Source organism: Kribbella sp. NPDC051718 (genome assembly GCF_040681515.1).
Lineage (GTDB): Bacteria > Actinomycetota > Actinomycetes > Propionibacteriales > Kribbellaceae > Kribbella.
Genome location: NZ_JBFAYZ010000001.1, coordinates 568,989 through 1,018,784, shown reverse-complemented (window position 1 = coordinate 1,018,784; position 449,796 = coordinate 568,989). Strand labels below are relative to the sequence as shown.

At 67.9% G+C, this 449,796-nt stretch carries 434 protein-coding genes, 4 tRNA genes and 4 pseudogenes (2 of these 442 running past the window's edge); 258 read left to right on the top strand and 184 right to left on the bottom strand.

The window, feature by feature from the left end:
- A protein-coding gene (gene lanKC / locus AB0M15_RS04970) for a class III lanthionine synthetase LanKC (protein ID WP_363813984.1) crosses the window boundary here: on the bottom strand, positions 1-1,438 show its 5' portion. It extends 1,124 nt beyond the left edge of the window; the window shows 1,438 of its 2,562 coding nt (coding positions 1-1,438); the start codon lies at positions 1,436-1,438; its stop codon lies off the left edge, out of view.
- A 238-nt stretch (positions 1,439-1,676) separates the two neighbouring features.
- Positions 1,677-2,645, bottom strand: a complete 969-nt coding sequence (locus tag AB0M15_RS04965; protein WP_363813982.1) for a hypothetical protein — start codon at positions 2,643-2,645, stop codon at positions 1,677-1,679.
- Between the two features lie 103 nt (positions 2,646-2,748).
- Between AB0M15_RS04965 and AB0M15_RS04960 the strand changes: the two genes are divergently transcribed.
- Positions 2,749-3,024: a DNA gyrase subunit A gene (locus AB0M15_RS04960; protein ID WP_363813981.1), complete on the top strand. Its 276-nt coding sequence runs from the start codon at positions 2,749-2,751 to the stop codon at positions 3,022-3,024.
- Positions 3,025-3,223: 199 nt separating this feature from the next.
- Here the strand turns inward: AB0M15_RS04960 and AB0M15_RS04955 are convergent, their stop codons facing one another.
- The 4 genes from AB0M15_RS04955 to AB0M15_RS04940 form a co-directional block, all read right to left on the bottom strand.
- Positions 3,224-4,288: an ABC transporter ATP-binding protein gene (locus AB0M15_RS04955; protein WP_363813979.1), complete on the bottom strand. Its 1,065-nt coding sequence runs from the start codon at positions 4,286-4,288 to the stop codon at positions 3,224-3,226.
- The gene (modB, locus tag AB0M15_RS04950) at positions 4,285-5,103 is read right to left on the bottom strand and encodes a molybdate ABC transporter permease subunit (RefSeq protein WP_363813977.1); all 819 of its coding nucleotides are present in this window, start codon (positions 5,101-5,103) and stop codon (positions 4,285-4,287) included. The genes AB0M15_RS04955 and modB overlap by 4 nt, the downstream gene beginning before the upstream one ends.
- A 262-nt stretch (positions 5,104-5,365) precedes the next feature.
- Positions 5,366-6,151 (bottom strand): molybdate ABC transporter substrate-binding protein, encoded by a 786-nt coding sequence (gene modA, locus AB0M15_RS04945; RefSeq protein WP_363813975.1) that lies wholly within the window; start codon positions 6,149-6,151, stop codon positions 5,366-5,368.
- Complete coding sequence (locus AB0M15_RS04940) at positions 6,151-6,546, bottom strand: helix-turn-helix transcriptional regulator (protein ID WP_363813974.1); 396 nt, start codon at positions 6,544-6,546, stop codon at positions 6,151-6,153. The genes modA and AB0M15_RS04940 overlap by 1 nt, the downstream gene beginning before the upstream one ends.
- A 111-nt stretch (positions 6,547-6,657) precedes the next feature.
- Here AB0M15_RS04940 and AB0M15_RS04935 point away from each other — a divergent pair, with 111 nt between their 5' ends.
- Both AB0M15_RS04935 and AB0M15_RS04930 read left to right on the top strand, forming a co-directional pair.
- Complete coding sequence (locus AB0M15_RS04935) at positions 6,658-8,586, top strand: acyl-CoA dehydrogenase (protein WP_363813972.1); 1,929 nt, start codon at positions 6,658-6,660, stop codon at positions 8,584-8,586.
- Positions 8,579-9,196, top strand: a complete 618-nt coding sequence (locus AB0M15_RS04930; RefSeq protein WP_363813970.1) for a hypothetical protein — start codon at positions 8,579-8,581, stop codon at positions 9,194-9,196. The genes AB0M15_RS04935 and AB0M15_RS04930 overlap by 8 nt, the downstream gene beginning before the upstream one ends.
- A 474-nt stretch (positions 9,197-9,670) precedes the next feature.
- Here the strand turns inward: AB0M15_RS04930 and AB0M15_RS04925 are convergent, their stop codons facing one another.
- A complete protein-coding gene (locus AB0M15_RS04925) occupies positions 9,671-12,187 on the bottom strand; it encodes a bifunctional FO biosynthesis protein CofGH (protein ID WP_363814571.1) in 2,517 nt (838 codons plus the stop codon).
- 169 nt (positions 12,188-12,356) lie between these two features.
- On the opposite strand from AB0M15_RS04925, the gene AB0M15_RS04920 reads away from it, so the two are divergent.
- Complete coding sequence (locus AB0M15_RS04920) at positions 12,357-12,896, top strand: TetR family transcriptional regulator (RefSeq protein WP_363813968.1); 540 nt, start codon at positions 12,357-12,359, stop codon at positions 12,894-12,896.
- Here the strand turns inward: AB0M15_RS04920 and AB0M15_RS04915 are convergent.
- Together AB0M15_RS04915 and AB0M15_RS04910 are read right to left on the bottom strand one after the other, a co-directional pair.
- Positions 12,880-13,389 (bottom strand): DUF2867 domain-containing protein, encoded by a 510-nt coding sequence (locus tag AB0M15_RS04915; protein WP_363813966.1) that lies wholly within the window; start codon positions 13,387-13,389, stop codon positions 12,880-12,882. The two genes, AB0M15_RS04920 and AB0M15_RS04915, sit on opposite strands and share 17 nt — an antisense overlap.
- A 13-nt stretch (positions 13,390-13,402) precedes the next feature.
- Entirely contained in the window at positions 13,403-13,954 is a 552-nt protein-coding gene (locus AB0M15_RS04910; RefSeq protein ID WP_363813965.1) for a TetR/AcrR family transcriptional regulator, read from the bottom strand.
- Between the two features lie 124 nt (positions 13,955-14,078).
- Between AB0M15_RS04910 and AB0M15_RS04905 the strand changes: the two genes are divergently transcribed.
- The 4 genes from AB0M15_RS04905 (at position 14,079) to AB0M15_RS04890 (ending at position 18,483) form a co-directional block, all read left to right on the top strand.
- Entirely contained in the window at positions 14,079-15,947 is a 1,869-nt protein-coding gene (locus AB0M15_RS04905; protein ID WP_363813963.1) for an ABC transporter permease, read from the top strand.
- A 353-nt stretch (positions 15,948-16,300) separates the two neighbouring features.
- The gene (locus AB0M15_RS04900; protein WP_363813961.1) at positions 16,301-16,939 is read left to right on the top strand and encodes a GAF and ANTAR domain-containing protein; all 639 of its coding nucleotides are present in this window, start codon (positions 16,301-16,303) and stop codon (positions 16,937-16,939) included.
- 68 nt (positions 16,940-17,007) lie between these two features.
- Positions 17,008-17,757, top strand: coding sequence for a GAF domain-containing protein (locus AB0M15_RS04895; RefSeq protein WP_363813959.1), 750 nt, complete (start codon positions 17,008-17,010; stop codon positions 17,755-17,757).
- 12 nt (positions 17,758-17,769) lie between these two features.
- Complete coding sequence (locus AB0M15_RS04890; RefSeq protein ID WP_363813957.1) at positions 17,770-18,483, top strand: GAF and ANTAR domain-containing protein; 714 nt, start codon at positions 17,770-17,772, stop codon at positions 18,481-18,483.
- On the opposite strand, the gene AB0M15_RS04885 is transcribed toward AB0M15_RS04890, so the two are convergent.
- From AB0M15_RS04885 to AB0M15_RS04870, 4 genes are read right to left on the bottom strand one after another with little or no spacing between them, the layout of a single operon-like run.
- Entirely contained in the window at positions 18,484-19,695 is a 1,212-nt protein-coding gene (locus AB0M15_RS04885) for an MFS transporter (protein ID WP_363813955.1), read from the bottom strand.
- On the bottom strand, positions 19,692-20,135 hold the full coding sequence (locus AB0M15_RS04880) for a MarR family transcriptional regulator (RefSeq protein WP_363813953.1): 444 nt from the start codon (positions 20,133-20,135) through the stop codon (positions 19,692-19,694). Before AB0M15_RS04880 ends, AB0M15_RS04885 begins: the two co-directional genes overlap by 4 nt.
- A 48-nt stretch (positions 20,136-20,183) precedes the next feature.
- Positions 20,184-21,701, bottom strand: a complete 1,518-nt coding sequence (locus AB0M15_RS04875) for an alpha/beta fold hydrolase (protein WP_363813951.1) — start codon at positions 21,699-21,701, stop codon at positions 20,184-20,186.
- A gap of 40 nt (positions 21,702-21,741) precedes the next feature.
- Complete coding sequence (locus AB0M15_RS04870; protein ID WP_363813949.1) at positions 21,742-22,893, bottom strand: nucleotide disphospho-sugar-binding domain-containing protein; 1,152 nt, start codon at positions 22,891-22,893, stop codon at positions 21,742-21,744.
- Between the two features lie 88 nt (positions 22,894-22,981).
- Between AB0M15_RS04870 and AB0M15_RS04865 the strand changes: the two genes are divergently transcribed.
- Both AB0M15_RS04865 and AB0M15_RS04860 read left to right on the top strand, forming a co-directional pair.
- A complete protein-coding gene (locus AB0M15_RS04865; RefSeq protein WP_363813947.1) occupies positions 22,982-23,461 on the top strand; it encodes a MarR family transcriptional regulator in 480 nt (159 codons plus the stop codon).
- Positions 23,454-23,939 (top strand): isoprenylcysteine carboxylmethyltransferase family protein, encoded by a 486-nt coding sequence (locus AB0M15_RS04860; protein ID WP_363813945.1) that lies wholly within the window; start codon positions 23,454-23,456, stop codon positions 23,937-23,939. The genes AB0M15_RS04865 and AB0M15_RS04860 overlap by 8 nt, the downstream gene beginning before the upstream one ends.
- Here AB0M15_RS04860 and AB0M15_RS04855 read toward each other — a convergent pair.
- Positions 23,899-24,603: a transporter substrate-binding domain-containing protein gene (locus tag AB0M15_RS04855; protein ID WP_363813943.1), complete on the bottom strand. Its 705-nt coding sequence runs from the start codon at positions 24,601-24,603 to the stop codon at positions 23,899-23,901. The genes AB0M15_RS04860 and AB0M15_RS04855 overlap by 41 nt on opposite strands.
- A 19-nt stretch (positions 24,604-24,622) precedes the next feature.
- Positions 24,623-26,257, bottom strand: coding sequence for a GMC oxidoreductase (locus AB0M15_RS04850; protein WP_363813941.1), 1,635 nt, complete (start codon positions 26,255-26,257; stop codon positions 24,623-24,625).
- Between the two features lie 135 nt (positions 26,258-26,392).
- Here AB0M15_RS04850 and AB0M15_RS04845 point away from each other — a divergent pair, with 135 nt between their 5' ends.
- Genes AB0M15_RS04845 through AB0M15_RS04835 form a run of 3 tightly spaced genes read left to right on the top strand, consistent with a single transcriptional unit; the run spans position 26,393 to position 28,947 of the window.
- Positions 26,393-27,055: a TetR family transcriptional regulator gene (locus AB0M15_RS04845; protein ID WP_363814569.1), complete on the top strand. Its 663-nt coding sequence runs from the start codon at positions 26,393-26,395 to the stop codon at positions 27,053-27,055.
- The gene (locus AB0M15_RS04840) at positions 27,052-28,638 is read left to right on the top strand and encodes an MDR family MFS transporter (RefSeq protein WP_363813939.1); all 1,587 of its coding nucleotides are present in this window, start codon (positions 27,052-27,054) and stop codon (positions 28,636-28,638) included. The genes AB0M15_RS04845 and AB0M15_RS04840 overlap by 4 nt, the downstream gene beginning before the upstream one ends.
- A gap of 9 nt (positions 28,639-28,647) precedes the next feature.
- Positions 28,648-28,947, top strand: a complete 300-nt coding sequence (locus tag AB0M15_RS04835) for a thiamine-binding protein (RefSeq protein ID WP_343975375.1) — start codon at positions 28,648-28,650, stop codon at positions 28,945-28,947.
- Here the strand turns inward: AB0M15_RS04835 and AB0M15_RS04830 are convergent.
- Positions 28,944-29,690: an SDR family NAD(P)-dependent oxidoreductase gene (locus AB0M15_RS04830; protein ID WP_363813937.1), complete on the bottom strand. Its 747-nt coding sequence runs from the start codon at positions 29,688-29,690 to the stop codon at positions 28,944-28,946. The two genes, AB0M15_RS04835 and AB0M15_RS04830, sit on opposite strands and share 4 nt — an antisense overlap.
- Positions 29,691-29,789: 99 nt before the next feature.
- Here AB0M15_RS04830 and AB0M15_RS04825 point away from each other — a divergent pair, with 99 nt between their 5' ends.
- From AB0M15_RS04825 to AB0M15_RS04795, 7 genes are all read left to right on the top strand, one after another.
- Positions 29,790-30,638: a helix-turn-helix transcriptional regulator gene (locus tag AB0M15_RS04825; RefSeq protein ID WP_363813935.1), complete on the top strand. Its 849-nt coding sequence runs from the start codon at positions 29,790-29,792 to the stop codon at positions 30,636-30,638.
- A 115-nt stretch (positions 30,639-30,753) separates the two neighbouring features.
- Complete coding sequence (locus AB0M15_RS04820) at positions 30,754-32,610, top strand: glycoside hydrolase family 3 N-terminal domain-containing protein (RefSeq protein WP_363813933.1); 1,857 nt, start codon at positions 30,754-30,756, stop codon at positions 32,608-32,610.
- A 24-nt stretch (positions 32,611-32,634) separates the two neighbouring features.
- Positions 32,635-33,921, top strand: a complete 1,287-nt coding sequence (locus AB0M15_RS04815) for a ThuA domain-containing protein (protein ID WP_363813931.1) — start codon at positions 32,635-32,637, stop codon at positions 33,919-33,921.
- 779 nt (positions 33,922-34,700) lie between these two features.
- Positions 34,701-35,780 carry an oxidoreductase gene (locus AB0M15_RS04810; protein ID WP_363813929.1) on the top strand — a complete coding sequence of 360 codons (1,080 nt, stop codon included), beginning with the start codon at positions 34,701-34,703 and terminating at the stop codon, positions 35,778-35,780.
- Positions 35,781-35,840: 60 nt separating this feature from the next.
- Positions 35,841-36,680 carry an endonuclease/exonuclease/phosphatase family protein gene (locus AB0M15_RS04805; RefSeq protein WP_363813927.1) on the top strand — a complete coding sequence of 280 codons (840 nt, stop codon included), beginning with the start codon at positions 35,841-35,843 and terminating at the stop codon, positions 36,678-36,680.
- 203 nt (positions 36,681-36,883) lie between these two features.
- Positions 36,884-38,212, top strand: a complete 1,329-nt coding sequence (locus tag AB0M15_RS04800) for a C40 family peptidase (RefSeq protein WP_363813925.1) — start codon at positions 36,884-36,886, stop codon at positions 38,210-38,212.
- Between the two features lie 88 nt (positions 38,213-38,300).
- A complete protein-coding gene (locus AB0M15_RS04795) occupies positions 38,301-38,528 on the top strand; it encodes a hypothetical protein (protein WP_363813923.1) in 228 nt (75 codons plus the stop codon).
- 10 nt (positions 38,529-38,538) lie between these two features.
- Here AB0M15_RS04795 and AB0M15_RS04790 read toward each other — a convergent pair whose 3' ends face one another.
- Positions 38,539-39,492 (bottom strand): zinc-binding dehydrogenase, encoded by a 954-nt coding sequence (locus tag AB0M15_RS04790; protein ID WP_363813921.1) that lies wholly within the window; start codon positions 39,490-39,492, stop codon positions 38,539-38,541.
- Between the two features lie 85 nt (positions 39,493-39,577).
- Between AB0M15_RS04790 and AB0M15_RS04785 the strand changes: the two genes are divergently transcribed.
- Positions 39,578-40,006: a MarR family winged helix-turn-helix transcriptional regulator gene (locus AB0M15_RS04785; RefSeq protein ID WP_363813919.1), complete on the top strand. Its 429-nt coding sequence runs from the start codon at positions 39,578-39,580 to the stop codon at positions 40,004-40,006.
- 64 nt (positions 40,007-40,070) lie between these two features.
- Here AB0M15_RS04785 and AB0M15_RS04780 read toward each other — a convergent pair whose 3' ends face one another.
- Positions 40,071-40,562, bottom strand: coding sequence for an inorganic diphosphatase (locus AB0M15_RS04780; protein WP_363813917.1), 492 nt, complete (start codon positions 40,560-40,562; stop codon positions 40,071-40,073).
- A gap of 50 nt (positions 40,563-40,612) precedes the next feature.
- On the opposite strand from AB0M15_RS04780, the gene dacB reads away from it, so the two are divergent.
- The 14 genes from dacB (at position 40,613) to AB0M15_RS04710 (ending at position 52,900) form a co-directional block, all read left to right on the top strand.
- Positions 40,613-41,971, top strand: coding sequence for a D-alanyl-D-alanine carboxypeptidase/D-alanyl-D-alanine-endopeptidase (gene dacB / locus AB0M15_RS04775; RefSeq protein WP_363813915.1), 1,359 nt, complete (start codon positions 40,613-40,615; stop codon positions 41,969-41,971).
- 39 nt (positions 41,972-42,010) lie between these two features.
- Positions 42,011-43,105 carry a zinc-dependent metalloprotease gene (locus AB0M15_RS04770; RefSeq protein ID WP_363813913.1) on the top strand — a complete coding sequence of 365 codons (1,095 nt, stop codon included), beginning with the start codon at positions 42,011-42,013 and terminating at the stop codon, positions 43,103-43,105.
- Positions 43,077-44,333, top strand: coding sequence for a tRNA lysidine(34) synthetase TilS (tilS, locus tag AB0M15_RS04765; protein ID WP_363813911.1), 1,257 nt, complete (start codon positions 43,077-43,079; stop codon positions 44,331-44,333). The genes AB0M15_RS04770 and tilS overlap by 29 nt, the downstream gene beginning before the upstream one ends.
- A gap of 70 nt (positions 44,334-44,403) precedes the next feature.
- Positions 44,404-44,955, top strand: coding sequence for a hypoxanthine phosphoribosyltransferase (gene hpt, locus AB0M15_RS04760; protein ID WP_343975419.1), 552 nt, complete (start codon positions 44,404-44,406; stop codon positions 44,953-44,955).
- A 206-nt stretch (positions 44,956-45,161) separates the two neighbouring features.
- A complete protein-coding gene (gene ftsH / locus AB0M15_RS04755) occupies positions 45,162-47,192 on the top strand; it encodes an ATP-dependent zinc metalloprotease FtsH (RefSeq protein WP_363813908.1) in 2,031 nt (676 codons plus the stop codon).
- Between the two features lie 67 nt (positions 47,193-47,259).
- Positions 47,260-47,832: a GTP cyclohydrolase I FolE gene (gene folE / locus AB0M15_RS04750; protein WP_363813906.1), complete on the top strand. Its 573-nt coding sequence runs from the start codon at positions 47,260-47,262 to the stop codon at positions 47,830-47,832.
- A 161-nt stretch (positions 47,833-47,993) separates the two neighbouring features.
- Positions 47,994-49,142, top strand: coding sequence for a S1 family peptidase (locus tag AB0M15_RS04745; protein WP_363813904.1), 1,149 nt, complete (start codon positions 47,994-47,996; stop codon positions 49,140-49,142).
- Between the two features lie 141 nt (positions 49,143-49,283).
- Positions 49,284-50,081 (top strand): dihydropteroate synthase, encoded by a 798-nt coding sequence (folP, locus tag AB0M15_RS04740; RefSeq protein WP_363814567.1) that lies wholly within the window; start codon positions 49,284-49,286, stop codon positions 50,079-50,081.
- On the top strand, positions 50,078-50,539 hold the full coding sequence (locus tag AB0M15_RS04735; protein WP_343975429.1) for a nuclear transport factor 2 family protein: 462 nt from the start codon (positions 50,078-50,080) through the stop codon (positions 50,537-50,539). The genes folP and AB0M15_RS04735 overlap by 4 nt, the downstream gene beginning before the upstream one ends.
- Complete coding sequence (folB, locus tag AB0M15_RS04730) at positions 50,536-50,940, top strand: dihydroneopterin aldolase (RefSeq protein ID WP_363813902.1); 405 nt, start codon at positions 50,536-50,538, stop codon at positions 50,938-50,940. Before AB0M15_RS04735 ends, folB begins: the two co-directional genes overlap by 4 nt.
- On the top strand, positions 50,937-51,500 hold the full coding sequence (folK, locus tag AB0M15_RS04725; RefSeq protein ID WP_363813900.1) for a 2-amino-4-hydroxy-6-hydroxymethyldihydropteridine diphosphokinase: 564 nt from the start codon (positions 50,937-50,939) through the stop codon (positions 51,498-51,500). The genes folB and folK overlap by 4 nt, the downstream gene beginning before the upstream one ends.
- A 2-nt stretch (positions 51,501-51,502) precedes the next feature.
- Complete coding sequence (locus AB0M15_RS04720) at positions 51,503-52,021, top strand: DUF3180 domain-containing protein (RefSeq protein WP_363813898.1); 519 nt, start codon at positions 51,503-51,505, stop codon at positions 52,019-52,021.
- Between the two features lie 11 nt (positions 52,022-52,032).
- Positions 52,033-52,473 (top strand): hypothetical protein, encoded by a 441-nt coding sequence (locus tag AB0M15_RS04715; RefSeq protein ID WP_363813896.1) that lies wholly within the window; start codon positions 52,033-52,035, stop codon positions 52,471-52,473.
- Positions 52,474-52,537: 64 nt separating this feature from the next.
- The gene (locus tag AB0M15_RS04710; RefSeq protein ID WP_363813894.1) at positions 52,538-52,900 is read left to right on the top strand and encodes a hypothetical protein; all 363 of its coding nucleotides are present in this window, start codon (positions 52,538-52,540) and stop codon (positions 52,898-52,900) included.
- 45 nt (positions 52,901-52,945) lie between these two features.
- On the opposite strand, the gene AB0M15_RS04705 is transcribed toward AB0M15_RS04710, so the two are convergent.
- On the bottom strand, positions 52,946-54,139 hold the full coding sequence (locus AB0M15_RS04705; RefSeq protein WP_363813892.1) for an NADH-quinone oxidoreductase subunit D: 1,194 nt from the start codon (positions 54,137-54,139) through the stop codon (positions 52,946-52,948).
- Positions 54,140-54,330: 191 nt separating this feature from the next.
- On the opposite strand from AB0M15_RS04705, the gene AB0M15_RS04700 reads away from it, so the two are divergent.
- A complete protein-coding gene (locus tag AB0M15_RS04700) occupies positions 54,331-54,819 on the top strand; it encodes a PH domain-containing protein (RefSeq protein WP_363813890.1) in 489 nt (162 codons plus the stop codon).
- Positions 54,816-56,252, top strand: coding sequence for a PH domain-containing protein (locus AB0M15_RS04695; RefSeq protein ID WP_363813888.1), 1,437 nt, complete (start codon positions 54,816-54,818; stop codon positions 56,250-56,252). Before AB0M15_RS04700 ends, AB0M15_RS04695 begins: the two co-directional genes overlap by 4 nt.
- A 107-nt stretch (positions 56,253-56,359) precedes the next feature.
- Here AB0M15_RS04695 and AB0M15_RS04690 read toward each other — a convergent pair.
- Positions 56,360-56,773: pseudogene (locus AB0M15_RS04690) on the bottom strand (SAM-dependent methyltransferase); the annotation flags it as partial.
- Positions 56,774-56,988: 215 nt separating this feature from the next.
- Positions 56,989-57,567, bottom strand: a complete 579-nt coding sequence (locus tag AB0M15_RS04685) for a 2'-5' RNA ligase family protein (RefSeq protein WP_363813886.1) — start codon at positions 57,565-57,567, stop codon at positions 56,989-56,991.
- Positions 57,568-57,691: 124 nt separating this feature from the next.
- Here AB0M15_RS04685 and AB0M15_RS04680 point away from each other — a divergent pair, with 124 nt between their 5' ends.
- From AB0M15_RS04680 to AB0M15_RS04660, 5 genes are read left to right on the top strand one after another with little or no spacing between them, the layout of a single operon-like run.
- Positions 57,692-58,552 carry a Rossmann-like and DUF2520 domain-containing protein gene (locus AB0M15_RS04680; protein ID WP_363813884.1) on the top strand — a complete coding sequence of 287 codons (861 nt, stop codon included), beginning with the start codon at positions 57,692-57,694 and terminating at the stop codon, positions 58,550-58,552.
- A complete protein-coding gene (gene panC, locus AB0M15_RS04675; RefSeq protein WP_343975458.1) occupies positions 58,549-59,376 on the top strand; it encodes a pantoate--beta-alanine ligase in 828 nt (275 codons plus the stop codon). Before AB0M15_RS04680 ends, panC begins: the two co-directional genes overlap by 4 nt.
- A gap of 22 nt (positions 59,377-59,398) precedes the next feature.
- Entirely contained in the window at positions 59,399-61,060 is a 1,662-nt protein-coding gene (locus AB0M15_RS04670) for an L-aspartate oxidase (protein ID WP_363813882.1), read from the top strand.
- Positions 61,060-61,914, top strand: a complete 855-nt coding sequence (gene nadC / locus AB0M15_RS04665; protein ID WP_363813880.1) for a carboxylating nicotinate-nucleotide diphosphorylase — start codon at positions 61,060-61,062, stop codon at positions 61,912-61,914. Before AB0M15_RS04670 ends, nadC begins: the two co-directional genes overlap by 1 nt.
- Positions 61,914-62,672 carry a type III pantothenate kinase gene (locus tag AB0M15_RS04660; protein WP_363813878.1) on the top strand — a complete coding sequence of 253 codons (759 nt, stop codon included), beginning with the start codon at positions 61,914-61,916 and terminating at the stop codon, positions 62,670-62,672. Before nadC ends, AB0M15_RS04660 begins: the two co-directional genes overlap by 1 nt.
- Here the strand turns inward: AB0M15_RS04660 and AB0M15_RS04655 are convergent.
- Together AB0M15_RS04655 and AB0M15_RS04650 are read right to left on the bottom strand one after the other, a co-directional pair.
- Complete coding sequence (locus tag AB0M15_RS04655; protein WP_363813877.1) at positions 62,669-63,658, bottom strand: hypothetical protein; 990 nt, start codon at positions 63,656-63,658, stop codon at positions 62,669-62,671. The two genes, AB0M15_RS04660 and AB0M15_RS04655, sit on opposite strands and share 4 nt — an antisense overlap.
- Positions 63,655-67,683: a hypothetical protein gene (locus AB0M15_RS04650; RefSeq protein WP_363813875.1), complete on the bottom strand. Its 4,029-nt coding sequence runs from the start codon at positions 67,681-67,683 to the stop codon at positions 63,655-63,657. The genes AB0M15_RS04655 and AB0M15_RS04650 overlap by 4 nt, the downstream gene beginning before the upstream one ends.
- Before the next feature lie 251 nt (positions 67,684-67,934).
- Here AB0M15_RS04650 and AB0M15_RS04645 point away from each other — a divergent pair, with 251 nt between their 5' ends.
- Positions 67,935-68,363, top strand: coding sequence for a hypothetical protein (locus AB0M15_RS04645; RefSeq protein ID WP_363813873.1), 429 nt, complete (start codon positions 67,935-67,937; stop codon positions 68,361-68,363).
- Positions 68,364-69,794, top strand: a complete 1,431-nt coding sequence (locus AB0M15_RS04640; protein ID WP_363813871.1) for a multicopper oxidase family protein — start codon at positions 68,364-68,366, stop codon at positions 69,792-69,794.
- 1 nt (position 69,795) lies between these two features.
- On the opposite strand, the gene AB0M15_RS04635 is transcribed toward AB0M15_RS04640, so the two are convergent.
- Positions 69,796-70,356 carry a carboxymuconolactone decarboxylase family protein gene (locus AB0M15_RS04635; protein ID WP_363813869.1) on the bottom strand — a complete coding sequence of 187 codons (561 nt, stop codon included), beginning with the start codon at positions 70,354-70,356 and terminating at the stop codon, positions 69,796-69,798.
- 31 nt (positions 70,357-70,387) lie between these two features.
- The gene (locus AB0M15_RS04630; protein WP_363813867.1) at positions 70,388-70,801 is read right to left on the bottom strand and encodes a TIGR03668 family PPOX class F420-dependent oxidoreductase; all 414 of its coding nucleotides are present in this window, start codon (positions 70,799-70,801) and stop codon (positions 70,388-70,390) included.
- A gap of 82 nt (positions 70,802-70,883) precedes the next feature.
- Here AB0M15_RS04630 and AB0M15_RS04625 point away from each other — a divergent pair, with 82 nt between their 5' ends.
- Positions 70,884-72,185 carry a hypothetical protein gene (locus AB0M15_RS04625; protein WP_363813865.1) on the top strand — a complete coding sequence of 434 codons (1,302 nt, stop codon included), beginning with the start codon at positions 70,884-70,886 and terminating at the stop codon, positions 72,183-72,185.
- On the opposite strand, the gene AB0M15_RS04620 is transcribed toward AB0M15_RS04625, so the two are convergent.
- Positions 72,171-72,851 carry a DedA family protein gene (locus tag AB0M15_RS04620; RefSeq protein WP_363813863.1) on the bottom strand — a complete coding sequence of 227 codons (681 nt, stop codon included), beginning with the start codon at positions 72,849-72,851 and terminating at the stop codon, positions 72,171-72,173. The genes AB0M15_RS04625 and AB0M15_RS04620 overlap by 15 nt on opposite strands.
- Before the next feature lie 86 nt (positions 72,852-72,937).
- The gene (locus AB0M15_RS04615; protein ID WP_363813861.1) at positions 72,938-73,516 is read right to left on the bottom strand and encodes a winged helix-turn-helix domain-containing protein; all 579 of its coding nucleotides are present in this window, start codon (positions 73,514-73,516) and stop codon (positions 72,938-72,940) included.
- 59 nt (positions 73,517-73,575) lie between these two features.
- Between AB0M15_RS04615 and AB0M15_RS04610 the strand changes: the two genes are divergently transcribed.
- The 4 genes from AB0M15_RS04610 (at position 73,576) to AB0M15_RS04595 (ending at position 79,878) form a co-directional block, all read left to right on the top strand.
- Positions 73,576-74,859, top strand: a complete 1,284-nt coding sequence (locus tag AB0M15_RS04610) for an MFS transporter (RefSeq protein WP_363813859.1) — start codon at positions 73,576-73,578, stop codon at positions 74,857-74,859.
- 10 nt (positions 74,860-74,869) lie between these two features.
- Positions 74,870-76,390 carry a lysine--tRNA ligase gene (gene lysS, locus AB0M15_RS04605; RefSeq protein ID WP_363813857.1) on the top strand — a complete coding sequence of 507 codons (1,521 nt, stop codon included), beginning with the start codon at positions 74,870-74,872 and terminating at the stop codon, positions 76,388-76,390.
- Positions 76,391-76,665: 275 nt separating this feature from the next.
- On the top strand, positions 76,666-76,995 hold the full coding sequence (locus tag AB0M15_RS04600; RefSeq protein WP_363813855.1) for an Lsr2 family protein: 330 nt from the start codon (positions 76,666-76,668) through the stop codon (positions 76,993-76,995).
- A gap of 339 nt (positions 76,996-77,334) precedes the next feature.
- Positions 77,335-79,878 (top strand): ATP-dependent Clp protease ATP-binding subunit, encoded by a 2,544-nt coding sequence (locus AB0M15_RS04595; protein ID WP_363813853.1) that lies wholly within the window; start codon positions 77,335-77,337, stop codon positions 79,876-79,878.
- Between the two features lie 495 nt (positions 79,879-80,373).
- On the opposite strand, the gene AB0M15_RS04590 is transcribed toward AB0M15_RS04595, so the two are convergent.
- Together AB0M15_RS04590 and AB0M15_RS04585 are read right to left on the bottom strand one after the other, a co-directional pair.
- Positions 80,374-80,922 (bottom strand): hypothetical protein, encoded by a 549-nt coding sequence (locus tag AB0M15_RS04590; protein WP_363813851.1) that lies wholly within the window; start codon positions 80,920-80,922, stop codon positions 80,374-80,376.
- Entirely contained in the window at positions 80,919-83,582 is a 2,664-nt protein-coding gene (locus tag AB0M15_RS04585) for a hypothetical protein (protein ID WP_363813849.1), read from the bottom strand. Before AB0M15_RS04585 ends, AB0M15_RS04590 begins: the two co-directional genes overlap by 4 nt.
- 310 nt (positions 83,583-83,892) lie before the next feature.
- Between AB0M15_RS04585 and AB0M15_RS04580 the strand changes: the two genes are divergently transcribed.
- Together AB0M15_RS04580 and AB0M15_RS04575 are read left to right on the top strand one after the other, a co-directional pair.
- Positions 83,893-86,172, top strand: a complete 2,280-nt coding sequence (locus AB0M15_RS04580; protein WP_363813847.1) for a kinetoplast-associated-like protein — start codon at positions 83,893-83,895, stop codon at positions 86,170-86,172.
- A 72-nt stretch (positions 86,173-86,244) separates the two neighbouring features.
- Entirely contained in the window at positions 86,245-87,198 is a 954-nt protein-coding gene (locus AB0M15_RS04575) for a DivIVA domain-containing protein (protein WP_270135943.1), read from the top strand.
- A gap of 55 nt (positions 87,199-87,253) precedes the next feature.
- Here the strand turns inward: AB0M15_RS04575 and AB0M15_RS04570 are convergent, their stop codons facing one another.
- Complete coding sequence (locus AB0M15_RS04570; protein WP_363813845.1) at positions 87,254-88,159, bottom strand: A/G-specific adenine glycosylase; 906 nt, start codon at positions 88,157-88,159, stop codon at positions 87,254-87,256.
- Positions 88,160-88,191: 32 nt separating this feature from the next.
- Between AB0M15_RS04570 and AB0M15_RS04565 the strand changes: the two genes are divergently transcribed.
- Positions 88,192-88,842: a hypothetical protein gene (locus AB0M15_RS04565; protein WP_363813843.1), complete on the top strand. Its 651-nt coding sequence runs from the start codon at positions 88,192-88,194 to the stop codon at positions 88,840-88,842.
- Here AB0M15_RS04565 and AB0M15_RS04560 read toward each other — a convergent pair.
- From AB0M15_RS04560 to AB0M15_RS04510, 11 genes are all read right to left on the bottom strand, one after another.
- Positions 88,829-90,340, bottom strand: a complete 1,512-nt coding sequence (locus AB0M15_RS04560) for a DHA2 family efflux MFS transporter permease subunit (RefSeq protein ID WP_363813841.1) — start codon at positions 90,338-90,340, stop codon at positions 88,829-88,831. The genes AB0M15_RS04565 and AB0M15_RS04560 overlap by 14 nt on opposite strands.
- Positions 90,316-90,888 carry a helix-turn-helix transcriptional regulator gene (locus AB0M15_RS04555; RefSeq protein ID WP_363813839.1) on the bottom strand — a complete coding sequence of 191 codons (573 nt, stop codon included), beginning with the start codon at positions 90,886-90,888 and terminating at the stop codon, positions 90,316-90,318. Before AB0M15_RS04555 ends, AB0M15_RS04560 begins: the two co-directional genes overlap by 25 nt.
- Before the next feature lie 129 nt (positions 90,889-91,017).
- On the bottom strand, positions 91,018-92,112 hold the full coding sequence (gene disA, locus AB0M15_RS04550) for a DNA integrity scanning diadenylate cyclase DisA (RefSeq protein ID WP_363813838.1): 1,095 nt from the start codon (positions 92,110-92,112) through the stop codon (positions 91,018-91,020).
- A 143-nt stretch (positions 92,113-92,255) separates the two neighbouring features.
- Entirely contained in the window at positions 92,256-92,723 is a 468-nt protein-coding gene (locus tag AB0M15_RS04545) for a hypothetical protein (protein WP_363813836.1), read from the bottom strand.
- A gap of 36 nt (positions 92,724-92,759) precedes the next feature.
- Positions 92,760-93,698: a beta-ketoacyl-ACP synthase III gene (locus AB0M15_RS04540; protein ID WP_363813834.1), complete on the bottom strand. Its 939-nt coding sequence runs from the start codon at positions 93,696-93,698 to the stop codon at positions 92,760-92,762.
- Positions 93,699-93,851: 153 nt separating this feature from the next.
- Positions 93,852-95,264: a DNA repair protein RadA gene (gene radA, locus AB0M15_RS04535; protein ID WP_363813832.1), complete on the bottom strand. Its 1,413-nt coding sequence runs from the start codon at positions 95,262-95,264 to the stop codon at positions 93,852-93,854.
- 143 nt (positions 95,265-95,407) lie between these two features.
- On the bottom strand, positions 95,408-96,700 hold the full coding sequence (locus AB0M15_RS04530) for a hypothetical protein (RefSeq protein ID WP_363813830.1): 1,293 nt from the start codon (positions 96,698-96,700) through the stop codon (positions 95,408-95,410).
- A complete protein-coding gene (locus AB0M15_RS04525) occupies positions 96,697-98,466 on the bottom strand; it encodes a sugar ABC transporter permease (protein ID WP_363813828.1) in 1,770 nt (589 codons plus the stop codon). The genes AB0M15_RS04530 and AB0M15_RS04525 overlap by 4 nt, the downstream gene beginning before the upstream one ends.
- The gene (locus AB0M15_RS04520) at positions 98,466-99,719 is read right to left on the bottom strand and encodes an ABC transporter substrate-binding protein (protein WP_363813826.1); all 1,254 of its coding nucleotides are present in this window, start codon (positions 99,717-99,719) and stop codon (positions 98,466-98,468) included. Before AB0M15_RS04520 ends, AB0M15_RS04525 begins: the two co-directional genes overlap by 1 nt.
- A complete protein-coding gene (locus AB0M15_RS04515) occupies positions 99,709-100,257 on the bottom strand; it encodes a hypothetical protein (protein WP_363813824.1) in 549 nt (182 codons plus the stop codon). Before AB0M15_RS04515 ends, AB0M15_RS04520 begins: the two co-directional genes overlap by 11 nt.
- Positions 100,258-100,334: 77 nt before the next feature.
- Positions 100,335-101,033: a class I SAM-dependent methyltransferase gene (locus tag AB0M15_RS04510; protein ID WP_363813822.1), complete on the bottom strand. Its 699-nt coding sequence runs from the start codon at positions 101,031-101,033 to the stop codon at positions 100,335-100,337.
- Between the two features lie 35 nt (positions 101,034-101,068).
- On the opposite strand from AB0M15_RS04510, the gene AB0M15_RS04505 reads away from it, so the two are divergent.
- A complete protein-coding gene (locus AB0M15_RS04505; protein WP_363813820.1) occupies positions 101,069-101,947 on the top strand; it encodes a GNAT family N-acetyltransferase in 879 nt (292 codons plus the stop codon).
- Here the strand turns inward: AB0M15_RS04505 and AB0M15_RS04500 are convergent.
- Together AB0M15_RS04500 and AB0M15_RS04495 are read right to left on the bottom strand one after the other, a co-directional pair.
- Complete coding sequence (locus AB0M15_RS04500) at positions 101,944-102,399, bottom strand: GNAT family N-acetyltransferase (RefSeq protein WP_363813818.1); 456 nt, start codon at positions 102,397-102,399, stop codon at positions 101,944-101,946. The two genes, AB0M15_RS04505 and AB0M15_RS04500, sit on opposite strands and share 4 nt — an antisense overlap.
- A 10-nt stretch (positions 102,400-102,409) precedes the next feature.
- Complete coding sequence (locus tag AB0M15_RS04495; protein WP_363813816.1) at positions 102,410-103,678, bottom strand: MFS transporter; 1,269 nt, start codon at positions 103,676-103,678, stop codon at positions 102,410-102,412.
- 101 nt (positions 103,679-103,779) lie between these two features.
- Here AB0M15_RS04495 and AB0M15_RS04490 point away from each other — a divergent pair, with 101 nt between their 5' ends.
- Together AB0M15_RS04490 and AB0M15_RS04485 are read left to right on the top strand one after the other, a co-directional pair.
- On the top strand, positions 103,780-105,204 hold the full coding sequence (locus AB0M15_RS04490) for a beta-N-acetylhexosaminidase (RefSeq protein WP_363813814.1): 1,425 nt from the start codon (positions 103,780-103,782) through the stop codon (positions 105,202-105,204).
- Positions 105,205-105,310: 106 nt separating this feature from the next.
- Positions 105,311-106,858, top strand: a complete 1,548-nt coding sequence (locus tag AB0M15_RS04485; protein ID WP_363813812.1) for a wax ester/triacylglycerol synthase family O-acyltransferase — start codon at positions 105,311-105,313, stop codon at positions 106,856-106,858.
- On the opposite strand, the gene AB0M15_RS04480 is transcribed toward AB0M15_RS04485, so the two are convergent.
- The 3 genes from AB0M15_RS04480 to AB0M15_RS04470 form a co-directional block, all read right to left on the bottom strand.
- Complete coding sequence (locus tag AB0M15_RS04480) at positions 106,844-107,557, bottom strand: peptidase E (RefSeq protein ID WP_363813810.1); 714 nt, start codon at positions 107,555-107,557, stop codon at positions 106,844-106,846. The two genes, AB0M15_RS04485 and AB0M15_RS04480, sit on opposite strands and share 15 nt — an antisense overlap.
- Positions 107,554-108,186, bottom strand: coding sequence for a VOC family protein (locus AB0M15_RS04475; RefSeq protein WP_363813808.1), 633 nt, complete (start codon positions 108,184-108,186; stop codon positions 107,554-107,556). Before AB0M15_RS04475 ends, AB0M15_RS04480 begins: the two co-directional genes overlap by 4 nt.
- Before the next feature lie 63 nt (positions 108,187-108,249).
- Positions 108,250-109,005 carry a hypothetical protein gene (locus AB0M15_RS04470; RefSeq protein WP_363813806.1) on the bottom strand — a complete coding sequence of 252 codons (756 nt, stop codon included), beginning with the start codon at positions 109,003-109,005 and terminating at the stop codon, positions 108,250-108,252.
- Between the two features lie 136 nt (positions 109,006-109,141).
- Here AB0M15_RS04470 and AB0M15_RS04465 point away from each other — a divergent pair, with 136 nt between their 5' ends.
- The 6 genes from AB0M15_RS04465 to AB0M15_RS04440 are packed head-to-tail and all read left to right on the top strand — an operon-like array spanning position 109,142 to position 113,816.
- Entirely contained in the window at positions 109,142-110,074 is a 933-nt protein-coding gene (locus AB0M15_RS04465; RefSeq protein ID WP_363813804.1) for a Ppx/GppA phosphatase family protein, read from the top strand.
- Positions 110,075-110,096: 22 nt separating this feature from the next.
- Positions 110,097-110,960 carry a sugar phosphate isomerase/epimerase family protein gene (locus tag AB0M15_RS04460; RefSeq protein WP_363813802.1) on the top strand — a complete coding sequence of 288 codons (864 nt, stop codon included), beginning with the start codon at positions 110,097-110,099 and terminating at the stop codon, positions 110,958-110,960.
- Positions 110,961-110,991: 31 nt separating this feature from the next.
- Positions 110,992-111,762, top strand: a complete 771-nt coding sequence (locus tag AB0M15_RS04455) for a TetR family transcriptional regulator (RefSeq protein ID WP_363813800.1) — start codon at positions 110,992-110,994, stop codon at positions 111,760-111,762.
- Positions 111,759-112,304: an HDIG domain-containing metalloprotein gene (locus AB0M15_RS04450; RefSeq protein WP_363813798.1), complete on the top strand. Its 546-nt coding sequence runs from the start codon at positions 111,759-111,761 to the stop codon at positions 112,302-112,304. The genes AB0M15_RS04455 and AB0M15_RS04450 overlap by 4 nt, the downstream gene beginning before the upstream one ends.
- A 49-nt stretch (positions 112,305-112,353) precedes the next feature.
- Complete coding sequence (locus AB0M15_RS04445; protein ID WP_363813796.1) at positions 112,354-113,082, top strand: ABC transporter ATP-binding protein; 729 nt, start codon at positions 112,354-112,356, stop codon at positions 113,080-113,082.
- Positions 113,079-113,816 carry an ABC transporter permease gene (locus AB0M15_RS04440; RefSeq protein WP_363813794.1) on the top strand — a complete coding sequence of 246 codons (738 nt, stop codon included), beginning with the start codon at positions 113,079-113,081 and terminating at the stop codon, positions 113,814-113,816. Before AB0M15_RS04445 ends, AB0M15_RS04440 begins: the two co-directional genes overlap by 4 nt.
- Here the strand turns inward: AB0M15_RS04440 and AB0M15_RS04435 are convergent, their stop codons facing one another.
- Both AB0M15_RS04435 and AB0M15_RS04430 read right to left on the bottom strand, forming a co-directional pair.
- Positions 113,817-114,734, bottom strand: coding sequence for a hypothetical protein (locus AB0M15_RS04435; protein ID WP_363813792.1), 918 nt, complete (start codon positions 114,732-114,734; stop codon positions 113,817-113,819). It lies immediately after the preceding gene.
- 37 nt (positions 114,735-114,771) lie between these two features.
- A complete protein-coding gene (locus AB0M15_RS04430) occupies positions 114,772-115,806 on the bottom strand; it encodes a DUF695 domain-containing protein (protein WP_363813790.1) in 1,035 nt (344 codons plus the stop codon).
- A 247-nt stretch (positions 115,807-116,053) separates the two neighbouring features.
- Between AB0M15_RS04430 and AB0M15_RS04425 the strand changes: the two genes are divergently transcribed.
- Entirely contained in the window at positions 116,054-116,983 is a 930-nt protein-coding gene (locus tag AB0M15_RS04425) for a proline dehydrogenase family protein (protein ID WP_363813788.1), read from the top strand.
- A gap of 4 nt (positions 116,984-116,987) precedes the next feature.
- Here AB0M15_RS04425 and asnB read toward each other — a convergent pair whose 3' ends face one another.
- Positions 116,988-118,811, bottom strand: a complete 1,824-nt coding sequence (gene asnB, locus AB0M15_RS04420; protein WP_363813786.1) for an asparagine synthase (glutamine-hydrolyzing) — start codon at positions 118,809-118,811, stop codon at positions 116,988-116,990.
- 12 nt (positions 118,812-118,823) lie between these two features.
- Positions 118,824-119,972: a hypothetical protein gene (locus AB0M15_RS04415; RefSeq protein WP_363813784.1), complete on the bottom strand. Its 1,149-nt coding sequence runs from the start codon at positions 119,970-119,972 to the stop codon at positions 118,824-118,826.
- Positions 119,973-120,305: 333 nt separating this feature from the next.
- Between AB0M15_RS04415 and AB0M15_RS04410 the strand changes: the two genes are divergently transcribed.
- Positions 120,306-121,562 carry a hypothetical protein gene (locus AB0M15_RS04410; protein ID WP_363813782.1) on the top strand — a complete coding sequence of 419 codons (1,257 nt, stop codon included), beginning with the start codon at positions 120,306-120,308 and terminating at the stop codon, positions 121,560-121,562.
- Between the two features lie 25 nt (positions 121,563-121,587).
- On the opposite strand, the gene AB0M15_RS04405 is transcribed toward AB0M15_RS04410, so the two are convergent.
- From AB0M15_RS04405 to AB0M15_RS04395, 3 genes are read right to left on the bottom strand one after another with little or no spacing between them, the layout of a single operon-like run.
- Positions 121,588-122,673, bottom strand: coding sequence for a GntG family PLP-dependent aldolase (locus tag AB0M15_RS04405; protein WP_363813780.1), 1,086 nt, complete (start codon positions 122,671-122,673; stop codon positions 121,588-121,590).
- Positions 122,674-123,537, bottom strand: coding sequence for a phytanoyl-CoA dioxygenase family protein (locus AB0M15_RS04400; RefSeq protein WP_363813778.1), 864 nt, complete (start codon positions 123,535-123,537; stop codon positions 122,674-122,676).
- A 50-nt stretch (positions 123,538-123,587) separates the two neighbouring features.
- Positions 123,588-124,364, bottom strand: a complete 777-nt coding sequence (locus tag AB0M15_RS04395) for an isoprenyl transferase (protein ID WP_363813776.1) — start codon at positions 124,362-124,364, stop codon at positions 123,588-123,590.
- 391 nt (positions 124,365-124,755) lie between these two features.
- On the opposite strand from AB0M15_RS04395, the gene AB0M15_RS04390 reads away from it, so the two are divergent.
- Positions 124,756-125,757, top strand: coding sequence for a methyltransferase (locus tag AB0M15_RS04390; protein ID WP_363814565.1), 1,002 nt, complete (start codon positions 124,756-124,758; stop codon positions 125,755-125,757).
- Here the strand turns inward: AB0M15_RS04390 and AB0M15_RS04385 are convergent.
- The 6 genes from AB0M15_RS04385 to AB0M15_RS04360 form a co-directional block, all read right to left on the bottom strand.
- Complete coding sequence (locus tag AB0M15_RS04385; RefSeq protein WP_363813774.1) at positions 125,754-126,530, bottom strand: enoyl-CoA hydratase-related protein; 777 nt, start codon at positions 126,528-126,530, stop codon at positions 125,754-125,756. The genes AB0M15_RS04390 and AB0M15_RS04385 overlap by 4 nt on opposite strands.
- Entirely contained in the window at positions 126,527-127,747 is a 1,221-nt protein-coding gene (locus AB0M15_RS04380) for a cytochrome P450 (RefSeq protein ID WP_363813772.1), read from the bottom strand. Before AB0M15_RS04380 ends, AB0M15_RS04385 begins: the two co-directional genes overlap by 4 nt.
- Positions 127,744-128,874 (bottom strand): branched-chain amino acid aminotransferase, encoded by a 1,131-nt coding sequence (locus AB0M15_RS04375; RefSeq protein WP_363813770.1) that lies wholly within the window; start codon positions 128,872-128,874, stop codon positions 127,744-127,746. Before AB0M15_RS04375 ends, AB0M15_RS04380 begins: the two co-directional genes overlap by 4 nt.
- Positions 128,871-129,632, bottom strand: coding sequence for an alpha/beta fold hydrolase (locus AB0M15_RS04370; RefSeq protein ID WP_363813768.1), 762 nt, complete (start codon positions 129,630-129,632; stop codon positions 128,871-128,873). Before AB0M15_RS04370 ends, AB0M15_RS04375 begins: the two co-directional genes overlap by 4 nt.
- A 63-nt stretch (positions 129,633-129,695) precedes the next feature.
- Positions 129,696-130,865: a cytochrome P450 gene (locus tag AB0M15_RS04365; protein ID WP_363813766.1), complete on the bottom strand. Its 1,170-nt coding sequence runs from the start codon at positions 130,863-130,865 to the stop codon at positions 129,696-129,698.
- A 91-nt stretch (positions 130,866-130,956) separates the two neighbouring features.
- Entirely contained in the window at positions 130,957-131,220 is a 264-nt protein-coding gene (locus tag AB0M15_RS04360) for an acyl carrier protein (protein WP_363813764.1), read from the bottom strand.
- A 176-nt stretch (positions 131,221-131,396) separates the two neighbouring features.
- On the opposite strand from AB0M15_RS04360, the gene AB0M15_RS04355 reads away from it, so the two are divergent.
- Genes AB0M15_RS04355 through AB0M15_RS04325 form a run of 7 tightly spaced genes read left to right on the top strand, consistent with a single transcriptional unit; the run spans position 131,397 to position 137,468 of the window.
- Positions 131,397-131,774, top strand: a complete 378-nt coding sequence (locus AB0M15_RS04355; RefSeq protein ID WP_363813762.1) for an acyl carrier protein — start codon at positions 131,397-131,399, stop codon at positions 131,772-131,774.
- The gene (locus AB0M15_RS04350; RefSeq protein ID WP_363813760.1) at positions 131,771-132,727 is read left to right on the top strand and encodes an LnmK family bifunctional acyltransferase/decarboxylase; all 957 of its coding nucleotides are present in this window, start codon (positions 131,771-131,773) and stop codon (positions 132,725-132,727) included. The genes AB0M15_RS04355 and AB0M15_RS04350 overlap by 4 nt, the downstream gene beginning before the upstream one ends.
- Positions 132,721-132,975 (top strand): phosphopantetheine-binding protein, encoded by a 255-nt coding sequence (locus AB0M15_RS04345; protein ID WP_363813758.1) that lies wholly within the window; start codon positions 132,721-132,723, stop codon positions 132,973-132,975. The genes AB0M15_RS04350 and AB0M15_RS04345 overlap by 7 nt, the downstream gene beginning before the upstream one ends.
- A complete protein-coding gene (locus tag AB0M15_RS04340; protein ID WP_363813756.1) occupies positions 132,972-134,210 on the top strand; it encodes a hydroxymethylglutaryl-CoA synthase in 1,239 nt (412 codons plus the stop codon). Before AB0M15_RS04345 ends, AB0M15_RS04340 begins: the two co-directional genes overlap by 4 nt.
- Positions 134,201-134,953: an enoyl-CoA hydratase-related protein gene (locus AB0M15_RS04335; RefSeq protein ID WP_363813754.1), complete on the top strand. Its 753-nt coding sequence runs from the start codon at positions 134,201-134,203 to the stop codon at positions 134,951-134,953. Before AB0M15_RS04340 ends, AB0M15_RS04335 begins: the two co-directional genes overlap by 10 nt.
- Positions 134,950-135,720, top strand: a complete 771-nt coding sequence (locus AB0M15_RS04330) for a polyketide synthase (protein WP_363813752.1) — start codon at positions 134,950-134,952, stop codon at positions 135,718-135,720. The genes AB0M15_RS04335 and AB0M15_RS04330 overlap by 4 nt, the downstream gene beginning before the upstream one ends.
- Positions 135,717-137,468, top strand: coding sequence for a beta-ketoacyl synthase N-terminal-like domain-containing protein (locus AB0M15_RS04325; RefSeq protein WP_363813750.1), 1,752 nt, complete (start codon positions 135,717-135,719; stop codon positions 137,466-137,468). The genes AB0M15_RS04330 and AB0M15_RS04325 overlap by 4 nt, the downstream gene beginning before the upstream one ends.
- Here AB0M15_RS04325 and AB0M15_RS04320 read toward each other — a convergent pair.
- On the bottom strand, positions 137,458-138,849 hold the full coding sequence (locus AB0M15_RS04320; protein WP_363813748.1) for a DUF6002 family protein: 1,392 nt from the start codon (positions 138,847-138,849) through the stop codon (positions 137,458-137,460). The two genes, AB0M15_RS04325 and AB0M15_RS04320, sit on opposite strands and share 11 nt — an antisense overlap.
- 319 nt (positions 138,850-139,168) lie before the next feature.
- Between AB0M15_RS04320 and AB0M15_RS04315 the strand changes: the two genes are divergently transcribed.
- Positions 139,169-143,383 carry an amino acid adenylation domain-containing protein gene (locus AB0M15_RS04315; RefSeq protein ID WP_363813746.1) on the top strand — a complete coding sequence of 1,405 codons (4,215 nt, stop codon included), beginning with the start codon at positions 139,169-139,171 and terminating at the stop codon, positions 143,381-143,383.
- A 47-nt stretch (positions 143,384-143,430) separates the two neighbouring features.
- Positions 143,431-144,831 carry an aminotransferase class III-fold pyridoxal phosphate-dependent enzyme gene (locus AB0M15_RS04310; protein ID WP_363813744.1) on the top strand — a complete coding sequence of 467 codons (1,401 nt, stop codon included), beginning with the start codon at positions 143,431-143,433 and terminating at the stop codon, positions 144,829-144,831.
- Positions 144,832-144,833: 2 nt separating this feature from the next.
- Here AB0M15_RS04310 and AB0M15_RS04305 read toward each other — a convergent pair whose 3' ends face one another.
- From AB0M15_RS04305 to AB0M15_RS04275, 7 genes are all read right to left on the bottom strand, one after another.
- Positions 144,834-145,049 (bottom strand): MbtH family protein, encoded by a 216-nt coding sequence (locus AB0M15_RS04305; protein ID WP_363813742.1) that lies wholly within the window; start codon positions 145,047-145,049, stop codon positions 144,834-144,836.
- A gap of 12 nt (positions 145,050-145,061) precedes the next feature.
- Positions 145,062-151,373 (bottom strand): amino acid adenylation domain-containing protein, encoded by a 6,312-nt coding sequence (locus AB0M15_RS04300; RefSeq protein ID WP_363813740.1) that lies wholly within the window; start codon positions 151,371-151,373, stop codon positions 145,062-145,064.
- A gap of 16 nt (positions 151,374-151,389) precedes the next feature.
- Positions 151,390-153,642: a non-ribosomal peptide synthetase gene (locus AB0M15_RS04295; RefSeq protein WP_363813738.1), complete on the bottom strand. Its 2,253-nt coding sequence runs from the start codon at positions 153,640-153,642 to the stop codon at positions 151,390-151,392.
- Positions 153,643-153,697: 55 nt separating this feature from the next.
- On the bottom strand, positions 153,698-154,957 hold the full coding sequence (locus AB0M15_RS04290; protein ID WP_363813736.1) for an MFS transporter: 1,260 nt from the start codon (positions 154,955-154,957) through the stop codon (positions 153,698-153,700).
- A complete protein-coding gene (locus AB0M15_RS04285; protein ID WP_363813734.1) occupies positions 154,954-155,943 on the bottom strand; it encodes a beta-ketoacyl-ACP synthase 3 in 990 nt (329 codons plus the stop codon). The genes AB0M15_RS04290 and AB0M15_RS04285 overlap by 4 nt, the downstream gene beginning before the upstream one ends.
- Before the next feature lie 8 nt (positions 155,944-155,951).
- Positions 155,952-157,043 (bottom strand): hypothetical protein, encoded by a 1,092-nt coding sequence (locus tag AB0M15_RS04280; protein ID WP_363813731.1) that lies wholly within the window; start codon positions 157,041-157,043, stop codon positions 155,952-155,954.
- A gap of 161 nt (positions 157,044-157,204) precedes the next feature.
- Entirely contained in the window at positions 157,205-157,813 is a 609-nt protein-coding gene (locus AB0M15_RS04275) for a helix-turn-helix domain-containing protein (RefSeq protein ID WP_363813729.1), read from the bottom strand.
- A 49-nt stretch (positions 157,814-157,862) separates the two neighbouring features.
- Between AB0M15_RS04275 and AB0M15_RS04270 the strand changes: the two genes are divergently transcribed.
- A complete protein-coding gene (locus tag AB0M15_RS04270; protein WP_363813727.1) occupies positions 157,863-159,296 on the top strand; it encodes an MFS transporter in 1,434 nt (477 codons plus the stop codon).
- Here the strand turns inward: AB0M15_RS04270 and AB0M15_RS04265 are convergent.
- Entirely contained in the window at positions 159,293-161,371 is a 2,079-nt protein-coding gene (locus AB0M15_RS04265) for a Xaa-Pro dipeptidyl-peptidase (protein WP_363813725.1), read from the bottom strand. The genes AB0M15_RS04270 and AB0M15_RS04265 overlap by 4 nt on opposite strands.
- A 165-nt stretch (positions 161,372-161,536) precedes the next feature.
- Here AB0M15_RS04265 and AB0M15_RS04260 point away from each other — a divergent pair, with 165 nt between their 5' ends.
- Positions 161,537-162,715: an NB-ARC domain-containing protein gene (locus AB0M15_RS04260; protein ID WP_363813723.1), complete on the top strand. Its 1,179-nt coding sequence runs from the start codon at positions 161,537-161,539 to the stop codon at positions 162,713-162,715.
- A complete protein-coding gene (locus AB0M15_RS04255) occupies positions 162,694-163,914 on the top strand; it encodes a tetratricopeptide repeat protein (RefSeq protein ID WP_363813721.1) in 1,221 nt (406 codons plus the stop codon). Before AB0M15_RS04260 ends, AB0M15_RS04255 begins: the two co-directional genes overlap by 22 nt.
- Here AB0M15_RS04255 and AB0M15_RS04250 read toward each other — a convergent pair.
- Positions 163,911-164,375: a hypothetical protein gene (locus AB0M15_RS04250; RefSeq protein ID WP_363813719.1), complete on the bottom strand. Its 465-nt coding sequence runs from the start codon at positions 164,373-164,375 to the stop codon at positions 163,911-163,913. The genes AB0M15_RS04255 and AB0M15_RS04250 overlap by 4 nt on opposite strands.
- 107 nt (positions 164,376-164,482) lie before the next feature.
- Here AB0M15_RS04250 and proC point away from each other — a divergent pair, with 107 nt between their 5' ends.
- Genes proC through AB0M15_RS04235 form a run of 3 tightly spaced genes read left to right on the top strand, consistent with a single transcriptional unit; the run spans position 164,483 to position 166,389 of the window.
- Positions 164,483-165,292, top strand: a complete 810-nt coding sequence (proC, locus tag AB0M15_RS04245; RefSeq protein WP_363813717.1) for a pyrroline-5-carboxylate reductase — start codon at positions 164,483-164,485, stop codon at positions 165,290-165,292.
- The gene (locus AB0M15_RS04240; protein ID WP_363813715.1) at positions 165,279-165,728 is read left to right on the top strand and encodes a hypothetical protein; all 450 of its coding nucleotides are present in this window, start codon (positions 165,279-165,281) and stop codon (positions 165,726-165,728) included. The genes proC and AB0M15_RS04240 overlap by 14 nt, the downstream gene beginning before the upstream one ends.
- Positions 165,729-165,777: 49 nt before the next feature.
- Positions 165,778-166,389 carry a hypothetical protein gene (locus AB0M15_RS04235; protein WP_363813713.1) on the top strand — a complete coding sequence of 204 codons (612 nt, stop codon included), beginning with the start codon at positions 165,778-165,780 and terminating at the stop codon, positions 166,387-166,389.
- Here AB0M15_RS04235 and AB0M15_RS04230 read toward each other — a convergent pair.
- Positions 166,386-166,820, bottom strand: a complete 435-nt coding sequence (locus tag AB0M15_RS04230) for a TIGR03618 family F420-dependent PPOX class oxidoreductase (RefSeq protein ID WP_363813711.1) — start codon at positions 166,818-166,820, stop codon at positions 166,386-166,388. The genes AB0M15_RS04235 and AB0M15_RS04230 overlap by 4 nt on opposite strands.
- A gap of 51 nt (positions 166,821-166,871) precedes the next feature.
- Between AB0M15_RS04230 and AB0M15_RS04225 the strand changes: the two genes are divergently transcribed.
- Both AB0M15_RS04225 and AB0M15_RS04220 read left to right on the top strand, forming a co-directional pair.
- The gene (locus tag AB0M15_RS04225; RefSeq protein WP_363813709.1) at positions 166,872-167,222 is read left to right on the top strand and encodes a helix-turn-helix domain-containing protein; all 351 of its coding nucleotides are present in this window, start codon (positions 166,872-166,874) and stop codon (positions 167,220-167,222) included.
- A gap of 9 nt (positions 167,223-167,231) precedes the next feature.
- Positions 167,232-168,134, top strand: coding sequence for a TIGR03560 family F420-dependent LLM class oxidoreductase (locus tag AB0M15_RS04220; RefSeq protein ID WP_363813707.1), 903 nt, complete (start codon positions 167,232-167,234; stop codon positions 168,132-168,134).
- A 3-nt stretch (positions 168,135-168,137) separates the two neighbouring features.
- On the opposite strand, the gene AB0M15_RS04215 is transcribed toward AB0M15_RS04220, so the two are convergent.
- The gene (locus AB0M15_RS04215; RefSeq protein ID WP_363813706.1) at positions 168,138-168,905 is read right to left on the bottom strand and encodes an endonuclease/exonuclease/phosphatase family protein; all 768 of its coding nucleotides are present in this window, start codon (positions 168,903-168,905) and stop codon (positions 168,138-168,140) included.
- Positions 168,902-169,870 carry a tryptophan--tRNA ligase gene (gene trpS, locus AB0M15_RS04210; RefSeq protein WP_363813704.1) on the bottom strand — a complete coding sequence of 323 codons (969 nt, stop codon included), beginning with the start codon at positions 169,868-169,870 and terminating at the stop codon, positions 168,902-168,904. The genes AB0M15_RS04215 and trpS overlap by 4 nt, the downstream gene beginning before the upstream one ends.
- 337 nt (positions 169,871-170,207) lie before the next feature.
- On the opposite strand from trpS, the gene AB0M15_RS04205 reads away from it, so the two are divergent.
- Together AB0M15_RS04205 and AB0M15_RS04200 are read left to right on the top strand one after the other, a co-directional pair.
- Positions 170,208-171,383: an acetoin utilization protein AcuC gene (locus AB0M15_RS04205; protein WP_363813702.1), complete on the top strand. Its 1,176-nt coding sequence runs from the start codon at positions 170,208-170,210 to the stop codon at positions 171,381-171,383.
- Between the two features lie 169 nt (positions 171,384-171,552).
- Positions 171,553-171,768, top strand: a complete 216-nt coding sequence (locus AB0M15_RS04200) for a helix-turn-helix domain-containing protein (RefSeq protein ID WP_343975667.1) — start codon at positions 171,553-171,555, stop codon at positions 171,766-171,768.
- A 68-nt stretch (positions 171,769-171,836) separates the two neighbouring features.
- On the opposite strand, the gene AB0M15_RS04195 is transcribed toward AB0M15_RS04200, so the two are convergent.
- Complete coding sequence (locus tag AB0M15_RS04195; protein WP_363813699.1) at positions 171,837-172,322, bottom strand: MarR family transcriptional regulator; 486 nt, start codon at positions 172,320-172,322, stop codon at positions 171,837-171,839.
- A gap of 91 nt (positions 172,323-172,413) precedes the next feature.
- Between AB0M15_RS04195 and AB0M15_RS04190 the strand changes: the two genes are divergently transcribed.
- Complete coding sequence (locus tag AB0M15_RS04190; RefSeq protein ID WP_363813697.1) at positions 172,414-173,661, top strand: amidohydrolase family protein; 1,248 nt, start codon at positions 172,414-172,416, stop codon at positions 173,659-173,661.
- A 14-nt stretch (positions 173,662-173,675) separates the two neighbouring features.
- Here the strand turns inward: AB0M15_RS04190 and metG are convergent, their stop codons facing one another.
- Positions 173,676-175,151 (bottom strand): methionine--tRNA ligase, encoded by a 1,476-nt coding sequence (gene metG, locus AB0M15_RS04185; protein ID WP_363813695.1) that lies wholly within the window; start codon positions 175,149-175,151, stop codon positions 173,676-173,678.
- Positions 175,152-175,417: 266 nt separating this feature from the next.
- Between metG and dnaN the strand changes: the two genes are divergently transcribed.
- On the top strand, positions 175,418-176,638 hold the full coding sequence (gene dnaN, locus AB0M15_RS04180; RefSeq protein WP_363813693.1) for a DNA polymerase III subunit beta: 1,221 nt from the start codon (positions 175,418-175,420) through the stop codon (positions 176,636-176,638).
- A gap of 24 nt (positions 176,639-176,662) precedes the next feature.
- Here the strand turns inward: dnaN and AB0M15_RS04175 are convergent, their stop codons facing one another.
- Positions 176,663-177,196 carry a hypothetical protein gene (locus AB0M15_RS04175; protein WP_363813691.1) on the bottom strand — a complete coding sequence of 178 codons (534 nt, stop codon included), beginning with the start codon at positions 177,194-177,196 and terminating at the stop codon, positions 176,663-176,665.
- A gap of 184 nt (positions 177,197-177,380) precedes the next feature.
- Between AB0M15_RS04175 and AB0M15_RS04170 the strand changes: the two genes are divergently transcribed.
- Both AB0M15_RS04170 and AB0M15_RS04165 read left to right on the top strand, forming a co-directional pair.
- The gene (locus AB0M15_RS04170; RefSeq protein WP_363813690.1) at positions 177,381-178,562 is read left to right on the top strand and encodes a hypothetical protein; all 1,182 of its coding nucleotides are present in this window, start codon (positions 177,381-177,383) and stop codon (positions 178,560-178,562) included.
- Between the two features lie 26 nt (positions 178,563-178,588).
- Positions 178,589-179,719, top strand: a complete 1,131-nt coding sequence (locus AB0M15_RS04165; protein ID WP_363813688.1) for a DUF6042 family protein — start codon at positions 178,589-178,591, stop codon at positions 179,717-179,719.
- Between the two features lies 1 nt (position 179,720).
- Here AB0M15_RS04165 and crcB (AB0M15_RS04160) read toward each other — a convergent pair whose 3' ends face one another.
- From crcB (AB0M15_RS04160) to AB0M15_RS04150, 3 genes are all read right to left on the bottom strand, one after another.
- A complete protein-coding gene (gene crcB / locus AB0M15_RS04160) occupies positions 179,721-180,095 on the bottom strand; it encodes a fluoride efflux transporter CrcB (RefSeq protein ID WP_363813686.1) in 375 nt (124 codons plus the stop codon).
- Entirely contained in the window at positions 180,092-180,577 is a 486-nt protein-coding gene (gene crcB / locus AB0M15_RS04155) for a fluoride efflux transporter CrcB (RefSeq protein WP_363813684.1), read from the bottom strand. Before crcB (AB0M15_RS04155) ends, crcB (AB0M15_RS04160) begins: the two co-directional genes overlap by 4 nt.
- A 73-nt stretch (positions 180,578-180,650) precedes the next feature.
- Positions 180,651-181,310 (bottom strand): class I SAM-dependent methyltransferase, encoded by a 660-nt coding sequence (locus AB0M15_RS04150; RefSeq protein ID WP_363813682.1) that lies wholly within the window; start codon positions 181,308-181,310, stop codon positions 180,651-180,653.
- Positions 181,311-181,433: 123 nt separating this feature from the next.
- Here AB0M15_RS04150 and AB0M15_RS04145 point away from each other — a divergent pair, with 123 nt between their 5' ends.
- The 3 genes from AB0M15_RS04145 to AB0M15_RS04135 all read left to right on the top strand — a co-directional run bounded on the left by AB0M15_RS04145 (position 181,434) and on the right by AB0M15_RS04135 (position 183,811).
- A complete protein-coding gene (locus AB0M15_RS04145) occupies positions 181,434-181,535 on the top strand; it encodes an AURKAIP1/COX24 domain-containing protein (RefSeq protein ID WP_008356322.1) in 102 nt (33 codons plus the stop codon).
- Positions 181,536-181,620: 85 nt separating this feature from the next.
- Positions 181,621-182,628, top strand: coding sequence for an NAD-dependent epimerase/dehydratase family protein (locus AB0M15_RS04140; protein WP_363813680.1), 1,008 nt, complete (start codon positions 181,621-181,623; stop codon positions 182,626-182,628).
- Complete coding sequence (locus tag AB0M15_RS04135) at positions 182,621-183,811, top strand: lysophospholipid acyltransferase family protein (RefSeq protein ID WP_363813678.1); 1,191 nt, start codon at positions 182,621-182,623, stop codon at positions 183,809-183,811. The genes AB0M15_RS04140 and AB0M15_RS04135 overlap by 8 nt, the downstream gene beginning before the upstream one ends.
- Positions 183,812-184,016: 205 nt before the next feature.
- Here the strand turns inward: AB0M15_RS04135 and AB0M15_RS04130 are convergent, their stop codons facing one another.
- The 3 genes from AB0M15_RS04130 to AB0M15_RS04120 all read right to left on the bottom strand — a co-directional run bounded on the left by AB0M15_RS04130 (position 184,017) and on the right by AB0M15_RS04120 (position 186,824).
- On the bottom strand, positions 184,017-185,114 hold the full coding sequence (locus AB0M15_RS04130; protein ID WP_363813676.1) for a DUF5667 domain-containing protein: 1,098 nt from the start codon (positions 185,112-185,114) through the stop codon (positions 184,017-184,019).
- Positions 185,115-185,323: 209 nt separating this feature from the next.
- Positions 185,324-185,866, bottom strand: coding sequence for a sigma-70 family RNA polymerase sigma factor (locus AB0M15_RS04125; RefSeq protein WP_020388025.1), 543 nt, complete (start codon positions 185,864-185,866; stop codon positions 185,324-185,326).
- A 43-nt stretch (positions 185,867-185,909) separates the two neighbouring features.
- On the bottom strand, positions 185,910-186,824 hold the full coding sequence (locus AB0M15_RS04120; protein WP_363813674.1) for an HAD-IB family hydrolase: 915 nt from the start codon (positions 186,822-186,824) through the stop codon (positions 185,910-185,912).
- Between the two features lie 37 nt (positions 186,825-186,861).
- Between AB0M15_RS04120 and AB0M15_RS04115 the strand changes: the two genes are divergently transcribed.
- The 8 genes from AB0M15_RS04115 (at position 186,862) to AB0M15_RS04080 (ending at position 194,759) form a co-directional block, all read left to right on the top strand.
- Entirely contained in the window at positions 186,862-188,310 is a 1,449-nt protein-coding gene (locus tag AB0M15_RS04115; protein WP_363813672.1) for an AMP-binding protein, read from the top strand.
- Positions 188,307-188,546, top strand: coding sequence for a glutaredoxin family protein (locus tag AB0M15_RS04110; protein ID WP_363813670.1), 240 nt, complete (start codon positions 188,307-188,309; stop codon positions 188,544-188,546). Before AB0M15_RS04115 ends, AB0M15_RS04110 begins: the two co-directional genes overlap by 4 nt.
- Before the next feature lie 128 nt (positions 188,547-188,674).
- A complete protein-coding gene (locus AB0M15_RS04105; RefSeq protein WP_363813668.1) occupies positions 188,675-189,433 on the top strand; it encodes a redox-sensing transcriptional repressor Rex in 759 nt (252 codons plus the stop codon).
- Entirely contained in the window at positions 189,430-190,722 is a 1,293-nt protein-coding gene (locus AB0M15_RS04100) for a glutamyl-tRNA reductase (protein ID WP_363813666.1), read from the top strand. Before AB0M15_RS04105 ends, AB0M15_RS04100 begins: the two co-directional genes overlap by 4 nt.
- Positions 190,719-191,600 (top strand): hydroxymethylbilane synthase, encoded by an 882-nt coding sequence (gene hemC / locus AB0M15_RS04095; RefSeq protein WP_363813664.1) that lies wholly within the window; start codon positions 190,719-190,721, stop codon positions 191,598-191,600. The genes AB0M15_RS04100 and hemC overlap by 4 nt, the downstream gene beginning before the upstream one ends.
- 86 nt (positions 191,601-191,686) lie before the next feature.
- Positions 191,687-193,351: a uroporphyrinogen-III synthase gene (locus AB0M15_RS04090; RefSeq protein WP_363813662.1), complete on the top strand. Its 1,665-nt coding sequence runs from the start codon at positions 191,687-191,689 to the stop codon at positions 193,349-193,351.
- A gap of 15 nt (positions 193,352-193,366) precedes the next feature.
- Positions 193,367-194,344 carry a porphobilinogen synthase gene (gene hemB, locus AB0M15_RS04085; protein ID WP_363813660.1) on the top strand — a complete coding sequence of 326 codons (978 nt, stop codon included), beginning with the start codon at positions 193,367-193,369 and terminating at the stop codon, positions 194,342-194,344.
- 1 nt (position 194,345) lies between these two features.
- A complete protein-coding gene (locus AB0M15_RS04080; RefSeq protein ID WP_363813658.1) occupies positions 194,346-194,759 on the top strand; it encodes a hypothetical protein in 414 nt (137 codons plus the stop codon).
- On the opposite strand, the gene AB0M15_RS04075 is transcribed toward AB0M15_RS04080, so the two are convergent.
- From AB0M15_RS04075 to AB0M15_RS04035, 9 genes are all read right to left on the bottom strand, one after another.
- Positions 194,756-195,982, bottom strand: a complete 1,227-nt coding sequence (locus AB0M15_RS04075; protein ID WP_363813656.1) for an MFS transporter — start codon at positions 195,980-195,982, stop codon at positions 194,756-194,758. The genes AB0M15_RS04080 and AB0M15_RS04075 overlap by 4 nt on opposite strands.
- Positions 195,983-196,036: 54 nt before the next feature.
- Complete coding sequence (locus tag AB0M15_RS04070; protein ID WP_363813654.1) at positions 196,037-196,561, bottom strand: dihydrofolate reductase family protein; 525 nt, start codon at positions 196,559-196,561, stop codon at positions 196,037-196,039.
- Positions 196,558-197,166 carry a hypothetical protein gene (locus AB0M15_RS04065; protein ID WP_363813652.1) on the bottom strand — a complete coding sequence of 203 codons (609 nt, stop codon included), beginning with the start codon at positions 197,164-197,166 and terminating at the stop codon, positions 196,558-196,560. Before AB0M15_RS04065 ends, AB0M15_RS04070 begins: the two co-directional genes overlap by 4 nt.
- A 38-nt stretch (positions 197,167-197,204) precedes the next feature.
- Positions 197,205-198,029 carry a carbohydrate ABC transporter permease gene (locus tag AB0M15_RS04060; RefSeq protein WP_363813650.1) on the bottom strand — a complete coding sequence of 275 codons (825 nt, stop codon included), beginning with the start codon at positions 198,027-198,029 and terminating at the stop codon, positions 197,205-197,207.
- A gap of 4 nt (positions 198,030-198,033) precedes the next feature.
- A complete protein-coding gene (locus AB0M15_RS04055; RefSeq protein ID WP_363813648.1) occupies positions 198,034-198,975 on the bottom strand; it encodes a sugar ABC transporter permease in 942 nt (313 codons plus the stop codon).
- Positions 198,972-200,228 carry a sugar ABC transporter substrate-binding protein gene (locus AB0M15_RS04050; RefSeq protein WP_363813646.1) on the bottom strand — a complete coding sequence of 419 codons (1,257 nt, stop codon included), beginning with the start codon at positions 200,226-200,228 and terminating at the stop codon, positions 198,972-198,974. The genes AB0M15_RS04055 and AB0M15_RS04050 overlap by 4 nt, the downstream gene beginning before the upstream one ends.
- A gap of 30 nt (positions 200,229-200,258) precedes the next feature.
- Positions 200,259-201,854, bottom strand: a complete 1,596-nt coding sequence (locus AB0M15_RS04045; protein WP_363813644.1) for an FAD-dependent oxidoreductase — start codon at positions 201,852-201,854, stop codon at positions 200,259-200,261.
- Positions 201,854-203,038 (bottom strand): LacI family DNA-binding transcriptional regulator, encoded by a 1,185-nt coding sequence (locus AB0M15_RS04040; RefSeq protein WP_363813642.1) that lies wholly within the window; start codon positions 203,036-203,038, stop codon positions 201,854-201,856. Before AB0M15_RS04040 ends, AB0M15_RS04045 begins: the two co-directional genes overlap by 1 nt.
- Before the next feature lie 122 nt (positions 203,039-203,160).
- Positions 203,161-204,855: a hypothetical protein gene (locus AB0M15_RS04035; protein ID WP_363813640.1), complete on the bottom strand. Its 1,695-nt coding sequence runs from the start codon at positions 204,853-204,855 to the stop codon at positions 203,161-203,163.
- 129 nt (positions 204,856-204,984) lie between these two features.
- Here AB0M15_RS04035 and AB0M15_RS04030 point away from each other — a divergent pair, with 129 nt between their 5' ends.
- The 6 genes from AB0M15_RS04030 to AB0M15_RS04005 all read left to right on the top strand — a co-directional run bounded on the left by AB0M15_RS04030 (position 204,985) and on the right by AB0M15_RS04005 (position 212,433).
- Positions 204,985-205,875 carry a sugar ABC transporter permease gene (locus AB0M15_RS04030; RefSeq protein WP_363813638.1) on the top strand — a complete coding sequence of 297 codons (891 nt, stop codon included), beginning with the start codon at positions 204,985-204,987 and terminating at the stop codon, positions 205,873-205,875.
- Entirely contained in the window at positions 205,865-206,749 is an 885-nt protein-coding gene (locus AB0M15_RS04025; protein WP_363813636.1) for a carbohydrate ABC transporter permease, read from the top strand. Before AB0M15_RS04030 ends, AB0M15_RS04025 begins: the two co-directional genes overlap by 11 nt.
- A gap of 22 nt (positions 206,750-206,771) precedes the next feature.
- Complete coding sequence (locus AB0M15_RS04020) at positions 206,772-208,076, top strand: sugar ABC transporter substrate-binding protein (protein ID WP_363813634.1); 1,305 nt, start codon at positions 206,772-206,774, stop codon at positions 208,074-208,076.
- A complete protein-coding gene (locus AB0M15_RS04015) occupies positions 208,076-209,272 on the top strand; it encodes a Gfo/Idh/MocA family oxidoreductase (RefSeq protein ID WP_363813632.1) in 1,197 nt (398 codons plus the stop codon). Before AB0M15_RS04020 ends, AB0M15_RS04015 begins: the two co-directional genes overlap by 1 nt.
- Entirely contained in the window at positions 209,269-210,180 is a 912-nt protein-coding gene (locus tag AB0M15_RS04010) for a PmoA family protein (protein WP_363813630.1), read from the top strand. Before AB0M15_RS04015 ends, AB0M15_RS04010 begins: the two co-directional genes overlap by 4 nt.
- 579 nt (positions 210,181-210,759) lie before the next feature.
- Positions 210,760-212,433: a hypothetical protein gene (locus AB0M15_RS04005; RefSeq protein WP_363813628.1), complete on the top strand. Its 1,674-nt coding sequence runs from the start codon at positions 210,760-210,762 to the stop codon at positions 212,431-212,433.
- 49 nt (positions 212,434-212,482) lie between these two features.
- On the opposite strand, the gene AB0M15_RS04000 is transcribed toward AB0M15_RS04005, so the two are convergent.
- Positions 212,483-213,682 carry a cytochrome P450 gene (locus AB0M15_RS04000; RefSeq protein ID WP_363813626.1) on the bottom strand — a complete coding sequence of 400 codons (1,200 nt, stop codon included), beginning with the start codon at positions 213,680-213,682 and terminating at the stop codon, positions 212,483-212,485.
- Positions 213,683-213,742: 60 nt separating this feature from the next.
- On the bottom strand, positions 213,743-214,342 hold the full coding sequence (locus tag AB0M15_RS03995; protein WP_363813624.1) for a TetR/AcrR family transcriptional regulator: 600 nt from the start codon (positions 214,340-214,342) through the stop codon (positions 213,743-213,745).
- A 111-nt stretch (positions 214,343-214,453) separates the two neighbouring features.
- On the opposite strand from AB0M15_RS03995, the gene AB0M15_RS03990 reads away from it, so the two are divergent.
- Entirely contained in the window at positions 214,454-215,236 is a 783-nt protein-coding gene (locus AB0M15_RS03990) for an SDR family NAD(P)-dependent oxidoreductase (protein WP_363813623.1), read from the top strand.
- Between the two features lie 35 nt (positions 215,237-215,271).
- Here the strand turns inward: AB0M15_RS03990 and AB0M15_RS03985 are convergent, their stop codons facing one another.
- A complete protein-coding gene (locus AB0M15_RS03985; RefSeq protein WP_363813621.1) occupies positions 215,272-215,799 on the bottom strand; it encodes a GrpB family protein in 528 nt (175 codons plus the stop codon).
- Positions 215,796-216,752 (bottom strand): helix-turn-helix domain-containing protein, encoded by a 957-nt coding sequence (locus AB0M15_RS03980; protein ID WP_363813619.1) that lies wholly within the window; start codon positions 216,750-216,752, stop codon positions 215,796-215,798. Before AB0M15_RS03980 ends, AB0M15_RS03985 begins: the two co-directional genes overlap by 4 nt.
- Before the next feature lie 72 nt (positions 216,753-216,824).
- On the opposite strand from AB0M15_RS03980, the gene AB0M15_RS03975 reads away from it, so the two are divergent.
- Together AB0M15_RS03975 and AB0M15_RS03970 are read left to right on the top strand one after the other, a co-directional pair.
- Entirely contained in the window at positions 216,825-217,061 is a 237-nt protein-coding gene (locus tag AB0M15_RS03975; protein WP_363813617.1) for a hypothetical protein, read from the top strand.
- A complete protein-coding gene (locus AB0M15_RS03970; RefSeq protein ID WP_363813615.1) occupies positions 217,010-217,306 on the top strand; it encodes a hypothetical protein in 297 nt (98 codons plus the stop codon). Before AB0M15_RS03975 ends, AB0M15_RS03970 begins: the two co-directional genes overlap by 52 nt.
- A gap of 61 nt (positions 217,307-217,367) precedes the next feature.
- Here AB0M15_RS03970 and AB0M15_RS03965 read toward each other — a convergent pair whose 3' ends face one another.
- On the bottom strand, positions 217,368-218,579 hold the full coding sequence (locus AB0M15_RS03965) for an aldose epimerase family protein (protein WP_363813613.1): 1,212 nt from the start codon (positions 218,577-218,579) through the stop codon (positions 217,368-217,370).
- 228 nt (positions 218,580-218,807) lie between these two features.
- Here AB0M15_RS03965 and AB0M15_RS03960 point away from each other — a divergent pair, with 228 nt between their 5' ends.
- The 3 genes from AB0M15_RS03960 (at position 218,808) to AB0M15_RS03950 (ending at position 222,950) form a co-directional block, all read left to right on the top strand.
- Positions 218,808-219,407: a cysteine hydrolase family protein gene (locus AB0M15_RS03960; RefSeq protein ID WP_363813611.1), complete on the top strand. Its 600-nt coding sequence runs from the start codon at positions 218,808-218,810 to the stop codon at positions 219,405-219,407.
- Between the two features lie 7 nt (positions 219,408-219,414).
- A complete protein-coding gene (locus tag AB0M15_RS03955; protein WP_363813609.1) occupies positions 219,415-220,332 on the top strand; it encodes a DJ-1/PfpI family protein in 918 nt (305 codons plus the stop codon).
- 482 nt (positions 220,333-220,814) lie between these two features.
- The gene (locus AB0M15_RS03950) at positions 220,815-222,950 is read left to right on the top strand and encodes an MMPL family transporter (RefSeq protein WP_363813607.1); all 2,136 of its coding nucleotides are present in this window, start codon (positions 220,815-220,817) and stop codon (positions 222,948-222,950) included.
- A gap of 52 nt (positions 222,951-223,002) precedes the next feature.
- On the opposite strand, the gene AB0M15_RS03945 is transcribed toward AB0M15_RS03950, so the two are convergent.
- Both AB0M15_RS03945 and AB0M15_RS03940 read right to left on the bottom strand, forming a co-directional pair.
- The gene (locus AB0M15_RS03945; protein ID WP_363813605.1) at positions 223,003-226,203 is read right to left on the bottom strand and encodes a glycoside hydrolase family 3 N-terminal domain-containing protein; all 3,201 of its coding nucleotides are present in this window, start codon (positions 226,201-226,203) and stop codon (positions 223,003-223,005) included.
- Between the two features lie 110 nt (positions 226,204-226,313).
- A complete protein-coding gene (locus AB0M15_RS03940; protein WP_363813603.1) occupies positions 226,314-226,985 on the bottom strand; it encodes a hypothetical protein in 672 nt (223 codons plus the stop codon).
- 140 nt (positions 226,986-227,125) lie between these two features.
- Here AB0M15_RS03940 and AB0M15_RS03935 point away from each other — a divergent pair, with 140 nt between their 5' ends.
- Both AB0M15_RS03935 and AB0M15_RS03930 read left to right on the top strand, forming a co-directional pair.
- Complete coding sequence (locus tag AB0M15_RS03935; RefSeq protein ID WP_363813602.1) at positions 227,126-228,967, top strand: hypothetical protein; 1,842 nt, start codon at positions 227,126-227,128, stop codon at positions 228,965-228,967.
- 89 nt (positions 228,968-229,056) lie between these two features.
- On the top strand, positions 229,057-230,019 hold the full coding sequence (locus AB0M15_RS03930; RefSeq protein ID WP_363813601.1) for an LLM class F420-dependent oxidoreductase: 963 nt from the start codon (positions 229,057-229,059) through the stop codon (positions 230,017-230,019).
- A gap of 137 nt (positions 230,020-230,156) precedes the next feature.
- Here AB0M15_RS03930 and AB0M15_RS03925 read toward each other — a convergent pair whose 3' ends face one another.
- A complete protein-coding gene (locus tag AB0M15_RS03925) occupies positions 230,157-231,533 on the bottom strand; it encodes a lytic murein transglycosylase (RefSeq protein WP_363813600.1) in 1,377 nt (458 codons plus the stop codon).
- 271 nt (positions 231,534-231,804) lie between these two features.
- Here AB0M15_RS03925 and hemL point away from each other — a divergent pair, with 271 nt between their 5' ends.
- The 9 genes from hemL to AB0M15_RS03880 all read left to right on the top strand — a co-directional run bounded on the left by hemL (position 231,805) and on the right by AB0M15_RS03880 (position 240,596).
- Positions 231,805-233,127, top strand: a complete 1,323-nt coding sequence (hemL, locus tag AB0M15_RS03920; protein WP_363814563.1) for a glutamate-1-semialdehyde 2,1-aminomutase — start codon at positions 231,805-231,807, stop codon at positions 233,125-233,127.
- A gap of 41 nt (positions 233,128-233,168) precedes the next feature.
- A complete protein-coding gene (locus AB0M15_RS03915; protein WP_363814561.1) occupies positions 233,169-233,792 on the top strand; it encodes a histidine phosphatase family protein in 624 nt (207 codons plus the stop codon).
- Positions 233,792-234,385 (top strand): TlpA disulfide reductase family protein, encoded by a 594-nt coding sequence (locus tag AB0M15_RS03910; protein WP_363813599.1) that lies wholly within the window; start codon positions 233,792-233,794, stop codon positions 234,383-234,385. The genes AB0M15_RS03915 and AB0M15_RS03910 overlap by 1 nt, the downstream gene beginning before the upstream one ends.
- Before the next feature lie 17 nt (positions 234,386-234,402).
- On the top strand, positions 234,403-235,146 hold the full coding sequence (locus tag AB0M15_RS03905; protein ID WP_363813597.1) for a cytochrome c biogenesis protein CcdA: 744 nt from the start codon (positions 234,403-234,405) through the stop codon (positions 235,144-235,146).
- Position 235,147: 1 nt separating this feature from the next.
- On the top strand, positions 235,148-236,725 hold the full coding sequence (locus tag AB0M15_RS03900; protein ID WP_363813596.1) for a cytochrome c biogenesis protein ResB: 1,578 nt from the start codon (positions 235,148-235,150) through the stop codon (positions 236,723-236,725).
- Positions 236,722-237,852, top strand: coding sequence for a c-type cytochrome biogenesis protein CcsB (gene ccsB / locus AB0M15_RS03895; protein WP_363813595.1), 1,131 nt, complete (start codon positions 236,722-236,724; stop codon positions 237,850-237,852). The genes AB0M15_RS03900 and ccsB overlap by 4 nt, the downstream gene beginning before the upstream one ends.
- 3 nt (positions 237,853-237,855) lie before the next feature.
- A complete protein-coding gene (locus AB0M15_RS03890; RefSeq protein ID WP_363813594.1) occupies positions 237,856-238,107 on the top strand; it encodes a DUF4229 domain-containing protein in 252 nt (83 codons plus the stop codon).
- Positions 238,108-238,368: 261 nt separating this feature from the next.
- Entirely contained in the window at positions 238,369-238,980 is a 612-nt protein-coding gene (locus AB0M15_RS03885) for a TetR/AcrR family transcriptional regulator C-terminal ligand-binding domain-containing protein (protein ID WP_363813592.1), read from the top strand.
- Positions 238,981-239,042: 62 nt separating this feature from the next.
- On the top strand, positions 239,043-240,596 hold the full coding sequence (locus AB0M15_RS03880; RefSeq protein ID WP_363813590.1) for an MFS transporter: 1,554 nt from the start codon (positions 239,043-239,045) through the stop codon (positions 240,594-240,596).
- 58 nt (positions 240,597-240,654) lie between these two features.
- Here AB0M15_RS03880 and AB0M15_RS03875 read toward each other — a convergent pair whose 3' ends face one another.
- Together AB0M15_RS03875 and AB0M15_RS03870 are read right to left on the bottom strand one after the other, a co-directional pair.
- Positions 240,655-241,140 (bottom strand): GNAT family N-acetyltransferase, encoded by a 486-nt coding sequence (locus tag AB0M15_RS03875; protein WP_363813588.1) that lies wholly within the window; start codon positions 241,138-241,140, stop codon positions 240,655-240,657.
- A 17-nt stretch (positions 241,141-241,157) separates the two neighbouring features.
- A complete protein-coding gene (locus AB0M15_RS03870; RefSeq protein WP_363813587.1) occupies positions 241,158-242,174 on the bottom strand; it encodes a M48 family metallopeptidase in 1,017 nt (338 codons plus the stop codon).
- A 114-nt stretch (positions 242,175-242,288) separates the two neighbouring features.
- Between AB0M15_RS03870 and AB0M15_RS03865 the strand changes: the two genes are divergently transcribed.
- On the top strand, positions 242,289-243,413 hold the full coding sequence (locus tag AB0M15_RS03865) for a PLP-dependent cysteine synthase family protein (protein WP_363813586.1): 1,125 nt from the start codon (positions 242,289-242,291) through the stop codon (positions 243,411-243,413).
- Here AB0M15_RS03865 and AB0M15_RS03860 read toward each other — a convergent pair.
- A complete protein-coding gene (locus AB0M15_RS03860; protein ID WP_363813584.1) occupies positions 243,410-244,282 on the bottom strand; it encodes a 1,4-dihydroxy-2-naphthoate polyprenyltransferase in 873 nt (290 codons plus the stop codon). The genes AB0M15_RS03865 and AB0M15_RS03860 overlap by 4 nt on opposite strands.
- Before the next feature lie 89 nt (positions 244,283-244,371).
- Between AB0M15_RS03860 and AB0M15_RS03855 the strand changes: the two genes are divergently transcribed.
- The 3 genes from AB0M15_RS03855 to menD are packed head-to-tail and all read left to right on the top strand — an operon-like array spanning position 244,372 to position 248,194.
- Positions 244,372-245,601, top strand: a complete 1,230-nt coding sequence (locus AB0M15_RS03855; RefSeq protein WP_363813582.1) for an AMP-binding protein — start codon at positions 244,372-244,374, stop codon at positions 245,599-245,601.
- Positions 245,598-246,524, top strand: a complete 927-nt coding sequence (locus AB0M15_RS03850) for an o-succinylbenzoate synthase (protein ID WP_363813580.1) — start codon at positions 245,598-245,600, stop codon at positions 246,522-246,524. Before AB0M15_RS03855 ends, AB0M15_RS03850 begins: the two co-directional genes overlap by 4 nt.
- Positions 246,521-248,194 (top strand): 2-succinyl-5-enolpyruvyl-6-hydroxy-3-cyclohexene-1-carboxylic-acid synthase, encoded by a 1,674-nt coding sequence (menD, locus tag AB0M15_RS03845; RefSeq protein WP_363813578.1) that lies wholly within the window; start codon positions 246,521-246,523, stop codon positions 248,192-248,194. Before AB0M15_RS03850 ends, menD begins: the two co-directional genes overlap by 4 nt.
- Here the strand turns inward: menD and mptB are convergent.
- Genes mptB through AB0M15_RS03825 form a run of 4 tightly spaced genes read right to left on the bottom strand, consistent with a single transcriptional unit; the run spans position 248,181 to position 252,100 of the window.
- Positions 248,181-249,617 (bottom strand): polyprenol phosphomannose-dependent alpha 1,6 mannosyltransferase MptB, encoded by a 1,437-nt coding sequence (mptB, locus tag AB0M15_RS03840; RefSeq protein WP_363813576.1) that lies wholly within the window; start codon positions 249,615-249,617, stop codon positions 248,181-248,183. The two genes, menD and mptB, sit on opposite strands and share 14 nt — an antisense overlap.
- A 48-nt stretch (positions 249,618-249,665) precedes the next feature.
- A complete protein-coding gene (locus tag AB0M15_RS03835; protein ID WP_343975873.1) occupies positions 249,666-250,430 on the bottom strand; it encodes an ABC transporter permease in 765 nt (254 codons plus the stop codon).
- Positions 250,427-251,413: an ATP-binding cassette domain-containing protein gene (locus AB0M15_RS03830; RefSeq protein WP_363813574.1), complete on the bottom strand. Its 987-nt coding sequence runs from the start codon at positions 251,411-251,413 to the stop codon at positions 250,427-250,429. The genes AB0M15_RS03835 and AB0M15_RS03830 overlap by 4 nt, the downstream gene beginning before the upstream one ends.
- 60 nt (positions 251,414-251,473) lie before the next feature.
- Complete coding sequence (locus AB0M15_RS03825; RefSeq protein ID WP_363813572.1) at positions 251,474-252,100, bottom strand: PadR family transcriptional regulator; 627 nt, start codon at positions 252,098-252,100, stop codon at positions 251,474-251,476.
- Positions 252,101-252,156: 56 nt separating this feature from the next.
- Here AB0M15_RS03825 and AB0M15_RS03820 point away from each other — a divergent pair, with 56 nt between their 5' ends.
- Both AB0M15_RS03820 and AB0M15_RS03815 read left to right on the top strand, forming a co-directional pair.
- A complete protein-coding gene (locus AB0M15_RS03820) occupies positions 252,157-252,990 on the top strand; it encodes a GNAT family N-acetyltransferase (protein ID WP_363813570.1) in 834 nt (277 codons plus the stop codon).
- Positions 252,987-253,415 (top strand): hypothetical protein, encoded by a 429-nt coding sequence (locus AB0M15_RS03815; protein ID WP_363813568.1) that lies wholly within the window; start codon positions 252,987-252,989, stop codon positions 253,413-253,415. The genes AB0M15_RS03820 and AB0M15_RS03815 overlap by 4 nt, the downstream gene beginning before the upstream one ends.
- Here the strand turns inward: AB0M15_RS03815 and AB0M15_RS03810 are convergent.
- The 6 genes from AB0M15_RS03810 to AB0M15_RS03785 form a co-directional block, all read right to left on the bottom strand.
- Positions 253,380-254,003, bottom strand: a complete 624-nt coding sequence (locus AB0M15_RS03810; RefSeq protein WP_363813566.1) for a response regulator transcription factor — start codon at positions 254,001-254,003, stop codon at positions 253,380-253,382. The two genes, AB0M15_RS03815 and AB0M15_RS03810, sit on opposite strands and share 36 nt — an antisense overlap.
- On the bottom strand, positions 254,000-255,175 hold the full coding sequence (locus tag AB0M15_RS03805) for a histidine kinase (protein WP_363813564.1): 1,176 nt from the start codon (positions 255,173-255,175) through the stop codon (positions 254,000-254,002). Before AB0M15_RS03805 ends, AB0M15_RS03810 begins: the two co-directional genes overlap by 4 nt.
- A gap of 22 nt (positions 255,176-255,197) precedes the next feature.
- The gene (locus tag AB0M15_RS03800) at positions 255,198-255,965 is read right to left on the bottom strand and encodes an ABC transporter permease (protein WP_363813562.1); all 768 of its coding nucleotides are present in this window, start codon (positions 255,963-255,965) and stop codon (positions 255,198-255,200) included.
- Entirely contained in the window at positions 255,962-256,885 is a 924-nt protein-coding gene (locus AB0M15_RS03795; RefSeq protein ID WP_363813560.1) for an ABC transporter ATP-binding protein, read from the bottom strand. The genes AB0M15_RS03800 and AB0M15_RS03795 overlap by 4 nt, the downstream gene beginning before the upstream one ends.
- Positions 256,886-256,952: 67 nt before the next feature.
- On the bottom strand, positions 256,953-257,570 hold the full coding sequence (locus tag AB0M15_RS03790) for an MBL fold metallo-hydrolase (protein WP_363813558.1): 618 nt from the start codon (positions 257,568-257,570) through the stop codon (positions 256,953-256,955).
- Between the two features lie 2 nt (positions 257,571-257,572).
- Entirely contained in the window at positions 257,573-258,844 is a 1,272-nt protein-coding gene (locus tag AB0M15_RS03785; protein ID WP_363813556.1) for an isochorismate synthase, read from the bottom strand.
- Positions 258,845-258,962: 118 nt separating this feature from the next.
- Between AB0M15_RS03785 and AB0M15_RS03780 the strand changes: the two genes are divergently transcribed.
- The gene (locus AB0M15_RS03780; protein ID WP_363813554.1) at positions 258,963-259,661 is read left to right on the top strand and encodes a demethylmenaquinone methyltransferase; all 699 of its coding nucleotides are present in this window, start codon (positions 258,963-258,965) and stop codon (positions 259,659-259,661) included.
- 195 nt (positions 259,662-259,856) lie between these two features.
- On the opposite strand, the gene AB0M15_RS03775 is transcribed toward AB0M15_RS03780, so the two are convergent.
- The gene (locus AB0M15_RS03775) at positions 259,857-260,246 is read right to left on the bottom strand and encodes a hypothetical protein (protein WP_363813552.1); all 390 of its coding nucleotides are present in this window, start codon (positions 260,244-260,246) and stop codon (positions 259,857-259,859) included.
- Between the two features lie 269 nt (positions 260,247-260,515).
- Between AB0M15_RS03775 and AB0M15_RS03770 the strand changes: the two genes are divergently transcribed.
- The 16 genes from AB0M15_RS03770 to AB0M15_RS03695 all read left to right on the top strand — a co-directional run bounded on the left by AB0M15_RS03770 (position 260,516) and on the right by AB0M15_RS03695 (position 278,468).
- Positions 260,516-261,829 carry a geranylgeranyl reductase family protein gene (locus AB0M15_RS03770; protein WP_363813550.1) on the top strand — a complete coding sequence of 438 codons (1,314 nt, stop codon included), beginning with the start codon at positions 260,516-260,518 and terminating at the stop codon, positions 261,827-261,829.
- Between the two features lie 100 nt (positions 261,830-261,929).
- Positions 261,930-262,289, top strand: coding sequence for an NADH-quinone oxidoreductase subunit A (locus tag AB0M15_RS03765; protein WP_328329758.1), 360 nt, complete (start codon positions 261,930-261,932; stop codon positions 262,287-262,289).
- 3 nt (positions 262,290-262,292) lie between these two features.
- Entirely contained in the window at positions 262,293-262,847 is a 555-nt protein-coding gene (locus tag AB0M15_RS03760) for an NADH-quinone oxidoreductase subunit B family protein (protein ID WP_328329756.1), read from the top strand.
- Positions 262,844-263,551, top strand: coding sequence for an NADH-quinone oxidoreductase subunit C (locus AB0M15_RS03755; protein WP_363813547.1), 708 nt, complete (start codon positions 262,844-262,846; stop codon positions 263,549-263,551). Before AB0M15_RS03760 ends, AB0M15_RS03755 begins: the two co-directional genes overlap by 4 nt.
- On the top strand, positions 263,551-264,888 hold the full coding sequence (locus AB0M15_RS03750; protein WP_363813546.1) for an NADH-quinone oxidoreductase subunit D: 1,338 nt from the start codon (positions 263,551-263,553) through the stop codon (positions 264,886-264,888). Before AB0M15_RS03755 ends, AB0M15_RS03750 begins: the two co-directional genes overlap by 1 nt.
- A complete protein-coding gene (gene nuoE / locus AB0M15_RS03745) occupies positions 264,889-265,701 on the top strand; it encodes an NADH-quinone oxidoreductase subunit NuoE (RefSeq protein WP_363813544.1) in 813 nt (270 codons plus the stop codon).
- Positions 265,698-267,005, top strand: a complete 1,308-nt coding sequence (gene nuoF / locus AB0M15_RS03740) for an NADH-quinone oxidoreductase subunit NuoF (protein WP_363814559.1) — start codon at positions 265,698-265,700, stop codon at positions 267,003-267,005. Before nuoE ends, nuoF begins: the two co-directional genes overlap by 4 nt.
- Complete coding sequence (locus tag AB0M15_RS03735; RefSeq protein ID WP_363813542.1) at positions 267,002-269,428, top strand: NADH-quinone oxidoreductase subunit G; 2,427 nt, start codon at positions 267,002-267,004, stop codon at positions 269,426-269,428. The genes nuoF and AB0M15_RS03735 overlap by 4 nt, the downstream gene beginning before the upstream one ends.
- Positions 269,425-270,762 carry an NADH-quinone oxidoreductase subunit NuoH gene (gene nuoH, locus AB0M15_RS03730; protein ID WP_363813540.1) on the top strand — a complete coding sequence of 446 codons (1,338 nt, stop codon included), beginning with the start codon at positions 269,425-269,427 and terminating at the stop codon, positions 270,760-270,762. The genes AB0M15_RS03735 and nuoH overlap by 4 nt, the downstream gene beginning before the upstream one ends.
- Positions 270,755-271,303: an NADH-quinone oxidoreductase subunit NuoI gene (gene nuoI, locus AB0M15_RS03725; RefSeq protein WP_363813538.1), complete on the top strand. Its 549-nt coding sequence runs from the start codon at positions 270,755-270,757 to the stop codon at positions 271,301-271,303. Before nuoH ends, nuoI begins: the two co-directional genes overlap by 8 nt.
- A gap of 35 nt (positions 271,304-271,338) precedes the next feature.
- Positions 271,339-272,145 carry an NADH-quinone oxidoreductase subunit J gene (locus tag AB0M15_RS03720; protein WP_363814557.1) on the top strand — a complete coding sequence of 269 codons (807 nt, stop codon included), beginning with the start codon at positions 271,339-271,341 and terminating at the stop codon, positions 272,143-272,145.
- Positions 272,142-272,441, top strand: coding sequence for an NADH-quinone oxidoreductase subunit NuoK (gene nuoK / locus AB0M15_RS03715; RefSeq protein WP_185448440.1), 300 nt, complete (start codon positions 272,142-272,144; stop codon positions 272,439-272,441). The genes AB0M15_RS03720 and nuoK (AB0M15_RS03715) overlap by 4 nt, the downstream gene beginning before the upstream one ends.
- A 12-nt stretch (positions 272,442-272,453) precedes the next feature.
- Positions 272,454-274,325, top strand: coding sequence for an NADH-quinone oxidoreductase subunit L (gene nuoL, locus AB0M15_RS03710; RefSeq protein WP_363813536.1), 1,872 nt, complete (start codon positions 272,454-272,456; stop codon positions 274,323-274,325).
- Positions 274,322-275,848 carry an NADH-quinone oxidoreductase subunit M gene (locus tag AB0M15_RS03705; protein ID WP_363813534.1) on the top strand — a complete coding sequence of 509 codons (1,527 nt, stop codon included), beginning with the start codon at positions 274,322-274,324 and terminating at the stop codon, positions 275,846-275,848. Before nuoL ends, AB0M15_RS03705 begins: the two co-directional genes overlap by 4 nt.
- A gap of 11 nt (positions 275,849-275,859) precedes the next feature.
- Entirely contained in the window at positions 275,860-277,455 is a 1,596-nt protein-coding gene (gene nuoN, locus AB0M15_RS03700) for an NADH-quinone oxidoreductase subunit NuoN (RefSeq protein ID WP_363814555.1), read from the top strand.
- Positions 277,452-278,468 (top strand): polyprenyl synthetase family protein, encoded by a 1,017-nt coding sequence (locus tag AB0M15_RS03695; RefSeq protein WP_363813532.1) that lies wholly within the window; start codon positions 277,452-277,454, stop codon positions 278,466-278,468. Before nuoN ends, AB0M15_RS03695 begins: the two co-directional genes overlap by 4 nt.
- Here the strand turns inward: AB0M15_RS03695 and AB0M15_RS03690 are convergent.
- From AB0M15_RS03690 to rarD, 4 genes are all read right to left on the bottom strand, one after another.
- Entirely contained in the window at positions 278,421-279,005 is a 585-nt protein-coding gene (locus AB0M15_RS03690) for an AAA family ATPase (protein WP_363813530.1), read from the bottom strand. The genes AB0M15_RS03695 and AB0M15_RS03690 overlap by 48 nt on opposite strands.
- Before the next feature lie 62 nt (positions 279,006-279,067).
- A complete protein-coding gene (locus tag AB0M15_RS03685) occupies positions 279,068-279,523 on the bottom strand; it encodes a cupin domain-containing protein (protein WP_363813528.1) in 456 nt (151 codons plus the stop codon).
- A 65-nt stretch (positions 279,524-279,588) separates the two neighbouring features.
- On the bottom strand, positions 279,589-280,071 hold the full coding sequence (locus tag AB0M15_RS03680) for an Rrf2 family transcriptional regulator (RefSeq protein WP_363813526.1): 483 nt from the start codon (positions 280,069-280,071) through the stop codon (positions 279,589-279,591).
- A gap of 207 nt (positions 280,072-280,278) precedes the next feature.
- Positions 280,279-281,187 carry an EamA family transporter RarD gene (rarD, locus tag AB0M15_RS03675; protein WP_363813524.1) on the bottom strand — a complete coding sequence of 303 codons (909 nt, stop codon included), beginning with the start codon at positions 281,185-281,187 and terminating at the stop codon, positions 280,279-280,281.
- 106 nt (positions 281,188-281,293) lie between these two features.
- On the opposite strand from rarD, the gene AB0M15_RS03670 reads away from it, so the two are divergent.
- Positions 281,294-282,046: a TIM barrel protein gene (locus tag AB0M15_RS03670; RefSeq protein WP_363813522.1), complete on the top strand. Its 753-nt coding sequence runs from the start codon at positions 281,294-281,296 to the stop codon at positions 282,044-282,046.
- On the opposite strand, the gene AB0M15_RS03665 is transcribed toward AB0M15_RS03670, so the two are convergent.
- From AB0M15_RS03665 to AB0M15_RS03650, 4 genes are all read right to left on the bottom strand, one after another.
- The gene (locus AB0M15_RS03665) at positions 282,047-283,477 is read right to left on the bottom strand and encodes a hypothetical protein (RefSeq protein WP_363813520.1); all 1,431 of its coding nucleotides are present in this window, start codon (positions 283,475-283,477) and stop codon (positions 282,047-282,049) included.
- Positions 283,474-283,983: a SigE family RNA polymerase sigma factor gene (locus AB0M15_RS03660; protein ID WP_363813518.1), complete on the bottom strand. Its 510-nt coding sequence runs from the start codon at positions 283,981-283,983 to the stop codon at positions 283,474-283,476. The genes AB0M15_RS03665 and AB0M15_RS03660 overlap by 4 nt, the downstream gene beginning before the upstream one ends.
- Before the next feature lie 64 nt (positions 283,984-284,047).
- On the bottom strand, positions 284,048-285,484 hold the full coding sequence (locus AB0M15_RS03655; protein ID WP_363813516.1) for a hypothetical protein: 1,437 nt from the start codon (positions 285,482-285,484) through the stop codon (positions 284,048-284,050).
- On the bottom strand, positions 285,481-286,086 hold the full coding sequence (locus AB0M15_RS03650; RefSeq protein WP_363813514.1) for a SigE family RNA polymerase sigma factor: 606 nt from the start codon (positions 286,084-286,086) through the stop codon (positions 285,481-285,483). Before AB0M15_RS03650 ends, AB0M15_RS03655 begins: the two co-directional genes overlap by 4 nt.
- 131 nt (positions 286,087-286,217) lie before the next feature.
- Here AB0M15_RS03650 and AB0M15_RS03645 point away from each other — a divergent pair, with 131 nt between their 5' ends.
- Positions 286,218-286,955, top strand: coding sequence for a D-Ala-D-Ala carboxypeptidase family metallohydrolase (locus AB0M15_RS03645; RefSeq protein ID WP_363813512.1), 738 nt, complete (start codon positions 286,218-286,220; stop codon positions 286,953-286,955).
- A gap of 42 nt (positions 286,956-286,997) precedes the next feature.
- Here AB0M15_RS03645 and AB0M15_RS03640 read toward each other — a convergent pair whose 3' ends face one another.
- Genes AB0M15_RS03640 through AB0M15_RS03625 form a run of 4 tightly spaced genes read right to left on the bottom strand, consistent with a single transcriptional unit; the run spans position 286,998 to position 290,803 of the window.
- Positions 286,998-287,654, bottom strand: a complete 657-nt coding sequence (locus AB0M15_RS03640) for an HAD family hydrolase (RefSeq protein WP_363813510.1) — start codon at positions 287,652-287,654, stop codon at positions 286,998-287,000.
- A complete protein-coding gene (locus tag AB0M15_RS03635; protein ID WP_363813508.1) occupies positions 287,651-288,817 on the bottom strand; it encodes an alpha-hydroxy-acid oxidizing protein in 1,167 nt (388 codons plus the stop codon). Before AB0M15_RS03635 ends, AB0M15_RS03640 begins: the two co-directional genes overlap by 4 nt.
- Entirely contained in the window at positions 288,814-290,238 is a 1,425-nt protein-coding gene (locus AB0M15_RS03630) for a nitrilase-related carbon-nitrogen hydrolase (RefSeq protein WP_363813506.1), read from the bottom strand. The genes AB0M15_RS03635 and AB0M15_RS03630 overlap by 4 nt, the downstream gene beginning before the upstream one ends.
- Positions 290,204-290,803, bottom strand: a complete 600-nt coding sequence (locus AB0M15_RS03625) for a TetR/AcrR family transcriptional regulator (protein ID WP_363813504.1) — start codon at positions 290,801-290,803, stop codon at positions 290,204-290,206. The genes AB0M15_RS03630 and AB0M15_RS03625 overlap by 35 nt, the downstream gene beginning before the upstream one ends.
- Positions 290,804-290,964: 161 nt before the next feature.
- Between AB0M15_RS03625 and AB0M15_RS03620 the strand changes: the two genes are divergently transcribed.
- The 3 genes from AB0M15_RS03620 to AB0M15_RS03610 are packed head-to-tail and all read left to right on the top strand — an operon-like array spanning position 290,965 to position 294,493.
- The gene (locus AB0M15_RS03620; RefSeq protein ID WP_363813502.1) at positions 290,965-292,023 is read left to right on the top strand and encodes a hypothetical protein; all 1,059 of its coding nucleotides are present in this window, start codon (positions 290,965-290,967) and stop codon (positions 292,021-292,023) included.
- Positions 292,013-293,194: an MFS transporter gene (locus AB0M15_RS03615; RefSeq protein WP_363813500.1), complete on the top strand. Its 1,182-nt coding sequence runs from the start codon at positions 292,013-292,015 to the stop codon at positions 293,192-293,194. Before AB0M15_RS03620 ends, AB0M15_RS03615 begins: the two co-directional genes overlap by 11 nt.
- A 51-nt stretch (positions 293,195-293,245) precedes the next feature.
- On the top strand, positions 293,246-294,493 hold the full coding sequence (locus tag AB0M15_RS03610) for a DUF445 domain-containing protein (protein ID WP_363813498.1): 1,248 nt from the start codon (positions 293,246-293,248) through the stop codon (positions 294,491-294,493).
- 34 nt (positions 294,494-294,527) lie between these two features.
- Here the strand turns inward: AB0M15_RS03610 and AB0M15_RS03605 are convergent, their stop codons facing one another.
- The 4 genes from AB0M15_RS03605 to AB0M15_RS03590 all read right to left on the bottom strand — a co-directional run bounded on the left by AB0M15_RS03605 (position 294,528) and on the right by AB0M15_RS03590 (position 300,946).
- Positions 294,528-296,792: an N-6 DNA methylase gene (locus AB0M15_RS03605; protein WP_363813496.1), complete on the bottom strand. Its 2,265-nt coding sequence runs from the start codon at positions 296,790-296,792 to the stop codon at positions 294,528-294,530.
- Between the two features lie 3 nt (positions 296,793-296,795).
- Complete coding sequence (locus AB0M15_RS03600) at positions 296,796-297,449, bottom strand: hypothetical protein (RefSeq protein WP_363813494.1); 654 nt, start codon at positions 297,447-297,449, stop codon at positions 296,796-296,798.
- Between the two features lie 453 nt (positions 297,450-297,902).
- Positions 297,903-298,982 (bottom strand): 2-oxoacid:ferredoxin oxidoreductase subunit beta, encoded by a 1,080-nt coding sequence (locus AB0M15_RS03595; protein ID WP_363813492.1) that lies wholly within the window; start codon positions 298,980-298,982, stop codon positions 297,903-297,905.
- Entirely contained in the window at positions 298,979-300,946 is a 1,968-nt protein-coding gene (locus AB0M15_RS03590) for a 2-oxoacid:acceptor oxidoreductase subunit alpha (RefSeq protein ID WP_363813490.1), read from the bottom strand. Before AB0M15_RS03590 ends, AB0M15_RS03595 begins: the two co-directional genes overlap by 4 nt.
- Positions 300,947-301,255: 309 nt before the next feature.
- Between AB0M15_RS03590 and AB0M15_RS03585 the strand changes: the two genes are divergently transcribed.
- Both AB0M15_RS03585 and AB0M15_RS03580 read left to right on the top strand, forming a co-directional pair.
- Positions 301,256-302,068 (top strand): hypothetical protein, encoded by an 813-nt coding sequence (locus tag AB0M15_RS03585; RefSeq protein ID WP_363813488.1) that lies wholly within the window; start codon positions 301,256-301,258, stop codon positions 302,066-302,068.
- A gap of 10 nt (positions 302,069-302,078) precedes the next feature.
- On the top strand, positions 302,079-302,447 hold the full coding sequence (locus AB0M15_RS03580) for an NADH-quinone oxidoreductase subunit A (RefSeq protein WP_363813486.1): 369 nt from the start codon (positions 302,079-302,081) through the stop codon (positions 302,445-302,447).
- Here the strand turns inward: AB0M15_RS03580 and AB0M15_RS03575 are convergent, their stop codons facing one another.
- Positions 302,448-303,347, bottom strand: a complete 900-nt coding sequence (locus tag AB0M15_RS03575) for an ornithine cyclodeaminase family protein (RefSeq protein WP_363813485.1) — start codon at positions 303,345-303,347, stop codon at positions 302,448-302,450.
- Positions 303,348-303,415: 68 nt separating this feature from the next.
- Here AB0M15_RS03575 and AB0M15_RS03570 point away from each other — a divergent pair, with 68 nt between their 5' ends.
- Together AB0M15_RS03570 and AB0M15_RS03565 are read left to right on the top strand one after the other, a co-directional pair.
- Positions 303,416-304,432, top strand: a complete 1,017-nt coding sequence (locus AB0M15_RS03570) for a dipeptidase (RefSeq protein ID WP_363813484.1) — start codon at positions 303,416-303,418, stop codon at positions 304,430-304,432.
- 186 nt (positions 304,433-304,618) lie between these two features.
- A complete protein-coding gene (locus tag AB0M15_RS03565; protein ID WP_363813483.1) occupies positions 304,619-304,888 on the top strand; it encodes a hypothetical protein in 270 nt (89 codons plus the stop codon).
- A 161-nt stretch (positions 304,889-305,049) separates the two neighbouring features.
- Here AB0M15_RS03565 and AB0M15_RS03560 read toward each other — a convergent pair whose 3' ends face one another.
- The 9 genes from AB0M15_RS03560 to AB0M15_RS03520 all read right to left on the bottom strand — a co-directional run bounded on the left by AB0M15_RS03560 (position 305,050) and on the right by AB0M15_RS03520 (position 314,563).
- Positions 305,050-305,862, bottom strand: coding sequence for an NPP1 family protein (locus AB0M15_RS03560; protein ID WP_363813481.1), 813 nt, complete (start codon positions 305,860-305,862; stop codon positions 305,050-305,052).
- A 137-nt stretch (positions 305,863-305,999) separates the two neighbouring features.
- Complete coding sequence (locus tag AB0M15_RS03555; RefSeq protein WP_363813479.1) at positions 306,000-308,921, bottom strand: AAA family ATPase; 2,922 nt, start codon at positions 308,919-308,921, stop codon at positions 306,000-306,002.
- Positions 308,922-309,034: 113 nt separating this feature from the next.
- Positions 309,035-309,205: a hypothetical protein gene (locus AB0M15_RS03550; protein ID WP_363813477.1), complete on the bottom strand. Its 171-nt coding sequence runs from the start codon at positions 309,203-309,205 to the stop codon at positions 309,035-309,037.
- Between the two features lie 15 nt (positions 309,206-309,220).
- Entirely contained in the window at positions 309,221-309,349 is a 129-nt protein-coding gene (locus AB0M15_RS03545) for a hypothetical protein (protein ID WP_328329674.1), read from the bottom strand.
- A gap of 457 nt (positions 309,350-309,806) precedes the next feature.
- On the bottom strand, positions 309,807-310,718 hold the full coding sequence (locus tag AB0M15_RS03540; protein WP_363813475.1) for a PfkB family carbohydrate kinase: 912 nt from the start codon (positions 310,716-310,718) through the stop codon (positions 309,807-309,809).
- On the bottom strand, positions 310,715-311,857 hold the full coding sequence (locus AB0M15_RS03535; protein WP_363813473.1) for an ADP-ribosylglycohydrolase family protein: 1,143 nt from the start codon (positions 311,855-311,857) through the stop codon (positions 310,715-310,717). The genes AB0M15_RS03540 and AB0M15_RS03535 overlap by 4 nt, the downstream gene beginning before the upstream one ends.
- On the bottom strand, positions 311,854-312,573 hold the full coding sequence (locus AB0M15_RS03530) for a GntR family transcriptional regulator (protein ID WP_363813471.1): 720 nt from the start codon (positions 312,571-312,573) through the stop codon (positions 311,854-311,856). Before AB0M15_RS03530 ends, AB0M15_RS03535 begins: the two co-directional genes overlap by 4 nt.
- Positions 312,570-313,097, bottom strand: coding sequence for a cysteine hydrolase (locus AB0M15_RS03525; RefSeq protein WP_363813469.1), 528 nt, complete (start codon positions 313,095-313,097; stop codon positions 312,570-312,572). The genes AB0M15_RS03530 and AB0M15_RS03525 overlap by 4 nt, the downstream gene beginning before the upstream one ends.
- Positions 313,094-314,563 carry a cytosine permease gene (locus tag AB0M15_RS03520; protein ID WP_363813467.1) on the bottom strand — a complete coding sequence of 490 codons (1,470 nt, stop codon included), beginning with the start codon at positions 314,561-314,563 and terminating at the stop codon, positions 313,094-313,096. Before AB0M15_RS03520 ends, AB0M15_RS03525 begins: the two co-directional genes overlap by 4 nt.
- Before the next feature lie 143 nt (positions 314,564-314,706).
- Between AB0M15_RS03520 and AB0M15_RS03515 the strand changes: the two genes are divergently transcribed.
- The 5 genes from AB0M15_RS03515 to AB0M15_RS03495 are packed head-to-tail and all read left to right on the top strand — an operon-like array spanning position 314,707 to position 318,565.
- Positions 314,707-315,492 carry an SDR family oxidoreductase gene (locus AB0M15_RS03515; RefSeq protein WP_363813465.1) on the top strand — a complete coding sequence of 262 codons (786 nt, stop codon included), beginning with the start codon at positions 314,707-314,709 and terminating at the stop codon, positions 315,490-315,492.
- A gap of 7 nt (positions 315,493-315,499) precedes the next feature.
- Positions 315,500-316,351: an alpha/beta hydrolase gene (locus AB0M15_RS03510; protein WP_363813463.1), complete on the top strand. Its 852-nt coding sequence runs from the start codon at positions 315,500-315,502 to the stop codon at positions 316,349-316,351.
- A 5-nt stretch (positions 316,352-316,356) separates the two neighbouring features.
- Positions 316,357-316,944, top strand: a complete 588-nt coding sequence (locus AB0M15_RS03505) for an NADH-quinone oxidoreductase subunit B family protein (protein WP_363813461.1) — start codon at positions 316,357-316,359, stop codon at positions 316,942-316,944.
- A complete protein-coding gene (locus AB0M15_RS03500; protein ID WP_363813459.1) occupies positions 316,941-317,639 on the top strand; it encodes an NADH-quinone oxidoreductase subunit C in 699 nt (232 codons plus the stop codon). The genes AB0M15_RS03505 and AB0M15_RS03500 overlap by 4 nt, the downstream gene beginning before the upstream one ends.
- Positions 317,636-318,565, top strand: a complete 930-nt coding sequence (locus tag AB0M15_RS03495; RefSeq protein ID WP_363813457.1) for a GNAT family N-acetyltransferase — start codon at positions 317,636-317,638, stop codon at positions 318,563-318,565. Before AB0M15_RS03500 ends, AB0M15_RS03495 begins: the two co-directional genes overlap by 4 nt.
- Before the next feature lie 7 nt (positions 318,566-318,572).
- Here the strand turns inward: AB0M15_RS03495 and AB0M15_RS03490 are convergent, their stop codons facing one another.
- Positions 318,573-319,388: an NAD(P)H-binding protein gene (locus tag AB0M15_RS03490; protein ID WP_363813455.1), complete on the bottom strand. Its 816-nt coding sequence runs from the start codon at positions 319,386-319,388 to the stop codon at positions 318,573-318,575.
- Between the two features lie 125 nt (positions 319,389-319,513).
- Between AB0M15_RS03490 and AB0M15_RS03485 the strand changes: the two genes are divergently transcribed.
- Positions 319,514-320,866 (top strand): alpha/beta fold hydrolase, encoded by a 1,353-nt coding sequence (locus tag AB0M15_RS03485; protein ID WP_363813453.1) that lies wholly within the window; start codon positions 319,514-319,516, stop codon positions 320,864-320,866.
- Positions 320,867-320,882: 16 nt separating this feature from the next.
- Positions 320,883-321,833 carry a complex I subunit 1 family protein gene (locus tag AB0M15_RS03480; protein ID WP_363813451.1) on the top strand — a complete coding sequence of 317 codons (951 nt, stop codon included), beginning with the start codon at positions 320,883-320,885 and terminating at the stop codon, positions 321,831-321,833.
- A 4-nt stretch (positions 321,834-321,837) separates the two neighbouring features.
- Here the strand turns inward: AB0M15_RS03480 and AB0M15_RS03475 are convergent, their stop codons facing one another.
- The 4 genes from AB0M15_RS03475 to AB0M15_RS03460 all read right to left on the bottom strand — a co-directional run bounded on the left by AB0M15_RS03475 (position 321,838) and on the right by AB0M15_RS03460 (position 325,371).
- Positions 321,838-323,013, bottom strand: a complete 1,176-nt coding sequence (locus AB0M15_RS03475; protein WP_363814553.1) for an ABC transporter permease — start codon at positions 323,011-323,013, stop codon at positions 321,838-321,840.
- A gap of 125 nt (positions 323,014-323,138) precedes the next feature.
- On the bottom strand, positions 323,139-323,804 hold the full coding sequence (locus AB0M15_RS03470) for an ABC transporter ATP-binding protein (RefSeq protein WP_363813449.1): 666 nt from the start codon (positions 323,802-323,804) through the stop codon (positions 323,139-323,141).
- Complete coding sequence (locus tag AB0M15_RS03465) at positions 323,801-324,850, bottom strand: peptidoglycan-binding domain-containing protein (protein WP_363813447.1); 1,050 nt, start codon at positions 324,848-324,850, stop codon at positions 323,801-323,803. Before AB0M15_RS03465 ends, AB0M15_RS03470 begins: the two co-directional genes overlap by 4 nt.
- Positions 324,850-325,371, bottom strand: a complete 522-nt coding sequence (locus AB0M15_RS03460) for a hypothetical protein (protein WP_363813445.1) — start codon at positions 325,369-325,371, stop codon at positions 324,850-324,852. Before AB0M15_RS03460 ends, AB0M15_RS03465 begins: the two co-directional genes overlap by 1 nt.
- 138 nt (positions 325,372-325,509) lie before the next feature.
- On the opposite strand from AB0M15_RS03460, the gene AB0M15_RS03455 reads away from it, so the two are divergent.
- The 12 genes and pseudogenes from AB0M15_RS03455 (at position 325,510) to AB0M15_RS03400 (ending at position 337,608) form a co-directional block, all read left to right on the top strand.
- Positions 325,510-326,166 carry a response regulator transcription factor gene (locus tag AB0M15_RS03455; protein ID WP_363813443.1) on the top strand — a complete coding sequence of 219 codons (657 nt, stop codon included), beginning with the start codon at positions 325,510-325,512 and terminating at the stop codon, positions 326,164-326,166.
- Positions 326,163-327,386, top strand: coding sequence for a HAMP domain-containing sensor histidine kinase (locus tag AB0M15_RS03450; RefSeq protein WP_363813441.1), 1,224 nt, complete (start codon positions 326,163-326,165; stop codon positions 327,384-327,386). The genes AB0M15_RS03455 and AB0M15_RS03450 overlap by 4 nt, the downstream gene beginning before the upstream one ends.
- Positions 327,387-327,417: 31 nt before the next feature.
- On the top strand, positions 327,418-327,762 hold the full coding sequence (locus AB0M15_RS03445; protein WP_363813439.1) for a YciI family protein: 345 nt from the start codon (positions 327,418-327,420) through the stop codon (positions 327,760-327,762).
- A complete protein-coding gene (locus AB0M15_RS03440; protein WP_363813437.1) occupies positions 327,759-328,997 on the top strand; it encodes an RNA polymerase sigma factor in 1,239 nt (412 codons plus the stop codon). Before AB0M15_RS03445 ends, AB0M15_RS03440 begins: the two co-directional genes overlap by 4 nt.
- A gap of 92 nt (positions 328,998-329,089) precedes the next feature.
- Positions 329,090-330,619, top strand: coding sequence for an alkaline phosphatase family protein (locus tag AB0M15_RS03435; protein ID WP_363813435.1), 1,530 nt, complete (start codon positions 329,090-329,092; stop codon positions 330,617-330,619).
- A gap of 135 nt (positions 330,620-330,754) precedes the next feature.
- On the top strand, positions 330,755-331,348 hold the full coding sequence (locus AB0M15_RS03430) for a hypothetical protein (RefSeq protein WP_363813433.1): 594 nt from the start codon (positions 330,755-330,757) through the stop codon (positions 331,346-331,348).
- Positions 331,349-331,658: 310 nt separating this feature from the next.
- Positions 331,659-331,880, top strand: a pseudogene (locus tag AB0M15_RS03425) (4Fe-4S binding protein); the annotation flags it as partial.
- A 146-nt stretch (positions 331,881-332,026) separates the two neighbouring features.
- The gene (locus tag AB0M15_RS03420) at positions 332,027-332,527 is read left to right on the top strand and encodes an NADH-quinone oxidoreductase subunit J (protein WP_363813431.1); all 501 of its coding nucleotides are present in this window, start codon (positions 332,027-332,029) and stop codon (positions 332,525-332,527) included.
- 2 nt (positions 332,528-332,529) lie between these two features.
- On the top strand, positions 332,530-332,841 hold the full coding sequence (nuoK, locus tag AB0M15_RS03415; RefSeq protein ID WP_363813429.1) for an NADH-quinone oxidoreductase subunit NuoK: 312 nt from the start codon (positions 332,530-332,532) through the stop codon (positions 332,839-332,841).
- The gene (locus tag AB0M15_RS03410) at positions 332,838-334,604 is read left to right on the top strand and encodes a proton-conducting transporter membrane subunit (protein WP_363813427.1); all 1,767 of its coding nucleotides are present in this window, start codon (positions 332,838-332,840) and stop codon (positions 334,602-334,604) included. Before nuoK (AB0M15_RS03415) ends, AB0M15_RS03410 begins: the two co-directional genes overlap by 4 nt.
- Positions 334,601-336,157 (top strand): NADH-quinone oxidoreductase subunit M, encoded by a 1,557-nt coding sequence (locus tag AB0M15_RS03405; protein ID WP_363813425.1) that lies wholly within the window; start codon positions 334,601-334,603, stop codon positions 336,155-336,157. The genes AB0M15_RS03410 and AB0M15_RS03405 overlap by 4 nt, the downstream gene beginning before the upstream one ends.
- Positions 336,154-337,608 carry an NADH-quinone oxidoreductase subunit N gene (locus tag AB0M15_RS03400; protein WP_363813423.1) on the top strand — a complete coding sequence of 485 codons (1,455 nt, stop codon included), beginning with the start codon at positions 336,154-336,156 and terminating at the stop codon, positions 337,606-337,608. Before AB0M15_RS03405 ends, AB0M15_RS03400 begins: the two co-directional genes overlap by 4 nt.
- A gap of 3 nt (positions 337,609-337,611) precedes the next feature.
- Here the strand turns inward: AB0M15_RS03400 and AB0M15_RS03395 are convergent, their stop codons facing one another.
- The 3 genes from AB0M15_RS03395 to AB0M15_RS03385 all read right to left on the bottom strand — a co-directional run bounded on the left by AB0M15_RS03395 (position 337,612) and on the right by AB0M15_RS03385 (position 339,439).
- A complete protein-coding gene (locus AB0M15_RS03395; protein WP_363813421.1) occupies positions 337,612-338,718 on the bottom strand; it encodes a hypothetical protein in 1,107 nt (368 codons plus the stop codon).
- A gap of 77 nt (positions 338,719-338,795) precedes the next feature.
- Positions 338,796-339,245: a hypothetical protein gene (locus AB0M15_RS03390; RefSeq protein WP_363813419.1), complete on the bottom strand. Its 450-nt coding sequence runs from the start codon at positions 339,243-339,245 to the stop codon at positions 338,796-338,798.
- Between the two features lie 111 nt (positions 339,246-339,356).
- Positions 339,357-339,439 (bottom strand) — tRNA-Tyr (locus tag AB0M15_RS03385).
- A 101-nt stretch (positions 339,440-339,540) separates the two neighbouring features.
- On the opposite strand from AB0M15_RS03385, the gene AB0M15_RS03380 reads away from it, so the two are divergent.
- Both AB0M15_RS03380 and AB0M15_RS03375 read left to right on the top strand, forming a co-directional pair.
- A complete protein-coding gene (locus AB0M15_RS03380; RefSeq protein ID WP_363813417.1) occupies positions 339,541-340,032 on the top strand; it encodes a YajQ family cyclic di-GMP-binding protein in 492 nt (163 codons plus the stop codon).
- A 54-nt stretch (positions 340,033-340,086) separates the two neighbouring features.
- Entirely contained in the window at positions 340,087-340,962 is an 876-nt protein-coding gene (locus AB0M15_RS03375; protein ID WP_363813415.1) for an aminoglycoside phosphotransferase family protein, read from the top strand.
- Here AB0M15_RS03375 and AB0M15_RS03370 read toward each other — a convergent pair.
- Positions 340,959-341,693 (bottom strand): GNAT family N-acetyltransferase, encoded by a 735-nt coding sequence (locus AB0M15_RS03370; protein WP_363813413.1) that lies wholly within the window; start codon positions 341,691-341,693, stop codon positions 340,959-340,961. The genes AB0M15_RS03375 and AB0M15_RS03370 overlap by 4 nt on opposite strands.
- 10 nt (positions 341,694-341,703) lie before the next feature.
- Complete coding sequence (locus tag AB0M15_RS03365) at positions 341,704-342,501, bottom strand: helix-turn-helix transcriptional regulator (protein WP_363813411.1); 798 nt, start codon at positions 342,499-342,501, stop codon at positions 341,704-341,706.
- 111 nt (positions 342,502-342,612) lie between these two features.
- Between AB0M15_RS03365 and AB0M15_RS03360 the strand changes: the two genes are divergently transcribed.
- The gene (locus AB0M15_RS03360) at positions 342,613-343,476 is read left to right on the top strand and encodes a phytanoyl-CoA dioxygenase family protein (RefSeq protein WP_363813409.1); all 864 of its coding nucleotides are present in this window, start codon (positions 342,613-342,615) and stop codon (positions 343,474-343,476) included.
- Complete coding sequence (locus AB0M15_RS03355) at positions 343,473-343,796, top strand: hypothetical protein (protein ID WP_343976121.1); 324 nt, start codon at positions 343,473-343,475, stop codon at positions 343,794-343,796. Before AB0M15_RS03360 ends, AB0M15_RS03355 begins: the two co-directional genes overlap by 4 nt.
- A 15-nt stretch (positions 343,797-343,811) precedes the next feature.
- On the opposite strand, the gene AB0M15_RS03350 is transcribed toward AB0M15_RS03355, so the two are convergent.
- Complete coding sequence (locus AB0M15_RS03350) at positions 343,812-344,831, bottom strand: lactonase family protein (protein ID WP_363813407.1); 1,020 nt, start codon at positions 344,829-344,831, stop codon at positions 343,812-343,814.
- Between the two features lie 59 nt (positions 344,832-344,890).
- Here AB0M15_RS03350 and AB0M15_RS03345 point away from each other — a divergent pair, with 59 nt between their 5' ends.
- Complete coding sequence (locus AB0M15_RS03345) at positions 344,891-345,742, top strand: arylamine N-acetyltransferase (RefSeq protein WP_363813405.1); 852 nt, start codon at positions 344,891-344,893, stop codon at positions 345,740-345,742.
- On the opposite strand, the gene AB0M15_RS03340 is transcribed toward AB0M15_RS03345, so the two are convergent.
- Genes AB0M15_RS03340 through AB0M15_RS03330 form a run of 3 tightly spaced genes read right to left on the bottom strand, consistent with a single transcriptional unit; the run spans position 345,723 to position 347,859 of the window.
- A complete protein-coding gene (locus AB0M15_RS03340; protein ID WP_363813402.1) occupies positions 345,723-346,559 on the bottom strand; it encodes an oxidoreductase in 837 nt (278 codons plus the stop codon). The genes AB0M15_RS03345 and AB0M15_RS03340 overlap by 20 nt on opposite strands.
- A 13-nt stretch (positions 346,560-346,572) precedes the next feature.
- On the bottom strand, positions 346,573-347,265 hold the full coding sequence (locus AB0M15_RS03335) for an RraA family protein (protein ID WP_363813400.1): 693 nt from the start codon (positions 347,263-347,265) through the stop codon (positions 346,573-346,575).
- Positions 347,266-347,313: 48 nt separating this feature from the next.
- On the bottom strand, positions 347,314-347,859 hold the full coding sequence (locus AB0M15_RS03330; RefSeq protein ID WP_363813398.1) for an AAA family ATPase: 546 nt from the start codon (positions 347,857-347,859) through the stop codon (positions 347,314-347,316).
- Between the two features lie 94 nt (positions 347,860-347,953).
- Between AB0M15_RS03330 and AB0M15_RS03325 the strand changes: the two genes are divergently transcribed.
- Positions 347,954-349,234, top strand: a complete 1,281-nt coding sequence (locus AB0M15_RS03325) for an AlkA N-terminal domain-containing protein (protein ID WP_363813396.1) — start codon at positions 347,954-347,956, stop codon at positions 349,232-349,234.
- On the opposite strand, the gene AB0M15_RS03320 is transcribed toward AB0M15_RS03325, so the two are convergent.
- Together AB0M15_RS03320 and AB0M15_RS03315 are read right to left on the bottom strand one after the other, a co-directional pair.
- Positions 349,223-350,014, bottom strand: a complete 792-nt coding sequence (locus tag AB0M15_RS03320; protein WP_363813394.1) for an isocitrate lyase/phosphoenolpyruvate mutase family protein — start codon at positions 350,012-350,014, stop codon at positions 349,223-349,225. The two genes, AB0M15_RS03325 and AB0M15_RS03320, sit on opposite strands and share 12 nt — an antisense overlap.
- Positions 350,011-350,307 carry an antibiotic biosynthesis monooxygenase gene (locus AB0M15_RS03315; RefSeq protein WP_363813392.1) on the bottom strand — a complete coding sequence of 99 codons (297 nt, stop codon included), beginning with the start codon at positions 350,305-350,307 and terminating at the stop codon, positions 350,011-350,013. Before AB0M15_RS03315 ends, AB0M15_RS03320 begins: the two co-directional genes overlap by 4 nt.
- A gap of 144 nt (positions 350,308-350,451) precedes the next feature.
- Between AB0M15_RS03315 and AB0M15_RS03310 the strand changes: the two genes are divergently transcribed.
- Positions 350,452-351,246 (top strand): class I SAM-dependent methyltransferase, encoded by a 795-nt coding sequence (locus AB0M15_RS03310; protein ID WP_363813390.1) that lies wholly within the window; start codon positions 350,452-350,454, stop codon positions 351,244-351,246.
- Here AB0M15_RS03310 and AB0M15_RS03305 read toward each other — a convergent pair.
- The 5 genes from AB0M15_RS03305 to AB0M15_RS03285 form a co-directional block, all read right to left on the bottom strand.
- Positions 351,214-351,615: a VOC family protein gene (locus AB0M15_RS03305; protein WP_363813388.1), complete on the bottom strand. Its 402-nt coding sequence runs from the start codon at positions 351,613-351,615 to the stop codon at positions 351,214-351,216. The genes AB0M15_RS03310 and AB0M15_RS03305 overlap by 33 nt on opposite strands.
- 10 nt (positions 351,616-351,625) lie before the next feature.
- Complete coding sequence (locus tag AB0M15_RS03300) at positions 351,626-352,477, bottom strand: TrmH family RNA methyltransferase (protein ID WP_363813386.1); 852 nt, start codon at positions 352,475-352,477, stop codon at positions 351,626-351,628.
- Complete coding sequence (locus AB0M15_RS03295; protein WP_363813384.1) at positions 352,452-353,660, bottom strand: hypothetical protein; 1,209 nt, start codon at positions 353,658-353,660, stop codon at positions 352,452-352,454. Before AB0M15_RS03295 ends, AB0M15_RS03300 begins: the two co-directional genes overlap by 26 nt.
- 41 nt (positions 353,661-353,701) lie before the next feature.
- Positions 353,702-354,049 carry a VOC family protein gene (locus AB0M15_RS03290; protein WP_363813383.1) on the bottom strand — a complete coding sequence of 116 codons (348 nt, stop codon included), beginning with the start codon at positions 354,047-354,049 and terminating at the stop codon, positions 353,702-353,704.
- A 107-nt stretch (positions 354,050-354,156) separates the two neighbouring features.
- On the bottom strand, positions 354,157-355,020 hold the full coding sequence (locus AB0M15_RS03285) for an alpha/beta hydrolase (protein ID WP_363813381.1): 864 nt from the start codon (positions 355,018-355,020) through the stop codon (positions 354,157-354,159).
- A gap of 73 nt (positions 355,021-355,093) precedes the next feature.
- On the opposite strand from AB0M15_RS03285, the gene AB0M15_RS03280 reads away from it, so the two are divergent.
- Positions 355,094-355,576: a CGNR zinc finger domain-containing protein gene (locus AB0M15_RS03280; protein WP_363813379.1), complete on the top strand. Its 483-nt coding sequence runs from the start codon at positions 355,094-355,096 to the stop codon at positions 355,574-355,576.
- Here AB0M15_RS03280 and AB0M15_RS03275 read toward each other — a convergent pair.
- A complete protein-coding gene (locus AB0M15_RS03275; RefSeq protein WP_363813377.1) occupies positions 355,573-356,760 on the bottom strand; it encodes a TerC family protein in 1,188 nt (395 codons plus the stop codon). The two genes, AB0M15_RS03280 and AB0M15_RS03275, sit on opposite strands and share 4 nt — an antisense overlap.
- Before the next feature lie 358 nt (positions 356,761-357,118).
- Positions 357,119-357,478, bottom strand: a complete 360-nt coding sequence (locus AB0M15_RS03270; protein WP_363813375.1) for a MerR family transcriptional regulator — start codon at positions 357,476-357,478, stop codon at positions 357,119-357,121.
- 87 nt (positions 357,479-357,565) lie between these two features.
- On the opposite strand from AB0M15_RS03270, the gene AB0M15_RS03265 reads away from it, so the two are divergent.
- Entirely contained in the window at positions 357,566-357,889 is a 324-nt protein-coding gene (locus tag AB0M15_RS03265) for a multidrug efflux SMR transporter (protein ID WP_363813374.1), read from the top strand.
- Complete coding sequence (locus tag AB0M15_RS03260) at positions 357,886-358,338, top strand: multidrug efflux SMR transporter (protein ID WP_363813372.1); 453 nt, start codon at positions 357,886-357,888, stop codon at positions 358,336-358,338. Before AB0M15_RS03265 ends, AB0M15_RS03260 begins: the two co-directional genes overlap by 4 nt.
- On the opposite strand, the gene AB0M15_RS03255 is transcribed toward AB0M15_RS03260, so the two are convergent.
- Complete coding sequence (locus tag AB0M15_RS03255; protein ID WP_363813371.1) at positions 358,255-358,818, bottom strand: XRE family transcriptional regulator; 564 nt, start codon at positions 358,816-358,818, stop codon at positions 358,255-358,257. The two genes, AB0M15_RS03260 and AB0M15_RS03255, sit on opposite strands and share 84 nt — an antisense overlap.
- A 39-nt stretch (positions 358,819-358,857) precedes the next feature.
- On the opposite strand from AB0M15_RS03255, the gene AB0M15_RS03250 reads away from it, so the two are divergent.
- Positions 358,858-359,382: an N-acetyltransferase family protein gene (locus tag AB0M15_RS03250; RefSeq protein WP_363813369.1), complete on the top strand. Its 525-nt coding sequence runs from the start codon at positions 358,858-358,860 to the stop codon at positions 359,380-359,382.
- Here AB0M15_RS03250 and AB0M15_RS03245 read toward each other — a convergent pair.
- The 4 genes and pseudogenes from AB0M15_RS03245 to AB0M15_RS03230 form a co-directional block, all read right to left on the bottom strand.
- Positions 359,283-360,152, bottom strand: coding sequence for a phosphotransferase (locus tag AB0M15_RS03245; RefSeq protein WP_363813368.1), 870 nt, complete (start codon positions 360,150-360,152; stop codon positions 359,283-359,285). The genes AB0M15_RS03250 and AB0M15_RS03245 overlap by 100 nt on opposite strands.
- Before the next feature lie 111 nt (positions 360,153-360,263).
- Positions 360,264-360,416, bottom strand: a pseudogene (locus AB0M15_RS03240) (excisionase family DNA-binding protein); the annotation flags it as partial.
- A 180-nt stretch (positions 360,417-360,596) separates the two neighbouring features.
- Complete coding sequence (locus AB0M15_RS03235) at positions 360,597-361,541, bottom strand: aldo/keto reductase (RefSeq protein ID WP_363813366.1); 945 nt, start codon at positions 361,539-361,541, stop codon at positions 360,597-360,599.
- Positions 361,542-361,581: 40 nt separating this feature from the next.
- Positions 361,582-362,298 (bottom strand): helix-turn-helix domain-containing protein, encoded by a 717-nt coding sequence (locus AB0M15_RS03230; RefSeq protein ID WP_363813364.1) that lies wholly within the window; start codon positions 362,296-362,298, stop codon positions 361,582-361,584.
- Positions 362,299-362,535: 237 nt separating this feature from the next.
- Between AB0M15_RS03230 and AB0M15_RS03225 the strand changes: the two genes are divergently transcribed.
- Entirely contained in the window at positions 362,536-363,321 is a 786-nt protein-coding gene (locus AB0M15_RS03225; RefSeq protein ID WP_363813362.1) for an alpha/beta fold hydrolase, read from the top strand.
- 14 nt (positions 363,322-363,335) lie between these two features.
- Complete coding sequence (locus AB0M15_RS03220; RefSeq protein ID WP_363813360.1) at positions 363,336-363,734, top strand: hypothetical protein; 399 nt, start codon at positions 363,336-363,338, stop codon at positions 363,732-363,734.
- Between the two features lie 30 nt (positions 363,735-363,764).
- On the opposite strand, the gene AB0M15_RS03215 is transcribed toward AB0M15_RS03220, so the two are convergent.
- On the bottom strand, positions 363,765-364,385 hold the full coding sequence (locus tag AB0M15_RS03215; protein ID WP_363813358.1) for a M15 family metallopeptidase: 621 nt from the start codon (positions 364,383-364,385) through the stop codon (positions 363,765-363,767).
- An 87-nt stretch (positions 364,386-364,472) separates the two neighbouring features.
- Here AB0M15_RS03215 and AB0M15_RS03210 point away from each other — a divergent pair, with 87 nt between their 5' ends.
- Genes AB0M15_RS03210 through AB0M15_RS03200 form a run of 3 tightly spaced genes read left to right on the top strand, consistent with a single transcriptional unit; the run spans position 364,473 to position 366,768 of the window.
- A complete protein-coding gene (locus tag AB0M15_RS03210; protein ID WP_363813357.1) occupies positions 364,473-365,135 on the top strand; it encodes a response regulator transcription factor in 663 nt (220 codons plus the stop codon).
- Positions 365,132-366,253, top strand: a complete 1,122-nt coding sequence (locus AB0M15_RS03205; protein WP_363813356.1) for a HAMP domain-containing sensor histidine kinase — start codon at positions 365,132-365,134, stop codon at positions 366,251-366,253. Before AB0M15_RS03210 ends, AB0M15_RS03205 begins: the two co-directional genes overlap by 4 nt.
- Before the next feature lie 26 nt (positions 366,254-366,279).
- On the top strand, positions 366,280-366,768 hold the full coding sequence (locus AB0M15_RS03200; protein WP_363813354.1) for a GNAT family N-acetyltransferase: 489 nt from the start codon (positions 366,280-366,282) through the stop codon (positions 366,766-366,768).
- A gap of 9 nt (positions 366,769-366,777) precedes the next feature.
- Here AB0M15_RS03200 and AB0M15_RS03195 read toward each other — a convergent pair whose 3' ends face one another.
- Positions 366,778-367,611, bottom strand: coding sequence for a M23 family metallopeptidase (locus tag AB0M15_RS03195; protein ID WP_363813352.1), 834 nt, complete (start codon positions 367,609-367,611; stop codon positions 366,778-366,780).
- Positions 367,612-368,021: 410 nt separating this feature from the next.
- Here AB0M15_RS03195 and AB0M15_RS03190 point away from each other — a divergent pair, with 410 nt between their 5' ends.
- The 15 genes from AB0M15_RS03190 to rpmG all read left to right on the top strand — a co-directional run bounded on the left by AB0M15_RS03190 (position 368,022) and on the right by rpmG (position 380,786).
- Complete coding sequence (locus AB0M15_RS03190) at positions 368,022-368,108, top strand: putative leader peptide (RefSeq protein WP_363814551.1); 87 nt, start codon at positions 368,022-368,024, stop codon at positions 368,106-368,108.
- A 127-nt stretch (positions 368,109-368,235) separates the two neighbouring features.
- Complete coding sequence (locus AB0M15_RS03185; RefSeq protein ID WP_363813350.1) at positions 368,236-369,222, top strand: amino acid ABC transporter permease; 987 nt, start codon at positions 368,236-368,238, stop codon at positions 369,220-369,222.
- The gene (locus AB0M15_RS03180; RefSeq protein WP_363813348.1) at positions 369,219-369,980 is read left to right on the top strand and encodes an amino acid ABC transporter ATP-binding protein; all 762 of its coding nucleotides are present in this window, start codon (positions 369,219-369,221) and stop codon (positions 369,978-369,980) included. The genes AB0M15_RS03185 and AB0M15_RS03180 overlap by 4 nt, the downstream gene beginning before the upstream one ends.
- Positions 369,980-370,930, top strand: coding sequence for an ABC transporter substrate-binding protein (locus AB0M15_RS03175; protein ID WP_363813346.1), 951 nt, complete (start codon positions 369,980-369,982; stop codon positions 370,928-370,930). Before AB0M15_RS03180 ends, AB0M15_RS03175 begins: the two co-directional genes overlap by 1 nt.
- A gap of 9 nt (positions 370,931-370,939) precedes the next feature.
- The gene (locus AB0M15_RS03170) at positions 370,940-371,896 is read left to right on the top strand and encodes an ABC transporter substrate-binding protein (RefSeq protein WP_363813344.1); all 957 of its coding nucleotides are present in this window, start codon (positions 370,940-370,942) and stop codon (positions 371,894-371,896) included.
- 49 nt (positions 371,897-371,945) lie between these two features.
- Positions 371,946-373,001: an NADPH-dependent FMN reductase gene (ssuE, locus tag AB0M15_RS03165; RefSeq protein ID WP_363813343.1), complete on the top strand. Its 1,056-nt coding sequence runs from the start codon at positions 371,946-371,948 to the stop codon at positions 372,999-373,001.
- A complete protein-coding gene (locus tag AB0M15_RS03160) occupies positions 372,998-374,053 on the top strand; it encodes an LLM class flavin-dependent oxidoreductase (protein ID WP_363813341.1) in 1,056 nt (351 codons plus the stop codon). Before ssuE ends, AB0M15_RS03160 begins: the two co-directional genes overlap by 4 nt.
- Complete coding sequence (locus AB0M15_RS03155) at positions 374,050-375,363, top strand: NtaA/DmoA family FMN-dependent monooxygenase (protein ID WP_363813339.1); 1,314 nt, start codon at positions 374,050-374,052, stop codon at positions 375,361-375,363. Before AB0M15_RS03160 ends, AB0M15_RS03155 begins: the two co-directional genes overlap by 4 nt.
- On the top strand, positions 375,360-377,315 hold the full coding sequence (locus AB0M15_RS03150; protein WP_363813337.1) for an FAD/NAD(P)-binding protein: 1,956 nt from the start codon (positions 375,360-375,362) through the stop codon (positions 377,313-377,315). The genes AB0M15_RS03155 and AB0M15_RS03150 overlap by 4 nt, the downstream gene beginning before the upstream one ends.
- Positions 377,305-378,417, top strand: a complete 1,113-nt coding sequence (locus AB0M15_RS03145; protein ID WP_363813335.1) for an LLM class flavin-dependent oxidoreductase — start codon at positions 377,305-377,307, stop codon at positions 378,415-378,417. Before AB0M15_RS03150 ends, AB0M15_RS03145 begins: the two co-directional genes overlap by 11 nt.
- Positions 378,414-379,193 carry a DUF1684 domain-containing protein gene (locus AB0M15_RS03140; protein WP_363813333.1) on the top strand — a complete coding sequence of 260 codons (780 nt, stop codon included), beginning with the start codon at positions 378,414-378,416 and terminating at the stop codon, positions 379,191-379,193. The genes AB0M15_RS03145 and AB0M15_RS03140 overlap by 4 nt, the downstream gene beginning before the upstream one ends.
- Positions 379,190-380,230 (top strand): LLM class flavin-dependent oxidoreductase, encoded by a 1,041-nt coding sequence (locus AB0M15_RS03135; protein ID WP_363813331.1) that lies wholly within the window; start codon positions 379,190-379,192, stop codon positions 380,228-380,230. Before AB0M15_RS03140 ends, AB0M15_RS03135 begins: the two co-directional genes overlap by 4 nt.
- A gap of 140 nt (positions 380,231-380,370) precedes the next feature.
- Positions 380,371-380,443, top strand: a tRNA-Thr gene (locus tag AB0M15_RS03130).
- 49 nt (positions 380,444-380,492) lie between these two features.
- Positions 380,493-380,566: transfer RNA gene (locus AB0M15_RS03125), tRNA-Met, on the top strand.
- 52 nt (positions 380,567-380,618) lie between these two features.
- Complete coding sequence (rpmG, locus tag AB0M15_RS03120; RefSeq protein ID WP_112249091.1) at positions 380,619-380,786, top strand: 50S ribosomal protein L33; 168 nt, start codon at positions 380,619-380,621, stop codon at positions 380,784-380,786.
- Positions 380,787-380,856: 70 nt separating this feature from the next.
- Here the strand turns inward: rpmG and AB0M15_RS03115 are convergent, their stop codons facing one another.
- The 3 genes from AB0M15_RS03115 to AB0M15_RS03105 form a co-directional block, all read right to left on the bottom strand.
- The gene (locus AB0M15_RS03115; RefSeq protein ID WP_363813329.1) at positions 380,857-381,372 is read right to left on the bottom strand and encodes an NYN domain-containing protein; all 516 of its coding nucleotides are present in this window, start codon (positions 381,370-381,372) and stop codon (positions 380,857-380,859) included.
- Positions 381,373-381,579: 207 nt separating this feature from the next.
- The gene (locus tag AB0M15_RS03110; RefSeq protein WP_363813327.1) at positions 381,580-382,308 is read right to left on the bottom strand and encodes a hypothetical protein; all 729 of its coding nucleotides are present in this window, start codon (positions 382,306-382,308) and stop codon (positions 381,580-381,582) included.
- Between the two features lie 89 nt (positions 382,309-382,397).
- Positions 382,398-383,153, bottom strand: coding sequence for an ATP-binding protein (locus AB0M15_RS03105; RefSeq protein WP_363813325.1), 756 nt, complete (start codon positions 383,151-383,153; stop codon positions 382,398-382,400).
- 712 nt (positions 383,154-383,865) lie between these two features.
- Here AB0M15_RS03105 and AB0M15_RS03100 point away from each other — a divergent pair.
- The 4 genes from AB0M15_RS03100 to AB0M15_RS03085 all read left to right on the top strand — a co-directional run bounded on the left by AB0M15_RS03100 (position 383,866) and on the right by AB0M15_RS03085 (position 386,793).
- Positions 383,866-384,288, top strand: a complete 423-nt coding sequence (locus AB0M15_RS03100; protein ID WP_363813323.1) for a MaoC family dehydratase N-terminal domain-containing protein — start codon at positions 383,866-383,868, stop codon at positions 384,286-384,288.
- Complete coding sequence (locus tag AB0M15_RS03095) at positions 384,285-384,692, top strand: MaoC family dehydratase (protein ID WP_363813321.1); 408 nt, start codon at positions 384,285-384,287, stop codon at positions 384,690-384,692. The genes AB0M15_RS03100 and AB0M15_RS03095 overlap by 4 nt, the downstream gene beginning before the upstream one ends.
- Entirely contained in the window at positions 384,689-385,744 is a 1,056-nt protein-coding gene (locus AB0M15_RS03090; RefSeq protein ID WP_363813319.1) for a UDP-N-acetylmuramate dehydrogenase, read from the top strand. Before AB0M15_RS03095 ends, AB0M15_RS03090 begins: the two co-directional genes overlap by 4 nt.
- Before the next feature lie 173 nt (positions 385,745-385,917).
- Entirely contained in the window at positions 385,918-386,793 is an 876-nt protein-coding gene (locus tag AB0M15_RS03085) for a DUF559 domain-containing protein (protein ID WP_363813317.1), read from the top strand.
- 83 nt (positions 386,794-386,876) lie between these two features.
- On the opposite strand, the gene AB0M15_RS03080 is transcribed toward AB0M15_RS03085, so the two are convergent.
- Positions 386,877-388,214, bottom strand: a complete 1,338-nt coding sequence (locus AB0M15_RS03080) for a hypothetical protein (RefSeq protein WP_363813315.1) — start codon at positions 388,212-388,214, stop codon at positions 386,877-386,879.
- Between the two features lie 127 nt (positions 388,215-388,341).
- Here AB0M15_RS03080 and AB0M15_RS03075 point away from each other — a divergent pair, with 127 nt between their 5' ends.
- Entirely contained in the window at positions 388,342-388,848 is a 507-nt protein-coding gene (locus AB0M15_RS03075) for a hypothetical protein (protein WP_363813313.1), read from the top strand.
- Here AB0M15_RS03075 and AB0M15_RS03070 read toward each other — a convergent pair.
- From AB0M15_RS03070 to AB0M15_RS03060, 3 genes are all read right to left on the bottom strand, one after another.
- Positions 388,845-390,212: a TrpB-like pyridoxal phosphate-dependent enzyme gene (locus AB0M15_RS03070; protein ID WP_363813311.1), complete on the bottom strand. Its 1,368-nt coding sequence runs from the start codon at positions 390,210-390,212 to the stop codon at positions 388,845-388,847. The two genes, AB0M15_RS03075 and AB0M15_RS03070, sit on opposite strands and share 4 nt — an antisense overlap.
- A gap of 77 nt (positions 390,213-390,289) precedes the next feature.
- A complete protein-coding gene (locus AB0M15_RS03065) occupies positions 390,290-391,336 on the bottom strand; it encodes an adenosine deaminase (RefSeq protein ID WP_363813309.1) in 1,047 nt (348 codons plus the stop codon).
- Positions 391,337-391,405: 69 nt separating this feature from the next.
- The gene (locus AB0M15_RS03060) at positions 391,406-392,599 is read right to left on the bottom strand and encodes a pyridoxal phosphate-dependent aminotransferase (RefSeq protein WP_363813307.1); all 1,194 of its coding nucleotides are present in this window, start codon (positions 392,597-392,599) and stop codon (positions 391,406-391,408) included.
- A gap of 292 nt (positions 392,600-392,891) precedes the next feature.
- On the opposite strand from AB0M15_RS03060, the gene AB0M15_RS03055 reads away from it, so the two are divergent.
- The 6 genes from AB0M15_RS03055 (at position 392,892) to AB0M15_RS03030 (ending at position 396,219) form a co-directional block, all read left to right on the top strand.
- Positions 392,892-392,964: transfer RNA gene (locus AB0M15_RS03055), tRNA-Trp, on the top strand.
- A 55-nt stretch (positions 392,965-393,019) separates the two neighbouring features.
- Positions 393,020-393,262, top strand: a complete 243-nt coding sequence (gene secE / locus AB0M15_RS03050; RefSeq protein WP_328329499.1) for a preprotein translocase subunit SecE — start codon at positions 393,020-393,022, stop codon at positions 393,260-393,262.
- A 389-nt stretch (positions 393,263-393,651) separates the two neighbouring features.
- Positions 393,652-394,443 carry a transcription termination/antitermination protein NusG gene (gene nusG, locus AB0M15_RS03045; RefSeq protein WP_363814549.1) on the top strand — a complete coding sequence of 264 codons (792 nt, stop codon included), beginning with the start codon at positions 393,652-393,654 and terminating at the stop codon, positions 394,441-394,443.
- 12 nt (positions 394,444-394,455) lie between these two features.
- Positions 394,456-394,887, top strand: a complete 432-nt coding sequence (gene rplK / locus AB0M15_RS03040; RefSeq protein WP_020388147.1) for a 50S ribosomal protein L11 — start codon at positions 394,456-394,458, stop codon at positions 394,885-394,887.
- Between the two features lie 113 nt (positions 394,888-395,000).
- Positions 395,001-395,723: a 50S ribosomal protein L1 gene (gene rplA / locus AB0M15_RS03035; protein WP_363813304.1), complete on the top strand. Its 723-nt coding sequence runs from the start codon at positions 395,001-395,003 to the stop codon at positions 395,721-395,723.
- Between the two features lie 205 nt (positions 395,724-395,928).
- Positions 395,929-396,219 carry a hypothetical protein gene (locus AB0M15_RS03030; protein ID WP_363813303.1) on the top strand — a complete coding sequence of 97 codons (291 nt, stop codon included), beginning with the start codon at positions 395,929-395,931 and terminating at the stop codon, positions 396,217-396,219.
- A 209-nt stretch (positions 396,220-396,428) separates the two neighbouring features.
- Here AB0M15_RS03030 and AB0M15_RS03025 read toward each other — a convergent pair whose 3' ends face one another.
- Entirely contained in the window at positions 396,429-397,460 is a 1,032-nt protein-coding gene (locus tag AB0M15_RS03025) for an alpha-hydroxy acid oxidase (protein ID WP_363813301.1), read from the bottom strand.
- A 379-nt stretch (positions 397,461-397,839) separates the two neighbouring features.
- Between AB0M15_RS03025 and AB0M15_RS03020 the strand changes: the two genes are divergently transcribed.
- Entirely contained in the window at positions 397,840-398,958 is a 1,119-nt protein-coding gene (locus AB0M15_RS03020; RefSeq protein ID WP_363813299.1) for a hypothetical protein, read from the top strand.
- Here AB0M15_RS03020 and AB0M15_RS03015 read toward each other — a convergent pair.
- Complete coding sequence (locus AB0M15_RS03015) at positions 398,852-399,454, bottom strand: hypothetical protein (protein ID WP_363813297.1); 603 nt, start codon at positions 399,452-399,454, stop codon at positions 398,852-398,854. The two genes, AB0M15_RS03020 and AB0M15_RS03015, sit on opposite strands and share 107 nt — an antisense overlap.
- Positions 399,455-399,587: 133 nt before the next feature.
- Here AB0M15_RS03015 and AB0M15_RS03010 point away from each other — a divergent pair, with 133 nt between their 5' ends.
- The 3 genes from AB0M15_RS03010 to AB0M15_RS03000 are packed head-to-tail and all read left to right on the top strand — an operon-like array spanning position 399,588 to position 402,239.
- Entirely contained in the window at positions 399,588-400,868 is a 1,281-nt protein-coding gene (locus tag AB0M15_RS03010) for a sensor domain-containing protein (RefSeq protein ID WP_363813295.1), read from the top strand.
- 25 nt (positions 400,869-400,893) lie between these two features.
- A complete protein-coding gene (locus AB0M15_RS03005; protein WP_363813293.1) occupies positions 400,894-401,538 on the top strand; it encodes a response regulator transcription factor in 645 nt (214 codons plus the stop codon).
- Positions 401,538-402,239, top strand: a complete 702-nt coding sequence (locus AB0M15_RS03000; protein ID WP_363813291.1) for a DUF4097 family beta strand repeat-containing protein — start codon at positions 401,538-401,540, stop codon at positions 402,237-402,239. The genes AB0M15_RS03005 and AB0M15_RS03000 overlap by 1 nt, the downstream gene beginning before the upstream one ends.
- On the opposite strand, the gene AB0M15_RS02995 is transcribed toward AB0M15_RS03000, so the two are convergent.
- Genes AB0M15_RS02995 through AB0M15_RS02980 form a run of 4 tightly spaced genes read right to left on the bottom strand, consistent with a single transcriptional unit; the run spans position 402,236 to position 407,239 of the window.
- Positions 402,236-403,630 carry a gluconate:H+ symporter gene (locus AB0M15_RS02995; protein WP_363813289.1) on the bottom strand — a complete coding sequence of 465 codons (1,395 nt, stop codon included), beginning with the start codon at positions 403,628-403,630 and terminating at the stop codon, positions 402,236-402,238. The two genes, AB0M15_RS03000 and AB0M15_RS02995, sit on opposite strands and share 4 nt — an antisense overlap.
- Before the next feature lie 34 nt (positions 403,631-403,664).
- Positions 403,665-404,294: a bifunctional 4-hydroxy-2-oxoglutarate aldolase/2-dehydro-3-deoxy-phosphogluconate aldolase gene (locus AB0M15_RS02990; protein WP_363813287.1), complete on the bottom strand. Its 630-nt coding sequence runs from the start codon at positions 404,292-404,294 to the stop codon at positions 403,665-403,667.
- Positions 404,295-405,938: a D-aminoacylase gene (locus AB0M15_RS02985; protein WP_363813285.1), complete on the bottom strand. Its 1,644-nt coding sequence runs from the start codon at positions 405,936-405,938 to the stop codon at positions 404,295-404,297.
- On the bottom strand, positions 405,935-407,239 hold the full coding sequence (locus tag AB0M15_RS02980) for an alanine racemase (protein WP_363813283.1): 1,305 nt from the start codon (positions 407,237-407,239) through the stop codon (positions 405,935-405,937). The genes AB0M15_RS02985 and AB0M15_RS02980 overlap by 4 nt, the downstream gene beginning before the upstream one ends.
- A 115-nt stretch (positions 407,240-407,354) precedes the next feature.
- Between AB0M15_RS02980 and AB0M15_RS02975 the strand changes: the two genes are divergently transcribed.
- Genes AB0M15_RS02975 through AB0M15_RS02955 form a run of 5 tightly spaced genes read left to right on the top strand, consistent with a single transcriptional unit; the run spans position 407,355 to position 410,307 of the window.
- The gene (locus tag AB0M15_RS02975) at positions 407,355-408,374 is read left to right on the top strand and encodes a sugar kinase (RefSeq protein WP_363813281.1); all 1,020 of its coding nucleotides are present in this window, start codon (positions 407,355-407,357) and stop codon (positions 408,372-408,374) included.
- Positions 408,371-409,108, top strand: coding sequence for an IclR family transcriptional regulator (locus AB0M15_RS02970; RefSeq protein ID WP_363813279.1), 738 nt, complete (start codon positions 408,371-408,373; stop codon positions 409,106-409,108). The genes AB0M15_RS02975 and AB0M15_RS02970 overlap by 4 nt, the downstream gene beginning before the upstream one ends.
- Before the next feature lie 40 nt (positions 409,109-409,148).
- Positions 409,149-409,553, top strand: a complete 405-nt coding sequence (locus tag AB0M15_RS02965) for a RidA family protein (protein ID WP_363813277.1) — start codon at positions 409,149-409,151, stop codon at positions 409,551-409,553.
- A 60-nt stretch (positions 409,554-409,613) separates the two neighbouring features.
- A complete protein-coding gene (locus AB0M15_RS02960; RefSeq protein WP_363813275.1) occupies positions 409,614-409,883 on the top strand; it encodes a prevent-host-death protein in 270 nt (89 codons plus the stop codon).
- Positions 409,873-410,307 carry a type II toxin-antitoxin system VapC family toxin gene (locus AB0M15_RS02955; protein WP_363813273.1) on the top strand — a complete coding sequence of 145 codons (435 nt, stop codon included), beginning with the start codon at positions 409,873-409,875 and terminating at the stop codon, positions 410,305-410,307. The genes AB0M15_RS02960 and AB0M15_RS02955 overlap by 11 nt, the downstream gene beginning before the upstream one ends.
- Positions 410,308-410,309: 2 nt before the next feature.
- Here the strand turns inward: AB0M15_RS02955 and AB0M15_RS02950 are convergent, their stop codons facing one another.
- Positions 410,310-411,197: an SDR family oxidoreductase gene (locus AB0M15_RS02950; protein ID WP_363813272.1), complete on the bottom strand. Its 888-nt coding sequence runs from the start codon at positions 411,195-411,197 to the stop codon at positions 410,310-410,312.
- A gap of 88 nt (positions 411,198-411,285) precedes the next feature.
- On the opposite strand from AB0M15_RS02950, the gene AB0M15_RS02945 reads away from it, so the two are divergent.
- The 18 genes from AB0M15_RS02945 (at position 411,286) to AB0M15_RS02860 (ending at position 435,027) form a co-directional block, all read left to right on the top strand.
- Positions 411,286-411,861, top strand: coding sequence for a TetR/AcrR family transcriptional regulator (locus tag AB0M15_RS02945; protein WP_363813270.1), 576 nt, complete (start codon positions 411,286-411,288; stop codon positions 411,859-411,861).
- Positions 411,862-413,049 (top strand): MFS transporter, encoded by a 1,188-nt coding sequence (locus AB0M15_RS02940; protein ID WP_363813268.1) that lies wholly within the window; start codon positions 411,862-411,864, stop codon positions 413,047-413,049.
- A 240-nt stretch (positions 413,050-413,289) separates the two neighbouring features.
- A complete protein-coding gene (rplJ, locus tag AB0M15_RS02935; RefSeq protein WP_363813266.1) occupies positions 413,290-413,910 on the top strand; it encodes a 50S ribosomal protein L10 in 621 nt (206 codons plus the stop codon).
- Between the two features lie 68 nt (positions 413,911-413,978).
- Positions 413,979-414,365 (top strand): 50S ribosomal protein L7/L12, encoded by a 387-nt coding sequence (gene rplL / locus AB0M15_RS02930; protein ID WP_328329457.1) that lies wholly within the window; start codon positions 413,979-413,981, stop codon positions 414,363-414,365.
- A gap of 273 nt (positions 414,366-414,638) precedes the next feature.
- Positions 414,639-415,586: an ATP-binding cassette domain-containing protein gene (locus tag AB0M15_RS02925; RefSeq protein ID WP_363813264.1), complete on the top strand. Its 948-nt coding sequence runs from the start codon at positions 414,639-414,641 to the stop codon at positions 415,584-415,586.
- Positions 415,583-416,356, top strand: a complete 774-nt coding sequence (locus tag AB0M15_RS02920) for an ABC transporter permease (RefSeq protein ID WP_343976361.1) — start codon at positions 415,583-415,585, stop codon at positions 416,354-416,356. The genes AB0M15_RS02925 and AB0M15_RS02920 overlap by 4 nt, the downstream gene beginning before the upstream one ends.
- A gap of 2 nt (positions 416,357-416,358) precedes the next feature.
- Complete coding sequence (locus AB0M15_RS02915) at positions 416,359-417,189, top strand: ABC transporter permease (protein WP_343976364.1); 831 nt, start codon at positions 416,359-416,361, stop codon at positions 417,187-417,189.
- 2 nt (positions 417,190-417,191) lie between these two features.
- Complete coding sequence (locus tag AB0M15_RS02910) at positions 417,192-418,508, top strand: MCE family protein (RefSeq protein WP_363813261.1); 1,317 nt, start codon at positions 417,192-417,194, stop codon at positions 418,506-418,508.
- Positions 418,505-419,536 carry an MCE family protein gene (locus AB0M15_RS02905; RefSeq protein WP_363813259.1) on the top strand — a complete coding sequence of 344 codons (1,032 nt, stop codon included), beginning with the start codon at positions 418,505-418,507 and terminating at the stop codon, positions 419,534-419,536. Before AB0M15_RS02910 ends, AB0M15_RS02905 begins: the two co-directional genes overlap by 4 nt.
- Positions 419,533-420,561: an MCE family protein gene (locus tag AB0M15_RS02900; RefSeq protein ID WP_363813257.1), complete on the top strand. Its 1,029-nt coding sequence runs from the start codon at positions 419,533-419,535 to the stop codon at positions 420,559-420,561. Before AB0M15_RS02905 ends, AB0M15_RS02900 begins: the two co-directional genes overlap by 4 nt.
- Complete coding sequence (locus AB0M15_RS02895; protein ID WP_363813255.1) at positions 420,558-421,745, top strand: MCE family protein; 1,188 nt, start codon at positions 420,558-420,560, stop codon at positions 421,743-421,745. Before AB0M15_RS02900 ends, AB0M15_RS02895 begins: the two co-directional genes overlap by 4 nt.
- Positions 421,742-422,980 (top strand): MCE family protein, encoded by a 1,239-nt coding sequence (locus AB0M15_RS02890; RefSeq protein ID WP_363813253.1) that lies wholly within the window; start codon positions 421,742-421,744, stop codon positions 422,978-422,980. Before AB0M15_RS02895 ends, AB0M15_RS02890 begins: the two co-directional genes overlap by 4 nt.
- Positions 422,977-424,272, top strand: coding sequence for an MlaD family protein (locus AB0M15_RS02885; RefSeq protein WP_363813251.1), 1,296 nt, complete (start codon positions 422,977-422,979; stop codon positions 424,270-424,272). Before AB0M15_RS02890 ends, AB0M15_RS02885 begins: the two co-directional genes overlap by 4 nt.
- Positions 424,269-424,760 (top strand): hypothetical protein, encoded by a 492-nt coding sequence (locus AB0M15_RS02880; protein ID WP_363813249.1) that lies wholly within the window; start codon positions 424,269-424,271, stop codon positions 424,758-424,760. Before AB0M15_RS02885 ends, AB0M15_RS02880 begins: the two co-directional genes overlap by 4 nt.
- Positions 424,760-425,587, top strand: a complete 828-nt coding sequence (locus AB0M15_RS02875) for a hypothetical protein (RefSeq protein WP_363813247.1) — start codon at positions 424,760-424,762, stop codon at positions 425,585-425,587. The genes AB0M15_RS02880 and AB0M15_RS02875 overlap by 1 nt, the downstream gene beginning before the upstream one ends.
- Before the next feature lie 273 nt (positions 425,588-425,860).
- The gene (gene rpoB, locus AB0M15_RS02870) at positions 425,861-429,346 is read left to right on the top strand and encodes a DNA-directed RNA polymerase subunit beta (RefSeq protein ID WP_343976856.1); all 3,486 of its coding nucleotides are present in this window, start codon (positions 425,861-425,863) and stop codon (positions 429,344-429,346) included.
- A gap of 68 nt (positions 429,347-429,414) precedes the next feature.
- Positions 429,415-433,275 (top strand): DNA-directed RNA polymerase subunit beta', encoded by a 3,861-nt coding sequence (locus AB0M15_RS02865; protein WP_363813245.1) that lies wholly within the window; start codon positions 429,415-429,417, stop codon positions 433,273-433,275.
- Positions 433,276-433,506: 231 nt separating this feature from the next.
- On the top strand, positions 433,507-435,027 hold the full coding sequence (locus tag AB0M15_RS02860; protein ID WP_363813243.1) for a nuclear transport factor 2 family protein: 1,521 nt from the start codon (positions 433,507-433,509) through the stop codon (positions 435,025-435,027).
- A gap of 65 nt (positions 435,028-435,092) precedes the next feature.
- On the opposite strand, the gene AB0M15_RS02855 is transcribed toward AB0M15_RS02860, so the two are convergent.
- Both AB0M15_RS02855 and AB0M15_RS02850 read right to left on the bottom strand, forming a co-directional pair.
- Positions 435,093-436,448 carry a DUF1501 domain-containing protein gene (locus AB0M15_RS02855; protein WP_363813241.1) on the bottom strand — a complete coding sequence of 452 codons (1,356 nt, stop codon included), beginning with the start codon at positions 436,446-436,448 and terminating at the stop codon, positions 435,093-435,095.
- 14 nt (positions 436,449-436,462) lie between these two features.
- On the bottom strand, positions 436,463-438,196 hold the full coding sequence (locus AB0M15_RS02850; protein WP_363813239.1) for a DUF1800 domain-containing protein: 1,734 nt from the start codon (positions 438,194-438,196) through the stop codon (positions 436,463-436,465).
- A 547-nt stretch (positions 438,197-438,743) separates the two neighbouring features.
- On the opposite strand from AB0M15_RS02850, the gene rpsL reads away from it, so the two are divergent.
- From rpsL to rplX, 17 genes and pseudogenes are all read left to right on the top strand, one after another.
- On the top strand, positions 438,744-439,118 hold the full coding sequence (rpsL, locus tag AB0M15_RS02845) for a 30S ribosomal protein S12 (protein WP_012923692.1): 375 nt from the start codon (positions 438,744-438,746) through the stop codon (positions 439,116-439,118).
- A complete protein-coding gene (gene rpsG / locus AB0M15_RS02840) occupies positions 439,118-439,588 on the top strand; it encodes a 30S ribosomal protein S7 (protein ID WP_328329424.1) in 471 nt (156 codons plus the stop codon). Before rpsL ends, rpsG begins: the two co-directional genes overlap by 1 nt.
- A gap of 71 nt (positions 439,589-439,659) precedes the next feature.
- Positions 439,660-441,771 (top strand): elongation factor G, encoded by a 2,112-nt coding sequence (fusA, locus tag AB0M15_RS02835; protein WP_363813236.1) that lies wholly within the window; start codon positions 439,660-439,662, stop codon positions 441,769-441,771.
- A 72-nt stretch (positions 441,772-441,843) separates the two neighbouring features.
- Positions 441,844-443,037, top strand: a complete 1,194-nt coding sequence (gene tuf, locus AB0M15_RS02830; RefSeq protein WP_343976407.1) for an elongation factor Tu — start codon at positions 441,844-441,846, stop codon at positions 443,035-443,037.
- A 379-nt stretch (positions 443,038-443,416) separates the two neighbouring features.
- Positions 443,417-443,725, top strand: a complete 309-nt coding sequence (gene rpsJ / locus AB0M15_RS02825) for a 30S ribosomal protein S10 (protein WP_343976410.1) — start codon at positions 443,417-443,419, stop codon at positions 443,723-443,725.
- Positions 443,726-443,741: 16 nt separating this feature from the next.
- Positions 443,742-444,398 (top strand): 50S ribosomal protein L3, encoded by a 657-nt coding sequence (gene rplC / locus AB0M15_RS02820; RefSeq protein WP_363813234.1) that lies wholly within the window; start codon positions 443,742-443,744, stop codon positions 444,396-444,398.
- Positions 444,395-445,090: a 50S ribosomal protein L4 gene (gene rplD, locus AB0M15_RS02815; RefSeq protein WP_328329416.1), complete on the top strand. Its 696-nt coding sequence runs from the start codon at positions 444,395-444,397 to the stop codon at positions 445,088-445,090. Before rplC ends, rplD begins: the two co-directional genes overlap by 4 nt.
- Positions 445,087-445,392 carry a 50S ribosomal protein L23 gene (gene rplW, locus AB0M15_RS02810; protein WP_112243217.1) on the top strand — a complete coding sequence of 102 codons (306 nt, stop codon included), beginning with the start codon at positions 445,087-445,089 and terminating at the stop codon, positions 445,390-445,392. The genes rplD and rplW overlap by 4 nt, the downstream gene beginning before the upstream one ends.
- Positions 445,392-446,225: a 50S ribosomal protein L2 gene (gene rplB / locus AB0M15_RS02805; RefSeq protein WP_363813231.1), complete on the top strand. Its 834-nt coding sequence runs from the start codon at positions 445,392-445,394 to the stop codon at positions 446,223-446,225. The genes rplW and rplB overlap by 1 nt, the downstream gene beginning before the upstream one ends.
- Positions 446,226-446,240: 15 nt before the next feature.
- Positions 446,241-446,522: a 30S ribosomal protein S19 gene (gene rpsS, locus AB0M15_RS02800; protein ID WP_020388105.1), complete on the top strand. Its 282-nt coding sequence runs from the start codon at positions 446,241-446,243 to the stop codon at positions 446,520-446,522.
- A 49-nt stretch (positions 446,523-446,571) separates the two neighbouring features.
- Positions 446,572-446,958 (top strand): annotated as a pseudogene (gene rplV / locus AB0M15_RS02795) (50S ribosomal protein L22); the annotation flags it as partial.
- Between the two features lie 158 nt (positions 446,959-447,116).
- Complete coding sequence (gene rpsC, locus AB0M15_RS02790; RefSeq protein WP_343976424.1) at positions 447,117-447,965, top strand: 30S ribosomal protein S3; 849 nt, start codon at positions 447,117-447,119, stop codon at positions 447,963-447,965.
- Positions 447,966-447,968: 3 nt separating this feature from the next.
- Positions 447,969-448,388, top strand: coding sequence for a 50S ribosomal protein L16 (gene rplP / locus AB0M15_RS02785; protein ID WP_343976427.1), 420 nt, complete (start codon positions 447,969-447,971; stop codon positions 448,386-448,388).
- Complete coding sequence (gene rpmC / locus AB0M15_RS02780) at positions 448,388-448,684, top strand: 50S ribosomal protein L29 (protein WP_363813228.1); 297 nt, start codon at positions 448,388-448,390, stop codon at positions 448,682-448,684. The genes rplP and rpmC overlap by 1 nt, the downstream gene beginning before the upstream one ends.
- On the top strand, positions 448,681-448,983 hold the full coding sequence (rpsQ, locus tag AB0M15_RS02775) for a 30S ribosomal protein S17 (protein ID WP_328329406.1): 303 nt from the start codon (positions 448,681-448,683) through the stop codon (positions 448,981-448,983). The genes rpmC and rpsQ overlap by 4 nt, the downstream gene beginning before the upstream one ends.
- A 91-nt stretch (positions 448,984-449,074) precedes the next feature.
- Positions 449,075-449,443: a 50S ribosomal protein L14 gene (rplN, locus tag AB0M15_RS02770; protein WP_020388099.1), complete on the top strand. Its 369-nt coding sequence runs from the start codon at positions 449,075-449,077 to the stop codon at positions 449,441-449,443.
- A 1-nt stretch (position 449,444) separates the two neighbouring features.
- Positions 449,445-449,796, top strand: the 5' portion of a protein-coding gene (gene rplX, locus AB0M15_RS02765) for a 50S ribosomal protein L24 (protein WP_343976436.1). It continues 56 nt past the right edge of the window; only the first 352 of its 408 coding nucleotides appear in the window; the start codon lies at positions 449,445-449,447; its stop codon lies beyond the right edge, outside the window.

Here is a 449,796-nt window from a genome sequence, read left to right as displayed (position 1 = left end):
GCGACTCCATCTCCGGGTCGCTGGTCAGCGTGGGGCCGACGATCGTGCGGACCGCCTCGTCGAGCGTCTCGCGCGGCACCGGGAAGGTGTCGGCGATCATGTCGGCGAGCTGGAAAGCCTTGCCGGGATGGAGATTCAGCAGCATCGTCGTCTGCGGCGCGAACAGGCCGAGCGTGATGCAGGCGAGCGCGTAGAGATCGACGTCAGGACCTTGCCGGTCGCCGGGAGCGGCATATCCGGGATGGGCGAGCGCGGACCGCGCCTGGTCCTCGACGAGCGTCGCGACTTCGAAGTCGATCAGCACCATCCGCTCACCGTTGCTGAGCAGCACGTTGTCCGGGTGGAGGTCACAGAAGACGACGCCACGGCCATGCAATTGAGCGACGGCGGCCTGGACGTCGGCGACCATCCGCGCGGCCCAGTCGGCGTACTCGGCCAGCTCGGTCTCGGTCGCGTCCGGGTGGGTCAGCGGATAACGGCTGACCAGCTCGCGCTGGAGCGGGTTCGCGTCGACGAACTCCTGGACCAGGAAGTGGTGCTCTCCCAGCTCGAAGTAGTCGTGCACCTTCGGGACCACGTCCAGGCCTTCGAGGCGCTGCAGGATGTCGCGCTCGTGACCGACCCGGGCGACCGCGTCGCGGCCGCTCATGTCCAGCCCGGCGAGCGGCCGGCCTTCCTTCAGTACGACCTTCGCGCCGGTCTCGTTGTGGTGGCCGAGGTAGACGCCGCCGCCGTTGGAGAACTGGATGACGCCTTCGATCGTGTACGCCAGCTCGTTCGTGGTGACCGCGTTGCGGGCGTCCAGATGCTCTTGCAGGAAAGGCGGCAGGGCGACCCACGGCGGCATCGAGAAGGTCGGGCCGCGATGATCCGGAACGAGCCGGCCGCTGTCGTCGGCGAGGGCGAGCACCCGCTCGCCACCTTCGTTGAGGCAGTACCGGCTGACGAAGGCGCCGTACCGGACGAAGAGCGGGCCTTCGGCGTACCGGAGGTCGCTCAGGATGTACGGGCCGCGAACCCCTTGCAGGAGGCCGTCGAGCTCCTTGAGGACGAGCTCCAGCTGGGCCTCGTCGGCCGGGTAGATGGTGACGAGTTTGCCGCTCGAACCGCGCGGGGCGGACTTCGAGTTGACCATCAGCATCACGGGCTCGTTGCGCAGGAACTTGAACCCGATGCCGCGGGGGACGCAGTAGTCCCACACCACGGCCAGCGTCTGCTCGGCGTCCTCGAGTCCCGAGGAGACGTGGATCTTCCAGCCCTGGGCCGGCAGCTCGAGACCGTCCGGCGCGTAGTGCATCCAGGTCTCGCCGGGGACGTGGCTCCAGCCGGCCGGGACCGGTCGCGCACAGAGCGCGAAGTCCGGGTGCTCGGCGCCGCGGTTGGTCGGGGAGTCGTAGAACCGCCGGTCGGCCAGGCAGTAGAGCTCGTAATTTTCCATGGCGATTCGTCCCCCTCTCATTGGTGTGCCCGGCACATCTTGGGCAACGGGAGGAGGGCTGGCGTAGTGCATGACGTCACGACTAGACCGTGAAGAACTCACACCCTACGGATGGGTAAATAACCACTCTTTGTTACATGGTGATCACTTTGAGCGGTGAAAGCCCTGTTACATCATGCCAGTTCGTGGCGGTGACGTAACAGGGCGTAACTTGTCGCTGCCTTCCTCGTGGCGGCTGCTACTCGGCCGATCGGTGCTGCTGGCTGGCGAAGTAGGCGACCTTGCGGGCCCGCATCACCTCGCCCAGCGGGCGGTGCTCGACGAGGGCGTTCCAGGGGTCGAACTTGGCCGACTCGATCTCCTTGTCGAAGGCCGGCTCGGGGTGCTGGCGCGGAATGGTCAGCTGGCCGACGGTCAGGTACGGCGCGTCCCAGACCTGGGCGGCGTCCTCGATCGGGGTGTGCTGCTCGTCGGTGAAGAACTGCACCTGGAAGTCGTAGACCAGCGGGCCTTGGTCGAGCCGCTGGTAGATGTCGGCGGCCCAGTCCTCGCTCGCTGCCGCGTTGACCTGGTCGGAAGCGGCGGCCAGCTTCACGCGGACGGCGTACGGGCCGAAGGCGACCGGGGCGGCGCTGAAGAAGTCCTGCGTGGCGAAGCCGCTGAAAGGTTCTTTGAGCGCCGCCTGGACGAGTTTGAGCTGGGGGATCATGCCGGGGTTCTCGAGCACCCGCAGCAGCAGCTTGCCCGGCGTGCTGCCGCCGGTGGTGACGACCTTGGCGAAGTCCTCGCTGGTCGCCGAGCTGAATCGCTCGTGGTTGATCAGCGCGAAGTCCTGCGAGGCGGCCTCACCGCCGAGCGCGCCCTTGCCGCTGACACCGAGCACCTTGATGGAGAAGCCGCGGATGTCCGGCGCCCGATCCGGCGCCCGGTTGAAGCCGCCGTTGGAGAGCCGCAGCCAGGTGTCGTACTTGTTCTGGATCGCGAAGATGCCCTGCTTGGCGTGCGCGGGCAGGTCACCCGGCACGTCCAACGTCGCGCGCAACGCAGCCAGCTGCTTGCGGTGCAGCGCCCGCCCGGTCCCGAACTTCTCGTCCTTCCGCCCCTGCATCTCCACAAAGGCCTTCCCCTGCGCCTCGTGCCGCGCACCCTCCCCAGGCTCGATCACTTCACGCCATTCAGTACTCGGCTCGGCCACGGCTTCTCCCATCGGGTGGATCCAGCGGTCCCACCCAGTATCCGCCCTCCCAACCGTTGCACCAGGCAACCGGCCGCCCCTTGGCCTCCCCGGAGCAGCCGGGCATGATCGGCTGATGACATCGGAACTGGAACCGGCTGAACAACGAGTGCGGATCTTCGAGGCCATCCTGCTTGCGGTAGACCGCCGCACCGAACTGCTCGACCTCGTGGCGAGCTCGACATCGTTGGACGAGTCACTGCAGGCGGTATCCCGCGAGTTCGACCTGGACGACATCCAGGCCCAGGCCGTCCTGGACCTCCAAGTCCGCCGCTTCGCCACCAACGAACGCGCCAAGATCGTCGAAATTCTGGCGTCGGCCCGCGAGCACGTCGCCCACCTGCGCGGGTGAAGCTCACCTTCCCCGGACGGTTGTTGGTGGTGGGTGGACCGCCAGTGCATCAAGCGAGGGCAGTCGATGGTGGGGTTGGGCGCGTCGGGACCGTGTGGCGTGGGTTTGATGGCGTAGCGGTCCGCCCGGTCCACCACCGACCCGCGAAGTTTTGGGATGGGTGGGAGCTGCGACGTAGGAACTGCGTGGGGGAGCCGTACTAGGCCGGGTACGTCTGGACTTCGGTTGCTTTGAGGGTGGCGTGGAGTTTTTGACCGGGGGTCAGGTGGAGGTCGGCCACTGCTGCGGTGGTGATGTCGGCCAGCAGGGTTGCTGGGGCGGGTGCGTTGTGGGGGATCAGGCGGACGCGGACGGTGTGGGCGTGTTGTTCGATGCCGGCTACCTGCATGGGCCAGGTGTTGCGGGGGGTGCCGGTGGGGGGTTCGGGGTAGAGGCTGACGGCCGAGGGTGGGAAGGCTACGAAGACCTTGCCCTCGGATGGGGTGGCGATGGTCAGGGTGCCGCCGTCATCGAGCGTGACGGTGGTGTTGGCCGCTGTGCCTCGGTAGAGGTTGAGGCCTACCAGTTGGGCGACGTACTCCGTGCGCGGGCGGCGGGCGATCTCTGTCGGGGCGCCCTCCTGGACGATGCGGCCCTGCTCCACGATGACCAGGCGGTCGGCGAGGACCATCGCGTCCAGCGGGTCGTGGGTGACGAGGAGGGTGCGTCCGTCGTACCGCTGGAGATGCTGGCCGAGTTCGGCGCGGATGTGGAGGGTGGTGCTGGCGTCGAGGGCTGCTAATGGCTCGTCGAGTAGTAGTAGGTCGGGGGAGGTGGCGAGCGCCCGGGCTAGGGCTACGCGTTGGGCCTGGCCGCCGGAGAGGGAGCGTGGGCGGGTTTTCGCGTACTCCGCCAGTCCGACCGTGTCGAGCCAGCGGGCCGCGGTGGCGCGGGCCGTGCGCTTGTCGGTGCCGCGGGCGCGGAGGCCGAAGGCGACGTTCTCGAGGGCGCTCAGGTGGTCGAAGAGCAGGTAGTCCTGGAACACGACTCCGATCGGGCGGTGATCGGCCGAGCGGAAGGTTCTCGGTGGCTCGTCCCAGAGGGTGTCGTCGAGGCGGATGCTGCCGTCGGTGATCGGGAGGAGTCCGGCGATCGCCCGGAGGGCGGTGGTCTTGCCGGCGCCGTTGGGGCCGAGGAGGGCGACCACCTCGCCTGGTTCGACGGTCAGGTCGAGGTCGAGGCGGAAGGCGTCCCGGGTCACGTGCAGGTCGGCGTACAGGGTCATCGGAGACCACTGATCCAACGCTCGCGCAGGCAGGCCAGTACGACGACCGACACCGCGAGGAGCACGATGCTGAGTACTACGGCGACGTCGGGGTCGGACTCCAACGCCAGGTAGACGGCGAGCGGCATCGTCGTCGTACGGCCGGGGAGGTTGCCGGCGAAGGTGATCGTCGCGCCGAACTCACCAAGCGCCCGGGCCCAGCACAGCACCGCCCCCGCCACGATGCCCGGCGCGATCGACGGCAAAGTAACCCGCCGGAACGTCAGCCACCGCCCAGCCCCCAGCGTCGCCGCCGCTTCCTCGTACCGCGGGTCGGCAGCTCTCAACGCACCCTCCACGGAGATGACCAGGAACGGCATCGCCACGAATGCCTCCGCGACGATCACCCCGGCAGTCGTGAACGGCAACGTGAACCCGAACCACAGATCCAGCCGCTCACCCACCAGCCCCCGCCGCCCAAGCACCAACAGCAACGCCACCCCGCCCACCACCGGCGGCAACACCAACGGCACCGTCACCAACGCCCGGATGATCCCCCGCCCCGGCAACTCCGCCCGAGCCAACAACCAAGCCAACGGCACCCCAAGAACCAAACAGATCACCATCGCCGACGTCGCACAGACGAGCGAAAGCCTCAACGCCTCCCCAACCTCCGCACTGAACAACCGCTCCGGCAACGTCCCCCAAGGCGCCTGAGCCAGCAACCCGATCAACGGGACCAGCAGGAAGGCGAGGCCAAGCAGAGCAGGCAGCAACAACACAACAGGCAGTCGCCCACCAATCCGCTGCCGCCGAGCCATCACGCCACCCAACATCTCATCTCACCTGCCAAACCCCGCCGCCCCGCGCTGCGCGCGGGCCGGCGATGGATGTAGAGCGGAGTCCACGAGCACGACCGGACTGTGGGAGTCCACAGGGCCCCACGGGGCTGTGCGAGCCCACAGCCCCTCGGGGCTGTGCGGGGTCCACTAGGCCGTGCCGGCCATTCCATGTCGGTTCTGCGCTCCGCGCTGCTCGAACAGCGGGGTGTATGTCCCCCATCACCGCGCTCCAGCGCGGAGCGCTGGAGCGCGGTTCTCACGGGGCTTCGAAGCCTGCGTCGGTTAGGACTTTGGTGCCCTGGGCGGACAACACGTAGTCGACGAAGGACTTGGCGGTGTTGGGGTTCTTGGAGTTGGTGAGGGTGGCTATGGGGTATTCGTTGATGGCTTTGGCGGCCTCGGGGAACTCGATGCCTTCGACCTTGTTCTTGGCGGCCAGGACGTCGGTCTTGTAGACGAGGGCTGCGTCCACCTCGTCCAGGCTGACCTTGGTGAGGGCCGCCTTGACGTCCTTCTCGAGGGTGTCGGGCTGGGGGGTGAGGCCGGCTGCTTCGAAGACCTTGTCGGCGGCGGCGCCGCAGGGGACCTCTGCCGCGCAGAGGGCGATCTTGCGGTTCTTGTCGGTGAAGTCCTTCAGGCCGGTGATCTTGCCCGGGTTGCCCTTCGGGACGGCGATCTCCAACTCGTTCTTCACGAACGTGGTCGGGGTGCCCTTGTCGGTGACCTGGTCCATGTTCTTCGGGGCGGCCGAGGCGAAGACGTCGGCGGGGGCGCCCTGGTTGATCTGCTCTGCGAGCGCGGAGCTGCCGGCGAAGTTGAAGACCACCTTGACGCCGGGGTGCGCGGCCTCGAAGTCCTTGCCGAGCTGGGTGAAGGTCCCGGTCAGCGACGCCGCCGCGAACACGTTGATCGTGCCCGAGAGGCTTGCAGTACTGCTCGAGTTGCTGGACGGAGACGAGGCCGCCGGGGTGTCGTCACCGCAGCTCACCAGGGTCAGGGCGGCAACGGCAGTGACGGCGGTTGCGAGGGTACGGCGGAACATCAGGCCTCCGGGATCTCGACGACGACATGGGTGGATTTGATGGATGCGACGGCGATCACGCCCGGCTCCAGGCCGAGCTCGTCCGCCGCTTCCCGGCTCATCAGCGACACGACCCGGAACGGACCGGCCTGCAGCTCCACCTGAGCCATCACGCCGTCCTTGACGACGCGCGTGACGATGCCGCGCATGCGGTTGCGGGCGGACGCGGCCGTGATGTTGCCCGGTTCGGGCGACTCCGCCAGCTCCTGCGCGAAGGCGGCCAGCGCCGCGCCCTCGACGGCCATCCGGCCGCTCTCCTGTACTACCGGCAACCGCCCCTGGTCGACCCACCGGCGCAAGGTGTCATCACTGACTCCGAGCAGCGCAGCAGCCTCACTGATCCGCAAATTCGGCACGAACCGCATCTTATCGCCGCATCTGCGCATTCTGTATGCCATTTTCCCTTACCGACCGCCAACGCGAGCGTCGTCACAGCGCCCGGTGAGCCTGCGGATTAGGTTGTCACCATGAGTACGGGGCTGCGTGAGTATCTGGACGGGCCGCACAAAGCGGCACGGGATCTGGTCCGCGACGGGCTGGCGGCGAACGCCGGTCTGCTCGACGCCGGGCTGGAGCTGAGCAGAGCGGAGTACCGGGACAAGGTGCTCGAGGTGATGCAGCAGATCACCGCAGAAGGCCACACCGCCCGCGGCTTCCCGAAGGAGTACGGCGGCCAGGGAGACCTGGGCGGTTTCCTCGCCGGCTTCGAGACGCTGGCCTTCGGCGACCTGTCGCTGATGATCAAGGCGGGTGTGCAGTTCGGCCTGTTCGCCGGCGCGATCCTGCACCTCGGCACGAGCCGCCACCACGACGAGTACCTCACCGACGCGATCGAGGGCCGCCTGCTCGGCTGCTTCGCGATGACCGAGACCGGCCACGGCTCCAACGTCCAAGCGCTCGGTACGACGGCGACGTACGACCCCGCGACCGAGGAATTCGTCATCCACACCCCGACCGCCGCCGCGCGCAAGGACTACATCGGCAACGCCGCCCGCCACGGCCGGATGGCCGCCGTCTTCGCCCAACTCGTCGTCGGCGGCGAGACCCACGGCGTGCACTGCCTGCTCGTCCCGATCCGTACGCCGGAAGGCGACCCGCTCCCCGGCGTCACCCTCTCCGACTGCGGCGCCAAGCTCGGCCTGAACGGCGTCGACAACGGCCGGATCGTCTTCGACCAGGTCAGAGTCCCACGGACCGCGCTCCTCGACCGCTACGCGCAGGTCGATGCGCAAGGCAACTACAGCAGTGAGATCGAGAACCCGGACCGGCGCTTCTTCACCATGCTCGGCACCCTCGTCCAGGGCCGCGTCTCGGTCGGTGGCGCCGCGATCAACGCGAGCAAGGTCGCCTTGACGATCGCCATCCGGTACGCCGACCGCCGCCGCCAGTTCGGCGCGCCCGGCAGCGCGGACGAAGCCTTGCTGCTCGACTATCGCATGCACCAGCGCCGGCTCCTGCCGCTGCTCGCCCGGACGTACGCGCTGCATTTCGCCCAGGCGGAGCTGGTGGAGGAGTTCGTCCGGCTCTTCGGTGGCGACGGCGTGAAGGACGACCACGACCAGCGCGCGTTGGAGGCGCAGGCGGCCGGTACGAAGGCGCTGGGGACCTGGCACGCGACCGAGACGATCCAGATGTGCCGCGAGGCGTGTGGCGGCGCGGGGTACCTGGCCGAGAACCGGCTGGCGACGCTCAAGGCGGACACGGACGTGTTCACCACCTTCGAGGGTGACAACACTGTGCTGCTGCAGCTCGTCGCCAAGGGGTTGCTGACCAACTACCGGGAGTCGTTCGGCAAGCTCGACCCGCTCGGGACGGCGCGATTCATCGCGGCGCAGGCGGTCGAGATCGCGGTGGAGAAGACGGCTCTGCGCACGCTGATCGAGCGGCTGCGCGACGTCGTACCGAATCGCAACGACGCTGCCGACCCCGATGCCGGGCTGCGGGACGACGCGTACCACTCCGGCATGCTGCGCTTCCGGGAGGAGCACATGCTGGCCGGGGTGGCTCGCCGGCTCAAGCGCGGGATCGACGACGGGGTCGAACCGTTCGAGGCGTTCAACCGGTGTCAGGACCACGTCATCGCGGCCGGCCGGGCGCATGTGGAGCGGGTGGTGGCGGAGGCGTTCCTGGCCGCGGTACAGGCTGCGCCGGAAGGTACTCCGCGGGACCGGCTGCGCGATCTCTACGACCTGCACGCGCTCGTGACGATCGAGTCGGAGCGGGCCTGGTACATCGAGCACGGGCGGCTGTCGGGAGCCCGTTCGAAGGCGATCACGGCGCTGGTGAACGAACTTTGCGCGACCGTTCGACCGTACGCCGGGGAGCTGGTGGACGCTTTCGGCGTACCGGGCGCGGCAGTGGATGTGCCGATGGTTGTACCGTCTCAGCATGAGTGAGCCGATTGAGCCCGCATCGGCCGCCGAGGCCGCCCGCGAACTGGCGAAGGTGTTGCTGGCGCAAGCCGACGCCCTGGACCTGCACGATCTGCGGGCCACCACGGCGATCGAGAACGTCCGGGTCCAGGCCCGGGTGCTCGCCGACGCGGTCCACGAGCGCGGCTGGGGAGACATCTTCCTCGGCATCGACTCCTACGACCCCGACGAGCTGGACGACCTGCCGCTGGGTCCGGACGACTTCGACGACCCGGACGACTACCGCGAGATGGTCGAGCGCGGCGACCTGGACGACCTGGACGAGGCGATCGTCCCGGAGAACGGGATCCGGCTCAGCTACCAGGCCCGCTACGACTTCGTGGTGACCGATCCCGAGGCGTTCGTCGCCTACGTCCGCAGCCGCGCGGACGAGGCCCAGAACGACGAGGTGATCGAGGACATCGAGGACGCCCGCTCGGCCTTCGAGCTGCTCGGCTACCTCGACGGCCTCGGTTCCAAGGACTACGACACCGTCGGCCTCACCCCGGCCGGTGGCGAAGAGTCGCACAAGGTGGTCCAGTTCTCCCTCTGGGACCTGGACCCGACCCGTCGCGACGACACCTACCCGTACTGATAGTTGCCACCACCCCCTAACCGGACCAGACCGGTCGGGGTGGTTGAGCGCTGGATTGTTGTTGCGGTAGGCAACTTGTCTACTGGTGGGTACGGAAAGCGACGTCGTGTATACAGAGCGTCGCCCTGCGCTAGATCAATGCAAATGTTTGACCGCGCTCATGGCGGCGGTCAGCTACGCCGTGACAACGTTCAGTTGTCGGCGACGGACGGGTCGCTGGCACAAGGCTCCAGGCGGCACCGCGACTCCCGTCCGCGACCGGACTGTACCTCCCCTGCCGGTCACGGAATGAGTCAGTGGTTCCTCCCTCCTTCGGGCCGAACCGCCCTCTCGGGGCAAAGCAGGACGCCGGCCGTGTCGCCGGGGCGCCGGTCGCCAGTGAGGTGGTGACCGACGCCCGACACGGTCGGCGTTTCTTTTTTCCCGAAGTACTGGTTGTGAATCTGGGGACCAGTACTTCGGGAAGTGCTTTTTTCAGGCCAGTTCGAGCGCGGTGTGCGAGGTCTGCGGGACCTCGCCGTACGTCGTGGTGCGCTGGCGGGCCGGACGCCCGGCGGCCGTCGCCATCTGAGTGAGTTCTTCGATGGACTTGCGGGAGCCGTGCTTGGAGCCGGCCATCCGGCTGATGGTCTCCTCCATCAGGGTGCCGCCGATGTCGTTGACGCCGCCGTTCAGCACGTCGACGCAGCCGTCGGTGCCGAGTTTGACCCAGGAGCACTGGATGTTGTCGATCCGGCCGTGCAGCATGATCCGCGACATCGCGTGCACCGCGCGGTTCTCGTCGTACGTCGGACCGGGGCGGGCCACGCCGGCCAGGTAGATCGGCGAGTTGGTGTGGATGAACGGCAGCAGTACGAACTCGGTGAAGCCGCCGGTCTGGTCCTGGACCGCCGCGATCGTCCGCAGGTGCTGGACCCAGTGGTGCGGAGCGTCGACGTGGCCGTACATCATCGTCGAGCTGGACGGCAGGCCGACCTTGTGCGCGGTCGTGATCACCTCGATCCAGCTTGCCGTCGGCAACTTTCCCTTGGTGAGGATCCAGCGCACGTCGTCGTCGAGGATCTCGGCGGCGGTACCGGGGATGCTGCCCAGGCCGGCCTCCTTGACGGAGATCAGGAAGTCCTCGATCGACAGGCCGGTACGGACCGAGCCGTTGACGATCTCCATCGGGGAGTAGGCGTGGACGTGCATCTCCGGGACGCGCTCTTTGACGGCCCGGACGAGGTCCGCGTACGCAGTACCGGGAAGGTCGGGGTGGATACCGCCCTGCATGCAGACCTCGGTCGCGCCGATCACCCAAGCCTCTTCGGCCCGCTGGGCGACCTCGTCCATCGAGAGTGAGTACGCGTCCGCATCGGTCCGCCGCTGTGCAAACGCACAGAACCGGCAGCCGGTGTAGCAGACATTGGTGAAGTTGATGTTCCGGTTGACCACGTAGGTCACGTCATCGCCAACGACCGCCTTGCGTAGATCGTCAGCAATCCGCGCCAACTGATCCAACGCGGGCCCAGCCGCCGTCATCAACGTCAACGCCTGAGCATCAGAAAGCCCCGCCGGATCCCGCTCAGCCGCAGCAAGAGCTGCTTTGGTCTCCGCCGCGATCCGCTCCGGCGCGCTCACGCCGCCGGCGGCTTCGCCGGCTCGACGAGCGGCCACGTCTTCGCGGAGTACGTCCCAGTCGCCGTAGGCGGCGTCGAAGTCGGAGCGGGTTTCGGTGCGGCGGCCTTCGGTGTCGATGGCGGTGTGGAGGTCGGTGCGGCCGACGCTGTCCCAGCCGCCGTCGGGCTCCTGCCAGGGGAGGCCTTTGGGGAAGGCCGACTCGTTGGCCAGTCCGGTCTCGGGGTCTACGAGTGCTTCGACGTGTGAGATCAGGCGCGGGTCCAGCCAAGGTTCACGCAGGTACTCCGGGTGCGCGGTGAGCCTTTCGCGCAAGGTGAAACCGGCGTCGGCGGTGACCTTGGCCAGGTCGTCGATCTGCGGCCAGGGGCGTTCGGGGTTCACGTGGTCCGGCGTCAATGGCGAGACGCCACCGAAGTCGTCGACACCGGCGTCGAGCAGCAACCGCGCCTCGGCCAGGTCGACCAGGTTCGGCGGTGCCTGGACGCGCATCCGCGGACCGAGCACCACTCGGGTGACCGCGATCGCCGCGAGCCACTCGTCCAGCGGTACGTCGGCGTCGTTGCGCATCGCCGTGTCCGGCTTCACCCGGAAGCCCTGGATGATGACTTCCTGGATACCGCCGTACTGGCGAGCGATCTTGCGCAGCGCGAAGATCGAGTCGGCCCGCTCCTCGAGGTTCTCCCCGATGCCGATCAACAGCCCGGTGGTGAACGGTACGTTCGACCGTCCCGCATCCTCCAGCACCCGCAGCCGGATCGCCGGATCCTTGTCGGGCGAACCGAAATGCGGCTGACCCTTCTCCTCGAACAGCCGCCGCGAGGTGGTCTCGAGCATCATCCCCATGCTCGGCGCGACCGGCTTGAGCCGCTGCAGGTTCTGCCACGACATGACGCCCGGGTTGAGGTGCGGCAGCAGGCCGGTCTCCTCGAGCACCCGGATCGACATCGCCCGCACGTAGTCGAGCGTGCTGTCGTAGCCGGCCTCTTCGAGCCACTTCTTCGCGGCGTCCCAGCGGTCCTCGGGAGCGTCGCCGAGTGTGAAGAGCGCTTCCTTGCAACCGAGCGCGGCGCCCTGCCGGGCGATCTCCAGCACCTCGTCGGGACTCAGGTACGGCGAGTGCACGCGCCCCGGCGTCGTCGCGAACGTGCAGTAGTGGCAGCGGTCCCGGCACAACCGGGTCAGCGGGATGAACACCTTCTTGGAGTAGGTGATGATCCCGCTCCGGCCCGCGTCGGCCAGCCCCTGGTCACGCACCCGCGCGGCGGTCGACATCAACTGCTCGAGTGCGGGGCCGGAGGCGGACAGCAGTACCTCGACCTCTGCCGGGTCGAGCGTCTTGCCGTCGTCCGCCCGCTTCAGCGCACGCCGCATGGCGGTGCTGATCGGGGCGTTCGGGGGAGTGGTTGTGGGCTGCTGGGGGTCAGTCACGACAAGAAGCGTAGGCCGCCTCCGGAGCGGATCCAGCCGATTTCGGGGGTCAAAAACAATCAGTACGTCTGTCCTGTTAGTTTGCTGTTCCTGCAGGTCAGGAGGGTTGAAGGTGGCTGACGGACGCCGTGTACGCGGGCAACTGCGGCGCGTGGAGTTGCTGACGGCGACGCTGGCGGTGATCGAGCGGGACGGCGTTGCCGGGGTCAGCCATCGGGCCGTCGCCGCCGAGGCCAGGGTCTCGCTGGCGTCGACGACGTACCACTTCTCCTCGCTGGACGACCTGCTGGTGGCAGCGCTGACCTGGGCAGCTGACGACCTGGCGGCCGAGCTCCACGAGCGGGTCAACGAGATGGGCGCTCGCCCAGCCGACGAGCTGGCGCGACTGATCGAGCACTGCTTGGTCTATCGGCGCGGCCGCACGCTGGCGGAGTACGAGCTGTACCTCCTCGCAGCCCGCCGCCCCGCCCTCCGCGAAGCCGCCGCCGCGTGGCTCGAACCCCTCACTCAGATCGCCCGCAACTTCACCACGAACCCCCAGAAAGCAAGCCTCCTGGTCGCAGCCCTAGACGGCATCCTGCTCCAGTCCCTGATCGGCGCGCGCCCCTACGACCACGCCGACTTCACCGCCCTACTCACCCACCTGCGCTAGCAGCGCGGACGCCCGAGCGGCACATCAGACGGATCGCGATGTGGTGGAAGGGGCGGATCAGGTTGAAGTAGAGGCGGCCCGCGTTGCGGAGGTAGTGGACGAGGGTGACCACCTTGAAGGCGCGGATCGGGCCGGAGTCGTCGACGATGATCGCGAGGTAGGCGAACAGGTGGTTGTCGGTGACCTTCAGGAGGAGGTAGTGCTCTTCCTCGCCGCGGTCGATCGTGAAGAACGAGAGCTGGTCGCCGGGGGTGAAGCTGATGTCCTCGGGGCGGAGCCTTGTTCTGGAAGGCATTCCGGTCATCTCGAGTCGCAGCAGTTTGGCCACCGGAACGCGGAGTGCGAAGACGGCTTGGCCTGCGCGGGACTCGAGGCTCAGCGCGCCCGCGACGAACTCGCGGAGGCTTACCGGGCCGGTTGCCGTCTTCACGTCGACGACGTCGGCTTCCGGCAGGAGATCGGCTAGTTCGGGGAGATCGGTGTATGTCGGCATGGCGGGCTCCTTCTCACATGAGGAACGGTTTGCCGGTCGCCAGGGTCAATGTGGTCACGTAGAGCGCGCGCAACTCGGTGGCCGGTACCGGTGGTACGACCTGTTCGGCGCCGATCAGGATCAGGTAGAGCAGCCGGGCCAGTTGCTCGGGCTCCTCGACCGCGTCGATCCCACGGCAAAGCTCTTGTAGATAAGCGGTTCTGGCGTGATCGACCCGCTCCTGTGCGGCCCGCGCCTCGGGATCCTGCAGAGCCCAGGCCCGTACCGCGATCTCGAGCCGCACGTGATCCGCGTCGGCCAGCACCAGCTCCATCAACTGGGTCAGCTTGCTCGCCGCATCAGCCTCGGGGTGTTGCTCCACGGTGTCGATCAGCCGCGTGGTGAACCGCTTCTCGAAGTACTCGAGCAAGGCGGTCCGGAATCCGCCCGCCCCTTTGAAATGGTGGTAGTAGGACCCCTTGCTCAACCCCAGCTCGCCGGTGAGCCGCTCGATCGTGAGCGCCGGCGACCCCTCGGTCGCCAGCACCTTCAAGCCGGCCTCGAGCCAGTCCTCCTGAGCCACCATGCGGCGACCATACCATACTGTTTGGTATGGCCTTTGGGTCAGCTCAGATCGGTAGCGCTTGCGCTACTGCGGACGGGCGTTGGGGGGAGGGTGGGCCGGCGATCCAGCCGGTTGGCTGGTGGGCATGCTGAGGATTTCTGTGGGTGCGCTTCGCGACCGGTGGCAACTGTTCGCCGGCGCTGTGGTTGCGGTGGCGCTTGGAGTGGGGTTGGTGCAGTCCGCGCTGCAGGTGATGGCGGCGACGGACCGGCCGGTACTGCCGGCCGGGCTCTCGGGGGCTGAGCGGGCGCACATCCGGGACGGTTACGCGGGTGTGGCGACGCTGTTGGGGATGGCGGTGATGCTTGCCGTCTTCCTCACTGTGTTCATCGTCAGTACGACGTTCGGCTTCACCGTCGCGCAACGGCGGCGGGAGTTGGCGTTGCTCCGCCTGGTCGGAGCGCAACGCGGCAGCCTCCGGCTGATGCTGCTCGGCGAGGCTCTCCTGTTGGGCTTGCTGGGAACGGCGGCCGGCATACCGCTCGGTGTGCTGGGCACCCTTGCGCAATCGAAACTCCTTGTCTCCTTGGGAATGCTGCCGCCTTGGTTCAGGGCGCCCTGGGACTCCGGAGCCTTGTCGGCCGCGGCTGTGGTCGGCGTCTCGACCGCGCTCGTCGGAGTCTTCGCGGCTGCCTGGCGGGCCTCACGGATCAGCGCGCTCGAAGCCCTGGCGGAGCTGCCTGCCGGTCAGCAAGTGATGACGGGCTGGCGATGGTTCTGGGGGCTGTCGGCGGTTGCGGTCACCATCTTGTTCGTCGTCGTCGGTCAGGCATCGCGGGACCTGGTCGCCGGTTTGATGATCGCGTTGCTGGTGATGGTCAGCGGCTCGGTCGCCCTGAGCCAGCTGAGCCCGATCGCCGTACCGTTGGCCGGACGGCTCCCGGCGCTCGCCTTGCGCGGCAGTCTCGTCGCCGACCTGGCTCGCGCCAACGTGCTGCACGCAGTACGCCGCAGCGCCGCGACGGCCGCTCCGTTGATCGTGCTGGTCGGGCTGTTGCTCGGTCTGTGGGGGACCTTCGGCTCGCTGGCCAAGGCGGTGGGCGAGGAGCAACGTCAACTCGTCACTGCTGATCTGGTGGTGAGCGGTATGGTCGCACCTGCCGCCGACATCGCCGTCGCGTCACCGCAGACGAGTGTCCCGATCACGGTCCGGCACAACCGCTCGACTGTGTACTCCGAGGCGATCGGCATCGATCCAGCGGCTTGGCAGCGCACTCACAAACTCCTTCCACGCAAGGGATCGCTCGACCGGCTGACCGGCGCGACGATCGCGATCGGGCCGGGGATGAGCGCCGAGGGCTACCAACTGAACTCGGTGCTGGCAGCAACCATCGACGGTCGCGCGGTCGAGCTGAAGGTGGTCGCGATCCTGCCCGAGACGCTGGACGTCGGTGACAACTTCTTCGTCCCGCGCGCGCTGACGCCGACCGGCCGGACGGAGACGCTGGTGAAGTTCGCCGACGGCGCCGACCTGACAGCGGCAGCGCACCGGCTGGGTGGGCGTACGGTCGCCGACTGGGCTCAGAGCCGGGGCGAAACGCAGCAGCGCGGCAATACGGCCATCTTCGCGGTACTGATGGGATTGGCCGGTGTCTACGCCGCGGTCGCCGTCGTGAACGCGATCGTGATGGCGGCAGTCGAGCGGCGACGCGAGTTCGCGTTGGCGAGGATGGCCGGCCTGACCAAAGCGCAGGTCGTTCTGGTCGCCCTGGTCGAGTCGCTGACCGTCGTCCTCATCGGCGTCCTGCTCGGCTGCATCGTCGCAGCCGCGGCCCTGGCCGGCGTCGCCACCGGTACTGCGAGCACCTACGGCGTCGTGGTCGTCGCGATCCCCTGGCGCTTGCTCGCCTTGATCCTCGGTGGCTCCCTGGTCGTCGTCGGAGCCACCGCCGCCGGAACCGCCTGGGTGGCGACCAAGTCGCCACCGATCAGCTTGCTCGGCGGCCGCGAGTGACCCCGGCGTCGGCGGCCGGTACCGGTGGTACGACCTGCTCGGCGCCGATCAGGACAAGAAGCCGGGTGAGGCGGCGCCGTGGCGGCGGGATGGCGGTACTGTTGAGGTATCGCGCCGGGGCTGTTCAGCCGGCGTGGTCGGCTGCCCAAGACCCCGGCGTCGCTCTGCTTCGAGTGGCAAGTGCATAGGGGGCTGAGCCGATGGCGCTCATCCGTAGTCGCAGCCGTCGACCGGTGGGTTCTTCCGCGCCAATCGTCGCAGGGTCGCGCCCCGGGTTCCTGGACGCGGTGGTGCCTGCTGGTGAGGTGGCGCGATAGGCCGAGCTGCATGATGCGGCGGGAATCATCGCGACCGTGGGCCTCGTCCAGGAGTTTGTACTACGTGTCGCCGGGGGCGATTGTGCTGGAGTGATTCTCCGCCGCCACGGCGCCCTCTCCTCGGTTGGTGCAGTCGACCCTCGGGCAGAGCAAGCCGACCAGCTGCAGGTGGAATACGGGGAAGGGCCGTCGGTGCCGCTGAGTAGAGCGCCCGGAGGCGTGCTGATCCCCGACACCGCTGCTGACCAGCGGTGGCCGCGCTGGAGCCCGCAAGTGGCCCGGCTCGGTCTGCGGAGCGTGCTCACCCTCCCGCTGGCCACGACGTCGTCTGCGGTAGGTGCGCTCACGGTGTACTCGGCCGCACCGAATCAGTTCACCGCCGGTGACACGGCAGCGGCGCTTCTGCTGGCGAAGCACGCCGCGATCGCGATCGCGGGCGTCGAGGAGATCGCCGACCTGGCGCGGGCGGTCGAGGGCCGCCATCTCATCGGCCAGGCTCAAGGGGTGCTGATGGAGCGCTTCGAGATCGACGCCGACCAGACGTTCGCCGTACTGCGCCGGTACTCCCAGGACGGCAACGTGAAGGTCCGCGTGGTCGCTGCCCGGCTGGTCGCCACCCGCAGGCTCCCTGACGGGTCCGCGGTGGGCGGCCACGGCGCTCCGGCGGCCGGCTGATCGGTGAGTTCCTTCGATCGGCCGCGGTGGAAAGTGGGGCACGATGAGGTGGGAGGGCGGTGTGGCGGGTGCGACCGGAACGGATCCGGCAGATCCTCGCCGAGGTCATGGTCGGCGACCCGGACAGCTTCCCGGAGCGGTTGTGCCGGGTCTGCGCCGAGCGGCTTCCGATCAGTGGCGCCGGGCTGGCCTTCATGACGCCGGCGGGGCACGAAGGCACCATCACGGCGACCGACGGCGCGGCCGCCGTACTGGAAGATCTCCAGCAGGTACTCGGCGAAGGGCCGTGTGTGGATGCCTACCGCGACGGGCGGCCGGTGTTGCAGCCGGACCTGGCATCGACCGGAACGTCGCGATGGCCGGGGTTCACCGAGGGGGCGCTCCAGGCCGGGATCGCGGCGGTGTTCGCCTTCCCGTTGCAGGTCGGAGCGATCCGGCTGGGTGTCCTCGACCTGTACCGCGATACGCCCGGCGTGCTGGACCTGTCGCAACTGACGGAGGCAGCGGTCTTCACCGAGGCAGCCATGACCGTGCTGCTGCATCTGCAGGGCAAGACTCCACCCGGTCAGTTGCTGCATCCCCGGCTGGCGGAAGTGGCTCAGAGTCGCCGCGAGATCCATCAGGCAACGGGAATGATCACGGTTCAGGCGGCCGTCAGCCTGGCCGATGCGCTGCTGCTGTTGCAGGCTCACGCCTTCGGTTCCGAGCGACCGTTGCTCGAGGTGGCGAAGGACGTGGTCGCCCGACGGCTGTGGTTCGGACCAGGAGGCGATCATGATGAAAGAGGCACGGCCGAGCCGCGCGGTACGGTCAGCTGAGGAGGCGGTTCGATGAGCAGGGAACAACGGATGGCCGCCGTCTTCGTCGAACTCGCGGACACCCTGGTCGCCGACTTCGACGTGATCGACTTCCTGCACACTTTGACCGAGCGCACTGTCGAACTGCTGCACGCGGACGCGGCCGGCCTGATCCTGCTGGATCCGCAAGGTCAGCTGCAGGTGCTGGCCTCCACCACCGACCAGGCCCGGGTGCTGGAGTTGTTCGAGCTGCAGAGCTCCCAAGGACCCTGCCTGGACTGCTTCAGGACCGGAAAGCCGGTGGTGAACGTCAACCTGGCCGAGGTCGCCAGCCGCTGGCCGCGCTTCCAGGCGGCGACCACAGCGGCGGGCTTCCGATCGGTGCACGCGCTGCCGCTGCGCCTTCGGGGACAGGTGATCGGGGCGATGAACCTGTTCTGCCAGGATCAGTCCAGCCTCAGCGACGACGATGTTTCGGTGGGCCAGGCGCTCGCCGACGTCGCGACCATCGGTCTGCTGCAGGAACGTACGGTGCGCCACCGTGAGATCGTCGCCGAACAACTGCAGGCGGCGCTGAACAGCCGCATCCTGATCGAGCAGGCCAAGGGAGTGCTGGCCGAGCGATCCGGGGTCGACGTGGACGAGGCGTTCGCGTTGCTGCGGGCCTATGCCCGCAACAACGGTAGTCAGCTCAGTGCGGTCGCCGCCGCGGTCATCAGCGGCACGGTGACGGTGTCCGCGCCATAGTCAGGCATCGGCTGCTGTGAGGGCAGTGGCTTCGGTTTCGGAGTGGGTGACTGGGGTGCGGAGGTGGGCCAGGGGCTTCCAGCCGGTGGCCAGGACTCCGACGGCGAGTAGTACTGCGAAACCGCCTACCCAGAAGGGGACCTGGACGTTGATTTCTTCGCCCAGCTTGCCGGCCAGCCAGGGGGCGACGGCGCCGCCGGAGAAGCGGACGAAGCTGTAGGCGGCGGAGGCAGTGCCTCGTTCGACGGGGGCGGCGGCCATGACTGCTTCGGTGATGAGGGTGTTGTTCACGCCTAGGAAGAGCCCGGCCACGATCACGCCTACGGCTAGTACTGGCGGGTGGTGGGCGTAGACGCCCATCAGGGCCAGATCTGCGGCGAACAGCAGCAGCGACGTCATCACGACGGGGAGAGTGCCGAAGCGGCGTTGCAGGCGAGGGGCGGCGAAGACCGAGGTCAGGGCCAGGCCGATGCCCCAGCCAAAGAAGATCAGGCCGATCTGGCGGGCCGACATGCCCAGCGGGAACGGGGTGAAGGCGAGCAGGGTGAAGAAGCCGAAGTTGTAGAGCAACGCGGTGACCGCGACGGTGGCGAGCGACCGGTGCCGGAGTGCCTTCAACGGTTCGATGATCGACGTACGCCGGGGAGCTGGCGGCGAAGCGGGGAGCAGGAACGCGGTCGCGGCGAGCGCGATCGTCATCAGGACGGCGACGCCGAAGAACGGTCCACGCCAGGAGATCGTGCCGAGCTCACCGCCGACGAGCGGGCCGGCCGCGATACCGACGCCGAGCGCCGCTTCGTACAGGATGATCGCCTGGGCGACGGAACCGCTGGCGGAGTTGACGATGGTGGCCAGGGCGGTGGCGATGAAGAGAGCGTTGCCCAGACCCCAGCCCGCGCGGAACGCGACGATCATGCCGATCGAGTTGGACAGGCCGGCCAGTGCGCTGAAGACGACGATGATGGCCAGGCCGATCAGCAGGGTGCGCTTGGCGCCGATCCGGCTGGAGACCGCGCCGGTGATCAGCATCGCGACGCCGATCACGGCCATGTAGCTGGTGAAGAGCAGCGACACCTGCGACGGGCTGGCGTGCAGTTGCTCGGCGATCGGCTTGAGGATCGGGTCGACCAGGCCGATGCCCATGAACGCGATCACACACGCGAAGGCGACCGCCCAGACGGACTTGGGTTGCTTGAGGAACGAGTTGCTCACCGCTTGCTCTCCTCCAAAGGCTTGAGAATTCGGTGCATGACGGTGACCGCGGCCTGAAGGGTTTCGAGGTCGGTCTGCGGCAGGTGCTTCAGCCTGGCGGCGATGGCCTCGCCGGCTTCATGGCGGGCGCGTTGGAGTTCGGCGCGGCCGGCCGGGGTGAGGCTGATCAGGCTGGCCCGGGAGTCGGCGGGGTCGGGCTCACGGCGTACGAAGCCGCTCTCCTCCTGGCGCTGGACCAGGTTGGACATCGTCGGCTGCGAACACCGGTCCGCCTTGGCGAGCTCGCTGATCCGGGTCGGCCCGAGCTCGTCGAGCCGCCCCATCAGCCGCATCGCCGCATGCGGCAACGCGCTCACATCCCGGCTGGCGAGCCGGGTCAACCGGGCCGAGGCGACGACGACGTCGACCCCGAGCTGAGAAAGATCTGTCGAAGCGATCACGTAAGACAACTATACATAGGAATGCTATGTATATCTAGTCCGGGTGGGTCAGCCGGGTTGCTGGACGCCTGGGCAGCCCCGGTCGATGTGACCGGTCTCGAAGTAGCTGACGACCTCCGCCGCGCAGTCCGGGACTCTGGTGGTGGAGACGTGGGCGTCGTCAGCGACCGTGTAGAGGGTGCCGCCGATGGCGCGCCGGGTTTGCCGGGACCAGTCGTAGACGGACATGAACTCGTAGAGGTGGGCAGCCAGGATCAAGGAGCCGTTCGTCCGGCGGAGGGTGGCTTGCTGGGGTGGGAGCGGCCAGCTGGAGCAGAGGGCGGTGGTGCCCCAGGCCCGGCCGGTCACCGGGAGCCGCCGCTGGAGTTTCTGGTAGTCGCGCCAGGCCTTCTCGAAGCTTGGCCGGCTGCTGTCCTCGTTGCAGGTGACGGCCAGGTTCATGGTCATGTTCTGCATTTCGGGTGCGCCCGGGAGCGGAGCGGGTGGCTGCCCACCGACCAGCTGTTTGACGGTCGGCGGTGCGGTCGGGCCGGTGGCAGTGACCAGCTCGGACAGGGCTTGGCCCGCGCGAGCCCACTCGGCCGAGGTGCGGCCGGCCAGGTTGGCGATCACCGAGCCGTCGATCGGCCGCGGCAGATCGGAGTACAGCCTGGGGTTGGTGTCGTACGCCTTGACCAGCTTCAGTACCTGCTCTCGCACCTGCCTCGCCGTACTGCCCAGGCCGTACGTCGCATCCCGGTCGGCCAGCCAGGCCGCGAAGCGCCCGAAGTTTTGCTCCATCGCCGCCGCGCTCTCCTCGATGTGCCGGTCGAAGCGGGTCCACGGCGGTGCGGGGCTGTCCAGGAAGACCCGCCCGGTGTGCGCAGGGAACAAGCTCCGGTACGCCGCCCCCAGGTAGGTGCCCCAGGAGAGCCCGAGCAGGTTCAGCGTGCGGTCGCCCAGCGCGGCCCGCACCTGGTTCACGTCCTTCCTGACGGTGTCAGTGGTGAGCTGCCCGATGAACTCCGGATCCGAGTTGCCGCATCGCTGGTTGACCGCCACCTGGGCGTCGTAGATCTTGCGTGCCATCGCCTCGGTCAGCGGGCCTGGTTTGTCCGGACCGTTCATCGGGAGTTCGCAGGCGACCTTGCTGCTGTAGCCGACGCCGCGGGGATCGAAGCCGATCACGTCGTACTGCTCGTTCAGTGAGGCCAGTTCCTGATTGCGGAGCATGACTCGCAGGATCGGGTCGAGGTATCCACTGCCGCCGGGGCCGCCGGGCAGCACCGCGACGCTTCCCCGCCGATGACCGGTGGCCGCGAGCCGCGTGACCGCGATCTCGATCTTCCGCCCGCCGGGATCGTCGTAGTTCAGCGGCACCCTGACGGTGCCGCAGTCGAGGCGGTTCATCAAGGCGCGGAAGGTGGCGAGCTGATCCGGAGCCACGCCCAGGTTCCGGATCACCTCGTCGGAATAGGTGGGGCACGACTTCCACGAGACGGCCGTCGACGCTCCCACCGGGGAAATGTGCGCAGCCAGCATCGCCACGGAGGTCGTCGCGGCGGCGAGCAGGGATCGAATTCTCATACGGTCATCCGACCGCCCGCGGTGTTTCCTCGCCGTTTCCTCAGCTGGTGGGCTTCTGCGCCGCGATGAGTTCGGCTGCCTCGGCTGGGCCGTCGGCGGCGGCGTACAGCTTCTGGATGCGTTCGGCTGCGGCTGCGTGGGACTTGTCGTCGAGCAGTTGCGTCGCCAGGGTGGCGAGGTTGTCGGTCGGAGTCGCGGCGCGGGCGGCGCCGAGGCGTTCGACCAGGGCGATGTTGAGGGCCTGCTCGGGGTGCAGCGGGATGCCGAGGAGGGGCGTGCCGCTGGCCATGGCGGTTTGCACGCTGCCTTGGCCGGCGGTGGTGATGGCGAGGTCGACCTGGGGCATGACGAGGTGGCTGGGGAGGGTGCCTTCGATCAGGATGCGGTCGGTGGCCAGGTCTGCCAGGTCGCTCGGGTCGTGGATGGTGCCGGCGACCAGGATGCGCGCGTCGAGGGTGCTGAGTTCGGCGATCGCGGCGCGGATCTGGGCGGCTGGGGTCGACGTCATTGCGAGGTAGATGGTCGGGCCGGGGTGGTTGAGGAACTGCTGGACGTGATCAGGCAGCGGGATGTCGAGGTGTGCGAAGAGCGGGCCCACCGCGGCGAGTCGAGAGTTTGGGCGATAGCCGGGATCGCCGTCGGGGTTCCAGGCGGCCAGTTCGGTGGCGGAGACGCCCAGGACTTCGGTGACCTCCGGTACCAGTGAGAGGTCGCCCAGGAGTAGCGCCGCAAGGCTGGGAATGCCTTGTATGCCGAGGGAATCGGCGACCCGGTTGAAGCCGGAGCAGTAGGCGTCCATCTCGGCCGGCTTCCGGTCCGGCGGAAGATACCGCTCGAACACCGGCGGTACGAAGCTGCCCGCGTGCTCGGTGATCACCCGTACTCCGGACAGCCGCGACGACAGTAAAGCGGTCAGTGTGAAGCCGGTGACCGCCACCGTGATGCCGTGCGCGCGGAAGTACTCGGCCTCCGTCAGCACGTACGAGCGAATCTCCTCGTCGTCGTACATGCTCTGCCCGGGATCGCCGAGCCCGATGGCTGAGCCGACGAATCGAGCAGCTCGCGTGGGCGACTGGCCAGGACCCAATACGTCGTACGGGATCCCGGCGAGCAGCCGTTCGTGCGGACCGCCGTGGGTGGCGACGCGGACCGGGATGCCGAGCTCGGTCAGGGCGCGGTGGAGCTCGAGCATTCGCGAGGTCTCGGACAGGTAGGCGCAGTGTGGCAGTAAGCAGATCACGGTCTTGCCCCCTTCGATGGTGATAGGTAATATATTGCCTATGTCACCGCGGGACAAGACCGAAGACTTGCTGGGGATCGGCCCGGCGTCGGCGCTCGAGCCGTCGATCCGGGCCTTCCGGACCACGCTCACGCTGGCGCAGCGACTGCGCTACGCGATGGACGAGCGACTGCGCGAGGACGGCCTGACCACCCAGCAGGCCGCGCTGATCACCGTCGTCGTGGCGGCCGGCAAGCCATCCCTCGCTGAAGCCGCGGCCGCCCTCGGCAGCACTCATCAGAACGTCGCCCAGATCGTCGCCGCCCTAGTCCGCAAGGATCTCCTGCAGGTCGAGCCGGACCCGGCCGACAAGCGCCGCAAGTTGCTCTCAGCAACAAATCACAGCGCTTCCTTCTGGAAAGAGAGGGATGCGGGTGACTTCGCGGCGGTCGCCGACTGGTTCGGCGACCTCACCCCAGCCGAGCTCGAAACCTTCTGCGACCTGTCCGACCGGGTCATCGCCAGGCTCGCCGATGATTAAGGCAGCCCTCGGCAGCACGCTCTTCTTCTTCGCGGCGCCGTGCGTGGTCGCCGGGCTGATCCCGTGGTGGATCGACGGCTGGGACGATCCGAAGTTCTGGCCGGCCGCGCTGTTGATCATCGGCGGTGTGCTCGTCGTGGTGCGCGCCTTCATCCGCTTCGTCGGCGAAGGCCGCGGCACCCCGGCGCCGATCGCGCCGACCGAGCGCCTGGTGATCGGCGGCGACTTCCGCTTCGTCCGCAACCCCATGTACGTCGGCGTTGTGACAGCTGTCCTCGGCCAGGCCCTGTTGTTTCTCGACCCCGCGCTGCTCGTCTACGCGGCCCTGGCTTGGGCGACGATGGCGAGCTTCGTGCGCTGGTACGAAGAGCCCGTACTACAGGAGCGCTACGCCTCCCAATACGACGAGTACCGCAAGGCCGTCCCCGCGTGGATTCCTAGGGTGCGACCGTGGCGTCCGACTGACCGGCGCGCTTGAGCGACTCGGCTACGAAGCCGTTCGTCTTGAGTTCTTCGATCAGGTCGCGAAGGAACTGAACGGTCTCCGGCTGCCGGTCCTTCGTGGTGCCGACCGCCTGCTGGATCTGCATGAAGCGTTCTTCGATCAGGCGGACATCGGGGTTGGCGTCGACGAAGGCGGTGATGGGCTGGCGGATGCCGGCGGCTGCTTCCAAGGACTCCGCGCGGAAAGCGTCGGTGCCGTCGGTGCCGCGGACGACGGTGGCGTGTTGCAGGGTGCGGGTCAGGTACAGGTCGTACGCCGACCCCTGCTTCACACCGATCCGCACCCCGGGGCTGTCCACTGACGTGACAGTCGTGAGCGGCGAGTCCTGCGGCACGGCGTAGACGCCTTCGATCACGACGTACGGGGCGGTGAAGGCGACCTCCGCCTCCCGCGCCGGATCGATCGCGAGAAAGCAGAGGTCAGCTGCACCCGACGTCATCGCCTCGAACGACTTCCGCGCCGCGTCGAAGCAGAGGAACTCCACCCCGACCCCGAGCCGGCCCGCGATCTCCCGGGCGAGGTCGACTGTGATTCCAGTCGGCTCTGATGGGGTGCCCTGGGCGAGCACCGGATTGCCCAGGTTGATCGAAGCGCGCAGTACACCGGTCGGGGCCAGATCCGTGGCGACAGAATTCATGAGGCAATACTGCCCTGCGTCAGGTCCGCAGGTCGGTGGCGATCACGCGGGCGATGTTGCGTTCGGCAAGGGCTGTGATGGTGACGAACGGGTTGACGCCGATCGAGCCGGGGATGAGTGAACCGTCCGTCACGTAGAGGTTGCGGTAGCCGCGGACCCGGCCGTAGTCGTCGGTTGCCTTGCCCAGCACGCAACCGCCGAGCGGGTGATAGCAGAAGTCCGCCGCGAACTCCCGGTTCCCGCCGAACAGATCGTGCCGGTACGTCGTACCGACCGCGCGGTTGATCCGCTCGAAAAGCGCGCGGGCGGTCGCGATCGACGGGTTGCTCTGCGTCGCTCCCCAATGCAGCTCGGCTCGATCGGTTGACGGGTTGTAGCTGAATCGGCCGCGCTCGGGGCTGGCCGTGATCGCGAGGTAGAGGCTGGCCCAGGTCTCGATGCCGATCGGCAAGGGCGCGATCTCCGCGAAGGCCGGGTGGATCGGGTCGTTCCAGTTGTCGATGGCAAGCGTCGGGATGGTCGACTGGAGGAAGCCGGTCGGATCCCAGAGGTGGTTGGCGCGCGACGTCATCACGTTGCCGTTGCTGCCCCAGCCGGTGCCGATCGTCGTCGAGAGGTTCGGCAGGGCATCCGTTTCGCGGGCCCTGAGCAACAGTTCGGTGGTACCGATGCTGCCGGCGCCGAGGAAGAGGTGCTTGCAGCCCAGTTCGCTACGGCGGAGAATCTTGCCGGAGGCATCGATTCGTTCCAGCGTCAGGACGTAGCCGGTCTTGTCCTGGCGGATCGCGGTGACCCGGGTGAGGGTCTGGATCGTCACCTTGCCGGTGCCGACCGCGTCCGCGAGATAGGTCTTGTCGAGGCTCTGCTTGCCGTGGTTGTTGCCGTAGATGACCTCCCCGGCCAGCGCTGACCGGGGCACCTGCAGGCGCTCTTCCCGTTGCAGATAACGGAAGTCGTAGACGTTCGGGATGACGGTCGTCTTGAAGCCGGCTTGGTGCGCGTGCCGGCGGGACACGCGCGCGTAGCGGTAGACCGGTGTCTGCTCGAGATAGCGCGGGTCGATCGTGTTCACGCCGAGCATCTTGTTGGCGAGCGGGAAGTACCGCCTGTACATCTGGTCGGCGTCGACGCGCGGCAGCATCTTCTCGAAGTACGCGCGCTTCGGGGTGGGGGCCATGCCGCCGTTGACGAGTGAGCCGCCGCCGACGCCACGGCCGACGTAGACGCCCATGTTGGGGAAGTCGATCCGGTCGAGCACGCCGGCGTACGGCGTACCGATGTCGCGGTTGACCACGTCGAGCCACAGGAACGTGTCGAGCGGAGCCTTGGTGCGGCGGCTGAACCACATCGAGCGGGAGTCGGGATTCAGGGTCGAGCAGAAGATCTTGCCGTCCTTGCCGGGCCTGTTCCACAACTGGCCCAGCTCGAGCATCGTCGTGGTGATGCCGGCCTCGCCGAGGCGCAGGGCGGTGACGGCGGATCCGTAGCCGGTGCCGACCACAATCGCGGGGACGAAGGCGCGCTTCTCAACGGCACCGGTGGCGCGGGCGGTACTGATTTGGGTGAGGCCGAGGGCGGCTGCGGAAGTGAAGGCGGTCAGGCCGGCGAACCGGCGGCGGGACATAACGGACGGATCAGTCTCCAAAAGGCGCATCGACGCACCGTAGCGGGTCGAACGCCTTCAGTAGCAGCCCTGGTGATCAGCGTCACGTGCCTGATCGTGCAGTTCTGCAAAGTTGCAGCAATAAGAATTTGCACGGACTGCAAGTTTGAGTACCGTGGAGGCGTGATGGAGATCGAGGAGACCGCCGCCGCGCCTGGCCGGCGGGAGCGCAAGAAGCGGGAGACCCGCGCGGCACTGACCGCGGCGGCGCTCCGGCTGGCGCTGGAGAAGGGGCCGGACAACGTCACGGTCGAGGAGATCAGCGAGGCGGCCGACGTCTCGGTGCGGACCTTCTTCAACTACTTCTCGCACAAGGAACACGCCATCCTCGGCCGCGATCCGGACGACCTCGAGCTGGCCCTGCGCCGGATCCGCGAGGCGCCGGCCGGTGAGTCACCGTTCGCCACGATGCGGGCGATCGTGGCCCGGGTGCTCGACGACCTGGAGTCGATCGAGGACCAGGAGACCGCGCTGGCACAGCGGATCCGCCTCATCACCGAGTCGCCCAACCTGCTGGCCCAGTTCGTCGTGCTCGGCAGCGAGGACGAGCGCGACCTCGCGGCGGCGCTGGGCGACCAGCTGGGCGAGCCGCTCGGTTCGCCGCTGCCGGCCCTGATCGTCGGTGCGACCACGATGGCCGTCCGGGTGGCGGTCGAGCAGCGCAAGGCCGGCTCGGACCGATCGATCAGAGCCCTCGTCGACGAGGGCCTCAGCCTGCTGGCGACCGGCCTCGATCCGCACTACGACCCGACCCGAGAATCCCGCACCGATCAGAAAGGTCAAGCATGACAACGACCTCTTCGCCCTCGCCGGACCCGGCCGGGGCGGATGTCATCGACGCCCCGGCCGCCCAGCTCACCCCGCGCCAGACGATCCAGGCCATCTCAGGCCTGATGATGGGCATGTTCGTCGCGATCCTGGCCGGCACGGTCGTCTCGACCGCGTTGCCGCGGATCATCCACGACCTCGGCGCGAGCCAGTCGTCGTACACCTGGGTCGTCACCCTCGAGCTGCTGACGATGACGGCCACCGTGCCGTTGTGGGGCAAGCTCGCCGACCTCTACAACAACAAGCTGCTGGTCCAGCTGTCGTTGAGCTTCTTCGTGGTCGGCTCGCTGGTGGCCGGGTTCGCCCCGAACATCGAAGTACTGTTGGGCAGCCGGGTGCTGCAAGGTCTCGGTGCCGGCGGTCTGACCGCGCTGGTGCAGATCGTGATGGCGGCGATCATCCCGCCGCGTGAGCTCGGCCGGTACTCCGGAATCTTCGGCGCCATCTTCGCGTCGGCGACTGTCGGCGGGCCACTGCTCGGTGGCTTCCTGGTCGATTCGCCGCTGGGCTGGCGGGCCTGCTTCCTGGTCGGCGTGCCGTTCGTGCTGGCCGCGATCGTGTTGCTGCAACGGACGCTGAAACTGCCGACCGTACGGCGCGAGGTGAAGATCGACTGGTGGGGTGCGTTCCTGATCACGGCCGGGGTGAGCACGCTGCTGGTCTGGTCGTCGTTCGCCGGCAACAAGTTCGAGTGGGCCTCCGGCTGGAGCTTCCTGCTGGTGGGCGTTGCGGTGGCGGCCTTGGTGGCGGCCGTGCTGGTCGAGCGCCGGCACCCCGAGCCGATCATCCCGATGGACCTGTTCCGCAACCGGACGGTGACGCTGTCGATCATCGCCAGCGCGCTGGTCGGTCTGGCGATGTTCGGTGGGTCGGTGTTCCTGGCGCAGTACTTCCAGATCGCGCAGGGCTATTCGCCGACCAAGGCCGGGCTGATGAGCCTGCCGCTGATCCTCGGCATGATGGTCGCCTCCACGATCGCGGGTGGGCTGATCACGAAGTACGGCAAGTGGAAGATCTACCTGGTGATCGGCAGTGTGCTGCTGCCGATCGGGCTGGCGCTGTTCGGCACGATCGACGCGCACACGTCGAAGTACATGCTGTGGACCTTCATGGTGGTGCTCGGTGTCGGCATCGGCCTGGTGATGCAGAACCTGGTACTCGCCGCCCAGAACGACGTACCGGCCCGCGAGTTGGGCGCGGCCACGTCGGCCGTGAGCTTCTTCCGCAGCATGGGCGGCACGATCGGCGTCAGCGTCCTCGGCGCCATCCTCGCCAACAAGGTGACCGAGACCCTGAACCCAGGCGGCTCCTCATCCGGCGGCGGCACCGTACCGAACATCGCCGACCTCCCCGAGCGGGCCCGCACAGTCGTAGAAAACGCCTACGGCGACGCCACCGCCGACCTGTTCCTGATGTCGGTCCCCTTCGCAGTCCTCGCCCTGATCGCCGTCCTCTTCATCAAGGAAAAGGTCCTGCTGACCACCTCGGGCGCCGAACGCCGGGCCGAGGAGGAAGCAGCCGGCAAGCTACAGGACGACATCTAGGCTGAAGGCATGATCGTTGCATTCAGCATCAGCCCGGCTGCCGGGGACGAGACCGGTGGCGTGAGCGAGGCGGTCGCCGAGGCGGTCCGCATCGTTCGCGCCTCCGGCCTGCCGAACGAGACCAACGCGATGTTCACCAACATCGAGGGGGAGTGGGACGAGGTGATGGCGGTGGTGAAACAGGCCGTCGAGGCCGTCACCGCCGTCTCACCTCGCGTCAGCCTGGTGTTGAAGGCTGACATCCGGCCGGGTTACACCGGCCAACTCACCGCCAAGGTGGAGCGGATTGAGCAGGCGCTTGCCGACTAGTGGCTGTTGAGGGCCGCGATTGTTTCGGGGAGGCGGCCTTCGGGTTCGGCGTTGCGGAGGAACTTGACCCGGTCGATGACGACCTCGGTGACGTCGGGCTCGGTGAGCAGGATGTCGATGGTGTCGGTCAGGTACTCGTCGAGCGGCTGGGCGTGGTCGGCGGTTTCCTGGCCGGGCATCAGCGCGGTCCGGACGGACGGCGGGATCAGTTCGATCACCTGGATGCCGGTGCCGGCGAGCTGCAGCCGCAGGGTCTGGGTGTAGCTGTGGATGGCGGCCTTGGTCGCGTTGTAGGTCGGGGTGTAGCTCAGCGGTACGAACGCCAGGCCCGACGACACCGTCAGGATCGTCGCGTCCGGCTTCGTCGCGAGCCACGGGGTGAAGGTGGCGATCGTGCGGATCGTGCCGAGCAGGTTGGTGGTGATGGTTGCCTCGGCCGTCTCGACATGGCTGGGGTCGAGCAGGTTCTCCGGGCGCATGATGCCGGACATGGTCAGGATCGCGTTGAGGTCGGGGTAGCGGGTGGTGACCTCGTCGTACGCCGACTGGATCGAGGCCGGGTCGTCGACGTCCAGGACGACCGTGTCGATGCCGGGGTGCTGGGTCGCGATCTGGTCGAGCAGTTCCTTGCGGCGGCCGCCGATGATCACGTGGTTGCCGAGGGCGTGCCAGCGCAACGCCAGGCCCAGCCCGAGTCCCGAAGTACCGCCGGTGATGAAGATCGTGTTCCCTGTCGTTTTCATGGCTCCAGCCTTGAGCTTCGAAGACCGGGCAACCAGGCTCGGTTCAGCCACTGCTCGGCAAGCAGTGGATAACTCCGGTGAGTTCGCCACACTGGAGACATGGAGTACGCCGATCTGTCCGATTTCCTCCGCAAACGCCGGGAGGCGCTGCAGCCCGAGGACGTCGGGATGCCGCGCGGCCGACGGCGCCGTACGCCGGGGCTGCGCCGCGAGGAGGTCGCGTCACTCGCCTCGATGTCGACCGACTACTACAGCCGGCTCGAGGGCGGCCGTGGTCCACAACCCTCGGTCGAGATGCTCGGGGCGATCGCCCGCGCGCTGCGGCTGACGCTCGACGAGCGCGACCACCTCTTCGTGCTGGCCGGCCACGGTACGCCGCCGCGCACGACGCGTGCCTGTCACGTCGACCCCGGGATGCTGCGGATCATGGATCGGCTGCATGACACCCCGGCGCTGCTGCTGAATCGCTGCGGCGAGACGGTCGCCCAGACGCCCGCGCATGTCGCCTTCGCGGGCGAGCAGACCAACTACGACGGGATGGAGCGCAGCGAGGTCTACCGCTGGTTCGTCCACCCGGAGTCGCGGGCGCTCTACCAGGACCCCGAGCTGAGCAAGCACAGCCGGCTCCTGGTCTCGATGCTGCGCGCGGTCGTCACGGCCGACGGGCCGAAGTCGTACGCCGCCTCGATCGCGCACACGCTGGAGGGACTGAGCCCGGAGTTCGCCGCGATCTGGGAGACCCATGAGGTCGTCCCTCCGCACAGTCAGACCAAGCGGTTCCAGCATCCGGTGGTCGGCGCGCTGGAGCTGTACTGCGAAGTGATCGACAACCGGGACCAGCAGCAGACGCTGATCATTTTCACCGCGGAACCGGGAAGCGAGAGCGCCGAGCGGCTCGAACTGCTCTCCGTGCTCGGCAGCCAGCAGCTGCTCGGCGCGGAAAACTGAGAGTCTTTTCGGAAAAGGCTTGCCGAAGTCTTTACGGGGGTTCAGTCGTGGGTTAATTTAAGCCCTGAATTTCTGAACCCTACGTAACACCGCGCTCACTGAGGGGATCCGCCCAATGCCCGCTCGGAAGCTGTTGCCTGCCCTCGTCGGCCTCCTCACCGGAGCGCTGGTCCTGGCTGTTCCCGCGCCTGCGCCGGCCTCGCCGGTTCCGGCTGAAATGCCGTTGTACAAGGACGCGGCGCAACCGGTGACGGCGCGCGTGCAGGACCTGATGGCGCGGATGACGCTGGACGACAAGCTCGGCCAGATGATCCAGGCCGAGCGGCTGGGGATCACCAACCCGGCCGACGTGGCGACGTACGGGCTCGGGTCGTTGCTGTCCGGCGGGAGTTCGCAGCCGACGCCGAACACGCCGGAGACCTGGGCGGACATGTACGACGGGTTCCAGCGGACCGCGTTGTCGTCGCCGCTCGGGATCCCGCTGATCTACGGGGTCGACGCGGTGCACGGGCACAACGGCGTCAAGGGCGCGACGATCTTCCCGCACAACATCGGGCTCGGCGCGACCCGGGACGGAGCGCTCGCCGAGAAGATCGGCCGGGCGACGGCCGAGGAGGTCTCCGGTACCGGCATCGACTGGAACTTCGCGCCGTGCCTGTGCGTGGCGCGCAACGACCGCTGGGGCCGGACGTACGAGTCGTTCGGCGAACTGCCGATGCTCGCCCGGACGATGGCCCCGATCATCAACGGGATGCAGGGCAAGTCCCTGTCCGATCCGGGATCGGTACTCGCGACCGCCAAGCACTACGTCGGTGACGGTGGCACGGTCGGCGGCAAGGACCAGGGCGAGACGAACATCAGCGAGGCCGAGCTGCGGGCGATCCACCTGCCGCCGTTCAAGGAGGCCGTCCGCCGCGGTGTCGGCTCGGTGATGATCTCCTACAGCAGCTTCAACTCGGTCAAGATGCACGCGAACGGCTACCTGATCAACGACGTGCTGAAGGGTGAGCTGGGCTTCGACGGGATCGTCGTCTCGGACTACAACGGGATCGACAAGATCGACGGCCAGTCCGGGTTCACGCCGGCCGAGGTGACCGCGTCGATCAACGCGGGCATGGACATGGTGATGGTGCCGTTCGCCTGGAAGCAGTTCATCGACACGCTGCGCGCCGAAGTACAGGCCGGCCGGATCCCGCAGGCCCGGATCGACGACGCCAACCGGCGGATCCTGACCAAGAAGTTCGAGCTCGGGTTGTTCGAGCACCCGTACACCGATCGCACTTTCCTCGACACCATCGGCAGCAAGGAACACCGCGACCTGGCCCGCCAGGCGGTCCGCGAATCGCAGGTGCTGCTGAAGAACGCCGGCCGCGTGCTGCCGCTGGCGAAGGCGAACCAGAAGATCTTCGTGGCCGGCAAGAACGCCGACGACATCGGCAACCAGTCCGGCGGCTGGACCGTCGGCTGGCAGGGCGCGAGCGGCCCGGTCACCCCCGGAACCACCATCCTGGAAGGCATCCGGCACTCGGCGGCACCGTCGACGACCGTTGCCTACAGCAAGGATGCGACCGGGATCGACGACTCGTACGACGTCGCTGTCGCGGTGATCGGCGAGACCCCGTACGCCGAGGGCAAGGGCGACCGGCCCGCGTCGATGGGACTCGACCAGGCCGACCTCGACACGCTGGCCCGGTTGAAGGCGACCGGCGTACCGGTGGTCGTCGTACTGGTCTCCGGCCGGCCGCTCGACATCGCAGCGCAGCTGCCCGACTGGGCCGGGCTGATCGCCGCCTGGCTGCCGGGCACCGAAGGCCAGGGCGTCGCCGACGTCCTGTTCGGCGACTACTTCCCGACCGGCCAGCTGCCGGTGACGTGGATGAAGAGCGCCGCGCAACAACCCATCAACGTCGGCGACGGGCAGACGCCGCTGTTTCCGTTCGGATACGGACTTCGTTATCGCCCATTGAAGTAGTAATTCACGGAAGGACCCGCCCCCATGCACATGGTCCGCAAGAGCAGTATTGCCCGACTACTGGCCCTCCTGGTGGTCGCCTGTCTGAGCCTGACCTCAGCCAGCGCGTTCGCCCGGGTGGCCGCACCCGACCAGGTCGACGCGACCTTCAAAGTGCTCGCGTTCTACAGCGGAACCTACGATGCCGCGCACATCGACTTCGAGAAGGAGGCGGCGGTCCGGTTCCCGCAGTTCGGCGCTCAGAACGGCTTCACCTACGAGCAGACGAACAACTGGGACCGGCTGAACACCCTGACCACCGCGCAGGCCGCGGTGGTGATGTTCCTGGACGACTCGCCGCACAGCGACGCCCAGCGAACCGGGTTCCAGCGCTACATCGAGAACGGCGGTGGCTTCCTGGGCTTCCACGTCTCGAACTACAACGACGCCTCCGGTGGCTGGCCGTGGTTCAACAACACCCTGCTCGGCACCGGCCGGTTCGTCAGCAACACCTGGCTGCCGACCGCGGTCACCCTGAAGGCTGAGAACCGGTCGCACCCGGCTTTGGCCAACACCCCGGCGACGTTCCGCTCGTCGGTCAGTGAGTGGTACAGCTGGCAGAACGACCTGCGCAACAACCCGAACATCCAGGTGCTGGCGTCGATCGACCCGTCCAGCTTCCCGGTCGGTACGACGCAGGTCTGGACCAGCGGCTACTACCCGATCGTGTGGACGAACAAGAACTACAAGGTGATCTATGCCAACTTCGGCCACAACGCGATGAACTACCAGACCAACACCCGGACCTCGTCGACCTTCGACAGCCCGGCGCAGAACCAGTTCCTGATGGACGCCATCAAGTGGCTCGGTGGCGGCGGTACGACCGTCCCGCCGGTCGACCAGCCGGACGCCAACGCCTGGTACTCCGCCGCCAACAAGGGCAACGGCAAGTGCATCGACGCCCGCGCGGCCGGTACCGCCAACGGCACTGTCATCCAGCAGTACACCTGCAACGGCACGCTGGCCCAGCAGTTCCAGTTCCAGCCGACCTCGGGCGGCTTCACCCGCGTCAACAATCACAGCGACGCCACCAAGGTGATCGACGTGACGGGAGTGTCCTCGGCCGACAACGCCGGCCTGCAACTGTGGACCTATAGCAACGGCACGAACCAGCAGTGGCAGGCGGTCTCGGAAGGCAGCGGCTACTTCCACTTCGTCAGCCGCCTCAGCAGCAAATGCCTGACCGTCCCCGGCGGCTCCACCGCCGACAGCACCCAACTGGTCCAACTGACCTGCAATGGAGGCGCCACCCAGTCCTTCAAACTGAGCTGACCGATTACGCACTGCGTCCGAAGTACCGGAGCTTTCCGGTACTTCGGGCGCAGGTTGGCGGTTCATCGCGGTATGACAGCACCGTGCGCGCCGAGACGCCTGTCCTGCCCCGCTGTCCGGGGTTGGGGAGGATCCTCTCCGGAGCCCGGGCGGATAGTAGCCCGATTCTGGGGTAAAGCCCTCCCAACCTCCTTATTTCCCTCCCCAACCAGCCCGCCCCGGATCACCAAGCATGCACAAGTCCCGGGAACCATCCCGACACGCCGAGGTAAACGCTTGCTCGCCGAGTTGTGTATGCGCCCACGTCCGCCCGTTGCCCCCAGCAACCAAATCCAGCCGCCTTGCCGCCATCACCCCGCAACACGCCCCGCCATGCCAGACCTCACCCCGCCACCCGACCGACCTTGCCATCGGCACCCGCAACACGACCCGCCCTGCCCAAGTACTCCCTTGGCTCGGACTCCTCCGCGGGATCCCGATAGCTGCGTCCTTCACTGGTCGTGGTGCTGGGTGTCAAGAGTCGAACTTGTTCGACCCCGAAGGGGCGCGAAGCGCTCTTTACTCCCAGTGCCATGACTAGGACACTCCCGCAGCGGAGACCGCGAACCACAGTCCCTCACCACGGCACCACGGATCCACAGTCCCTCACCGCAGTGCCACCCGAACAACACCAGCCCTACGTGACCGACCGTCGAGACCTGGCGACCGACAGCCACTGAAACACCGTTGGCAAGTTCGGTCCTTCTGTTCTGTCGGGTCGGTGTATTACGTTTCCCGGCATGAAGACCCTGCGCATGGCCGCGCTTGCGGCTGGAGTTCTGCTCGCGATGTCCCAGCTCGTACCGGCGCAAGCGACCGGGCAGCATGGGCCGAAGTACAAGTGGGATCTGAAGCCCACTGGGAGTGCTTCGCAGTTTCGTGGGCTGGCGGCGGTGAACAAGGACGTCGCGTGGGTTGCGGGGAGTGCGGGGCAAGTACTTCGTACTGTCGACGGCGGGCGTCATTGGGAGAACGTGAGTCCGCCCGGACAGACGCTGTTGTTCCGCGATGTCGAGGCGTTCGATGCGAAGCACGCGGTGATCCTGGCGATCGGTGTCGGCGAGGATTCGCGGATCTACCGGACCGCCGACGGCGGCAAGCATTGGTCCGAGGCGTTCCGCAACACCGAGCCGACTGCGTTCTACGACTGCCTGGACTTCAACAACTCCCGCGACGGACTCGCCTTGAGCGACCCGGTGGACGGCAAGTTCCGGATCGCCGCGACCGCCGACGGTGGCAAGTCGTGGAAGGTCCAGTCGACCAAGGGGATGCCGGCGGCGTTGCCGGGTGAGTTCGCCTTCGCCGCGAGCGGGACCTGTTTGGTTGCCGGCCCGGGCCGGACGGCGTGGTTCGCGACCGGCGGGGGTGCGGTGCCGCGGGTGTTCCGGACTGACAACGGCGGCCGGACCTGGAAGGTGACGGACTCTCCGATGGCCAGTGGTGGAGCTGCCGGGATCTTCAGCCTGGCGTTCCGTGGCCCGCTGTTCGGAGTCGCGGTCGGCGGTGACTTCGAGAAGCCGACGGAGGCGGTCAAGGCGGCCTCCATCACCACGGACGGTGGACGCAGCTGGAAGCTCGTCGCGGCGGACAAGGCGCCGAAGGGGTATCGCAGCGGCTCTGCCTTCGTGCCGTGGTCGCCGACCACCGTGGTTGCGATCGGCCCGTCCGGCAGCGACGTGAGCCTGGACGGTGGCCGCAGCTGGTCCCAGTTCTACGACGGCAGCTTCGACAGCGTGGAGTGCGCGGGCCACGGCTTCAAGGCCGGCTGCTGGGCCTCGGGCGCGAAGGGCGCGGTCGCTCGACTGAGTGTCGGTCACTAGTCAGCGTGGCGACACCCGTACTTCGTGCGGGTGTCGCCTGTTTACGGCCAGGATGGGGTCATGCGGAAACTTCCTACCCGGCTGCTGGCGACGTTCGCGGGGTTGTTGATGGTGCTGCCGACGGCGGCCGATGCGAGTTCACGCGGCAGTGACCGGGCGGACAAGCCCGGGCACCCGTTGAAGGTGCTGACGTACAACATCCACCATGGCGCCGGTACGGACGGCGTACTGGACCTCGAGCGGATCGCCAAGGTGATCGAGAACTCCGGCGCCGACCTGGTCGGGCTGCAGGAAGTCGACAATCACTGGAGCGAGCGCAGCAACTGGGTGAACCAGCCGGCCTGGTTCGCGGCCCGGCTCAACATGCATTACGGCTATGCGGCGAACCTCGACCTGCCGCCGTTGCATCCGGGAGAGCCGCGTCGGCAGTACGGGACCGCGGTGCTGTCGAAGAATCCGATCAAGGACTTCAAGAACACGCTGTTGCCGCTCTATCCGACAGGTGAGCAGCGCGGGCTGTCGGTGGCGGCGATCAAGATCCGCGGTGTCTACACGCGGCTCGCCAACACCCACCTGACCTCGAACAACAACGCCGAGCGGCTCGAGCAGTCGAAGAAGGTCGTCGAGCTGCTGGACGACTCGAAGATCCCGACCATCCTGGTCGGCGATCTGAACGCACGGCCGACCGCGCCGGAGATCACCACGCTCACCAAGGTCTGGCGCGACACCTGGGCCGAGGTCGGCGTCGGACCCGGCTACACGATCGAGGCGGACAACCCGACCGCCCGGATCGATTATCTGCTGCACACCCGCCAGGGAGTGGAGCCGTTGTCGTCCGCCGTGATCAGCACGAACGGCTCCGATCACCTGCCGGTCGTCGCGAGCTTCACGCTCAAATAGCTTTCGGCTCAACAGTCGGCGTCCACCTGCGAAGGTGGGCGCCGATTTTGCTGCGCGTGAATTACAAGCTTGTAGTTTGTCAAGCCGACACGCAGGTGCAACAAAGTTATTAGTGGGATTAGTGTTCCCAATGGGGCTAGAGGCAACTAGTGTCACGTATTGGGTCCAGATGGACCAAAAGGGCTCGGCGGAAGGAAGACCCGATGCGGACGATCTCGGGGGTGCTGGCGGTCTCCCTGGTGGGAACCATGGGTTTGATCGCCGTGCCGGCGCAGGCTGATCCCAAGCCGCCGGTCATTCCGTCCCAGTCCACCGTCGACGCGGCCAAGAAGGCGGCCGCAGCGAAGGCAGCGCAGGTCAACGCCATCGAGCAGCAGCTCGCCGGCGCCGGGGCTCGGCTCGAGCAGCTCGGCGTACAGGCGGCCAAGGCCGGTGAGGTCTACAACGGCGCGATGTACCGGCTGCAGCAGGCTCAGGCCGAGGCGAAGGCCGCCGGGGATCGTGCCGCCCGGGCCGAGAAGACGCTGGCGGCTCAGCGGCAGCAGATCGGCCGGTTCGCGGCAGCGTCGTACCAGGGCGGTGGCGACCTGGCGAAGCTCGGGCCGCTGTTCACCGCGAACGGCCCGCAGGAACTGCTCGACTCCGCCGGCGCCGCGCGCTCGGTGTCGCAGGCGATGCAGGGGTCGTACCTCCGGTACACCGCGAGTCAGGTCGTCACCAACGCCTTCAAGATCCAGAAGGACCAGGCCGTCACCAAGGTGCAGGCCGCGACCGACGAAGCGGCGAAGGCCAAGCAGGCTGCCGAGGCGGCCGAGGCCGAGCAGCGGTCGGCGGTCGCATCGATCGGCGCGCAGCGTCGGCAGCAGATCGCCCAGCTCGCCGTACTGCGGAACACCTCCGTGCAGGTGGCCACGCAGCGGCAGCGCGGGCTGGAGGAGCTGGCCCGGCAGCGGGCCGCGGCGCTGGCCGCGAAGAAGGCTGAGGAACTGCGCCGGCGGATCGCCGCGCGGGAGGCGGCCGAGGCGCGCGCGGCTCGTGAAGAGGCTGCGCGGAAGGCTCGCGAAGAGCGGAACAACAACAAGCACCAAGGCTCGAAGAAGAAGCCGAAGAAGCACCAGCCCAGCAAGGGCGGCGGCGGTAACGATGGTGGCTCCGGGCACAACTCGCGCGGTGCCCGAGCCGCCATCGACTTCGCCCTCGCACAGCTGGGTGAGCCCTACATCTGGGCGGCGGCCGGTCCGAGCTCGTGGGACTGCTCGGGGCTGACGATGGGTGCTTGGAAGAAGGCCGGCGTGCAACTGCCGCACTACAGCGTCGCGCAGTACGAGCAGATCAAGCACATCTCCGAGGACGACCTGCGGCCCGGCGACCTGATCTTCTGGGCTGAGGACTCCAATGATCCCGGCACGATCTTCCACGTGGCCATGTATCTCGGTGGTGGCCGGATGATCCACGCGCCGCGGCCCGGCCGGCCGGTGACGACGGACAGCATCTACTACTGGGAAGCGCCCGACTTCTTCGGCCGGCCCTGAGTTGTCGCCGGTACTGCGTGAGGCAGTTCAGCTTGAATCCACTAGACCAGCCGGTGTCCGCCGTCGGCGTGCAGGACGGGTGTTTGTGATGAATCCCTTGCGCGGCAAGACGATGATCGCCTCCGCGATGTCCCTGATGGTCCGGCCCATCGGCCGCCGGCGCCTCGTCGGATCCGCGCCCGCGGCACCGCTTTCCACCGGTACCTCGGTCGCCGGGTCCGTCCAGCTGGGCGAGGCGGGCTCCGACGACGCCGCCCTCGAGCCGAGGGTTTCGTTGCACACGGCACCGATGTCCTACACGCTGATCGGCTGGTAGGCGCCTGTCCTCAGATGGTGGCGATCAGCCGGCCGAGGTTTGTCCGGGCGTCGAGGGTTTGGTGGAGGCGGCTGACTTCGGCGAGGGGGAAGTGGGTGCTGGTGACGGGGTGGAGGTCGCCGGACTGTAGGAGCCGGGTCACCTCGGTGATGTCGGCGCGCGCTTCGGCCGGTCGGGCGGAGCGCCAGGCGAGCATGGAGACGCCGGTGACGGAGATCAGGCCGAAGAGGCTGCTGGCGTGGACGGTTGGGAGTTCGCCGCTGATCGCACCGTAGGTCACCATCCGGCCGAGTGGTGCGAGTGCCTTCAGGCCTTGGTCGAAGGTCTTGCCGCCGACGGAGTCCAGGATGACGTCGACCGGTGGTAGTTGCTCCGGCCAGTCTGGGTTGCTCAGGTCGATGGCGAGGTCGGCGCCTTGCTCGCGGATGAAGTCGAGCTTGGCGGGGGAGGACGCAGTACCGATGACTGTTCCGGCGCCGAGCGCTCGGGCCAGTTGGATCGCGAGGTGGCCGATGCCGCCGGCCGCCGACTGGATGAGCACTGTCTCGCCAGGTTGGAGTCGCCCTGCCTTGAGCAAGCGGAGTGCCAGGGGAGCCGGCATGGAGAGCGTCGTCGCGGCGCCGGCGTCAGTGTCCTCGGGGATCGCGGCCAGCCACTCGGCGTCGACCGCTACCTGCTCGGCGAAGGCATCCTCCGACAAGGCAGCCACCCGCTGACCAACCTGTACGCCGGAAGGCGGGTTGGACCCGAGTCGGGTGATGTGGCCGACGACATCACCGGTGAGCGCGCCGGGAAGCGGCCGGGGCCAAGGGGTGTCACCGCTGCGGAAGGTGGTGTCGATCGCGTTCGCGCCGATCGCCTCGACCTCGATCAGCACCTGGCCGTCGGCGGGCTCGGGGACGGCGACGTCGGCCAGCTGGAGGACGTCGGGGCCGCCGTGTTCGTAGTACCGGATCGCGCGCATCTGCCGGCTCCAAATCGTGGGAGATCTAAATGATGGGTACTTCCTACGATAAGGCATGACGGAGGTCAGCCCTAGAGTGAGCAGCGTGAAGTCGTCCCAGCACCGCCTCGGCGATCGGGTCGTCTGGCAGCTGGCCAGGGCGAGCCAGCACTGGCAGCGGCTGGCCCGGCGTGAGCTGGCGGCGGCGAACGTGCGGACGCAGTACTACCACGTGCTCGCGAGCCTGGCCGACGACGGCGACGCGGCGCAGGCGGCGCTCGCGGACCGGATCTCGTTCGATCGCAGTGATCTCGTCTCGGTGCTCGACGAGCTGGAGCGGTTGGGACACGTCGTTCGCCGGACCGACCCGACGGACCGGCGGCGCAACATCGTCGCCATCACGCCCGCCGGGCAGAAGCTGCTGACCGAGATGGATCAGCTCGTCTACGCCGCCGAGGACCGGCTGCTGGAGCCGCTCAGCGCGGGCGAGCGCAAAACCCTGCTGGCATTGCTGAGCCGCCTGGCTCAGGACTGAGCCAAGCGGCTGTCGTGCCGCTCGGACCGAGCGGCGGGTCGTGCTGCTGCCCGGAGGCAGGTGGTCAGTGGCCGCCTTCGCGCTTCAGGCGCTCGAAGGACGCGGTGACCTCGGCCTCGGCGTCGGCGCGGCCGACCCAGCTGGCGCCTTCGACCGACTTGCCCGGCTCCAGGTCCTTGTAGACCTCGAAGAAGTGCTGGATCTCGAGCCGGTCGAACTCCGGCACGTGGTGGATGTCGCGCAGGTGCTCCTGGCGCGGGTCGCCGGCCGGGACGCAGAGGACCTTGTCGTCCGGGCCCTTCTCGTCCGTCATCCGGAACATGCCGATCGCCCGGGCCCTGATCAGGCAACCGGGGAAGGTCGGCTCCGGCAGCAGGACCAGTGCGTCCAGCGGATCGCCGTCCTGACCCAGGGTGTCCTCGATGAACCCATAGTCGGAGGGGTACTGAGTGGACGTGAACAGGGTGCGGTCGAGCCGCAGCCGGTTCGTCTTGTGGTCCAGCTCGTACTTGTTGCGGGTGCCCTTGGGGATCTCGATGAAGACGTCGAACTCCATACGGCAGATACTGTCACGGTTCCGACCGATGAAATGACAGGAGAGACCCGGTGGCCCGTCCTTCCCGTGCGGTCTTCGTCACGCTGTTGACCGCTGGTGTTCTGGCCGGGCTGGTCACTAGTGCACAAGCAGTGCCTGGTGCGTCGCAGAAAGCAGCCGGTACCACGGCAGCGCCGCCCGTGCTCGCGCCCGCCGAGACCGAGGGTGCTGCACCGACCGCAGCCGGAGTGGCGAAGGCAGTGGCGGCCGCGCTGGCCGACCCCTCGCTGGGCAAGCACCACGGCGTCTACGTGTACGACGCGTCCCGCGGCAAGGAGCTCTACTCGCTCGGCGCTGCGAAGCCCTATGTCCCCGCGTCGACGATGAAGCTCCTGACCACGGTGTCGGCGCTGGAGACCCTCGGCCCCGAGCACCGCTTCTCGACGAAGGTCGTGCAGTCCGGCAAGTCGATCGTGCTGGTCGGCGGTGGGGATCCGCTGCTGGTCACCAAGCGGCAGACCGACGAGCTGGACTTCCCCGTTCGTGCCTCGCTGCAGGATCTCGCGGCCAGTACTGCGAAGGCGCTGAAGGCTCAGGGGGTGTCCAGCGTCACGCTCGGGTATGACGCCAGCCTGTTCACCGGGCCCTCCGCCAACCCGAAGTGGGAGCCGAACTACCTGACCGAGGGCATCGCTGCCCGGACGTCGGCGCTCTGGGTCAACGAGGGGCGGCTGTCGGCCGGCATGGCCAAGCGGGCCGACTCTCCGGCCGCTGCAGCCGCCACTGCGTTCGCTGCTCAGTTGGCGAAGGTGGGGATCAAGGCGACCGGGGTGAAGGCGGCCGTGGCGCCGGCGGGGGCCAAGGCTCTCGCGCAGGTGGATTCGCCGACGCTGGGGGACATCGTCGAGTACATCAACCTGCACAGCGACAACGACGGCGCCGAGGTCCTGCTGCGGCAGGTCGGGCTGGCGACCAAGAACGGTGGCTCCTATACGGGTGGCGTGGCCGGCGTACGGGCGACGCTGACCAAGCTGGGGCTGGACCTCACTGGGGCGCGGATCGAGGACGGGAGTGGACTGTCCCGTACGAACCAGGTGCCGTTGGAGGTACTGGCTGGTGCTGTGCGGGTGGCGGCGTCCGAGGACAACCCGCAGCTGCGGCACCTGCTGACCGGGCTGCCCATCGCTGGGTTCACCGGGAGTCTCAGGGAGCGGTTTGCCGGGCCGGGGACGGCCACTGGTACCGGCATGGTCCGGGCTAAGACGGGCACGCTGACCAGCGTCCACTCGCTGGCGGGGTATGCCCGGGACAAGTCGGGGACGCTGCTGGTCTTCGCTGTGGCTACGGACAGTGCGCCGCCTGCCAAGGCTCTGGACGCCCGTGCGGCGCTGGACCGGGTTACCTCAGCCCTGGCGGCCTGCGGCTGCTGACGGCGCGCGCATGTTGGAACATGCCACTAGGGTCGATGTATGAGTACGGCTGAAGGTAGTACCGCGACTGAGATGGTCGACTGGCAGCTGGCGATCGGGGTGGCTCGCAAGCTGCTCCGGCCGGGGCCTGCGGTCAGTCGGGCCGAGGCGGACCAGGTGGTCGCCGAGCTGAGGCAGTTCGCCGCAGACTCGGAGCACCACGTGCGTGAGTTCACCGGGCTGGCCGCTACCTCGGCCACGGCTCCCGTAGTCATCGTGGACCGGCCGGGCTGGGTGCAGGCCAACGCGGACGGCTTCCGGACGGTACTGCAGCCGCTGGCCGACAAGCTGCGCGAGAAGCAGGAGCGGATGGGCGGACTGTCCGCCAGCGTCGGCTCCCGGGTCACCGCGATCGAGGCGGGGGCGCTGCTGGCGTTCCTCTCTTCTCGGGTGCTTGGGCAGTTCGACCCGTTCTACCCGGCGGAGCCCGATCCGGCCCGGCCTGATCTGACTGGGAGGCTGCTGCTCGTCGCGCCCAATGTGATGCATGTGGAGTCGGAGCTGGGCGTAGTACCGCGGGACTTCCGGTTGTGGGTGTGCCTGCATGAGGAGACCCACCGGGTGCAGTTCACCGCTGTGCCGTGGCTGCGGGATCACCTGCGGTCGGAAATCGCGCTGTTCCTCGACCAAGCGGAGCTGGACGCGTCGGCGTACGCGGCGATGTTCCGTGAAGCCGTCCAGCGGCTCGGCCGCTCGGTCAAGGGCGAGGCGGAACTGAGCCTCGTCGACCTGATGCAGTCGCCCGAGCAGCGCGCAGTCCTGGACCGTCTGACTGCGGTCATGTCGCTGCTCGAAGGTCACGCCGACTTCGTGATGGACGGTGTGGGCCCCAGCGTCATCCCCACCGTCGACACCATCCGCTCCAAATTCACCTCCCGCCGCACCGGCGGCAACCCACTCGACCAACTCCTGAAGAAGCTCCTCGGCCTGGACGCCAAGATGCGCCAGTACCAAGACGGCGCCGCCTTCGTCCGCCGCGTGGTCGACCGGGTAGGCATGGAAGGCTTCAACAAAGTCTGGACCGCCCCCAACACCCTCCCCACCAAGAACGAGATCGCCAACCCCGATGCCTGGGTCACCAGACTCCACGGCTGAGTCAACCCAAGGCGAGGCGGCCGCAGGCCGCCAAGCCGGCGTGGGCGGGAGTGCCGAGGCCGGCGAGCAGCCGCTGGCCTCACCCGAGCGCGAGGTCGCGGGCGAGCAGAGGCCGGCGGTCGAGAGCGAAGCGGCCGGAGGCCGCCAGCCGAGCGCGGGCGGGCGGGCGCCTGATTCATCAGAGCGCGAGGCGGCCGGAGGCCGCGAGCCGGGCGGCGGGGAGCGGGCTGCGGGGCGGCCTCGGCTTCACCCCGCCACCGCGAGGGTGCGGGAGGCGACTCGAGTTGCCTTGGCTGATCTTCCTCGCGGGACAACGGTGCTGGTTGCCTGCTCCGGGGGAGCCGACTCCTTGGCGCTGGCCGCGGCGACCGCCTTCGAAGCGCCCAAGCTCGGGTTGACGGCTGGGGCTGTGGTGATCGATCACGGGCTGCAGGAGGGCTCTAAGCAGACTGCTGAGAAGGCGGCTGAGCAGTGTCGGGGGTTGGGGCTTGAGCCGGTGGTGGTGCGGGCGGTGGAGGTTGGGACGGAGGGTGGGCCTGAGGGGGCGGCTCGGGCTGCTCGGTATGACGCTCTGCGGGATGTGGCTGACGAGTTGGGGGCGGATGTCGTCCTGCTCGCGCACACGCGGGATGACCAGGCGGAGACGGTGTTGCTCGGGCTGGCGCGTGGGTCGGGGGCGCGATCGTTGGCGGGGATGGCTCCGACGGCGGGGTTGCTCCGGCGGCCGCTGCTGGAGGTGCCGCGGAGTGCTACGGCCGCGGCGTGCATCGCGTCGGGGCTGCGGCCGTGGCATGACCCGCACAACGACGATCCGCAGTACAGGCGGGTTCGGGTGCGGCACGAAGTACTGCCTGTGCTGGAGGAGGCGTTGGGACCGGGGGTGACAGAGGCCCTGGCCCGTACTGCGGGACTGCTGCGAGCCGACGCCGACGCGCTCGACGTACTGGCTGCTGACCTGGCCGAGACGGCCGTGCAGCATGCCGACAGAGAAGTGCTCTGCGACGTCTCGGTCCTGGAGGAGGAGCCCGCAGCGCTCCGCACCCGGGTGCTCAGACAAGCTGCGCTGGAAGCAGGTTGCCGGGCCAACGACCTCACTGCCGGCCACATCGCGGCCGTCGACGCCCTGATCACCGACTGGCGCGGCCAACGCTGGATCGACCTCCCACAAGCTGTCAAAGCAGCAAGAAAGGGCGGATTCCTCATCCTGGCAAAGGGGCGTGCCCGGTAACCCCGTGCGTGCTGCGGGGCACTCGGCACGGGATTACCGGGCACGCCCTGCCATGTGACAGGCTGAGCCCGTGGATGCGTCGGACATCGAGAAGGACCTGGCCCAGATTCACTTCACCGAGGATCAGATCCAGGAGAAGCTCCGGGAGCTGGCCGGGCGGATCGAGCAGGACTACGAGGGCAAGGATCTGCTGCTCGTTGGCGTCCTGCGGGGCGCCGTGATGGTGATGGCCGACCTCGCGCGCTCGTTCAGCCGGCACGTCGAGATGGACTGGATGGCGGTCTCCTCTTACGGCTCGGGGACGAAGTCTTCCGGTGTGGTCCGGATCCAGAAGGACCTGGACACCGACATCACCAACCGGCACGTGCTGATCGTCGAGGACATCATCGACACCGGGCTGACGCTGACCTGGCTGGTCAGCAACCTGCAGTCCCGCAAGCCTGCCTCGGTCGAGATCTGCACCGCGTTCCGCAAGCCGGACGCGGCCAAGATGGCGGTTCCGGTCAAGTACGTCGGTCTGGAGCTGCCGGACGAGTTCGTCGTCGGCTACGGGCTCGACTACGCGGAGAAGTACCGCAACCTGCGCTGCGTGGCGACGCTCGCCCCGCACGTCTATTCCTGACCTCCGCGCCACCCCTGGCATGCTGACCCGTCAAGGACCTGCGGACGGGGACTTGGTGACAGCCTGTAGACAGGGTCGTACCGTCGTTCGGTGACCCTCGTGGTGGGCACGCTTGCCCGACACGAGACACTTGAGCTGGTATTACCGTCACAAGCCCGTTATCCCGGGCCTGCTGAGCTAGGAGGGACGGGGCGCCTGCCCTGATCATGGACGTGAAGCGCATCTTCCGCGGACCCCTGTTCTGGATCGTCATCGCCTTCTTGGGCGTGTTGGTGATCGGACAGCTCCTGACCGGCTCGACCGGATTCAAGACCGAGCCCACGGGCCAGGTCGTGCAACTGATCCAGCAGGCCACGGCGTCGAGCGACAAGTCGATCAAGTCCGTCACCCTGATCGACCCGGACCAGGAGATCCGGATCGAGAAGACCGACGGGACCAAGGTCCGGGCGCACTGGGTCGACGGGCAGGGCAGCACGCTCGGCTCCGATCTGCAGACCCTGTTCCAGAACGGCAAGATCGAGAAGTACGACGTGGAGAACCCGAAGCCGAGCTTCATCGGCCAGGTGTTCTCGACGCTGATCCCGTTCCTGCTGATCGCGGTCGTCTTCATCTTCTTGATGAACTCGATGCAGGGTGGCGGCTCGCGGGTGATGAGTTTCGCCAAGTCGAAGGCCAAGCTGATCACCAAGGACACCCCGAAGACGACCTTCGCGGACGTGGCCGGGTGCGACGAGGCGATCGAGGAGCTCGGCGAGATCAAGGAGTTCCTGCAGGAGCCTGGCAAGTTCCAGGCGGTGGGAGCCAAGATCCCGAAGGGCGTCCTGCTCTACGGCCAGCCGGGTACCGGTAAGACCCTGCTCGCCCGTGCGGTCGCCGGTGAGGCCGGCGTGCCGTTCTACTCGATCTCCGGTTCGGACTTCGTCGAGATGTTCGTCGGTGTCGGTGCCTCCCGGGTCCGCGACTTGTTCGAGACCGCCAAGACCAACGCGCCGGCGATCGTCTTCATCGACGAGATCGACGCCGTCGGCCGGCACCGTGGCGCAGGCCTCGGTGGTGGACATGACGAGCGCGAGCAGACGCTGAACCAGCTGCTGGTCGAGATGGACGGCTTCGACGTCCGCGGCGGCGTGATCCTGATCGCCGCGACCAACCGGCCGGACGTGCTCGACCCGGCGCTGCTGCGCCCGGGCCGGTTCGACCGCCAGATCGCCGTCGACGCGCCGGACCTGCCGGGTCGCGAGAAGATCCTGAAGGTGCACGCCCGCGGCAAGCCGATGTCGGAGAACGCCGACCTGCGCGCGGTCGCCCGCCGTACGCCGGGCTTCACCGGCGCCGACCTGGCCAACGTGCTGAACGAGGCCGCGCTGCTGACCGCCCGGCTGAACAAGCAGCAGATCGACAAGTTCGCGCTCGACGAGGCGATCGACCGGGTCATCGCCGGTCCGCAGCGCCGGACCCGGTTGATGTCCGACAAGGAGAAGGTGCTGACCGCGTACCACGAGGGCGGACACGCTCTGGTGGCTGCCGCGCTGCCGCACTCCGACCCGGTGCACAAGGTGACGATCCTGCCGCGCGGTCGCGCGCTGGGGTACACGATGGTGCTGCCGGACGAGGACAAGTACTCGACCACCCGGTCGGAGATGCTCGACAAGCTGGCCTACATGCTCGGTGGCCGCGCCGCCGAGGAGATGGTCTTCCACGACCCGACCACGGGTGCGAGCAACGACATCGAGAAGGCGACCGCACTCGCCCGCGCGATGGTCACCCAGTACGGCATGACCGAGCGGCTGGGCGCGATCAAGTTCGGCCAGGACTCCGGCGAGCCGTTCCTGGGCCGCGACCTGGGCAGCCAGCGCAACTACTCCGAGGAGATCGCCGCGGCGGTCGACGAGGAGGTCGGCAAGCTGATCCTGAACGCGCACCAGGAGGCCTTCGACATCCTGGTCGAGAACCGTGCGGTGCTCGACGCGCTGGTCGAGGAACTGCTCGAGAAGGAGACCCTGGACAAGGGCGAGATCGCCCGGGTGTTCGCGCCGATCCAGAAGCGTGAGCTGCGGCCGGCCTGGACCGGGTCCTCGACCCGCGTCCCGTCCGAGCAGCCGCCGGTGATGCCGCTGCCGCGGGCCGAGCAGAACGGCTCGCTCCAGGACGTCATCCCGGGCGGATCGATCGGACCGGACGAGGCCGCCAAGGGCCCGAACTACGGCGGAGGGCCCACCCCACCTGTTGGTGAGTGACGCCGCGAGGACAAGGTGATGCCCCGGGATCCGCAGTGGATCCCGGGGCATCGCCTATGTTGGCGAAATGACTTCGCCGACCTTCGATCATGCGCGTGCCGAGGCTGCCGTCCGGGAGTTGCTGATCGCGATCGGCGAGGACCCGGACCGGGAAGGACTGAAGGACACCCCGGCCCGGGTGGCGCGCTCGTACGCAGAGATCACCGCCGGCCTCGGCCAGACCGCCGAGGACGTGCTGAGGACGACGTTCGACCTCGGCCACGACGAGCTGATCCTGGTCAAGGACATCGAGGTCTGGTCGGTCTGTGAGCACCATCTGGTGCCGTTCACCGGGGTGGCCCACGTCGGCTACATCCCCGGTACGGACGGACGGATCACCGGGCTGTCGAAGCTGGCCCGGCTGGTCGACGTCTACGCCAAGCGGCCGCAGGTTCAGGAGCGGCTGACCACCCAGGTCGCCGAGTCGCTGGTGGAGATTCTCCGGCCGCGGGGCGTGATCGTCGTGATCGAGTGCGAGCACCTGTGCATGACGATGCGCGGCGTCCGGAAACCGGGCGCCAAGACGATCACCTCCGCGGTCCGCGGCCAGCTCCGCAACCCGGTCACCCGGGCCGAGGCGATGAGCCTGATCGTCGGCTGACTCCCTGCCTGGGAAGGAAGTTCGCCCGACCGCGTAGCCCCGGTGGCGGCAGACTCGTTGAACTTCCGAAGCCGTTACCCATGGACATTCCGTGTCCGAACGCCTACGGTCCGTAGTGGCGTTCTGACTCGGGTGCAGGGCGTCGGCGTGAGGAGGATTGGATGTCAGGGCGTTTTCGGGTCGGCGCCGCACTCACCGGGATCGTCGTACTGACGGCTGCCGGACTGATCGCGGCGAACGGCGCCCAGGCTGATCAGCACCGGGCCGGCGGCCCCGTCGGAGTTGGCAAGCTCCCAACGGCGGACCAGCAGCTGCTGCAGGTCCAGGACCGGGCACAGGCGCTCGACGGCCAGCTCGGCTCGCGCGCGATCGGCAGCTATGTCGACGACACCGGGGCCCTCGTGGTCGCGGTCTCCGACGCGGCCACCGCAGCTCTCGTACGCCAGGCCGGAGCCGTCCCCAAACTCGTCCGCTACACGGCTGAGCAGCTGTTCGCAGTCCAGGCTCAGCTGGACCACGTGGCGCTCAGCTCGACCGCGGGCCAGGTCAAGTCCTGGTACGTCGATCCGATCAGCGGCACCGTCGTCGTCTCCGTGCCCGAGGGCGTCCGGGACTCGATCACCAAGCGGTTCCTGCGCAAGGCGCAGGCCAACGGCGGCAAGGTGACGGTCCGGCGGACGCCCGGCGTCGTCACCACCACCGACGAGCAGTTCGGGCTGCTGGGCGGCTACCAGGTCGACAAGAACACCGGCTACACCTGCTCCCTGGGCTTCAACGCCACCACCAGCGACGGCGCCCGGATCTTCGTGACCGCCGGGCACTGCACGGCAGGCAAGCCGTCCTTCTCCCGTAACGGCTACATCATCGGCAACACCCGCAGCTCGAGCTTCCCCGGCAACGACTTCGGCACGGTCAGCGTGATCGAGGGCTGGGACCAGCAGGGCCGGGTCGAGCGCTGGGGTGCCACCGACGTCCAGGTCCGCGGCACCGCCGACGCGATGGTCGGGTCCGACCTGTGCAAGTCCGGCAAGAGCACCGGCTGGACCTGCGGCAAGATCGTCGCCCGCAACGTGACGGTCAACTACGGCAACAACAAAGTCGTCCGCGGACTGATCGAGCACACCGCGTGCGTCGAGGCCGGTGACTCCGGTGGCGCCAACATGACCGGTGACTACGCGCAGGGAATCACCAGCGGCGCCGCCTTGATCAGCGGGCAGTGTCTCGACAAACATGGACAGCAGAACGAGTCCTACTCACAACCGATCGGTGAGGCGCTGTCCGCTAGCGGCGCCTCGCTGGTACTGGGTTAGCGGCCCCGGGCGGGAGCCCGGAGCCGATGGGGGCCTGGTACCTAGGTGGGGTAGTTCGGGCGCGGCCACTACGGTGGTCGGGTGCGAACTGCCCCACCGAATCATGTCGAAGGCCTGCCCAGACCCGATCGCTGTCTGGTGATGGGCGTCGTCAACGTGACCCCGGACTCGTTCTCCGACGGCGGTGAGTGGTTCGAGCCGTCGGCCGCGATCAAGCACGGCCGCGAGTTGATGGCCGAAGGCGCCGACCTGCTCGACGTCGGCGGTGAGTCGACCCGGCCGGGTGCCGAGCGGCCCGCGCCGGCCGAGGAGATCCGCCGGGTGCTGCCGGTGATCGAGACGCTGGCGGCCGAGGGAGCGCTGATCTCGATCGATACGATGCGGGCGGATGTGGCTGCGCTGGCGTTGGATGCCGGCGCGGTGATGGTCAATGACGTGTCCGGCGGCCTGGCCGACCCCGAGATGCTCGGGCTGGTGGCGGAGCGTAGTACGCCGTACGTGTGCATGCATTGGCGTGGGCACTCTGCGGAGATGCAGCAGCGCGCGCAGTACCAGGACGTGGTGGCCGAGGTGGTCGCCGAGCTGGCCGCGCGGCTGGAGGCGATTCGTGAGGCTGGAGTGGACTTGAACAGGGTCGCGGTCGACCCCGGGATCGGGTTCGCGAAGAACGCGGACCACAACTGGGAGGTACTGCGGCGGCTGCGCGAGTTCGGCGTACTGGAAAGGCCGTTGCTGATCGGTGCCTCGCGGAAGGCGTTCCTGGGTAGGCTGCTCGCCGACGAGGAGACGGGCGAGCCGAGACCGGCCGTCCGACGAGACGACGCGAGCGCGGCCGTCTCCGCCCTCGCCGCCGCGGCCGGAGCCTGGTGTGTCCGGGCTCACGCGGTGGCGCCGAGTGCGGATGCGGTACGGGTGGCGCGCCGGTGGGGAGCGGTATGAGCGAAGAGCCGGACGGTACGCGCCGAGGGACCGCGACCGCGGAGTCCGTGGTGCTGAACGCCAACACGGCGTTCTACAACGCGTTCGAGGCGGGCGACCTCGACCTGATGGCGGCGGTCTGGCTGCCGGAACCCGATCCGGTCTGCATCCATCCGGGCAACGCGGCGATCTACGGCTACCCGGAGATGATGCGGGCCTGGGCGATGATCTTCGCCAATACGCCGTACATCCAGTTCTTCCTGACCGACGTACAGGTAAGAGTGGATGAAGACGTGGCTTACGTCACGTGTACGGAGAATGTCCTGTCGTCCGGTGAGGGGGCGCCGGAGGAGGGTTTCGCCGGTGGCAAGGCACTGGCCACCAACGTCTTCCGCAAGACGACTTCCGGCTGGCGGTTGTGGATCCACCACGCCTCCCCGGTACTGTCGTCTGGGGGTCGACAAGAGGAGGCAGAGTGAGCGGTCCCGCGCTGCCCCTTGAGGTGCGGCCGCCGGACGTGATCGAGATCCGTGGCATCCGTGGATTCGGCCGGCACGGGGTGTTCGAGCACGAGCGGGCCGACGGGCAGGAATTCGTCGTGGACGTCCGGCTCGAGCTGGACACCCGGCCCGCGGCGGCCTCCGACAAGCTCGCGGACACCGTGAACTACGGTCTGGTGGCCGAGCAGGTGCACGCGGCCATCGAGAGCGACCCGGTGGACCTGATTGAGACACTGGCACAACGGATCGCGGACCTGTGTCTCGCCGACCGGCGGGTGACGGGTACCGCGGTGACCATCCACAAACCCTCGGCGCCGATCTCGGTGCCGTTCGACGACGTTGTCCTGACCGTGCAGCGCAGAGCCGGAGAATCCTCGTGACTGAGACCCCTAGTCCCTATGTGATCGACGCGGACACCCTGAGCGGTGGCCTCAAGCCGATCCGGCAGGTGATCCTGTCGCTCGGTAGCAATCTCGGTGATCGGGAAACCAACCTGCAGGGCGGCGTCGACGCGCTGCGGGACACCCCGGACGTGGTCGTCGTCGATGTCTCGCCGGTCTACGAGACCCAGCCGATCGGCCCGGAGGAGTCCGGCCCGTACCTGAACATCGTGCTGCTGGCCGACACGACGCTGTCGGTCGACACGTTGCTGGACCGCGCGCACGCCGTCGAGCAGGCGTTCGGCCGGGAGTACGACGAGCCGGGCGCGCCCCGGACGCTCGACGTCGACCTGATCACCTACGGCAAGAAGACGATCGAGTCCGAGGAGCTGACCGTGCCGCACCCGCGCGCGCACGAACGCGCCTTCGTGCTCGCGCCCTGGCTGGACATCGAGCCCGACGCGGTCCTGCCCGGGGTAGGCCCGGTGGCCGAGCTGCTCGCCAAGGTGGGCAGCGACGGGGTGAAGAAGCTCGACGATCTCACCATCGAGCTGCAGTAGTGGTGTCGGGCGGTACCGGTCCGAACCGGGCGCCGGGGGCGGGCAAGGAGCCGCCGCGCCCCGGCTCGGTCCGGCCGACGTCGCACCGGCTGCTGGTCGCGATCGTCGTCCTCGGGGCGGCGATCGGCTGGACCCTGGTCAAGGCGATCGAGTCCGGCGGCGGCGTCGCGCCGATGGTGTCCTGGCTGACGCTGGTCGCCTGGAGCTTCCTGGCCGCGCTGCTGTTCGTCGCGGCCCGGAACACCCATCAGCGGATCCAGGTCCGGCGCGAACGGGTCGAGGCGTCCCGGGCGGTCTTCCTGTTGCTGATCGGGAAAGCCAGCGCGTTCGTCGGCGCGTTGTGTACCGGGGTTTACGCAGGGTTCGCGTTATCCTTCCTGGGCGCGGTCAGCTCCTCGGGACCGCGCAACCGTGTGATCACAGCCGGTGCTGCGGCGGTGATCTCTGTGCTGGTCGTCACGGCCGGATTGATGCTCGAACGCGCGTGTCGGATCCCCGATGACCCGGACGAGACCCCCTAACATGTCGGTCCATGGGGTCAAGGGGTAGCCGCCGTCGTACCAGGGCCACGGTTCTCGTGGTCGCCAACGTGCTGCTCGTGATGATCTGCATCGGCGTCAGCGTCTCCCTGTTCTCCCAGAACCAGTGGATCCTGCGCGCCGCCGCCGTGGCTGCCGTCGCGGTCGCGATCGGCGCCTCCGTCCTGACCCGCCACCAGCTCCTGATCGAACGCCTCGCCCACAGCGACGAGCGCGCGCAGGTGGCCCAGGAGTACTCCCGCATCACCAGCGCCCGCGTCGTCGAGAACGCCGAGTTCGTCGACCTGATGCAGCGCCGCCTCGACACCATCGACCAGCGCCTCGACAAGATCGACGAAGAGGTCGCGACCGTGGTAGCCGCCGGCGACAAGCACTCCCACGCGGATGCGCCCACCGTCGTCGACCTCAAACTCCGAGGCCTGGCAGCTTCCTGACCTCCCTCCCATACTGCTGGGAAGGGGAGGGGTACTCATGGGGCTGGACGCTAATTTCCCGGCAGTGACGATGAACGAGCCGGAGGGGACGGTCACCGTCTACAACCAGGATCATGTGCCGATCGGGCACCTGGGGCCGTCGCCGTATCAGTCGCCGTCGGTGAACGTGGTCTGCCGGACGAAGGCGTGGGACGACGCGTACTGGTACCGGCTGCTGAACGCGGAGGGCTGGGACTTCCCGGCCACTACCGCCTACGTGTCAGCGGACGAGACGCATGAGCTGAACCCAGGAGTCCCCTACCCACCACCCGACTGCGCCAACGTCGGCTGCGCCCGCAAGGGCGGCCAGATCGCGGGCGGCGGGCTGCTCGCGATCTGGGCCGTGGCAGCGGCGGCTGCTTGGCGGCGGCGGAGTGGTCGGAGCTGACCGGTCGACGGTGAGCTTTCGTCGGCGGCAGCCGCGGAGTACCGGCTACTTGTCGATGTCGCCGACGACGAAGAACATGCTGCCGAGGATGGCGATCATGTCGGCGACGATGGTGTCGGGGAGCATCTCGGGCAGGACCGAGATGTTGTTGAAGCTGGCGGAGCGGAGTTTGAGGCGCCACGGGGTTTTGTCGCCGCGGGAGACGAGGTAGTAGCCGTTGATGCCCAGCGGGTTCTCGGTCCAGGTGTAGGTCTGGCCTTCGGGGACCTTGAGGATTTTGGGGAGGCGGACGTTGACCGGGCCGGCCGGGAGGGTGCGGAGGCGGTCGAGGCAGGCGTCCACCAGGTCCAGGGAGACTTTCACCTGTTCCAGCAGGACGGAGAAGCGGGAGAAGCAGTCGCCGTCGGTGCGGGTGACCACCCGGAGTACGCCGTCGCGCGCTAGCTCCTCATAGGCCAGGTAGGGCTCGTCGCGGCGTAGGTCTGCATCTACGCCGGAGGCTCGGGCGATCGGGCCGGAGACGCCGTACTGGGCGATCAGCTCGGGGGAGAGCCGGCCGACGCCGACCGTCCGGGCGCGGAAGATCTCGTTGCCCAGGACAAGGTTCTCGATGTCGGGCAGGCGGCGCCGTACTGCGGAACTCGCCGCCCCCGCCCGATCCAGCCAGCCGTAGGGCAGGTCCTCCTTCAGCCCGCCGACCCGGTTGAACATGTAGTGCATCCGCCCGCCGGACAGCTCCTCCATCACCGCCTGGATCGTCTCGCGCTCGCGGAACGCGTAGAAGACCGGCGTGATCGCGCCCAGCTCGAGCGGATACGAGCCGAGGAACATCAGGTGGTTCAGGATCCGGTTCAACTCGGTCAGCAGGGTCCGCAGCCAGACCGCGCGGACCGGGACCTCCAGGCCCATCATCCGCTCGACCGCGAGCACCACGCCGAGCTCGTTGGAGAACGCCGACAGCCAGTCGTGCCGGTTCGCCAGCACGATGATCTGCCGGTAGTCGCGGACCTCGAACAGCTTCTCCGCCCCCCGGTGCATGTAGCCGACGATCGGCTCGCAGCCGACGATCCGCTCACCGTCCAGCGTCAGCCGCAACCGCAGTACGCCGTGCGTCGCCGGATGCTGCGGCCCGATGTTGAGCACCATGTCGGTGGTGGGCAGCTCGGACCCAGGATCGGTGCCGCCCCGCTCGAATGCCGCGGCACCCGCCCCGATTCCCACCACACGTTCGGTACTCATGACCCCTAGTGTGCCGTGGGCGACGCAGCTTGGCGCTGTCCCCGCCCCGGGCACGCACCTCGCGACCTTTGAGAATCATCCACGATGCTCCGCATCGAGGACGCTTCTCAAACGCCCCGATGCACGCACCCGGACGGCGACATCGCTCAACCTGCGTCGCCCACGGCACACTGTCGTGACAGGCTTAGAGGGTGGACGACCTCTTTGCTCCTTCGGATGTCAGCTGGACGCCGGTCTCGCCCAAGCTGGCGGCGGTACGCCGGGTCAGCGCGGCAGTCATGTTCGGCGTACTGGCCGTGGCCGGACTCCTGCTGCTCGGGATGCTGCTGGACTGGCTGTACGGCGTACTGGCGGTGGTGCTCGTCGTGCTCGGCTACCTGTGGGCGTGGGTGCTGATCGGGCGCAACCAGCGGTCCTGGAAGTACGCCGAGCGCGAGGACGAGCTGCTGGTCAGCCACGGGATCATGTTCCGCCAGCTGGTAGTGGTGCCGTACGGGCGGATGCAGTTCGTGGATGTCGCGGCTGGTCCGTTGGAGCGGTCGTTCGGGATCGCCACGGTGGAGCTGCACACGGCGACGCCGGCCACCGACGCGAAGATCCCCGGGCTGCATCCGGATGAGGCGAGCCGGTTGCGTGACCGCCTGTCGGCGCTCGGCCAAGCACAGGCGTGGGGCCTGTGACCGAGCCGTCGCAGCCCGGGTCTCAGGAGCTGGCTCAGCAGCCTCAACTGGCTGGGGAGGTCGTGGGGGCGCGGCTGCATCCGCTGACGCCGTTCGTGAAGGGATGGGGGTACTTCGTCGTCGCGGCGATCGCCATGGCCAACAACGAGGGCCTGCGGACCAACCTGAAGATCGCCGGTATCGGCTTGGGTGCGGTCCTGGTCGGCGGCATCCTGCTCGGCGCGCTGTCGTGGTGGTTCACCAAGTGGCAGCTCACCGGCGACGCGATCCGGGTCGACAGCGGCTTCCTGTTCCGGCGGACCCGGATCATCCGGTTCGACCGGATCCAGACCATCGACGTCGCGCAGCCGTTCGTGGCGAGACTGTTCGGGATGGCCGAGCTGCGGATGGATGTGGCCGGCGGCGGTAAGAACGACGGCCGGCTGAGCTACTTCACGTACGACGAAGCGCAGAAGCTCCGGGCGACCCTGCTGGTCAGGGCCAAGGGGGAGCACGCCATCCAGCAGCACCCGGCCGATGAGGTCGAGCCCGAGCCGCTGCTGGTCGTCCCGACCGGCCGACTGCTCGGCGCCACCCTGCTGTCGTCGACAGTGCTCGCCAGTGCCGGTGGTCTGGTCGTACTGATCGTGTCCGTGACCGTGCTGGATGCGCATGCCGGTCTGTTCGCTGGTCTGCCGCTGCTGCTCGGTGTCGTGCAGCCGATCTGGAAGCAGGTCGTCGGCAACCACGGGTTCACGCTGTCGGAGACGCATGAGGGGCTGCGTACCAAGCGCGGGCTGTTCGACGTCCAGCGGCAGACAGTGCCGCCGGGACGCGTGCAGGGCCTGCTGATCACCGAACCGCTGATCTGGCGGCTGCTGGGCTGGTCCCGGGTCGACCTGGACATCGCCGGGGTCGCCGGCTCCAAGGGGGACGGCGAGGACGAGAACGAGGGCGCCCAACTGCTGCCGGTCGGTCCGCACCAGGAAGTGATCGGGGTGCTCTCACGGGTGCTGCCCGGCTTCAACCTGTCCGCTGTCCCGATGCACCAAGCGCCGGCGCGCGCGAAGTGGCTCCGGCCGGTCGGCTGGCGGTACCTGGCGTACGGCTTCGACGACCAGGTACTGGTGACCACTAGGGGCTGGGTGAGCCGCCGTACGTCGATCGTGCTCCACCACAAGACCCAGTCGGTCCGGTTGCACCAGGGACCGCTCCAGCGGCGCCTACGCCTCGCCAACGTCCACGTGGACACCCCTGAGGGGCCGACGGACGCTATTGCGCTCCACCGGGACCAGGAGGAGGCTGCGGCGCTCGTACAGGCTCAGGCGATCAGGGCCCGCGAAGCACGCCGTACTGCCGACTCCGTGCCTGCCCAGACCCAACCGAACGAGCCGAGGCCAGACGGGTTTAACAGCTCGGCTGCCTCGCCTGCCGACGACAGCTCGGCGAGGTAGCGCAACGGGTCCGTGCGTGCCAACTCCTGGCTAGGGCGCCCGGCGGAGAGACCGAGTGCCTGCAGTGCCTCGCGCTGGGTAGTCAACTCACCGCCGAGGGAGTCGAGGGCTACGTGCGCAGTGATGTCGCAGGAGCCGTCGAGGGCGACCTCACACTCGCGGCCTGCACGGAAGCCGGTCAGCGTCCCATACGGCGGTCGCTCGGTCCGTACATGGCCGTAGTCGATCGCGATGGCGATGCCATCGTCCAGCCGGCCGACCACGTCGGCCCAGGTCTCGTCGCGGGTCCGGCCGATCTCGGCCCGGTCACCGGGCTCGGTCAGCGGCCACCACTTCTCCAGCCAGGTCAGGTCGTTGCCCTCGACAACATCACCCAAGGACTGGTCGGCTAGCAGGTAGCGGGCCACGCCGGCCTCGTCCAGTTCGGCCACCTCGCAGGGGAGGTTGTCGAGCCACTCGTTCGCGATCACGAGTCCGCTCAGGCGGGACGGTAGGTCGTCGTCCAGTTCTATGTCGATCACCTGGAGGCCGGCGTCACGTAGTACGCGGCCTAGTTCGCCTTCGCCGGCTCCGATGTCGGTCACCTGCGTCGCGCCGAGCTGCTTGGCCAGTCGGGCTATCGCCTGGCCGAAGAGGGGTGAGGCGTGCACTGAGGTGCGGAAGTGGGCGGCGGGGCGTTCACGCCGGTAGAAGCCGGTGGGGCCGTAGAGGGCCGCCTGCCAGGCCTCGCGGAACCTCACAGCGCAGGGTCTCCGCCCAGTGGAACTGAGCCGGTGAGCTGCCAGATGCCGTCGTCACCCTCGCGCCAGATGGTCAGGTCGTCCAGGCGGACCGCTGGAACCTCCTCGGCCTCGAGGGCAGCCTGGGCCTCGGCGACCAGGCCGGGGCCGCCCCGGTCCGACGACGAGATCGTCAGGTGTGGATGCGGGTCCGGGTACTGGCCGCCGTAGGGCGGGCACTCGGGGAAGGCGGCCAGTACGGTCGCCACCAGGTCGTGGACCTGGTCGAAGGGTTCGGGGCGGAGCCAGGTCGTGCCGTTGGGGAACTGACCGGCGGTCTTGAAGCACAGGTCGAACGGCTCGATGTCGACCACTGCGTCCTGCAGGCGCTGGACGTCCTCAGGGGACGGGTCCTGCAGCCAGGGCACGAGCACTGTCACGTGCGGCGGGACCAGCTCGGTGAGGGCGGCCGTGGGCCGCGCCGAGGAGAAGGAGACCGAGCGCCACCGGTCGGTGAACTCAGTCAGCTCCGGCACCGCGATCAAGATCGCAGTCAGCCCTGTCCGCGCCGCCCAGGGGTCAGGTTGTCCACTCACCGGCCCATCGTCCCACTTGTGACGAAGCACTCGACCCAACCCCACAAATGAGCACTACGCTGTCCTGAAACCGCATCAATTCGTCTGGTACCCCGGCAGGGGACTGGAACGTACGAGAGTGGACATGGAACGCATCGGCATCATCGGCTCCGGCCGGGCCGGCAGCGCCTTGGGAGCAGCCCTGGCGTCCGCCGGGCATCCCGTCACCGGGGTGACAGCACGCTCGCAGGCATCGCTGGAACGCGCCGCGAGGCTCCTTCCGGACGTCCCGATCCTGTCGCCTGCCGAGGTGACGGCTCGCGCAGACGTGGTGCTGGTCGCAGTACCGGACAGCGGGATCAATGAGGTCGCCCAGAGTCTCCCGCTGACAGCGGAGCAGTACGTCGTCCACCTGTCCGGCGCACACGGGTTATCCGTCCTGCAGCCGACAGTGGCGATCCCCGTAGCGCTGCACCCGCCCATGACCTTCACGGGCGACCGTCCGGACCTCAGCGCTATCACCTTCACCGCAACTGCGCCCGATCGGGCAAAGCCGGTAGTGGAGCGACTGGTGAAGGCGCTGGGCGCAGATCTCCAGTGGGTGGCCGAGGACCAGCGTGCCCGCTACCACGCGGGTCTGGTGCACGGGGCGAATCACCTGACCACTCTGCTCGCACAGGCTTTCGCAGTACTACGGGATGCCGGCATCACCGACCCGGCCGCGACACTGCGACCCTTGCTGACCGCAACTCTCGACAACACGCTGCGGTCCGGTCATGATGCGCTCACTGGGCCGATAGCGCGCGGCGATGTCGAGACGGTGGCAGCCCACTTGGCAGTACTCCGAGGGCGCACCGCGAGCACGTACGCCGAGCTGGTCCGGGCGACGGTGGACCTGGCGACGGCGGACGGCCGGCTGGAGCGCGGTACGGCCGAGCGGTTCTACGAAGTACTGCAACGAGCAGAGGTGCTTGAGCGGGATCGAACAGGGGAGGCACCACGGTGAGACTCACCCAGACCAAGGCCGAGCTGCGAGCGGCGGCGGCGATCCGGCCGCGGGCGGTCGTGATGACGATGGGCGCGCTGCACGAGGGCCACGCGGCGTTGCTTGCCGAGGCCCGTGAACGGGTCGGGCCGGACGGCAGCGTGGTGCTGACGATCTTCGTGAACCCCTTGCAGTTCGGGCCGTCCGAGGATTTCGACCGGTACCCGCGGACGCTGGCCAGCGACCTGGCGATCGCCAAGAACGAGGGCGTCGACCTGGTCTTCAACCCGTCCCGCGACGAGCTCTACCCGAACGAGCCGTCCATCACCGTGCATCCCGGCCCGCTGGCCGACGAGCTCGAGGGGCAGGTCCGGCCGGGGCACTTCACCGGAGTGCTGACGGTGGTGTCGAAGATGCTGCACCTGACCTCGCCCGACCTGGCACTGTTCGGCGAGAAGGACTACCAGCAGCTCACGCTGATCCGCGAGATGGTCTGCGACCTCGACATGGACGTGGATGTCGTACCGGTGCAGACCGTGCGCGAGCCTGACGGACTGGCGCTGTCCTCACGCAACCGCTACCTGGACGAGACCGAGCGTGACGAGGCACTGGTCCTCTACCGAGCGCTGACCGCCGGTGCGAAGGCTGGGATGAACGGGCCGGACGCAGTACTTGCTGCCGCCCATGCCGAACTGGAGGCGGTCCCGTCGGTGCAGATCGACTACCTGGCGCTCAGGGCGCCCGACCTGGGCCCAGTGATCGGCCCAGGCGAGGCGCGCATGCTCATAGCGGCCCGCGTAGGTAGTACTCGTCTCATTGACAACATTTCCATCACACTCCGCTGAAATCGATTGATACCGTCGCGGGATGACTGCTCCTGCTGTGCCGCAGCGGTTGGCTGCGCCTGAACCCGGTTGGACCGACACGGTCGACGTGGTGGTGATCGGTTCGGGGATAGCGGGGCTGACGGCAGCCCTGCGGGCTCATGAGCTCGGTTCGGTGCTGGTGGTGACCAAGGATGTCGTCGCCTCCGGGTCGACCCAGTGGGCCCAGGGCGGGATCGCTGCGGCGCTGAGCCCGGAGGACTCGCCTGAGGACCACCTGAACGACACCCTGGTCGCCGGGGCAGGGCTGTCGGACCCAGAGGCCGTCCGGGTGCTGGTGACCGAGGGGCCGGACGCAGTACGGGACCTGATCGACCTGGGAGCCGTATTCGACACCGGTGCCGGGGGAGGCCTGTCGCTGACCCGCGAGGGCGGCCACCACCGCAACCGGATCGCGCATGCGGGCGGTGACGCCACCGGCGCGGAGATCGAGCGCGCACTGGTCGCCGCGGTGAAGCGGGCGCCCGACATCCGGATCATCGAGCACGCCCTGGTCCTCGACCTGCTGCTCTCAGAAGATGGCGCGGTTGCCGGCGTGACCCTGCACGTGATGGGCGAGGGACAGCTGGACGGCGTCGGCGCGATCCGCAGCCGCGCGGTGATCCTCGCCTCGGGCGGACTCGGCCAGCTGTACGCCGCGACCACCAACCCCAGTGTCTCGACCGGTGACGGCATGGCGCTCGCCCTGCGCGCCGGCGCGAAGGTGCGCGACCTGGAGTTCATCCAGTTCCACCCGACCGTGCTGTGGCTCGGCAAGGGCGCCAAAGGCCAGCAGCCGTTGGTGTCCGAGGCCGTCCGCGGCGAGGGTGCCTTCCTGGTCGACCACGAGGGCAAGCGGTTCATGCAGGGTCAGCACGAGCTGGCCGACCTGGCCCCGCGCGACATCGTGGCGAAGGCGATCATGCGCCAGATGCTTGCCTCAGGCAAGGATCACATGTTTCTCGACGCCCGCGGCTTCGGCGACGAGAAGTGGCGGGTGCGCTTCCCGACCATCCTCGCCTCCTGCCGCTCGCACGGCATCGACCCGGTGCACGAGCTGATCCCGGTCGCGCCGGCCTGCCACTACTCGTCCGGTGGGGTCTGGACCGACCTGCACGGCCAGACGTCGGTGCCGGGGTTGTACGCCTGCGGTGAGGTGGCCTGCACCGGCGTACACGGTGCGAACCGGCTCGCCTCCAACTCGCTCCTCGAGGGCCTCGTCTTCGCCCGCCGGATCGCTGCGTCGCTGGCCGAGCACCTGCCGGTACTACGTGAGCCGGCCCCCGATCATCGGGTATCAGGGTTGGTTGCGGCGGACGTAGTACCGGAGTTGCAGCGAGTGATGACCGTCGGCGCCGGGGTGATCCGGAGCGCGAGCGGACTGTCGGAGGCTGGTGACAGACTCGCCAAGCTGATCGAGCAGCCGGCCGAGCAGCCTGGAACTCCCGATTGGGAAGCGACGAACCTCGCCACGGTGGCCTCCGCGCTGATCGAGGCGGCGACCACCCGGGAGGAGAGCCGCGGCTCGCACTGGCGGGAGGACCACCCGGATCGCGACGACGAGCACTGGTCGGGCAGTCTGGACCTGACGCTGCCGGTCGAGGATGATTCGGCACGGCCTGCCGCGACGTTCGTGGCGAAAGCTTCACCTGAGGGGAACAAGTAATGGATGACACGCTCGACAAGCAATGGGTCGAGGACCTCGTCCGGGCCACCATCGAGGAGGACCTGGCGGGCGGGGTCGACGTGACCACCACCGCCACGGTCGAGGCGGACCAGGTCTCGGTCGCAGAGTTCGTGGCCCGGGCCGACGGTGTCGTGGCCGGCCTGGAGATCGCCGAACTGGTGGTGCGGCTGATCGCGGGCAAGGACGAGGTAGAGATCGAGCACTCCGTCGTGGACGGCGCACAGGTCAAGGCAGGTGCCGTGCTGATGACTGTGCGCGGCAAGACCCGGCAGTTGCTCACTGCCGAGCGCACTGCGCTCAACCTGCTCTGCCACCTCTCGGGTGTGGCCACGCTGACCAGTCGCTGGGTCGAGGCTGTGGCCGGGACCGGGGCGATCATCCGCGATACCCGCAAGACGATGCCGCTGCTCCGGCAGTTGGAGAAGTACGCGGTCCGCTGTGGCGGCGGGCGCAACCACCGGATGGCGCTGTCCGACGCGGCGCTGATCAAGGACAACCACGTGATCGCCGCCGGTGAAGTCGCGGAGGCGTTCCGGCTGGTCCGCAAGGCCTATCCGGACCTGTCCGTGGAGGTCGAGGTGGACACCGTCGAGGACGCGATCATCGCGGTCGAGTCGGGTGCCGAGCTGGTTCTGCTCGACAACATGCCGGTCGCGCTACTGCGTGAAGCCGTCGAGAAGGTGGCCGGGCGCGCGCGTCTGGAGGCCTCCGGCGGGTTGACTCTCGAGGTGGCCCGCGAGGTCGCCGAGACCGGCGTGGACTTCCTCGCGGTCGGTGCGCTGACCCACTCGGCGCCAGTGCTGGACATCGCGATGGATCTCCAGGCTGCCTGATGTTGCTCGCCGTCGCCGTTGAGAACACCAGGACACTGGTCGGCCTGATCTTCGAGGGCACGGTCAAGCGTCACTGGTGGGTGGGGACGGATCCACGCCGGACTGCGGACGAGTGGGCCGTCCTCCTCGAAGGGTTGCTCGCCGGCGAGTCCCCCGTGTCGGGGGTGGCGGTGTGTTCCGCAGTACCGCACGTGCTGCACGAGTTGCGGGATGTTGTTGCTCGGTACTATCCCGAAGTACCGAGTGTCGTCGTCGAGCCCGGTGTGAAGACCGGCCTGCCGGTGCTCGTCGACAACCCGCGTGAGGTCGGCACCGACCGCATCGCCAACGCCCTGGCCGCCGTCAACCGGTACGGCGCCCCCTGCATCGTCGCCGACTTCGGTACTGCGACCACTGTCGACGTCGTCAACGCCAACGGGGCTTTCATCGGCGGGGCGATCGCCCCCGGCATCGAGACGGCCGTGGACGCCCTGGGCGCCTCCGCGGCCCAACTGCGCCGGATCGAGCTCGTCCGGCCGCGGTCGGTCGTCGCCAAGAACACCGTCGAAGCGCTGCAATCAGGTGCTGTCTTCGGCTTTGCGTCGCTCGTCGACGGCCTGATCACCCGGATCATCGCCGAGCAGGGCTTCGACCAGGTCACCGTGGTCGCCACCGGCGCCCTGGCCCCACTCGTCGTCGGCGAGTCGAGCCAGATCCAGCACCACGAGCCTTTCCTGACGCTGCACGGTCTGTACCAGGCTTTCACCCGCAACAACTAGCGCTGTTCGTAGGCGGCGCGGGCGGTGTTGAAACGGTCCTGGCCGAGGCGGTCGCGCAGCTGCTCGAGCTGAGGCCGGACGAGCTGCCTGGCAGTCTCTGCGCCCAGGAGATCGCCCATGGTGGCCCAGGCCGTGGCGAGCCGCGCATACGCCGTACTGTCGTCGCCCAGCGCTTCAGCCGCCTGGACGGCTTCGGCGATGGCCGCTAGGTAGGCGAAGGGGTCCGCCGAGTCCAGAGTGCCCTGCCGAGCAGCGTCGAAGCGCTGCAAGGCCAGGGTCGGATTGCCCGCCAGCATGGCGACACGGCCGCCGATGATGCCTCGCTGGGCGGCAGCGCCGCCGTCGCGGGGAGTAGAGGCCGAGACTGCGGCCCAGACCCTCTCGGCGGTTTCCGGGTCGACGTTGGCTACGGCCGCCGCTGCTCCGAGTGCCGCAGCCTCTGCTTCATCGGGGGCGTCGTGGGCGGAGTACAGCTCCTCTGCGTCCATGAGGTCGGCAGCCGCGTCTCGCCACCGGTGGGCAGCTACTGCGGTTGCTGCGCGGCGCTGGAGGATCTGTGCCCGCGCCGGCTCGTCACCCAGCACTGCCAGTACTTCGGTGAGCAGGGCGGTCGCTGCGTCGGTATCCCCTTGCAGCAGTGCCTGCTCGGCCTCCTCGACCTTGAACGCCGAGCGGACGGCAGACGGGAGATCGGCCCCCTTTGCCCGTTCCAGGTCGAGCCTGGCCGCGCCGAGGTCGCCCCGCAGTCGTTGAGCGGTGGCGGCGAGCAGCAGGCAATTGCCTTGGCGTTCGCGCTGGCTAGTGGAGTCCCACAGAGACGCAGCTTCCTCCAGGGCCGAAGCGGCGGCGGCCAGGTCGCCGTCGGCCATCGCCGCATTCGCGAAGGTCTCCAGTGCCTCGGCGAGCTGGGCTGGGTCACCGCCCCGGCGCTGCGCCACCGCCGTACGGGCCGCGTCGGTCTGAGGGCTGTCCGGTGTGATCGTCATTGCTTCTCCTGAACCTTGTAGCCCTGTGCCATCAGTCTGGCGCGTGCGGCGGTAATGGCTTGCTGGCGGGCCTCCTGGTGCGCAACCGCCCATTCCTGCATGCGGGCCTCGAGGTCGTCGTGCTTGGCCTGCGCACCGGCTTCGTCGTCGACAGCAGCCTGCCGTTCCTTCTGTGACTGGTCCTTGGTGGCCTCGGTCTCGGCGAGGCGATCCTGGTTGCGCTGCTTGAGGTCCGCGACCTGCTGGGTGCCCTGGTCGAGTTCAGCAGCGGTCTGCTGGTTCTGCTGCGCCACTGCACCGATCCGCTGCTCGTCGGCCTTGACTCCCTGCTTGCGCCCTTCCAGCTGGCCGGCCATCTCCTCTGTGTTGCGGACCCGGTTCAGCGAGGCGATCAGCTTGGTCACGTCCTTGCTCGCGTTGGTGGCCTTGACGCCCAGGTCACCGGGTAGATAGCCGAACAGGTTCGCAAGCCCCTGGAACCCGTACAGACTGCCGACGAGCGTGGTGACGGCGCCGGCCTCGCGGGCTGTCTTGCCGAGCGTGTCGATCGCCCCGCCGGCTGTCGATTGCTGTTGCTGGTTGGTCGTCTGGGTCTGTGCGGTCGCCGCCGCCTGGGCCTGGCCGCCGGTGACGAGCTTCTGAGCCGTTTGACCCGCTTGGCCGAGCTGTTCGTCGTGCTTGCGTTGGGTCTCGGCCTGCGCGGCCATCTGGCTCTCGGTCTGCGAGAGGTCGGCCTGTGCATCCCGGTCCAGTGCGATCCGCTCGCGCAGTGCGGCGATCTCGGCCTTGGTTCCCGGTGGCGCCGGGTACAGCGGGTTGATGGGGACGTCCACCGACTCACCTGGGCGTAGGCCGACTGCGGCCGTGTACGGCGTACCGGGTCGTCCGCCGGCTCCTGCACCGTTGAGTAGGCGGCGGCCGAGGTCGCGGCCTTCTCGGATACCGGCGACTCCGGCGTACCCGACCTTTCGGTCCGTCTTGCCCACCCGGGCGTCGATGGCCTGCTGGGCTCCCGCGCGGTCGGCAGCTAGCCGGCCTTCCGTGTAGTTGAAGTTCGCTGCCCTGTCGTGCGGTGTCTGACCGCTGACGCCTACCTGGGCCCGCTGCTGGAAGTCGGCGAACGTCTTGTAGCGCTGGGTTGTGGTCTCCCGGCCCGGGGCGCTCGTCGTCACCTGGAGAGGCAGTGGATTGGTCGGATCGTAGGTGAAGGTAGTGGCGCCGTAGCCGACGTGCCGACCGTTTTGGTCGTACACGGGGAAGTGCAGCTCGGAGGTCTGTCGCTTCCCGACCGGGTCGGCGGCATGCTGTCCCTGGACTACGCCGAAGTCGCCGCCGGCCTGTGAGGGCTGGGTGTTCAGGTTCTGCTGAGCGGGATTCGGGGAGATCGGGTGGCTGTGGTAGATCAGCTCCAGTGGGGGTTTGGCGTTCGGCGGGCGTCCGACCGAGCCCTCGTTGCCCTGTATGGTGAAGAAGTCGCCGTTGGCGTCACGCCAGACACCTGATTCGAGGTGGGGGTTGGCGGCGACCTGGGTCTTGTACTGCGCCATGGCGTCCGGCCGTGTCATCGCCGGAGGTCCGGTCTGCGCGGTCGCCGGTGCGTGGACGGCCTGCATCGGCTGGGTCGTCGTACCGTCGAAGCCGGGGGCTGAGGGGGTAGGGGCCGGCTGGGCGTTGAAGGTGGCGTCCCAGTCGTACTCATTGTGGCCGGCGACGTCGGCAGGCGGGTTGTTCTTGCCTGCGCCCCACATCTCCGCCTGGGCGGCCAGTGCGCGGTGAGTGGGATCGGTGGCCTGGCCGGGCTGGATCTGGCCTTGGGCGATGGCCGTGTCGACAGCTTGCTGATGGCGATCGAGCGAGGGGATCAGAAGATCGTCGACCATGTTCTGCGGACCGCCGGAGGCCTTGAGGTCGATGGTGGCCTGGTTGTCGAGCCGGGTCTTGTGCTCGGCGACGGCCGCGTGCTCGGCGATCGTCGTCGCGCCGCGGTAGTCGCTGGCGTCGGAGCCGCCCGGAGTCTTGCGCTTCCAGTCGGGTACGCCGGTTGCTGGATCGGTCGACGCGTCGCGCAGCTGAGCGCCGGGGATGACGTGCTCGGAGATCAGGGCGTCGCCGCGGGCACCCTGATGCCGGTGCCGGCCGATGTCACCGGCTTCGGCGTCACCACGGTTGCGGCGGTCGAGCACGTTCATACTCTCGTCGGAGAAGTCGCCGACGATCTCCAAGTCCGCCTTGACCTTCTGCAGCGCCGCCGGATCCGGTACCTCGCCGACGGGGTGCGGCGCCGACACCTCCGGCACCGGATCACCACCGGCACTCCGCAGGGTGTCAGGAGCCGCGTCGCCGGGCCCGGGTGTCGGGTGAGTGTCCGGCGCCAGGTCGGTCGGTGTGGGTGTTGGGTGGGTGTCCGGGGAGGTGTCGACCGGCTTGGGGAGCGGGAGGGTGTCGGGGTCTGGCGTCGGTACGGGGACTGTGTCGATGGCTTCTGAGGACGGTGGGGCGGTGCCTTTGCCGCCTTCGGGGACTGTGTCCGGGGCCTGTTCGGGGGTGTCGGGCATTTCGGCGTGCAAGGACGGGCCGGCGGCTCCGAGAGCTGACGGGTTGGGGGCGCCTCCGGTGGCGCGCTCCTGGATCCGGGTGATGCCTCGGTCGATCCGGTTGCCGGCGCTCTCGCCGACCTTGGCGCCGACCTTGGCCGCGAGCGCGCCGGCCAAGGCACCGGCGACCTGGCCGGCCGCGCCGGACAGCGCCTGTCCCTGCTGCTCGACCTGAGCGGGATCGCCCTGCGACTCGAACGCGTGCAGGGCGCGCAACGCCGTGATCACCGGCCGGATGATCGTGTTGATGATCAACCCCACTGCAGTGGAGGCGAAGCCGAGCCCGGTGGCGATGGTCGACAACGAAAGGGCGAGCGGGGACAGTACGCCGGCCGACAGCACCGAGGCGACCCACATGCCGACCGCGATCCCGCCGAGTACGCCGCCGACGACGTCCATCACCGCGAGCGCGACGTCGAGGATCTCCGCGAGCCCCTCGAGATTGTTGGCCAGGCCCTCGTACCCGGTGCCCTGGCCGATCTTGTCGATCGTCTGTCCGGTCGACTTCCAGTCGCGGGACGCCAGCCCGGCGAGCGCCATCACCCCGCCGATGGCCGGCCCGAGCCCGGGGATCGGAGTAGCCGTCGCTCCCCGCGCCACCGCCATCGTGGTGAGCCGCTTCACCGCCACCTGGGTGACCGCCGCCCCGACCGCACTCATCGCAAACCCAGACACCAGCCCACCCGCGGCCCCACTCGCGGCCCCCTGCCCGGTCATCTCCAACAGAAAGCGCGCCCGGTCATCGCTCCCGGCAGTCCCCATCGCCCCAAAGCCCAAGGCCCACCGCTCGTGCTCAGCCAACTCCCCGCTGATCAGCTGGCCATCCTCAACAACAACCCCTTCAACCCCCACCTCCCCGGCCCCCTGAGCACCGGCTGCTTGACCACCGCCGTCCTGTACGCCGGCCGCCGCAACAGCCCCCTGCGCCCCCGCGCCCTCACCGCCAGCGAGCTGGCTGCCGACCACCCCCGCCCCAGGCTGCACACCGGCCCCGCCGACAACGCCCTGCGCCCCCGCACCTCCACCACCGATGGGCTGGTTGCCGACGACGCCTGTGCCTGGCTGCACCCCGGGCACGGTGACGACGGGTTGCGGACCCCCAGCGAGGGCTGCCGGGGCGTCGCCGGCACCTTGCGCCCCTGCGCCTCCACCGCCGGCGGGCTGGTTGCCGACTACGCCGGTGCCTGGTTGTGGGCCGGGGACGGTAATGGCGGGCTGGGGGGCTCCGGGGCGTTGGGCCATGAGTTGGGTTACTGCGGTGTTGCCGGCCTGTTGTTGCATGGCGACTATCTGGCCGACGGACATACCGGACGGCGCGGCTGCGGCGAGTGCCTGGTTGCCAGGGGAGTCGGTGACCTGTGGCTCGGCGGAGTCCGGACGCGACCTCGCCTCGTCGGCGGTACGGGTGTCGCTGTCCTGGGCGCGCTCCACCCGACCAGCCTGGACTCAGCCCGCGCACCCGCCCAGAGACCGACTGGCAGACCTGAAGCCCAAATGATCTGCCCCTTCGGGCAATCCAGCCGACGGTCACGCTCCGTTCGTACCGGCTCGTCGGCCCGGGTCTTGTGCACAGCGCGTCACAGGATCACGATGAGACCAGCGACCCCCGGGCGGGGAGGTCCGGGGCCATGGGCTGGCTTCCGTGGTTGCAGCGCGCGGGTCGCGTGGTCCGGGGGAGGATCATGAAATCCACTTATCGCGCCCTCGCGAATCTGATCGCGCTCGGCGTTCTGATCCAGGTGATGGCGATCGGGCTGGCCTGGTTCACGGCCCTCAAGGACGTGGACGACGGCCTGGTGATCGACAAGAACTACGACGGCAACTTCGGCCACCAGCTGCACGGCATCGTCGGCATGATGGTGATCCCGATCCTGGCGATCCTGTTCCTGATCGTGTCCTTCTTCGCCCGGGTCGACGGCGGGATCAAGTGGGCGCTGATCGTGTTCGGCCTGGTCGCGCTGCAGATCGCGCTGGCCTTCGTGTCCTTCTCGGTACCGGTGATCGGCGCCCTGCACGCCGCGAACGCGGTCGCACTGGCCGGCGTCGCGGGGATCGCCGCCAGACGAGCGGCACCTACCCAGCAAAAGGTCGGCACCGAGGCGACCATCTAGATGAAGCATCGCCGCACCGTGGCCGCCATCGCGGCCACGCTGGTGGTGCTTGCCCCGATCGGCTGGTTCTGGCAGCAGAGCCTGGTGCCGGACGGCCTCTCGGCGATGGACATGGGGTACGCCGACTACGGCGGCGGACCCGCGATGCCGGCTGGGCACCACCACGGCAGCAGCGTGGCGGAGCTCAAGCCGGTCGCCGACCAGGTGCCCGACGTCTCGGTGCGGCTGGTCGCGCGCAAGGAACGCTTCGACATCCCCGGCCGCGGCCCGACGGACGGCTTCACCCTCAACCACACCTCGCCTGGCCCCCAGATCAACGCGAAACAAGGCGATCTGATCGAGGTCACCCTGGTCAACGAGTCCGTGCCGGACGGGATGACGCTGCACTGGCACGGCGTCGACGTACCGGCCGCCGAGGATGGAGTCGCCGGGATCACCCAGGATGCGGTCCAACCGGGCCAGACGTTCACCTACCGGTTCGTGGCGGTCGACGCGGGCACGTACTGGTACCACTCGCACCAGTTGTCGCATGAGCAGGTGAAGAAGGGCCTGTACGGCGTACTGGTCGTCTCACCCGGCCCGACGGACGTAGTGGCCGCCGTGCACACCTACGACAAGGTCCGAACCGTCAACGGTGGCTACGGCGAGCGCCGAGTCGCCGGGACCGGCACTGTGCGGCTAAGGCTGATCAACACCGACAACGGCCCGATGGCGGCCTGGGTAGACGGCACCGGGTACCGAGTAGTCGCAGTAGACGGCACTGCGGTCAACGCCCCAACACCTGTCGAGGGCAAGTCCGTCCTAGTCACTGCAGGCGGCCGCATCGACCTAGAGCTCAACCTGCCACCAGGCAAAGCCGTCCGAATCGGCCTAGGCGGTGGCCCGACCACCTTGGTGATCGGCGCTGGCGACGCACCAACCGGTACCGAGCCAAAAGACCGAGTCGACCTCCTGACCTACGGCAAACCAGCCGCCCTACCCTTCGACCCCGCAAAGGCGACCCGCCACTTCAACTACAACATCGGCCGCCGCCTGGGCTTCTTCAACGGCAAACCCGGCCTCTGGTGGACCATCAACGGCCACCAGTACCCCGACGTCCCGATGTTCATCGTCACCGAAGGCGACATCGTCACGATGACCGTCAAGAACACCTCCGGCCAGGTCCACCCCATGCACCTACACGGCCACCACGTAGTAGTCCTCACCCGCAACGGCGTCCAAGCCACCGGCAGCCCCTGGTGGACCGACTCCCTCAACGTAGAGGACAACGAAACCTACGAAATCGGCTTCCTGGCCGACAACCCAGGCATCTGGATGGACCACTGCCACAACCTCCCGCACGCCTCCCAAGGCCTGGTGACCCACCTCATGTACGAAGGCGTCACCACCCCGTTCCACCTGAACGGCGCCACCCACAACCAACCCGAGTAGATCAGTCGATCGAGCGGCCGACCGTGAGTTTTTCGGCGAGGGACGTGGGGAGTTGGGTTTTGAAGGCCGGGTCCGGGGTGGTGCCGGTGGCGTCCAGGGTTTTGGAGAAGAAGGCGCGGGCGGCGGCTGCCAGGGAGACGTCGAGGATGTCGTCGTCGGACAGGCCCAGCTCGCGGAGGTCGTCGATGTCGGACTGGGCGACGGTGTCGGCGGCCAGGGCCACCTTGCGGGCGAAGGCCATCACGGCGCGGTCGACCGGGTCCGGGGCGGGGGAGTCGACCAGGGCGGCGACTTCGTCGGGGGAGAAGAATTTGTCGGCCAGGACGTGGCCGTGGGCGAGGCTGCAGTAGCTGGATCGCAGGGCCGTCGCGGCGGCCAGGGTCGCCAGTTCGTACCGGCGGAGGTCCATGTTGGCCTTGATCGCGCCGTTGAGTTGCTTCCAGGCCTCGTAGACGTCGGGGCGGGAGGCGAAGGTCTGGACGAAGTTCGGGATGTGACCGGCCGGTGCTCGGTTGTCGTCCAGGAAGCCGGGTGGTGGTGTGGACGGACTGATGAATGCCATCTGAGTTCCCCCTCGGATCTGACTTACCAAGTTAGCTGAAGGACCAGCCCGACCAGGTCTCGATCGTGACGGTGATGACCGGGCCGCGTGGGGGATCGGTGCGGTACTGCGGGTACTTCGCGGCCAGCAGCTCCAGAGCCGCCGGGTCCGAGGCGTCGACCCGGGCGTGGCCGTCGGCCCTGACCCACCAGAGCTGGCGCCAGTCGGCGTCGTACCGGTCGCAGAGCAGCGCGACCTGGGGGTTGGCGGAGATGTTGCGGAGCCGGCGCAGGTCGGTGGTCGACTTGGGCTTCTGGTCGACGGCGATCACGACCACGTCGGCAGCGAGCGCGAAAACGACTGGGACGAGATGCGGCCGGAGGGGGTCGCCCGGGCTGATACTGGCCAGGTACGCATGGTCGGCGGCGGTGAACCGTTCGCGGCAGGAGTCCGCAGTCAGTCGCACGCTGCCGACCCTACTGCCGGGATCCGGGTTGAGGCCGGTAGGTATGGTCTACGCGACCGTCCACGAGTTTGGGTGAGGCCAGATGGTGAGGTTCCGTAGCGTCTTGTCGGCCGCCCTGGCGACCGTCATCGGCGCGACCCTGCTGACCGCTTGCTCGTCGGATCCGGTACCGACCAAGGTGACGGTCGCATGGGCCGACAGCACCCGGCAAGAGGTCAAGGTCAGCTGGACCGACTCCGACGCCCCGAACCGGATCACCATCGAGGGCGTGCTCAGCACCAGCCCGTCGTACGTGAAGTTCGTCGCCGCGGACGCCCCCAACACCTGGGCGATCCCGGTCTCGGCCTTCCCGCCGGACGGCAACTACAAGGTCTCCGTCGGCATCGGTACGTCGACCGGCGGCATGACCAGCAAACTCGCCAGCTCCCCGGTCTTCGACACCAGCGGCCCCGTCCGCCCCAGCGGCGCGTCGGCGACCCCGGCCGGCAAGGGCGACGTCCTGATCCGCTGGACGGTCCCGCCGACGCCGGAGGACTTCAGCCCTCACGACCCGCTCGACGTGCCCGCTAAAACCCAGCTGTACGTGCCGGTCGTCGGCCGCCCGGGGCAACCCCTGCGCACCGCCGGGCCGGGCACCACCTCGATGCGGCAGGTGGTCAAGAACCTCAAGCCGCCGTACCTCTTCCAGCTACGTGCCCAGAACGAGTGGTCGACCGCCGTCGGCGGCCAGATCTCGGCCCGCAGCAGCACGACCGAAGCGTCGATTCCCGCCGCTGCGCAGTACGGCTTGCCGGTCAAGATCCGCGGCCGGTCGATCCTCCAGGAGGTCGTCTGCGCCGACGAAGGTAGTTGCGTCCAGCAACGAACGACGATGTCCGGGCTGCCCGTCGTGGTACTGACCCAGGTGACGCCGCACGGGCGCTGGACGCCGGCCGGGCGGGGTAAGACCACCTCCGGCGGGCACTACGAGATCCCGGTCGTGACGAGCGCCAGCCGGCCGTACAAGGTGATGACGCAGGACTACAGCCAGATCGGCTCGGTCGCCTCGCAGTCGACCAGCAAGGCGCGGCTGACCCAGACCGTGACCCGGATCCAGACGACGGGTTTCCTCGGCGGCGCGATGAAGAAGCGCGGCGAGACGGTGACCGCGATCGTCGTGGTGCGGCCGGCGATGAACACGGTGGTGACGTTCCAGTCCTGGAACAAGCTGACCAGGCACTGGGCCGGCCTCCGCGTCCCGATGCGGCGCGGCACCGCGGTGGTTGCCTTCAAGGTCACACAGCCCGGCATCTTCGCCTACCGCTTCGTGATCCCGAAGGCGATGTCGCTGGGCCGCCCGCTGCTCGGCAAGACGACCCAGACGCTGGCTCTAAGCGTCCGCTGACTCAGCCGGTACTGCGTCCGCGTCGTTCGGGGCCGAAGCCGGGTGTACCGAGTTGCGCCGCTTGCGGATCTTGTAGACCGCGTACGCCACCACGAGCGCGGCACCGATCACCACCAGGGCCCAGACCGACACCTCGCCGAAGATCTTGTCCGCGTTGTCGCCGATCTTGTACGCGACGACGCCGATCGTGGTCGACCAGGCGATGCCACCGGCCGCGTTGGCGGCCAGGAACCGCGGGTAGTGCATCCGCAGCATGCCCGCCATCGGGCCGGCGAAGATCCGCAGCAGGGCGACGAACCGGCCGAAGAAGACCGTCCAGACGCCGTACTTGTGGAAGTACTTCTCCGCCTTGACGATGCGTTCCTCGGAGAAGTGGTGGAACCGCCGGCCGAGCCGCTCGAACAGCCCGCGACCCGCCTTCCGGCCGATGAAGTACCCGATCGAGTCGCCGATGATCGCGCCGGCCGCGGCCGCGGCGATCACGAAGACGATGTTCAGGTCGTGTTGCGACGCCAGCAGCGCGGCGGCGATCAGCGTCGTCTCACCGGGCAGTGGCACCCCCATCGACTCGACCCCGATCACCAGGCCGACCACCAGATAGGCGAGGATCGCCACCCCGCCGGTCGGGATCGCGATCGCCAGCGCATGCATTGTCGTTGCCCCCATACCCCCATCCTGGCACCGCAGAGCAAGCGAATAGCTGATCTGTGAGCTATTCCGGGGGAATTTCAGGGTCCTTCCGGTTGAACTGACTACTCTGCGTCATCGCCGGCCGGCGGCTTGCCGGTCGGTACGATCGCCAGCAGGGTGCTCACCTGGCGGGTGCCGGCCGGGTGGCTGGTGGCTGTGCGGCCGCGGCGGTAGCGGTTGATGACCTCGGTCAGGTCCTTGTCGAGCTGCTCGGTCTCCGCCTTGGTGAGCCACAGGCGGCTGCGGTTCATCGCGCTGACGCCGTCCCACGGGTCGTCGCCGGACAGTTCCTCGAACTGCTCCATCACCCGGTCGATGTTGCTGCGCATCATCGCCTGGCTCGCCAGCCGGCCCGCGCCGCTGGACTGCCCCGTGATCATCAGGCTGGTGGCCGGGGCCTGCCAGGGGCGCTCCCGTCCGTCGGCCGAGCTCTCGGCGCGCTCGACGATGCCCCAGCGCTCCAGGGCCCGCAGGTGGTAGCTGGTCGCCGACGGCGTCAGCCCGGCCAGCTCCGCGCACTCCGTCGCGGTCAGCACCCGCCCGCTGTAGAGCTCGTCGATGATCCGCTGCCGGGCCGGGTGCGCCAGGGCGCGGATCGCTCGCGGGTCGGTCAGCGCCACGCGCTTCTTCTTCGCGGCCACGCCCGACAGCGTAGCCGGTCCCTTGACGATCCGAGATCTGAAGCATTAACTTCATAACTATGAAGCAATCACTTCACATCTCCGGTACGCCGGCAGTCGCCTCGCTCTGGTCGCACCGGGACATCCGGCTGGTCCTGCCGGCCCGCGCGGTCTCGTACGCCGGTGACGCGATCGCCCTGGTGGCGTTGATGCTCCGGGTCGCGGACGACGGCACCGGCTCCGGCGCCGACGCTGGCTCGGGTGTCTCGGCGACGGCGGCGATCACCGCCCTGCTGCTGGCCTTCGCGGTGCCGACCGTCGTGATGATCCCGTTCGCGGGCCGGATCGTGGACGCGTACGACTCGCGCCGCGTCCTGGTGTGGGCGTCGTTGCTACAGGCCGCCGCGGGGGTCGGAATCGCCTTGGCCCACGGGCTAGCGGAAACCCTGGCACTGGTCTGCGTACTGCAGGTCGGCCAAGCTGTCGCGGGCCCGGCCTGGGCAGCCCTGATCCCACGGATCGTCGGCGACGACCTGGTCGGCCGGGCCACCGGTGCGAGCCAGGCCCTCATCGGAGCGGCCACCTTGGCCGGGTCGGCGGCAGGCGGAGTACTGGTCGGCCTGTCCGGCGATCGGGTCGCACTGCTCGTCGACGCCTCGACCTTCCTCGGTCTGGCCGTCGTCGCCCGGCTGGTGCGGACCCGGCGTACCCCGTTGCCCGGGGCACCGAAGGAGCGCGGTGCCATGACGGCTGGTCTGCGCAGCCTCTTCGCCGACAACCTGTTGCAGGTGCTCGTGCCTGCGCTCTGGGTGTTCATCCTGGTCGGGGAGGCCGTCAATGTGGTCGAGGTGCTGCTGATCCGGAACGAGATAGGCCTCGGACCCACCGGTTATGGCCTAGTCCTGGCCGCCCAGGGAGCGGGTGCCATCGCCGGCGCCTGGTACACGGGCCGGTTGGCGAGCGACCTGGCCCGCACTCGCGCTGTGCTGGCCGGTACTGCGGCCATCGGAATCTCCTGCGTCCTGATGGGCCTGGCCGGTGGGGTGGTCGCGCTGGTGATCGGTGCGGTGGCGGTTGGATCCGGGAGCGGGATGCTCAACGCGGCGACGAGCACCTTGGTGGTGACCCGGTCGCTGGATGCTCTGCGTGGCCGGGTGGTGGCTGCATTGAGTGGTACGGCGCGGGCCTGCTCCCTGGTGGCTCTACTACTGGGCGGCGTGGTCGGGGCGCTGCTCGGGCCTCGGGCGACCTTTGTCGTCGCCGGGGTTCTCGCCGTCCTCTGCGCGGCTGTTGCGGCTGGCCTGGTGGCCCGGAGGGACGTAGTACGGACAAAGGATTCGTTGGTCGAGGCGGTAAGTCACTAGCCTTTGAACCATGACTGAACCACGTGAGAACCCGGCGACCCCCGACAGCGGGCAGGACGACCTGCCCGAGCAGATCCGGGTACGCCGGGAGAAGCGTGACCGGCTGCTGGCCGAGGGGGTGCAGCCCTACCCGATCTCGGTGCCGCGGACGCACCTGCTGAAGGACCTGCGGGCGAAGTACGACGTCCAGGAGCTGGAGAACGACTTCCGCACCGGCGAGCTGGTCGCGGTGACCGGCCGGGTGATCTTCCAGCGCAACACCGGCAAGCTCTGCTTCGCCCAGCTGCGCGAGGGCGACGGTACCGAGCTGCAGGTGATGCTGTCGCTGGCCGAGGTCGGCGAGGAGGAGCTGGCCCGGTACAAGGCGCTGGTCGACATCGGCGACCTCATCTCCGTGCAGGGCGAGGTGGTGACGAGCCGTCGCGGCGAGCTGTCCGTGCAGGCGACCAGCTGGCAACTGGCGGCCAAGACGCTCCGGCCGCTGCCGAACGAGCACAAGCCGCTGAACGAGGAGGCCCGGGTCCGGCTCCGCTACGTCGACCTGATCGTGCGCCAGGAGGCGCGGGAGATGGTCCGTACCAAGGCCGCCGTGCTCAAGTCGCTGCGCTCGACCTTCGACAGCCACGAGTTCATCGAGGTGGAGACGCCGGTCCTGCAGCTGACCAACGGCGGTGCCGCGGCCCGGCCGTTCACGACCCACCTGAACGCGTTCGACCAGGAGATGAAGCTCCGGATCGCGCTCGAGCTGGATCTGAAGCGGGCGATGATCGGTGGCGTCGACCGGGTGTTCGAGATCGGCCGGACCTTCCGCAACGAGGGACTGGACTCGACCCACGCGGCGGAATTCTCGATGATCGAGTCCTATCAGGCCTATGGCGATTACGATTCGATCGCCGAAGTGACCGAGGAGCTGATCCGGAACGCGGCCCGTGCGGTCGGCCGCAGCGTGGTCACCGCGCGCGACGGTTCGCAGATCGATCTGGACCTGCCGTGGCGGCACGCGACGCTATTCGAGCTGGTCTCCGAAGCGGTCGGCGAGACCGTCGACGCGACCACCGAGACGGCCCGGCTGATCAAGATCGCCGAGCAGCACGAGGTCGAGCTGCAGCCGGCCTGGAATGCCGGTGAGATCGCGCTGGAGATCTACGAGAAGCTGGTCGAGCACACGCTGATCCAGCCCACCTATGTGCGCGACTATCCGGAGTCGGTACGGCCGCTGGCCAAGCCGCACCGCGAAATTCCGGGCCTGGTCGAGGCCTGGGACCTGATCATCAACGGGGTCGAGCTGGGCACCGGCTACTCGGAGCTGAACGACCCGGTGATCCAGCGTGAACGCCTGGTGGCACAGTCGTTGCTGGCCGCGGCCGGCGATCCCGAGGCGATGGAACTGGACGAGGATTTCCTCCGCGCGATGGAGTTCGGGATGCCGCCGGCCGGTGGTATGGGGATGGGCCTGGACCGGCTGGTGATGTTGTTCACCGGGGCCGGGATCCGGGAGACGATTCTGTTCCCGCTGCTCCGGCCGGAGTAACTTTCTGAATCGGTCCCGGGGCTGTTGCATAGCACAACCAACGGTCAAATCCATTCCCGGGGCCGATTCTTTCCACGATCCGGCGATGAGCACGATGAATACCCATCGTCACGACGGATGCGTAGCGTCGGCGGAGCCGGAGGCTTTAGTCACATCTTTCCTGCCCATTCCGCCTGTTGAATGACAACTTGCCGGTTTGTGCTGTAGAAATCAGTAACAAGAATTTCGGCAGGGGGATTGTGCCCGGTGGCGGGCGCGGAAAGGACTGTCACAAGATGGCGCAAAGGGTTCAGGTGGTTCTCGAGGACGATCTCGACGGCGGTAAGGCCGACGAGACCGTGACCTTCGGACTGGACGGTTCGACGTACGAGATCGACTTGTCGAAAAAGAACGCGGCCAAGCTGCGCGACGCCCTGGCCGGCTATGTCGGCGCCGGGCGCCGGGTCTCCGGGCGCCGGGGCGGGGCCGGCCGGACGCGCGGCCGTGGCCGCTCCGCGACCGACTCCGCGGACATCCGCGCGTGGGCCAAGGACAACGGCTACGAGGTCAGCGAGCGCGGCCGGATCTCGGCCGAGGTGCGCGCGGCCTACAACGACGCGAAGTAAGTTTTTCCGGACTTGCCGGTCCCGGTGCCTTCTGAAGGCGCCGGGACCGTCCGCATTCCGGCCGTTTCACAGTGTGGACACTTCCCGGCGGGTCGGCGCGAGCCGGTCACTGACCGGGAAGGTAAAGGGATGAATTCGCTGGTGGCGAACACTCAGCGCGTCGGGAACACCGGGGCGCCGAGCGGGGTTGTTCCCTTGTGATCCCCACTTCGCGGCCGTACCGGAGGTCGTCGCTTGTTCGCTGAGAGCGAGCCTGTCGGTGCCGGGGACTAGCATGCATGTACGGGGGTCGGCCTACACGGCACGTCCGACTCCTCTGAGGCAAGGAGCGCTTTGGCGATGTTTGAACGATTTACGGACCGCGCCCGTCGGGTAGTCGTCCTGGCTCAGGAAGAGGCCAGGATGCTCAGCCACAACTACATCGGGACCGAGCACATCCTGCTCGGCCTGATCCACGAGGGTGAGGGTGTCGCCGCCAAGGCTCTGGAGAGCCTGGGCATCTCGCTGGAGGCTGTCCGTTCTCAGGTCGAGGAAATCATCGGCCAGGGACAGCAGGCTCCGAGCGGGCACATCCCGTTCACCCCTCGCGCCAAGAAGGTACTGGAGCTCTCCCTGCGTGAGGCCCTGCAACTGGGCCACAACTACATCGGCACCGAGCACATCCTGCTCGGCCTCATCCGTGAGGGCGAAGGTGTCGCCGCGCAGGTCCTGGTCAAACTCGGAGCGGATCTGAACAAGGTCCGGCAGCAGGTCATCCAGCTGCTTTCGGGATACCAGGGCAAGGAGACGGCGACCGCCGGCTCCGGGGCCACCGAAGGTGCCCCGAGCAGCTCTCTGGTGCTCGACCAGTTCGGCCGGAACCTCACCCAGGCCGCCCGCGAGTCCAAGCTCGACCCGGTGATCGGGCGCGAGAAGGAGATCGAGCGGGTCATGCAGGTGCTGTCCCGGCGGACCAAGAACAACCCGGTCCTGATCGGTGAGCCGGGCGTCGGCAAGACCGCGATCGTCGAGGGCCTGGCCCAGGCGATCGTGCGTGGCGACGTGCCCGAGACCCTGAAGGACAAGCAGATCTACACGCTCGACCTCGGCGCGCTGGTGGCCGGGTCGCGCTATCGCGGTGACTTCGAGGAGCGCCTCAAGAAGGTCCTCAAGGAGATCCGCACCCGCGGCGACATCGTGCTGTTCATCGACGAGATCCACACCCTGGTGGGTGCGGGTGCCGCCGAGGGCGCGATCGACGCGGCCAGCATCCTGAAGCCGATGCTGGCCCGTGGCGAGCTGCAGACCATCGGCGCCACCACCCTCGACGAGTACCGCAAGTACGTCGAGAAGGACGCCGCGCTGGAGCGCCGGTTCCAGCCGATCCAGGTGGCCGAGCCCTCGATCGCACACACGATCGAGATCCTCAAGGGTCTGCGGGACCGCTACGAGGCGCACCACCGGGTCACCATCACCGACCCGGCCCTGGTCGCGTCGGCGCAGATGGCCGACCGGTACATCTCGGACCGCTTCCTCCCGGACAAGGCGATCGACCTGATCGACGAGGCCGGTTCCCGGTTGCGGATCCGCCGGATGACCGCTCCGCCGGACCTGCGCGAGTTCGACGAGAAGATCGCGAACGTGCGCCGGGAGAAGGAGTCGGCGATCGACGCCCAGGACTTCGAGCGGGCGGCCTCTCTTCGTGATGACGAGAAGAAGCTGATCAACGCGAAGGCCGAGCGGGAGAAGCAGTGGAAGGCCGGCGACATGGACGTCGTCGCCGAGGTCGACGAGGAGCTGATCGCCGAGGTGCTCAGCACCGCGACCGGCATCCCCGTCTTCCAGCTGACCGAGGAGGAGTCCTCGCGACTGCTGAAGATGGAGGAGGAGCTGGCCAAGCGGTACATCGGTCAGGTCGACGCCGTGAAGGCGCTGTCCCGGTCGATCCGGCGGACCCGTGCGGGTCTGAAGGACCCGCGCCGGCCGAGCGGCTCGTTCATCTTCGCCGGACCGTCGGGTGTCGGTAAGACCGAGCTGTCCAAGGCACTGACCGAGTTCCTGTTCGGCGACGAGAAGTCGCTGATCAGCCTCGACATGTCGGAGTACTCCGAGAAGCACACGGCCTCGCGGCTGTTCGGTTCGCCTCCCGGGTACGTCGGCTACGAAGAGGGCGGCCAGCTGACCGAGAAGGTCCGCCGCAAGCCGTTCAGCGTGGTGCTGTTCGACGAGGTGGAGAAGGCCCACCCGGACATCTTCAACTCGCTGCTGCAGATCCTGGACGAGGGTCGGCTGACCGACGCCCAGGGCCGCGTGGTCGACTTCAAGAACACCGTGATCATCATGACCACGAACCTGGGCACCCGCGACATCGCGAAGTCGGTCAGCACCGGCTTCCAGCGAGCCAACGACGTGGTCGGGTCGTACGACAAGATGAAGGCGAAGGTGACGGACGAGCTCAAGCAGCACTTCCGTCCCGAGTTCCTGAACCGCGTCGACGAGATCGTGGTCTTCCACCAGCACGGCAAGGAAGAGATCGTCCAGATCGTCGACCTGATGGTCGCGCAGGTGGAAGAGCGGCTGAAGGACAAGGACATGGGCATCGAGCTCACCCCGGCGGCGAAGGCCCTTGTCGCCGAGCGTGGCTTCGACCCGATCCTCGGCGCCCGCCCGCTGCGTCGCGCGCTCCAGCGTGACGTCGAGGACGTGCTCGCCGAGAAGATCCTGTTCGGAGAACTGCGTCCCGGCCAGATCGTGCTCGTCGACGTAGCCCCCGAGGGCACCGTCAGCGAGGACGGCGTACCGGAGTTCTTCACCTTCACCGGCGCTCAGAAGAGCACCGCTGCAGACCCAGACCTGGAACTCACCGAGATCGCCGGCGGCGGCTCGGGCATCCAGGACACCTGAGCTCGACAGCAATAAACGAGAGGCCCCACGGACACCCGTCCGTGGGGCCTCTCGCTGTCCCGGTCAGCTTCCGCGGTTGTTGCGCGGCTGTACCGAAGGCCCCTGACCCCAAGCACCGCCCAGCCCACCCCGAGCACCACCGCGCACATCCTCACGCCAACCGCCGCCCCGGGTGTCACCAGCACGCCCGCAGCGCCCACCACCTGTACGGCCGTAAACCACAACAACGGCCGGTACGCCGCCGGGCTCCACTCGGTCCGCCCATGTCCAACGGCAGCCGGCACCCCAACCAGCCCCAGCACCGCCACACCCCCGGCCCCCACCCACCCCGACAGCCAGCCGCCCCCGAGCAGTTTCCCGCCGAACACCCCGGCGATCCCAGAGACACCGAGCCCCAACGACAGACAAGCCACCACAACCGGTAGCCATAGCCGAACCCGGCGATTCGCGACAAACCTCACCACCCCACCTTCATTCACCGCGGCCTCGCCTACTTCAACCCCGCGAGGGTTTCCTCTCCCTCCATCGAGTGAACCGGTAGAGGCGCGACTGGGCTTCGGCCAGGGCTTCTTCGGTTGGGGGTGGCGGATGGAGATGGGTGGCTAGGAGGTGGGCTGAGGTGGTGAGGAGCCAGATGATGGCGGTGGTCAGGGCGAGGGTGGGGGCGGGGCCTGGCCAGGTGTCGGTCTGGGGCGGGAGGTCGCGCGCCTGCCAGCAGCCGGCGACGTAGATGAGACTGATGACGCCGGTGATTACGGCGGTGGCTTGTGATTTCGGGCCGGGCGGTAGGGCGAGGGTGAGGATGGTGGCGAGCAGGCCCGCTGTCCAGGTGAGGGCGAGGGTCGGTTGGGTCTCGATGCCGAGTTGCCAGACAGAGAGGCCGAGCCGGCGGCTGAAGGTCCAGGGCAGCAGGAGGGTGACGCCGGTCGCGACGGCTGCGAGCAGCATCGTGAGGGCGAACCAGCGGTGTTGCCGGCCAGCTAGTTCTTGTTCCAGGGCGTCGAGTTTCGGGGGGAGTTGCTCGTCGGGTGGCAGTTCGGTCATCGTTGGTCCAGCCGGACAATGTCGTTGCCCAGGGCAAAGAATAGCGAGTGGCCGATGACAGTGACCTCGTCGGCCGCCTGCGGTACTCCGGTGGCCGGTCCGGCGATCGTGGTGATGCGGCCAGGCCCTTCGACTCGCACCAGATGGCTGCCGTCGTACCCCCAGAGCTTCCCGTCCGGACCAGCGAACCAGTTGCCATCGGTGGTCCACTGACTCGGCGCGACGCTGGTCGACGAGATCGGCCAGCCCGTGGTGGCTCCACCGAACAGTGGAGTGGTTCGCCCGTTCGGACTCACCAGCACGAGCCGTTCGTCGAGCACCATCGCCGCATCCCCAGAACTCAACTGCACCAGCCCGTCCGGCCGCAGCCCGCCCGCGACCTGCACGCGCCGCACCTGCCCACCCGGCCCGTAGAAGTTGTACAGGTTTCCACCGATCGCAGTGACGAGCCGATCCCCAGCAGCGGCCGCGAACTCACCCCGCTGGTTGGGCAGTTCAGGCGCAGGGTCTCGCACGACCTTGGTCGAGCCACCCACCAGATGGACGCCGATCTCGTTCGAGGCCTTGCCCGGGCCGCTCAGAGTCCACCAGACGCCGCCCAGGCCGTCCGGAGCCCACGCATGCGCAGCAATGGGCAGACGGACCTGCACCAGCCGCCCACGCGCGTCCAGGCCCAGCTGAGTCGCCGTCCCCGTCGCCGCCTTCCCCGGCGGGTCCACAGCGGGCACAACCGGCACCACAGTCGCCTTGTACGCCGTACTCCCACGAGCCGGCGTCCGTCGATCGCACCGAGCGTCCGGCTCGGCAGCCGCCGGGTACGACCCAGCAGCATCGGCAGCACCCGCGATCTCGAGGACCTGGTCACCCCCACCCGGCGACGTCCCCAGCAACACCGACCCATCCGGCCGCGCCTCGATGCTGTCCACTCCAGCGGCTCCACCCGGCAACAGCCGCAGTACACCGTCGGGCGTGACCACCGCAGTCGGTGACCCTCCGCCCAGCCACACGTTGCCGCGTACATCGACAGCGAAGGCTTCGACCGTCAACGACGAGCTGGCCGGATCTCTACTCAGCGAGCACGCAGCAGGCGCGACTCCGGTGAGCTGCTGTGGCATAGACGAGCCGGGTCGGAGCAGAGCCAGCCCCGTCCGACTGTTTCGCCAAGCAGTAGTGCCGTCTGGCCCAGTCGAGACGGCATTTCCAGGTGCACCGGGTCCTGGGTCCACCACGTAGGCGGTGAGATCCAGGCCGGGGCGCAAGCGATCGGCGGGGATCTGCCAAGTAGTGGTGCCTCCCCAGATGACGATCGACCGGTCCGCGTTCCGGTGCGTGAGTGCTGGGCCTTGGCCGGTGGCAAGAACATCGACGTCGGGCGTCACGTAGTACGTGTTGTCGGTGTTTTTGTGGCTCAGGCTCACATCGGCGGCCACGAGATTCAGTGGAACGGCCAGGATCGCCCAGGGGCGGTTGCCGGCTCCACCGGCGAGCATGACCATCTTGTTGTCCTCGACACCGAGCAGTGCGGGTGGTGTCAGGCCGTGGCTCAAGGTGACGCGCGGGAACGCCACCCCGTCGCGGTACTCGAACAGAGTCGACCCTTCCGAACCAGTGCGTCCCAGCAGCCATTGACCCGGCCCGCCGTCCAGCCTTCCAGCGATCGAGTCCAGCGGGTCCGACGTACCGATGGCGACGCGCATGCCGAGCCGGTCGACCAGTTGCCCGCCCTGCAGATCCAGCAACCGATGCGGAATCCCTGCAACAGCTAGAGATCCGTACTCCGGTGCTGCTGCAGCAGGTGCGAACACTCCGGCCGTTGCGCCAACAACTCCGGCTAGCAACACCGCAAGGAGTTCACGCCGACGAGCTTGCACCCCTAGGCCGAGCAGTGCGACACCGCAGGCGAGTGCGAGCCAGGCGCCGATCCCTGGCCGGTAGCCGACCCCGTCGGAGAGCTGGTCCGGCAACTGGACCAGTGCCGAGAGGACACCGGCCACTGCGAGAGCACCGGCTAGTACGGCCCCGGCCCGTAGTACCGGCATGCGGCGAGCTATAGCCGCGCAGAGGAGCGCAACGGCGGCTAGGGCGAGTAGGACGGCCCAGGTCCGGGCGTACGGGATCTCCCAGAGCTGAACGCGGATCAGGCCGGCCTCTGCGCCCGGTGGACCGAGGGCCACGGGATCGAGCAGTTCGCGCCAGGGGAGGACGGTCGAGAGGAGCAGGATCGCGGCCAGCGAGCCGGCCAGAACGGGGGCGACGACAGGGCGGGCGACCGGCGGAGACTCGGTCGAAGAGGCCAGTTCGAGGAAGATTGCTCGCAATGCGGACTGATCGAGACTTTCTTCGGAAGAATTTTCCCGGCCTTCCGAAGGGCTGCCGAGCAGCGGTGAAACAGGCGGCAAACGGGTCGCCCAGTAGGTGGCGATGACCGTGGCCAACGCGGCCGAAGCGAGGAAACCGATCACAGCCGGTGAGGTGCCGCAGCCTGATCGGCCCTGCCAGGCAAGGCGGGTCCACGCGGTCCCGGCGACGACAGCGACCGCCACCGCACCCCAGCCGCGGACCTGCCGGCGAAGGACGATTCTGTCCGCAGACAAGCGATCCGCGAGCACCAGCGCGATCAGCGTGAGGGGTAGTGCCAGGGCCGCCCCGCGACCGCTCACGGGCTGGGTCGTCGCTCGCCAGAGGTAACAGCCTGTGCTCGCGCTGCCCGGTAACAGGACGGCCACCGTGCAGACCACTGAGAGACACGCGAGGGTTACACCTTGCCACTGGGTTCGTCGTAAGGTCCTTCGGTGTCCCAGCTCTTCCGTCCGGAGCAGGGCCGCCGCGGCCTTCGATTCGGTGGGAAGATCGCGCAGCGGCATGAAGAGAAGTTACCCGTCCGCCGATCTCGCTCGTTGTAGCTACGTGACCACGGCTTTGGGGCCCGGACTGTTGGAGAGGGGGCCGGAGATGGAATCATCTCGTCGCATGGACGCACAGCGTCTACCGCTGACCCAGGAACCGGTCCCCGACGCCGGTTCCTTTGGCGTGCGGCAAGCGGGCGGTGTGCTGGAGCGTGCGCAGCGGATCGCGGACACCCTGCGCGAGCAGGCGGAGTACGAGAACGACACCGCGCTCGAAGAGGCGGAGCGGATCCGCGCCGAGGCCGAGCGGGTGCAGGCCGAGGCCGAGCGGCATGCGCAGGAGTTGCGCGCGGCGGCCGAGGAGGAGACGCAGGCGCTGCGTGCGGAGGCCGAGCAAGCGGTCCGGAAGCTGCGCTCCGACGCGCACTCCGGTGCCCAGCGACTGCTCAGCGATGCCGAGCGCGCCGCCGAGCAGCTCCGGGCAGAGTCCGAAGCCGCGGCCGAGCAGCTCCGCAGCGAATCCGAGGCTGCGGCCGAGCAACTCCGCACCGAGTCCGAGGCGGAGGCCCGTCGGGTTCGCTCCGAGGCTCAGGCCTTGGCCGAGCGCCTGGAACAAGAGTCCACCGCCGCTGCCGAGGCACTCCGTGCCGAGTCGACAGCTGCTGCCGACAAACTGCTCGCCGACTCGACGGCTGAAGCCGAGCGGGTCCGTTCGGAGGCGGCTGCGGAGGCCGCGCGGCTCCGCGATGATTCGACTGGTGAGGCGGAGCGGGTTCGCAGTGAAGCGCAGGCGGCAGCCGAGCGGCTGACGGCCGAGGCGGCTGAGACCGCCGAGCGGTTGCGCGCCGAGTCGACCGCTGAGGCGGAGCGGGTTCGGTCCGAAGCGACGGCGATGGCTGAGCGGCTGAAGGTCGAGTCGGAGAGCGCTGCCGAGGAACTGCGCAACACAGTCGATGCCGAGGTGGCGAAGCGGCGTAGCGAGATCGAGGCGGCCGCTGAGCAGTTGCACACCGAGTCGCACGCGGCCGCCGACCGGTTGCGCGAGGAATCGCAGGCGGCGGCGGATCGACGGATCGCCGCGGCCGAGGCGGAGGCCGCGCGGCTGAAGGAAGAAGCCGACGAGATCGTCGACGAGGCCAAGCAGGCTCGCGAGGCAGCAGCTCTGGCAGTCGAGCGTGCGAGCCGCGAGGCGCAGCAGCTTGTCGCCGACGCCGGCGAGCAGGCCGCGCTCGTCTCACAGGCTGCGGTTCGCAACGAGGCCGAGCTGATCGCCCGCGCCGAGTCCGAGGCGATCGCGCTGCGGACCACGGTCGAGCGCGAGGCCGAGACGGCCAGGGAGAAGTCCCGAGCGCAGATCGCCGCCGCGCATGCCGAGATCGAGCGGCTGCGCGGTGAGAACCGGACCGAGCTCGAGCGCCGGACTGCCGAGCTCGAGGAGACCGAGCGCGCCAAGCTCGCCGCGATCTCGCTCGAGATCGACAAGCTCCGGGCCGCCGCGGTCGAGGAGATCGCCGCGAAGAGGGCAGAGACCGAGCAGGCCAACGAGCGGCTGATGGCCGACGCGCGAGCGCAGGCCAAGCTGGTCGTCGACAGCATCGAGGCCGACCGGCGGACGGCGTCCGCCGAGGCGCAGCGAATCGTCGAGGACGCGAACAAGGCGGCCGAGACCGCGCTGGCCGAGGCCGAGAAGCAGACGGCCTGGAGCAAGAAGACCGTCGACGACCTGGTCGCCACCGCCGAGCAGGAAGCTCGCGGGATTCGCGACCGGGCGGCGATCGAGGTCGCCGAGCTGGCCCATGCCAAGCGCGCCCACCTGCGCCGCGTCGTCAGCCGCTCGACCAGCCGGCTCAAGGAGACCCAGGCCGCGATCGCGAAGGAGAACGCGGAGCTGACCGCGCTCGCCGAGAAGACGCTCGCCTCCGCCAACGCGCAGGCCGAGGCGACCCTCGGCAGCGTCACCCAGCAGGCCGAGAAGGTGACCGCGCAGGCGCAGGCGAAGGCCGACCGGCTGAAGGCAGCAGCCGAGGTCGAGGCCCAGGAGATCATCACCCGCGCCAACCGCCGCGAGGCGGAGGCGAAGGTCAGCACGCAGGTACTGCGCGAGCAGGCCGCCAACGATCTGGCCACCGCGCAGCGTCAGTCGCACGAGCTGATCCGCAAGGCCCGCGCCGAGGCCCAGGGCCTCGAAGCGCAGGCCCGCGAGCACTCCGACGAGCTGCGCCAGCAGGCCCGAAAACTTCTCGCCGACGCCGAGGCGAGGGTCGCGGCGCTGAACCAGCGCCGGGACGAGATCACCAAGGAGCTCACCCAGCTTTCGGGTGTGATCGAGGCACTCGCTATCCCTGGGTTCCACGCAGGTGGTGGAATGTCCGGTAGCGAGGGTTCCACGGGGGAATCAGGATGAGGACGTGACAGTCAGATCCTTGTCAGTGACAATGTGTGATCCACCCACCCACCGAAGTGAGCATCAGAAGACATGAGCAGTGAATCCCCAACCCCGTTCCGCACCGTTCTGCGTGGCTACGAGCCTGCCCAGGTGGACCAGCACGTTCGTGAGCTGACCACCTCGCTGACCGCACTGCAGCAGCAGTCGGAGCAGCTGCAGCGCCACGTTCAGGAGCTGCAGTCCCGGACGGACGCGGCCGAGTCGGCCGTCATCACCGCCCAGGAGGACAACAAGGACCGCACGCCCACCTTCACCGAGTTCGGTGAGCGGGTCGCCAAGATCCTGTCGCTGGCCGACGACGAGGCCCGCGATCTGGTAACCCGGGCCCGTACCGACGCCGACGCGATCGTCGCCGACGCCGACGTGCACGCCAAGAAGGTCCGCAAGGAGGCCGAGCAGTACTCCCTGGACTGGAAGAGCGAGGTCGACGCCGAGGCTGCCCGCATCCTCGAGGAAGCCCGCACCCAGGCCGACGACATGCGCGACGAGGCCGAGCGCGACGCGACCGCGCGCCGCAGCGAGGCGCAGGCGCTGTACGAGCAGGAGCGCGCCAAGTCCGCTCAGGCGGCGGCTGCCTTCGAGACCACCCTGGCCGAGCGCCGGGGCAAGGTCGAGCAGGAGTTCGCGGCTCGTACCGCACTGGCCGAGCAGCAGCTGGCGGCGGTCACCGACCGCGCGGCCCAGGTGCAGCGCGAAGCCGACCGGTCCCGGTCCGAGGCGGAGCGCCTGGCCCAGCAGCAGCTGGCCGACGCCAACCGTCAGGCGCAGGAGATCGTCGCGGCCGCGAAGGACAAGTCCGAGCGGATCCGGGCCGAGTCCGAGCGCGAGCTGGCCGCCGCGACCCAGCGTCGCGACAGCATCAACGCGCAGCTGACCAACGTCCGGCAGATGCTGGCCACGTTGTCCGGCAGCCCGGCGATGCCGCTGGACCTGCTCACCGACGACGCCGACGAGGCGACGGCGAACAGCAGCAAGAAGAACTGATCACCACCCGCTGAGGCCGGCCCGAACTCCGGGCCGGCCAACAGCACTTTCCGGATCAGGCAGGCAGGCGGTACTGGCCGTCGGCGATCGGATCCACCAGGCCGTCGGCGACCAAACCGTCAAGGGCACGTTCACGCTGCGCTTGTTCAGGCCAGCAGGCGTCCAGGTCGGATTTCTGGACTGGGCCGTGGGCGGCTCTCAGGACTGCTAGTAGGCGGCCGCGGACCTGGCGGTCGGTTCCTTCGTAGGTTTGGGCTTTGCGGGGTGGGCCGTCGTAGGGCGGGCTGCCGGCCAGGACCCAGGCGCACTGGGGACGGATCGGGCAGTCGGCGCAGCGTGGGGTGCGGGCGGTGCAGATGAGGGCGCCCAGCTCCATCGTCGCTACGGCCCAGCGGGCGGCCGTGGACTCGTCAGTGGGAAGTGCAGAGACTGCTAGCCGCAGGTCGGCGGCAGTGGGCGAGATGGTCGGCTGAGCCAAACCAGTGATCGCCCGGGCGAAGACTCGTCGGACGTTGGTGTCTACTACCGCGTGCCGCTGCCCATACGCGAACGACGCGATCGCAGCCGCCGTGTACGTCCCAACGCCGGGCAGTGCGAGCAGTGCCGCGTGGTCGTCCGGTACTACGCCCCCGTGCTCCTCCACGATCGCCTTAGCCGCCGCATGGAGCCGCAGGGCGCGACGGGGGTACCCCAGCCGGTCCCAGGCCCGCACAGCCTCACCTGGAGCCTCCGCAGCGAGATCAGCCGGCTTCGGCCAGCGCTGCATCCACCGCTCGTACGCCGGGAGCACCCGCGCGACCGGTGTCTGCTGCAGCATGAACTCGCTGACCATCACCGCCCAGGCACCCGCATCGGGTTCGCGCCAGGGCAGGGTGCGGGCGTTCTCGGCGTACCAGTCGAGGATCGGCTCGTGCAGCGCGGTGGCCGAGCCTGGTGCGTGGGGGAGCGGCGAGTCTGACATGTCGAGCACAATCCTGACATTAAGGTTCGAACATGAGCAGCCTGCTCCGACCGGTCGGGCATCTGCCCGCCAGCGTGTACTGGTTCCGGCGCGCACTTGTGCTCGTCGTACTGGCGGCGCTGCTCTTCGTCCTGGTCCGGGTGCTCGGCGGCGGTGACGACCCGAAGAACTCCGCGGCCACGGACCCCGGCCAGAACCCTTCGTCCGGCCCGACCGTCGTGCCCACGCAGACGCCCAGCGCCAAAACCTCAGGGTCCAAGAAGTCGACCGAGACGACCTCGACGAAGACTCCGAAGGACGTCACCTGCACCGGTAGGGACGTGAAGATCGAGGTCGTACCGGCCACCCGGACCCTCACCGCGGGCACCTCGATGAACCTGGTGATCCAGCTGAGCGCCGTCCGCGACGAATGCCGGGTCGCGGTCGACCCGACCGTCCTCTCGCTGACGATCACCTCGGGCAAGGACCAGATCTGGACCACGGAACACTGCGAGAAGGTCGTTCCGCGAGCCACCCTGATCCTTGCCAAGGGCAAACAATCGACGGCGACCATCCCGTGGGACGGCCGCCGGTCGCGCCCCGGCTGCCTGCCCGGACAGCTGCAGGCCAAGCCGGGAACCTATGTGGCCAAGGCGGTCTACGACGGGAACGCCTCGACCCTCCAGGCCTTCACGATCGTCTAGCAGTCCCTGTAGCAGAAGGGGTTTCGGCCGGCTTGATCATGAAAGCCGGCTTGACGAAGAGTAGTGCCGCGGCGAGCCCGATCAGCAGCACGGCTGCCGGCAACATGATCGACTGTGCCATCGAGTCACTGAAGCCCTGCCGCAACGCCTCGGGCAGTTTGCCTGCGCCACCCTCGGCCGCCATCCCTTGCATAGCAGGCAAATTGGTCGCCAGGCGCGACTCCATCAATACGGCGATGCCCGCGCTACCCAGCACCGCACCGACCTGGCGCGTGGTGTTGTAGACGCCCGCGCCGGCACCGGCCTGGTGCATCGGCAGGTTGCGGGTCGCAGTACTGCCCAGCGGTGCCCACATGAAGCCGTTGGCGACACCGAGCAACGCGATCGGCAGCAGCAGCTTCCAGATCGCCACGTCCGGCTCGATCACCTGGCTGAGCCAGAAGAGCGAGACAGAGCAGCACAGCAGGCCGAAGCCGGCGAGGTACCGCGGGTGGGCCTTGTCCGTCAGCCGTCCGACGAACGGCGCGAGCATGCCGGAGATGACCGCCATCGGCACCAGCAGCAACGCCGACCGGGTCGGGCTCAGGCCGCGCACGCTCTGGGCGTACAGCATCAACGGGAACGTCATCGCGGTGATCGCGAAGCCGACCGTGGTGATCGCGGTGTTGGCCAGCGAGAAGTTGCGGTCCTTGAACAGCGACAGCGGCAGCAGCGGCTCCCCCTTGTTCTTCGCCTGCCAGAACAGGAAGATCCCGATCACCAGCAGGCCGACGATGATCAGCCCCCAGACCGAGATCGGTCCACTGATCTGACCCCAGTCGTACTTCTGGCCCTCCTGGATGCCGAACACCAGGCAGAACAGGCCGATCGAGGACAGCGCGACGCCGGCCAGGTCGAACTTGTGATCGTGCGTCGGCAGGTCCGGGACGAGCCGCCAGGCCAGGACGAAACCGATGACGCCGATCGGCGCGTTGATGAAGAAGATCCACTGCCAGCCGAGCCCGTCGACCAGTACGCCGCCGAGGATCGGGCCGACCAGTGTCGCGACGCCGGCGGTGGCGCCCCACAGGCTCATCGCCTTGCCGCGCTGGTTGGCCGGGAAGATCCGGGTGATCACCGCCATCGTCTGCGGCGTCATCATCGAGGCACCCAGGCCCTGGAAGACCCGGGCGATGATCAGCATCTCGATCGAGTTGGTCAGCCCGCACCAGACCGACGCGAGCGTGAACAGCGTCAGGCCGGCCAGGTAGAGCTTCTTCGGCCCGATCCGGTCACCGAGCCGGCCGGTGATCAGCAGCGGTACGGCGTACGCGAGCAGGTAGGCGCTCGTCACCCAGACGACGTTGCCGACGTCGGTGTGCAGGTCGGTCAGGATCGAGGGGGTCGCCACCGAGACGATGGTGGAGTCGACCAGGATCATGAAGAAGCCCAGTACGAGCGCCCACAGCGCCGGCCACGGCCGGACGTCCGGGGTCACTTGGTCTTGCGGTGTTGCCATGAAAGATCCTTGCTCTCGATCCGTTGAAGAAGTGTGGTCAGCCAGTCCCGCTCCGCGGTGAGCACGGCCCGGTTGTAGTCCGCTGCCATCCAGAACGCCTCCGGCACCTGCCGCTCGATCGCCCCTGTGATCGCCTCCCCGATGTCGGCGAGCTGGACGTCGAGGTCGCCCAGCCGGCGCCGGAACCGCTCGACCGCGTCGTCCATGTCGAGGTTGTGCGCCTCGCTCAGGACGACGGGGAACAGCGGGTACTCGTAGGCGTAGCTCTCGATCCCGGTCTGCACACGCTCTTGCAGCGCCCGGGTACCGGCGGCAGTGACCTCGTACGTCGTCCGCTCGGGGCGGTTGCCGGCCCGTTCGGTACCGGTCGCGCGGACGAGTTCCTGCCCGGCCAGTCGCTCGACCGTGTGGTAGAGCGAGCCGGGCTTGACCTTCAGCAGCCGGTCGTTCCGCCGTTGCAGCAGCAGTTGGTACATCTCGTACGCGTGCATCTGCCGCTCGTGCAGCAACGCCAGCACCGCGATGGCCAGCGGCGTCAGTTCGGCCAAGACATCTCCCGTTCCGACTATTCCTTGCGAACTATTCCTTCTGGAGTATTACTCGGAGATGGCTGACAACGCAAGAACGCGGCGCCGGCTGGTGGTCAGCCGGCGCCGCGTTCGTAGTACGGGAGAGTTTTAGACGTAGCGCTCGAGGATGCTGGACTCGGCGAGGCGGGACAGGCCCTCGCGGACCGTGCGGGCGCGGTTCTCGCCGACGCCGTCGACGGTCTGCAGGTCGTCGATGCTGGCGGCGAGCAGCTTCTGCAGGTGGCCGAAGTGCTCGATCAAGCGGTCGATGACGGCGCCGGGGAGACGCGGCACCTTGGCCAGCAGGCGGTAGCCGCGCGGGGTGACGGCCGCGTCGAGCTGCTCGGCCCCACCGAGCTGCAGGGCGCGGGCGACCTGGCCGATGTCGAGCAGGTCGGTCGGGCTGACGGCGTCGAGCTCGAGCAGGACGTCCTCGGCCGTCTTCGGCCGGCGCCCGGCCGCGGGCGGCAGGTAGTCGCGGACGACGAGCTCGCGCTCGCCGGCGACACCGGCGACGAGTTCGTTCAGCTGGAGGGTGAGCAGCCGGCCGTCGGTACCGAGCTCGACGACGTACCCGTCGATCTCGGTGGCGATCCGACGGACCATCTCCAGCCGCTGGGCGACGGCGGCGACATCGCGAACCGTGACCAGGTCCTCGATCTCGAGCGCGGACAGCGTACCGGAGACCTCGTCGAGGCGCAGCTTGTAGCGCTCGAGGGTGGCCAGCGCCTGGTTCGCCCGGGACAGGATGGCGCCGGAGTCCTCGAGCACGTAGCGCTGGTCGTCGACGTACAAGGCGATGATGTGCATCGACTGGGAGACCGAGATGACCGGGAAGCCGGTCTGCCGGGCGACCCGGTCTGCGGTGCGGTGCCGGGTGCCGGTCTCCTCGGTGTGGATGGACGGGTCCGGCATCAGGTGGACGGCGGCGCGGAGCATCTTGGAGACGTCGCGGTCGAGGATGATCGCGCCGTCCATCTTGCTCAGCTCACGCAGGCCGGTGGCGGTGAACTCGACGTCGATCGCGAAGCCGCCGGTGGAGATGGAGTCGACCGTCTTGTCCTGGCCGAGCACCAGCAGGGCACCGGTCCGGCCCCGCAGGATCCGTTCCAGGCCTTCACGCAGTTCGGTACCGGGCGCCACGGCGGCGAGGGTCGCGCGCATCCGTGCGTCGGTGCTGTTCTTGTCGGAATTCGGGGCCACGGTCACTGAGTCTATGCGGCGCGGAGCCGTGCTGTGACCGACCCACCAGCTTTGCGGGCCGGTGGGCTCCGGCGATCCGGTCGCGTTTGCAAACGCACGTGCATCGCATCGTGCAACCGCATCGTGCACCTCCGGGCTGAGCGCTATTTGGCCGCCCGGCGGGCCTGGACGGCGATTCCGGCCAGCACCAGCCACAGCACGATCACCAATCCGATAACAGGTGACCAACTGTCGTCGTACCGCGTGTCGCCGCTCGTGTGGTCGTCGATCGCGAGCGGAATCGTCAGGACGACGACCGCGAGACCGGCGATCGCGGCGCCCAGCGACGAGAGCCGTTGGGGCGGTCGCGCGACGGCCAGCAGCAGTGCGGCGAGGTACGGCACGAGCGCCAGCGGCTCGTGGACGTAGAGGTCGAGCCCGGTGCGATGCAGGTGCTCCTGGGTCACTCCGGTCGCCGACGTGGTGATGATCCTGCGGTCCAGCCAGTTGGAGCCGAGCAGCACGAACAAGCCGACCACGGTCGCGTACGCCGCGCAGCGGTACATCGCCAACTGCACCGCTCCACCCGGCGAGTGCAGGTGATACCGGGTCTCCAGCTCGAACTGACTCATGCGCACAGGCTGGCAGCTCCGGGGTCCAGCCCCGTACTACGGGCAGCGGATGATCTGGCCCGCGTAGGAGAGGCCACCGCCGAACCCGAACAGCAGCACCGGCGCACCGGCCGGAATCTCGCGCCGCTCGACCAGCTTGGACAAGGCGATCGGGATGCTCGCGGCCGAGGTGTTGCCGGACTCGATCACGTCCCGGGCGATCACCGCGTTGACCGCGCCGAGGCGCTTGGCCAGCGGCTCGATGATCCGCAGGTTGGCCTGGTGCAGGACGACGCCGCCGAGCTCCTCGGGGGTGACGCCACCCTTCTCGCAGACCTGCCGGGCGATCACCGGCAGCTGGGTGGTGGTCCAGCGGAAGACGCTCTGGCCCTCCTGGGCGAACTTGCCGTCGCGGCCCTCGATCCGGACTGCGTCCGACATCTCCGGCACCGAACCCCAGACGACCGGGCCGATCTCCGGCTCGTCGCTGGCGACCAGGACGGCCGCTCCGGCTCCGTCGCCGATCAGCACGCAGGTGGTCCGGTCGGTCCAGTCGGTGAAGTCGCTCAGCTTCTCGACGCCGATCACGATCGCCTTGGAGGCCGCACCGGCCCGGATCGCGTGGTCGGCGGTGGCGAGCGCGTGGCTGAAGCCGGAGCAGGCGGTGTTCACGTCGAGCGCGGCTGGGCTGCCGAGGCCGAGGCGGGAGGCCACCCGGGCGGCGATGTTGGGGGAGCGGTCGATCGCCGTACAGGTCGCGACCACGACCAGGTCGATCTCGGCGAGGTCGATGCCGGCGTTGGCGACGGCCTTCTCGGCGGCCCGCCAGGCCATCTCGTCGACCTGCTCGTCCGGCGCCGCGATCCGGCGCTCCTTGATCCCGACCCGGCTCTGGATCCACTCGTCGTTGGTCTCCACCATGGTGGACAGCTCGGCGTTGGTGAGCACCCGCTCGGGCTGGTAGTGGCCGAGGGCGACAACTCTGGAACCGGTCATCTCGCGTGCTCCTCCGGGATGGGGACGGCCTGGGGCGGTGGCCGTTTGCTGTGGGGGCACCCTCAGAATACGTTCCTTACTACTGGCGCGTAGATACCCGTCTCACCGTCACATCCCCGCTGTGAACTGGACCACAGGGTCCAGCCTCGGTGGTCAGGTGAGGCCGGCGGCGGTGAGGGCGGCGCGGATGTCGCCGGCGGCGAAGGTGCGCAGGCCGTACTTGGCCTCGATGTCCATCGGCTTGGACTCCTTGGACCGGTTCGGTACGTCGGCCGGGATGATCGCCTTGGTGAAGCCGAGTCGGGCGGCCTCGGCCAGCCGCTTCTCCAGACCGCCGACGCGGCGTACCTCGCCGGCCAGGCCGACCTCGCCGATCGCGATCAGGCCGGGGTGGATCGGCTTGTCCATCACCGACGACGCGACCGAGATGGCCACCGCGAGGTCCGCGACGGGCTCGGTGATCTTCACTCCGCCGACGGTCGCGACGTACACCTCCTGGTCGGTCAGCTTCAGCCCCGCGCGGTTGCCCAGCACGGCGAGCACCATCGCGACGCGGGACGACTCGAGACCCGACGTCGTACGCCGCGGTTGTGGTGCCGCAGACGGCCCGACCAGAGCCTGTACTTCGGCCAGCAACGGCCGGCGTCCTTCCATCATCACCGTGACGCAGGTGCCCGCGACCGGCTCGGCGTGCTCGGACACGAACAGGCCGGTCGGGTCGCTCACCTCGACGATGCCGGTGTCGACCATGTCGAAGCAGCCGACCTCGTCGGACGGGCCGAACCGGTTCTTGGTCGCGCGCACCATCCGGAAACCGGAATGCCGGTCGCCGTCGAACGCGAGCACCACGTCGACCAGGTGCTCCAGCATCCGGGGGCCGGCGATCGCGCCGTCCTTCGTCACGTGCCCGACCAGGACGACGGCGATGTTCCGCTCCTTCGCCAGCCGGACCAGTGCGCCCGTCACCTCGCGGACCTGGGTGACACCGCCCGGAGCGCCATCGACCTCGGGGTGCGCCATGGTCTGCACGGAGTCGATCACTAGGAAGGTCGGGTCGACGGCATCCACTTGGCCGACGACTGCTCCGAGGTCCGTCTCGGCCGCGAGGTACAGCTCATCCACCAGCGCGTCCGTACGTCCTGCTCTGAGCCGGACCTGGGCTGCGGACTCTTCGCCGGAGACGTACAACGTGCGTTGTCCCCGTCGCGCCGACTGCGCGGCAACCTCCAGCAACAACGTCGACTTGCCGACGCCCGGCTCACCCGCGAGCAGGATCACCGCGCCCGGTACAACTCCACCGCCGAGCACCCGGTCGAGCTCGCCGATCCCCGTCGGCCGCGACTCCGCCTCAACCGCCGACACCTTCCCGATCGGCATTGCCGGTGACGACACGGGCCCCGCCGTAATCCGAGCAGCCTTCGGCGCCCCGACCTCGGCCACCGTCCCCCACGCCTGACATTCCCCGCACCGCCCGATCCAGCGCGCGGTCGTCCACCCACACTCGCTACACGCGAACGGCGACTTCCCCGCCGCCTTGGACCTGGTCGACCCCGCTGCCTTCACCATGTCGCCAACCTAATTCACCCCACCGACAAACCCGAGCCGCCCATCCACAGCCGCGCTAAGCAGATGGCTGGCTTTAAGGCGAGGTGGATCCGGAGGCCCACCGACCGGTTGCTGCCGTCGGGCCGGATCGGCCGGGGTGGGGGTTAGTGGAATAGGCGGGTTAGTTGTTGGCGGAGCCAGGTGGTGGGGGTTCGGTGGGGTGGGGGGTCTGGGGGTGGTGGCTGTTCGGCGGAATCGCGGGCTGCTTTCAGATAGCGGGTTAGGAGGGGGTGGCCGGTGGTGCCGCCGCGGAGGTCGGCGCTTTGTTCCAGGAAGACTCGGGCGTTGTCGGGGAGGTTGGCGGCGAGCTCGGCTGAGCCCAGGTGCTGGAGGCAGCGGGCCCTGCCTTCGGGCTCGTCGACCTCGGTGTACAGGTTGGCGGCCTCTCGCCACCAGCGTTTGGCTTCTTTGGGGCTTCGTTGCATCCAGGCGGCGACGCCGTGCAGTTCCAGGGCGTGGGCCCGTGCGCTCGCGTCGCCGGCGGCGGTAGCCCGGGCGGCAGCGGCGCGTAGTTGGTCCAGCGCGCTCTCCGGGTCCTGCTGATAGAGGTGAACGATCGCCAGGTTGATCTGGATGGCGATCTCTCCAGCGAGGTCCGGTCCCGGCCTCCGCAGCCGTGCGTCGTCCAACCGGTCCCGGGCATTCAGTACGGCCTCGTCCCGATCATTGCCGGATGGCGCCTGTTCCGCCCACGCAAGGAACAGCAACGCCCGCTCCACATGCCGACGGGTGCTCAGCGCCGCCGCGGTCCGACCGGGTGTCGCCACATTGGACGAGACCCCGAGCCGGATACTGGCCGTCTCCAGCTCCCCCTTCAGCCGGTACGCCGTTGCCGCCCGCACCGCCGCGAGTTCCCTCAGCTCCCGCCGACCGGACGCATCAGCCACGGCGGCCAGTGATTCGCTCAGCTCGAGCAGACTCTGAGCGTCCTGCTGCCGCAGGTACCAGGCCTCCAGCGCGTCGCAGATCCGGGCAACGTCATCCACGTTGTCGGTACGAGCCTTCTCCGCTTCCAGCAACTCGCGCAGCCGCGGCTCCTCCTGCTGGAACCACTCCGACGCAGCCAACCCACCCGCGTCCGAGCCAAGCGACACCAGCCACTGCTCGGCCTCCTCCGCTGCAACATGCAGCTCAGCGGGTTCCGGCGGTGTCCGGGAGCGCCAGCGCCGATAGCGCCGCAACCCGACCGGAGCGTTGTAGATCGCCCAGATCAGGCCCAGGACGATCGTCAGGCTGATCCCCGCGACCTTGATCCAGCCGCTGCTGTCGATGCTCTGGGAGAGCTTGTCGCCGGCCAGCCCCGACAACAGCCCGGCCGCGAGCGCGCTGATCCCGAGAATGTCGCCCCGCCGCCGCGGCTCCCTGCCTGGCTTGTCTGAAGGGTCCGGTGACGTCACGGCTTACTCCCCACCGTCAGCCCGCGCACAACCGTCCGCCAGAACGTCAGCAGCAACGCAACCGGCACCACCGACGCTACGAAGGCCGCAGCGGCCACTGTCCCGCTCGACGCCGAGAACTGCCGAGCCTCTCCCCACAACACCAGCGACAGCGGCGTAGTACCAGGCCCGCTGATCAGAAACCCCACGATGAAGTCGTTCCACACCAGGGCGAACTCCAGCACAGCCACAGCAACCAGCGCAGGCCGGTACGTCCGCTGCACAGTAGCCAGTACTGCGCTCTGCCGAGCCGGCCCCTGCAACGCCTCAGCCACCAGCACCGGCGGCGCCGAAGCAAACGCCGACCGCAGCAGCAGTACTGCGAACGGCAACCCCGCCGCCGCATGTACCAAGGCCAACGCAACCCGCGACCCGGCCAACCCGGCTGCACCGATCGCATCCCGCAGGGGAGCCGCATACATCTGCACCGGCGTCACAGCGAGCACCACGAAGGATGACGAGACCAACCGCCCCAACCAAGGCGGCAACCCACCCCAGGCCACCAAGTACGCAGTAGGCACCGCAATCACCAGCAAAACAAGGGTTGCCACCGCAGAGATCAACAGTGTCGACAGCAGCGCCCGCAGCAAGCCCGCGTTGACGGCGGCCGTGAAGGACTCCAACCCGATCCCGTCGAGCGACCACCACCCACGAAGTCCTGCCTCCCGAGGCGAATGCAGCGCGGTGGCCACCAGTACGACCGCAGGCAGGATCCAAACCAAGCTCACCGCGAACCCGACCGTCCACCCGATCCGCCGCACCCGCAGGCTAGGCCTGGAGCGCGCCAGCGACGGCTGGACCACACTGACCGGCATGGCCCACCGCCGTCGCCGCAACCCACGGACACCGATCACCGCGACAGCAGCCACGATCGCGAACAGCACCACGCCAAGAACCGCAGTACGACCGGCCGGCTCACCGGTGCTGGTAGCGCGCCACCAGTTCAGCCCCAGTACGTCGGCATCGCGCTGCATCGGCCCCGGGACAACGATGAGCACCAGGTCGAACACCCGAACCGCAGCGATCACCAGGGTCAGCGTCACCACACCAGTGATCGGCCGTAGCAAGGGCAACTCCAGGGCCAGAAGTCGTCGCCACCCGGTGACACCCTCGGCCACCAAGGTCCGGCTGACGTCGTCCGGGATCGCATCCAGGCCTGCCCGGAACAGCGATACGACGTACCCGAGCCAGGTCCAGCCGAACGCCGAGACCAGTACCAGCCAGAACAACCCCGGCCCGAGCCATACCGGGCTGGAGCCTAACAGCTCGGTCCAGACGGCCGTCACCGTGCCACGCTCGGGTGTCGGGTCGTAGATCAGCCGGAAGGTCGCACCCGACACCAGCACCGAGACCGCGAACGGAATCACCAACGCCGGTTGGAGAAACGTCGACAGTCCCGGCAACCGATAGCTGACCAGCGCCAGCAGGAAGCCGACCACGACCAGCCCGAGCGCCACTGCGATCCACGCCAGACTGTTGCCTACAGCATGCAATGCAGCCGGGTCGCCCATCACCGCGAAGTTGCCGAGCCCGAAGGTGCCGTCCGGACGCTTGAAGGCGGCCACTACGGTCACCGCGATGGGGATGAGCAGCAGGGAAGTCAGCAGCAGTGCTGGAAGCCCAAGTAAATAAGGGCCCAGCGGGCGTCGCGGCTTGCCTGGCACGGGACGGCCGCTGATCTCGCGCCCGACGATCTCGAGCGTCAGGCCGTTGCTCTGCAGCCCCATCAGCTCTCCACCTTCCGCAGTTCGGCGAGAGCGGCTTCAACGGCCTCCGGTACGACGTCGCTACCGCGCCCGCCGATCCGGACGAGGAAGTCGGTCAGTACTCGCCACAGCCCGTTGATGTCGCCCAGTCGCCCGAGCCGGTCGGACAGGTCGAACTGCAGCGACGCACCGGGCGCGACTAGTTGCAGGGCGAGCCGGGTGAGTTCAGGGGAGTACCCACTGGTCACGCCGTCCGCCAGGAAGCCGCCCTCCGCGATCCACGGGGCGACAGCGGCGGGCGCGGCCAACCGGCGTACGAGGTCGCGGGCGTCGTCGCTGGTCGGCTTGGGCAGGACCATGACGTCGCCACCGACCACCACCGGCGGCGCAGCGCCGGGAGTGATGGCCGGGAAGGTGAAGATGCCGATGTCATCGGGGTCTGCGGCGAACGAGCGCACCACTGGTTCGGCGAAGTCGGATGCGAGCACCATCGCCGCCCGGCGATGCCCGAAGACCTCCACGATCGCATCGGGGAACTGCTGCACCAGTGACCGCTCCACGCCGCCCGCCAGCGCTCCAGGTGCCGACCACATCGTTCCCAGGAGTCGGAGAGCCGCAGCAAAGCCAGGCTGCTCGGATGGCCGCGGATGAGCGGCCGCGGCCAATGCTCGGTAGGTGGATGGCGAGGATCCCAGCAGTACGTTCTCCAGGAAGTCGGTGAGCACCCAGCCGTCCCCAGCAGCCAGTGCCAACGGCCTGATGCCTTCACCCGACAGGGCCCTGTTCACCGCGAGCCACTCGCTCCACTGGGTGGGCGGCTTGAGTCCTGCTTTCTCCAGAACGGATGGCCGGTACCAGACCGCGGACTTGTGAGCCGTCTTGAAGGGCAGTCCGTACGTCGTGCCGTCGACGACCAGTAGCTCATCCCACAGCCTGGCCCGGCCCCGATCGGCCAGATCGTCCGGCATCGATTCCAGGTCCTTCTGATGAGATGGGACGAGCCCTGGCTGCGGGAGCATCACCAGGTCGGGCCGGCGCGCAGAACGTGGTCCGAAGGCGGTGGAGATGTCGTCGCCGAGCGGGACCACCTCAACCGGGTAGTCGAGCCGCCCGAGCCCGTCGAGCACCGAGTGGAAGGCACGCAACTCCTGACCGCTCCAGCTCACTGCGATCCGTACGGGGCGACGGAGGCCGAGGACATCCGCAGTACCGGAGCAGCCGGTGGCAAGGAGTACAGCGGAGGCGCCCAGGAAGGCGCGGCGGCTAATCAGCATGCTGGAACCCCGTAGTACGGGTTGGGTCGGTGGTGATGAGCAGGAGGGCTGGGAACCACAGTTCCGGGTTCTCGAACCACAGCAGTGATCCCCAGGTGGGTAGGCCGGCCGCATCCTCCAGGACGATCGCAGTGGGGTGCGCACGAAGCGCACGGGCTACTCCGGCCAGGCGGCGACGGCCGGGGGTGATCTCGTGGGGATAGCGGTCCAGTACGTCTCCGAGACCGCAACGAGCTGCGGTCTCGCGGCTCTCTTCCTCGGCTGCCCGGCGGGTGACTCGGTGGGTGACCGTATGGCCGTGGACGATGTTGCCGAGCACGTCCAGGTGAGGTAGCAGGCCACCTTCGGCCGGCACGAGCCGGATGTCGCCGCTGCAATCGATGGTCGCGTCCGGTGGGGGCTTGTCCGGCCCGGTGATCAGATCGGCCAGCAGGCGCGCAGTAGTCGCATCCGGAACCACCAGGGCTCGCTGCTCACCTCGGACCAGCTGAAGCCGCTGCGGCAGACCGGGCAACCCATCGAGCAGCAGTCCGTCCATCCCGCCTGGCGCCTCCTACGTCGGGTTGCTCACCGTAGTGGAGGGCCGGGTCTCCCGCAGCTCTACGCGTGCCGGAGCTAGTAGGTCTTACTCCACAGGTTGATGGCGTAGTCGACCTCGACACCGGTGTGGGAGGCGATGTAGCGCTCGGCGTCGGCTGGCTTGAACTCGATCCGGATCACGGCCTCCAGGTCCTCGCGACGTTCGAACCGCCAACCCATCTCCAGTGGCGTCCGTTGCCAGCCACGGGTGAGCCAGAAGCGCTCCACCTCGTCAGGCTTGATCATCGGGTAGCTCTGGCTGAACCAACGCCCGAACGTCGACCGCGAGCCGTCGTTGTCGATCACGAACGCGGTCCCGCCCCGGCGCATCACCCGGTCCAGCTCGGCCAGCCCCGGCTCGCTGCCCGGCCCGAAGAAGTACGCCCAGCGCGCGTGCATCACGTCGATCGACGCGTCCTCGACCGGCACCTTCTGCGCCGTGCCCTGCCGGATCTCGACCGTCGGCAGGTCCTTGGTACGCCGGCGCGCGATCGCCGCGAGTTCACCGTGCGGCTCGACCCCGATCACCCGGCCGGCCGTGGCCGCGAACATCGGCAGGTGGAAGCCGGTCCCACAGCCGAGGTCCAGCACGGTCGCCCCGGCCCAGTCGCGGATCGCCCGCATCGCCGGCTCGATCACGCCGTCCGGATCGACGGCCCGGTTCTCCACTTCGTACACGGCGGGATGGTGCCAGATGTTGGGACTCGGGATCCCACCGTCCGCTATGTTCGCCACGCCGCAACCCTAGACAACCGTCCCCGGAGGATCTCGTGCAGCGTCGCGACCACGCAGGATCAGCCGACGTCCGCGCGATGCAGGACCTGGTCCAGCGGATCTACGGGGCCGGCTCGCGCTTCCACATCGGCGACATCGGGTGGGAGCTGGCTTCGGTGCCGCCGGAGCGGCAGGCCGGCTGGCGGATCGCGTTGTGGAGTGACGGGGACCAGGACGTCGCCTGGGGATGGATCGAGGGCAACGGGCTGTTGCTCGTCGTCGATCCGGCACGGCCCGAGGTGGCCGGCGAGGTACTCGACTGGTTCCGCGAGGTAGTCGGACCCGGGCAACTCGTCTCCAGCGTGCTGGAGAGTGAGGCGCACCTGATCGACGCCATCGAGAAGGCCGGCTTCACCGTCGAGCACGGCCGCCCCTACTACACCCATCACAACATCACGCTCGACGACCTTGGTACGCCGGTTGTGCCCGACGGCTTCACCTTGCGCCACGTCCGGGCCGACGAGATCGAGAAGCGGGCCGCCGTCCACCGCGCCGCCTGGTCGGACGTGGCTCCGTCGAAGATGACGGCCGAGGCGATGGCAGCGGTGATGAGCACCTGGCCGTACCGTCCTGAGCTCGACTGGGTCGTCGAGAACTCCGAGGGTGTGTTCGTGGCGAGCGCGTTGATCTGGCTCGACGAGCAGCACCGGGCGGGTCTGGTCGAGCCGGTCGGCTGCGCACCGGAGTACCGGCGGCTCGGGTTGGGGCAGGCGGTCAACCTGGGCGCACTGCATGCGCTGAAAGAGCTGGGCGGCGTCGAGGCGCGGGTCTGTCCGCGCGGTGACGACGGATATCCGATTCCCGCCAAGCTCTACCAGAGCATCGGTTTCCGGCCCGGGCTGCGAACCGTCAATTACGTTGCTGAGGGCAATTAATCGAGGCGGAAGTAGTACGAGTCCGGCTCGGTCTCGGCGGGTTCCTCGTCCGGGCCGAGCAGCCGGAAGCCGTTCTTCTCCAGCACCCGCCGGGAGCCGACGTTGCTCTGCTGGAGGTCGGCGTTCAGCGGGCGCTCGGTGACCTCCTTGAGAAGCAGCTGCAAGGCGGCGGTCGCGATCCCACGGCCCCAGAACCGTTGGGCGATCCGGTAGCCGACGTGCCGGCCGCCCTCGTCGGCCCAGCTGACGATGTCGCCGGCCAGCTCGCCGTCGACGACGACGGCCAGGGTCACGTTGTCGGGGTTCGCCTGGACCCGCTCGCGGTGGGCGTAGAAGTCCGCTTCCTCTTTGCTCGGTACGCCGGCCATCGCCGCGCTGGCCGGGTCGTACTGGTTCTCGAACAATGCGGGCAGGTCGTCCGGCGTGATCGGCCGCAGGGTCACCTCAGTCATGCGGGTCACGCTAACTCGCCGTTCGGACAGTTCTCGTCGTGAGCGTGAGGAGGGCGACCGGCACGAGCAGCAGGCCGCACAGTACGGCGAGCCAGTGGAAGCCGAGTTGGGCCAGGATCGGGCCTGCGCCGGTGCCGGCGAGCGAGGCGAAGACGCCCATCGTCAGGTCGGACAGGCCTTGCGCGGAGGTGCGGATGTCGTCCGGGACCGAGCGGGACAGCAGCGTCGAGCCGGCGACCAGGCAGGCGGACCAGCCGAGGCCGAGCAGGAAGAGGGCGATCGCGGTCAGCCCGTGGGCGTCATCCGGCGCCAGGGCGGCGACCGTCATCGCGCCGGCCAGGATGACGAGACCGGTGGCGATGGTCGGGATCCGGCCGATCCGGTCGGCGAGATAGCCCATCACGGGGGAGAGGGCGTACATGCCGGCGACGTGGCCGCTGATCACGAAGCCGACGATGGTGAGCGAGGCGCCGTGGTGGCGCAGGTGGACCGACGTCATCGACATCACGCCGACCATCACCGCGTGCGCGGAGGCGATCGCGAGCAGACCGAGCCGGGCGTGCGGAATGGCCATCACCCGCCGGAAGGTGGTGGCGAGTGGCTGGCGCTCCAAGGTGGTCCGGACGGTGACCTGCTGGAGGCGTCGCAGGCCGAACCAGACGGTGGCCAGGGCGAGACCGAAGGCGACGACGGAGAACACGTACGGTCCGGCCAGGGCGAGCACGCCGAGCGACGTACCGACCGAGCCGCCGACGCCGGTCAGGTTGGGGCCGACGATGACGCCGATGGTGGTTGCCCAGACGACGACCGAGAGGGAGCTGGCGATGTGCTTGGGGTCGGCGGCGTCGGTCGCGGCGTACCGGGACTGGAGGTTCGCTGCCGAGCCGCCGCCGAACAGGCAACCGGCGAAGAGCAGCAGCGCCAGCGAGCCGATCTGCGCCGCGACGATGCTGAGCAGTGCGCCCGCGGTGGCGATCAGGTAGCCGGCAGTCAGCGAACCGCGCCGCCCCTGCGACCGGGCCAGCTTCGCCAGCGGTACGGCGAGCGCCGCGGCCCCGAGCGTCGTCGTGGTGGACACGAACCCGGCCATCGAGGTCGACCCCGAGATGTTCTCGGCCAGCAGCCCGGACACCGCGAACCCACTGGCAACAGCCACCCCGCCCAGCACGTTGCTGGCCACCAGCACCCGCAACGTCCCCCGCTGCAGGGAAGCCGCAGTAGCCGGTACTACGTCCTGTACCGGCTGGGCAGGGTCGGTGGAGTCTTGGTCGGCGGACACTCGCCCACCTTCTCACCCGAAAGGTGCGGGTAGGGTCGCGGTTGCGGCTTTATGTCGCCAGCCTTCGTTTGTCAGTTCCGTCGCCCTCACCTGGAGTCCGGATGTCCGAACAGATCGCGATCGTCCCCGCCCCCCGAGAGCTCGTCACCGCCGACGGCCAGTGGGTCACCGCCGACCCGGCCGGCGACGCCGTCCGTACCGTCGTGGAGAACCTCGGCGACACGGAGTACCGGATCGACGTGACGCCCGACGGCGCCCGGCTGTCGGCGGGCTCCGAGGAGTCCCTGCGCTACGCGGAGCAGACCTACGAGCAGCTGCTCGACGCGGCGACCGAGGTCGAGGGCGGGCTCGCCGTACCGGCGGTGCACATCGCCGACGCGCCGCGGTTCGACTGGCGCGGGATGATGCTCGACGTCTCCCGGCACTTCATGCCGAAGGAGTTCGTCCTGCAGGTGCTCGACGTGATCGCGCTGCACCGGATGAACGTGCTGCACCTGCACCTGACCGACGACCAGGGCTGGCGGGTCCAGATCGACGCGTACCCCCGGCTCACCGAGGTCGGCGCGTGGCGGCCGGAGAGCATGGTCGGCAAGATGTCGCACGGCCAGACGGAGTTCACCTACGACGGGACGCGGCACGGCGGCTTCTACACCAAGGACGACCTGCGCGAGATCGTCGCGTATGCGGCCGACCGGGGCATCACGGTCGTCCCGGAGATCGACCTGCCCGGCCACATGCAGGCGGCCATCGCGGCGTACCCGGAGCTGGGCAACAACCCGGACCAGCAGCTCGGCGTCCGGCAGGTCTGGGGCATCAGCGAGGACGTGCTGAACGTCAACGACAAGACCGTCGAGTTCGTGAAGACGGTACTGCGGGAGGTGCTCGACATCTTCCCTGGCCCGTACATCCACCTGGGCGGCGACGAGTGCCCCGACGGCCAGTGGCGGGTGTCCGAGGCAGCCCAGGCGCGGCAGGCCGAGCTCGGACTGAGCGACGCCGGGCAGCTACAGGGCTGGTTCACCGAGCAGGTCTCCTCGGTACTGACCGAGGACGGCCGGCGCCTGGTCGGCTGGGACGAGATGGTCGAGACGGACTGCCCGAAGAGCGCGGTGATCATGGCCTGGCGTGGGCCGGACCGTGGTGAGGTGGCGGCGAAGGCCGGCCACGACGTGGTGATGGCGCCGAACCAGTCGGTGTACTTCGACTACTACCAGGGCGACCCGGAGACCGAGCCGCTGGCGATCGGGAACTTCACGCCGCTGGAGAAGGTGTACGACTTCGAGGTGATCCCGCCCGGCCTGACCGCCGAGGAGGAGGCCCGGATCGTCGGCACCCAGTGCCAGGTCTGGACGGAATACATGGAAGGCCCGGAGCGGGTCGGCTACATGCTGCTGCCGCGGCTGTCGGCCTTCGCCGAGCGCGCGTGGGGGTCGCCCAAGACGTCGTACGACGAGTTCCTGGGCCGGCTGCGGCCGCACCTGGCCCGGGTCGAGGCGCTCGGACTGAACTATCGCCCGCTCGACTGAACCTGGTCCCTGACCTTGCAGATACTGCGGGGGTAACTAAAGTCGCCTCAGGCTGGTTAGCACGTACAACAGCCTGAGGCGACTTTTTGGTCGGGGCGGAGGACGGATGACCGCAGTGGGGCCGCTGGACGCGATGTTCTTGCTCGGTGAGACGCGCGAACAGGCCATGCACGTCGGTGGGCTGATGCTCTTCGAGTTACCCGAGGGCGCCCGGGATCAGGTCTTCCCCGACGGCACCCGGGACTACGTGTCGCGGCTCTACGAGGACATCACCCAGGACCAGACGGTCAATCCGCTCTTCACCCGCCGGGTCCGGCACCGCGCTCTGGATCTCGGCTACTGGTCCTGGGACCAGGATCGAGACGTTGACCTCGAGTACCACGTGAGGCTCTCCGGGTTGGCCCGGCCCGGCCGCTATCGGGAGCTCTTCGAGCTGACCAGCCGCCTCCATGGCACCCTGCTGGATCGCCACCGGCCGCTCTGGGAGATCCACCTGATCGAGGGGGTCCAGGGCCGCCGGTTCGCCGTCTACAGCAAGATCCATCACTCGCTGATCGACGGCGTGACCGCCTTGAAGTGGATGCAGAACACCCTCACCCCTGACCCGACCCGAACCGGTATGCCCGCCACCTACGCCCTCCCCAACGCGCCAGGCGGCGCCGACTCGGGTTGGCCACGGCCTGGCAGCGGGCCGGCGGCGGGGGAGCGAGCGGCGCGCGCGGGGCTTGCCGACGCTGGTGCTGGTGCTGGTGCTGGTCTGGCGGGTGGGTTGCCGACGGCGGGGGAGCTGTTTGCGGCTGTTGGGAGGTTCCCGGGCGAGGCGGTCGGGGGCGCGGGGAAGGCTGTTGGGGGAGTCGGCCGGCTGCTGGCGGACATCGCCGGGTTGTCGCCGGTGGGTCTGCGGAGTGCGTTGCGCGCGTTGCAGCATGAGCATTCGTCGGTGGCGTTCAAGGCGCCGCAGACGGTCTTCAACCAGCCGATCAGCGCCGCACGCCGGTTTGCGGCCCAGTCGTGGCCGATGGAGCGGTTGGAGAAGGTCCGCGCGATGACCGGCGCGACGCTCAACGACGTGATGCTCGCGATGTGTTCGGGTGCCTTGCGCAACTACCTGCTCGACCTCAAAGCCCTTCCGGACAAGGGTTTGACGGCTATGGTCCCGGTATCACTCCGAGCCGCTGACGGCTCCGGTACCGGCGGTGGCAACTCGCTCGCCACCCTCATCGCCGACCTGGCGACCGACGAGTTCGACCCCGAGCAACGCATCCGCCGGATCATGGACTCGACCACCTACGGCAAGAGCGTCCTCTCCCAGCTCAGCCCCACGCAGAACCTCATGCTCGGCGCCCTCGGCCTGGGCTCGGCCGGCCCCGCCGCCGTCATCCCGGGACTGGCCGGCCGCACCCCACCGCCGTACAACCTGGTCATCTCCAACATCCCAGGTCCCGCCGAGAGCCCGCTCTACTGGAACCGTTCACGCCTGCTGGGCACCTACCCCGCCTCCATCGTCCTCAACGGCCAGGCCCTCAACATCAGCGTCACCAGCTACGACCACCAACTCCACTTCGGCCTGATCGGCTGCCGCCGTACCGTCCCGCATCTCCAACGACTGCTGACCCACCTGGAGACGTCCCTGAGCGAGCTAGAGCTGCTCTAGGTACCGCGGCACGATCTCGGTCTCCCGGTCGCCTTCGACATGCCAGGCGCGCGCATCGGGCTTCACCGAGACGGCCTCGTGGAAAGCACCGTCGACGTAGTGCAGGCCCACGCCGTCCTCGGTCGCGTAGCCGGCCGGAAGCTCGCCCGAGGCAACCAACCGCCGGTACGTCGTACGCCGCGGCTGGTCGGCGAGGTCGTCATGCACCCCGTTGCTCCAAGGCAGCCAGCCAAGGCCGTTGCTGAAGGCATCGAGTGACCCGCTGAACGAGTCGGTCGGGCCGCCGATGTGCCAGCAGAGGCTGCCGGCGCTCTGGCCGGCCATCACGACGCCGTTCTGCCAGCACTCGTGGAGGATCTCGGGGAGGTTGTGCGCTCGCCAGACGGCCATCAGGTTGACGACGCTGCCGCCGCCGACCCAGAGCACGTCCTGGGACAGGAGGTGTTTGCGGACGTCCGGGACGTTCGGGCGGGTGAAGAGGGTCAGGGTGCTGGCCTCGACGGAAGGGTCGTTGCCGAAGGCACCCTTGAACCAGTCGAGCACGTAGGGGTTGTCGCCCTCGGCGGTCGGGATGAAGCAGAACCGGGCCGGGCGGTCGGTGATGCCGGCGAGCGATACGGCGTACGAGATCAGGTCGCGGGTGCGAGCGCGATCTCCGGTCAGGATGCCGGAGATCGCGAACACCTGCGTCGAGGTCACAGCCGGACGATGCCGTCCGGCGTCTGGAAGACGGCGGCGACCAGGCCGGGCTGGCCGTTCGGGCCGACCCAGGCGACGTCGAGGTCGTCGAGCAGGTGGTCGGCCGGGTGACCGATCCAGTCGGTGACCCGGGTCGGGTCGCCGGCGATCTCGAGGCCGGTCAGCTTGACCCCCTTGCCGCCGACGGACGGGTGCTGGGTCAGGTCGTCCCAGTGGATGAAGAACGGCAGCTGCGGGTCGGCGATCAGGCCCTTGACGCCGATCTGGCGCCAGGTGATGTTCGCCCCGTCCGGCCGGTGCCGGTTGCCGGGGACCGCGTCACGCCCGAGGCGCTGCTCCATCCGGGCCATGTCGCGGACGGCGACCACCCAGCCGAGCCAGCCGCCGCCGAGCTCCTTGCGGGCCCGGACGGCCTGCCCGAACGGGGCCTTGTCCGAGGACGGGTGGTCGAGCACGTCGACGACCTCGATGTAGCGGTCGTTCTCCAGCGGCAGGATGTGGTTGACCGTGCCGAAGCGCGGGTGCACGCCACCGTCGACGAACTCCGCGCCGAGCACGGCGGAGAGCCGTTCGACCGTTGCCTTGTACCCGTCGGGTCCGGCCGCGTAAGACAGATGATCCAGGCGCATGCCGATCATTCTGTCCGTCAACCACCGGCAGCGCAGATCCGGGGTGTCGAAGAAAGGTAACCCTTACTTGGTGATCAGGGGCAACGAAGCGGGGTGCGGAAGCAGCGGACGAGTGGCTTCCAGGTGCTGCCGGCAGTACTCCGCGAGTACGTCGTACGCCTTCAGACCCATCAGCGTCTGCAGCTCGACCTTGCTCGACTCGAAGACCGCCTCGACCGCGATGTGCGCCTCGGTGTTGCCGGTGCAGTACCAGTCCAGGTCGTGCCCGCCCGGCCCCCAGCCGCGCCGGTCGTACTCACCGATCCCGACCTCCGTGTACGACGTCCCGTCCGGCCGCTCGACCTCGCGGAAGGTCCGCCGGATCGGCAGCTGCCAGCAGACGTCCGGCTTGGTCTCGACGAAGTGCACGCCCTGCTTGAGCGCGAGCCCGTGCAGCGCGCAGCCGCCGCCGGCCGGGAAGTCCGGCCGGTTCAGGAAGATGCAGGCACCCTCCCAGACCCGGGTCTTGCGGTCGCCCTCGTCGTCGGTCTCGACCCAGCCGTTCTTCTTGCCCTCTTTGCGGAACTGCCAGTCCTCGTTGCCGAGCTGCTTGACGTAGCCCTTGACCCGCAACTCGTCGTCCTCGTCGGAGAAGTGCGCGCCGAGCGTGCAGCAGCCGTCGTTGGGCCGGCCCTTGTAGATGCCCTTGCAGCCACCGCCGAAGATGCAGGTCCAGTTGGAGGTCAGCCAGGTCAGGTCACACCGGAACACCTGGTCGGCGTCGTCGGGGTCGACGAACTCGACATAGGCGCGGGGGAAGTCAAGAGATACCTCGGGCACCCGGAAAGAGTACGCCGCCCGCCGCGATACCCGGTCATCGAAACCAGTACTGCCGCAGCGGCGGCTGAATCAAATCTCGGGGAAGACGGCACCAGGCCCACCGGATGAACACCGGGAGTCAAGTAGCGTGGAGGGTATGCGCCTCGGTGTACTCGACGTCGGATCCAACACCGTCCACCTGCTCGTGGTGGACGCGCATCGTGGTGCCGCGCCGCTCCCGGCGTACTCGCACAAGACCGAGCTGAGGCTGGCCGAGCACCTGGAGAAGGACGGCCGGATCGCCCAGTCCGGGGCGGACGAGCTGGTCTCGTTCATCTCCGAGGCGGCCGAGCTGGCCGCCGACAAGGGCTGTGAGTCGGTGATGGCGTTCGCCACCTCCGCGCTGCGCGAGGCGCCGAACGGCGAGAAGGTGCTCGACCGGGTCCGTGAGCAGACCGAGGTCGACCTGCAGGTGCTGACCGGCCAGGACGAGGCGCGGCTGACGTTCCTCGCCGTACGCCGGTGGTTCGGCTGGTCGTCCGGCCGGCTGGCCGTGTTCGACATCGGTGGCGGGTCGCTGGAGATCGCCGCCGGATCCGACGAGGAGCCGACGGTCGCGGTGTCCGTGCCACTGGGAGCCGGCCGGCTGACCCGGGAGTCGCTGACCCAGGACCCGCCGGACAAGGACGAGGTCCGCGCGCTGCGCCGCCGGATCCGGGTCGAGATGGCGGCGGTCGCGGGCGACGTACTCCGGGCAGGCAAGCCCCAGCGTGCCGTCGCGACCAGCAAGACCTTCCGCTCCCTGGCGAGGATCACCGGCGCGGCCCCGTCCGACGACGGCCCGTACGTACCGCGCTCACTCAGCCGCGACGGCCTGACCGAGTGGCTGCCGAAGCTGACCGCGATGACCGCTCATGAGCGCGGGGAACTGCCGGGCGTCTCCGCGGGTCGGTCGAGCCAGCTGGTCGCGGGCGCGCTCGTCGCCGACGCCGTGATGGACCTTTTCGACCTGACCTCGCTCGAGGTCTGTCCGTGGGCTTTGCGCGAAGGCGTGATCCTGTCCCGCCTCGACCAGTTGCAGCCCCGATGAACTACCACGAAGGCAAGTACTGATGACCCGCGACACCGTCAAGATCGGCCTCTCCAACGCTTCGGTGTACCCGGAGTCGACCGCCAGCTGCTTCGAGCTGGCGGCCCGGCTCGGGTACGACGGCGTCGAGGTGATGGTCGGCATCGATCCGCTGAGCACCCAGATCGACGCGATCCAGCGGCTGGTCGACTACCACCAGCTGCCGGTGCTGGCGATCCACGCGCCGTGCCTGCTGATCACCCAGCGGGTCTGGGGCACCGACCCGTGGGGCAAGCTCGAGCGCAGCGCGGAGGCGGCGAAGGAGCTCAACGCCGACGTGGTCGTCGTGCACCCGCCGTTCCGGTGGCAGCGCGACTACGCGCGCGGGTTCGTCGAGGGCATCGCGCGGCTGGAGGCGGAGTCCGGGATCATCTTCGCGGTCGAGAACATGTATCCCTGGCGTGCTCCCGGCAAGGGGCTGCAGGCGTATGCGCCGAGCTGGGATCCGACCGAGCAGACCTACGCGCACACCACGCTCGACCTGTCGCACGCCTCGACCGCCGAGCAGGACTGCGTCGAGCTGGCCGCGACGATGGGCAGCACGCTGAGGCACGTCCACCTGACCGACGGCACTGGCTCGGCGAAGGACGAACACCTGGTACCGGGCCGTGGCACTCAACGGGCGGCCGATCTGCTGCAGGTGCTGGCCAACCAGGACTTCGGCGGTCACATCATCATCGAGATCAACACCCGTCGTTCCACCAGCCGGTCCGAGCGCGAGGTCGACCTGATCGAGTCGCTCGACTTCACCCGCAACCACTTCGTCCGCACCACCGACTCCACGTCCTCCCGCCGCTCCGCCTTCGCAGTCACCAGCGCCGGCGAGGTGTCGGAGCTCGACTCGTGAGCAGCACGCCACGGCCGGGACCGGTCGACTCGTGAGCGGCACGCCGCAGCCGGAACCGGTCGACTCCGGTGTGCCGAAGGCGTCCACCTCCGGCACAGCCGCAGCGCGGAGCGCCGCTCGGGTGCGCGCGGCGAAGCGCGCCGCGGGCGTCGGTGGAAGCGGCGATGCCGCCGGGCGAGGTCGGCCGACCAAGGCAGCCGCCGGCAAGCGGCGCGCCCCGTCCGCTCGCACGGCCGGGCGCCGGCCCGGTGGGCCGGACACTCGGGGCGACATTTTGCGGGCTGCCCGGGAATCCTTTGCTGGTAAGGGGTTTACGGCTACTTCGCTGCGAGCGGTCGCCAGAGAAGCTGGTGTGGATGCGGCGTTGGTGCACCACTACTTCGACAGCAAGGATGCGTTGTTCGTCGAGTCGATGGCGTTGCCGATCGACCCTCGGCAGGTGGCGGCGCATGTGCTCGACGGGCCGCGGGACGAGCTCGGTCGGCGGATCATCACCGTGTTTCTCGGCGTCTGGGAGTCGGCTGAGGGACAGCAGCGGATGAAGGCGGTCCTGCGGAGCGTGGTGAGCAGCGACGACGTCGCCCGGATGATGCGGGAGGGCGTCACCGAGTTGATCATGCAACCTGTCGCCCAGACTCTCGGCGTACCGGATGCCCCGCTGCGGGTCTCCCTCGTCGCCACCCAGCTGACCGGCCTGGCGCTGACCCGCTACCTGATCGGCCTCGAGCCGCTTGCCTCCACCGAGGCGCCTGAGCTGATCGACCGGATCGCCCCCGTGCTCCAGCACTACCTCACCGCGTGAATCTCCCCACCGACGCCGAGATCCGCGACCTGCACGCCGAGTACGCGCCCAACCGCGCCGCCTTCGAGCTGGTCCACAGCCACTGCCAGATCGTCTGCGACCTCGCCGAACAGGTACTCAAAACCAATCACCTCGACATCGACGCCGACCTGGTCCGCGCCGGCGCACTCCTGCACGACATCGGCGTCTACCGCCTCGACGGCTCGGCCTACATCCGCCACGGCGTACTCGGCTACGAACTCCTGCGCTCGCTGGACTTCCCCGAGACCCTCAGCCGCTTCTGCTCCCACCACACCGGCGTCGGCCTGACCCGCGAGGACATCGCCGAGCAGAACCTCCCGATCCCGCCCGGCGACTACCTCGCCGACACGGTCGAGGAGGAGCTGGTGATGTACGCCGACAAGTTCCACAGCAAGACCAGCCCGCCGACCTTCGTGACGGCAGCCGCGTACCAGACCTCCGTACTGCGCTTCGGCGCCGCCAAGGCCGCCCGCTTCACCGACCTCGTCGCCCGCTACGGCGAACCCGCACTCCCCGCCTGATCCACCCTGACCAGTTGCCAGCCGGACACTTGCACGCTAAATTCATCACATGATGAATAACGCGGTGGCGGTGTCCTGCCGGGACGTCGTGGTGGTGCGTGGGGACCGCGAGGTCCTGCACGGTGTCGGGTTCGACCTCGAGGCCGGGTCAGTCACCGGCCTGCTCGGTCCGTCCGGCTGTGGCAAGACGACGCTGATCCGGGCGATCGCCGGTCTGCAGGCCAAGGTCACCGGCACCGTCCAGGTGCTCGGCCTACCTGCCGGCGCCCCCAAGCTGCGCGGCCGGATCGGCTATGTCACCCAGGAGCCCAGCGTGTACGGCGACCTGACCGTCACGGAGAACCTGCGCTTCTTCGCGGCCGTACTGGGCGTCGCGGCCACCGACATCGATCGCGTCATCGACGCCGTCGACCTCCGCAGCCATGCCGATGCTCGCGTCGACCGCCTCTCCGGCGGCCAGCGGTCCCGCGCATCGCTGGCGGCCGCCCTCCTCGGCAACCCCGAACTGCTCGTCCTCGACGAACCGACCGTCGGCCTCGATCCCGTACTACGCCGAGACCTGTGGGAACTCTTCCACCGCCTGGCCGCCGAGGGCGCAACCCTCCTGGTCTCCAGTCACGTGATGGACGAGGCGATCCGCTGCGACCGGCTGCTGCTGATGCGCGACGGAGAGCTGCTCGCCGACGAGACCCCTGCCGCACTCCTCGAAGCGGCCGGAACCGATGACATAGAGCAGGCGTTCCTCACCCTCATCGATCAGAAGGCGGAAGTCCGATGACCCCACGAGTCACCTTCGCCGTCGCGGCCCGCGTGGTCGCGCAACTGCGCCGGGACCACCGCACGGTCGCGATGCTGATCGTGCTGCCGGCCTTGCTGGTCAGTCTGATGTGGTGGATGTTCCACGACACCCCGAACACCTTCGACCGGATCGGCGGGCCGCTGCTCGCGGTGTTCCCGGCGATCATCATGTTCATCGTCACCTCGGTCGCGACGCTGCGCGAACGGTCCACCGGCACGCTGGCCCGGCTGTTCACGATGCCGATGGGCAAGCTCGACTTCCTGCTCGGCTATGCGCTCGCCTTCGCATTGATCGCCGTCGTCCAGGCCGTCGTGGTGGTCTCGATCTCCTTGTACGCCTTGGATCTGGACATCCGTGGCGCTGCCTGGCAACTCGGCCTGGTGGCCGTTCTCGACGGAGTTCTCGGTACTGCGCTGGGGTTGTTCGCGAGTGCCTTCGCGGCGACCGAGTTCCAGGCCGTGCAGATGATGCCGGCGGTGATGATCCCGCAGATCCTGCTCTGCGGGCTGTTCGTCCCGCGCGATCAGTTGCCGGACGTGCTGCATGCGATCAGTACGGTGCTGCCACTCTCGTATGCCGTCGACGCGGTCTCCGAAGTTGCGCAAGGCAACGGATTTGGGGATGGCGCCGGGGTCGACGCGCTGGTCGTCATCGGGTTCGTGTTCGCGGCGCTCGCGCTGGGTGCGGCGACGCTCAAACGGCGTACGGCCTAGCTATTCGCCGGCCAATGCGTCCGTCGGTGGGTTGTCGGTCCAGCGGAAGAACGCCGGATCGGGGGTCTGGAACATCAGTGCATTGAGCTCGCCGAGGTGCTTGATCGGTGTCGAGGAGCCGGTCGCGTGCCCGACGGCGTACAGCTGGCCGTCCTTGGTCTGCTTGTCGACACCGACCACCAGCGAACCCTTGCCGCAAGTGGCCGCGACGAGTTGCTCGAACTGCCCCCAGCCGGTGGCCCGGACCTGCTTGACCACTGGCTTCAGCGGCGCCGTGGTCGGCAGGTGGATCGTGTAGAGGGCGCCGCCGCGAAGGTTGGCGATGAAGGTGTCGTACGTCGCGGTCCTGCTGATCAGCGCAATCGACCGGACGCCGGAGAAGCCGGTCGCCGCGCCGGTGGGGGTCCACTTGCCGGTGCTGCTGATCGACCAGCGTCGCAGGGTGCCGTCGTTGCGCAGCGCGTACGCGGTCTGCCGGGCCAGCGTCTGGCCGCGGTAGTAGCTCGACGCCTCGATGGCCGTGTACGGAGCCCAACCGCTGCCGAGCTTGGTGTACTTGGCGGGCAGAGCGGGGTCCGGGGCGCCGTCCTTGAGGCCGTACCGATGGGCGTAGAGGGTGTCCCCGAACACGAACCAGCCGTACCGGGCTTCCTTGCCGCCCGCCTTCGGCCAGTTGTTGAAGCTGGTACTGAGCCGAACCCAGTCGCGCGGGTAGGTATGCGGCTGGTACGTGCTGACGCCGGTCGCGGGCGGCGTGGTCGCGGTGATCGGTGTACGGACGTGGTACCCGCCCGAAGTCGCACTCCCGACGACCATCCGACAGGACGCAGCCGCCTCGGCCTCGGCTCCGACCGTCAAGGGGACGGTGGCTCCGAGGGCGAGGGAGAGCGTGGTGAGGACGGCCGGCAGTCTTCGCATACCAAGCTTGATGCTGGGGGTGAGCGGAAGGTTGCGGTCAGCTCAGGTGGCGGACGCCTTCCCAGCCGGCGTCTTGGGTGACGTCGAGGGCGACCTTGCCATCGGGCCAGCCGGTCACCGCTGCCTCGAGCTGGGCGGCCGCAGGCGTCGTACCGTCGACGTAGTAGTGCAGGATCCGATGGCCGTCGGCGGTCTCATGGGCTAGCAGCCGCCCGGAGTCGCCGAGGCGGTCGCTCAGATGATCCTCGAAGTCGCGCAGGTGGCTGAGCGTCTCGTCCAGCGGGAGCCCGTCCTCGCGGGCGGCCTTGTACGGAACCGATACGGCAACATGCGTGTCCAGATGCGGCAACTGTACCGACCGCAGCGGAACCATCGCCGTCGCGACCAGCCTGTGCCCAGCGGCCGTCGTACCCTCCATCAACCGCCAGCTAGGTCCGCCGTCCTCGGCCACATGATCAGCAGCGAACTGCGCGACGGCAGGCAGCAGCTGTGCAATCGGTACTGCGTCCGCCGGGCGCTCCACCGCCGTCTCGATCGCGCCGACCCAGGTCTCGACCAGCTCCTCGCCGAGTACCAAGTCGAGCAGCAGGAACGTCACCCGCTTCTGCAGGTCCTCGGGGAGCTCGACGAAGGTCGGGTGATGGACGCCGACGTGCAGCGCGGCCTCACGGGTGTCGACTTCGATCGTCACGAGCGCCGCATCGATCTGCACCGGCGGCATGCCCTCGAAGCGGATCGTCACGTCGGGGGCCGGGCGGCGCATATCGGCGTACTCCCAGGTCTGGTCCGACGGCGGTGCGGCCCGCAGCCAGCGGCGGGCGAAGGCGCGCGTACCGGGGTCGCCGGCGGCGGTCACGACGAGGACGTGGGCGGCGTGCAGGCCGGGGCCGAGCTCCCAGTCGAGGTTGCCGTGGATCCGCGAGACGCGGCGGGACAGCTCCTCGGCGGTCGAGCTCGGGTCCTGGTTGGCGACCGCCGTGGCCACGGCGGCCGCGCCGGTCGCGGTCCACCAGGCCCAGAACTCGCCGATCGGGTCACCGGTCGCGGCCTTGCGCCGCCGGAACAAAGGCATGACCGCATCCTCTCTCGGCCCCAGTCCAAGCGGAACCACGCCGCGTCGTACCGGGGCCCTGGACTCCTTCAGGCCCTACCCTCGGAGCACGGACCACTCGGCGTACTGGTGTGGTTCTGGCCACACTCCTGGTGCGATTGAGCCGCACCATTAGGGACGGCCTGGTTCAGGCGCGTAGCCTGCTGACACCCCTGATTCATCGCGCGGCATGGGGCCGGGTGGGACGGGAAACGAGGAGGAACGCGAAGTGCTTCGGCGAGTCCTGCTGGGCGTGTCCCGCAGCCCCCAGATCAAGAAGGCCGTCTCGGCGATGCCGGTCTCCAGCGGCATCGTGGCCCGGTTCGTGGCCGGCGAGACCGCTCCGGAGGCCGTCCTGGCCACCGAGAAGCTGGTCAGCAACGGCCTGAACGTCACCCTCGACCACCTCGGCGAGGACGTCACCGACATCGCCGCCGCCACCGCGACGGCCGACGCCTACCTCGAGCTGCTCAAGCAGCTGTCCGCCGCCGGGCTGACCGCCAACGCCGAGGTCTCGGTCAAGCTGTCCGCCGTTGGCCAGGCGCTGCCGGGCGACGGCGAGAAGATCGCTCTGGAGAACGCCCGGTCGATCTGCCACGCGGCCCGCAACGCCGGTACGACGGTGACGCTGGACATGGAGGACCACACCACCACGGACTCCACGCTGAGCATCCTGCGTGAGCTGCGGCAGGACTTCCCCGAGACCGGCGCGGTGCTGCAGGCGTACTTGCGGCGTACCGAGGCCGACTGCGTCGACCTGGCCCACGCCGGCTCGCGCGTCCGGCTCTGCAAGGGTGCCTACAAGGAGCCCGAGTCGGTCGCCTTCCAGGACAAGCGCGCCGTCGACAAGGCGTACGTCCGGGCGATGAAGGTGCTGATGAACGGCGCCGGCTACCCGATGATCGCCTCCCACGACCCCCGCCTGATCGCCATCGCCGGCTCCCTGGCCGACCGCGCCGGCCGCGAGCGCGGCTCGTACGAGTACCAGATGCTCTTCGGCATCCGCCCCGAAGAACAACTCCGCCTCGCCCGCGACGGCCAAACCGTCCGGGTCTACATCCCCTACGGCGAAGACTGGTACGGCTACCTCGTCCGCCGCCTGGCCGAACGCCCCGCCAACCTCCAGTTCTTCGCCCGCTCCCTGATCAGCAAGAAGTAGCCGGCTAAGAGAACGAAATGCCGTACCGTCGCATCCAGCGGTCCACCTCGACGATCGGCGTCACGAGTTGCGCCGTGCTCGCGTAGGCGAGACTGGCGCCTTCCTGATCGAGGAGCTGGGCGACACGTCGGGTGTCGAAGAGGAAACCCAGCGGAGAGTCCGGATCCCGGAGAATGTTCCGGACACTCCGAAGAGTGGCGCGCGTGTATTCCGGCGAGAAGGTCGCAGGATAGCCGCTCTTGGCCCGAGAGAGGGTTTCTGCGGGCAGTAGATCCGCCACCGCCGAGCGGAGGACGTCCTTCTCCCTGCCGTGCGCGACCTTCGTCTGCCACGGGATGTTCCAGCCGAACTCGACGAGTCGATGGTCGAGAAAAGGGACGCGTGCCTCCAGCCCGACCGCCATGCTCATCCTGTCCTTGCGGTCGAGCAGGTACTGCAGGGGGCCCTGCAGGCTCAGGAACAAGACCCGCCGCATCCGGCGGTCCAGAGCGCTCTCGCCCGGTGGAGCAGGCGGCATCGAGGCCAGCAGGGCGTCGTATCGCTCCGCCTCTTGTTCCTTCGGTCGAACCTTGGTCCGGATGCCGGGCACGAGCAGATCCGTCAGCCGGGGACCTTCACCGAGCCAGGGGAACGTCGGCCGACCGACCACCGAATCGTTGAAGAACCACGGATAGCCGCCGAATATCTCGTCGGCGCCTTCGCCGGACAGGACCACGGTGGCCTCCTTCCGGATCGCGCGGAAGAACTCGAGCATCGAGACGTCGAACTGTCCGAGGCTGGGTAGGTCGCGAGCTGTCAGCGCCTCGTCGTAGACCTCGTCGAACGCGTTCGGGTCGACCACGATCCGGCGATGGTCCACCTGCAGGTGGGCGGCCGCGAGCACGGCGTACTGGTTGTCCAGCTCCGGCCGGAGGGGCGATGGCGTGAAGTCCGTCTCGTCGCCGACGAACTCGATCGAGAAGGCGGCCAGGGACCGGGGCTTGTCCGATCGCGCCGCCAAGGCGGTGAGGGCACTCGAATCCAGGCCGCCCGACAACAACGTGCCCACCGGTACCTCGGCATGCAGCTGCTCCGCCACCGTCGTCTCGAGGAGCTGCCGGCAGTGGGCGGCGGTCTGGTCGAAGGACAGCTCGTGGCGGTACGACCGCAGTTTCCAGAATGCCTGTTCGTGATGACCGTCGTCGGTCACTGTGACGATGTGCCCCGGCCGGACCTGTTCGAGATTCGCCAGCGGCGTCTCGCCGGCCATCAGGAGCCTGGGGTTGAGCAGCGTCGGCAGGTCCTGCAACTCGAGCCGGGGCTTGAAGACAGGATTCGCCAGCAGGGCCTTCGGTTCTGATCCGAAGATCAGGCCGCCCGGGTAGGCGTGGTAGTACAACGGTTTGATGCCCAGCCGGTCCCGGGCCAGCACGAGCATCATCCGCCGGACATCCCAGATCGCCAGTGCGAACATGCCGTTGCAGCGCTCGAAGGCCTTCAGGCCCCACTGGTCGTAGGCCTTCAGAACGACTTCGGTGTCCGACCTGGTGTCGAAGCGATGTCCGAGCGCGGCGAGCTCCGCTCCGAGCTCGCGGTAGTTGTAGATCTCGCCGCTGAAGCTGATCGAGTAGCGGACGTCGCCGGCGCTGTCTGTCGTCAGCATGGGCTGGGCTCCGCCGGGCAGATCGATGACTGCCAGGCGTCGATGCCCCAGGCAAGCGTTGCGTGACATCCAGAGCCCGGATGAGTCCGGTCCACGGTGGACGAGGCAGTCGGTCATGGCCGCGAGGGTGTTGCCCGCGGTCGAGAGGTCCTGGCGGAAGTCGACCCAGCCGGCGATGCCGCACATCTTTGCTCCCTGTCAGTTCGTCGACGTGCCGAACAGCTCGTCGAGGTCGACTCGCAGTTCCGGGCGCAGTCCCGCCGCGTTGACGGAGATCGAGGCCGGTGGAGCGAGGTCGGTGTCATGGAAGGAGATCGGTTGAAGCGTGCCGTCCGGCGACAGCGTGACGATCGGGTTCGCCGCCAGGAACGACCGGACGGCGGGCCGGTCGCGGAGGATCGAGAGGGTGACGTACTTGCGGGAGAAATGATTCCTGGCCGGCGTGACGATCGGCCGGAGCTTGCGTTTGAACTGAAAGGTTCCCTTGCTGGCGAAGGGTTCGCTGGTGGACAGGTCGACGAAGTCGTAGCCGTTGCTCGCGGCCCACTCGAGAATGCGAACGTTCAGATCGATGGTGGCGTCGTCCAGATAGCGCGAGATCTCGCCGCCGCTGACGCCGAAGAGGCGGGTCCGCAGGGTTCTGGTCCTCGGCTCGAGCCGGCAGGCCATTCCGGCGACCGGAACCTTCTGCTCGGTGAGGAGGAACAGCGCGCCGCGTTTGAAGATCTGCCCGTACGCGGTGCCGGGGTCGACGCCGCGGGCGGCCGGCCCGTGGCGCGATTCCATCGTCGGGAGGTAGTAGTTGTAGTAGAAGTCGTGGAACTTCTCGGCAGAGTTCGTGATCACCAGGTCGCGGTCATGGCGAACCCGTTGCCGGGCGAGCGATTGACGCACCTTGCGAGGCAGGCCAGGCAGTATCCCCTGCTGCCGCGGCGTGGTCGGCACCACGAACTGCAAACGGCTGGGCAGCAGAAAGCGCGGAGCCGCCGCTTCGCCTGTCCGGACGGGCTTTGGCGGCCCCCCGACGTGCAGCTCCAGCATGATGTCGGTATCGACGAGGCTGTCGGCGTCGGCCTCCGAAGGGCCCGGCGGTACAGCGAGCTGCGACCGCCGCAGTTCCAGGAAGGGCATGAAGTAGGTCGCGTACTTGCCTGGGCCGGCGTAGGTGAAGGTGAGGTCCGCCGGGAAACGACTCGAGTGAAGGCGCACGTCGCGCCTCGTCCAGGGCTCGGCGCGGTCGACCGCGGCGCGGGCCGAAATCACCGCCGGCGATTCGGAGTTGTCCCAGCAATAGCGGCCGGCCCGCGCGAGCGCGCCGACGATCGACGCAGAGAGCGTGTGGTTCAAACCCTGTCCTCGCTGTCCGGCCGCCGGGCCGCAGCGGACTCCCTGCCCGGCGTCATCCTAGCCGAGAAGGAGGGCCGGTCGATGAGTGCCGAGCGGCCTTCGATGTCCTGCTCCGGCAGCGGAAACGGTAGCCGGCGGCGAATCGCCGACAGCCCGATCATGAGCCCAGGCAGCAGTTAGGGTTGTGGCCAGCCGTCCGATGACGGCAGTTGCCGATGGGCGGAGTGCGGAGGCTCGATGGTCTGGTCAGCTGGAGATGTGACGAAGTTGCTGGCCGATTCTCCGCCGCCTGACCAGTCGGTGCGGCAGGACACGGGCCGGATCCTTGATCGGATGCGAGAGCATTTCGTCGATCTGCATTTCCGCTGGTCGCCGTACGTTCCGGCCGGCCCGGTGGCGATTCCGGCCGGTCTGGCGGAGGACCTCAGCTCCGCCGCCCTGCGCCTGCTGGCGTTACTCGATCGAGCCGCCCTCGAACTGGCGCCCACTCCCGCCGCGCGTCATCTCGCGCTCGGGCTGGATGAAGACCTGCTGCCGCTCTACCAGAGCCAGGCCTTCGAAGAGAAGTACGCGGCCGCTGTCGCCCGGCCCGATGTGATCCTGACCGAGGACGGTTGGCGTTTCATCGAGTTCAATGTCGGCGGGGCGGTGGGCGATCCGATCTATGTGGATCTGTTCAACTCGTTCTGGCGCCAGGTGCTCGCGCCGTCCTGGACGAGCTCGATGGTGCTGGACTCGTCACTGGACCTGCGGGCCGACATGCTTCGGCAGGTGGCCGAGGAGCTCCGGCTCGAACCGTCGGTGGCGCTGATCGGCTGCGCACAGGACATCAACCTGACGAACATGCGGTACTACGACCTCGAGGTCGATCACCTGCGGAAGCAGGGTTTCGAGGCGTCCTACTACGAGGCCGACGACTACGTGGCAGAGCTCGACCGGACCGGCCGAGGCGCTCCGCTCGGAATCCAGCGCTTCATGATCCAGGACTGGGTCGACCAGGAGCGCAGTATCGACGCGATGATCCGGACCCGGGCGACGCCGATCGCCCTGATCGCACCGCAGAGTTCCGAGCACTCCGGCAACAAGCGCCTGCTGGCGGCCCTTTCGGAGGGAACGCCGTGGATGTCGGCTGCGGATCGATCATTCGTCGATCAGTATGTGCCGTGGACGCGAGAGATCGTGGACCACGCGGTCAGCTACGAAGGAGCGAGTCGGTCGCTGCTCACGCTGCTACTGGAGCAGCAGGAGAGATTCGTGATCAAGCGGTCGAACTCGGGTAGTGGGCACGGCGTTCACCTCGGCTGGACGACGCCGGAGCCGTTGTGGCGGGAGCTGATCCAGAAGGCCCTGGCCGCCGGCACCTGGGTGGTGCAGGAACGGGCGGAGTCGGTGCCGATCCGGACCGCCGTCATCGATACGGAGACATCGGCCTGGTCGGAGACCGAAGCCCCCGCGATCTTCGGGCCGATGATCTTCGGCGGCAAGGTCGGTGGATGCTTCGTGCGCTATGACACCGCGGCCACCGACAAGATGCTGACCCTCGCGCTCGGCAGCGTCTTGATGAGCAGCGCTTGCTGGCCGCGCCGGTAAGGGCGGCTGTGGGCGACGTCGGGGCTCAGCTCGTGGCGGCGCAGCGAGTCCGGACGGACGCGCTGTCCCGGCCGGAGACGTCCTTGATGACGCGGTGGAGAATGTCGGCGGCGGCGACCACCTGTGCTCGGTCGATGCCCATCCGGGTCACCATCCGGAGATGACGAGAGGTCAGCGGCAGCACGAGCAACCCGGCCGCGCGACACAGGTTCGCGATCGCGGTCGCTGATTGACCGGCTGCGCTGACGTCGACGACGACGATGTTGGTCTCCACCACCTCGGGGTCGAGGTGGATCAAGGGGTTCTCCGCCAGTCGCCGGGCCAGCTCGCCGGCGGTCGCGTGATCCTCGGCCAGGCGGTCGATGTTGTGCTGCAGCGCGTAGCGAGCCGCCTCCGCCAGACTTCCGCACTGGTGCATCGCGCCGCCGTAGGACTTGCGGTAATAGCGAGCCTCGGCCATCAGGTCCGTCGGCCCGGCGAGCACACTCCCGAACGGTGCGCCGAGCCCCTTGGCGAAACAAACCGACAAGGTGTCGATCTGCTCCGCATAACGGGCAGGCTTCGTCCCGGTCGCCACCACGGCGTTGAAAAGCCGCGCGCCGTCCATGTGCAGCCGAAGCTGCCGGCTCTCGGTGCCACGTCGCAGATCGGCCAGCCGATCGAGTGGAAAGACCTGACCGGCCCGGTAGTTGATGGTGTTCTCGATCGAGACCAGCCTGGCCTGCGAATACCGTGGATCCCGGCACCTGGCCTCCAGCGCCTGATCCACCAGGTGCGGATCGAGAATGCCGTCCGGCGAGGCGACGGTGTTGAGCGAGACACCGGCCAGGTCCGCGCTCGGCGCGCTCTCGTAGACGTTCAAGTGGTACGACTCGTCGACGATGACCTCGTCACCAGGTCTGGTGTGAACGCGCAGAGCGATTTGATTGCTCATGGTGCCGGTCGGCACGAAGACCGCGGCCTCCAGGCCGAACAGTTCGGCGCAGTGGTCCTCGAGCATGGCGGTGGAGCGGTCCTCGCCGAAGTTGTCGTCGCCGGCGGACGCCTGGGACATCGCCCAGAGCATCGCCTCGGTCGGCCGGGTCAGCGTGTCGCTCCGCAGGTCGATCATTCAGTGCTGACCGGAACGCAGGGGCACCGCATCGTCGTCGTGGTCCTGCTCGACGGGCGGGAGCAGCTCGGCGATGGAGGGCCGGTTGCCGTGATAGGGCGGTTCGAGGACTGCGCGCTGCAGCGGCGTCAACTCGTCCTGGAAGCGCGCATAGTTCGGCGGCTGGGGGTCAGGACGAAGACAGATCGCTCCTGGCGAGTAACGGACGAACAGCGTGCGTCTGGGCTCCTTGCCGGTCCAGGGCAGGGTGCCATGGATCAGGGCCTCCGAGAAGATGACCGCGGACCCTGCGGTCACGGCGATCGGTCGCGCGTAGTCACCTGGCGTCTCCAGCCGCTCGATCGACGGCGGGCAAGGGAAAGAAGCCTTGTGGCTGCCGGGAATACAGACGAATCCTCCCTCGTCGGCACGGACGTCGGTCAGGGCATACGCGACGTTCACCAGGTTGGTGCGGATCCGCCCGTCGACGACCTCGTACCGGATCGGGCTGTCGGGGTTGCCCGCACCACCGTGCAACGTCAGGCCCTCTGCCCCGGGCGGCATGACGGTCCCGCGCAGCGAGTCCAGCCGCAGACCATCGCCGACCACCGGCAGGATCCGGCGTAACGCGGCCGGCAGCGTGATCAGCTCCCGGAACGGCTCGCAGAACGGTTTCGGCCAGCTGAGCGCGTCGAGGAAGTCGCTGCGGGGAAGGTCGCCGGCGAATGCCGCCGCGCCGTCGGCCAGGTTGCGATGCTGCACGGTGACCCGGTCCGGACAGCTGTCGATGGCGGTGTTCAGAGCGTCCAGGAGGCGCGGGCTGAGGATGTTCTCGGCGACCAGGTAACCGTTGACATCGAAGAAGTACTGTTCGCTCGCGTCCATGGTGGCCTTTCGTCCCGCGGTCAGATGGTTGGAGCGTGGAGGTCGGCGGATCAGCGCCCGAAGCGTCGATCCCGTTGCGTGTAGGACCGCAAGGCACGGAGAAAGTCGATCTTGCGGAAGTCCGGCCAGTAGCAGTCGCAGAAGTACATCTCCGCGTAGGTCGACTGCCAGAGCAGGAAACCTGACAGCCGTTGCTCACCGCTGGTCCGGATGATCAGGTCGACGTTCGGCTGGTCGGCGGTGTAGATGTGCCGGGAGATGAGATCGGCGTCGAAGGACTCGATCACCGCGTCCGGTGTCATCCCGCTCGAGATCAGGTCGCCGATCGCCGATCGGACCGCGTCCGCGATCTCACGCTGGCCGCCGTAGCCGACGGCGATGTTGACGCTCACGCCTCCGGTCCGGCCGACGGTGGCCGCGGCGTGCTCCTTGAGACGTGCCGCCATGTCGGCGGGCAGGACGTCGAGAGCGCCGATCAGCGTCAGCTCCCAATGATTGCTGGGGTCCGCGAGTCCGGCGACCACGCCCTCGACGACGGTGTTGAGGCTGGCGACCTGCGCCGGTGGGCGACGAAGGTTGTCGTCGGAGAGCATGAAGACCGTCACCCGCTCGATCTTCATGTCGTCACACCATCGAAGGAAAGTGTCCACCTTCGCGCCGCCGGCCCGATGTCCCTCGTTCGGGTTGCTGTAGCCCGCCGACTTGGCCCACCGCCGGTTGCCGTCGATCAGGATCCCGACATGTCCGGGGAGGCGGTCGGCCGTGATCTGCTGCGACAACCTCCGCTCGTACAGGCGATCCGCAACGTCTCGCAGTGCTTTGCGCATGGGCCCTACTCCTGGTCCGCGGTCTCGTGAAGCCGGACAACGCCATAACGATGATAGGGGATCGGCAAGTCCTGGGCCGGGACACACGTGGCGCTGTCCAGCCGCCGAGTTCGCGATCGCCGTCTTCTCGGTGCCGGCGCCGATTCGCTTGGCAGGCAGGCCATCCGGGTGAGATCGGAGATGATGGCAACAATGCCGAAGACGCGGATTCTCCCATGAATCGGGCGGAGTCAGGATTGCAACTTCCTGCAATTCTGGCGGCACGCGGAACGGCCCCACGGACAGTGGGGCGCTGATATCGTCGCGGATGGCGATGACCAGTCCGCGCCTGCCGCTACGGCGCGAGTGTTCCGACTCCCGAGAGGTCGCGACAGTGGATCAGTCCTTGATTGTGCAACGCTCGTTGGACGAAGAGATCAAGGCGAGCGGACCGGCTCCTGACATCGCCGGCGCTGCCGCCCTGCTCGAGGTCGGCGAGAGCCTGGGATTGGCAGGCCTCATCCAGGCCGGCGCCGAACAGGACGTCGATGCCCTGGCGGCAGCAACGGACCTGCCAGTGGCCGGGGTGGAGAACTACCTGGCTGCGCTGGCCAACGCCGGGCTGATGATCCGTTCCGGTGAATCCGGATACCGTGCGATCGACGACTTCGAGGTGATCCGGCACCAGTCCGGCTACATCTCCTGGACGATGAACGCCAACCGGCCGTTCATCGACCACGCGCGGGAGTTCGTGACCAACCCCGAGCAGGCCAGACGGACCTTCGGCCGCAACGGCCGCCATGTCGCCGTGAGCTCTCAGTGGATGGGGTCGCTCGCCTTCTACCCAGCTGCCAGGGAGGTCATCTTCGGCGCGGCTCCGGCTCGCTTCGCCGACCTCGGTTCGGGCACCTGCAGGCTGGTGATCGAAGTACTACAGGCCTTTCCGACGGCCACCGGGGTCGGGCTGGACATCGATGCGGAGGCTTGCGACGCGGCTCGATCGGCCGCCGACGAGGCCGAGGTCGCTGATCGGATCGCGATCCATCAACGGCCGATCCAGTCGATCGCCACCGATCCCGGTCCGGTGGAGGGCGCGGACGTGATCCACGGTGGTTTCGTCTTCCACGACATGCTTCCCGAAGAGGAAGCCGTCGCGGACCAGGTGCTCGCGAACTGCCGGGAATCGTTGCGGCCTGGCGGCCTGATGGCGATCACCGATGCCGTGCCCTATCTGCAGAACTCCCGCGAGCGACGGTTCAGCGCCATCGTGACGTACTACCACCAGCAGTTCATGGGGCGGCGGCTGCTGTCCGAGGACGAGTGGCGAGAGAAGCTCACCGGGGCCGGTTTCAGAGGGGTCGAGGCGATCGAGCTGGGCTTCCCGACCGGACGGCTTTTCGTGGCCAAACGCTAAGCACCGCTGGTGCCGCGGGCTCGTAGTTCCCGGACCATGCCGTCGGTTCCGAAGCCGCGGAGGAACTCGTGGTGCTCGATCCGGATGTGCTCGCTCAAAGGCATGGTCGTCGCCGTCGCCAGCAGCTTCTTCGCCGAGCGGAGCGCGTGCGGCGCCCCGGAGCCGACGCTCGCTGCGATCCGCAGGCTCGTCTGCAGAAGATCGTCGGCGCGCACCACATCGGTGACCAGCCCCAGGGCCAGGGCGGCCGGCGTCCGGACGATGGGTTGCTCGAGCAACAACTTCGCCGCGACCGCCCGGCCGGTCAGCTGCGCCAGCAGCCAGACCAGGCCGGCGTCCGTCGACGACCCCAGGCTGCCGTACGCCGGATTGAACACTGCCCGGTCGGAAGCGACTCTGATGTCACAGCTGAGTGCCAGCGCCATTCCCGAACCGGCAGCCTGCCCGTCGAGCGCGCAGATCAGCGGAATCGGAGCGGACACATTGCCGACGATCAAGGCGGCGAGGGCCTCCAATCGCGGCCGCCAGTAGATCTCCGGGCCGCCCTCGTGGTCCAGGCTCGCCGCCAACTCCCCGAGGTCGGCTCCCACGCAGAACGCCCGGCCTGCGCCGGCGAGCACGACGGCCCGAACGGCGGGATCAGCCGCCGCGGCATCGATCTCGGACCGCAGCCGCTGCACCAGCTCATCGGTCAGCGCGTTGCCGTCGTCCGGGTCGTTCATCGTGAGCAGCCGGACGCCGCCCGGGTGGTCGGCGACCAGCACCTTGTTCATCGATCCGCCCGCCGGGAGAGCCGGACAGGCAGCTGCTCGTAGCCGCCGATCAGGTTCGAGGCCATTCGGACGACCGGCCCGGCGAGCTCGGCCCGTGCCACCCGGCGGGAGAGTTCTTCGAACATGATGGTCAGCTCGGCGGTCGCCAACGAGCCGCCGATGCAGAAGTGCGGACCGTAGGCGAAGGTGAGATGACGGTTCGGTGATCTGCTCAGATCGAACCTGTCCGGGTCGGTGAAGACGGTCTCGTCCCGGTTGGCCGATCCCAGCCAGATCGCGACCCGGTCGTCGGGCGCGAGCGTGACGGGACCGAGGGTGACCTGTTCGGCGACCGTCCGCATGACGTGCATGGCGGGCGTCGTGTACCTGAGGATCTCCTGGATGGCCGACGGCAGGACCGCCGGGTCGCGCTGCAGCAGATCCCACTGGCCCGGATGCTCGATGAACGCGAGCAGGCCGCCGATCGTTGCGTGCCGGGTGGTTTCGTTGCCTCCCGAGATCAGGCCGTTGCAGTTCAGGACGACCTCCTCGTCGGTGACCGGTGTTCCGTCGATGACCCCGTGCACCAGGGCCGAGACGATGTCCTCGCGAGGTTCCCGTCGACGCTGCTGCATGAGCTCCCGGTAGTAGACGAAGAGATCGACGTGGGCAGCACGGGCCCGCTCGTCGGCGGGTCCGTCGTTGAGGCTGCCGACGCCGAAGGCGGTTTTCGTGCGGTCGAGCATGAAACCCCAGTCGTCGCGCGGGACGCCGAGCATGTCGCAGATGATCGAGACCGGTAGCCGGGCGGCCGTGTCGGCGAAGTCGCAGTTCTGCTGCTCCAGTGCTTCTTCGATGACCTCGACGGCGACCTCCCGCATCGTCTGCCGCAACCGGGTCACCATCCGGGGTGTGAAGGCACTACTGATGATGCGGCGGATCATGCCGTGCCGCGGAGGGTCGGTGATGACGAGCATCTTGCCCGACGCCGCGTTGGTCGCCACCGGATCCGCCCCCAGCCGCATTCCCTTGCTCGAGCTGAAGCTGCGATGGTCCGAGAGCACCCGGACCGCGGTCTCGTAGCCGAGTACCGCCCAGAATGCGCCGCCCGTCGGCGACTCGATGCGGACCACGGGACCTGACTTCCTCAGCTGGGCCCAGGTGATGTGCTGGCGGCCGGCGCGGAAGAGGAGTGGGTCGTAGAGGTCGGCGAGTACCTCGCCGGGCATCTCGGTCATCGGTGCGCTCCCTTGTCGGGGTCCACGGTGTGGAGCCAGTCAGAGCGCTGCGCACACAGGCCGTACCAGGCTTTGCGCAACTCGGCGCGGAGCTGCAGCGTGACCGGGCCGGCGGTGCCTGATCCGATCGTCCACGAGCCCGTCGAACTCTGGACCACGCCGATGGGCGTCACTGTCGCGGCGGTACCACAGGCGAACGCTTCGGTGATCCGCCCGGACCGGGCGTCGTCACGCCATCGGTCGATCGTCATCGGTTCCTCGTTGACCTGGTGGCCGAGGTCGCGGGCCAGGGCGATGAGGGAGTCTCGGGTCACTCCGGGCAGGATGCTGTCCGACAGCGGCGGCGTCGACAGCACGGCGCCCCGCTCTGATCGATGAACGAAGAAGATGTTCATCCCGCCGAGTTCTTCCACGTACCGGCGCTCGACGGCATCCAGCCACACGACTTGCTGTGCGCCCGCCCTGGCCGCGGCGCTTTGCGCCAGGTAGGTCGGCGCGTAGTTGCCCGCGTACTTGGCCGCTCCGGTACCGCCCGGTGCCGCCCGGACGAAGTCGTACTCGGCTTTGACCGTGATGGGGTCGGGGGTGTCGGAGAAGAAGCCGCCGGTCGCGAACGCGATCACCAGGAAGAGATAGCTCGGTGACGATCTGAGGGCCAGGCTCGGTTCGGTCGCGATCAAGACCGGGCGCAGGTACAGCGCCGCCGACGGATCGTCCGGAAGCCAGTGTCCGTCGCGCTGAACCAGCCCGGCGACTGCCTCCACGAACATGTCGACCGGTGGCGGCGGCATCGCCAGCCGCTCGGCGGATCGGCGCATCCGCCGGGCATAGGCGTCGGCCCTGAAGAGCGCGAGCCTGCCGTCCGGAAGCCGATGTGCCTTGAGGCCTTCGAAAACGACCTGACCGTAGTGCAGTCCGACCATCCCCGGGTCGACGAGCAGTGGGCGCCTGGCCGAGAAGGACAGCTCACCCCATCCCCGGTCCTCGGTGCATGAGGCGTCGGCCATGCTGCTCGTGAACGCGTGACCGAACTCGACCTTCGACCCGTCCGCGGTGACCAGCGGAGTCGGCTCAGCCAGCGGCAGCGCCATGACTTCGTCATCGCCCCGGCTGCTGATCAGACTCATGACGCACTCTCCCGCGCGGTACGGAACACTGTTTCGACGATCTCCTCGACATGCTGAAAGAGGAAGAAATGGTCACCGTCCAGCAGCCGGATGACGGTCCTGCCGGTACTGAGATCGCCCCATCGTTCGACCTCGTCCGCTGTCGCCAACGGGTCGTCGGTACCGCCGAAGGCGATCAGCGGCAGGTCGAGCGGTGGCCGGCTGACGTGCCGGTAGGTCTCGCAGGCGCCGAAGTCCGCTCTCATCACCGGTAGCAGGACGTCCATCCAGCTCTTGTCCGCCAGCAGCTCCGCAGGCGTGCCGTTGAGCGTCGTGATGTGCGTCCGGAGTTCCTGATCCGGCAGTCGGCTGACATCGGGCCTCCGCCGGGGGAGGTGCGCGGCCGCAGCACCGGTCACCGCCAGCAGAGCGGGCGGGTTGGCGACCTGTCGCAGCTGATGGCACAGCTCGTAGGCGATCAGAGCTCCCATACTGTGTCCCAGGAAGACGTACGGGACGTCGCCCGCGAAGTCGATCGTCGGTTGCACGAGCTGGTGGCTGATCTCGGTGATCGAGGTGATGCACGGCTCGGTGTGCCGGCGCTCGCGACCGGGAAGCTGGACGGGTACGACCTCGATCTCGGGCCCGGCCGCTTTCTGCCAGCCGCGGAACACCGACGCCCCGGCGCCCCCGTGCGGGAAGCAGAACAGCCGTAGCCGCGGCTGGTCCGTAGTCTCCGTAGGGCTTTGAAACCAAGGGCTGTCGCTCGTGATGCTCATCTTCGACCTACCTTTTCCGGGTCCTGCGGAGACCACATCTGGGCGACGACGCACGGTGAGACATCAGCGCACCTTCACCGGCAGGTGCCTGATCCCGGCGAGGACACTCGACTCGATGTACTCGACCGGCCCGTCCACCCACAGCTCCACGACCTGTGCCCGCAGCTCGCGCAGCAGCAGCCCGAGTTCGAGCCGGGCCAACGGAGCACCGAGGCAGAAGTGCGGCCCATGGCCGAGGGCGAGATGCTTGTTCGCCGCCCGGGAGACGTCGAAGGCATACGGGTCGGTGAAGACAGTTCCATCGCGATTGGCCGAGCGGTTCCAGAGCGTGACGACGTCGCCGGCCAGGATCCGTACGCCGTGCAGCTCGATCTCGCTGGTGGCGGTTCGGGCGACATGAGTGGCCGGCGTGGTCCAGCGGAAGATCTCCTCGACCGCGGCGTCGATCGTTTCTTCGTCTTCCCGGATCCGTTGCCACTGGCCGGGGAACTGCGTGAACGCGAGCGCCGCGCCCGACGAGGAGAAGCGGGTGGTCTCGTCTCCACCGACGATGATGTTGTAGCAGTTGAGCAAGATCTCCGCGTCGGTGAGCGAATCAGCGCCTGATCGGCCGGCGGCCATCAGGGACACCAGGTCCGTCCCAGGCTGTTCCCGGCGCGCTGTCAGCAGGTCCGAGAAGTACTCCAGCAGTTCGCGTTTGGCGGCCGCCGCTGCCTGTGGAGGTGATGCGTCGGTCGCCTCCGTACCCATGGCCGCCATGGTGAGTTCGAGCATCCGGGGACGAGCCGGCTCAGGTACGGCGAACAGCTCGCACATCGCGATCGCCGGAACCTTGGCGGCGACCTCGGTCGCGAAGTCGCCGCCGCCCTTGGCGACCAGATCAGCGACAGCCTGCCGGGTGGCCCCGGCGAGGATCTCCGACAGCTGGGCCATGGCCTGCCGGGTGAAGGCACGCTGAAGGATCCGCCGAACCTCGGTGTGTCTGGGCGGATCCGTCACCACGAGCATCCGGCCGCCGGCGGAGTCGCCGCCGGCCAGAACGGTCTGCACGACATTGCCTCGGCGTGAGCTCAGTCGGACCGTGTCGCGATGGAGGGCGGCGATGTCGGCGTACCGCGAGATCACCCAGAAACCCTTGCCCTGCTCCAGTTCGCACCAGGCGACCGGGTGCTGGTCGCGGAGCTCGGCCCAGGCCTCCGCCGGATGGGAGACGGGATGCCGGGCAGGATCCACGCGCGCGAAGGGAAAGGCATGGCGACCCGTTGGCATGACCTGGGCCTCTCAGCTGGTGAGTACGTCGGGTGGAGATCGTGGCCGGGCCGAGCTACGGGGCAGGTTGGGCCGACTGCGCGACGAGGATGAGATCCACGGTGTCGGCGACGGTCGAGGACTCGAGCAGGTCGGCCGCGCGGACGAAGATCCCCAGGTCTCGCCGGAGCGCCTGGGTCAGGTCGACGACCATCAGGGAGTCGACGCCGATCTCCTCGAGATCCGACCCGGGCTCGATCGTCGATTCGATGCCTTGCCGGGCTATCCAGTCGGACAGGTATTGCTGGATGGATTCACTGGAGCGGGCGGCCTCTGGCATCAACTATTCCCCTGACCATTCCGGCTATTAGTCGGTTTCCGGAATAGACGATCTCATAGCGTCCGGCCGCATGCAACCGGCCTCAGCGAGTCGGCGGACGTGCTGCTGTGGACGATCGGTCGGCTTCCCCGCAGCGTCTGATTCTCTTGTAGGGTTGGCGTGTTTGATCGGAGCGGGTGCCCGAACCGGCACGGGTCTGGCCGCCGCAGTGGAACCCATCCGTCTCCGATGTATTTTCCAGCATTGACGCGGACATCGCCGGCTTGGCGAAAGGTTGGAGTGGCATGGCTGTCGAAGTGACCACTGAATCGATTCGGCACGATCTGCGGGAAGAATTGGCCCGAATCCTCTACTGCGATGTCGACGAAATATCGGACGATGATTCATTTGTCGAGCTCGGGCTGGACTCCGTCCTGGGGCTTGAATTCCTGGTCGTGCTGAACTCCCGGTTGTCCCTGACGGAGAACATCGACGTCGTCTACGACCATCCGACTCTCGCCCGGTTGACCGACCACGTCTGGGGAGTGCTCTCGGCGAGAGCGATCGATGCATGAGCTGGCCGGGCGCCCCGGCGACGGCCTGGCGGGTCGATGAGAGCAGCATCGGCCGGCGCCTGGTGGTCACGCCCGGAATGTGCGGTGCCGGTGCGCTGTTCTTCGGTCAGGTCGGTGACTGGACCTGGGAAGCGGTGGGCGCCGCCTGCCGGACGAATGTCTACAACGCGAAGAATGCGGACGGATCGCCCTCTTACCTGTCGTTCTACTACTTTCACACCGCGTCCACCGGCCGGCTTCATCCGTACGGCCTGACCTTCGGCGACGAACTCGAGGTCACCTCCGGTGTTTTCGATTTCGGCAGTCAGTCGGTGCTGACGCTGCACCGCATCGCGGCGGCCGGCGCGGCCGGCGGCGACGAGCCGCTGACTCCCGAGGAGTTCTACGAGAAGCCGCTCGACGACTGCATCTACGTCGAGAATCTCAACCGCTGGATCGCCCGCGGCCACCCTGACACCAATCAGGGTCTGGTGCAGGCGACGCCACAGGACCTGCGACGTGACCATCTGCCACGTCTGCCCAGCAGGTACTCACCGAGGGCGGTCATCGGCCGGGCGCGAGACCAGGCGGCCTTTCACCCGGCCGGTGTGCCGGGCTTCATCGACGGCGGCGAGTTCTCGACCACCTATGCGGTCGACGTGGTCCGCGATCTGAACGGAGTCGGGCTGGTGTACTTCGCGTCGTACTTCCTCGTGGTGGACACGGCGCTGCTGGGCGTCTGGAGAGAGTTGGGGCGTGCGGACCAGAGGTTCGCCGGCCGCCGGGTGCTGGATCACCGGCTCTGCTATTTCGGCAATGCCGACGTCGGGTCGGTCTTCGCCATCGCGACCCGGTTGTGGCGCAGCGCCACCAGGGCCGGGCACGAGATCGCCGACGTGGTGATCCGTGATCGGGATACCGGACGGCTCCTCGCGGTCGCTGCCGTCGAGACCCTGGACCGATCCGCATGCTGACGTCGAACGAGGCGGTCGTGCGGCAGGTCCTGCTGGAAGTCGTCCAGGAGATCCTCCCGCACGTCGCCGTCGACGAGATCGCGGATCATCGGAGTCTCGGCGATCTGGGCGCGGACTCGATCGAACGGGTGGAGATCCTGGTGACGGTGACGGAACGGCTGGCGGTCGGATGCCCGCTCTCCAGCCTGGCCGGCCTGCCAGACCTCGGAGCATTGATCGGCTTCCTGGGCGAGGAGGGTCGTCGGTGAGCGTCGGTATCGAGGCGATCGGCGCCTACTGCGGCGTGGCCAGGATTTCTTCCCGGCTGTTGTTCGACGCCCGGGGCCTGGACAGCAGCCGGTTCGACAACCTGATGGCCGATCACCGCTCGGTCCAGATGCCGTGGGAGGACCCGGTCACGAACGCGGTCAACGCGGCGCGCCCGCTGCTCGACAGTATCGGCGACGCCGCGAAGAGCCGGATCGAGCTCCTGGTCACCTCGACCGAATCAGGTCTCGACTACAGCAAGTCTGTGGCCTCCTACGTCCATTCGGCTCTCGGCCTGTCCAGGCAATGCCGCATCCTCGAGGTCAAGCAGGCTTGCTACGGGGCGACCGGTGCGCTGCAGCTCGCCGCCGGCCACCTCGCGGCGACCGGAGATCCGGCGGCCCGCGCGCTGGTCATCGCGACCGACGTCAATCCGATGGACGAACGCGCGCGGTATGCCGAGCCGACCACCGGCCACGGAGCGGTCGCGTTGCTGGTCGGTAGCGAACCGGCGGGTCTGGTGCTGGAACGGGGCGCCTACGGACTGTGCGGGTTCGAGGTGATGGACACCGCGCGACCGTTGCCGGACTTCGATCTCTACAACACGGATCTGTCCCTGCTGACGTACCTCGAGTGTCTCCTCGAGAGCTACGCCGCCTACACCGAGAAGTTGCCCGGGACCGACTTCGGCGACTCGTTCGACTACGTGGTCATGCACACGCCGTTCGTGGGAATGGTGAGAGCCGCCCATCGCAAGATGATGAGAGAGTCCGGTGTCAGATCGGCCGCGACGATCGAGAGCGACTTCGCCCGCCGGGTCGCTCCGTCGCTGGGCTACGCGCGAGCGGTCGGCAATCTGTGCTCGGGTTCGGTGTTCCTGTCCTTGGCCAGTCTCATCGACTCCCAGCCCCCCGCCGTTCTGGCCGGAGCCCGGGTCGGCCTGTTCTCGTACGGGTCGGGCTGCTCCTCGGAGTTCTACAGCGGTGTGCTCGCTGGTGACGGCGGTCCGCGGTCCGGGACCAGCGATCTGGCCGAGCAACTGAATCGCCGGCGCGAACTGTCCTTCCCGGAGTACGAAAGTCTCATCGAGCTCACCCGCGACTGCATCTCCGCGCGGCGCCAGTACCGGCCGGATCTCTCGGCGTGCGGCGAAGTGCTCGGGGCCTACCGCGCGGACGGACCGATTCTCGTCCTCAAGGAGATCGACGAGTACCACCGGAAGTACGAATGGTGGTGACGCCCGGAGTGCTGGTCGACGACAGCCGCCCGCCCGTACTGCGGCTCACGCTGAATCGTCCGTCGTCGCACAACCAGCTCGACTCCGCCTTGATCGCCGACCTGCTGACCGCCGTCGCGTTCGCGGAGCGGCGCACGGATATCCGGATCCTCGCTGTACAGGCCACCGGAGACGATTTCTGCTCGGGCGTCGCTCTGGACGGTTCGATGGCCGTGCTGCGCGAGCGTCTGACCGCCGTGCGAGACCTGTTGTCCCGGCTGGCGACCTCGCCCTTGGTGACGGTGGCGGTGGTGACCGGCGCGGCCACCGGCGGCGGCGTCGGGCTTGCCGCCGTCTGCGACCACGTCATCGTCGGAGACGATGCCTCGTTCCGGCTGACCGAGGTTCTGGTGGGTCTGGTACCGGCCATCATCTTTCCCGCTCTTGTTCGCCGGGTCGGTCTTCAGCGTGCTTACACGATGGCGCTGCTGACGGAGGAGATCTCCGCCGACCGCGCCGTGCAGATCGGCCTCGCCGACACTCGATCTGCCGATCCCGTCAGTGGTCTGCGGCACCTGGTCCAGCGGATCGGCGCCGCCGATCAGGGGGCCGTCTCGGCGCTGAAGAGGCTCCGTGCCGAGCTTTCCGCGGCCGCTGAGCCGGCGCTGGTCGACGGCCTGCCATGGGTACTGGCCGAGCGGTTGGCCGATCCCGGGCTGCCGGAGCGACTCGACCGACTGCGGGCGAACGGTCTTACCTCGTGACTTCTCCTGCGCCCGGGCGCGGTGCTGGCGGCCCCGTCCGGCTGGTGCTGAACCCACCGGTCGCCTATCTCCAGATGAGCGATGACACCGGGAAGAATCTCTTCTCCACCGGGCTGTTCGAAGGGTTGCTGGACTCCTTCCGGCAGATCGCACACAGTCCTGACATCCGTGCGGTCGTGCTCCGGGGGGCCGACGGATACTTCTGCTCAGGCGCCTCCCTGGAACGAATGCGTGGTCCGGTGGAGGGCCGGGTCGACCAGGTCTGGCAGGTCTTGCAGTCGGTCTTCGACTGCCCGGTGCCGGTGATCGCCGCGGTTGACGGGCACGCGTACGGCGGCGGCCTCCTCCTCGCTCTGTGCTGCGACATGGCGATCTTCAGCCGGAGCGCCCGCTACGCCGCCAACTTCCTGATGTACGGCTTCACCCCGGTCGGTGGGGCGTCCTATCTCGTCCCGGCCGCGATGGGGTTCCGACTGGGCAGCGAGATGTTGTTCACCGGCCGCACCTATCGTGGCGACGAACTCGAGCAGCGGGGTGCCGGACCGTTGATCACCGACCATGAGCGCGTCTTCGATGAGGCGTGCCGAACAGCGTTGCGAACCGCCGCGGCACCGCGGCGGAGTCTGGAACTCCTCAAGGCGGAGCTGGTCGGCCCGATTCGGGAAGCGACGAAGGCAGCGGTGTGGCGAGAACGTCCGGCCCACCAGGAGACGATCCACCGCGAGTTGCTCGAACGGGCCGTCCGGCGTACGGAGCCGGAAGCGTGAGCCCGGGGAGGAGAACGGTCACCGAACCGATCGCCATCATCGGCATGTCCTGCCGGCTGCCGGGCGCGGACACGCTGCCGGAGCTGTGGCAGCTCCTGGTCGGACGGGAGCAGCGGTTCAGGACCGTTCCCAGTGGCCGCTGGCAAGGTCTGGAGCAGGCGCCGGGCGACTCGGTACGGGCCGCGTTGCTGGACGACATCGACGGATTCGACGCCAGGTTCTTCGGCATCGCGCCGCGGATGGCGGTCTGGATGGACCCACAGCAACGGATGCTGCTGGAGCTCGCCCAGCAGGCGATGGAGAACGCGGGCCTGCCGCCGGAGCGGTTGAGCGGGGAACCGGTCGCGGTGCTGGTCGGGGCCTTTCTCTCCGAGTACCGGGATCGGATGATCGCCGCCGGTACGACGGATACGGCGGCCTTCCCGGGCACCTTGATGACCTTCCTGGCGAACCGGATCTCGTACCAGTTCGGCTGGACCGGTCCGAGTATGGTCATCGACTCCGCGTGCTCGTCGAGCCTTTCCGCCGTGAGCGTCGCGGTGCAGGGATTGCTGGCCGGCGATTTCCCCCTTGCGGTCGTTGCCGCGGCCAACCTCACCGGCGCAGGGTTCTATCCGCGCACGGCACTGCTGGCCGGCGCCCTTTCACCGACGGGGCGCTCGGTTCCGTTCAGCGCGGGGCGTGACGGGTACGTCCGCGGAGAAGGTGGCGCCTGCGTCGTGCTGAAGCCCCTCGAGGAGGCGCTGGCCGACGGCGACCCGGTCCACGCGGTCATCAAGGCCGTCTGCACGGCACACAACGGACGCGGCGGTGGGCTGACCGCGACCGATAGCGCCTCGATGGTGAAACTGATGGAGAGCTCGGCGGCGAGAGCCGGTCTGTCGGTCCGGGACCTGGGCTTCTTGGAAGCGCACGGTACTGGTACCCGAAGCGGCGACCTGGCAGAGATCCAGGCCGTCGCCGAGGTCATGGACGAGGCCCGGTCCGCCGGCCGGGAAGGCGCTGGGCCGAAGGGCAAGATCTGGATCGGCTCGATCAAGTCGAACATCGGCCACCTCGAAGGCGCGGCCGGGCTGGCCGGGCTGGTGAAGGCCGCGCTCGCGGTCCAGCACGGTGTCATTCCGGGGGTCGCCGGCTTGTCGTCCCCAGATCCCGGGCTGCCGCTGACGGATTCCGTCGGGGTCACGGGCGCCAACGTGTCCTGGCCGGACGGCGCCGGCCTTCGACGGGCGGCGGTGAACTCGTTCGGGCTGGGCGGTGCGCTGTCGCATGCGATCGTCGAACAGCCGGCCGGCGCCGGGCTGGTCGCGGCGGAGCCTGGTTCGCACCGGCGCCTGATCGTGCCGGTCTGCGCGCGATCCGGCGCCTCGCTGAAGGTTCTGGTTCGGCGTCTCGTGCAAGAGCTCGATCTTCGTCCTGCGATCGCGATCGCCGACGTCAGCTGGACGCTGCAGTTCCGGCGCGCCGGCGGCCCGGTCCGCCGGGTGTTCGTGGCGGCCACGACGGACGAGTTGCGCGAGCTCCTGAACGAGTCCCTGGCGGGAGACGAGGTGGTGAGCGCGGCCCTGCCCGCCGATCTCGGCGCCATGGAACAGGATCTGGCGACGAGGTGGCTCGACGGCCAGACGGTGGACTGGGCCGGGCTGTGGAACCCGCTGCGACCCGGCAGGCCGGTCCACCTGCCGGGAACGCCGTTCGACCGTAAGCCGTACTGGTTCGACGACCTGTTCTCGGCCGCTAGAGGCTGAAGGCTGCCGCGAGGTCGTCGACGGTCGAGAACCGTGTCGTCAGCTCCGCCGGCAACTCGGTGAAATCGGCGGTGGAATACCAGCCGGAGCCGTGCACCACCACGTCGTGCCCCTCCTCGACCAGGCCCCGGTCGATCGCTTCGAGGGTTCCGGTGAAAGCCATCACCGTCGACCATTCCCGCACGGTCCGGAGGTCGGCCGGCAGCGGCCGGTCGGTGCTCTGGAGCCAGCTCCTGATCACCGGATAGCGCTGGATGCATTCGGTCAGCGAGACCACGATCCCGTCGCCGCCGAAACGGTGGATGATCTCGTTCATGCGTGCCGACGTGACCGGGCGGTGCGTGTAGAAGGTCGGATCCAGGATCTCGTCCGGATCGTCGGTGGTGAAGGGAAAACGACGGTCCGCGGACTGGACCCGCAGGCCGCTGACCGGGTCGTGCTGGAACGCCGGGATGTGGCTTCGGTCGAACGAACCGTGCCTCAGGCTGAGCACCATGTCCGGTGCTCCCAGGTGCTGTACCAGCAGGCTGGCCGGACGGCTCGCAGAGGTGACCTCGCCGGACTCCTCGAGCAACGACCGGCCCAGGTGGTAGCCGAGCAGGCCGAAAGCGCTGGAGACCGCATGAGCATGGGTGCGTGGTCTGCTGACGTCGGCCGGCGCGACGTCCTGCTCGAAGAACGCCCGGGCCACGTCCGCCAGCAGGTAGTTCTGTAGTTCGAGCGAGAACCAGAGGTTCGTACCGTCGCGGTCGTGGAGTTTCTTCGCGAAGCGCTCGACGAACTCCCGGCCGGCGTGCTTCACCCCCTCCGGATCGGAGCCGGTGTAGACGAACATCGGGTTGAGGCTGCGCAGATGGGGATCTTCGGCCAGTCGACTCCGCCGCAGCTTGGCGGCGCCACTGTCAGGCGCCAAGGTCACCACCCGGAGCTGCTCGGGTGTTGCGAGCTTCAGATCCAGCGCGCGAAGTACCGCGTCGCGCAGCGCGGTGCCCTTGTTGGCCGAGGTCGGCGAGAAGATGACGACCGTACTGCCCGTGCGTCTGATGTGCTCGATCGCCCGGGCGACGATCAGGAGTGACGGGAAGGTCTTGGTCGTGTTGGTGCCGGGGTTCGCGGCCAGGTCGAGCAGGGTCAGCCGGTGTCCGCGGTATTCGCCGACATCGAGCCAGGACGCCTTGGCCGGCGCGAAGAACTGCGCGATCTCGCCACAGAGCTCCGGCACGGCGAAGGCGGGTGCGAAGTTGCCCGGATCCTGACGGGCGTCAGGGGTGTCCACGGACTGAGCAATCGCGTCCTGGATCCGGTCGTAGTAGTCGACGAGAAGGTTCCTTCGCGTTGCTGTCGAGGCTTCGACGAGGACTGGAGCATGGCGACGTTGCACGGCTTTCCTCCACAGGCATGCGCTGGGGCGGTCCGGACGGAAGGTAGGTGCGCCGGCAGATGCACCGCTTGCCCTTTGCAGTAAGCGATGTTCGGGCGCAGACCGGATACTAGTCGAAGAGATCGGCATCGGTGTCGCCGTCGATGGCGACTGCTTGTGCGGCACCGGCGCCGACTGGCCGAACCCGATCGGAAGCGGCCCGCCTGCGTTACGATGATGGCCGTATCGGTCGGGCTGTCACAACGGGGGACCGGCAACTGTCGGGCCTTCCGGCCAGATCGTCGATCAGCTCTCAGACGCCCGCCGGAGGTACCGCCAGATGCTGCCGCTGTCGGCCGCCCAGCGCCGGATGCTGTTTCTTCATGAGGTTCACCAGGACATCCCCGCCTACAACGTCGCCGTCTGTTTCCGGATCGATGGCCCATTGGACACCGATGCATTGCGATCGGCCGTCCATGACGTCGTCGAGCGGCACCAGGCGTTGCGAACGATCTTCCCTTCTGGCGAAGGGATGCTGAAGCAGCGCGTCCTGTCCGCCGTTGCCGCGGCGGATGTCTTCGAGCTGAGGACGGTGGCCCCGGAGACGATCGGGGAGCAGCTGACGAAGGCTGCCGGACACCTGTTCGACCTCAGTATGGAACCGCAGTTCAAGGCGCTCCTGCTGCGGTCATCGCCACAGCGGCATCACCTTCTGCTGACCTTGCACCACATCGCGGTCGACGAGGAATCGATGCAGATCGTCTTGCGTGACATCGAATCCGCCTACTCGTCGCGATTACGCGGACATCGGACAGCCTGGTCGGCGGCAGCTGTTCAGCAGGCGGACTTCATCCGATGGCAGACCTCGGTGATCGGCCCACCGCAGGAGCCGACGCAGCTTTGCCGTCGTGAAGTGGCGCACTGGAAGAAGGTTCTGGCCTCGCTGCCGGAGCGTCGGCGGGCCGGCGCGGATCGCCTCGGACCGCCGGACCCGAGCTACCGCGGAGATCGGGTGAGCACGGCTCTGCCTCCTGGTCTGTGGGCGGACCTCAAGAGCGTCGCGCGCCGCGGTGGCGCAAGTCCGTTCATGGTGATGACCGCCGCGATCGCTGGCGTGCTCGGCGAGTCGGGCGCCGGATCGGATATCGCCTTCGGCGTCCCGATCACGCAGAGGTCGAGGAAGGAGCTCGAGGCCGTCGTCGGTCTGCTGACCAACACCGTCGTCCTGCGGGTCGATACAGCGGCGGCCGGCGACTTCGCCGAACTCGTCGCGCAGGTGCGCTCGGCGGCACTCGATGCCTATAGCAACAGTACGGTGCCCTTCGAACAGGTCGTCGCGGCCGTCCGGCCAGGGACGGCGGAGGTCGACCCGCTCTTCCACGCGATGCTGGCGTTCACCGCCGCAGAGGCGCCGAGCCTGCGACTGTCCGGGCTGACGACGGAACACGTCCCGGTGTCGATGGGGATCAGCCGGTTCGACCTGACCTTCTACGTCACCGAGAACGGCGCGCCCGGGCAGCCGTCGGCGTCGATCGCCATCAACTATGCGACGGATCTGTTCGACCGCGAGACGGTCGAACAACTCGGGCAACGTCTGGTGGACCTGCTCGAGGCTGTGGTGGGTGACCCGAAGACACTCCTGGCCGGTCCTGCCCGCCAGCCCGTGGAGAGCTCGCGCCGGCAGCCCTCACCTCGTCTCTCTGCCGGCACGACGGTCGTCGAGATGTTCCTCGAACAGGTGGCTCGCACCCCGGACGCGACAGCCGTGATCTCGGCGGCGGGAGAGCTCAGCTATGCGGAGCTGAACGCCTCCGCGGATCGAGTCGCCGGCCGGATCCTCGAGCTCGGCATCGAGCCCGAGGATGTCGTCGCGCTGGTGCTGCCGCGATCCGCCGCGGCGATCGTCGCCATGCTGGCGGTGCTGAAGGCAGGCGCCGCCTACCTGCCGGTCGATCCCGAGTATCCGGCCGAGCGGATCGCCCTCCTGCTGGACGATGCCCAGCCGAGGCTGGCCATCAGCACCGGCCAGATCGACGCGAGCCTGTTCTCCAGCATGTCTTCTGTGCTGAGGCTGGAGGAGCTGACGGAGCCCCCGCATCCCACGCCGGTCGCGGTGGTGAACCAGGCCACGGCCGACCACGCGGCGTACGTCATCTACACCTCCGGTTCGACCGGACAGCCGAAAGGCGTGGTGGTCGAGCATCGGGCTCTGGCCAACTACGTCGACCAGATCAGACGCGAGTACCGCGGTGTGGCCGGCCGCAGCATCCTGCACAGCTCGATGTCGTTCGACGCGACGATCACGACGCTCTACCCACCATTGACCGCCGGTGGGTCGATCGTCGTCTCCGCGCTGGACGAGGAGGAGCTGGCCGGATGCACGCTGGAAGGGGTCGATTTCATCAAGGTGACGCCGAGTCAGCTGCCGATGCTGGCGTTGCTGCCGGACCGCTATCTGCCGCGCGGCGAGCTGATGTTCGGCGGCGAGGCGCTGCACTCCGACGTCGTCCGCGGCTGGCGCGAGAAGCATCCCGGCCAGCGAATCGTGAACCATTTCGGGCCCACCGAAACCACGGTTGGTTGCCTGCATCATCGACTCGACGCGCAGGATCCGTTGCCGCCGGATCGAGTGCCGATCGGCCGTCCCATGGACGGTGTCGATGCCTATGTGCTGGACGATCGGTTGCGCCCGGTGCCACCGGGCGGGACCGGAGAGCTTTACATCGCAGGGGCCGGGCTCGCCCGGGGGTACCTGAGACTTCCCGCGCTCACCTCGCTGCGGTTCGTTGCCGACCCGTTCGGACGGCCCCGGACGCGGATGTACCGTACCGGCGATCTGGTCCGGCGCCGTACCGACGGTGATCTGGAGTTCCTCGGCCGCGCCGATCAGCAGGTCAAGATCCGCGGCTTCAGGATCGAGCCGGCCGAGATCGAGCTGGCGCTCGGTCAGCTGCCCGGTGTGGCCGAAGCGGCGGTCGTGGTGGGGAAGGGACCGAACGGACAGGACCAGTTGCAGGGTTATCTGAGACCTCGCAGCGGGGTCGAGCTCGACCCCGCTGCCGTGACGGCGGAGTTGGTGCAACGCCTTCCCAGCCAGCTGATCCCGACGACGATGACGGTGCTCGAATCCATGCCGCTCACTCCGCACGGAAAACTGGACCGGCGGGCGCTGGCGACTCGGGCCCCGTCGCGGCGCGGCGCCGAAGGCATGGCACGTCCGATCGCATCGGCGGCCGCCGGCGGCCTGGTGCCGGTGCTCTGCGAACTGTTCGCGGAGTGTCTCGGCGTGGAATCGGTGGACCCGGACGACGACTTCTTCCTGGCGGGAGGCGACTCGTTGCTGGCGGTCGAGCTGATTCACCGGGCCAGGCAGCATTTCGGCGCCCGGATTCCACTGCGTACTCTGCTTCGGAACGCGAGCCCCGTCGCGTTCGCGGAGGCTTTGGAGACCGGCACCGGTCCCGCCCGGGCGAGCGATTCAGGTGGGCGCCGGCTACAGATCCAGCAGCGTAGGCCCTTGCAGCCATCGCGGTCCGGCGATGCTCGAGCCGTGCTCCTGACTGGCGCAACGGGCTACTTCGGGTCGTTCCTGCTGGCTGAACTGCTCGCCACGACGAGCCTGCGGGTGCATACCCTCGTTCGTGCGCACGACGACGCCCATGCGCGCAGACGCCTGCGCTCGGCGTTCGACCGGTACGGGCTCGAGCCGGCGGGGTGGAGTGATCGGGTCGGCATCGTGCTCGGGGACCTCGAGGATCCACGGCTGGGGCTCGGCGAATCCGCCTTCGACCTGCTCGGAGATGGGATCGATGTCGTGCTGCACTCGGCGGCCGAGGTCAATGCCTTCCTGCCGCGCGAACGACTGTGGCGGACGAACGTCGCCGGCACCGGCGAACTTCTCGAGTTGGCCGTCACCCGGCGAGCGAAGGCGTTCCATCTCGCATCCACCACCTCGGTGACGGCGACGGCGCGATCGGGATACGCGGACAGCAAGCACGATGCCGAGCTACTGGTACGGACTCAGCAGGATGCGGGTCTGCTCGCGACGATCTCGCGGCTGCCACGACTCTCCGCGGCCACCGGCAGCGGACGATACAACGACAACGACATCGTGCACCGCGCGCTGCGGACGGTCCTGCAGATCGGGGCCGCTCCGGATATCGAGTTCCACGAGACCTGGCTTCCCGTCGACCTGGCCGCGTCGGCGTTCCTGGCGGCCGTTCTGGATGCGAACGACTCCAGGGCTCTCACCTTCACCACCGGGACCGCGTTCTCACTGCGAGCCTTCCTGCGGACCGCCGGCGATCTCGGGTTCCGGGTCGAGCCGATGCCGTTCGAGGACTGGGCGCGGTTGATGGAACAGAAGGCCGGGATCGCCGGAGAACTGGCTGTCGAAGTGCTTGGCGCCAAGGTGTCTCGAGCCGGCACCGCGGAGTCGAGCGCTGCTGGTCGGCTCACCGAGGAATTCGAGCAGATCAAGGTCGATCATCCGGTCGAGGCGGTCCATCGACGCTGGTTGGAGCGGCTGGCCGGCCAAACAGACAGCGAAAGGTAGCGATGCCGAGTTCGAGTAAGCCGTCCCCATCATTCAGCTGGCCCGACGTGGCAGAGATCGAGCTACGCATCGGCGAGCTCCTCCGAGCGCCGGAAGATGATCTCGACTGGCCGGCCCTGGCGGCGTCGCAGGATGATTTCCCCGACCGGCATCGGCGCTCGCAACAACTCGCCGCGGATGCGGCCGCCGTGATCGCCGGGCGCTCACACCACACGTTGGCGACCAACTCGCCGTTCCCGCTCTTCTTCGACCGGGCGGCCGGCGCCCATGTCTGGGATGTCGACGGCAACCGCTACGTCGATTTCGTCCAGGCCGGGGGAGCGAGCATTCTCGGTGGCGGCGAGACCGTTGCCACCCGACGAGCGATGGAGGTGCTCGGCCAGGCCGGACCCGCGTTGGCTGTGTCGCATCCCGACGAGGTCGAACTCGCCCGGTTCGTCTGCGAGCAGGTCCCCTCGGTGCAGCGGCTGCGGATGACCGCGAGCGGAACAGAGGCAGCGATGGCCGCCGTCCGGATCGCCCGGGCGTTCACCGGCGCCCCCAACATCGTCAAGGTGGGCAGTGCCTACCACGGCTGGTCCGATCATCTCGTCTATGCCCTTCGGCTGCCCGGGTTCGGCCGGCGAGGGGTGAACGGAATTCCGGACGGAACGCTCGATTTCACCCATGAGGTTCCTCCGAACGATCTCGACGCGTTGCGCCGGACCCTCGGCCGCCTGAGGGACCTCGGTGGGACAGCAGCCGTCGTCGTCGAGCCGTTGGGTCCGCAAAGCGGCACCTGGCCCGTTCCGGCCGACTACGACCGCGAAGTCGCGGCTGTCTGCCGTGAGTACGGCGCGCTACTCATCTTCGACGAGGTCGTGACGGGATTCCGCCTCGGACCATCCGGTGTCCAGGGATATCTGGGGATCGAGCCTGATCTCACCATCTTCGGGAAGTGCCTGACCGGTGGCTTGCCGGCATCGGGAGCAGTGGGCGGGCGAGCCGACGTGATGGCTGTCCTCGACGGCGGCAACCCTGCCTTCGCCCTGGTGGCCGGCACCCTGAGCGCCAACCCGATCAGCGCGGCCGCCGGGTACGCCACCTTGAAGGAGATGGCGGACACCGACGTCGCCGGATCGGCGTCCCGGGCCGGCGACCTGCTGGCCGGCGGCTTGTCCGACCTGGTGAAGGAACTCCGGCTGCCTTTCGTGGTCTACAACTTCGGCTCGATCGTTCACCTGCACACCTCTGGTCTCTTCCACCTGGACGCCGGCAGCCCGGACCTCGCGGCGCAGGCGGCCGCGAGGAAGCGGATACTCGACGTGTTCGTGGTGGCGGCGCTCTCGGCGGGTCTGTTGCTGCCGGCAACCGGTCGGCTCTTCACCGGCGCCGGCCATACCGATCAGGTCATCGACGAGTCGCTGGCGCTGTTCGAGAACCTGTTCCGGCTGCTTGCCGGCCGCTGAGGTCAGGACGGCGGAGTCATCTTCTCGGCCAGGCTCCGGGGACGCATATCGGTCCAGTTCGCCTCCACATAGTCCAGACAGGCCTGCCGGTCTGCCTCGCCGAAGGCCACCTGCCAGCCGCCGGGCACGGTGACGAAGGTGGGCCAGAGCGAGTGCTGACCCTCGTCGTTGACCAGCACGAAGTAGGAGCCATCCGGGTTCTCGAACGGGTTGGACATAGTCGTTCCTTCCTAAAGAGACTGCTGGTCGGACGGGGCGGAGACAATCGGCGCCAGCAACTTGGCCAGGCCTGCGACGGTCGGCGCATCGAAGATGAGCCGGACCGGAATTTCTGCGTCGAACTCCGCCGCCAGCCGGTTGACGATCCGGACGGCGAGGATGGAGTGCCCGCCGAGATCGAAGAAGTCGTCGGTCAGCGCCACCGAAGGAAGTCCCAGCACCTCCGACCAGGCGGCGGCGACCGATCTCTCGAGGGCCGACCCGGCGACGGGCGCCGCTGTCTGCGTCGCACGTCCGGGTAGCGCCGCCCGGTCCAGTTTGCCGTTGGGGGTCAGCGGAAGGTCGCGGAGCACCACGATCGACGCCGGGATCAGGTGGTTCGGCAGCTTGGTGCCGAGAAGCCGCCGGATCTCAGCGGGGTCGAGGTCGGCGCCCTCCAGCGGTACGACGTAACCGATCAGCCGGCGATCGCCATCCGCCTCCTCCTGTACGACGGCGGCCGCGAGAGCCACGCCGGGCAGGTCGGCCAGGTTGGCTTCGACCTCACCGAGTTCGATCCGGAACCCTCGCAGCTTCACCTGATGATCAACCCGGCCGACGAAGTCGAGACAACCGTCAGGTCGCCATTTGACCAGATCCCCCGAGCGGTACATTCGAGCGCCATCGGCGGCGTAGGGATTGGCGACGAAGCGTTCGGCCGACAGCGCGGGACGATTCAGGTAGCCCCGCCCGAGCCCGTCGCCGGCGATGTACAACTCGCCGACCACACCCACCGGCGCCGGCCGCAGCCGGGCGTCGAGTACGTACAGCACCATGTTCGTGCGGGGGATTCCGAGGCTCACCGGCTGATCAGCTGACAACGGGCCACACCAAGAAGAGATCGTCGTGCACTCGGTGGGGCCGTAAAGGTTCACCATCCGGCGGTCGCCGGACCATTGCTGCACAAGACCGGTGGGGACCGCCTCGCCGGCGACGACCAGAGTCATGTGTTTCGGGAGGCGGCCGGCGGGCAGGGCCGCCAGCGCCGACGGTGGCATCGTGAGATGGGTGATTCCCCACCGGGCGACGGTTTCGCAGACCGGCTCGCCCAGCCGGAGGTCTTCCGACGGCCGGACGACCAGACATGCTCCCGACAGCAGCGACATGCTGAGCTCGAGCAGGAAGGCGTCGAAGCTCGGGGAGCCGAACTGCAGGATCCTGCTCGTGCCGTCGACCGCGAAGATCTCGGTCTGGGCGGCAACGAAGCTGGACAGGCCGCGGTGGGTCAGAACGGCGCCCTTGGGGCGTCCGGTCGAACCGGAGGTGAAGAGCACACAGGCCGGGTGAAGAAGGTCCAGCGGAGATCTGCGTTCGTCGTCCGTCAAGGACGCGGGGCTGACGGCCGCGAGATCGGCGGCGCTGCCGGCGCCCGCCAGATCGATGATCGAACTCCCCTCCAGGCCGGCGGGGACACGCCCGGCCACGATGACCACTGCGGGGCGCACGTCGTCGAGCATCATGGTGATCCGCTCGGCCGGGTAGTCCAGGTCGACCGGCAGGTAGAAGGCGCCGGACTTCAGCACGGCCAGGACGGCGACGATCAGGTCCAGGGAGCGCGGAATCGCCACCGCCACCCCGTCCTCGGGCCCGATCCCCCGGGCGATCAGCAGTCTGGCCAGCTGATTCGCCCGGGCATCCAGGTCGGCGAAGCTCAGCGTCGATCCGCCATCAGTCACCGCGGGCGCCTGCGGGGCGCGGTGGACCTGTTGTTCGAACAGCTCCGGCATCGTGCACGGCGTGACATCGGCGTCCCGTCTGTTCCAGTCCGAGACAAGGCGCGTGCGCTCGCCATCGGTCCAGACGTCGAGGTCGGCCAGTCGAGTGGCCGGATCCGCCATCGCAGAGCGCAGCAGGCAGACGAATCGCTCGACCAGCTCGCCGGCGCTCTCGGGGGTGAACAGATCGGCTGCGAACTCCAGGAAGCCTTCGATCCCGCCCGGCCGGCCGTCTTCGCCGGTTTCGCGAAGGCTCATGGTCAGATCGAACTTGGCGAAGCCGATGGGGATCTCGGCGCCGTCGACGGGAATCTCCCCGAGCTTCAGCCGCAGGTCGGCGCGCGGCGTGTTCCGGAGCATCAACAACACCTGGAACAAGGGATGTCTGGCCGCGGAGCGCGGCGGGTTGACGAGTTCCACGAGCCGGTCGAACGGCAGTTCCTGGTTGTCGAACGCCTCGATGTCGACCTGTTTGACCCGATCGATCAGCTCGCCGAAGGTGGGCGATCCGGACGTGTCGGTGCGCAGGACCAGCGTGTTGATGAAGAAGCCGACCAGACCGTCCCAGCGATCGTCCTTGCGTCCGGCCACGCCGGCGCCGATGGGGATGTCCTCGCCGGCGCCCAGACGAGTGAACAGGGCCGCCAGACCGGCCTGCAGGGCCATGAAGACAGTCGCCCCGTGACTTCTGGCAAAGGCATGAAGCCGCTCATGCAGTTCCGGATCGATCTCTACCGGGACGGTGCCGCCCAGGTAGCTGGCCGACGCGGGCCGGGGCCGTGGGGTGGGCAGCGACAACTCGACCGGCAGGCCGGCCAGTTGGGCCACCCAGTAGGCGGACTGACGGTCCAGTTCCAGGGATCCTTCAGCCTGCTGGGCGATGCTCTCCTGCCACACCGCATAGTCGGCGTACTGGTGCGGGAGCGGCAGCCACTGAGGTCGCCGGGCCGCCGTCCTGTCGGCGTACGCCCGCTCCAGGTCGTCGGCGAACGGGCCGAAAGACCAACCGTCGCCGACGATGTGATGGAAGACGATCAGCAGCACCTGATCCGCCTCGGCAGTCCTGAGCAGCCAGGCGCGCAGGGGCGGGTCGCGGGTCAGGTCGAAGCTCAGTCGCGCCTTGTCGAGGAGGATGTCGTCCAGCTCGGCGGGATCGATCGTCTGAACGTCCAGCACAGGCCCGACCTCGCTCGGGTCCAGGATCACCTGATGGGGTCCGTCCGAGTCCTGCGGGAAGATCGTCCGCAGGATCTCGTGCCGCTCGACGACGTCGCGCAGGGCAGCCGAGAACGCCTCGATGTCGAGCGGGCCTTCGATCGGGGCGACGTAGGGGATGTTGTAGACCGACGCCGGGATGCCGGACTGGTTGAGGAACCACAGTCGTCGCTGATGAAGTGACAGCGGAATGCGGGCCGGGCGGCTCCGGGCGACCTGAGCGGGTTCCGGCTCGGTCGCGTCGAGCAGACCGGCCAGCAGCGCGGGCGTCTGGTGCTGGAACACGTCGCGAACCGTGATCGGCCGTTGGGTCGCCTTGGACAATCGGGCAGCCAGCTTGACCGCGTGCAGGGAGTTCCCGCCCAGGTCGAAGAAGTTGTCGGAAGCACCGACCTCGCCGATCCCCAGAATGTCCGCGAGTTGCTCGCAGACCAGGCGTTCTTGTTCCGTCGCGGCCACCGCCCGTTCGCCGCTGGAGACCGCGGCCGGCGACGGCAAGGCGGCGCGGTCGATCTTTCCGTTCGGCGTCTTCGGCAGCTCGTCGAGCATCACCAGGTAGCTGGGCACCATGTAGCTGGGCAGGGAGCGGTCGAGGAACGCCCGCAGCTGCGCGGAGTCGAGCCGGGCGCCCGGCCTGAGCGAGCTGTAGGCGACCAGATGCTTGTCGCTGCTGTCCGGCTCTGCCACGATCACGATGACCTCGGCGACCTCCGGATGCGTCACGATGGCGGCTTGGATCTCGCCCAGCTCCACCCGGAAGCCGCGGAGCTTGATCTGATGGTCGGCCCGGCCGACGAACTCGACATAGCCGTCGGATCGCCAGCGGACGGTGTCTCCGGTGCGGTACATCCGGCCGCCCCGGTCACTGAACGGATCCGCGACGAAGCGTTCCGAGCTCAGCCCCGGACGGTTGAGATACCCCCTGCCGAGACAGTCCCCGGCGATGTACAGCTCGCCGACGACACCGGCCGGAACCGGTCGGAGTCCGGAGTCGAGGACGAACACCCGCGCGTCGGCGAAGGGTCTGCCGATCGGAATCGGACCCGCCGGTATCTCCGCGGAGACCGGAATGCGGTAGTCGAGGCACCCGCAGGTGCACTCGGACGGCCCGTAGTGGTTGATGATGTCGACATCAGGATGCCTGCTGCGCCAGCCGGTGAGTGCCTCCCCGACCAGTGGCTCACCCGCGACGATGAACTCCTGTTGGGGAGCGCAGAGGTCCGGGAGCGTGTCCAGCAGGCTCAGATGTGTCGGTGTGGCCTTCAGGAACCCGTACTCGCCGATGGCGTCGATGTGGTGTGCGTACTCCTCGACGCTGGCCACGATCAGGTGGCCGCCGGCGGCGAGCGCGCCGAAGAGCGCGGTCAGGGTGATGTCGAACGAGAGGGACGAGTAGAGCAGGACCTTGGAACCGAGGCTCGGGTACGCGGTGGCCGCCCGGGTGACGTAGTTCGTCACGGATCGGTGCTGGACGGCGACGCCCTTGGGGTTCCCGGTCGATCCCGAGGTGTAGATCGTGTACGCGAGGTTCGAGAGATCGAGCGGATGGCTCCGGTCGGCTGAGCCCAGATCCCCGCCGGACAGCCGCGCGAGCTGCTCTGCTGTCGTTACCGCGTCGATGAAGATCAGCTCCGCGTCGAGCGACGCGGGCAGGTCGCCCGCCCCCTGCTGGTTCGTCAGCACCAGCGAGACCCGCGAGTCCTGCAGGATGTAGGCGATCCGGTCGGCAGGGTATTCGAGGTCGACCGGAAGGTAGCCCGCACCCGCCTTCAGCACCGCGAGCACGGACACGATCATCTCGACCGAGCGTGGGATCGCGACCCCGACGAGGTCGTCGACCTGGACGCCGGACCGGACCAGAAGCCGGGCGAGCCTGTTCGCCTGGTCGTTCAGTTGGGCATAGGTCAGGCTGCTGCTTCCCGCGGTGACCGCCGCGGCGGCGGGCTGTCGCCGTACCTGCCGTTCGAAGAGTTGCATCACGTCGACGGGTTCGGGTCGGTAGCGCGAGGTGTTCCAGTCCGAGGCGGTCAGCTGACGTCGTTCGTCCGCGTCGACCGTGTCCACATCGCCCGCACAGCGGACAGTACCCTCGGCCACCTGGGCGAACACCTGAGCCAATCGATCGAGATGTGCCTGCATCTCCTGGTCTGTATAGCGTTCCGGGTGTGCGCTGAGATCGATCCGGACGTCGTCCTCGCCGGCGTTGCTGTAGACGTAGATGACGACATCGTCCACCGGACCCAGGGACAGCGGTCGCATCGAGGCCCGGCAGTCGCCGAGGGTCAGCGAGTACTCGAACGGGTTGATGTTCAGGTGCCACCCGTACAGCGGTTCGTCACTGCGTAGGCCGAGGTCGCGCTTGATGTCCTCGCCCCGGTAGCGCTGAGCGTCCAGCGCGGCGAGTGTGGCCGCGCTGGTCTCCCGGACGACCTCGCGGAGCGGCTTGTGGGAAGGGACATCGAGGCGCAGCGGCAGCACGTTGGACAGTTGCGCCGGGGTGCTGCGGGCCACTCCGGCGGCTCGGCCGGTCACTGTCAGGCCGATCACGACGTCGTCGGTACCCATGATCTTGCTCAGATAGATCGTCGTGGCGGCGGTCAGCACAGCCGGCCATCGAACGCCGTACGCCGAGGCGAGCCCGGTGATGCGATCGAACTGCGCTCGCGGAATCCGCCCTGTCACCCGGTGGGCCCGCGCGGTCGTCCGGGACTGCCGTGACGACGGCGATACGACCGCTGGCCGGTCCGCGAACTCCTCCAGCCAGTGGACCCGGTCCCGGTCGAAGTCGGGCGAGGCGCGGTACTCGATGTCGGCGTCGACCACCTCGGAGAGCTTGCCGAACGTCGGTGCGGCATCGGCATCGACACCGGTCAGCAGCCGGGAGTACTCCTGCCCGACCCGCTGCGCCAGCAGGTGGACGCCGTACCCGTCGAGTGCGGTGTGGTGCGCGTGGACGAACCACGAGAACTCAGCCGGGCCGATCAGCAGCATCGCCTGGTGGAACAAGTCGCCGACGGTGGGATCGAGGGGCTCCGCGGACCTGGCTTCCATCCAGGCAACGGCAGCGGAGCGAGGGTCTTCGTGGTCCCGCAGGTCGATGACCGGCAGCCTCCACGGCCCGGGCTCGATCGTCTGCAGCGGGCTGCCATCGACGTGCTCGACGACCCGGAGGTGGAGTGCGTCGGAGTCGGCCACCGCCAGCCGGACGGCTTCCTCGAACAGATCTGTCCGAAGATCGCCGTGGATCTCGAAATAGCAGCCGACGTTGAAGACCGCGCTGTCGGGTTCGAGCTGCTGGGCGAGCCAGAACTCCCGTTGGGCCGAGGTGAGCGGAAACACAGCGGACGCTGACATGGTGGGCGGCTCCTGATCAGTTCGGAGGGTCGACCTGGTCGACGATCTGGGCGATGGTCGGGTGGCTGTAGAGCTGGCCGGCCGTGGCCTCGAGCCCGGCTTGGTTCTTCATCCGGCTGAGGAGTTCCGCGGCCAGCAGCGAGTAGCCACCGAGGTCGAAGAAACTGTCGTGGACACCGATCGGCTCCACCTCCAGCACATCGCCCCACAACGATGCGAGTTCGCGTTCGCGAGCAGAGCGGGGGCCGGTGTACTCGGTGGCGAGCGCTCGCGGCGATCGATGCCGGGTCGGCAGCGCGTTGCGATCGACTTTTCCGTTCCGGTTCAGCGGAAGACTGTCGCGCACGATGATCGCCCAGGGCAGCATGTACGACGGCAGCCGGCCGGCCAGGTGATGACGGAGCTGCTCCGCCACTGGTGCCTGGTCGGTTTCCGCCGGCACGACGTACGCGAGCAAGCGGTACTGCCCGTTGCTCTCCGGCTGGGGAACGACGGCCGCGCTCCGGATCAGCCCGCTGCGCAGCAGTTCCTCCTCGATCTGCGCGGGCTCGACCCGGAAGCCGCGAACCTTGAGCTGGCGATCCACTCGTCCGACGAACTCGAGGTTGCCGTCGGACGCCCACCGGACGAGGTCACCCGTCCGGTACATCCGGCTCCCCGGTTCCTCGGCGTAAGGATCGGCGACGAATCGTTCGGCAGTGGTGGCAGGCACGCCCAGGTAGCCGTGGGCAAGACCCTGCCCGGACAGATAGAGCTCACCGTCGACCCCTGGCGGCACGAACCGCAGCGCGGAGTCGAGAACCTGGATCCGGGTTCCGTCGATCGGCGTACCGATCGGAACGGTGTTGCCCAGCGGGGCTTCGCCGCTGGTCCAGCAGGTGCTGTAGGACGTGTTCTCGGTCGGTCCGTAGCCATTGGTGAACAACAGCTGGGGCCAGGCCGTCATCAGCTCGCGAACGCGAACCGCCGAGGCGACCTCTCCACCGGTCAGCACGTGCCGGACCCGCTGGAACGCCTCGACGTGGCTGGTGATCATCTGATGGAGCAGGCCGGTGGTCAGCAACAGCACGGAGATGCCGTTCCTGATGATCGTTTCGGCCAGATCAGCGAGGTCGACCGGCCGGTTCGGATAGATGACGAGTCGCCCGCCGTTGAGCAGCGGGCCCCAGATCTCGATCGTGGACGCGTCGAAGGCGATCGGGGACAGGTGCAGAAAGGTATCCGCCGGACCGATCGTCATCCAGTTCGGCCGGATCAGGAGCCGGACGATTCCGCGGTGCGCCACTGCGACGCCTTTCGGCACCCCGGTCGACCCTGACGTGAAGCTCACATACGCGACGTGATCCGGCGTGACGTGGGGCAGTTCAGGCGCGGTGGCATCGACGGGCGGCAGCGAGGCGAGGTCCAGCAGCAGAAGGCCTTCCTGGTTCGGTAGGACGTCGAACTCGCCGGGGCCGGAGACGACGACGGCCGCACCGGCCAGCCGCAGCACCTGGGACACTCTGGCCGGAGGGTCGCTGGGCTCGATGGCCAGGTAGGAACAGCCGGCCTTGACGATCCCGACAAGGATGGCGATCAGCTCGGTGGAAGGCCGGCAGCGCACACCGACCACGGACTGCGAACCGGCTCCGGTCCGGAGGATGGCGTGGGCGACCTGATCCGAGAGTTGGTCGAGCTCGCGATAAGTCAGTGAGAGATCGCCACAGCTGACCGCGGCGGCTTCCGGCTGCCGGCTCGCCTGCTCGCGGAAGAGTTCGGGAATCGTCCGCTCGGCTGTGGGTGTGCTGCCCGTTCCGCCGAACTCGCGAACGGCGCCGATCTCTTCGGTGCTGACGAGCTGAAGGCTGCTCAAGGTCGTACCCGGCGAGCTGTCCAGGGTGCGGACCGTCATTTCCAGCTGCTCGAGCCAACGCGTCCGGTCGTCGCGGTGGGGCACCGGTACGCCGATCTTCAGACCGGCGAGATCGTCGCCGTCCGCGACCGTGACGATCGGGCTCGCGGGGCCGGCGGCTTCCTGCCCGCTGGTCTCGGCCGGCCACCAGGTCACGTCACCGGACTCCAGCTCGGCCAGCGGCGCCATGGTCACCGCGACCGAATCGGCCAGTTCCCCGATTGTCGTGCGGGCGTCGACGCGGACCTGATAGCTCTGTTCCAAGGGATTCTCGGATCGAGGCCGGCGGTACTCGACGGTGATGGTCGACTCGCCCGACCTGCGGTGCGCGACGGCGACGGCAGCGGTGACCGCCGAGATCGCCTTGAAACGGGTCACGTCAGATTCCTTTCGAGCTGATTCCGCTGATGAGTGGCCGGAGCAACCGGCGGTGTCAGGCCGTGGCGGCCGCCCGTTCTGACCGGTACTGCGAGCGCAACGGCGAGAGCCAGAGCATCACGATGCCGATCGGAAGCAGACAGGCCAGGACGAGGATCGTCGGTCGTAGCCCCAGCACTGTTCCCAGCAGCCCGCCGACAAGCGCTGCGATGGGTCGCAGCCCGGCCTGGAGCCAGCTGACCGTCGCGTTCATCTTGCCCAGATCGTCCGGCGGGCAGGAGATCACCCGATAGGAGCGCTGGGCAACGTTGTAGATGATCGCCGACGCCAGGGTGAGGCAGAGGCCCACCGCCGCGATGATCTGACCGCTCAGACCTGGGGCCACCAGTGCCAGGGTCACCTGGCCCGGTGCGAAGAAGAGCTGGCTGAACAGCAGAACACGAACCATTCCGTAGCGCTTGATCAGGTTCGTGGCGCAGAGGCTGCCGGCCAGGCCGCCGCCCGCGCCGATGCCGAGAATCAGGCCGACCGTTTGAACCGACCAGTTCAGCTCGCGCACGGCATAAGGCAGCAGGATGGCGTTGATCGCGGCCAGCAGGAAGTTTCCGAGCGCGTTGCTGGCCGTGATCATGACCAGAATTCTGTCGGCCACGACGAGCCGGAGGCCGCCCGCCATCTCACGGCGAAAGGATCTGTTCGCCCCGTGCGGTCGTTGCGGACGTGGCTGGCGATGCCTGATGAACAACAGGCTCACACTGCTGACGAGATAGCTGAAGACGTCGACGAGAATCGCGCGGCCGGCGCCGAACCTGCCGATCAGCAGGCCTGCCACACCGGGGCCCGCGAGGCTCGCGAAGGAGGTGGCGGTGACCACCATGCTGCTCGCCGAGACCAGTTGCTCCTTGCGCAGGAGCGTGGCCGGATAGCTGAGGTAGGCGCTGCTGAAGAAGACGTTCAGGCACCCTGACAAGCAGGCGACGACGCACAGTTGCCAGATGGAGACGACGTCTGCGAAGACCGCGAGCGGCACGGTCAGCAGGATCGCGCCGCGGCCGATGTTGCAGCAGAGCATGACGGTGCGCCTTCGTACCCTGTCGACGATCACTCCGGCCGGAAGGGAGACGATCAGCCAGGGCAGTGACGCCGCGGCTGCCAGCAGGCTGATGCCGAAGGTCGAGGAATCCAGCACTGCGATGGCGATCAGTGGCAGTGCGAGCACGGTGATCGACTCGCCCAGAAGGCTGATCGCCTGCCCGCTCCACAGAATGGCGAAATCGCGATTGCGCCACGGGGAGGTCGATTCTGCGCCGCTCATCCGTTGGGCGTCGGAGCCGAGGGCGGCGAAGGAGCCTGATGGAGGCAGCCTTTCCAGTCCAGCAACGCGGCGCCCCAGGTCGCGCCCGCGCCGAAGGCGGCCAGCATGACCTTCGTACCCGGCGGAATCCGGCCGTCGGCCTGGGCGAGATCGAGGGCGATCGGGATCGAGGCCGCCGAGGTGTTGCCGATCTCGCTGAGATAGAGGGCCGCGCGTTCCGCCGGTACGCCGAGTTGCTCGGCGACCTGGCCGACGATCCGGCTGTTCGCCTGATGCGGTACCAGCAGGTCGATGGCGTCGATCGGGATCCCGCCGGCCCGGGCCGTTCTGACCACCGCGTCCACCATCGTCTCGATCGCCATCTGGTAGACCTCGATGCCGTCCATCCGCAGCACTGGGTCCTCGCGCCGCACCGTGAGGATCTGTTCCTGGCTACCGTCGGACGCAAGCTCGATGCTGATCCGGCAGGCGCAGGGCCGGTCCGAGCCGGTCACGATGATCGCTCCGGCCCCATCGCCGAAGAGCGGAGCGGTGACCAGGTCGGTCGGATCGACGATTCTCGAGGTGGCCTCGGCGCCGCAGACGAGAACGGCTGTCGCCCGGCCTGCCTCGATCTTGGCCACCGCGTAGTCGAGTGCGTAGAGGAACCCGGTGCAGGCGCCGTTGACGTCGACGGCACCGCAGTTCGGGGCATCGATCCGCCAGCCGAGTTCGGTCGCGAGCGAGGGGGAGGCCCGGTCCGGAGTCAAGGTGGCTACGACGACGAAGTCGATCTCCCGGGCCGACAGGCCGGCGTCTGCCAGTGCCCGCTGGGAGGCGGTCACGGCCAGGTCGGACAGCTTCTCGCCTTCAGCCAGCCGGCGCCGCCGGTGGATCCCCGTCCGGCTGCTGATCCACTTGTCGGTGAGCCCGAGGCCGGCGAAATGATCGTTCTCGATGACGGTCTCGGGAAGGGCGCTTCCGGCGCCGGCTACCACCGCGTGCATGGAAGTCCTCACTGTGGTCGGACGGAGCTTTCGGCCAACGCCGGGAGGGCCCCGCCACGGAGTCGGGACTGCAGGTGGATGAGGCGGGCCTCCGCCTCGGCCAGGGCGGACACTGGGAACCCTTCGGTGAGCATCGGAAGTTGTTCTCCGAACAGTGTCCGGATCTCTTCCCCGAATGAGACCCTGCCATCTTCCAGGACTACGCCGGAACGAGCGGCCCAGCGTCGGTTGGCAGCTATCGCGGCCGCTGGTGTCAGGCCGGGCGGCAGGTCGAGGCTGACCTTGCCGCTCGCTATCCGGACCGGGTAGCCGCCGGGCAGACCGTTCGGTCCAGGAAGGTTCGTGAACGTGGGTGAACCACGCAGGATCTCGATCAGCAGGCGCGCCGAGACAAGACCGGTCAAAGCGTTCAGCGCGGGCCGCGGCGTCGAGCGTTGTCCTGCCAGCAGCCGGCCGACGTCGCTGACCGGCTCGTCGTCGACGAAGGCGATCGCTTCGTCCGCCGATGGTATGCCGGCATTCAGGTGCTCGTGATGGGCAAGGACCTTCAGGCGTTGCCCGCCGTGGAGCCCGAGCGCCGCCACCAGGGAGGCGGCGATGAGCGCGACGTTGCCGAGACCGCTGAAGACGGGCAGACCCAGCTCGGTCAGGAGTGGATTGACGGCATCGGGCAGACAGGCGTTGAGGAAGGGGACGCCGGCCGCCGCTGCGGGAAGTGCCGCTCTCCGGGCGATCGCGGCCTGCAGGGGCAGTGCCGCCGCCAAGCCGGCCCGGCCGAGGAACCGGGTCCACTCCGAGGGTCGTTGCAGCCGTTCCCACGGTGACTGCAACGAGGCGCAGACGACCACACAGTCAGGTCGGTGGGTGTCCACCAGCCGGCCATGGTCGGACGCCGACAGCACGTCGATCGTCGCTGTCTCGACCAGGAGCCGACGTGGAGTCGTCGCCGCGCGAGCGGTCGCGAGATAGGCCAGCTCGGCGGTACGGGCTGGTGTCCGTCCGGCGATGACCAGGCGAAGGTCCGGGCGGTCGAGGATCGCGAGCGAACAGACGATCTCCCGGGCGAGCTCGCCGGTGCCGACGATCAGGAGGGTTCTCATCCGAGGGGTCCGGTGGGCGACGACGTCTGCATCATCCGGTCGATCCCCTCCCAAGTTCGCCGTGCAGGCGGTTTGCGGCCGGTTGAAGTGTCTCAAATCAATCAGGTCCAGGTGCTCGTCCGCGTGGCGCTTCCGGGTGGCCTGCGCGGCTGATCGAGGCGTCAGGGGTGTGGGCGGACTCCCTCGCGGAGGATGGTGAAGAGGCCGTCCAGGCGGGCTCGGTGATTGGCCTCGATGGTGGCTGTGGGGGAGTCGGTGAGGCGGTGGCGGGCTGTTTCGGTGAGGACTGTGGTGTAGCCGGCGATGAAGAGGGCGGACAGGAGGGCTGGGTCGGTGTCGGAGCTTTGGGGCAGTTCCTCGGTGAGGGTTTGCTGGAGGTCGGCGGCCAGTTCTCGGGCCCGGGCGATCAGGGCGGGGGAGCCGGCGACTGTTCGGAAGAACGTGACGGAGCGGTCGTTGAGGCCGGACAAAGGGTGCTTCTCGTCGGCCAGGTGGAGGGTCAGGGCTTGCAGGGAGGTCAGGACGTCCTCGCCGGGGGCGCGGTCGCGGATCGCGGCGCGGAGGAACTCGTGGGCGTCGTCGACGCGGTCGAGGAAGAGGTCTTCCTTGCGGGGGAAGTGGTTGAAGACGGTGACGCTGGAGACGCCTGCTTCGCGGGCTATTTCGGCGACTGTGACGGGGTCGTAGCCGCGTTCCAGGAACAGGGTGGTCGCGACCGAGAGGATCCGGGCTCGGGTTTGGGGGCCGCCGCGCGCGCTGGTCCGAGGCATTCGCCCTCACTTCCTTGTGTAACTAAACTTAGTGACATAAGATAGTCGTATGTCATCTCAACTGGCCCCCATTGTGGTCCGCGAGCCTCGGTCGTTGCGGGAGGCCTGGGTCGCGTTGGCCGGGCTCGCCGCGGTGTTTCTGTTCGAGATGCTCGACAACTCGATCCTGAACGTCGCGCTGCCGACCATCGGCCGTGAGTTGCACGCCTCGACGACGAGCCTGCAGTGGGCGACCGGCGCCTATGCGGTGGTGTTCGGCGGGCTGATGCTCGCGGCCGGCGCGATCGCCGACCGGTTCGGGCGGCGGCGGATCATGTTGATCGGGCTGGTCCTGCTCGGACTCGCGAGCTTGGCGACCGCCTTCGTCACGACGGCGGAGCAGTTGATCGCGGTCCGGGTGGCGATGGGGATCGCGGCGGCGATGACCACGCCGGGCTCGATGGCACTGGCCTTCCGGCTGTTCGGCGACGACGGGCTCCGGCTCCGCGCGCTGAACCTGATCTCGACCGTGGGCATGGTCGGCCTCGCGATCGGCCCGACCACCGGCGGGTTCGTGCTGGCGATCGCGCCCTGGCAAGTGTTGCTCCTCGTGAACGTACCGATCGCAGTGCTCGCGATCATCGGCATCCGGACCGGTATCGCCGCCGACGATCCGCTCGAGCTCCATCGCGATCCGCTGGACGTCGCCGGCGCGTTGCTCGGTACTGCGGCGATCGTGCTCGCGCTCATCGCGCCGACGCTCTTCGTCAATCAGGGTGAAGCGTGGATCCCCTGGGCAGTCACGGCGGCCGCTGCCGCAAGCGCCATCACGTACTACCTCCGCGAGCGCTCAGCGCGCTACCCACTGCTCGACCCGAAGCTCGTCGCCCACCCACTGGTCTCCAGCGGTCTGGCCTTCAAGGCCGCCTCCGCCCTCGCGGTCGCAGGCCTCAGCTACCTGGTGACCCTGCAGCTGCAGCTCGACTGGGGTTGGTCACCGGCTCTCGCGGCCATCGGTATGTTGCCGCAGGTCATCGTCTTGCTGGCAGGCAGCGCGTTCGTCAACCCATTCGTCAAGCTGGTCGGCCTCGAATGGGCCGCCCGACTCAGCGCCACAGCAGTCGTCCTAGGGCTCGCCGTCTACGCAGTGCTGGGCAGGTTTGGCTACCCCTGGATCGCCGCAGCACTCGTGCTGGTGGCAGCCGGTATGCGAGTGGTCGGCCTGGTCGCGGGCACCAATGTCCTCCGCGGCCTCCCGGAGAACCGGACCACGATCGGCGCGGCCCTGGTCGACACCGCCGGTGAGGTCACCTCTGGTGCCGGAATCGCCATCACCGGCACCATCCTCGCCGCGTTGTTCACGGGCAGTATCGCCACTTCACACTGGAGCGCCGAGCAGACCAGCCAGTTCCGCGAGGCGGTGATGGTCGCGGGTCTCACCATCACCGCCGTCGCGGCCGCACTAGTTGCCTGGGGCATCCTCCGCTCGAGGAAAGCTGCCTAAGAAGTAGCCGCCTTGAAGGCGCTGATCCCGCCAACGACCGGCAGGTTGAACGAGCTGCCGTGCAGGTTGAGGGTCAGCTTGGTCCCCGCCGGCGGCCGGATGGTGAACTCCTGGTCGCTGGACAGCACCATCAGACCCAGGCGATTGCCCGCCGGTACGACGACGTCCTTCGGCTGCAGGTCGACGTCGACCCGGTCGGTGGCGCCGATCCGGATCGGCGTCTCGACCCAGTCCGAATCGCGGTTGGCCGGATCACGCCAGCCTCGGGTGAGGATGGTGGCCGCGCCGCTCGGGGCGTAGCTGACCAGCGCGACGGACAGATTCGCCCGCGGCGCGTCGAAGGCGACCTTGAGCGACACGGTCGGCGTACCACTGATCCGGACAGGCTTGGTCAGTGCGCCAGTCTGGTAGATCAGCCGCTCCGGAGCCGCCGCCGCGTTGGCCGAAGCGGTCGCCGAGATCGCGACGTTGTCGACGAGCGTTTCGCGGGTGCTGCCGTCCTTGCCGACTGTGAGACCGCCCCGAGCGTTGCCGCCCGGCGTGAACCGGAGGTCGACCCCGCCAGTGGCCGGGTCGGGCCATTCGGCGTACGGGGTCGGGTTCGCGGTGTTGCAGACCAGGTTGACGACGGTGCCTCCGGCAACCTTCTGGCCGGCCCCGGTCGCGACGGCCGTGGACAGGACCAGGTGGGTCGAGTCAGGGATGTTGGAGATCAGCCGGGTGGTGTTCGTGATCGTCCCGTTGGCGTTGGTCTGCGGGACGGTCAGTGTGAACCCGATCCGGAACGCGCTGGTGTCCGCCACCGTCAGAGTGGCGGTGTTCGCTTGATCGCCGGTCACGGTGCTCTGCCGGGCCGGGCAGGCCGCGGGCTCGCGGACGACCCAGGAACGAGGCAGCTGCTCGACACCGTTCTGCACGCCGTACAGGTACCGCGTGAACCAGTAGTTGATCAGCACGTCCGGCGGCGCGCCACCGTGGCCGCCCTGGTGGAAGTAGAACATGTGCGGCACGCCCTGCTTCTTCAAGGCGTCGTAGAACTGGGCCGCGTTCTTCGTCATCACGTTGAAGTCATTGTTGCCATGCGCAACCAATGCGGCGGCGTGCACGTTCTGCACGTCCTTCATGTAGTTGCGTTCCTGCCAGAAGGCGCTGCGGTCGCCCGTCGCCCGGTCCTGGTTCGCCTTCAGCTCGTCGAGCACCGGCTGGCAGATCGTCCGCTGGGTGGTCTCGTCCAGCCGCGAGTACACCGCGTCGGCTAGGACGTCGAGATCCTCGCCCTGGAACGTGCCAGGCGCCCGGACCATACCGTTGGCGCGGTAGTAGTCGTACCAGTCGGAGATGGCCGAGATCGGCACGATCGCCTCGAGGCCCTGTACTCCGGTAGTCGCCACCGCCTCAGGAATCGTCCCGTTGTAAGACGTCCCCATCATCCCGACCTTGCCGGTCGTCCACGAAGCGACCGCAGGCGTATCACCGTCCCGAGTCGTGTACGCCGGTACGCGACCGTTCAGCCAGTCGATCACCGCCTTGCCGGCCAACGTCTCGTTGCTGCCACCCGAGGTCGGGCAACCGTCCGAATGCCCGGTACCCGGCGACTCGGCGTGGACGACGGCGAACCCGCGCGGCACCCACCGGGACTCGTAGACGGTGCTGATCACCGGGCTGGTCTCGCGCCCGGCCTGGAACGGGGTGGCGACCCGCGACGCCGGCGGCTGGCCGAGCGGGTGGTCGACTCCCCAGTTCGCGGCGTCGTTGAGGCCGGCGTAGTACGGGCTGTCCTCGAAGATGACCGGCACCTTCAGGCCGTCGGTCAGTACCTCGCCGGGCGCGGTGAAGTCGGCGTGGATCCGGTCGGGGCGGCCGTCCCGGTCGGAGTCGAAGGGCGCCTGCACCCAGACCTCGCCGCTGTACCAGTCGGCCGGGTTGGTCGAGAAGACATCCTGGGCCAAGCCGTTCACGAAGGTCGGTGTCACCCCCTGCGCCTGAGCAGTCGTCGGCGCGGTGGCGAGCAGTGCCCCCGCCACCAGAGCGGCCGCCGCCGCAGCGCCGGTCACCCCACGAACACGTCGTCTCATTCGGTCCACCTCACGTTGTCGTCGGCCCCCGAACCTGATGGCTGCATCATCCGGTGCCGCTCCGACCCCGGCAATTAATTAACGGCCGCGAGCCGAGCGCAAGGGAATTCCTTCGAAGGCCCCGCAGCTGGCTAGGGTGGCTCACTTCGGATCTGGGGAGGCTGGGTGGAAGGTCGGGCGCCGGAGCCGGGTGGAGTGCGGACGGTCGATGAGCTCGGGGCCCGGTTGCGGGCCCTGCAGGTCTGGTCGGGGTTGTCCTACCGGGAGATCCATCGGCGGGTGGTGCGGTCCCGGCAGGAGCGTGGGATCGCCGAGCTGCCGGCGTTCAACACGACGTACCGGTGCCTGTCGCCGGGGCGGACCAGGCTCGACGTCGAGCTGGTGGTCGACATCGCCCGCACGATCCTGAGCGACGAGTCGCGGGCGGCCGAGTGGCGGCAGGCGCATCAGGTCGTCTCCGGGCTGGCCGCGGAGGCTTCGGTCGTGCAGGTCGGCGACCGGGTGGAGTCCGACGGGGACGCATTCATCGGGCGGTCCTCGACCGTCGTGGCTGCGGCGGAGGCGTTGCTGACGCATCGGCTGGTCTGCATCGACGGGATGCCGGGGGTCGGCAAGACCACGCTCGCAACCCGGGTCGCTGGGCAGATCCAGGACGTGGAGCTCGAGTTCTTCGTCAACCTGCGGGGGTATGACCCGGCACGGCCGCCCGCCGACCCTGCGGCAGTGCTGGATGGGTTTCTGCGGCGGCTCGGCGTACAGGGGAGCCGGATCCACGGCCTGGATCTCTCGGCCAGGTCGGCTCTGTTCAATCAGCTGCTGGACGGGCGGCGGGCGGTGGTACTGCTCGACAACGCGGCCTCCGACGATCAGGTGCAGCCGCTCACCGCGGCCAACGCGCTCACTCTGGTGACCAGTCGACGGCGACTGAAGGCCCATCGCATCGGCCTGGAGGTGTTCGAGCCGGCCGAGTCGGCGGTGCTGATCCGGCGGGCGGCGGGTGACAAGGTCGATCGCGAGCCGGCAGCAGCCACGCGGATCGCGGAGCTCGTCGGGCATCTCCCGCTCGCCCTCGCGGTGCTTGCGGGGCGCATCAAGGCGCAACCCGAGTGGACTCTCGGCGACCACCTCGAGCGATTGCAGGAGCACACGGCAAGGCTCAGACTCGACGACGGTGTCGCCGCCTCGCTCTCCCTTTCCTACCAGGCGTTGCCGCCGCCCGCTCGTCGCGTGCTGCGGCTGCTCGCGCTTCCCCCGCGCGGGATTTCGACGCGTACGCCGGTGCGGCGCTGGCCGGCGCGACGGTCGAGTTCGCGCGTGAGCAGTTGGCGAGGTTGGTACAGCTGAATCTGCTGGAGGAGCACGGATCCGGGCGTTACGAGTTGCATGACCTGATCCGCTTGCTGGCCTCCGACCAGGCGCGAGACGAGGATCCGGCGTCGGTACGCCGATCCGCCATCGACGGCCTCTTCGACTACTACCGCAAAGCAGTGGCAACCGCCGCAACGGCGTACGCGCCTCAGGACCAGGCGCGGATCGAGATGACCCAGCAACCCGGCCTGTCCGAGGTGCGTTTCGCCGACCGTGAAGAGGCACGCAACTGGCTAGAGGCAGAGCGTTCCAACCTGATCGCCACGGCGCTGTATGCCGCCGACCATGACCGCCCCGAGTACGCGACCGGCATCTCTGCAATGCTGATGTACTACCTCGGCACCGCGAGCCTGTTCAGCGGTGCGGAGGTCCTGCACCTGACCGCGATCCGCTGCGCACAGTCCGACCAGGTGCGCGGCCGGTCGTACAACAGCCTCGGCGCGCTCTACTGGCGACTCGGCCGGTACGCCGACGGCCGCGCCGCTTATCAACAGGCGCTGGACTACGCCCGGCTCGCGGGCAACCGGGTCGGCGAGGCGAGCGGCCTGTCGAATGTTGCCCTAGGCCACTATCGACTCGGTGACTACGAGCAGGCGATCACCTGTCAACGCGAGGCCTTCGCGCTGTTCGAGTCCGAGGGCAACCTGAGCGGGATGACGACGACGCTGGCCGGTGAAGGCTGGCCGCAGCTGCGGCTCGGCCGGCCTGAGATCGCGCTGGAGCTGTTCGAGCAGGGGCTCGCGATCAGCCGGAAGCTGGGCCCGGACACGTTCGAGGAGGCGTTCGCGCTCAACAACGTGGCGGCCGCGCACGAGGCTCTCGGCAGGCTGGACGAGGCGCGGCAAGGTTTCGAGCAGGCGCTGGAGCTGTCCCGCCGGATCGCCTTCGTAAACTGCGAGAGCGACTGCCTGAACTGCCTCGGCCGGCTGCACCTGGCAGCCGGCCGGGTCGACGAAGCGCTCGAGCTCCATGAGCAGGCACTGGATCTGGCCGTCCGGCAGGGCAGCAGGCCGTTCACCATCGAAGTCCGCAACGACTACGGCCGCGCCCTGACTGCAGCCGGCCGAGTCGCCGAGGCGGTCGAACAACACCGAACGGCGCTGGAGGACGCCGAACGCATCGAAGACCGCCACGAACTACAGCGCGCGCGACAGGCGCTGGCCGGGCTCACCTAGCAGGGCGACCCGTACTCCGTGCCGATCCAGGGGCTCCAGATGGACGGGTTGCGCGTCACGCCGTCCTTCAGCTCGTACAGCATGAAGCGGACGCACTTGCCTTCGATGTGGTCGTAGTCGCAGTAGTTCCAGCCCTCGGCGGCGGGCCTGGCCTGGCAGTACCGGTCCTTGCCGTAGTTGGTCTGGCTGTGCACGACGGCCGCCCAGCCGTTGGCGTCGCGATCCTCGATCCACTGCTTGTCACCGACCCACTGGAAGCAGGTGGCCGCGTACTCGGTGATCAGGCCGCCGGCACAGGTGCCCGAGGCCGGCGGGGCGCCGGTCGTGGCGGCCGATGCGGAGCTCATCCCACCGGCCAGCAGGACGACAGCCCCGGCGAGCACTGCGGACGTACGGCGGAAGGTGCTGAGACCCCAGCCGGTGTCGGAACCGGGGCGGGTGCGTGGTGCGGGGCGGGGCATGGCGAAGTCCTTTCGGCGGGCGGTGGCCGAAGGAGCATGCAGCCCGGCGACCGACCGGGTCGCGGAATTCGAACGAAGTCGAACAGCGGCGGCGCTAACCTGAGCGCATGAGTAGCGACGGGCAGGTGGCCATTCTCGGCGCCGGTGTGATGGGTGAGACGTTGTTGTCCGGGCTGTTGCGCGCTGGGCGGCGACCGGGCGAGCTGCTGATCACCGAGCGGCGCGCGGAGCGTGCGACCGAGCTGCGCGAGCGGTACGGCGTGGACGTGGTGACGAACGTGGAGGCCGCGGGGAAGGCGGACACGCTGGTCCTGGTGGTCAAGCCGCAGGACATGCCCGACCTGCTGGCCGAGATCGCCCCGGCGATTCGCCCGACCCAGACCGTCGTCTCGCTGGCGGCCGGTATCACCACCACCTTCATCGAGTCCCGGTTGCCGGAGGGCGTCGCGGTCGTCCGGGTGATGCCGAACACGCCGGCCCTGGTCGACGAGGGGATGGCGGCGATCTCCCGTGGCGCGCACTGCGACGAGAGCCACCTGGTACTGGCCGAGGGGCTGCTGGCCGCGACCGGCCGGGTCATCCGGGTTCCCGAGAAGCAGCAGGACGCGGTGACGGCGATCTCGGGGTCGGGTCCGGCATACATCTTCTTCGTGGTGGAGTCGATGATCGAGGCGGGCGTGCACATGGGCCTGCCGCGCTCGACCGCCACCGACCTGGTCGTCCAGACGCTCTTCGGCTCGGCCAAGCTGCTCCGCGAGACCGGCGAACACCCGACCGTACTGCGGGAACGCGTCACCTCCCCAGGCGGTACGACGGCCGCCGCGGTCCGCGAACTCGAGGACCACAAGGTCCGGGCCGCCTTCTTGTCGGCCATCGAAGCCGCCCGCAACCGTTCCCGGGACCTTGCCGCCGAGTAGCCCGGGCGAGCGCGATCCGAAGGCGCCCGCCCGCGTCACCCCAGCCCCGCTCAAGTCGGTCCCACCCCTGCCCTGGTCACCACGGCTGAGATACCGCCTGTTCCAGCGACTGACCGTGCGGACCGACGAGCTCGTACTCTGCGGGCCGCTGCTCCGTCGTCGCTACAGCTGGAAAGCGGTCGACGGCGTCCAGCGGCGTGGCGAGAAGAAGGTGGTCGTCGATCTCGGCCACCGGGGTACCCGGACCTTCAAGTACGACGGTCTCAACGGCCGGCCGACCGCCGATCAGGTGGCCGGTGTGGTGGAGCGGGTGCGCGGTAACCACACCTCGGCGTTGACCAGTTACCGGGTGTCGTTATCCTGGGGCGCCGTGGTCTTTCTGCCCGCGGTTGTGGCGGTCGCGGCCGTCACCGCCTGGGCGTTGATCAAGGGGTAAGTCGATGTCGGATCAGCTAATCCACGCTGAGGGGTCTAAGGTCCCGCCCATGGGAAATCGTTCGAGCGGCACCGATGACGCTGCCGCGCGCCCTGCGACCGAGGCCGGCTCCTTCGACGACGGCTCCTTCACCGCCGACGGCGCGGCCCTGCCGCAGCTCCCGTGGCGGGTGCCGCTGGATCCGGCGCCGTGGTGGGCCTGGGCACTGTTCGTGGTGCCATTCATTGCCGTTCCGGCGCTGAACTCCTGGCTCTGGATGGGCGCCCGGGACTTCCTCGCGGTCGGCCTCTTTACCATCATCGGCGCTTCCGTCGTCCGGGTCGCCGGTGGGGTCGTGCTGTACCGGGTCGAGATCACCGCCACCGCCCTGAAGGCCCGCACCAGCCTGCTCGTCCGCAGCCTCGCCTGGCAGGACGTCGACGACATCGAGATCGTCGACGACTCCGTCGTGCTGACCAGCGGCAAGGACGAGAACGAGATCAACGGCATCGCCAAGGGTCAGACCCTCGACTCCGCCGCCGTCATGCAAGCGGCCCGCGCCGCAGCCGACGACCAGCCGGTACGCCGCTCCCGCCCGCGTCCCGGCATCGGCGTCGTGTTCGTCCTGGCCTACCTGGTGCTCGCCGTCGGCGCCTTCCTGCTCCGCTGGCATCTGCTCTAGCCTCGCGCTGCCCATGGGCCTTCGCCGGTGATCTTCTCCGGCGTGACCCGGGCGATCACCGCCGTCTCGGAGTACCGGTTCTCGAACGGGTAGTCCTTGCCCAGGTACCGCTGCGCCTGCTTGTCCATCAACGCGGTCCACTCCTCACCGATCTCCGGCGCGGTGACCTCTGCGCGGCCACGGATCACCAGGTACTGTGCGAGCCCACGCCGGCTGGGCTGGTCGTCCTCGATGATCACTGTGACGCGGGGATCGCGGCGCAGGTTCGCTGCCTTGCGCTGGTACCCCTCCATCCCGATCAGCACCTGGTCGCCGTCGCGCTCGGCCCAGACGAGTGATGCCTGCGGAGATCCGTCCGCGTCGACGGTGACGAGGACGGCGTGGTTGTCGGTGGCGAAGAGCCGATGAGTGCTTTCGGGCAACGGGATCATGCTGTCGACGCTAGACAGCGCAACGGGAACCCCTGAGTACCCTTGGTGAGCGTGGACGGCATCGGTGACGTATTCCTGGCGGACTGTCCGGCACGGCTGGCGGTCGAGGTGATCGCGGACAAGTGGGCGGTCGTGGTGCTGTGGGGACTCAGCGAAGGGCCGCGGCGGCACGGTGAACTGGTCGACCTGATCGGTGGCATCTCGAAGAAGGTCCTCACCCAGACCCTGCGCCGGCTGCAGACCAACGGGCTGGTCACGCGACACGACTACGGCGGCGTACCGCCCCGGGTCGAGTACGACCTGACCGAGCTCGGCAAGACCCTGATGGAGCCGATCCGGATGCTCACCACCTGGGCCGCTGACAACGGGGAGGCCGTGCTGGCCGCCCAGGAGAGTGCATAAAGTCGGGGTATGGACTTCTCCCTCTGGCCCAGCGCCACCCGGACTTGGCAGGAAGTACTCGACGGCGCGGAGTACGCCGAACGGACCGGCTGGTCGGCCGTCTGGATGGCCGACCACTTCATGATGAACAACGGTGACTTCTCGGTCCCGATGAACGAGTGCTTCGCGTTGCTGGCCGGGCTGGCGGTGAAGACCGAGCGGGTCCGGATCGGCTCGATGGTGCTCGGCAACACCTACCGGCACCCGGCCGTCGTGGCGAACCAGGCGGCCACCCTCGACCAGATGAGCGGCGGCCGGTTCGTCCTCGGCCTCGGAGCGGGCTGGCAGGTGAACGAACACCAGGTGTACGGGATCGAGCTGCCGCCGGTGAAGGAGTTGCTGGCCCGGTTCGAGGAGGCCTGCCAGGTGATCACCGGGCTGCTCACCGAGGACCGGACGACCTTCGACGGCAAGTACTACCAGCTCACCGAGGCGCCGCTGGAACCCAAGCCGGCTAAGCTCCCGATCCTGATCGGCGCCTCTGGCGAAAAGGTTGCCCTGGGCATCGTTGCGAGGTACGCCGACGAGTGGAACCACTGGGGTCTGCCGGAGCTCGCCGAGCACAAGGGCAGCGTGTTCCGCGAGCACTGTGAGCGGATCGGCCGCGACCCGTCGACGGTTCGCCGCTCGACCCAGGCACTGATCGAGATCATCGAGCCGGGTGACACGGAGGCCGAGGGCCGGCGGGACGGCCTGCTCGCGGCCGGCCGCCCGACGATCATGGGCTCGGCTGAGTACGTGCTCGACGTGGTCTCTCGTTATCCAGCGGCCGGCATCGACGAGTTCCTGGTCCCGGACGGCTCCCTCGGCACCGGCGCGCGCCGCTTCGACCAGCTCGAGCGGTTGAGGACAGAGGTCTTCGAAAAGGTCTGAGGGTCAGAGCTCGAGGGTCGCCACGACCGGCCAGTGGTCGCTCGGCAGGCGGCCGCCCGGCCGGTAGTGCGAGACCTCGGCATCGATCACCTGCCAGCTCGTGCCGGCCGGGCCGCTCTGCCTGACCAGGACGTGGTCGATGCGTTCGCGGTCGGTCGCGCCGGTGAAGTCGTGGAAGGTACCACCGGCCGTCGCCGGTACCGCGTCCCGCCAGCCCGCCTCCAGGAACACCTTCAGGGGAAGGGATTCCGGCTCGACGTTGAGGTCGCCGAGCACGACCCAGTGCAGGTCCGGCTCGGCGGCCGTCCAGCGATCGATCAGCTTCGACGACTCCAGTTGCGCGACCTCGCCGATGTGGTCGTAGTGGGTGTTGACGATGCCGACCCGCGTGCCGTCGGTGTGCTGCATCCGCACGAGGGTGGCGATCCGGGTGAGATCCGCGTCCCACCCGACCGACCCCGGCGTCGACGGGTCCGCGGACAGCCACCGCGTCTCGTGCGAGTCCAGCCGCCAGTCACCTGGCCGGATCATCACCACCGAGTGCTCGCCGGCGTGGACGCCGTCATCCCGTCCGGCCCCGACGATCTCGTACTGCGCGAACCTCTCGCGCAGATACGCCAGCTGGTCGGGCAGCACCTCCTGCAACCCGACCACGTCGGCCGCCAACTCCTCGATCGCGGCCGCGGTCGCCTCGCGGCGTAGTACCCACGAGTCGTCGCCGTCGGGAGCCGAGGAGTTCCGGATGTTGAACGTCGCCACTCGAAGTCTCACATCGTCGATCCTGCCAAACCCATCGCGACAGTCGCCGCCCGGAGTCGTGGTGCGCTCGCTTCGATCGCCCGATCCCGCCCCTGGGCGAGTACCGCGTCGACGGCGCCGGAGTCGGATGCCAGCCGGGCGTACTCCTTCTGCAGGGGCTCGATGACCGCCAGCACGGCGTCCGCGACGTCGGACTTGAGGGCGCCGTACGTCTCGTACGAGCCGGCCAGTTCGACCGGATCGCCGTCGGTGCAGGCGGCCAGGATCTCCAGCAGGTTGGTGATGCCGGGCTTGGTCTCCTCGTCGTGGCGCACCTCGCCGTCCGAGTCGGTCACCGCGCGCATGACCTGCCGGCGAATGACGTCCGGCGGGTCGAGCAGCCGGATCGTACCGACGGCGTTGTCCTCGTCGGACTTGCTCATCTTCGCGGTGGGGTTGGCGAGGTCCTTGATCCGCATCGCCAGCGCGGCCTTCTGCAGCTGCGGTACGACGAACGTCTCGCCGTACTCCCGGTTGAACCGGATCGCGACATCGCGCGCCAGCTCGACGTGCTGGTCCTGATCGCCGCCGACCGGGACGCGATCCGTTCCGTACAACAGGATGTCCGCCGCCATCAGGCACGGATAGGTGAACAGCGAGGCGCGGGTCATCGGTCTGCCCCGGCCCTTCTCCTTGTACTGGATCATCCGCGACAACTCCCCGACGTACGAGGTGCACTCGAGCAGATACGCGAGCTGCGCATGCGCCGGTACGTCGGACTGCACGAACACCGTTCCCGGCGGCAACCCGGCGGCGAGCATCAGCGTCGCCATCTCCCGGGTCAGCGCGCGCAGCCGCCGCGGATCATGCTTGGTCGTCATCGCATGCTGATTAGCCACGAAGTAGAACCCGTCCGGATCGGTGAACCGCCGCAGCGCACCGAGGTGGTTGCCCAGCGTGAGCCGGCCGGAGGGGGTGATGCCAGAAAGCGAGGTCATGGTCTTGTCCTTTGTCGATCGGGCCTCACCGACCGACGGGCATACAAAAAGGCCGCCTCGGCGAGGCGGCCTTTTGGATGCGCGTGAACGCAGGAGGGTCCGCCTAAGCGGCCCACCACTGCTGCAAGTTGAACTCGTTCACCCCAAAACCATAGCCCGGACTACGCCCACCCCGCCACTAGCCACCCGCGACGTTCCGGCGACTGCTGTCCTCGAACCCCCAGCTCATGCCGGGCGGTCCGCAACCTCAACGTAAGTTGAGGTCAACCGGTTCGATAGACACAAGCGATCGGCTGAGCGGAGGCCTGTGCCGCGCTTGCGGGCTAAGGTCGGGGGCATGAGCGGTGAGGCGATGCTGGTCTTCGACGACGGGCTGACGGCGTACGACTTCGGGCATGGGCATCCGATGAGTCCGATCCGGGTGGATCTGACGATTCGGCTGGCCCGGGCGCTCGGCGTACTGGATCAGCTGAAGGTGGTGCCGGCGCCGGTGGCGGATGACGCGCTGCTGCGGACCGTGCACACGGCCGAGTACATCGAGGCCGTGAAGCGGGCCGGGGAGGATCCGGATCAGCCGGATCCGGAGCACGGCCTCGGTACCGACGACACGTACTGCTTCCCGCAGATGCATGAAGCGTCGGCGCATGTGGTCGGTGCGTCCGTCGAGGCCGCCCGGGCCGTCTGGGAGGGCGACGTGCTGCACGCCGCCAACATCTCCGGCGGGCTGCACCACGCGATGCCGGGGATGGCCAGCGGCTTCTGCGTCTACAACGACCCGGCCGTCGCGATCCAGTGGCTGCTCGACCACGGCGCCGAGCGGGTCGCGTACGTCGACGTGGACGTTCACCACGGCGACGGCGTACAGACCGTGTTCTACAACGACCCGCGGGTACTGACGGTGAGCCTGCACGAGTCGCCGACGACCCTGTTCCCGGGCACGGGTGGGCCGGGGGAGACAGGTGGGCCGGATGCGGAGGGCACTGCGGTCAACATCCCGCTGCCGCCTGGTACCGGAGACGCGGGCTGGCTGCGGGCGTTCCACGCGATCGTGCCGGACGTGGTGAAGGCGTTCAAGCCGTCGGTGCTCGTCACCCAGCACGGCTGCGACTCCCATGCCGAGGACCCGCTGGCGCACCTGACCAAGACGGTCGACGGGCAGCGAGCGGCGTACCTGGCCTTGCACGACCTCGCCCACCAGGTCTGCGACGGCAAGTGGGTGTCGACCGGTGGCGGCGGCTACGCGATCATCGACGTCGTACCGCGCGCCTGGACCCATCTGCTGGCGATCGTGGCCGGCGAGCCGATCGACCCGGAGACGGCGGTGCCCGAGTCGTGGCGCGAGGACATCCAGATCCGATTCGGCCGGGTCGCGCCGATGCGGATGACGGACGGCCGGGCTCCGACGTACGCGGACTGGTCGACCGGGTACAACCCCGACACCTGGCTGGACCGCTCGATCAAGGCGACCCGGGACATCAGTTTCCCGCTGCTCGGGCTCGATCCGACGTACTAGACCGGGCCCGGATCCGGCTGCTGCGACACTCTGATCTGGATGAACCATCCAGTCACACCAGGCACCCTCTTTCCCATTCGCACCAACAGCCACTACGCTCTGTTCATGCACGCGCGGAGGTGCCGGAGGGGAAGCCGGCGCACGACTCGTGCTGGAAGTGCGGTGCGTTATGGCATCAAAGAAGTCCGGTGGTGAGTCGCCGCTCGCCGAGGTGAAGTTTCTGACCGTGGCGGAGGTCGCCACGGCCATGCGCGTGTCCAAGATGACGGTGTACCGGTTGGTGCACTCCGGCGAACTGCCCGCGGTGCGGGTGGGTCGGTCGTTCCGGGTGTCTGAGGGCGCGGTGCACGACTACCTCAAGGGCGCGTTTTTCCAAACCGGATAACCACGAGAAGCGAAAGCGGCCGGACTCCCCTCGAGGGACCGGCCGCTTCGCCTGTTCAGATCCCCCGGTCAGACCGCTCGATGGAGCGCGCGCAGCGCGGTGGTGGCGGCCTCCAAGACCTCTGCCGGTACGTCCGCCCAGACCTCCGCGTGCGCCGCCGCGCCCGCCAGCACCGCCTTCTCGGCCATCGCGACGCCCTCGTCGGTCAGCTGGATCTGTGTGCCGCGACCATCCTCCGGGTCGGGCTCGCGGACGACCAGCCCGCGGTTGGCCAGCTGATTGACCACATTGCTCGTGCCGCCGGACGACAGCAGCAGGCTCCGGCTGAGCTCGGTCGGTTTCATCCGGCACGGCTCGCCTGAGCGCCGCAGCGTGCCCAGCACGTCGAACTCCGCCATCGTCAGCCCCAGCTCGGGCAGGACCGCCCGGGTCGACTCGTCCACCGCGGCGGCCAGCAGCAGAAGCCGCTTGGTCAGCTCTGTCGTCGGGTGGAGCACGGCCGGCAACTCCCGCTCCCACGCCGCAATCAACTGGTCCACCCGGTCTGCCGTCATCGCTCCCACCCGTCGCTCGCTGTGGTTGACAGCCTATCTGCCTTTGATGATAGCTTTCAATAAAGCTTTCTAGTGAGGGGATTGATCGGGGATGAACCGAACGCTGCTGCGTGGCGGACTCGTGATCGACACCGAGCCGACCGTCGCCGTGCATCACGACACCGACGTGCTGATCGAGGACGGCCGGATCGCCGCCGTCGGTCCCGGCCTGGACGCCACCGATGCCGAGGTGATCGACGCGACCGACCGGATCGTGCTGCCCGGCTTCGTCGACACCCATCGTCACCTGTGGGAGACGGCCCTGCGGGGGACTGCGGTCGATACCGACCTGATGGGGTACATCGAGCAGGTGCTCGGCGGGTACGGCGCGAAGTACCGGCCGGAGGATGTTGCTGCTGGCAACCTTGCGGGTGCGTTGGAGTGCCTGGATGCGGGGATCACCACCGTGCAGGACTACTCGCACGTGCAACACAGCCGCGACCACACCGACGCGGCTCTGGACGGTCTGGCGTCAAGCGGCATCCGCGCGGTCTTCGGCTACGGCCAGTCGGCCACGGCGGGCCTACCGGTCGATCCGGCCGGGATGCGGCACGTCGTCGACCGGGCGTCCGGGCTGATCACTCCGGCGCTCGCCGCGATCGGGCCAGCGTTCGCTCCCTTCGAGCTCACGCAGGCTGACTGGGCGTTGGCGGCCGAGCTCGGCGCGCCGGTCGTCGTGCACATCATGAGCGGCCCGCTGGCCCAGTACCCGCTGCAACTACTGCAGGACAAGGGTTTGCTGCGCTCCGCCGTCCTCTACATCCACGGCAACAACTTGCCCGACTCCGAGCTGAAGCTGATCGCGGACTCCGGCGCGGCGGTCGCCGTCACCCCGGCGGTCGAGGCGCGGATGGAGATGGGCGACCCGATGACCGGCCGGCTCAAGGCCGCCGGCGTCACGACCGGCCTCGGCATCGACGTGGTGACGACCGCGCCGGGCGACATGTTCAACGCGATGCGCTCGGTCCTCGCCCTCGGTTACCAGACGATGACAGCCGCCGAGGTACTCCGGATCGCCACCCTGGACGGCGCCCGGGCGCTCGGAATGGCCGACCAGATCGGCTCGTTGCGCCCGGGGAAGCAGGCCGACCTGATCCTCCTCCGCGCGTCCGACATCAACCTCGTCGGCGGCCTCCACGACCCGATCGCCACTGTCGTCACCTCGGCTCATCCCGGCAACATCGACACCGTCTTCGTCGCCGGCAACCCCGTCAAACGCGATGGCCGCCTACTCCACCCCGCGTTGGAGTCCGCCCTGGCCGCAGTACGCAGTACCGCAGAGCACGTCCACGCAGCCTGAGTTTGCCGTTGAGCTCAGGTGAGCCTGGGGAACAGTGGGGTCGCGGGCGGGAGGACGCCGTCGATCGGGGTGCACTGGGTGGTGATGCGGGCGGCCGCGCTCGGGAGGAAGGGTGACAGCTCTCCGGCCAGTGCCAGGCAGGCGTGGTGGAGGGTGGCCAGGACCTTTGCGAGCAAGGGATCCTGGGTCTTGGCGAGCTGCCAGGGCTCGGTGGTCTCGATGTAGCGGTTGGCGGATTCGACGATGTCCCACAGTGCGGTGGCCGCTTTGCGGAAGTCGTAGTTCGCGAGGGCGGTCTCGATCTGGGCGGGTGCGTTGGTGACGGCGGTCCGGAGCTCGCCGGGTGCCGGTCGGAGGTTGGGTACCCGGCCGTCGTAGTACCGGTGGATGAGGGAGACGACGCGGTTGACGAGGTTTCCGAGGCCGCCGGCGAGGTCGGAGTTGCTGCGGGCGATCAGGCGTTCGCGGGTGAAGTCCGCGTCGCCGATCCTCGGGACGTCGCGGAGCAGCCACCAGCGGACGGCGTCGGTGCCGACCTCGTCGACGAGGTCGGCCGGGTCGATCGTGGTACCGGCTGACTTGCTGATCTTCCGGCCGTCGACGGTGAGGTAGTCGTGGACGAGGATCTCGGTCGGCAGGGCCAGCCCGGCTGAGAGCAGGGTCGCAGGCCAGTAGACGGCGTGGAAGCGGACGACTCCCTTGCCCAGCAGGTGAATCCGGTCGTCGGAGGTCTGCCACCAATGCTCCAGGTCGGAGCCGTCGGTGCCGTAGCCGAGACTTGACACATAGTTGCCCAGGGCATCCCACCAGACGTAGACGACCTGGTCCGGATCGCCAGGGACCGGGATGCCCCAGCCGCGAGCCCGGCGCTGCGACCGGGAGACGGAGAAGTCGTGCAGTCCACCGTCGATCAGAGCCAGTACTTCGTTGCGCCGGGTGGCCGGCTCGATCCTCAGTCGGCCGCTGGTGATCAGGTCGCGGAGCTGTTCGGAGTACCGGGAGAGGCGGAAGAACCAGTTCTCCTCGGCGACGAGCTGGGGCTCGGTGCCGTGATCGGGACAGCGGCCGTCGGTGAGGTCCTCCGGTTGGTAGAACTGTTCGCAGCCGACGCAGTACAGGCCCTCGTAGTGTTTGCGGTAGAGGTCGCCGGCGTCGGCGCAGCGCTGCCAGATGCGCTCGACCCCGGCCCGGTGGCGTGGGTCGCTGCTGGTCCTGATGAAGTCGTCGAAGGACAGGTCGAGTGGCTCGCGCAGTGCTTCGAAGGCTGCCGCGTTGCGGTCGACGAACTCTTGTACTGGGATGCCTTCCGTCTCGGCGGCCAGCACGTTCTTCAGGGAGTTGTCGTCCGTTCCGGTGAGGAAACGGACCTCGTCGCCGCGGCGACGGCGATGCCGGGCGAGCATGTCGGCCTGGACCAGCTCGAGGGCGAAGCCCAGGTGCGGGCGGGCGTTCACGAACGGGATGGTGGTGGTCAGATAGGAACGCGTCATCGTCAATCTCCTGCTGGGATGGAAGGAGAGCCGGGACGACGCCGCCCGGTGAAACGCGAACGAGGCCCCGACTCGGGGTCTCGGATCGAATACGTCCGTCGCTGAACCCCGCGCTAGCGGGGCATCATCTGCTGCGACGGGAAGCTGTTCACGCCGTCCAGATTAGCAGGGCGGTGGTCAGGCCTGTACTTGATTTGGTGGCTGCGGAAACTGTCGGTGGCCGGTGCTTGAGTGGAACCCAGTGAGGAAGCTGGGAGGCGGTCGGCATGAAGGTACGGGTGGAGCGGGATCTGCTGGTGGAGTCGGTGGCGTGGGTGGGGAAGAGTCTGCCCAGCCGGCCGAACGTGCCGATTCTGGCGGGGTTGCTGATGGAGGCGTCGGAGGGGGAGCTGACGCTGTCGGGCTTCGACTACGAGACGTCGCATCGGGTGACTCTGCCGGCTCAAGTGGCGGATCCTGGGCGCTGCCTGGTGTCGGGCCGACTGGTCGCCGACATCGTGAAAAGCCTTCCACATCAAGCGATTGACTTCAGCGTCGACGGAGCGAAGGCACTGCTGACCTGCGGCACGGCCCGCTTCACGCTGCAAACCCTGCCGGTCGAGGAGTATCCGGAGCTACCACCACAACCACCGACCAGCGGTGCGCTCCGCAGCGAGGTCTTCGCTCAAGCGGTCGCCCAGGTAGCCGGCTCGGCCAGCCGCGACGACACCATGCCCACCTTCACCGGCGTCAGCATGGAAATCGAAGGCTCCACCATCACCCTCCTAGCAACAGACCGCTACCGCCTAGCCATCCGAGAACTGGAGTGGGAACCGGCCGCCACGCGCGCGCCATCGACCACGGCCACCACCCCGCCTCCGGCGTCAGCCCCGGCTCCGGTGGTGACGCCTGCCTCGGTGTCGGCCAGCATTTTGATTCCTGCTCGGGTGCTTTCGGATACCGCCAAGGCGATGACCGGGTCGGCTCTCACGCTTTCGCTTGATCAGGATGCTGCTGGTGGGGATGGGCTGGCTGGGTTTGCGGGGGAGGTGTCCGGTGGGGCGCGGTGGACGACGACCAGGTTGCTGGACGGGAGTTTTCCGAAGGTCCGCAACCTGATGCCGGCCGCGGACGCGATCCAGACCCGGGTCCGGGTCGGCACGGCGACGCTGGTCGAGGCGGTGAAGCGCGTCGCGCTGGTGGCTGAGCGCAATGCGCCGATCCGCATCACCTTCAGCGACGAGGGAGCAACCCTCGACGCCGGCAACGGCGAGGAGGCGCAAGCGTCCGAGACCATCGAGGCCCGGCTGATCGGTGAGCCGGTGACGGTCGGGTTCAACCCGACGTACCTACTGGACGGCCTGCACGCGATCGGCACCCCGGTGGCCCAACTCGCCTTCACCCACCCCACCAAGCCCGCCGAACTGACCGGCGCCACCGACCTGGAGGAGGACCCGCTGACCAACTTCCGCTACATCCTGATGCCCGTCCGCCTCCACAACAACTGACCGGAGTGCACCTGATAAGCCGTATTATCGCCCTTCTCGACGAGGTGGGGAGTGGCGATGGGATTCGACCGCCGGAAGCTGGCAGCGGACTTCGACGACGACTTGGACGAGTACGGCGAGCATGGTCCGCTCAACCACAGTGCGCTGGAGCGACTGAAAGCTGCTCTCGGGGAGAAGCTCCAGCGCGCCAGGCCGGCCGAGGGAGAGCAGTGGGAACAGCTGCTTGAGTCCGTGTACTCCGTCGGACTCGTACCGCTGCTCGGCTGTCTGCGGCACCCCGACCCGGTGGTGCGGCGGATCACCGCCTATCTGCTCACGTACGTCGACGACGACATCACGACGCAGCTGCTGAACAGGCTGGCGGACGAAGAGGACGCGGCAACCCGGATGACGCTCCTGGTCAGCCTCGCCGACCGGGACGCTGAGCGAGTGCTGGCTTTCACGGAGCCGGGCAACTCCGACACAGACCGGCTCGGCGCCGCGTACGGGCTGACGTTGCGGCACCGACAGACCGCGCTGGCGCTGCAGGATCGGCAGACCGTGCTGGTGTCGCTGCACCGGCAGGACGATGGCGGCCCGGAGATCCCCGAGCAGGTGCTCGACGCGCTGGTGCTCTGCGTCGGTCCGGCCGGCCGGACGATGACGATGGAGCTGCCCTGGGCAGAAGGTGGCGGCTCCTGGGCGCTCTGGGCGGTCCAGCCGACGCTGCCTCCGACCGCCCCTGCAGCACTGGCTGCAGCGCATGCTCGACCTCCCATGGGCGACCGACCCGACGCTGTTCGGCAACCCTGGCTCACTCGTCCTGATGGCCACGCACCTGTACCAGACGCATCCGGAGCTGGCGATCGAGCTGGTGCCGCGGATCATCGAACTGGTGGCGACGACCGACCTGGGGATCGTCTCGACCGGCGTACCGGATCTGGGGATCTGGTTCCGGAGCCGGAAGGGACCGGACGGCCCAATCCCCTGGGACCGCAGCGATCGTCGCCTGGTCGGGCTGCTCGAGCAGGTCGCGAACCTGTACGACCGGACGCCGACGCTCGACCTGCGCAGGATCCTCGTCGGCGCTGGGCATGCGCGGGCGGAGCAACTCCTGCTGGAGTTGGCCGACCGGCGGCTCGTGAAGAACTCGAGTGGGCTCCTCTCGTCGGCGACCGAGCACGCGGCCGCGCTGACCCCAGCGCTGGTCGCCCGATTTCGGCAGAAGAAGCAGCTCGACCAGCTCGAACAGTTGGTGAACGCCTTCCCGGACAAGCAAGCGGTGATTCCCGAGTTGATCGAGAAGCTGCTAGCTCTGCTGAAGTTCAGCGGGGCCCAGACCACCCGCAACCCGGACGTCATCAAGGTCATGCTGATGATCTGTGCGCAGCTCGGGCGGGTTGGCGGCGCGGATCCGGAGGTACGGGCAGCTCTGCTGACGGTCTGCGCAGGGAGTGATCTGGAGTCGCGGGTCTGGGCGGCCCGGGCCTTGATGGTGCTCGAGCACCCGGCCGATGAAGTGGTGCCGGTCCTGGTCTCGGTGATCACCGATCACCCCAGGCGGTCGACGAAGGTGTCGCCGAACGAGCCGGCCGTCGGAGAGGGCGGCAACGGGCTCGACTACTTGGCCCTGATGTGGATCGATCAGTTGGGCCCGGCCGCGCGGGCCGCCGAGCCGGTACTGCGGACGCTGCTGTCCGAGGTGGAGCCGAGCCCGTGGATCGACATCCGGGTCCAGGCCGCCAAAGCGTGGTTCAAGGTGACCGGCGACGTCGAGACGGCTGTCCGCGTGCTCGTCGAGGTGCTGGAGACGAAGTCGCTGGGTGAGGGCACCATTCTGGAGATCTCGCGGCTGACCTCGATACTTCCGGTCCTGGACGCGCTTGCCGCTGAAGGAAGTGCACGGGCCGAGCGGCTGGCGGCGTGGTACCGAAGGATCGATTAGCCGTCCAAAACGGCTAGCGTGGGTGGATGGCGGTGCTGGGAACGTTCGAAGATGACGACTACCTGCCGGAGTCCGGAACGCTGACGGTGCGCGACACGTACAGCGGATACGTCGAGTACGGCAACGCCGGGCTGCTGGAGCAGTACGCCACCGATGCCCAGCCGTGCGGCACGATCGCCCGCACCGGCGCCGGCTGGCTCGAAACAGCCTCCGGCGATCTCACCTGCCACGTCCGCATCCAGGTCCACGACGCCCCACCGAACCTCGACGAGCCACTTGAGTGGGGAGACCTGGTCGAGCTTCCGTATCGCAGCGCCAGCGGCGTGGTCGGTCTGACCACGGTGACGGGTTCCTGGCCCGAGGAGCACCTTCAACTCGGTGCCCCCGGTTCGTACCGGGTTCGCATCGCCCGCCAAGAACTTCCTCGACCGAGTGCGACGGATGAGGAAGGTGACCTGATCGGTCCTTGGAGCCTGTGGCAGTTGGATTTTTGGCCGGTCGCTGAGGAGGAGCCGCCGCGCTGGCTCAGGCGAAGCGAGCCGGCCGTGCTGGCCGGGGACCAGGGCTGGGAGTTTCTGCTGGGCTATGCGGCTTCCGGGGTGATCAGCAGTCTTGATTACGTCAGCAGAGACGAGGCCGGGACGTCCTTGGAAGAGCTGGCGGAGTGGGCTGCGGCGCACTCGTGGGGTGATGACTGGCTGGATCAGCCACTGACGCCGGCCGATCATGGCTACCAGTTGATGACCCTCACGGCCGCCGCCGAACAGCTCGGCCGGCCAGCGCCGACCACCCGGCGGATGCTGCCGCCGCTGTTCACCGCACTCGGCCATCTCACCTTCGATGGCGACCGCTACCGCCGATCACCAGCGTCGCCGCTGCCTCAGGAGGTATTGAGGATTCCGGCCGAGACGCTGAGCACGCTCGAGGTGTTTCAGAGCAGGAGCAAGTACGCCTCCTTCACCTCCGACCTGATGTCGATCGCTCTTTGGGGAGGCGCCGAGCAGACGACCGTTGCGGCGCTTGCGGAGCGCGCGCTCGCTTCGGCGGACGAAGTACGAGGAGCACTCGGTGACGCCGTACTGCGTGAGCTGATGCGTATCGATGGCGATCTGGCCGGAGAGTTCACCCTGACCGTCCACCCGGCCAAGGTGCGCTGAGTCAGCGCCAGATGCTGTCGCTGATCGCCAGGCCCAGATAGGCAGCGCCGAGGCCGGCGAGGATGCTGGCGATGACGTTGGCGGCGGCTGCGAGTCTGGCGTTCTGTTCCCAGAGCCGCAGCGTTTCGTAGGAGAAGGTCGAATACGTCGTCAGCGCGCCGCAGAAGCCCGTACCGACGAGGAGCTGGACCCAATGCGGTGCATCGGCCGCCGTGCTCGCACCCACGACGAAGCCCAGGATCGCCGAGCCGACGACGTTGACGGTGAAGGTGCCCCACGGGAAGTCGCTGTCGTGCCGCGCCTGAACGGCGCGGTCGGTCAGATAGCGCAGCGGAGCACCGACGACAGCACCCGCGATGACGAACAGGACCTTCATCGACGGCTCCGGCGGACGAGCGCGCGCGTGACGTGCGTACCGGCGAAGACAGCGGCGATCGCCCCGGCCACGGTCGCGAACAAATACCCCAGCGCGGTCAGCGCCTGCCCATCGGCGAGCAACTGCTGCAGGTCGACCGCGTACGTCGAGAACGTCGTGAACCCTCCCAGAATCCCGGTCCCCACGAACGGCCGCAGCAACCGCTGCCCGACCCACACCTCGGACACCAGCACCATCAGTACGCCGATCAGCGCACACCCCACCACATTGATCACCATCGTTGCCCAAGGCCACGACCCCGCCCCGGTCGGCCACACGAGCCCAACCCCATAACGCGCCGAAGCCCCGATCGCCCCACCCACCGCGATCACCCCGAGGACAGCAACCTCGCCTCGCCTGACCGGCACGGCCCCCACCGGATGCCGCAGATCGACATCAGAGTCAACCGGCTCCCGCGGCGACGGATCCCTCTGCACTGCCACCTCCCCGACGCTGGTACCAGCACGATAGTCCGGTGGCGCGTGCCTACGGCCCAGCACGGCCAGTCGGGCCGGCTCAGTTGCGGCGGGCCTTGAGGGCGAGGGCGTGCGGTACCGGCATGCCTTCGGGCTCCTCGACGCGTTCGAGGGTCAGGCCGGGCCGGAGGAACGCGTTGAGCAGGTCAGGGAGCGGGAGATGGCGCATGCCGACGCGCCTGCGAATGCCGTCGTCGGCCACGGTGGGTGAGTCGTCGTGCCATCCGGCGGTGCGGTACGACGGGTGGATCAGTCGCGTACCGTCCTCGTTCCACTGGGCGTGCGGGCCGTTGAAGGCCGGGTGGACTCCGTAGCAGACCAGCAACCCGCTAGGGCGTAGTACGCGGACTGCCTCGCCCAGGGCGCCGGTGAAGGCGTCCAGGTCGGTGGAGATCCACATCGCGATCACCGTGTCGAAGGAGCTGTCAGCAAAAGGCAGCAGCGCGGCGTCCGACTCGATCAGCGGGCCGGCGGTGCGGGTGCGTGCCAGCCGGAGCTGGTCGGACGAGCGGTCCACCCCGACCACCGTGCGGCCGCTGTCGCGGATGGTGTCGAAGTTGCGCCCGGTGCCGCAGCCGAGGTCGAGGCAGGGGCCCGAACCAGGGCCGAGCAGCTCCAGCAGACCGGGCTGGTGGCGTGGTGCTCCGGCGACGAATCGGGCGTCGTACCAATCGGCCAGACCGTTGTAGCGAGCGCCCATCGAGGCCTCCCCAGTCGACGAGAAACCATCCTATCCAGGCGGGGGAGCAGGCTCACTTAGGTCAGGGAGGTGACCTACAGGTAGTCTTTCCTGACGCTCTCTTTAAGTTTGGAAGGTCCAACTGTGGGTTCAGTAATCAAGAAGCGCCGTAAGCGGATGGCGAAGAAGAAGCACCGCAAGCTGCTGAAGAAGACGCGGGTGCAGCGCCGCAAGCTCGGCAAGTAGCCCTAGCTCTAATTGCACTGTGCGCCGTCCTGGAGGTCCAGGGCGGCGTTCGATGGGGTTTTTGCTGTCTGGCTGGGGGTCACTCGTGGCACAGGTAGTGATGGTTACCGGCGTCTCTCGGGATGCCGGTGCTCGCTGTGCCCGCAGGTTGGCCGCCGACCCCGAGATCGACACCGTGATCGGCATCGATGTGGTGCCGCCGCGCGCTGAGCTCGGCCGGGTCCGGTTCGTCCGGGCCGACATCCGCAACCCCGTCATCGCGAAAGTCATCGCCGGTGAGGACGTCGACACAGTCGTCCACACGGGCGTCGTGGCGACCCCTGGCAGCGCCGGGGGACGGTCGTCGATGAAAGAGATCAACGTCATCGGCACCATGCAGCTGCTCGCCGCGTGCCAGAAGGCGCCCGGCGTGCGCAAGCTCGTGGTCAAGTCGTCGACCACGGTGTACGGCGCCGGTCCGCGTGACCCCGCGATGTTCACCGAGGAGATGGCGCCGCGGGCGATCCACCAGACCGGGTTGAGCAAGGACGCGGTCGAGGTCGAGGGGTATGTGCGCGGGTTCGCCCGGCGCCGCCCCGACGTCTGCGTCACCACCCTGCGGATGGCCAACTGGATCGGCCCGCAGACCGACTCCCCGATCACCCGGTACTTCGCGATGCCGGTGGTGCCGACCGTGTTCGGCTTCGACGCCCGGCTCCAGTTCCTGCACGAGAACGACGGCGTCGAGGCGATCCATCACGCGACCGCGAACGATCTGCCCGGCACCTTCAACCTGGCCGGCGACGGCGTGGTGACGCTGTCCCAGGCGATCCGTCGCCTCGGCCGGCCCGCGTTCCGGCTCCCGTCCTTCACCGCAGCCAGTACAGCGGCCGTTGTACGTCGAGCCCGGCTGGCCGACTTCTCGCCGGACCAGATCACCTTCCTGACCTACGGCCGGGCGGTGGACACCACCCGGATGCGGACCGAGTTCGGTTTCGAGCCGGAGTACACGACCGCCGCAGCCTTCGACGACTTCCGCGCCCACCTCGGTACCGGCGCCGTCACGCAGGCCTCCCGCCTGCTCACCGCTGGACTGGGAGCACTGCGTGGCTGACGCCGACGTCATCCCGATCGGATCGGGCGGCCGCCCAGGCCGCGGCAGCGGACGCCGCACCACCCCGTCCGCCGCCGCACGCGCCCTCGCCGGCCCCGACGCAGCCAAGGACAGGGCAGAGCGAGCCCGCAGCCGAGCGGCCAAGGCCGATGCCCGGCCGGAGGCCGCCCAGGCCGACGAGGCTGGCCCGGGCCGGGCCAAGAAGTCAGGGAAGCGCCGCCGGATGGCCGACGCCCCGGATCCCGTGGTCCAGGTGACTCCGGACGCGGACGAGCGCGCCGAGCAGACGGCGGCCGCGGGGCTGCAGGACTTCGCGCGGTTCGAGAAGATCGTCCGGGACACTCTGGGGGCCGACGGGGAGCGGCAGCTGGCCGAGTTCCTGGCGTTCCTGCGCCGGCGGCTGACGGGGGAGTACGAGGTCGACGAGTTCGGTTTCGACCCCGACCTGACCGACCACGTGATGCTGAAGTTCCTGCGCCCGCTGGCGGAGAAGTGGTTCCGGGTCGAGGTGCGCGGGATCGAGAACATCCCCGAGACCGGCAGCGCGCTGATCGTCGCGAACCACTCCGGCACGATGCCGATCGACGGGCTGATCACCCAGCTGGTCGTGGCCGACCACACCAACCGGCCGCTGCGGACGCTGGCCGCGGACCTGGTGTTCAAGACCCCGTTCGTCGGTGAGCTGTCCCGCAAGGGCGGGGCGACGCTGGCCAACAACGACGACGCCGAGCGGCTGCTCCGGCAGGGCAACCTGGTCGGGGTCTGGCCGGAGGGCTTCAAGGGACTCGGCAAGCCGTTCAGCGAGCGGTACAAGCTGCAGCGGTTCGGTCGCGGCGGCTTCGTCAGCGCGGCCATGCGGACCGGGGTACCGATCGTGCCGTGCTCGATCGTCGGCGCCGAGGAGATCTACCCGCTGGTCGGCAACATGGCGTCGCTGGCCCGCCTGGTCGGGGTGCCGTACATCCCGGTCACGCCGTTCTTCCCGCTGCTCGGCCCGCTCGGCCTGATCCCGCTGCCGTCGAAGTGGCTGATCGAGTTCGGCGAGCCGATCCGCACCGACGAGTTCCCCGACGGCGCCGCCGACGACCCGATGCTGGTCTTCAACGTCACCGACCAGGTCCGCGAAACCATCCAGCAGACCCTCTACACCCTGCTGATGCAACGCCGCAGCGTCTTCTTCTAACCCGCGCCCCGCCGAACACCCTCCCCTCCCCTCCCCACTCCCGCCAGAACTGGCGTCCTCGGACACCACCCGGCGACCTTGAACAAGAAATAACGTGTTCAAGGCCACCGGATGGTGTTCAAGCCCGCCGGACGGGGTTGGGGCCGGGCAGGGGAAGAGCCCGGCTTCTTGGCGAAGCCGGGCTCTTCGGAAGTGATCGGAACGGTTAGTTCCAGGGTGGTAGGAGCGTCTGGAGGACGCCCGGGAGGTTGATCGTCGGGAGGTTCAGCGTCGGAAAGGGCCAGGGCCAGCTCGGCGTGCCGGGGGTCGGCAGCGTGGGGACGGTCGGTCCCGACGGTGTCGAACTCGGCTTCGTCGACGGCTTGGGTGGCGTCTTCAGATCGGTCGGCTTGCTGGTCGGCTTCTCGACGATGGTGGTGTCCACCGTCTCGGAGGGAACCGTGGTGACCCCGGAGCTCGGCGGCTTGGCCGACGGCGCTGTCGTGGTCTTGCCGGTCGGCGACGAGCCCGCCTTGATGGGCGTGCTCGGCTCGGTGCCGGGGTTGATCGCGGGCGCCGGGCCGCCGTTCTTGGCCGGCTTCGGCTTGTCGCACTTCGGGCACGTCGTGGCCGCTCGGTTGGCCTGCTGCTCGAGCATCGACAACGCCTCGACAGCGGGCTTGAGCGACTCGGGTGGCAACTTCGGAGCGAGCTCACCGATGGCCTGGCGGGCGCTGGTGATGAACGCGGTGACCTCCGCGATGGAGGCCGGATCGCCGTCCTGCTGGTACGACGCGACGAGCCTGGTGATGCCCTTGCGCGCCTGGATGGTGAAGTCGGCCAGGGTGCTGTTGATGGTGGCCGCGTCGCCACCGTTGTTCACCAGCGCCTGGATCTCGGACAACCGGGTCTTGGCATGGTCGAGCTCACGCCGGCCGCGGGAACCGTCCCCGACGCTGACGTTGGTGGAGACGTTCTCGATGCCGCGCTTCATCCCGTACAGCGCGTCGCCGGGCATCGCCTGCTGAGCGGCGGCGGCAGAACCGATGCCACCTCCGAGCAGGACCAGCGCGGCGGTACTGGCCACCAGCCGGATCCGCCGGCCGTGACGATGGCGGATATCTGTCACGGACGCGTCGTCGTCCTCGCGCTCGGGCGGATCGTCCGAGCTGTCCGGAATGCTGGGTACCACGGTCGGAGTATTCGTCGCGGCTCGCGCCGCGGCCTGCTCGAGGAGGCGGTGCCTCAGCTCGGCAGCGAACTCCGGTCGCGGTGTCACTGCGCCGGCGGTCCTCAGCCGTCCGACCAGCTCCACAGCATCCATCAGCTCAGGGTCATCGCTCAGTCGCGAAGAGTGACGGGGCCCGTGATCGACGGCGTGCGCGAAGGTCTCCGCGCGCGCTCGAGCCCTGTGTAGGTCACTCATGAGTTCTCGTTCTCCTCAATGGCCGATCGGGGTCACCGAAAGGTCCTCACACAGGCAAACGAGGAAACTCCCTGACGGGTTACGAAAGACATTCGTTGTCATCCTCCTCACCTCAAGTCCTTGGGGATAACCTTCGCCAAGTGCCGGACGGCCCTCAGTTGCAGTTGCTTGACGGCGCCCTCGGATTTCTCCAGCGCCTTGGCCGTCTCCGCGATCGAAAGACCGGCGAAGAATCGCATCGTCAGGCAGTCGCGCTGCTCCTCGGGCAGCGCGGCCACGGCGTCCCGCAGCACCTCGGCGGTGGCCGCGGCCAGCACGTCCACCTCCGGGCCCTCGGTCTGCCGGTCGTGCGTCTCGATCTCGTCGGTGACCACCTCGAGCCGGACCCGGCCCGACTTGTAGTGGTCGGTGATCAGGTTCCGGGCGATCGTCACCAGCCAGGCGCCGAAGTCCCGGCCCTGCCAGCGGAACGAGTCCAGTGCGCGCAGCGCCCGGACGAACGTCTCGCTGGTCAGGTCCTCCGCGAGCGCCGATGACGACACCCGCGCGTAGATGTAGCGATACACGGTCAGCGAGTACTCGTCGTACAGCTCGCCGAACGCACCGACGTCCCCTGCCTGGGCGCGATCGACGAGCTCTGCGCGTCTCATCCCGTCCGGGCTTGGCTCCGGCGTCGTCAAGTTCTCTCCCCGTTCAACTGACACGTCTGCGTCTGACACGCCCGCAAATGACACGTTCTCGTAAGACACTGCCGCGGATGGCCACAGCGGCTGAGACAGCACCGAGCGTTACGCCTGAAGCACCCGCTGTCAACAGCGCGCGGCGTGCCGCCTTCCGTCCGGTCCGATAATCGCGCACCTTCCAGCCCGCCACCTCGGCATGCCGGCGGAGCCTGGAATCGGGGTTGATCGCGCAGGGGTGGCCCACCAACTCGAGCATCGGCAGATCGTTGACCGAATCCGAGTAGGCCGCACAATCGGCCAGGTGAAGCCCCTCGTGCGCCGCCAGCGCGCGGACCGCCTCCGCTTTCGCCGGACCATGCAAGATATCGCCGACCAAACGCCCTGTATAGACCCCGTCACGCGTTTCTGCAATCGTTCCCAGCGCTCCGGTCAGGCCGAGCCGACGAGCCATCAGGCGGGCCACCTCGACCGGTGAGGCGGTCACCAGCCAGACCCGTTCGCCCGCGTCCAGGTGCTGTTGGGCGAAGGCTTTGGTGCCCGGCCAGATCTTGTCGGCCATCAGCTCGTCGAAGATCTCCTCGACCAGGATCTGTACTTCGGCCACCCGGTGCCCGGCGATGAACGAGAGCGCGGACGAGCGCGCGTTCGCGACCGATTCGGGCGTTTCGCCCTGCAGCCGGAACCGGAGCTGGTCGACCGCTTTGCGGGCGATCTCCGCGCCGGTGAAGAACTTGCGCCGGTACAGACCTCTGGCCAGGTGGTACACCGAGGCGCCCTGCAGCATCGTGTTGTCCAGGTCGAAGAACGCGGCCGCGTGGGTCACCGGCGGCGTCTGCAGCGCCGCCTCGAGTTCGGCGGCGGCGGCACTCGCCTCCCCGGCCAGCACCGACCGGGCGCGCAGATCGCGCGTCGTTGGTCGAGTCACAGAAAAGACCCTAGCGGTCTCGTGACAGACTCGCCTGGTGAACTTCAACTTCGCGGATGTTCTTCGTGACACAGCGCGACGTCACGGCGAACGTCAGGCGCTGGTCGACGGGGATCGGCGGCTGACCTACGGCCAGCTCGACGAGGCCGTCGACGCGGCTGCCCGGGGGTACTCGGCGGCCGGTCTCGTACCGGGGTACCGGGTGGTGCTGCTGATGGCGAACAGCATCGAGTTCGTGACCTCCTACCTGGGATGTCTTCGCGCCGGACTGGTCGCCGTACCACTCAACACGGGCCTGACCAAGGGCGAGATCGGCAACGTCATCGCGCACTCCGGAGCCCGCCTGGCGGTCGCCGACGGGGACCTCGCGGACAAGCTCGAAGGGGTCAGAGTGGTCCGGCCCGGCGAGCTCACCGGTGACGCTCCGCTTACGCCGCAGACCGACCCGGAGGCCCTCGCGGTCCTGCTCTACACGTCCGGGACCAGCGGCGACCCGCGCGCGGCGATGCTGACCCACCGGGCGCTCGGCGCGAACGTCCAGAATCTGGCCGACCTCGGCGAGGACCGGATGGGCCCCGAGGACGTGGTGCTCGGCGTGTTGCCGATGTTCCACGCGTTCGGCCTCAACGCGGTGCTCGGCTGGGCCGTCGCGACGGGCGCGGCGCTGATCGTGGACCGGCGGTTCGACTCGACCGGCACGATCGATCTGATCCGCCAGTACGGCGTGACCCGCCTCCCGCTCGCGCCACCGGCACTGAACGCGTTCATCGCCCGGCCGGACCTGAAGGAAGCGCTCAGTACGGTCAAGGTCGTCCTCACCGGCGCGTCGACGCTCGAACGTGGGCTGGCGGACCGGTTCGAGCAGGCCAGCGGGCTGTTCGTGCACCAGGGCTACGGCCTGACCGAGGCCTCGCCCGGCGTCACCACGACGCTCGGCGAGCACGACCCGAAGCCGGGCTCCGTCGGCCGGCCGCTGCCGGGAGTCGACCTGCGGATCGCCGACGAGCAGGGCGAGGACGTCGAGGGTGACGATCCCGGCGAGATCCTGATCCGCGGCAAGAACCTGTTCTCCGGCTACTGGCCGGACGGTGTCGACGGCCCGGACGACGAGGGCTGGTACCGCACCGGCGACGTCGGTTTCCTCGACGCCGACGGCGATCTGTTCCTGGTCGACCGGCTCCGCGAGCTGATCATCGTGTCCGGCTTCAACGTGTTCCCGAGCGAGGTCGAGGAGGTCCTCGTCCAGGCGCCGGGGGTGCGGGAGGCGGCGGTCATCGGCGTACCGTCCGAGGACACCGGCGAGGCGGTCAAGGCCTTCGTCGTACCGGCCACCGGCGCGGCGCTCGACCCGGTCGCGATCGGCGAGTACGCCGGGACGCGGCTGGCCCGGTTCAAGTGCCCGGTCGAGATCGAGGTGGTCGACCACCTGCCGCACTCGGTCACCGGCAAGGTCGCGAAGGGCCGGCTGCGCGAGGCGGGCCGATGAGCGACCGGGTCACTCTCTACGGCAAGCCCGGCTGCCACCTGTGCGACGACGCCCGGGTGATCGTGGCCCAGGTCTGTGCCGAGCTCGGGGTCACCTGGAGTGAGATCGACATCACCCAGGACGAGCAGCTCTTCAAGGAGTACGGCGAACAGATCCCGGTCACCTTCGTCGACGGCCGCCAGCACGACTTCTGGCGGGTCGACCCGGTCAGGCTGAAGAGGGCCTTGACAAGTTAGTGCTCTTGACCACTTGCGCGGTTCTCGATTTTGTTCTCACGTTCACAAGCTCCTAGAGTGGGGTGTCGCCAGCCGTGAGGCGGTGACTTGCGAACCACCCCAAGTACCATCCCTAGGCCAGGAGAATTGTGACGCCTGCCCGCAGCCGTCGCCCCGGCGCGCCGACGAGAACCGAACGCGGCATTCCCGAGGCCACTGTCGCGCGCTTGCCGGTGTACCTGCGGGCCCTGACCGCCTTGTCGGACAGTGGCATCGCCACCGCGTCGAGCGAGGATCTGGCGACCGCTGCCGGGGTCAACTCGGCCAAGCTGCGCAAGGACCTGTCCTACCTGGGCTCCTACGGCACCCGCGGCGTCGGCTACGACGTCGAGTACCTGCGCTACCAGATCGCCCGCGAGATCGGCGTCACCCAGGACTGGGCCGTCGTCATCGTCGGGATCGGAAACCTGGGCCACGCGCTGGCCAACTACTCCGGCTTCGGCACCCGCGGCTTCCGGATCGTCGCCCTGCTGGACGCGGATCCGACCCTGGTCGGCGAGCAGATCGGCGACATGATCGTCCGGGACTTCGCCGAGCTGGAGGAGATCGTCGCGGCCGACCGGGTCTCGATCGGCGTGATCACCACTCCGGCCGGTCCGGCCCAGGAGGTCTGCGACCGGCTTGTATCAGCCGGGGTGACCAGCATCCTCAACTTCGCACCGGTGGTACTGACCGTGCCGGCCGGTGTCGACATCCGCAAGGTGGACCTCTCGATCGAGTTGCAGATCCTGGCGTACCACGAACAACGAAAGTCCGGAGAGGCGGCGCTCCCCGAGGTGCCCGAACTGCCAGCGAGGAACGGTGTGGTCTCCGATCTGCCCAGCGTCGGTGGGGGTGTCGGCCGGTGAGTTATCTGGTCGTCGGTATCTCGCACCGGTCTGCTGACATCTCTGTGCTCGAGCGAGTGGCCCTGGATCCGGACGCGGCCACCAAGCTCGCGCTCGCGGTCCAGCACACCCCGGCGGTGACCGAGTCGGCCGTCCTGGCCACCTGCAACCGGACCGAGGTCTACGCGAACGTCGACCGCTTCCACGCGGGCATGGACGAGGTCACCGCGATCCTGTCCGATGTCACCGGCGTACCGCTGCTCGATCTGGCCGAGCACCTCTACGTGCACTTCGAGGAAGGTGCCGTCTCGCACCTGTTCCAGGTCGGCGTCGGGCTGGATTCGATGATCGTCGGCGAGAGCCAGATCCTCGGCCAGCTGAAGGAGACGCTGCGGATCGGCCAGGACCTGGAGACGATCGGCTCCGCCCTGAACCCCCTGTTCCAGCAGGCTTTGCGGGTCGGCAAGCGGGCCCGCACCGAGACCGGTATCGACGCGGCCGGCCGGTCGGTCGTCTCCGCCGGACTCGAGGCCGTGGGTGGCTACGAAGGCCGCCGCGCCCTGGTCGTCGGCGCCGGTTCGATGGCTTCGCTGGCGGCCCAGACACTGCTCAACGGCGGCGCGGCGAGCGTGACGATCGCCAACCGCAACTACGACCGCGCCGTCGCGCTGGCAGACCGGATCGGCGGTACGGCGATCAAGCTCGCCGACGTCCCCGCCGCGATGCGCGAGGCCGACCTGATCGTCTCGTGCACCGGTGCGCGGGGCGTCGTGCTGACCGAAGAGATGGTTCGCGACGCCGCGGACGGACGGCCGTTCGGCGTACTGGACATCGCGCTACCACGGGATGTCGATCCCGCGGCCGCGCGGATCGAGGGCATCACCTTGGTGACGCTCGCCGATCTCGCCGGCACGGCGGGTGGCAGCGCGGACGACATCGACGAGGTACGGCGAATCGTCCACGAGGAGACAGGTGCCTTCGAGGCGACCCGTCGCGCCGCGTCGGTGCTGCCGACCGTGGTCGCGCTCCGGACGATGGCCAGCGAGCTGGTCGACGCCGAGCTGGCCAGGCTGGATCGCAAGCTGCCCGGGCTGGACGAGATCCAGCGCGGCGAGGTGGCCCGGACCATCCGGCGGGTGGTCGACAAGGTGCTGCACACGCCGACCGTCCGGGTGAAGGAGCTGGCCGCCGATCCGGGCGGCCCGACCTACGCCGACGCGCTGCGGGAGCTGTTCGCGCTCGATCCCGCCACCGTGGACGCGGTCACCGCTCCCAAGACTTCGCAGGCAACCGGAGGTGATCCCGCATGATCAAGCTCGGAACGCGCAGGTCGGCGCTCGCGACCGCCCAGGCGACCCATGTGGCCGACCAGCTGCGGGCCCTCGGGCACGAGGTCGAGCTGGTCCCGATCGTCACCATCGGCGACACCAACCGCGCGCCATTGGAGCAGATCGGTGGTACCGGCGTCTTCGTCAGCGCACTGCGTGACGCCCTGCTGGCCGGTGAGATCGACATCGCCGTGCACTCGCTCAAGGATCTGCCGACCACGCCGGAAAAGGGCCTGACTCTCGGCGCGATCCCGCTTCGGGAGGACCCGCGCGACGTGCTGGTCGCCCGCGACGGGCTGAGCCTCGGTGAGCTGCAGACCGGGGCGCTGGTCGGGACGGGTTCGCCGCGCCGGGTGGCGCAGCTGGAGGCGCTCGGACTGGGCCTGGAACTGACCGGGATCCGCGGCAATGTCGACACGCGGATAGCAATGGTCACGGATGGCAAATTGGACGCGGTGGTGCTCGCAAGGGCAGGGTTGGCCCGGTTGGGCCGGCTTTCGGAGGTCACCGAGACGCTGGATCCGATCCAGGTGCTGCCGGCACCGGGACAAGGTGCCCTGGGCATCGAATGCCGCGACGACGATGACGCGGTGCTCAAAGCCCTTGCGCCGTTGGACGATCCCGCGGTTCGCGCCGCGGTGACGGCCGAACGGCAGATGCTGGCCACGCTCGAGGCAGGGTGCACGGCTCCGGTCGGCGCGCTCGCCGAGGTGGTCGAAGGTGAGGACGGGCCGGAGCTGTGGCTCCGGGGAGCGCTGGGCCAGGACGGTGGCGTACGGCGGCTGTCGGCGAACGGGCCGGTGGACGACCCACGGGCCCTGGGCCGGCGCCTCGCGAACGAGTTGCTGGAGCAGACATGACACCGGCACGGGGAACGACGCACGCGAGCACGAGTACGGGTACGAGCACGAAGACGAGCAGGACAAGGGCAAAGGCGACAGCAGACGTGAGCAGCGCGAAGACAGCGGCCACCCCGGCACCCCAGAAGGTGCCGGCCAAGATCGCCGCCAGCACCACGACCGCCAAGCAGACCAGGCCACTCGGCCACGTGACCTTCGTCGGCGTCGGCCCGGGCGATCCCAGCCTGCTGACGATCGCCGGCCGGGACGTGCTGGCGAACGCCGACGCCGTCGTGGTCGAGGGTCCTGAGCACGACGCCTTCCTGGCGTACTGCAAGCCGGGCGTCGAGGTCATCGACGGCTCCGGCGCCGAGGGCAGCCGGGCGCTGCGGGTCGCGGCCCGGGCCCGGCTGGTGGTGAAGACCGCCAAGACCTCGTCGAACGTGGTCCGGTTGCTGACCGGCGACCCGTTCACCTTCTCCAGCGGGGCCGAGGAGGCGTCCGCCTGCCGCAAGGCCGGCATCAGCTTCAACGTGGTCCCCGGGGTCAGCGAGGTGAGCGCCGTTCCGGCGTACGCCGGGATCCCGCTGACGATGAAGAGCGACCGCGAGGTCACGGTGCTCGACCTGGCCGAGGCCAAGCTCGACTTCAGCCGGCTGCACCCGAAGCAGACGCTGGTACTGCTGAACGCGACCGAGGTCCTGAAGGACACCGCCGCCGCGCTGATCGAGTCCGGCTTCGACGCCGGTACGCCGGTCGCCGCGACCGTCGGTGGCACGACCACCGCGCAGACCTCGGTCGTCGGAACGCTCGGCACGATCGTGGCGGACCTGCGGGCCGCGAAGCTGGTCGGCGAGGCCGTCATCGTGGTCGGTGCGGTCGTCGAGCAGCGCGAGTCGCTGTCCTGGTTCGAGACCAAGCCGCTGTTCGGCTGGCGGATCCTGGTGCCGCGCACCAAGGACCAGGCCGGCCCGCTGATGGACCGGCTGCGTCGCTACGGCGCGATGCCGGAAGAGGTGCCGACCATCTCGGTCGAGCCGCCGCGCAACCCGCAGCAGATGGACAAGGCCATCCGTGGCCTGGTCGAGGGCCGCTACGAATGGGTCGCCTTCACCTCGGTGAACGCGGTCAAGGCGGTCCGGGAGAAGTTCGACGAGTACGGTCTGGACGCCCGGGCCTTCTCCGGGCTGAAGATCGCCGCGGTCGGCGAGAAGACCGCCGAGGCGATCGGTGCCTGGGGCATCCGGCCGGATCTGCTGCCCTCGGGTGAGCAGTCCGCCGCCGGGCTGGTCGAGGACTGGCCGCCGTTCGACGAGGTGCTGGACCCGATCAACCGGGTCTTCCTGCCGCGGGCGGACATCGCCACCGAGACCCTGGTGGCCGGCCTGACCGATCTCGGCTGGGAGGTCGACGACGTCACGGCGTACCGGACCGTGCGCGCCGCGCCGCCGCCAGCGCCGACGCGGGAGGCGATCAAGTCGGGCAAGTTCGACGCGGTCGTGTTCACATCGTCCTCGACCGTGCGCAACCTGGTCGGCATCGCCGGCAAGCCGCACGCGTCGACGGTGATCGCGGTGATCGGCCCGGCGACGCTGAAGACCGCCGAGGAGCACGGCCTGCGGGTCGACGCGATGGCCGAGGCCCCGTCGGCCGAGGAACTGGCCGACGCACTCGCTCGCTTCGGCGCCGACCGTCGTGACACCATGCTGGAGGCCGGTGAGCCGGTCACCCGTCCGTCCGAGCGCCGCTCGGGTTCTCGCAGGAAGAGCTAGGTGGAGGTGCACCTAATGGCTGGTTTCCCGGAGGTGCGGCCGCGGCGACTGCGGTCGTCGGCAGCGGTACGGCGGCTGGTCGCCGAGACCACGATCGAGCCGCGGCAGCTGATCCTGCCGATGTTCGTCCGGGAAGGCGCGCGCGAGCCGATCGCGATCAGCTCGATGCCGGGCGTCTACCAGCACACCCGCGACACCGCCCGGAAGGCTGTGGCTGAGGCCGCTGCCCTCGGGCTCGGTGGGGTGATGCTCTTCGGGGTGCCGACGACCAAGGATGCGGTCGGCTCCGGTGCGCTCGATCCGGACGGCATTCTGAACGTGGCGATCCGGGACGCCGTGGCCGAGGCGGGCGACGACCTGCTGGTGATGGGCGACCTTTGCCTCGACGAGTTCACGGATCACGGGCATTGCGGCGTACTGGACTCTGCCGGCCGCGTGGACAACGACGCGACGCTTGAGATCTATGCCGAGATGGGTGTGGCCCAGGCTTCGGCGGGCGCGCACGTCGTCGGACCTTCGGGGATGATGGACGGCCAGGTCGGCGCGATCCGGGCCGCCCTCGACGGCGCCGGTTTCCTCGACACGGTGATCCTCGCGTACGCCGTCAAGTACGCCTCAGCCTTCTACGGCCCCTTCCGCGAGGCCGTCGACTCGTCCCTCCAGGGGGACCGCAAGACCTACCAGCAGGACCCGGCCAACGCCCGCGACGCGATCCGCGAGGTCGACCTGGACATCGCCGAAGGCGCCGACATCGTGATGGTGAAGCCGGCCCTCGCCTACCTGGACATCATCCGCCAGGTCCGCGACCACGTAACGGTTCCCGTCGCTGCGTACAACATCTCCGGCGAGTACGCGATGGTCGAGGCCGCCGCCGCGAACGGCTGGATCGACCGCGAAAAAGCCATCGTCGAGACCCTCACCTCGATCCGCCGCGCCGGCGCCGACCAGATCCTCACCTACTGGGCAGCCGAAGCCGCGCAGCTGCTGAGGTGACGTGGCGCGGCTGACCCTCGAGACCTTCGGTGCGTGGCTGCTCAAGTGCAATCCGAGGGTTACCGACCTGTCGTCTCTCGCGGAGCACGGCGTAGCTACTTGGTGCGTCCAAAAGAATTACCGGACTGCTCTGTGTGACGCCGGGCAGCCAGCTCTCCTGTGGGTCAGCGGATCTACTGGTGCCACGCCTACACCAGGCATCTGGGCCAGCGGCCGGCTGACCGGCCCTGCCGACTGGCACGGCGCCAAGTACGTCGTACCGCTGCAACTGACCTTCTTGGAAGCTCCTCTCCCAAGGACCGACCTGGCCGCACACCCGGCGCTCGGCTCGCTCGAAGTCCTGAATCAACCTCAGATGAGCAACCCCAGCTATCTGACCACCGCGGAGTACGCGCACCTTCGCGAGTTGCTCTAACCGGCGGCCTTCGCGTCGTACTGGCGGAAAGTCTTGTTGGTGGCGAGGAGCAGGACTCCCAGGACGCAGGCCGCGCCACCGGTGAGGATGCTGACTGCTGGGCCTGCTAGGCCTGCTACGGCGCCTGCTCGGACGTTGCCCAGGTTGGGGCCGCCGAGGCCGATGATGAAGTCGAGGGAGTTGAGGCGGCCGCGGAGGTCGTCGGGGGTTTTGGTTTGCAGGATGGTGGCTCGGAAGACCGTGGTGATGATGTCGGCGGCGCCTGCGATGGACAGGAACGTGACGGCTAGCCAGAGGTTGTGAGTCAGGCCTACTGAGCCGATGCCGGCGCCCCAGATCCCTACGGATACGAGCATTGCGCGGCCTTGGTGGCGGAGGCGGGCCAGTGGGCCGGAGAGGACGGCAGCGATCAGGCCGCCGATTCCGATGGCGGCGAACAGGTAGCCGACGGTTTGCGGGCCGCCGCCGAAGCGGGTGGCGGCGAGCGCGGGGAAGAGCGCGGTCGGCATCGCGAGGACCGTTGCGTTCAGGTCGATCAGGAAGATCATCCCGATCAGCTTGTGGTTGACGGCGTACTTCACTCCCTCGATCACAGATCGCAGGCCAAGCTTCGACCCTCCGCTGTCGGGCGGCATCGGAGGTAGCCGCCGGACGCTCACCAGCACGGCGACGAAGGTCAACGCATCCAGCCCGTACGCCGCTTCGAGCCCCGCCGCCGCGATGAGTACACCCGCCAACACCGGCGCCGCGATGACCGCCACCTGGAACGACAACTGTGACAACGCCGCAGCAGCCTGCAACCGCTCCAACGGCAGCACCCGCGGGATGAACGTACGACGAGCAGGCGTGTCGATCGCGGCCAGCGCGGCAGCCGTTGCCGTGAGCAAGTACAAGAGCCAGACCTGCCGCCAGTCAAGCAACGCCTGCAAGGCGAAGACCAACGAGACAGCCATCAACCCACACCCGGTCAGCAACACCAGCCGCCGCCGATCCACCGCATCCGCCAGCGACCCACCGAACAACCCGAGCAACAACGTCGGCACCAGCGAGGCCAGACTGATAGCCCCCACCGCCACCGACGACCCAGTCAGCTCGTACGTCTGAATCGCCACCGCGACCATCGTCATGAAGCTACCGATCGACGACAGTGACTGCCCCGCCCACAACCACCGAAACTCGACCGACTCCCGCAATGGCGTCACATCGGCAAGCAGTCCAGGCACAAGGGTCGATTCTCGTCCCGCGGTCTGCCGCCGAGCAACTGGATTAGCGGTGCGTCAGCGTTTGACGGTGTAGTCGGACTGGATCAGGCCGGCGCCGAGGGTGCGGGTGGCGTTGTGGGTGAGGGTGATGTCGTGGTCCAGCTCGCCGAACAGCGACAGGCCGGAGCCGAGCAGGACCGGGACCACGGTGATGGTCAGCTCGTTGAGCAGGCCGGCCCGGAGGAAGGTCTGGATGACCCGGCCGCCGTCGGTGTAGATGCGCTTGGCGCCGCGGTCCTCCAGTGTCTGGACCAGCCCGTCGAGGGTCCGGTGCACGATGATCCGCTCGTCCGCATCGGCGGCCAGCGTCGTACTGAGCACCTCGACCTGCTTGCCCTCGTACGGCCAGAAGCCGAAGCTGAGCGCCTTCTCGTAGGTGTTGCGGCCCACGACGACGGTGTCCACCGCCGCCATGAACTCGTCGTACCCGGTATCCCCGGCCTGCTCCCCCCGCTCGGTCAGCCAGTCGATCGACCCGTCCGGGCGCGCGATGAATCCGTCCAGGCTGGTCGCGATGAAAACCGCGGCATGAAAAGTCACCCTCCTTTTGTACAGCCTGCCACCGACGGACCACAGCGGGGTTCAGGGCTTTGACGAAACTCGTCCCCGTGCTCGGCCGCCCAGTCGCCGAAGCTGCGTGCCGGCTGGCCGGTGACCTCCTCGATCGTCGCGGTGATCAGCGTCGACGGCGGACGGCCGACATTGGCGAGCAGCGCCTCGACCAGCGCGGCCGGACGACCGTCCGCGAGCATCCGCGTCCGCGCATCCCCAGCCGCGACCGGCTCGAACCGCAACTCCCGTCCGAGCACCGTACCGAGCGCCGCGACCTGCTCCGCCCGGCTGACGACCGTCGGTCCGGTCAATACCAACCGCTGCCCGGCGAGGTCGGCCGACGTCAACGCGCGAGTCGCAACGGCGGCGATGTCGCGCTCATGGACGACCGCGGTGGCCGGGATGCCAGGACCCCGCACCACCCCCGTACTGCGAATCTGCGTCGCCCACCCGCGGGCGTTGGAGGCGATCGTGTTCGCCCGCAGGATGGTCCAGCTCTGACGGGACAAGCTGCGGAAGCCACCGGGCGGGAGTTGCCGGGTCAGCTCCCGGCCGACGTTGCCGGTGGCACCGGTCACCAGGATCTTGGTCATGGCAGGTGACAGCTTCCGGCGTACCGGAGGTATTCCCGTCAGCCCTTCAGGCCGGTTTGGGCTAGGCCTTCGACGAATTGGCGTTGGGCCAGGATGAAGATGATGAGGACGGGGAGGGCGGAGAGGGTGGCGGCGGCTAGTTGGACGTTCCACATCGCGCCGCCGTAGGCGTCGACGTACTGGGTGAGGGCCTGGGGGATGGTGAAGCGGTCTTTGCTGGAGAGGAAAACGATCGGTTCTAGGTACAGGTTCCAGCTGTGTAGGAAGGTGAAGATCGCGACGGCGCCGATCGCAGGGCGAGCTAGGGGGAGGGAGACCTGCCAGAAGAGGCCCAGGCGGCCGAGGCCGTCCATTCGGCCGGCCTCCTCGAGTTCGCGGGGGAGGGTGATGAAGAACTGGCGCATGATGAACGTCGCGAGCACCGAAGGGGCGCCGAGCATCGGGATCAGGATGAGCGGCCAGTGGGTGTTGACCAGGCCGAGCGAGTCGAACATCCGGTACAGCGGGATGATCGTCACCTCGTTCGGGACCAGCAGGCCGGCCAGCACGATCAGGAAGACGACACCGGCGCCACGGAACCTGATCCGGGCGAAGGCGTAGCCCGCCAGCGACGAGACGACCAGCGTGCCGAGGGTGACGACGACGGCGATGTAGCAGCTGTTCAGGTACTGCCGGGCGAACGGCTGCAACTCGAAGACCTGCCGGTACGCATCCAGCGTCGGCGCATGGGGGAGCAGGCTGAACGCGAAGATCTCGTTCACCGGTTTCAGCGAGGCCGTGGCCATCCACCACGTCGGGAAGACGAAAGGAACGCAGCAGACCAGCAGTACGCCGTACAGGATGAGCTTGCCCCTACGACTCATGGCTCTATTCGTTTTCATAGAAGGCCCACTTCCGGCGCATGCGCCACTGCAAGAAGGTCAGCGCGAGCACGATCACGAAAAGCAGCAAGGAGATCGTCGCGCCGTAGCCGAAGTGATGGAACTGGAAGGCCTGCTGGTACAGGTAGTAGACGAGCACGGTGGTCGACGTCCCCGGACCGCCCTGGGTCAGTACGGCGATCTGCGCGAACACCTGGAGCGAGCCGACGACCGTCAGGATCGAGGTGAGCAGGATCGTCGGGCTGATCAACGGCACCGTCACTCGCCGGAACCGTGCCCACGCGGAAGCGCCGTCGATGCGAGCGGCTTCGTAGAGCTCCGCCGGAACGCCTTGCAGGGCAGCGAGAAACAGCACCATGTTGAGCCCGACGCCCTTGAAGAGCTGGACGACGATGACCGAGATCATCGCCGTGGCATCGCCGCGCAGCCAGTTGGGCCCGTCGATGCCGATCAGGTCGAGGAAGCCGTTGATCCCGCCGTTGTCCTGCAGCAGGAAGCCCCACACGATCGTCCAGGCGACCAGCGTCACCACGACCGGCGAGAAGAACAGCGTGCGGAAGAAGACGGTCCCGCGCAGCTTTTGGTTGAGCAACACTGCCAGGAACAGCGCCAGGCTCAGGTTGAGCACGACCAGGCCGAGCGAGAAGGTCCCAGTCGCCCTCAGCGCCGGCCCTAGTCGCGGGTCGTCGGCGAGTGCCTGGTAGTTGTCGGCGCCGACGAAGTCGAAGGTGCCGGCCAGCACGTTCCACTCGTGCAGGCTGTACCAGACCACGAGCCCGAGCGGGACGATGACGAAGGCGAGGATCCCGGCAAGCTGAGGCGCGATGAACAGCCAGCCGGCCAGCTCGTCGCGCCGCCGCATGTTCCAGTACGGTGCCCGGGCCCGCTTCGGTGTCGCAGCCACCGGCTTGTCGACGAGAAGGGTCATTTGCTCAACAGCGGGTTGATCTTCGAGCACACCCCGGACAGCACGGCCTTGACGTCGGCGTCCGGCTTCCAGAGCGGGTCGAGGGCGGCACGGACGGTCTGCTGCAGTTCGGCGTACCCGGTGTGGCTGGTCTTGATGTCGCCGCGCTCGATGCCGTCGATCACGACGCTCTGCAGCTGCCCGGGCTTGAGCAACGGATTGGCCTTGGCCAGTACCGAGGTGGTGAGCTGCGACTTGCGCGGCGGCGGGAAGAACTGGGCGAGCTTGGCCGAGTTCTCCTGATCGGTGAAGTAGGCAAGGAACTTCTTCGCCGCGTCGGCGTGCTTGCCGCGCTTCAGCACCCCGATGCCGGCCTGCCCGACGACCGAGTACTCGCCGGCCGGGCCCTTCGGCAGCGGTACCAGATCCCACTTGAACTTCGCCTTCTCCAGCAGGGCCGCGCGGCTGATCTGGGTCAGCACCATCGACGCGTCGCCGGCGAAGAAGTCCGTCGTACGACCTGGGCCGGGCATCGCGTTGTCGGTGAAGATCGTCTTGTGGATGAACGTCATCGCGTCGACCATCGGCTGCTGGTCGAACCCGCAGCTCTTGCCGTCCTCACTCCACGGCCGGGCGCCCCAACCGGCCCAGATCGTGTTCAGCGTGTCCCAGCCCTTGTAGTCGAAGTCGCCGACGACGATGCCGCCCTTACCGGTCTTCGCCTGTACTGCGGCACCGGTCGCGACCGCCTGGTCCCAGGTCCAGGTGCCGGCCGCGATCTGCTGTGCGGGAGTCGGTCGTCCAGCCGCCGCCACCAGGTCGGTGTTGACGAAGACCCCCAATGGTGAAGTGGAGAAGGGATAGGCGAACAGCTTGCCGTCCTGCTCCCAGGTAGCCGTTGCGCTGGGCAACAGATCCGGATCCTTGTCGATCGGTTCGAGTGCGCCTGAGGTGACGAAGTCGGGTGCGGTGCTCTCGAGGATCCAGGCGAGGTCGGGTGCGTTGCCGCCGCCGATCTGGGTGGTCAGCGCGGTCGTGTAGCTGTCGAACGGGATCGACTCGAAGGTGACCTTGCCGATCTCGGGGTGATCCTTCTTGTAGGCGGTGGCGATCTGGTCGAAGAGCGCGGTGTGCTTGGCGTTCGCGCTCCAGATCGTCATTCGCAGGTCGATCGGCCCGGACGCGGCCGGACCGTCACCGTCGGAGCCGCCGCAGCCGGCCGCGGCCAGCAACGCAGCGGCCGAGACCGCTGCTGTGAGGAGTCGGAGTTTCATGGTGGTCAGTCCTCCATCAGTAGCCGGAACTCAATAACCTGAGATGGCCGGCCAGCTCAGTTCGACGCCCTGGGCGACCAGTACTGCCTGGAAGTCGCTGAGCAGAGCAGGGGAGTTGCGGACCGCGCGCGGGCTGACACGACGGTCCAGGCAGAAGGCGGCGAGCAGTCCCGCGGCCTCGCCGATGTTCCACTCGACCGGATGCAGCCGGTAGCAGCCGTTGGTGAGGTGGGTGGTACCGAGGTTCTTGCTCGCCGGCAGCAGGTTCTCGACCCGCTGCGGGATCAGTGCCCCGAGTGGGATCCAGAACGGGCTACTGGCCACGTCGATGTAGTTGTCGCCACCCGTGGACGGGTGCAGGTCGATCCGGTACATCCCGACGCCCACACTGTCGCCGTACTCCGTTGCGCCCTTCGGCCCTCGTACTGCGACCGACAGGTCCTGCTCGACGATCGTGTACTCCGCTGCGATGCGCCGCGACTCCCTGATGTAGGGCGCCTGTGCCAGGCCGTCTCCCGAGTCGAGGAGGTCACCGCGGAGGCGCAGTCCCTGGAACCCGGTACCGCCGTCGGGTCTGGGCGCTTCGGTCTGGAGCCAATAGAAGACTGCCTGCGAGAGCTCCCTGGCGCCGGCCAGGTGCTTGGCGGCGTCCGGTACGTCGAAGACCGGGCCGTCGAGGTAGTCGATCATCGGCCAGTTCACCAGGCAGATATCGGACTCGTAGGCGCCTGGCTGGAAGTGCCTGCGGGCGGCGATCCGGCGGAAGGTCCACAGGTTGGTGTCACCGCCTGTACGCCGCTGGTCGGCGACCACCGCGAGTGGGTCGTCGTCTGGGTTGGGGGTGAAGGTCCGGCGGGAGGTGGCGAGGGTGCGTGGGTCTGGGGCGTTCCAGGAGAGCATGCGGTCGCCCCAGAACGATGGCTGGTAGTTGCGCCAGTACGCGTAGTTGGCCGGCTTGTCACCGATCTGGTTGCCGTCGACGTGGTCGACCGCGAAGCAGAAGGAGACGGCTTGCATGTTGAGTGGTTGCGCTTCTGCTGGTGCGCTGGGCTCGCCGGTGGTCGCTTGTGACTCGAAGCCGGTGACGTACTCGGTGCCGGTGAGGGGGAGGAGTTCTCCGGTCTCGGTGGCGTCGAGGATGTAGGGCGCGGTGAGGGTGAGCTGGTTTGCACTGTCCCGGTGCTGGACGGTCACTGACGTCACGCGATCGCCGTCGGTCTCCGCACTGATCGGCTTGTAGGGCTGGAGAACCTGGAGTCGGCGGGTCGCGCGGTACGGGGCGAGCATGGACTCCAGAACCGCTACGGCGACTCGCGGCTCGTGGCACAGTTTGGAGACGTAGCCGGCGCCGGGGTTGAGCTCCGCCGCTGCTCTCGACTCGGCGGTCAGTGGGTAGTACCGGCGGTAGTAGTCGCGGATGCCGCCTCTCAGTGCTCGGTACGACGCGGTGACGCCGAACTGCTCCACCCAGGTGTGCTCGTCCGGTGGTACCGCCTGGCTGGTCAACTGCCCGCCCAGCCAGTCGTACTCCTCGGTCATCACCACCGACCGCCCACTCCGCAAGGCACCCAGCGCCGCGGCAACCCCACCGAGGCCGCCGCCGATCACCAGCACATCCGTCTCCATCAAATCCCTTTCACCTTGCCGAGCGTGCTTCCCTCGACGAGCTCACAATTCAGAAGCTGCTGCAGTTCGGCCTCCTCACCCGACAACACCGCCTCCAGCAACCCCACCGCCCGCCGCCCCATCTCCTTCCGCGGAATGTGAAACCCCGAGTACTCGCCATCCCCCTCCACCGGCCGACTCGCATCTCCCAACGCCACCACCGACAAATCCCCCGGCACAGCAAGCCCCCGCTCCCGCGCCGAGTGAGCAAGAGCGGCTGCGTCCGCGAGGTCCTCGGCAAGCACCGCAGTAACCCCTCTCCCCAGCAACTCGTCGAGCATGTCGCCCACCGCCCGTCCCGCCCGCTCCGCGGGTGGGACGGGCGAGGCAGGTGGGGTGGCGAGGAGGGCGGAGGCGCCCTTGCTGCTTCTGCTCCGCGCTCCGCGCTCCCGCTCCGCAGGAGCGCTGGCCCGGCGTGCCAGGGCCGCGTCCTTCACCCGCTCCGCAGGAGCGGGTGGTGGGAGGTGCAGGCCGCGTGGGGCGATCTGCTGGAAGCCCAGTAGGCGGTCTGCTGAGGATTCTGCGTCTTGGCCTGGGCCTACGAATGCCAGTTGCTTGTGGCCGAGCTGTAGGGCGCGGGTGGTGACTGTGGCGGTGGCTGTTGTGTAGTCGGCGCCTACGTAAGGGATGAGCGCCGGGGTGCCGTCGGGGAGGAGTGGGTTGTCGCGGCGGCCTACTGAGACGAAGGGGTAGTTCTCGGCTGCCAGGCGGCTCAGTTCGGCGGCGGGGATGCGGCGGCCCAGCAGGAGCGAGCCGTCGGCTATCCGCAGGCGGTTGTTCTCGTGGAAGACGAGGCGGTGGCCGTCGGTGACGGGGGCGCTGGTGAAGAGGAGCAGGTCGCAGCCGAGTTCTTCGGCGCTCTCCTCGATGCCGCTCAGGAACGGGTGGTAGAAGTCGGCGCTCGCACTCGGGAACACCGACTCGTACGTGAACACCCCGAGGATCTGGTTGCGCTGCTGCAGCAACCGCCGGGCGAGCGGATCAGCGACGTACCCGGTCTCCCGGATCACCTTCAGTACCCGGTCCCGCGTCTCCACCGGGATCCGCGCCGACGCCGCCGTGCGGTTGTTCAGCACCAGCGAGACGGTCGTCTGGCTGACCCGCGCCAGCCGCGCGATGTCGCGCTGCGTCAACCGCTCGCTCATCCGCCGACCTCCCTTGAGTAATGCGTATTGCCTGCCAACTGATCCGGAACGGTAGACCGATGGATTCATCAGCGTCAAGACCACAAGGGCGTGCTAATACGAATTAGCAGACAGGCAGCAGATCAGGAGGCGCGCAGGGCGAGGGTGTAGCGAGTCGGTGCGCGGCCGGTGAGATAGACCCGGAGACCGTCCGGCACCAGCGAGCCGTTCGGCTGGGTGTACTGCTCGCCCGGATCCATCGCCACCCGAGCCGCCCCGTTGCCAGGACCGAACTCGATCGAATCCCTGCCAAATGAGTAGACCCCGGTACCACCCACCAGCTGATAGTTGCCATCAGCATCGAGCTGCTCGACACCGCGGAGCGCCCCACCAGCCCGGAAACACAGCTCGATCGCGAACGGTACGTCGGATCCGGACAGCTCGAAGTCCAGGTCGAACCCGCCGGCCACCTCGGTCACCACGACCCTGGAGCGCAAGGTCCGGTACTCCTTCGGCCGCCGCGCGAAGTCCATCGACGAGTAGAACCGCCCATCACTCGCCAACGCATACCCGCCGTCGACGCTCCGGTACTCCTTCGGCAGCGGCAAGTGATACGGCACCCTCACCTCATCCCCGAGCTCAAAGCTCGCCGGACCGGTCCGCCGCAGCCCATCGCTGCGGAAGTGACCGGTCCCGAAGAACTGTGGTGACAACCGGACCGAGTCGAGGACGGCCGCGCCGGCCCGGAACTTGAAGAACGTGGGATTGGTGGAAAGCCCGGACGCGATCACCGGCACCCGATGGAAGTCGGTACCGCCGAAGACCGTCGCGGTCCGGCTGCCCCGCCGGACGCGAGCCAGCTGCTGATCCGGGAACTCGTGGACGAAGTCATCCGGCGCAGGTACCGCGGCCGGAAGGAGGCCGGCAAGTTCCGGCCGCTCGACGACCTCGGCGAGAAAGTCGCCCAACTCGCCGGCGCCGCGACCTTCGATGTCCTTGGCAACCGTCGCGAACCGCCCGTCGCCGTCCTGCAGAGCGAGCTCACGGAACTGGAGCAGGTACCACCAAACCTCCCGCACCTTGGTCTGGTCCTGGCGGCGCGATCCGATCGTGTCGACCTCGCCGTCGGGCTCGAGCAGGTAGAGCGTGGCGTCCAGATTCCGCCGGACGAAGGAGATCAGCTCCGGCCGGCCGTGCAACCGCGCGATCGTCGGCAGCGACGGATTCGTCACCTCGGACGCGTAGGTCGAACTCCGCTCGCTGTAGATCCCGTCCGGAGTCGCGTCGATCCCTTCGGCCAGCCAGTCGTCGATGCGAGCGGCGTACCGGCCGTCCGGAAACAACTGATTGACCCGGGCGAGCGCAGCCGACACCTCCCAGCGGTGATTCGGCGTGTGCAGCCCGCCCGTGGCAAGCGCGAGCCCGGCCTTGCGGATGACCTGCTCGAGAATGGCGCGGGATCCCTCGGTGGCGGCCTGCCCGTCGCTCTCGAGCAGCGCCCAGCAAAGGCAGAGGTCCTGTACGGCGAAGGCGGTGTCGGGCGGCGAATGCAGGTTGCCGATGTCGTAGGTGCCGTCGTCGTGCTGCAAGGCCGACAGGCGTTCGGCGAGGAACTCCAGTGGCTCGATCAGGGTCTCGTCGTGGTGATGAGCCGACCGCTTCCAGACATAGCCGGAGACCAACCGCCGGGCCTTCCGCGCGCTCGCCCGGGCACTGTCCGCCGAGCTCCGGCAAGTCGACACTACGGCTGGAATTCGAGCTTCGTTCAGCTTCTCCAGCAGACCGAGGAATGCTTCGTCGACCTCCATCGAGACCTCCACCGCCGGTGACAGCAGCACAGTACACAGCGTCCGGAACCGGTCACGGTAAAAGTCGGAAAGGTCTTGTCTGAACCGGTTCGGTGGACTAACTTCTGACGAACGGGCAAACGCTTTCCAATCACCCCAGAGCAGTCTGGAGGTAAGACGTTGGGCGCTCTGACCGAGAAGAAAAAAGAGAATCTCGCGGCGTACCTGTTCTTGTCGCCGTGGCTGCTCGGACTGTTCGTGATCACGATCGGCCCGATGCTCGCGTCCCTCTATCTCGCCTTCACCGACTACAACCTGATCCAGGCGCCGGAGTGGATCGGCCTGCAGAACTTCACCCGGATGCTGTCCGACGACCGGCTGCACAACTCGCTCCGGGTCACCTTCACCTACGTCTTCGTCTCGGTCCCGATCCAGCTCGCGATCGCCCTGCTGCTGGCGGTCGTACTCGATCGCGGCGTCCGCGCGATGGCCTTCTACCGTTCGATCTTCTACCTGCCGTCGCTGCTCGGCTCGAGCGTCGCGATCGCGGTCCTGTGGCGCCAGGTGTTCGGCACCGAAGGTCTCCTCAACCAGGCGCTCGCGACGATCGGCATCGACGGCAAGGGCTGGATCTCCGACCCCAGTACCGCGCTCGGCACCCTCGTCGTCCTCAACGTCTGGACCTTCGGCTCCCCGATGGTGATCTTCCTGGCCGGCCTGCGCCAGATACCAGCTATGTACTACGAAGCTGCGTCGGTCGACGGCGCCGGCGTCCTGCGCCGGTTCTTCAGCATCACGCTCCCGCTGCTCACCCCGATCATCTTCTTCAATCTGGTGCTGCAGATCATCCACGCGTTCCAGTCGTTCACCCAGGCGTTCGTCGTCTCCGGCGGCACCGGCGGTCCGTCGGACTCGACGATGTTCTTCACGCTCTACCTGTACGACCGCGGCTTCGGCCATTTCGACATGGGCTACGCCTCCGCGATGGCGTGGTTCCTGCTGGTGATCATCGGCATCTTCACCGCGGCCAACTTCTTCGCCTCGAAGTACTGGGTGTTCTATGACGACTGAGACGCTCCGAACCACAGTCGCCGCGCGGCGGCGGACCGGCATCAGCTGGGCCCGGGTCCGGCCGGTGGTGATCCACGTCGTGCTGGCCGGGTCGGCCCTGGTGATGCTCTACCCGGTGATCTGGATGGTGGTCAGCTCACTGCGCCCGGGCAACGAAATCTTCCGCGACCCCGGCATCCTGGTGAAGGACCTCCGGATCGAGAACTACCGGGTCGGCTGGAACGCGTTGACCGAGCCGTTCACCCGGTACCTGCTGAACTCCGCGGTCGTGGTGCTCGGCGCGATCCTCGGCAACCTGGTCTCCTGCTCGATGGCGGCGTACGCCTTCGCCCGCTTGGAGTTCACCGCGAAGCGGCTCTGGTTCGCGATCATGCTGCTCAGCATCATGCTGCCGATCCACGTGGTGATCGTGCCGCAGTACATCTTGTTCTCGCAGGCGGGCTGGATCAACACGTTCCTGCCGCTGGTGGTGCCGAAGCTGCTGGCCACCGACGCGTTCTTCGTCTTCTTGATGGTGCAGTTCATCCGCGGCATCCCGCGCGAGCTGGACGAGGCGGCCCGGATCGACGGCTGCGGCCGGGCCGGGATCTTCCTGCGGGTGATCCTGCCGCTGATGGTGCCGGCCCTGGCGACCACCGCGATCTTCACCTTCATCTGGACCTGGAACGACTTCTTCAGCCAGCTGATCTACCTGACCGATCCGAAGATGTACACCGTCCCGGTCGCGCTGCGCTCGTTCGTCGACGCCACCACGAGCACGTCCTGGGGATCGATGTTCGCGATGTCGGTCGTCTCCCTGGTCCCGGTCTTCCTCGCCTTCCTGTTCGGTCAGCGGTTCCTGATCAAGGGCATCGCGACCACCGGCATCAAGTAACCCCCTCCGAAAGGTGCACATCATGAGGCTGCACATCCCACGGACCGTGGCCGCCGCCGCGCTCGCGACAGTCCTGCTGGCCGCCAGTGCCTGTGGCGGCGACTCCGGTGGTCCGTCGTCTTCCTCCGAAGGCGGCAAGGTCACACTCCGGTTCACCTGGTGGGGATCGGACACCCGGACCAAGCTCACCCAGCAGGCCATCGACGCGTACCAGAAGGATCATCCGGACGTCACCATCAAGGGTGAGTTCGGCGAATGGTCCGGCTACTGGGACAAGCTCGCCACCACGGTCGCGGCCAACAACGCGCCCGACATCATCCAGATGGACGAGAAGTACCTGCGCGAGTACGCCGATCGCGGCGCGCTGCTCGATCTGAAGAAGGCGGACGGCCTCGACACCGGCAAGTTCGAGCCGGACACGTTGGCGGCCGGTGAGTTCGACGGCGGACTGTACGGGCTGAACGCCGGGATCAACTCGTTCGCCGTGATCGCGAACCCGGCCGTCTTCAAGGCCGCCGGGGTGGCGATACCCGACGACACCACCTGGACCTGGGACGACTACGCACGGATCTCCGCCGAGATCTCGTCGAAGCTGAACGGCAAGGCGTGGGGGACCGGCACCCTCGGCCAGAACGAGGCCTCGCTGAACCTGTGGGCCCGGCAGAACGGCGAGTCGCTGTGGACCAAGGACGGCAAGCTCGGCGTCTCGCAGGACAAGGCGACCAGCTTCTTCCAGTACGTCCTGAAGCTGCGTGATGCAAAGGCGCTCCCGTCGGCCGAGGCGGTCTCGCAGGACCTGAACGCGGCGCTCGACCAGTCGATGATGGCGACCGGGAAGCTGGCGATGAGCTTGATCTGGAGCAACCAGCTACTCGCGATGGACAAGGCGTCCGGCCAGCAGATGAAGCTGCTCCGGATCCCGAGCACCGACGGCAAGGCGGCCGACAACGGCTCGTACTACAAGGGATCGATGTTCTGGTCGATCTCGTCGCGGTCCAAGCAGCAGAAGGCGGCGGCCGAGTTCGTGAACTATCTGGCCAATGCGAGTGCGGCCGGCAACATCCTGCTGGCCGAGCGCGGCGTACCGCCGAACACCGAGATCCGGACCGCGGTGGCGTCGAAGCTGCAGCCGGCCGATGCCACGTCCGCGAAGTTCATCCAAGACATCGGCAAGGAGCTCGGTGAGCCGTCGCCCGCGCCGCCGGTCGGTGGTGGGCAGGCGGAGAAGATCGTCCAGCGCTACACGACCGAGGTGTTGTTCGGTCGGCAGTCGCCCGACAAGGCGGCGAAGGCGATGCTGGACGAGATCAGCGGGGAGCTCAAATAGTGTCGTTGCCCCGGGTGGCGGTGGTCGGCATCCACGGCCATGGCGCCTCCCACGTACGCCGAGCCACCCAGCTCGCCGCGGACGGCGGCTGCCGTCTCGTCGCCGTCGCCGACCCCCGCCCCCCGACCGCAGACGAACTCGCCTTGCTCGTCACTCTCACCACCCCGGAGTCCTCGCCCCTGACTGCCCTTGCCTCCACCCCAGGGGCCGGGGCGAAGCCCCGGGTCTACTCGGGGCTGCCAGCTTTGCTGGCTGCTGAGGAAGTCGACGTTGTTGTGCTCAGCACTCCGATTCACACGCATGCAGCTCTTGCGGAGTTGGCGTTGCGAGCCGGAGCCGATGTGTTGCTGGAGAAGCCGCCGGTGGCTTCGACGGCGGAGTTCGAGCGGCTGCTGCAGGTGCTGGATGAGACCGGGCGGAGTTGTCAGATCGGCTTCCAGGCGAACGGATCGGCTGCTGTCCGCGCGCTCGCAGAGATGGTTGCTGAGGGCACCTTTGGTGAGATCCGCGGGATCGGCGCGACAGGGGTGTGGGTACGGAAGCAGGCCTACTGGCAGCGGGCCAAGTGGGCCGGGCGGCGGACGCTCGACGGCGTACCGGTGGTGGACGGGGTGGTGACGAATCCGTTCGCCCACTCGGTGGCGATTGCCTTGCTGCTTGATGGATCGGGCCGTGCTGATCAGATCGCCGGAGTCGAGACGGAGCTCTTCCATGCCAATGAGATCGAGGCCGACGACACCTCGGCGGTGCGGATCCGGACGACGCGCGGCACGACGATCGTTGCCGCGTTCACCCTTTGCGCGGCGGACGACGAGCCGCCCAAGGTGACCGTCTACGGGTCGAAGGGCCAGGCCGTACTGAGCTATACGACCGACGAGCTCGAGGTGAACGGCAGCACAACGCAGTACGGGCGGGAGGACTTGTTGGAGAACCTGCTCGATCATCGGCGCGACGGGGTGCCGTTGATCGCGCCGCTTGTCGAGACGGGTGGGTTCATGCGGGTGCTCGACGCTGTTCGGTCGGCGCCGGCGCCGGGGGTGGTGCCGGCCAGTTGGGCGGGGGATGGGGAGGAGCGGCATCCCGTAGTACCGGGGATCGAGAAGTGGATCGAGCAGGCGGCCGAGCGGCAGCTGTTGTTCAGCGAGCTCGGCGTGCCTTGGGCAGGACCAACAGAGAATCGGAGCTTCGACAGATGACGCAGAACCTCGGTTGCAACCACGCCGTCGGCCGGTCCATCCAGGTCACGGCGGCCGATCGCGAGTTGTTCACCTACGTGTACCGGCCGACCGACCCGCAGTTGGAGTCGCCGCGGCCGTACCTGCACCCGATCCGTACCCTCGGCGGCGACCTGGTCTCCGTCTTCCGGCCGCACGACCACGTGTGGCACAAGGGGATGACCTGGTCGCTGCCGCATTTCGGGCACGAGAATTTCTGGGGTGGACCGACGTTCTCGAGAGCCAACGGCTATGAACAGCTCGCCAACAACGGCTCGATGGACCACGACCGGATCGATGCGCTCGACGTCTCGGACGACCTGGTCCGGTTCTCGCATCACCTGTCGTGGCATCGGCAGGACGGTGTGCACGTCGTCGACGAGCAACGCACGCTGACCACCCGGCTGGCCGACGACGGCTGGGTGCTCGTCTACGAGACGGCGATGACGAACGTCTCCGGCGACACGATCCAGATCGGCAGCCCGACCACGGCAGGCCGGCCGAACGCCGGCTACGGGGGCCTCTTCTGGCGCGGCCCGCGATCCTTCACCGGCGGCACCGTGCTCGCCCCTCAAGGTCTGGGCGGCGACGAACTCCGCGGCCAGCGCGCGACCTGGATGGGCTTCTCCGGCAAACACGACACCGTCGACCGGGCCTCGACCCTGATCATCGTCGACGCCACCGACAACCCCAACCACCCGCCCGAATGGTTCGTCCGCTCCGAAGACTTCGCGGCTGTCTGCCCCGCCCCGTTCTTCTCCGAAGAACTTCCCTTCGCCCCGGGCGAAACCCTCACCTTCCGCTACGCCACTATCGTCGCCGACGAAGCCTCGGACGACGCCCGCTCCGCGTTGCTGGCTACTCAAGCCGGCAAGGCGCTCACCAGCTGAACGCGAGCGGGCTGGGAACCCCGCCCCCGGCGTTCCCAGCCCGCTCAGCTCCCAGCTCTACTCAGCGCACGAACAGCCAGTACTCGCCGCTGGGGCCCGCCGGACGGCAGTCCCAGTCGTTGAAGCCTTCCCGGACGTACTCCTTGTCCGGCGTCGACGCACCGGCGGTAGTTCGGGTACTTCGCGATCGCCTGCCATCCGGCGACGACCGAGACGGAAGTACCGGCTGTCGGCGCGGCCTGCGCCGACGCTGCCGGGGCAAGCGCGAGCAGACCGAGGGTGGCTCCTTGACCAGGGGGATCGGTGTCGTGGGGACACCGGGTTGGATGAGAGCCTGGTCGGCGCGGCCTGGGGCGTCGCGGTTTTCGAACGAACTCGATCAGGCTGATTTCCGCCCTTCAGCAGGTGTGAAGTGATCGCTTGAGGGGGAGGTAGGGGTAGCGGTAGAGAATCGTTTCCGGTATCGCCTCCCCTGAAGGGCCCGGGAACCGGTAGCCTCATCCAGCCACCTGGATGGCATCGCTGTAACCACCACCGACGAAACTGCCGGAGAGCCCAAACCGGTCAGGAGACCACGTCTTGCAGGAGAACACCACCAGCACCAGTACTGGCGAGCTCGCCAACGTACCCCTCACCGGTGCTGACAAAGTCGCCTACGCCTTCTACGCAACCGCCGCCACAGCCGCCCTCGTCGGACAGGTCTGGGCCGGTGTCACGCACATCCCGTGGCCGGACGAGGGCTTCTCGCCGTTCCTCAAGATCGCGCTGGTCACGCCGGCCGTCGCGGTCATCGAGCTCGGTGGTGTCGCCACCGCCGCCCTTGCCGACCTACGCCGGCGCAAGGGTGAGCAGGCATACGCCTACCGGGCGATGTCGCTGTTCGCCGCCATCGTCGCGCTCGTCTTCAACGTCGTCGGGCACTGGCGGCCGGAGGAGCGCTTCCTCGCCTTCGGCTTCGGCGGCCTGTCCGCGTTCGCCTACGTGCTCTGGCTGATCCACAGCTCGGCGCGCCGCCGCGACGCGTTGCGCAAGGCCGGCCAGATGGCCACCACCGGACCCGTCTACGGCGTGGTCCAGTGGGCCCGCGAGCCCAAGGTCACCTGGGCCGCGCGCTCGATCGCCCTCGAGCACGGCCTCGGCCTGTACGAGAGCCTCCGGGCCGCCCGGGTCCAGCGCCGCAACAACGCGCGCCGTGACGCCATCGCCGGAACCGTTGCCGAGTACATCCGTTCCGAGCACCAGGACGAGCGGCTCGCGAAGATCGCCGAGACGACGTACGACGCGGACCGGCTGGCCGGGATGCTCGAGGAGCGGATCAACTACGAGGTCATCACCAACAAGCTGACGCTGGCGATCTCCCCGCCGCCGCCACCCGAGCCGGAGCCGGCGCCCGAGGAGCGTGCCGATCTGCGCGCGGCCGTGTGGGTCGTCGAGGGCACGACGCCGCCGCCGGTGCAGCAGATCCCCGTTCAGCAGTTGCCGGCCCAGCAGGTGCGGCCGACCGGCGGAGTACCGCTGCGCGACGACGAGCAGTGGGGTGAGGCGATGACCGGCGAGTTGATGGCGGTCGACTACCTGCCCTACGACCGCAGTACAGAGGAAGCCGACGAGGCCGAGGTGATCGAGGAGGCCGCTGCAGCTGAGGCAGCAGCGGCGGCCGTCGCGGCGGCGCAGCCGGTCGTGGCCAAGCCGCGTCCGGAGTCTCCGTTCGCGGAGCACCCGGTCGACGAGCAGCCGCCTGCTGTCGACCAGCGCCCCACCCAGCCAAGGGCCGCCGCCAAGCCTGCGGCAACGAAGCCTGCGGCAACGAAGCCTGCGGCGGCCAAGCCGGCCGCCGCGGCGCCGAAGAAGAAGGCCGTCGTCCGCAACGGAGCGCCGAAGCCGGCCGCGTCGGTCGTCGAGCAGGCTCAGGCCGAACCGGTCGTCACTCAGCCGGTCGCGCAGCCCGTCGTCACGCAGCCGGTCAAGGTCGAGGAGCCGGCCGTCATCGCTCGCGAGGTGACGGCACGGACGACGCCGTCCCGTCCGGCGGCGCCGCGGCCGAAGTCCAACGGCACCGGTGGCGACCTGGAGAAGAAGCGGATGCGCGCCTGGGCGTTGCTGTCCGACTGGCCCGAGGACCGTCCGCGCACCGCGGCGACCCTCGCGTCGGCGATCGCCTCGTCCGAGACGGACGCCGCACGGCTGCTCGCGGAATACGACAAGGAGAACGGCACCAGCAACCTCACGCTGGTCGCCAACTCGCAGAACTGAGTTGTCGCTGTGAAGGAGGGGTGGCCGCCTGGGCCGCCCCTCCTTTTCATCAGCCGAGGTTGACCGGGAGCTCCGCGAGGCCGCTCACCAGCACCCGGCGCCACTTGAGCTCTTCGGCCGGCTTGGCCAGGCTCAGCTTCGGAAAGCGGCGCAGCAGCGCGAGCAGCGACTCCTGCAGTTCGATCCGGGCGAGCTGCGCGCCGAGGCAGAAGTGCGGGCCGAAGCCGAACGACAGTTGCTTGTTGTCCTTGCGGTCGAGCCGCAACTCATCAGGATTCTCGAACTGACGCGGATCCCGGTTCGCCGAGTTGAGCGCCGCCATCACGCCCTCACCGGCTTTGATCTGTACTCCGTGCAGCTCGACATCCTCGACAGCCACCCGCAACTGGCCGACCTCGCTGAACCGGTTGAAGCGCAGCAGCTCCTCGACGGCCGACGGCACCAGGTCGTGGTTGTCGACCAGCCGGGCCCAGTTCTCCGGCCAGCGCAGCAACGTTGCCACACAACTGGAGATCTGGTTCGCCGACGTCTCGTGGCCGGCCACCAGCAGGTTGACGCCGAACGAGATCAGCTCGTCGTGGCTGAGCCGGTCGCCTTCCTCGCGGGCCCGGACGAGTTCGTCGAGCAGGTCCTCGGCGGGCTGATCCGTGGTCGCGAGCTTGCGGGTGACCAGCTCGTCGATGTACGCCGTCAGGTCGGTCATCGCCTGCTCGACGAGATCCTTCTCCGCCATCCGCATGCTGTACCCGAGTTCCGTCCATTCGCGGAACTGGTCGCGATCGGCGTACGGGACGCCGAGCAGCTGGCAGATCACCTGGATCGGCAACGGCAGCGCGACGAGCTCCCGGAGGTCCGCGCCGTCGCCGGCCTTCGCGACGTCGTCGGCCAGTTGCGCCGACAGCTCCGCGACCCAGGGGCGGTTGCGCTCGATCCGACGGTGCGCGAACGTCGTCGACACCAGTTTGCGCAAGCGGGTGTGCTCGGGCGGGTCGGTGGTGGTGAGGCTGTTCGGCATCGGCTTGGCCAGCGCGACTCTCGGGGCGCCCTGCTTGACGACTGCCGCGCGGGAGAATCGTGGGTCGGCGAGCACCATGCGCACATCGTCGTACCGGGTCACCAGCCAGACCTCGGCTCCTGCCAGCGTGCGCACCCGCGCCACCGGGCGGCCTTCGCGCAGCTCGGCGAACGTCGGCGAGGGGTCGAACTGGAACGCGTCCGCGAACGGGATATCGAGCACCGGTTCCGTCATACCTCCGACCCTAAGCGGGTTAGGTAACCCTTCGCTCGTGGTCCAGCGGGTCGCTGCCGGTCAGGTGAGCTGGGGGTTCGGGGTGCCGAGGCCGCGGAGCAGGGTGTCGATCAGCTGCGTCGCGAGCGCGTCGGTGTCGGCCTCGTCGGCGTCGGCGGTCGAGACGTTCTGGCAGGCCTCGTGCATCAGGGCGTAGTACACCCGGCGAGCCCAGACCGGATCGACGTCCGCGCGGAGGATGCCGACCTCCTGGGTCCGGCGGAACAACTGGTCGCAGCGCTCGACCACGCCGGCGTAGATCCGCGCGCTCTCGCCGTCCTGGGCGAAGGCGGTGTTCATCGAGAAGCCCCAGGAGATCTTGACCCGCAGTACGTTCGCCGTCGCCTGGTAGAGCGCGACGAGCGGCGGTGACGACTCCGGCCGGGCCGCCTCGACCGCGTCCGCGAGCTGCTGGGTCGCCCAGGTCGCCATCGCGGTGATCAGTACGTCGCGGGTCGCGAACCGCCGGTGCACGGTCGTCCGGGCGACGCCGGCCGCGGCGGCGATCTCTTCCATCGTCGCCGCCGGGTTGCGGCCGAGGGTCCGCTCGGCGGCCTCCATGATCGTCCGCACGGTGCGCTCGGCGTCGGCGCGCAGTGGACGGGCGGTGACTTCACTCATAGCCCAAAGACTACTCCCTGGTGCCATCTTCGATCCTACTTGCGTCATTGGTGTTGCAAGTTGTACGTTTTTGACATCACTTCAGATGCAACTAGCGAGAGGGTTCCGCTCATGGATCTCCAGTTGAATGACAAGACGGCACTCGTCACCGGTGCGAGCCGGGGGATCGGGCTGGCCGTCGTCGAGCAGCTTGTCGAGGAGGGCGTCCGCGTCGTCGCGGCTGCCCGCACGAGTACTGCGGAGCTTCGGGAGACGGGGGCTTTCGCAGTACAGGTGGATCTGTCGGATCCGGCTGGGCCGCAGCGGTTGGTCGAGGCGGCGTTGGCGGAGGTCGGCGAGATCGACCTGCTGGTGAACAACGTCGGTGGTGGGGAGGGCGATGCGACCGCTGGGTTCCTCGACTTCGCCGATGACGCGTGGAGGCAGATCTTCGACCTGAACTTCTTCGCCGCGGTCAAGGTGACGCGTGAGGCGCTGCCGAGCTTGATCCGGCAGTCCGGTGCGATCGTCAACATCTCGTCGAACGGCGCGCGGGTGCCGTCCAGTGGGCCGGTCGCGTATACGACGGCGAAGGCTTCGCTGACTGCGCTGGGCAAGGCGCTGGCGGAGGAGTTCGGGCCGAAGGGCGTGCGGGTCAACACGGTGTCGCCGGGGCCGGTTCGTACGGCGCTGTGGGAGAGCGAGGCCGGGTACGGCGGTCAGCTGGCGCGGCAGCTCGGGATTCCGCTGGAGCACTTGCTCGCGGGCCTGCCGCAGCAGGTCGGCATGCTCACCGGCCGGCTGATCGAGCCGGAAGAGGTCGCGGCGCTCGTCGTCCAGCTCTGCTCACCTCGCGCGGCCAGCATCGTCGGCGCCGACTACCTGATCGACGGCGGCGCGATCAAGACGGCCTAGGTCGTTCCGACGGCGCCTAGGTTCCCAGCTCGCGCCTATGTTTCCCAGACGGGGACGGACGGCAGGCCGCGGAGTCGGCGGGCGTCGTCGGTGAGCTCCTGGATGAGGGTCGTCTTGGCGGCGGTGTAGTCGAAGCCGGTGAGGCCTTCGGTGGCGAGTCGGCGCTTCAGTTCGGAGTACCGGCGGACGGCTTCCGGCGTTGCGCGGAGGTGGTCGCGCAGGATGCGCTGGTTGAGGCCGTCCCAGACCTCGGTGGAGAACACGTGCAGGTTGCTGGTGAGGACGCCGTCTACGACACGGGTGTACGTGCGTCGCCTGGGCGGCCCGGCCGGCTCGTACTGGAAGCCAAGCTCGGCAAGACTCGAATCCTTGCCGGAGGCAACTTCTAGCGAGACTGCCCGGGCGGCGATGTCGATGACTGGCTTCGCGACCAGCCCGGGCACCGCCGTACTGCCGATGTGCTCCACCTCGGTCACCGCGTCACCGAAGGCCTCCCGCAACTCCGCCGCCAATGCCGCGTACTGCCCGGCCCACGCGTCGTCGTACTCCGCCAGAATCGTCACCCGGGCAGGCTAATCGGGGCGAAGGTCCGTCGGTACGCCGTTGGGGTGGTCGCGAGGGCTTTGGTGAAGTGCTGGCGGAGGAGGAGTGGGCTGCCGAAGCCGCAGGTGGTGGCGATCTGGTCGATCGTGAGGTCGGTGGTTTCGAGGAGTTCCTGGGCTCGGTCGATGCGTAGGCGGATGAGCCACTGGAGCGGAGTACTACCGGTCTGCGCTCGGAACTGGCGGCTCAGCGTGCGGGTGCTCATCGACGCGTGGGCGGCGATCGAGGCGAGCGACAGCGGCTCGGCCAGGTGCTCTTGCATCCAGCGCATCACCGGTTCCAGCGAACCCTCGCCGGCGACGGTCGGGGCGGTGATGAACTGGGCCTGCCCGCCATCACGATGCGGCGCCATCACCAGTCGCCGTGCCACGTTGGCGGCGATCGCCGAGCCGTGGTCGCGGCGTACCAGGTGAAGGCAGAGGTCGAGCCCGGCCGTCACTCCTGCCGAGGTCAGCAGATCGCCGTCGTCGAGGTACAGCACATCGGTCGCCACCTCGACCTGCGGATATTCGCGAGCGAACCGCTCCGCGTGCGCCCAATGCGTCGCGGCCATCCGCCCATCAAGCAGTCCTGCCGCGGCCAATGTGAACGCACCCGTGCAGATCGACGCGATCCGGATCCCACGCCGATGCGCTTCCCGCACGAGCTCGACCACCTCTTCCGACGCGGTGTATGCCGCAGGCACGATGATCGTGTCGGCCTCCAACGCCTCTTCGAAGCTGTAGGGCGCTTGGGCGCGGAAGATCTCGAGCCGGTGCGCGCGCACCGTAGTACCGGCTCGGTCACCGCACACCCGTACGTCGTACAACGGCTCCCCACTGACCGGATCATGGGCAGCCGCAAACACCTGACAAGCCCCGGCCAACTCCAGCCCGACAGCCCCCTCGATGGCCAGCACCGCAATCATCCGCATGGCTCGAATCTAGCCAACACGGTCCATCAAGCCACTCCTTGTACTCCGTAAGTCCGGGCAGGCTGGAGCTTCATGAGGATCGATGTGTTGGTGTTCGACGGTTTCGCCGAGGTGGATGTGCTGGCGACGTACGCGGTGTTCGCCAACGCCAAGGCTCGCGTGCTTGCGGTGGCGGGTGGGTGGATCTTGGAGGAGATCGAGCGGGGTGTCATCCCTCGGCAATTGGCTGAAGCGAAGGCGACCGGGGTGACGAGCTGGTGCTTGCCGGGATCGATTCGGGGGCGTTGCTGCTTGGTGCTGCTGGGCTGATCAACGGGCGTCCGGCGACTACTCATCGGGCGGACTACGCGCGGCTGGCCGAGTGGGCTGAGGTGATCGATGCGCGGATCGTCGACGATGGCGATCTGGTCACCTGCGGCAGTGGGTGGCTGGCCGGCATCGACCTTGCGTACTGGCTGCTGGAACGGGAGCTGGGCGCAGGTGCGGTCGAGCAGATCGTCGCGCTGGAGCAATGGACCGGCCGCGACCGCCAGGGGACGGTCTGGCGGCGATAGGCGGCGGCGCGGTGGGGGAGCTGCGCGGGGAGGGCCGCGCAGCTCCGTCCGGGGGCTCGGGTTACTTCGTGCCGAAGGTGTAGACGGTGGTGGAGGTGAAGGTCTGGCCGGGGCGGAGGACGGTGGAGGGGAACGTCGGGTGGTTGGGGGAGTCGGGGAAGTGCTGGGTCTCGAAGGCGAAGGCGTCGCCCTGGCGGTACGCCTTGTTGCCGATCCCCTGGAAGGTGCCGTCGAGGAAGTTGCCGCTGTAGAACTGGGCGCCGGGCTGGCTGGTGTGCACGGTCACCGTGCGACCCTCACTCGGTTCCCAGAAGCGGGCGGCGAACCGCAGGCCGTCGTGGTCGGGCTTGCCACTGAGGACGAAGTTGTGGTCGTACCCACGCCCGATCACCAGTTGGGGGTGGTCGTCGCGGATCCGCTTGCCGATCGCGGTGGGGTGGTTGAAGTCGAACGGCGTACCGGCCACCGCAGCCAGCTCGCCGGTCGGGATCAGGCCCGCGTCCACCGGCGTGTACTTCGCGGCCTTCAACTCCAGCACGTGGCCGTCGATCGAGCCGGTGCCCTCACCGGCCAGGTTGAAGTACACGTGGTTGGTCAGGTTGAGCACGGTCGGCTTGCCGGCCACCGTCGCGAGGTAGTCGATCCGCAGGTTGTCCTGCTTGTCGAGCGTGTACGTGACAGTGCTGGTCAGCTCGCCCGGGAAGCCCATCTCGCCGTCCGGGCTGACGTAGGTGAACGCGACGCCGACGGCCTTGTCGGTCTTCACGACCTTGGCCTTCCAGACCTTCTTGTCGAAGCCGATCGTGCCGCCGTGCAACGCGTTCTCGCCGTTGTTGATCGGGATCTGGTACGTGTGGCCGTCGAGGGTGAACCTGCCCTTGGCTATCCGGTTCCCGTACCGGCCGACGGTGGCGCCGAAGTACGGGCTGAGCGCCGCGTAGTCGGGCAGGTTGTCGAAGCCGAGGCTGATGTTCTCGACCCGGCCGCGCCGGTCCGGCGTCTCGACCCGCTGGATGGTCGCACCCCAGGTGAGCATCGAGATCGTGGTCCGGCCGTTGGTGAACGTGTAGACGTCCACCCCGACGCCTTCCGGAGTGGTGCCGAACGGATCCTTGCGGATCTCCAGCTTTCCATGACCGTGCTGCGCATTCATGGCCGCGACCCTATCCGGGCTGGCGTCCGCGGTGCTGCTCAGTGCACCGGCCGTGGCGGCGCCGAGTCCGAGCGCGCCGGCGGTTCGCAGTACTTGCCGGCGGGGCAGGTTGTCTGACATGGAATCCCCTCACTTGTGCTGGGCGGTCGTCGGCGGGAGAGCGTGCACATGGCCGACCCGGGCACTGTAAGCAGGGTTGTCCAGTGTTTGGAATAGTTTGTAACGGTTCGAATTCGTCCGATGACTGGCCGATATCGGCCAGTGTTGCTGGGTGGTTGACCAGATCCGTCCGGCTCCGGGCTGGTTGAAGCCTTATCTCCGGAGCCTGGGAGCGTCGACGATGGAGGCATGACTCAGACAGCTCTGCTTGTGATCGACGTCCAGGAATCCTTCCGTGTCCGGGAGAACTGGAGCGTCGTCGACCACCCCGACATCGCGGACCGGGTGAACCGGCTCGTGCGCGCCGCCCGGGCGAACGGCGACCTGGTGGTCTGGGTGCTGCACACCGAGCCCGGTACCGGCGGCGCCTTCGACCCGGCGAGCGGCCATGTGCGCTTCATCGAGGGTCTCGAGCCCGCCGACGGTGAGCCGGTGATCAGGAAGACCTCGCACAATGCCTTCACCACGACCAATCTGCAGCAAGTCCTCACTGAGCACGGCGTCCGCGAGGTCGTCGTCAGCGGGATCCGGACCGAGCAGTGCTGCGAGACGACGACGCGGGTCGCCTCCGACCTCGGGTACGGCGTGACGTTCGTGACCGAGGCGACGGCGACCATGCCGTTGCCGCACTGGACGATGCCGGCCGACGCGTCGCTGGCCGACATCCTGGCCGATCCGCGGACGCTGTCGACGGCGACGATCGCGGAGCGGACCGAGTTCGTGCTGGCCGGCCGGTTCGCCACCATCCGGACACTCGACGAGGTGGCGCCGCCGGTTCTGGCATCCTGACCGGATCATGCCTACCCGGGTCGTCTTCTTCCTGCTGCCGAAACTCCACCTGCTGGACCTCGCCGGTCCGGCCCAGGTGTTCTCGACCGCGAACGACCTCGGGTACGGCTACGACCTGACCTACGTCGCGGAGTCGGCGGAGATCGTCACCGCCCAAGGGGTGCCGATCAGGGCGCAGTCGGAGTGGCCGGAGCTCGGGTGCGCCGACCTGATCGTCGTACCGGGCTGGCGGCCGCCTGCCTTCACGCCGACTCCGCACATGTCGGCGATGGCCAAGCAACGGCTGCGGGCTCATCACGCGGGCGGTGGTTCGGTCGCCAGCGTGTGCTCCGGCGCCGACGCGCTCGGTGCCGCTGGTCTGCTCGACGGGCGGCGCTACACGACGCACCACGACCTGACTGACGAGCTTGCCGCGCGGTACCCGAAGGCGCACATGGTCCGCGATGTCCTTTATGTCGTGGACGACCGGGTAATCACCTCGGCCGGGATCGCCAGCGGGATCGACCTCGCGTTACACCTGGTCGCCGCCGCCCGCGGAGCCGAGGCGGCGGCACGAGTCGCTCGTCAGATGGTCGTCTACGCGCGCCGCAACGGAGACGACCGCCAGGAAAGCGCAATGCTCCGCCACCGCGGCCACCTCAACGACCTCGCCCACCGCGTCCAAGACATCATCGACAGCCGGTACGCCGACCAGCTCCGCCTAGCCGACTTGGCCGCCGGCGTAGGCGTGAGCGAGCGGACCTTGACCCGGATCTTCACCCAGGCCACCGGCCTGACCCCCTTGCGCTACCAACAACTCCTCCGCCTGGAACGAGCCGAACACCTCATCAGCCACGGCACCACCGTCGAGGCTGCAGCCCGAGCCGTAGGCTTCGAAGACGCCCGAATGCTCCGCCGCCTCCGCTCGAGAACCATCCCCGCCTAACCAGTGGCCCGCGCCCACTTTGTGCTCGACGTGAGCGTCTCGGCCGGGCAGGAACACTCAGGTCGAGCACAAAGTTGGAGAACGCCGCAGGGCGCGATGCGAGTGCTGGTGCGAGGTGCGCTGGTCTGAGGAACCCATTCGAGTCCTTCACCCGGTGGGGTACGCCGTCGGTGGGTCAGCCGACGAGGGTGACTGTTTGGGTGGCGTGGTTGAGGGTTTGGGTTAGGGCTGTCTTGTCGGCCGGGCGGCCGCCGACGGTTGGTTCGACGTAGGCGTGGCCGTGCCCCGTTGGCCTGGCACCGACTGAGACGCGCGCATCGGCGATCTGGTTGGGACGAATATCCAGGCAGGACAAAGCGCGAGGTAGACCTACCACCACCAGGCGACGGGGGCTGACACTCCTGAGAACTCGGCAGCCAGCCGCCAGGCTCGTCATCAGCGGGTACAGCGCCCGTACGGGGACGGCGAGAGGGCTAACCAGGATGAGCAGGGGATCGGTGACGGTGCGCGTCGCGCGCTGGAGTGCTACCCATCCAGGGCGGGCGATCGGCTTGTGGCTGATGCTCGTCGTCGTCGCGGTCGGGTTGATGGTCGCGATACCCACCCAGAAGACGAAGGCCGAGGACACCTGGATCGGGCAGTCGGGGACGGCGTCGGAGTTGATCCGCGATGCGGGGCTGGAGGGGAAGCCGAGCGAGACCGTGCTGGTGACCGATGCCGGCCAAAAGCTGGACAAGGCGGCAGCGACGGCGGCGTTCGCGCAACTGCGGCAGAAGATGACGGCGATCGACGCCGTAGCTGAAGTGGGGCAACCGGTCTGGTCGGGCGACGGCAAGGCGGCGCTGCTGCCGATCTCGCTGAAGGGCAACGAGGACGACGCCGCGGACAACGTCGACAAGTTGCTCGCAGCAACCAGTGAGGTGCAGAAGGCCAATCCGTCATTGACGATCGAGCAGGCCGGTGGCGCCTCGCTGGACAAGGGGATCTGGAAGCAGGTCGGCTCGGACCTCGCCCGGGCCGAGAAGATCAGCCTGCCGTTGACCTTCGGCTTGATGCTGCTCGCCTTCGGTGCGTTGATCGCGGCCGGAATCCCTGTCCTGCTGGCATTCTCGGCGGTCGGCGCGGCACTCGGGTTCTACGCACCGCTGTCGTACGCCTTCCCCGACGGTGGTTCGGTGGCCAACGTCGTCCTGCTGATCGGCATGGCCGTCGGCGTCGACTACTCACTCTTCTACCTCAAACGCGAGCGCGAGGAGCGGCGGAGAGGTCATGGCACCGTCGACGCTGTCGAGATCGCCGCGGCGACGTCGGGGCACTCGGTGGTGGTCTCCGGCTTCGCGGTCATCGTCTCGATGGCGGGCCTGTATGTCGCGCAGGACCCGGTCTTCTCCTCGATGGCCACGGCGACGATCGTCGTCGTCGCGGTGGCGGTACTCGGGTCGCTCACCGTACTGCCGGCGCTGTTGGTGAAGCTCGGCCACCGGGTCGACCGGCCGCGCGTTCCGTTGCTGTGGCGGCTCAACCGTCGCATCGGGCCGGGTGGCATCAGCCGGCGGATTCTGGCTCCCGTACTGCGCTTCCCCAAGGTCGCACTGGTGATCTCGACCGTCGCCGTGGTGGCGCTCGCAGTACCGGCGCTGGGGATGAAGACCGAGCCGGGTGGCTTGGATACTCTGCCGCAGAGCATTCCTGAAGTGAAGACGATGTCTGCGCTACAGAAGGCGTTTCCTTCACAGGGGATGAGCTTCGAGGTCGTTGCGCAGGGCAATGGTGCGGCAGCGAAGCTGGCCGACCTGCAGAACGAGGCGGTCAGCGGCGGCGAGTTCGTGGCAGGTAGTGAGATGAGGCGGGCGGGGGATACCGCCGTACTGACGTTGGTGTCGGTGCGGCCGGATACGAGTGAGGATGCGCGGCTGGCTTTGGAGAAACTGCGTGATGAGCTGGCTCCGCAGGCTCTGGCATCGACGCGGTGGGCGGTCGGCGGGGAGACGGCGCAGTCGGTCGACTACGGGCAGCACCAGCGGGATCAACTGCCTTATGTGATTGCGTTCGTGCTCATCCTGACGCTCGTGATGATGGCGTTCACCTTCCGCAGCCTGGCGATCGCGCTCGTCACGACGCTGCTCAACCTGGCGTCGGTGGCGGCCTGCTTCGGCGTACTGTCGCTGGTCTTCCAGCACACCTGGGCCGAAGGGTTGCTGGACTTCACCTCACCCGGGTTCGTCGTGTCGTGGATCCCGGTGTTCCTGTTCGTCATCCTGGTCGGGCTGTCGATGGACTACCACGTGTTCGTCCTCGGGCGGATCCGTGAGGGAGTCCGCGACGGGCTGTCGCCGCAAGAGGCGGTACGCAAGGGCATCACCGAATCGGCCGGCGTGGTGACGAGCGCGGCGGCGGTGATGGTCTCGGTGTTCGCCGTCTTCGCATCGCTCGGGATGATCGAGATGAAGCAGATGGGGGTCGGCCTGGCGGTCGCCGTACTGATCGACGCCACCCTGGTCCGGATCGTGATGCTGCCATCGATCATGGTCCTGCTCGGCCGCAAGGCATGGTGGCCGAACAAGCTGTCTGCCGCTCAGCCGGCACCATCGAATGACCGCGAGCTGGTTGCGGTCTGAGAAAGCAGAGGGGGCCGGCGAGGTGCAACTCGCCGACCCCCTCGTCTTGGATTTACAGGTTGTACGCCGCGGTCAGCTTCGCGATCGCGTTGCTGAGCTCGCCGCCGAGGGCCAGGTGCTCGGCATCGGAGGTGAGCTTCGATGCCGCCTCGGTGAGGTTCTGGCCGATCTTGTTCTGGGCGATCCAGCGGGCGCCGGTGACGATGGCGTCGTCCTCGTTGGACGTGTCCGCCTTGGTCAGCTGCAGAGCCGCCGCAGCCTGACCGAGCTCGGCCAGCACAGTCGTTGCCTGCGGCCCCGACCAGTCCTTGACCTTCAGAGCCTGGTCGAGATGCGCGGTGGCAGCGACGACGTTCGCATCGGACCCAGCCCTGCGCCGCAGGTCGTTCCGGGTGTCCGAGACGTTCTCACGAGCCGATGCCTGCGTGGTGAGACCCCAGCCGAACGGGTACTGCGGGTCGTAGGCCGCGTCGCCGACGTTGATCGGCTCCTGGGCTTCCGACTTCGGCCAGGTGACCGGCAGCCGCCCGCTGAACGGCTTCTTGCCGAACAGTACGTCCGCCACGCCGGCGCCTTCGGTGCCCGGCAGCCAGGACGCGACGACCGCGTTGATCTTGCCGAGCTGGTCGGCGATCACCTGCGGGCGACCGGAGACGACCAGCACGACACACTTCATCGCGCCGCAGACCTTGTCCACCGCTGCCTTGTCAGCGGTGGTCAGGCCGAGCGTGTGACCGTTGCCGACGTCACCGATGCCTTCGGCGTACGGCTTCTCGCCGACGACGACCACGCCGACGTCGTACCCGGTCAGGGGCGCCGAGGCGTCCTGGCTGAACGTGGCGCTCGGTGCGACCTGCTTGATCCCGTCGAGGATCGTCGTACCGGTGGTGGTGTTGCCGGAGCCACCCTGCCAGGTGATGCTCCAGCCGCCCATCTGGTTGCCCAGGTCGTTGGCGTTGCTGCCGGCCACGTAGACCTTGGCGGTCGGTGCCAACGGCAACAGGTTGCCGTCGTTCTTGAGCAGCACCTGCGACTTGGCCGCCGCCTCCCGGCCGACCGCGCGGTTGGCGGCCGAGCCGACGGTACCGAGCCGGGTCTTGTCGGCGTACGGGTGCTCGAACAGGCCGAGCCGGAACTTCTCGGTCAGGATCCGGCTGACGGCGTCGTCCACCCGGGCCTGGGTGACCCGGCCGGCGGTGACCTCGTCGGTCAGGCCCTGGGTGAAGCCCTGGTAGTTGGTCGGCACCATGATCATGTCGAGGCCGGCGTTGATCGACGTCCGGATGTCGCTCGGGTAGTCGCCCGGCAGCTGGTCGATCGCCTGCCAGTCGCTGATCACGAAGCCCTTGAAGCCCAGCTTGTCCTTCAGCGTGCCGTTGATCAGCGCGGCGTCGCCGTGCATCTTGGTCGGGCCGCTGATGGTCGCGCCGTTGTCGTCGACGATCTGCACACTCGAGTACGACGGCATCACGGTGCCGACGCCCAGGTCGACCGCGGTCTTGAACGGCGCGAGGTGGATGTCCTCGAGCTGTTGCTGGGTGACCTTGGTGATGCCCTGGTCGATCTTGTAGCTACCCGTCGTGGACGATCCGTACGTCGTACCGCCGTCGCCGGCGTAGTGCTTGGCGGTCGCGAGCACCTTGTTGTACTTGTTCAGCTCGCTGCCGTCGGCCTTGCCCTGCATACCGGTGATGACGCCGGCCATCACCTTCACGAGCGCGGGGTCCTCGCTGTAGCCCTCGTACGAGCGGCCCCAGCGGTCGTCGCGGACGACGCAGAGGCAGGGCGCGAAGTCCCACGGGATGCCGGTGGCCCGGACCTCGGCCGCGGTGACCTCACCGGTCTTCTCGGCCAGTTCCTCGTCGTGGGTCGCGCCGATCCCGATGTTGTGCGGGAGGATCGTCGCGCCGATCACGTTGTTGTGGCCGTGCACCGCGTCGACGCCGTAGATCAGCGGTACCTGCAGGCGGGTCGCCTGCGCGTTCAGCTGGAAGGTGTCGATCATCGCGGCCCAGGAGGCCGGGGTGTTCGGCGACGGTACGGAGCCACCGCCGGACAGCAGCGAGCCGAGGGCGTAGGTCGCGATGTCGCTCTTGGAACGCAGCGCGTTGCGCTCGGCCTGGGTCATCTGGCCGACCTTCTCGGCCAGCGTCATCCGGCCGAGCAGGTCCTGGACGCGGGCCTTCACGGGCAGGGCCGGGTTCAGGTACGGGAGGTCGTGCGCGTTGATGACGACCTTCGGCTGGGTGACCGGTGGCTTGGCGCCGGTGACGGTCAGGTCCAGCGGGATCGTCTCGGCGACCTCGGCCGTGGTGTCGCGCTGGGTGATGACCTTGACGGTCTGGGAGGCGCCTGACGCCGTACCGGCAGGGAAGGTGATGACGCCCGAGACCGGCGTGTAGTCGCCTGCTCCGGCGGTGCCGGTCCCGGTGCGGTACTCGACCGTGACGGGCTCTTCCAGCGGTACGGATCCGGTGGTGGCGAGGCTGATCTTGACCTTCGCCGTACCGCCTTCCTTCACCGGGTAGACGTCGGCGTCGGTGACGATGCTCGCCTTCAGCGCCGGGTCGGCCTTGCCGTAGACCTCGACCTGGTCGATCGCGAACTCACCAGGAGTCCCGACCGGCATGGTGATCGCGTAGCCCCACATCTTGTCGAGGTTGAGCACGTGGTCGATACCGCCGACGGGCTGGTAGTCACCGCGGTAGGCGAGGTCCGCGAACGGGATCTCGACCAGGTGCCAGCCCTGCCAGTCGTCGGTGAAGCTGGTGTTCCACAGCTCCGACGCCTCGGCGTTCGCGCCGCCGTCCTTGATCTCGAAGAAGATCCGCTTGCCCGAGCCGGGCGGCAGCGGCGCGGTGTTCTGGCCGTACCACCAGAACCGGATGCCCTTGTGCGCCGACCAGTCGAGCGGGTTCTGGTCGTACTGCACGTCGTGGCTGAAACCGCCGTACCCGCTGATGTTGTACGTGCCGTGCAGCACCTTGCCGCCGACCGGGGCGTCGGCGCGGGCCTGGAACTCCATCGTCGGCGGGTCGTCGGCATCGCTGCCCCAGGCGAAGATGCCGGCGTTGGGCGGTGAGGCGAACTGCTCGCCTCCTTCGAACGCCGCGAGCACGAGCGGCGCCGGGTCGTCGGCATTGGCCTGAGCCGCCACGCCGAGCGGCAGCAGTCCGGCCAGCAACGCGACGGAGCTGACCACCGCCGTCCGCCGTCTGGAACGAATCGATCGATTGACAGGCCACCTGGGCATGGGCGACTCCTCCAGCTTCGCTGCGCGAGCCTCACGCACGCGTCGCGCCCGACTCTCAGCCCTCCACCCCTCCCCGTCAATACCCCACCGGTTCCGGAACTAGAGCGCTCTCACTCCGCAAGATTCCCCCCACGGAACCGGTTCCTGAGGTAAGTGCTGCCCAGTACTTCAGGCCGCACCAGCGGCCGCGAGCCGGCCGGCGCATGCCAGAACCGCACCAGCTCGGCCTTGTCGATCGTGACCTCTCCGCAGGCGGTTTCGCGGTTGGCTCGGACCCAGTCGATGAGCCGAGCCGGGTTGGGGATGTCGGCGGTGAAGTGGAGGAGGTTCAGGTACCAGATGTCGCGGCGGCCGTACGGGAGTTCGTGCCAGGCGTCGGCGCCCAGTTCGAATCTGAGTTGGTCCATGAAGAGGTCGGCCTGGTCGTCGAGAGGGACTGCGCAGGCCATCACGGTGCCGGGGGTGAGGGTGAGGCCGGTGACTTCGACGCGGGCGGGGCCGGTGGCTGCCCGGTCCATGGCGGATCGGTAGCGCTTGATGGCCGGCTCGTCGGGGTCGACGGTGGGGCGGTAGAGCTCGAGGGCCCGGACGGTGAGGTGCGCGGAGCCGAGCTGGCCGGTTTGCCAGTGGCCGTCGCCGGCCAGGGCTGCTGCTTCGGTGGTCAGGTGGTCGAGGGTTCGGCTCAGTGGGGAGTCGGTGGGCGGGCGTAGTACGACGCTGACCGGCCAGCGGCCGCCTTCCTCGGGTGGGGTGTCGCGGGTGTGGTTGCCGTTGGCGATCAACGGGGTCGATTCGGTGAACAGTTGACTGAACTTGGACGGGTAGATGGGGTTTCCCCTCGTTGTCGGATGAAGCTCTGGACAGGGTCTGGTTGCTGCGTCACGGTGGTGCGAGGTTCGTGAGGCTAGGGGAGGGGCTCTCTATGAAGAAGTCGACGTATCTGGTGAGCAGTTTGTTGTTGATTGCTCCGGCTTTGGTTGCCGCGGCGGTGGTGCAACCGGCTGTGGCCGCACCGGTGGCGGCTCAACCGTCCAAGATTCCAACGCTGTTGAGGGACAGTGCGGCGCTGGCGGCCGCGGCTTCGAAGGCGAAGATCAGTACGGCCTCGCCGGAGGCGCGTTCGCTGGGGATCAGCAACAGCGGGCGGATCGGGGTGCAGATCTATGCCGCCTCGCCGGTGACTGATCAGCAGGAAGCGTCGCTCACCTCGCTCGGGGTGTCGGTGCTGAAGAACGCGGCTGATTTCAAGGCCGTGCCGGGGGCCGATCTGCCGACGACGGGCTTGCTGTCCACGACGGTGCCGTACGACAAGCTCGATGCGGTCGCGTCGCTCGGTTGGGTGAGTGCGTTGCGGCCCTCGCTGAGGCCGGCCGTCGACGTGGGGCCGATCGAGGCCGAGAGCGTGCAGTTGCACAAGGCGGACCTGGCTCAGGCCAGTGGGCTGACCGGCAAGGGGCAGAAGGTCGGCGCCATCTCCGGCGATGTCGATCACCTGGCCGAGTCCGTCGCGCAGGGCGAGTTGCCGGCCGACGTACAGGTCCTGCGGCAGGCGGCGTACGACGATGACGAGGGCACCGCGATGCTCGAGATCATCCACGACATCGCCCCGCAGGCGAAGCTCGCCTACGCCAGTACGCGGGACACCACGGCCGAGTACGTCGAGGCGTTCCACGAACTCGCCAACGCGGGCGTGACGATGATCGCCGAGGACATCGCGCTCGACGACGAGCCGGCCTTCCAGCAGGGCATCGGTGCGGCGACCGCTGAAGGCCTCGCCCAGCACGGCATCTGGGTCAGCTCGTCGGCCGGCAACCTCGGCGGCCGGCACGCACCGCGGGTCACCGCCATCGGTACCGGCAAGGGAGCCGACGGAGCCGTCGGACCGTTCACCGGCTGCCCGAACGCGGTCGACAACGTGGTGAAGCTGCGTGGCGACGACACGACGTACGACCTCAACCTGCTGCCGGGTGCGACGGTCATGCCGACGCTGCAGTGGAGTGAGCCGCGCGCTGTCTTCCCGACTGCGGGCCAGGGCGGATTCACCGACCTGAACCTGTACCTGATGGATGCCACCGGCACCAAGTGCCTCGCGGCCAGCAACGCCGTCCAGGCCGACGGCGTCGGCGACACCATCGAGCAGTTCATCTACGAGAACACGACCGGAGTGGCGCAGCCCGCCAAGCTGGTCGTGGACGTCCAGGGCACCTCGTCGGCCAAGAAGGCGCCGGTGCTCGACCTGCGCTGGCGCGCGCTGTCGGCCGGCGTACAGACGATCGACCCGCCGGAGCGGGCCGGTTCGATGAACCCGGACTCCAACTACCTGGGCTTCGCGACCAGCGCCGGCGCCGTCAACGCCAGCACCTCGGTCGACCCGAAGACGATCGCGCTGGAGGCGTTCAGCGCGGCCGGCCCGACCCAGATCATCACCACCACGCGCTGCCCGGGCGGCAAGCCCGGTCCGTGCAAGGGAACCAGTGGACCGCTCTCCCGGAGCTTCCCGGCGCCGTACTGGACCGCCTCGGACGGCGTCTCGGTCAGCGGTGTCGGACCGTTCGGCTCCGGCACCTGCCCGACCGCGGTGGAAGGCCAGTGCCGCTTCTTCGGTACTTCCGCCTCGGCCCCGTCAGCGGCCGGAGTGGCCGCCCTCACCAGGCAGGAGTTCGGCGGCAAGCTGCCTCCGATCCTGCTCAACACCGTCCTCGCCGCCAGGGCCGTCCATCGTGACGGCGCCGCCTTCGGTGCCGGAGTGCTGAGCGCCCGGTAGGGATTCAGAAGCTGGAGTGTGGTTATTCAGTGGTTATTCAGTAGGTGAGGTGCTGGACCGGCTCGGCACCTCACCTATTGGATGGAGGCATGACTACACGGTTCGGATTGTTCGTTCCACAAGGGTGGAAGATGGATCTGGCGGGGTTCAGCGACCCCGTCGAACAGTGGGAGGCGATGACGGCCGTCGCGAAGAAGGCCGACGAAGGATCGTGGGACTCGATCTGGCTGTTCGACCACTTCCACACGGTGCCGGAGCCGAGCACCGAGAGCACCTTCGAGGCCTGGACCACGACCGCGGCGCTGTCGCGTGACACCAAGCGGGTGAACATCGGCCAGATGGTCGGCTGCAACGGTTACCGCAACCCCGCGCTCTACGCCAAGATCGCCTCGACCGTCGACGTCGCCAGCCACGGCCGCCTGTACGCCGGACTGGGCGCGGGCTGGTACGAGCACGAATGGAAGGCGTACGGCTACGAGTGGCCGGAGCTCAAGGACCGGATGGGCGCGTTCCGCGAGGCCACCGAGATCATCTACAAGATGTGGACCGAGGACGAGCCGGTCTTCGACGGCAAGTACTACTCGATCGACAAGCCGATCAACGAGCCGAAGGGCGTCCGCAAGCCGCACCCGAGCTTCTGGATCGGTGGCGGCGGCCCGAACGTCACCCTGAAGCTGGTCGCCAAGTACGCCGACGCGGCCAACATCGGCGGCGGCAACCCCGAGGTGATCAAGGAGAAGGCGGCGATCCTGAAGGGTCACTGCGACGCGATCGGCCGCGACTACGACGAGATCATCAAGTCGACCGGCATCAACGCGTTCCCGATCGACAAGGGTGACGACCCGCAGTTGGCGACCGCGAAGGCGCTCGGCCCGATGAACCGGGAGCGGTTCGACCGCGACAACCTGATCGGCACCGAGGACGAGATCGCGAACAAGGTCGAGGCGGCCCTCGAGGCCGGCGCCGACTACGTCATCTTCTACGTCCCCGGCGTCGCCTACGACCTCGACCTGGTCGACCGGATGGAACAGATCACCAAGCGGTTCAGCTGAAACTGAAGGATCCTCAATTAAGCGCTTGATCACGTAAAGAGCGACGCCACGAAACCGGGGGGAGAGGTTCCGTGGCGTCGCCAGGGGCGCGCCTAAGGGAGGGGTGGGGGCAGGCGCGCCGGCCTTGGGGTGTCTGCTCAGCCGCCGAGGAGGCCGCCTCCGAGGACGCCGAGCAGACCGAGCAGCGAGAGCAGGTTGCGGATGACCTGGTCGACGGCCTTGGTGCCGCCGGTCTGGAACGCGGTCACGCATTTCTGCAGTTGCTGCTGGGTCGGGTGGGTGATGGTCACCTTCGACAGCTCCGACTGGCAGTAGGTGGCTGCCTCGGTCAGCTCGGTCAGCGTGCTGCCGACCGTGCCGACGATCAGGCCGACCGAGGTCTGCAGCTTCGCGATCACGGGCGGTGCGGCCGGCGGCTGGGTCGTCGGCGGCTTGCTGGTCGGCGGGGTGCTGGGCTTGCTCGTCGGTGGCTTCGAACTCGGCGGTGTCGACGGCTTGGTCGTCGTCGGCGGCCGCTTGGTCGGGGACGTCGTCGGCTTGCCGTCGCCGCCCTGGACCATGGTCGGCGTCGGGGTCGGCTTGACCCCCGGGTACGTCGGCAGGTTGACCGCCTGCGGCAGGTTCTGGTCGGCCGGAGCGTCGATGCTCGGATCGTCGACCACGCCACCGGCCCGGTCGACACCTTGATCGTCGCCCTCGGTGCCGTTGCCGACGGCGATCCAGCTGCCGCCCGCGTACGCCTTGGCGATGCTGATCACCAGGTCGACGTACTGCTGGGAGTGGTTGTAGCGCAGGACGGCCGCGTTGAGGTCGGAAGCCTTGGACAGGTTGCCGGTGCCGGAGCACAGGTAGACGGCCGTCGACATCGCCGCGTCGTCGATGTCCTGCGGGTTCTTCACCCCGTCGCCGTCACCGTCGACGCCCATCAGCTGCCAGGTCTGCGGGATGAACTGCATCGGCCCGACCGCGCGGTCGTACGCCGCGTCACCGTCGAGCTTGCCGCCGTCGGTGTCGGTGATCCTGGCCGTGCCCGAACCGTCCAGCCGCGGGCCGAGAATGCCTGGCGTGACGACCCCGTTCGTCATCAGCGAGTTGCCGCCGAAGCGTCCGTGGTTCGACTCGACCCGGCCGATCGCGGCCACCAGGGTCCACGGCAACTGACAGGTCGGGTCGGCCTGCGCCATCACCTGCTGAGCCCGCGAGTACGCCTTCAGTGCCGCGTTGGGAATGCCGTTGCGAGACAGGCCGGAGACCACTTGGGTCGGCTGCTCACCGGGGTCGACACCGTTGCCGACCACACCGGGCACCGCCACGTTCGCGGGGTCTCCGATCGGCTGCTTCGGTACGACGACCGGGTTGTTCTTCCCCAACCCCTGATCCAGCGCCGCGGTCGCGACGGCCGGATCGTCGGTGGCACTGACGGTGAACGCGCTCGCGAACAACGCCAGCGGGATCAGTGGCGCCACCTGACGCCACCCGCTCCCGCCCATGGCGCGACGCTTGCCCTTCGCCATCGATGATCCCCTCCGTGACTCATCGACCTGCCCCGCCCCACACTGCGGACAAATCTTCTCGTCTGTACCGGTGCCACCGTCCGTTATCGGGTCTAACGCACGTCCCGGGTGTGGGTTACGAGTCGGGCGCAGACAGTGCACGGACGGTCACCGGGTACCCATACTGGCGCGTAACAACCCACCTGTGAACCCCCTGGAGACTGCTTACTCCAAGATCTGCCCGATGAGAGCGTGCTCCCCGCCCACCCGGCGTACTGGTCTGTCGGGGAGAATGGCCGCCGTGCCCGACCTCACTGAGCAGTCAGCCAGCTTGTTCGCCCGAGCCTCCGCCGTCACCCCGGGCGGGGTGAACTCCCCGGTCCGCGCGTTCCGCGCCGTCGGCGGGGTTCCGCGCTTCATGGCCTCCGGTGACGGATGTCACATCACCGACGTCGACGGCAACACCTACGTCGACCTGGTCTGCTCCTGGGGGCCGATGCTGCTCGGCCACGCGCACCCGGAGGTGACGGCCGCCGTGCAGGAGGCGGTCAGCCGCGGTACGTCGTACGGCACCCCGACCCGCCCCGAGGTCGAGCTCGGCGAGGAGATCGTCGCGCGGACCCCGGTGGACAAGGTGCGGCTGGTGTCGTCCGGCACCGAGGCGACCATGTCGGCGCTCCGGCTGGCTCGTGGCGCGACCGGCCGGGCCAAGATCGTGAAGTTCGCCGGCTGCTACCACGGCCACGTCGACGCACTGCTCGCCCAGGCGGGCTCGGGCGTCATCACGCTCGGCATCCCGGGTACGCCGGGTGTCACCGAAGCGACCACCGCCGACACGATCGTCCTGCCCTACAACGACCAGGCAGCCGTCACCGCCGCCTTCGCCCAGTACGGCGACCAGATCGCCGCCGTCATCACCGAGGCCTCGCCCGGCAACATGGGCGTCGTCCCGCCGCTGGACAACTTCAACGCCTTCCTCGCCAAGACCTGCAAGGACAACGGCGCGCTGTTCATCTCCGACGAGGTGATGACCGGCTTCCGGATCACCAAGTCCGGTTGGTACGGCGTCGACGGCGTCGTGCCGGACCTGATGACGTTCGGCAAGGTGATGGGCGGTGGCTTCCCCGCGGCCGCGTTCGGCGGCCGGGCCGACCTGATGTCGCACCTGGCGCCGGAGGGCTCGGTCTACCAGGCCGGGACGCTGTCGGGTAACCCGATCGCCACCACCGCCGGATTGACCACGCTCCGGTTGGCGACCGACGAGGTCTACGCCAAGCTCGACGAGACCTCGGCCACCATCCGGCAGCTCGTCACGACGGCGCTGTCCAAGGAGGGTGTGCCCCATTACATACAGAACGCCGGGAACCTCTTCAGTGTCTTCTTCGTGGAGTCTTCGGAAGGCGCGCAGCCGATTCGGGACTTCGCCGGGGCCGGAGCCCAGGTACTGCCCAGATTCGCTGCGTTCTTCCATGCCATGCTGGACGCCGGCGTCTACCTGCCGCCGAGCGCCTTCGAGGCCTGGTTCGTGAGCGCCGCCATCGACGACGACGCGCTGGCCCAGCTCGAGACCGCACTTGCCTCCGCCGCCCGCGCGGCAGCGGCCGTAGAGAACTGAAGGGACCGGCAACGGTGACCGAAACGACGGTCGTGCACCTGATGCGTCACGGCGAGGTGCACAACCCGACCGGCGTGCTGTACGGCCGGATCCCCGACTTCCACCTGTCCGAGCTCGGCCGCAAGATGGCCGACCGGGTGGCCGAGCACGTGGCCGGCCGCGACATCGTGCACCTGGTCAGCTCGCCGCTGGAGCGGGCCCAGGAGACCATGGAGCCGATCGCCAAGGTGTTCGGGCTGACACCCGACATCGACGAGCGGGTGATCGAGGCGGCGAACCAGTTCGAGGGCAAGAAGTTCGGTGTCGGCGACGGCGCGCTGCGCCAGCCGAGTGCCTGGTGGCTGCTGCGCAACCCGTGGAAGCCGTCCTGGGGCGAGCCCTACAGCCAGCTGGTACGCCGGATGCGCGACGCCATCGAGACGGCCCGGCAGAAGGCGGCCGGGCACGAGGCGCTGATCGTGTCGCACCAGCTGCCGATCTGGATCGTCCGGTCCGCCGTCGAGCACCGCCGGATGCTGCACGACCCGCGCAAGCGGCAGTGCAGCCTGGCCAGCCTGACCTCGTTCACCTTCCACGGTGACGCGATCGTCTCGGTCGGCTACGCCGAGCCCGCCAAGGACCTGCTCCCGGTCAAGAACCCCAAGAAGTTCGCGGGCGGCGCGTGATGCCCTTCCTTCGAGCGCGGAGCCTCCGTACGACGTCTGTCGCGGCCGCCCTGCTGCTGGCCGCCACGGCCTGCAGCTCCGGGCAGGACGTGAAGGACACCCGTCAGGGCCAGACCGGTTTCGTCAGCGGTAGCGGCCGGGTCTCCAGCTTCGCGCCGGCCGACCGGCAGAAGGCGCCCGACTTCAAGGGCACCACGCTCGACGGCAAGGCCTGGAACTTCGCCGACCAGACCGGCAAGGTCACCGTCCTGAACGTGTGGGGATCGTGGTGCCCGCCGTGCCGCAAGGAGGCGCCGGACTTCACCGCCGCGGCCAAGGAGCTCGGCGCGAACGTCCAGTTCATCGGCCTGAACACGCGTGATCTGGACCCGGCCCCGGCGAAGAAGTTCGTCGAAGCCTTCGAGGTGCCGTACCCGAGCATCTACGACCCGGCCGGCAAGCAACTGCTGCTGTTCCGGGGCCAGAAGATTTCGCCGAGCTCGATCCCGGCGACGATCGTGATCGACAAGCAGGGCAAGGTGGCGTCGCGAGTGATCGGCAGCGTTACCAAGCAGACCCTGCTCGGCATGGTGCATGATGCTGCCGCGAGTTGACCAAAGGAATCGGCACAGTGGGTGAGTGGTTCGCCCAGTCGATGACTGGCTCGATGCTGGTGGCACTGCCGATCGCGGTGCTGGCCGGTGCCATCTCGTTCTTCTCACCCTGCGTGGTTCCGCTGTTACCGGGCTACCTGTCCTACGTGACCGGGTTGTCCGCGGCCGAGCTCGGGTCCGAGCGCCGCGGCCGGATGCTGGCCGGGACGAGCTTGTTCGTGGCCGGCTTCTCCGCCGTGTTCATCCTGACCGGCGTGCTGTTCGGTGCCGTCGGCAAAGCACTGCTCGATCACCAGGCGGTGATCACCAAGGTGCTCGGTGGCGCGACGGTTCTGCTCGGCCTGATCTTCCTTGGTGGCTTCGGTTTCGCGCAGCGCGACGTCCGGGTGCACCGGGTGCCGGCCGTCGGGATCGCGGCAGCGCCGTTGCTGGGCGTGCTGTTCGGTTTCGGTTGGACGCCGTGTATCGGGCCGACCCTCGGTACGGTGATGAACCTGGCCGCGACCGAGGGAAGTACCGGCCGGGGTGCGATCCTGGCGCTGGTGTTCAGCCTCGGGCTGGGCATCCCGTTCATCATCGCGGCGCTCGCCTTCCGGCGGATGCTCGGTGCCGTCGCCTGGGTGCGCAAGCACCAGGTGATGGTGATCCGGATCGGCGGCGTGCTGATGATCGCCGTAGGGCTACTGCTGCTGACAGGAGTGTGGGACTCGATGACCGCCGAGCTCAGGCAATGGGTCGCGAACTTCGGATCGGCGGTGTGACGTGACGGATGTGAAGGACCGCGTCGAGGCGCCGGCCCCGCCACCCGACCTGCCCAAGCTCGGCCTGATCGGCTGGCTGCGCTGGACCTGGCGGCAGCTCACCTCGATGAAGACCGCGCTGGTACTGCTCTTCCTGCTCGCGCTGGGTGCGGTGCCGGGGTCGCTGATTCCGCAGACGGCGATCGATCCGGTCAAGGTCTCCGACTTCTTCGAGGCGCACCCGAAGCTCGGCCCGTTCTACGACAAGCTCGGGCTCTTCTCCGTCTACAAGTCGGCCTGGTTCTCGGCCATCTACCTGCTGCTGTTCATCTCGCTGATCGGCTGTGTGGTGCCGCGGCTTCAGGTCTACCTGAAGGCGATGCGGGCCCGGCCGCCGAAGCCGCCGCGCAACCTCAACCGGCTGGCCGGGTACCAGTCCTTCGAGACCGATGCCGACGGCGACGTGCTGGAGCTTGCCGCGACCGAGCTGCGCCGGCGGCGATTCCGGGTCGAGCTGTACGACGGCGCGGTGGCGGCCGAGCGGGGTTATCTGCGCGAGGCGGGCAACCTGCTCTTCCACTTCTCCTTGATCCTGGCGCTGATCGGGGCCGCGTGGGGCGCGCTGTTCGGGTACCGCGGCACCGTACTGGTTGTCGTGGGCAACGAGTTCTCGAATGCGATCGCGCAGTACGACGACTTCAGCCCGGGCCGGGTGTTCAAGCCCGACGACCTGCCGCCGTTCTCGCTGAAGGTGGACAGCTTCACGGTCAAGTTCCAGACCGACGGGCCGCAGCGCGGGGCGGCGCGTGAGTTCAAGGCGCCGATCACGTACCAGGAGACGCCGGACTCGCCGGAGAAGTCGTTCGACCTGCAGGTGAATCATCCGTTGCAGGTCGACGGTACCGACGTGCATCTGCTCGGCCATGGGTACGCGCCGAAGGTGACGGTTCGCGACGGGAAGGGTGAGGTCGCCTTCTCGGGGCCGGCGCCGTTCCTGCCGCAGGACAGCAACTTCTCGTCGTTCGGGGTGATCAAGGCACCGGACGCGCGGCCCGAACAGCTTGGTTTCGAAGGGTTCTTCCTGCCGACCGGGGTGATCGACCCGCAGCGCGGGCCGACGTCGGTCTTCCCGGATGCGCTCAACCCGGTGCTGGCGATGACGGCGTACTACGGGCGGCCGTCGGTGGAGACGGGCAAGCCGCAGTCGGTCTATCAGCTGGACAAGTCGAAGCTGACGCAGTTCGAGGGTGACGGCGGGGACAAGCTGCGGTTCCAGCTCGCGCCGGGGCAGAGCTTCAAGCTGCCGGACAATCGCGGGTCGATCACCTTCGACTCGTACGACCGGTGGGTGAAGCTGCAGATCAGCCACACTCCCGGTCTGCACCTCGCACTGGCCGGGATCCTGCTCGCCATCCTCGGGTTGATGGGCTCGCTGTTCATCCACCCACGGCGTACCTGGGTGCGGGTCCGGACCGAGGACGGGCGTACCGTGGTCGAGGTCGCCGGGCTGGACCGGGGGCCCGAACGCGGCCTCGGGGACGAGATCCAGGCCATCAGCAACGCATTGCAGCCGGCAAAACCGAAGCAGGAGCAGCCATGAGCCCGGAGACGTACGCGCACCTCTCCAACTTGGTCATCCCGACGGCAACCGTCATCTACGCGATCGCGATGATGTCCCACGCCCTGGAATGGGCGATGGGCCGGGCAGTAGTCGCCAAGGCTGTCGCCGAAGAAGACGCCGCTCTGGTCACGTCCGCCGTCGGCGCCGACAACTCGGCACGAGCCGGGTCGGCCTCCGGCGCAGTTGATGTTACGTCAGCCGGCACGCTCGGCTCCGGCTCGGGCTCGGACACGCTGGTGGCCGGTTCCGGCACGCTGGCGGCCAGCTCGGCCGGACCGGTGTCTGGCTCTGCCGGGTCGGCCTCTGCCACCTCCACCGGCGCCGGCGATGCTGGGCGGTCGGAGCGGGCTGATGCTGCTAGTCGTGTGGGGTTGTTGCTGACCTGGTTGGCGTTCCTTCTTCACCTGCTCGGTGTGGTTACTCGGGGGCTGGCGGCTGGGCGGGTGCCGTGGGGGAACATGTATGAGTTCTCCATCACCTCGTCGCTGGCGGTGGCGGCGGTTTATCTGTTGTTCGTGCATCGGTACAAGTTGCAGTGGCTGGGGCTTGGGGTGACGTTGTTCGTCGCCGCGGTGCTGGGGCTGGCGACGTTGGCGCTCTATACGCCGGCTGGTCCGTTGGTACCGGCGCTGCACTCGTACTGGCTGGTGATCCACGTGTCGGCCGCGGCGATCTCCGGTGGCGCGTTCACCATCGGTGGACTGGTCTCGATCCTGTACCTGGTCAAGGCGCGCGCCGAGCGGCGAGTGCTGGCCGGCGGGACGATGTCGGCGTCGCTGAAGCGGCTGCCGAGTGCCGAGGCGATGGACGGTACGGCGTACAAGGTGCTCGCGTTCGCCTTCCCGCTGTGGACCTTCGGGGTACTGGTGGCCGGGCCGATCTGGGCGGAGTACGCCTGGGGCCGGTACTGGGGCTGGGATCCCAAGGAGGTCTGGTCGCTGGTCACCTGGGTCGTCTACGCGGCGTACCTGCACGCCCGGGCGACGGCCGGCTGGCGTGGCCGCCGGGCCGCGACGATCGCGATCGTCGGCTGGTTCGTCTTCATCTTCAACTTCGTCGGCGTGAACCTGCTCGTGTCCGGCCTGCACTCCTACGCCGGGGTCTGAGCCATGAAGGAATTCGCCATCTACACCGGCCTGCGGCTGGCCCTGTTCCTGGTCTCCTTCGGCATCCTCTGGGTCGCCTTCCACTACTGGTTGAGCGCCTGGCCGCTGGCCCTGCTCGCCCTGTTCATCACCGCCATCCTGTCCCTGTTCGTACTCCGCTCCGCCCGCGACCGGCTGGCCGCCAAGATCGACGAGCGGGCCGGCCGGATCGCCTCCCGGATGGAAGCCGCCCGGTCTGCGGAGGACGAGGACTGAGCTTCTCGTAGTACCGACTGAGCTTTCGTAGACCGGATAGCGGACAGTCGGCTCGCCTGATGGCGGCCGGCTGTTTGCGTCTGTTCAGGCGGGAATGAGTAAGACCAGTGGAGCGCTGGTACTGAGAGTGACGTAGGACACAGAAGCCTCCGGAAGAAAATCATTTGTGCACTCCTTCACATGAGTCGTAACGTGGTTGATGAAACGAAACCGTTTCGTTCTATCGGCTACCAGCTGACTACCGAGGGTGATGCAGAGATCATGGCCGATGTTGCCGATGCAGGTCCGCGCCAGCGGCCGCGGGTCGAGGGCGGGCGCGAGGACGAGATCCTCGACGCGACCCTCGCGACGCTCGCCGAGCTGGGTTACGACCGGCTGACGATGGACGCGGTGGCGACGGCCGCCAAGGCCAGCAAGGCGACGCTGTACCGGCGGTGGTCGACCAAGGCGGAGCTGGTCGCGGACGCGATCAGCCGGGCCAAGGGCTGCCCGATGCCCGAGGAAGTCGACACCGGCAGCCTGCGCGGCGACCTGATCTCGATGTCGTGCGGCCAGGGCGGATTCACCGAGGAGATGCCGATGTCGGTGATGGCCGGTCTGATGACCGCGCTGCACCGCGACCCGGATCTCAAGGCGGCCTTCCAGAAGTACTTCCTGGCGCCCCGGATCGCGATCACCAACGGGGTCTACCAGCGCGCAGTCGAGCGCGGGGAGATCGCCGCCGACGTCGACGTCGAACTGCTGTCGGTGACACTGCCCGCGATCATCGTCCACCAGGCCTTCGTGCTCGGGATCGAGCCGACCGAGGACCTCATTCTCCGAGTGATCGACAACGTGATCATGCCTGCGGCGCGGGGGTCGCAGGTGAGCTGAGCCGGTGAGGGGCCGGACCAGCGACCTAAAAGCCAGTTACACCCAAGAGGGGATATTCCAGCATGTCTGAAGACGTCATCAAGGCCGACCCGCCAGAGGGGCGACCGGTCGACTCGGTGGCCGAACCGGCTACCCACGGCCACCGCAATCTCGGTATCGCGCTCGCGCTGATCAGCATGGCGCAGCTGATGGTGGTGCTCGACGGCACCATCGTCAACATCGCCCTGCCGCACATCCAGAAGGACCTCGGCTTCACCAACGGCTCACTGCCGTGGGTGGTCAACGCCTACGCGCTGGCCTTCGGTGGTCTGCTGCTGCTCGGCGGCCGGATCGGGGACATCCTCGGCCGCCGCAAGGTGTTCATGTTCGGCGTGGTGCTGTTCGGCGTCGCGTCCTTCCTCGGTGGTATCGCCCAGAACGAGACTCTGCTGCTGGCCAGCCGGGTGCTGCAGGGCCTGGGCGCCGCGGCGGCCTCGCCGAACGCGCTCGCCCTGATCACCACCACCTTCCCGGCCGGCAAGGAGCGCAACCGCGCGATGGCCGTCTACGCGGCGATGTCCGGTGCGGGTGCCGCCGTCGGCCTGATCCTCGGTGGTCTGCTGACCGAGGCGTCGTGGCGCTGGACCTTCTTCATCAACACCCCGATCGGCCTGATCGTGGCGCTGCTGGCGATCCGGTACCTCGGTGAGTCGGCCCGCCAGCACGGCAAGTTCGACCTGCCGGGTGCGATCACCGGCACGATCGGTCTGACCTCGCTGGTCTACGGTCTGACCCACGCCGGCAGCAAGGGCTGGGGCAACAGCGCCACCCTCGCGTTCATCATCGGCGGCGTGGCCCTGATCGGTGTCTTCCTGCTGATCGAGGCCCGGTCGCGGCACGCGCTGATGCCGTTCCGGATCCTCGCGAACCGGACCCGCGGGGTGAGCTTCTTCGTGATGCTGATCGTCGGTGCGGCGCTGTTCTCGATGTTCTACTTCCTGGGCATCTTCATCCAGAACGTGCTCGGCTACAGCGCGCTGAAGACCGGTTTCGCGTTCCTGCCGTTCAGCTTCGGCATCGTGGTCGCGGCCCAGCTCGCCTCCACGCTGATCGCCCGGATGGACCCGCGCTGGATCTCCGGTGCCGGTGCGGCGATCGCCGCCGGCGGAATGTTCGGCTTCACCCAGCTGGAGGTGGGCTCCAGCTACGCCGCCCACCTGCTGCCGTACATCCTGCTGCTGTCCTTCGGGATGGGCCTGATCTTCGTACCGCTCACGCTGACCGCGGTCAGCGGGGTCGCGAACGAGGACTCCGGGGTCGGTTCGGCGGTACTGAACACCGTCCAGCAGATCGGTGGAGCGGTCGGCCTGGCACTGCTGGGCACGGTCTCCACCAACGCGATCAAGGACAAGTTCACCGAGCTCGCACCGGGCCTGGCGAAGGCGTCGCAGGCCGCGCCCGACCAGGCCGGCGTACTCGCCAAGCAGGCCGAGGCGGTCGCTACCACGCACGGCTTCACCACCGCGTTCATGGTCTCGGCGATCATGTTCGTCGGTGCCGCGCTGATCACCCTGGTCGGCCTGTCGGTCAAGCACAAGGACCTGGCCGGAGACGGCCAGCCGGTCCACATGGGCTGACCTCACCGCAGTACGCGAAGGGCCGTCTTCCGGAGGGGGAGGCGGCCCTTCGTCCTGCCTACAGCTGTTTGCGCATCACGATCTCGCGGTGGATGCCGTCGGGCATCAGCTCGCCCTCGAGATCGGTGTCGGCGAAACCGCTGCGCAGGTAGAGCGCGTGCGCCCTCTCGTTGCCATCGGCAACCGACAGCTGGAGGGTATGGGCGGCGGCCTCGTCGCGGGCCCAGCGCTCGACCTGGGCCATCAGCTGGTCGCCGATGCCGCGGCCGCGGCCGGCCGGCGCGATCCACATCGAGATCAGCTCGACGACGCCGTCCTCGTCGGTGCGTACGCCGCTGGCCATCCCTACCGGCGTACCGTCCAGGACGGCGACGAAGTTGCGGGAGCCGGGCAGGTCGAGGCGGGCCCGCCAGCGCTCCTCCTCGGCGTCGGCCCAGTCGGCCAGTCGCGAGCCGAAGGCGTACGGCGCCTCCGCGAGGGCGGCGAGCCGGAGCTCGCGCCACAGCTTCCAGTCGTCCGGGGTGAGTTCCTGGAGTTCGATCACGCCGACAGTGTGCCGGATCAGCGGGGCGGGAACTTCGACGAGACCCAGTCGCGGACGCCGCCGAGGCCGTCACCCATGTCGCGCAGCAGCTTGGCCAGCGGGTCCTGCGAGCGGGCGAAGGAGTCGGAGTACGACTTGGCCGCGTTCCTCGCCTCCTGCGTCATCGAGGCGTCGCCGTCCTCCTGGCGCTTCGGGTACGTACCGGAGACGATCGAGGTGTACTCGCCCTCGTCCACCCAGCGGCGCAGCTCGTGCGCGCGGATGACGGCCAGCGGGTGCGACTGCGCCTCGAGCAACAGCAGCTTGAGCACGCTGTCGCGCAGGTCGCCGGAGCTCTCGTACTCCGTGCCCTGGGCCAGGAAGGCGGTCGTGTCCAGCTGGTCGAGCTGGCCACCGCTGGCGAGCTTCATCTGCACCCGCAGCGCGGCCGCCGGGTCCTGGACCGCGAGCAGGCCGGCCCGGTCGCCGGACAGCTCCGCCTTGCGCGACCACTCGTGCAGCGCGGCGATGATCGCCCGCAGCCCGAAGGCGCCGATCGGCATCCAGTTGACGGCACCCGTGAGGCGCATCAGCCAGAGCAGCAGCGACTGGTACAACGCGTGCCCGCTCTGCGCGTGGCCGAGCTCGTGGCCGAGGATGAACCGGGTCTCCTCGTCGTCGAGGCCCTGGATCAGCGCGCTGTTGAGCACGATGAACGGCTTGTCCATGCCGATCGTGACCGCGTTCCAGACCGGGCTGTTGGTGACGTACAGCTCGGGCAGCTGACGGACGTCGAGGGTCGTCGCGGCCTCGGTGTACAGGGTGTGGATCTTGGGGAACTGACGCTCGTCGACCCGGATCGCCGAGCCGAGGAACTGCAGCCGGAAGGCCCGCTCGTTGATCAGCCCGGACATCTTCCGCAGGATGAAGTCGAAGCCCTTGAGCTGGCGCAGCGCGACCAGGGCGCCGCGGTCGGCCGGGTGCTCCCAGGCGCGCGAGCTGATGTCGGTCAGCGTCACCCGCTGCCGGGTCGGCCGCTCTTCGTTCTCACTCATCAGATCCCCCACGGGTCGGCGTAGACCTCCAACCTAGCTCGCTTCGGGGTCCGGTTGGTCCGGTTGCAGAGAGTAGGAATACCTAAACCGTCGGTACTGTCCTAGCCTGACCAGATGAGTAGCAACCGTCCAATGCCGTCGCGGGAGGTTGATCGGCGCGACGACAAGGCCCGGGCCTGGGTCTCCGAGGCGATCCGGCTCGTCGAGGCCGATGCCAATCGCAGTGCCGACACCCACCTGCACGCGTTCCCGATGCCGGCCTCGGTCGGCGTCGACCTGTATCTGAAGGACGAGTCGGTGCATCCGACCGGCTCGCTCAAGCACCGGCTGGCCCGGTCCCTGTTCCTGTACGCCCTCTGCAACGGCTGGATCGGTGAGGGCACCACCGTGATCGAGGCGTCCAGCGGCTCCACCGCGGTCAGCGAGGCGTACTTCGCCCGGCTGCTCGGGCTGCCGTTCATCGCAGTGATGCCGGCCTCGACCAGCGCGGAGAAGATCGGGCTGATCGAGTTCTACGGCGGCCGCTGCCACTTCGTCGAGCGCTCCGGGCAGATCTACGGCGAGGCCAAGCGGCTGGCCGAGGAGACCGGCGGGCACTACATGGACCAGTTCACCTACGCCGAGCGGGCGACCGACTGGCGGGGCAACAACAACATCGCCGAGTCGATCTTCAACCAGCTCTCGCTCGAGCAGCACCCGATCCCGACCTGGATCGTGGTCGGCGCGGGCACCGGCGGCACCTCGGCGACGATCGGCCGGTACGTCCGGTACCAGCGGCACGAGACGTCTGTGGCCGTGGTCGATCCGGAGAACTCGGCCTTCTTCCCGGCCTTCGAGTCGCTCGACGGTGACTTCGCGACCGGGCGGCCGTCCCGGATCGAGGGGATCGGGCGGCCGCGGGTGGAGCCGTCGTTCGTGCTCGGGGTGGTCGACCGGATGATCGCAGTGCCGGATGCGGCGTCGATCGCGGCGATGCGGTTCTGCTCGGCGGTGACCGGGCGGTTGGTGGGTGGCTCGACCGGTACCAACCTGTGGGGAGCCCTGCGGCTGGCGGCGGAGATGCGGCGTACCGGCGTACAGGGGAGCATCGTGACGCTGCTGTGCGACAGCGGCGGGCTGTATGGCGACACGTATTACGACGACGACTGGCTGAAGCGCAGTGGGATCGATCTGGCGCCGTATGCCGAGACGCTGGAGGGGTTTGCTCAGACTGGGCGCTGGCGGGAGCCTGTGCGCTAGTTGCCTAGGAAGAGGCCGACCGTGAGGCCGATGGCGTAGACCAGTTCGGTCAGGCCTGTGCCCTGGAGCACGGGGATGAGTGCTGGGCCGACTGCGTCGCTCAGGACGGTCTTGACTGCTTTGGCGGCTAGTGGCAGGGCGATCAGGGCCAGGAGCGTCCAGGGGGTCGCTACGGCTGAGACGGCTGCCAGGATGAAGGCGAGGGCTACTAGTCCGGCGTACAGGCGCCTTGAGTTGGCGGCGCCTAGTACTACGGCCAGGGTGCGCTTGCCGGTCACCGAGTCGGTGGGGATGTCGCGGAGGTTGTTGGCGACCAGGAGTGCGCAGGCGATGCTGCCGATGGCCACTGCGCCGGCTAGTGCGGTCCAGTGGAGCTTCTCGGCTTGGACGTAGGTAGTACCAAGCACTGCGACCAGGCCGAAGAAGAGGAAGACGCTGATCTCGCCCAGGGCGCGGTAGCCGTAGGGCTTCTTACCGCCGGTGTAGAACCAGGCGCCGAGGATCGAGGCGGCTCCTGGGACTAGCAGCCACCAAGTGGTGGTGATGGCTAGTACTAGGCCGAGTGCTGCGCCGATGCCGAAGCAGGTGAAGGCGACTGTCTTCACCTGCTGTGGGGTGGCTACCTTGGCGCCTACCAGGCGGAGGGGGCCGACCCGGTTCTCGTCTGTGCCGCGAATGCCGTCGCTGTAGTCGTTCGCGTAGTTGACGCCGATCTGGAGCGCCAGGGCGACGCCGAGCGCGAGCAGGGCCTTCCACCAGACGAAACCGTCCAGGTAGGCGGCTGCGCCGGTACCGACGAGCACGGGAGCGATCGCGGCGGGCAGGGTGCGAGGGCGAGCGCCTTCGATCCACTGGGCAGGGGTGGCCATGGCAACCGATTCTGTCAGCCGGTCGGTAAGGGTTTGCAGGCGGTACGGGACGCGGGGTCGCACGGGGTGCGCCGTACGCTCGGAGGGACATGTCTACGTTGCGGCTGGTCCCTGGCACCCCGGATGCCGTGCTGTCGGCGCTGACCGGCTTGCTGGACGGCACCGGTACTGCGTTCGCGCCTTTGCCGGGCGATCCGGCTGCTGCCGCGCGCGTCCGTCAGGCGGTGGCCCCCGACGCACCCCTCGAGTCATCCGACATCGGCGTAGTCCTCGCCACCTCCGGCTCCTCCGGCGAACCCAAGGGCGTAATGCTCTCCATCGCCGCCCTGATCGCCTCAGCCGAAGCAACCCACGACCGCCTCGGCGGCGCCGGCCAATGGCTACTCCCGATGCAGCCCTACTTCGTAGGCGGCCTGCAGGTCCTCACCCGCTCGATCCTCTCGGGCTACCCCCCAGTGGTCGCCGCCGACCACCCCACCTTCGCCGCCGGCGCGATGGCACTGACCGCGCCCCGCCAATACACGGCGATGGTGCCAACGCAGCTTGCTCGCTACCTGGAAACTCCCGAAGACCAGGACATGCTCCGCCGCTTCGACGCCATCATCATCGGCGGCGCCGCAATGCCCGCCGACCTGAAGGCGAGAGCGGCCGACGCCGGGGTGAATGCGATCCCGTCCTACGGCATGACCGAGACCGGCAGCGGCTGCGTCTACGCAGGCGAACCGCTGAGCGGCACGCAGCTGCGCCTCGCCGAAGAACCGCCCGCCGGGCGGTCTGGCGGGCGTGAGCGGGGAGCGGGCGGCAGGGCCGATGAGGTGCTGGGCGACGTGCAGGGCGGTGGCCGGAGCACGCTCGGGGACGTGCCGGGCGGGGGGAGTGGGCGGATCTGGATCAGTGGGCCGACGCTCTTCTCGGGGTATCGGTTGCAGCCTGAGTTGACTGCGGAGGTGCTGCGGGACGGGTGGTTCCGGACTCAGGATCGGGGGGAACTGGTCGACGGGCGGTTGCGGGTGGTGGGGCGGGTTGATGATGTGGTGATTTCTGGTGGGGTGAATGTGACGGTGACCGCTGTGCAGGCGCGGTTGCTGGAGCATCCGGGGGTCAAGGATGCTGTTGTGCTGGGGGTTCCCGACAGTGAATGGGGTTCGCGGGTGGTGGCGTTCGTGGTCGGGGAGGTCGGGCGGGATGAGCTGCGGGACTTTGTCGGTGAGGTGTTGCCGCGGACCTGGGCGCCTCGGCAGGTGGTGGGGCTGAGTGCGTTGCCGATGCTTGCCTCGGGCAAGGTTGATCGGCAGAAGCTGTTGGACGGTGTGCGGTGATCACCTATGCGATCGGGCTGAAGAACCGGTTTCGCGGGATCACGGTGCGCGAGGGGATGTTGTTCGAGGGGCCGGCGGGGTGGGCTGAATGGTCGCCGTTTCTGGACTACGACGATGCGACCTGTGTGGCTTGGCTTCGGGCGGCGTACGAGGCCGCGTATGACGGGTGGCCTGCGGCGGTGCGTACCGAAGTACCGGTGAACTGCACTGTGCCGGCGATCGGGCCGGAGAAGGCTGCGGCGATCGTGCGGGCGTCGGGGTGCGCGACGGCGAAGGTGAAGGTTGCCGAGCCGGGTCAGACGCTCAGGGATGACTTGGAGCGGGTTGAGGCTGTCCGCGACGCAATTGGCGGCGGGCAGGTGCGCATCGATGCCAACGGGGCTTGGTCTGTTGACGAAGCGTTGCGGGCGTTGAACGAGCTTCGGCGGTTTGACCTGGAGTATGTCGAGCAGCCCTGTGCGTCAGTGGAAGACCTGGCGGCAGTGCGACGCCGTACCGACGTACTGGTCGCCGCGGATGAGTCCATCCGTCGGGCCGAGGATCCCCTGCTGGTGAAGAAGCTTGGGGCCGCCGACATCGCAGTACTGAAGGTGCAGCCGATCGGCGGCGTTCGGGCATGCCTAGACATCGCCGAGCAGATCGGTCTGCCCGTGGTCGTCTCCTCGGCGTTGGAGACCTCCATCGGGATCGCTGCCGGGGTTGCGCTCGCAGCGGCTCTCCCCGAGCTCCCGTACGCGTGCGGCCTCGCCACTGTCTCCATGTTCACGGCAGAGGTCGTCGACGAGCCGCTGCTGCCGGTCAACGGCTTCCTGCCGGTGAAGCGCCTAGTACCTACGACAGAGTTGCCAACCGCCGACCAAGCGACCACAGCCAAGTGGGAAGCGCGGTTCGCGAGGGTAGAAGCACTGAGAGGAACCAGATGAACCCGTCCACGGCATTCGCGACTGTGGTGGTCGACGAGCTGATCAGGTCCGGCGTCCGCGAGGCCGTACTGGCTCCCGGCTCCCGAAGCACTCCACTGGCTCTCGCGCTAGCCGCTGCCGACCGCGACGGGCGGCTGCGCCTCCACGTGCGCATCGACGAACGTACTGCGGGCTTCCTGGCGATCGGCCTGATCCGTGGAACCGGTCTGCCGGTGCCGGTGGTGACGACGTCCGGTACTGCGGTAGCCAACCTCCACCCCGCAGTGCTCGAGGCATCCCACAGTGGCTTGCCCCTGATCGTGCTTAGCGCTGACCGCCCGCCCGAGCTGCGGGGGACCGGTGCCAACCAGACCACCGACCAGCTGAAGGTATTCGGCGACGCCGTCCGCCTGTTCCACGAGCTCGGTACGCCGAGCAAGCAACTCGGCCAGGTCGCCTACTGGCGCTCGTCGATCGCCCGCGCGGTGTCGACATCTGTTGGCGCCCGCACGGCCGACCCAGGCCCCGTGCAACTCAACTGCCCGCTCGTCGAACCGCTAGTGCCCACCGACGACGGCGACTGGCCCGAGCCGCTCGACGGCCGCACCACCGGCCCATGGACAAGCGTGCACGCCACCGGCGCCCAGCCCTCCGCAGTAGCCCCCGGCCCAAAAACAGTCGTAGTCGCGGGCGACGGCGCCTCCCAAGCCGCCCGCCTAGCCGCCGAAGCCGGCAACTGGCCCCTCTTCGCCGAACCCTCCAGCCGCGCGAGGACCGGCCCCGCCGTCATCTCCTCCTACAGATTGTTGCTGGCAGCAACCTCTATCGGTGATGAGATCGAGCGGGTGATTGTGTTCGGGCATCCGACGTTGTCGCGGCCGATTTCCAAGTTGCTCGCGCGTCCGGAGGTCGAGGTGATCGTGGTCGCTCCCACCGGTCTGTGGCCCGACGCCGCCCACCGCGCCGCCTCGGTCGTCACCGGCCTTGAGGTGATCGGCTCCGATCAGACCGACTGGCTGGATCGCTGGCTGCACGCCGACCAACTAGCTCGAGCCGCAGTGGACAAGGTGCTCGCAGCCGGGCCGACGGGGGCCGTCGGGTCGGCGCCAGGTGGGTTGTCGGGGCCGCTGGTTGCTGCAGTGCTTGGCGAGGCGGTCGGCGCCGACGGCATGCTCGTCGTGGCATCCTCCAATGTGGTGCGGGATCTCGACCTGGCTCCGGTCGTCCCGATCCGCACGGTGGCCAACCGTGGCCTGGCGGGCATCGACGGCACCCTCTCCACGGCCGTCGGCGCTGCATTGGCCAATGCGGGCGCGACCTACGCGCTGGTTGGTGATCTGGCCTTCCTGCACGACAGCAACGGGCTGGTGATCGGTCCTGCCGAGCCTCGGCCAGACCTGCGGATCGTGGTGCTCAATGACAACGGTGGTGGGATCTTCGCCACGCTCGAGCAAGGTGGTGGCGAGCACGCCGACCACTTCGAGCGCGTCTTCGGCACCCCGCACAACGTCGACCTCGCCGCACTCTGCGCGGCCACCGGCACGCCACACCAACTGGTAGAGACGGCAGATGAGCTGCGCGAGGTACTGGCCCGCACAGTGGCCGGCATCGACGTAGTGGAGGTCAGGGTGGATCGCTCGACCCACCGCGACCTACATGCCGACCTGCACCAGGCAGTCAGCCAGCTGTAACTGCAACCTTGGTAGGTGCGGGGCGAGCCGGCTGCAGGGTGCGGAGGCGGCCGAGCAAACAGCCGACCACGACGAGTACCAGTGCAGTGGTGACGAGGATTGGGATGATTGCGCCGCGCAGCGAGGAGTTGAGCGGCGAGGCGATGGTCAGGACGATACTGACGCCGATCAGGGCGGTGGTGAGCTTGCGGCCGGGCCGCGCCACCGCCAGGAACGGCAGGCACCAGATGAAGTACCAGTCGTGCGCTGTCGGCCCCAACTGAACCAGTGCCAGCAAAGCGATCCCCACCGCCCGCGCAGCGTTGTGGATCGACGACCGCAACCCCAGTACTGCGATCAGCCCGATCGCGATGAGCATCGCCAGCAACCGCACGATCTGCAGGGCCTGCTGCGCCGCCGTGTCTTCCCCCAGCCACTCCAGTACGCCGGAAGCCCCCAGCGCAATCAGATTGGAGATCGACAAAGGCGACTTGATCAGCCCCGGTACATCGAGCGCACTGAGCCAGCCCGACCCCACCCCGGTCAGCTCGCCAACGGTCACCAGCGTCAGTACCGAGATCGCCCCCGCAATGGTCAGGCTGGCCAGCCGCAGGCGAGCGCGCCCGGCCAGCGGGCTCATCACGGCCGCGATGGCGACGACCACGAGCCCACCGGGCAGCTTCACGGCGGCAGCGGTACCGGCGAGGACAGCAGCTGTACCCCAATGACCGGTGAGGGCGATGGCGAAGGCAGCGCAGGCGAGTCCCAACATGAGGATGTCGTTGTGGGCCGCGCCCAGGCCGTGCGCGATCAGCATCGGGTTGGCGACGACCAGCCAGGTTGCGATGGCCGGGTTCACCCGGCAGGCGGTGGCGAGCCGCGGTACGGCCCAGGCGATCAGTACGAAGCCGAGTACTGCGAGCAGGCGATGAGCCAGCATGAGCACGTACGGGTCCATGGTCAGCCGCGCCACGAGACCGCCGTACGCGAGAGGTATCGGACCGTACGGCGCAGGCGTCTGCATCCACATCGGGTCGACCGCCTCGACGATGTGGCCGCTCAGTACGCCCGGGCCGACGCTGTAGGGGTCGTACCCCTCGGCGACGAGCGCGCCCTGCGCCGCGTAGCTCCAGACATCCCTGCTGAACAAGGGCGGTCCCAGCAGTAGCGGCACACTCGTCCACACGATGAACGGCGTGAGCCGGTACCGCTTGCCGGCCAGCACTTGCCGCCCGACCGAGAGCCAGGCCCACACCATCAGCCCCAGCCCGGCCACCATGAACGCCAGCCCGGTCATCCGCCCCGGCAGCGTCGCCCGCAACTCACTGGCAATCGGCAGCGCCGCCACCCAAGAGGACTCCGGCACCACCGACGTCACCAGGGATGAGGCGGCTACGACACAAGAGCCGACCACCCCACGAACCAGCGCCGACGGTACTCGCATACCGCCAACGCTAGTTCGCTAAAACGACCCCCTGATGAACACGAAGGGTCAGGCGGATTCCTTGCGGAAGGTGCGTGCTCCTACTGCCAGTCCGACGACAGTGAGCAGTACCACCCAGAAGAGGCCCCACAGGGACGCGCTGCTGGAGATGTCGCCGCGGAAGAGGGCGCGAACGCCGTTGACGACGTGCTTCAGCGGGCTGATGTCGGACAGCCGCTGCAGCCAGGTCGGGCCGATCTGCATCGGCAGCAGGATGCCGGACAGCAGCAGGAGCGGCATGGCGATGCCGTTGAGCAGCGGCGCCAGCGCGTCCTCGCTCTTGGTGATGAGCGCGACGGAGTACGAGAGTGAGGCGAAGGTCGCGCCGAGCAGGGCGACGATCACCAGCGACAGCAGTACGCCGCCCCACGGTGCGCGCAGGCCCAGTGGCAACGCGGCCAGCAGCAGCAGGATCGACTGCACGACGAGTACCACGACGTCTCGTAGTACGCGTCCTGCCATCAGCGCGATCCGGGAGGCCGGGGTGACCCGGTCGGCCTCGATCACGCCGGCCCGGTACTCGGCGATCAGGCCAAATCCGACGAACATCGCGCCGAACATGCCGAGCTGGACGATCAGGCCGGGGATGAACACCTGGTAGGCGTTCGTGGTCGCGCCCTGGCTGATCTGCGCGGTGATCGGCTTCAGCAGCGGACCGAACAGGAACAGGTACATCAGCGGCTGGCTGAGCATCAGGATCGACCACATCGGGTTGCGCAACGACAGCCGCATCGCGCGGTTGAAGACGATCCAGGTATCGGTCAGGACCTTCATGCGACCACCTCCTTCTCTTCCGCCGGCGGAGCGTCCTCGTCGCGCAGGGATCGGCCGGTCATCGTCAGGAACACGTCGTCCAGGGTCGGACGATGTACTTCGACGCCGTGCAACTCGATGCCCTGGGCATCGATCGAGCGGAGCAGGGACGGCAGTACCGAGCCGCCCTTCGGGATCCGGAAGGCGACCACGTCGCCGTCGGTCTCGACCGCGACCGCACCCGGCAGTTCCGCGACGATCTTGCTCACCGGCGGCGCCTGGGTGGCGTCGGCCAGGCTCAGCCGGACGGCGTCGCCGGAGACCTGCTGCTTGAGCTCCTCGGGCTTGCCGGCCGCGACGATCTTGCCGTGGTCGATGACCAGGATCCGGTCGCAGAGCGCGTCCGCCTCGTCCAGGTAGTGGGTGGTGAGGAAGATCGTCGCGCCGCGGTCGCGCAGACCCCGGATGTGCTCCCACAGGTTCGCCCGCGCCTGCGGGTCGAGGCCGGTGGTCGGCTCGTCCAGGAAGATCAGCTTGGGGTCGTGGATCAGCCCCATCACGATGTCGAGCCGGCGCCGCTGGCCGCCCGACAGGGTCTTGCACTGCCGCCGCCACAGCCCCGGCAGGTCCAGCTCGTCGAACAGCGCCTGGCCGTCGGCAGCAGCCTGCTTCTTGCTCACGCCGTACAGCCGGGCGTGGTCGACGACCTCGTCACCGGCGATCGCCTCGGGCAGCGTCGAGCCGCTCTGCGGGACGTACCCGATCCGCCGGCGGACGCCGACCGGATCCTTGGCCAGGTCGCAGCCGGCCACGGTCGCGGTGCCGCTGGTCGGCGTGATCAGGGTCGCCAGCATCCGCATCGTGGTGGTCTTGCCGGCCCCGTTCGGGCCGAGGAAGCCGACGATCTCCCCGTCGGCGACATCCAGGTCTACCCCCTGCACGGCCTGCACCGGCCCGCGCTTGGTCTTGAAGGTGCGGACGAGTCCGCGAGCTTCGATCATCATGCGGACAGTCTCGAACAATCAACATTGAATAGTCAATGTTGATTAAATCTGAAACCTGGCTCAGCCGGGCGGGTCGGGGATGGTGCCCCAGTGTGTCGCCAGGCCGGGTGGAGGCTCCCAGCTCGGCGGCTCGCCGGCGAACGAGTACTCCCCGTCGGCAACCCGCTGACGGAAGCCGCGGGTCCACTCCAGCTCGCCCCGGTCGCGGGCGCTGGAGATACGGAACATCTCCACCACATGGTTCGGCGTACCGGGATCTTCGACGATCTGCCGCTCGGCGAACGGCTCGGCCTTCTCGAGCTGCTCCAGCTGCACGATCCGCGACTCGAGCGCGGCCAGTACCTCGTCGCGACGCAGCGACCAGACGAAGCTGAGCGCCGCCTGCATCTGGCCGGGCTGGAAGCCGTTGACGGTCCACAGCGCAGACCGCAGCAGCGAGAAGTACTCCGACTCGCCGTCGCTGGTCAGCTTGTACGACGTCCTGCCGGGTTTGCGCCCGGCGCCTTCCTCCAGCTCCAGCAGGTAGCCGTGCTTGGCCAGCGTGCGCAGCCCGGTGTAGATCGAGCCGGGGTTGATGTTCGCCCAGTGCTCCACCTGCCAGGTCATCAGCTCGCGGCGCAGCTGGTACCCGTACGCGGGCTGGAAGATCCGGACGACCCCGAGCAGGAGCAATCGCGTGGTGGACATGATCGCAGTGTAAATTCACCTGCCCGTCTCCGATGCTGCCCGTAGGGTGACTGGCCATGAGCACGCGGCTGACCACCGATCCGGCGGACTTCCAGGCGACCGTCTTCCCGTTCCTGGAGCAGGACCCGGTCCTCCACACCTTGATCATGAGCAACGTCTCCGACCGAGCCGCCAGTCAGTACGAACCCGAGCCGTCGTACTTCGTCTCCGTCCACGACGATGCGGGCGAGGTGACCGGCGCCGCGATGCGTACTCCCGGCCGGCGCGTCTATGTCGGCGCCCTCCGAGCGGACCTGGCGGCCGAGGTCGCCGAGGCGTACTTCGAGGTGCTCCCCGAACTCGGCGGCGTCGCCGGCGACCGCGCTGCCGTCACTGCCTTCGGCCAACGCTGGTCCGAACTGTCAGGTGCAGACCGTGCCCCCTGGACGGAGTCAGCCGGCACCCGCCTGCACCAGCTCGAGGCGCTCACCCCGCTCACGGCCCCCGGAAGCCTCCGCCCGATGCGCGCGACCGACGTACAACTGGCCCACGACTGGATCCTGGACGGCTTCCCCGAGGAGGCCCCCTTCCTCGAACCCAACTGGGCCGAACACAAGCTCGCCCAAGGCACCCTCTGGATCTGGGAAGCCAACGGCGAACCAGTCAGCATGGCCGCCTACCGCCACCCCGTCTTCGGCGTCAGCCGCGTAGGCCCCGTCTACACCCCACCCGACCACCGCCGCCACGGCTACGCCGGCGCCCTCACCGGCGAGGTCACCGCCAAACTCCTTGCCCAAGGCATCAAACCCTGCCTCTACACCGACCTGGCCAACCCCACCTCCAACAAAATCTACGCCCAACTCGGCTACCTCCCCGTCACCGACTTCGTCGACCTGATCTTCGCGCCATGAAGATCCGCGTAACCAACGACCCAGCAGAGTTCAAGGCGATCGCTTTCCCTTTCCTGCAAAGCGATCCGGTGCTCAACTCCTACATCCTCAGTAACACCGAGGACCGGATCAACGGCATCCTGCACGACCCCGCGCCACCGGTCTTCCTGTCGATCCACGACGACACCGGCGACGTGCTGGGCGCCGTCTTCTGCACCGCACCGCGTCGCCGGTTGCCCGGGGCGGTCCGTCAGTGCATACGTAACTCGCTCGGCGAACGCTTGCCACGGCGTGTCGACGGTCGGTGTGGGGGTTGTGTATGCATGGCGATCCGGGCATTGAGCTCCGGTCGCCACGCGGCACCCCCCGAATCCACCGCACCCTCACCGCCCCTCCTTGCCGTCGCCGAGCTAGATCCAGCCGTGGGTGCGGGCTACCTGGACTGATTCGTAGCGGTTGGTGGTGTTGAGTTTGGTGGCGGCTGAGGAGAGGTAGTTGCGGACCGTGCCGGGGGAGAGGGAGGCGCGGCGGGCTATTTGGTCGATCGGGGCGCCGTCGGCGGCGTAGTCGAGGACTTCGGCTTCGCGTGGGGTCAGCGGGTTGTCACCGGCTGAGATGGCTTCGGCGGCCAGTTCTGGGTCTACGTAGCGGCCGCCGGTGTGGATGGTGCGGATGACGTCGGCGAGGACTTGCGCCGAGACGGTTTTGGGGAGGAAGCCTCGGACGCCTGCGGTCAGGGCTTGTTTGAGGTGGCCGGGGCGGGCGTGGCCGGTCACGATCAGGCAGGTGCAGGTGGGGAGTTCGGATCGGAGGGCCTGTACTACGCCGATGCCGCCGATTGCGCTGGAGCCGGTGACGCCGGGCATCTGGAGGTCAAGTACTGCGACGTCCGGGCGATGAAGGCGGGCCATCGCGAGGGCCTCGTCAGCCGATGCCGCCTGACCGACCACCTCCAGGTCTTCCTCCAGCGACAACAGAGCGGCCAAGGCGGTACGGATGAGGTTCTCGTCGTCGGCGAGCAGGATCCGGATCATGGCGTCGCCGGGAGTTGGACGACCAGGATGAAGTGGCCGGGGGTGCTGCCGACGGTCAGGGTGCCGCCGAGGGAACCGAGGCGTTCGCGGAGGCCGGCGATGCCGGTGCCACCCGTCTCCGCGCTGGCGCGGACGCCGTCGTTCTCCATCCGGAGGACGGTGAGGTCGGGGCTCAGGTCCAGTTCGATCTTGCAGATGGTCGCGTTGCTGTGGCGGATGACGTTCGTGGTGGCTTCGCGGACGACCCAGCCGAGCGCTGCCTGCGTGGCCGGCGGCAGGTTCGAGCCGTCGCCGATGACGCGACAGTCGACGCCGGCGGAGCGGAGTACGGATTGAGCACCGGCCAGCTCGGAAGCCAGGTCCGTGGTGCGGTAGCCGCTGACGACGGCTCGCATCTCGCGCAGGGAGTCGTGGGCGATCTGGCGTATGCCCAGCATCTGTTCGGCCGCCTTCTCGTCACCCCGCGTGGCCAGGGCTGCGGCAAGCTCGCTCTGTACTGCGACCAGCGACAAGTTGTGCCCGAGCGTGTCGTGCAGATCCCGCGCGAACCGCAGCCGCTCCTCCGCGATCGCCAGCTGAGCGCTGACCGCGCGGGACCGGTCGATCTCCCAGCCGAGGCTGAGGGTCCAGACCGAGACGCGGCAGGTGAAGACGATGAAAACAGCCCAGGAGACAAAGGCGATCGCCGGATCCAGCTGGAGCGACCACACGCCGGCCACCGCCGCTCCGGCGATGATCACGGCCAGCAGCGGCAGCCACCGCAGCATCGGCGTCAGAGCAAAGGTCAAGCCGCCGATCAGCACGATGCTGATGGGGATGTGGAGTTCTGCCTCGCCGCCACCCCAGCCGAACCTGGGGAAGGCCAGGTCCGCAGCAAGGAGGCCGGCAAGAGTCAAGGCAGCGGGAACTGCGATCAGACGACCGGCGACCGGGGTTCCGGTCAGGTACCTGCTGATGGCCGCGCGGAGCAGGAACAGGTTGGCCGTGGTGTGCGCGGCGACGACGGCGAGGAACAGCACAGCACCCGCGATGTGAACATCCCGCTGCCCGACGGTGATCAGCACGGCGAGGAGCAACTCCCCGCCGGTCAGGGCGTACAGCGGCCAGCGGAGGGTGATGTCGAAGCGCTCGGCTCTGCTGCGCTCGAGCCACCAGCGCGGGACGGGAAGCATGCTGCTCAGCCTGTCACGTCCCTCAATGCCGTGGCTCCCAGCGGAACCAGCGGCGCGTTGCCAGCCCACCGACGATCACCCAGGCCAGTAGTACAAGCACCGGCTGTACTGCCGGCGCGAACGACCCCGCCAAGCTCACCGTGCTCCCGTCCGGAGTGATGCCCGACAGGCCGAGTCGCAGCAACTCCACCACCGGCGTCAGCGGCAGCAGCCGCGCTACCTGCTCCAGCGCTCCCGGCATGTCGGACAGCGGGAAGTAGAGCCCACTGAAGTTCAGCGGGATGAGCAGCAGGGGAGTAGTGGTCAGCTGCGCCAGCTCGACGTTGCGGGTCAGCGCAGTGGTGGCAGCGGCCAGCAGGACGAACACCAATGCACCCAGTACCAGCGCCAGCACGACGAGTAGGAAGTTCACCGGCAGTGGGAGCCCGAAGAGCACCGCGCTGGTGAGACCGGCGAGGACCGCCTGGCCCCACGCGATCGCTACCGCGGGTGTCGCGCTGCCGGCCAGGATCTGCAGGTCGGTCGCCTCGCCGGTGCGCAGCCGCTTGAGGACGAGCTCCTCTCGACGAGCCACCAGCGAGGTGACGAGGTTGTAGTAGACGAACAGGTTCAGCGAGACCGCGGCGACGGTGATGACGATCGCTGTGCCCTGGTCGCCGGCGACGACGGACATCAACTCCGTTGAGGACTTCAGGCCGAGCACGACGCCGATCGGCAGTCCGATCGCGATCAGCACGGCAAGGGGATTGCGTCGGAGCAGCAGTGCTTCCGACCAGGCCAGGGAAGTCATGCGGCGGCTCCATGACCGGACTCGGCAATCGCGAGAAAGGCTTCCTCCAGCGATGCCGGGCGGGCGGTGAGGTCTGTCAGCTGGATCCCGGCCGGTGCCGCCCAGGCCAGCAGCGCGGTGAGGGTGAGCTGGAGATCCTCGGTGTCGAGCAGGACCTTGCCACTGCTGTTGACGGTGGCAACAGCCCGCGGGAGGTCCGGGAGGGTGGCGCCGGCGGGCAGATGGAAAGAGATCCGGGCCGGCCGGATGCCGGCGATCTCGGCCGGCGTACCGAGGCCGACGATCCGGCCGTGGTGCATGATCGCCAACCGGTCGGCGAGCTCGGCGGCTTCGGCCAGGTAGTGCGTGGTGAGCAGCACCGTCGTACCCGACGACAGCAGCCCGGAGATCAGCTGCCAGGTGTTCTGCCGGTTCTCCGGGTCGAGACCGGCGGTGGGTTCGTCGAGGAACAGCAGGTCCGGCTGCCCGGCGATCGCGAGCCCGAGGCTCAGCCGTTGCCGCTCGCCACCGGACAACTGACGGACGCGGACGCCGGCCCGCGAGGTCAGCTCGACGAGTTCGAGGATCTCGCCGACCTGGCGCGGGGTGCTGAGCGTCCCGGTCCACATCTTGGTGGTCTCGGCGACGGTCAGATCGGCCGCGAAACCCCTGTCCTGCAACATGATTCCGATCCGCGGCCGGACCATCCGCCGATCCCGGTAAGGATCGTGACCGAGCACCCGGACCGTCCCGGAGGTCGGTTGCGCGAGCCCTTCGAGCACCTCCAGCGTGGAGGTCTTGCCGGCGCCGTTGGTGCCGAGCAACGCGAAGAGCTCACCCCGGCGTACGGAGAAGTCGACGCCGCGAACTGCCTCGTACCCGGGCCTGCCGGCGTACCGGCGGGTGAGCCGCTCGACCTGGATGACCGCTGATTCGTCCATACGGATCAGCTTGGCGGCCGAGCGGCCCCGTCCTGCGTGAAGCTGTCACCGGTACTGGTGACAAATGTCAGTTGACCTCGACCGTGCTGCCCGGCTCGAGCTGCTGGTACGGCCGGTCCTCGGCGTTGATGAAGCGCTGCATCATGCCCTGGCCGATCGGGCTGAGCAGGGCGTCGTGGATGCCGATGGTCTGGATCGCGTCGACGGCGCGGGCGTACTCGACGGCCGGCGGCAGGGCGAACCACGGACCCGAGATCGGCACCAGGTTGGTGTGCACCTTGCGGTCGGGCTGCGTGAACGAGTCGCCGGGGTGGTAGACCGCGTCCTCGATCAGGAAGCCGACGTTCTCACACGGAACTCCCCACTCCGGCAGGATGATCGCGTGATCCTTGCCATAGGCACGGACCGCGAAACCGGCCGCCTCGAAATTGGAGCCGTCGGCAACGATCTGGACCCGCTCACCCAGCTCGCCGAGCTGCGCGGCGACACCCGCGTTGGTCCAGATCGGGGCGTCGAGACCCTTCACCCGGTCGACGTCGAGGTGGTCCTGGTGCTCGTGCGTGACCAGGATCGCGTCCACACCTTCGAAGGCGGCGTCCTCGGTGAAACTGCCCGGATCGATGAGCAGCACCTTGCCGTCCTTCTCGAGCCGGACACAGGCGTGCGTGTACTTCGTGAGCTTCAAGATCAGTCTCCCAGAGCGTCTCGCATCGGAACCAATTTTGCGTTCGTCTCGGCCAGCTCGGCTTCTGGGTCGGAGCCGGCGACGATGCCGGCGCCGGCGAACAGGCGCATCCTGGTCGGGTCATCGGGGTCGGCCTGGCCGCAGCGCAGGGCGATGCACCACTCGCCGTCACCGGCCGCGTCCATCCAGCCGACCGGGCCGCTGAACCGGCCGCGGGGCATGCCCTCGATCTCGCCGATCACGTCCCGCGCGACATCGGTCGGCGTACCGCAGATCGCCGCGGACGGGTGCAGCGCGGCGGCGAGGCCGAGCGCGGAGGCTCCGTTGGCGGCGACGCCGGCCACGTCCGAGGCGAGATGCATCACGTTCGGCAGGTGCAGCACGAACGGCGTCTCGGGCACGTTCATCGACTTGCAGTGCGGCTTGAGCGCGTCGGCCACCGAGCGGACGGCGTACTCGTGCTCCTCGAGGTCCTTGCTCGATCGCGCCAGCGAGGCGGCCAGTGCCAGGTCGTGCGCGTCGTCGCCGGTACGCCGGATGGTGCCGGCCAGCACCCGGGAGGTGATCAGGCCCTTCTCGCGCCGGACCAGCAGCTCCGGGGTGGCACCGATCAGCCCGTCGACGGAGAACGTCCAGCAGTTCGGGTACGCCGCGGCCAGCCGGCGCAACGGCCAGCGCAGGTCGATCGGGTTGGGCGAGATCGCGATCAGGTCGCGCGCGAGCACCACCTTGTCGAGCTCGCCGTTGGTGATCCGCTTCACCGCGTCGGCGACGATGCCGGACCACGCCGTACCGGAGCGCGCACCGTCCGCGAAGGCGACCGCACCGACGGGTTCCGGCTCGTACGTCGTCAGCTCGGGCGGCCCGGCCAGCGAGCTCGCGCCGGAGATCGTCGTCACCCAGGTGATCCCGCCGCGACGGCCGACGATCACCTCGGGCACCACCAGCTCACTGGCGTCGGTGTCGGTGAAACCGAACGAGCCGAAGCAGACCAGTCCCGATCCTGGTACGCCGATCTCGTCGCGCACCACGGCGTTGGCGGTGAGCTCCTTCCACCAGGCCTGCGCCTCGGCGAACCGATTGCTGCCGGCAACGTCCAGCCGGGCGGCGACGCCCCAGCCGACATGCCCGTCGCCACGGCGTACCCAGGCCAGCCCGCCGGTCTCCGGCAGGTGGTCCATCAGCGCGGCGGCCACACCCTCGACGCGCTGGCTGCGAACCACCAGCTGCGGAGCCGGCACCGCGCCGGGTTGGAGCGGGTCAGACAGGCTCACGGTTGCACTCCTCGCTCGCTTCCCGGCTCAATGGAGATTCGCTCACGGGATGCAAGCGTAGGCCGCTCCCGTAACCAGCGAATTTCGGTGCCTGTCGCAGCCGTGATCAACTAGACAAGTGACCCGCGCAGACCTGACCAAACAACCTGAGGCTGTCGCCGCGATGTTCGACAACGTGGCCGAGGGCTACGACCGGACCAACGCGGTCGCCACGATGGGGCTGGAGAAGGCCTACTGGCGGCCGCAGACGCTGGCCGAGATCGCGCCCCGGAAGGGGATGAAGATCCTCGATCTGGCGGCCGGGACCGGCGCGTCGAGCGTGAAGCTGCGCGAGGCCGGCGCCGAGGTGGTGTCCTGCGACTTCTCGGTCGGCATGCTCCGGGTCGGCAAGCGCCGGTACCCCGAGCTGGACCTGATCGCCGGCGACGCGCTGCGGCTGCCGTTCGCCGACGAGACCTTCGACGTGGTGACCATCTCGTGGGCGCTGCGGAACGTGAACGACGTCACGGTCGCGCTCGCCGAGATGCTCCGGGTGACCAAGCCAGGCGGCCGCCTGGTGGTCCTCGAGAACTCCCACCCCACCTGGAAGCCGTTCCGGGTTGCTTACCTCGAGTACATGATGCGAGCCGTTCCGGTAGTCGCGAAGGCGGTCTCCACCAACCCCGACGCCTACGTCTACCTGGCCGAATCGGTCCGCGCCTGGCCGTCCCAGGCCCCCCTGGCCGACACCATCGCCGCCTCCGGCTGGACCCACGTCCAATGGCGCAACCTCACCGGCGGCCTGGTAGCAATCCACCGAGCCACCAAACCGCTCTAGGACCGCTCGCTCGCGGGGAACGGGAGCCTTGCGGCCCCCGTTCCCGAGGACGTCACCTCTTCCAGTGACCGCCGTGCTCGGAGCACACGGAGCCGGTGGTCCGGCAGGTCGAGCAGGTGAGGTTCGAGCGTCCGCCGTTGCAGGACTGGCAGTCGTTCAGTGGTCGGTGGCACTTTTACACTTCATGGGTTCCTCCTAGAACCTGTCGGATCCGACGAACTTCGCCTCGAGTTCGTCGGCGGTGGACAGCACCATGCGCAGCGGCCCGTCGAACTCGTCCGGGTCGAGGTCTGCCAGCGGCACGGAATGCCGGAGCATGTACATCTGGCCGTACGCGACGGCTCCGCCCACCACGTAGTCGGCCAGCGAGCTCAGCACCGAATCGATCTCCACCTGGCCGACCTCGGCGAACGGCGACGCGATGGTCGCGAACTCGGCGCCGCTGTTGGTCTTGCTCTGCCCGACGACAACGATCTGCGTCCGGCCCTCCCCGACGGCGAACAGCAGTCTGAGGATGGTGCCGTCGTCCTCGGCGACCTTGTAGGTGATCCGGATGTAGGACCGGAGTTCTTCCCAACTCGCCATCGATTTGCCCCCTTGTTCCGGTACTGCGGCTGATGAAATCCGGACCTCAACGTAGGAGCGCCGGCCGGCGGAGCGGGAGGGTTCGGGCAGAGTTGTCAGGTATTTGTCCGGTCGCTCCAATTACGCAACGAAAAGAGCGCATAAATCGGTTGTGGGGAAGGGGTTCCGGGCCGGTTTCGTGTCCAAGTCAGGCAGTCCTAGACTGTCGGATGACCAGGCCTCGTGAATCCCTTCACGAGTGACACAGCCCTCCACCAGGCCGGGATGAGATGAGCCAGAGCGTGCCTAGCAGGCAGCAGGCCGAGACCGCTGATGTGATCGTCGTCGGCGCCGGGCCCGCAGGCTCGGCAGCCGCGTACCATCTGGCGAACGCGGGCCTCGACGTGCTGCTGCTCGAGAAGACCGCGTTCCCGCGCGAGAAGGTGTGCGGCGACGGCCTCACCCCGCGGGGAACCAAGCAGCTGATCAACATGGGCATCGACATCTCGCCCGAGGCCGGCTGGATCAAGAACTACGGCCTGCGGATCCGCGGCGCCGGGCACGAGCTGCAGCTCGACTGGCCGGACCTGGCCAGCCACCCGAACTACGGGCTGACCCGGAACCGGATGGACTTCGACGACATGCTCGCCCGGCAGGCCGTCAAGGCCGGCGCCCAGCTGCGCGAGCGGACCAACGTCACCGCGCCGATCCTCGACGACAAGGGCTTCATCGTCGGTGTCACCGCCAAGCCGGTCGACGACAACGGCCGCCGGGCCGGTGAGGACCTCGAGTTCCGCGCCCCGCTGGTGATGGCCGCCGACGGCAACTCGTCGCGGCTGAGCGTCGCGATGGGCCTGCACAAGCGCGACGACCGGCCGATGGGCGTCGCGGTCCGGACGTACTTCACCAGCCCGCGGCACGACGACGACTACCTCGAGTCCTGGCTGGAGCTGTGGACCGACGACCCGAAGAACCCGGGTCAGCGCAGCCTGCTGCCGGGCTACGGCTGGATCTTCGGGATGGGCGACGGCACCGTCAACGTCGGGCTCGGCATCCTGAACACCTCCGACGCCTTCGGCAAGGTCGACTACGCGGACCTGCTCAAGCAGTGGCTGAAGAACACGCCGGACGAGTGGCAGTTCCGCGACGAGTTCCAGACCATCCCGATCCGCGGGGCGGCGCTGCCGATGGGGTTCAACCGGCAGCCGCACTACACCCGCGGCCTGATGCTGCTCGGCGACGCGGGCGGGATGGTGAACCCGTTCAACGGCGAGGGCATCCCGTACGCGATGGAGTCCGGCGCGTTCGCGGCCGAGGTCGCCGCGCAGGCCCTGCGCCGGCAACCCAACCAGCGGGAGCGGGCGCTGTCGGCGTACCCGAAGGCGCTGAAGCAGGAGTACGGCGGCTACTACACGCTCGGGCGGGTGTTCGTGAAGCTGATCGGAAACCCGGAGGTGATGCGGCTGTGCACCAAGTACGGTCTGCCGCGCACCACCTTGATGAAGTTCACCCTGAAACTCCTTGCCAACCTCACGGATCCGCGCGACGGCGACGTGATGGACAAGATCATCAACGGCCTCACCAAGGTCGCCCCGGCAGCCTGATCGGCGGGGCGAGTGACGTGAGACACAGCGGTACTGGTAACAAAGGCAGGCAACCCGACCACGTAGTACCCGACGCAAAGTTTGGAGGGAGCAGCCAAAGATGCACCCTTACGTACCGATTCTGATTCTCGGTGTACTCGCGGCCATCTTCGTGGCGGGCACCTTGGTGACGAGCGCGCTAGTCGGCCCGAAGCGCTACAACCGGGCCAAGCTCGACTCGTACGAGTGTGGCATCGAGCCGACGCCGCAACCGGTCGGTGGTGGGCGTTTCCCGGTGAAGTACTACATCACCGCGATGCTCTTCATCGTGTTCGACATCGAGATCATCTTCCTCTACCCCTGGGCCGTCGCCTTCGACCAGATGGCGCTGTTCGGGTTGGTCGAGATGGTCATCTTCATCGTTACCGTCTTCGTCGCGTACGCCTACGTCTGGCGCCGCGGCGGACTGGAGTGGGACTGACCTATGGGTGTTGAAGAACAGCTTCCGGCCGGCGTACTGCTGACCACGATCGAGGGCCTGTCCGGCTACATGCGCAAGGCCTCGTTGTGGCCGGCAACCTTCGGGCTGGCCTGCTGCGCGATCGAGATGATGACGACCGGCGCCCCGCGCTACGACGCGGCCCGGTTCGGCATGGAGGTCTTCCGCGCTTCGCCGCGGCAGGCCGACCTGATGATCGTGGCCGGCCGGGTGAGCCAGAAGATGGCTCCCGTGCTGCGCCAGATCTACGACCAGATGCCGAACCCGAAGTGGGTGCTGGCGATGGGTGTCTGCGCCTCGTCGGGCGGCATGTTCAACAACTACGCGATCGTCCAGGGCGTCGACCACGTGGTCCCGGTCGACATGTACCTGCCCGGCTGCCCGCCGCGGCCGGAGATGCTGCTGGACGCGTTCCTCAAGCTGCACGAGGACATCCAGAACGGCAAGCTCGGCGCGAACAAGAAGGCGCTGCAGGCCGAGCAGGAGACTGCCGCCCTGGCCGCTTCCCCCACCCTTGAACTGAAGGGCCTGCTCAGGTGAGCGACACCCAACCCGAGAACCTTCCCGCCACCCAGCCGGGTGCGGACGCGCAGACGCCGGGCGCCGAGGTCATCGACCAGCGCGAAGGCATGTTCGGTGTCCGCGGTACCGGTGACACCTCCGGCTTCGGTGGCCTGCAGCGCCAGGTCGCGCTGCCCGGCGGATCGGCCAAGCCCTACGGCGGCTGGTTCGACGGCGCGACCGAGAAGCTGGAGAGCCTGGTCGGCGACGGCGCGATCGAGAAGGTCGTCGTCCAGCACAACGAGCTGACCCTGCACATCGCCCGCGAGCGGCTGGTCGAGGTCGCCCAGCACCTGCGCGACGACGAGGCGCTGCGGTTCGAGTTCTGCTCCGGCGTCTCCGGCGTGCACTACCCGCACGAGACCGGGCGCGAGCTGCACGCGGTCTACCACCTGCTCTCGATCACGCACAACCGGCGGATCCGGCTCGAGGTGTCCTGCTCCGACGCCGACCCGCACATCCCGTCCGTCGTCTCGGTCTACCCGGCCAACGACTGGCACGAGCGCGAGACCTGGGACTTCTTCGGCATCATCTTCGACGGACACCCGGCGCTGACCCGGATCCAGATGCCCGACGACTGGCCGGGCCACCCGCAACGCAAGGACTACCCGCTCGGCGGTATCGACGTCGAGTACAAGGGCGCCGTCATCCCGCCGCCCGACACGCGGAGGTCGTACAACTAATGACCACAACAGACCCGTACGCCACCACCCGGGACACCACCGAGGGCAAGGTCTTCACCGTCACCGGTCAGGACTGGGACTCGGTCGTGTCCGGCCTCGGCGACGAGCCCGAAGAGCGCATCGTCGTCAACATGGGCCCGCAGCACCCGTCCACCCACGGCGTGCTCCGGCTGATCCTCGAGATCGAGGGGGAGAACGTGACCGAGGCCCGCTGCGGCATCGGTTACCTGCACACCGGTATCGAGAAGAACATGGAGTTCCGCTCCTGGACGCAGGGCGTCACGTTCTGCACCCGGATGGACTACCTGTCGCCGTTCTACAACGAGACGGCGTACTGCCTGGCGGTCGAGCGGCTGCTCGGCATCGAGGACCAGGTCCCGGAGAAGGCGAACGTGATGCGGGTGCTCCTGATGGAGCTCAACCGGATCAGCAGCCACCTGGTCTGCATCGCCACCGGCGGCATGGAGATCGGCGCCCTGACGGTGATGACGATCGGCTTCCGTGAGCGCGAGATGACGCTCGACCTGTTCGAGCTGATCACCGGCCTGCGGATGAACCACGCGTTCATCCGGCCCGGCGGTGTCGCCCAGGACCTGCCGGCCGGCGCGCTGGACAAGATCCGGGAGTACATCACCTGGATGAACAAGCACCTGCCCGAGTACGCCGAGCTCTGCAACGCGAACCCGATCTTCAAGGCCCGGCTGCAGGACGTCGGCTACCTGGACCTGACCGGGTGCATGGCACTCGGCATCTCCGGCCCGCCGCTGCGCGCGACCGGGTACGGCCTGGACCTGCGCAAGACCCAGCCGTACTGCGGCTACGAGACCTACGACTTCGACGTACCGACCTGGGACACCGCCGACTCGTACGGCCGGTTCCGGGTGCGGCTGCAGGAGATGTGGGAGTCGCTGAAGATCGTCGAGCAGTGCGCCGACCGCCTGGCCAAGATGGAGGGCGAGCCGGTGATGGTGCAGGACAAGAAGATCGGCTGGCCGAGCCAGCTGGCCGTCGGCAACGACGGGATGGGCAACTCGCTCGACCACATCAAGCACATCATGGGCGAGTCGATGGAAGCCCTGATCCATCACTTCAAACTCGTCACCGAGGGCTTCCGGGTGCCGGCCGGGCAGGCCTACGTGGCGATCGAGTCGCCGCGCGGCGAGCTGGGCTGTCACCTGGTCTCCGACGGCGGCACCAAGCCTTACCGGGCGCACTTCCGCGACCCGTCGTTCGCAAACCTGCAGGCGATGCCGATCCTGTGCGAGGGCTCACAGGTCGCCGACGTGATCGTCGCCGTCGCCAGCCTTGACCCGGTGATGGGTGGAGTGGACCGATAGATGGCTGACACAACCGTTCCCTACAGCACGAACGACTCGAAGATCGTGGACGCCACGATCGCCGAGATGCGCGAGCTGGCCGCCCGGTACCCGGTCGGCCGCTCGGCCCTGCTGCCGATGCTGCACCTGGTGCAGTCGGTCGAGGGCCGGATCACCCCCGAAGGCATCGAGGCCTGCGCCGACGTGCTCGGGCTGACCGGCGCCGAGGTGTCGGCCGTGGCGACCTTCTACACGATGTACAAGCGCCGCCCGGTCGGCGACTACCACGTCGGCGTCTGCACCAACACGCTCTGCGCGGTGATGGGTGGCGACCTGATCTTCGAGCGCCTCAAGCAGCATCTGGACGTCGGCAACGACGAGACCACCGAGGACGGCAAGATCACCCTGGAGCACCTCGAGTGCAACGCCGCCTGCGACTACGCGCCGGTGATGATGGTGAACTGGGAGTTCTTCGACGACATGACGCCGGAGTCGGCGACCCAGCTCGTCGACGACCTGCGCGAGGGCACCGAGGTCAAGTCGCCCCGGGGCGCCACCATCTGCACCTGGAAGGAAGCCGAGCGCGTGCTGGCCGGCTTCCCCGACGGTCGTGCCGACGAGGGTCCGACCGGTGGCAAGGCCACCCTGGCGGGTCTGCGGCTGGCGCGCGAGCGGAACTGGACGGCGCCGGAAGGCACCCACTCCCGCAGCAGCAACGGGCGGGCCGCAGAGCAGTCCGTCTCGGCCGACGCCGCTTCGGGTCCGCGGCCGGAAGACCAGCCGGGCAAGGAATCCCAGGCTGTGCACACCGACGACAGCCGCAAGGAGGACTGACCGTGCTCACTCCAGTGCTGTCCGACAACTGGGACCAGATCCGCGCCTGGCAGCTGGCCTCGTACCAGCGCTCCGGCGGGTACGACGCGCTGCGCACCGCGCTGCGGATGCAGCCGGCCGACGTGGTCACCGCGGTCAAGGACTCCGGTCTGCGCGGCCGTGGCGGCGCGGGCTTCCCGACCGGGATGAAGTGGTCGTTCATCCCGCAGGACAACCCGAAGCCGAAGTACCTGGTGGTGAACGCCGACGAGTCCGAGCCGGGTACCTGCAAGGACATCCCGCTGATGCTCGCCTCGCCGCACACGCTGGTCGAGGGCGTCATCATCTCCGCCTACGCGATCAACGCGAACACCGCGTTCATCTACGTCCGCGGTGAGGTGCTGCACGTCGTCCGCCGGCTGCAGCAGGCCGTCGCCGAGGCGAAGGAAGCCGGCTTCATCGGCACCGACGTACTCGGCACCGGCTACGACATCGACGTGATCGTGCACGCCGGCGCCGGCGCGTACATCTGCGGTGAAGAGACCGCGCTGCTCGACTCGCTGGAAGGTCGTCGTGGTCAACCCCGGCTGCGTCCTCCGTTCCCCGCGGTGGCCGGCCTGTACGGCTGCCCCACTGTCATCAACAACGTCGAGTCGATCGCATCCGTTCCCTCGATCATCAACAACGGCGCCGACTGGTTCGGCTCGATGGGCACCGAGAAGTCCAAGGGCCCGACGATCTACTCGCTGTCCGGCCACGTCACCCGGCCGGGTCAGTACGAGGCGCCGATGGGCATCACGCTGCGGCAGCTGCTCGAGCTGGCCGGCGGGATCCGCGAAGGGCACGAGCTGAAGTTCTGGACCCCTGGCGGGTCCTCGACGCCGTTGCTGACCGCTGAGCACCTCGACGTGCCGCTGGACTACGAAGGTGTCTCCGGGGCCGGCTCGCTGCTCGGCACCAAGGCACTGCAGATCTTCGACGAGACGGTCTGCCCGGTCCGCGCCACGCTGCGCTGGACCGAGTTCTACAAGCACGAGTCCTGCGGCAAGTGCACCCCGTGCCGTGAGGGCACCTGGTGGCTGGTGCAGATCCTGGAGCGGCTCGAAGCCGGCCAGGGCGACGAGGCCGACCTCGAGAAGCTGCTGGACCTGAGCGACAACATCACCGGCCGGTCGTTCTGCGCGCTGGCCGACGGCGCGACCGCGCCGATCACCAGCTCGATCCAGCACTTCAAGGACGACTACCTCGCGCACTTCACGAACGGCGGCTGCCCGTTCGACCCGATGGCGTCCACCGTCTTCGCGACCGCTGGAGCAACCGCATGACGATCCAAGCCAACCCGCCGGCAGGCCAGGTCGAGAAGGTGGACCTGGTCACCGTCACCATCGACGACGTCGAGGTGAAGGTTCCCAAGAACACGCTGGCGATCCGGGCCGCCGAGCAGATCGGCGTCCAGATCCCCCGGTTCTGCGACCACCCGCTGCTCGACCCGGTGGCCGCCTGCCGTCAGTGCCTCGTCGAGGTCGTTGACGCAGGCAACGGCCGCGGGATGCCGAAGCCGCAGACCTCCTGCTCGCTGACCGTCGCCGACGGCATGGTGATCCGGACCCAGATCTCCTCACCGGTGGCCGACAAGGCCCAGCAGGGGCAGATGGAGTTCCTGCTGATCAACCACCCGCTGGACTGCCCGGTCTGCGACAAGGGTGGCGAGTGCCCGCTGCAGAACCAGGCGATGACGAACGGCCGGGGGGAGAGCCGCTTCGAAGGTGTGAAGCGGACGTACCCGAAACCGATCAACATCTCCGCGCAGGTGCTGCTGGACCGCGAGCGCTGTGTGCTCTGCGCCCGCTGCACCCGGTTCTCCCAGCAGATCGCCGGCGACCCGTTCATCGAGCTGCTCGAGCGCGGTGCGCTGCAGCAGGTCGGTATCTACGAGAAGGAGCCCTTCGAGAGCTACTTCTCCGGCAACGCGATCCAGATCTGCCCGGTCGGCGCGCTGACCAGCGCGGCGTACCGGTTCCGCTCGCGGCCGTTCGACCTCGTCTCGGTGCCTTCGATCGCCGAGCACGACGCGTCCGGTGCGGCGATCCGGATCGACTACCGGCGCGGCAAGGTGATGCGCCGGCTGGCCGGTGACGACCCCGAGGTCAACGAGGAGTGGATCTCCGACCGGGACCGGTTCGCGTTCAACTACGCGAACACCGGTGACCGGCTGACCCACCCGCTGATCCGCGAGGACGGCGAGCTGCGGCCCGCTTCCTGGCCGGAGGCACTGGACTTCGCGGCCAAGAAGCTCGTCGCCGCGCGGGGCAACGCCGCGGTACTGACCGGTGGCCGGCTGACCCTCGAGGACGCTTACGCCTACTCGAAGTTCGCCCGGGTCGCCCTCGGCACCAACGACATCGACTTCCGCGCCCGGCCGTACTCGTCCGAGGAGGCCGACTTCCTGGCCGCCGCGGTCGCGGGTACCGGGCTCGGTACGACGTTCGCCGACCTGGAGAACGCCGGATCGGTACTGCTCGTGGGCTTCGAGCCCGAGGAGGAGTCGCCGTCGGTCTTCCTGCGGCTGCGCAAGGGCGTCCGCAAGAACGGCACCAAGGTCTTCACGGTCGCGCCGTTCGGGTCGCGGGGGATCGAGAAGCTGTCGGGCATCGTCGTCCAGAGCAGCCCGGGCACCGAGGCCGCGGTACTGAGTGATCTGCGTGGCACCGGTGAGACCGGGGCGCTGGCACTGGACGCGCTCGGCGCCAACTCGGTCATCATCGTGGGCGAGCGGCTCGCGTCCGTCCAGGGTGCGTACTCCGCCGCGCTGCGGCTCGCGCTGGACACCGGGGCCCAGCTGGTCTGGATCCCGCGTCGTGCGGGTGACCGTGGTGCGCTCGACGCCGGCTGCCTGCCGGGTCTGCTGCCGGGCGGTCGCCTGGTGTCGGATGCGGCCGCACGGGTCGACCTGCAGGCCGCTTGGGGCGTCGAGAACCTGCCCGGCACGGCAGGCAAGGACGTCGGTGAGATCCTCGCCGCAGCCGGCTCGCTGCAGGCACTGGTCGTTGCAGGCGTCGAGATCGACGACCTGCCGGACCCGGCGGCCGCACTGGCCGCACTGGCCGCCGCGCCGTTCGTGGTCAGCTTCGAGGTTCGCAACTCGCAGGTGACCGAGCACGCCGACGTCGTCTTCCCGGTGGTACCGCCGGCGGAGAAGGACGGCACCTTCGTGAACTGGGAGGGCCGCGAGCGGTCCTTCCCGGTCGTCCTCAAGGTGCCGGCCGCGATGCCGGACGTCCGGGCGCTGGCCGCACTGGCCCAGGAGATGGACTCGCCGCTCGGCTTCAGCACCCCGCACGGGGCGAAGAAGGAGTTCGACGAGCTCGGCCGCTGGGACGGCGACCGGGCCGGCGAACCGACGTACCAGGCGGGTCCGCCGCTCGGTGCGTTCGACTCGACCCGGCTGGCCACCTGGCGGATGCTGATCGACGACAGCCGCGGCAACGACGGTGAGCCGCACCTGGTCGCGACCGCCCGCCGGCCGGTGGCGCGGATCTCGCTGACCACGGCGCACCGGGTCGGCGTGAACGACGGCGACGAGCTCGTGGTGAGCACCGACGCCGGCTCGATCCGGTTGCCGGTGGCGATCACCGCGATGACCGACAACGTGGTCTGGCTGCCGGCCAACTCGGCCGACTCGCATGTCCGACGCTCGCTGCATGCCGATCACGGCTCGATCGTGACCATTGCCGGAGGGAACGCATGATGTCCATCCCCCTCGCCCTGCCACTGGCGCCGCCACCCGACGCGGGGGTCGGCAACGACCCCTGGTGGGTGGTCGGCCTCAAGGTGCTGCTGATCTTCGTCTTCCTGATCGTGCTGACGCTGTTCAACATCTGGTGGGAGCGCCGGGTCGTCGCCTACATGCAGAACCGGATCGGGCCGAACGTGCACGGCCCGTTCGGTCTGCTCCAGTCGCTGGCCGACGGCATGAAGCTGATGTTCAAGGAAGACCTGATGCCGAAGGGCGTGGACAAGTTCGTCTACGTCGCGGCGCCGGTGATCGTCTCGATCCCGGCCTTCCTGACCTTCGCGGTGATCCCGTTCGGGCCGACCGTGAAGATCCCGTTCACCGACACCTACACCCGGTTGCAGCTGACCGACCTGCCGGTGTCGGTGCTCTACGTGATGGCGATCGCCTCGATCGGCATCTACGGCATCGTGCTCGGCGGCTGGTCGTCCAACTCGACCTACTCGCTGCTCGGTGGTCTGCGGTCCAGCGCCCAGATGATCTCCTACGAGGTCGCGATGGGCCTGGCGCTGGTGACGGTCTTCCTGTTCGCCGGCTCGATGTCCACCTCGGACATCGTTGCGGCGCAGGCCTCGCACCAGACGCTGAACCTGTTCGGGGCGCACATCCCGATCCCGGGCTGGTACGCCGTGCTGTTGTTCCCGTCCTTCGTGATCTACGTGATCTCGATGATCGGCGAGACGAACCGGGCGCCGTTCGACCTGCCGGAGGCCGAGGGCGAGCTGGTGGCCGGCTTCCTGACCGAGTACTCCTCGATGAAGTACGCGATGTTCTTCCTGGCCGAGTACATCAACATGGCGACCGTGTCCGCGCTGGCCACCACGCTGTTCCTGGGCGGCTGGCGAGCGCCTTGGCCGATCTCGATCTGGGACGGCGCGAACTCCGGCTTCTGGCCGGTGCTGTGGTTCGTCGGCAAGATGATGTGCTTCATCTTCATGTACATCTGGCTGCGCGGAACGCTGCCGCGACTGCGCTACGACCAGTTCATGAAGCTGGGCTGGAAGATCCTGATCCCGGTCTCCCTGGGCTGGATCCTGCTGATCGCCACGGTCCGCGCGGTCGGCCGTGAGGTGGACAGCGGCAACCAGCGCAACTACCTGCTGGTCGCGGCCGGCATCGTCGCGGCCATCGCGGTGATCTCGATGTTCCTGCCGCAGAAGAAGACCGACCAGACCGAGCCCGTGGAGGGCGAGGAGTTCGACGCCTTCGCCGGGGGCTTCCCCGTGCCACCACCACTCGTCGATTCCACGAGTACGGACGTTCGTAGCAAGGAAGGCAGCCGTGGCTAGCGTCAAAGAGTCTCTCTGGGATCCGGTCGCCGGATTCGGGGTCACCTTCCGGACGATGTTCCGGAAGACGTTCACCGAGCAGTACCCGTTCGACAAGAAGCCGACCGCGCCCCGGTTCCACGGCCGCCACCAGCTGAACCGCTGGCCCGACGGCCTGGAGAAGTGCATCGGCTGCGAGCTGTGCGCCTGGGCCTGCCCGGCGGACGCGATCTACGTCGAGGGCGCTGACAACACCGAGGGCGGCCGGATGTCGCCGGGTGAGCGCTACGGCCGCGTCTACCAGATCAACTACCTGCGCTGCATCCTCTGCGGCCTCTGCATCGAGGCGTGCCCGACCCGGGCGCTCACGATGACCAACGAGTACGAGCTGGCCGACCGCAGCCGCGAGTCCCTCATCTACGAGAAGAAGGACCTGCTGGCTCCGCTGCTGCCGGGGATGTCCGAGCCGCCGCACGACATGCAGCTCGGCGCCACCGACAAGGACTACTACCGGGGCCTCATCGGCGCCGCGGCACCGACCGAGGGTGGTGGCGACAAGTGACCCCGCTCGTCACCGGTGGCCAGGTCGCGTTCTGGATGCTGGCCCCGATCATGGTGCTGGCCGCGATCGCGATGATCCTGGTCCGGAAGGCGGTGCACTCCGCACTGCTGCTCGCGACCGTGATGATCTGCCTGGCCATCCAGTACGCGGCGCAGGATGCGCCGTTCCTGTTCGCAGTACAGATCATCGTCTACACCGGCGCGATCCTGATGCTGTTCCTGTTCGTCCTGATGCTGGTCGGCGTCGATGCGTCCGACTCGCTGGTCGAGACGATCCGCGGTCAGCGGCTGCTCGCCGGGGTCGCGTTCCTCGGGATCGGGATCCTGCTGGTCTTCGCCGTCGGCAACGTGAAGTACGGCGACCCGGTCGGGCTCGGCCAGGCGCAGCCGGACGGCAACGTGAAGGGCCTGGCGCAGCTGCTGTTCGGCAAGTACGTGTTCGCCTTCGAGGTCACCTCGGCGCTGCTGATCACCGCGGCGATGGGCGCGATGATGCTGGCGCACCGCGAGCGGCTGACCAAGAAGCTGACCCAGCGCGACCACGCCGAGGAGCGGATCCGCAAGTACGCCGAGGCCGGCGTGCACCCGGGCCCGCTGCCGACGCCGGGTGTGCTGGCCCGGCACAACGCCGTCGACACGCCGGCCCTGCTGCCGGACGGGTCGATCGCGACCACCTCGGTTTCGCGTGTGCTGCAGGCACGTGGCACGGTGTTCCCCGAGACCGAGGAACGCGAGGACGTCGACCTGGTCCGCGAGATCGCCGACGGCGACGTGGGCGACGAGGTCCCGCCGGAACCCACCGGGACGGATCTCACCGGATTCCGTGAAGGAGACAAGTCGTGAGCACCGAGCCGTACATCGTCTTGTCGGCGATGTTGTTCAGCATCGGCGCGCTCGGGGTGCTCGTCCGGCGCAACGCGATCGTCGTGTTCATGTGTGTGGAGCTGATGCTGAACGCGACGAACCTGGCGTTCGTCAGCTTCGCCCGCCAGCACGGCAACCTCGACGGCCAGATCGCCGCCTTCTTCGTGATGGTGGTGGCCGCGGCCGAGGTCGTGATCGGCCTGGCGATCATCATGGCCATCTTCCGCACCCGTCGCTCGGCCTCGGTCGACGACGCCAACCTGCTCAAGTACTGAGGTCTGAAACCGATGAGTCATGAGCTGACGTGGCTGCTGGTCGCGATCCCGGCGGTGTCCGCGGCGATCCTGCTGCTTGGTGGTAAAGCCACCAACAAGTGGGGTCACCTGCTGGGCACCGCGGCGTCGCTGGCCTCGTTCGTCTGCGGGGTCCTGCTGTTCTTCCAGATGCAGGGCAAGTCCGGCGAAGAGCGGTCCGAGACGATCAAGCTGTTCGAGTGGTTCTCGGTCGGCAGCGTGCACGTGGATGTGACGCTTCTGGTCGACCAGCTGTCCATCCTGTTCGTGTTGCTGATCACGGGTGTCGGGTCGCTGATCCACATCTACTCGATCGGCTACATGGAGCACGACGCGCGCAGGCGCCGCTTCTTCGGGTACCTGAACCTGTTCATCGCGTCGATGCTGCTGCTGGTACTGGCCGCCGACTACCTGCTGGTCTTCGTCGGCTGGGAGGGCGTCGGTCTGGCGTCGTACCTGCTGATCGGGTTCTGGCAGCACAAGCACTCGGCCGCGACCGCCGCGAAGAAGGCGTTCGTGGTGAACCGGGTCGGTGACATCGGCCTCTCGCTCGCGGTGATGAGCATGTGGGCGCTGTTCGGCTCCTCGGCCTTCGCGACCGTGAACGCCGGTGCCGAGCACGTCTCCAGCACCTGGGGCACGCTGCTCGGCCTGATGCTGCTGCTGGCGGCCTGCGGTAAGTCCGCGCAGGTGCCGCTGCAGTCCTGGCTGCTGGACGCGATGGAGGGCCCGACCCCGGTGTCGGCGCTGATCCACGCGGCGACGATGGTCACCGCGGGCGTCTACCTGGTGGTCCGCTCGCACGCGATCTACGAGGTCACCGACGCGGCCTCCACCGCGGTGGTGATCGTCGGCACGGTGACCGCGCTGGCCGGTGCGATCATCGGTTGCGCCAAGGACGACATCAAGAAGGCGCTGGCCGGTTCGACGATGAGCCAGATCGGCTACATGATGCTCGCCGCGGGCCTCGGCCCGGCGGGCTACGTGTTCGCGATCTTCCACCTGCTCACGCACGGCTTCTTCAAGGCCAACATGTTCCTCGGCGCCGGCTCGGTGATGCACGGGATGAACGACGACGTGAACATGCGCCACTACGGCGGCCTGGCGAAGTACATGAAGGTCACCTTCGTGACGTTCGCGTTCGGCTACCTGGCGATCCTCGGCATCCCACCGTTCGCCGGCTTCTTCAGCAAGGACAAGATCATCGAGGCCGCGTTCGCGGACAACACGGTGATCGGTCTGTGCGCGCTGCTCGGCGCCGGCATCACCGCGTTCTACATGACCCGGCTGATGCTGATGACCTTCTTCGGCGAGAAGCGCTGGGAGAAGGACGTGCACCCGCACGAGTCGCCGGCCGTGATGACCGGTCCGCTGATCATCCTGGCGGCGCTCTCGCTCGGTGGCGGCGCGCTGTACTTCGCCGGCCACTGGATCGTGGACTGGCTGGAGCCGGTGGTCGGGCACGAGGAGGAGCACCCTCCGGTCAGCGCCACCGTGATGACGCTGATCACCCTCGCGGTCGTTGCCGTCGGCATCGCGATCGCGGTACTCCGGTACCGCCGCGACATCCCGCGCGAGGCGCCCGTCCGGGTCTCGCCGGTCACCACCTTCGCCCGCCGTGACCTGTACGGCGACGCGCTCAACGAAGCGGTCCTGATGCGCCCGGGCCAGTACCTCACCCGGACGCTGGTCTGGCTCGACAACCGCGGAGTGGACGGCCTGGTCAACGGGCTGGCCGCACTCTTCGGCGGGCTGTCCGGCCGGCTGCGCCGGTTCCAGACGGGCTTCGTCCGTTCGTACGCACTCAGCATGGTCTTCGGCGCCGCATTCGTGGTCGTCGCCCTCCTCGCGGTGAGGTTGTCGTGAAAATCGGTTGGCTGACCCTGACGCTGCTCCTGCCGTTCGTAGGGGCCCTGGCGACGATGGTGGTGCCGAAAGCCAAGGCGCTGCTGTCCAAGCAGGTGGCACTGGTCTTCTCCCTCGTCACGCTGGCGCTGACCATCGTGATCGCCGTCGGCTACCACCAGAACGGTGCGGCTGACTACGAGGAGAACCACACCTGGATCAAGGCCTTCGGCGCGCACTACGCGCTCGGGCTGGACGGCGTCGGGATCGTGCTGGTGGTGCTCACCGCGCTGCTCACCCCGATCGTGCTGATCGCCTCCTGGAACGACGCGAAGACCGGTCGCTGGAGCGAGAAGTCCTTCTTCGCCTGGATCCTCGGCCTGGAGGCACTGTCGATCGGCGTCTTCAGCGCCACCGACGTGTTCCTCTTCTACGTGCTGTTCGAGGCCACGCTGATCCCGATGTACTTCCTGATCGGTGGCTTCGGCGGTCCGCAGCGGTCGTACGCGGCGGTGAAGTTCCTGCTCTACTCGCTGCTCGGCGGTCTGCTGATGCTGGCGTCGGTGGTCGGCCTGTACGTGGTGTCGGCCAAGAACGGCGGCGACCCGTCGTACCTGCTGTCCGACCTGGTCAAGGTCGACATGTCGCAGAACACCGAGCGCTGGCTGTTCCTCGGCTTCTTCTTCGCCTTCGCGGTGAAGGCGCCGATGGTGCCGTTCCACACCTGGCTGCCGGACGCCGCCGCCGAGGCGACGCCCGGTACGTCGGTACTGCTGGTCGGCATCCTGGACAAGATCGGCACCTTCGGGATGATCCGGTTCTGCCTGGGGCTGTTCCCGGAAGCGTCGAAGTGGGCCACCCCGGTCGTCCTGGTGCTCGCCCTGATCAGCGTCCTGTACGGCGCGCTGGTGGCGATCGGCCAGACCGACATCAAGCGGCTGATCGCCTACACCTCGATCTCGCACTTCGGCTTCATCGTGATGGGCATCTTCGCGCTCACCTCGCAGGGGCTGACCGGGTCGACGCTCTACATGTTCAACCACGGACTCTCCACCGCGGCGCTGTTCCTGGTGGCCGGCTACCTGATCTCGCGGCGCGGTTCGGCCCGGATCGCGGACTACGGCGGCGTCGAGAAGGTGGCACCGGTACTGGCCGGCACCTTCCTGTTCGCCGGCCTGTCCAGCCTGGCGCTGCCCGGCCTGTCGCCGTTCATCTCCGAGTTCATGGTGCTGGCCGGAACGTTCAGCAAGCACAAGGTGATCGCGGTGATCGCCGTGCTCGGGATCGTGCTGGCCGCGCTCTACATCCTGATCATGTACCAACGCCTGATGACCGGTCCGGTCCGTGACGGGATCGAGAAGCTCAAGGACCTGAACTTCCGCGAGGTGTTCGCGATCGCACCGCTGGTCGTGCTGATCATCGGGTTCGGTATCTACCCGAAGCCGGTGGTCGACATCATCAAGCCGGCGGTCGAGTCGACGATGCAGCGGGTGGGCGTCACCGACCCGGCCCCGCAGGTTCCCGTGACGGAGGGACAGAAGTGAGTGCAGTTCTGATGCCGCTGGCGGCGCAAGCCCTGCCGCTGGCGGACTTCGTCAAGCCGAAGATCGAGTACAACGAGCTGGCTCCGCTGCTCGCTGTCTTCGGCGCGGCCTGTGTCGGCGTCCTCGCCGAGGCGTTCGTGCCGCGGTACGTACGGCACCTGGTCCAGCTGGCGATCGCGCTGATCGGTGTCGCCGCCGCCGGCGCCTGGACCATCCTGCTGATGAACGACAAGAAGGAACTGCTCGCGGCGCAGGGTGCGATCTCGGTGGACGGCCCGGCGCTGTTCACCTGGATCACGCTGCTCGCGCTGACGCTGGTCAGCATCCTGCTGTTCGCCGAGCGCTCGGTCGACGGTGGCCTGTCGGCGTTCGCCGGCCAGGCTGCGGCGGTACCGGGCAGTGAGGCGGAGCGCGAAGGTACGGCGCTGAAGGTCGAGCACACCGAGGTCTTTCCGCTGACGCTGTTCGCGGTCGGCGGCATGATGTTGTTCGCCTCGGCCAACGACCTGCTGGTGCTGTTCGTCGCGCTCGAGGTCTTCTCGCTGCCGCTGTACCTGCTCTGCGGGCTGGCGCGTCGTCGCCGGCTGATCTCGCAGGAAGCCGCGATGAAGTACTTCCTGCTCGGGGCATTCGCCTCGGCCTTCCTGCTCTACGGCATCGCCCTGCTCTACGGGTACGCCGGGACGATGTCGCTCGGCGGCATCTCGGACGCGCTGGCCACCAAGACCGGTGGCGACGCGATCCTGCTCGCCGGTACCGGCCTGATCGGGGTCGGCCTGCTGTTCAAGGTCGGCGCCGTTCCGTTCCACTCGTGGACGCCGGACGTGTACCAGGGTGCGCCGACGCCGGTCACCGGGTTCATGGCGGCCTGCACCAAGATCGCCGCGTTCATCGGGCTGATGCGGGTCTTCTACGTCGCCCTCGGCGGCAGCCGCTGGGACTGGGCGCCGCTGATGTGGGTCGTCGCGATCCTCACCATGGTGGTCGGCTCGATCGTGGCGCTGACCCAGACCGACGTGAAGCGGATGCTCGCGTACTCGTCGATCGCGCACGCCGGCTTCCTGCTGACCGCGTTCGTCGGGCTCTCGCAGGCCGGCAGCGGGGTCACCCACGGCATCACCTCGACGCAGGCCGTGCTGTTCTACCTGGTCTGCTACGGCTTCCCGACCGTCGGTGCCTTCGCGCTGGTCACGCTGGTCCGCGACGCGGGTGGCGAGGCGACTCACCTCTCGCGCTGGGCCGGACTGGGCAAGAAGTCGCCGCTGCTGGCGGGCATCTTCGCCTTCTTCCTGCTCGGCTTCGCCGGTATCCCGCTGACCGCGGGCTTCACCGGCAAGTGGGCCGTGTTCACCGCAGCGTGGACCGGTGGCGCTTGGCCGCTGGTCGTGGTCGCGGTGCTCTGCAGCCTGGTCGCCGCGTTCTTCTACGTCCGCGTGATCGTGCTGATGTTCTTCTCCGACCTGCCGGCCGACGCGCCGGACGTGGCCCTGCCGGGTTGGCAGACCACCACGGCCGTCGCGCTGGGTCTGGCCGCCACGGTGGTCCTCGGTATCGTTCCGGGACCGGTGCTCGACCTGGCTGCCCGGGCGGGTGAGTTCATCCGGTGAGCCCCACCCCGCTGCCGGCCGAGAGCCTGGGCTTCACGTTCGCCGACGAGGCGCTCGAAGCCCGGGTTCGCGCTGGGCTGGTCAAGGTCGAGCAGGCGCTGCGCGACTCCGCGCAGTCCGAGGCGCCGTTCGTCACCGAGGCCGTCCAGCACGTGATGGTTGCCGGTGGCAAGCGGTTCCGGCCGCTGCTGGTGTTGCTCGCCGCTGAGCTCGGGCCGACGTCCGACTCCGCCGAAGTGATCGACGCGGCCGTTGTCGTGGAGCTGACCCACGTGGCCACGCTGTACCACGACGACGTGATGGACGAGGCGGCGTTGCGCCGTGGCTCGTCGACGGCCAACGCGCGCTGGGACAACTCGGTCGCGATCCTGGCGGGGGACTGGTTGTTCGCTCGCGCCTCCGACCTGGTTGCTTCGCTGGGGCCGGAGGCGGTCCGAATTCAGTCGCGGACCTTCGGGCGGCTGGTCGAGGGACAGATCCGGGAGACCTTGGGTGTCTCGGAGGGGCAGGATCCACTGGCGCACTACCTGTCGGTGGTCGCGGACAAGACCGGTTCGCTGATCGCGACGTCGGCTTTGTTCGGCGCTCGCTTTGCGGGGGCATCTGCGCAGGTACAGGAGACTGTCCGGGCGTTCGGCGAGGAGATCGGGCAGGCGTTCCAGCTGGCCGACGACATCCTCGACATCATGTCCGAGGAGTCCGGGAAGACGCCTGGTACGGACCTGCGCGAAGGCGTTCCGACGCTGCCGGTGCTGATCTTCCGGGCTCAGGCCGATCCGTCGTCCCCGGTCGACGCGCGGTTGCTCGAGTTGCTCGACTCCGACCTGACCGACGACGCCCGGCTGGCCGAGGCGTTGGCGATCCTGCGGGTGCACCCGTCGCTGCAGCAGGCCGAAGACGACGTACGGCGTCGTGCTGATGACGCCCGCAAGCTGCTGTCGGACCTCCCGGAAGGACCCGGGCGCTCAGCGCTTGAGTCCCTCTGCGACTTGGTGGTTACCCGCTCGATCTGAGCTGGTGAAGGTGATCCGGGTCAGGCGATCGGCCTGGTCGCGGGTCAGGATGGTTGCGGAGGTTGCCCCGGGCACGACTTGCCCGGGGTCGGTGACCGCCAGCTCACGTAGTACCGGCCAGCGGCGAGCGTGGGTGTTCATGCTGCCTTCGCGGACGACGCGGTCGCGCTGGTGCTGGCCCTGTCGGGCCAGGTCGGCTGGTACGTCGAGCATGATCAGGTGGACCGGCCTGTTGGCGAGCTGGGCTGCTCGGCCGATCAGTTGCCTGGCCAGTGGCTTCGTCGCACAGTCGTGGATGACCAGTGGGGTCTTGGTGCGGATGGCGGCTAGTACGCGGACGTAGTAGGTCAGGTGGAGGGCCGGGCGCCAGACGGCGTACGGGATGTTGCGGAGTACTGGCTTCCAGCGGTTGCGGATCGGCTCGGAGTCGAGCACCTGGACGGCGCCGGGCTCCGGGAAGAGCCGCCTGAGCAGAGTGCTCTTGCCGGAGCCGGGGATGCCGGCCAGTACGACGATCGCATTCGCTGGGTAGCGCATCTCCCGATCTTCCCTGCCCGCTCTGAGAGCGCGATGAGAATCCGCTGAGACGTCTGAGCCGGCTAGCGGTTGGTCCAGGTGGGGCTGTCGACGTAGTGGTTGTCGTAGAGGTCGCTGGTGGTGGCCAGGACGGCGGGGTCGGTCTCGCCGCGGTAGACGCCTTCGAGGAGGCGGTAGTAGTCGAAGCGGGGCTTGGCGTGGGTGAGGACGAAGAGCACCTCGACTTCCGTAGTACCGGCTGCTTCGAAGGCGTGCGGGGTGCTCGGCGGTACGACCAGGAAGTCGCCCTGGTCGAGGGTGATGAGGTCGTCGCCGGTGAGCACGCGCAGGCTGCCGGTGAGGACGAAGAACAGTTCGGATGCCTCCTGGTGGAGGTGCGGGGGAGCGCCTTCCTTGCCAGGCTTGAAGATCGAGCGGTGGCTGGTGAGGTGGCCGTTCGTGGCCGGGGTGTCGGCGAGCAGCGTGACACCACTGGCCTCGAGAACCTCGGCGTCGGTCGAACGGATCAGGATGCTCACTGTCGTCTCCTTTGTAGACGTTGAATGTCCAGAATTAAGCGCTGCGTTGTGCTTTTGTGCTGGTGTCAGGACTTGAGGTTGGCGAACCAGCCGCGGGTGTTCTCGGCGGTCTCCGGGTAGGTGCTCTCGACCTGGGCGACGAGGTCCGCGATCGTCTTGGCGGCGAGTTCGCGCCGGTAGGTGAGCTCGGCCTTGCGCATCGACATCGAGACCACGCAGGTCTTCCGATAGTCAGCCTTCTCGTCGGCGCCAGGCCCGGCCTTGAGGATCTGGGTGCACCGGAAGGCATCCTCGGATCCGTCGATCGCGACCACTACGTCGAGCAGGGTGATCTTGTCGGGGGCTTTGGCGAGCTGGAAGCCACCCTTGGGGCCGGAGGTGGAACTGAGAATGCCGGCCCGGGTCAACGCTTGGAGTTGCTTGTTGAGGTAGGCCGTCGGGAGTTCGTAGAAGGCTGCAAGCCGCTTGGCGGTAACCGCCTCGCCGGGGATGAAGCACAGATTCACACAACTGTGCACCGCCCACTCGACCCCCTCGTTCATCTTCATAACCTAGATACTAAATATCCAGAATAAAGGTGTCAAGCCGCACTCGCGGCGAATGCCCGGACCGCCGTGCACGCACAACCTCGCCAGGCCCGCCCCGACGCGCCGGGGTAAGCGATTGCCCAGTGAGTTGGGTATGCATCCACGCTCAGTAGGGGGAGAAACACTGTGTCAGGGTCTGGTACGAGGTTTCGCAGTGCCGTGGAGGGGTCACGCTGTCGCGCGGGCTGGTTGGAATCGGGTGCTGCGGCGGCGGTGGGAGAGGCTGTCTGTGGTGAAGACAGCCAGAGCCAGCCAGACGAGGGTGAAGCCGGCCCAGCGGACGGGGGACATGTGCTCGTGGAAGACGATCGTGCCGAGGAGGAACTGGATGACTGGGGTCAGGTAGTTCAGGAGGCCCAAGGTGGTCATGGAGATTCGGGTGGCGGCGGCGCCGAAGAGGAGTAGGGGGATGGCGGTTAGGGGGCCGGTTAGCAGGACCAGGATGAAGTAGCCGGGGCCGTGGTTGGTGACGGTGGAGTCGCCCTGCAGGCCGAGGGTCAGGATCGCTGCCAGGGCTAGCGGGGCTACGACGGCTGACTCGACGGCCATGCCTTCGATGGCGCCGGCGTTGGCCTTCTTCTTGGCCAGGCCGTAGAAGCCGAAGGAGAAGGTCAGGATCAAGGCGACCCAGGGTGGGCGGCCGTTTTCGATGGTCATGCCGGCTACGGCGACGAAGGCGATGGCTACGGCGATCCACTGGACGACCCGGAGGCGTTCCTTCAGGAGGACTACGCCTAGCAGGACGGTGAACAGGGGCGTGATGAAGTAGCCGAGCGACGCCTCGATGATCCGGTCGTTGTTGACGCTCCAGATGTAGCCGCCCCAGTTGATCGTGATCAGGACGGCGCCGGCGATCAGCGGCCACCTGCTGCGGGGGTCGGCGAGTAGGGCGCGGACCTGAGCGAAGCGACGGTGTACCAGGACCAGGCCGACGATCGTGACGAGCGACCAGAGGATCCGGTGGGCCAGCAGCTCCAGCGCCCCCGACGAGCTGATCAGCTTCCAGTAGAGCGGGACCAAGCCCCAGAACAGGTAGCAGCCGAGACCGAAGAGGAACCCTCTGCGCTGTTCTGGCACGCTTGCGAGTCTAGGTCGGCCGTCATTGGTGTCAACGCACTTTGCTCATGACGTGAGACGGGCTTTGCGGATGAGGTTGGATAGAGGGAGAAAGAGGAGGTACGGCGTGGGTGTGCGGACCGGTCTGGTCTCGGTGACGTTCCGGAAGTTGGCGGTCGACGAGGTCGTCGAGGTGGCCAAGAAGGCGGGGCTGGCGGCGATCGAGTGGGGTGGTGACATCCACGTGCCGCTCGGCGATCTGCCCGCCGCGCGGAAGGCCCGCGAGCTGTGCGAGGCGAACGGTCTGGCCATCGCGGCGTACGGGTCGTACCTGCGGGCCGGCAGCGTCGATCGCGAGGAGATCCGTACCGCGGTCAACACGGCCGCGGAGCTCGGCGCGCCCCGGATCCGCGTCTGGGCCGGAACAGTCGGTACTGCGGAAGCAGGCGTCGGCGACCGGATGGCGGTGACCCGGGGCCTGGCGGAGCTGGCTGACGTCGCGGCCGGCGCGGGAATCGAGATCGCGATGGAGTTCCACCGCGGCACCCTGACCGACGAGGTCGACTCGACCATCACGCTGCTGCTCGACGTGGGCGCCCCCAACCTCACGACGTACTGGCAACCCCCGGTAGACCTGAGTGACGCCCAATGCCTGGAGCAACTCGAGTCCCTGATGCCCTGGCTCAGCACAGTCCACGTCTTCTCCTGGTGGCCCTCCAACAACCGCCTCCCCCTCTCCGGCCGCGAGTCCCTCTGGCGCCCAGTCCTCGACCGCCTGTCGAAGGAACCCCGAGAGATCAACGCCCTCCTCGAGTTCGTCGCCGACGACTCACTAGACCAGTTCTCCACCGACGCAGCCCAACTCCACAACTGGATCTGATCACTCGGGCAGATACAGCCCGAGATACAGCAGCCCTTGCGTAGGCCGGCCGCTGACGACCTTCTGCGTGACCTTGCCGGCACGACCCGCGGGCTGGCCGACTGTGCGGCCGCCACGGTTGGGATTCAGGACAGTGGGGTCCTCTCCCAGCAGGACGCTGGCTTCCCGGTCGAGCCCGAGGATCTTCACCCAGACCTCCGCGAGGCCGAGTTCGGCACCGCCGAAGGTCATCAGGTACGGCTTGCCTGCCGGGGTGTCGACGGTCACTTGGCCGTCCGCTGCCGGGGCCGTTTGCACAGTCGCCAGCTTGTACCGATAGCCGCCGTACTCGAGCAGCTCAGGGATGTCGCTCCGGCCGGAGATGATCCGATGCTTTGACACGGTGTAGGCGCCGACCCCGATGTGCACCGGCGGCAGATTCTCGAAGGGCTTTCCCGTCGCGGTCTCGACCACCTTCAAGGTCACCAGAACGGGCTTCCCGGGTGCGGTGGCGACGAGGTGATCGGTGGGCTGTACCTGGGTGAGGTCGCCGCGCGTTTCAGCGCAACGGATCGGGCTCACCGGCCGTCCGTTGACGCTGATCTTCAGCGTGAACAGGTCGGCGATCATCTCGATGGCACAGAACGCCCTGATGTTCACCGCACCGCCGGTTGCTGTGAATCGCTGTGTCAGGGTCTGCTGCCCGAGGCTGCCGATGGCTCCGCTGAGCAGGTCCTGACTGGCGATCTTGGCGGGGATCCGGAAGCCTTCCTTGACGTAATCGCCGGGGTCAGGGGGCGGCGTGCGGACCGGTAGCCCGGCGAAGGCGGGATCCTTCGGCTGTTGGGGGGATTGGTAGATCCCGACGGCCAGGGCCGTGACGGAAACGCTGTCCTCAGCGGACTCGCCTATCACGAAGACGTGCACCTTTGTTGCCTTGCCGGGTGTCACCTGGAGCCAGAAGAGATGGTTGGACGGCACCGCCGACTGGTGGTGTGGTCTGCCGCCGGTGTCGTCGCAGGGCTCGTTCAGGACCAGGTAGTTGTCGACGGTCACGCGGACGACCTGCCGACTGGTCTTGGTCTGGCAGTAGGAGCGGAAGGTGAGACTCGTGCTGGTCGGGGTCCAGGTGAAATCGAGGGTCTTGGTGCCCGGCTTGGCGATTTCGGCTTTGTCGAGGCGATCGGGACCTACTGCGCCTGGGATGGTGACGCCATAGCGGGTGACGTCCGGCGGTGGCTTGGCGGGGGCCGGAGCTGAGGTGTTGAACGCGCCGGGGAGGAGGGCGGCGATCACGGCTACGGCGGCTGCGGCGGTGGTGAGGATGGCGGTGGTGCGGCGGCGTTTCAGGGCGGTGCGGTGGTGGCGGATGGTGGGGAGGGGCACGGGGGTGGTGGGGTCTACCTCGTCGGCCTGGTTGGTCAGGTGGGTGCGGAGGTCTTCGAGGTTCATGCGTGCTCCTCCTTCGCGGGGGGGTGGTCGAGGAGGCTGGGGTCGATCCGGAGTTTGGCCAGGGCCCGGCTGGTTTGGCTTTTCACGGTGCCGACCGAGCAGTTGAGGAGGCGGGCGGTTTCGGCTTCGGTGAGGTCTTCGTAGAAGCGGAGTACGACGACTGCTCGCATGCGTTTGGGGAGGCGGCGGAGGGCCTCGCTCAGGTCGGTGCGGGATTCGACGCCGGTGTGACCGCCGGGGTCCGGTGTATGGGGAAGTTCTTCGGTCGGGTACTCCGAGTTCCAGCGGCGGCGCCACCAGGCTGTGTAGGTGTTGAGCATGGTGCGGCGGACGTATGGGGCGGGGTCGCGGTCCGCGATGCGTTTCCAGACCAGCCAGCATTTGGCGAGGGTGGTTTGGACGAGGTCTTCGGCGGTGGCGCGGTTCTGGGTGAGCAGGTACGCAGTACGCAGCAGAGCCGCGTACTGCGTACTGGCGAACTCCTCGAAGTCCGTGGGGCCGCTCATCCCAACCCTCGTCGTGTGCACACCGAGGAACAGTGGGTGGGCGGCCCCGATGGTTGCATCCTGATCAGTCGGCGGGCAGGTAGAGCGCGATGAACAGCGTGCCCTTGGGGTGTGCGACGGGGCGTTCGTTGTAGTCCCTGAGGGTGATCTTGGCGGTGCCGGCCGGGCGAGCCGCGATGCCTACCGTGCCGTAGCCGCCTGCCTGGTCGCCGATCTCCTCGCCGAGGCCGGTCAGGTGGACGACATCGGTGGTGCCCTCGGCCGCCGAGGGTCCGGTAGTGCCATAGGAGACCAGGAACGGGGTGTCGCCAGGCGTCGCGAGCTCGAGGTGATCGGCCTTCGCCGCCTCCACGGACACGAGCTTGGTGAGGCGGTAGTTGTAACCGCTGTGCTCGGTCAGCTCGTCGAGGCTCGTGGTGTCGACGGTCCGCCGCTTGCCCAGGTCGTAGACGCCCAGACCGATCCAGTCCTGCGGCCGGTCGACCAACTGTCCCTTGCTGTTCTCGAGCCGCACAGTCACCTTGACCTCTTGTCCGGCCGATGGCGCCACGCCGTCGAAGGTGTAGGTTCCCTGTCCGGCATCGACGGAGTCACCGGAGCACGAAACCTCGCTGGTCGGCTTGCCGTCGATCCTGATGGCCAGCTGGTACTCCGGGAACCGGCCCGTGCTGGTTGCCGTGCAGAACGGGTTGAAGCCGACCACGGCGCCGGTTCCAGTGAAGGTGAAGTCGAACTGATTCTTGCCGCGGTCGGCGACCGTGGCGCCCAGCAACGTCTTGCCGCCGATCTTGGCGCGGTAGCGGACGCCGTCCTTGGTGTAGTCGTCGTCGGAGGTCGGTGGCGCCTGCACGGGGGCACCTTCCGGTGGCACGGGCGCGACCCGGTAGATGCCGAGGGCAAGTTGGGTGATCTTGTTGTTGACCGTCCGGCCGTCCCTGTCGGTGAGCTGGACGACGACGCGGGCGGGCTTGCCGGCGGGTGCCGCGATCCACAAGGCGTTGTCGGCCTGCAGACCGATGCCCGCGCCGGGCATGTCCGGGTCGTAGCCGCTGTGGCATTCGTCCGTGCCGACGACGTAGTCGTTGACCGAGATGGTGACGTACTGCGGGCTGCTCGCGCTCGACTGGCAGATGCCTTCGAACCTGGTGTCCTGGGCTTTCGGGGTCCAGCTGAAGTCGAGCTTGCTCTCCCCGAGACGACCGATCCAGGCCTTCTCCAACTGGTCCCCGCCCTCCAGAGCGGGCAGCGTGATGCCGTCCCTCGAATAGTCGCGGGGAGTGGGGGTCTCGGCCGGTTGGGGAGTCGTGCTGGTCACGCCGGGGATCAGGCCGGTGGCGAAGGCGGCGATGACTGCTACGCCGGCTACGGCGCCGAGGGCGCCGGCCTTGCGGCGGCGCTTGGTGCGGGTGATTTTGGCGTGGACGCCGGCGAGTAGGTCGGGGGTGTCGTCGGTGGATTCGGCGCGGGCGTTGAGTTCGTCTCGCAGGTCGGTGAGCTTCATCGCGTGGCCTCCCGGTCTGCGGGGGTGTCGGTGGTTAGGAGGGCGGGGTCCAGGCGGAGTTTGGCGAAGGCCTTGCTGGTCTGGCTTTTCACTGTGCCGGGGGTGCAGCCGAGGACTCGGGCGGTCTCTGCCTCGGACAGGTCTTCGTAGTAGCGCAGTACGACGACAGCGCGTTGCCTGCGCGGCAGTCGCTGCAGGGCTCGCCAGACGTCGGTGCGTTCCTCGGAGCTCGTCTGTACCGCGTGCTCGGGCAACTCCTCCGTCGGCTGCTCGCCGTTCCAGCGGCGGCGCCACCAGGAGGCGTAGGTGTTGACCATCACCTTGCGGACGTACGGCTCCGGGTCGCCGCCCTCGATCCGGGACCAGGCGAACCAGGCCTTGGCCAGCGCGGTCTGGACCAGGTCCTCGGCCAGCGCGTGGTCCTGAGTCAGCAGGTAGGCGGTCCGCAGAAGTCTGCGGGACCGCGCGAGTACGAACGCGTCGAACCCTTCAGCAGCCGTCACCGGTCGCCCCGTTCCCCGTGCACGCAGTGTGAGCGTGCTGTCGTCAATGGTCACATCATGGAGGACCGGGATGCCGGGCCGATCGGTTGCCCGCAACATGCTGTTCGTCGAAAAGTTTCCAGCGAGGTCTGGTCAAGCGACGGATTTTGCCGGGACAGTGGCCGGGTCAGGCGCGTTTCGCCCCAAATGCGTTCGGAGGTAGTTCCATGCAGAAATACTTCAGTAGCCGATTGATCAGAATTCTGTCCATCCTCGGACTGTTCGGCGCCCTGCTGGTCGGCTCGGTGGCGACCCAGGCGGTCACGGCGCCCAAGGCGTACGCCGACGGTTGTTACACCTGGAGCCGCACGCTCAGCGAAGGCACCAGCGGCGAGGACGTGCGCCAGCTGCAGATCCGGGTCGCCGGCTATCCGGCATACGGCGGGCACATCGCCGCGGACGGTGCCTTCGGTCCGGCCACCAAGGCCGCCGTCCAGCGGTTCCAGTCCGCCTACGGTCTGGGCGCCGACGGGATCGCCGGTCCCGCGACGTTCAGCAAGATCTATGCGCTGCAGGATGACGACTGCACGCCGATCCACTTCACCTACGCAGAGCTGGACGACGGCTGTGGTGGCAGCGGCTGGGACGGTGGGCCGCTGTCGGCGGCTGCGACCAAGGCCAATGCCCTGCAGACCATGTGGCAGCTCGAGGCCATGCGGCACGCGCTCGGCGACCAGCCCCTGACTATCACCAGTGGCTTCCGCAGCATCCCCTGCAACAACTCGGTCGGCGGCGCGAGCAGCAGTCAGCACCTGTACGGCCGCGCGGCCGACCTGGTCGGCGTCCACTCCCTGTGCACGCTGGCCAAGCAGGCCCGGTACCACGGCTTCGGCGGCATCTTCGGTCCCGGCTACCCGGGCCATGACGACCACACCCACGTCGACATCCGGACCAGCAACTCCTGGTCGGCACCCAACTGCGGCATCTGATCCGGTACCGGAGCCGGCGCGGAAACCTCCGCGCCGGCCTGGTCAGACTGCTCGGACCAGCTGGGTGAGCGTGATGCCGGCTGCGCGGTCCAGGTGTTCGGCGGTGAGGCCGGCTGCGCGGGCGCCCAGAACGTCCTTGTCGAGGTTGTCGCCGATCATCAGGGCCTCGGACGGGTCGACGCCGAGTGCCGTGCAGGTCAGCAGGTAGGACTCCGGTGCGGGCTTGCTGAAGCCGAGCCCTTCCGAGGTCGAGACGACGTCGATGTGGCCGGCCAGGCCGATCGCGGCCAGCTTCGCGTTCTGCTGCGCGACCGTCCCGTTGGTCAGTACGCCGATCCGCCAGCCATTGCTTTTGGCAACTTCCAGTGCCGGGAGGGCATCGGGGAAGGCCGTCCAGTACAGCGGGTAGCGATTCAGGAACCCGGAGAAGATCTCGTCCAGCTCCGCGTCGCTCGTCGGTACCGGCTGGCCGACTGCAGGAAGGAAGTCGCGCAGCCGGCCGCGGCGCTGGTCCTGGTGGCTCAGCTCGCCGGCCAGCCAGAGCTCGAAGTTGCGATGCTCGGCCACGAACCACTGCGTCACGTGCTCATCGGTCAGCTCGCCGCCACCGAGTACAGGCATCCAGGCACGCAGGGTCGCGACGACGGACGAGTAGTGGTCGAAGAGGGTGTCGTCGAGGTCGAAGATGACCGCTTTCACGCGGGGACCACGGATGTCCGGTTGAGCTCGCGGTGGTTCGCGTAGCCCGACAAGGCGAGGGTGAGATCGAGCTCGGCCAGCAGGCAGCGCAGTACGTGCTCGACCCCGGCCTGGCCGGCGAGCGCGAGACCGTACAGGAAGGGACGGCCGAGGAGGATCGCCTTGGCGCCGAGCGCGAGCGCCTTGGCAGCGTCGGCACCTGTCCTGACTCCCGAGTCGAAGAGCACAGTCACCTGCTCGCCGACGGCGTCCGCGATCGCCGGGAGCGCGTCCAGGGCCGCGATCGCGCCGTCGACCTGGCGGCCGCCGTGGTTGGAGACGACCAGGCCGTCGACGCCGTGCTCGGCCGCGAGTTTGGCGTCGTCGACCGAGGTGATGCCCTTGAGCACGATCGGGCCGGTCCAGTTGTCGCGCAGAAAGGACAGCTCGTCCCAGCTCAGGCCGACGTTCGGGAACATCTGCGCCCAGTGCATCACCGCCGCCGTCGGGTCCTCGCCGATCGGCTTGGCGAGCTTCGCCTGGAAGGCGGGGTCGCTGAAGTAGTTCGCCAGCCCCTCGCCCTTGAGGAACGGCAGGAACCCACGGTCGAGGTCTGCCGGGCGCCAGCCGATCGTGCCGGTGTCGAGGGTGACCACCAGGACGGAGTACCCATTGGCCTTTGCGCGCTGCAGGAAGCTGAGGCAGACGTCCTTGTCTGTCGGCCAGTACAGCTGGTACCACTTGCTGTCGGCCTCGATCTGCTCGAACGCGTGACTGGCCTGGGTGGAGTGCGTGTAGGTCAGCCCGAGCGCACTGGCCGCTCGTGCGGTCGCCAGCTCGCCATCGGGATGCGCCAGCGTCTGTACGCCGACCGGCGCGATCACCACGGGCGCGGGCATCTTGGTGCCGAGGATCGTGCAGGACAGATCCCGCTCGGTACTACCGCGCAGCATCCGTGGGACGAGTCGCCACCGGTCGAACGCGGCCAGGTTGGCGCGGGCCGTCGAACCACTGCCCGCACTCGGGACGATGTAGCCCATCGCCTCCGCGGACAGACTGCCGGCGGCCTGCGACTCCAGCCGGGACAGATCGGTGGTGATCTCGGGCAGGGTGTTCTGGAACATCCCCTGCACGTAGATGCTCAGCTGGTGATCGCCGTAGTTGGCCATGCCGGATGCTTTCATGCCCGCTTGCTCGGCCTCAACGCCCCGAGTCCCACGAGTGTCAGCAGACAGGACAGCCAGGCGAACCAGTCGCCGTACTTCGTGTAGAGGGTGCTGTGGATTCCGGGGCGGAGGTCGCCGACCAGGGTGACGTCGCGGCCCGTCGGAGCTGCTAGTTGGGTGGTGACACGGCCGTACGCGTCGCTCAGGGTGAGCAGGCCTTGGCTGCCGTTGCGGGCGATCGGGATGCCGTTCTCGATCCCGCGCAGGAGCGCGTGCCGGCTGTGCAGCCAGCCGTCGTTGTCGAAGTCGAGCGCGGGGACGAGCAGGAGGCCGGTCTTCTTCTCACCGTACTGCCGGGCGAGCGCCGGGAAGTCCAGGTCCTTGCAGATCATCACGCCCCAGTTGCCCGTCATCGCGAGGTGATCGCCGGGCTCGTACGGTTCGATCCCGGGGATCAGGTGATGCTTGTCGTACGAGAGGGGAGCGCCGCCGGTCGGGTGGAAGAGGAGGGCGCGGTTGTAGTCGTTGCCATGGTCGCCGAAGACGGTGAAGCCGGCGACCAGTTGCACTTTGGTGGTGGTGGAAACCTTCTGCAGTTGGCTTTCGAGGTCGGGGAGCGTGGTCGCGTCGACGTCGATGAACTTCTCGGGCAGTACTACGACCTGGGCGCCCTTGGCTGCGGCTGCTTCGATCTGCTTCGTGTACGCCGTGAGGATCGCCGGGCCGTTGGCGCCGGACCAGCGGGTGTCGTCGAGGCCGTTGCTCGCGGAGACGATCGCGATCTTGACGGCCTGGCTCGTCTCCTCGCCGGAGAGTCGCCAGGCGCCGTAGGAGAAGGTGCCTATGGCGACCAGTGCGAGTGCTGTTGCGAGCTGTACGCCGGTACGCCGGGGCGCATGGGCGATCGCGGCGACGACGGCCGCCGGGGTGAGGAGTAGGTAGGTGAGGCCCCAAACCCCAGTCAGGGAGGCGATCTGGGCGACCAGGTGAACGTCTGCTTGCGTGTAGGCGAGGCTGGTGAAGGCGCCGTGGGGTGAGACGAGTGCGATCAGGTAGTCGGCGGCTGCCCAGCTTGCGGGTGCTGCTAGCGCCGCCGTCAGGTAGCGGCCTCGAAGGATGAGGGCGCGGAAGAGTAGGGCGGTCAGGGTGAAGACGCCGGCCAGGAGGACGAGGAAGCTCATTGCCGCGGGTGGGAGTTCGAGGTCGTTGAGGAGGTAGGTCCACAGGTTGGCCAGGCCGAGGGACCAGCCGATGAAGGCGGTCAACGCGGTCAGGCGCTTGTTGAGGTGCCGAGCGACGAGCAGGACTGGTAGCGGTGCTAGCCAGGTGAGGGCGGGGATGGTGTCGAGGCCGCTTCCGAAGTACAGGAGAACGCCGGTGAGGAGGGCCGCTGGAGCGGCGTATTTACCTGCGCTGTGTTGTTTGGACAAGTAGGCCATTGATCATCCTTTCGCCCAGGCTCAGGCAGAGGGCGCGGAAGTCGGCCTCGGGCATGCCGATCCGGTCGCCGTGGTAGAGCTGGATCAGGCCGTGCAGGAAGGCGGCGATCATCAGGCTGGACTCCCAGATGTCGTCGTCGCGGAAGAGTCGCTGCGTGATGCCGTCGGCGATCGCGTCGGCCAGCAGGGTGAAGGTTGGCGAGCGGCGGGCCCGGAAGTCCTCGGGGAACTGCCGCGCCTGGTCGCGTCGCTGGGTGAACATGTAGTCGTAGAGCCGCGGCTGGGCGAGCGCGAAGTCCACGTGGTCGACGAGCATCTCGCGCAGCCGCTGGTCGGCGGCGACGCTGCGCGGCTCGGCCTGCCAGCGCCGGACGAGCTCGGTGAACGCGGCGTCGGCGACCTCGTGCAGGAGCGCGTCGCGGTCGGGGAAGTACTGGTAGATCGCCATCGGCGTGATGCCCACCGCGGCGGCGACCTTGCGCATGCTGACGCCGTCCGCGCCCTTCTCGGTCAGGAGATAGCTGGCGGCGGCTGTGATGCGGTCCTTGGTGGTCACCTCGGTCATGTCTGTCAGTTAAACGCAAATGCCTATACGGCGTATAGGGGAATTACCCTGAACCGTCCCTGAGCCCATGACATTCATCAGGTGCGGATCAGGACGGTCGGCACCGGTACGCCGCTGCGCCCGGCGCGAGGCTGGTGAGCACCGGATGAGGAGGCGTTCAGATGCGTGGAAAGAGGTTCTGGCCGGCGATCGGGCTGTTCTTCCTGTCGCCGTTGGTGGCGGAGTATCTGCTCGGCAACCTGCCGATCACAGCGCTGTATGCGCTGGTCGGACTGGCCTGCCTGTACGGGGGTGGGGCGGTGCTGATCCGCGAGCTGGTGCGGCGGCAGGGATGGGGGTATCCGAGCCTTCTGGTGCTGGCGCTGGCGTACGGGGTGTTCGAGGAAGGGGTGACGACGCAGTCGCTGTTCAACCCGAACTACGTCGATCAGCGGCTGCTCGATCCTGGGTACATCCACTTCCTCGGCATGGGAGCGCCGTGGACGTTGTTCGTACTCAGCCTGCACACGATCTGGAGTATCGCCGTGCCGATCGTGCTGGTGGAGGCGGTGTCGAAGCGGCCGCGGGAGCCGTGGCTGGGCAAGATCGGGACTTGGGTGGTCGGGATGTTCTTCCTGGCTGGGGCGGTGGCGACGACGGCGATCCAGCTGCACAACGACCCGTTCAGGGCCTCGCCGTGGCAGTTCGCCGGGGTCGCGGTGGCGATTGCCGGGCTTGTCGTCTGGGCCGTCCTGCTCGGCCGGGGCGGGTCTGTGATCGGTCGACGCGTGCCTGGGGTCGGGGCTGTGGGGACTGCTCCGGTTGGGACTGCTCCGGGGGTTTGGGTTGTCGGGGTGAGTGCGTTGGTGGTCAGCTCGGGGTTTCTGGTGGTGAGCGATCTGGCTCTTCCCGGGTGGTGGGCGGCGGCGATCTATCTGGTCATCTGGGCGGGATCGGTATGGATTGTTCGGCGTTGGGCGCTGTGGTCGCGGCGGCAGGTGCTGGCGCTGGCGTCGGGTGCGTTGCTGACGTATGCCTGGCACGGGTTCCCGGAGACGCCGGTGCTGGCGGCGTCCAAGACCGCTGATCTGGTGGGGAACGGGATCTTCGCCGGGCTTGCTCTGGTACTGCTCGTGGTTGCCTGGCGGCGGGTGGGGGTGGTCACACCGGCGGCTGAGACAGCGGCTGCCGGGGCGACGGTGGATGCGACAATCAGGTGTGACAAGTTCGGTGACTCCTGACAGTTCGCTGACCTCCCGGCACGTCGGCCTGGCCTTGCTGGCCATGGCGACCGGCGGTTTCGCGATCGGGACCACCGAGTTCGTCACGATGGGGCTGCTGCCGCAGATCGCCGACGGGGTGGACATCTCGATCCCGACGGCGGGGCACATCGTCTCGGCGTACGCGATCGGCGTGGTCGTCGGGGCGCCGGTGATCGCGGCGCTCGGCGCCCGGACCGGCCGCAAACGGCTGCTGCTCGGGCTGATGGCGGTGTTCGTCGTCGGCAACATTCTCTCGGCCGTTGCCAACAGCTACGAACTCCTGATGGCGGCGCGGTTCCTGACCGGCTTGCCGCATGGCGCGTTCTTCGGGATCGGAGCGGTGGTCGGGGCTTCCATGGTGCCGGTCAACCGGCGCGCCTGGGCGGTCTCGATGATGATGGTCGGGCTGCCGGTGGCGAACATCGTCGGCGTACCGGTGACCACCTTGCTGGGGCAGAGGTTCGGCTGGCAGTTGCCGTTCGTTGCCGTTGGCATCCTTGGGTTGCTGACCCTGATCGCGGTCCGGTTCTGGATCGGGCCACAGCCGGTCGGCAACGACGTGAACGTCCGCAGCGAGCTGAGCGCGCTGGCCAAACCGCAGGTGTGGATGGCGCTGCTGGTCGGCATGGTGGGCTTCGGCGGGATGTTCGCGACGTACTCGTACATCACCCCGACGATGACGGAGCTGGCCGGCTTCAGCGAGGCGGCGGTGACGATCGTGCTGGCCGTGTACGGCATCGGTATGACCGGCGGCACCCTGGTCGGCGGCCGGCTGGCGGACCGCGCGCTGATGCCCAGCCTGTACGGCGGGTTGGTGGCAGTGACGGTCGTGCTGGCCACCTTCGGCTGGCTGGCCCACAGCAAGGCGGGCGCCCTGGCCGGCGTCTTCGCGCTCGGTTTCAGCGCGAGCATCCTCATTCCGGCGCTGCAGACGCGGCTGATGGACGTGGCCCACGAGGGTCAGTCGCTGGCGGCCTCCCTCAACCACTCGACGCTCAACGTCGCCAACGCGCTCGGCGCCTGGCTGGGCAGCGTGGTCCTGTCGGCCGGCTACGGGTACGAGTGGCCGAGCCGCGTCGGCGCGGTCCTCGCTGTCGCCGGACTGGTTCTGGCCCTGGTGTCGGGGCGGATGGATCGACAGCGGGGTTAGTACGGGGTGTTGCCGGAGGCCGATCCTTTGCCGGGTTGGTTGAATCAAGGTATGGCGACGATGGTGTTGAGCGGGCCGGATCTGGTACGCCGGCGTGGGCTGCGGCAGATGCGGATGGTCGCGCTGTCACTGCTTGTACTGGCCGCTGTGATCTACGTGTTGACGCTGCACCATGAGGGCGGCTGGGCCTACGTCAACGCGGCCTCCGAGGCGGCGATGGTCGGGGCGCTGGCCGACTGGTTCGCGGTGACGGCGTTGTTCCGGCATCCGCTCGGGCTGCCGATCCCGCACACCGCGATCGTGCCGACCCGCAAGGACAGCCTGGCCGAGAGCCTGGAGCAGTTCGTCACCGAGAACTTCCTGTCCGAGGAGGTCGTCGCGGAGAAGATGCGGACGGCCGAGGTGAGCCGGCGCGCGGGCGAGTGGCTGGCCTCCGGCAATCACGCTGAGCGGATCGTCGAGGAGGGGGTACGGACGATCGGCGCGGCACTGCCGAAGCTCGGTGACGACGACGTGACCGCCTTCGTCCGTGGGTCGCTGCTGCCGCGCTTCGCCGAGGAGCCGTTGAGCCCGATCGCCGGGCACTTCCTCGGCTCGGTGGTCGACGATGGGGCGCATCACGCTCTCTTCGACCTGCTGATGGTCGAGGCGTACGACTGGCTGGCCGAGAACCGCGAGCTCCTGGCCGACGTGGTCGGGCCACGAGCGCCGCGCTGGTCGCCGCGCTGGGTCGACTCGATCGTGATCGACCGGATCCACCGCGAGGCACTGAGCTGGCTGGCCGCAGTACGGGACGATCCACAGCACCCGGCCCGCAAGGCGATCGACCGCCTGCTGCTGCAGCTCGCCGACGACCTGCAGCACGACCCCGAGATGATGGACCGCTTCGAGGCCTTCAAACGCCGGATGCTCAGCCACCCCGACATGGGCCACAGCCTGACCGCCGTCTGGGACGCCGTCCGCACCGCCCTGATCGGCGCCATCGGCGACCCCGACGGCCCCCTCCGCCTCCGCGCCACCCAGACAATCAAGGACCTAGGCAAACGCCTACAAACCGACTCGACCCTGATCACCAAAATCGACACCCGAGCCGCCGAAGCAGTCGGCTACGTGGTCCGCACCTACGGCACCGAGATCGTCTCCATCATCTCCGACACCATCGAACGCTGGGACGGCCACGAAGCAGCCGCCCGCATCGAACTCCACGTAGGCCGAGACCTCCAATTCATCCGCATCAACGGCACCGTAGTAGGAGCCCTGGTAGGCCTGACAATCCACACCCTCAGCCAACTGCTCTAGCACCAACACCCCACGCACCTCCTCCGTCGAGGCGTTATGTATTGATTTGTGGAGACAGCAGGAGTGCCGCGACGAGATCGCGAATGCCCTCGGCGGTCGCGGCCACCCTGCGGTGCAGCGATGCGGCAGTATCGAACGCCTTCAACGTTTCGACGATTGCGCGCTGTGCCGGCAGATCAGGGAGCCAGATCGGCATCTCGCCCAAGGTCTTCGAGTTGACGTGGCGAATCACTGAACCGCTGGTGCGATCCATCAGCCAGCGCTGGGCGGCTGGGCTTCCCAGGTAGTAGGTCAGATACTCGGGATCGGCTCGATGATCGGCGCGGAACCGTACGCAACCAGGACCGAGCAACCATCCAGCTTGCTCGTCGCGTACCAGTCCGTACCGGCCGAGGGTGCCGGCGCGTGCGCTGACTATGTCTCCCGGGTTCAACCGATACCTCGCCATTCCAGTAGCCGTGGTCAGTGGAACGGAATCGAGATCACCGGAATCGATCGAGCCAGCCTTGATATTGCGCGGCAGCACCAGTGGTGTGCCGGACTTTTGTGGATCGCCCCGCGGGACGGTGCCTGGACCCGTGAGGATGTCGCAGACGCTGCCGAGCGGGGTGGGGGGTCGGTCGGAGTCCGGCGGGCGCTGTGCCAGCAGATCGCCTAGCTGAACATCGAGTCCGACGTCGGCATCGCTGGCCCGTGGTCTCAAGCGTTCGAGTTCAGCTCTTGATGCGAGGAGATGGGCCGAGGTCGAGATCAAGTCCAATTCTTCGGCATCGACCGTGGTGTACCGGCCGGGAAGGAGGCTGAAATCGTTCCTTTCGATCTCCGTATGGCTGACTGCCCGCGAGAAACCCTTGACCTCGCTGAACATCCCACCCAAATCGCATGCCAGCCATCGACGGTATTCGTTTGCTATTTGGGCGATCTCATCTTCACCGAGCTGGCGTTGCTTGCGATCGGCAAGTTTCCCCAGGCGGCTTGCGTCGATGAACAGCGTCTCGTTTCGGAGAGGCGCACTAGCAACGCTTCGCAGGATCCAGACCATCACTGGAATTCCAGTGAACCTGAAGAGATTGGAAGGCAGTGCGATCACGCACTCTACGACGCCGGCCTCCACCATCGCAGCGCGAATAGCCAGCTCACCCTTGGACTGTCTGAAGGCGGCGCCGCCGGCCATGACAACAGCTGCCCGTCCGTCAGCTGTCAGTTTGGAGACGGCGTGGTCGAGCCATGCGAAGTTGGCGTTGTGCGCAGGTGGTTCTCCGAAGAGCCACGGGTGGTCCCTCGGTATGTCCACCGATAGATTGAATGGCGGATTCGCCACAATTCGGCTGAACCGCTGATTCGGGAAGCGATCCTCGTCGAGCACGCCTCCCTTGCGCAGATCAGCCTTGGTGCCATGCAAGGCCAGGTTGATCGTGCTTGTTCTCAGCGACCATTCGTGTGATGTCTGTCCGTAGACCTGCCAGTCGGCAGGCGGATTCTTCTGCCGACTGACATAGGCCGATGCGGTAGACAACAACTCACCTGAACCGCAGAACGGATCGTAGATGCGGTCGGAGGGACGCGGATCGAGTAACTCAACGAGGCATCGGGCAACGCTAGGCGGTGTGAACTGTCCCCCACTGCGTCCCATTCCGCGCTCGAGTTCAGCCAGGATTGCTTCACTGATTTGAGCGCCGGTGGAGTTGGGGCCTCGTCCGTCGCCGAAGTCGACAGCATCTAGGATGCGGACCGTTTCGAACAGCAATCGGTCGGGATCATCTTTCAGATCCTTCAATATCTGAATAGTCGAGGCGTCTGCCACCGGTATCTCCACCTGGGGCAGTGCGTGCAGAGCTTGAGGCCACCGTGAGGCATCGAGTAGGCCATCCCAGATATCAGGCCGCCGAACCCTGACGTAGACGAGATCCAGGAGTAGCTCCAAGGAGGCAGCGGCGCTACGTGTGCCGCGCAACCTGTCCATCGCCCGCCAGAGCGACGTCCTCCAGTCCGCTTTCGGCGGTGCCGTTTCGTGTCTCGTCGGAAGTTCTGCTGACAGGTTTTCGATTCCGCTGTTCTTCAGAAAGCGCTCGCCGTAGCTGATGCCCGGTGGTTCGTCGGACTTGAGCCGGTTCTGTGGAATCTTCCGACCTCGAAGCCACTCCGCAACGGCGTGCAGGTCAAACTCCTCCTGCCCGGCTACGGCGCTGGCCGTTGGAAAGTCATCGTGCCGTTTGCGCCAGTTACTGACAGCGCTGAGTTGGACCCCCGCGCGATTCGCGATGTCCGTCAGAGACAGTTTTTCCGCCTGCTCAGCCATGGCTCATCTCCGAGGACCTGCCGACGAGGTGTGATCGGGCCTGTCGCGCAGTACCGCTGCGACATGGTCGTTCGGTCGCAGCTGGTCAACCATCGAGGGGGCCAGGTACATCAGCACACGAAGGATCGTCTGATGATCTGCTTGCAGGTGGCGATGGTGGATCGGCTCGTGGTGCATGATTCGGTTTCGGAGCAGAAGAACGGTGTGTACCTCGCGATGCAGGCGTTCCCGGGGTCCGCGGTACCCAGGAAATGCCTTGTGCAGGTGAGGCACCCACAGAGTGCGGTCGTAGCGGCGGCTGATCAGTGATGCCCAGAATCCAAAGGACAACTCGGTCACCATGTCGTCGGCGGTGGATGAACCGGACCGCGACGCCACCTTGCGTGCCGCATCGCCGACCAGCCGGACACCGTTGTCCTGCAACGGTGCGCTGGCCCACCAGTCCGCGCCTCCGTAGGCAACGCTCAACCGTTGGTGGATGCCGTTGCGAAGGGCCATCTCGAGACGGTGCAGCGGCGTGTAGAAGGCCGCCGAGACGTCAACGTTCCACCAGTACAGCTGAATGGCAGCGTCAGTGTCACCGCCGGTCCTGGCCAGGTAAGGAGCAAACCTGGCGGGCGAGAGTACGTCGCGGATCCAGTCGGGCTCGGTAGTCATCTAGTGCGCCTCGCATCCATCTCGGGGCAGCACAAGGATGTGCTACGGTTTGTGAGTAAGCCCCGGGTTCGCCTCTGCTTCGGCATGCCACCCGGGGCATTGCTTTGCCTGCTGAGTTGCAGATTTCCAGGACCCTGAACGGCTCAGGTCGGTCCTCGTCCGCTCTGGTGATCAGCGTAGGGCAGGAGCGATCGCGATGCAAGTACTCCCAGTACTCATTTCTGTGAACCCCCTGGTGGCAGCAAGCCGGGAGTGTTGTGAGGGGCCCGTGCCGGATGCCCTGCAGGCATCGTCTGTGGCACGTGACGGGCTTCGACCTGGCCCGCCGCGAATGTCCTGCAGCGAACTGCAGGACATTCAGCGAAGCCCAGCAACCGCCTGAGCCGCGACGGAGGAGCGGCGGTTCAGGGTGGGTGGGAGCGGCGACGGAGGAGCTGCGTGGGGATGTGGTGCCTAGTCGACGGTCCAGGTGTCTGAGCCGGTGATCAGGGATTGGAGGGTGCCGCCGGATTGGGTTTCTTTGGAGGTTGCTACCTGTTGGCGGACCAGGTCGTCGTACGCCGGGCGGGCTACTGAGCGGAAGATGCCGATGGGGGCCTGGTGGAGGACGCCGGCGTCGGTGAGGCGGGAGAGGGCGAAGGCGTAGGCGGGGTCTTCGGTGTGGGCGTCGTGGATTACCAGGTCGGATTCGCCGCCGGGGAGGTCGGCTACCTCGCGGACCGCGAGGGAGGCGAAGCCGTCGCGGACTACGCCCAGGTGGCCGTCGGTGCCGAAGCGGATGGGTTCGCCGTGGACTAGCGGGATGATCGCGTCGTCGCGGGTTTCGGGGTTCTTGAAGGCGTCGAAGGCGTTGTCGTTGAAGATCGGGCAGTTCTGGTAGATCTCGACGAAGGCGGTGCCGCGGTGCTCGGCGGCGGCACGGAGTACCGACGTGAGGTGTTTGCGGTCCGAGTCGACGGTCCGGGCTACGAAGGTCGCCTCGGCGCCGAGGGCCAGGGAGACCGGGTTGAAGGGGTTGTCGACGGAGCCCATCGGGGTCGACTTGGTGACCTTGCCAGGCTCGGAGGTCGGTGAGTACTGGCCCTTGGTGAGGCCGTAGATCCGGTTGTTGAAGAGCAGGATCTTCATGTTCACATTGCGCCGGAGCGTGTGGATCAGGTGGTTGCCGCCGATCGACAGCGCGTCGCCGTCACCGGTCACCACCCAGACGCTCAGGTCGGGACGCGCCACCGCGAGTCCGGTCGCGATCGCCGGCGCGCGGCCGTGGATCGAGTGCATGCCGTACGTCGACAGGTAGTACGGGAAGCGAGACGAGCAGCCGATGCCGGAGACCATCGCGACGTTCTCGCGCTTGATCCCGAGCTCGGGCAGGAAGCCCTGAAAAGCGGCCAGTACCGCGTAGTCGCCGCAACCCGGGCACCACCGGACCTCCTGGTCCGACACGTACTCCTTGCGGTTCTGCGGCTCGGTCGCGGCCGGTACTCCGGCCAGCCCGCCCGGCAAGCTCGGCAGGCCGAGGTCAACGGTGCTCATCGTGCTCCCTCCGGGTGGTGGACGCCGTTCGGCTGGACTCCCAGCGCCTCGCCATGGGTCACGGCGGCGGCCGCCTCACCGAGGTGCCGCGCGTCGTCGTCGATGCCCTCGGTCTCCTCGACCAGGTTGCCGATCACCTCGGCCAGCTCGGCGGCGCCCAGCGGCATGCCACGGACCTGCGCGTACGAGACGATGTCGACCAGGTACTTCGCGCGCAGCAGCATCGCGAGCTGGCCGAGGTTCATCTCCGGCACCAGGACCTTCTCGTACTGCGCGAGCACCTCGCCCAGGTTGGCCGGGAACGGATTGAGATGCCGCAGATGCGCCGACGCGATCTTGCCGCCGACCTTGCGGACCCGGCGAACCGCGGCGCCGATCGGGCCGTACGTGCTGCCCCAGCCGAGCACCAGGACCCTGGCCGTACCGTCCGGGTCGTCCACCTCGACCGGCGGCACGGTGATGCCGTCGATCTTGGCCTGCCGGGTGCGGATCATCAGGTCGTGGTTCGCCGGGTCGTAGGAGATGTTGCCGGTCTTGTCCTCCTTCTCCAACCCGCCGATCCGGTGGTCGAGTCCCGGCGTACCGGGGATCGCCCAAGCTCGCGCCAGCGTCTCCGGGTCGCGCAGGTAGGGGAGGTAGACCGGCTCGCCCTTGTCATTGGTGGAGTTGGGCTCGGTGGTGAAGTTCGGCTCGATCTTGGGCAGGCTCTCGATCTGCGGGACCTGCCAGGGCTCGGAGCCGTTCGCCAGGTAGCCGTCCGACAGCACGATCACCGGAGTGCGGTAGGTGACCGCGATCCGGGCCGCCTCGACGGCGATCGCGAAACAGTCCGCGGGGGACTGGGCGGCGACCACCGGCAGCGGCGCCTCGCCGTTGCGGCCGAACATCACCTGCAGCAGGTCGGCCTGCTCGGTCTTGGTCGGCATCCCGGTCGACGGGCCGGCGCGCTGGATGTCGCAGACCACCAGTGGCAGCTCGAGCATGACGCCGAGACCGATCGTCTCGGACTTCAGGCTGATGCCCGGGCCGGACGAGGTGGTCACGCCGAGCGCGCCGCCGAACGACGCACCGAGCGCCGCGCCGACGCCGGCGATCTCGTCCTCGGCCTGGATCGTGGTGACGTCGAACCGCTTCAGCTTCGACAGTTCGTGCAGTACGTCGGAAGCCGGCGTGATCGGATAGGCGCCGAGCACCAGCGGCAGGCCCGCCCGCTGGGCGCCCGCCACCAGGCCGTACGCCAGCGCGAGGTTGCCCGAGATGTTGCGGTACGTACCGGTCGCCATCCGGGCCGGCTTCACCTCGTACCGGACCGAGAACTCCTCCGCCGTCTCGCCGAAGTTGTAGCCGGCCCGGAACGCCGCGATGTTGGCGTCGCGGATGTCGGGCTTGCCGGCGAACTTCGTCTGCAGGAACTCGATCGTCGACTCGACCGGCCGCTGGAACAGCCAGGAGACCAGGCCGAGGGCGTACATGTTCTTGGCCCGGGAGGCGTCCTTGCGGGTCAGCCCGAACTCCTTGACCGACTCCACCGTCATCCCGGTCAGGTTCAGGCCGATCACGTGGTACGCCTCGAGCTCGCCCGATTCGAGCGGGTTCTCGTCGTAGCCGATCCGCTTCAGGTTGCGCGCGGTGAAGTCGGCGGTGTCGATGATCAGGGTGGCACCGCGCGGTACCTCCGGCAGGTTCGCCTTGAGGGCCGCCGGGTTCATCGCGATCAGCACGTCCGGCGCGTCGCCCGGCGTCAGGATGTCGTGGTCGGCGAAGTGCAACTGGAACGACGAGACGCCCGGCAGGGTTCCGGCTGGTGCCCGGATCTCGGCGGGGAAGTTGGGCAGCGTCGACAGGTCGTTGCCGAACGAAGCCGTCTCTGCGGTGAATCGGTCTCCGGTGAGCTGCATCCCATCGCCGGAGTCACCGGCGAAACGGATCACCACGCGGTCGAGCTGCTTGACCTCGATGGTCACGTGTCAGTCATCTCCAAGTCGAAGCTTGGGCCGGCCACTTCTCTTGTGAAGAAGAGGACGATCCCCCCAGTGGGCGATACCTCAATCTTAGTTCGCCCCTTGTACGGAACCATGTATGAGACCGGAAGGTCCACAGCCTGGGATCAGCCGATATCGAGTTGCATGCCGAAGCATTCGGTGCGGGCCGCCGAACCTTTCAGTGTGACGGAGGGCAATCGCTCGCTTGCCATCCGCAGCCGGGTCGGGAAGAGTGTCTTCATCAAGCTGTGATCTACCCCGGGGCCCACCCGGGCCCGAGGGAGTTCCACCATGGGCGTTCGTCCCATCCTTGCTCTGTTGGCCGTTCTGGTCCTGCCGCTGAGTGGCTGTGCCGCCTCCGCGGTGCCGGCCGAGAGCGCGATGGCCGTCCAGGACGCTCGTTCGGTGCCGTCGGTGGTCGCCACCACGCCGGTACGGACCGTGAAGATCACCAGTATCAAGACCACCGACGCGACCAAGGGCGTGCTGACGGTGGTCGGGCAGATCACGCCGGCGCCGGTGGCCAGGTCGCGCGTCTCGCTGCAGCGCTGGTCGGGCGCGCGCAAGTGGGAGGAGATCGGCTACGGCGTGACAGTGGGGACGAGCATCACGATCCCGCGGAAGCTGCCCGGGTCGATCAGGACGTACCGGCTGTCGATCGGTGCGCAGGCGCCGTACGCCGCTGCTGTCTCGCCGACGGTCAGGTTCTCGCACTACGTGTATCGCGGGATCTTCAAGAAGCCGTTGCTCGCGGCGGGCGGCAAGGGGCATCCCCAGTTCAACGTCGTCCCGGTGAGTGAAGGTCCGCGGCGCGCCGAGGCGGAGGTGCTGGCGGACAAGGCCGGCCTCGTCTGGGGTGACGTCGACAGCACGGGTTGCCGCTGGGTGCGGACCTGGCTGGGCAACATCACCGACGGCACGATCCGCGCGTCGCTGCTCAACGGCAACACGCTGGTCGGCAAGGTGGACATGAAGCAGGAGAGCGAGACCTGGCTGAACCGGGACATCCTCGGCGTCAACCGGCTCCGCCTCCAGATCGCCGACGTGAAATCCGGCTACGGCCCGATCGTCGCCATCGACGCGTTGCTGCTCTGTACCAACTAAGCTCTCGCCCATGATCGGGCTCCTGTCGCAGACCTATGGCGTGGTTGGCGCGATCGTCGTCCTTGGCCTGCTCGGGCTCCTCGGTGCCTTCGCGCTGAACAAGGCGCTGACGATCACCTACTCGACCCCCGACAAACTCAAGACGTACGAGTCCGGTGTCGACCCGGTCGGCGAAGGCTGGGCCCAGGTCCACATCCGGTACTACCTCTTCGCCTACCTCTACGTGATCTTCGCCGTCGACGCCGTCTACCTCTTCCCCTGGGCCACCGTCTTCGCAGCCGTCGGCGTCGCCAGCCTGATCGAGATGTTCATCTTCCTGGCGTTCGTCGCCGTCGGCCTGCTCTACGCCTACCGCAAGGGCATCCTCAGCTGGACCTGATCAGTGCTCGGCGAGGGCCCTGGCGATGGACCAGTCCTGGCAGCCGATGCCTACTGATTTGAAGACTGTGCGGCCGGTTGGGTTCGGGCTGGTGGTGAGGGCTTGGCCCAGCTCGAGTAGGTCGGCTTCTTGTACTGCGCCTGCAGCGAGCGCGTCGATGATTTCGCCGGACTCCTCCAGGGCCGCATCTCGTTGGTCGACCATGACGAGTGAGGCGGTGGCGAGGAGGTTGCGGGGGAGTTCCCGCATGGTGGGGCGGAAGGCGCCGATGGCGTTCACGTGGACGGTTTGGGGGAGGGCGTCGGCGTCGAAGAGCGGGGTGGTTGACGAGGTGGCGCAGCAGATGATGTCGGGGGTGGCGATCGCTTCGTCGATCGAGGTGGTGGGGGTGAAGGTGACGGAGGGGAATTCGGTGGCGAGAGCTTCGGCCAAGGCGGTGGCGCGGGCTTCGTTGCGGCCGGTGATGGTGACCGTGGCGATTCGGCGTACGGCGAGGACTGCTCGGACCTGATCGGCTGCTTGGGCGCCCGTGCCGATGAGGGTCAGGCGGGTCGCGTCGGGCGGGGCGAGCAGGTCGGTGGCGACGCCGACGACGGCGCCGGTGCGCAGGGTGGTGATCGAGGTGCCGTCGGCGACCAGTTGTTCGCCGCCGCCGGTCCAGATGACGGTCGCGCGGATCGCCGGTACCTGGCTGAGGTTGATGCCGATCTTCTTCACCACGGCGGTGCCGGTCGGGGAGTGGTACGCCGACATCACGAGCACCGTGCCGTCGCCGAAGATCTGCCGGGCGGGCAGCACGAAGTTCCCGGCCGCCAGCTCGAGGAAGCCTTCGCGGACCGCGTCGATCGCGGCCGGCATCGAGACGGTACGGCGGACGTCGGCCGCGGTGAGGACCTTCATGAGCTCAGCTCCTTCATGGTCGGCGACGTTATAGCGTGGCTGGACAGTCGACAGCTGGAGGGGCACCGATGACGGACCTGCACGGCGACGCGGTGGTGGCCGATGGGCACAACGACCTGCTGATGCTGGTGGCTCGGCGGCCGAAGGAGGTCTGGGTCGAGTACTTCCGTGATCGATGGATTCCGCAGTTGCGGGCGGGCGGGATCGACGTACAGGTGCTGCCGGTGTTTCTGGACAGCGAGTTCCTGCCTGAAGGTGCGTTGCGCGAGACGCTGCGGATGATCGAGGCCGCGCACCGGATCGCCGAGGGCAATGCCGATCAGGTGACGCTGTGCCGGACCGGTTCGGAGATCGACGAGACGGTCGCGGCCGGGCGGATCGCGTTGGTGCTCGCGCTCGAGGGCTGTCCGCAGATCGACAAGGACGTGGAGATCTTCCAGACGCTGGAGCGGCTCGGCGTACGGATGGCGTCCTTCACACACTTCGGGCGGAGTGCGCTGGGCGACGGTTCGGGCGAGGACGCGACCGGGAGCCGGCTGACGAAGGCCGGGGTCGAGGCGGTCGGGTTGCTGGAGGAGCTCGACGTACTGATCGACGTCTCGCATGTCGGTCGGCGCGGGGTCGAGCACATTCTCGAATTGGCGACGAAGCCCGTTGTGGCGTCGCACTCGAGTGCTTTCGCCGTACGGGAGCATCACCGCAACCTGACCGACGAGCAGCTCCGTGGGATCGCCGCGACCGGCGGCGTCGTCTGCGTCAACTTCTTCGCCGGCTTCCTGACCGCCGATCCGCGGCCCACGGTCGAGCATCTCGCCGACCACATCGAGTACGTCGTGAGCGTGGCCGGCGAGGATCATGTCGGGCTGGGCAGCGACTTCGTCGACGAGGTGTTCGGGGAGAAGATCCCGGCCTGCGACCTGCCGCTGATCATCGAGGGGCTCGACACCGCGATCCTGGTCCCCGGGCTGGAGGGGCCGGCCGGGATGCCGCTGGTCACCGAGGCGCTGCAGAAGCGCGGCCTGCCCGAACCCGTCATCCGGAAGATTCTGGGGACCAATCTGGTCCGCGTCCTGCACCGGGACTGATCACTGAGCGTGAGCATCTGCGGCGGATGGAGATCGTTGCCTCGTCACCCTTGGTTATTGCATCGGTCAACGGTTGTGTTCGGAAACCTCGCTCTGTAACGGATTGCGATGAGACCATCGCCAATTGCTGAGATCGGGGTTACAGTAATTACTGGGGGATACGGGGCGAATACGGGGCGGTGGGGTATGTCTTGGCAACTCTGGGTATTGATTGCGGCGGCAGCAAGTGGCATCGCGGCCATCCTGCTGGTGAAGCTCAGCCAGGCCCAAGAAGTCTTCGAGCGCATCGTCGAGCCCAACGGCCGACCCCGTTCCGACCGCAACACGCGACCACGGTCCGACCGTCCTGAGACGACGGTCGACGACCTGATCAGGTACCGCCGCCGGCAGGAGCCGCGGCTGACCTGGTTCCCACTACCCGCCCATCCACAGCACCGCTCGCGCGGCCACCACTGACCCTGGTACGTGCCCAGCGGTGATAGTGGGCACCCGCCTGCACAACGTCGGCTCCCGGGCCACCTACCCCCCGGCCCCGGACCCCACCGTGCAGCTGGGTGCCCACCTCACATGCGGCGGCCTTGGTGGGTGCCACCTCGGGAGGTGGCACCCACGGGCGGTCAGGCCCAGGGGTCGAAGGGGATGCCTGCGGGCTTGGAGGCGTTGAGGAGGTTGTGGAAGCGGTTGTCCTTATCGGTGATCTTGATGGTGGCGGAGCCGAAGTCGGCGTTCATCAGGGTGTCGCGGAGGGCGGTGCTGGGCCAGCCGTTCCAGTCGACCAGCGGGGGGTAGCGCCAGTTGTGGTAGTGGTTCTCCGGCGGCTCGTCGTTGCTGTTGGCCAGCCGGAAGAAGTGCGTGCTGAGGCCGTCCTTGTGGTAGACGACCTTCGGGTGTGAGCCGTCGAAGCGGACCTGTGAGCGGGTGTAGGTGACCTGGCTCGAGTGCTGCGTCGTGGTCACGTACTGGACCTCGTTCGCGGCCTGGTTGATCCACGAGATGACGTGCTCGAAGTCGTGCCGGTGGCCGCCGAGGCTGCTGCCGGCGACGGCCTGGTCCTTCTCGAAGTAGCTGGCGTAGACGACCGCGCACCAGCCGTTGTTGCAGGACGACCGGGCGTAGGTCTGGGAGTTGTCCAGGTCGGACTGGTCGCGGCAGTTGCCGTTGACTGCGCCGCTCGGGTTCAGGCCGGGGTTGAGGGTGCCGTCCGCCCCGATGGCGGGGGTGGCGTAGCAGCCGTCGGTGTCGTAGTCGTAGGCCGGGGAGAAGGACTGCTCCCACCCGCCGGCGTTCTGCGGGAGGCCCTGGGGTGGGGCGGCGAACGCGAGCGCCGCGGAGGTGACCATCAGGGCGGCGGTACCGAGGGCGACGCCGACGACGCGGCGCCGGCGCTTGGACGGTGGCTTGGGGGCGGAAGGGGGCGACAGCTTGTCCATGCTTCGCTCTTTTCAACGATGTCGCTGGGCGGTTGCGAACGTTGAAGAGGATGACACCGAAAGGGCACGTCAGTACATACTTCACGCCAACAAGAATCGACTCCGAGTGAACAAGCCCCCACGCCAAGTGAACAGTTCTACTCGAGCAACCCGTCCCGCCGAGCCACCGCGGCCGCCTCGGTCCGGCTCCGAACGCCCAACTTGGCCAGGATGTTCGAGACGTGAACGCTCACCGTCTTCTCCGAGATGTACAGCTCGCGAGCCAGCTGCCGGTTGGTCCGCCCCTCGGCCAGCAGGGCCAGTACTTCGGTCTCGCGCGCCGTCAGTGCCGCCGGCCCGGTGCCGCCCCCACCCTCGGCTCCACCCAACTCGTCGAGCAACGGCTTCGCGCCGAGCCGGCGAGCGGTCTCCACCGCAAGGGTCACCTGCTCGTTGGCATCGGCAACCCGCCCGGCCGCTCGCAAGGCGGCCGAGAAGTGCAGCCGCGCCCACGCCTGCTGGTGAATGTCCCCGTAGCCGAAGGCGTCGACCGTGCGTTGCCAGGTCGCGACGTGCTCGGCCGGGGTCGGCGGGTCGATGTCGGCCAGCCAGCGGAGGCGCTCCCATTCCGCCTCCAGCATGGCCAGCCACGCGATCCCCTCGACCCCCAGCACGCGACCGGGCGGCATCCCCTTCTCGGCGGTCGACTGCCCGTCGGCCACCAGCTCAGCCCCGCGAGCGACCAGCTCGGCCGCCGCGGTCGGCTCATGGACGACGCGATGGCACAGCACCTGCAGGCCCAGCGTCGAGAACCGGATCCGGGCCATGAACCACTCGGTCTGGAAGATCTCCGCGCACAGCGACGACACGTCGGTGATCAGCTTCTCCGCCTCGGCCGGCCGGTTGAGCCGGAGATAGGCGTCGACCGCCGGTTGCAGGCCGATGATCGGCACCATCACGTCGAGCGACCACCACTTGCGCAGCCGCTCCAGCTCCTCGGCGACCGACGTGTCACCACGGCCGCCACGAACGTTCAGCCCCACTCCACGCAGCGCGGCCTCCGCCGCGGCCGGCGTCATCGAGTCGGTCCGGGCAGTCGCGGCCGACTCGTCCCACTCACCCAGTACGAACTGGGTCAGCGCCAGCGTCCGCCGAGCATCGAACCCGTACGCCGCCCACTGACGCCCCAACTCGCCTGCGCGCTCAGCCGCCAACTGCAGTGCGTTCCTGGCGCTGGCGAGGTCACCCATCTCGTAATGGTTCGACCCGAGCAAGAACCGGCTGCGTACCTCCGCCGCCGAATCACCAGCCAATTGGGCCCGGACGGCCGCCTCCTCCAGCTGCTTGGCCGCGGCCACCGGGTCGCCGGCCCGCCGACGCAACTGAGCCAACGTGATGCCGGCGTCGCTCGCCGCCGACTCCTGGCCGACCTCGCGAGCGATCTGCAACGCCTCATGGGCCCAACGCTCGGCCTCCATCGGCCGCCCGAGCGCATCCGAGACGCGCGCGTACATCGAGGCCACCTGAGCCTTGAACACCGTCGCCGGCTCGTCCGACGTCAACCGCAGCGCCTGCGAGATGGCCTCGTGCGCCTCCTGGTCGTTGTCGATGGTCAGCGCGATCTCGGCCAGCGGCATCAGCAGCTCCGCTCGCTGGAGCCGCGGAGCGTCGGCCGGCAACTCACTCAGCGCCTTGCGCAGCAGCTTGACCGCGCGTAGATGCTGCGCGGACAGGGCTGCCGCGGCAGCGGTCTCGACGATCAGCCAGGTCTTGTCGATGCTTGCGTCGGGCGCTGCGTTCGGCAGTAGCTCCAGTGCCATCTCGTAGTGCTTCAACGCCTCCTGCGGCGCCGCCACCGAGATGGCCTCCTGCCCAGCTCGTACGCGCGCCTCGAAGGCAGTGGCCAGGTCGTGTGACCTGGTCGCGTGCCCGGCCAGCTCTGCCGCAGTACCGGCGACGGTCTGGTCCTTCAAAGCTTTCGCGTACGCCGCGTGCTGCCGCACGCGCTCACCCGGCAGTAGATCGTCATACACAGCCTCGGCCAGCAGTGCATGCCGGAAGTAGTAGCTCGCATTGCCCGGGTGCTCGATGATGTGCGCGTCGATCAGCTCCCGCAGCGCAGCATCCAGCTCACGGTCCGGCAGACCGGCCACAGCAGTCAGCAGCGTGTGCGGAACGCGTCGGCCGGCCACCGCGATCACCCGGGCGACCTGGCGGGCATCGTCCGACAGCGGGTCGAGCCGGACGAGCAGTAGGTCGGCCAGATCCGGTGGCACCGCGTCGGCGTCGCCCATCGACGCTGCAGCGACCAGCTCCTCGGTGAAGAACGCGTTGCCGCCCGCGCGCTCGAGGATGCGGAGCTCCTCCAGCTCGGGCAGCGGCTCGGTGAGCAGTGCGGTCAGCAGCGTGCGGGAGTCGGCGGCGTCCAACGGCAGCAGGCTGACCCGGCGTACGCGCGGATTGCGGGACCACTCGGCGATCGGCCGGCGCAGCGGGTGCCGCCGGTGCAGGTCGTCGCTGCGGTAGGACACGACGAGCGCGAGCCGTTGCGAGGTGAGCCGGGTGATCAGGAAGCCGATCAGGTCGCGGCTGGAGTCGTCGGCCCAGTGCGCGTCCTCGATGATCACCACCAGTGGCTCACTGGTCGACAGCGCGGTGAAGGCGCCCAGTACGGCGTCGAAGAGCGCGGCGCGGTCGAGCTGCCCGTCCTGCGGGACGGTCTGCGCGCCGATCAGACGGTGGGTCGGCAGCAGCCGGCCGATCGCCGGGAAGTTGGTCAGGACGCTCTCGACCACCTGTGGGCGCTCGTCGGCCAGCCGGCCGAAGATCTCGGTGAACGGCAGGTACGGCAGGCCGGCGTCGCCGAAGTCGGTGCAGTGCCCGACCAGGACGCCGAAACCGCGCTCGTGCGCCCCATTGGCCACCTCGTCGAGCATCCGGGTCTTGCCGACGCCGGCGTCACCGGACAGCAGGATCGCGCCGGCGCGGCGGGTCTTCGCCTCGTCGACGGCGCTGAGCAGTGCGGCCAGCTCGGACGAGCGGCCGACGAGAGGTGTCGAGTTCCAGGGCACGTCGTCCATCTTCGCCCCTTGCACCGACACAATTCGACGGCATCCCGTCCGCGGTGCGTCCGCGGCGGAAAAAACACCGTCCCCGACCGGGACTATCCGGTCGGGGACGGCGGCCACGGCGATCATGCGGCGGTAGTGGGTCGCAGCGAACGGCGGGCGTGCAGCGGCTCGGCCTTCGTGGCCTTCTTCGCGCGCAGCCGGCGGCCGTTGGCCCGGCCGTACTCGCGCTTGATCCGCTCCTGCCGGTAGGCGGTCTCCGCCTGGACTGACTGGGTGCTCATGAACATGGACATGGTGTGTTCCTCCCCTCAGGCGCTCTTGGTGAACAGGTGGACGATCCGGCGGGTCACCGGCTTGCCGGCGGACCGGCGGTAGTCGCGGGTGAGGCGCTCCTTGCGGTAGCTGACCTCTGCCTTGACCGACTCGTTCGTGAACATCTCGCTGCCTCCTGGCTGCTTTGGTTGATGCCCCTAATCTGCTCGTCTGAGGAGGGGCGGCACATCCGAACTAGTCCCTATCCGGGGGTCTTAGGGGCCTACTAGGTAATCGGCTTGACGCCTAGGAGTGGCCTGGGAACAGCAGAGCGGCCGAGACCTGGGTGAAGGTCTCGGCCGCTCTGGTCGGTGGGGTGGGTGGTGGTCGGGCGCTCACATCGCGTGCCTGGCCCGTACCGCCGGCAGGCATTGTGTGCTGCTCACCGGCTTCCTGGGCGTGCGCTTGAACCACAGCGGACGCTGCCAATCACGCTTGAGCCGCTCCTGACGGTAGGAAACCTCCGCTTGGAGCGCTGGCATGGTGAGGTAGAACATGGTGTCCTCCGGGAGCTTCGGTCGATGCCACGACTGTGCTCGCCTGAGGAGGAGGGCCACATCAGCACTACTCCCTATGCGCTGCCTACTGGGCCCTTAGATAGGCCTCTAGCTCGTCCCTAGTGGGTGCGGTGGCCGGTCCGCGCCGGGTCACCGCGAGGGCTGCCGCTGCGTTCGCACGACGGGCAGCCTCGGCCGGTTCCTTGCCCTGGGCAATCCCTGCCAGGAAGGCCCCGGCATGCGCATCTCCAGCGCCATTGAGGTCCACGGCCTGTACTGCGAACCCGTCCACCTGCGTGACGCCCTGACCCCGTACTGCGAGCACGCAACCACCCGGTCCAGTGCGGACGAGTACATCGGCCCGGCACGTCTTCCCCCGTACTGCGCGAGCCGCATCGACCGGGTTGACCAGGCCGGTCAAAAGGGTGGCCTCCGCGGCGTTGGAACTCCACCAGTCGACGCGGTCGAGTACTGCCTCGAGCGCGTACCCGGGGATCTCGGCGACGAGCGGTCCCGGGTCGAAGAAGACCTCGATGTCGTCGGGCAGCTTGGCCAGCCAGGGGAGCAGGGCGGCTCGGTTGGAGTCGTGCAACAGGCTGTACCCGGACAGGTACACGAGGTCGTCGTCGGCCGGCGCCGGGAGCTCGTCGCCGGTCAGAGTCGCCTCGGCTCCGCGGCTGGTGACGAAGGTGCGTTCGCCGGTGGAGTCGACCAGGGTGACGACGAAGCCGGTGTCCAGGTCCTCCCTTGCCGGGTGCAACCACTCGATGCCCGCGGTGGCGAGGGCTTCGCGGGCCAGTGCTCCGAAGGGGCCGGTGCCGTGCGCACCGGCGTACAGGGTGGGGAGGCCCTGGCGGACGGCGGCGGCCATCACGTTGAAGCCACCGCCTGGAGTCGTCGCGGTGCTGGAGGCGATGACGTCGCCGCCGCGGGGTGGTAGGTCGCCGACGGTCAGGACCAGGTCGATGACGACGTTGCCGAGGTGGAGGAGTCTCATCCTTCGCGGACCTTCAGGAGCTGGGTCGCGAGGGTGTCGAGGTCCAGGTTGTTGACGTTGGCAACGGTGGTGCGGGCATCGGTGGGGAAGCCGTTGAGGCCGTGGCAGGCGCCGGCGATCGCGCCGGCGATGGCGGCGATGGTGTCGGTATCGCCGCCGACGGATGCCGCGAGGCGGACGGCCAGCCAGGGGTCGTCGGGGTAGGCGGCGAGGACGGCGAATGCGGCCGGTACTGATTCCTGGCTGGCCAGGCTGGTACCGACCAGGTCGTACAGAAGTGCAGACACGGCGCCCGGCCTAGGAGGGGTGTTGCCAGGCGCCGTGTCGATCAGGGAGGCAGCCGGCTCGGTGCCGGCCGCCGGGGGAGGCTCGATGCCGGCCACCAGCGATGTTGCCCACTTGATGCGGGTGGCGACGTCTGCGCCTGCTACCCAGTGGCCGCTTGTGGAAGCTCTGGTTGCTGCTGCGATGGCGTGGGTGATTGCTTCGGGGATGGTTGCGCCGTCTATGCCTGCGCTGACGGCCGCTGCGACGGCTGCGGCGGCTGAGAGCGCCAGGCCGGTGTTGTGGGTTGCCGCGCTGGCGGCGATCACTCGCTCGATCAGCAGGTCGAGGTCGTCCGAAGGCGTCGCGATCCCCACCGGCGTGATCCGCATCGCGGCGCCGTTGGTCGTCCCGTACCGCCCGGTCTCGTCGATGTCCTTGCCCTGCAGCAGTTCGTCGATGGCCCGCTTGGTCGACGGCCCGAGCAGATCGAGCGACCCCCGCGCCCGCATCCCGTCCTCCCACACCAGCAACCGCTGCGCCAACTCCCGCCCGTCCACTTTCCCACCCGACTCCACCACCAGCCGCCCCAACAACACAGCCTGCTCGGTGTCATCGGTAACCGCCCCAGCCCCCATCCCAGCCGCCAACGGCTGATCATCAGGCGCCGCCCGAAACCCACCAATCACCTCCCCGTAGCGCTCAACAATGAGTCCCCTAGGCAATGACTGGGTGGGCATCCCGAGCGCATCCCCGATAGCCAGCCCATACAACGCGCCCGCGGCGCGTGAGGCTGCGGCAGAGCCGCTCGCCTGGGGAGCGGCGCCCCCGTCCCTCTCCCCGCCGCCGAAGGCGGTGGGGTCGTTGGGCGTCATGTTGTGGGTCCTGTGTAGTTGAGGCTCAACTCGAAGTGCTCTGGGTCGAGGAGGCTGTCTACCTGTTCGGCGAAGCGGTTGTCGGGGGTGTAGCTGACTCGGCGGGTGTGGAGGAACCAGGTGCCTTCGGGGCGGTCGAGGAGGGTGGCTTCGTCGGGGTCCAGGGGGCGGCCTCGTAGGCGTTGCTCGCCGTGGTCCAGGTGTAGGCCGGCTCGGGCGAGGGTGGCGGTGATGGAGTTGTCGTCCAGGCCGCGTTCGGGGAGGTCGCGGAGTTCGTCGAGGGCAGGGATGCAGCTGCGTTCGATCGAGATGGCGGCGCCGCCGACGATTACCCGCAGGCGCTGGATGACGATGACGTCGGGGGAGTCCAGCCCGAGCCGGTCGGCCAGTTCGTGGTCCTGTTCGTGGGCGAGCCGCAGCATCTGCACCCGCGTCTCGACACCTTGCTGAGCCAGCGCATGCGACCACCCGAGCCGATCGTCCAGCGGCCGCCCGTCGAACAGTACAAACGAACCCTTACCGGTCCGGGTAGTGATCAATCCGTCTTCACTCAGTACTGCGAGAGCCGACCGAACCGTATTGCGACTAACCGCAAACCGCCTGGCCAATTCGACCTCGCCCGGCAGTTGATCGCCGTGCCCGACCCGTCCCGAGCGGATCTCCCGGGCCAGGATGGACGCGATCCGCTCGTGCTTGAGGTTCACCCCACGGATCACTGGTTGCGTACTTCCTCGACCGTCACGACCTCGAGCATCGGCGAGTACAACCGCATGATGTCGAGCGTCTTCTGATGACTCGCCTCATCGACCCCGGCGCAAGCATCCGCAACCACTTGAACCCGTACACCGGCATCGACCGCCGCGAGTGCCGTCGTCAGCACGCAGCAATCAGTCGTCACGCCGGACAGCACCAGCCGCCCACCCGGCCCGACCGCCTCGGCCAACTCCGGCCCCCACTTGCCAAAGGTCGTCTTGTCCAAAGTCGGCGCACCCCGGAACTCGTCCACCAGTTGATAGGCGTACGAGTCCGGCGGCTGCAACGCGAACGGCCACTGCTCGTAGTACGGGATCCACGACCCGGTCGGCTCGGCGGGCGCGACGAAGCGGGTGAACACGACGGTCGGGATGAGGTCGATGAGCTGCTGCGTCGGCTTGATCACCCGCTGGAAGTCGGGCGTCGCCCAGCCGCTCTCCGGCTCCGCGAAGATCCGCTGCAGGTCGATCAGCGCGAGGACGGTCATGCGACCTGCTCCTGAGCACGCACCTGCGGCCGCGCGACGAAGTACTGGACCAGGAAGCCGATGACCAGCGCGAAGAGTACGCCGAGGTTGGCGAACGCCCACGCGCCCTGCTTGCCGCCGAGGCCGAGCGGTCCGAGCAGGTAGCCCTGCCAGGTCAGCCAGCTGGCCAGGCCGTTGGTGACCAGTCCCCAGCCGATCGCCGTCGCGATCACGACGGTTGCTATAGGCAACCACTGGGTGTCGCCGTACCGGCCGCGTCGGTCGAACAGCTCGGCCTCCGCATAGTCGCGGCGACGGCTGGCGATGTCGGCGAGCATGATGCCGCACCAGGCCGCCACCGGGACGCCGAGCGTGATCAGGAAGCCCTGGAACTGGGCCAGGAAGCTGTCGCTGGAGAAGAACACCACGTAGATCGTCCCGGCGATCATCACGATGCCGTCGATGAAGGCGGCGACGTACCGCGGTGCCGGCAGCCCGACCGACAGCAGCGCAAGGCCGGACGAGTAGATGTCCAGTACTGCGCCGCCGACGAGTCCGAGCACCGCCACGATCACGAACGGCACCAGGAACCAGGTCGGCAGCGCCTCGGCCAATGCGCCGATCGGGTCGGCCGCGATGGAGGTACTGAGGTCCTGCGACGAGCCGGCCAGCAGGAGTCCGAACACGAACAGCCCGACCGGTGCGATCGACGAGCCGAAGGTTGTCCAGCCGATCACGCCCCGGCTGGACGCAGTACGGGGGAGATAGCGGGAGTAGTCGGCGGCGGCGTTGACCCAGCCGAGGCCGAAGCCGGTCATCAGGAAGACGAGTGCGCCGACCACCGCCTGGCCCGAGCCGCTCGGCAGTGAGCTGACGGCGCTCCAGTGGACCTGGTCGGCGACAAGGATGATGTAGACGACGGTCAGTACGCCGGTGACGACCGTGATGACCGTCTGCGCCCGCATGATTAGGTCGAAGCCCAGTACGCCGCATGCGACGGTCAGCGTGCCGACGACGACCAGCGCGATCACCTTGGTGATGGAGCCGCCGCCCCAGCCGAGTCGCTCGAACACGGTCGCCGTGGCCAGCGTCGCAAGGATGGTCAGCACGGTCTCCCAGCCGACCGTCAGCAGCCAGCTCACCAGCGACGGAAGCTTGTTGCCCCGTACGCCGAACGCCGCCCGGCTCAGTACCAGTGTCGGCGCCGAGCCGCGCTTGCCGGCCAGGGCGATCAGCCCGCAGAGCAGGAACGAGAAGACGATCCCGACGACTCCGGCGATGACTGCCTGCCAGAACGAGATGCCGAAGCCGAGCGCGAAGGCGCCGTAGCTGAGGCCGAGGACCGAGACGTTGGCGCCGAACCACGGCCAGAAGAGCTGCCGCGGCGTGCCTTTGCGATCTGCGTCGCTGATGACGTTCAGCCCGTTGCTCTCGACCGTGAGTGCCGTCCGTCCTTCGACAGCATCTACCCGCAGCTGATCGGCCATTCGCGCTCCAACCCGAAATGAACCTGTCCAGTCCTGTCCAGTTCACGGTAGGTCGGCGGTGTCGCCGGGTCAAGGAGTCGCCGTTTGTCCTAGACCTTGCTCTAGGACCTAGCGTCGGGATCCCCCGACGCTAGGAGCTGGCTGTGCAGAGGTTCGAGAACAAGGTGGCCTTCGTGACGGGCGCCGCCCACGGGATCGGGCGGGCGACGGTACTACGCCTGGCGGCGGAAGGAGCACTGGTCGGAGCGGCCGACATCGACGCGGAGGGGACCGCCTCGGTCGTCACAGAGGTCGCCCAGCGGGCCGAGGCAGCGCGGGCCGAAGGTGCTGCGGCAGGCGGATCTGCAGTGGCGCTCGACTGCGACATCACCTCCACTGCCTCGGTCGAGGCGGCTGTTGCGGCGACGGTGGAGCGGTTCGGGCGGCTCGACGTACTGGCGAATGTGGCCGGCCACAACCTCGCGTTGGAGGGGACTGCTGAGCAGTGGGGTCGGCAGTACGACTTCACTTTTATCGGAGCGACCCGCTGCATCCAGGCGTCGTTGCCGCATCTACTGGAGTCCCGCGGGTCCGTAGTACTGGTTGGGTCGATCAGTGGAGAGGTAGCGCTCGGTACTGCGCCCTATGCGGCCGCGAAGGCTGCACTGGCCAACCTGGTCCGCAACTTGGCCGCCGACCACGGCCCCAAGGGTGTGCGCTTCAACGTGGTCGCGCCGGCCACTGTCGCCACTGATCGGTTTATCGGCAAGGAGGCGCTGCTGGAGGAGCTCAAGGCGATCTACCCGCTCGGACGAGTCGGCACGGGCGAGGACGTGGCCGCTGCGATCGCCTTCCTCGCCTCTGACGACGCTTCGTGGATCACCGGGATCACGCTTCCGGTGGAAGGCGGACTGACTACCGGCCCCGGGCACTTGCTGAATCTGCTCTGATGGAGCCATGCCGACTAGTGCAGCTGTAGACGGGTTCTCGCTGGTTTACGACCGCGCTGGGGAGGGTCCTGCCGTCGTACTGCTCCACGGCTGGCCCGGTGACAGGACTGACTACCGGCGCTTGGTGCCGTTGCTGGTGGAGCAGGGGCATGAGGTCGTCGTACCGGATCTGCGCGGGTTCGGGGAGTCGGACAAGCACGCGGTGGACCCGGCTGCGCAGTACGGGGTCGCTGGGCAGGCGCGGAGCGTGCTGGGGTTGATCGAGGAGCTGGGGCTCGATCGGCCGGTACTTGCGGGGTACGACGTCGGTAGCCGGATCGCGCAGGGGATAGCGCGCAGTCACCCCGAGCTGGTGGACGGGCTGGTGGTTGCGCCGCCGCTGCCGGGGATCGGGAAGCGGGTGTTCTCGGAGAAGGCGCAGGCGGAGTTCTGGTACCAGGCGTTCCACAAGCTGCCGGTGATCGAGTCGCTCGTCGACGGCCAGCCCGAGGCGGTACGGGCGTACCTGGAGCACTTCTGGACGCACTGGTCGGGTCCGGGCTTCGTACCCGAGCTGGATCACCTGGTGGAGGCATACTCGGCGCCGGGCGCGTTCACCGCCTCGATCAACTGGTACCGGGCCGGTGCGGGCTCGGTGGCGACGTCGGCGGCTGAGACGGCTCCGGCCTCGTACGACCGGATCGGCGTACCGACGGTGGTGCTGTGGCCGGAGTTCGATCCGCTGTTCCCGCGGGCCTGGTCGGACCGGCTCGACGACTTCTTCAGCGACGTCCGGCTGCGCTTGGTCGACGGGGTCGGGCACTATGCGCCACTCGAATACCCAGAGATCCTCGCCGAAGAGATTGTCGGACTAGGCTGACCTCTATGCCTGACAGCCCGGTCCACCTGCCGACGCCGACGGTGCGACCGGTCGTGGGCGCGCTGGCGAAACTCGCGCCCGAGCCGGTGCGGTACCTGCTCAACTGGGGCCGCAAGTACTCGCTCTGGGTCTTCAACTTCGGCCTCGCCTGCTGCGCGATCGAGTTCATCGCGGCGTCGATGGGCCGGCACGACTTCATCCGGCTCGGCGTGATCCCGTTCGCGCCCGGGCCGCGGCAGGCCGACCTGATGGTCGTGTCGGGGACCGTGACGGACAAGATGGCGCCGGCGATCAAGCGGCTGTACGACCAGATGCCGGAGCCGAAGTACGTGATCTCGTTCGGCTCCTGCTCCAACTCGGGCGGCCCGTACTGGGACTCGTACTGCGTCACCAAGGGCGTCGACCAGATCATCCCCGTCGACGTCTACGTGCCCGGCTGCCCGCCGCGGCCGGAGGCGTTGCTGCAGGGCATCCTCAAGCTGCAGGAGAAGATCGCCGGCGAGAACGTCACGTCGCGGTACGAGCCGTCTCCGCAGGCCCTGACCCGCGGGCTGGTCGCGCCGCCGGCGGCGACTCAGGTGGAGCCGCAGTGAGCGATGACGTGGTCGGCGCGCTGACCGAGGCGGGGATCAGCGCGACCAAGGTGGACAGCTTCGGCCCGGAGACGATCGACGTACCGGCCGAGTCGTGGATCGCGACCCACGAGGTACTGCGCGACGAGGTCGGGCTGACCTTCTTCGACTTCCTCACCGCGAGCGACGAACTCAACGACGGCTTCCGGGTCGTCACCCATGTCGCCGACTTCTGGGGTGGCGCGCATGTCGACCACCTTCTCGTCCGCACGCTCATCCCGCGCGCTGCTCCTTCGCTGGCGACACTGTCCGGCCTGTACGCCGGGGCGAACTGGCACGAGCGCGAGACCTTCGAGATGTTCGGCATCACCTTCGACGGGCATCCGAACCTGATCCCGCTGCTGCTGCCGGACGGCTTCGAGGGGAACCCGCTGCGCAAGGAGTTCGTGCTCGCCTCGCGGATCGCCAAGCCGTGGCCGGGTGCCAAGGAGCCGGGCGAGTCCGATCACGCGCCGAAGGCCGGTGCTCCGAGCCGCCGTCGCACCTTGCCGCCGGGGGTGCCTGATCCCGAGTCGTGGGGTCCGCGGGCGCCGGGGTCGCCGGATCCCGATCCGCTGGCACCTGCCTTGTCGGCGGCAACCCCGGCACGCCCTCGTCGAGCCGCGGGCGAGCGGCGTACGGCCAAACAAACCGAACCGAAGCCGGAGACTGAGTGATCCCCGATCCTTGGGAACTTGCCGCCTACACGCTCGAACGCCAGCACCCGCTGACCCGGAAATGGGTGGATGACGAGACCCGGCTGGGTTTGCTGGCCGAGCTGCATGCGGGAGTGGACATCCTGCTGGCGACGGACCGGTCGATCGCCGAGTCCCGCGTCGAGCGGATGGCACCTGGTACGCCGGTAGAGGCGATGCTCAACCACTGGGTGGCAGTGGCCGACGACCTGTCCGCCATGCTGAGCATGCGCTTCGAGGGACTAGACGTCACCAAACCCTTCGTCGACGCCACCCCAATGAGCCGCTCACTGGAGACCCGCGACCTCCCCGCCCTCGCTGCGGCGGCCCAAGACCTCTACGGCATCCATCACCCGCGCTACGTGCGCCTGTGGAGCTCAGAGCCAGTAGACGCCTTCCCTGGAGCCCTGCGCGATCGCCGCCAATACGCTGCGCTGATCAAGGACCTACAGCCCCGCAACGTCCCGCCCGGCCTAGTACTGACGCCCGCCGAATCCCTAGACCACTACGACGAAGCCCAGCGCGCGTACGACGCCGTAGACCAGGCCCACCCCGAGCACCCGGCTCAGGCCCACCTCCAATCCAAGGAGAGCCTGCAGGAGTCGCTAGAGGCCGGTCGCCTCTTCGACGTCACCGTCGACGGCACCTGGGCCGGCTACGTAGGCGCCCTGACAGACAGCGAGGAAGTACTAGCCCTCCCCGCCTACGTAGTAGAAGAACTGATCCTCACCCCGGCGTTCCGAGGCAAAGGCCTAGGCACCCACCTCTCCACCCTGATGGCCCAGTCCCTCCCCACCACCCACCCAATCCTGATAGGCACCATCCACGCCAACAACACCGGCGCCATCACCGCAGCCACCACAGCCGGCCGCCAAAACATAGGCGGCTGGCTCCTCCAACCCCTCTAACCGACTCTCAGCCTCGAAAGTCGTCGGCGTGGTCCTCTGCCCATTGGTGGTAGGTGTGGGCGGGGCGGTTGAGGAGGGTTTCGACTGTGGTGGTTACTGGTTCGGGGTTTGCGACCAGGGAGTCCCAGTAGGTCAGGGCGCCGTCGACGAAGGTGGGGTCGAGGCCCTGGGCGAGCATTGCTTGGCGGGCTGCGGCGGGCGGGGTTTCCTCTGTTTTGAGGGGTTTGTTCAAGACGGTGGCGATGGTGGCTACCTGGTCGGCCTGGGTTAGGGATTCTGGGCCGGTGAGGGTGTGGGTTCGGCCGATGTGGTTGTCGTTCAGGAGGGCTTGTGCTGCTACCTCGGCGATGTCGCGTTCGTGGATGAGGGAGCGGGCGGCGTTGGGGGACGGTAGTCGTACGACGTTGCCGGTGCGGATCTGTGCTGCCCACTCCAACGTGTTCGTCGCGAAGCCGCCCGGACGGACGAAGGTCCAGTCGGCATCGGCGAGCAGCGCCTCGAGTTCGGCCCATACTCCGCCGCCGCTCATCGCCGATAGGTAGACGACTCGCTTCACCTGGTTGGTCAGGGCGGTGACTACCTCGGCAGCTCCGTCGGCGGTGAAGGCTGGCCAGAGTAGGAAGGCTGCGTCGACGCCGGTGGCCGCCTGGTCGACAGCGGCTGGGTTGTAGATGTCGCCATGTACTAGCTCAACCTCGGCGGGTAGGGCGGCGAGGGATGGCGTGCGGACCAGCGCCCGCACGGCTACTCCAGCGTCCAGCAGGGCTTGTACTACGTGGCGGCCGACGTGGCCGGTCGCGCCGGTGACGAGGATGGTGGTCATCTCGGGACAGCTCCTTCGATTGGTGCTGCCAGCTTCCGACCTCAACGGCGGTTCAGGTCAAACCGGTGGGGCGGTGCGCGGCGGACTGTGGGGGCGGCTTTCAGTGCGCGACCGCGACGGTGCCGATGGACTATCGGAAGCCGCAGGGCAAGAAGGTTGAGCTGGCGTTGATTCGTAAGCCGACGCTTGATCAGGCGCATCGGATCGGGTCGCTCTTCATGAACCCGGGCGGGCCGGGCGGCTCCGGTGTCGAGTTCGTGCGGACCGCGCCGCCGCCTGCGTTCCATTTGCTGAGCAAGTTCGACGTGATCGGGTTCGATCCGCGGGGTGTGGGCGCCAGCAAGCCGGGGGTCGACTGCGGGCCGGGCAACAACCAGGTGACGGAGCCGATTCGGTTCCCGCGTCCGCCGGGGATCGACCAGCAGGCCGTAGTACGGGCTGTGAAGGAGCGGGGCGAGCGCTGCGTGAAGAGGAGCGGCGACATCCTCGCGCACCTCAGTACGGCGAATGTAGCTCGTGACCTCGACCTGCTCCGCGCGGCCGTCGGCGACAGCAAGCTCAACTACTACGGGCTCTCGTACGGCACGGTCATCGGCGCGACCTACGCGAGCATGTTCCCCGGCAAGGGCCGCGCGTTGCTCCTGGACAGCCCGGTCGATGCGCAGACCTACTACGACCGGCCGTTCGAGTACGGCCGCGAGCAAGCCGTCGCCCTCGAGGACGTGCTCGACAGATTCTTCGCAGCCTGTACTGCGGCCCGCTGCGGCTTCGGCGGTGCCGATCCCGAAACGGCCTTCGACGAGTTGGTCAAGAAGCTCAACACCAGCCCCCTGGCGACCGGTGACCCGCAACACCCGGCGCCGGTCACGGGCGACGAAGTACTGATGGATGCCGTCGGATTCGTCTATCGGCAAGCCGATTGGCGATACCTGGCCGACGCGCTCGCCAAACTCGAGGCCGGCGATCCAAGCGCGCTGGTCGAGCTGACCGGCGCGAACGGCGGCTTCGTCGACGCCTCCGGATCGGCGGTGCTCAGCGTGGATCAGCAGTTCTCACACAAGCTGTCCGACTACGCCGCCGAGGACAGCCACGTCTACGGCCTGTCGCGGAACTTCTGGTTCAGCTACGGCACGCCGATGCTGATCCACGGGCTCTGGCCGGTCGAGGACCACGGCGCGTTCCGCGGCAGGATCCGCAACAAGAGCGGTGCGCAGATCCTCGTCGTCGGCGGCCGGTACGACCCCGCCACGCCGGACGTCTGGTCCGAGCGCCTCACCGCCGACCTCGGCAACGCCCGGCTGCTCACTTTCCGGTCGACCGGCCACGGCGCAGTACCGACGTTCAACGGCTGCGTGCTCGGAGCCCTCGGCGCGTACTTCGAAACGCTCGCCCTGCCGCCCGCCGGCGCCGAGTGTGTGGACAACCGCCCATCGTTTCCCACAGGCGCCGCCGCAGCACCAACGCGATGGGGTAGGTAATAGATAGGCTGCGCCCATGCTCGAATTCGTGGTGCGCGTCGTGGGAGTGCTGGTCGCGTTCCTCGTCGCGCCCCTCGTGGTCGGGCAGGCCGAGCACAAGGTGATGGCGCACATGCAGTCGCGGCTCGGGCCGATGTACGCGGGTGCCTTCCACGGCTGGGCGCAGCTGGTCGCCGATGGGGTGAAGTTCATCCAGAAGGAGAGCGTCACCCCGGCGGCCGCCGACAAGCGCGTTTTCGAGTGGGCGCCGATCGTCGCGATCCTGCCGTACATGGCGGCGCTCGCTGCGATCCCGCTCGCCCCGGGCATCGTCGGGGCGGATCTGGACTCGGGGCTGTTTTACGTGCTCGCGGTGATGAGCATCGGCGTGCTGGGCTCGCTGATGGCCGGCTGGGCCAGCGGCAACAAGTACAGCCTGCTCGGCGGTCTGCGGGTTGCGGCACAGCTGATGAGCTACGAGCTGCCGTTCGTACTGTCCGCCGCGAGCGTGGCGGTCGCCGCCGGGACGCTGAGCCTGAGCGGGATCGTCGGGGTGTGGAATCCGTGGTGGTTGCTCTGGCAACTGCCCGGCATGGTCGTCTTCTTCATCGCCGGCCTGGCCGAGCTGCAGCGGCCGCCGTTCGACATGCCGGTAGCCGACTCCGAGGTGATCTTCGGTCCGTACACGGAGTACACCGGACTCCGTTTCGCGATGTTCCTACTCGCGGAGTACGCCGGGATCGTGGTGCTCGCCGGGCTCACGACGGTCCTGTACCTGGGTGGCTGGAGTGGGCCGGGGCCGGACAGCATCGGCTGGATCTGGACCGTGTTGAAGGTGGCAGCCGTGTCGCTGCTGGTCATCTGGGTGCGGGTGGCGTTCCCGCGGTTGCGTGCTGACCAACTGCAGAAGCTCGCCTGGCAAGGCCTGGTGCCGGTGGCGCTCCTCCAACTAGCCCTCACCGGCATCGGCGTCGTCATCTTCTACTGACCCGCTAAGGCGTCGCCAGAGCTTCCGTGGGGGAGAGGCGGGACGCGCGGATGGCTGGGTAGAGGCCGGCTAGGCCGCCGATCAGCAGGGTTGCTGCGATGCCGCCGGTCAACGCCCAGAGGGGGAGGACCGTCAGCCAGCCCTGGTACGACGAATAGGCGGCGGTGACTGCGCTGCCGAGGATCGCTCCGCCGATGCCGCCCAGCGCCGAGAGCAGCAGCGACTCCGTCAGGAACTGTGTCCGGATCTGGCCTCTGGTCGCTCCGAGGGATCTCCGCAGGCCGATCTCGGCGCGGCGCTCCAGGACGGAGATCACCATGATGTTGGCGACGCCGACACCACCGACGACCAGGGCGACCGCGCCGAGCCCGAGCAGCAGTCCCGTGAAGGCGTCACCAGCCGCCTGCTTCGCGGCGAGCGCATCGGATGGGCGGGAGACGTCGACCTCGTTGGGCGCCTCGGGGTTGGCGGTGGCGCCGAGTACTTCGCGGACTGATTCCACCTGGCTGTCCGGCGTACGGGTGTAGATCTTCGTCGCGTGGCCGTCGAAACCCAGCGTGGAGTCCGCCGCGCGCCAGCCGATGAGAGCCGCGCTGTCCAGCTCAGGCGCCAACGCGGCAGGCTCGAGGATTCCGAGCACCGTGAACCATTCATCGCCGATCAGCACCTTGGTATCCGCACCGGACCTGTTGATCCCCAGCCGCTCAGCCGCCGCCGACCCGAGTACTGTCGCCGGGTACGCCCCAGTCGCCGCATCCAGCCACCGCCCACTGCGCACGGTCGCCCCGATGGTCTCCAGCAAATCCGTCCGTGCCGCATACGCCGCAATCCCATTGGTCTGGATCGCCGGAATCCGGTCACTCCGATAGACCGAGGCCCCGTCCACCAGCCCGATTGCAGACAACGCCTCCACCGGCCCGATCCGCCGAACCATCCCCTCCGCCGTCAACGGCAACTCCGCCGCCTCCCCGGTCAGCCGAGTCCCTGGCGCCACCGTCAGCAAATTGGTGCCCAACGCATCCAACGTCTCATCCAGCTCGGCCCGCGAAGAAGCCGAAATCCCCACCACACTCACCATCGCCGCGATCCCGATGGCAATCCCCAACGCGGAAAGAAACGCCCGCCCCGGCCGAGTCCGCAACCCCACTCCACCAACCCGAACCAGATCCCCCACCCGCATCCGAGCCACCCGCAACTCCCGCCCACCCCGCCGCCCCGGCAGCTCCCGCCCACTCCCCGGCCCCGGCAGCTCCCGCTCCACCTTCTGGGAGCCGGTCGGCCAATCTGCCCCTGCATTGTTCTCGGTCATGCGCTGAGCTCCTGGGTCAGGTGGCCGTCTCGCATGTGGAGTTGGCGGGGGAGGGAGGTGGCTATGTCTCGGTCGTGGGTGATGATGATGACCGTGGTGCCGCTGGTGTTCAGGTCGTGAAGTAGTTGCATGACTCCGGCACCTGAGGTCGAGTCGAGGGCGCCGGTGGGTTCGTCGGCCAGTAGGACGGCAGGGTTGCCGGCTACTGCTCGGGCGACCGCGACGCGTTGGCGTTCGCCGCCGGAGAGTTCGTGGGGGTGGTGGTTGAGGCGGTGGGCCAGGCCGACTCGCTCCAGAGCGGCTGCGGCTCGTTTGCGGCGTTCGGGCCGGCGTAGGCCGGAGTACAGGAGGCCGTCGGCGACGTTGTCCACGGCTGGTACGCCGGGAGCGAGGTGGAAGTGCTGGAAGACGAACCCGATCCGGGTCGCCCGCAGCGCGGACAGGCCGGCGTCGGACAATTGCGCCACGTCGTACCGGTCGATGCGGACCCGGCCCGTCGTCGGGCGGTCGAGAGTGCCGATCACGTTCAGCATCGTCGACTTGCCGGAACCCGACGGACCGACGATCGCGACCAGCTCGCCGGCCTCGATTCGCAGCGACACCCCGGCCAGCGCGGTGACCCCACCGGCGTACACCTTCGTCACCTCGGTCAGCTCGATCACTTCGGTACCCCCACAGCGAGCCCCTCGACGATCCCAGGCCCGCTGACCTCCACCCGCCCGGCTGCGAACAACCCGGTCTTCACCGGCCGGTACTTCGGCGTACCGGCGACCTCGACCCCGAATCCGCCCTCCTGCAAGGCGAGCAGCGCCGCGACCGGCACAGTCAACACACCCTTCCGCTCCGCCGCGGTGAACGTCACGTCGACCGAAGCCAACGCATACGCCGCCACCGCCTTCTGGTTGCCCAACGCAATGACAACCTCCACTTCGGTCGAAGGTTCTTCGTCCGGTGAGGCGGCCGGCACGATCACCGTCGACACCTCGGACACCTTGCCCGCGACCGACGTATCGTCCGGCAACGCCACCGACACCGCCGCGCCCTTCTTGGCCAGCCTCTGGTCCGCAGCCTCCAACGAGACCGTCACGGCCTTCACCGTTCCCGTGTAACTGAGCACCTTCTGCCCAGGCGCAACCGGATCGGCCACCGCAGCCTGCAGGCTCTCAACCCGTACCGCCGAAGGCGCGAACACAACCTGCCCCAGCTCAACTACCCCGGTCTCCGACAGCCCCCGATCCTCCTGCCACTCCTCCACCGCGTCCGCAGTGGCCGAAGTGAATGAGTCATCGACGGTAAACCCCTTATATCCAAGGGCCCTGAGGTTCCGCTCAAGCTGCAGCACATCAGCCCCCTCGCTGTCCTCCGCCAACCGCCGGTACGCCGGCAGTGCGCCGTAAAACAGAGTCGTGGGCAAGTTATTAACCTGGTAAAGCGTTTGCCCCCGCCCGACCTGTTGCCCACTCTCGGGCAGCCAAGTGAGCGTCCCAGCTGCCCGGCTGGTCGCCGTAGTGGTCGCGCCGTACGCGAGCTCACCATCAGCCGTCTCGGTGTCCTTCAGTGTCTGCCGAGTGACCTTGGCGGTGTTGGTCAGCGCCGCCGGGCTCTCGCCGGCAGCCTCACTGCTGTCGCCGCGAGTCAGCAGCCCGGCAGTGAGCCCGCCACCCGCGGCCAGCACCGCGACCGCCGTCAGTACGGTTCTCCGGGCCATCACTTGGCCGCCAGGATCGGCTGGCAGGCCTCCTGCGCCTTCGGGAAGTCCGGGTCCTCCCCGGCCGCCTTGTCGATGATCACCCCGCGCTGACCGGGCTTCGGGTCAGGGAACTTCTCCACCCCGTTCTCCCGCATGCAGGCAGCGAACTTCCGGCCGTTCTCCTCCAGCTGCGGATCGGGACCTGTCTCGCGCTGCGGGCTGAACTCCTTGCAGGCCTCCATCGCCTTGTCCATGTCCTCGCGGGTGCCGTCGCTCGGGTCGAGTTTGATCATCGGGCCCTTGCCCGGTTCGGGATCGGGCACGTTGATGCCGTGCTCGCGCATGCACTGAGCGAACTTCACGCCCTTCTCGTCGAGGCTGAGCCCGTCACTGCCGGGGGTGGTCCCAGGGCTCGTGGTGGCCTGGGCGCCGCTGCCGGAGGCGACCTGCTGGTTGTCGTCGGAGCCTGAGCCGCAGCCGGTCAGGGTGATGGCGAGGGCGAGTGTGGCCAGCGCGCCGAGGGAGTGCTTTCGCGTCACGGTCTTCTCCTTGAGGAATCGGGATACCGGCCTCAAGGCAAGTCGCACAGGCGTTTCCCTGCTGTTTCCTGCTCGGGTAACACCGGGGAAACGCGGCGTCGGGGATCATGGACAGTCACGACGGAAGGTGGCGTTGCGATGCGGGTACTGGTGGCCGAGGACGAACCGTTGCTCGCGGCAGCGATCGCGGAGTGGTTGCGGGACGAGCCGCATGCCGTCGATGTCGCGCCCGACGGCGAGTCCGCACTCGAGCGGCTGGCGGTCAATCAGTACGACGTACTGGTGCTGGACCGCGACCTCCCCGTCGTCCACGGGGATGAGGTGTGCCGTCAGGTCGTTGCATCCGGCTCGGACACCCGGGTGCTGATGCTCACGGCCGCAGCAGCCGTCACTGACCGGGTCGAGGGGCTAGGGCTCGGCGCCGACGACTATCTGACCAAGCCGTTCGCCTTCCCCGAGTTGGCGGCCCGAGTGCTCGCCCTCGGTCGGCGCAGTCGCCCTGCCGATCCGCCGGTACTACGACGCGCCGGACTAGCCCTTGATCCGTCGCGGCACGAGGTCTTCCGGGACGGGCGCTATGTACCGCTGGCGAAGAAGGAGTTCGCAGTACTGGCGGAGCTGCTGCGTGCCGACGGTGCGACCGTGTCGGCGGAACAGCTGCTCGAGAAGGCCTGGGACGAACACGTCGACCCCTTCACCGGCGTGGTCCGCCTCACCATCCTCAAACTGCGGCGCAAGCTCGGCGACCCCGCCGTGGTCGAGACCGTCACCGGCGTCGGGTACCGGATCCCATGAAGCTGACCCTCCGCGCCCGCCTGATGCTGATCTACACCGGCCTCTTCCTGGTCGCCGGCGTACTCCTCCTGGCCCTCACCTACGCCCTCTTCAGCAACCAGCTCTCCAGAGACCACCGGGTGATCATCCAAGGTAAATACCTCTCACCACCATCCGGTACGTCGGCGCCGAGCGCGGACAAGGTGCCCACCAAAGAGCTGTACGTGATGAACAGCGCCGGGGACGTGCTGACCGGGCCGGATGCCGAGCAAGTGATGGAGGAGCAGAACGCGCGGGTCAAAGCGGCTGCGACCAAGACCTTGCTGACCCAGGGGAGTATCGCCCTGGTCATCGTCGGCGGGCTGGCGGCCGGCTTCGGGTGGCTGGTCGCGGGACGGGTGCTGGCGCCGCTGCATCGGGTCACCGACACGGCCAAACGGATCGCGACTGCCCCGGCGGCCGGTCGTGGGTTGCATGAGCGGATCGCGTTGAAGGGCCCGGACGACGAGGTGAAGAACCTGGCCGACGCCTTCGACACCATGGTCGAGCGGCTCGACCACTCGTTCGACGGGCAACGGAGATTCGTCGCCAACGCTTCGCATGAGCTCCGTACGCCGCTCACCCTCGGCCGTGCGCTGGTCGAGGTCGCCATGCATCGCAAGACGGCCTCCGATGACGTGCGGCAGCTGGGCGAGACGTTGCTGGAGATCAACGCCCGGCATGAGCAGCTCATCGGCGGGTTGCTCCTGCTGGCCGACTCGGAGAAGCAGGTCACGGCGACGTACCCGGTGAATCTTGCCGACGTGATCACGCATGTCACCGCCCAGCTCACGCCAGAAGCCGAGACTGCTGGGGTGACCGTCACCACCGAGCCTGGTGATGCTCCGACGACCGGCGACGCGCTCCTGCTCGAACGCCTCGTCCACAACCTGGTGGAGAACGGGATCCGCCACAACCTCTCCGACGGCGGCTGGGTTCATGTGGTCAGCCGGACGGCCGGCGGCCGGGTCGAGGTCGAGGTCAGCAACAGTGGGCCGAGCATCCCGCCGTACGAGGTGGAGGGGCTGTTCAAGCCGTTCCACCGGCTGGCCGACGATCGGCTGGTCGGAGCCAAGGGAGCGGGGTTGGGGCTGTCGATCGTGCAGTCGGTCGCGCAGGCGCACGACGGGTCGGTCAGCGCGAAGCCACGGGATGTCGGCGGGTTGGCGATTATTGTGAGCCTGCCGGTCGATCCGGGCTGAGGGCGTTCGTGTAGGAGGTAAAGGAGGCAGCATGAAGCAGTACCTGCTCAGCATTTACCAGCCTGACGGACCGGCGCCGGCGCCAGAGATCCTCGACCCGATCATGAAGAACCTCGCGGTCTGGAACGACGAGTTGCGGGCTGCCGGCGCGTGGGTGTTCAGCGCCGGACTGCATCCGCCGGAGTCGGCGACGGTACTCCGCGCCGACGGCGACGAGGTCCTGCTGACCGACGGTCCGTTCACCGAGGGCAAGGAGCATCTCGGCGGCTTCACCGTCGTGCAGGCGGCCGATCTCGACGAGGCCCTCACCTGGGCCCGCAAGCTGGCCGCGATCCTCAAACCCCTCTCCGTCGAAGTCCGCCCCTTCATCGAATGACCAAGCAGCCGGAGAGCCAGCCGTCGGTGGTTTCCGCCGCGGAGGTGGCTGCCGTGTTCCGGGCGGAGCATGGGCGGGCGGTCGCCGTGCTGGCCCGGGTGTTCGGGGATCTCGATATCGCGGAGGACTCGGTTCAGGAGGCCTTCGCGAAGGCTCTCGAGAAGTGGCCGGTGGACGGGCTTCCGCCCAGTCCGGCCGGATGGATCATCACGACCGCGCGCAACCGAGCGATCGACCGCCTGCGGCGCGAGTCCTCCCGCGAGGACAAGCACGCCCAGGCCGCGCTGCTGCATGCCCAGGACGAACCAGTGGAGGAGGGGGTTGTGCGCGACGACCGGCTCCGCCTGATCTTCACCTGCTGCCACCCCGCCCTCGCCCTGAACGTCCGCGTCGCCCTCACCCTGCGCCTGCTCGGCGGCCTCACCACGACCGAGATCGCGCACGCGTTCCTGGTCCCGGAATCGACGATGGCGCAGCGGATCGTCCGCGCGAAGGCCAAGATCCGCACCGCCGGCATCCCGTATCGGGTGCCCTACGAGGCTGATCTCCCCGAGCGCGTCCGCGGGGTCCTGGCCGTCGTCTATCTGATCTTCAACGAGGGGTACGCCGCGTCGTCCGGCGACGAACTGATCCGCACGGAACTCTGCCAGGAAGCCGTCCGCCTCGGCCGGCTGCTCGTCGAACTGATGCCCGACGAACCCGAGGCGGTCGGCCTCCTCGCGCTGATGCTGCTTCAGGAATCCCGCCGCGCGGCGCGAGTCGACGCCACCGGCTCGATGGTGTTGCTCGCCGACCAGAACCGCGACCTCTGGGATCGAGCGCTCATCGCGGAAGGGCAGGACCTGGTACGCCGATGCCTGCGGCGCGGCCAGCCCGGTCCGTACCAGTTGCAAGCGGCGATGAACGCGGTCCACAGCGACGCCGCCACGGCCGCCGACACCGACTGGCGCCAGATCGTCCAGCTGTACGACCACCTGCTCACCCTCGAGCCGACCCCGATCGTTGCTTTGAACCGAGCTGTCGCCGTCGGCGAGGTCGATGGACCGGGCGCTGCGCTCAAGCTGGTCGACGATCTGGACCTCGGCAGCTACTACCTGTTCCACGCGATCCGCGCCGAGCTCCTCAAGCGTCTGGACCGGCGGGGCGAGGCGGCAGCGGCCTACCGGGCAGCCCTGGAACTGACCGTCAACACGGCAGAACGCGACTTCCTGCAGCGCAGCCTCGACGCCCTCTGAGATTCACCTGCTCGCCACATCCGAACCGTTGATCTGTCCGGCCATCTTCGAGACATTGGTCCGGACCAATCAATCGATCTCCGGAGGAGCCCGTGAACCGCCCCCTCGCTCTCACCGCCTTGGCCACAGTCGCCCTGACCGTCACCACTGCCCTGGTTGCCACCGCACACCCACCGGCTGCTGCTGCCGCCGCTCCGACCGCCAACGTTCAGAAGGTGCTCGTGATCGGCATCGACGGCGCGTTGCTCAGCAAGATCCAGGCCTTCGACACGCCCGCGCTGAAGGGCCTGATCAGCACCGGTTCCGCGAGCCGGACCACCCTGTACGCCTCGCCGTTCGCGCCCACCCTGTCCGGACCCGGCTGGGCGACCAACGCGACCGGCGTCTGGCCGGACAAGCACAAGGTGCTGAGCAACAGCTGGGGTACGGGTACCAACCTCACGCAGTACCCGGACTTCCTGACCCGCCTCGAACGCGCTCGTCCCACGCTGTCGACGTACGCGATCGCCGACTGGACACCGCTGACGACCAACAGCGCCGGCCAGGCGATCTTCACCGACGAGGTACAGAAGAAGGTCACGTACGACGGTGACGCGCTCGGCTGGACCGCCACCGACGCGAAGATCGCCACCGAGGCGGCCGCGTACCTGAAGGGCACCGGGCCGGACGCGTCCTTCGTGTACTTCGGTGACGTCGACATCGCCGGCCACAGCTGCGGTGCGACCGGCGCCTGCTACCGGACCGCGATCGAGAACACCGACCGCCACGTCGCGACCCTGCTGGCCGCGGTCAAGGCCCGCCCGACCTACGGAGGCGAGGACTGGACCGTCCTGGTCACCGCCGACCACGGCCACAAGGACAGCGGCGGCCACGGCGGTAGCTCGGTGCCGGAGCGGTCGTCGTTCATCATCCGCAACGGCCCCGGTACGACGCCTGGCACCCCGGCGATCGCGCCGAAGAACGTCGACCTCGCGGCGATCGTGCTCAGCCGGTTCGGGATCACCGCTTCCGACATCGACGGTCAGGTCGCGGCTCCTGATGACCCGTTCGACTCGCTGGTGGGGTCGTTGCAGTCGCGCCTGGACGAGACCGGCGTACCGACTGACGTGAAGGGCTGGACGCACACCACACCCGCAGGCTGGACGATCGACAACACCGGGCTGGGCACCGGCGGCGTACGGGAGTGGCAGGGCTGGTCGTTCACCACGGATGACTTCTGGACCCGGGCCGCCCCCGATCAGCAGCGCGAGAGCAACGTCCGCGCCCGCGGCGTCTTCGCTGTCGCCGACTCCGACGAGTGGTCCGACAAAACCCGCACCGGCCTCTTCAACAGCAAGCTGACCTCACCGGCGTACGACGTAACCGGCGCGACCACCGCCACCCTCACCTTCTCCTCCCACTACCTCAAGAGCGGCACCGAAACCGCCACCGTCCAAGCATCCTTCGACGGCGCCACCCCCACCCCCATCCTCACCTACACCAAAGACACCATCGCCAAGATCGAGCGCCTCACCATCCCCGTCCCCGCAGGCGCCCGCTCAGTCAAAATCACCTGGTCCCTGACCAACGGCGACAACGACTGGTACTGGTCCATCGACACCCCCCACCTCACCAAGAACTGACCCCCCCGTGCCGAAGAACAGGAAGTCCGCGCTCTCAGCGCTCGGTCCCACGCTCACGACCACAGCGGCGGAGCGCAGAAGACCCACTACTTCCTGTTCTTCGGTACGTCGCGCGGGCGGCTAGGGTCGGGTGCCATGGCTGACAGCTTCGAACTGATCTGCGAGGTCGAGCCGCCGACGCGGCCGGATCTGAAGAAGGTGCGGCATCAGATCGGGGTGATGAGTCCGATCGCGGATGCCTTCCTGATCCCGGACAACCACATCGGGCGGGCGACGGTCAGCAGTGTTGCCGTGGCCAACGAGGTGCAGGCGATGGGGGCGCGGGGGATCGCCTGCCTGAACTCCCGCGACCGCAACCTGCTCGGCTTCCGCCGCGACCTGCTCACCGCGGCGGCGTACGGGGTGGAGCAGTTCCTCTTCGTGCACGGCGACAACCCGACCGAAGGCGCCCGGACCAGCCAGCTGACCGTCCGCACGATGATCGACGAGGCACGCGCGACCAGCTTCCCGGGGATCAACGCGTTCCAGGTCGGCGCGGCGACGCGGCTGCGGGCAGTACCGGCTTGGAAGGCCGAGGCCGACTTCCTTTACGTGCAGGTCAGCTATGACCTCGATGAGCTGCTCAGGTGGCGTGAGAGTGTCCGGCTGAACATCCCCGCTGAGCATCCCGGACGCGCTTGTCGCTGCCGTCGAGCGGGATCGGGATGCGGGGGTGGAGGCGGCCTGTGAGCAGGTCCTGAGGATCCGGGACAGCGGTGCGTTCCAGGGGGTTCATCTGATCCCGGTGAGTCGTTACCGGCAGGTCGCGGCGCGCTTGGAACTCGAACTCTGACGCTGTTTGGCACCGTCACCGGCCGAAACCGACTAATGTCGGCGTGCAGAGTCGGCTGAGGGAGGAGGGGGCGTGGTTGTACCAGGGAAAGGGCTGATCGACGGCCTGAAGGTCACCGCCAAGACGCTGGGCCGCCGTGCCGTCACCGAGCAGTATCCGGATGTGCAGCCTGAGCTGGCGCCCCGGACGCGCGGCGTGATCGCGTTGATGGAGGAGAACTGCACCTCCTGCATGCTCTGCGCGCGGGAGTGCCCGAGTTGGTGCATCTACATCGACTCGCACACCGAGACCGCTCCGTCGGTCGGCGAGCAGGCCCGGGAGCGCAGCCGGAACGTGCTCGACCGGTTCGCGATCGACTTCAGCCTCTGCATGTACTGCGGGATCTGCATCGAGGCGTGCCCGTTCGACGCGCTGTTCTGGTCGCCGGAGTTCGAGTACGCCGAGACCGAGCTGCGCAACCTCACCCACGAGAAGGACCGCCTGCGCGACTGGATGTGGACCGTCCCCGCGCCGCAACCGATCGACCCCGGCCCATCGGTGATCGAACCGATCGAGGCGAACCCGGAGGGCGAGGAGTGACCACTGCGCTCTTCTCCATCGCGGGGGCGGTGGCGCTGCTGGCAGCGGTCATTACGGTCACCTCGCGCCGGATCGTGCACGCCGCGCTCTGGCTGGTCGTCACGCTCGGCGCGGTGGCCGGCTGCTTCGGCGCCCTGCATGCCGAGTTCGTCGCCCTGGTTCAGATCCTCGTCTACGTCGGCGCGATCGTCGTGCTCGTCCTCTTCGCCCTGATGCTGACCAAAGCCCCGACCAACCCGCTGCCCGCGCTGACCACCCGCCGCAGCCCGTTCGCCGCCACGATCGCCCTGGTGCTCGCGCTGCTCCTCGGTACCGGGGTAGTTCTTGCCTTCGGCAACCAAAAGCTCAGGCCGGTACCAACGGGCAGCGCCGAAGCCATCGGTACCGCCGTCTTCCGCAACTGGGTGCTCCCCTTCGAAGTCCTCTCGGTCCTGTTGCTGGCAGCCCTGATCGGCGCGATCGTGCTGTCCCAGCGCCCCGGGAAGAAGGGCGACTGACCATGCCGATCATCGTCCCGCTGCTGCTCGCCGTCGCACTGTTCTGCATCGGCGTGTACGGCGTACTGGCCCGCCGCAACGCGATCACGATGCTGATGTCCTTCGAGCTGATGCTGAACGCGGTCAACCTCAACCTGGTCGCCTTCGACGCCTGGCGCGTCGACGGCCTCGCGACCGGGCAGACCCTCGCGGTCTTCGTCATCACCCTGGCAGCGGCCGAGATCGGTCTCGGCCTCGCGATCATCCTGCTGCTCTTCCGCGGCCACGGCCATGTGGACGCGGATGCGGCTCGTGACCTGGTGGAGGAGCAGTGATCGCCACCGCCTGGCGCGTGATCGGCGTCGGCTTCTCCCTGCTCGTCCTGCTGACCGCCGGCCTGCTCTACGGCGTCGATCCGCAGCAGAAGCTCTTCGGCGGTGTCTTCGTCGGCCCCGAGGTGTACCTGAGCTACGGCGTCCGTACCGACGACCTGACCGTGTTCCTGCTCGCGATCGTCGGCGTCGTCTCGCTCTGCGTGCAGGTCTACTCGATCGCCTACGTCCATGAACGCGTCGCCTCCTACACGGCCCTCGTCACGCTCTTCACCGCGGCGATGGTGACCGTGGTCGTCTCGGACAGCCTCTTCCTGCTGCTGATCGGCTGGGAGCTGATGGGCGCCTGCTCGTACCTGCTGATCGGTCATTACTGGGAGCGCCGCGACGCCCGCTCCGGCGCGATGAAGGCGTTCCTGATGACCCGGCTCGGTGACGTCGGCTTCCTGTTCGGCATCTTCGTGCTCGGCCTCGGGTACAAGACCTTCACTATCTCCGAGCTCGGCGACCGGCCGATCTCACCCGGCCTGCTGACCACCGGCACGCTGCTGATCCTGGTCGGCATCGTCGGCAAGTCGGCCCAGGTCCCGTTGCAGACCTGGCTGCCCGACGCGATGCCCGGCCCGAGCCCGGTCAGCGCATTGATCCACGCGGCCACCATGGTCGCCGCCGGCGTCTTCCTGATCGCCCGCCTGTACGACGTGTTCGCGGCTTCCGAGGCGACCTTCACCGTGCTGGCCGTGATCGCCTGCGTGACGATGCTCTTCGCCGCCCTCTGCGCGATGGCGGCCGTCGAGGTCAAACGCGTCCTCGCCTGGTCGACCGTGAGCCAGCTCGCGATCATGTTCGCCGGCCTCTCGCTCGGCACCCGCGACGGACGGCACGCGGCGCTCTTCCACTTGCTGACCCACGCAGCCTTCAAGGGTCTGCTCTTCCTCTGCGCCGGCGTCCTCCTGCATCAAGTCGGCAGCGCGGCCTTCGTCGTACTACGCCGCTACACCCGGCGCGGTGCGCTGCGGAAGCGGATGCCGGTCACCTTCATCACGATGACGATCGGGCTCGCCGCGCTCGCCGGAGTGCCGGGCTTCGCTGGCTTCTTCTCCAAGGACTCGGTGATCGAGGCAGCCTGGGAGCACGCCCGCGACGGCTCGACGATCGGCTGGGTCGTGCTCGTCTCGGTCTGCCTGACCGCCGCGCTGACCGCCTTCTACTGCGTCCGCCTGTGGCTGTGGGTCTTCTTCCGTACTCCGGCCCTCGCCGGCGCGCTCGGTGCGTTCGAGGACGACGACTCGATGGCGGACCTCGACGAGCCCGACTCGAGCAAACTGCGGGACGGGTCCTGGCTGATGCTCGCGCCGCTGGTACTACTCGCAGTCGGCGCCATCGGGCTGGGCTACACGGATGGCGTCCACCTGAAGTGGCCGATCGCGTTGGTGACGACGGTGCTCGGACTGTTCGGCGCGCTGCCGGCGTACTCGTTGTGGCAACGGGGTGCTGATCCGCGGCCGGTCGTGCTCGAGCGCGAGTTCGGGGTGGATTCGGCGTACCAGCGGGTGTTCGTCGTACCGGTCCAGTGGCTGGCGCGGTTGGCGGTCGGTGGGGATCGGGACGTGATCGGGGGATATGTGCGAGGGGCTGGGCGGGCCGGCGTACTGGCGTCGGCCGGGTTCCGGAAGCTGCAGACGGGCAACGTGCAGACGTACTTGACGGCGGCTGTGATCGGGGCGGTCGCGCTGGCGATCCTGGCGGGGGTGATCGGCTCATGAGTCTTTTGCTGATCGCTTTGCTGGCCGTACCGGCGCTGACCGCGGCGATTCTCTGGGCACTGCCCGCTGACACCGGTGATCGCGTGGCGGCGATCGTCGGCTCGATCGTCTCGGGCTTGGTGCTGGTTGGCTCGGCGGTGCTCTGGTGGGATCTGATCCGGCCGCGAGGTGGCCCGGTGACGCTGGGCCTCGCCGCGATCGACCTCGAGAATCCCCCGAGACCGCTGCCGGGCAAGATCCACGCGTTCGCCGAGACCGACAGTTCCTGGATCCCGTCGCTGGACGTCCGGTTCCATCTCGGTGTCGACACCATCTCGCTGCCGCTGATCGTGCTGACCGCACTGCTCGTCTTCCTCTGCTGCCTGTACTCCCTGCGCGTCACCCCGCGCATCGGCCGGACGCGTTCGCTGATCGCCCTGCTGCTGGTCATCGAGACGGGTGTGATCGGGACCTTCTCGGCGCTCGACCTGGTGCTGTTCTTCCTGTTCTTCGAGGTCGTGCTGATCCCGATGTGGCTGGTGATCGACATCTGGGGCGACGATCACGACCCGGCCGGGCGACGGCGGGCGGCGACCACGTTCGTGCTGATGACGGTGTTCGGGTCGGCGCTGATGCTGCTCGGCTTCCTTCTGGTACATCGCCAGGCGGGGACGTTCGATCTCGAAGTACTGGGCGAGAATCCGGTCGCCGGCGGTCATGGGATCGCGCTCGTCGCGGCCGTGCTGATCGCCGTCGGGCTCGCGGTGAAGATGCCGCTGTGGCCGCTGCACATCTGGCTGCCCGACGCGCACGCGAAGGCGCCGACGGTCGGGTCGGTGCTGCTGGCCGGCGTACTGCTGAAGCTCGGCAGCTACGGCATGATCCGGATCCTGCTCCCCGTCCTGCCCGACGCGACGGCCACCATCGCGCCGTACCTGGCCGGCTTCTCGACCGTCGCGATCATCGCCGGTTCGCTGGCCTGTCTCGCGCAGACCGACGTCAAGCGGCTGATCGCGTACTCGAGCGTCGGCCACATGGGCTTCATCGGACTCGGTATCGCGACCATGTCGCCGGAGGGCCTGTCCGGCGCGCTGTACGCGAACATCGCCCACGGCATCATCACCGGCCTGTTGTTCTTCCTGGCCGGGGCGATCAAGGACCGGCACGACACCAGCGACCTGCGCGCGATCGGCCGCGCCCTGTACGCCCGGTTGCCACGAATCGGTGGGCTGCTCACGTTCGCGTGCCTGGCGTCGCTCGGGCTGCCCGGGCTGGCCGGGTTCTGGGGCGAGATGCTGATCCTGCTGGGTGCCTATCATCCGGCCGATGTGTTGCCCCGGACAACGTTCTTGGTGCTGATGGTGATCGCTGGGCTGGGCGCAGTACTGACTGCGGCGTACTTCCTCAAACTCATCCGCCAGCTCAACCAGGGTGACCCGGCCGAGAATCCGGCGTCGGCGTTCGCGGTGGATCTCAGCCGGATCGAGCTGATCACCTGGGCTCCGCTGGTCGTGCTGACGGTCGTCCTGGGACTCTGGCCACCCTTCCTGCTCGACTACTGGACGTTCGCATGACGATCACCTGGACCGACTGGCAGACGATCGCCGTCCCGCTGGTACTGGCGGTGGGCGCCGTCGCCGTGCTGCTGATCGACGGGTTCTGGAGCAGCGGTACCAAGCGGGCCAAACACCTGGTGGCCACGCTGATCACCGGTGGCGTGATCCTCTTCGGCCTGGCCTTCGTGGCGGCGCAGCGGGACGCGTTCAAGCCGGCCTTCTGCCGCTTCGCGGTCGAGGGACCGGCCGAGTGCAGCCTGGTGCTCGACCCGCTCACGATCGGGCTGTGGGCGGTGCTGCTGATCGGCGGCCTGGGGGTCGTCGGGCTTTCGGCGTACCGGCTGTTGCCGGCCGAGATCCCGGTGGGGGAGTACCACTTCCTCCTGCTCAGCGCGCTGGTCGGCGCGACCGTGCTGGCCGGGGCGCGCGATCTGGCGACCGTGGTCATCGCGTTGGAGGTCGTCTCGCTGCCGAGCTTCGCGATGGTCGCGTTACGGCGTGACCGGCGCGGGTCCGAGGCGGCGCTGAAGGCGTTCCTGGTGTCGGTGCTGTCGACGGCGGTGATGCTGTTCGGCATTTCGTACCTGTACGGCGTGACCGGGTCGCTCTACCTGCAGACGATCGCGAACCGGCTGCCGGGGATCGATCCGGATCTGCGGCGGGTGGCCTTCGCCGCCGGGCTGTTCGTGATCGTGGGGTTCGGGTTCAAGATCGCGGCGGTGCCGTTCCATGGGTGGCTTCCGGACACGTACGCCGGCGCGCCGGTCGAGGTGACTGCCTTCCTGGCCGTCGTCTCCAAGTCGGCCGGTGTCGCGGGGCTGCTCGTGCTGGTGACGTACGGGATCACGCCGTCGGGTCCGGATCTGCGGATCGTGGTGGCTGTGTTGGCGGCCTTGACGATGACTGTTGGCAACTTGGCCGCGCTGCGTCAGGTAGAGGCGGTTCGGCTGCTCGCTTGGTCGTCGATCGGGCAGGTCGGGTTCCTGCTTGCGCCTTTGGCGGTCGGGGACGCGCAGGCGGTTGTGGCGTACTTGGCGGCGTACGTCGTCGTCACGCTCGGCGCCTTCGGGTCGGTCGCGGTCGTCCAACGTCACCGCCCGGGCGGCCTGTTGCTGTCGGACTACCGAGGCATGGTCCGCTCGGAACCGGGCCTCGGCACGGCCCTCATCTTCTTCTTGGTCGTCCTGGCAGGCCTACCACCCGGCCTGGCCGGCCTCTTCACCAAGTTCGCCGCTTTCCAGTCCGTCATCGACGCCCACTACGGCTGGCTCGCCGTCGTCATGGCGGTGAACGTGATGATCGGCCTCGCCGTCTACCTCCGCTGGATCGCCGAGCTGGTCCGGCTGCCGGCCGACAACCCGTTCTCGGTCGACATCGAGACGCCGGCGGTGACCGTCATCTCGCTGTGCGCCGGGGCGGCCGTCGTACTGTCGATCCTCCCCGGCACACTCTTCGCGTTGGTGAACTGACCTCTACTTGGCCGCGAGGGCTAGGCGGAGGATCGTGTCGTAGTCGACCAGTTCGACGCCGGGCTCGGTGGTGGTCTCGGTCGTCGCGAGGACGAGGAGCTTGCGGGGGTTGCTGACCTCCACGTTGTACTTCGTCTTCGCGAACGCCTGGTTCTCCGCGTTCGTGAAGTACTCCCCGTACTGCGTGAGTCGAGCGACCCCGTCCTGCGCGGTGGTCGAGCGACGGCGCTTCTTGCCGTCCTTGCCAGTTTCGAGCAGCGGGAGGGCCAGGTCGCCGATGATGTGGCTCCCGTCGTCGCGCTCGAGGATGAAGTCGGGCGTTACCGAAGTACCGTCTGCTGCTTCGAGCACCGGCTCGCGGACCAGCTGGGTCGCGCCGAACGCGGACAGCAGGATCTCCTCGTGCTGCTGCAGGAACTCACCGACCGTCGTCTTGTGCAGCCCGTGCTGGTACGTCGCGCCGAACGGCTCGGCCTTCAGCAGCTCCTCCACCTGGCCGCGCGGCACGGCAAGGGTGCCGATCGGGTCGAGGTGTGCCGCCTCGTTGACCAGCTGCTGCAGGTACTGGCGGTACTTGTCGGCCGGCTCGGAACGGTGGATCGCGATCGCCAGGAATGTCCAGCGGACCCGGACGGACGTCTCGACACTGGAGGCGAGCAATACGCGCTCGAGGGTCGTGTAGTTGCCCGGGGTGAAGCTCAGCAGCTTGCTCTCACCGGTGCCGACCAGCTCACGGCCGATGATCCGCTCGGCGCTCGGGTAGCGGCTGTCGAGGGCGCTTCGGCCGAACTCGGTCGCGATGGTGGCGTCCTGGTACCGGTCGTCGTTCCGCAGCACCACGACCGTACCGGCCTGGTCCGCTGCCGCTCCGAAGTACTCGTCGATCCCCGCGGCCTTCTGCCGGCGGACATCGAGCGACCGGTACTCCTTCGTCACCCCGACGAGCTCCAGGATGTTCCAGTCCGGCGTCTCCGTCAGCACCAACTGCCGCGGATACAGCAACGGCCCCACCAACTCGCGCCCATGACTCCCCGGCAGGTGCTCACTCACGCTCTTGAGGTGCTCCCCCCAGAACTGACTGTTCACCTTCACGAACTCGGTGGGTTTCATCGCCCGCTCTCTCCTCGCTGACTAGCCATCCCGACACAACAGCCAACCCCTGTCGGCCCAGCCAGTATTCCCTGTTGCTAGGAGATTGCCGCCGCGAGGACGGCGAAAACCACCACGGTGAGGATCAGGACGCCGACCATCAGCAGAGACTTGACCGCGGTCGACTGCTGACCGCGGACGATCCCGAGGTTGGCGGCGATGCCGGCTGCCCCGATGAGCCCGCCGATCAGCCCTCCGACCAGCAGTACCAGCGGCAGGATGACCAGCACCCGCACCACGAGCGGGAGCGACGGCCCGGTCCGATACCTGGTACCAGCGATCTCCAAGCTCGGGTGCGGATCCAGCAGACTGCTGTGCAACTTGGCAGCCACCGACTGCCCGTCCAGGGTCGGCAGCGTGTAGTTCCCGCGCCTGGTCCCCCGCACCTCCTGCACACCAACCGTCACCGAGTGCTTGCCGGTGAAAGCATTGACATCAATCACAACGGGCCCGGCAAGCCCCTCGACCACCATGGGTTCAGTACGCATGAGCGGACTGTACCGGTTGGGCGAGGCCCCGCAGCCGCCTCCAGGCCACAACTGGATAACACGAGAACAGCCCCCGACCTGTCTCCAGGTCGAGGGCTGTTTCAGCTCCTGTGGCGGGTGCAGGGTTCGAACCTGCGTAGGCATAAGCCGACAGATTTACAGTCTGCTCCCTTTGGCCACTCGGGCAACCCGCCAGGGTGCTGCCGGTTCGTGAACCGGCGTGAGAGACGATACAACAGACAGTGGCCCTGACAGCAAATCGGTTAAGACAGTTAGCTTCAGAAAGGACGTGCCCATGGCTTCGGAGTCCTCCTTCGACATCGTGAACAAGGTCGACCAGCAGGAGGTGGACAACGCCGTGAACCAGGCGGCCAAGGAGATCAGCCAGCGGTTCGACTTCAAGAACGTGGGCGCCGAGATCAAGCTGTCCGGCGAGGCGATCGACATGCAGGCCAACACCGAGGAGCGCTGCAACGCGGTCCTCGACGTGCTGAAGGACAAGCTGGTCAAGCGGCAGATCTCGCTCAAGGGCCTGGAGGTCGACGAGCCCAAGCTGTCCGGCAAGATCTACAAGCTGCAGGCCACCATCAGCGCCGGCATCAGCCAGGAGAACGCGAAGAAGATCTCCAAACTGATCCGCGACGAGGGCCCCAAGGGCGTCAAGGCGCAGATCCAGGGCGACGAACTCCGCGTCTCCAGCAAGAGCCGCGACGACCTGCAGGCCGTCCAGTCCCTGATCAAGGCCCAGGACCTCGATTTCGCCGTCCAGTTCGTCAACTACCGCTGACGTTTCCGGGTGCCGGATTTGCGAAGGTGGATCAGGGACGACTTCGGTCTGGACGTGACCGAACTCACCCAGGTCCACCACGGCGCCGACCTCTCCGCCGAGGTCTGGCGAGCCGGCCAGTACGCCGTCAAGTGGACCGCCGGCGGCACCACGGCGGCGTACGAGGTGACCGCGTACCTGGCTGAGGGCGGTGTCCGTGGAGTTCCAGCTCCCCTCAAAACCCGCGCCGGCGCCCTCTGGAGTGACCGGGATGGCAAGCGGCTCTCGCTGACCCCCTGGATCGACGGAGCCCGCGCAGCCGACACCGGCCTCACCACGGCCCAGTGGACGGCCTACGGCTCCCTACTGGCCGAGATCCACTCCCAAGCGGTACCGGCCCGCCTCAGCGCCCTACTGCCGCCCCTCAACCCCATCAACGCCCGCATGCCGGCCCTGACCCGCGAGCTGGACCACCGCCTCACCACCCAGCCCCCGGTGGACGACGTAGAGGCCGAGCTGGCCAAGACCTGGCAAACCCACCAAGAGCTGATCACCGCCCTACTCCACCCCGGCACCCCATCACCGGGCCCACGAGTCATCTGCCACGCCGACCCACACCTGGGCAACGTCCTGGTCACCCCCACCCAACTCCACCTGATCGACTGGGACGACGCAGTACTGGCCCCCATCGAACAAGACCTACTCTTCATGCTCGGCGGCATGGGCTCCCTAGGCCCCACAACCCAACCCGACCGAGACGCCTTCTTCACCGGCTACGGCCCGGTCACCCAAGACCCCACCCGCCTCACCTACTACCGCACCGCCCGAGCCCTGGAAGACGTAGCCCTCTGGGCCGAACAAACCCTCACCGGCCCCGACCGCGAAGAGTCCCTGGAGATCCTCCAAGGCGTCCTCGGCCCAGACGGCCTCGCAGTACAGGCCGTGGGCTAGGCGTGCCGCATCCAGATGTTGGGTTCGGTGTAGAGGCCGGTGTTGGATGCCTTGTCGATGGCGAGGGTGGTTAGGCCTTGGGGGATTACGTAGGTGCCGGTGGAGGGGAAGGCCAGGCCGGTCCAGGATTCCCAGTCGGGGATGGTGCCGGTGATGGTTTGGGAGGTGGGGGCGGGGGCCAGGAGGGTGGCGCCTAGGCGGATGTGGGTGCGGAGCCAGGGGTCCAGGGGGAGGCCGTCGTCGCGGGTCCAGGTCATGAACTCGGCTATGTCGGTCAAGGGGTAGCTGGATTTGAGGGTGGGGCGGACGGGGGCGATCATCTGGGCCAGGCCGCGGGACAGTGCCTGTTGCTTGACTGCGGTGATCACCCGGCTGGCGTGGCCTTTGCCTTGTTCGTCGTTGCGGACGGCGGCGGCCATCAGGACGAAGGTGTTGGGGGTCAGGCCGGCCTCGTATGAGTCCACCGAGCGGGCCAACGAGTCGGTGAAGCCGCCGGGGAGGTCGGCCACGGTGCCGTCCCAGGGGAGGGGGACGCCCCAGCAGCCGCCGATCAGGCGGCGGGTGTCGTCGACGAGGTAGAACTCCCAGTCGGCGAAGTACGAGCGGCGGCGATCGCGGTACTGGCTCACCACCTCGTCGTGGAAGATGAACTCCGGCCACTCCTCCACGAAGCGCTGTTCCGCTTCCGCGTCCAGCTCGGGTGCCTCGGCTACCGGGATCAGCTCATACATGCGGTGAACGCTAGACCGGGCGACCACCAGCAGCCACTGCATTTCCGGCGCGTACAGCGCGTGGTGCGCCGCCCAGTTCTCGGTGGCAGGTCTTGTTGAAGGCCTGTAGGTCGGGGATGCCGACAGTGGCGGCTATGGCGGGGATGGAGAGCGTGGTGGAGACCAGGAGGTGGCGGGCTCGGGCCATGCGACGTTGGCGAATGTAGGCGACTACTGTCATGCCGGTTTCGACGCGGAAGAGCCTGGTCAGGTGGTTGTGGGATACGCCGGCAGCGGCGGCCAGTGCGGGCACAGTCAGGGCCCTGGCCAGGTTGGCCTCGATGTAGCTGATGGCTGCCGCCACGGCCGAGTGGCCGGCTGCTGTGCCGCCTTCGGTCAAGGGCGCGGACAGTTGTGCGACCCGCCAGAGTGCGGCCCACACCTCGGCCACTACCCGGGGAGAGCCGCTTGGTGATGCCCCGATGGCGGAGCGGAGCATGTCGGAGAGGACCGGGGCCGTAGTACCGGCGTCCTGTACGGCCGGTACGTACAGCGGCTCGCCCACGATCCGTGGGCGGAAGTGCACGAAGAGGTGCTCCGAACGCCCGCGGTAGTCGAACTGCACCTGTACTCCGGCTGGCGTCAAGCTGACCGAGCCGGGTGCGACCGGATAGGTCGTACCCCCGATCGTCAGGTCGGCCGAGTACCCGTACAGGTGCAGTTGCCAGAAGTCAGGCAGCTGGAAGACATCTCGCAGGCTCCGCACCCCGTGCACCCCCACGCCGACGTTCACCAGCTCGGGCGGCTCGGCCAGATGCAGCGGAATCATGGTGAGAAATTACCACCAGTGGTGAACACAACCCACGCAAAAGCAAAGTAAACCTACCTAGCCTGGAGGAGTAGCAACCAGCAAGCACTAGTCGCCCCGAAAGGGAGAGACATGCCGCATCCGCATCGCAAAAACCTGCTCACCTCCGTCCAGATGGCGAGTTTCGTCGCCACCGGCGCGTTCCGGATGGACGCCGTCGTGCCCGACGAGATGAACCAGCAGGCGCTCGACGTCCTGAAGGCCGGCATCCCCGGCGTCCCGTACGGCACCCCGCTGTCGGAGGCGTTCGTGGACAGCGAGTTCGTCCAGCGGCTGGTGCAGCTGCCGGAGGTCGCCGGCGCCATCCACAGCCTGGTCGGCCCCGAGCCGACCGTCGACCACCACGCCGTGCACATCCGCAAGGCGCACGAGGGCGAGGCACAGAACCTGCACGGCGACGCGATCATCGACGTCCGTGAGGACGCCTTCGACGTCCAGCTCATGTACTACCCGCAGGAGGTGACGCTCGAGATGGGCGGCACGCTCAGCGTCCCCGGCAGCCACCTGCGCCGCACCAACGAGTCCGACACCGGCCGGTACCAGAACCTGCTCGGCCAGACCCGGCTCACCTGCCCGCCCGGTACGGTCGTCCTGCTCCACCACGGCATCTGGCACGGCGGCCGCAAGAACGACAGCGCCATCGACCGGTACATGTTCAAGATCCGCTTCAACCCGACCGTCCGCCAGGTCCGGCTGTGGAACACCGACGACCTGTACGACGACGCCGTCGCGCACGAGCTCGGCCAGTACTTCCCCTGGTACGAGAACGCCACCGGCCGACTCGAAATCTTCAACCGGGTCAAGCTTTGGCAGGCGTTGACCGGCGATGACACCTACGATCCGGACTACTGGGTCACCCGGGTGACCAATCGTCCGCGCCGCGTCGTCGCCCAGCGCAGCCTCAACCCGCACGCAGCGAAGAAGGAGATGGCATGAGCATCACCCCCGACCAGCAAGCCCTCGGCCTGCAGGCCATCGGTGAGCAGGTGGTCCGCCAGCAGGTCCTGGTGCTCTACCTGGCCTCTTCGGCGCTCGATTCGCGCACGGTCGGCTGGTCGACGTACGACGGGACCGGCGCGACGACACCCACCACGGGTGACTCCGACGTCCCGCCGTACGCCAGCGGACTCGACGCGCTCAAGGACGGCTGGCGGCTCTTCCAGGCCGCGCAGTTGCTCCCGCCGCAGCCGGGTCACGAGTACGACGTGTCGTTCCTCAAACACGAGTTCTTCTTCGAGAAGCTCGTCGCGATCTAGTCAGGCTGCGTTGGATCAATAGGCAAGTACACAGACCGGTTTCGGCCAGTCCAGCGGCGTCCCCGTTGCGGTGAGGGCGCCGCTGCTCTGGTCGACGGTGAAGACCGCGATCGTGTCCGAGGTCTCGTTCCCGGCGTACAGCTGCAAGCCATCCTTGCTGAAGGCGAGGTGCCGCGGCCAGGTCCCGCCGGAGCTGATCGTCTGAATCAGCTCGGCCTCGAGGCCTTCCGCGCCGGTCTCGAAGACCGCGATCGTGTCGTCGCCGCGGTTCGAGCCGTAGACGAAGCGGCCGTCGGCCGACACCAGCACCTCGGCCGGGAAGTTGTCCCCGGAAGCGTCGTCGGGCCGGGTCGACACGGTCTCGGCGATCGCCAGCTTGCCCTCGGCGTGGCTGAGCACGATCAGCGTCGAGTCCAGTTCGTTGATCAGGTACGCCGCGTGGCCGCCCGGGTGGAAGACGAGATGCCGCGGCCCGGCGCCCGGGTGGGTCTGCAGCCGGCTCACCTCTTCCAGCCGGCCGTCCTTGGACAGCGTCGAGACGTACACGCTGTCCGACCCGAGATCGATGTCGAAGGCAAACGATCCGGACGGGTCGAAGGTGACCTGGTGGGCGTGCGGGCCTTCCTGCCGCTCCTCGTTCGGGCCGGTGCCCTCGCGCTGCAGGATCTGGCTCGGGTCGCCGAGCGAACCGTCGTCCTTGATCGGGTGGACCGCGATCGAACCGGAGCTGTAGTTGGCCGACAACAGGAACTTGCCGGACGGGTCGATCTCCAGGTGGCACGGGTCGGCGCCGCCGGTCGGCTGGTGGTTGAGGAACTCCAGCGCGCCGCTGTCCGCGATCGCGAAGGCGCTGACGCGGCCGGACGGCAGTTCGTTGGTCGCGTAGAGGTACCGGCCGTCGGCCGAGATGGTCAGGAACGACGGATTCGCGGTCGCCGCGGCGACCTGCAACTCCTCCGCAGTACCGAACCCGATGCCTTCACCGCCACCGTCCCGAAGGGTGTAACTGCCGACATAGATCTGCTCCGAGGTCATGCCCCCACCCTGCCAGCTAAGTCAACCGCAAGCACCCATCGGGCTCGTAGGCTCAGCTCATGGACACCGTCGCCTTCCTCCGACGCATAGGCGTCGCGTCTGCTGCTGCCCCGAGCATCGAAGGGTTGTCGGAGCTGCACGAGGCGTTCGTCGTCAACGTGCCGTACGAGACGGTGCAGTACCAGTTCGGCCAGGGCGGTTCGATGGATCCCGAGGTGGTCGCTGCGCGGATCATCGCGCGCGAGACCGGTGGCTATTGCTTCCAGCTCAACGGAGTCCTCGCCCAGCTGCTGACCTCACTCGGATACGACGTGACGCTGCACCGCGGTGGCGTCCAGACGGCCAGCCGCCCAGCCGTCGTCGACGCCAGCCACATGGTGCTGACGGTGGTACTGGACGACGAGACCTGGCTGGTCGACGCAGGCCTGGGCGACGGCCTCCTGACCCCGATGCCGCTGCAGGCCGGCGCAACGGCGTACCAGGACCCCTTCACCCTCTCGCTACGAAAGTCCGACCTCGTCGACGGCTGGCGCCTCGACCACGACCCCCGCGCCGGCCTGATCGGCATGGACTTCGAGTCGGCCCCCGCCACCTTCCCCGACTTCGAAGCCCAACACCAACACCTCTCGCTATCCCCGGACTCCCCTTTCGTCCGCACCTGCTCAGCATTCCTCCGCCGCCCCGGCAGCATGTCGACCCTGCGCTCCGTCGGTCTGATGCAAACGTACAGAGACCGCATCGACAACAAGATCATCGAAACCCAGCCCGAGTACTACGAAGCCCTCGCCGACATCTTCCAGCTACCGCTTCCGCATTTCTCCGCCGCCGACCGCGACGCACTCTGGCGGCGGGTCTGGACGCAGTACGAGAATTTCCTGGCCGCTCAGCAGGTCAGGAGTTCAGAAGGCTGAGGTCCGCCGCAGACAACGTGATCGCGGCGGCGGCGATGTTCTGGTCCAGGTGATCTGGGTTGCCGGTGCCGGGGATGGCCAGGACGTTGGGGGACTGGTGGAGGGTCCAGGCGAGGCGGATCTGTTGTTCCGTGGCGTCGTGGGACTTGGCGACGGTTTGTACTGCGGTCGCGGCCGCGCCGGTAGTACCGGCGATGGCGAAGAAGGGGACGTAGGCGACGTCGCGGTCCGCGCAGAGCTGGATGAAGGCGTCGTCGGAGCGGGAGGTCTCCAGCGAGTAGCGGTTCTGGATGCAGACGACCGGGGCGATCGCCTGCGCCTCGTCGAGGTGGTGCGGGCTGACGTTGGAGATGCCGAGGTGGCGGATCAGGCCGGCGTCGCGGAACTCGGTGAGCCAGTGGAAGCGTTCGGCCAGGGACTCGCCGGGCTGGTTCATGATCCGCAGGTTGACCACGTCGAGGTGGTCCACGCCGAGCCGGCGCAGGTTCTCGTCGAGCTGGACGCGGAGTTCGGCCGCGGTGGTCGCGTTGTAGAAACCGCGCTCCGGGCTGTCACCCGGGCCGATCTTCGAGGTGATGACGAGATTCTCCGGGTACGGCGAGAGCGCCTCCCGGATCAGGTCCAGCGCCGGCCCGTAGAAGGCGGCCGTGTCGATGTGGTCGACGCCGAGCTCGACGGCACGCCGCAGGACCTGGATCGCGACCTCCCGATCCGCACTGCCCGCCAACCGCATCGAGCCGAAGCCCATCCGGTTGACGGTGAAGTCGCCGAGTTTCCAGGTCCCCGCGGCAGCCGCGGTCAGGTCGTCAGAGGGCACCTGACGAGCCTACTCACTCCTCGATCGCGCCACCGACACCGCGAAGATGCTCGCGGAAGGTGAGCGACGGACGCTCCTTGCGAGCCGCGAGGTAAGCGTCGAAACCGACCTGCTGGCGCAGCGACGTACCGGCTCTGATCAGTTCAGCCTGGCGTCGTTCGGTCGCCTGGATCGAGGTGGCGAGGTCGAGCAGTTCGTCGACGCGGTCGGCCGGGATGAAGATGATGCCGTCTTCGTCACCCAGTACTACGTCCGCGCTGGTGACCGCCCATTCGCCGACGACCGCGTACTTCAATGCGTCAGGCGCCTGCGGATCGAGGCGCAGCGGGCCGGTCGGTAGCGCGCCGAGGCTGTACACAGGCAGACCGACCGCCTGCAGGTCGACCGTGTCCCGGTGCAACCCCCAGACGACCAGCCCGGTGAGGCCGGCCGCCTTCGCTTCCTCGGCGACCATGTCACCGACGCAGGCCTCGTCGCGGCGCCCGCCGTTGTCGACGACGAGCACGTCACCGGCCTCGGCCGTCTCGAACGCCTCCAGAAAGATGTCGACGCTCCCGACATGACGGACGGGAAGTACCCGGCCGGCGACGCGCCCCGAGGTGACGGGCAGCAGCGACACCGTCCGCACCGGAACGTCCGCGCGCAGGCAGGCGTCGGCGACATGAGCAGTGGTCAGATTTTCGAACCGCTTCAGCAGATCAACCATTCCCTGACCTTAGTCAGCGAATCGATACCGAACCAGAAGGTTCCAGTACTAGCGGTCGAGGAACTGGATGATCGCCGGGAGGTCCGGTTGGTAGCCGTCGGTGGTGTCGACCGTCAGGGTGGGGACCGGCAGCGTGATCGGGTCGAATGCGGTGTGGCCGCGGCGCCACGTCTCCGCGGAACGGTGACCGTCCTCGTGGGCCTTGCGGAGGGTGTTCTCGGCGGCGCGGGTCGTGATGCGCTCGTGCGCGACCTCGGAAGAGACCGCGCAGTGCACGACCCGCAGCTCAGCCAGCCCTAGGAACGGTGTCAGCCCCGGCCGCCAGACGCGATCCTGGAACGCGGCTTCGGCGACCACCGTCGAGCCGCGGCCGATCAGCAGGCCGATGACGTCGAAGAACGTCGCGAGCGTCCGCATCGTCAGCGGATCGGCAGGACCCGGTACGAATCCGGGCGTCGCGTGCGCCATCCCCTCCTTGATCTCGTCCCGGCAGATCGCCGGGCAACCAACGGCGGCCGCGATCCGGTGGGCGAGCGTGGTCTTGCCGCTGCCCGGGGGACCGCTGACCACGACGAGCATGGGCTTCGACGACATCCCGGCACCCTAGCCGCGTGGAGCCGTCCGGTGATGATCGGCATCTGTCCGGATATGACTGGACGGACTAGCCCAGTATCCGCACGATGGCTGAGTGACCACGTACTCCGCCGTCCGTACCACCGGGATCTACTGCCGCCCGGGCTGCGGCGCCAAGCCCCTGGCGGAGAACGTCGAGACCTTCGAACTCCCCGCCGCAGCCGAGGCCGCCGGCTACCGCGCCTGCCTCCGCTGCCGTCCGTACCGCGTCGCCGGCACCGTCGCCGACGAAGCCCCAGAGCTCGTCTGCCGCGCGGTCCAGCTGATCATCACCGGCGTGCTCGACGAAGCCGACGAGACCGCGTTGGCCGCGCGGCTGGGTCTCTCGGCGCGTCACCTGCGCCGGATGTTCAACGACCATCTCGGCGTCACGCCCGACCAGTTCGCCCGCTCCCGTCGCGCCCATTTCGCCCGCCGCCTGCTGGACGACTCGGAGCTGACGATCGCCGACATCGCCTTCGCCTCCGGCTTCGGCAGTCTGCGCCAGTTCAACCGGGCGATGCGCGAGATCTTCCGCTCGACCCCACGCGAGCTGCGCGACCGCCGTCGGCGTACCGACCGCCTCGCGGCCGACGGAGGCCTCGTACTACGCATGCCGTACACCCCGCCGTACGACTGGCCCGCGATGCTCAACTTCCTCGAAGCCCACGCGATCCCCGGCGTGGAGTCCGTCATCGACGGCGTGTACCGCCGCACGATCGCCCTCGACGGCGACCCCGGCCTGCTCGAACTCACCGCCGGAGGCCCCGATCACCTGCTCCTCCGAGCCCATCTCCCTTACTGGGAGGGCGTAATCCACGTCGTAGAACGCGCCGCCCAGCTCGTCGGCCTCGAAACCGAACCGGTACTGGCCACCGCCCAGCTGACCGGCGACCCCGTCATCGGCCCGCTGATCAAGGCCCGCCCCGGACTCCGGGTGCCCGGCGTGTGGGGCCCGTTCGAGGTCGCCGTCGCAGCAATTGCCAGGGATCAAGAGCTGCTCAAGCAGTTGGTGGAGGCCGTCGGTACGCCGGTTGCCGGGCTCGGCCATGGGCTCACCCATGCATTCCCTTCCGCGGAGACGCTGGCGAACCGGTACGACCAACCCGGCCGGGTCGCGGACACGCTCCGCGCGCTGGCGACTGAAGTTGCTGCAGGCAACATCAAGCTGGATGGCGGCGAGCCGCTCGAAACCCTCGTCCCAGCTCTCACCCACATCGACGGGATCAGCGAGACGGCCGCCCATCACATCGCCCTCCGTCTGGGCGCCCGCGATGCCTTCCCGGGCGAGTCCGCCACAGACTCAGAAGCCTGGCGTCCATGGCGGGCCCTCGCCTACCTTCATCTATCGCAATAGCGCGTTGTGCTTGCCTAGGTCACCCAGAACCTCATAGGTGCCAGTAGCAAGCACCTCCTGCGCTGCCGCGGCCGCGAGCCCATAAGCACCAGCACTGAGAGCCGGTCCCAGACTGATCCGCGCGACCCCCAACGCGGCCAGTTCGCCAACCGTCGGCCCGCCCGGTCCGGTCATCACGTTCAGTGGCAGCGGTGATCCGGCGACGAGTTCACGGATCACCTCCGCATCCCCGACACCCGGCACGAAGAGCACATCGGCGCCGGCTTCGGCGTACAGGCGTGCTCTTTCCAAAGTCCCAGTCCCATCGCCGAACAGATACGTGTCCGTTCGCGCATTGATCACCAACTCGATGCCAGCGGCAACTGCTGCGGAGCGAGCCGCTACGATCCGCGCGGCCAGCACGGCCGGATCACCCAGCACGTGCGAGACGCTGTCCTCGAGGTTGATACCGACGACACCGATCTCGATGACCTCGGCGACGGTTTCGCCGACCTCGGCCGGGGTCGCGCCGTACCCGGATTCCAGATCGGCGGTGAGTGGTACCGAGATCACCGCCGCGATGCGACGCAGTACCGCGAGCGCCGCGGCGCGGGTGAGACCACCCGCGTCCGCGACTCCTTCGGCCCACGAAACGCCCGCGCTCGTCGTCGCGACAGCCTTCGCTCCGGCCGCCTCGATCGCGCGCGCCGAACCGGGATCCCACGCGTTCGGCAGGATGAGCGGCCCGTCCGCGTGCAGCGCCCGGAAAGCCCGGGCCTGCGCCTTCCGATCGATGCTCACAGGCTGACCAGCAGCTCGTGATCGATCTCGACGAACTCGACGATCAGCTCCGCGAACTGCCCCGCGATCAGCTCCTTGTACGCCGACGAGCCGGTGTGCGCGTCGTACGCCGCCTGATCCGCGAAGTGCTCCACGAACAGCAGGTAGTCGGGCGTCGCCGGGTCGCGATACACCCGGAACGACAACGTTCCCTCCTCCTGCCCCGGCCCCTGCGGCGCGAACGCCCGCACAAGCTCCTCGGCCTTCGCCTGGTTGCCGCTCTTCAGATGAATGGGAAACACCTTTGCCAGCACTTTCTTCCTCCTGATCGATACGTTCTCAGGACTTAAGACTCGCCCGCGAACCCCACCCGGGTCTGGCCATATTCGGTCATGAGCCTCGTCTCGATATTCAAGACGATATGTCTCATCAAGCAAGATTTCGGATTAGCCTGAACTATGAACAACGTGTACACGCACGGCCATCACGAATCCGTACTGCGCTCGCACAGTTGGCGCACCGCCGAGAACTCGGCCGGGTATCTGTTGCCACAGTTGCGTCCCGGGCAGTCGTTGCTCGATATCGGCGCCGGGCCGGGCACCATCACGGCGGATCTCGCCAGGCTTGTGCAGCCGGGGCGGACCACGGCGCTGGAGGCGAACGAAGGCGCGCTCGACATCACCCGCGCGACCTTCGCCGGGCTCGACATCTCGGTCGACTTCGTGGTCGGTGACGTCCACCAGCTCGACCTGCCCGACGACTCCTTCGACGTCGTCCATGCCCATCAGGTTCTGCAGCATGTGGCCGACCCAGTGCAGGCGCTCCGCGAGATGCGCCGCGTTTGCAAGCCCGGCGGCATCGTCGCGGCCCGCGACTCCGACTACCAAGCCTTCGCCTGGTTCCCCGAGCTACCGGAACTCACCGAGTGGATGAGCTTGTACCAACGCCTGGCCCGCGCCAACGGCGGCGAACCCGACGCCGGTCGCCGCTTGCTCTCCTGGGCCCTGGCTGCCGGATTCGAAAAGGTCGAGGCGACCGCCAGCAACTGGACCTTCACCACCGACGAGGACAGAGCCTGGTGGGGCGGCATGTGGGCCGACCGCATCCTCCAGTCGGCGATGGCCGAGCAGGCCCTCGCCTCCGGCGTACCGCGGCAGACTCTCGAGGAGATCTCTCAAGCCTGGAAGGCCTGGGCAGCCGACCCAGCCGCCTTCATCTCCCTACTCCACGGCGAAATCCTCGCCACCGCCTGACGCCAACACAACCAGGTACCCGTCGAGATCGCGCAGCCAGAGCTCCCGGTGACCGGCGTTGGGGTTGTAGTGGACGTCGGTCTGGACGGTGGCGCCGGCTGTTTTGGCACGCGCCGCGGCGTCGTCGAGCGAGTCCACCTGGAACCACAGCGCCACGCCGTTCCCCATCGGCAGCGCAGGGTCGCCGATCGTGCCGTGGTGGTGGCCGAGTTCCAGCTTGTGGAGCTGGAGGATCATCGCGTCGTCGACCAGCAGTTGTTCGTACTCCGGGCCGCCATGGCCGCTCGTCGCGGCCAGCACGGCGCAGTACCAGGCACTGCTCTTCTCGACGTCGGCGACGGCGATCATCGGTTGGGGTCGAACGGTCATGCCGGCCAGGCTATGAGTCGCCGCGGCCGCCGGTCTTGAAGGAATGGGAACGCTGGCGAGAGGTTTCGTACAGGACCGCGGTGGCCGCGTTGGCCGCGTTCAAGGAGCTGGCTGAGCCGGTCATCGGGATCCGGACGAGGTGATCGGCGAGCTCCTTCCAGGCGGCGCTGAGGCCTGAGGTCTCGTTGCCGATCAGGAGCAGGGTCGGCCGGGTCAGGTCGAAGTCGAAGATGTCCGCCTCGCCGTGCTCATCCGTGCCGACCACGACAACCGGCGTACCGGCGGCGCGCTGCTCCGAGATCCACGCCATCACTTCCCGCTGCGACGGCGCCCGCACGGCCGGTACTGCGAACAGCGACCCCGTGCTCGCCCGGACGGCCTTCGAGTCATACACGTCGGCGGCATGCCCGGTGACGATCACGCCGTCAGCACCGAAAGCATCGGCAGACCGAATGATCGACCCGATGTTGCCCGGCCCGGTCGGCCGATCGAACACGACGCCGAGGAAGTCCGGCCCCACCTTGATCCGCTCGAGGTCATCCGCAGGCATCTCGACGACCGCGATCAGCTCGGGCGCCGTCTCGCCCTTCTCACCCAGTTCGGCCAGCAGCTCCGGCGCCATACTGACTCGCTCGACGCCGCGGTTGCCCTGCAGCAGATCACCGGCCCATCGAGACAGTCCGCGCTCCGAGTCGTACAGGAACGCCCGGATCGTCCACCCGTGCTCGATCGCCAGGCTGATCGGCCGGACCCCCTGAACCAGGAACTCACCGGCCCGCAGTCGCTTGTTCCGGTTGGTGAGCAGCGCCTCCCACACCTGGAAGCGAGCATTCCGGCTACTGATCCGCTGCGCCGCGGTCATCGGTCCTCCGTCTGGTCAGCCGAACGAACCCCCACAGTACGAGGCTCGGCAGCCAGACCAGCATCAGCCACGGAATCCACCAGGCTCCGTATCCCTTGGCGAGCTCCGGTTGCTCCTCGGCGGCGAACGGTCGCGCCGTCGCCGCCCAGACCAGGAACGCGTCCCCGATCGGCATCAGCCCCAGCGCATACCGCTTCGTGTGCAACCCACTGACCGGTACGCCGAGTAGCTCGCCCTCCCGAGCCAGTACGCCGGCCAGCGCATCGTGCTGCACCCTCGCCGCCCCGAGCCCAACTGTCGTCGCCGACAAACTGACCCCGAACACCAGCGGCCCGGAGTCAACGTCCCCACTCCCGTCGGTCCCCGCCGGGAACTCCCGAATCGCGGGCCCGAGCCCCGTCACGAACTTCTCCCGGAACACCTCGTACTGCGACCGCGCGAACCCCGGATCGATCTCCAGCAGGAACCGATGGATCAGCGTCTGCGAAGTACCCCGAGCCCCCGTGCTCACGGGCGTCACCTGGTGCGGCATCAGGCCCGTCGCCGGATCGAGTCGCGTCTTCACACCCGCCACCCAGCGCTCCACGGTCGGCTGGAAACGGGGCGTCACCAGGTGGTCGTACAAGGCGAGCGAAGCCATCGCCACCGTCGAGTCGACCGGCCATGCCTGCCCCGGATACGCATCCAGATAAGGCGTTTGCGACGCGTCGAAGGCCTTCGCCAGCTCGGTCGAGGTTTTCGTGTACTCCGCGAGGTCACGCGACTCGGCCGGCTGCAGCGCGACGATGCCGCCGCGGAGCCAGTTGGTCCAGCCCGCGTGGAACACGCCGTACCGGGGTGTGAGCCCGTTGAGGTCGAACGGTCTCGTGCCGTCGGCCGTGTAGAGCCTGTCGAGCGCCCATTTCGCCTGGCTCGCCGCCTCTGCCCGATGCTTTGGCGAGTCCAGCCCAACCTGAACCCAGGACAGCCCGTAGAGCACGTTCATGAAGAAGTACCCCTCAGGCTTCAAGCCCTGAGCGTCCTGGTCGGCTCCGCCTTCGATTGCTTGGCGAAGGAACTGGAGTTGCTTGACCGCGCCGTCGGTCGGTTCGCCGCGCGGCAGTACCAACCGCGCGGTCCCCAGCAACGACAGCAGGCTCACCGCGACGGCGACACCGATCAACAACTTCCGCAGCACTCGCATCCCCCACGCCTCTGTTCCCAGAACCGTAGGGGGATGCGAGGTCAGGCGATGACCTGGATCAGGCCCAGTGTGTTGCCGTCCGAGTCTGTCGTGGTGGCCAGGCGCTGACGTCCGCTCGACACGATCTGCGGGTCGGTGGCCGTGATCCCGGCGCCGGCCAGCGTCGAGAGTGCGGTGTCGAGGTCGTCGACGGTGAAATTGACAGAGGTACGACCGGCCCGGTCGGGGTCCTGGAAGACCTGGACGACGCCGAGATCACTCAGATGCCACTCGGCCAGTGTGTCCATCGGCCGCTGATCCGCTGGCCGCCCGAAGAACGACTCGTACCACTGAGCCGCCGCCCCGAGTTCCTGCACCGGAATGACCGCAAGCACTGCCTTGAACCCCACGACACCCTCACCTCTCCAGACGACCACCCGAGCTTCGGGCGGCGCACTCTCTGGGGAACTCAGTGCCCAGAACAGTCCCTCGACATGCTTACGTGGCCTGAATCCGGTCAGCCCAGTTTGCGGCCGAGGAAGTCCTTGATCAGGTCGGCGATCTCAGGGGCGTTGGATTCGAGGGCGAAGTGGCCGGCATCGAGGAGGTGGATCTCGGCGTCGGGGAGGTCGCGCTGGAAGGCCTTCGCGCCGGCCGGCGGGAAGATCTCGTCGCCTGCACCCCAGGCTGCCAGCAGTGGGACCTGGCTGGTGCGGAAGTACTCCTGGAACTTCGGGTAGAGCTTGAAGTTGTCCAGGTAGGTGCGGACCAGATCGAGCTGTACGCGCTCGGCGCCGGGGCGGGCGAGCAACGACAGGTCGTGCTGCCAGGCGTCGGGGCTGAGCAGGGTCTGGTCCTTGACGCCGTGTTGGTAGGCCCACTTCACGAGGGCCTCGGACTGCATTTCGGCGGCCGCCTTTGCGGTCTCCGGCGTCGGGTTCGCGTCGTACGCGACGACGGCGGCCCACATCGCCTCGACGTACCCGTCCTCGTAGGCGTTGCCGTTCTGCGTGATCACAGCGGTGATCCGCTCGGGGTGCTCCAGCGCCATCCGCCACGCGATCGGCGCGCCGTAGTCCTGCACATAGACCGCGTACTCCGTGAGGCCGAGCTTCTCGGTGAAGGCGGTCGTCAAACTCGCCAGCGCCGCGAAGCTGTACTCGAAGTCGTCTGCTGATGGCATGGCCGAGTATCCGAAGCCGAGGTGGTCGGGCGCGATCAGGTGATAGCGGTCTTCGAGCAACGGGATCAGGTCGCGGAACATGTGCGAGCTCGCGGGGAATCCGTGCAGGAGCAGCAGTACGGGCGCGTCCGCCGGTCCTGCCTCGCGGTAGAAGAGCGCGTGTCCGTCGACCTCGATGGTCCGGTGATGAACGGTCATCTGATTTAACCCCTTTGCATGTTTTATCTGGTTACAGGGGTAAGAGAACACCCGACGGGTGTAACCTGTCAACATGGTTGATGCGGTTATGTCTGATGAGGCAGCCCTGCTCGAGCTGCTCAACTCGGCGCCGATCGTGGACGGGGTACCGACCGATGAGCTGCGCGGTGCGGGCGCGGCCGACTGGCTCCGCGCCCACGACATCCCCGGTACGCCGGCCGCCGCCCGCGAGGTGCGTGACGCGATCGCGGGCGTAGTACGGGGTCAGCGGCCGGCGGCTGAGCTGCAGCGGTTCGTCGCGGACGTGCGGCAGGTGCCTGTCGTGGGGGGGACCGGCGTGGAGTGGAAGCTGGCGGGGGCGGCGCGATTTCCTTCTCGGGTCGTGCTGGCGTGGGCCGGGGTGCAGGGCCGGTTGCGGCCGTGCGAGAACGTTGCCGAGTGCACCTTGTTCCTGATCGACCGGAGCAAGGCGAATGCGCGCCGGTGGTGCTCGATGTCAACCTGTGGGAACCGGTTGAAGGCTCGGCGGCATCAGGATCGGCTTCGTAGTACCTAGGACTTGTTGCTGGTCTGACGCGTCTCGATGACGCGGGCGCAGAGCTCCATCAGCTCGGTCTCGTTCTTGACGATCTGCTTGGCTTTGGGGCCGAGGGCGATGATGTGCTCCTTGGACTCCTGCAGCCGGACGAAGAGGCGTTCCCGCTCGCTCTCGTTGTCGGTGTACTCCGCGTCGAGGTAGGCGAGCGCGTCGCGGCGGATGTTCGCCATCGCCGTCTGGGTCCGGCCGCGGGTGCTGAACAGCGACGCGAAAATCGTGATCACCAGCACCACCAGGATCACCACCAGCGACAGGCCGGTACTGATCTCCATCACCTCGATCGGCTCGCCGCCGTTGATGAACGGCAGGTTGTTCTCGTGCAGCGCGTGCAGGATCAGCTTCGCGCCGATGAAGGCGAGGATCGCGGCCAGCCCGAAGGACAGGTAGATCAGCCGGTCCAGCAGACCGTCGAGCAGGAAGTACAGCTGCCGCAGGCCGAGCAGGCTGAACGCGGTGGCGGTGAAGACGACGTACACGTTCTGGGTCAGCCCGAAGATGGCCGGGATCGAGTCCAGGGCGAACATCAGGTCGGTACCGCCGATCGCGACCATCACGAGCAGCATCGGGGTCATCACCCGGCGGCCGTTCTGGTGGGTGACCAGCTTGTCGCCGTCGTAGGTCTCGGTCGTGGGGAAGAGTTTGCGGGCCAGCCGGACGATGACGTTCTGCGCCGAGTGGGACTCCTCGGTCTGCGGTTTCAGCATGTTGCCGGCGGTGATCAGGAGGGCGAGGCCGAACAGGTAGAAGACCCAGGCGAACGTGTTCAGCAGGGCCGAGCCGAGGAAGATGAAGCCGGCCCTGGCGATCAGCGAGATGACGATGCCGACCAGCAGCACCTTCTGCTGGTTCTCCCGGGGGACGCGGAAACTCGTCATGATGATCAAGAAGACGAACAGGTTGTCGACCGACAGTGCCTTCTCGGTGATGTACCCCGCGAAGTACTCCGATCCCATCCCGGTACCGCCGATGACGAGCGTGCCGAGCCCGAACAGGATCGCGATCCCGACGTACAGGCTGGACCAGACGGCCGCTTCACGCAGCGTCGGTACGTGCGCGCTCCGCACATGGAAGAAGTAGTCGAAGGCAAGCAGTCCGACGATCGCCAGAATCGTCAGCACCCAGACCAACGCAGAAACGCCCATCCTCAATCATCCGATCACGAGGCAGCCGGCCGCCACCACCCAATCACGCCTGCGCAACCAACTCATATACCCCACGCCACCTCCGCCGTCCGCTCCGGCGTCGCTACCTGCTCCGACGGCTCCCGCCCACCCTGGTGTGCGGGCTCCTTCGTCGCCCGCTTTGGTGAGAACACGGCGGTCGGCCGTGCCGTGTCGGGTGGGCGTGGCGGACTCGGTGGTGCTGGCGGGATTGGCGGATCTCGCCCCGATGACGCGTGGCAGACCGCTGAGTCTGGTAGCCGTGGTTCCCGTCTGCCGTGGTAGCGCTCCGCTTGGCTGGCTCTCACCCCGCGCGGGGCGCAATCCAGGGTAGGCGGGGTCAGGTTGGTTGGGTGGGGACTGCGGTTTCGGTGCGGAGGGCTTGGAGGATTTCTATTTCTCGGTTGATGTCTCGGCGTTTGGACTCCAGGCGGGCCAGTTGCTCGGCCAGGAGTTGTTCCATGACGCCGGTGCGTTCTTCGGGTGGGGACTCCAGGCAGGGGAGTAGCTCGTTGATGCTGGTGCTGCAGAGGCCGGCTGCGAAGAGGTGCTGGATCAGGACTACTCGTTCGACCGTGGAGTCGTCGAAGTCGCGCCAGCCGGCGGGGGTGCGGGCGGCGCGGATGAGGCCGTGCTCCTCGTAGTACCGCAGAGATCTTGTGCTGACGCCGCTGGCCTCAGCCAGTTCTCCGATGCGCATGGGGCCTCCTCGGGCTCCATTGTTGCAGTTGACGCCGGTGTGAGTTTCACGATGGGGGCCGCATCAGGGACCACGAAAGGACGCATCATGGAGTGGCTTTACCTCGGCGTCGCGGTCGTCTTCGAGATCACCGTCGCGATCGCGGCCAGCAAAGCCCAGGGCTTCACCCGGCCGGGCTGGACCGTGGCGACGCTGGTCAGCGGTGGCATTGCGACGTACTTCCTCAGCCTCGCGCTGCTGACCTTCGATGTCGGCGTCGGGTACGCCGTCTGGACCTCGGTCGCCGGAATCGGGATCGCCGTCCTGGGCGCCATCCTGTTCCGGCAACGCCTCGGCTGGCGGAAACTGCTCGGTATCGCCGTCATCATCGTCGGCGTCGCCGGACTTCAGCTCAGTGGATCGACGCTGTGACGGGGCGGGCGCGCGGATGGCTGGTACTGGTTCTCGCAGGGGTTTTCGAGGTCGGCTACGCCCTGTCCGTCGGCGGAAGCCACGGCTTCGGCGTGCTCTCGTGGTCGCTCGTCGCGGTGGTGTTCTTCCTGCTGACGCTCTTCGCGCTCAGCGTCGCCTTGCGGACGATCGACATGGGGATCGGGTACGCCGTCTGGGCGGGGATCGGCGCGGTCGGCGCCGCGCTGCTCGGGCCCGTCTTCTTCGCCGAGACCCTCACCCCGACGAAGGCTTTCTGGCTGGCAGTGATCGTCACCGGGGTCGTCTGGCTCAAGTTGTCGGACCGGTCCAGTCGATCTCCCGATCCCGTGCGGTCGGCGGGTGGTTCAGCGACTTTTGACCAAGGCAACGAGGTACCGGGTGTTGTCGGTCGTGGGGTTGATGAAGGTGCACGGCACGGGGGCGCCTAGCTGGAGGCAGTCGCCGGTCGACATCTGATGGAGGACGTCGCCTTCCTGGAAGTGCAGGCTGCCTTCCAGGATCCAGATCTGCTGGTACTTGAAGATGTACGCGTCCGCCGGGTACGAGACGGAGGCGCCCGGCGGCAGCTCGACCTCGACGAGCTCGAGCGGGCTGTCGCTGACGGGGGAGATCGCCCGGCGGCGGTACCCGGTCGCCGGGTCGGTCCAGGTGGGCTGATCCGCCGCTCGCCGGAGGAGTTCGTCGGCGCCACCTTCCGCGCGGGCGACCAACTCCGACAGCGTCAGCCCGAGCGCTCCCGAGAGCCTGCCCAGCAGTACTGCGGTCGGTTGCGCCTCCCCACGCTCGATCTTCCCGATCATCGCCCGCGACACGCCGGATCGGTCGGCCAGCGCGTTGACCGACAACTCGCGATCGACGCGGGCAGCCTGCAACGTCGCCGCCAGCGAGGCGGACAGCGGATCATCCATGCTTGCCACTATAGCGGCATCTATGGCTACTATCGTGGCATGGGAAAGATCCGTGAAGCGACCGCACTGGACGCCGAGGCCTGCGCGGCGATCTACGCGCCCTACGTCCGCGACACCGCCATCACTTTCGAACTGGACTCACCGTCGACCGCCGAGATGGCCGCCCGCATCGAGACAGCCACCCGAGCCCACGCCTGGCTGGTCCTCGAAGACGACAACGGCACGGTTATCGGCTACGCCTACGGCGGCGTACTGAAGCCGAGAGCGGCGTACCGCTGGTCCTGCGAAGTCAGCATCTACGTGCAAATGGGCCTCCGCCGCACCGGCGGCGGCCGAGCCCTCTACGAAGCCCTCTTCGACCGCCTAATCGCCCGCGGCTACCGGACGGCGGTCGCCGGTATGACCCTCCCCAACCCGGCCAGCGAAGGCCTCCACGCCGCCCTAGGCTTCGAACCCATCGGCACCTACCGAAAAATAGGCTGGAAACACAACACCTGGCACGACGTCCACTGGACCCAACGCCCGTTGGCAACCACCGACGACCCACCCGCCGAACCCACCTGACTACGAGAGCAGGCGGAGGAGACGTTCGGCCTGTAGTTCTGCGGTGCCGGGTGGGTTGCGGTGGGCTGATGGGCCGTCGGGGCCGAGCAGGGTGAGCCAGAAGGTGGCGTAGAGGCGCCGGGCGGATCGGAGTCGGTCGGGGTTTGCCGGGAGTGGGGCAGGAAGTCGGTCCAGTCGGTGGATCGGGATGCGATGTGTTCGAGGAGGCTGGCCAGTTCTACGGCGAGGTCGCTTTGGCCGGCGTCTTCGAAGTCGATGATGCGGAGCCGGGTTCCGTCCCAGAGGTAGTTCGCGAGATTCGGGTCGACGTGGCCGATGACGGGGTCCAGCGGCTTGACCAGTTCGTCCGCTGCCGAGCCGGCCATCCAGTCCACGGCTGCCAGCTGCGCCTCGGCGACGATCCCCGAGGCGTTCCAAGATGCGATCTCTCGGCGGGTCCGGTCGATGAAGGCTGCGAAGTCGATCGGCTCTACGCCAGTCGGAGGGATGGACCAGAGCTCACCAAGGGCAACTTGGAGCCCGCTCAGTTGTTCCGCAGTCAAGGGCCCACCCAACGGCTGCCCCGGAAGCCGGCTCATGGCGACCGACGGCTGCAACATAGGCGATGAAGGCATCACAAGCCTGATCGGCGCCGGCACGAGGTGGGGCTTCGCGGCGTGAACCACCTGCAAGGCGGCCCACTCGCGCAGATGCTCGTCGCGTCCCCAGTCGACGTAGGTCTTGGTGACCACCTCACCACTGACGTCGATCCGATGCGTATGAATCGTCATCACCCTCCGATGGACGAGCGGTCAGTACAGACCCATCTCCAGGTTCAGCTCAGTCAGCTCGTCGGCGGCGTCGCGGCGCTCGCGATCGTCCTTGCGCCTGTAGTCCATCAAGGATTCGACCTCCACATGGCGATGTGTTCCCACTCTTAGGTACTGGATCGCTCCGGCGTCCAAGAGGCTGAGGAGGTGAGGGTGGGAGACGTTCAGCAATGACGCTGCCTGGTGGGTATCCGTTGTCGCGCCTTCCGGTTCTGGGGCACCCACGGTTTCTCCTCCTATGACCGAGCCGGCGATGGACAAGTGAAGGGTCCGTAACCGACGCGGCGAACGCAAGCAGCCGCGCAGACGTCTGCCGGACGGGAACGGGTGACCCGGTGTTCTCGCGAAGCGGGCGATGGAGGAGCGGCCATCGGAGGTGGCGTGGGGGACCACAGTCGGCGTGGGCTACCAGGCGAGATGGTGGGTGGCTAGGCGGTCGGCGTACCAGGTGCGGATTGCCGTGGTGGTTTCGGTGGGGAGGGGGGTGGTGGCTGCGGTGATGGTGGATTGGAGGTGGGGGAGTGAGCGGGTGCCGGGGATGACGGTGGAGACGCCGGTGTTGGCTAGGAGGAATTGGAGGGCGGCGTCTACCAGGGTTACGCCGGAGGGGAGTAGGGCGCGGAGTTCGTCTACCAGGGTGGCGCGGAGGGCTACGTCGTCGGCGGACCAGCGGGAGCGTACGTCGGTGAAGGTGGTGTTGGCGTCGTAGCGGCCTGACAGCCAGCCGGACTCTAGTGGGACCTTGACGATGACACCGGCGCCGTGGGTGGGTGCTTCGGAGACGCTGGGCCAGGTTTCCTGGAAGAGCGCTGACATCCGGACCTCGAGTGCTTGGGATGTGGTGTTCGCACACACCGTCCGGACGTCTTGGTCCCAGTCCACCGAGGCGCCGAAGGCGCGGATCAGGCCCTTGTCTCGTAGGGCTTCCAGGGCGGCGTAGTGGTCGGCGCTGTTCAGTACCTCCGGCGGCGGGCTGTGCAGGACGACGACGTCGATGTGGTCGACGCCCATCCGCCGGGCGCTGCCCTCGACCGATGTCGCGACCGCGTCGACCGACCAGTCGGCGCGCCCGTCGTGGGTCGGGCCGACCTTGGTGCAGAGCACGACCTGGTCGCGGGAGACGCTCTGCAGAGCGGTGCCGATGTTCAGTTCGCTCTGGCCGTCTGCGTACGCCGGCGCGGTGTCGATGAAGTTCACCCCGGCGTCCAGGGCGGCGTGCACGATCCGCACGGCCTCGTCCGGGTCGGGGCCGGTCGGCCAGCTCGAGGACTTGCCGAGCTGCCATCCACCCAGCCCGATCGTGGTGACGTCGATACCGGAGGAGCCGAGAGGGCGTGTCTGCAGGGTCATAACGATGAACCTAGTGGAGCCAAGTGCCGCAGGCGTCGGGTCAGGGGGTGCGGGATGCCAGGTGCAGGCGCCACTTCTCCATCGCTTGGGTCAGGGCTTCGGTGACCAGGATCAGGAGTTCGGCGGAGTTGTCGAAGCGGACGCCGGCCGGGGTGGTGGGGCCGAGGATCTTGGCGGCTTGACGGGAGGCGGCGATCAAGGCGTTGTTCATTTGTAGAGAGGCCAGCAGGTTGCGGAGCCAGATCTCGTCGTCGATGACGTAGCGTTCGCGGCGTTCGCCGGGGAGGCGCTCGCGCAGCAGCATGCCTTGTTGTTCCAGGAAGCCGATGGCGTGCGAGATGGAGGCAGGGCTGACGCGGAGCCGCTGGACCAGCTCGGCTGCGCTGAGGGCGCCGGAGTCGGTGATGTGCAGGCAGGCCATCACCCGGGCTTCCATCCTGGGGAGGCCTTGCTGGACCAGTAGGTCGGTGAATGCCTCGGTGAAGTCCTGGACGGCCTGGGGGTCGCGGCCGTAGCTGCTGTCGGTGGGGGCCGGCGCCGGTGGCTGCGGCTGGTTGTTGCGGCGGGCACGGGTACTGGTGTCCTGCTGCGCGCGGTCGGCCTGGTAGTCGTCGGGGCCGCCGTTGCGGGTGACCTCTCGCATGATCGTCGAGGCGGGGCGGTCCAGGCGCCGGCCGAGTTCCGCGTAGCCGAGTCCTTCGGCCAGGCCCGCGGCGATCAGCCGCCGGTCCTCCTCGGTGAGTCTGCCTCCGGGCATCGGTACTGGTCTCCTGTCGCTGTCGGACGTCCGCCAAGTATGCATTCACCCTCAGGCCATTGCAATGCAATGCAACCTCAGCCATTGCGTTTAGAGTCAGACTCATTGCAAAGCAAGCCAGAATCGACCGTAAATAAGGCGAAGAAGCTCAAGATAAGTGTTGCGTGATCTCTGAACGCAATGTAGCGTTCTTCTTGTTCGGAGATTCCTGAACAACAAGAGCGCTAGGAGATCGTGATGGGAAACATGCAGATGGTGCCGGTCGACGACACGGCGCTCGCGATGACGGACAGCGGTGGCGCCGGCCAGGCGATCGTGTACCTGAACGGCGCGTACGCCGACCAGCGGCCGTGGCGCCCGGTGATCGAGGCCCTCGGCAACGAGTACCGGCACATCGCGTACGACGAGCGGGCGCGCGGCAAGTCGAAGCAGTCGGCGGACTACTCGTTCGAGGGGACCTTGCGGGACCTGGACGCCATTCTCACCGCGACCGGGGTGGACAAGCCGATCCTGGTCGGCTGGTCGTACGGCGCGACCATCGCGGCGCACTGGGCCGCGCGGCACCCCGATCGCGTACTCGGGGTCGTCAACGTGGACGGCGCGATGCCGTACGGGTTGACCGGTGAGGAAGGGCAGGAGCGGATCCGCAAGCTCTTCCACAAGATGCGGTTCATCCTCCCGCTGGCTCGCCCGTTCGGGATGGCGGCGCGGATGAGTGCCGCGATGCACGCCGAGGTCAACATCGAGATCAACGAGATCGTCGACTCGGTGGACGTACAGCTCGACCAGGTGACCTGCCCGGTGCGGTACGTGCTCGCGACCGGCTCCAACCTCGGCGGTGGCGAGGAGGAGATGGAGGCCGCGCGGGCTTCCCTCGACCCGGTACTGGAGCGCAACCCGAACATCCAGGTCAGCGCCAAGGTCCCGAGCAACCACTCGAAGATCCTCAAGAAGGACTACCAAGCCATCGCCCAGGCAGTCCGCGAAACCATCGCGGCCGCCCACCAGCTGAACAACAACTAATAAGGAGAAACGCCATGACCATCACCCTCAACGACCAAGACAAGAACACTCTCCGTACCGCCGCGTACGGCGCCGTCTCACTGATCGCCGCCGCCGCGTCCAAGCCGCACAAGGTCGCCACCGACGGCACCATCGCCCTGACCTCCTCGACCGGCCTGGTCGGCCACGTCCTCAACGAGAAGTCGAAGGGCATGAATCTCGGCGGCAAGACCGTCGCCGAGATGGCCGACAACGTCTTGCCGGCTCTCACCGCGGCCATGACCCTGCTGAAGGAGCAGGCTCCGGTCGAGGCCGACAACTTCCGCAACACCGTCGTCCTCGCCATCGAGGCCGCGCAGACCCACCTGGGTGAGCCCAGCCCGGTACTGCTCGACATGGCTCGCAAGATCACCGGTGCGCTCGACGCCGCATGATCCGGGCAACACGTCCAGCAGCAGGGAGTCCTACCTGCTGCTGGACGTGCTTTTCATGGGTGGGCAGGTCCCACCCGGAGTCGTAGCCAGTTCGAAGTGCCAGATCTCGTTGGCGAGGGTCTGGCAGAGCCCGAAGCGGGCGCCCTTGCGGTTCAGCCAGTCGTCGGCGTCGGTCGGCCCGACGTCGACCGCACCGCCGGTCACGTGGTGCGATTCCTCCGGCGTAGCGACGTACTCGCTGGCCTTCTTCCGGCTGCCGTAGCGCTTGATCGCCTTCTCCAGCAGCTCTTCCTGGTACTCCTTGCTCCGCCAGCCAGTCGTCAGATGAAGCTCGATCCCCGCCTTCTCGGCAGCCTTGGCCGCGTCTTGGATCGCCTTCAGAAGGTCAGGATTCAGGTTCGCCACCCCGGGCAGCGAGGTGTCGAACGGCGACGCGTTGTCCGGCAGTACGCCGTCCTCCGGACCTGGCTCGCCGCGATGGTGCTTGGTGGACTTGGTCGAAGAGGGCTCGGACGTGGCTGATTGGGTGTTGTCGACCGAAGTACAAGCGGCCAGGGCGAAGCAGATGACCGCGACGACGATCGCCACCACGATCAGTGCGGTGAGCCGGCGCATTTTCTTGCGAGTGGCAACGAGTTCGTCAGGGAGCATGTCTCCAGGCAACAACTGAGCACGTTGCCGGAGCGTCAACGTTTCCGGATACGTTTTCGATACGTCCGGCCTGCTTCAATGGTGGTCATGCGGGTTCTGGTCGTGGAGGACGAGGTGTACCTCGCCGAGGCGATCCGGGCCGGGCTGCGACTCGAGGCGATCGCGGCCGATCTCGCCTTCGACGGCGAGAGCGCGCTGGAGTCGATCAGCATCAACGAGTACGACGTGGTCGTGCTCGACCGGGACATCCCGCCGCCGGACGGTGACGAGGTGGCCCGCCGGATCCTCGCCCACGGACTGCCGTGCCGGATCCTGATGCTCACCGCGGCCGGTGATCTCGACGACAAGATCAGCGGTTTCGAGGTGGGCGCCGACGACTACCTGACCAAACCGTTCGAGCTGCGCGAGCTGGTCGTCAGGTTGCGGGCGCTGGCTCGCAGGTCCGCGGAGTCGACGCCGACGGTGCTCGAGTATGCCGGGGTCAGCCTCGATCCGTTCCGGCGGGAGGTCTACCGGTCCGGACGCTACGTGAAGCTGACCCGCAAACAGTTCTCTGTCCTGGAGGTGTTGATGACGGCCAAAGGTGGAGTGATCAGCGCCGAGACGCTGCTCGAACGCGCCTGGGACGAGAACGCCGATCCGTTCAGCAACACCGTCCGGATCACGATCTCCACGCTGCGCAAGCGGCTCGGCGACCCCTGGGTAATCCACACCGTGCCGGGCGTCGGCTACCGGATCGGCGACTCATGAGTACTACGCCCGCCGTACCGGCCGAACCGTTGATGAGTTGGCGGCCGCGGCTGACCGTGCGGCTCCGGTTGACGCTGAGCTACGCGTTGCTGCTCGTGCTGGCGGGCGGCGTGATCGGCATCATCATCTATGCGGTGATGCGGTTCGTGCCGAACTACCCGCTGACCGCAGCCAACCCGCGCGACCAGACGCCCGTGGCGACGCGCGGCGAGATCCTCGACACCGTCGTCAAACTGACCCTGTACGCGTTGGCGTTGCTGGCCGCGATCGGGATGGGCGCCGGGTGGATCATCGCCGGCCGGATGCTGCGGCCGCTGCAGGAGATCACCTCGGCGGCGCGGCTGGCGGCGAACGGGTCGCTCGATCACCGGATCAGGCTGGGTGGGCCGCGGGACGAGTTCACCGATCTGTCCGACACGTTCGACGAGATGCTCGAGCGGCTGGAGCGGGCGTTCACGCAGTACCGGCGGTTCGCGGCGAACGCGTCGCACGAGTTGCGGACGCCGCATGCGGTGATGAAGACGATGCTCGAGGTCGCGATCGCGGATCCCGATCATCAGGATGTCCGGGAGCTGGCTCGCCGGTTGCACGAGACGAATCAGCGCGGGATCGACATCGTCGAGGCGCTGCTCGCGCTGGCTGCGCTCGGCAACCGGAAGGTCGAGCTGGAGCCGGTCAATCTCGCGTCGATCGCACGGCAGGCCGTGGTCGACTTGCAGCCGGAGGCGGAGGCGGCTGGGGTCACGCTCGGTACGTCGATCGAGGGCTCGATCGTCGAGGGCAACGAGACGCTGCTGCACCAACTGATCGTCAACCTCGGCCAGAACGCGATCCGCCACAACCTCCCCGTCGGCGGTACTGCGCTGCTGACGGTCCAGTCCGGCGGTCGCTTGACCGTGGTCAACACAGGCGAAGTCATCGACCCCGCCAAGGTCGCCACCCTCACCGAACCCTTCACCCGAGGCGCCCGCCTCGCCAAACATTCAGGTAACGGCCAGGGGCTCGGCCTCGCCCTGGTTGCCGCCATCACCACCGCGCACGGCGGCACCCTCGATCTGGCAGCCCAACCAACCGGCGGCCTCAAAGCCTCAGTTCACCTGCACCCCCTGCGCAGTTGACCTCGGGGTCGGGTGAGGATTGGGGTATGGGTGAGGTGACTGTGCGGCGGGCCATCGAGGCGGATGAGTCGGCGCTGCTGGCGATCGAGTTGACCGTATGGGACGCGTCGTCGGGGTTCCCGTCGATGACGCCGGCGGACAAGGATGCGTTCTTCAACGAACGCAGTGGGCCGGACGCCCACCTGGTGGCCGAGGACGACGGCGAAGTCCTGGGCTATCTCCGGCTACAGGACAAGTACACGTTCCCCGAAGGCGACGGTGTGCTGTCGATCAACGGGATCGCGGTGGCCAAACAGGCGCAGGGCCGGGGCATCGGCTCGATCCTGCTGACCGCGGCGGCCAAGGAGGGCAGGATCCGTCGCGCCCGCAAGATCACCTTGAACGTGCACGGTACGAACACCGTCGCAAGGCGGCTGTACGAGCGCCACGGTTACGTCGTCGAAGGAACCCACCCACGTGAGTTCCTGATCGAGGGCCAGTACGTCGACAAGCTGACGCTGGCCAAGGACCTCTGAGCCAGGGGATTACGGGTTGACCCCGTGCTCCCGCAGCCACGGCTTCGGGTCGATCGGGTCGCCGCCGCCGGGTAGTACCTCGAAGTGCACGTGCGGCCCCGTCGTATTGCCGGTGACGCCGATCGCGCCGACCTGATCGCCGGCCTTGACCGTGTCGCCGACCGAGACGTCGAACTCCGACATGTGGCTGTACGACGTGACGGTGCCGTCCGCGTGGCGGACCTTCACCTGACGGCCGTAGGCGCCTTCGTAGTCGGCCTGGATCACTTCACCGGCCATCACCGAGCGGATCGGCGTACCGAGCGGGGCCGCGAAGTCGAGGCCGGTGTGGTTCTTGGCCCAGCGTCCGCCTGCCTGGCCGAAGCCGGCCGTCAGGTGGTAGCCGGTGGTCGGCAGCACGACCTTCGGTGCGGCCGCTGCCTTGGCAAGAGCCTCGGCCTTCGCCGCAGCCGCTGCCTTGGCGAGTGCCTTGGCCTTGGCCGCGGCCTGTGCCTTGGCAGCCGACAGGGCCAGCGCGCGGCGAGCGGTCAGCGTCGCGTTCGCGGTCAGCTTCGCCTGACGAGCCTTGGCGACGGCGGCCGCGTCGATCTGCGCCTTGCGGGTGGAGGCGAGCGACAGGTCGAAGCGGGCCATGTCGCGCGAGGCCAGGTCACGGCGCTCGACCCGGGCTGCGGTCATCGCTTCGAGCTGGCCTGCGGTGGCGCTGGTCCCGGCGTTGGCCGGACCAGCTGAGGGGGAGAGGGCGACGGCACTGGTGCCGGCGGCGGCCGCGAGGGCAGCCGTCAGGCCGACCAGCTGGACGCCACGGACGGAAGTACGGCGGGTCAGGCGGTGCTTCGCCACCCGACGCGCGCCGGCCGGGGTACGACGAGGTGCCGTACGTCCTGCTTCCGACACGTCATGGTGAGGGGACACGAGAGCCTTCCAGAGTCGAGTTGCCGCCAGGGTCATCCCGAGCGGCCCATCGACCATAACGAGGAGGTCACGGACTCCTCAAACGCGCATTGCGATCAGATCACCGAATCCCGCTACCCGCGGTGACGGATTCCGCGCCATCCGTCGCCGCTCAGGCGTAGAAGTAACCAGTGAGTAGTTGAATGATGCCGTGACCGGGATCACCCGCGTCACAGCTCCTCAGGGGACTCCTGAGCCGTTATAGGGCGTCCAGAATATGAGAGGTTTGTCTACCGACTTACTTCCCTTTCAATGTCCTCGCATACTGGGATGACCAGGCCCGAAGAAAGGAGACGGTGATGACAGAACCAGTCCGGCGTGAACTCGCCTTCTACCGTCTCCACATCGACCTGCAGCGCGTCTCCAGCGCCCTGTGTCTGCTCTGACAGCTCTCTAGAGCCACCTCTTTCGCCAAGACACCTTCACGACGGTACGACCGTCCGCAGCGCCGTGCCCGCAGATCCCGCGGGCGCCGGCGTCACCCCTGCCTGCCCGCCGCCCGGGAGTTCAACTGTGTCGACCACTTCGCTGACCTCGGCGACCGCCGCCGCCGATCCACCTGAAAGCCCTGCCCTGCTGGACGCCGACCTGCCCGTGATCGGGCGCCGGCACCCCTGGCGCTGGGTCGGTGTCGCCGTCGTCCTGGTGCTGCTGGCCATGTTCGCGCACGGTCTGATCACCAACCCGGGATGGGACTGGCCGACGTTCTTCCAGTTCTTCACCACCAGGACGATCTTCTCGGCCCTGGCCGTGACGCTCCAGTTGACCTTGTACGGAACGGTTCTGGGCTTCGCGCTCGGCGCGGTGATCGCGACCATGCGGTTGTCCAGCAGCCCGTTCCTGCAGGTAGTTGCCTGGGGCTACATCTGGGTGTTCCGGTCGATCCCGTTGATCGTCCAGCTGTTGTTCTGGTTCAACCTGGCCTATCTCTACCAGGAGCTGAGCATCGGTATCCCGTTCGGACCGGAGTTCGTGCGGTTCAGCACGAACAACCTGTTCGGGCCGCTCGGCGCCGCAGTACTGGGTCTTGCGCTGCACCAGGCCGCGTACGCGGCGGAGATCATCCGCGGCGGCATCATCTCGGTCGACCAGGGGCAGTCGGAGGCAGCGGCCGCACTCGGCATCCCACGGAGCCGGCAGTTCTTCCGGATCGTGCTGCCGCAGGCGATGCGCTCGATCCTGCCGAACGGCGCGAACGAGGTGATCCAGCTCTTCAAGGGCACCTCGATCGTCTCGGTGATGGCGATCCCGGAGCTCTTCTACCAGGTACAGGTGATCTACGGCCGCAACAGCCGGGTCGTTCCGCTGCTGATGGTGGCGACGGTCTGGTACATCGTGCTCACCACCGTGCTGTCGATCGCACAGTTCTACCTCGAGCGGTACTTCGCCCGCGGTACCAGCCGGTCGTTGCCACCGACCCCGATCCAGCGGATCCGCCGAACCTGGCGGACCGTACAGGCCAAGGCCTCGGCGCGACCCGAAGCGGAGGTCACGCCATGACCGCCATGCTCGACGTCAAGGGCGTGCACAAGAACTTCGGCGCGCTGGAGGTACTGCGTGGCGTCGACCTGGAGGTCCGGGCCGGCACGGTCACGGTGATCCTCGGGCCGTCGGGTTCGGGCAAGTCGACGCTGTTGCGGTCGATCAACCACCTGGAGAAGGTCGATCGCGGCCTGATCCGGATCGACGGTGAGCTGATCGGGTACAAGCGGCGCGGCGACAAACTGCACGAGCTGCGTGAGCGGGAGATCCTGCACCAGCGTTCACAGGTCGGGTTCGTGTTCCAGAACTTCAACCTGTTCGCGCATCTGACCGCATTGCAGAACGTCGTGGAGGCCCCCGTCTCGGCGCAGCGCCGCAAGCGTCGCGAGGTGGAGCCGGTCGCGCGGGAACTGCTGGAACGGGTCGGAGTCGGCGACAAGGCCGATGTCTACCCGCGCCAGCTGTCCGGCGGGCAACAGCAACGAGTAGCCATCGCACGGGCCCTGGCCCTGCGACCGAAGGTGCTGTTGTTCGACGAACCCACCAGCGCGCTCGACCCCGAACTGGTCGGCGAGGTGCTCGACGTGATCAAGGAGCTCGCCCGGGACGGCTCCACGATGGTCGTCGTCACCCACGAGATCGGCTTCGCCCGCGAGGTGGCCGACACGGTGGTCTTCATGGACGGCGGCGTGATCGTCGAGTCCGGACCGCCGCACGAAGTTCTCGACAACCCTTCCCATGAGCGCACCCGCGCCTTCATCTCCAAGGTTCTCTGATGAAACGATCCCTGCTCGCCGTCGCCCTGCTGCCTCTCCTGTTGGCTGCGTGCGGTGCTGTTCCCACAACTACTACTCAGAACGCAGCTGCCGACACCGGCGGCATCAACACCGCGCCCGAACAGAACCGGGTGGTGGCGGCAGCGAAGAACGAGGCGGCCGCCGCGCTGTTGCCGGCCAAGATCCGTGACCGCGGCACCCTGGTGATCGGCGGCACCGTCGGTACGCCGCCCCTCGGATTCGTTGCCGATGACAACAAGACTCCGATCGGGATCGAGATCGACATCGCCACCCTGGTCGCGAGCGAGCTCGGGCTGAAGCCGGAGTACCAGGTGACGAGCTGGGAGAACCTGTTCGTCGGGCTGGACTCCGCGAAGTACGACGTCGGCTTCTCGAACATCACGGTGACCGAGAAGCGCAAGCAGAAGTACGACTTCGCCACCTATCGCAAGGACGACATCTCGTTCGAGGCGAAGAAGGGTGGCAGCTGGAAGGTCACCGAGGGCAAGGACGTGGCCGGCAAGACGATCGCGGTCGGCTCGGGTACCAACCAGGAAAAGATCCTGGTCGACTGGAACGAGGCGAACATCAAGGCCGGGCTGCCGGCTGCCTCGATCAAGTACTTCCAGAGCGCGTCCGACACCTACCTAGCGCTGTCGTCGGGCCGGATCGACGCGTACTTCGGGCCGAACCCGAGCGTCGCCTACCACGTGAAGACGAGCGGCCAGACCGAGACGATCGGCAAGTTCTCCGGCGCCGGTGCCTCGCTGCAGGGGCTGATCGCGGCCACCACGAAGAAGGACAGCGGACTGGTGAAGGCTTTCCAGGCTGCCCTGAACGCGGCGATCGCGGACGGCAGCTACGCCAAGGTGCTGGCCCGCTGGAACGTGTCGAACGAAGCGGTCGACAAGTCCGAGATCAATCCGCCCGGCCTTCCGATCACGGACTGAGGGATGACTATGAAGAAGGCATTCGTAGCCGGCGTGCTGTTGTTGGCGTTGGCCGGTTGCGCCGACCCTGTTGCCGAGGCGCCGAAGGGCAGTGACGCGTCGGCGGTGTCGTTCGACACGTCGGCCGGCCAGTCGCACATCACGTCGGCCAAGGTGGACAGCATCGCGGCCGAGTTGCCGGCGGCCGTACGGGAGAGCGGGAAGCTCATCGTCGGCAGCGGTTCGGCCGGTGGTGGGTTGCCGCCGCTGGCGTTCACGGCCGACGACAACAAGACGCCGGTCGGGGTCGACATCGACTTCGCCTACCTGGTGGCGAGCGTGCTCGGGCTGCAGGTGGAGATCCAGACCACGGGTTGGGAGAACCTCTTCCTCGGGCTGGACTCCGGCAAGTACCAGGCCGGCATCTCGAACATCGGCGTCTCCGAGCTGCGCAAGGAGAAGTACGACTTCGCAACGTACCGGCTCGGGCTGCATGCGTGGGAGGCGAAGAAGGGGTCGGGCTGGAAGATCGACAAGCCGGCCGACGTCGCCGGCAAGACGGTCGCGGTCAGCTCGGGCACGTTGCAGGAGGCGATCCTGCTCGACTGGAACAAACAGAACGTCGCCGCGGGTCTGAAGCCCGCGACCCCGAAGTACTACCAGTCGGCGACGGACTACTACCTCGCGCTGGATTCCGGCCGGATCGACCTGTACCTCGGGCCGAACCCGACCGCGACCTATCACGTGGCGACGTCGGGCAAGACCGAGATCGTCGGCACCGTTTCGTCGAGCTATCCGATCCAGGGGCTGGTCGGCGTGACCACGAAGAAGGACAGCGGGCTGGCCAAGCCGTTCGCGGACGCGCTGAACGCGGCGATCGCCGACGGCAGCTACGCGAAGGTCCTGGCGAAGTGGCACCTAGCTGCGGAGGGCGTACAGAAGTCACTGGTGACCCCGCCCGGACTGCCTAAGAACAAACAGAAATGAAAGAAGAAGTGGTGGGGGCTACAGAAGTGAGAGAAGGAGCAAGGGGCTCATGGCAACTATCGCGACCATCTCCAGCAGTCCGTCCGACGTGTCCCGGACCGACGCGGTGCTCTCCTATGTGACCAAGCGGCTGCTCAGTCACGGACATCGGGTCACGCCGATCGTCCTGCGCGACTTGCCGGCCTCGCCGCTGCTGCGAGGGCAGGCCGACGACCCGGCGATCGCGCGGGCGGTCGAGACGCTGGCCGCCGCCGACGCGGTGGTGGTGACGACGCCGGTCTACAAGGCGGCGTACGCGGGACTGCTGAAGGTGTTCCTCGATCTGCTCCCGCAATACGCGTTGCGGGGCAAGCCTGTGTTGCCATTGGCAACGGGTGGATCGCCGGCTCACGTGCTGGTGATCGACTACGCGCTCCGGCCGGTGCTCACCAGCCTCGGCGCGGGCTCGATCGGGCAGGGGTGGTTCGTGTTGTCGTCGCACATCCGGCTGTACGACGGGGGTGGACTGCTGCTCGATCCGGAGGCGTCGGTGCCGCTCTATCAAGTGACCGAGGCGTTCTTGTCCACGGTGGAGGGGTCGCAGGTGGCGGAGAGTTTGCCGGTCCAACCCTCGGCGTTGGAGGTCGTCCGGGCGCGACCCGAGGATCCGGAGGCCGCGCCCCTGCTGGCCGACTTGGTCGTCGAGTACAGCACGCGGTACGGGCGGAGCAACGATCAGATCTTGCTGACCGAAGTACCGCCGTCGGACTTTCATGCCGAGCATGGCGGCTCGTTCGTGCTGCTGCGGCACGACGGGCAGACCGTTGCCGGGGGCGCCATTCGCCGGTACGACGACCAGACCGCGGAGGTGAAGCGGATGTGGACCTCACACCTGCATCGACGGCAAGGACTCGGTCGGCGGGTGCTAGCCGAACTGGAGGTGGTGGCTCGCGATCTCGGCTATCGGAGGTTGTACCTGACCACCGGGCCGAGGCAGCCGGAGGCCAGTGCGTTGTATCTGGCGGCCGGGTTCGAGCCGCAGTTCGACGTCGACGCTGATCCGGAGTCGATCGGACCGCTGCCGTTCAGCAAGAACCTGCCGGTGAGCTTGCAGGTGGCGTCATGAGCCGGCGACTGATCACGGCCATCGAGATCGACGGCGCCGGCAGCCATCCTGCTGCCTGGCGAGGCGCCTCGGTGGACCCGTCGGCGATTCTGACGGGGGAGTTGGCGTTGCGCGCTGTCCAGCGGGCGGAGGCGGCGGGGATCGACTTCGCGACCTTCGTGGACACGCTGGAGGCGCCGGCCGATGAGCCGTCGCGGGTCAGCGCGCGGCTGGATGCGTTGGGGCTTGCCGCGCGGATTGCGCCCTCGACCGATCGGATCGGGCTGATCCCGACGGTGACGGTCACTCATACGGAGCCGTTCCATGTGCAGGCGTCCGTCGCGACGCTCGACTATGTGTCGGCGGGGCGCGCGGGGTGGCTCGCTGAGGTGTCGACGAGTGCGGAGGCGGCTGCGGTCATCGGTCGCCGGGAGCCGGCGGAGGCTGCCGATACGTGGCGGGAGGCGCGGTACGTCGTCGATGTGAGCCGTCGGTTGTGGGACTCGTGGGAGGACGACGCGATCATTCGGGATGCTCCGAGTGGGCGGTTCATCGATCGCGATCGGATTCACTACGTCGACTACAGCTCGCCGGCGTTCTCGATCAAGGGGCCGTCGATCGTGCCGCGGCCGCCGCAGGGGCACCCGCTGACCGCAGTACGGCTGAGTTCTTTTGAGGCGCTCCAGGCGGCAGCGGATGCGGACTTGGTGTTGTTGCCGGGGACAACCGATCTCGACGATCGGCTGGCCGCAGTACGGGCTGCGAGCCTCACTCCGCGGGTGCTGCTGTCGGTGAGTGTGGCGCTCAGTGACGGGCCGGCTGACGGGGTTGATTACGCCGGCGGTGTGGAGGGGCTGGCTGATCTCGTCGAGGGCTGGAACGCGGCCGGGGTGGACGGGATCCATCTGCGGCCTGCGTCGCTCGAGCTCGACGTACCGGTGATCGCGGAGCAGTTGGTGCCGTTGCTGCGGGAGCGGCGGTTGCTCGGGCCGGCGGTGGACCGCGCGACGTCGTTGCGGAACCGGCTCGGGTTGAAGCGGCCGGCCAATCGGTATGCGGGGAGTGGGAGATGACGAAGCAGATCCATCTGGCGGCGCACTTTCCGGGCGTCAACAACACGACCGTCTGGTCCGATCCGGAGTCGGGGTCGCAGATCGACTTCGCGTCGTTCCGGCATCTGGCGGAGACGGCCGAGCGGGGGACCTTCGACTTCTTCTTCCTGGCCGAGGGATTGCGGCTGCGGGAGGTGAAGGGGCGGATCCACGACCTGGACGTGGTCGGGCGGCCGGAGTCGCTGACTGTGCTCAGTGCGCTGGCTTCGGTGACGACGCATCTCGGGCTGGCGGCGACGGTGAACTCGACCTTCAACGAGCCGTACGAGCTGGCCAAGCGGCTCGCGACGCTCGACCATCTGTCGGGCGGTCGAGCGGCGTGGAACGTCGTCACGTCGTGGGACGCGTTCACCGGCGAGAACTTCCGGCGCGGTGGGTATCTGGACAAGAGCGATCGGTACGTCCGGGCGCAGGAGGCGCTGCGGGTGGTCCGGAAGCTCTGGGATTCCTGGTCGTCGGAACTCGTGCTGGACCAGGACGGTGGGGTCTTCGCTCGTGAGGGCGCTGGGGCCTTCACGGACGAGGGCGCCCACTTCGACATCCGCGGACGGTTCGGGCTGCCGCCGTCGCCGCAAGGGCATCCGGTGGTGATCCAGGCCGGTGACAGCGACCAGGGGCGGGACTTCGCGGCTGAGGGTGCGGACGTGATCTTCAGCCGGCATGGGAGTTTCGAGGCCGGGCAGGCGTTCTACAAGGACGTGAAGGCGCGGCTGCCGCAGTACGGGCGGTCCGAGGACTCGCTGAAGATCATGCCGGCGGTGACGGTCGTCGTCGCCGACAACGACCGCGAGGCGGCGGACAAGGCGCAGTACATCCGCGAACAACAGGTCTCCGGCCCCACCGCAATCGTCCTGGCCGAACTCCTGTGGGGCCGAGACCTCTCTTCTTACGACCCTGACGGTCCGTTGCCTACCGAGGACCCGGTCGTCGGCTCGGCCGTCACCCAGGGCCGCGTCGGCTACAACGACCCTGGGCCGATCGTCGCCGAGTGGCGGGCGCAAGCCGAAGCCCATGGTTGGTCCCTCCGCCAAACGGTCATCAACCAACAAAACCGCCAGACCTTCATCGGCTCCGCTTCGACTGTCGCCGCGGCGATGAACAGGCATGTGCAGGAGGACGCCGCCGACGGCTTCGTCCTGGTCCCACACCTGACCCCTGGCGGCCTCGACGACTTCGTCGACCAGGTTGTCCCGCTCCTCCGCGACCGCGGGGTCCTCCGCACCAAATACACCGGCACCACCCTCCGCCACCACCTCGGACTGAACGCATGACATCGACCCAGCCCTGGGCCGCCCGTCGCCAAGCAGCCGGGCGCGCCTCGCTCCTCACTGCCGCCGACGCCGCCGCAGGCGGCGAGCCAGCCACGATCGTGTTCGTCGGCGGCGGCCCCCGGACAGTTGGCCTACTGGAGAGGTTTGCTGCCAGTGCCAGCGAGTTGCTGGGGGATCGCGAGGTTGAGATCCATGTGGTCGATCCGTATCCGGCGGGTGGTGGGCGGATTTGGCGGCGGGAGCAGTCGCGGTTGTTGTGGATGAACTCGATGGCGTCCGATGTGACGATCTTTACGGATGAATCGGTGGTGTGTGACGGGCCGATCGTGCCGGGGCCGGATCTGGCTACCTGGGCCAACGGGGTGGGGGCCACGCTGCTGGAGGAGGCTGGGTTGGAGACGACCGGGCCGATGGATTTTCCGCCTCGGTTGTTGCAGGCGGAGTACCTGAGTTGGGTGTGGGATCGGGTTGTCCGGTCGCTGCCGGCTCAGGTGCGGGTGACGACCCACCTGGAGCGGGCGGTGTCGCTCACGTCGGAGTGGGGCAATCGGGTGGAGCTGGCATCCGGGGAGGTGCTCGAGGCGGACCTCGTCGTCCTCGCGCTCGGGTATCTCGATCGGGTGCCGACGGCTGATGAGGCGGCGCTGGCGGACTCCGCCTCGTCAGCCGGCCTGACCTACATCCCACCGGGCTACACCGCCGACGTCGATCTGAGCGCGTTGCGACCGGCCGAGCCGGTGATCGTGCGCGGCTTCGGGCAGGCGTTCATCGACCTGATGGTGCTGCTGACCGAAGGCCGCGGCGGCTGGTACGACGGCTGCAGCGGCCGGCTCGAGTACAACCCCTCCGGCAGTGAACCGATCCTGTACGTCGGTTCGCGCCGCGGCGTCCCGTACCACGCCAAACTCGGCTACACCGTCGCCGGAACGACGCCGGTGCCGACTCGCTACCTGACGGCTGATGCCTTGGGCAACGAACCACTGGACTTCGTCTCGCAGGTGCAGCCGCTGGTCGAGAAGGAGCTGACGTTCGCCCATTACCAGCAGCTCTTCCTGGCCCACCCGGAGCGGACTGCTTGGCCATGGCAACAGTTCTTCGAGGTACTCGACCGGACCTTGCCGTCCTCACCTGAATTCGTTGCTGCAGTGCATGAGGCGGTACCTGCGACAGAGGACCGGTTCGACCTGGCGGCCATCGATCGGCCGCTGGCGGGTCGGACCTTCGACGAGCCCGGCTCGTTGGATCGCGAACTGGTGCGGTTGATCGAGGACGATCTGCTACGCCGCGCCGATCCGCGGTATTCGGCCGACCTCGCCGTCTTCAACGCCCTGCTGAGCGTCTACAGCGTGCTCTCGGTGGCGATCACGGCCGGATTGCTGTCCGACGAGGATCGCGTCCGGCACGTCGAGACCGAGTGGCACGGCTTCTTCTCCTTCGTGGCCAGCGGCCCGCCGCCGCGCCGCCTGGAGGAGCTGCTCGCCCTGCATCGAGCCGGCCTGGTCCGTTTCGCCGGTCCTTCGCTGGATGTTGCTCTACGCAACGATCGCTTCGTCGCCTCCAGTCCCGCCCTGCCAAGAGAGATCGAGGCCCGCGCCTTCGTGGAGGCCCGGTTGCCTCGACCGGACGTCCTCGCGACTCCGGATCCCTTGCTTAAAGGCCTGCTCGCGTCAGGGGTGCTCGCCGCCGACGAGCTGATCGCCTCCGACGGTACGAGCCTCGGTGGTGGTCAGCTCAAGGCGGATGCCGAGTGCCGCGCGATCAAGGCCGACGGCTCGGTCCATCCATCGCTGTTCCTGCTGGGCCCGTCGGTCTCCGGTTCGGCCGGATCCTCCGGGTTCTCCCGCCCGCATTTCAACGGTCCGGGCTTCCGCCAGAACGACGCGGTCGCCCGTCAACTCCTTCAGTTGGTCGCTGTTCAGTCTGAGAAAGCAGGTCGACGTCATGCCAGTTGAGTTCCTCGGTATCGCCGGGACGAACCCGGCCAGCGAGGTCACGCCGCGAACCGGTGGCGCCCTCGATCTCGAGTACACCGCCAAGCTCGCCAGGGCACACGAGGACAACGGGTGGGACCGGATCTTGTTCGCCTACCACTCGGGTTCGCCCGACCCGTCGCAGGTCGCGGCGTACGTGGCGAGCAAGACCGAGCGGATCAACCTGGTGGTGGCGCATCGGCCCAATGTCGCTTATCCGACCTTGACGGCGAAGACCTTTGCGACGTTGGACCACATCAGTGGTGGACGTTTCGAAGTACATGTGATCACTGGTGGGTCGACGGCCGACCAGGCCGCGGAAGGGGACTTCCTGGCCAAGGACGATCGGTACGGGCGGACGCGGGAGTTCATCCAGATCCTCAAGCAGGCTTGGACTTCTGACGAGCGGTTCGACTTCGCTGGCAAGCACTATCAGTTCGAGCAGTTCGTGGCCGACATCAAGCCGTTGCAGCAACCGCGGCCGCGGATCTCCTTCGGTGGCTCGTCGGCGGCCGCCTATGCCGTCGGGGCGTCCGAGGCGGACATCTTCGCGCTGTGGGGCGAGCCACTGGCCGGTACGAAGGAACAGCTGGCCACGATCGACGCTGAGTCTTTGAAGGCGGGGCGTCTCAGGCCCACCATCCAGGTCGCGTTCCGGCCGATCCTGGCGGAGACCGACGAGCTGGCCTGGGCCAAGGCAGAGCGGATCCTCGGCCGGATCAAGGATGCACAGGCCGGTGGAGCTGCCCGCGGTCGGTACCGCGATCCGCGCAAGACGCCCGAGAACGCCGGCTCGCAGCGGCTGCTGAAGGCGGTCGAGGCCGGCGAGCGGCACGACCGCGCACTGTGGACCGCACCGACCGGCCTGACCGGTGGCGGCGGCAACTCCACCGCACTCGTCGGTACGCCGGAGACGGTTGCCGCCGCGTTGCTCGACTACTACGACCTCGGCGTACGGATCTTCTCGGCCCGTGGTTACGACATCTACGACGACGCCGTCGACTTCGGCCGCTACGTGATCCCGCTCGTCCGCGAGGAAGTCGCCCGCCGCGAGAACGCCACCAGAGAGGACCTGGCCTCATGACCACCACGACGGAGCAGGAACAAGATTGGCAGACCTGGCACGCGCTGCGTGAGCAGGACCTGAACACCGACTACGGCTGGCTCACCATCGTCGCCTTCAACTGGCTTGGGTCCTCGCCGGGCGAGCTGCCGGGGTTGCCGGGCAAGTGGTGGGCTGCTGACGGTCTGGCACATGTGACAGTGGCTGACGGTCTGACCCTCAACGGCGAGGCTGTGCACGGCACTGTCTCCGCCAGCGTCGCCGAGGCCGGTTCGCTGAGCTGGCTGCTGCACGGCGACAAGCTGGTCGAGCTAGTACTCCGCGGAGGCCGCTACGCGATCCGTCAGCGCGACCCACGCGCCGCTACCCGGGCCGGCTTCAGTGGGGTGCCCACCTTTGCGGTGGACCCGTCTTGGGTGGTCACCGGCCACTTCAGTCCGTACGAGGAGCCTGTGCGGGTGGAGGTCGCTACTGCTCGGCCTGACCTTCGACAGCACGTGACGGCCATCGGGACGGTTCACCTGGCGCTGGGCGATTCGGCGTACGAGCTGGTGGCGACTGCGGCGGGGGAGGGGAAGGTGTCGCTGTCGTTCCATGACGAGACCAATGGGGGCGAGACGGCTCCCTGGCGCACGGTGACCACAGGACCGGTGCAGGCGGACCGGAGCGTGGTCGTGGACTTCAACCGGACCATCAACCTGCCCTACGCCTTCACCGACTACGGCACCTGCCCAGCGCCGGTCACGGGCAACCAGCTGGCTCTACCTGTCGCTGCAGGGGAGAAGAGGCCACGGTGAAGTTCTGTACGTACACGCTGATCGACAACTCGCCGGACCCGATCAGCGGTCGCCAGCTCTCGACGTACGAGCGGTTCCAGCACGTGGTCCGGCAGGCGCAGTGGGCGGAGGAGCTCGGCTTCGACGGGTACGGGGTGGGGGAGCGGCATGCGCAGCGGTTCATCTCCTCCTCGCCGCCGGTGGTGCTCTCCTACATCGCTGCGTCGACCAGCCGGATCAGGCTGCTCACCACGGTGACTGTGCTGTCGCTACTGGACCCGGTGCGGGTTGCTGAGGACTACGCGACGCTGGACCAGCTGTCGGGCGGGCGGCTCGACATCATCATCGGCAAGGGCAATGACCCGGATCAGAACGCGCTGTTCGGGTACGACCTCGACGGGCAGTGGGATCGGAACAGGGAGAAGTACGAGCTGCTCCGGCGTCTACTGCGAGAGGATTCGGTGTCCTGGTCCGGTACCTACCGGCCTTCGCTTGTAGATGCCACTACTCAGCCACGGCCGCTGCAGTCGCCGCTGCCGATCTGGCACGGCTCTGCATCGTCCACGGAGTCGACTGAGCTCGCGGCGAAGTGGGGAGAGCCGCTGTTCTCGGCGAACGGCTTCCACCCGATGGAGAAGTACGCAGGGTTGATCCGGCACTACCGGGAGCGCTGGGAGGCGTACGGGCACGACCCGGCCGATGCGGTGGTCGGGGCCGGGTTCAACGGGCTGTACGTGAAGAAGAGCTCGCAGGAGGCGGTGGAGGGGTACCGGCCGATCTTCGACGCGTTCATGGACTCGCCGGGGGCCAAGCACAACAAGTTGCCGTTCACGACGCTGGAGGAGTTCCTGGAGCAGGGGTCCGTGCTGGTCGGGTCACCGGAGCAGGTGATCGACAAGTTCGGGCGGTACCAGGAGGCCTTCGGGCACGAGCTGTCCGGCGTCTCGCTGGAGGTCCCCGGCCTGTCCGACGAGGAGAACCGGGCCAGTGTCGAGACCTTCGTGACTGAGGTCATACCGGTACTCCGCGCGACCTACCCCAGCCGCGTCTGGAACTAGTGCCCTGCGTCGGGCTAAAACTGGTCGGAAGCACTCCCGGGAACCGGTATGCTTCTCTGGTCGGAACGAGGGGCCTGCAAGGCACTTCTTCCCCGATTTCACATCGGGGCGGGAGACCGTGTAATCTCTCTCCTCGGCCCGCCCCTTTAGCTCAGTCGGCAGAGCGTCTCCATGGTAAGGAGAAGGTCTACGGTTCGATTCCGTAAAGGGGCTCAGAGATCGCGTCCCACCCGGTTCGCCGGGTGGGGTGGCGGACTTACCCGGCGGGGTAGCTCAGGTGGTTAGAGCACACGGCTCATAATCGTGGTGTCGCGGGTTCGACTCCCGCCCCCGCTACTTCGAGAACACGATCACTCCAGTTGCGTGTTCCAGAGAAAAAGAGGCAGTAGTGGCTAAGTCAACGGACGTCCGCCCGAAGATCACCCTTGCGTGCACGGTCTGCAAGGAGCGGAACTACATCACCAAGAAGAACCGGCGCAACGACCCGGACCGTCTTGAGCTGAAGAAGTACTGCGCCCGCTGCAACGACCACACCGACCACCGCGAGACCCGCTGACCCCAGCAGTCTTCACGTCAGGCCCGCTCCACATCTTGTGAAGCGGGCCTTCGCTGTTCCTCAGCCAGAATCAGATCCACTTCATCGGGCGACGTCGTTCGGTCCGCGTCCTCGGGTCCAGGATCGACTCGGGCAGTTGCGAGCGCCGCAGAGCCGTCTCGTTGATGCTGAAGTAGCCGAGGTCGGTGAAACGCTTGTGCGGTTTGGGATTGCCGGGCGGCATCGCCATGATCACCTGCTGCTCGGGGCGTACTTGCTTCAGCGCGCGAATCGCGGGCGCGAAGTCCGAGTCGGCGCTGACGAGCAGAGACAGATCCGCACACCCGCGCGCCGCATCGGCGACCATCGCCGCCGCCAGGGCGACATCGGTCTCCTTCTCCTCGTAGGACCTCACCTTGCGAGGACAGCCGCAGAGCCAGTCTTCCGAGCACTGCTTGCAGGGAGCCAGCTTCTTCGGTTTGAACCAGCCGACCTGGACATCCAGCGTCGGGCCGCAGTGTGCCCGCAGCGCTTCCAGATAGTGGTTCTGCCGAGATGCAGCATCCGGCTCGCTGCGTACTACGGCGGTGAAGTACCGCACCGTCACGACCTCATCGTCCGGACGGAGGCGGCGACCGTTGGCATGCTGGATCCCCCAGTGACGGACCGTGCCGGCGAGGCGGTCCGTGGTAATCTGCTGTTATCGATGCCGGTTCGGCCGGCTGGAATGGCCCCCGCAAGGGGGCCGTTTTTTTGTTCCCCTGAACCCGCCGGGTTGATTACTGTCAGTTATAGCTTGCTCTACGGACGGTTCTCAAACGGTGAGGATGGGTTTGCCGGCTTCGTAGGCGGTTAGGCGGTCGGCTCGGGATGTGAGGCAGCAGGAGCCGCAGACGGTGCCGCAGCCTTTGGTGCTCGTGTAGTAGAGGCAGCAGGTGTTGCGGAGGTAGACGAGTTTGCCGGCGGCTTCGGTGACCTCGCCCAGGCGGGAGAGGCCGGCGGGGGCCTTGGTGACGAAGGTTTGCCAGCGCTCGAGGAGGTAGGACGGGGCGACCGTCTCCTGCTCGCGGGAGGCGGCGCAGAAGGCCATCGCGCAACCTGCGGCGACGCCGCCGTGGAGTTGGCGGAGGCCGGCCCGGGTTCGGCGGTGGAGCTCGGCCGAGAGAGGGAGCAGGTGCTGCGTCAGCACCACGTCGTACAGGGTCTGCAGGCCGCCGGGGAGGAAGTCGGCCGAGCGGACGGCGACGAAGGCGATGCCGTGGCCGTCGTGGGGCTTCACCCAGAGGTTTTGCGGGCGGATGTCGAGCACGCGGCCCTCGAGGGCCCATAGCAGCAGCGCGGTCGCCGGGGCGCGGCCTGCGTAGAAGGACATCAGGCTCAGCGCGTTCGCGTGGGCCGAGACGTGGTCGCTCGCGTCGTGGTCGCGCTTGAGCAACTCGGTCAGCTCAGGACCGTCCGGTTCGAGCAGCCGATCGACCCGGAGCCAGTCGGTCCCACTCGGCTCACCGATCTCCAGCCCGTACCTCGGGGCGTAGCGGGCCAAACCGGCTACACCTCCCCGTCCTGCCGTCACTGTCCTACCCTTCCGTCTCGGGAGGAGTGGGTGGCGGCACTCGGAACACAGTCTGCCAGTCAGCGATCAAAGGGCGATCTCAGGGGAGCCGACGTGGCGTCAGCCCGTCGCATCGTCTCGGCGAGATCACTTGGCTGGGCAAAGTAGGTGCTGGCGCCGCGGCGGACGTAGTACTGCGGCTTCTCCCGGGCGTCGCTGCTGACGGCAATCGCGTACGGCGGGCTGACGCCGGGCTGAACTCTCAGCGCCAAAAGGTCCTTCCCCTCGATCTGGAAGGACGTGATTTCGAACTGCGGAGTGGGAATCAGGCGTGTACGAATGAGATTTCCCAGTCGGTCACGTTCCGTCTGCGGGTCGACGTCTCCTAGCCCGACGACAGTGACTTCATCGTCGTCCACACCGAAGATGATGACGCCGCCCTCGCCGTTCGCGAACGCCGCGACTGTCTTGTACGGATTCGGAGTGTTCGAGGTCGACCGAGGTACAACGCGTTTGAACTCCACGCCAGGTCCCTCGCCCGCCGCGATCAACGCCTCGAGCGCGGCCTGCTGGTCGAGACTCGTCGGCTCGATCCGGACGCCGGCCTGGTCCAGCTGTTCTGGTGTCGACCATTGCGAGGACAACGATCGGTAGTCGAGCCACTCGCCGTCCGCCTTCAGCCAGAGCCAGGTGTCTGACAGCGGCAGGCCATGCGGGAGAGGGAAGCTGACTGTCTCCGCTGCTGCCAGCTCGATGGTGCCCCGTGCCGATGCCGAAGGGCTGAAGAGCTCGAGGGACGTCCCTGCCAGCTCCGAGCCTCGTACGTCGACGGTCAAGGTGGTGGCGGTGACATGGATGGACCCGAGCGAGGCGCGCGTATCGGCAGCACGGATCCTGATGAGATCAGTAGGTATAGAGATAGGGCCCGAGGTGGTCCAGCTCTCTTCGAAGAAGGCCAGGTAAGGAGCCTCCAGGTTGACGAATGAGGGGCAACCGGAGCCAACCAGGAAGCCAGGTCGGCCGCTATAGTTCGCTTCCTTCGGCGTCAGCGAGTACTCGAATGACGGAAGTCGCGACTGTTCCCGGTCGTGTAGTGCATAGCTCGGTCGGTGCTGGCGGCGACACCCCTCGTGGACCGCTGGACGAATACCTCACGCTCTCCCAGTCGCACCGTGGTCCTGTCATCGGTTCGGAGATCAGTCAACAGATCTGTCACCGGCAACTGCGCAGCTATGAATTCCACGTCGCCATACGACCAGGTTGTCGGAGCAGGGTCTGTCGGGTGTGCTCCGAGCTGTGCGTAGAGGTACCGAAGCTCCCAACGTTCTCCCCGAAGCTCGACCAGGGCCCTCGACCAGGCGTTTCCACGATCGGACAGCTCTTGTATGACCTTGAGTAGGTCCAGGTTGGTCGAATCCACGTCGGTCGTCCTTCACTTGAGAGTGAGCAGCGTATCCAGACGCCCAGGCGCAAGCTCGCTCGTGCGCTGGGACATCAGTACTGGGGGAGTCGCCACGCGGTTCGGTGCTGCCAGTAGGGTTACTGGACATGACGATCGACGCCACGATGGTCGGCCGGAGCTATTCGGCCGCCGAGTCCTACCAGGTTGGCCGGGAGAAGATCCGGGAATTCGCCGACGCGATCGGTGACCCCAACCCGGCGTACCGGGGCGTTGACGCGGTCGCGCCGCCGACTTTCGCCTTCATGGTGGCCAACCCGGCGTTGCTGGAGCTGCTTGCCGACGAGGAGCTCGGGCTGCGGTTGGATCGGATCGTGCACGGGGCGCAGAAGTTCAGCTACACCCGTCCGATCAAGGCCGGCGACGAGATCGCCGCCACCGCCACCATCACCACCGTGCGCAAGGCCGGTGACGTCGAGGTGATCATGTACGAGACCGCGCTGACCACCGTCGACGGCGAGCCGATCGCCACCTCCACGTCGACGATCTCGCACAACCGGGCGGACTCATGAGCACCGTCGAGGTGGGCTTCGAGCTGCCGCCGCTGACCGTCACGCTGCGCCGCGAGGACCTGGTCCGGTACGCCGGTGCGAGCGGCGACTTCAACCCGATCCACTGGAACGACCGGATGGCCGCGGCCCTCGGGCTGCCCGGCGTGATCGCGCACGGCATGCTCACGATGGCCAGCGCGGCCCGGGTCGTCACCGACTGGCTCGACGACCCGGCGGATCTGGTCGAGTACGGGGTGCGGTTCACCAAGTTCGTCGTCGTACCGGACGACGACAAGGGCGCCACCGTCACCTTCTCCGCCAAGGTCGACAAGCTCACCGACGGCCACGCCGAGATCGACATCACCGCCCTGGCCGGCGAAGAAAAAGTCCTGGGCCGCGCCCGAGCGATCGTGCGCCTCCCGTGACCACTCCGCACGCTTCAGCCGCAGCCGTGAGGACCGATGTCCGGCTGGCGGAATTCACCACGTTGCGGATCGGTGGTCCGGCTGACCGTCTGATCGAGGTGACCAGCGAGCAGGAGTTGATCGACGCGGTGCGGGAGGCCGACGGGGTGGCTCAGCCGGTGCTGTTGCTGTCTGGTGGCAGCAACGTGGTGATCGGCGACGAGGGCTTCCGCGGCACCGTCATCAAGATCGCCACCCGCGGTATCCGGGTCGACGCCGACGCCTGCTCCGGCGCGATGATCCACGTCCAGGCCGGCGAGGACTGGGACGCCGTCGTCCAGCGTGCGATCGCCGAGGAGTGGAGTGGCCTGGAGTCGATGTCCGGCATCCCCGGACTGGCCGGCTCGACACCGGTCCAGAACGTCGGCGCCTACGGCCACGAGGTCGCGGAGACGATCGCCTCGGTCCGCGTCTGGGATCGGGTCGACAACGCAGTACGGACGCTCTTCGCCGCCGACTGCGGCTTCACCTACCGCAACTCCCGCTTCAAAGCCGACCCGAGCCGGTACGCCGTCCTGGAGGTCGCCTTCCAGCTCCCCCTAGGCGACCTCTCCGCCCCGATCGGGTACGCCGAACTCGCCCGCACCCTCGACGTCGAGCCCGGCTCCCGCGCCCCGATGACCGAGGTCCGCGAAGCAGTCCTGGCCCTCCGCCGCAGCAAAGGCATGGTCCTCGACCCCGAGGACCACGACACCTGGTCGGCCGGCTCCTTCTTCACCAACCCTCTCCTGGACACCACCGCCGACGTACCAGCCGGCGCCCCCCAATGGCCCCAACCCGACGGCCGCATCAAAACCAGCGCCGCCTGGCTGATCGAACACGCCGGCATCCCCAAGGGCTTCACCATCGGCGACGCCGCAGTCTCGACGAAGCACACCCTCGCCCTGACCAACCGGGGCAACGCCACCTCCAAAGAACTCCTGGCCCTCGCCACCCACGTCCGCACCCAGGTCCACCACGCCTTCAACATCACCCTCATCAACGAACCAGTCCTGGTGAACTGCTCCCTCTAACCCCTCCGTACCCAACAACAGGACATCCGCGGTACTTAACAACAGGATGTCCGCGGTGGTCGGAGCGTGGGCGCCACAGGTGAGAGCGTGTTCCCGGGTACTACTGCCTGTCCTTGGGTACACCTGTGGACAACGCCAAGCAGACGGAGACCTGACTGCGTCACCATCTGCGGGTGGAATCAGTCCGGGAGTTGCTAGTCGGCAACCAAGGTCAGGCGACCTTCGCCACGCTGGTGGCAGCCACCTCGCGCCGCAAGCTCGCCTCGGCGGTTGCGAGCGGGGCAGTCGAGCGGCTGGCTCGGGGCGTCTACATCCTTCCGGCCACACCGTCAGCTGAGCAGGTCGCGATCGCCTATGACGGCGTCGTCTCGCACCTCAGCGCGGCGACCGCTTGGGAGCTCCCGCTCCTGGCCCGGCCGGACAAGCCGCACATCACCGTTCCCCGGAAACGCAATCCGAAGCAAGGCCCACCCGCCGTGCTCCATTGGGCCCCGATCGCCAAGGAAGACCGCCGGAACAGACTTACTTCTGTACTTCGCACAGTTCTCGATTGTGCGCGGATCCTCCCGTTCGACGAGGCGCTTGCTGTCGCCGACGGTGCCTTGGCCAAGGGGCTGATGAACCAGGACGAGTTCGCCAAGGCTGCCGACGCGATGCGTGGGCCTGGTCGGCCGAATGCTCGCCGGGTTGCCGCTGCTGTGCACGAGGGGTCCGGCAGCTTCCTCGAGTCGATGTTGCGCGCGTTGCTGTTGACCAAGGAAATCGAAGGGTTCGAGCCGCAGCTCAGGGTCGAGACGGGTTCGTTCCCGGTGCAGGTGGACTTCGGTCATGGCCCGGCCCGGATCGCGTTGGAGGCTGAGGGATTCGCCTTCCACGGATCGAGCGGCGACTTCGCGGCGGACTGCCGGCGGTACGACGAGCTGGTGGCGGTGGGCTGGCTCGTCCTGCGATTCACCTATTGGCAGGTACTGGCCGAGCCGAAGTGGGTGGCGGAGATGATCCGCGCGGCGCTGGAGCAGAGGGCTGCTGTACCGAAGAACAGGAAGTAGTGCACTAAGTCGGAGGCTACTGATCGGTGCTGAGCGGGAGACGGTCAGTCAGGCGGAACTACTGCCTGTTGTTGGGTACGCAACTAGACGGTGGCTTTGGGGACTTCGTCGAGGGGGTGCTGGACGGTGGCGGGGTGGCGGGTGAATTCTCGGATGGTGGCTTGGAGGGACTGGGCCTTGGGGTCGTTGGCGTAGGAAGCGGTGCGGGTCAGCGCTGCTGCCTCGCTGATTCGGTGGATCAGGGGGCGCATGCGGTACTCCGTGCGGGTCTCCAGGACCGGGGTGAGCCCTTCGCGGGCGCCGTCCAGCTCTCCCAGGAGCAGGTGGGCCTTGACCTGCTGGAGGCGGGCCATGCGTTCGGAGCCGTGGTTGCGCAGGGCGTGTGGGGCGGACTCGAAGAGGGCGACGCTGCGGTTGGCGTGTTCGAGCGTCAGGTCGGGCTGGCCCAGCGTCAGGTAGGCGTCGGACCACAGTCCCTCGGCGCGTTCCGGCGTACAGAGGAAGAGGCCGCCGACCTCGGGTGCCGATGGGTCGGGCGTGGTGCGCTTGGCCTGGTCGAGCATGGCGCGGGCCTCGTCGGTCCGGCCGGCCCGGGCCAGGTCCAGGGCGGCAGCTGACGCCAGGAACAGCGCGGAGGTACCGGTGGCGTACCGCAGGCCGTCCAGCGCGAAGTCCACCGCATGGCCGACGTCGTCCTGCCAGAAGGCGGCGGTGTGCTGGGTGGCCCGCACCCAGGCGCGCAGCTCGTCGTAGCCGGAGGCGTCGGCACACGCCCAGGCCGTCCGGGTATGGCTCTCCGCGACCTCCGGACGGCCCAGATCGACCGACATCCAGCCGAGCAGGGTCAGCGCCCAGCCGGCTGCGGCGTACAGGTCGCGGGTCTGCTGCGGTGGCTGCCGGCCGCCGAGCAGCTTGAAGGCTCTGTCGCGGACGGCGACGCTGCGCTGGAACAGGGCCTTGGTCGGCACCTTGAGGTAGTTCTGCGCGATCCGCTGGATGTCGGCGTGCAGCTGCTCGACGGTGAGGCCGCCGACGTTCGACTCCTCGGCCAGGGCGAGCAGCGAGACCGACTGGTCGCCCGCGTCGATCAGGTCGTCCTCCATCCCGGCCATCGAGCAGCTGGTCAGCTCCGGCGCCAGTGGCCCCGACGTACCGACCTGGCCGAAGCCCAGCTCGCTGTCGGTGGCGACGTGCAGCACCTCGCGCAGCCCGGCCCGGTACGCCGCGCCCGGCCAGCGCACCGCGCCGCGTTCGAGCTTGGCGATGTAGTGCCCGTCCAGCTCGTACCGCGTATCGGTGGTCGCCCACAGCCAGGCGCAGACCGCCTCGGCCAGTTCCGCGCGGGACAGGTGCGCGCCCGGGGTGTTGGGGGACGGGGTCCGTTCCCGGGCGGCTCGCAACAACTCGTTCGACTCTGGCATGGCGGTAACTGTAGGTGCCCGGACACGCTCCGCGACGGTCTTCGGGGCCGTTGTGGACAGCTGCCCCAAACTGCCCCGCGGTGCCCCGAGCTGCCCCGTTTCGCCAACCCCGCTTAGGCTTTGGCAGATGGCCGAAGAAGCAGTGACGACGTTGCGCGCCGAGCTGCGCCGGTTCGGGCGGGCCGAGGAGGCGTTCGCCCTGCTGGAGACCTTCCTCGAGGTCGCCCGGCCCCGGCTCGAGACGGCGTCGCTCGACCCCAGACAGCTGTACCTGCCCGAGGAGATGACCGACGACCGGGCCGTCGTCCGGGACCTGATCGATGCCATCGGCAACGAACCGAAACCGCAGCGCCGGCTCCTGATCGTCGCGGAGCGCACCTACGACCTGGACGACGTGCAGGCCCGCTGGGACTTCACCCGGCTCGCGTACTGCTCCGATCTGGCCACCGTCTGGAGCCGCGGCCGCCGGACCACCTACTTCGAGGTGACCGACAAGAGCAGAGCGACGTACTGGCTGCCGGACACCCTCAAGATCCAGTACTTCGACGCGATCGCCGCCAAGGGCTGGGCGGTCCCCGAGGACTGGCTCAGCGCCCCCTCGAAGACCCCCAAACCCTGGTGGCGCCGCTTCTAGACGGCGGGCAGCTTCTCCAACGCAGCAGCGACCGAAGCCTGCAGATCGGCGTCATCCCAAGCCCGGTCGGTCATCGCACCCGACAGATAAGCGTCGTACGCCGCCAGGTCCAAATGCCCGTGTCCGCAGAGCGCCGTGAGAATCACCTTCGACTCGCCTGACTCCTTGCACCGCTGCGCCTCCTCGATCGCCGCCGCCAGCGCATGGGTCGGCTCCGGCGCCGGCACGATCCCCTCCGACCGCGCGAACAGCACGCCGGCCGCGAAGCACTCCGACTGCGGCTTGGCGATCGCCTCGATCTCGCCCGTCTCGTACAGGTGGCTGATCAGCGGGCTCATCCCGTGGTACCGGAGCCCGCCGGCGTGGATCGGGTCCGGGACGAAGTCGTGCCCGAGCGTGTGCATCTTCATCAGCGGTGTCATCCCGATCGTGTCGCCGAAGTCGTAGGCGTACGTGCCCTGTGTCAGCGACGGACATGCGGCCGGCTCCACGGCCCGTACGACGGGAGACATCCGCCCCGCCCACTTCTCCCGCAGGAACGGGAACGCGAGCCCACCGAAGTTCGACCCGCCACCAGTGCAGCCGACCAGTACGTCGGGTGTCTCGCCGACCATCGCGAGCTGCATCAGCGCTTCCTCGCCGATGATCGTCTGGTGCAGCAGCACGTGGTTGAGGACGCTGCCGAGCGCGTAGTGCACGTCAGGATCGGCGATCGCCATCTCGACGGCCTCACTGATCGCGATCCCGAGTGACCCCGTGGAGTCGGGGTTCTCGGCGAGGATCTTCCGCCCCGACTCGGTCAGGTCCGACGGGCTCGGGTGCACGGTCGCGCCGAACACCTCCATCATGGTGCGGCGGTACGGCTTCTGGTCGTACGACGCCCGCACCTGCCAGACCTCACAGTCCAGCCCGTACTGCGCGCATGCGAAGGCCAGCGCGGTTCCCCACTGACCGGCACCCGTCTCGGTCGTGAGCTTCCGTACTCCCGACTTGGCGTTGTAGTAGGCCTGCGGCACCGCCGTATTCGGCTTGTGCGACCCGGCCGGTGAGACGCCCTCGTACTTGTAGTAGATCCGCGCCGGCGTATCGAGCGCCTTCTCCAGCCGGTGCGCCCGGTAGAGCGGACTCGGCCGCCACAGCCGATAGACGTCGAGCACCTCACCAGGGATGTCGATGTACTGCTCCTGCGACACCTCTTGCATGATCAGGTCCATCGGGAACAGCGGCGCGAGGTCATCCGGCCCGACGGGTTGCCCGGTGCCGGGATGCAGCACCGGCGGCGGTGGCGTCGGCAGATCGTGCAGCACGTTGTACCAGCGGGTCGGCAGCTCGTCCTCGGGCAGCAGGATCTTCGTCGGCGTCATGAACGCAAAGTTAGGCCCGCCGCCAGGCCGCCGCAATGCCCTCTTGATGCACCCGGCAAGCACTCATTGTGCACTCGCTACGACGCGGTGGGCATCGGCGCGGGGTGGCTCACTCCGAGCCACTCGTCGATCTCGGCGAGCAAGCCCTTCTGCACCTCGGCAGGCGCCGTCGACGCGAGCACCGAGCCCTTCGCCAGGCCGGCCAGCTCGACATCGCTGAAACCGTGCACGCTCCGAGCCGTCTCGTACTGCTCGGCCAGCCGCGATCCGAACAGCAACGGGTCGTCGGCCCCCAGCGCGATCCGGGCGCCTGCCTCGTACAACTGCCGCAGCGGTACGTCCTCCGGTCGCCGGTAGACGCCCAGCGACACGTTGGACGCCGGGCAGACCTCCAGCGCGACCTGTGCGTCGACCACTCGCTTCAGCAGGTCGGGGTCCTCGACGACTCGCACGCCGTGCCCGACCCGGCCGGCACCCAGCTCGTCGAGGCACGTCCGCACGGTCGCGGGACCGCACAGCTCGCCGCCATGAGGTGCGGCCAGCAGGCCCGCGTGACGGGCGATACGGAACGCCGGGGCGAACTCGGAGGTAGTACCGCGGCGCTCGTCGTTGGACAGGCCGAAGCCGACCACTCCGCGCCCGACGTACTGCGCGGCGAGCCGGGCGAGAGTCCGGGCGTCGAGGGGATGCCGGGTGCGGTTGGCGGCGATGACGACCTGGACCGAGATGCCGGTGCTCGCCGATGCGTCGCGGGCTGCGTCGAGTACCAGATCGGTGAACTCGGTGATGCCGCGGAACCGGCTCGCATACCCAGAGGGGTCGACCTGGATCTCCAGCCAGCGGGAGCCGTCCGCGCGATCGTCCTCGGCGGCCTCCCGGACCAGGCGACGGACGTCGTCCTCGGTGCGGAGTACCGACCGGGCGACGTCGTACAGCCGCTGGAAGCGGAACCAGCCGCGCTCGTCGGCCGCGGACAGCTCCGGCGGCCAGTCGGTGCGCAGGGCGTCGGGCAGCCGGACGCCGTGCTTGTCGGCGAGCTCGACCAGCGTTAGGTGCCGCATCGACCCGCTGAAATGCAGGTGCAGGTGGGTCTTCGGCAGCAGCCGCAGGTCCCGATCCGTCATTACAGAAGGTTACCGACAGACCGCCCGGAGAAGAAACCGGGCGGTCTGCCAGTGGTCAGCCAAGGGTGGTCAGCTGAGCAGCTTGGCGATCCGGCCGATGCCCTCGGTCAGATCGGCGTCGCCGAGGGCGTAGGACAGCCGCAGGTAGCCGGGCGCGCCGAACGCCTCGCCGGGAACGACCGCGACCTCGACCTCGTCGAGGATGATCCCGGCCAGATCGGTCGAGGTGTTCGCGACCTTGCCGTTGATCTCCTTGCCGAGCAGACCCTTGACCGACGGGTACGCGTAGAACGCGCCGGTCGGCTCCGGGCACTCGATGCCGGGGATCTCGTTCAGCAGCTGGACCATCAGCTTGCGCCGCCGGTCGAAGGCGACCTTCATCTCCTCGACGGCGCTCAGGTCGGCGGTCAGCGCGGCGATCGCGGCCCGCTGGGCGACGTTGCAGACGTTCGAGGTCTGGTGCGACTGCAGGTTCGTGGCCGCCTTGATGACGTCCTTCGGGCCGATCATCCAGCCGACCCGCCAGCCGGTCATGGCGTACGTCTTGGCGACGCCGTTCAGGACGACGGTCTGGTTGGCGAGCTCCGGTACGGCCACCGGCAGCGAGGTGGACCTGGTGTCGCCGTAGGTGAGGTGCTCGTAGATCTCGTCGGTGATCACCCAGATGTCGTGCTCGAGCGCCCAGCGGCCGATCGCCTCGATCGCCTCGGGGGTGTCGACCGCGCCGGTCGGGTTCGACGGGGAGCAGAACAGCAGGGCTTTCGTCTTCTCGGTCCGGGCCGCCTCGAGCTGCTCGACGGTGACCAGGTAGTTCTGGCTCTCGTCGGCGAGCACCTCGACCGGCACACCGCCGGCCAGCTGGATCGTCTCCGGGTACGTCGTCCAGTACGGCGCGGGCAGCAGTACCTCGTCGCCCGGGTCGAGCAGGGTGGCGAACGTGTTGTAGACGGCGTGCTTGCCGCCGTTGGTGACGAGCACCTGGCTCGCCTCGATCTCGTACCCCGAATCCCGCTTCGTCTTCTCGACGATGGCCTGCTTGAGCTCGGGCAGACCACCCGCCGGGCTGTAGCGGTGGTTCTTCGGATCGCGGGCGGCCACGACGGCCGCCTCGACGATGTAGTCCGGGGTCGGGAAGTCCGGCTCGCCGGCGCCGAAGCCGATGACCGGACGGCCGGCCGCCTTGAGGGCCTTCGCCTTCGCGTCGACAGCGAGGGTGGCCGATTCACTGATTGCACCGATACGTGCGGAGATGCGGGAGACCATGGCCCCCATCCTGGCACTGACCCGCCCGTCGTCACATCCGGGTATCGCCAGGTGACCGGAACCATGGTGGCCCCCCTGGCGTTGCACGGTCGTGGAGACGGTAAGGTTCTGCCCGCAGTACGACGTCCGGCCCGAAGTCCACGGAGGTTCGCCACCGTGGCGGGGACCGGGAGCACCCTGGGGCTCAGTTCGACCAGGTGGCCCCGACCCCGTACACTCTTCTAGTCCGGGCGTAGATGGCCCTGACTCGGCATGCCCGAGATCAGGTCCAGCGGCGTTCGGAACTTTGCAGAGGGCACTAGCTCAACTGGCAGAGCATCGGTCTCCAAAACCGAAGGTTGGGGGTTCAAGTCCCTCGTGCCCTGCAAATCCTGATCGGTACAAGGCCGATCAGGCCGCCGCTAGCGAAAGAGGTAGGTCGTGACGGAGACGCGCACCCCGGCACCGTCCGGCGCCGGCAAGCCTGCGGAGAGCAAGGGCGGGAACCGCCTGCTGCGCTTCTACCGCCAGGTGGTCGCCGAGCTCCGCAAGGTGGTCTGGCCGACCCGCAAGCAGCTGTCCACCTACTTCGTGGTCGTGCTGACCTTCGTGGTGTTCGTCATCGCGATCGTGTCGGTGCTCGACCTCGCCTTCGGCTGGGCGATGTTCAAGATCTTCGGCTGACGCCACAGCCGCCGCCCGCAGCACAGCCGGAGCCCACCCCGGTTCCACCACCCGATGCACAGATGACGGAGTACAACGTGTCCGACCAGCGCGACGACGAGGTCCTCGACGAGGACGAGTTCGACGTATCCGCTGACTCCGACGACGACCTCGATCTCGACTTGGGTTTCGACGACTCCGACGACGATGACGACGACGACCTGTTCAAGGACATCGAGGTCGAGGTCGGCGATGACGACGACGTGCCACTGGCCGCCGACAGCGAGTACGCCGCTGACGACGAGGCCGAGGACGGTACCGCCGACTCCGACGACTCCGACGACGAGCCGGTGGTGGTCGTAGCGGCCGCCGACGACGCGGAGGACGCCGAGGTGGTCACCGAGGCCGACATCGACGACGCCGCGGACGAGCTCGCCGAGGAGACCGCCGAGACGGCGCCGGACGACACCACCGAGGCGGCGCCCGAGGTCGACGAGGTCGTCTTCTCGTCCGCCGGTGACGACTCCGCCGACGAGGCGGACGAGGACGAAGCCGAAGAAGAGGTCGAGCCGGCCGAGCCGGGCGACCCGCTGGAGGAGCTGCGCAACACGCTGCGCTCCCAGATCGGCGACTGGTACGTGGTGCACACGTACTCAGGGATGGAGAACCGGGTCAAGGGCAACCTCGAGAACCGGATCAACTCCCTGAACATGGAGGACTTCATCTTCGAGATCGTCGTGCCGACCGAAGAGGTCGCCGAGATCAAGAACGGGCAGCGCCGGATGGTCAAGCGCACCGTGCTCCCCGGCTACGTGCTGGTCCGGATGGACCTGACCGACGAGTCCTGGTCGACCGTGCGGCACACGCCGTCGGTGACCGGCTTCGTCGGGAACAGCCAGAAGCCGGTCCCGCTCAGCCTCGAAGAGGTCGAGAAGATGCTCGCTCCGGCCGTCGTGGCGGCGGCCGAGGCGGCGGCTGCCGAGACCGGTGCCGCACCCACCAAGACCGCGGCCAAGAAGAAGGTCGAGGTCGCCGACTTCGGTGTGGGCGACTCGGTCATGGTCGTCGACGGGCCGTTCGCGACCCTGCACGCCACCATCACGGAGATCAATGCCGACGCCCAGCGGATCAAGGCGCTGGTGGAGATCTTCGGCCGGGAGACCCCGGTGGAACTCAGCTTCAGCCAGATCCAGAAAGTCTAAGGACCCGAGAGAATGCCTCCCAAGAAGAAGATCGCTGCCCTCGTGAAGGTGCAGCTCCAGGCCGGCGCCGCGACGCCGGCCCCGCCGGTCGGTACCGCGCTCGGTCCGCACGGCGTCAACATCATGGAGTTCTGCAAGGCGTACAACGCCCAGACGGAGTCCATGCGCGGAAACGTCGTGCCGGTCGAGATCACCATCTACGAAGACCGCTCCTTCACGTTCATCACCAAGACGCCGCCGGCGCCGGAGATGATCAAGAAGGCCGCGGGCCTGCAGAAGGGTTCGGCCGTCCCGCAGAAGGACAAGGTCGGCAAGATCACCAAGGACCAGGTCCGCGAGATCGCCACCACCAAGATGCCCGACCTGAACGCGCGCGACATCGACGCCGCGATGAAGATCATCGAGGGCACCGCGCGCTCGATGGGCGTCACGATCGAGAAGTAGTACCTCTTTCCGGTTCACCTCGGTGAGCCAGCAGGAGTGGAAGGGCGAGTAGTTCGCCCGTTTACACCACGACACGAACGCTGCAGAAGGCGTTCGTACACAGGAGATTTGAAATGGCACAGCGCAGCAAGAGCTACCGCGCGATCGCGGAGAAGATCGACTTCGACCACCTGTACACCCCGCTCGAGGCGATCAAGTTCGCCAAGCAGGGTGCGACCGGCAAGAAGTTCAACTCGACCATCGACGTCGCGATGCGGCTCGGGGTCGACCCTCGCAAGGCCGACCAGATGGTGCGCGGCACCGTCAACCTTCCGCACGGCACCGGCAAGACGGCACGGGTCCTCGTCTTCGCCACCGGTGAGAAGGCCGAGGCCGCACTGGCCGCCGGCGCCGACTACGTCGGTGACGACGACATGATCAAGAAGGTCACCGACGGCTGGCTCGACTTCGACGCCGTCGTCGCCACCCCGGACATGATGGGCAAGGTCGGCCGGCTGGGTCGCGTACTCGGACCGCGTGGTCTGATGCCGAACCCGAAGACCGGCACCGTCACCCCGGACGTGACGAAGGCTGTCACCGACATCAAGGGCGGCAAGATCGAGTTCCGCGTCGACCGGCACGCGAACCTGCACTTCATCATCGGCAAGGTCTCCTTCGACGAGGCCCAGCTGGTGGAGAACTACAGCGCCGCACTGGAGGAGATTCTCCGGCTGAAGCCCTCCAGCTCGAAGGGTCGCTACATCAAGAAGACCGTCTTCTCGACGACGATGGGTCCGGGCGTCCAGGTTGACCCCAACCTGACCCGCAACCTCCTCGAGGAGAACGAAGAGGCCTGAGCCTCTCCGGTACTTCCACCAGAACGCCCCGGTCCGTTTGGACCGGGGCGTTCTGCTGTCCCACGCGCCCTGCGCTGCTCGCTCCTGCGTCGCTCCCTGCTCCGGACGCTCCCGCCCACCCCTCTGCGAGTACACGCGTGCTCCTGCGTCGCCCGCTGGGTGAGGGCGAGGTGGCTGGCGTCTCGCGCAGGGGCAAGCAGTTGGCGTGGTGCTGAGCGGTGGTCCTGCTTCGCCCGGCTTGGTGTGGGTGAGCTGGCTGGCTCCGCAGGGGTGGGCGTCTGGTGGGGTGATGGGCGCCTGCTCCGACGTCGCCCGCCTGGTGATGGCGGGGTGGCCGGCGGCTCGTGCAGGGGGTGAGGTGCCTGCCGTGTGCCGTGCACGCGTGCGCTTGCGGCGATCCGCCGGCGTCAATGGGCTGGAGCGGGCTGGCTGGGGTGGCGGCGGCCTGGCCCGGATCGGTGGGCTGGTCCGGGTGGGTATGGCCTGCCCGGGATAGCTGTGGTCTGGCCGGCGTAGCCGTGGGCTGGCGGGTGCAGGTACGACCCCGGCCGGGGTGGGGCTGGGGTTGGCTGGCGTCGCCATATCCGTGGGCTTGCTGGTGTGGGTGTTGGCTGGCCAGGGTGCGGCCGGTCTGGCCGGGGCGGGTGTAGGTCACCGCGGTGGGCAGGGATCGCCGGATGCTGGTTCTGGGTGCGGAGACGAGAGCTATCTGGTGATGAGGTCTGGGGTTAGGTCGGCCAGTGTGGGGGCGCCGACGAGGCGCATGGCGTGTTCTAGTTCGTCGCCCAGGTCGGTGAGTAGGCGGGTGACGCCGGCGGAGCCGTCGACTGTTAGGGCCCAGAGGGCGGGGCGGCCGACCAGGACGGCTCGGGCGCCTAGGGCGAGAGCCGCGAGGATGTGTTCGCCTCGGCGGATTCCGCCGTCCACGTAGAGTTCTGTGGGGGTGCCGGAGAGGGCTGCGGCTACCTCGGGGAGGGCTTGGACGGTGGGGATTGCGCCGTCCAACTGGCGGCCGCCGTGGTTGGAGACGATGATTCCTGCGGCGCCGGCGTCGGAGCAGCGGTTGGCGTCGTCTGCTCGGAGTACGCCCTTCACCAGGACCGGGAGGCCCGTGCGTTCGGTGAGCCAGCCGATTACGTCGGGGGTGAGGTCGTCGGCCTTGTCCAGGTCGTCGTCGCCGTAGTCGCCGTCGGGCAGGTTGGCCAGCAGGTGGTCGGAGGGAGCTACCGACCAGACAGTCGGGCCGTCGTCCTCCTTGCGGCCGACCACAGGAGTGTCAGCGGTCAGTACTACGGCCCGCGCGCCCCCGGCGACAGCGGCATCGAGCATCTTGAGGGTGATGTCGCGGTTCTTCACCACATAGATCTGCACCCACCACGGCGTACCGACCTCGCCGACCGCCGCGAACGTAGTACCGGCGTTGCTGGAGACTCCGAGCACGGAACCGGCGGCGCCTACTCCGGCGGCCATGGCCAGCTCTCCGTCGGGAGACGCCTGCCGCTGCAGTGTCGTGGGGGCGACCAGTACGGGGAGGTCGACAGGTGTCCCCAGCACGGTCGTGCTGAGGTCAACCGTCGACACATCGGTCAGCACGTGCGGCCGGAAGCGGTAGGCGTTCCAGGCCGCGACCGCTTCTCCGACGCTGATCCCACTCGCCGAGCCCTGGCGGAAGTACCGGTGCACAGGCTCCGGCAGCTTCTCGGCAGCGGCTGCCTCCAGACCGTCGATCCATCGCATGCCACGGATCCTTCCACCCCGCCGGCTCTACCCCGAGCACCTCCAGGCCTTCCGCGCCATATCCACCGCCGCACTCCACGAGTCGACTTTGTGCTCGACCTGAGCGCATTCGTCCGCCTGATCTGCTCGGGCGGTGCACAAAGTCGCCCAGCGGCAGGTGTTCGCTGAGTAGGCCGGGCGATGGGGAGGAAAGGCGGGGCGTGTGGTTGGGCGGGGCGGTATGGTTGGGGGCATGAGGCAGTACGGGCAGCGATTTCTGCGCCCCGGCCGGCACGTTGGTGCCGACGGGGTGAGTCGCTGCTGCGCTCTCTCCTGAGGTGACCGCGGCCGGTCGGGGTGTGTTCTTCCCCGGACCCGCTGCTCACAGGAGAGATAACTCATGGCTGTACTCACTACCGAAGAACTCAACGACAACCTCGCCCTGCGCGACCTGGCCGATCCGGCTCAAGGACCGCATGCGATCCAGCTGGTCGTCGACCAGGTCCGTACTGCGCTCAGCCACGCCTGGCCGTACACGGAGATCTGGACCCGCCGCGACCATCCGGTCGTCACCCTGGCCGACAACTACGACAACCTCGGGTACGCCGCCGGCGCGGTCACCCGCGAAGAGCGCTACACCCGCTACGCCTCGCCGACCCAGGTACTGCGAAGCCACACCTCCGCCATGATCCCGCCAGCCCTGCGCGAGCTGGCTGCGTCAGAGGCATCCGATGTACTGATGGTCTGCGCCGGCATCTGCTACCGCCGCGACTCCGTCGACTGGCAACACACCGGTACGCCGCACCAGCTCGACCTCTGGCGGATCAGCCGCAACGTCACGCTCGGCGAACCCGAACTGGAAGCCATGATCGCCAAGCTCGTCGAGACGGTCCTGCCCGGCCAGACCTACCGCACAGTCCCGGCCGTCCACCCGTACACAATCCACGGTCGCCAGATCGACGTGCTGCTCGACGACCAATGGATCGAGATCGGCGAATGTGGAGTCGCGGCTCCCGCCGTACTCCGCAAGGCCGGGCTCGACGAGAGCTGGACGGGACTCGCGATGGGCCCTGGCCTCGACCGGCTGCTCATGCTGCACAAGGGGATCCGGGACATCCGGTTGCTCAGGTCAACCGATCCACGAGTCGCCGAGCAGATGCTGGACCTCTCGCCGTACAAGCCGGTCTCCGCAATGCCCGCCGTCAAGCGTGACCTGTCGGTCGTGGTCGGGCCGGACGTCGACCTCTCGGAGGAGCTGCTCGGGGACCGGGTCCGGCGTGCGTTGGGCGTCGCCGACGTGGCGGAATCGGTCGAGATACGCGGCGAGACGGCGTACGACGACCTTCCCGCGGCTGCGAGGGAACGGCTTCAGCTCACGAAGGGCCAGCGGAACGTGCTGGTCAGGCTGGTGCTCAGACCGCTCGACCGGACGCTGACCGATGCCGAAGCGAATCAGCTCCGTGACCGGGTGTACGAAGAGTTGCACGAGGGATCAGTGCTGGAACTGATAGGCCGATAGTCGCCCGCTCGGGGCGTGGCCGGAGGGTCCTGCTGGCGAGAACGAATGCGCAGATCGCCAGCGGGAGCTCCAGCACCAGGCCTTGGGCCAGTGCGAGATGGTGGTCGAGACCGGGACCGGAGGTGCTGATGTCGAACCAGGCGTCCGCGACCAGCAAGGTCCCGGCCGCGACCGCGGTCAGCGCCGCGCGGGGATCGCGGCGGTGCAACAGAAAGGCAGTCAGACCAGCGGTCACCGCGATGGCCAGGTCGAGCCCGATCCAGGCGAGGTTCCAGTTGTTGGCCTCGTAAGTGGATGGCAGCGTGACGGCAAGGATCAGCACCCAAGGCAGCAGCACGACCGCCACTCCGCCCGCGACCAAGGTCGCGATGCCGACCGCGGACCGGCGCGGACGGATCTTCCCGTCCAGCCGCCCCTCGGCGAGGTAGTCGTCCAGCGCCTCGGCGATCCGGTCGTCGATGGCGTCTCCCAGCACGTTATTGATCAGCGTCGTCATGCCTTCGAGAATTCCTTGATGTGTGCCATGGCACAGCCCGGCCAGCCCACGAACCCGGGTGGGGGATAACCCCCGGTCGATCCGGGGGTTTCCCGGCTGCCCAGTGGTCACGCCGGGTCGTAGGTTGTTGCTCATGGCCAACAACCTCGGTATGAGCGCAGTGCCCTGGACGCCCTGGCGGCTGTGGCGCTCGCCGTACCTGTGGCTGGCCACTGTGCACCTGGTGCTCGACATAGCCGTAGTGGTCGTCGCCGGGCTCCTTGTCCTCGTACTGCTCACGGTGGCGGCCCTTGCTCTGCCGCTGGCCGCCATAGGGCTTCCGCTGACCCAGTGGGCCACCCGGGGCGTCTACACCCTCGGCGGCTGGGAGCGCACCAGGGCGAAGCTCACCAGGGAACAGGTGATCCTTGCGCTGATCCCACCCGAGCAGACCGGCAGCACGGCCGCTGATGCTCGGGCCGCCCTCGCGGACCGCGGGCTGTGGCGCCAGTTCCTGTACTTCCTCCTGCTGCTGCCCATGGCCCTGGTCTCGCTCCTCGGGGTAGTAGTGGCCTGGTCCGTGCCGCCCGTACTGATCGCCTTGCCGGTCTTCTTCGACAAGTTCTCCGCAGGCCGGGCACAGGTCGGCCCATTCGTGATCGACTCGTCAGACGAGGCACTGCGGATCACAGGTATCGCCCTGCTGTTCCTGCTGCTGGTATCGCCCCTACTGATCCGAGGGCTCTCGGCGGTCGACGCCATGCTGGCTCGTAGCTTCCTCGGGCGGTCCGAGACAGGCGAGTTGGCTGAGCGCGTCGACCAACTGGTCACCAGCCGGCAGCAGGTCGTCGACTCCGCCGAGGGCGAGCGGCGGCGGATGGAGCGCGATCTGCACGACGGTGCCCAGCAGCGGCTGGTATCGCTGGCCATGACGCTCGGCCGGGCCAAGAACAAGGCTGCCGGTACCGAGATACAGCCTCTGATCGAGGAAGCGCACGCCGAGGCGCTGCTGGCGATCAGCGAGCTGCGCGACCTGACCAGAGGGCTGCACCCGCCCGTACTGACCGATCGAGGACTCGATGCGGCGATCTCGGCGGTGGCCGCGCGAGCGCCGTTGCCCGTGCGGGTGGAGATACAGATCGATCCGAGGCCGTCGCTGACGATCGAGTCGATCGCGTACTTCGTCGTCACCGAGGCACTCACCAACGTGGCCAAGCACGCCCAGGCCGCGCGGGCCGAGGTCCGGATCCATCGGGCCGGCGATGTGCTCACCATCGTGGTCGCCGACGACGGTCGCGGCGGCGCCGACGCCGGGCTCGGTACCGGACTCCGCGGCCTGGCAGACCGGGTCGGCGGCGTCGACGGAACTCTCACTGTGACCAGCCCGCTCGGCGGCCCGACCACCCTCACCGCGGAGGTGCCCTGTGCTCACTGATCATCGAGGACCGGACGGAGGAGTCATGCGGGTAGTGATCGCCGAGGACTCGGTCCTGCTGCGTGAAGGGCTGGTCCGGTTGCTCGAGGAGCAGGACTGCGAGGTGGTGGCCGTGGTCGGTGACGGCGACGGGCTGCTCAAAGCGGTCGACGAGCATCGGCCGGACGTCTGCGTCGTCGACGTACGGATGCCGCCGACGTTCACCGACGAAGGGCTACGGGCCGCGCTCGTGGTCCGGCAGCGGTCGCCGGAGATCGGGGTGCTGGTGCTCTCGCAGTACGTCGAGGAGCGCTATGCCAGCGAGCTGATCGGCAACAACCCCGGCGGGGTCGGCTATCTGCTGAAGGACCGGGTGGCCGATGTCGACCAGTTCATCGACGGGCTGCGCCGGGTCGCGGCCGGTGGTGCTGCGCTCGACCCCGAGGTGATCTCGCAACTCCTGGTCCGGTCCCGCCGGGCCGACCCGCTCAAAGCTTTGAGCCCACGCGAGCAGGATGTCTTGCGAGCGATGGCAGAGGGACGTTCGAACGCAGGGATCGCGGAGGCGCTGGTGGTCGGCGAGGGGTCGGTCGAGAAGCACATCAGCAACATCTTCGCCAAGCTCGGCCTGGCCGCCACGGACGGCGAGCACCGGCGGGTCCGCGCCGTACTCAAGTACCTGGAGGACTGATGACCGCGGCGCAACGGAAACTGCTGCTGCTGGGCCTGATCCCGGTACTCGCGGTCGTGCTGGGCGGTGGGGCGATCACCCTGTCGACGATTCGCGGCAAGGTGGACTACGACTTCAGTTCGGAGTACCGGCAGCCGATCGAACTGGTCACGGTCGTGTCCGACGTGCCACTCGACATCGAGCCGAGCACGGACGGCAAGGTCCATCTCCAGGTGAGCGGGACCTACACCGACGACCCGCCCCGGACCGATGCCGGGACGGTCGACGGCAAGGAGCTGAAGATCGGCGTCAGCTGCCGCAGGTCCGGCTGCGAGATCTCGGCGACCGTGCAACTGCCGTCCGCGACGTCGTTGTCGGTGACCACCTCGCTGACCTCGCTGGACCTGCGGGATCTGTCCGGCCGGGTGGATCTGCACGCCGACAACGGGTCGGTCGACGGGGTGCGGTTGAAGAGTGAGCAGGTGACGGCGTCGGTGGTGGACGGCTCGCTGGATCTCGCGTTCGTCCGCGGGGCGAGTGCGGTCGACGCGAGTACCAGCAACGGCTCGCTCCATCTCGAGGTGCCGGGGACGGCGGCGTACTCGATCGACGCCGCCGCCAGCGGTGGATCCACCACGCTCGGCGTCGCCAACGACCCGAGCGCCCCGAACACCCTGAAGCTGCGCACCACCAACGGCAGCCTCACCGTCGATCCCGCCTAGATGATCACCCAGAGCAGGGAGGCCATCCCGAAGCCGACCAGGGAGAGGATGGTCTCCAGGACCGACCAGGTCAGCAGGGTTTCCTTGACGGTCATGTTGAAGTACTTCGCGACGATCCAGAAGCCGCCGTCATTGACGTGGCTGAGGATGATCGAGCCGGCGCAGATGGCCGCCGCGATCAGCGCCAGGTGCGCCTGCGAGTAGCCCTCCGTCGTCACCAGCGGACCGACGATGCCACCGGTCGTCACGATCGCCACGGTCGCCGAGCCCTGCGCGATCCGCAGACCACAGGAGATGACGTACGCGAGCAGCAGTACCGGAAGCCCAGCGCTGGAAAGGCTCTTGGCCAGAGCGGCGCCGACACCGGTCGCCGAGATGACCGCTCCGAAGAACGCACCCGCGCCGACGACGAGCAGGATCATGCCGACCGGCTTGAGCGAGTTGCTGCTCAATTCGCTGAACTCCGCGTTCGTCATGCCACGGCGTACGCCGAGCAGGTAGTACGCGAGCAAGACGGCCAGCAACAGCGCGACGGCCGGGTTGCCGAGGAACGTGAGGAAGCTCAGCAGATCGCGCTGCGGGTCGAGGATCAGCGTGCCGAACGTCGCGCCGAGGATCAGCACCAGCGGCAGCAGGATGACCGCCATCACCAGACCCAGCGACGGCTCGGGCTTGGCCTCCTCGGGGTCCTCGGCGACGACGTACTCGTCCGGCACGGTCACCGGTACCCGCGGAGCGATGTAGAGCGGCCAGGCGATGCCGGCCACGGCGAACGCGGGCAGACCGCACGCCAGGCCGATGATGATCAGCCAGCCCATGTCGACGTGCAGCAGCCCGGCGACAGCGGTCGGACCGGGGTGGGGTGGCAGGAACGCGTGCGTCATCGAAAGGCCTGCCAGGACGGGCAGGGCGTAGAGGACCAGCGACTTGCCGCCGCGCTTCGCGGCGACGTACACGAGCGGGGCGAGCACGAAGATGCCGATGTCGAAGAAGACCGGGATGCCGAAGATCAGGCCGACCAGGCCCATCGCGACCGGGGTGCCCTTCGGCCCGAACAGCTTCAGCAGCCGGCGGCTGAGCACGTCGGCGCCACCGGACTTCTCCAGCAGCGCGCCGAGCACGGTGCCGAGGCCGATGATGACGGCGATATGGCCGAGGATGCCGCCGAAACCCTTCTCCAGCACGGAGTCGCTCGACTTCAGTGCCGTACCGACGATGGTTCGGACGTTCAGCCCGGCGGCCAGGGCCAGGAACAGGCCGGTGGCGAGCAGCGAGATGAACGGTTCGAGCTTGATCTTGATGATCAGGAACAACAGCAGCGCGATGGCCACCAGGCACAGCAGCAGCAAGCCTGCGGTGTCATGGTGCAGCCAATCGATGGCTCCGGACATAGGGGCGCTCCGAGGGGTGAATTGGGGGCGGATATCAGCTCAATGCGGCGCAGAAAGCCTTGGCGTTGCTGGTGATCTGGGACCAGTTGGCGGCGGTGATGTCGGCGGGGGAGACGACATCGGTACCGGCGCTGACCGCGAGCGCGCCGGCTTCGAGGAACCGCTTGGCGTTGCCGGCGTTGACGCCACCGGAGGGCACCAGCGGTACGCCCGGGAACGGGCCGTTGAGATCCTTCAGGTACTTCGGGCCGAGGTGGTGCGCGGGGAAGATCTTGACCGCATCCGCGCCGAGCGCCAGCGCTGTCATCACCTCGGAGGGCGTGAAAGACCCGAGCACGATGGGGATCCCGGCGCCCTGCGCGGCCGCGACGATCGCCCCGGCCTCAGGGCCTTGCCCGGGCGTGACCAGGAAGGCCGCGCCCGCGTCGATGGCTGACTGGGCCTGCGCGGCGGTCTGCACTGTACCGGCGCCGACCACTGCACCGGTATCACCGGAAGCGGCCCGCTCGAGGTGCCGGGGCAGGTCGGGGGTGGTGAACGTCAGCTCGATCACATGGATGCCACCGGCAACGAGTGCGGAGCACAGGTCGCGGGCGTCTTCGAGGGCCGGAGCGCGTACGACGCTCAGCACCCGATCGGCGCGGAGCAGGTCCAGCGTGGTCATCTAGTTTCCTTCCTGAGGGGCGGCAGGGGTCGCGTGGGCGCCGGGGGTGGCGGACGTACGGCGGATGGCGCGGCCGGGTAGGGCGTTGGTGCGGTGGCCGGAGTCGATGACGGGGACGCCGCCGACCAGCACCCAGGGGATGCCCTCGGCCTGTTGGCGGGGGTTGTCGAAGGTCGCGGTGTCCCGTACGCCGGCGGGGTCGAAGAGCACCAGATCCGCGTGGTACCCCTCGCGGACCAGCCCCCGATCGGTCAGCCGCAGCCGCTTGGCGGGCCGGCCGGTCAGGTGGTGGATGCAGTCGGCGAGCTCGAGAACGCCCAGCTCACGGACGTAATGGGAGAGGTACCGGGGGAAGGTGCCCCACGCCCGCGGGTGTGGTTTGCCGCCGACCAGGATGGCGTCCGAGCCACCCGTGTGGGTCGGGTGCTTCATGATCGCCTGCACGTTCTCCTCGTGGCCGACGTGCTGCAGGATCGTCGTCGCCAGGTTGTCCCGGATCAGCAGGTCGAAGAAGACCCAGGACGGCGGCTTGCCGATCCCGGCCGCGATCTCCGCGACGGTGTTGCCGACCGCGCCGCTGAGGGTCTCGTTCTTCACCCCGCCGATCTCGATCGTGTTCCAGTCGGTGACGCAGCCGTGGCAGCCGTCGGTGCCGACCTGCTCCAGCTCGTAGGTGATCCGCTCGCGGTCGGCCGGATCGGCCAGCCGGGCCAGTAGGGCGTCGGAGCCGCCCTCGGCGCTCCAGCTCGGCAGAATCGCCGACAGAGTGGTTGCCCCAGGCAGGTACGGATAGGTGTCGGTGGTGATGTCGACGCCGTCGGCGAGCGCCTCGTCGATCATCGCGAGCAGGTCGACGCCGCGGCCCTTGTTCGGCTCGAAGTTCATCGTCGCGTGGGTCAGGTGCAGCGCGCATCCGGACTGCCGGGCGATGTCGATCATCTCGCCGTAGGCCTCCAGCGCACCCTTGCCGTAGGAGCGCTGGTGCGGGCTGTAGTAGCCGCCGTACTCCGCGAGTACCTTGCACAGCTCGACGAGCTCCGCGGTGTCAGCGAACATCCCAGGCGTGTAGGTGAGCCCACTGCTCATCCCGACCGAGCCCTGCTGCAACCCCTCAGCCAGGAGTCGCCTCATCTCGTCCAGCTCGACGGCTGTGGCTGGGCGGTTCGCAGTACCGACCACCATCATCCGCAGCGTGCCCTGCGGGACCAGGTACGCCGCATTGCAGGCGATCCCCTGGTCGAGGCGGTCGAGGTAGCCGGCAACCGTCGACCAGGAGAAGTCGAAGTCGTCGGGCTCACCGTTCCAGCCCGCGATCTGGCGTCGTACCGCTGTCCTGGTCGGGTCGTCGATCGGGGCGAACGACAGCCCGTCCTGGCCGAGCACCTCGAGCGTGACGCCCTGGCTGACCTTGGCGGTGTGGTCCGGGTTGGCCAGGATCTGCAGGTCCGAGTGCGCGTGCATGTCGATGAAACCGGGCGCGACGACCAGCCCGGTCGCGTCGATGGTCCGGTCGGCGCTGAAGCTGCCCGGCAAGTAGTCGCCGATGGCCACGATCCGGCCCGCATCGACGGCCACGTCGGCCTGGACACCGGCCGAGCCTGTCCCGTCGATGACGGTACCGCCGGTGATCAGCAGATCGGTCATGAGAAGAACGTTCGAACGAGGTCGACGACGACCGGATCATCGGCGTCCGGGTCGTCGATGACGGGGATCAGGCCCCACTTGTCGAAGGCAGTACAGGGGTGCGACAGGCCGACCCGCAGCTCATCGCCGATCACCAAAGAGACGTCTGGCGGGAAGCGCAGGAAGCCGTGCTGGTCGTTCATTTTGGTCACCGTCATGCCCTCGACCGGCTGCAGGTGCTCGTCAGCGGATCGCGGCCGGAGCAGCTGTGGCATCGGCAGGTCCTCGTCGAACGGCAGATCCCGCTTGCCCGCGTCGAAGATCGCCAACCCTGGTTCGGGTTGCGAGGTGATCCGGATCCAGCCGTGCATGGCCGGTACCAGCCGGTCGCCGTCGGTCCGGGGCTCGGAACCCAGGGGCGAGATCCGGCGGTAGTAGCCGTCGTCATGAGCGATGTAGGCGCCAGACCGCAGCACGACCCGGGCACCGTCAGCAGCCAGCGGAGCCAGTACCTGCGCCACCTGCTCGAAATACGCGCTTCCACCGGCACTGACGACCGGTACTACGCCCTCGTCGTACTTGAGGCTCTCGTGGACAGTAGCGAGGTCCCGGAGGTAGGAGCGGACATGCTCAAGCCCCTCCTCATCGGCACCGTGCGCGATCGCCCCCTCATACCCAGCGACCCCAGCAAGCCGCAGTGTCGGAGCAGCCGCAACAGCAGCGGCTACTGCCAGCGCAGTGTCCACACCGCGAGCCCCAGTCCGCCCACCGACTCCACCAACCTCAACCAGTACGTCGAGTTGCCGCGCCCCCGAATCGACGTGCGCTGCCCGCGCCGCCTCCATGATCTCGACAGTGCGCACCGAATCCGCCCACACCATCACGTGGAACTCCGGATCGGCCGCAAGCTCATCTGCGATCCAGCGAAGCTGCAGCGGCGAGACCACCGCGTTGGCGATCATCACCCGGCTCACGCCATAGGCCCTGGCGACGCCTAGCTGGTAGACGTTCGCCAGCGTGATTCCCCAGGCACCTGCCTCCAGCTGCTTAGCCCAGAGCGCCGGAGCCATCGTGGTCTTGCCGTGCGGCGCCAACTGGACCCCATGCTCGGTGCACCAGCGGGCGAGCGTAGCGACGTTGTGCTGCAGGCCGGGTGCGGACAAGGTGAGCAGGGGAGTCGGCAGCTCGGACAGGCGCGGCTTGCCGGCCAGTACGTCGGCGACGGTCCGGCCCCAGAAAGCAGGCGGCAGCGCCTTGTCCCGCCAGCTCACCTGCTGGTCGGCCAGGGCTGCGACGGCGGCGGCATCGTACGAAGCTGACATGACGTCCTCTGCGCTGGTTGCGTTCTGCGCAACGTTCGTTGCGCATTCTGACGTCTCGGTTGTAGCATCGCGCCAGAACTTCCGTCAACGACATCCCGCCCGAGAGGACTCATCGATGGCCGATCTGGTACCTCGGGCGGTCTGTCTGGGCGAGGCGATGATCATGCTCGCCGCCGAGACCGGTGCCCCGCTGGAGGACGTCGAGACGTTCCGGCGTTCGGTCGGTGGGGCCGAGTGCAATGTCGCCGGTGGACTCGCCGCGCTGGGCATCCCGACAGGCTGGATCTCGCGACTCGGTGCCGATGGCTTCGGGCGGCACGTCTTGAGCGACCTGGCGAGCCGCGGGGTCGAGGTGGGCGGAGTCGAGGACGACCCGACCCGGCCGACCGGGCTGTACGTGAAGCACACGATCAATGGCCGGACCCGGATGCACTACTACCGTTCCGGCTCGGCTGCGGCGGCCATGGATGCCGACTTCCTGGATCGGCCCGCGGTGCGCAACCGGTTGGTCGGTGCCGAGCTCGTGCACACCACTGGGATCACTGCGGCTATCTCTACTACTGCCGCTCAGCTATTGGACCGGTTGGCGGCGCTGCGGGACACCTTGGGCTTCACCCTGAGTGTGGACCTCAACTGGCGACCGGCGCTGTGGCGTGGCACCGACCCTGCTCCGTTGTGGCGACTGCTGCGGGCGGCTGACGTCGTACTGATCGGTGCGGACGAGGCTGCTGTCTTTGCGGGCACCGGTGATCCCGACGAGTTGCGGGAGCTGTTTGGGCCGCGCGCGACGATCGTGGTGAAGTCGGATGCTCATGTGGCGGTTGCGCTGGAGCCGGGTGGGCGGCGTGCCGAAGTACCGGCGCTCACTGTCGACGTAGTGGAACCAGTGGGTGCGGGTGACGCCTTTGCTGCCGGCTACTTGGCTGGGACGCTGCAGGGGTTGCCGATGGAGCACCGGCTGCGGCTGGGACATCTGAGTGCTGCGGCCGTACTGGCTGTGCCGGATGACCATGCGACGCCGCCGGACGCCCGCGTGCGGCAGGCCCTGCTGGACTGTTCCGATGAGGACTGGGCCAGCACGCTGATCGGCCCGGCCGGTATCAGGTCTCCAGCGCTGATGGGAGGTGTGGTGTGAGTCAGAGCTTGGCTAGAGCCCTGCAGATCCTGATGAGCCTGGGGGAGGGCGACCGATCCCTGGATCAGCTTGCGACCGAGCTCGACGTCCACAAGACGACAGTGCTCCGGTTGCTGCGGACCATGGAGGTCGAGCGGTTCGTACGCCGCGACGAGGCGCACCGCTACCGGCTGGGGTCGCGGCTGTTCTCTTTGGCCGATGCGGCGCGGGAGCAGCACGTAGTACGGGCTGTTGCTGCGCCGTATCTAAGGCAGCTCAACCAGAGGACCGGGCAGACGGTGCACCTGGCGGCATACGAGAACGGGCAGGTCATCTACATCGACAAGCTCGACAGCGTGCAGTCGGTGCGGATGTACAGCCAGATCGGCGTACCGGCGGCACTGCACTGCACCGCAGTCGGCAAGGTGCTGCTCGCCGCGCAGCCGAAGCGCCAGCGGGAAGGCCTGCTGAACACCATCGAGTACCACCGGTTCACGCCGAACACGATCACCGGACCGGACGAGCTGCGCGACGAGCTCGACCTGGTCCGGTCGCAGGGGTGGGCGCACGACCGGGCCGAGCACGAGTCGTTCATCAACTGCATCGGAGCGCCGATCACCGAGCGCTCCGGCCGGGTGGTGGGGGCCGTCTCGGTGTCCGTACCGGACGTTCTGCTCAACTATGAGCAGGTGCTGGAACTGCTGCCCGACCTGCTCGCCACCACGGCCGCCATCGGCGCCGACTACAACAACTAGCCGACCACACCAACGAACCGATCGAGAGGAACCCCTCGAAATGTCTGACAAGACCGCCATCTCCACCCCCGACGCCCCCGCGCCGATGCCGGTGTTCTCCCAGGGAGTCCGCAAGGGCAACGTGCTGCAGGTCTCCGGCCAGGGCTCGGTCGACCCGGAGAGCGGCGCGTTCGTCCACGAGGGCGACGTGTTGGCGCAGACCACCCGCGTCCTGCAGAACATCGAGGCGATCCTCGAGGCCGGCGGCGCCACCTTCGACGACGTCGTGATGCTCCGCGTGTACCTCACCACCCGCGACGACTTCGCCCCGATGAACGAGGCCTACGCCGAGTTCGTCGGACCGCGCACCCCCAGCGGCATCCTCCCCTCCCGCACCACCGTCTTCACCGGCCTCCCCCTCCCCCAGATGCTGGTCGAGATCGACGCCCTCGCAGTCCTCTCCTGACCCAGGGGCACGTGGTGCTACCTGGTAGCACCACGTGCGATGTCCGGCTATCCTGGCTTCATGAGCGCACAGACCGAGATCACCCAACGCGACCTGCGGACGCGTTCGAAGGAGATCATGGACGCCGTGCAAGGGGGGCAGGCCTTCACCGTCACCAGGGACGGTCATCGGATCGGTGAGCTGATCCCGCTCCGCGGCCGGCGGCGCTTCGTCCCGCGCGGCGAGTTCGCCGCGATGTCGCACTCGGCGCCGGACATCCGGCTGGAGGACTTCCGCGCCGACCAGCAGGCCGACGTCGACCAGGAGACGGACGACCCGTATGCCCGCTGATCACCGGCAGGGGCTGCTCGACACGAACATCGTGATCCTGCGCAAATGGATCGATCCGGCCGAGCTGCCCGACGAGATGGCCATCACCACCATCACCCTGGCCGAGCTCTCGGCCGGCCCTCATCAGGTGCGCAGCGACGCCGCCTACAACGAGCATGCCGAGCGGGCCCGGCGGATGGACGTCCTCCAGCGGGTCGAGAGCGAGTTCGACCCGATCCCGTTCGACACCGAGGCTGCCCGGATCTACGGCCGGATCTGTGCGGCCGTCGTGGCCGCCGGCCGTACGCCGCGCCGCCGGATCGCCGATCTGATGATCGCCAGCATCGCCGTCGCGGAAGAGCTGCCCCTGTTCACGACGAACCCTGACGATTTCAGAGGGCTCGAGGAACTTCTCACCGTCGTCCCGGTCGCGCATCCGTCCTGAGTTCAGCTGCTGAAGTAGCTCGGAGTACGCAGGTCTTCGAGGAGGGTTGGGCCTGTGGGGGTCCAGCCCAGGAGGGTTTGGGTGGCGGTGCTGGAGGTCAGGAGGTCCAGGCCGAAGAAGCCGCCCAGCCAGCCTAGGTGGGTGATTGCCTCCTCCGGAGTTACGGAGGTGGCGGGGATGGTCAGGCCTTGGGCTATTGCTTCGGCGATTGCGCGGGTTGGGACGCCTTCCTCGGTGACGGCGTGGAGGATGGCGCCGGCTGGGGCCTTGTTGATGCCTAGGGCAACCAAGCGGGCGGCGTCGGAGCGGTGGACGGCGGGCCAGCGGTTGGTGCCGTCGGCGATGTACGCCGAGAAGCCGGCCGAACGGGCGCCGGTGACGAGCATCCGGATCAGGCCGTGGTCGCCGTCGCCGTGGACTGTAGGCGCGAAGCGTACGACGATCGGGTGCACGCCCTTGTCCTGGTAGGACAGTGCGAGGTTCTCGGCGCCGCCCCGAGGGGTGTCGGGACCGTGGAACGGCGACGGGTCGGCCTCCGTCGAGGCGCGGCCGGGCGCCGGGTTCATGCCGCCGGCGATCAGCAACCGTCGACCGGACCCGGCCAGTGTGTCGCCCAACGTCTGGACGGCGACCCGCTCGGCGTTGTTCGCGGCGGCGTCGAAGGTGTGCTTGTTCGCTAGGTGGATGACCGCGTCGGCGCCGGCCGCGCCGGTTCGCAGCGCCTCGAGATCGTCGAGGTCGCCACGGAGTACCTCCACGCCCTTGGCGGCCAGCGAGGTGGTGGAGGCGTCCGAGCGGGCGAGGCCGACGACCTGGTGTCCGTCGGCGAGCAGCTCGTCGACGGCCGCGGAGCCGATCCAGCCAGATGCCCCGGTGACGAATACGCGCATGAAAGCTCCTCAGAAAGTTATGTCAGTGACTGACATCAACAAACATAGCTCGCAATGTCAGTCACTGTCATCAACTAGACTGTCCGGCATGGTGCGATGGGAGCCGGGTGCGACGGATCGGCTGCGCGTCGCCGCGTTGGAGCTGTATGTCGAGCAGGGCTTCGAGCAGACGACGGTCGGCGAGATCGCCAAGAGCGTCGGCCTGACCGAGCGGACCTTCTTCCGGCACTTCGCGGACAAGAAGGAAGTCCTCTTCGGCGGTGAGGAGCAACTGCAACAGGCCTTCGTGACCGCGATCGCCGACGCCCCCGCCGGTCCGCCCCTCGAGCTGATCACCACAGCCCTGACCGAGACCGCCCAGTACTTCGGGCCGGAACGCCGCACCTGGTCGCGGCAGCGACAGCAGGTCATCCAGGCGAACCAGTCACTCAAAGAACGCGAACTCCTGAAGCTCGCCGGCCTCGCCACGGCACTCGCCGACGCACTCCGCGAGCGCGACATCGAAGACCCGGCGGCGACCCTCGCGGCAGAGACCTGCGTCACCGTCTTCGCCGTCGCCTTCGGGCAATGGATCACCGACGGTGAGACGCGGTCGCTGGCCGAGGTCGAGCGGGATATTTTGACTGAGTTCAGGACCCTCGCCTTGGAGACAGCCGAGCCGTAAATGGCAGCCCCCGTCAGCCTCTGGAAGATCGCGCCATCGGTTTATCTGCCGGCGCTGCTGTACGGCATCGGCTCGGGAGCGATCGCGCCGGTCGTCGCGCTGTCCGCGCTTCAGCTCGGCGCCCCGGTCGCGGTCGCCGGTCTTGTCGTCGCGGCTGCCGGCCTCGGTCAGGTGATCGGCGACATCCCGGCCGGCACGCTGGCGACCCGGGTCGGTGAGCGCCGGGCGATGGTGCTGGCCACGGTCCTGGTCACGGGAGCGCTGGTCGGCTGCCTGGTCGTACCGACGGTCTGGAGTCTGGCCATCGCGATCGCCTTGACCGGGGTCGCCGGAGCCGTTTGGAACCTGGCCCGTCAGGCCTACCTCAGCGAAGCGGTGCCGCTGAACATGCGGGCCCGGGCACTCTCGACCCTCGGCGGCGTCAGCCGGATCGGCTCGTTCATCGGCCCCTTCGTCGGCGCTTTTGCGATGAAGTTCCTCGGCACCGACGGCGCCTACTGGGTCCACCTGGTCGCCGCCGCGCTCGCCTGCGTCGTCCTGCTCAGCCTCCCCGACATCGAGTCCGTACGCCGCAAGCGCATGGCCAACCCAGTAGTCATGCAATCAACCGCCGCCGTCATCCGCGAGCATCTCCCGGTACTGCGAACGCTCGGCTCCGGCGCACTGCTCGTCGGCGCGGTCCGAGCCTCTCGTCAAGTCGTGATCCCGTTGTGGGCCGAACATCTCGGCCTGGATCCGCAGACCACCAGCATCATCTTCGGCATCTCCGGCGCCGTGGACATGCTGCTCTTCTATCCGGCCGGTTCGGTGATGGACCGCTTCGGCCGCAAGTGGGTCGCCGTACCGTCGATGTTCGTCCTCGGCCTGGCGCACCTGCTGCTGCCGCTGACCCACTCGGTCACGTCGCTGACGGCGGTCGCCCTGCTGATGGGAGTCGGCAACGGCCTGGGCGCCGGCGTGATCATGACGCTCGGCGCCGACGCCTCACCACCCGTCGGGAGGGCGCAGTTCCTCGGCGCGTTCAGGTTGTTCGCCGATGCGGGGAGTGGGGCTGGACCGTTCATGGTCGCCGCGGTCACTGCGGTGGCCGGGCTCGGGCCCGCAGTACTCTTCATGGGACTCGTCGGCTGGGGCGCCGCGACCGCGATGAACCGGTGGATCCCGGCCCGTCCGCAGGCGCCGGAGTAACCGATTTGGTCGTCGTGTCACCGGCGGTTACTCTTGACTCTGCCGAAGACCGCTGGTCGTTGCTCCCGGAGCAACTGAAAGTCCCATGAACTTCGTGGGCGGCCCGCGCAGGTGACAAGTAAGTGAGAGTCTGCATCTTCACGCCCTTGCGCCTGCGCAGGGGCGTTTTCGATTTTCTGGGTCTTGGCCGGTGCGGCGATAGAAGCCAACTCTGCTGAATTGCAGAGCGGAAGGAGACCCATGGCGAGGCCGGACAAGGCAGCCGACGTCGCGGAGCTGACTGAGAACTTCAGAAGCTCCGGCGCCGCTGTGCTGACCGAGTACCGCGGACTCACCGTGGCGCAGTTGCGGCAGTTGCGCACTACGCTCGGTGACGACGTGCACTACGCCGTGGTGAAGAACACGCTGACCAAGATCGCGGCCAAGGACGCGGGTGTGGAGTCGTTCGACTCCCTGCTCGAGGGTCCGTCGGCCATCGCCTTCATCAAGGGCGACCCGGTGGTCGCGGCCAAGGGGCTGCGTGACTTCGCCAAGGCCAATCCCCTTCTCGTCATCAAGGGCGGTGTGCTGGACGGCAAGGCACTCGGCTCCGACGAGATCACCAAGCTCGCTGACCTGGAGTCGCGTGAGGTTCTCCTCTCGAAGCTCGCAGGTGCGATGAAGGCGGCCCCGCAGCAAGCGGTGTCGCTGTTCGCTGCTCCGCTCGCACAGGCTGCCCGCCTGTTCGCGGCGCTGCAGGACAAGCTGCCGGCCGACGCCGCCCCCGTGGCGGACGAGGCTCCGGCCGCGGAGACGGTACAAGACACCGTCGACGCGCCTGCCGAGGCGAGCACCGAGGAGACCGCGTCAGCTGACAGCTGACACGTTCGATTCACTGCAGGACCCCAGTCAGTAATCACCTAGCAACACGTGAAGGAAGGACCGCCAAAATGGCGAAGCTCAGCACCGAAGAGCTGCTCGGTCAGTTCAAGGACCTCACCCTGCTCGAGCTCTCTGAGTTCGTGAAGGCCTTCGAGGAGGAGTTCGGCGTGACCGCCGCCGCTCCCGTCGCCGTCGCCGCCGCTGCGGGCGCCCCGGGCGCCCCGGCCGAAGAGGCCGCGGAGCAGGACGAGTTCGACGTCGTCCTGGAGTCGGCCGGCGACAAGAAGATCCAGGTCATCAAGGAGGTGCGTGGCCTCACGAGCCTCGGCCTGAAGGAGGCCAAGGACCTCGTCGAGAGCGCGCCGAAGGCCATCCTCGAGAAGGTCGACAAGGCTTCGGCCGAGAAGGCGAAGGAAGCCCTCGAGGGCGCCGGCGCCACCGTCACCCTCAAGTGACCTGTGCGGCCCAGCCGCACAACGAAGTGATACCAGTTGGAGGGCGGTCCTACGGGGCCGCCCTTCGGCACGTTCAGGGCGGGTCTAGGATTCCGAAGGTTCCGGTGCGTGACCAGAGTGTGACTCTTCGGTCGTGATCACTTGACAGACAGGGGTTACGCAAAAGCGTACTCGTGCGTAACCTAAGCAACCGCGCCCTCGTTGAACCGGCGAAAGCACGTCGGTCGGGGCTGCACGACGAACCCGTGAGGCATACCGACCTAGGAGGGCCAGGTGGGCGTAGAAGTCCGCGTCGAGGGACTGTCCAAGTCCTTCGGGAGCCAGCTGATCTGGGGAGACGTGTCCCTGACTCTGCCGGCCGGCGAGATCTGCGTCATGCTCGGCCCTTCCGGCACCGGGAAGTCCGTATTCCTGAAGACGCTGATCGGTCTGCTCAAGCCCGACAAGGGCCACGTGCACATCGAGGGCGTGGACATCGCCACCTGTTCGGAGCGTCAGCTCTACGAGATCCGCAAGCTGTTCGGCGTGCTGTTCCAGGACGGCGCGATGTTCGGTTCGATGAACCTGTACGACAACGTCGCCTTCCCGTTGCGCGAGCACACCAAGAAGTCCGAGTCCGAGGTCCGCTCCATCGTGATGGAGAAGATGGAGATGGTCGGCCTGGTCGGCGCGGAGAAGAAGCTCCCCGCCGAGATCTCGGGCGGCATGCGCAAGCGGGCCGGGCTGGCCCGCGCGCTGGTGCTCGAGCCGGAGATCCTGCTCTTCGACGAGCCCGACTCCGGTCTCGACCCGGTCCGGACGGCGTTCCTGAACCAGCTGATCATCGACCTGAACGAGATGACCCAGGCGACCTGCCTGATCGTCACCCACGACATCAACACGGCCCGGACGGTGCCGGACAACATCGGCCTGCTGTACCACCGGCACCTGGCCATGTTCGGCCCGCGCGAGATGCTGCTGTCCAGCGAGGAGCCTGTGGTCCGCCAGTTCCTGAACGCGCAGCGGATCGGCCCGATCGGCATGTCCGAGGAGAAGGACGCCGACGAGCTCGCGGCCGAGGCCGACCAGGAGCTGCCGCCGCTGCCCCCGATCCCGATCCAGCAACTGCCCAGTTCCGGCGTACTGCGGCCCACGCAGCGCCCGCCGGGCCAGTGGTGCGAGGACAACGGCGTGACCCCACCGCCCGGCTCCTTCGCGAGTGATGTGGTGACGACTTCGTGACCGTCGACGCCACCGCCCCGCTGAAGCACGCAGGATCGCTCTTCGCTTTCGCGCTCGACACCGCCAGGGCCTCGGTCCGGCGGCCGTTCCAGCTGCGCGAGTTCCTGCAGCAGGCGTGGTTCGTGGCGAGCGTGACGATCATCCCGACCGCGCTGGTCGCGATCCCGTTCGGCGCGGTGATCGCGCTGCAGGTCGGCGGGCTGATCAAGCAGTTCGGCGCGCAGGCCTTCACCGGTTCTGCCGCCGTACTGGCCGTTGTCCGTGAAGCGTCTCCGATCGCGACCGCGCTGCTGATCGCGGGCGCGGGCGGTTCGGCGATCTGCGCCGACCTCGGCGCGCGCAAGATCCGCGAAGAGCTCGACGCGATGATGGTGCTCGGCATCGACCCGATCCAGCGCCTGGTCGTCCCGCGGGTGCTGGCCACCATGCTGGTCGCGTTCTTCCTGAACGGTTTCGTCAGCGTGGTCGGCGTGATGGGCGGCTACGTCTTCAACGTCGTCCTCCAGGACGGCACGCCGGGTAGTTATATAGCCTCCTTCACCGCGCTCGCCCACCTGCCCGACCTCTGGCAGGGCCAGGCGAAGGCGCTGGTGTTCGGCTTCATCGCCGCGGTCGTCGCCTCTTACAAGGGCGTGAACGCCGGTGGCGGCCCGAAGGGCGTCGGCGACGCGGTGAACCAGTCCGTGGTGATCACCTTCATGCTGCTGTTCGTCGCGAACTTCTCGATGACGGCGATCTACTTCCAGCTCGTACCGCCGAAGGGGGCCTGACGATGTCTTCGATCGTCGACACCCTGGTCAAGAAGCCGCTCAACTCGCTCGACCGGCTCGGTGAGCAGCTCGCCTTCTACATCAAGGCGCTGGCCTGGTCCGGCAAGTCGGTCACCCGGTACCGCCGCGAGATCCTCCGGCTGCTGGCCGAGGTGACGCTGGGCACCGGCGCGCTCGCCGTGATCGGCGGCACCGTCGGCGTGATCACCTTCCTGGCCTTCTTCACCGGCACCGAGGTCGGCCTGCAGGGCTACTCGGCACTGAACCAGATCGGCACCTCGGCCTTCGCCGGCTTCGTCAGCGCGTACATCAACACCCGCGAGATCGGCCCGCTGATCGCCGGGATCGCACTGGCCGCGACCGTCGGTTGCGGCTTCACCGCCCAGCTCGGCGCGATGCGGATCAGCGAGGAGATCGACGCCCTCGAGGTGATGGCGGTCCCGTCCCTGCCGTACCTGGTCACCACCCGGATCATCGCCGGGCTGATCGCGGTCGTCCCGCTGTACGTCGTCGGGTTGCTGTCCTCGTACTTCGCCACCCGGCTGACCGTGACGACGTTCTACGGCCAGAGCACCGGGACGTACGACCATTACTTCCATCTGTTCTTACCACCGGGCGACGTGCTCTGGTCCTTCGGCAAGGTGCTGGTCTTCTCGGTCCTGGTGATCCTGGTGCACTGCTACCACGGGTACCACGCGACCGGCGGCCCGGCCGGCGTCGGCGTCGCGGTCGGCCGCGCGGTCCGGACCTCCATCGTCGTGATCAACGTCGTCGACCTGCTGTTGTCGATGGCGATCTGGGGCACCACGACCACCGTCAGGCTGGCGGGTTAGCGATGACCAGACGACTGCTCGGTACCACCTTCATCCTGATGCTCTGCTTCCTGCTCTGGCTGACCTACGCCTTCTACGCGAAGGTCTTCACCGCCACGGTCGACGTGAAGCTGGAGACCAGCCACATCGGCCTGCAGCTCAACCGGCACGCGGACGTGAAGCTGCGCGGCATCATCGTCGGCGAGGTCCGCGACGTCTCCACAGACGGCGACTTCGCCACCGTCGAACTGGCGCTGAAGCCCGACCAGGTGAAGGAGATCTCCAGCCAGGTCAGCGCGCGGATCCTGCCCAAGACGCTGTTCGGCGAGAAGTACGTGGCGCTGGTACCACCGCCCGGCCCCGAAGGTCGCGCGATCAAGGCCGGCGACACCATCTCCCGGGACAAGACCGCGGTCGGCATCGAGATCGAGAAGGTGCTGAACGACGCGCTGCCGCTGCTGCAAGCAGTCGACCCGGCCGACCTGAACGCGACGCTGAACACGCTGGCGACCGCGCTGGAGGGCCGCGGCACCGAGATCGCCGACACCCTGACCCAGCTCGACGGCTACCTGAAGAAGCTCAACCCGAACGTGCCGAACCTGATCGCGGCGCTGACCAAGCTGACCCAGGTCGCCAAGATCTACGGCGACGTCACGCCCGACCTGGCCCGCGCGCTGCGCAACCTGACCGTCACCGGCAACACGGTGGTGGAGAAGGAGAAGCAGTTGCAGACGTTCTTCACCGACGTGCAGACGCTGTCGACGACCGGCAACGCCTTCCTGAAGGAGAACGAGGACCGGGTGATCCGGCTCGGCGAGGTGAGCAAGCCGGTGCTGGACCTGCTCGAGCGGTACTCGCCGGAGTTCCCGTGCTTCCTCAAGGTGATGACCGACACCATCCCGACGTTGAGCGACACGTTCCGGGACGGCCGGCTGAACATCAACCTCGAGCTGATCACCAACCAGCCCACGCCGTACCAGCCGAACGAGACGCCGGTCTTCGGCGATCACCGCGGCCCGACCTGCGTCGGCCGCAACTACACGGTTCCTGGTGAGCACCCCGGCCCGTACACGCAGGACAACCCGGTGCCGTACGTGACCGGCGTGGACGGCGTGATCGGTGACCACGGCAAGACGACCCGCTTCCCGGTCAACCTGCAGCTCAACCGCGCGATGCCCGGCTTCGCCAGCGACACCGGCGGTGCCGGTACGCCGGCCGAGCAGAAGGTGATCGACGCCGTGGCCGGCCCCGCGATGGGCATCCCGGCCGATGACGTACCGGATCTGACAACCCTGATGCTGGGCCCCCTGATGCGCGGTGGGCAGGTGAACCTGAAATGAAGCTGCTGGACAAGAAGACCTCGTTCGACACCGTACGGCTGGCGATCTTCGTGGTCGTCACCACCGTGGCGACGGCGCTGCTGGCCGTGACGATCGGCAACATCAGTTTCAACGCGACCACGAAGTACCGGGCGGTTTTCACCGACGTGGTCGGGCTGAACAAGGGTGACGACATCCGGATCGCCGGCGTGCGGGTCGGGCAGGTCGACAAGATCGCGATCTACCAGGACAAACTGGCGATGGTGACCTTCAGCGTCGACTCCGGCCAGGTCCTCGACACCACGACGCACGCGACGATGCGCTACCGGAACCTGGTCGGCAACCGCTACATCGCGCTGACCGAGGGCGTCGGCGGCGGCACCCGGATGAAGAAGAACGGGATCATCGACAAGGACCGGACCGCGCCCGCGCTGGACCTGTCGGTGCTGTTCAACGGCTTCAAGCCGCTGTTCACCGCGCTCACCCCGAAGGACGTGAACCAGTTCGCGTTCGAGGTGATCAAGGTGCTGCAGGGTGAGGGCGGCACGATCGAGAGCCTGCTGGCCCGGACCGCCTCGCTGACCACCACGCTGGCCGACTCCGACCAGGTGATCGGCGACCTGATCACCAACCTGACCTCGACCCTGCAGATCGTCTCGCAGCGGCAGCAGAACTTCTCCCAGCTGCTGATCAACCTGCAGCAGTTCATCACCGGGCTGAGCCAGGACATCAACCCGATCCTCGGCTCGCTCGGCTCGATCAACTCGCTGAACACCAAGACGGCCGGCCTGCTGCAGCAGACCCGGGTGCCGCTGAAGGCGGATCTCGACCAGCTGCGCACGGTCTCGACCACGCTGGACGACACCCAGGCGATCTGGGTCAAGACCCTGCAGAACATGCCGAACAAGCTCGAGACGCTGACCCGGACCGCGTCGTACGGGTCCTGGTTCAACTTCTACCTGTGCGGCTTCGACGGCAATGTCACGCTGCCGCTGGGCGTCCGGATCCCGATCAGCCACGACGTCAACTCGGCGAGGTGCGCCAAGTGAAACCGTTCAGGGAACAGAACCAGGTCACCATCGGTGTGGTCGGCCTGACCGTGATCGGGCTGATCATGCTGGCCGCGTTCAAGGCGCAGGACCTGCCGCTGATCGGTGGCGGTACCAAGTACTCCGCGCAGTTCTCCGAGGCGGGTGGGCTCAAGCCGAACGACGAGATCCGGGTCGCCGGTGTCCGCGTCGGCCAGGTCCGCAAGGTCGAGCTCGAGGGCACCCACGTCCGGGTCGACTTCGTCGTCGACCGGGGCGTGAAGCTGGGCGACAAGACCGGCGCCGAGATGAAGATCAAGACGCTGCTCGGGCAGAAGTACCTGAAGCTCGACCCGGAGGGTGGGGGCGAGCTCAAGGAGGGCTCGGTGATCCCGCTGGCCCGGACCATCGCGGCGTACGACGTCGTCGACGCGTTCACCGACCTGGCCAACACCACCGAGCGGATCGACACCGCGCAGCTCGCGAAGGCGCTGGACACCTTGTCGGCGACCTTCAAAAACACCCCGGAAGAGGTCCAGGCCTCGCTGACCGGGCTGTCCCGGCTGTCCCGCAACGTGGCCAAGCGCGACGAGCAGCTGAAGCTGTTGCTGCAGCACTCCGACGTGGTCACCAAGGTCCTTGCCGACCGCAACCAGCAGCTGATCAAGCTGATGAAGGACGGCAACACCGTGTTCCAGGCGGTGCAGGCACGCCGAGCGCTGATCCACGAGCTGCTCGTCTCGACGCAGAAGCTGGCCGCGCAGGTCAGGGCGCTGGTGCAGGAGAACCGCAAGGACCTGGCGCCGACGCTGACCAAGGTCAACGCGGTCCTGGCGACGTTGCTGAAGAACCAGAACGCGCTGGACGCCAGCATCAAGGGGCTCGCGCCGTACGCACGGGTGTTCACCAACACGCTCGGTACCGGGCCGTGGTTCGACACCTATGTGCAGAACCTGGTGCCCGTACCGGAGATCCCGTTGCCGCAGCTCCCGATCCCGGGGCTGCCACCGATCCTCAGCGGACTGACCGGGGGTGCGGGCCGATGAAGGTCGCATCGTTGTCCCGGATGATCGCGTTCGGTGTCGTCATCGTGGTGCTCGCGGTCAGTGTCATCTCGTTGTGGCCGCACCCCGAGCGGGTGAGCGCGACGGCGTACTTCCCCCGCGCGGTCAGCGTCTACCCGGGGTCGGACGTCCGGATCCTCGGCATCAAGGTCGGCGAGATCGAGAGCGTGACGCCGGCCGGGCGCTCGGTCCGGGTGAAGTTCTGGTGGGAGGCCAAGCACAAGGTGCCGGCCGACGCGAAGGCGGTGATCGCGTCGCCGTCGATCGTCGCGGACCGCTACATCCAGCTCACCCCGGCGTACTCCAAGGGCGCCGTGATGGCCGACGGCGCGTCGATCCCGCTGGACCGTACGGCCGTACCGCTCGAGCTCGACCAGATCTACCAGAGCCTCAACGACCTGTCCGTCGCGCTCGGCCCGAAGGGTGCCAACGACCAAGGCGCGCTGTCGCGGCTGCTCGACGTCTCGGCGGCCAACCTCAACGGCCAGGGCAAGAAGCTCAACCAGACCATCACCGACGTGTCGACGCTGACGCAGACCTTGTCGAGCAACTCCAAGAGCCTGTTCAGCACGATCCGGCAGTTGCAGACCTTCGTCTCCGCGCTGGCCGCGAACGACGGCCTGGTGAAGCAGTTCAACGCGAACTTCGCGGGCGTCACGACCACGCTAGCCGGTGAACGCCAGGATCTCTCGGCCGCGCTGTCCACCCTGGCGGCGGCCCTTGGCGAGGTGGCGAACTTCGTCAAGGACAACCGGTCGCTGCTGAAGACGACGATCTCCGGCGCCACCGACGTCTCCCAGATCCTGGTCAAGGAGAAGGCCGCGCTCGCCGAGATCATCGACACCGCGCCGCTCGGCCTGGGCAACCTGGCCCGCGTCTACAACCCGCAGTTCGGCACGCTGGACCAGCGGATCAACCTGGCCCAGCTGGACGATCCGGCGACCTTCATCTGCTCGCTGCTGATCCAGGCGAACCAGCCGCTGTCGACCTGCTCGGCACTCAAGCCGGTCTTCAACGCGCTGCCGAAGCTCCCGCTGCTGAGCGCCATCACCGGCTCGGGCGGCCCAGCCGGTACGCCGTGGGCGCCGGCCCCGCAACCCAAGCTGCCCAGCCCCGACCCCGTCGACGACACGCTCGGCGGCCTGGTCCCGGGTGGTGGCCGATGAAGCGCCGTACCGGTCTGGTGGCGGGTGTGGTCGCGATGGCGACCCTGCTCAGCGGCTGCGACTTCAGCGTGTACTCCCTGCCGTTGCCGGGTGGCGCCAAGATCAAGGGGCCGTCGTACACGGTCACGGTGGAGTTCACCGACGTACTGGACCTGGTGCCGAAGTCGTCGGTGAAGGTCGACGACGTCACCGTCGGTACGGTCGAGAAGGTCTGGCTGGACGGGTACGTCGCCAAGGTCCGGGTCAAGCTGCCGAAGAGCCTGGACCTGCCCGACAACGCCCGCGCGACGATCCGCCAGACCAGCCTGCTGGGGGAGAAGTTCGTCTCGCTCGAGCAGCCGTCGGGGTCGGAGAAGCCGCACGGCAAGCTGGAGAACGGCGAGCTGATCCCGCTGTCCCGGACGACCAGCAACGTCGAGGTCGAAGAGGTCCTGTCGGCGCTCTCGCTGCTGCTCAACGGCGGCGGCGTGGCCCAGCTGCAGATCATCACGCAGGAGCTGAACAAGGCGCTGACCGGGAACGAGCCGGCCATCCGCAGCGTGCTGACCCAGCTGAACACCTTCGTCGGCACGCTGGACCAGAACAAGCAGAAGATCGTCACGGCGATCACCGCCGTCGACCAGCTGGCCAAACAGCTGAACGCGCAGAAGACGACGATCGCGACCGCGATCGACTCGCTGCCGAAGTCGATCGCCACCCTGGACAAGCAGCGCGCCGCGCTGGTCAAGACGCTGCAGGCACTGGCCACCCTGGGCGATACCGCGACGCGGGTGATCACCGAGTCGCAGAAGGACCTGGTCGCCAACCTGCAGTCGCTCTACCCGCTGCTGACCAAGCTCGCCGAGGCCGGTGAGAACCTGCCGAAGGCGCTCCAGCTGATGCTCACCTACCCGTTCCCGGACGCCGCGACCGGCGCGGTGAAGGGCGACTTCACCAACCTGAACATCACCCTCGACGTGAACACCCAGAAGGCGCTGCAGGGCCTGCTCGGGCTGAACCTGCCGAACGTCGGCCTCACCCTGCCGACCACCGAGGTCAGCCTGCCGCTGCACAACTCGCCGAAGTTCCCGACCACGAAGCCGACCGCCGGCGGCCTGCCGTCGCTGCCGATCCCGACCGGTGCGGGGACCACCTGCGTCACGATCCTCGGCCTGCCGGTCTGTACGCCGAAGCTCAACCGCGCCGGGTTCGATCCGGAGCTCGCGAAGGTCCTGATGCCGGGGGTGGCCAAGTGATCACCAGAACGGTCCGGATCCAGCTGATGGTGTTCCTGCTGATCACCCTGGTCGGCATCTCCTACGTCGGCGCCAAGTACGCCCAGGTCGACAAGCTGCTGTTCGACGACGACTACACCGTCAGCGCCAGCTTCGCCGAGTCGGGCGGGATCTTCTCCGGCGCCGAGGTGACGTACCGCGGCCAGCCGGTCGGCCGGGTCGGCGAGCTGAAGCTGCTGTCCGACGGCGTCGAGGTCAACCTCGACATCGACAAGAAGACCAAGATCCCGAACGACCTGCTCGCGGTCGTCGCCAACCGGTCCGCGATCGGCGAGCAGTACGTCGACCTGCAACCGCGCCGCGACGGCGGACCGTACCTGCAGAACAACTCCAAGATCAGCCGGCAGAACACCGCCCTGCCGATCGACACCACCGAGCTGCTGCTGAACCTGGACCAGCTGGTGAACTCGGTCGACAAGAACAGCCTGAAGACCACCGTCAAGGAGCTCGGCGACGCGCTCCGCGGCCGGGGCACCGACCTCCAGCGGATCATCGACAGCTCCGGCGCGCTGATCAGCGACGCCGACGCGAACATCCTGCAGACGATCAAGCTGATCAACGACGGCAACACCGTGCTCGCCACCCAGGTCGCCAGCGGGGACGCGATCAAAACCTGGGCGAAGAACCTGGCGCTGCTGTCCGACACCCTGGTCAGCTCGGACGCCAGCCTGCGGGCCGTGATCGACAACGGCTCGGCCGCGTCGACCCAGTTGACCGCGCTGATCCAGGAGAACAAGGCCGACATCGCGGTACTGCTCGGCAACCTGCTGACGGTGAGCGAGCTGACCGCGGTCCGGCTGGACGCGGTCGAGCAGCTGCTCGTGGTCTATCCGGCGGTTGCGATGGGCGGGTACGTCGTACCGGGCAAGGACCCAGGTACCGGGCATTACGACGCGCACTTCGGCCTGGTGCTCGGCTTCAGCCCGCCTGCTTGCCGGGCCGGGTACAACGGTACGGACAAGCGCGTTCCGCAGGACATCACCGACAAGGCGGCCAACACCAAGGCGAGCTGTACGGCGTCGCCGGGGTCGGGGATCAACGTCCGCGGGTCGCAGAACAAGCCGACGCCGTCGACGCGGTCGTCCGACGCCAACCGGATCGGGTATGGCGTCGGGTACGACCCGGCCACGGGCGCTGCCGGTGGTATCGGTGGAATGCCGTCGCTGGTGCTCGGCTCGACCGGAGGACAGGAAGAGATGCTCGGTAAGGACTCGTGGAAGGCCCTCATCCTCGGACCGGTGACCGGCAAGTGACCAGGCCGAAGGGACCGATGATCGTGGCCTGGGCGCTCAGCGTGCTCGTGCTGGTCGCCCTGGTCGGCGCGACGCTGTCGGTGGTCGCGTTGCGTGGGCAGGACGCTCGCAAGAGTGAGCGCGACGGGGCGATGAAGGCGGCCCGGCAGCTGGCGCTGGACTTCACGACGTACGACTACAGCACCTGGGACGCCGACGCGAAGCGGGTGCTGGACGACTCCACCGGACAGTTCAAGGAGGAGTTCAAGTCGGGCTCGGACTCGGTCAAGACCGAGGTGGTCGCGAACAAGGCGACCTCCAAGGGCGATGTGAAGGAGGCCGCGGTGGTGTCGAACGACAAGGACTCCGCACAGGTCCTGGTGATCGTGAACGCCGTCGTCACCAACACCGCCTCCAAGGACGGCGTCGAACGCAGGTACCGGATCAAGCTCGACCTGGTCCGCGAGAAGGACCGCTGGCTCACCGCCGACTTCCAGGTGGTCGGCTGATGCCCCGCAAGATCGCCGGCCAACGCCGCCGCCCCGAAACCACCCCCGAAGTCAACCCCCAAACCCCACCAATCAAACCAGTGACTCAGGCCACATCGGAGGCCCAGGAGGACCTGTCGAGTCGTCCGCAGGACCAGCCTGAGATCACGCTCAGTGACGAAAAGCCGGGTGTCGGTCCGTCCGATCGGCACGCCGGAGCTGCCGGCGAGCGAGTGCTCAGCGCCCCGGCAACCGGCGCCGCAGGCGCCGGGATCGCCAACGCGGGCCCGGCTGCGTTGGCTCCGACTGCGACTGCCAAAGCGGGCTCGGTTGCCTCCTCCGCCGCGTCCGCGACCGCGGAGCGGTCGCGGGTGGCGGTGGTGCTGTCTGCTGCTCTGGGGTTGCTCTTGGTGCTGATCCTGGCCCTCACCGGGGTTCTCGGGGTGAAGGCTTGGAAGGGGAAAGAGGCTGAGGATGCTCGGGATCAGGCGGTTGCGGCGGGGCGGAAAGCAGCGGAGACGGCGCTGAGTTACGACTACCGCACGCTCGACAAGAGCTTCGCGGCGGCGCGGGCGACGATGACGCCGGAGTTCGCCGGGCAGTTCGATGCGACCGCCAAGGTGGCCGGCGAGCTGGCCACCAAGACCAAGGCGACGGTCCGCGCCGAGGTCCGCGAGGTCGGCGTCCGCGACGGCGACGCGAACCGGGTCACGCTGATCATCTTCGTCAACCAGACGACCACCAGCACGATCACGAAGGGTAGTCCCCGGGTCGACCTGAACCGGACGAGATTCACAATGGTCCGAAACGGCGATCAATGGCTGGTCCAGGAGATCGCCGGACTGTAGTCTCTAAGTGACTCCGGAGAGGTCGTCCGGGCGGCTCGCAGGCTGGTTACCTGCTGGAGAACCCGGGTCGATTCTTGACGGAGTGGGTGGTCCGACGGCATAGTGTCGGACCCCATTGGACAGACTTGCCCAGATCGGGTAGCCTATTGCTTTGCGCTGCCTTTAACCGCACCCTTGTTCATCCTCAGAACTTGACGAGGGTCGTTTGGCATGCGCTCCCAGCACCGAAGTGCCGCTTCGAAGTTACTTTGCGAGCCCGTGGAAGGACGCCCCTTGGTCGCCTCGCGCAACCCCCAGTCCGACAGCACTACGAATGTTTCCGGCGCACCCCGTCGCATCTCCTTCGCGAAGATCTCCGAGCCTCTCGAGGTTCCGGATCTTCTTGCGTTGCAGGTGGACAGCTTTGACTGGCTGGTCGGAAACGAAACCTGGCAGGCCAGGGTGGCCGCCGCCGAGGCAGAGGGACGGACAGATCTGTCCTCCCCGTCCGGCCTCGAGGAGATCTTCGAGGAGATCTCCCCGATCGAGGACTTCAGCGGCACCATGTCGCTGTCGTTCCGCGACCACCGGTTCGAGCCCCCGAAGAACACGGTCGACGAGTGCAAGGAGCGTGACGTCACCTACTCGGCGCCGCTGTTCGTCACCGCCGAGTTCATGAACAACGAGACCGGCGAGATCAAGAGCCAGACCGTCTTCATGGGTGACTTCCCGTTGATGACGCGCAAGGGCACGTTCGTGATCAACGGCACCGAGCGTGTCGTCGTGTCCCAGCTGGTCCGCTCGCCCGGTGTGTACTTCGAGCGCACGCCGGACAAGACGTCGGACAAGGACATCTTCACCGCCAAGATCATCCCGTCGCGCGGTGCGTGGCTGGAGTTCGAGGTCGACAAGCGCGACATGGTGGGCGTGCGGCTGGACCGCAAGCGCAAGCAGAACGTCACCGTGCTGCTCAAGGCACTCGGCTGGACCGACGCGCAGATCCTCGAGGAGTTCGGCGAGTACGAGTCGATCCGGCTCACCCTGGAGAAGGACCACACCTCCGGCCAGGACGACGCGCTGCTCGACATCTACCGCAAGCTGCGCCCCGGCGAACCGCCGACGCGTGAGGCTGCCCAGGCGCTGCTGGACAACTACTACTTCAACGGCAAGCGCTACGACCTGGCCAAGGTCGGCCGGTACAAGATCAACAAGAAGCTCGGCCGCGACGAGACGCACGACACCGCGGTGCTGACGATCAACGACATCGTCGCCACCATCAAGTACCTGGTGGCGCTGCACGAGGGCAAGACCGAGCTGACCGCGCCGCAGGGCGAGATCGTCGTCGAAGAGGACGACATCGACCACTTCGGCAACCGCCGTCTGCGTACGGTCGGCGAGCTGATCCAGAACCAGCTCCGCACCGGCCTGGCCCGGATGGAGCGGGTGGTCCGCGAGCGGATGACGACCCAGGACGTCGAGGCGATCACGCCGCAGACCCTGATCAACATCCGTCCCGTGGTCGCCGCGCTGAAGGAGTTCTTCGGAACCTCCCAGCTGTCGCAGTTCATGGACCAGACGAACCCGATCGCAGGGCTCACCCACAAGCGCCGCCTGTCGGCACTTGGCCCGGGTGGTCTGTCGCGTGAGCGGGCCGGCTTCGAGGTTCGTGACGTGCACCCGTCGCACTACGGCCGGATGTGCCCGATCGAGACCCCGGAAGGCCCGAACATCGGTCTGATCGGCTCGCTCGCGACGTACGGCCGGGTGAACCCGTTCGGCTTCGTCGAGACGCCGTACCGCAAGGTCGTCGACGGCCGGGTCACCGACCAGGTCGACTACCTGACCGCGGACGAGGAGGACCGGTTCGTCATCGCTCAGGCCAACGCGGCACTGACCGACGACGACGCGTTCGCCGAGGACCGGGTGCTGGTTCGCCGGCGCCACGGTGAGGTCGAGCTCGTGCTGGTCGACGACGTGGACTACATGGACGTCTCGCCGCGCCAGATGGTGTCGGTCGCGACGGCGATGATCCCGTTCCTCGAGCACGACGACGCCAACCGCGCCCTGATGGGCTCCAACATGCAGCGCCAGGCCGTTCCGCTGATCACCGCGGACGCCCCCCTGGTCGGTACCGGCATGGAGTTCCGCGGAGCGGTCGACGCCGGTGACGTGCTGGTGTCGGAGAAGGCCGGCGTGATCAAGGAGGTCTCGGCCGATCTGATCGAGGTCGCCGCCGACGACGGCACGTACCAGACGTACCGGCTGCAGAAGTTCCGTCGCTCGAACCAGGGCACCTGCATCAACCAGCGTCCGCTGGTCGACGCCGGGCAGCGGGTCGAGGTCGGCTCGCCGCTGGCCGACGGTCCGTGCACCGACGAGGGCGAGATGGCTCTCGGCCGGAACCTGCTCGTGGCGTTCATGCCGTGGGAGGGTCACAACTACGAGGACGCGATCATCCTCAGCCAGCGCGTCGTGCAGCAGGACCTGCTGACCTCGATCCACATCGAGGAGCACGAGGTCGACGCCCGCGACACCAAGCTCGGCCCGGAGGAGATCACCCGCGACATCCCCAACGTCTCCGACGAGATGCTGGCGGACCTGGACGAGCGGGGCATCATCCGGATCGGCGCGGAGGTCACCACCGGTGACATCTTGGTCGGCAAGGTCACGCCCAAGGGTGAGACCGAGCTGACCCCGGAGGAGCGGCTGCTCCGGGCGATCTTCGGTGAGAAGGCGCGCGAGGTGCGCGACACCTCGCTGAAGGTGCCGCACGGTGAGAACGGAACCGTCATCGGGGTCCGCGTCTTCGACCGCGACAACGGCGACGAGCTGCCGCCGGGCGTGAACCAGCTGGTCCGCGTGTACGTCGCGCAGAAGCGCAAGATCTCCGTCGGTGACAAGCTCGCCGGACGCCACGGCAACAAGGGCGTCATCTCGAAGATCCTGCCGGTCGAGGACATGCCGTTCATGGAGGACGGCACCCAGGTCGACATCATCCTGAACCCGCTGGGCGTGCCCGGCCGGATGAACGTCGGTCAGGTGCTCGAGACCCACCTCGGCTGGGTTGCCAGCCGCGGCTGGAAGGTCGACCCGGACAGCCCCGAAGAGTGGGCCCAGCGACTGATCAAGATCGGCGCCGGCGAAGCCGAGCCGTTCACGAACGTCGCCACCCCCGTCTTCGACGGCGCGCGCGAGGAAGAGGTCACCGGCCTGCTCGGCTCGACCCTGCCGAACCGCGACGGCGACCGGATGGTCAACAGCACCGGCAAGGCCAACCTGTTCGACGGCCGCTCGGGTGAGCCTTTCCCGCAGCCGGTCGGCGTCGGCTACATGTACATGCTGAAGCTGCACCACCTGGTGGACGACAAGATCCACGCCCGCTCGACCGGTCCGTACTCGATGATCACGCAGCAGCCGCTGGGTGGTAAGGCGCAGTTCGGTGGTCAGCGGTTCGGCGAGATGGAGGTGTGGGCCCTCGAGGCCTACGGTGCCGCCTTCGCGCTGCAGGAGCTGCTGACGATCAAGTCGGACGACGTGGTCGGCCGGGTCAAGGTGTACGAAGCGATCGTCAAGGGCGAGAACATCCCGGAGCCGGGTATCCCGGAGTCGTTCAAGGTTCTCGTCAAGGAAATGCAGTCCCTGTGTCTGAACGTTGAGGTGCTCTCGTCCGACGGAAGCCGGGTCGAGATGCGCGACAGCGAAGAGGATGTCTTCCGCGCGGCGGAAGAACTGGGAATCGACCTGTCCCGGCGTGAGCCGAACAGCGTCGAGGAGGTCTGAGCGGGTTGCCGCTTTCGATCAACAGTCAACTCACTCAGACCATTTTTACAATCGGGAGATAACACATCGTGCTCGACGTGAACTTCTTCGACGAGCTTCGGATCGGCCTGGCGACCGCGGATGAGATCCGCCAGTGGTCGCACGGCGAGGTCAAGAAGCCCGAGACGATCAACTACCGGACGCTCAAGCCTGAGCGTGACGGCCTGTTCTGCGAGAAGATCTTCGGTCCCACCCGGGACTGGGAGTGCTACTGCGGTAAGTACAAGCGTGTTCGCTTCAAGGGCATCATCTGTGAGCGGTGTGGCGTAGAGGTCACCCGTTCCAAGGTGCGCCGCGAGCGGATGGGGCACATCGAGCTGGCCGCGCCGGTCACCCACATCTGGTACTTCAAGGGTGTCCCGTCGCGACTCGGCTACCTGCTCGACCTCGCCCCGAAGGACCTCGAGAAGGTCATCTACTTCGCGGCGTACATGATCACCGACGTCGACGACGAGGCGCGGCACCGCGACCTCTCGTCGTTGGAGGGCCGGACCGATGTCGAGCGCAAGCAGCTCGAGGGCCGGCGCGACAACGACATCGAGACCCGGATGAAGAAGCTCGAGGAGGACCTCGCCCAGCTCGAGGCCGAGGGCGCGAAGGCCGACGTTCGCCGCAAGGTGAAGGAAGGCGCCGAGCGTGAGGTCAAGCAGCTGCGTGACCGTGCGCAGCGCGAGATCGACCGCCTCGACGAGGTGTGGAGCAGGTTCAAGAACCTCAAGGTCCAGGACCTGGAGGGCGACGAGATCCTGTACCGCGCCATGAAGGAGCGGTTCGGCAAGTACTTCGAGGGTGCGATGGGCGCGGCCGCGATTCAGCGGCGCCTGGAGACCTTCGACCTCAAGGCCGAGGCGGACAGCCTGCGCGAGACGATCAAGACCGGTAAGGGCCAGCGCAAGACCCGCGCCCTGAAGCGGCTCAAGGTCGTCACCGCGTTCCTGGCCACCAACAACAGCCCGATGGGCATGGTGCTCGACTGCGTTCCGGTGATCCCGCCGGACCTGCGGCCGATGGTTCAGCTCGACGGTGGCCGGTTCGCCACCTCCGACCTGAACGACCTGTACCGCCGGGTGATCAACCGGAACAACCGGCTCAAGCGGCTGCTCGACCTCGGCGCGCCCGAGATCATCGTCAACAACGAGAAGCGGATGCTCCAGGAGGCCGTCGACGCACTGTTCGACAACGGCCGCCGTGGACGTCCGGTCACCGGCCCGGGCAACCGGCCGCTGAAGTCGCTGTCCGACATGCTCAAGGGCAAGCAGGGTCGTTTCCGTCAGAACCTGCTGGGCAAGCGAGTCGACTACTCGGGCCGTTCGGTCATCGTGGTCGGCCCGCAGCTGAAGCTGCACCAGTGCGGTCTGCCGAAGGCGATGGCGCTGGAGCTGTTCAAGCCGTTCGTGATGAAGCGGCTGGTCGACCTCAACCACGCGCAGAACATCAAGTCCGCCAAGCGGATGGTCGAGCGTCAGCGCGCCCAGGTCTGGGACGTGCTGGAAGAGGTCATCACCGAGCACCCCGTGCTGCTGAACCGCGCGCCTACGCTGCACCGACTGGGCATCCAGGCGTTCGAGCCCCAGCTGATCGAGGGCAAGGCGATCCAGATCCACCCGCTCGTCTGCTCCGCGTTCAACGCGGACTTCGACGGTGACCAGATGGCGGTGCACCTGCCGCTGTCGGCCGAGGCGCAGGCCGAGGCCCGGATCCTGATGCTGTCGACGAACAACATCCTGAAGCCTGCTGACGGCCGTCCGGTCACGATGCCGACCCAGGACATGATCATCGGCATCTACTTCCTGACCATGCTGAAGGAAGGCGAACTCGGCGAGGGCCGGGCGTTCAGCTCGATGGCGGAGGCCCTGATGGCCTTCGACCGCAAGGAGCTGTCGCTGCAGGCCAAGATCACGCTCCGGCTCGACCAGGCCGGTGCGCCGGCCGGCTCGACCGAGCGCCCGAACGGTGGGTTCTCGCTGGAGACCACGCTGGGTCGCGCCCTGTTCAACGAGGCGCTGCCGAGCGACTACACCTTCGTGGACACCGAGGTCGGCAAGAAGCAGCTGGGCTCGATCGTCAACGATCTGGCCGAGCGGTACTCCAAGGTCCAGGTGGCGTTCTGCCTGGACGCGCTGAAGGACCTCGGTTTCCGCTGGGCCACCCGTTCCGGTGTCACGGTGTCGATCGACGACTTCAGCACGCCGCCGAGCAAGCCGGAGATCATGGCTCGCTACGAGGCCCAGGCCGAGAAGGTCCAGAAGCAGTTCGAGCGGGGTCTGATCACCTCGTCCGAGCGGCGGCAGGAACTGATCGAGATCTGGACCGGCGCCAACGCCGAGGTCGGCAAGGCCATGGAGGAGAACTTCGCCAAGGCCAACCCGATCTGGATGATGGTGCACTCGGGTGCGCGAGGCAACATGATGCAGATCCGGCAGATCGCCGGTATGCGTGGTCTGGTGGCCAACCCGAAGGGCGAGATCATCGCCCGGCCGATCAAGTCCAACTTCCGCGAGGGCCTGTCGGTGGTCGAGTACTTCATCGCCACCCACGGTGCTCGTAAGGGTCTTGCCGACACCGCGCTGCGGACCGCCGACTCCGGGTACCTGACCCGTCGTCTGGTGGACGTGTCGCAGGACGTCATCATCCGCGAGGAGGACTGCGGTACCGAGCGTGGCCTGCCCAAGCAGATCGGCGAGGCCGGTCCGGACGGCAAGGTCGTGCACGCCGAGAACGTCGAGACGAGCGCGTACGCCCGTACGTTGGCGACGGACACGTTCGACGCCAAGGGCAACCTGGTACTGAGCGCCGGCAGCGACCTGGGCGATGTGTCCATCGCCGCTCTGGTGGCAGCTGGGGTCGAGACGGTCAAGGTCCGCTCCGTGCTGACCTGTGACGCCAAGACCGGTACCTGCGCGAAGTGCTACGGCCGTTCGCTGGCGACCGGCAAGCCGGTCGACATCGGTGAGGCCGTCGGCATCATCGCGGCCCAGTCCATCGGTGAGCCCGGTACGCAGCTGACCATGCGTACCTTCCACACCGGTGGTGTCGCGGGTGATGACATCACCCACGGTCTGCCGCGTGTGGTCGAGCTCTTCGAGGCCCGTCAGCCCAAGGGCAAGGCGCCGATCGGTGAAGCAGCCGGCCGGATCGCGATCGAGGACACCGACAAGACCCGCAAGCTGGTGCTCACCCCGGACGACGGTTCCGAGGAGGTCGCCTACCCGGTGTCGAAGCGGGCTCGCCTGCTGATCGAGGACGGTCAGCACGTCGAGGTCGGCCAGCAGCTGACGCAGGGTACGCCGGACCCGCAGGAGGTTCTGCGGATCCTGGGCATCCGCAAGGCGCAGGAGCACCTGGTGGACGAGGTCCAGGAGGTGTACCGGTCGCAGGGTGTGGCCATCCACGACAAGCACATCGAGATCATCGTCCGGCAGATGCTGCGCCGGGTCACGGTGATCGAGTCCGGCGAGGCGAACCTGCTGCCGGGTGAGCTGGCGGACCGGCTGATGTTCGAGGCCGAGAACCGTCGGGTCGTGGCCGAGGGCGGTACGCCGGCCTCGGGTCGTCCGGTGCTGATGGGTATCACCAAGGCGTCGCTCGCGACCGAGTCGTGGCTGTCGGCCGCCTCCTTCCAGGAGACGACCCGGGTCCTGACCGAGGCCGCGATCCACGGCAAGTCCGACTCGCTGGTCGGTCTGAAGGAGAACGTCATCATCGGAAAGCTGATCCCGGCGGGTACCGGCATGGACCGTTACCGCAACATCCGGGTGGAGCCCACAGAGGAGGCGAAGGCCGCGATGTACTCGATGGTCGGCTACGAGTCGTACGACTACGACTTCGGCCCGTCCGCCGGGCAGTCGGTCCCGCTCGACGACTTCGACCTGGGCTCGTACCAGAACTGAAGTCCGTAGTACCTGCCGAGGGCGGCACTCCCGTTGCGGGGGTGCCGCCCTCGCGGCGTTTCCATCTCGTCCGGTGCTCTTGTTGCCCTTAGCAACAAGGGGAAACGGGGCCAGATCGTTGTGCCCGCAGGGGTTGTGGAGCGGGCCGGCCGGGCGACACGCCGAGGGTGGTCAACCGGCTGCGGAGTGTTGCGAGGGGTCGGCGTGCCAGTGTCGGCGGGATGCGCGAAGATGACGCGTATGACGGACCTCCCGCCCTACCTGCAACCGTTCGTGCTGGACGTCGCGCAGGGTGCGGAGCACCGGGTCGACCGGGTCGGCGAGCTCGACTTCCACCGGCCTGCCGGGACCGCTCGCACCGGTGCGATCCTGTTGATCCACGGTGGTCCCGGACCTGCTGATCTCGAGGTGTCGCCGCGGGACTGGCCGGTGTACCAGGGCTATGCCGCGGCCATCGCCCTGCGCGGCCAGGTGGCCGTCGTGGTCGACCACAGCCTGATCCGTGGACTCGACCAGCTGACCACCGCCGCGGACGACGTAGAGGCCGCTGTCGGCGTCCTGCGGGCTGATCCGCAGGTCGACCCCGACCGCGTCGTGCTGTGGTTCTTCTCCGGCGCCGGACTGCTGGCGGGGGAGTGGCTGGACAGCCGCCCCGACTGGCTCCGCGCCGTCGCTCTGACGTATCCCCTGCTCGCCACGCCGCCCGGTGTCGACGAACTGGTTTCCGCCGCCGAAGTGATCGGCAAACATTCAGACCTGCCGGTGCTGCTGACCCGGGTCGGGCGTGAGCGCGAAGAGCTCGCCCGACCGGTGGCGGAGTTCGTCTCCGCCGGTGGCGCCGCGCTGGACATCATCGACGTACCGAAAGGGCAACACGGCTTCGACATGCTCGACCACAGCGAAGAGTCCCGCGCCGCGGTGACCAAGGCCCTCGACTGGGCCATCGCCCACCTGGGCGAAGACCCCACCGCACCCACCCAACTCCCCATCCCAGCCACCACCATCCCCGCCCCTCAACCCACAAAAACCGCCGCCACCGCGACCCGCGCAACCACGCCGCGAGGCGAGGCGGCTGCACAGCCCCGCTCCGCAGCAGGCGGGGCTGTCGCACCTGGCCGCTCGGCAGTAGGCGGCCCTGCCGCGCCGGGCGCCGTCCGGGCGGCGTCAGCGCCGTCCGGCTTGGTGCCGGCGCCGAGCCCACGTGCAGACGCGGTGACCGAGCAGCGCGACGACGCTGCGCCTGCCACCTCGGCTTCTGCCGCTCCGGCGGAGGCGGCTGCCGTGTCGGCCGGCTCGGCTGCTGGTGGGGCCGCTGTCGGCGTAGCCGAGCAGGCTGCTGGGCCCGTCAGCCAGCAGAGTGCATCGGCGACTACCACCGATGCGGCTGCGAGCACATCGGCTCCGGCTGCAGCCGCCTCGGCTCCGGCCGTGGTGGTGGAGGAGACTGTTGCTTCTCGGGTGGTGGGGCGGGAGCATGCTGCGTTCGAGGCGCACGATCTCGAGGCGTTCCTCGCCACGTACTCGCCTACGGCTCTGCTGCAGTTTGCTGATGGGCCGGTGATGCGGGGGCGGCGTTCCCTGCGTGAGCACTACCGGCCGCAGTTCGAGGCGGGCGAGTGCAAGCGGGAGCTGGTGCAGCGGATGCTGGTCGGCGACTGGGTGGTCGAGCAGACGATCACCGACCAGGTCCCGACCGTCGCGCTGTACCAAGTACAGGACGGCCTGATCACCGAGGTCCGCTTCATCAGCTGAAACACCAAAGCCTGAAGTAGTTCGAGCGCACTGCGACCACACCGGACGCAGTGCGCTCGAACTGTTCAGGCCATGATGCCGAGCGGCGTCGGCTTCCACCCCGGGAAGACCTTGCCGGCCTGGGCTTCACTGAGCCCCAACCGTCGCATCACGACCTCCGAGAGCACATCGCGATAGTCATTGGTGCCCGGCACATCACCTTGATCCAGTACGCCGGGCGCCAACCCCTCCCACTTCCCATGCACCCCGCCCTTGACGCCCCCACCGAGCACCAGCGCCACCCCGCCGTGCCCGTGATCCGTCCCGCTGTTCGCGTTCTGCTCCACTCGACGGCCGAACTCGCTCATGGTCACCACCGTGGTGTTGTCGAGCTCAGGCCCGAGCTCAGCAGCAAACGCCGCAAGCGCCGTCGCCACCGTCTTCAGTGAGTTGGTCATGTCGCCACCGTCGACCGTGCCGAGATCCGTGTGCATGTCCCAGCCACCCAGATCCACAGTCGCCACCCGTACTCCGGCCTTGGCCTTGATCAACTGCGCCAGCGTCGCCAGCGACGCCCCGAACTCCCCATCCGGATAGCCACGCTCCTTGGCCGGCTTCTCCTGCTGCTTGGCATACCCCTGCGCCTGCGCCGAAGCCTGCAAGGCATCCAACCCCTGCACCCCCAGCGGATGGTCTATCCCGGTGTAGAGCGTCTTCAGCGCCGCCAGCGTCTGCGGTGCCACCCCATCGATGCCCTTGACCGTGAAGTCCTTCAGCGAGCTCAGCATGATCGGGTTGGAGCTCCCCAGCAGCGACCGGCTCATCCGAGTGCCCAGACCCAGCCCGCGGAACGTAGTACCGGGCCCTAGCTCCTGGAGAACTCTGTCGAGCCACCCAGACTGCACAGATGACCTAGCGGCCCCACCACGCTCCAGACAGTCCTGCGCCTGGAAGTGGCTGCGCGTCAGATCAGGAGTAGACACAGCCGGTACTGCGGCCAGCCATCCCGTCGTCATCATCGGGAGCAGAGGAGCAAGCGCCGGGTGCATGCCGAACCCACGCTGCACATTGAGCAGCGAAGCAGCCCGTACTGCGATCGACGGCCGAGCCTTGAGCAGCGCAGGGTCATCAGCCGGCACCAGCACGGACAACCCGTCCATGCCGCCGCGCAGGAACACCACGATCAACGTGCCACCCGGCGCAGCACCGGGGTCTGCCCACGAGACGCGGGTAGTCACCAGTTGAGTAGCAGCGACCCCCACTCCCAAACCACCTGCGAGTAGACGTCGCCGGGTGAAGCCCTTGCTCCACTGCGACTCTCTGTCCTCCGCATCGGCCACCACTGCTGCAGCACCGGCCCGCAGAGCGGCATCGGCCGGTGTCGGACCCAGCCGTCGCCAGTCCGGGCAGTCGGGATGCAGCGAGGCGAGTGTGTCTCTCATAAGTCAGTACTCCTTCAACGAGCAAGGAACTGTGGGGAGTCGAGGACCAGGGCGACGACATGTCCCGCCTGCCACTCCATCCGCCCCCGGTCGACCCGGGAGGTGAGCTTGGCCCCGACGAACGTCGCCAGAGCGCTCCGCTGCCGGGTGTCGGGCAGCTGCCCGAGCAACTGCACACCGAGCCGGTCGAACCACTCCCGGTAGGTATCGCCCTTCCGCGGTTGCAGAGCGGCCGGCAGCTTCGCCTGCTTCATCCCCTCGAACCAGCCGTATGTCATAGCGCGGTGCATCGACCAGCGCTCGAGCATCTGGCCGGCTGACGCCCAGGCCGGCGCCACGTCCGGGTAGCCGTTGGGGGACGGCCAGGCGAGCGGTGCATGGCCGAGGTTGTTGAGCTCCCAGTAGACGGCCTCCAGGCCCTTGGGCGTGGCCGGTCCGAACGGCAGGTCGAGCGCTCGCGCACTGCTCACCACGTCTTCCAGTGGCCGCTTCGTCTTGCTGCCAAGTGAGTTCCAGAACTCGCTGCTGCGGAACAGTGCGGTCAGCATCGGCAGGATCGCCGTGTTGTTGCGCAGGTAGATCTGCGCCAGCCGGTTGACCAGCCCGGCCGGGGGAGAGTCGTCCACGAACCGTACGACGAGCTTGCGGGCGATTGTCTTCGCAGTAGCCGGGTGCTTGGCCAGGTAGTCGAGATAGCGGTCGCCGACGGCCAGACCGCCCTTGCCCGAGCTGTTGGCCGCAGACCAGCCGAGGACCTTCACCCGGCCGGTCCGGTGCTTGTCGGCGACGTACTCGAAGACACCGTCCTTGGTGGCGCCGCGGCCGCTCAGTACATAGGCACTGGCTCGCACGTCCGTCTCTGTATAGCCGGACGACACTCCAACTGTGTGCAGCTCGAGCAGCTCGCGACCGAGGTTCTCGTTGACGCTGTCGCGAGTGGAAGCGTCGTTGTCGAGGAACCGCAGCATCGCCGGATGCCGCATCGCCGCGTGCAGCATGTCGCTGTACCGCCCGAACGCATGCCGCCTGATCACCGACACCGCGTACTGCGGCGCGACGTCCCAGCCCCGGTCCGACGGCGTCGCCACGTGCAGATGATTGGCGAAGACATCCACCACCACCTCGAACAGCTGCCGGCTGCCGAACACCTGCCGGCCGAGCGTCGCCATCCCCGTGTGGAACATGGCCTCCCACGAGTACTCATCGATCGACCTCCGGACGGTGGCGGGATCGGCACCCGCCAACGGAACAGCACGCCAGACCCGATCGCCCGCCGCATCCCTCGCCGTCGGCGACAACTGAGCCGCCAGCCACTTGTCGATCCCGAGCCGGCCAAGCGCCTGTACGTCGGCAGGCCGCGGCCCGAAGGTCACGCGATTGAGCAGATGCCGCCGGGCCTGGGCATCGGTCAGCGGACCGCTCTTGCCGGTCAGCAGGCCGGGAGAGACGCGGCCTGCCTTGGCGGCGGACGCGTAGCCGGCGTACTCGGTGGGCTTGCCGGTCTGCCCGGTGGCCTTGGAGCCCTTGCCGGCGACGAAGCTGGAGTCGCGGTCCTCGCCGTCGCTGGCAAGGCTGGGCTGCTGGGCGACCCGGGCGCGGGCGGCGACCGCAGTACCGGTCGGGTCTCCGGTACGGGCGGAAGCCAGGACGCGGTTGCGGAGGGTGTCCGGCCGGCTGAGGATCTCCGCAGCCAACCCGCCGGCGGCCAGGGTGCCTGCGACGGCACCTATGGCCGCCCGGCGGGCCACCGGCGACATGGTCCGTGGGGCGGGCGGACCTGGCGGCGGCTGCTCGTCCGCGGTGAGGCGGGGACGGTTCGAGGGGGCGGGACCGTGATCCACGTGCGTTTCTCCCGGCGAGAGCGGCGGTTACGACGGATCCCCGTTATCAGGCTGTTACACCCGACGGGCGTGACTATGCCGCAACTTTCGCCATCCCGAACGGGCCCGGAGCGATGTTTACCGGGATCAGACATAAGGAATCCGAATGGCCCGGTCCGGCCGCGGCGAGAGTGCCGTCAGGGATCCGGTAGACTGGCAGTGCGGCTGCGCCTCTGCACAGCGCGGTGTTCTGTTTTGACCGTGCTTGAGGCAGCCGCTAGTCTTAACGATCGTGCCCGGGTCATCCTGGGCCGTCATGCGTGCCCCTCGTACTTTTCGGGTCAGCGCGTGGCACGGGACTTCTGCCGACAGTCAGAAAGTTTATGACTCCGGCGTGTCCGTGCCCTCGCGACACACCCGACCGCGGGGGTCAGGTGCGCAGCAACCGACCGGACGACAGAAAGAGACCTACGCGGTGCCCACCATCCAGCAGTTGGTCCGCAAGGGCCGCCAGGACAAGGTGTCCAAGAACAAGACGCCGGCCCTGAAGGGTTCCCCTCAGCGTCGTGGTGTGTGCACGCGCGTCTACACGACCACACCGAAGAAGCCGAACTCGGCGCTTCGCAAGGTCGCTCGTGTTCGCCTCACCAGCGGCATCGAGGTCACCGCCTACATCCCCGGCGTCGGCCACAACCTGCAGGAGCACTCCATCGTGCTCGTGCGTGGTGGTCGTGTGAAGGACCTCCCGGGTGTCCGGTACAAGATCATCCGCGGTTCGCTCGACACCCAGGGTGTGAAGAACCGGAAGCAGGCTCGCAGCCGGTACGGCGCGAAGAAGGAGAAGAGCTAATGCCCCGCAAGGGTCCAGCACCCAAGCGGCCGGTCATCATCGACCCGGTCTACAGTTCCCCGCTCGTCACCCAGTTGATCTCGAAGATCCTGGTGGACGGCAAGAAGCAGATCGCGCAGAGCATCGTCTACACCGCCCTCGAGGGCACCCGGACGAAGACGGGCACCGACCCGGTCATCACGCTCAAGCGCGCCCTGGACAACGTGAAGCCCAGCATCGAGGTGAAGAGCCGCCGCGTCGGTGGCGCCACCTACCAGGTGCCGATCGAGGTCAAGCCCGGTCGCTCGACCACGCTCGCCCTGCGCTGGCTCACGTCCTACTCCCGGGCCCGTCGCGAGAAGACCATGTCCGAGCGCCTGATGAACGAGATCCTGGACGCGTCGAACGGTCTGGGTGCCGCGGTCAAGCGCCGCGAGGACACGCACAAGATGGCCGACGCCAACAAGGCTTTCGCCCACTACCGCTGGTGAGCCGGGGCCCGTCCCGGGCCCCCGCGTTCACTCTTTTGAAGCTAGACAGAAGCGAGAGGTAGACCACCGAGGTGGCCGTACAAATCACCACCGACCTGAGCATGGTGCGCAACATCGGCATCATGGCCCACATCGACGCCGGCAAGACGACGACGACCGAGCGGATCCTGTTCTACACCGGTATCACGTACAAGATCGGTGAGGTCCACGACGGCGCCGCCACGATGGACTGGATGGAGCAGGAGCAGGAGCGCGGCATCACCATCACGTCCGCCGCGACGACCTGCACCTGGAAAGACCACACCATCAACATCATCGACACCCCCGGGCACGTCGACTTCACCGTCGAGGTCGAGCGCTCGTTGCGCGTCCTCGACGGCGCCGTCGCGGTCTTCGACGGTGTCGCCGGTGTCGAGCCGCAGTCCGAGACCGTGTGGCGCCAGGCGGACCGGTACGGCGTACCGCGGATCTGCTTCGTCAACAAGCTGGACCGCACCGGCGCCGAGTTCATGCGCTGCGTCGACATGATCGTCGACCGGCTGGCCGCGACGCCGCTGGTGCTGCAGCTGCCGATCGGCGCCGAGTCCGACTTCATCGGCGTCGTCGACCTGATCGGGATGCGCGCGCTGACCTGGCGCGGCGAGACCACGATGGGTGAGGACTACACCGTCGAGGAGATCCCGGCCACCCACACCGAGCTCGCCGCGGAGTGGCACGACAAGCTGATCGAAACCCTGGCCGAGGCCGACGACGAGATCATGGAGATGTACCTGGAAGGCGAAGAGCCGACCCAGGAGCAGGTCATGGCCGGCATCCGCCGCGCCACGATCGCCTCCAAGCTGACCCCCGTGCTGACCGGTACCGCGTTCAAGAACAAGGGCGTCCAGCCCCTGCTCGACGCGATCAACGCCTTCCTGCCGAGCCCGCTCGACGTCCCCGACATCGAGGGTCACGACATCAAGGACGGCAGCGAGGTCGTGCTGCGCAAGCCGGACGACTCCGAGCCCTTCTCGGCGCTGGCCTTCAAGATCGCGGCCGACCCGCACCTGGGCAAGCTGACCTTCATCCGGGTCTACTCGGGCAAGCTCGAGACCGGCACCCAGGTGCTGAACCCGACCAAGGGCCGCAAGGAGCGGATCGGCAAGATCTACCGCATGCACGCGAACAAGCGTGAGGAGATCGCGTCGGTCGGCGCCGGCCACATCGTCGCCGTGATGGGTCTGAAGGACACCACCACCGGTGAGACGCTGTGCGACCCGGCCAAGCCGGTCCTGCTCGAGTCGATGACGTTCCCGGCGCCGGTCATCTCGGTCGCCATCGAGCCGAAGTCGAAGGCCGACCAGGAGAAGCTCGGCGTCGCGATCCAGCGCCTGGCCGACGAGGACCCGACCTTCCAGGTCCGGACCGACGAGGACACCGGCCAGACGATCATCGCCGGGATGGGTGAGCTGCACCTCGAGGTGCTGGTCGACCGGATGAAGCGCGAGTTCCGCGTCGAGGCCAACGTCGGCAAGCCCCAGGTCGCCTACCGCGAGACCATCAAGAAGAAGGTCGAGAAGGTCGACTACACGCACAAGAAGCAGACCGGTGGTTCGGGTCAGTTCGCGCGTGTGATCATCACCATCGAGCCGACCGCGGTCGAGGCGGGTGGCGAGGGCGGTTACGAGTTCGTCAACGCCGTCACCGGTGGCCGCATCCCCCGGGAGTACATCCCGTCGGTGGACGAGGGCGCGCAGGAAGCCATGGAGTTCGGCGTCCTGGCCGGTTACCCGATGGTGGACGTCAAGGTCACCCTGACCGACGGCGCCTACCACGACGTCGACTCGTCCGAGCTGGCCTTCAAGATCGCCGGTTCGATGGCGTTCAAGGACGCGGCTCGCCGGGCGACTCCGGTCATCCTGGAGCCGATGTTCGCGGTCGAGGTCATCACGCCCGAGGACTACATGGGTGAAGTGATCGGCGACCTCAACTCACGCCGTGGCCAGATCCAGTCGATGGACGAGGGCCCCGGTGGCAGCCGGGCCGTGAAGGCCCTGGTGCCGCTGTCCGAGATGTTCGGGTATGTCGGTGACCTGCGGTCGAAGACCCAGGGTCGCGCGTCGTACTCGATGCAGTTCGATTCCTACGCCGAGGTTCCGAAGAACGTGGCGGAAGAGATCATCAAGAAGGCCCGCGGCGAGTAATCTCGCCCCGGACCAACCAACCCACAGCGCGTCGGCGTACGGCGTAAGTCAACATTTCCCAGGAGGGCCCCAGTGGCTAAGGCGAAGTTCGAGCGGACTAAGCCGCACGTCAACATCGGCACCATCGGTCACATCGACCACGGTAAGACCACTCTTACCGCGGCGATCACCAAGGTGCTGCACGACAAGTACCCGACCCTGAACGAGGCGTCGGCCTTCGATCAGATCGACAAGGCGCCGGAAGAGCGTCAGCGCGGTATCACCATCTCCATCGCGCACGTCGAGTACCAGACCGAGGCCCGGCACTACGCACACGTCGACTGCCCGGGTCACGCGGACTACATCAAGAACATGATCACCGGTGCGGCCCAGATGGACGGTGCGATCCTGGTCGTCGCCGCCACCGACGGCCCGATGCCGCAGACGCGTGAGCACGTGCTGCTCGCCCGTCAGGTCGGCGTGCCGGCGATGGTCGTCGCGCTGAACAAGTGCGACATGGTCGACGACGAGGAGATCCTGGAGCTCGTCGAGCTCGAGGTTCGCGAGCTGCTCTCCGAGCAGGAGTTCGACGGTGACAACGCGCCGGTCGTGCACGTTGCCGCCCACCCGGCCCTGCAGGGTGACGAGAAGTGGGGTGAGTCGATCCTGAAGCTGATGGATGCGGTCGACTCCTACATCCCGCAGCCGGTTCGCGAGATCGACAAGCCGTTCCTGATGCCGGTGGAGGACGTCTTCACCATCACGGGTCGCGGCACCGTCATCACCGGCCGGATCGAGCGCGGTGTGATCAAGGTCAACGAGACCGTCGACCTGATCGGCATCCGGCCGGAGAAGCAGACCTCCACGGTCACCGGCATCGAGATGTTCCGCAAGCTGCTCGACACCGGCGAGGCCGGCGAGAACGTCGGTCTGCTGCTTCGTGGCACCAAGCGCGAAGACGTGGAGCGCGGCATGGTCGTCATCAAGCCGGGCACCACGACCCCGCACACCAACTTCGACGCGTCGGTCTACATCCTGTCGAAGGAGGAGGGCGGCCGTCACACGCCGTTCTTCCAGAACTACCGGCCCCAGTTCTACTTCCGCACCACGGACGTCACCGGCGTCGTCACGCTGCCCGAGGGCACCGAGATGGTCATGCCGGGCGACAACACCGACATGTCGGTCGAGCTGATCCAGCCGATCGCCATGGAAGAGGGCCTGAAGTTCGCGATCCGGGAAGGTGGCCGTACCGTCGGCGCCGGCCGGGTCACCAAGATCCTCAAGTGATTTCATGAGGTCCGCGAGGGCTCGCTGGTTGAGCCCTCGCGGATCTCTGCTTTAGGCAGGATCGCGGGGCAAGTCGGGGTCGGTGACCCCGGAACGGTCCCGGATCCCTGCCTGGAGCCACCTCGATTGGCATTCCGATGCCGATCTCTGGCACAATATTCAGGTTGCTCAGGCGAGGTTGCCGGGGCGCGCCCCAGAGAGGTTTTCTGGCTGGTGCGCCGGACCGGAGACCATGCCGAGGTGCCGGTCCGAGACCGGGCCCCGATCTCCATCCCAGGGTCGAAAGTGTGTGGTGACGCGCGTGCCGCGTCCGCGACACACCCGACCGCGGGGGTCGGAGCGACAAAGACGAAGACAAAGAGAAGGACGTAGCGAAGCGATGGCGGGACAGAAGATCCGCATCCGGCTGAAGGCCTACGACCACGAGGTCATCGACAGTTCGGCGCGCAAGATCGTCGAGACGGTGACGCGTACTGGTGCGAAGGTTGCTGGCCCGGTGCCGTTGCCGACGGAAAAGAACGTGTTCTGCGTCATCCGCTCGCCGCACAAGTACAAGGACAGCCGCGAGCACTTCGAGATGCGCACCCACAAGCGGCTCATCGACATCATCGACCCCACGCCGAAGACCGTCGACTCGCTGATGCGTCTCGACCTGCCGGCCGGTGTCGACATCGAGATCAAGCTCTGAGGGAACGCGAATACCTATGAGCAAGCAGAAGAACACGCGCGGTCTGCTGGGCACCAAGCTCGGCATGACCCAGACCTGGGACGAGAACAACCGAGTCGTCCCCGTCACCGTGATCCAGGCCGGCCCGTGCGTGGTGACCGAGGTTCGTACCTCGGCCAGCCACGGCTACGACGGCGTGCAGATCGCGTTCGGCGACATCGACCCCCGCAAGGTGACCTCGCCGATGCGCGGCCACTTCGAGAAGGCCGGCGTGACTCCTCGCCGCCACCTGCTCGAGCTGCGCACCGCTGACGCCAGCGAGTACACGCTCGGCCAGGAGATCAAGGCCGAGGCGTTCGCCGCCGGCGAGATCGTCGATGTCTCCGCCACCAGCAAGGGCAAGGGCTTCGCCGGTGTCATGAAGCGACACGGCTTCCACGGCCTGCGCGCCACCCACGGTGTGCACAAGAAGCACCGCTCGCCGGGTTCCATCGGCGGCTGCGCGACCCCCGGTCGCGTCTTCAAGGGCATGCGGATGGCCGGCCGGATGGGCAACGAGCAGGTCACCACGCAGAACATCACGGTCCACGCGATCGACGTCGAGCGCGGCCTGGTCCTGCTCAAGGGTGCCGTTCCCGGCCCCAAGGGCGGCCTCGTGCTGATCCGCAACGCCGCGAAGGGAGCTACCAAATGAGCACCGTTGACGTCGTCGTCGTGAAGGGCGACAAGGTCAGCAAGAAGGGCTCCGCGGAGCTCCCCGCCGAGCTGTTCGACGTCCAGGTCAACATCCCGTTGATCCACCAGGTCGTCGTGGCCCAGCTGGCCGCCGCCCGTCAGGGCACCCACAAGGTCAAGCGCCGTGGCGAGGTGTCCGGTGGTGGCGCCAAGCCGTACCGCCAGAAGGGCACCGGCCGCGCCCGTCAGGGCTCGACCCGCGCGCCGCAGTTCACCGGTGGTGGCGTCGTCCACGGCCCCACGCCGCGTGACTACAGCCAGCGGACCCCGAAGAAGATGATCGCCGCCGCCCTGCGCGGAGCGCTCTCGGACCGGGCCCGTGAAGGCCGCGTGCACGTGGTCGACCAGTTCGTCGACGGCGACGTGCCCTCGACGAAGGCCGCCAAGGCCGTCCTCGCCGAGGTGACCGAGTTCCTCAAGGTGCTGGTGGTCGTCGAGCGTGACGACGACGTGTCGCTGCTCAGCCTGCGCAACGTGCCGACCGTGCACCTGATCGCGGCCGACCAGCTGAACGCGTACGACGTGCTGTGCAACGACGCGATCATCTTCACCAGCAAGTCGCTGGAGACCTTCGTCGCCGGTACGCCGAAGGGCAAGTCCGTCAAGGCTGTCGCAACGTCGACCGAAGCCGAGCAGGAGGTAGAAGCATGAGCCACGGAGTCAACAAGGACCCGAGGGACGTGCTGCTGCGGCCGGTCGTGAGCGAGAAGAGCTACGGCCTGCTGGACGAGCAGAAGTACACGTTCGAGGTCGCCCCGGACGCCAACAAGACCGAGATCAAGCTCGCGGTCCAGAAGGTGTTCAAGGTCCGCGTGACCAGCGTCAACACGATCAACCGGAAGGGCAAGCGCCGCCGTACCCGTACGGGCTGGGGCAAGCGTCCTGACACCAAGCGAGCGATCGTCAGCCTTGCCGGCGACGACCGCATCGACATCTTCGGAGGCCAGTCGTAATGGGTATCCGCAAATACAAGCCGACAACGCCGGGCCGTCGTGGCTCGAGCGTGGCCGACTTCGTCGAGCTCACCCGTTCGACCCCCGAGAAGTCGCTGCTGCGTCCGCTGCCCAAGAAGGGCGGCCGGAACAGCTCCGGCAAGATCACCACCCGGCACCACGGTGGCGGTCACAAGCGGGCGTACCGCCTGATCGACTTCAAGCGGTACGACAAGGACGGCGTCCCGGCGAAGGTTGCCGAGATCGAGTACGACCCGAACCGCACCGCGCGGATCGCACTGCTGCACTACGTCGACGGCGAGAAGCGCTACATCCTCGCCCCGGCCAAGCTGGAGCAGGGCACCATCGTGGAGAACGGCCCCGCGGCCGACATCAAGGTGGGCAACAACCTGCCGCTGCGCAACATCCCGGTCGGCTCCACGGTGCACGCCGTCGAGCTTCGTCCCGGTGGTGGCGCCAAGATGGCCCGCTCCGCCGGCGCCAGCGTTCAGTTGGTCGCCAAGGAGGGCCGGATGGCCACCCTGCGGATGCCGTCCGGCGAGGTCCGGATGGTCGACGTGCGCTGCCGCGCCACCCTCGGTGAGGTCGGCAACGGCGAGCAGTCGAACATCAACTGGGGCAAGGCCGGCCGGATGCGCTGGAAGGGCAAGCGCCCGACCGTCCGCGGTGTCGCCATGAACCCGGTGGACCACCCGCACGGTGGTGGTGAGGGTAAGACGTCCGGTGGACGTCACCCGGTGTCACCTTGGGGCCAGCCTGAGGGCCGCACCCGCGGCCGCAAGGAAAGCGACCGCATGATCGTCCGGCGCCGCAAGGCCGGCAAGAAGCGCTGATAGGAGCCGGACAGAATGCCACGCAGCCTGAAGAAGGGCCCGTTCGTCGACCACCACCTGCTCAAGAAGGTGGAGGTGCAGAACGAAAAGGGCACCAAGAACGTGATCAAGACCTGGTCGCGCCGATCCATGATCATTCCGGACATGATCGGCCACACGCTCGCGGTGCACGACGGCCGCAAGCACGTCCCGGTGTTCGTCACGGACGCGATGGTCGGGCACAAGCTCGGCGAGTTCGCACCGACCCGGACGTTCAAGGGTCACGAGAAGGACGACCGCAAGGCACGGCGTCGCTGACCCCGGTCAGTGATTACGCGCAAGCAACCTACGGAGAGATTCGAACATCATGAGCGTTCAAGAGCGTAGGGCCGTCAGTGCCCGTCGCGAGAGCCTGCTGGGCGAGGAGCCCGGGGCCTTCGCGGTCGCGCGCTTCGTCCGCGTGACGCCTATGAAGGCGCGCCGCGTGGTCGACCTGGTGCGCGGCATGGGCATCGACGATGCACTCGCCACTCTGAAGTTCGCCCCGCAGGCCGCTGCCGCGACCGTGTACAAGGTCGTCGACAGCGCCGCGGCGAACGCCGAGGGCACCGAGCACCTGAGCCGGGCCGACCTGGTCGTGGTGAAGGCCTTCGTGGACGAGGGACCGACGCTGAAGCGTCACCGCCCGCGTGCACAGGGCCGGGCCACCCGGATCGACAAGCGGACCAGCCACATCACCGTCGTGGTCGGCCCGAAGGTCGAGATCGCGCCGCCGGTCAAGAAGGCCGAAGCCAAGAAGGCCGACGCCAAGACTGACGACGCCAAGAAGGCGCCGGCCAAGAAGGCCACTGCCAAGAAGGCGCCGGCCAAGAAGGCGACCGCCAAAAAGGCTGAGAAGAAGGAGACCCGATAGTGGGCCAGAAGGTTAACCCGCACGGGTTCCGACTCGGCATCAGCACGGACCACAAGAGCCGTTGGTACGCCGACAAGCTCTACAAGGACTACGTGGGCGAGGACGTCAAGATCCGTCGCCTGCTGAGCAAGGGCATGGAGCGCGCCGGCATCTCCCGCGTGGAGATCGAGCGCACCCGTGACCGGGTTCGGGTCGACATCCACACCGCGCGTCCGGGCATCGTGATCGGTCGCCGCGGCGCCGAGGCGGACCGGATCCGGGGCAGCCTCGAGGAGCTCACCGGCAAGCAGGTGCAGCTGAACATCCTCGAGGTCAAGAACGCCGAGGTCGACGCCCAGCTCGTCGCCCAGGGTGTGGCCGAGCAGCTGTCCGGCCGCGTGGCGTTCCGCCGCGCGATGCGCAAGGCGATGCAGACCACCATGCGTGGCGGCGCCCTGGGCATCCGGATCCAGTGCTCCGGTCGTCTTGGTGGCGCCGAGATGTCCCGGTCGGAGTTCTACCGCGAAGGCCGTGTGCCGCTGCACACCCTGCGCGCGGACATCGACTACGGCTTCTACGAGGCCCGTACGACCTTCGGCCGGATCGGCGTGAAGGTCTGGATCTACAAGGGCGACCTGGCCGGCACCCGCGCCGAGCGCGAGGCTCAGGCAGCTGCCCGCGCCGCGACCCAGCAGCGTGGCCGTCCGGCCCGCCGTGACGGTGGCGGTGGCGACCGCGGTGATCGCGGTGGCCGTGGTGGCGACCGTGGTGGCCGTCGCGATGGTGGCGCCCCCCGCAACGAGGCTCCGAAGGCCGAGGCGGCTCCGGCTGCCGACAAGCCGGCCGAGACGACCGGAACGGAGAGCTGAACCGTGCTCATCCCCCGTAAGGTCAAGCACCGCAAGCAGCACCACCCGAAGCGCTCCGGCGCTGCCAAGGGCGGCACGACGCTGGCGTTCGGTGACTTCGGTATCCAGGCGCTGGAGAACCATTACGTCACCAACCGGCAGATCGAGTCCGCTCGTATCGCGATGACCCGGCACATCAAGCGTGGCGGAAAGGTCTGGATCAACATCTACCCGGACCGCCCGCTGACCAAGAAGCCGGCCGAGACCCGGATGGGTTCCGGTAAGGGTTCGCCCGAGTGGTGGATCGCGAACGTCAAGACCGGACGCGTGCTGTTCGAGCTGTCCGGTGTTCCCGAGGACATCGCTCGCGAGGCCATGCGCCGCGCGATTCACAAGTTGCCGATGAAGTGCCGCTTCATCACCCGAGAGGCAGGTGAGAACTGATGGCTACCCTGACCGCCGCCGAACTGCGGAACCTGGGAAAGGACGAGCTTCTGGAGAAGCTCGGTAACGCCAAGGAGGAGCTGTTCAACCTCCGGTTCCAGGCTGCCACGGGTCAGCTGGAGTCCCACGGCCGGCTGCGCGCCGTCCGCAAGGACATCGCCCGCATCTACACGGTGCTGACCGAGCGTGCGCTCGGCATCACCGAAGAGGTCGACTCAGCACCGGTGGCCGCGGCCTCCGACGACACCGCTGACGAGACCGCGGACGACAGCGAGAAGGCTGGGAGCAAGGCATGACCGAGAACGCAGCGAAGGACGAGACCGTGAGCACGACCCCCGACACGAAGCGCAGCGCCCGCAAGACCAGGGTCGGGCTGGTGCTGAGCGACAAGATGGACAAGACCGTCACCGTCGAGGTCGAGGACCGGGTCAAGCACAAGCTGTACGGCAAGGTCATCCGTCGTACCAGCAAGCTCAAGGCCCACGACGAGCAGAACGCCGCCGGGATCGGCGACCGGGTCCTCCTGATGGAGACCCGGCCGCTGTCGGCGACCAAGCGCTGGCGGATCGTGGAGATCCTCGAAAAGGCGAAGTGACCAACGACGCCTCGCAGTACCCAATCGAAATCATTCGTTCCGCAAGGCTCACCGAGCGTGAGAACCAGCGAGACAACCAGGAGATCAACAGATGATCCAGCAGGAGTCGCGACTGAAGGTCGCCGACAACACGGGTGCCAAGGAGATCTTGTGCATCCGCGTTCTCGGTGGCTCCGGTCGGCGCTACGCCGGTGTCGGTGACACGATCGTCGCCACCGTCAAGGACGCGATCCCGGGCGGCGGCGTCAAGAAGGGCGACGTCGTCAAGGCTGTCATCGTGCGCACCGTGAAGGAGCGCCGGCGTCCGGACGGCTCCTACATCCGGTTCGACGAGAACGCCGCCGTGATCCTCAAGGCCGACGGTGAGCCGCGCGGCACCCGCATCTTCGGGCCGGTCGGCCGGGAGCTGCGCGAGAAGAAGTTCATGAAGATCATCTCGCTTGCTCCGGAGGTGCTCTGAGATGTCAGGTAAGCCCCAGCAGAAGGTGCAGCGTTCGCTGCACGTCAAGAAGGGTGATCTCGTCCGCGTGATCGCCGGCAAGTCCAAGGGCCTCGAGGGCAAGATCATCTCGGTCCTGCCCGAGGCCGAAAAGGTCATCGTCGAAGGCGTGAACCGGGTCAAGAAGCACACCAAGGTGCAGCAGGCCCAGCGCGGCGGCACCACGGGTGGCATCGTCACCCAGGAAGCCCCGATCCACGTCTCCAACGTGATGCTTCTGGTCGAGGTCGAGAAGGACGGCAAGAAGCAGAAGGTGACCACCCGCGTGGGTTACAACCGCGTCGAGGTGCAGAAGCGGCGCCCCGACGGCTCGA

Excerpts from the sequence above, each read along its gene's own strand:
- AB0M15_RS04965 (WP_363813982.1), bottom strand. The coding sequence starts at position 2,645 with ATGGGAGAAGCCGTGGCCGAGCCGAGTACTGAATGGCGTGAAGTGATC.
- AB0M15_RS04960 (WP_363813981.1), top strand. The coding sequence starts at position 2,749 with ATGACATCGGAACTGGAACCGGCTGAACAACGAGTGCGGATCTTCGAG.
- AB0M15_RS04955 (WP_363813979.1), bottom strand. The coding sequence starts at position 4,288 with ATGACCCTGTACGCCGACCTGCACGTGACCCGGGACGCCTTCCGCCTC.
- modB (WP_363813977.1), bottom strand. The coding sequence starts at position 5,103 with ATGTTGGGTGGCGTGATGGCTCGGCGGCAGCGGATTGGTGGGCGACTG.
- modA (WP_363813975.1), bottom strand. The coding sequence starts at position 6,151 with ATGTTCCGCCGTACCCTCGCAACCGCCGTCACTGCCGTTGCCGCCCTG.
- AB0M15_RS04935 (WP_363813972.1), top strand. The coding sequence starts at position 6,658 with ATGAGTACGGGGCTGCGTGAGTATCTGGACGGGCCGCACAAAGCGGCA.
- AB0M15_RS04930 (WP_363813970.1), top strand. The coding sequence starts at position 8,579 with ATGAGTGAGCCGATTGAGCCCGCATCGGCCGCCGAGGCCGCCCGCGAA.
- AB0M15_RS04925 (WP_363814571.1), bottom strand. The coding sequence starts at position 12,187 with ATGCGGCGTGCGCTGAAGCGGGCGGACGACGGCAAGACGCTCGACCCG.
- AB0M15_RS04915 (WP_363813966.1), bottom strand. The coding sequence starts at position 13,389 with ATGCCGACATACACCGATCTCCCCGAACTAGCCGATCTCCTGCCGGAA.
- AB0M15_RS04910 (WP_363813965.1), bottom strand. The coding sequence starts at position 13,954 with ATGGTGGCTCAGGAGGACTGGCTCGAGGCCGGCTTGAAGGTGCTGGCG.
- AB0M15_RS04905 (WP_363813963.1), top strand. The coding sequence starts at position 14,079 with ATGCTGAGGATTTCTGTGGGTGCGCTTCGCGACCGGTGGCAACTGTTC.
- AB0M15_RS04890 (WP_363813957.1), top strand. The coding sequence starts at position 17,770 with ATGAGCAGGGAACAACGGATGGCCGCCGTCTTCGTCGAACTCGCGGAC.
- AB0M15_RS04875 (WP_363813951.1), bottom strand. The coding sequence starts at position 21,701 with ATGAGAATTCGATCCCTGCTCGCCGCCGCGACGACCTCCGTGGCGATG.
- AB0M15_RS04870 (WP_363813949.1), bottom strand. The coding sequence starts at position 22,893 with ATGCTCGAGCTCCACCGCGCCCTGACCGAGCTCGGCATCCCGGTCCGC.
- AB0M15_RS04865 (WP_363813947.1), top strand. The coding sequence starts at position 22,982 with ATGTCACCGCGGGACAAGACCGAAGACTTGCTGGGGATCGGCCCGGCG.
- AB0M15_RS04860 (WP_363813945.1), top strand. The coding sequence starts at position 23,454 with ATGATTAAGGCAGCCCTCGGCAGCACGCTCTTCTTCTTCGCGGCGCCG.
- AB0M15_RS04855 (WP_363813943.1), bottom strand. The coding sequence starts at position 24,603 with ATGAATTCTGTCGCCACGGATCTGGCCCCGACCGGTGTACTGCGCGCT.
- AB0M15_RS04850 (WP_363813941.1), bottom strand. The coding sequence starts at position 26,257 with ATGCGCCTTTTGGAGACTGATCCGTCCGTTATGTCCCGCCGCCGGTTC.
- AB0M15_RS04845 (WP_363814569.1), top strand. The coding sequence starts at position 26,393 with ATGGAGATCGAGGAGACCGCCGCCGCGCCTGGCCGGCGGGAGCGCAAG.
- AB0M15_RS04840 (WP_363813939.1), top strand. The coding sequence starts at position 27,052 with ATGACAACGACCTCTTCGCCCTCGCCGGACCCGGCCGGGGCGGATGTC.
- AB0M15_RS04835 (WP_343975375.1), top strand. The coding sequence starts at position 28,648 with ATGATCGTTGCATTCAGCATCAGCCCGGCTGCCGGGGACGAGACCGGT.
- AB0M15_RS04830 (WP_363813937.1), bottom strand. The coding sequence starts at position 29,690 with ATGAAAACGACAGGGAACACGATCTTCATCACCGGCGGTACTTCGGGA.
- AB0M15_RS04825 (WP_363813935.1), top strand. The coding sequence starts at position 29,790 with ATGGAGTACGCCGATCTGTCCGATTTCCTCCGCAAACGCCGGGAGGCG.
- AB0M15_RS04820 (WP_363813933.1), top strand. The coding sequence starts at position 30,754 with ATGCCCGCTCGGAAGCTGTTGCCTGCCCTCGTCGGCCTCCTCACCGGA.
- AB0M15_RS04815 (WP_363813931.1), top strand. The coding sequence starts at position 32,635 with ATGCACATGGTCCGCAAGAGCAGTATTGCCCGACTACTGGCCCTCCTG.
- AB0M15_RS04810 (WP_363813929.1), top strand. The coding sequence starts at position 34,701 with ATGAAGACCCTGCGCATGGCCGCGCTTGCGGCTGGAGTTCTGCTCGCG.
- AB0M15_RS04805 (WP_363813927.1), top strand. The coding sequence starts at position 35,841 with ATGCGGAAACTTCCTACCCGGCTGCTGGCGACGTTCGCGGGGTTGTTG.
- AB0M15_RS04800 (WP_363813925.1), top strand. The coding sequence starts at position 36,884 with ATGCGGACGATCTCGGGGGTGCTGGCGGTCTCCCTGGTGGGAACCATG.
- AB0M15_RS04795 (WP_363813923.1), top strand. The coding sequence starts at position 38,301 with ATGAATCCCTTGCGCGGCAAGACGATGATCGCCTCCGCGATGTCCCTG.
- AB0M15_RS04790 (WP_363813921.1), bottom strand. The coding sequence starts at position 39,492 with ATGCGCGCGATCCGGTACTACGAACACGGCGGCCCCGACGTCCTCCAG.
- AB0M15_RS04780 (WP_363813917.1), bottom strand. The coding sequence starts at position 40,562 with ATGGAGTTCGACGTCTTCATCGAGATCCCCAAGGGCACCCGCAACAAG.
- AB0M15_RS04770 (WP_363813913.1), top strand. The coding sequence starts at position 42,011 with ATGAGTACGGCTGAAGGTAGTACCGCGACTGAGATGGTCGACTGGCAG.
- tilS (WP_363813911.1), top strand. The coding sequence starts at position 43,077 with ATGCCTGGGTCACCAGACTCCACGGCTGAGTCAACCCAAGGCGAGGCG.
- ftsH (WP_363813908.1), top strand. The coding sequence starts at position 45,162 with ATGGACGTGAAGCGCATCTTCCGCGGACCCCTGTTCTGGATCGTCATC.
- folE (WP_363813906.1), top strand. The coding sequence starts at position 47,260 with ATGACTTCGCCGACCTTCGATCATGCGCGTGCCGAGGCTGCCGTCCGG.
- AB0M15_RS04745 (WP_363813904.1), top strand. The coding sequence starts at position 47,994 with ATGTCAGGGCGTTTTCGGGTCGGCGCCGCACTCACCGGGATCGTCGTA.
- folP (WP_363814567.1), top strand. The coding sequence starts at position 49,284 with ATGGGCGTCGTCAACGTGACCCCGGACTCGTTCTCCGACGGCGGTGAG.
- AB0M15_RS04735 (WP_343975429.1), top strand. The coding sequence starts at position 50,078 with ATGAGCGAAGAGCCGGACGGTACGCGCCGAGGGACCGCGACCGCGGAG.
- AB0M15_RS04715 (WP_363813896.1), top strand. The coding sequence starts at position 52,033 with ATGGGGTCAAGGGGTAGCCGCCGTCGTACCAGGGCCACGGTTCTCGTG.
- AB0M15_RS04705 (WP_363813892.1), bottom strand. The coding sequence starts at position 54,139 with ATGAGTACCGAACGTGTGGTGGGAATCGGGGCGGGTGCCGCGGCATTC.
- AB0M15_RS04680 (WP_363813884.1), top strand. The coding sequence starts at position 57,692 with ATGGAACGCATCGGCATCATCGGCTCCGGCCGGGCCGGCAGCGCCTTG.
- AB0M15_RS04670 (WP_363813882.1), top strand. The coding sequence starts at position 59,399 with ATGACTGCTCCTGCTGTGCCGCAGCGGTTGGCTGCGCCTGAACCCGGT.
- nadC (WP_363813880.1), top strand. The coding sequence starts at position 61,060 with ATGGATGACACGCTCGACAAGCAATGGGTCGAGGACCTCGTCCGGGCC.
- AB0M15_RS04660 (WP_363813878.1), top strand. The coding sequence starts at position 61,914 with ATGTTGCTCGCCGTCGCCGTTGAGAACACCAGGACACTGGTCGGCCTG.
- AB0M15_RS04655 (WP_363813877.1), bottom strand. The coding sequence starts at position 63,658 with ATGACGATCACACCGGACAGCCCTCAGACCGACGCGGCCCGTACGGCG.
- AB0M15_RS04645 (WP_363813873.1), top strand. The coding sequence starts at position 67,935 with ATGAAATCCACTTATCGCGCCCTCGCGAATCTGATCGCGCTCGGCGTT.
- AB0M15_RS04640 (WP_363813871.1), top strand. The coding sequence starts at position 68,364 with ATGAAGCATCGCCGCACCGTGGCCGCCATCGCGGCCACGCTGGTGGTG.
- AB0M15_RS04635 (WP_363813869.1), bottom strand. The coding sequence starts at position 70,356 with ATGGCATTCATCAGTCCGTCCACACCACCACCCGGCTTCCTGGACGAC.
- AB0M15_RS04625 (WP_363813865.1), top strand. The coding sequence starts at position 70,884 with ATGGTGAGGTTCCGTAGCGTCTTGTCGGCCGCCCTGGCGACCGTCATC.
- AB0M15_RS04620 (WP_363813863.1), bottom strand. The coding sequence starts at position 72,851 with ATGGGGGCAACGACAATGCATGCGCTGGCGATCGCGATCCCGACCGGC.
- AB0M15_RS04610 (WP_363813859.1), top strand. The coding sequence starts at position 73,576 with ATGAAGCAATCACTTCACATCTCCGGTACGCCGGCAGTCGCCTCGCTC.
- lysS (WP_363813857.1), top strand. The coding sequence starts at position 74,870 with ATGACTGAACCACGTGAGAACCCGGCGACCCCCGACAGCGGGCAGGAC.
- AB0M15_RS04600 (WP_363813855.1), top strand. The coding sequence starts at position 76,666 with ATGGCGCAAAGGGTTCAGGTGGTTCTCGAGGACGATCTCGACGGCGGT.
- AB0M15_RS04595 (WP_363813853.1), top strand. The coding sequence starts at position 77,335 with ATGTTTGAACGATTTACGGACCGCGCCCGTCGGGTAGTCGTCCTGGCT.
- AB0M15_RS04590 (WP_363813851.1), bottom strand. The coding sequence starts at position 80,922 with ATGACCGAACTGCCACCCGACGAGCAACTCCCCCCGAAACTCGACGCC.
- AB0M15_RS04580 (WP_363813847.1), top strand. The coding sequence starts at position 83,893 with ATGGACGCACAGCGTCTACCGCTGACCCAGGAACCGGTCCCCGACGCC.
- AB0M15_RS04575 (WP_270135943.1), top strand. The coding sequence starts at position 86,245 with ATGAGCAGTGAATCCCCAACCCCGTTCCGCACCGTTCTGCGTGGCTAC.
- AB0M15_RS04570 (WP_363813845.1), bottom strand. The coding sequence starts at position 88,159 with ATGTCAGACTCGCCGCTCCCCCACGCACCAGGCTCGGCCACCGCGCTG.
- AB0M15_RS04565 (WP_363813843.1), top strand. The coding sequence starts at position 88,192 with ATGAGCAGCCTGCTCCGACCGGTCGGGCATCTGCCCGCCAGCGTGTAC.
- AB0M15_RS04560 (WP_363813841.1), bottom strand. The coding sequence starts at position 90,340 with ATGGCAACACCGCAAGACCAAGTGACCCCGGACGTCCGGCCGTGGCCG.
- AB0M15_RS04545 (WP_363813836.1), bottom strand. The coding sequence starts at position 92,723 with ATGAGTCAGTTCGAGCTGGAGACCCGGTATCACCTGCACTCGCCGGGT.
- AB0M15_RS04540 (WP_363813834.1), bottom strand. The coding sequence starts at position 93,698 with ATGACCGGTTCCAGAGTTGTCGCCCTCGGCCACTACCAGCCCGAGCGG.
- radA (WP_363813832.1), bottom strand. The coding sequence starts at position 95,264 with ATGGTGAAGGCAGCGGGGTCGACCAGGTCCAAGGCGGCGGGGAAGTCG.
- AB0M15_RS04525 (WP_363813828.1), bottom strand. The coding sequence starts at position 98,466 with ATGGGGCTGCAGAGCAACGGCCTGACGCTCGAGATCGTCGGGCGCGAG.
- AB0M15_RS04520 (WP_363813826.1), bottom strand. The coding sequence starts at position 99,719 with ATGCTGATTAGCCGCCGCGCCTTCCTGGGCGCCTCCGCTGTACTCCTT.
- AB0M15_RS04515 (WP_363813824.1), bottom strand. The coding sequence starts at position 100,257 with ATGGACGGACTGCTGCTCGATGGGTTGCCCGGTCTGCCGCAGCGGCTT.
- AB0M15_RS04500 (WP_363813818.1), bottom strand. The coding sequence starts at position 102,399 with ATGACTGAGGTGACCCTGCGGCCGATCACGCCGGACGACCTGCCCGCA.
- AB0M15_RS04490 (WP_363813814.1), top strand. The coding sequence starts at position 103,780 with ATGTCCGAACAGATCGCGATCGTCCCCGCCCCCCGAGAGCTCGTCACC.
- AB0M15_RS04485 (WP_363813812.1), top strand. The coding sequence starts at position 105,311 with ATGACCGCAGTGGGGCCGCTGGACGCGATGTTCTTGCTCGGTGAGACG.
- AB0M15_RS04475 (WP_363813808.1), bottom strand. The coding sequence starts at position 108,186 with ATGCGCCTGGATCATCTGTCTTACGCGGCCGGACCCGACGGGTACAAG.
- AB0M15_RS04465 (WP_363813804.1), top strand. The coding sequence starts at position 109,142 with ATGCGCCTCGGTGTACTCGACGTCGGATCCAACACCGTCCACCTGCTC.
- AB0M15_RS04460 (WP_363813802.1), top strand. The coding sequence starts at position 110,097 with ATGACCCGCGACACCGTCAAGATCGGCCTCTCCAACGCTTCGGTGTAC.
- AB0M15_RS04445 (WP_363813796.1), top strand. The coding sequence starts at position 112,354 with ATGATGAATAACGCGGTGGCGGTGTCCTGCCGGGACGTCGTGGTGGTG.
- AB0M15_RS04440 (WP_363813794.1), top strand. The coding sequence starts at position 113,079 with ATGACCCCACGAGTCACCTTCGCCGTCGCGGCCCGCGTGGTCGCGCAA.
- AB0M15_RS04435 (WP_363813792.1), bottom strand. The coding sequence starts at position 114,734 with ATGCGAAGACTGCCGGCCGTCCTCACCACGCTCTCCCTCGCCCTCGGA.
- AB0M15_RS04430 (WP_363813790.1), bottom strand. The coding sequence starts at position 115,806 with ATGCCTTTGTTCCGGCGGCGCAAGGCCGCGACCGGTGACCCGATCGGC.
- asnB (WP_363813786.1), bottom strand. The coding sequence starts at position 118,811 with ATGTGCGGCATCGCCGGCTGGGTCGACTTCCGCCAGGACCTCTCGACC.
- AB0M15_RS04410 (WP_363813782.1), top strand. The coding sequence starts at position 120,306 with ATGCGAGAGCATTTCGTCGATCTGCATTTCCGCTGGTCGCCGTACGTT.
- AB0M15_RS04405 (WP_363813780.1), bottom strand. The coding sequence starts at position 122,673 with ATGATCGACCTGCGGAGCGACACGCTGACCCGGCCGACCGAGGCGATG.
- AB0M15_RS04400 (WP_363813778.1), bottom strand. The coding sequence starts at position 123,537 with ATGGACGCGAGCGAACAGTACTTCTTCGATGTCAACGGTTACCTGGTC.
- AB0M15_RS04395 (WP_363813776.1), bottom strand. The coding sequence starts at position 124,364 with ATGCGCAAAGCACTGCGAGACGTTGCGGATCGCCTGTACGAGCGGAGG.
- AB0M15_RS04385 (WP_363813774.1), bottom strand. The coding sequence starts at position 126,530 with ATGAACAAGGTGCTGGTCGCCGACCACCCGGGCGGCGTCCGGCTGCTC.
- AB0M15_RS04380 (WP_363813772.1), bottom strand. The coding sequence starts at position 127,747 with ATGACCGAGATGCCCGGCGAGGTACTCGCCGACCTCTACGACCCACTC.
- AB0M15_RS04375 (WP_363813770.1), bottom strand. The coding sequence starts at position 128,874 with ATGAGTCTGATCAGCAGCCGGGGCGATGACGAAGTCATGGCGCTGCCG.
- AB0M15_RS04370 (WP_363813768.1), bottom strand. The coding sequence starts at position 129,632 with ATGAGCATCACGAGCGACAGCCCTTGGTTTCAAAGCCCTACGGAGACT.
- AB0M15_RS04360 (WP_363813764.1), bottom strand. The coding sequence starts at position 131,220 with ATGCCAGAGGCCGCCCGCTCCAGTGAATCCATCCAGCAATACCTGTCC.
- AB0M15_RS04350 (WP_363813760.1), top strand. The coding sequence starts at position 131,771 with ATGAGCTGGCCGGGCGCCCCGGCGACGGCCTGGCGGGTCGATGAGAGC.
- AB0M15_RS04345 (WP_363813758.1), top strand. The coding sequence starts at position 132,721 with ATGCTGACGTCGAACGAGGCGGTCGTGCGGCAGGTCCTGCTGGAAGTC.
- AB0M15_RS04335 (WP_363813754.1), top strand. The coding sequence starts at position 134,201 with ATGGTGGTGACGCCCGGAGTGCTGGTCGACGACAGCCGCCCGCCCGTA.
- AB0M15_RS04315 (WP_363813746.1), top strand. The coding sequence starts at position 139,169 with ATGCTGCCGCTGTCGGCCGCCCAGCGCCGGATGCTGTTTCTTCATGAG.
- AB0M15_RS04305 (WP_363813742.1), bottom strand. The coding sequence starts at position 145,049 with ATGTCCAACCCGTTCGAGAACCCGGATGGCTCCTACTTCGTGCTGGTC.
- AB0M15_RS04300 (WP_363813740.1), bottom strand. The coding sequence starts at position 151,373 with ATGTCAGCGTCCGCTGTGTTTCCGCTCACCTCGGCCCAACGGGAGTTC.
- AB0M15_RS04290 (WP_363813736.1), bottom strand. The coding sequence starts at position 154,957 with ATGAGCGGCGCAGAATCGACCTCCCCGTGGCGCAATCGCGATTTCGCC.
- AB0M15_RS04285 (WP_363813734.1), bottom strand. The coding sequence starts at position 155,943 with ATGCACGCGGTGGTAGCCGGCGCCGGAAGCGCCCTTCCCGAGACCGTC.
- AB0M15_RS04280 (WP_363813731.1), bottom strand. The coding sequence starts at position 157,043 with ATGAGAACCCTCCTGATCGTCGGCACCGGCGAGCTCGCCCGGGAGATC.
- AB0M15_RS04275 (WP_363813729.1), bottom strand. The coding sequence starts at position 157,813 with ATGCCTCGGACCAGCGCGCGCGGCGGCCCCCAAACCCGAGCCCGGATC.
- AB0M15_RS04270 (WP_363813727.1), top strand. The coding sequence starts at position 157,863 with ATGTCATCTCAACTGGCCCCCATTGTGGTCCGCGAGCCTCGGTCGTTG.
- AB0M15_RS04265 (WP_363813725.1), bottom strand. The coding sequence starts at position 161,371 with ATGAGACGACGTGTTCGTGGGGTGACCGGCGCTGCGGCGGCGGCCGCT.
- AB0M15_RS04250 (WP_363813719.1), bottom strand. The coding sequence starts at position 164,375 with ATGCCCCGCCCCGCACCACGCACCCGCCCCGGTTCCGACACCGGCTGG.
- proC (WP_363813717.1), top strand. The coding sequence starts at position 164,483 with ATGAGTAGCGACGGGCAGGTGGCCATTCTCGGCGCCGGTGTGATGGGT.
- AB0M15_RS04235 (WP_363813713.1), top strand. The coding sequence starts at position 165,778 with ATGGGAAATCGTTCGAGCGGCACCGATGACGCTGCCGCGCGCCCTGCG.
- AB0M15_RS04230 (WP_363813711.1), bottom strand. The coding sequence starts at position 166,820 with ATGATCCCGTTGCCCGAAAGCACTCATCGGCTCTTCGCCACCGACAAC.
- AB0M15_RS04220 (WP_363813707.1), top strand. The coding sequence starts at position 167,232 with ATGGACTTCTCCCTCTGGCCCAGCGCCACCCGGACTTGGCAGGAAGTA.
- trpS (WP_363813704.1), bottom strand. The coding sequence starts at position 169,870 with ATGACCTCGCTTTCTGGCATCACCCCCTCCGGCCGGCTCACGCTGGGC.
- AB0M15_RS04205 (WP_363813702.1), top strand. The coding sequence starts at position 170,208 with ATGAGCGGTGAGGCGATGCTGGTCTTCGACGACGGGCTGACGGCGTAC.
- AB0M15_RS04200 (WP_343975667.1), top strand. The coding sequence starts at position 171,553 with ATGGCATCAAAGAAGTCCGGTGGTGAGTCGCCGCTCGCCGAGGTGAAG.
- AB0M15_RS04195 (WP_363813699.1), bottom strand. The coding sequence starts at position 172,322 with ATGACGGCAGACCGGGTGGACCAGTTGATTGCGGCGTGGGAGCGGGAG.
- AB0M15_RS04190 (WP_363813697.1), top strand. The coding sequence starts at position 172,414 with ATGAACCGAACGCTGCTGCGTGGCGGACTCGTGATCGACACCGAGCCG.
- metG (WP_363813695.1), bottom strand. The coding sequence starts at position 175,151 with ATGACGCGTTCCTATCTGACCACCACCATCCCGTTCGTGAACGCCCGC.
- dnaN (WP_363813693.1), top strand. The coding sequence starts at position 175,418 with ATGAAGGTACGGGTGGAGCGGGATCTGCTGGTGGAGTCGGTGGCGTGG.
- AB0M15_RS04170 (WP_363813690.1), top strand. The coding sequence starts at position 177,381 with ATGCTCGACCTCCCATGGGCGACCGACCCGACGCTGTTCGGCAACCCT.
- AB0M15_RS04165 (WP_363813688.1), top strand. The coding sequence starts at position 178,589 with ATGGCGGTGCTGGGAACGTTCGAAGATGACGACTACCTGCCGGAGTCC.
- crcB (WP_363813686.1), bottom strand. The coding sequence starts at position 180,095 with ATGAAGGTCCTGTTCGTCATCGCGGGTGCTGTCGTCGGTGCTCCGCTG.
- AB0M15_RS04150 (WP_363813682.1), bottom strand. The coding sequence starts at position 181,310 with ATGGGCGCTCGCTACAACGGTCTGGCCGATTGGTACGACGCCCGATTC.
- AB0M15_RS04130 (WP_363813676.1), bottom strand. The coding sequence starts at position 185,114 with ATGGATGCTGTGGAGCTGGTCGGACGGCTGAGGACCGCCGGCGCAGTG.
- AB0M15_RS04125 (WP_020388025.1), bottom strand. The coding sequence starts at position 185,866 with ATGAGACGCGCAGAGCTCGTCGATCGCGCCCAGGCAGGGGACGTCGGT.
- AB0M15_RS04110 (WP_363813670.1), top strand. The coding sequence starts at position 188,307 with ATGAGCGACCGGGTCACTCTCTACGGCAAGCCCGGCTGCCACCTGTGC.
- hemC (WP_363813664.1), top strand. The coding sequence starts at position 190,719 with ATGATCAAGCTCGGAACGCGCAGGTCGGCGCTCGCGACCGCCCAGGCG.
- hemB (WP_363813660.1), top strand. The coding sequence starts at position 193,367 with ATGGCTGGTTTCCCGGAGGTGCGGCCGCGGCGACTGCGGTCGTCGGCA.
- AB0M15_RS04065 (WP_363813652.1), bottom strand. The coding sequence starts at position 197,166 with ATGACCAAGATCCTGGTGACCGGTGCCACCGGCAACGTCGGCCGGGAG.
- AB0M15_RS04060 (WP_363813650.1), bottom strand. The coding sequence starts at position 198,029 with ATGAGTCGTAGGGGCAAGCTCATCCTGTACGGCGTACTGCTGGTCTGC.
- AB0M15_RS04055 (WP_363813648.1), bottom strand. The coding sequence starts at position 198,975 with ATGACCCTTCTCGTCGACAAGCCGGTGGCTGCGACACCGAAGCGGGCC.
- AB0M15_RS04050 (WP_363813646.1), bottom strand. The coding sequence starts at position 200,228 with ATGAAACTCCGACTCCTCACAGCAGCGGTCTCGGCCGCTGCGTTGCTG.
- AB0M15_RS04045 (WP_363813644.1), bottom strand. The coding sequence starts at position 201,854 with ATGGAGACGGATGTGCTGGTGATCGGCGGCGGCCTCGGTGGGGTTGCC.
- AB0M15_RS04040 (WP_363813642.1), bottom strand. The coding sequence starts at position 203,038 with ATGAGCGAGCGGTTGACGCAGCGCGACATCGCGCGGCTGGCGCGGGTC.
- AB0M15_RS04025 (WP_363813636.1), top strand. The coding sequence starts at position 205,865 with ATGACGACTGAGACGCTCCGAACCACAGTCGCCGCGCGGCGGCGGACC.
- AB0M15_RS04020 (WP_363813634.1), top strand. The coding sequence starts at position 206,772 with ATGAGGCTGCACATCCCACGGACCGTGGCCGCCGCCGCGCTCGCGACA.
- AB0M15_RS04010 (WP_363813630.1), top strand. The coding sequence starts at position 209,269 with ATGACGCAGAACCTCGGTTGCAACCACGCCGTCGGCCGGTCCATCCAG.
- AB0M15_RS04000 (WP_363813626.1), bottom strand. The coding sequence starts at position 213,682 with ATGACGGAACCGGTGCTCGATATCCCGTTCGCGGACGCGTTCCAGTTC.
- AB0M15_RS03995 (WP_363813624.1), bottom strand. The coding sequence starts at position 214,342 with ATGAGTGAAGTCACCGCCCGTCCACTGCGCGCCGACGCCGAGCGCACC.
- AB0M15_RS03990 (WP_363813623.1), top strand. The coding sequence starts at position 214,454 with ATGGATCTCCAGTTGAATGACAAGACGGCACTCGTCACCGGTGCGAGC.
- AB0M15_RS03980 (WP_363813619.1), bottom strand. The coding sequence starts at position 216,752 with ATGCGGATGATTGCGGTGCTGGCCATCGAGGGGGCTGTCGGGCTGGAG.
- AB0M15_RS03975 (WP_363813617.1), top strand. The coding sequence starts at position 216,825 with ATGAGGATCGATGTGTTGGTGTTCGACGGTTTCGCCGAGGTGGATGTG.
- AB0M15_RS03965 (WP_363813613.1), bottom strand. The coding sequence starts at position 218,579 with ATGTCAGACAACCTGCCCCGCCGGCAAGTACTGCGAACCGCCGGCGCG.
- AB0M15_RS03960 (WP_363813611.1), top strand. The coding sequence starts at position 218,808 with ATGACTCAGACAGCTCTGCTTGTGATCGACGTCCAGGAATCCTTCCGT.
- AB0M15_RS03955 (WP_363813609.1), top strand. The coding sequence starts at position 219,415 with ATGCCTACCCGGGTCGTCTTCTTCCTGCTGCCGAAACTCCACCTGCTG.
- AB0M15_RS03950 (WP_363813607.1), top strand. The coding sequence starts at position 220,815 with ATGAGCAGGGGATCGGTGACGGTGCGCGTCGCGCGCTGGAGTGCTACC.
- AB0M15_RS03945 (WP_363813605.1), bottom strand. The coding sequence starts at position 226,203 with ATGCCCAGGTGGCCTGTCAATCGATCGATTCGTTCCAGACGGCGGACG.
- AB0M15_RS03935 (WP_363813602.1), top strand. The coding sequence starts at position 227,126 with ATGAAGAAGTCGACGTATCTGGTGAGCAGTTTGTTGTTGATTGCTCCG.
- AB0M15_RS03930 (WP_363813601.1), top strand. The coding sequence starts at position 229,057 with ATGACTACACGGTTCGGATTGTTCGTTCCACAAGGGTGGAAGATGGAT.
- AB0M15_RS03925 (WP_363813600.1), bottom strand. The coding sequence starts at position 231,533 with ATGGCGAAGGGCAAGCGTCGCGCCATGGGCGGGAGCGGGTGGCGTCAG.
- hemL (WP_363814563.1), top strand. The coding sequence starts at position 231,805 with ATGGCCGCCGTGCCCGACCTCACTGAGCAGTCAGCCAGCTTGTTCGCC.
- AB0M15_RS03915 (WP_363814561.1), top strand. The coding sequence starts at position 233,169 with ATGCGTCACGGCGAGGTGCACAACCCGACCGGCGTGCTGTACGGCCGG.
- AB0M15_RS03910 (WP_363813599.1), top strand. The coding sequence starts at position 233,792 with ATGCCCTTCCTTCGAGCGCGGAGCCTCCGTACGACGTCTGTCGCGGCC.
- ccsB (WP_363813595.1), top strand. The coding sequence starts at position 236,722 with ATGAGCCCGGAGACGTACGCGCACCTCTCCAACTTGGTCATCCCGACG.
- AB0M15_RS03890 (WP_363813594.1), top strand. The coding sequence starts at position 237,856 with ATGAAGGAATTCGCCATCTACACCGGCCTGCGGCTGGCCCTGTTCCTG.
- AB0M15_RS03885 (WP_363813592.1), top strand. The coding sequence starts at position 238,369 with ATGGCCGATGTTGCCGATGCAGGTCCGCGCCAGCGGCCGCGGGTCGAG.
- AB0M15_RS03880 (WP_363813590.1), top strand. The coding sequence starts at position 239,043 with ATGTCTGAAGACGTCATCAAGGCCGACCCGCCAGAGGGGCGACCGGTC.
- AB0M15_RS03870 (WP_363813587.1), bottom strand. The coding sequence starts at position 242,174 with ATGAGTGAGAACGAAGAGCGGCCGACCCGGCAGCGGGTGACGCTGACC.
- AB0M15_RS03865 (WP_363813586.1), top strand. The coding sequence starts at position 242,289 with ATGAGTAGCAACCGTCCAATGCCGTCGCGGGAGGTTGATCGGCGCGAC.
- AB0M15_RS03860 (WP_363813584.1), bottom strand. The coding sequence starts at position 244,282 with ATGGCCACCCCTGCCCAGTGGATCGAAGGCGCTCGCCCTCGCACCCTG.
- AB0M15_RS03855 (WP_363813582.1), top strand. The coding sequence starts at position 244,372 with ATGTCTACGTTGCGGCTGGTCCCTGGCACCCCGGATGCCGTGCTGTCG.
- menD (WP_363813578.1), top strand. The coding sequence starts at position 246,521 with ATGAACCCGTCCACGGCATTCGCGACTGTGGTGGTCGACGAGCTGATC.
- mptB (WP_363813576.1), bottom strand. The coding sequence starts at position 249,617 with ATGCGAGTACCGTCGGCGCTGGTTCGTGGGGTGGTCGGCTCTTGTGTC.
- AB0M15_RS03835 (WP_343975873.1), bottom strand. The coding sequence starts at position 250,430 with ATGAAGGTCCTGACCGATACCTGGATCGTCTTCAACCGCGCGATGCGG.
- AB0M15_RS03830 (WP_363813574.1), bottom strand. The coding sequence starts at position 251,413 with ATGATGATCGAAGCTCGCGGACTCGTCCGCACCTTCAAGACCAAGCGC.
- AB0M15_RS03825 (WP_363813572.1), bottom strand. The coding sequence starts at position 252,100 with ATGTCCACCACGCGATTGCTCCTGCTCGGGGTCGTCCGGATCTTCCAG.
- AB0M15_RS03820 (WP_363813570.1), top strand. The coding sequence starts at position 252,157 with ATGAGCACGCGGCTGACCACCGATCCGGCGGACTTCCAGGCGACCGTC.
- AB0M15_RS03815 (WP_363813568.1), top strand. The coding sequence starts at position 252,987 with ATGAAGATCCGCGTAACCAACGACCCAGCAGAGTTCAAGGCGATCGCT.
- AB0M15_RS03810 (WP_363813566.1), bottom strand. The coding sequence starts at position 254,003 with ATGATCCGGATCCTGCTCGCCGACGACGAGAACCTCATCCGTACCGCC.
- AB0M15_RS03805 (WP_363813564.1), bottom strand. The coding sequence starts at position 255,175 with ATGCTTCCCGTCCCGCGCTGGTGGCTCGAGCGCAGCAGAGCCGAGCGC.
- AB0M15_RS03800 (WP_363813562.1), bottom strand. The coding sequence starts at position 255,965 with ATGACTTCCCTGGCCTGGTCGGAAGCACTGCTGCTCCGACGCAATCCC.
- AB0M15_RS03795 (WP_363813560.1), bottom strand. The coding sequence starts at position 256,885 with ATGGACGAATCAGCGGTCATCCAGGTCGAGCGGCTCACCCGCCGGTAC.
- AB0M15_RS03775 (WP_363813552.1), bottom strand. The coding sequence starts at position 260,246 with ATGGCGAGTTGGGAAGAACTCCGGTCCTACATCCGGATCACCTACAAG.
- AB0M15_RS03770 (WP_363813550.1), top strand. The coding sequence starts at position 260,516 with ATGAGCCAGAGCGTGCCTAGCAGGCAGCAGGCCGAGACCGCTGATGTG.
- AB0M15_RS03765 (WP_328329758.1), top strand. The coding sequence starts at position 261,930 with ATGCACCCTTACGTACCGATTCTGATTCTCGGTGTACTCGCGGCCATC.
- AB0M15_RS03760 (WP_328329756.1), top strand. The coding sequence starts at position 262,293 with ATGGGTGTTGAAGAACAGCTTCCGGCCGGCGTACTGCTGACCACGATC.
- AB0M15_RS03750 (WP_363813546.1), top strand. The coding sequence starts at position 263,551 with ATGACCACAACAGACCCGTACGCCACCACCCGGGACACCACCGAGGGC.
- nuoE (WP_363813544.1), top strand. The coding sequence starts at position 264,889 with ATGGCTGACACAACCGTTCCCTACAGCACGAACGACTCGAAGATCGTG.
- AB0M15_RS03735 (WP_363813542.1), top strand. The coding sequence starts at position 267,002 with ATGACGATCCAAGCCAACCCGCCGGCAGGCCAGGTCGAGAAGGTGGAC.
- nuoH (WP_363813540.1), top strand. The coding sequence starts at position 269,425 with ATGATGTCCATCCCCCTCGCCCTGCCACTGGCGCCGCCACCCGACGCG.
- AB0M15_RS03720 (WP_363814557.1), top strand. The coding sequence starts at position 271,339 with ATGCTGGCCCCGATCATGGTGCTGGCCGCGATCGCGATGATCCTGGTC.
- nuoL (WP_363813536.1), top strand. The coding sequence starts at position 272,454 with ATGAGTCATGAGCTGACGTGGCTGCTGGTCGCGATCCCGGCGGTGTCC.
- nuoN (WP_363814555.1), top strand. The coding sequence starts at position 275,860 with ATGCCGCTGGCGGCGCAAGCCCTGCCGCTGGCGGACTTCGTCAAGCCG.
- AB0M15_RS03690 (WP_363813530.1), bottom strand. The coding sequence starts at position 279,005 with ATGCGCTACCCAGCGAATGCGATCGTCGTACTGGCCGGCATCCCCGGC.
- AB0M15_RS03680 (WP_363813526.1), bottom strand. The coding sequence starts at position 280,071 with ATGAAGATGAACGAGGGGGTCGAGTGGGCGGTGCACAGTTGTGTGAAT.
- AB0M15_RS03665 (WP_363813520.1), bottom strand. The coding sequence starts at position 283,477 with ATGAACCTCGAAGACCTCCGCACCCACCTGACCAACCAGGCCGACGAG.
- AB0M15_RS03660 (WP_363813518.1), bottom strand. The coding sequence starts at position 283,983 with ATGAGCGGCCCCACGGACTTCGAGGAGTTCGCCAGTACGCAGTACGCG.
- AB0M15_RS03655 (WP_363813516.1), bottom strand. The coding sequence starts at position 285,484 with ATGAAGCTCACCGACCTGCGAGACGAACTCAACGCCCGCGCCGAATCC.
- AB0M15_RS03650 (WP_363813514.1), bottom strand. The coding sequence starts at position 286,086 with ATGTTGCGGGCAACCGATCGGCCCGGCATCCCGGTCCTCCATGATGTG.
- AB0M15_RS03635 (WP_363813508.1), bottom strand. The coding sequence starts at position 288,817 with ATGAAAGCATCCGGCATGGCCAACTACGGCGATCACCAGCTGAGCATC.
- AB0M15_RS03630 (WP_363813506.1), bottom strand. The coding sequence starts at position 290,238 with ATGGCCTACTTGTCCAAACAACACAGCGCAGGTAAATACGCCGCTCCA.
- AB0M15_RS03625 (WP_363813504.1), bottom strand. The coding sequence starts at position 290,803 with ATGACCGAGGTGACCACCAAGGACCGCATCACAGCCGCCGCCAGCTAT.
- AB0M15_RS03620 (WP_363813502.1), top strand. The coding sequence starts at position 290,965 with ATGCGTGGAAAGAGGTTCTGGCCGGCGATCGGGCTGTTCTTCCTGTCG.
- AB0M15_RS03610 (WP_363813498.1), top strand. The coding sequence starts at position 293,246 with ATGGCGACGATGGTGTTGAGCGGGCCGGATCTGGTACGCCGGCGTGGG.
- AB0M15_RS03605 (WP_363813496.1), bottom strand. The coding sequence starts at position 296,792 with ATGGCTGAGCAGGCGGAAAAACTGTCTCTGACGGACATCGCGAATCGC.
- AB0M15_RS03600 (WP_363813494.1), bottom strand. The coding sequence starts at position 297,449 with ATGACTACCGAGCCCGACTGGATCCGCGACGTACTCTCGCCCGCCAGG.
- AB0M15_RS03595 (WP_363813492.1), bottom strand. The coding sequence starts at position 298,982 with ATGAGCACCGTTGACCTCGGCCTGCCGAGCTTGCCGGGCGGGCTGGCC.
- AB0M15_RS03585 (WP_363813488.1), top strand. The coding sequence starts at position 301,256 with ATGGGCGTTCGTCCCATCCTTGCTCTGTTGGCCGTTCTGGTCCTGCCG.
- AB0M15_RS03580 (WP_363813486.1), top strand. The coding sequence starts at position 302,079 with ATGATCGGGCTCCTGTCGCAGACCTATGGCGTGGTTGGCGCGATCGTC.
- AB0M15_RS03575 (WP_363813485.1), bottom strand. The coding sequence starts at position 303,347 with ATGAAGGTCCTCACCGCGGCCGACGTCCGCCGTACCGTCTCGATGCCG.
- AB0M15_RS03570 (WP_363813484.1), top strand. The coding sequence starts at position 303,416 with ATGACGGACCTGCACGGCGACGCGGTGGTGGCCGATGGGCACAACGAC.
- AB0M15_RS03565 (WP_363813483.1), top strand. The coding sequence starts at position 304,619 with ATGTCTTGGCAACTCTGGGTATTGATTGCGGCGGCAGCAAGTGGCATC.
- AB0M15_RS03560 (WP_363813481.1), bottom strand. The coding sequence starts at position 305,862 with ATGGACAAGCTGTCGCCCCCTTCCGCCCCCAAGCCACCGTCCAAGCGC.
- AB0M15_RS03555 (WP_363813479.1), bottom strand. The coding sequence starts at position 308,921 with ATGGACGACGTGCCCTGGAACTCGACACCTCTCGTCGGCCGCTCGTCC.
- AB0M15_RS03550 (WP_363813477.1), bottom strand. The coding sequence starts at position 309,205 with ATGTCCATGTTCATGAGCACCCAGTCAGTCCAGGCGGAGACCGCCTAC.
- AB0M15_RS03545 (WP_328329674.1), bottom strand. The coding sequence starts at position 309,349 with ATGTTCACGAACGAGTCGGTCAAGGCAGAGGTCAGCTACCGCAAGGAG.
- AB0M15_RS03540 (WP_363813475.1), bottom strand. The coding sequence starts at position 310,718 with ATGAGACTCCTCCACCTCGGCAACGTCGTCATCGACCTGGTCCTGACC.
- AB0M15_RS03535 (WP_363813473.1), bottom strand. The coding sequence starts at position 311,857 with ATGACGCCCAACGACCCCACCGCCTTCGGCGGCGGGGAGAGGGACGGG.
- AB0M15_RS03525 (WP_363813469.1), bottom strand. The coding sequence starts at position 313,097 with ATGACCGTCCTCGCGCTGATCGACCTGCAGCGGATCTTCGCGGAGCCG.
- AB0M15_RS03520 (WP_363813467.1), bottom strand. The coding sequence starts at position 314,563 with ATGGCCGATCAGCTGCGGGTAGATGCTGTCGAAGGACGGACGGCACTC.
- AB0M15_RS03510 (WP_363813463.1), top strand. The coding sequence starts at position 315,500 with ATGCCGACTAGTGCAGCTGTAGACGGGTTCTCGCTGGTTTACGACCGC.
- AB0M15_RS03505 (WP_363813461.1), top strand. The coding sequence starts at position 316,357 with ATGCCTGACAGCCCGGTCCACCTGCCGACGCCGACGGTGCGACCGGTC.
- AB0M15_RS03490 (WP_363813455.1), bottom strand. The coding sequence starts at position 319,388 with ATGACCACCATCCTCGTCACCGGCGCGACCGGCCACGTCGGCCGCCAC.
- AB0M15_RS03485 (WP_363813453.1), top strand. The coding sequence starts at position 319,514 with ATGGACTATCGGAAGCCGCAGGGCAAGAAGGTTGAGCTGGCGTTGATT.
- AB0M15_RS03480 (WP_363813451.1), top strand. The coding sequence starts at position 320,883 with ATGCTCGAATTCGTGGTGCGCGTCGTGGGAGTGCTGGTCGCGTTCCTC.
- AB0M15_RS03475 (WP_363814553.1), bottom strand. The coding sequence starts at position 323,013 with ATGCGGGTGGGGGATCTGGTTCGGGTTGGTGGAGTGGGGTTGCGGACT.
- AB0M15_RS03465 (WP_363813447.1), bottom strand. The coding sequence starts at position 324,850 with ATGGCCCGGAGAACCGTACTGACGGCGGTCGCGGTGCTGGCCGCGGGT.
- AB0M15_RS03455 (WP_363813443.1), top strand. The coding sequence starts at position 325,510 with ATGCGGGTACTGGTGGCCGAGGACGAACCGTTGCTCGCGGCAGCGATC.
- AB0M15_RS03450 (WP_363813441.1), top strand. The coding sequence starts at position 326,163 with ATGAAGCTGACCCTCCGCGCCCGCCTGATGCTGATCTACACCGGCCTC.
- AB0M15_RS03445 (WP_363813439.1), top strand. The coding sequence starts at position 327,418 with ATGAAGCAGTACCTGCTCAGCATTTACCAGCCTGACGGACCGGCGCCG.
- AB0M15_RS03440 (WP_363813437.1), top strand. The coding sequence starts at position 327,759 with ATGACCAAGCAGCCGGAGAGCCAGCCGTCGGTGGTTTCCGCCGCGGAG.
- AB0M15_RS03430 (WP_363813433.1), top strand. The coding sequence starts at position 330,755 with ATGGCTGACAGCTTCGAACTGATCTGCGAGGTCGAGCCGCCGACGCGG.
- nuoK (WP_363813429.1), top strand. The coding sequence starts at position 332,530 with ATGCCGATCATCGTCCCGCTGCTGCTCGCCGTCGCACTGTTCTGCATC.
- AB0M15_RS03405 (WP_363813425.1), top strand. The coding sequence starts at position 334,601 with ATGAGTCTTTTGCTGATCGCTTTGCTGGCCGTACCGGCGCTGACCGCG.
- AB0M15_RS03400 (WP_363813423.1), top strand. The coding sequence starts at position 336,154 with ATGACGATCACCTGGACCGACTGGCAGACGATCGCCGTCCCGCTGGTA.
- AB0M15_RS03395 (WP_363813421.1), bottom strand. The coding sequence starts at position 338,718 with ATGAAACCCACCGAGTTCGTGAAGGTGAACAGTCAGTTCTGGGGGGAG.
- AB0M15_RS03390 (WP_363813419.1), bottom strand. The coding sequence starts at position 339,245 with ATGCGTACTGAACCCATGGTGGTCGAGGGGCTTGCCGGGCCCGTTGTG.
- AB0M15_RS03380 (WP_363813417.1), top strand. The coding sequence starts at position 339,541 with ATGGCTTCGGAGTCCTCCTTCGACATCGTGAACAAGGTCGACCAGCAG.
- AB0M15_RS03370 (WP_363813413.1), bottom strand. The coding sequence starts at position 341,693 with ATGTATGAGCTGATCCCGGTAGCCGAGGCACCCGAGCTGGACGCGGAA.
- AB0M15_RS03365 (WP_363813411.1), bottom strand. The coding sequence starts at position 342,501 with ATGATTCCGCTGCATCTGGCCGAGCCGCCCGAGCTGGTGAACGTCGGC.
- AB0M15_RS03360 (WP_363813409.1), top strand. The coding sequence starts at position 342,613 with ATGCCGCATCCGCATCGCAAAAACCTGCTCACCTCCGTCCAGATGGCG.
- AB0M15_RS03355 (WP_343976121.1), top strand. The coding sequence starts at position 343,473 with ATGAGCATCACCCCCGACCAGCAAGCCCTCGGCCTGCAGGCCATCGGT.
- AB0M15_RS03350 (WP_363813407.1), bottom strand. The coding sequence starts at position 344,831 with ATGACCTCGGAGCAGATCTATGTCGGCAGTTACACCCTTCGGGACGGT.
- AB0M15_RS03345 (WP_363813405.1), top strand. The coding sequence starts at position 344,891 with ATGGACACCGTCGCCTTCCTCCGACGCATAGGCGTCGCGTCTGCTGCT.
- AB0M15_RS03335 (WP_363813400.1), bottom strand. The coding sequence starts at position 347,265 with ATGGTTGATCTGCTGAAGCGGTTCGAAAATCTGACCACTGCTCATGTC.
- AB0M15_RS03330 (WP_363813398.1), bottom strand. The coding sequence starts at position 347,859 with ATGTCGTCGAAGCCCATGCTCGTCGTGGTCAGCGGTCCCCCGGGCAGC.
- AB0M15_RS03310 (WP_363813390.1), top strand. The coding sequence starts at position 350,452 with ATGAACAACGTGTACACGCACGGCCATCACGAATCCGTACTGCGCTCG.
- AB0M15_RS03305 (WP_363813388.1), bottom strand. The coding sequence starts at position 351,615 with ATGACCGTTCGACCCCAACCGATGATCGCCGTCGCCGACGTCGAGAAG.
- AB0M15_RS03300 (WP_363813386.1), bottom strand. The coding sequence starts at position 352,477 with ATGACCGCGGCGCAGCGGATCAGTAGCCGGAATGCTCGCTTCCAGGTG.
- AB0M15_RS03295 (WP_363813384.1), bottom strand. The coding sequence starts at position 353,660 with ATGCGAGTGCTGCGGAAGTTGTTGATCGGTGTCGCCGTCGCGGTGAGC.
- AB0M15_RS03285 (WP_363813381.1), bottom strand. The coding sequence starts at position 355,020 with ATGACCGTTCATCACCGGACCATCGAGGTCGACGGACACGCGCTCTTC.
- AB0M15_RS03280 (WP_363813379.1), top strand. The coding sequence starts at position 355,094 with ATGGTTGATGCGGTTATGTCTGATGAGGCAGCCCTGCTCGAGCTGCTC.
- AB0M15_RS03275 (WP_363813377.1), bottom strand. The coding sequence starts at position 356,760 with ATGGGCGTTTCTGCGTTGGTCTGGGTGCTGACGATTCTGGCGATCGTC.
- AB0M15_RS03270 (WP_363813375.1), bottom strand. The coding sequence starts at position 357,478 with ATGCGCATCGGAGAACTGGCTGAGGCCAGCGGCGTCAGCACAAGATCT.
- AB0M15_RS03265 (WP_363813374.1), top strand. The coding sequence starts at position 357,566 with ATGGAGTGGCTTTACCTCGGCGTCGCGGTCGTCTTCGAGATCACCGTC.
- AB0M15_RS03255 (WP_363813371.1), bottom strand. The coding sequence starts at position 358,818 with ATGGATGATCCGCTGTCCGCCTCGCTGGCGGCGACGTTGCAGGCTGCC.
- AB0M15_RS03250 (WP_363813369.1), top strand. The coding sequence starts at position 358,858 with ATGGGAAAGATCCGTGAAGCGACCGCACTGGACGCCGAGGCCTGCGCG.
- AB0M15_RS03245 (WP_363813368.1), bottom strand. The coding sequence starts at position 360,152 with ATGACGATTCATACGCATCGGATCGACGTCAGTGGTGAGGTGGTCACC.
- AB0M15_RS03235 (WP_363813366.1), bottom strand. The coding sequence starts at position 361,541 with ATGACCCTGCAGACACGCCCTCTCGGCTCCTCCGGTATCGACGTCACC.
- AB0M15_RS03230 (WP_363813364.1), bottom strand. The coding sequence starts at position 362,298 with ATGCCCGGAGGCAGACTCACCGAGGAGGACCGGCGGCTGATCGCCGCG.
- AB0M15_RS03225 (WP_363813362.1), top strand. The coding sequence starts at position 362,536 with ATGGGAAACATGCAGATGGTGCCGGTCGACGACACGGCGCTCGCGATG.
- AB0M15_RS03220 (WP_363813360.1), top strand. The coding sequence starts at position 363,336 with ATGACCATCACCCTCAACGACCAAGACAAGAACACTCTCCGTACCGCC.
- AB0M15_RS03215 (WP_363813358.1), bottom strand. The coding sequence starts at position 364,385 with ATGCTCCCTGACGAACTCGTTGCCACTCGCAAGAAAATGCGCCGGCTC.
- AB0M15_RS03210 (WP_363813357.1), top strand. The coding sequence starts at position 364,473 with ATGCGGGTTCTGGTCGTGGAGGACGAGGTGTACCTCGCCGAGGCGATC.
- AB0M15_RS03205 (WP_363813356.1), top strand. The coding sequence starts at position 365,132 with ATGAGTACTACGCCCGCCGTACCGGCCGAACCGTTGATGAGTTGGCGG.
- AB0M15_RS03200 (WP_363813354.1), top strand. The coding sequence starts at position 366,280 with ATGGGTGAGGTGACTGTGCGGCGGGCCATCGAGGCGGATGAGTCGGCG.
- AB0M15_RS03190 (WP_363814551.1), top strand. The coding sequence starts at position 368,022 with ATGACAGAACCAGTCCGGCGTGAACTCGCCTTCTACCGTCTCCACATC.
- AB0M15_RS03180 (WP_363813348.1), top strand. The coding sequence starts at position 369,219 with ATGACCGCCATGCTCGACGTCAAGGGCGTGCACAAGAACTTCGGCGCG.
- AB0M15_RS03175 (WP_363813346.1), top strand. The coding sequence starts at position 369,980 with ATGAAACGATCCCTGCTCGCCGTCGCCCTGCTGCCTCTCCTGTTGGCT.
- AB0M15_RS03170 (WP_363813344.1), top strand. The coding sequence starts at position 370,940 with ATGAAGAAGGCATTCGTAGCCGGCGTGCTGTTGTTGGCGTTGGCCGGT.
- ssuE (WP_363813343.1), top strand. The coding sequence starts at position 371,946 with ATGGCAACTATCGCGACCATCTCCAGCAGTCCGTCCGACGTGTCCCGG.
- AB0M15_RS03160 (WP_363813341.1), top strand. The coding sequence starts at position 372,998 with ATGAGCCGGCGACTGATCACGGCCATCGAGATCGACGGCGCCGGCAGC.
- AB0M15_RS03155 (WP_363813339.1), top strand. The coding sequence starts at position 374,050 with ATGACGAAGCAGATCCATCTGGCGGCGCACTTTCCGGGCGTCAACAAC.
- AB0M15_RS03150 (WP_363813337.1), top strand. The coding sequence starts at position 375,360 with ATGACATCGACCCAGCCCTGGGCCGCCCGTCGCCAAGCAGCCGGGCGC.
- AB0M15_RS03145 (WP_363813335.1), top strand. The coding sequence starts at position 377,305 with ATGCCAGTTGAGTTCCTCGGTATCGCCGGGACGAACCCGGCCAGCGAG.
- AB0M15_RS03140 (WP_363813333.1), top strand. The coding sequence starts at position 378,414 with ATGACCACCACGACGGAGCAGGAACAAGATTGGCAGACCTGGCACGCG.
- AB0M15_RS03100 (WP_363813323.1), top strand. The coding sequence starts at position 383,866 with ATGACGATCGACGCCACGATGGTCGGCCGGAGCTATTCGGCCGCCGAG.
- AB0M15_RS03095 (WP_363813321.1), top strand. The coding sequence starts at position 384,285 with ATGAGCACCGTCGAGGTGGGCTTCGAGCTGCCGCCGCTGACCGTCACG.
- AB0M15_RS03080 (WP_363813315.1), bottom strand. The coding sequence starts at position 388,214 with ATGCCAGAGTCGAACGAGTTGTTGCGAGCCGCCCGGGAACGGACCCCG.
- AB0M15_RS03075 (WP_363813313.1), top strand. The coding sequence starts at position 388,342 with ATGGCCGAAGAAGCAGTGACGACGTTGCGCGCCGAGCTGCGCCGGTTC.
- AB0M15_RS03070 (WP_363813311.1), bottom strand. The coding sequence starts at position 390,212 with ATGACGCCGACGAAGATCCTGCTGCCCGAGGACGAGCTGCCGACCCGC.
- AB0M15_RS03065 (WP_363813309.1), bottom strand. The coding sequence starts at position 391,336 with ATGACGGATCGGGACCTGCGGCTGCTGCCGAAGACCCACCTGCACCTG.
- AB0M15_RS03060 (WP_363813307.1), bottom strand. The coding sequence starts at position 392,599 with ATGGTCTCCCGCATCTCCGCACGTATCGGTGCAATCAGTGAATCGGCC.
- rplK (WP_020388147.1), top strand. The coding sequence starts at position 394,456 with ATGCCTCCCAAGAAGAAGATCGCTGCCCTCGTGAAGGTGCAGCTCCAG.
- rplA (WP_363813304.1), top strand. The coding sequence starts at position 395,001 with ATGGCACAGCGCAGCAAGAGCTACCGCGCGATCGCGGAGAAGATCGAC.
- AB0M15_RS03025 (WP_363813301.1), bottom strand. The coding sequence starts at position 397,460 with ATGCGATGGATCGACGGTCTGGAGGCAGCCGCTGCCGAGAAGCTGCCG.
- AB0M15_RS03020 (WP_363813299.1), top strand. The coding sequence starts at position 397,840 with ATGGCTGTACTCACTACCGAAGAACTCAACGACAACCTCGCCCTGCGC.
- AB0M15_RS03015 (WP_363813297.1), bottom strand. The coding sequence starts at position 399,454 with ATGACGACGCTGATCAATAACGTGCTGGGAGACGCCATCGACGACCGG.
- AB0M15_RS03010 (WP_363813295.1), top strand. The coding sequence starts at position 399,588 with ATGGCCAACAACCTCGGTATGAGCGCAGTGCCCTGGACGCCCTGGCGG.
- AB0M15_RS03005 (WP_363813293.1), top strand. The coding sequence starts at position 400,894 with ATGCGGGTAGTGATCGCCGAGGACTCGGTCCTGCTGCGTGAAGGGCTG.
- AB0M15_RS03000 (WP_363813291.1), top strand. The coding sequence starts at position 401,538 with ATGACCGCGGCGCAACGGAAACTGCTGCTGCTGGGCCTGATCCCGGTA.
- AB0M15_RS02995 (WP_363813289.1), bottom strand. The coding sequence starts at position 403,630 with ATGTCCGGAGCCATCGATTGGCTGCACCATGACACCGCAGGCTTGCTG.
- AB0M15_RS02990 (WP_363813287.1), bottom strand. The coding sequence starts at position 404,294 with ATGACCACGCTGGACCTGCTCCGCGCCGATCGGGTGCTGAGCGTCGTA.
- AB0M15_RS02985 (WP_363813285.1), bottom strand. The coding sequence starts at position 405,938 with ATGACCGATCTGCTGATCACCGGCGGTACCGTCATCGACGGGACAGGC.
- AB0M15_RS02980 (WP_363813283.1), bottom strand. The coding sequence starts at position 407,239 with ATGTCAGCTTCGTACGATGCCGCCGCCGTCGCAGCCCTGGCCGACCAG.
- AB0M15_RS02975 (WP_363813281.1), top strand. The coding sequence starts at position 407,355 with ATGGCCGATCTGGTACCTCGGGCGGTCTGTCTGGGCGAGGCGATGATC.
- AB0M15_RS02965 (WP_363813277.1), top strand. The coding sequence starts at position 409,149 with ATGTCTGACAAGACCGCCATCTCCACCCCCGACGCCCCCGCGCCGATG.
- AB0M15_RS02960 (WP_363813275.1), top strand. The coding sequence starts at position 409,614 with ATGAGCGCACAGACCGAGATCACCCAACGCGACCTGCGGACGCGTTCG.
- AB0M15_RS02955 (WP_363813273.1), top strand. The coding sequence starts at position 409,873 with ATGCCCGCTGATCACCGGCAGGGGCTGCTCGACACGAACATCGTGATC.
- AB0M15_RS02950 (WP_363813272.1), bottom strand. The coding sequence starts at position 411,197 with ATGCGCGTATTCGTCACCGGGGCATCTGGCTGGATCGGCTCCGCGGCC.
- AB0M15_RS02945 (WP_363813270.1), top strand. The coding sequence starts at position 411,286 with ATGGTGCGATGGGAGCCGGGTGCGACGGATCGGCTGCGCGTCGCCGCG.
- AB0M15_RS02940 (WP_363813268.1), top strand. The coding sequence starts at position 411,862 with ATGGCAGCCCCCGTCAGCCTCTGGAAGATCGCGCCATCGGTTTATCTG.
- rplJ (WP_363813266.1), top strand. The coding sequence starts at position 413,290 with ATGGCGAGGCCGGACAAGGCAGCCGACGTCGCGGAGCTGACTGAGAAC.
- rplL (WP_328329457.1), top strand. The coding sequence starts at position 413,979 with ATGGCGAAGCTCAGCACCGAAGAGCTGCTCGGTCAGTTCAAGGACCTC.
- AB0M15_RS02915 (WP_343976364.1), top strand. The coding sequence starts at position 416,359 with ATGTCTTCGATCGTCGACACCCTGGTCAAGAAGCCGCTCAACTCGCTC.
- AB0M15_RS02910 (WP_363813261.1), top strand. The coding sequence starts at position 417,192 with ATGACCAGACGACTGCTCGGTACCACCTTCATCCTGATGCTCTGCTTC.
- AB0M15_RS02905 (WP_363813259.1), top strand. The coding sequence starts at position 418,505 with ATGAAGCTGCTGGACAAGAAGACCTCGTTCGACACCGTACGGCTGGCG.
- AB0M15_RS02895 (WP_363813255.1), top strand. The coding sequence starts at position 420,558 with ATGAAGGTCGCATCGTTGTCCCGGATGATCGCGTTCGGTGTCGTCATC.
- AB0M15_RS02890 (WP_363813253.1), top strand. The coding sequence starts at position 421,742 with ATGAAGCGCCGTACCGGTCTGGTGGCGGGTGTGGTCGCGATGGCGACC.
- AB0M15_RS02875 (WP_363813247.1), top strand. The coding sequence starts at position 424,760 with ATGCCCCGCAAGATCGCCGGCCAACGCCGCCGCCCCGAAACCACCCCC.
- AB0M15_RS02860 (WP_363813243.1), top strand. The coding sequence starts at position 433,507 with ATGACGCGTATGACGGACCTCCCGCCCTACCTGCAACCGTTCGTGCTG.
- AB0M15_RS02855 (WP_363813241.1), bottom strand. The coding sequence starts at position 436,448 with ATGAGAGACACACTCGCCTCGCTGCATCCCGACTGCCCGGACTGGCGA.
- rpsG (WP_328329424.1), top strand. The coding sequence starts at position 439,118 with ATGCCCCGCAAGGGTCCAGCACCCAAGCGGCCGGTCATCATCGACCCG.
- rpsJ (WP_343976410.1), top strand. The coding sequence starts at position 443,417 with ATGGCGGGACAGAAGATCCGCATCCGGCTGAAGGCCTACGACCACGAG.
- rplC (WP_363813234.1), top strand. The coding sequence starts at position 443,742 with ATGAGCAAGCAGAAGAACACGCGCGGTCTGCTGGGCACCAAGCTCGGC.
- rplD (WP_328329416.1), top strand. The coding sequence starts at position 444,395 with ATGAGCACCGTTGACGTCGTCGTCGTGAAGGGCGACAAGGTCAGCAAG.
- rplW (WP_112243217.1), top strand. The coding sequence starts at position 445,087 with ATGAGCCACGGAGTCAACAAGGACCCGAGGGACGTGCTGCTGCGGCCG.
- rplB (WP_363813231.1), top strand. The coding sequence starts at position 445,392 with ATGGGTATCCGCAAATACAAGCCGACAACGCCGGGCCGTCGTGGCTCG.
- rpsS (WP_020388105.1), top strand. The coding sequence starts at position 446,241 with ATGCCACGCAGCCTGAAGAAGGGCCCGTTCGTCGACCACCACCTGCTC.
- rpmC (WP_363813228.1), top strand. The coding sequence starts at position 448,388 with ATGGCTACCCTGACCGCCGCCGAACTGCGGAACCTGGGAAAGGACGAG.
- rpsQ (WP_328329406.1), top strand. The coding sequence starts at position 448,681 with ATGACCGAGAACGCAGCGAAGGACGAGACCGTGAGCACGACCCCCGAC.
- rplN (WP_020388099.1), top strand. The coding sequence starts at position 449,075 with ATGATCCAGCAGGAGTCGCGACTGAAGGTCGCCGACAACACGGGTGCC.